This window comes from Burkholderia sp. PR2 (assembly GCF_052372875.1).
Classification (GTDB): domain Bacteria; phylum Pseudomonadota; class Gammaproteobacteria; order Burkholderiales; family Burkholderiaceae; genus Burkholderia; species Burkholderia diffusa.
The window spans coordinates 2,549,613-3,001,831 of sequence record NZ_JBQRWH010000004.1; the positions used below are offsets into that span (position 1 = coordinate 2,549,613).

A 452,219-nucleotide genomic window follows, 5' to 3' on the forward strand; every position below is an offset into this window, starting at 1 on the left:
GCGCACGCGGTGAAGATCTGCGACGACCGCGGAATCGACCTCGCCGACCTCTCGCTCGACGAAATGAAGCAGGAACTGCCGAACGTCGCGCACCTGATCGGCGACGACGTGTTCGGCTACCTGACGCTCGAAGGTTCGGTCGCGAGCCGCAACCATCCGGGCGGCACCGCGCCCGATCAAGTGCGTGCGGCGGTCAAGGCCGCTCGCGCCGCGCTCGACAAGTAAGCCTGCCGGCCCGGACGGGCGCCTTCGGCGTCCGTCTTTCACTCGGGCGGCCGTCGTGCCGCCCGACGCCCTTCCCGCTTCCCGGATACCGCCGATGACCTTCTCCGCCGCGCTCTTCGACATGGACGGCCTGCTCATCGATTCCGAGCGGACCATCATGAACACGTGGATCGACGTGTCGACCGCGCACGGCGTCGTGCTGACCGAGATCGACTACCTGCAGATCGTCGGCCGCTCGTTCGCCGAGGGCCAGGTCATTCTCGCGCGGCTGATCGGCGACACCGACACGTTCGACGCCGTGCGCACCCTCGTGCGCGAACGGCTCGCCGCGCCCGAACCTCATCCGAAATTTCCGCTGAAGTCCGGCGCACTGGCGCTGCTCGAGACGCTCGCGCAGGCCGGCATTCCGTGCGCGGTCGCATCGTCGTCCGCGCGCGACGTGATCCGTGCGCGGCTCGACGCGGTCGGCGTGCTGCCGTTCTTCCACGCGATCGCGGGCGGCGACGAAGTCGCGCGCGGCAAACCCGACCCGGCCGTGTACCGGCTCGCGGCCGAACGCCTCGGCGTGCCGGCGCACGCGTGCGTCGCGTTCGAGGACAGCGACTTCGGCGCGCAATCGGCCGCCGGCGCAGGCGCATCGGTCGTCACCGTGCCCGACCTGAAGGCACCGACGCCCGAGATCGTCGCGCTGAGCCTGCACGTGCTCGCGTCGCTCGACGATGCGGTCGCGTTCGTGCCGTCGTGGTTCGGCCGCCTGGACACGCAGCAGCCCGGGTAGGCGCCGCTCGCGGCACGCCATATGCAAACGGGCACCCTCGGGTGCCCGTTTTCCGTTGCCGCGCCGAATGACCGGCGTCGCGGCGATCGTCAGTTGTTGCCGGCCGTCTCCGACAGCCGCTTCATCGTCGCGATGCGCGCGCCGATCAGGTCGACGCGTCCGTCCTCGCCGACGAGCGGCGCCGTCGCATCGCTGAACGCGACCCACGCGCGCTGCGCGCGCACGAGTGTCGCGGCCGAATGCGCGGGCATCTTGCGACGCAGCTTCTGGTAATAGCGGTTCAAATCGAACAGCGCGTGCTCGCACGCGGCATCCTGCACACACGGCCGCACGCGGCTTATCGCCGAATCGCGCGGCGCGTTCGCCGGCTTGCCGCCGGCTGGCGCGGCTGTGCCCGGCGCCGTGCCCGCACCGCCCTGGGTGTCGCCTTGCGCACCGCTCGTGGCCGCCACCGGCACGGCGGCAGGCGGCAGCGCATAGCGGTCGGCCGCCGCGCGCAGCGCCAATGCGCGATCGCGCACGGGCTGCAACTGCATGTCGGCGCTCGACATCGCGTACGCGGTGCCGCGCGTCGTGTCGTACACGGCTTTCAGCAGATGAACTTCATCCTTGCGCCACGTGACCCAGCGGCGCTGGCTGTCCTGCCAGCCGCGCTTCACGTTGGCCGGCGCATTCTTCGACAGGCGCTGGTACGCGCCGTCCATCACCGCCTGCCACTGCTGCTGCGCTTCGCCCATACACTGGATCTGGCCGGCCGTCGACGACCGGTCGCGCCGCGCGAGACACTGCCGCATCGCGACGTCGATCGGATCGGCCGCCGCGACTTCCGCGTGTGCGACACCCACGCCCGCCAGCCCGGCCGCCCCTGCCGCCCAGACGACGAGCGCGGCCAACGCCGCACGCATCGTCCGGATTCGTCCCTGCGTCGCCATCAGTCGCGCACGCAATCGACGAAGTACTCGACGCGGCCGTTCACCTCTTCCGCGACGAGGCCGTGGATGTCGGTGTGGAAGCCCGGGAAGCGCTCGTTGAAGTCGCGCGCGAACCGCAGGTAGTTCACGATCGTCTTGTTGAAGCGCTCGCCCGGAATCAGCAACGGGATGCCCGGCGGGTACGGCGTGAGCAGGATGCTCGTCACGCGGCCTTCGAGCTCGTCGAGCGGCACGCGGTCGATCTTGCGGTGCGCGAGCTTCGCGAACGCGTCCGACGGCTTCATCGCCGGCTCCATGTCCGACAGGTACATTTCCGTCGTCAGGCGCGCGATGTCGTTCGCGCGGTACACGTCGTGGATCTGCGTGCACAGGTCGCGCAGGCCGACGCGCTCGTAGCGCGGATGCTGCGCGACGAATTCCGGCAGCACGCGCCACAGCGGCTGGTTGTTGTCGTAGTCGTCCTTGAACTGCTGCAGCTCGGTCACCATCGAGTTCCAGCGGCCCTTCGTGATGCCGATCGTGAACATGATGAAGAACGAGTACAGGCCGGTCTTCTCGACGATGATCCCGTGCTCGGCCAGATACTTCGTGACGATCGCGGCCGGAATGCCCGTTTCGCCGAACTCGCCGTCGACATCGAGCCCCGGCGTGATGATCGTCGCCTTGATCGGGTCGAGCATGTTGAAGCCTTCCGCCAGCGGGCCGAAGCCGTGCCAGTGGTCGTTCGGCTTCAGCATCCAGTCCTCGCGCGAGCCGATGCCTTCTGCCGACAGGTTGTCCGGCCCCCACACGCTGAAGAACCAGTCGTCGCCGTATTCGGCGTCGACCTTGCGCATCGCGCGGCGGAAGTCGATCGCCTCGGCGATCGATTCCTCGACGAGCGCGGTGCCGCCCGGCGGTTCCATCATCGCGGCCGCGACGTCGCACGACGCGATGATCGCGTACTGCGGGCTCGTCGACGTGTGCATCAGGTACGCCTCGTTGAAGCGGTGCTTGTCGAAGGTGCGGTTCTCCGAATCCTGCACGACGATCTGCGACGCCTGCGAGATGCCCGCGAGCAGCTTGTGCGTCGAGTGCGTCGCGAACACGAGCGCGCCCGTGCGCGGACGGCCGTCGCCGATCGCGTGCATGTCGCGGTAGAAGTCGTGGAACGTCGCGTGCGGCAGCCACGCTTCGTCGAAGTGCAGCGTGTCGAGCAGGTCGCCGAGCAGGTCCTTGATCATCTCGACGTTGTAGACGACGCCGTCGTACGTGCTCTGCGTGATCGTCAGGATCCGCGGCTTCATGTCCGGGTTCTCGCGCAGCGCCTCGCGCGCGAACGGGTTCGCCTCGATCTTCTTGCGGATGTTCTCCGGCTTGAATTCGTCGCGCGGGATCGGCCCGATGATGCCGAAGTGATTGCGCGTCGGCGTGAGGAACACCGGAATCGCGCCCGTCATCGTGATCGCGTGCAGGATCGACTTGTGGCAGTTGCGGTCGACCAGCACGATGTCGCCGGGCGCGACCGTCGCATGCCAGACGATCTTGTTCGACGTCGACGTGCCGTTGGTCACGAAGAACAGGTGGTCCGCGCTGAAGATGCGCGCCGCGTTGCGCTCGGACGCCGCGACCGGGCCCGTGTGATCGAGCAGCTGGCCGAGTTCGTCGACCGCGTTGCAGACGTCGGCGCGCAGCATGTTCTCGCCGAAGAACTGGTGGAACATCTGGCCGAGCGGGTTCTTCAGGAACGCGACGCCACCCGAGTGGCCCGGGCAGTGCCACGAGTACGAGCCTTCGTCCGCGTACTTCACCAGCTCCTTGAAGAACGGCGGCGCGAGCGAGTCGAGATAGACCTTCGCCTCGCGGATGATGTGGCGCGCGACGAACTCCGGCGTGTCCTCGAACATGTGGATGAAGCCGTGCAGTTCGCGCAGGATGTCGTTCGGCAAGTGGCGCGACGTGCGCGTTTCGCCGTACAGGAAGATCGGGATGTCCGCGTTGCGGCGGCGCACTTCGGTGACGAACGCGCGCAGCTCGATGATCGCGGTCGCGAGCTCGGGCAGCTCGCCGTCCGGGCCCGTTTCGCCGAGCATGAGTTCGTCGTCGTCGATCGACAGGATGAAGCACGACGCGCGGCTCGACTGCTGCGCGAACGACGTCAGATCGCCGTAGCTCGTGAGGCCGAGGACTTCGACGCCCTCCTTCTCGATCGCTTCGGCCAACGCCCGGATGCCGGAGCCCGAGATGTTCTCGGAGCGGAAATCTTCGTCGATGATGACGACGGGGAAACGAAACTTCATGGGCGATTCTCCAAAAAGAACGACCGCGGCGCGTCACGCGCAGCGGTCACCCGGAAACTGGTGAGACGTTATGCAACCAGATCAGGTTTTCGGCAGCGTGACACCGCGCTGACCCTGATACTTGCCGCCGCGATCGGCGTACGACACGTCGCACACTTCGTCGCTTTCGAAGAACAGCACCTGCGCGACACCTTCGTTCGCGTAGATCTTCGCGGGCAGCGGCGTGGTATTCGAGAATTCCAGCGTGACGTAGCCTTCCCACTCGGGTTCGAACGGCGTCACGTTGACGATGATCCCGCAGCGCGCGTACGTCGACTTGCCGAGGCAGACGGTGAGCACGGTGCGCGGGATGCGGAAATATTCGACGGTGCGGGCCAGCGCGAACGAGTTCGGCGGGATGATGCACACGTCGCCCTTGAAATCGACAAACGAACCCTCGTCGAAGTTCTTCGGATCGACGATCGTCGAATTGATGTTCGTGAAGATCTTGAATTCGTCCGCGCAGCGAATGTCGTAGCCGTAGCTCGACGTGCCGTAGCTGACGATCCTGCGACCGTCCTCGGACGCGCGAACCTGATCGGGCACGAACGGCTCGATCATCTTGTGTTCTTCGGCCATGCGCCGAATCCACTTGTCGGACTTGATGCTCATAACAGGGCGCCTGGAAACGCTGCGTGACAGTCGGTGAGGGCCGGACCCGCGAGGCCGCGGCCGGGAAAGGCGCACATTTTACGCGATCATCGGCCCGCGCATGCGGCGTGCGTCATCGGATCACGCCACACGCGAGCGCCGGCCCCGCGCCGTGCCGCGGAAACGCCGGGTCGCTCGGGTCGCGGTGCACCAGCGCCGCGCGATTCAGCGCGGAGCGCACACCGTCGAGGGCCAGATCGGGCGCGATGATGAAACCCGCCGCCACGCCGTTCGCATCCGCATGGATGTTGCCGAGATCGCCGGCGACCCGCGCGCCCGCGCGCAGCCGGTCGGCTGCCGGCGCGAACACCTGGCCGGCGCTCGAGCCGTCGCCCGCGTTGCAGTCGCCGCGCTCGTGCACCTGCAGCGCGTAATCGCTGTTCGGCGGCAGGCCGGCCAGGTTGTACGTGACCTGGACGCCGTCCGGGCGTTCGACGAACGTTACCGCACCGCGTGCCTGCGAGCCGACGGTCGGCTGCAGTTGCGCGTCGGCGCGCTTTTCGTGCGACGAGGAAAAAGAGGTACAGCCGGCCAGCAGGCCCAGCGCGGCGGCGGCCAGCAGCGCGCGCCGCGCGCGGCCGGCGTGCACGCCGTGATGTCGTTGGTTCATTCGATCCTCATGCCGGTTGGCGGCCGTTCGACACGGCGGCCATGCCGGGCGGGTAAAGGGACCCGGGAAAAGTCGCCATGATACCGCGCCTCGCGGCGCCGTAAACAGCGTGAGGCCCCGCCCCGCAAGGGTTTTACGTATTTTGAACAACGATCGACGGGAACTTCGACGTCATATCGCGCGCGCGCTCGGCGATCGCCAGCGCGACCCCGCGCGCGATATCGCGGTAGCGCCGCGCCAGCGCGCCGTCCGGTTCGGCCACGACCGTCGGCGTGCCGCTGTCGGCGCGCTCGCGGATCGCGATGTCGAGCGGCAGGCTGCCGAGCACGTTCACACCATAATCCCGGGCCATCCGCTCGGCACCGCCCGCGCCGAAGATGTGCTCTTCGTGGCCGCAGTTCGAGCAGACATGGATGCTCATGTTCTCGACGATACCGAGGATCGGAATCCCGACCTTCTCGAACATCTTCAGGCCCTTCTTCGCGTCGAGCAGCGCGATGTCCTGCGGCGTCGTCACGATCACGGCGCCCGTCACCGGCACGCGCTGCGCGAGCGTGAGCTGGATGTCGCCCGTGCCCGGCGGCATGTCGACGATCAGGTAGTCGAGCTCGCGCCAGTTGGTCTGCCGCAGCAGCTGCTCGAGCGCCGACGTCGCCATCGGGCCGCGCCACACCATCGGGTTGTCTTCCTCGATCAGGAAGCCGATCGAGTTGGCCTGCAGCCCATGGCCGACCAGCGGATTCATCGACTGGTTGTCCGGCGACTCGGGGCGCTGGCCGTGAATGCCGAGCATGGTCGGCAGCGACGGACCGTAGATGTCGGCGTCGAGAATGCCGACCGACGCGCCTTCCGCGGCGAGCGCGAGCGCGAGGTTCACGGCCGTCGTGCTCTTGCCGACGCCGCCCTTGCCCGATGCGACCGCGACGATATTCTTCACGTTCGGCAGCAGCTTCACGCCACGCTGCACCGTATGCGCGACGATCTCCTGCGACACGGCGACGCGCGCGTCGCGCACGCCCGGCACGGCCTTCAGCGCATCGGCAATGCGTGCGCGCACGTCGTCATGCTGGCTGCGCGCGGGATAGCCGAGCACCACGTCCACCGCCACGACGTCGCCGTCGATCGCGACGTTGCGCACGCCCTTGTTCGCCGCGTACGGACGGCCGGTATTGGGGTCGACGACAGCCGCCAGTGCGGCGTCGACTTGTGCCCGGTCAATGCTCATTGAAACTCCGTGAAAACGTTTTTCTCGCGCGCAAACGTCAAGAAATATCAAATAACGCTGCGAAAATCGGGAAAAGTGAAAGAATCTGTTGCACGCCATTGCGCGAAGGCGCGCGTCGGAGCAATCTTCGCGTGCGGCATGCTATAGGGCCAAATCGGCCACTAACCGCCTATATTGTAGAGGCTGATGCGTCGCCCTGTCCGGAACAGCCCCGCTGGCGAACAGGGCATGCGGCCGCCTCGGCGGCTACCGCGGCACGGGCCTGCCCTTCCTTTTTCGGGCGTCCGTGCAGGGAGCCGTAACTGTTGTTTGTCGTCGTTGTCGACTCGTTCAACCAAGAGAGGAATCCAAGATGAACATGAAAATCGCGACTCGCCTGTCCGTCTTCGCACTCGCCGGCGCGCTGCTGGCAGGCTGCGCCACGCAGCAAGGCAGCAATACGGCCGTCGGCACCGGCACGGGTGCGGCGCTGGGCGCGGGCATCGGCGCGCTGGCCGGTGGCGGCAAGGGCGCGGCGATCGGCGCGGGCGTCGGCGCACTGGTCGGCGGCGTGACGGGTTACAACTGGCAAGCGATCAAGAACAAGCTCGCGCCGTCGGCAGCCAAGACGGGCACGCAGGTGACCGAGCAGCCGGACGGCTCGCTGAAGCTGAACGTGCCGAGCTCGGTGACGTTCGCGACGAACCAGTACGCGATCACGCCGGCCTTCACGCCGCTGCTGAACGACCTGGCCACGACGCTGAACCAGAACCCGCAAGTGACGGCATCGATCGTCGGCTACACGGACAGCACGGGCTCGGCACAGCTGAACCAGACGCTGTCGCAGAACCGCGCACAGAGCGTCGTGAACGCACTGGTGCAGCGCGGCGTCGCCGGCGGCCGCCTGTCGGCACAAGGCATGGGCCCGTCGAACCCGATCGCGGACAACGCGACCGAAGCCGGCCGTGCGCAAAACCGCCGCGTCGAGATCTACCTGCGCGCAGCACAGCAGTAAGCATCGCCGCGAGAGGAGGAAACGGGGGCGCGCGCCCCCGCCGCTCAAGGCTTCCAGCGGGATCCGTAACGAATCGAAAAAAATTTCGAACTTCTGTCGCGGCCTGCGGTCTGTCTTTACGGTACGCGGCTGGCGCAGCCGGCGCGTCACCATTCTCCTCTTGTCGTTGTTGCTCCGGGGCCGAATCCGCCCCGGTTTTTTTTGCCCGGAATTCGTATGCTGCGCCGCAGCATTGCGCCACCGGGCAAGCCGCCACGGCGGCCCCGCCCCTTCCTGCGTCCGCGCCATGGCGCCCGCGCCGGCTGACCTGCCCGCGCCCCTGCTAGAATCGCAGTTTCCGTCGTTTCCGCCGTTCTTCTACAGACCCTATGTCCGCATCCGACCTCACTTCCGTGCAGGCTGCGGCGCCGCAAGGCAGCCGCCAGATCCTCGTTACGTCCGCACTGCCCTATGCCAATGGCCAGATCCACATCGGCCACCTGGTCGAGTACATCCAGACCGACATCTGGGTGCGGACGCTTCGAATGCACGGCCACGAGGTCTACTACATCGGCGCCGACGACACGCACGGCACGCCGGTCATGCTGCGCGCGGAGAAGGAAGGCCTGACGCCGAAGCAGTTGATCGACCGCGTGTGGACCGAGCACAAGCGCGATTTCGACAGCTTCGGCGTGTCGTTCGACAACTTCTACTCGACCGACTCGGACGAGAACCGCGTGCTGAGCGAGAAGATCTACCTCGCGCTGAAGGAAAACGACCTGATCGCCGAGCGCGAGATCGAGCAGGCGTACGACCCGGTCAAGGAAATGTTCCTGCCGGACCGCTTCATCAAGGGCGAATGCCCGAAGTGCCACGCGAAGGATCAGTACGGCGACAACTGCGAAGTGTGCGGTTCGACCTATCTGCCGACGGAACTGCTGAATCCGTATTCGGTCGTGTCCGGTGCGACGCCGGTGCGCAAGACGTCGACGCACTATTTCTTCCGCCTGTCCGACCCGCGCTGCGAGTCGTTCCTGCGCGAATGGGTCAGCGGCCTCGCTCAGCCTGAAGCCACCAACAAGATGCGCGAATGGCTCGGCGACGCCGGCGAAGCCCGCCTCGCCGACTGGGACATCTCGCGCGACGCGCCGTACTTCGGCTTCGAGATCCCTGGCGCACCCGGCAAGTACTTCTACGTGTGGCTGGACGCGCCGGTCGGTTATTACGCAAGCTTCAAGAACCTGTGCGACCGCAAGGGCATCGACTTCGACGCGTGGATCCGGTCGGGCTCGACCGCCGAGCAGTACCACTTCATCGGCAAGGACATCCTGTATTTCCACACGCTGTTCTGGCCGGCGATGCTCGAGTTCTCGGGCCATCGCACGCCGACCAACGTGTTCGCGCACGGCTTCCTGACGGTCGACGGCGCGAAGATGTCGAAGTCGCGCGGCACGTTCATCACCGCGCAGAGCTACATCGACACCGGCCTGAACCCGGAATGGCTGCGCTACTACTTCGCCGCGAAGCTGAACGCGACGATGGAAGACATCGACCTGAACCTCGACGATTTCCAGGCGCGCGTGAACAGCGATCTCGTCGGCAAGTACGTGAACATCGCGAGCCGCGCGGCCGGCTTCCTGCTCAAGCGCTTCGACGGCCGCGTGCAGGACAGCGCGATGAACCATCCGCTCGTCGCGAAGCTGCGCGATGCGATTCCCGCGATCGCCGCGCACTACGAAGCGCGCGAATACAGCCGCGCGCTGCGCCAGACGATGGAACTCGCTGACGAAGTGAACGCGTACGTCGACGGCGCGAAGCCGTGGGAACTCGCGAAGGATCCGGCCAACGCGGTCGCGCTGCACGAAACCTGCAGCGTGAGCCTCGAGGCATTCCGCCTGCTGTCGCTCGCGCTGAAGCCGGTGATGCCGCGCGTGGCCGAAGCCGTCGAGACCTTCTTCGGGATCGCGCCGCTCACGTGGGCCGACGCCGCGAAACCGCTGTCGTCCGCGCAGCCGATCAAGGCGTACCAGCACCTGATGACGCGCGTCGATCCGAAGCAGATCGACGCGCTGCTCGCCGCGAACCGCGATTCGCTGCAGGCCGAGGCCACCGGCGCCGCTGCCGCGAGCGCGGCCAACGCCGCGAAGGAAGGCAAGAACGCCAAGGCGAACGCGAAGGCCGCCGCCGCGAACGGTGCCGACGACGGTCCGATCTCGATCGACGATTTCGCGAAGGTCGACCTGCGCATTGCGAAGATCGTCGCGTGCCAGGCCGTTGAAGGCTCGGACAAGCTGCTGCAGCTCACGCTCGACATCGGCGAGGAAAAGACCCGCAACGTGTTCTCGGGCATCAAGTCCGCGTACCAGCCCGAGCAGCTCATCGGCAAGCTGACGGTGATGGTCGCGAACCTCGCGCCGCGCAAGATGAAGTTCGGGCTGTCAGAAGGGATGGTGCTCGCCGCGTCGGCCGCCGACGAGAAAGCCGAGCCGGGCCTCTACATCCTCGAGCCGCACAGCGGCGCGAAGCCCGGCATGCGCGTGAAGTAAGCAGCACGCGCCGCCAGTTGCGCACGAAAGCCCCGCACGATACGTGCGGGGCTTTTTTCATGCGCGACGACGGTGCGAGTCGCGACGACGATTCCGATGCGCGTCGAAGCGCGTGCCGTCACCGCCGGCTGAACCAGCGATCGAAGCGCCGCGTGTAGTTCAGGTCGACGCCCTGGAACGTGCCGCCGTATGCAGACACGGACCAGAAGCGCGTCAGGTTGATCGTCGCCTTGAACGCGTTGCTCGCCGACTGGAGGCCCTGCTCGAAGCCGAGCACGAAACGCTCGTTGATCGCCTTCGAGACCTGGATGACCTGCGGATCGGTCAGACCGACGTCGCTGCGGCCGATCGAGAATTCGTCGAGGCCGAAGGTCTGCGCGACGCGCTTGCCGGTCACGCTGCCGAGCAGCGCGAGCGCCGCCGTCATCGTGCCCTGCTGGCCGACGTTGTTGCCCTGGTCGGTGCCGTGCCCGAACAGCAGCCACGACAGCTTTTCGTTGTCGGTGACGTTGGGTTCCGACACCAGCTTGACCGTCAAAGCCTGGATCGTGCCGGTAACCTGCACCCCGGCCTCGACCTCCTGGTTGCGCCGCATGGCGAGGATGTTCACGCCCGGATTCGACACGGGGCCGTTGAACGTGAAGAAGCCGTTCTCGACCGCGAGCTTGCGGCCGAACGACGTATACGTCGACCCTTCGGTCACGCGCACGTTGCCGATCGCGCGCAGTGGCACGCCAGGCGCGCTCATCACGGTGATCGTGCCGCGCAGCCCGAGATCCGCGCCGTGTCCCTTGAAGCGGAAGTTGTTGCCGAGGCCGATGTCGATGTTCGCGCGCGGCGCGAGCGACGGCGCCGGCTTGTCCTCGACCTTCTGCGGCTTCGCGACCGCCGTGCCGGTCGGCGTCTCGCCGCGCACGGTCCCGTCCGGTCGCACCACGACGACATCGTCGGACAAGTGCGGCGCCGCGTCTTCCGGCAGGTCGAACAGCGCACGGTCGACGACGAACTTGCCGTCGATCGACAGCGCGCCGCGCGGCCCGTCGTTCGCGACGGTCGCTTTGCCCGACAGCGACAGCTTGCGGTCCGGCGCCGCGAACAGTTCGAGTTTGTCGGCGACGATGCTCGCGGTCAGGTCCGACGCCTCGCCGTCGAGACGCACACGGCCGATCGCGCGCAGCGTGCCGTCGCCGCCATGGAACTCGACCTGCTGGAATTCGACGAGGTTCTCCGCAAGCTTCACGCGCACGATGCCGTCCTTCAGCTGCACGCCCTGGTCGACGAGCGTCGCGGACAGATCGTCGCCCGTCAGCATGCCCGACACGTTCGGCTTCACCGGCGTGCCAGCGACCGTCAGCTTCAGCGCCGCGCGCCCGCCGAGCAGATAGCTCGGCCCGAACAGGTTGCCGGTCGCCTTCAGCGACGGGATGTCGGCGTCGATGCGGCCCGCCAGCGGGCCGTCGTCGACGACGCCGAACACGCCGTCGCGCAGCGCGAACGGCACGGTGACGTTCGCGTCGAGCGTGCCGACCCGGTTCGCCTTCGCCAGCGCCACCACGTTGAGCCGGTTGCCCGGCGCAAAGCTCGCGCGCGCCGACAGGTCGGTCAGCCCGAGCGACGCGATGCCGCGCCCGGTCTCGATCGTCACGTCGCCGCCGCGCCGCTTCACCTGCACGTAGCCCGTCGCGTTCGCGCCGAGCGAGAAATCCCAGTCGGCATCGAGCACGACGTCGGTGCGCAGCGGCGGCCGCTGGCCCGTCAGCTCCTGGCGAATCTCGAGGAAGCGCGCGACCGACGCGCCGCGCACGGTGCCTGCCGAGCGCACCTGGCCGTGATCGAACACGAACGACTTCAGGTCGATCGCGGCGCCTTCGAGCGTGAGTCGCGTCGCGCCGAGCGTCACGCGGCCGGCCCCGGCCGACACGGCGAGCGGCGAGAGCAGCGCCACTGCCGGCGTGCCGCGGTTTGCGAGGCGCGTGACGGTGCCGTCCCAGCGCATCCCGTCGCGATTCTCGACCACGCCGCCGTTCGCCGCGAACGTCAGGTCGATCACGCGGCCGCCGGCCGTCCCGATCGCCGACGCGTCGAGCGTATGCTTCGCGCGCGTGCCGTCGAGATTCGCGCGTAGCGATTTCAATTGCAGCGAGCCGAGCGCGATGTCGGTCGCGTCGGCCGTGAATACGAGCGCACCGTGCGCGCCGTCGCGGATGTCGGCGCGCCCCTGCGCGGCACCGATCCGGTTCGAACCGAGCACGACGTGCTGGGCCTTGTAGGTGGCCGTCACGTTCGGATGCGCGAAGCTGCCGGTCAGCTCGCCCTGCGCCTGCACGAGGCCCTGCACGCCGAAGCCGAGCCGGTCGAGCTCGGGCGCGTCGACGACGAAGCGCAGCCGGTCGCCCGGCGCGCCGAAACTGCCGCGCAGGTCGACGTGGTTGCCCGCGATCGTCAGGTTCGCGTTGCTCGGCAGGATCCGCGCGCCGACGAGCTGCACGACGCCGGCGCCGGTCAGCGGCACGCCGTCGTAGAGGCTGTCGCCGAGCTTGAAGGTCGCCTTCGTCGACACCTGCGGCTCGAACGCGCCGGAGGCCGTCAGCGTGCCCGATACGCGCGTCTCGCCGCGCCTGGCCGGCGCCTTCGCTACTGTCTTCGCCGTTCTGGCGGCCGGCTTGCCGCCGCCCGCGCCCGGCGCGCTCATCGCGGCGAGCAGCAGCGGATCGAATGCGGTCAGCGTCGCCTTCGCGTCGTAGCTCGAATGCGCGTCGTGACGGAACACACCGGTCAGGTCGATACGGCCCTTGCCCGCCGTCACGCGCGCATCGGTCAGCGCCGTCTGCTGCGACGTCAGCGCGACTTTCGCACGCGCGCCGAGCGCAAGCTTCGGATCGTTCAGGTTGAAGTCGACGGTCGTCACGTCGCCGGCGAGCGTCACGCCGAGCGGGCCGCCGAGGCGCATCGGCCGCAATTCGGCGACGAACGCATTGAGGTCGAGGTTCGCGACCTTCAGGTCGAAGCGGCCCTTGCCGCCCGTCAGCGTGCCGTTGCCGGTCACGCTGCCGTCGCGGATCAGTTTCAGCGCGAGGCCGTCGATCCGCTGCGCGTGCGCGTCGAGATTGACGGTCGCATGGGCGTCGACGACGGGCAGCAGGTGCTCGCCGAGCGTGCCGGGCTTCGCGTTGACGATCGACACCGGGCCGGTCACCGCGAAACCCTTCGCCGGTGCGGCGCCGGCCGGCGCGGTCACGGGCGCCAGCTCCGCGCGCACCGCGAGATCGGCGGCCGGCGCGCCCGGCGCGATCGCCTGCGGGTTCACGTGATCGAACGCGAGCGACGCACGCGTGAGCGGCACCGCGCCGAACGGCGCGGCCTCGACGTGCGCGCGCCCGTTCAGCTTCATCCCGCTCGCGGCGACGTCGGCGACGAGCGCTTCGAGCGAACCCGATACGTTCGCGCTCGCGTTGACCGGTTCGTTCGCGAGCTTGCCCACGTAGGTCGCGTTGCCCGTCAGCGCGAACGGCTTCACGCCGTCGAGCTTCGCGCGGGCGGTCAGCGCGCCGTACGGTGTGTCGACGCCGTCGAGCGCGAGTTCATGGTGACGGCCGTCGCTGCGACCGTTCAACGCGAGATGGTCGAGCTGGGTCGTCGACCCACCTTCGTGAATCGCCAGGTGATCGACGCGCAGGTCGTCGATCCGCAACTGCAGCGGCAGGCTCAGGTCCTGCGGCGTCGCGGCCGGCGTCGACGGACCCGGCGCGATCCGTACATCGATCGTGCCCGCGCGAAGGTAGTCAACGGACAACCGCCACGGCGCGCGGGTGAGCGCCCAGCGGCCGTCGAGCCGGTCGATCCGCACTTCGGTGCCGGCGCCGCCGGGGCTCGTCCACGCGAAGCCGCGCACGCGCACGCCGGTTGCGAGCGAACCGCCTTCGAGCGTGCCCGCCAGCCGGCCGCCCAGCACGCGCACGGCCGCCTGCCACGCGAGCCGCGTGCCGCGCTCGGTCGTCGCCGCGGCCAGCACGAGCCCGGCCGCCAGCACGACGAGCAGCACGACCGTCACGAGCGCCCACGCGGCGATCCGGCCCCAACCCACGCGGCGCGGCGGCGCGTCCGGCGCGCGCTCGGGCGAGTCCGGATCGTTGGGCGGCGGCGTGTCGTTCGGATCCTTCGTCATGCGGTTCGTCGTGGCTCGTGCAACAAGGTCAGAAAGCGATGCCGAGCGTCAGGTACGGGCGCACGCTGTGGTTGCGCAGTCCGTACGCGACGTCGACGTTGATCGGGCCGACCGGGCTGCGCCAGCGCGCGCCGATGCCGACGCCCGGGTAGAACACGCGCTCGCCCCACGCATCGGTCGCGGTGCCGATGTCGAAGAAGGTCGCGGCGCCCCAGTCGCGGTTGAACCAGTGCTGGTATTCGGCGGTGCCCGTCATCAGGTACTTGGTCGGCAGCACGGAGCCGTCGACGCTGTTGCCGATGCTCTGGTAGCCATAGCCGCGCACCGAATTCGAGCCGCCCGCGCGAAACAGCAGCGACGCCGGCACGCCGCTCGAGCTGCCGCTCGTGAACACGCCGCCGAGCTCCGCGCGGAACACGAACAGGTCGCGCTTGCCGATCGGCACGTACTGCTGGCCGCGCGCGTAACCGCGGATGAAGGTCTGATCGGTCAGCACGCCCTTGATCGCGAAGCCGGCCTCCGCGTGAATCAGGTTGCCCGAGCGCGGGAACAGCGGATCGTCGACGTTGCGGCGCGTCCATGCCCATTGCGGCACCAGCGCGCGGCTCGTGGTCGGGCCGGCGCCGTTCTGGTCGAGCCGGTCCTGGTAGAACATCAGCGAGTACGCGTAGTCGATGAACTGGCCGGTGCGTGTCCGCTGCACGCCGACCCGCGCGCTGTAGATGCGCGTGTCCGACACGTTGGTGTTCGTGTACGACGCGAGCACGCTGTTGGTCCATCCTTTCTGGCCTGGCGGCATCGACAGCTGGACCTGGCCGTACTGCTGGATCTGGTCGAGCCGGCCCGACACGGTGAGCGGCCAGGCGGCGCCGAATGTGTCGAGATACGTGTAGGAGCCCTGCACGTGCGGGCCCGTATCGGTCGCATAGCCGACGCCGCCGCGGATGTTGTTGTACGGAAACTCGCTGACCTTCACGTGCACGGGCGTGCGCTCGGGCTTCGCCGTATCGTCGCCGACGTCGATCGCGACGCTCGCGTAGTACGGCGTGTTCTGCAACTGCCGCTGCAGCTCGGTGATCCGCTGCACGTCGTAGATCTCGCCTTCCGACAGCGGATTGACGTTCGTGACGATCTTTTCCGGATAGCGGCGCACGCCGTCGACGTCGACCTTGCCGATCGTAAACGTCGGGCCGCTGTCGAACGTGACGGCCAGCGTCGCGCGCTGCGTGCGTGGATCGACGCGCGCCTCCGACGACGCGATCTTCGCGCCCAGGTAGCGGCGCGACTGCAACTGCCTGAGCGCCGCCCCCTTCGCGCCGTCCCAGTCGGACTGCGTGAACGGGTCGCCCGGCTTCAGCGAGAACGCGAAGCGGGTCGCGGCCTCCTGCTTCGGATCCTCGGTGCCGACCGGGCCCTTGAATGCCAGGTCGACCGTCGACACGACGGTCTGCGGCCCCGGATCGACGGCGACGCGCACGTCGCGCTTGCCGTCGCGCGTGCGCACGTCGGTGCGCACGACCGGCGAGAAATAGCCGGCCGTCGCGGTCAGGTCGCGCACCTGCTGCGGCGTGGCGGTCACGAGGAAGTCGAACTGGTCGTCGCTGATGTCGTCGCGCTTGGCGAAGCGCGCGATGTCGAGATGGGCCTCGAGGAGCTTGCGGATCGCGCGCGGCGCGTCGATGTCGACGTCGTACTTCGCGTAAGCCGGCAGCACCACGAACGCGGCGAGACAGCCCACGAGGGCTGCCCGGGCCGCCGCGCCGGCGCCGCGCCGCGCGCGACGACCGCGGTGAAGCGCCGCGCGCGGGCTCGCCTCATGCGCCGTATGTGCCTGCTGGTTCACCTGACCCGCCAAATATGACCTCGTCCTCGGTTGTCGTGATTGTGTGGAAAACCCCGTATTTGACCACAGGGCGACGGCTCTGCCCGCACGGGCACCGCTTTGACGCCAGGACGCAACGAAGCGCGCGCGGGCCCGGCCGGTCGGGCCGCGGGTGTCGGCCAGCGGATTCGACGCGCGATTGCCGCCGGCTGTTCCCCGCGATGCGGTAAAATCCCGCCATCGCGAACCCGGCGCGTCGTGCGCCGCCCGAAACGGAAAGCCAAGCCATGCCGTACCAGTCCGACGTCACGCAATTCCTGAACCAGCTCAAGCAACAGAAGCCGACGCTCGAAGAAGAGCAGCGCAAGGGCCGTTCGCTGTTGTGGGACAAGCAGCCGATCGACCTCGACGAGCGCGCCGAGCAGCAGGAATCGCGCGTGAAGCAAACGTCCTACGTCTACTACCAGAACTTCTGACGACGTGAGCGCCGCCGACGAGGCCAGCGCCGCCCGGCAGGACGACGCGATTGCCGCGCCCGCGGGCGCCGATTCGACGCCCGACACGGTTGACGGTGTCGCGGCGTTCGCACGTCTGTACGGCGAGCCGCTCTTCAAGCTGCCGCAGGATCTCTACATCCCGCCCGATGCGCTCGAGGTGTTCCTCGAGACGTTCGAAGGCCCGCTCGACCTGCTGCTGTACCTGATCCGCAAGCAGAACTTCAACGTGCTCGACATCCCGATGGCGCAGGTCACCGCGCAATATCTGGGCTACGTCGACCAGATCCGCACGTCGAACCTCGAGCTGGCGGCCGAATACCTGCTGATGGCCGCGATGCTGATCGAGATCAAGTCGCGAATGCTGCTGCCGGTCAAGAAGGCCGATACCGGCGAGGAAGCCGAGGATCCGCGCGCGGAACTCGTGCGCCGCCTGCTCGAATACGAGCAGATGAAGCTCGCCGCGCAACGCCTCGACCAGCTGCCGCAGCTCGGCCGCGACTTCCTGCGGGCCGAGGTCTACATCGAGCAGAGCATCACGCCGCGCTTTCCGGACGTCGATTCGGACGACCTGCGCGCCGCATGGGCCGACGTGCTCAAGCGCGCGAAGCTCGTCCAGCACCACAAGATCTCCCGCGAGGAGTTGTCGGTGCGCGAACACATGAGCCTGATCCTGCGCCGGCTGCAAAACGCACGCTTCATGGAGTTCGCCGACCTGTTCGACACGTCGCGCGGCGTGCCAGTCGTCGTCGTGAACTTCATCGCGATGCTCGAACTCGCGCGCGAATCGCTCGTCGAGATCACGCAGGCCGAACCGTTCGCGCCGATCTACGTGCGCCTCGCGTACCTGCCCGCGTAAGGCGCGCCGCTGCGCCCGCGCCACCCCGCACACCGAAATGCACCGCATCCTGCCGCCGGGCCCGCCGGCGCGGCTCGCTCGCGGTGCGCCCGATCAAAAAGTGAACGATCGTACTTTTTTCGATGCGCCCGGCGGCCAAATCCTCTACAATCCGCCGACGCCCGATGCGCCGCCCGCGCGCCGGCGTTCTCCGCTTCGACCCCGACGCCGCTGTTGCGGCGCCAACGCGCGCCTGCGCGAGGAACCCGCTACCCGATCATGAAAGTCATCAGCTCGATCCAGGAACTGCGCGACCAGTTGCGCGGACAGAACCGCACGGCGTTCGTGCCGACGATGGGCAACCTGCACGAAGGTCACCTGTCGCTGATGCGCCTCGCGCGCCAGCACGGCGACCCGGTCGTGGCGAGCATCTTCGTCAACCGGCTGCAGTTCGGCCCGAACGAGGATTTCGACAAATATCCGCGCACGCTCCAGGACGACATCGAGAAGCTGCAGAAGGAAAACGTCTACGTGCTGTTCGCGCCGACCGAGCGCGACATGTATCCGGAGCCGCAGGAGTACCGCGTGCTGCCGCCCGACGATCTCGGCGGGATTCTCGAGGGCGAGTTTCGCCCGGGCTTCTTCGCCGGCGTGTGCACGGTCGTCACGAAGCTGATGTCGTGCGTGCAGCCGCGCGTCGCCGTGTTCGGCAAGAAGGACTACCAGCAGCTGATGATCGTGCGCCGGATGTGCCAGCAGCTTGCGCTGCCGGTCGACATCGTCGCGGCCGAGACCGTGCGCGACGAGGACGGCCTCGCGCTGTCGTCGCGCAACCGCTACCTGACGACCGACGAGCGCAAGGAAGCGCCCGAACTCGCGAAGACGCTGCAGCGCGTGCGCGACAGCGTGCTCGGCGGCGAGCGCGACCTCGGCAGGCTCGAGCAGACCGCGCGCGCGCACCTGGCCGAGCGCGGCTGGGCGCCCGACTACATCTCGATCCGCCGCCGCGCGAACCTGATCGCGCCGAGCGCCGCCGAACTCGAAGCCGGCGAGCCGCTCGTCGTGCTCGCGGCCGCGAAACTCGGCGCGACGCGCCTGATCGACAACCTGGAAATCTGACGGGCCGCCCGCCCTCGCCTCTCACGCATCACGGAGATACCATGCAGCGCCATATGCTCAAATCGAAGATCCACCGCGCGGCCGTCACGCACTGCGAGCTGCATTACGAAGGCTCGTGCGCGATCGACGAAGACCTGCTCGAAGCGGCGGGCCTCATCGAAAATGAACGGATCGACATCTGGAACATCAACAACGGCGAGCGCTTCTCGACGTACGCGATCAAGGGCGAGCGCGGCAGCGGGATGATTTCGCTGAACGGCTCGGCCGCTCGCCGCGCGCAACTCGGCGACCTCGTGATCATCGCGGCGTTCGCGATGGTCGATGAAGCCGAGCTGCAAGCCGGCTGGAAGCCGAAGCTCGTGTTCATCGACGAAGGCAACAAGATCAAGGGCCACCGCGATCACGTGCCGACGCAGAACTGGACCTGATCCACGCCGCGGCCGGCGTGTCGCGACGCGCCGGATCGCTGCCGCGGCGCGCCCACGCGCCGTGACGGCCGGCGCCGCGCAGTCGCATATGCAGGAAGAGGAAGGGCCTGATCCGTCACGATGCCGGATCAGGCCCTTCTTCATTCACCCTGCCGCACCTGGCCTCGCGGGTATTCGGCCATCGGCGATCAAGACGCCTTGGCGACCTTCTCCGCTTTCGGCGCGCGACGCTCGGCCCATTCGACGATCGGCCGCCACTGTTCGAGATCCTTCTCGACGCGGCTTTTCGCGACGTCCCACAGCGTCAGGCCGTGCGCGGCGATCTGCACGTAGTTCTGCGTGTCGCGCACGTAGCCGAGCACCGGCAGCCCGAGCCCTTCGACGAAACGGTGCAATTGGTCGGACGAGCGCGTGCGCGCGTCGACCCGCATCCCGACGATCCCGACCTCGACGCTGCCCTTGCGCACGGCCTTTTCGCCGGCGAGGCGCTCCAGAAACTGCTGGGTCGCGAGAATATCGAACATCGACGGCTGCAACGGCACGATCACCTTGTCGGCGAGTTGCAGCGCGACGTTCAGCCGGTTGCCGTGCAGGCCGGCCGGCGTGTCGATCACCGCATATTCGAGGCCGCGCGGCGGCTTCGACGGCGCGTCCGGATCGAGACTCCACGCCTCGATCGCCGGCAGGCCGGCCGGCCGCAGGTCGAGCCACGCATGCGCGGACTGCTGCCGATCCAGATCGGCGAGCGCGACCCATGCGCCCTGCGCCGCGAAATAGCCGGCAAGATTGGTGGACAGCGTGCTTTTCCCCACGCCGCCCTTCGGATTTGCCACCACGATGACCGTCATGAATTCCCCCGAAAAAGCCGCGCGGCACCTGCCGCCTGGCAGGCGCCGCTCGATTGCGGATACAGGGAGCGATGATATCGGCAAACGGGGTGTCACCGGAACGGGTTGCGCCGATGCGCGCCCCCTTTCAAGCGGTTCGCGCCGCGGCACGCGGTGCGCCGAGCGCGAATGCGCCGCCGCCCAGCAGCGCCTGCACGGCCAGCGTGACGGCCCAGAACGCCGGATATTCCCAGCCGCCGTTCGGCGACGCGAAGCTCCAGCCGTTGGGCAGATGCGCGGACACCGCGCCGAGCATGAACGGCAGCAGCACCAGCGCGGCGATACGCACGCGGAAGCCCGCGAGCAGCGCAAGGCCGCCGGCCAGTTCGACGAACGTCGTCACATACGCGAGCCAGCCCGGCAGGCCGATCGACGCGAAGAACTGCGCGGTGCCGGGCAGCGTGAAGACGAACACCTTCTGCGCGACGTGCGCGAGGTACAGCACACCGAGTGCGACGCGCAGCAGCGTCGCGCCGAGATCGTTCAGGCGATGCGGGGTCATGGCGAATTCCTTCATGAGTGGATGAGAATGGATCGCACTCTATTCGAATCAATTCGGTCAATAAACACGCGATACGGCTTTAACTGATTCCCCGCAGGAACGAATTGCGGCGTAAAAAGGGGCATGACCGATCATGCCCCGCTGCCAGTATTGGCGACTAACGTCAGCCGCCGCTTTTGCCTTGCGCGGCGTCACCCGAACCGGCCGGGCCGCCGCCCGGCGCGTACGAGTCGCACGCATGCGCCACCGCCGACGCGCCCAGCAGCGCCGCGAGCAGCATGCCCAACCACCATCGAGCCTTCATCGTCGCGCTCCTTCGGCGGACCTCCGCCCATCTGAGTTGTACACGCTCCGCCGCAAAATGCCAGGCCAGGCACGCCCTGCGTCAGCGGAACTCCGCGTACAGCGCGCGCAGGTCGAGATGCTCGGCGAACGAATCGGCCAGCCGCTCCAGCGACGCCTCGCGCAGCGCCGGATAGTCGATGCGCTCCGCCCCGTCGAGCCCCGCCCACGCGAGGAGTGCCGCACACGCGTCGGGCGCGTCGAACAGCCCGTGCACGTAGGTCGCGAGGATCTGCCCGTCGGCCGACCGTGCGCCGTCCGTGCGCACGCCGCCCGGTGCGTCGCCCGCCGCCAGTTCCAGCGCGGGCGACGCGAGCGCGGGTCCGCGCGTGTCGCCCATATGGATCTCATAGCCGTGCACGGCGGCCGCACCGGGCAGCGCGAGATGCCCGGTCACGTTCTTCAGCGTCTTGTCCGGCTGCAGCGTCGTGTCGAAATCGAGCAGCCCGAGCCCCGGCATGTTGCCGGGCGCGCCTTCGAGGCCGAGCGGATCGTCCAGTGTGCGGCCGAGCATCTGCATGCCGCCGCAGATGCCGATCACCTTGCCGCCATAGCGCAGGTGCCGGCGGATCAGCGCGTCCCAGCCTGCGTCGCGCAACCACGTGAGATCGCGCTGCACGTTTTTCGAGCCGGGCAGGATCAGCAGGTCGGCATCGGGCACCGGGCCGCTCTTCCAGTACGTGAACTCGACCTGCGGATGCGCGCGCAGCGGATCGAAATCGGTATGGTTGCTGATCCGCGGCAGCGCGGGCACCACCACGCGCAGCACGCCGGCGTCGCCGCGCAAGGCGGCGGCGCTGCGCGCCTGCGATGGCAGCATGTCTTCCGCGTCGAGCATCAACCCGTGCAGGTACGGGAGCACGCCGAACACCGGCTTGCCCGTCTGCGCGCGCAGCCAGTCGAGGCCCGGTTCGAGCAGCTTGATGTCGCCGCGAAAGCGGTTGATCACGAAGCCGCGCACGCGCGCGCGCTCGCTGTCCGACAGGCACGCGAGCGTGCCGACCAGGTGCGCGAACACGCCGCCGCGGTCGATGTCGGCCACCAGCACGACCGGGCAGTCCACGCGTTCGGCGAAGCCCATGTTCGCGATATCGCCTTCGCGCAGGTTGATTTCGGCCGGGCTGCCCGCGCCTTCGACGAGCACCGTGTCGTAGCCGGCACGCAGCCGCGCGTACGACTCGAGCACCGCGTCGAACGCGACCGGCTTGTAGTCGTGGTACGCACGCGCATCGAGGTTCATGCGCGCCTTGCCGTGGATGATCACCTGCGCGCCGCGATCGCTCGTCGGCTTCAGCAGCACCGGGTTGAAATCGGTATGTGGCAAGACACCCGCGGCGAGCGCCTGCAACGCCTGCGCGCGGCCGATCTCGCCGCCATCGGCCGTCACCGCGCTGTTCAGCGCCATGTTCTGCGGCTTGAACGGCGCGACGCGCGCGCCCGCGCGACGCGCGAGGCGGCACAGGCCCGCGACGAGCGTGCTCTTGCCCGCGTCGGACGTCGTGCCCTGGATCATCAACGTGCCGCGCGGCTGCGGTTCGGGTGCGTTCATCGTATGCAAGGTCGTGGCGAAGCAAAGGCCGCATTATCGCCCGCGCCGCCACGCGTGCGCCGTTACAATCACGCGATGATTCCGCACGACCTCACCTTCGTCCTCGGCGGCGCGCGCTCGGGCAAGAGCGCGCACGCCGAGCGGCTCGCCGCCGACAGCGGCCGCCCCGTCACCTATATCGCGACCGCGGCCGCGACGGCCGCCGATGCCGAATTCGAACGGCGCATCGCGCATCACCGCGCACGCCGGCCGGCCGACTGGGGCTTCGCCGACGCGCCCGTCGACCTCGCCGGCACGCTCGCGCGGCTCGACGATCCGCGCGCGTGCCTGCTCGTCGACTGCCTGACGCTTTGGCTCACGAACCTGCTGTGCCCGCTCGACGGCGAACCGCTCGACGATGCGCAGTATGCGGCGCAGGTCGAGCGGCTCGAGCACGCGTTGTGCGGGGCGCGCGCGAAGGTGATTGTCGTCAGCAACGAAATCGGGCTCGGCGTCGTGCCGCTCGGGTCGGTCACGCGCCGCTACGTCGACGAACTCGGGCGCCTGAACCAGCGCATCGCCGCGCTCGCGACGCGCGTGACGCTGCTGGTCGCCGGGCTGCCGCTCGAACTCAAGGCCGGAGCGCCGTCATGCTGATGCTGTCGCTGCCGGTCGTCGCGATGCTCGCCGTCGCGGCCGCGATCGTCGATCGCATCGTCGGCGAACCGGCCGGCTGGCATCCGCTCGTCGCGTTCGGCCGGCTCGCCGCGCGTATCGAAGGCGCGCTGAACACGGGCCGGCGCGGCCGCATGGTCGGCGTCGCCGCATGGCTCGCGGCGGTGGTGCCGCCGGTGGCCGTCGCCGCGTGGCTCGCGGCCGTGCTGCCCTGGCCGCTCGCGGCCGCGCTGCACGTCGCGCTGCTGTGGTTCGCGCTCGGCGCGAAAAGTCTCGCCGACCATGTCGCTCCGATCGCCGCCGCGCTGCTGCGGCACGACCTCGACGCCGCGCGCGCGCTGACCGCACGCATCGTCTCGCGCGACACGAGCGAAGCCGACGAAGGCGCATTGTCGCGCGCGGCCGTCGAATCGGCGCTCGAGAACGGCAACGACGCGATCTTCGGCGCGCTCTTCTGGTTCGTCGTCGCGGGCGGCCCCGGCGCGCTGCTGTTCCGCCTCGCGAACACGCTCGACGCGATGTGGGGCTACCGCACACCGCGCTTCCTGACGTTCGGCTGGGCCGCCGCGCGCCTCGACGACGCGCTCAACTGGATTCCCGCGCGCCTCACTGCCGCGAGCTACGCGCTGCTCGGCGACACGGCCGCCGCGTGGCGCTGCTGGCGCACGCAGGCGCGCCACTGGGACAGCCCGAACGCAGGCCCCGTGATGGCTGCCGGCGCCGGCAGCCTGAACGTGCAGCTCGGCGGCCCGGCCGTCTATCATGGCGAAATCGAAGACCGTCCCGCGCTCGGCACCGGCGCGCCGGCGACGGCCGTGCACGTCGTCGCCGCGCTGTCGCTCGTCACGCGCACGCTCGCGCTGTGGCTCGCGCTGCTCGTCGCGAGCGGCGCACTCATTCTCGCTACCCATCATGTCTGACGCACGCATCCCGCACGGCGGCAACCTGCACGAAGCCGTGCGCCGCCACGGCATTCCGTACGACGCCTGGCTCGACCTGTCGACCGGCATCAATCCGGTCGGCTATCCGGTGCCGCCGGTCCCGGCCGACGCATGGCGCCGGCTGCCCGACGACGGCGATACGCTCGCCGCATGCGCGGCCGGCTATTACGGCGCACCCGATGCCGCGCACGTGCTGCCGGTCGCCGGCAGCCAGGCCGCGATCCGCGCGTTGCCCGCGCTGCTGCCCACTGGCGACGCCGGCGTCGCTGCGCTCGCGTACGGCGAATACGCACCTGCATTCGCGCGCCACGGCCATCGCGTCGTCCCGCTCGACATCGACGCGGACGTGCTGCCCGCAACGCTACGCCACGTCATCGTCGGGAATCCGAATAATCCGACCGCCGAATTCGTTCCGGCCGAGCGGTTGCTCGGCTGGCATGCTCAGCTGTCGGCACGCGGCGGCACGCTGATCGTCGACGAGGCATTCGCGGATACGGGCGCCACGCCATCGCTGGCGCAGTTCACCGATCGTCCGGGCCTCGTCGTGCTGCGCTCGGTCGGCAAGTTCTTCGGACTCGCCGGCATTCGAGCGGGCTTCGTGCTCGCCTGTCCCGAGCGGGTCGCCGCGCTGCACGACATGCTCGGCGCATGGACCGTGAGCGGCCCCGCGCGTCACGCGGTCGCCGCCGCCTTCGCCGATCGCGCATGGCAGGCCGCCGCGCGCGCGCGGCTCGCGGCCGACGGCCAGCGCCTCGCCGCGCTGCTGCGCACGCACGGCTTCGCGGTGCACGCGACGCCGCTGTTCAGCTGGACCGACGATCCGCGCGCCGCCGCGCTGCACGTGGCGCTCGCCGCACACGGGATCTGGACGCGGTACTTTGCACGACCGTCGAGCGTGCGCGTCGGCTTGCCGGGCAACGAAGCCGAATGGCGGCGCGTCGCCGACGCACTCTCGCAGTGCGTCCCGACGGTGTCACCGGCATCCGCATGAACGCCTGCCTGTTCCGCCGGTCGCCGGCCCTCGCGTCGCTGGTCGCGCTCGCGCACGCGCCCTTCGCTCACGCGGACGTGACGACCCGCGACGATGCCGGTAATACGGTCGCGCTGCCCGCGCCGGCGCAACGCGTGATCAGCCTCGCGCCGCATGCGACCGAGCTGGTCTACGCGGCCGGCGGCGGTGCGAAACTGGTCGGCACGGTCACGTACAGCGACTACCCGCCCGCCGCGCAGGCCGTGCCGCGCGTCGGCGACAACAAGGCGCTCGACCTCGAACGAATCGCCGCGCTGAAGCCGGACCTGATCGTCGTCTGGCGACACGGCAACGCCGAACGGCAAACCGACGCGCTGCGTGCACTCCACATTCCGCTGTTCTTCAGTGAACCGAAACATCTCGACGACGTCGCCACGTCGCTGCGCCGGCTCGGCACGCTGCTCGGCACGGAACCGGTCGCCGACGCAGCCGCGGCATCGTTCTCGCACGATATCGCCGCGCTGCGCGCGCGTTACGCGGCACGCCCGCCCGTCACGATGTTCTTCCAGGTTTGGGATCGCCCGTTGACGACGCTCAACGGCGCGCATCTGTTCAACGAAGTCATCACGCTGTGCGGTGGTCGCAACGTGTTCGCGGCGCTGAAGCCGCTCGCGCCGACCGTCACCGACGAGGCCGTGCTTGCGGCGAATCCGGAAGCGATCGTGACGACGAGTGCCGGCGCGACACGTTCGGACGCACCGCTGCCGAGCCTCGCGCGCTGGCGTGCGTGGCCTGCGCTGACGGCCGTGGCGCGCAACAACCTGTTCGCGATCGACGGCGATTTGCTGACCCGCCCGTCGCCGCGCATCGCGCAAGGCGCGGCCGCACTGTGCGAGGATCTCGACGCCGCACGGGCGCGGCGGCCGGCGCGCTGACTTCGGGCCTCAATGCCCTTGCGCGCGTCAGACGAGCAAGCGCTAGCCTATTCGTCCCAGTGGACGACTTCCCATGTGCGCGCAGCATCCTCCGTCCGCAACCAGACGACGCCGCCCGTCGGCACCGGTCGCGACAGCAGCGTATCGAGCGGCACGCGCAACGCATGCGACGCGAATGCGCGAATCACGCCTGCATGCGTGAGCGCCCATTGCGGCGCGTCGGTCCGCGCGACCGCGTCCGCGATCCGTGCGACGCGCGCGGCGAACCGTGCGACGCTTTCGCCGCCATGCGCGCACGCATGCATCAGGTCGGCCGCCCATGCATCGAGCGCCGCGCGGTCGATATCGTCCCAGCGCCGCAGCTCCCACGCGCCGAAGTCCATTTCCTGCCAGCCGGCATCGCGCCGCAGCGGCACGTCGAACGTCTGTGCGAGCCGCTCGGCGACCGACGTGCACCGTGTCAGCGGGCTCGTCCAGACCTGCTCGGGCAACGGCGCCCCGAGCGCCGCCAGACGCTCGCGCACGGCCCGCGCCCCCGCCTCGGCCGATGCGGCGAGCGGCACGTCGCTGCGTCCGTAGCAAACGCCCGGTTCGACATCGACGGCCGGATGGCGAATCAGTACGAGATCCATCCGAGCACCACGAGATAAATCGCCAGCTCGCTCAACTGCTGCGCGAAGCCGAGGCAGTCGCCCGTATAACCGCCGATCCGCTTCACGAAATAGCGGGCCGCCCATGCGCGCACGAGCACGAGCGAGACGAGAGCCGCGAGACCCGCGCGCCAGTCCGGCCAGAACAGCCACGGCAGCCCGAATGCGGCCGCGATCCAGGCCGCGCGCGCGCCCATGCGTTGCGCGACCGGTTTCGCCTTGCCTTCCGGCCGGACATAGTCGAGCGACATCAGCAGGCTCACGGCCCCCGCGCGGCTCGCCGCATGCGCGGCGATCATCGTCCACGCGGCGCGCAGCGGCGGCATGGCCGCGAGCGCCTGCCATTTCAGGCCGAGCGCGATCACGAGCGCGACCGCGCCGAACGTGCCGATGCGCGAATCGTGCATGATGCGCAGCACGTCGTCTCGCGCGTAGCCACCGCCGAACGCATCGCAGCTGTCGGCCAGGCCATCCTCGTGGAACGCGCCGGTCGCGAGCAGCGTCGCGGCCATCGACAGGCCGACCGCGATCGACGCGGGCAACACGCGCAGTGTTGCGAGATAAACGAGCGCGCCCCACGCGCCGACGCACGCGCCGACCAGCGGAAAGTAACGTGCGGCCTGATCGAGATCGCCGGCTGCGTAGCCGATCGCGCGCGGCACCGGCACGCGCGTGAAATAGCCGAGCGCGACGAAGAAATAGCGCAGTTCGGCGCGTACACCGCTCGCGCGCTCAGGCGTCACGATTGTCTACGCCCGCGGATTCGAAGCTCGCCATCTCGGTGAGGAACGCGACCGCCGCGCGCACCAGCGGCAGCGCGAGCGCGGCGCCCGTGCCTTCGCCGAGGCGCAGGTCGAGCGCGAGCAGCGGCTTCGCGCCGAAATGCTCGAGCATGCGCCGGTGCCCGGCCTCGTGCGACGCGTGCGAGAACACGCAGTAGTCGCGCACGCCGGGCGCGATGCGCTCGGCGACCAGCAGCGCGGCCGTCGCGATGAAGCCGTCGACGAGGATCGTCATCCGCTCGCTCGCGGCCGCGAGATACGCGCCCGTCATCATCGCGATCTCGAAACCGCCGAACGTCGCGAGCACATCGAGCGGCGCGATCGCATGCGAATGCCGGACGAGCGCGCGGCCGAGCACCGCACGCTTGTGCGCGAGCCCCTGGTCGTCGAGGCCCGTGCCGCGCCCGACGCACGCGTCGATCGGCACGTCGAGCAGACGGCTCATCAGGCATGCGGCCGACGACGTGTTCGCGATCCCCATTTCGCCGAAGCCGATCACGTTCGTGCCTAGCGAGGCGTGCAGGCGCACGCGCGCCGCGCCGGCGGCGAGCGCCGTCTTCGCTTCGTCGGGCGTCATCGCCGGTTCAACCGCGAAGTTGCGCGTGCCGCGCGCGACGGGCAGCGACACGAGCCGGTCGGACACCGGCAGCGGCGACGCGACGCCCGCATCGACGATCTCGAGCACGCTCTGCGCGACGCCCGAGAACGCATTGATCGCCGCGCCGCCGGCCAGGAAGTTCGCGACCATCTGCGCGGTGACCGCCTGCGGATACGGGCTCACGCCCTCGGCCGCGATCCCGTGGTCGCCGGCGAACACGATCGTCACCGGACGCTGTACATGCGGCTTCTCGGTGCACTGGATCAGGCCGATCTGCAGCGCGAGAGCCTCGAGCTGGCCGAGGCTGCCGGGCGGCTTGGTCTTGTGATCGATCACATGCTGCAGGCGCTTTCGCAGCGTGTCGTCGAGCGGCGCGATCGCGGGCGGGAAGTCGGTCGGATTCGTCATCGGAAGGTTGCCTTGTTGGCGCGGCCGGTGCCGCGCATCGAAAGAATGAAGTTCATCGTCGCTCGGGCCACGCAGGCAGCAGCGCGTCGCGGCCGTTCTCGCGGATCAGCACGAGCGGGTAGCCGAACGCGTCGCTCGCGCGCGCCGGCGTCAGGACATCGTGCACGGGGCCCGCCCACGCATGGCCGCGGCCGTCGAGCAACAGCGCGTGCGTCGCGAAACGCCGCGCGAGATTCAGGTCGTGGCATGAGAACAGTACCGTGCGCGGGCCCCCTTCGAGCCATGCGCTCAGCGCGGTCAGGCCGTCGATCTGGTGATGCAGGTCAAGATGGGCGAGCGGTTCGTCGAGCAGCATCAGCGGCGCGTCCTGGCACAGCGTCGCGGCCAGCGCGACGCGCTGCCGCTCGCCGCCCGACAGCGACAGCACGTCGCGCGACGCGAGTGCGGTCAGCCCGAACGTCGCGAGCGCGTCGCGCGCGGCCGCGCGGTCGCCGTCGCGCTCCCATCCCCAGCCGCCGAGATACGGGAAGCGGTTGAGCAGCACCGTGTCGAATACCGTCGCGCTGAACGCATCGTGCAATTGCTGCGGCATCAGTGCGCGGCGCCGTGCGAGCTGTTCGGGCGGCCATGCGGCGAGCGGCCGGCCGTCGATCTCGACGTGGCCGCCGGCCGGTCGCTGCAGGCCCGCGAGCGTCGCGAGCAGCGTCGTCTTGCCCGCGCCGTTCGGCCCCGCGACGCACCAGATCTCGCCGGAACGGAACGCCTGCGTGAAGCCGTCGAGCAGCGTCCGTTCGCCGGCCTTCAGCGTGAGATCGATCGCTGCGTAGGTCATGTCGCCGGCAGTGTGCGGTGCGGCGTGCGTCATCGCATCGGTCTCCTCAGCAACATCCACAGGAACACCGGCACGCCGATCAACGCGGTCATCACGCCGACCGGCAATTGCGCGGGTGCGATCGCCGTGCGCGCGAGCAGGTCGGCGGCCATCACGCCGCCGCCGCCCGCGAGCATCGCGGCGGGCAGCAGCATGCGCTGGTCGTTTCCGAATGCGAGCCGCAACGCATGCGGCACGACGAGGCCGACGAAGCCGATCGTGCCGGCCGTCGTCACCGCGGCCGCGGCGGCCAGCGACGCGACGAGGTAGATCCGCACGCGAACTCGCGCGACCGGCACACCGAGCGCGAGTGCGGTCGCGTCGCCGCGCAGCAGCACGTTGAGCTGCGGCGCGGCCGGCAGCGCGACGCATGCGGCCACCAGCAGCGCGCCCCATGCGAACCACGGCGCCGTCACGCCGTTCAGGTCGCCCGTCAGCCAGAAGATGATGCCGCGCAGCCGCGCATCGGGCGCGAGCGACAGCAGCAGCGTGACGAGCGCGCCCCACCCGGCCGCGATCACGACACCCGTGAGCAGCAGCCGCGGCGACGCATCGCGCGAGTCGCCGCGCCACAGCTCGCGGCGAGCAAGCCCGAGCACGAGCGCGACGGAAACGAGGGCGCCGGCGAACGCGGACGCATCGACGAGCCACCACGCGCCGCCCGCGATCATCGTGACGAGCGCGAAGCCGGCCGCGCCGCCGGACACGCCGAGCACATACGGCTCCGCGAGCGGATTGCGCAGCAGCACCTGCAGCAGCGCACCGGCCAGCGCAAGCAGCGCGCCGCACGCGAACCCCGCGAGCGCACGCGGCAGCCGGAGCGTGCGCACGATGTCGGCGAACAGTGCGTCGCCGCCGTGCGGCACGAGCGACGCGAGCGCCTGCCACGGTGACATCGGCACGCTGCCGATCGACAGCGATGCGACGAACAGCAACGCGACCACGGCCGCGAGCGCTAGCCAGATCGCGGCGGCACGCGCGGCGCTCATGCGCCGCACGGCATCGCGCACGACGCGCGATGCTTCCGCCGACCATCGTTGCCGGCCGGGCGCGGCACCAGCGTCGCGCTCCGGTGTGTTGCAGACTTACGCAAGCTCGTCATCCTCGTCGAACAGGTTGTTGATGCGTGCACGGACGAATAGCGACCCGGTGATGTCATCGCGCGCGCGGCTCGGATGCCATGCCCATGTACGGCAAAGCGAGTGACGTACGGCCGGCGGCGCACTAGCGCGCGCACGACGATCGGTACCCCGATTCCCGCGTTTGGCCGATCGCGTCCCGCAAGCGTTCGGCCGGCCGAACGTCGGTCGCACCGGCGTGACACGGCCACGATCCATCGAGCCGCACCTGCGTGCGGCCGACATTCTGCGCAATATAGTGGAAGCCGCCGCATCGGGTCGATCGGCGTCGCGATTGCGTCGTAGCCATCAGGCATGTTCGGCGCGGCGACCGCGACTTCCGGCGGCGACGGCGCGGCGGCGCGCGGCGCGACAGGTGCCGGCATCGCAACGGCCTGCGTCGTCGCCGATCCGGGCGAACCAGCCGCCGCCGCAGTGTGCGCGACGGCGAGATGCGGCGCGCCGCGGCGTGCGCCGGAGGCCGTGCGGACGATTGGGGTCAGCATCGAAGACAAGTCCCGTGAAGCACTGCGCGCCCCGCGTCCCCGCAGGCCGCGCGTCATGAAGCCGTACAGGCTCCCCGCCTCGGCCGGTATCCGGGCTGGCGGCGTACCGGCTCGCCTTCCCGCGCGTATCACGCGCAGTGGCCCGCGCCCGCGTGCGACCTGCACGCGAAACGCGCCCGAGCCGGCCTGCGTCGTCCGACGCGGCCGCTTACCGTTGCGGGGGCAGCGCAGGTTGGCGATCTCCATGCGGAGCACGCGCCCTGCTTCCCGTTTAACCGCGCGACACGCGCGCGAGCACCGAGGCGGCGCCAGTTTAGGAGCGGGTCGCGCAAGCGTCAAGAAAGCGGCCGGACGTATGCCGGAAGCACGCCGCGAACACGCCGGAGCCGCGTATTCGCGGCAAGAAGCCGGGGTGTTACGACTGGAAACGTTACAGATGTCGGAATGCGCGTTATTCCGCGCTAAAATGCTGGGTCTTTAGAGGACGCAGCAAATGCTCAACGAACTCGAAACCTTATCTCAAAATATTGGCCGTCTGATCTCGCTGAACAAGCGCTATCACGCGGAACGGCTCGCGCTCGAGGAGCAAGTCGCGCAAATGCGCGCGGAAGCGGACACGGTCCGCGCGGAACTCGCGCAACTGCGCGACGAACGCAATGCGCTCGCGGCCGAGCGCGACACGCTGTCGGCAAAGATCGACGACGCTCAGGTCAAACTGAACGCGATTCTCGAAAAGCTGCCGCGCACGAAGAACGCAGAGCAAGCCGACAACCAGCTCGACCTGCTCGATGCGCAGGCGCGCACGGATGGCGACGACGCGGCCAGCCACGGAGAACATGCATGAGCACCAAGCAGATCGAAGTCTCGATTCTCGGTCAGCCCTATCGGCTCGCCTGTTCGGCCGAGACCGAAGCGGCGTTGCTCGAGGCCGTCGCACGCGTCGACGCTGAAATGTCGAAGATCCGCGCGAACAGTTCGGTGCGCGGCACCGACCGTATCGCGGTGATGGCGGCACTGTCGCTCGCATCCGAATTGCTGCGACTGCAAACGAGCGTGCGTCACGGTGAAGCATTTCCGGCGGAAGAAATCCGTCGTACAATGCACCAGATGAACGAACAGCTCGGCGCGGTGCTCGCACAGCACGAGACGCAGTAACGTTTGATCGATGCGTCGATTCCCCTTGATCTCGGCGATCAACGGTGGTCAAATTGGCGCAACGAAACACAGTTCAGTCAGCTTCCCTGCCTGGTTCGCCAAGGTCATATATTCCTTGAACCAATGCCATGTGCACGGTTGCGGAAATTTGTAGCACGGGCGCGCGCGTCACTCTGTCTGATGTACCCGAAGTGCTGCTAACTGCGACCAATTCTGAACCCCAGGTTCAGGATGCCGGCCTAGCGGCCAAGGCGGGGGCCTATCCAACGGCATCGGGGATCCCCGATGCCGTTTCCTTTTGTAGCAGCCCTTTCTGCGTCGATTACGATCCATGCAATACTGGCTGATGAAGTCCGAACCGGACGAAGCAAGCATCGACGATCTCGCGCACGCACCGCAGCACTCGCTGCCATGGACCGGCGTGCGCAACTATCAGGCGCGCAATTTCATGCGCGACACGATGAAGATCGGCGACGGCGTGCTGTTCTATCACTCGAGCTGCCCTGAGCCGGGCATCGCGGGCCTCGCCGAAGTCTCGTCGACGCCCTACCCCGACCCCACCCAGTTCGATCCGAAAAGCCCGTATTACGATCCGAAGTCGACGCAGGAAGCACCGCGCTGGCTGCTCGTCGACGTGCGCTTCGTGAAGAAGTCGCCGCTCGTGCCGCTCGCCGCATTGCGCGAGCATGACGAACTCGCCGACATGCGCGTGCTCGCACGCGGCAATCGGCTGTCGATCACGCCCGTCACGCGCGCCGAGTGGCGCTTCATCACCGAAAGGCTGATGAAGTAGGCGCACGCAGTCGCGGCACGCGCAACAGACAAACAGCAAAGGTCAAATCCCGTCAAGACGCGCCGCCGCCACGGAACTCGCGACGCGTTCGTGCGGCCTAAGCAACCGCTGTCGCCTGATCGGGGCGACAGCCGTTTTTTCGTCGCGCGGTACGCCCGCGTCGCGCACGCGTGATCCGCATGCGCGCCCTCGCACAAGGAGTCCAACAATGACCAAGAAATCCGCACTCGCGCTGTCGCTCGCCCTCGCCGCCGCCGTGCCCGTCGCGCTGACGCTCGCGTCACCGGCCGCGCACGCGCAGACCGCGAACCCGCACTTTCCGGAACCGGCGGGCGTACTGTCGCTGTCGTCGCAGGCCAGCGCCGACGTGCCGCAGGACATCATCCACATCACGCTGTTCTACGAACAGCAGGCGAAGGACCCGGGCAGCCTGACGTCCGCGCTCAACCAGCGGGCCGACGCGGCGCTCGCGCAGGCGAAGGGCGTATCGGGCGTCACCGCGCACACCGGTGCGTTCTCCGTGTATCCGAGCACCGATCGCGACGGCAAGATCTCCGCATGGCGCGGCCGTACCGAAGTCGTGCTCGAATCGCGCGATTTCGCGGCGGCGTCCAAGCTCGCGGGCCAGCTGGCGAACCAGATGCAGGTCGCGAACGTCGAGTTCTCGCTGTCGCCCGAAGCACAGCGCACGGCCGAGCAGAAGCTCACGACCGAAGCGATCAAGTCGTTCCGCGCGCGCGCGGACGAAGCCGCGAAGGCGTTCGGCTACAACAGCTACTCGATCCGCGACGTGAACGTCGGCGGCAGCCGCAACGTGCAGCCGTACCCGCGCATGCTGGCGATGGCCGCGGCACCGACGGACAGCGCGAAGATGAGCGCGCCGATCTCGGTCGAAGGCGGCAAGGCGACCGTGTCGGTCACGGTCAATGGCTCGGTGCAGATGAAGTAACGCACGTCGCGCAACGCGCGGCAGATGCGAAAACGCCGGCCTTCGGGCCGGCGTTTTTCGTTCGAGAGTCTGCGATCGATGCGCACGCCGATCGTGCGCATCCGCATCGCATCACGCATCACGCCGCCACGCTCGCCGCGCGGCGACGGTATGCCCACACCAGCAGCGCGATGCCCGCGAGAATCATCGGCAGCGACAGCCACTGCCCCATCGACAGGCCGAGGGCAAGCAGGCCGAGGAAGTCGTCCGGTTCACGCGCGAATTCAACCGTGAAGCGCGCGAGCCCGTAGCCGATCAGGAACAGCGCGGATATCGCGCCCATCGGCCGCGGCTTGCGCGAGAAGAAGAAGAGCACGAAGAACAGCGCAATGCCTTCGAGTGCGATTTCGTAGAGCTGCGAAGGATGGCGCGGCAACATCTGGTACTGCATGAACACGTCGGCGAGATGCCACTTCTCGACGAGCGCCGGATGCCTCGGCAGCCACGCCGCGTCGTCACGCATCGCACCCGGGAACAGCATCGCCCACGGCGCGCTCGGATCGGTCACGCGGCCCCACAGCTCGCCGTTGATGAAGTTGCCGAGCCGCCCGGCCGCGAGCCCCGTCGGCACCATCGGCGCGACGAAATCGGTGACCTGCAGCCAGTGACGCTTGCGCTGCCACGCGAACAGGGCCATCGCGAGCGTCACGCCGAGGAAGCCGCCGTGGAAGGACATTCCGCCTTCCCACACCTTGAACACGTCGAGCGGATGCGAGAAGTAGAAGTCGGCCTTGTAGAACAGCACGTAGCCGAGCCGGCCACCGAGCACGGTGCCGAGCACACCGTAGAACATCATGTCGTCGATGTCCTTGGCGGTCCAGCCCTGCGCGGCGACGTACGGCAGCTTCAGGCGGATCCGGCCGACGACGATCGCCGCGATGAAGCCGACGAGATACATGAGGCCGTACCAGCGCACGGCCAGCGGCCCGAGATGGATCGCTACGGGGTCGAAATTCGGGTGAATGATCATGGGTTAGCGATGAAGTTTTCGAATGCGGTACGGCGCTCGCACAGGCGCCGCACCGCGCATTGGACGGCGCTGGCGCGCCATCGTTCGCATCATGCGGCAAGACCGTGCGCGCGCACGACGTCGATGAAGCCGGCGAGCACCGGGCTGACATCGCCCGTGCGCCACACGAGGCCAGTCTCGACGACCGGTGCGTCGCCGGCGAGCGGCCGATAGACCACGCCGGTGCGCCGCAGGTTACGCAACGACTGCGGCACCAGTGCGACGCCCATGCCGGCCGACACGAGGCTGACGATCGTCTGCATCTGGATTGCCTCCTGGCCGATGCGCGGGGTTTCCCCCGCCGCGCCGTAGCAGCCCGTAATGATGTCATAAAAGCCGGGCGCCAAACGACGCGGGAAGATGACGAGCGGCAGCGCGGACAGCTCGGCCAGATGCACGGGTTCGTCTTCGGGCACGCCGGGGGCCGCGGCCGCCGGCATCGCGACCACCAGCGGCTCGCGCACGACCGGCAGGTACGACAGCCCGGCCGCGTGGCGCGGCGGCACCGGCGGAATCACGAGCCCCGCGTCGATGCGGCCGGCGACGAGTTCGTCGATCTGCACGTCGCTCGTCGCTTCAGCGAGCTGCAGCCGCACGTGCGGATAGCGTGCGCCGAACGCGCGCAGCAGCGACGGCAGCAGCCCGTAATCGGCGGTCGACACGAACGCGAGCGACAGCGAACCGGCTTCGCCGCGCGCGAGACGCCGCGCGAGCGGCGGCAGCGCGTCAGCCGACGCGAGCAGCCGGCGGACGTCGGGCAGCAGCGCCGCGCCGACCGCCGTCAGCGCGACCGAGCGCTTGGTACGCGCGAACAGCGCGACGCCGAGCGCCTCCTCCAGCGCCCGGATCGCCTGCGACAGCGGCGGCTGCGTCATCGACAGGCGCTCGGCCGCGCGGCCGAAATGGCGCTCGTCGGCAACGGTCACGAAATAGCGCCACTGGCGCAGATCGGGCGTCGGGTCGGCCATGTCTCACTCATTCGCAAAACGACTTAATAATCGACAAATAATATATTGGACATTCCAAACCGGAAACTCCATTCTTGATTGATCCGAACCGGCGCGCCGTTCGCGGGAGTCGCCAATACAACGATGGAGTCCCCCATGCCGTACAACCGTCGCTCGAAGCACATCACGCAAGGCGTGGCCCGTTCGCCGAATCGCTCGATGTATTACGCCCTCGGCTACCAGAAGGACGATTTCGACAAGCCGATGATCGGCATCGCGAACGGCCACTCGACGATCACGCCGTGCAACTCGGGCCTGCAGCGGCTGTCGGACGCGGCCGTCGCGGCCGTGAAGGCGGCCGATGCGAACCCGCAGATCTTCGGCACGCCGACGATCTCGGACGGCATGTCGATGGGAACCGAGGGCATGAAGTATTCGCTCGTGTCGCGCGAAGTGATCGCCGACTGCATCGAGACCTGCGTGCAGGGCCAGTGGATGGACGGCGTGGTGGTGGTCGGCGGCTGCGACAAGAACATGCCGGGCGGGATGATCGCGCTCGCGCGCCTGAACGTGCCGGGCATCTACGTGTACGGCGGCACGATCCGGCCCGGCCACTGGAAGGGCCGCGACCTGACGATCGTGTCGTCGTTCGAGGCGGTCGGCGAGTTCACCGCGGGCCGGATGTCGCAGGAAGATTTCGAGGGTGTCGAGCAGAACGCGTGTCCGACGTCGGGGTCGTGTGGCGGGATGTACACCGCGAACACGATGAGTTCGTCGTTCGAGGCGCTCGGCATGTCGCTGATGTACTCGTCGACGATGGCGAACCCCGATCAGGAGAAGGTCGACTCGGCCGCCGAATCGGCACGCGTGCTGGTCGAGGCCGTGAAGCGCGACCTGAAGCCGCGCGACATCATCACGAAGGCGTCGATCGAGAACGCGGTGTCGCTGATCATGGCGACCGGCGGCTCGACCAACGCGGTGCTGCACTATCTGGCGATCGCGCACGCGGCCGAGATCGACTGGACGATCGACGACTTCGAGCGCATCCGCAAGCGCGTGCCGGTGATCTGCGACCTGAAGCCGTCGGGCCAGTACGTGGCGACCGACCTGCACCAGGCCGGCGGCATCCCGCAGGTGCTGCGGATCCTGCTCGATGCGGGGTTGCTGCACGGCGACTGCATGACGATCACCGGCCGCACGATCGCCGAGGAGCTGAAGGACGTGCCGGGCGTACCGCGCGCGGACCAGAAGGTGATCTTCCCGATCGACCGCGCGCTATACAAGGAAGGGCATCTCGCGATCCTGAAGGGCAACCTCGCGCAAGACGGTGCGGTCGCGAAGATCACCGGCCTGAAGAACCCGGTGATCACGGGCCCGGCGCGCGTGTTCGACGACGAGCAAAGCGCGATGGACGCGATCCTCGGCGACCGGATCCGCGCAGGCGACGTGCTGGTGCTGCGCTATCTCGGTCCACAGGGCGGCCCCGGCATGCCGGAAATGCTCGCGCCGACGTCGGCGATCATCGGCAAGGGGCTCGGCGAATCGGTCGGCTTCATCACCGACGGCCGCTTCTCGGGCGGCACCTGGGGGATGGTGGTCGGGCACGTCGCGCCCGAGGCCTTCGTCGGCGGCACGATCGCGCTCGTGCAGGAAGGCGACTCGATCACGATCGATGCGCACCGGCTCGTGCTGCAGCTGAACGTCGACGACGCCGAGCTCGCGCGCCGGCGCGCCGCGTGGAAGCAGCCGGCACCGCGCTACACGCGCGGCGTGCTCGCCAAGTACGCAGCCCTCGCCCGCCCGGCGAACAAGGGTGCCGTCACCGGTTGATGCGGCACGCAGGTCATGCGACCCCATTGCAGACGGCCGCCGGGGAAACGCGCAAAACGCGCATTCCCTTTGCTTTTATAATGCGCGGACCGTGAAGCCGGCCGTTCCCGCCGGCGGAGAACCGCATGAAACAGACGATATCGCGCGCGCTGCTCGTGGCGCTGCTGACCGGCGGCGCGGCGGCGGCACACGCCGACCAGGCCAGCGACGGACTCGTGCTCGCGCAGCGCAAGAACTGCATGGCCTGCCATGCGGTCGGCAAGCCGCTGATGGGCCCGTCGTTCCACGACATCGCCGGCAAGTACGCGGCACGTGCCGACGCCGTCGATTACCTCGCGCAATCAATCGTGAAGGGCAGCGTCGGGGTGTGGGGCGGCGTGCCGATGCCCGCCAATACGCAGCTGACGAGCGTCGAGGCGCACACGCTCGCGCAGTGGGTGCTATCGCTCCACTGAGTTGGATGACCGGGCGCGTGCACGCGCGCCGCGCCTGGCGCCCGGCACGATTCCATGCCTCTCGTTGCAACCGGATCGGCGATCGTCAGCAACGGCGATCGGAGCCGCGCCCGCGGCGCCAGCGCACGACACTCGCCGTGCGCTCAGCCTGAACGACCCGTCCGGCGGCGAGCGATCTCTTCGTCGACCGCGTCGCGAACCCATTCCATCACTTCGGTTTCGAGCGCCAGCGCCACTTCGCGCGTGATCTGGCCGACCAGCCAGGCCGTATGGTCGTGCAGCGCGTCGCGGCAGCGTGCCTCGATGGCCTCGCGCCCTTCCCCGGTCAGATAATTCGTCAGCCGATTGCGCAGACGCTCGGCGATATGTTGCGCGTCCTCCGGCGTCAGCGCGGCGGCCGCACGCGACTCCGGAAGCGCTGCGCGAGCAGGATGATCGGTGGCCAGCCCGTCGGCAGCCGGTGCGCCCGCGTGGGACGGTATCGCTTCACCGGGCTCGCGCGGCGTCGCGGCAACGCCGGCCTGCTGCCCCTCGTCAGCGGCCAGCGCGGAGCGCAACGGCGCCTGCGCCGCAGCCGATTCCTCGGCGACGACGTGTCCGGCGGCACCGGGTTGCGCCGGCGCATCGCTGTCGCCCGGCAGTTCGACGGTCGGGACGTCCGGCGTCGGCACCCGCTCGACCACCACGAATTCGGGGTCGGTTCCCGTGCGCTCCGGCGTGGCGGCATCGTCGCGCGGCGGCACATCGGTCGCGGACGAACGCGCCGGCACCGGCTTGCCCGGCACCAGCACGTCGGTCAGCGTCGGGATCGAAGAGGATTCGGCTTGTGTCACGGGGACGCTCCGTCGACGGTTTCGGCTAGCTGCCTTGCTTGTAGTTGTTCAGCGCGTATCCGCGATCACGGTAGAAGCGGTAGCGGTCGCGGCCCGCGGCCAGTTCGTCCGGCGCATTGCCGACCACCTCGAGCAGGCGTTCGAAGCGCGCGAACTGCGCGGGCACGGCCGCGCCGAGGTTCAGCAGCACGTGGTGATGCGGCGCCTGGTCGAGATCAGCGGTCAGCACGATCGGCGTGCCGGCCGCATGCGCGCTGTCGACGCCGCAGTGCGGAATGAAATCGAGCGGCGAGAACGTCCAGAGCTGCTCGTCGAGCGCGCGCAGGCGCGCGGGTTCCGCGAGCACGACGACCGGCTGCCCGGCCTGGTAGGCCTTGCGCAGCAGCCGGCACGCGTACGCGAGCGAATCGCCGACGTTCGAATGGAAATCGATTCGCGTCATTGCCCGCGCACCCGCATCGTCGTGAAACCTGCCATCACTGGCCGGCGCGGTCGATCAGGAACTGCGCGAGCAGCGGCACCGGACGGCCGGTCGCGCCCTTCGCCGCGCCGCCCTTCCACGCTGTGCCGGCGATGTCCAGGTGCGCCCAAGGATAGCTGTCGGTGAAGCGCGACAGGAAGCACGCCGCCGTCACGGCGCCGGCCGGACGCCCGCCGATGTTCGCGATGTCCGCGAAATTCGACTTCAGCTGATCCTGGTATTCGTCGTCGAGCGGCATGCGCCAAGCCGGATCGTTCGCTTCGCGCGAAGCGTCGAGCAGCTCGCCCGCGAGTGCATCGTCCTTCGAGAACAGGCCGCTGTTGTGCCCGCCGAGCGCGATCACGCAAGCGCCCGTCAGCGTCGCCACGTCGATCACCGCCGCGGGCTTGAAGCGTTCCGCATAAGTGAGCGCGTCGCACAGGATCAGGCGGCCCTCGGCGTCGGTGTTGAGCACCTCGATCGTCAGCCCCTTCATGCTGGTGACGATGTCGCCCGGCTTCGTCGCGTTGCCGCCCGGCATGTTCTCGCAGGTCGGCACGATCGCGACGACGTTGATCTTCAGGCCCATTTCGGCGACCGCACGCATCGTGCCGAGCACCGAGCCCGCGCCGCACATGTCGTACTTCATCTCGTCCATGCCCTCGCCCGGCTTCAGCGAGATGCCGCCCGTGTCGAACGTGATGCCCTTGCCGACCAGCACGACCGGCGCGGCCTTCGCGGCGGCGCCCTGGTAATGCAGCACGATGAACTGCGGCGGCTCGACCGACGCGCGCGCGACCGACAGGAACGAGCCCATCTTGAGCGCCTGGATCTGCTTCAGGCCGAGCACCTCGACCTTCAGACCCCAATCCTTCGCGATCTTCTTCGCGGTATTGCCGAGATAGGTCGGCGTGCACACGTTGCCGGGCAGGTTGCCGAGGTCACGCGTGAGGTCCATCCCGTTCGCCAGCGCGACGGCCTGCTTGGCCGCCAGCTTCGCGGCCTTTTCATCGGCCGGATTGACGCTGAACACGACGCGCTTGAGCGCATGCGACGCCGGTTCCGGCTTGCTCTTCATCTGCGTGAAGCGGTAGGTCTCGTTGCGCAGCGCGAGAATCGCCGCACGCACGCCCCAGTCGGAGCCGCGCTCGTCGACCGGCAGTTGCGCGAGCGTGAACGTGACCTGCACGACCTTGGTGGCCAGCAGCGCGCGCCATGCGGCCGTCGCAGCGTCGTTGTAGGCTTTCTGATTGAAAGCATCCTGCTTGCCGAGGCCGACGAGCAGCACGCGCGACGCACCGATGCCCGATACCTCGTGCAGGAACAGCGTCTTGCCGCGCTTGCCGTCCATGTCGCCGGCCTTCACCACGCGCGAGATCAGCCCCTTGGTGGCCGTGTCGATGTCGAGCGCCGCGCCCGAGAGAGTCTGCGCCTCGAAGATGCCGAGCACGATGCAGTCGGACTTCCCGGTCAGGAACCCCTTGGCCTCGCCTTTGCTCCAATCACAGCCTTTTATGCTAAAGTCCATCGCGCTTGTCCTCGGATAAAATCTGGGCTAAGGATGAAAGCCGCAATTATCCGCTATTTTTCCCGTGGCGGCGCGAGCGCTCCACCACGCGTGCGCAGCCTCCCGCCCTCTTCTCATCAAGAATGATCTTCGAACGCTCCCTCCAGCGCGAGCTTGCGTATACGGCTGGCGCCGTGTTCATGGTGCTGCTCACGATCATGCTCACGACGATGATGATCCGCATCGTCGGCTATGCCGCGTCCGGCGAAATCGATCCGCGCGACGTGCTCGTGCTGATCGGCCTGACCGTGATCGGCTATCTCGCCGTGATGCTCGTCGTCACGCTGTTCGTGTCGATCCTGTTCGTGCTGACCCGGTGGTACCGGGACTCCGAAATGGTCGTCTGGCTCGCGTCGGGCGTGAGCCTGACGCGCCTGATCAAGCCGATCGGCGTGTTCGCCACGCCGATCATCCTGCTGATCGCGTTCTTCGCGTTCGTCGGCTGGCCGTGGTCGAACCAGCAGAGCAAGATGATCAAGGCGCGCTTCCAGCAGCGCGACGAGATCTCGCTGCTCGCGCCGGGCCAGTTCCGCGAATCGGCGTCGAACCATCGCGTGTTCTTCATCGAGAAGATGTCGCCGGACCAGAGCAAGGTGCAGAACGTGTTCGTCACGTCGACCGAGAACGGCAAGGTCAACGTCGTGGTATCGCACACCGGCCACACGGAAACCAAGGACGGCGATCGCTTCGTCGTACTGGAGGACGGCCGCCGCTACGACGGCACGCCCGGCCAGCCGAACTTCAAGATCATGGAGTTCCAGCGCTACGGCGTGAAGATCACGAACACGCCGGTCACCAACGTACCGACCACCAACAGCACGCCGACGCCCGACCTGCTGCGCAACCCGACGCGCGACAACCTCGCGGAATTCGCGTGGCGCGCGGGGCTGCCGCTGATCGCGATCAACCTGATGGTGCTCGGCATTCCGCTGTCGTACCAGAACCCGCGCCGCAGCCGCACGATCAACCTCGTGATGGCCGTGCTGATCTACCTGACGTACTCGAACCTGCTGAACGTCGTGCAGTCGCAGATCGAGCAGGGCAAGATGTCGTTCGGCGTCGGCCTCGTCGGCCTGCACCTGGTCGTCGCGGCGATCGTCGCGTTCATCTTCTGGTTGCGCGTGCGCAATCGTCCGCTGTTTACACGCGCGCTGTTCGGCCGCTCGGGAGCATGATCGATGCGGCTCTATGAAAAATACTTCGCGCGGCAGATCTACGTCACGTTCGTCTTCATCCTGTTCGCGTTCTCGGGCCTGTTCTTCTTCTTCGACCTGATCAGCGAACTGAACTCGGTCGGGCACGGCAACTACAAGTTCGGCTACGCGGTGCTGCGCGTCGCGCTGCAGACCCCGTCGCGCTTCTACGAGATCATCCCGGTCGCCGCGCTGATCAGCGCGATCTACGTGTTCGCGCAAATGGCGGCGAACTCGGAATTCACGATCTTTCGCGTGTCGGGCCTCGCGACCAACCAGGCGCTGCGCTCGCTGCTGAAGATCGGCATTCCGCTCGTGATCATCACCTACCTGATCGGCGAATTCGTCGGCCCGTACGCCGACCAGCTGTCCGAACGCGTGCGGCTGCAGGCGCTCGGCGCGTCGGTGTCGTCGAACTTCCAGTCGGGCGTGTGGGTGAAGGACACGCTCGCGGCCCGCGAGAACGGCGAGCAGGTCACGCGCTTCGTCAACGTCGGCAGCCTGTCGCCCGATTCGACGATCAGCAACGTGCGCATCTACGAATTCGACTCGAAATTCCAGCTGCAGAACGTTCGCATCGCGCAGACCGGCCGCTACGAGCCGCCCGGCCACTGGCTGCTCAAGGGCGTGACGGAAACCGAACTGACGCCGATCAAGCCGATCAGCGGCGAACCGGCCGACGCGCTGAACCCCGTATACCGGTCGCAGCAGGTGATGCTGCCCGAATACCGGCTGCGCTCGGACCTGACGCCGCAGATCCTGTCGGTGCTGCTCGTGTCGCCGGAACGGATGTCGCTCATCAACCTGTTCCGCTACATCCAGCACTTGCGCGAAAACCAGCAGGACACGCAGCGCTACGACATCGCACTGTGGCGCAAGCTGCTCTACCCGTTCGCGGTGTTCGTGATGCTCGTGCTGTCGCTGCCGTTCGCGTACCTGCATACGCGTGCCGGCGTGGTCGGCGTGAAGGTGTTCGGCGGCATCATGCTCGGCATGAGCTTCCAGCTGCTCAACACGCTGTTCTCGCACATCGGCACGCTGAACACGTGGCCCGCGCCGCTGACCGCGGCGACACCGGGCCTCATCTATCTCGCGCTCGGCCTGTTCGCGCTCAAGTGGGTCGACCGGCACTGAGCGCCGTCACGACGGAGGCTTCGACATGAGTTCGCACGGTATCGTCCTGTTCGGCCACGGCGCACGCGATCCGCGCTGGGCCGAGCCGTTCGAGCGGCTCGCCGCACGGCTGCGCGCGGCCGGCTCCCCCGCCCCGCACGTGTCGCTCGCGTTTCTCGAGCTGATGACGCCGTCGCTCGATACGGCCGTTGCCGCGCAGGTCGCGGCCGGCTGCACGCGCATCACCGTGGTGCCCGTGTTCTTCGGCCAGGGCGGCCATGTGCGCCGCGACCTGCCGCAGCTCGTCGACGCGTGCCGTGCCGCGCATCCGGGCATCGAGATCCATTGCGCGACGGCCGTCGGGGAAGACGACGGCGTGCTCGATGCGATCGCACGCTACTGCATCGACCAGCTCGGCCGCGACGCATAAGCGAATCGTTGGCCCAAACAAAAAAGCGCTGGCCTCCGAAGCCAGCGCTTTTTTTTGCCTGCAAACCACGCGTTCGACTCAAGCGGCGTCCTGCAGCGCATCGCCCTCTTTCACGCGCCGCACGCGTTCGGCGAACGCATCGCCGATCATCAGCAGGCTCGGTTCCGCAGGGTCGAGCCACGCCTGCGCGTCGCCCGCCGCCATCTGCGCAAGCGTGAGCGTCAGCGTGCGCTCGCGCACGGTGCTGCAGGCCTCGACGATCGCCACCGGCGTCGCGGGCGCACGGCCCGCGTCGATCAGTTCGCGGGCGATGCCCGGCGCGCTGTCGCGGCCCATGTAGTAGACGATCGAATCGGCGCGCGCGGCCTCGCGAATCTCGTCGCTGCCCGGTGCGCGGCTGTGCGTCGCGAACGCGACGCTGCGCGACACGCCGCGCAACGTCAGCGAGCGCTTCAGCGTCGCCGCGCCGGCCAGCGCCGCGGTGATGCCCGGCACGACCTCGTAATCGATGCCGGCCGCCTCGAGCGCGCGCATTTCCTCTTCGGCGCGACCGAACAGCATCGGATCGCCGCCCTTCAGGCGGACGACGCACGCATGCTCGCGCGCCGCGTCGACGATCTGCTTGTTGATGAAGTGCTGCGCGGTCGAACGCTGCCCGCAGCGCTTGCCGACCGCGATTTTCCGCGCGTTCGGCGCATGGTCGAGCATCGCCGGCTCGACGAGCGCGTCGTGCAGCACGACGTCGGCTTGCTCGAGCAGCCGCGCGCCGCGCACCGTGATGAGGTCCGCAGCGCCCGGCCCTGCTCCGATCAGATACACCTTGCCCATGTTTGTCGCTTCGCTTGTCCTGCTCGTGGACGGCAACCGGCGCGCGCCGCCCGCACGGGCGGCGCTCAACGCCGGTTATGCCGAGAACGCCCGGATCATGCCGGCGGCGACCGTATGATGCGTCGCCTCGTCGATCAGCACGAACGCGCCCGTGCCCGGGTGCGCGTCGTACGTGTCGCAGACGATCGGCTTCTGCAGCGTCAGCGCCACGCGGCCGATGTCGTTCATCTTCAGTTCCTGGCGGTCGGTCGCGTGCGACAGCGTATGCACGTCGAGCACTTCCTTCACCGCGCCGATCTTCGCGAACACCGTGCTCGTGGTCTGCTTCAGCAGATACTTGCGGTGCGGCGACAGCGGCGTCTCGTCGAACCAGCACAGGTCCGCCTCGAGCTTCTTCGCCGGCGCGACCGTCTCGGCGGTCGTGACGAACATGTCGCCGCGCGACACGTCGACGTCCTGTTCAAGGCGAATCGTCACCGTCTGGCCCGCGAACGCGTGCGCAACCGACGCGGTGCCGCCCGGCACCGGCGCGACGATCTCGGCGATCGTCGCGGTGCGGTTCGACGGCAGCACGACGATTTCGTCGCCGACCTTCACCTCGCCCGACTCGATCCGGCCCATGTAGCCGCGGAAATCGTCGGCCGAGCTGCCGTCCTGGCGTGCGACCCACTGCACCGGGAAGCGCAGCGCGTCATGGGCCTGCGTCTCGACCGGCAGCGATTCGAGCACGTCGAGCAGCGGCTCGCCCGCATACCACGGCATGCGCTCGCTCGCGCCGACGATGTTGTCGCCCTTCAGCGCCGACACCGGCACGAAACGCACGTCTTTCAGGCCGAGCTGCTTCGCGAGCGCAACGTACGCATCGCGGATCTCGTTGAAGCGCGCTTCGCTGTAGTCGACGAGGTCCATCTTGTTGATCGCGACGATCACGTGCTGCAGCGCGAGCAGCTTCACGATCGCGCTGTGGCGCTTCGTTTGCGGCAGCAGTTCCGCAACGCCGTTCTCGACCGTCACGCGCGTCGCATCGACCAGGATGATCGCCGCATGCGCGGTCGATGCGCCCGTCACCATGTTGCGCGTGTACTGCTCGTGGCCCGGCGTGTCGGCGATGATGAACTTGCGCTTCGCGGTCGCGAAGTAGCGGTATGCGACGTCGATCGTGATGCCCTGCTCGCGCTCGGCTTCGAGCCCGTCCGTCAGCAGCGCGAGGTCGATCTCGTCACCGACCGTGCGCTTGTTCTTCGCGCGCGACAGCGCGGACAGCTGGTCGGACAGCACGGCCTTGCTGTCGTACAGCAGGCGGCCGATCAGCGTGCTCTTGCCGTCGTCGACGCTGCCCGCGGTGATGAAGCGCAACACGCCGAGGTCTTCGGTGTTCTCGATGATGCTCATGATGTGAATGTCCTCGTGTGCTTCAGAAATAACCTTGCTTCTTGCGCTGTTCCATCGCGGCTTCGGATGCCTGGTCGTCCATCCGGGTCGCGCCGCGTTCGGTGATCTCGGTCACCGCCGTCTCGGCGATGATCTTCTCGACGTCGTCCGCATCGCTCTCGACCGGGCACGTGCAGCTGATGTCGCCGACCGTGCGGAAGCGCACCTGCGCGAGTTCGCTCGTCTCGCCGTCACGCATCGGCGTGAGCGGCGTGACCGGCACGAGCAGACCGTTGCGGCGTACGATCTCGCGCTGGTGCGCGTAGTAGATCGACGGCAGTTCGAGGTTCTCGCGCGCGATGTACTGCCACACGTCGAGCTCGGTCCAGTTCGAGATCGGGAACACGCGCAGGTGCTCGCCCTTGTGCAGGCGTGCGTTGAACAGGCTCCACAGTTCCGGGCGCTGCGCCTTCGGATCCCACTGGCCGAATTCGTCGCGGAACGAGAAGATCCGCTCCTTCGCGCGCGCCTTCTCTTCGTCGCGGCGCGCACCGCCGATCAGCGCCGTGTAGCCGTGCTGTTCGATCGTCTCGAGCAGCGTGACGGCCTGCGCGGCGTTGCGCGAATCGGTTTCGCGGCGCAGCACGACCGTGCCGCGCCGGATCGAATCCTCGACGTGGCCGACCACCAGCTCGGCGCCCAGCTCTTGCGCACGGCGGTCGCGGAAGTCGATCACTTCCTCGTAGTTGTGGCCCGTGTCGATGTGCACGAGCGGGAACGGCAGCGTCGTCTTGCGGTTCGCGCCGAGGCCGAATGCCTTCAGCGCGAGGTGCAGCACGACGACCGAGTCCTTGCCGCCCGAGAACAACAGCGCCGGCTTGCTGCATTCGGCAACGAGTTCGCGCAGGATGTGGATCGACTCGGCTTCGAGCCAGTCGAGGTGGCCCATGCGGTCGTCGGCACCGGTGGGCGGGGCAAAGGCGGATTGCTCGAGCGTCGTGCTCATGATTTCAGTCCTTCTTTTCTGGGTTCGTGCCGCCCGCTGTCGCAGGCGGCGCAATATTCGGTTTCTTGTCGGCTTTCAGTGCGCGGCGCCGGCTTCGGCATTCGCGGGAATCGGCGTGATCGTGATGTGCAGCCCGCATTCCTTCGTGTCGCGCGACTCCCACCACCAGCGGCCCGCCCGGCTGTCCTCGCCGGGGCGGATCGCGCGCGTACACGGCTCGCAGCCGATGCTCGGGTAACCGCGCGCATGCAGCGGGTTGACCGGCACGTCGAACGCCTTCAGGTACGCCCATACGTCGGCTTCCGTCCAGTCAGCGAGCGGGTTGTACTTCGCGATCCCGCGCGCTTCGTCCTGCTCTTCCTCGTGCAGCTCGGCACGCGTGACCGACTGCTCGCGGCGCTGGCCCGTGACCCACGCGCCGACGTCGGCCAGCGCGCGGTTCAGCGGCTCGACCTTGCGGATGTGGCAGCACGACTTGCGCAGCTCGACGCTTTCGTAAAACGCGTTCAGGCCGTGCTCGGCGACGTACTGGTCGACCGCGTCCTGGCGCGGGTGAAACTGCTCGATCTCGTAGCCGTAGCGCTCGCGCACGCGGTCGATCATGCCCACGGTTTCCGCGTGCAGGCGGCCGGTGTTCAGCGAGAAGATGCCGATCGACACGCCCTTCGACAGGATCGCGTGCGTGAGCAGCATGTCTTCCGCGGCGAGGCTGCTCGCGAACTTCACCTTCTCGTGGCGCGCGCCGATCTGCGCAAGCAGTGCGTCGAGGCGCTCGACCTTCGCGGCGAGTTCCGGCGTCAGTGCGGTCGCGGTGCTCATGCGCTCACCTTGGCGTCGGCCGCGGCGTCGCGGCGGCGGAACAGCGGTGCCGGCTCGTCGAACGCGCCCTGGTAACGCTGCGTGAATTCGCCGAACGCGTTCAGCGCGTCGCGGATGTCCTTGTCGGCACGCACCGCGAATGCGTCGAAGCCGCAACGCGACATGTACAGCAACTGGTCACGCAGCACGTCGCCGATCGCGCGCAGCTCGCCGGTCCAGCCGTGGCGCTCGCGCAGCAGGCGCGCGATGCTGTAGCCGCGGCCGTCCGCGAAGCGCGGGAAATCGACGGCGATCAGCGAGATCGCACCGAAGTCGGCCACGAGATCGGCCGGCTCGCTGTCCGGCGCGAGCCACACGCCGAGTTCGTCCTTCGTCTTCGCGGCGACGAGCGCCGCGCGCTCGGCCTGCCACAGGGCGAACGGCACCAGCACCTTGCCGGCCGGCAACGCGTCGACCGCGGGCAGCGCACCGTCTTCCGCCGCGCGCACGACCTGCCATGCGTCGTCGATCACTGCGCGGTTCTTGATAATCGAAGCCATCTGCAAATTCCTTCTAGCCGGTTGGTTACGCGTTCACTGCCTGGCGCGCTGCATACACGCGCTCCTTGAACGGTGCGATGCCGATGCGGTCGTACGTGTCGATGAAGCGCTCGCCGTCGATGCGTGCCTCGACGAACGTGTCGATCAGCTTCGCGATCACGTCCGGCACTTCCTCCGCGGAGAACGACGGCCCGATCACGCGGCCGAGGCGCGCGCCGTTGCGGCCCGTGCCCTGCTCGCCGCCAAGCGACACCTGGTACCACTCGGCACCGTCCTTGTCGACGCCGAGGATGCCGATGTTGCCGACGTGGTGGTGACCGCACGAGTTCATGCAACCGGAAATGTTCAGCGACAGGTCGCCGAGGTCGTACACGTAGTCCAGATCGTCGAAACGTTGCTGGATCGCCAGCGCGATCGGGATCGACTTCGCGTTCGCGAGCGAGCAGAAATCGCCGCCCGGGCACGCGATGATGTCGGTCAGCAGGCCGACGTTCGGCGTCGCGAAACCGGCCGCCTTCGCCTTTTCCCACAGCGCGAACAGGTCGCGCTTCTTCACGTTGGCGAGGATCAGGTTCTGCTCGTGCGACACGCGCAGTTCGCCGAACGAGTACGCGTCGGCCCAGTCGGCCACCAGGTCCATCTGCGCGTCGGTCGCGTCGCCCGGGGCCACGCGGTGATCCTTCAGCGACAGCGTGACGGCGGCATAGCCCGGCACCTTGTGCGGCGCGACGTTGCGCTCGACCCAGCGCGCGAACGCCTTGTTCTCGAGCAGGTGCTGTTCGAACGACGCGTCGGTGTCGGCGAGCTTCTCGTAGACGGGAGGCTTGAAGTATTGCGACACGCGGTCGAGTTCGGCTTGCGTGAGCGTCGACGGGCCGTCCTTCAGGTGCTGCCACTCTTCCTCGACCTGCTGCGCGAACTTCGCGGGCGACAGCGCCTTCACGAGGATCTTGATACGCGCCTTGTACAGGTTGTCACGGCGACCGTAGCGGTTGTACACGCGCAGCACGGCTTCGCAGTAGGTCAGCAGGTGCTGCCACGGCAGGTCTTCCTTGATCACCGCGCCGACGATCGGCGTGCGGCCGAGACCGCCGCCCGCGAGGATGCTCGCGACCACTTCGCCCTGTGCGTTCTTCTTCAGGTACACGCCGAGGTCGTGGATCTGCACGGCCGCGCGATCGTCCTTCGAACCGGACACCGCGATCTTGAACTTGCGCGGCAGCCATGCGAATTCGGGATGGAACGTCGACCACTGGCGCAGGATTTCCGACCACGGACGCGGATCGATCTCCTCGTCCTGAGCGACGCCGGCGAACTGGTCGGCCGTGATGTTACGGATGCAGTTGCCCGACGTCTGGATCGCGTGCATCTGCACCGACGCGAGCTTCGCCAAGATCTCGGGCGTTTCCTCGAGCTGGACCCAGTTGAACTGGATGTTCGAGCGGGTCGAGAAGTGGCCGTAGCCGCGGTCGTGTTCGCGGGCGATGCGCGCCAGCATGCGGAGTTGCTCGCTGCGCAGGTTGCCGTACGGAATCGCGATGCGGTGCATGTACGCGTGGCGCTGCATGTACAGGCCGTTCTGCAGGCGCAGCGGACGGAACTCGTCTTCGCTCAACTCGCCCGACAGGCGGCGGCGCACCTGATCGCGGTACTGCGCGACTCGCTCGTCGACGATCGTCTGGTCGTACTGGTCGTACTGATACATTCGGGGACCCCAGGGTTTTCGTGGTGACTGCGCGACGTCCTAGCCACGTCGCGCCCGAATCTCCGTTCCGCCGTCACCGCCACCATCCGCTGCCGGGTGGATTGCTAATGACGAAAACAGATATCCATATTTGAAAAACTCCGGTGAATCGTAATAAACTCGCCTTATATTTCAAACGACTAAAAAATTCTGTTGATATGCGGAAGGGTTATAAATGAACCTGCACCAATTTCGCTTCGTGCGCGAGGCCGTCCGGCAGAATTTCAACCTCACCGAGGCCGCCAAGGCGCTCTACACGTCGCAACCAGGGGTATCGAAGGCGATCATCGAGCTCGAGGACGAGCTGGGCGTGGAGATCTTCACGCGACACGGCAAGCGCGTGCGCTCGCTGACCGAGCCGGGCAGGATCATCCTCGCGTCGGTCGAGCGGATTCTTCAGGAGGTTGAGAGCCTCAAAAGGGTCGGGAAGGATTATGCGGCGCAGGATCAGGGCAACCTGACCATCGCGGCGACCCATACGCAGGCCCGCTACTCGCTGCCCGCCGCGATCGCCGAATTCAAGAAGCGCTTCCCGAAGGTGCACCTGTCGATCCTGCAGGGCAGCCCGACGCAGGTGGCCGAGATGGTGATCCACGACCAGGCCGATCTCGCGATCGCGACCGAGGCGATCGCCGACTACAAGGAACTCGTGTCGCTGCCCTGCTTCCAGTGGCACCACGCGGCCGTCGTGCCCGCCGACCATCCGCTGCTGGAGCGCAAGCCGGTCACGCTGGACGATCTGGCGCAGTATCCGCTGATTACGTACGACGACGCGTTCGCGGGCCGCAAGAAGATCAATCACGCGTTCGCGCTGCGCGGGCTGTCGCCGGACATCGTGCTCGAGGCGATCGACGCCGACGTGATCAAGACCTACGTCGAACTCGGCCTCGGCGTCGGGATCATGGCCGACATCGCGTTCAATCCCGAGCGCGACCGCAACCTGCGGCTGATCCCGGTCGGCCACCTGTTCGGCAGCAACGTGACGCGCGTCGCGCTCAAGCAGGGCGCCTACCTGCGCAGCTATGTGTATACGCTCGTCGAGCTGCTGTCGCCGACGCTGAACCGCAAGCTGATCGAACAGGCGCTCAAGGGCGAATCCGAATCGTACGAACTCTGAGCGGCGTGTATAACCACGGGGGCGCATATCGCGCCCCTTTTTGCTGTCCGACGGAGAATCCCGCATGACGCTTCCCGCCCTGTTGCGCCGCGCCGCCGGCGCCGCCCTCGTGCTCGCCTGCGCGGCCGCGCATGCCGACCTGAAGGTCGGCGTCGACCTGTCGTCGACCGGCCCGGCCGCCGCGATCGGCATCACCAGCAAGAACGCGATCCTGATGTGGCCCAAGACGATCGCCGGGCAGCCGCTGCAGGTGACGGTGCTCGACGACGCGTCCGATCCGGGCGCCGCCGTGCGCAACATCCGCAAGCTGGTCGACGAGGATCAAGTCGACGTCGTGGTCGGGCCGAACATCACGCCGGCCGCGCTCGCGGCGCTCGACGCGGTGGCGGCCGCGCAGACGCCGATGATCACGCTGGTCGGCTCCGGCGCGATCGTCGAGCCGCAGGAAGGCGCGCGGACCTGGGCATTCAAGATGGCGCAGAGCGACAGCGCGATGGCGGACGTGATGACGCGCTACATGGCCAACCACGGCGTCAAGACGGTCGGCTTCATTGGCTTCGCGGACAGCTACGGCGACAGCTGGCTGAACGAATTCACACGCTTCGCCGAAGTCCGCAAGATCCGCGTGATCGCGACGGAGCGCTTCAACCGCACCGACGCAAGCGTCACCGGCCAGGCGCTGAAGCTGATCGCGGCGAAGCCGGACGCGATCCTGATCGCGGGCTCGGGCACGCCGGCCGTGCTGCCGCAGCGCACGCTGATCGAGCGCGGCTACAAGGGCGCGATCTACCAGACACACGGGATCGCGACGCCGGAATTCATCAAGCTCGGCGGCAAGGACGTCGACGGGACGCTGTTTCCGACCCAGCCGGTCGTCGTCGCGCGCACGCTGCCGGCAGACCATCCGGCCCGCAGGGCCGCGCTCGCGTTCGTCGATGCATATGAAGCGAAATACGGCGCCGGCACCGTCACGCAGTTCGCTGGCGACGCGGCGGGCGTGTACCCGCGCCTTGCCGACGCAGTCGGCCGCGCGCTCAAGGCCGCGCAGCCCGGCACGCCGGCCTTCCGCGCGGCGCTGCGGCGCGAGCTCGAACGCGCGCACGAGCTCGTCGTGCCGAACGGCGTCGTCAACACCAGCAACAAGGATCATGTGGGGCTCGACCAACGCGCGAGCGTGATGGGGATCGTGAAGCACGGCCAGTTCGTTTACCTGAGCCAGTAACACTGGCGGCCGCCGGAAAGCTTGCCCGGTGCCCCGTTTTCCGCCATAATTTGCGTTTCGCCGCGCACAATCGCATGCGCGGCCAGGATCAAAGCCCAGGTGGTGAAATTGGTAGACGCAGGGGACTCAAAATCCCCCGCCGCAAGGCGTGCCGGTTCGATTCCGGCCCTGGGCACCAGTATTTCGCAGCGTCCATGCGCTGCACCTGTCGAAACCCGCGCAAGCTCACCGCTTCGCGGGTTTTTTGTTTTTTCCCGCGCGTTTTCCCCGCGCGCATCGCACACTGCAACGCGCGCCCTCCCTCGGCAGTCCAAGTATCAGGACACGCAAGCACGGAGGCCCCCATGTCCACGCGCGTCCTCTTTTCGAGCCGGATTGCCCGAGGCATGCTCGTCGCGCTGCTGTCGATCATGCTGGGCGGATGCGACCTGCTCCGCCAGCCACCCGTGCCCGAATGGCCCGGGCCGCATGCGCCCTACCCGTTCCCGGACAACATTCCCCACCGCACCGAGTGACCGGCTCGACCGACCTCGCCCCCACGCACGCGCCGCGCGTTCAGCCCTGCTCGCAGAACCGCGGGATCGCGAACGCGCGTCGGCGCGAAGCCGCGCAGCGCGGGGCGAGCACGCGGTAGCCGCGCGCGGCCAGCGTTTCGCCACGGCTTCCCAGCCGACCGGGCTGAAGGCGCGCGCTGGCCGCAATACCGCAATACCTGTCGAATGCCGCCGTCGATCGCAGTCGGCGCGGGCGGGCGCGGCGCCCCTTTTCAGTCGCCGGTCGCGGTCGCGCCCTTGTCGTTCAACGCATCCGCCATCAACTCCGCGAACCATTCGATGAACGCGTTGAGCCGTCTCGACCGGTGCCGGCGATGCGGATAGACGGCCGACACGTCCATCGGCGCGGCCCGATGGCCGGGCATCACCTCGACCAATGCCCCGCTGTCGAGCAGATGCACGACGTCGAAGCGCGGAATCTGGATCAGCCCCATCCCGGCAATGCAGCTCGCGATATAGGTTTCGGCGTTGTTGACCGTCACGCGGCTCGGCAGCGCCAGGGTGTGGTGGCCGCCGTCCGCGCAGTATTCCCAGCGAAGCTCGCGGCCGTTCGTCGGTGACGCATAGCCGATTCCCCAGTGCCCGTGCGCGAGCGCATCGGGGTGCTCGGGCACGCCGCATTCTCGCAGGTAGTCGGGGCTCGCGCAGTTGATCAGCGCGAATTGCCCGAGCGGCCGCACGACGAGGCTGCTGTCCGCGAGCCGCCCGACCCGGATTGCGCAATCGACGCCCTCCTGCACGAGATCGATCGAGCGGTCCGTCGAGCCGAGCGACAGTTGCAGCTTCGGGTAGCGGCGAAACAGCGACGGCAGCGCGGGCGCGATCACGCGGCGCGCGATCCGGCTCGGCACATCGACGTTCAGCCGCCCGATCACGTCGCGATCGCGGCGCCGGAACAGCCGGTCGAGCTCGTCGGCTTCCGCGAGCAGGCGCCGGCCGCGCTCCAGCAGCAGCGCGCCGTCGGCCGTCAGCTGCACCTGCCGCGTCGTACGGTGCAACAAGCGCGTGCCGAGCGCGGCCTCGAGCTGCTGGACAGCGGCCGACACCGTCGCGCGCGGCACGTCGAGCGCATGCGCGGCCTTGATGAAGCTGCCCATCTCGGCAACCTGAAGGAAGATTCTGACCTGATCCAGCTTGTCCATCGGCGGGCGGAAAACGTGGGTTCGGACGACCGTCACCGGCAAGCGCCGCGCGTCGCGGCCGATCCCGGCGGCACAGAAAAAACGGGCGCGCGGCCTTGTGCCCACACGCCCGCCCATTGTCCATGCAAACGGTCCATTGCGGATCGCCGCGCGCACGCGACGACCGCCGGCACGGCCCGTTACTTGGTCGTATAGCCGCCGTTGATCAGGATCGTCTGGCCGGTGATCCACCAGCCGTCGGTCACGAGATGGCGGATGAACGGCACGACGTCCTCGATATCGGTGAGGCCCGTCTTGCTGAACGGCGACAGCGCAGCCGCCGTCTTGTGATACGCGACCGCGTCGGCGCCCTCGGCCGGGTAGAAGAACGGCGTGTCCATCGGGCCCGGCCCGACCGCCGTCACCGAGATGCCGCGCGCGCCGTATTCTTTCGACGCCGCGCGCGTGAAGTGCTCGACGGGCGCCTTCGATCCTTCGTAGGCCGCATAGAACGGCGTGAACGCGCCGAGCAGCGACGTCACGAGCGTGACGAGCTTGCCGTGATCCTCGAGGTGCCGCCCCGCTTCCTTGATGAAGAAGAATGCGGACTTGCTGTTTACCGCGAACATCTCGTCGTATTCGGCCTCGGAGATTTCGGTGATCGGCTTCTTCAACACCTTGCCGACGGTATTGATCGCGATGTCGATCTTGCCGAAGCGCTGCTTCGCGTCGCCGAACAGCTTCTCGACCGCGGCGGCCGTCGTCAGGTCGGCCTGGAACGTCGCAGCTTGCGCGCCAGCCGCGCGCACGGCGGCGGCCGTCTCTTCGGCCTGCGCCTGCGACGCCGCGCTGTTGTAGTGAATCGCCACCGCCTTCGCACCGTGGCCGGCCAGATCCCGGGCGATCAAGCCGCCGAGATTCTTGGCGCCACCGGCGATCAGGACGACCTTGTCTGCGAGCGTGTGAGTAGCCACGGTTAACTCCTTTTTGCGTTGAATGAAGCTAGGAGTGTAGGCACGCGCGACGCGCCGGTCAGCCGGGCATGGCTGGATGGATTATCCAGAGAAACGATCCAATCAGGCATCCGGAATGGTGGGCTGCCCCACCGACATGGGCGGCGAAGTTCGTGCCGACGCCGGCGCGCCGCTTGATAGAATGCGCGCGCTATGGATCTCGAAAGCATTCTCTACACGCAGGGCTTCGGCTCGCGCCGCCAGTGCCGCGGACTGATCGAAACGGGCCGCGTCACCGTCGCGGGCGCGAGCGCGACCGACCCCGACGCGTCGTTCGACACCGACGGCCTCGTGTTCACGGTCGACGACACCGCTTGGCCATTCCACGCCCGCGCGTATCTCGCGCTCAACAAGCCGGCCGGCTACGAGTGCTCGCGCGAGCCGCAACACCATGCGAGCGTGTTCAGCCTGCTGCCCGCACCGCTCGTCGCACGCGGCGTGCAGTGCGTCGGCCGCCTCGACCAGGACACGACAGGCCTGCTCCTGCTGTCCGACGACGGCCAGTTCGTGCACGCGTACACGTCGCCGAAGCGCAAGGTGCCGAAGACCTACGTCGCGACCGTGCGCCACCCGCTCGACGACGCCCAGCTGGACGCGCTGCGCGCCGGCGTGCAGCTCCACGGCGAGCCGAAGCCGATCGCGGCGGTCGCCGCCGACGCGCGCGACACGCACGCGCTCGCGCTGACCGTCCTCGAAGGCAAATATCATCAAGTGAAACGCATGGTCGCCGCGGCCAGCAATCGCGTCGAGGCGCTGCACCGCGAAAGCATCGGCGGCTTCACGCTGCCGGATGACCTGGCGCCCGGCGCATGGCGCTGGCTCGGGGAAGACGACCTTTCAGCACTGCGCCATTCCGTCAAAACCCTGTAAGGGAAAATCCGCACGACCGTTCGGTGTCCGGCCGCGTCGCGGCCGCACGATCCCCCGCTATACTGAAATCACAAGCTGTACGAGCAGCGATGCAGGGGAGACATCATGAACATCAACCATTCTTTCGAACTGTCGTACGTGACAATCGCGTTCGCGATCGTGGGTGCTATCGTGATCGGCGGGCTGCTGGCCACGATGCACATGAGGCACAAGTATCATCCGAACCTGATCGGCGCGCTGATCGGTGCGTTGCTGTGCTTCCTGCTGATCGAGGCGTTACCGGCGCTGACCTGACGCGCCGCGCGGCGCGACCGTTTGAAGGAATTCGTCTACGGTCGGATAGCGCAACGTCACGCACAATTCGGCCTTGAGCCGCGCATTGGACAGGCGCCGCGACTCGCGCATGAACGACAGGAGCGTCGGCTCGAGCCGATGCTCGGCGTCCGCGCGACTGATCCGCGGCGGCAGCGGCAGGCCGAACGCCTGCGCGACCCGGTCGAAATACTCTCCCATCCGCAGTTCGCTGTCGTCCGACGCGTGCACGGCGCGCGCCGGCTTGCCGCGCACGGCCACGCGCCGCAGGATCGCCGCGAGATCGTCCGCGTGGATATGGTTCGTGTAGACGTCGTCGGCCGCGTCGAGCGCCGGTGTGCCGCGCTCGAGCCGCGCGAGCGGCAGCCGGTTCGCCGCATAGATGCCGGGAATGCGCACGATGCGCGCGGACAGCACGCCGCGCACCGTCGCCGCCCGCAACTGACGCTCGGCCGACACGCGCCGGAACGCGCGCGGATTCGCGGGGCGCAGCGGCTGCGTTTCGTCGATTCGCGCCCCGCCGCAATCGCCGTATACGCCCGTCGTGCTGGCGTAGACGAGCGTCGGCGCGCGAAGGGCGTCGGGTACAATACGCGCTGCCCGCACCGGCACGCCGGCCTGTCGGGTCGCGGCATGCAGCGTGCGGAGCCGGCCGACCGACGACACCGGCGGTGCGGATGGCCGCCGTGCAGGCACGGACAATGCGGCGATCAGCGCGCGGGTGCGGCGATCGTCGCGGCCGTCGGATTGCGGCGGCGCGAGATGCAGGATCGTGCGGGCGAGCCCCGCGAGACGTCCGAGCGTCGCCCGGCGATCGAGGTCGCCGACGATCGGCGTCGCGCCTGCCGCGCGCAATTCGTCGCAGCGGCCCGGATGGCTCGTCAGCGCGACAATGCGCAGGTTGCGGCGCGCGGCGCGCCATTGCGCGACGCAGCGCAGGCCGACGTCGCCGCAGCCGACGATCAGTACGCGCGGCCGGCGCAGGATTCGAGTCGCGATCATGTTGGTTGCGAAATCAGTAGCCACCGTTGCGCGGCGCGCAACGGGTTTGCATTGTAGCTGCCGTGCCGACACGCACGGTCCCCACATTTTGTTCTATTTGGTTCTATGGCATTCAACGTTACTCTCAAGCAAAGCGGCCGGCAGTTCCAGGTCGAGTCGGACGAAACCGTGCTGGCGGCGGCGCTGCGCCAGAACGTCCATCTGCCGTACGGATGCAAGAACGGCGCGTGCGGCTCCTGCAAGGGCCAGATCGTGTCGGGCCAGATCGAACAGGGCCCGCACGCCGCGTCGGCACTGTCCAACGACGAACGCACGCGCGGCCTCGCGCTGCTCTGCTGTTCGAAGGCGCAATGCGACCTCGAGATCGACGTGCGCGAAATCGCCGGCGTCGACGGCGTGCAGGTGAAGAAGCTGCCGTGCCGGATCGCGGCGCTCGAGCGCCGCGCCGACGACGTGATGGTCGTGAAGCTGCAGTTGCCCGCCAACGAGCGCCTGCAATACCTCGCGGGCCAGTACGTCGAGTTCATCCTGAAGGACGGCTCGCGCCGCAGCTACTCGATGGCGAATGCGCCGCACGAGGAAGGCCCGATCGAGCTGCACATCCGCCACATGCCGGGCGGCAAGTTCACCGACCACGTGTTCGGCGCGATGAAGGAGCGCGACATCCTGCGCTTCGAAGGCCCGCTCGGCACGTTCTTCCTGCGCGAGGATTCCGACAAGCCGATCGTGCTGCTCGCGTCCGGCACCGGCTTCGCGCCGATCAAGGCGATCATCGAGCACGTCAGGCATTCGGGCATCACGCGCCCGATGACGCTCTATTGGGGCGCACGCCGCAAGAAGGACATCTACCTCGGCGAGCTCGCCGAGCAATGGGCGCGCGAGATCCCGAACTTCAAGTACGTGCCGGTGCTGTCCGAGCCGGACGACGCCGACCAGTGGACCGGCCGCACCGGCTTCGTCCACCGCGCAGTGATCGAGGACCTGCCCGATCTGTCGGGCCACCAGGTGTACGCATGCGGCGCGCCGGTGATGGTCGAATCCGCGCAGCGCGACTTCACCCAGCACCACGCGCTGCCGGCCGACGAGTTCTACGCGGACTCGTTCACGAGCGCCGCCGATCTCGCGCATCCGGTCTGAGCACCGGGCGCGCCCGCGTCCCCTCCTGCGCGCCGCCGTGACACATTCGTGGCATCGCGGCGGTTTACAGTGGGGCGCGGGATGCCTTATGCTTGCGCACATGAACCGCTTCCTGTCCGCTCTCCGACGTCGCCGCTCGCCGCTCCGCCCGGATGCCGCCGGCTCGTCACGGACTCGCGCGTAACCCTCCTCCGCTTCACCGGTTACGCACAAGCTGTTCGACCTACCAGCCACGGCCTCCCGTGGCTTTTTTATTGCCCGTTTCCCTTTCAACGTCCGCTGGAGTCTGCTGTCATGCCCCTGAACGATTACCCGATCGACTCGCTGATGTACATCACGAACCGCCCCGACATCGTGTTTACGCACGGCAAGGGTTCGTGGCTCTACGATCACACGGGCAAGCGCTATCTGGACTTCATTCAGGGCTGGGCCGTCAACAGCCTCGGCCACTGCAACGACGGCATCGTCGAAGCGCTGAAGACGCAGGCGGAAAAGCTGCTGAACCCGTCGCCCGCGTTCTACAACGAACCGATGGCGAAGCTCGCGGGGCTGCTGACGCAGCACAGCGTGTTCGACAAGGTGTTCTTCACGAACAGCGGCGCGGAAGCCAACGAAGGCGCGATCAAGCTCGCGCGCAAGTGGGGCCGCAAGTTCAAGAACGGCGCGTACGAGATCATCACGTTCGACCACAGCTTCCACGGCCGCACGCTCGCGACGATGTCGGCCAGCGGCAAGCCGGGCTGGGACACGATCTACGCACCGCAGGTGCCGGGATTCCCGAAGGCCGAGCTGAACGACATCAACTCGGTCGAGAAGCTGATCACCGACAAGACCGTCGCGGTGATGCTCGAGCCGATCCAGGGCGAAGGCGGCGTGATTCCGGCGACGCGTGAATTCATGCAGGCGCTGCGCGCGCTGACGAAGCAGCACGACCTGCTGCTGATCGTCGACGAAGTGCAGAGCGGCTGCGGCCGCGCGGGCACGCTGTTCGCGTACGAGCTGTCCGGCATCGAGCCGGACATCATGACGCTCGCGAAGGGCATCGGCGGCGGCGCACCGCTCGGCGCGCTGCTGTCGAAGGCCGACGTCGCGGTGTTCGAGGCCGGCGACCAGGGCGGCACCTACAACGGCAACCCGCTGATGACGGCGGTCGGCTATTCGGTGATCTCGCAGCTCGTCGCGCCCGGTTTCCTCGAAGGCGTGCGTGAGCGCAGCGAATACCTGAAGCGCAAGCTGCTCGAGCTGTCGGAGGAGCGCGGTTTCGAGGGCGAACGCGGCGAAGGCCTGCTGCGCGCGCTGCTGCTCGGCAAGGACATCGGCCCGCAGATCGTCGAGAAGGCGCGCGACATGCAGCCCGACGGCCTACTGCTGAACGCGGCGCGCCCGAACCTGCTGCGCTTCATGCCCGCGCTGAACGTCACGACCGAGGAAATCGACCAGATGATGGCGATGCTGCGGTCGATTCTCGACACGCTCTGAGGAGACCGCCGCGATGGATGCCGCCGCCGAGGCTGTTGCTATCCGCCCGTTCGAACGCGCCGACACCGATGCCGTGCTCGCGGTTTGGCGCGACGCGTTCCCGCACTACGACGAAGCCGGCGCGCCGCCGCACCGCGATCCGCTGCGATCGATCGAGCTGAAGCTCGCGACGCAGCCGGAACTGTTCTTCGTCGCGACCAGCGGCGCGCGGGTCGTCGGCACGCTGATGGCGGGTTTCGACGGTCATCGCGGCTGGCTTTACTCGTTCGGCGTGTCGAACGATGCTCGGCGACTCGGCATCGGCCGCGCGCTGATCGCGCATGCGGAACGCGCGCTCGCCGCGCGCGGCTGCCTCAAGATCAATCTGCAGGTGCTGCCTGGCAACGACGATGCGTGCCGCTTCTATGCGGCGCTCGGCTATCGCGTCGAGGAACGCATCTCGTTCGGCAAGACGCTGCCGGCCGCCTGACGCCGCCGGCAGCCCCCATCAGCGCGTGATCGGCCCCGCGTCCGGCAGCGGATTGCCGAGCGCGTCGGTCGGCACGGCCTGCTGCTCGAACGCCGCGAAATACGCGGCCCATTGCGTCTCGCTCACGCGCACGATCAGCGCGCCGTCCTGCCACACGTCGTTGTGATCGTTGTGGTCGTCGCCCGCGCGGTGCAGGTAGTTCGAGCCCGTCGAACCCTGGTTCATGTGCGTGTCGTGGATGCCGTTGCCTTCCGAATACGTGCGGCCGAACACGACGACGTCGAGCCCCTGCGACTGCGCGGCGTTGACGAGCCGCAGCAGAGACGGGATCGGCTCCGCGTTTTCGGTGCCGTCCATCACGGCGCTCGCGCGCCATGCCCCGGTCTCGTTCAGGATGTCGCTGCGCAGATAGTCGAGCGCCGGCAGCGCGGTTTGCCCGGTGAGATCGTTGTAGCCTTCGGCCGCGGCCGCGAGCGTCGCCGTGACCGGATGATGGAAATCGTAGACGAGCTTGTAGTTCAGCAGGTCGTCCGAGTCGTTGGTGCCGACGTTGATCGCGACGTCCCAGTCGCCGGTCGGCAATGCGAGCGTCAGGTGGATGTGATACTGGATCTCGCCGCCGTGCGGCGAGCCCTTCAGCCGCGCCACCGACGTCACCTTCGCCTTCACGAAACCGTAGTCCAGACTCATGCGTGCTCTCCGTGTCCCGATGGATCGACCATGCTACGCAGCCCGCGTGTCGGTTTGCGGACGGCCGGTTGCGGACGGCCTGCTGCCGAGTCGCGCACCGCATGGTCGGCGTCACCGCCGAATGAATGGAGTCGCCTGCGCACGCACAGTTCGTCGCCGGGCGCGCCGCACGAAAAAAAAGCTGTCACGGCATCCCGTGACAGCCTTTCGAAGCCCTTGTGCGGCGCGCCGGCATCCGCCGCCGCGCCGCACCGGGCCCGCTCATTCACCCAGATACGCGGCCCGCACCTTCGGATCGTCGAGCATCTGCTTCGCATCGCCTTCCATCGTGACCACACCCGAGTCCATCACATAACCGCGGTCGGCCGCCTGCAGCGCGAGGCGTGCGTTCTGCTCGACCAGCAGCACCGTGATGCCCTCCTTCGAGATCTCGCGAACCACTTCGAAGATCTTCTCGACCATGATCGGCGACAGCCCCATCGACGGCTCGTCGAGCAGCAGCAGCTTCGGCTTGCTCAGGATCGCGCGCGACATCGCCAGCATCTGCTGCTCGCCGCCCGACAGCGTGCCCGCGAGCTGCGTCGCACGCTCCTTGAGACGCGGGAAGAAGCCGAACATCCGGTCGACGTCCTTCTTGATCTGCTCCTTGTCGTTGCGCAGGTACGCGCCCATCTGCATGTTCTCGATGATCGACATCCGCGCGAAGATCCCGCGGCCTTCCGGCACCATCGCGAGCCCGCGTTTGAGCAGTTCGTGCGACGGCACGCCCTTGATCGACTTGCCGTCGTACTCGATGTCACCCGCCGAATACGGCTTGAGACCCGTGATCGCCTTCATCGTCGTGGTCTTGCCGGCACCGTTCGCGCCAATCAGCGTCACGAGTTCGCCCTGGCGGACTTCCATGTCAACGCCCTTGACGGCCTGGATGCCGCCGTAGTTGACCTGCAAGCCCTTGATTTTCAACATTGCCGCTGCCATCAGTGCACCCCTGCGCCGAGATATGCCTCAATCACCTTCGGATTCTTCTGCACGTCCTGCGGCAGACCCTCGGCGATCACCTTGCCGTAATCGAGCACCGTCATCCGGTTGCACAGCCCCATCACGAGCTTCACGTCGTGCTCGATCAGGAGAATCGTGCGGCCGTCCGAGCGGATCTTGTCGAGCAGGCGCGTGAGTTCGACCTTCTCGGTCGCGTTCATCCCGGCCGCCGGCTCGTCGAGCGCGAGCAGCTTCGGGTCGGTCGCCAGCGCGCGGGCGATTTCCAGCCGGCGCTGGTGGCCGTACGACAGGTTGCGCGACGTGTAGTCCGCGTACTGCAGCACGCCCACGTATTCGAGCAGCTCGATCGCGCGCTCCTTGATCTCACGCTCTTCCTGGCGTTCCGCCGGCGTCTGGAACACCGCGCCGAGCAGCCCGTGCTTGGTCCGCACGTGGCGGCCCACCATCACGTTCTCGAGCGCGGTCATCCCGCCGAACAGTCGAATGTTCTGGAACGTACGCGCGATGCCCGTCTTCGCGACCTGGTGCACCGCGGTCGGCTTGTATTCCGTGCCGTCGAGCTTGAACTCGCCGGAGTCCGGCGTGTAAAGGCCGGTGATCACGTTGAAGAACGTCGTCTTGCCGGCGCCGTTAGGGCCGATCAGGCCGTAGATCTCGCCTTCCTTGATCTCGAGGCCGACGTCGGACAGTGCCTGCAAGCCGCCGAAGCGCTTGTTCACGCCTTTGACGGACAGTCGGATTTGCTTGTCGCTCATGTGTGATATCCCCTTGTCCGTTGGTTAAGCGCGCACCGGCTTCTTGCTGTTGCGTTTCGCCAGTTTCGCGATCTTGTCCTCATGCTTCGGCGCCGGCCACAGGCCTTCCGAGCGGTACAGCATGATGATGACCATCGCGAGGCCGTACAGCGCCTGACGGATCACTTCGGTATCGACGATGTCGTGACCGAAGATCGCATGCTGCAGCGGGCTCATCGTCGAGCGCAGGAATTCCGGGAAGATCGCGAGGAGCACCGCGCCCAGGATCACGCCCGGGATGTGGCCCATGCCGCCGAGCACCACGCAGGCGAGCACGACGATCGATTCCCAGAACGTGAACGACTCGGGCGACACGAAGCCCTGGAACGCGCCGAACATCGAGCCCGACAGGCCGCCGAACGACGCGCCCATCGCGAACGCGAGCAGCTTCACGTTACGGGTGTTGATGCCCATCGCCTTCGCCGCGATTTCGTCCTCGCGGATCGCGGCCCAAGCGCGGCCGATACGCGAGTGCTGCAGGCGCGTACACACCCAGATCACCAGCAGCGAGCACAGCACGAACAGGTAGTAGTACATGTACACGGACGGCAGCTGGAAGCCGAACAGTGAGTGCGTCTGCGACAGGTTGAAGCCGCCGATGTGCACCGGATCGATGCCCGTGATCCCCTTCGGGCCGTTGGTGATGTTCACCGGACGGTCGAGGTTGTTCATGAAGATCCGGACGATTTCACCGAAGCCGAGCGTGACGATCGCCAGGTAGTCGCCGCGCAGGCGCAGCGTCGGCGCGCCGAGCAGGATCCCGAAGGTCGCCGCCAGCGCCATCGCGATCGGCACGATGATCAGGAACGGGATGTGCAGGCCGTTCGGCGCGAGCGCCGCGATCCACTCGAACTGCGAGGTCAGGTGCGGCGAGCTCAGCAGTGCCGCCGTATACGCGCCCACCGCGTAGAACGCGATGTAGCCGAGGTCGAGCAGGCCGGCGAAGCCGACCACCACGTTCAGCCCCAGCGCGAGCATCACGTACAGCATCGCGAAGTCGAGCACGCGGACCCAGTAATTGCCGCCTGCCGAGCCGATGATGATCGGCGCCGCGATCACGAAGGCCGCGGTCAGGATGCCGATGATGACGGTCTTGGCCGTGTTGCGTTCTTCGACGAGCGACGTCGAGGATTCGATCGGTTGAATGGATGTCATGTTGTTTGCTCCCCTTCCGTTACGCGCGGTCCGCGACACGTTCGCCCAGCAGGCCCGACGGACGGAACACCAGCACGATGATCAGCACGATGAATGCGAACACGTCCTGGTAGTTACTGCCGAATACGCCGCCCGTGAGGTCGCCGATGTAGCCCGCGCCGAGCTGCTCGATCAGGCCGAGCACCACGCCGCCGACCATCGCGCCGCCGAGGTTGCCGATCCCGCCGAGCACCGCCGCCGTGAACGCCTTCATGCCGGGGATGAAGCCCATGTAGAAGTGCACGTTGCCGTATTCGGACGCGATCATCACGCCGGCCAGCGCGGCGAGCGCGGAGCCGATCATGAACGTCGCCGAGATCACGAAGTTCGGGTTCACGCCCATCAGGCTCGCGGTGTTCGGGCTTTCGGCGATCGCACGCATCGCGCGGCCGAGCTTGGTCTTGTGCACGAGCAGCAGGAGACCTGCCATCACGATGAACGCCACCGCGATGATCACGATTTCAGTCACCGAGATCACGGCGCCGGGCGTCGTGTCGGTCGCCTTGATCACGTTGATCGGATCGGTCGGCAGCAATTGCGGGAACGGCAGCGGGTTGCGCGACCAGATGATCATCGCGGCCGTCTGCAGCAGGATCGACACGCCGATCGCGGTGATCAGCGGGGCGAGACGCGGCGCGCGGCGCAGCGGCCGGTACGCGACACGCTCGATCGTGTAGCCCACGCATGCGCAGACGACCGCGGCGATGCCAAGGCCGATCGTCAGCGTCGCGACGTTGCCGAGTCCAGGGAAGTGGTTCTGCAGCACGGTGATCGCCGACAGGGCGACCATCGCGCCGATCATCAGCACGTCGCCGTGCGCGAAGTTGATGATGCCGAGAATGCCGTACACCATCGTGTAGCCCAACGCGATGATGGCGTAGACACTGCCGAGCACCAGCCCGTTGAGGATCTGCTGGATGAAAATATCCATTTAAAGCTCCTTGGCCCATGCTGCCGGAGGACGTTGCGCCCCGCGGGTAAGCGAGGAATCGCGCCTTCTCGGCGACACTGCGGGTACTAGTCGATACCGGTAAGGGTGGATCGTCCCGGCGCGCGCCGCCCGGCCTGTACGGCCGGACCTGCCGCCGGAGCGGATACAGAACGGCACCGCACTGTTTCGGTGCCATCATGAGTCCCGTCGCTAAATCGTCACGACATCGAGGACGGTGTACTTGGCCTCCTTGAAGTCGTAAGGCACGTGCCGCAACGGCCGGTGTCCGGTTTCCCGAACGCCATGCCTTTTTCCGTCCGGGCCGGGACGAACCCTGCATCCGGACAGATCAGGTTGCGCGCCGCGTCGCCCGCGGGCTCGACCACCTTGGCGACGCACATGCCGTTGTCGCCAAGGGTTTGCGCTCCGATGCCGGACGCCGTCGCCTGCGCTGCAAGCGGGCCGTCCGCCGCCACCCCCGCGGCGCCCGAACCGGCATCGCGAAGGTGGCGCCCGACTCTCGTCAGGACTGCGTCGGAATCCGTGAAACGAAGCAGACCGCCCGCCGCGACGCGATGGGTCGCGGCGACACGCTGTTTCGTCGAATCGAAATGAAAGGGGGCCCGTGACATTTGCACGTCGCCTGCGTTGCCCCGAAACCCGGGCGTCCGTCGTTCGACGCGCCCTGCCGTTGCCGCATCGCGGTCCGCGGCTCGTTGTCGGACAATCTGCAGGCCCGTCGCCCGGTCGATGGCGGCGGCGCCGGCGCGTGCTGCCTGCCGTACCGAATGCATGCCGATCTTCGAGCCCTGCGCGTTGATTTCCTCGATCGCCAAACGTGCCCCGTAGTCCTTGTCACTGTCCGATTGCGCAATGCGGCACACCAACGGCACCGCACGACCGGTTCCGGCAGCGCGCACGTCGCTGGCTGCCAGTGCTGCGCGTGCCGCAGCGTCCCTGCTCGCCTCGTCGTCGCTCTTTTTGCTGCAGCCGGCAGTCATTGCAACCGGTGCGGCGACGGACATGGCGTAAGCCAACTTCACATGCATCGAGTAGGTCTCCCGCGCCTTGCCAAAACCCGATTTCAAAGCCATTCCGGCCTGAAAACGGGCGCATTGTAACTCCATTTATAGGACGCCAATAATCCTGATTCGATGGGGTTTTCCTGCATTGCAACCAATTTTGAGAGACGGTTCAGCGCGGCGATAGCAACCGGGTTGCACCATTGATGTGAATAATGGTTGCGATCTCGTTTTCGCAACGCAAAAAAAAAGCGCGCCAAACGGCGCGCTTCGGGGTATCGCGGGTGCGATGCGGCAATCAGGCGGCAGGCGGCAGGTTCAGCCCGCGCGGCAGCGGAAACGACACGTTTTCCTCGATGCCTTCGAGTGCGCGGACGTTGCGCACACCCAACTCGCGCAGCCGCGCGATCACGGCCTGGGCGAGCACTTCCGGCGCCGATGCCCCGGCCGTCACGCCGATGCGGCGCTTGCCGGCGACCCATGCCGGATCGATCTGGTCCGGTGCGTCGACCATGTACGCGGCCACGCCACGCTTCTCGGCCACTTCACGCAGCCGGCTCGAATTCGAGCTGTTCGGGCTGCCGACGACGATCACGACGTCGCACTGCGGCGCCATGAACTTCACCGCATCCTGGCGGTTCTGCGTCGCGTAGCAGATGTCCTGTTTCTTCGGTTCGCGAATCTTCGGATACTTCGCCTTCAGCGCGCCGATGATCTCGGCGGCGTCGTCGACGGACAGCGTCGTCTGCGTGACGAGTGCGATGCGCTCGGGATCGGCGAGCTCGAGCTTCTGCACGTCCTCGACGCTTTCGACGAGATGCATGCCGCGCTCGACCTGCCCCATCGTGCCCTCGACTTCCGGGTGGCCCTTGTGGCCGATCATCACGATGTCGACACCGTCCTGGCGCATCTTCGCCACTTCGACGTGCACCTTCGTGACGAGCGGGCACGTTGCGTCGTAAATGCGCAAACCGCGCACGTCCGCCTCGTCGCGCACGGCCTTCGACACGCCGTGCGCGCTGAAGATCACGGTGTTGCCGGCCGGCACTTCCTCGAGTTCCTCGACGAAGATCGCGCCTTTCTTCTTCAGATCCTCGACCACGTACTTGTTGTGGACGATCTCGTGACGGACGTAGATCGGCGCACCGTGCATCGCGATCGCGCGCTCGACGATCTCGATCGCACGATCGACGCCCGCGCAGAAGCCCCGCGGCTGGGCCAGCAGGATTTCGGCATCGGCGGCGACGGTCTGCCCGGACAGCGTATCGGTGGTGCTCATGATTACAGGATTCCGATGATTTTCACTTCGAACGTGAGCGCTTGGCCCGCGAGCGGATGATTGAAGTCGAACAGCGCCGAGGTTTCGCTGACTTCCTTCAGCACCCCTGCATAGCGGCCGCCGTCCGGCGCGTTGAACTCGATCAGGTCGCCCGGCGTGAAATCGTCGCCGACCATCCCGTTCTCGCGCAGCGTCGACAGCGTCACGCGCTGGAGCATGTCGGGATTGCGGGGACCGAACCCCTGCTCGGGCGTTAGCTGATAAGTCGAATGGTCGCCCACCCTGAGCCCGATCAGAATCTGTTCCAGCGAGGGCGCCAGTTGCCCCGCGCCGAGCAGCAGCGTGGCGGGCTTGTCGGAGAAGGTGTTGACGATGTCGGCGCCGTCGGCCAACGCAAGCCGGTAATGCAGCGTGACATGGGAACCGGGCTTCACTTCGGATAGGTCGATGATGCTCATGAATGACTCGTGTTCGTCGGCGCCCGAACTGGCCGAAAGGCCCGGCGCAAAGCCAATATTGTAAGTCACCTGAGCGCGCAAGGCTGAAAGTGCGACGACATCGCGCCCGCGCACGCCGCCAATGGAGTCTGGATCATGCCGTCACCCTGTCTCGCCGCCCCGGCGACCGAATGTCGCGACATCGCCGATGCGCCCGTCGCTCCGGCCCGCCGCATCGACGCAGCCACGCCGCCGCGCACGCGCCGCCCGCGAAACTGGAAACCCCATCTGCCGCGCGAGCGGTTGCTGGAACGCGGGCCGGCCGCGCTGACCGACGCGGAGCTGATCGCGCTGCTGCTCGGCACGGGCGGCGGCGGCCACGACGTGTTCGCCAGCGCCCGCGCGCTGCTCGCACGTTTCGGCGACTCGCTGCGCAACATGCTCGACGCGGAGCCCGGCGCGTTCGCCATGCACCCCGGCATCGGCCCCGCTCGCTCGGCGGTACTGATCGCGGTGACCGAGATCGTTCAGCGCGCGCTGGCCGAGAAAGCCCGCGAGCGGATGCAGATCGGCTCGCCAGGCGCGGTCGAGGACTATCTGCGGCTCAGGATCGGCACGCGTCCGCACGAAGTATTCATCACGCTGTACCTGGACGCCCGTCATGGCCTCATCGACGTTGAAGAGAGCGCACGCGGCTCGCTGACACGGATGGTCGTCTATCCGCGCGAGATCGTGCGGCGCGCGCTCATGCTGAATGCCGCCGCGCTGATCATCGCGCACAATCACCCGTCCGGCGCGGTGCAGCCCAGCGCGGAAGATCGTCGCCTGACGCGCATGCTGCACGAAGCGCTCACGCTCGTCGACGCGAAGCTGCTCGATCACGTCGTCGTCGGCACCGACGATACATTTTCGTTCGCACGCGCCGGTTGGCTGTAGACTGTGGCCCGGCGACCCGCCCCGGGGTCTCCGCAACGACGAAGCGAAATTGGGTTTGATTTTTCTGAACTTTTTCTGCTAGAATCGTCGTCTGTCTTTTTTCCAACCAGTTCTAGCCATCGAAGGGCCTTGTCTGTAAAGGCTTCGGCGTTCTGAGTGCAGCCATGGATCACGTGGCGGTACGATGGAACCTTCATCGGCGATCGAACCCCGAATTTAGCGTATTAGGAGTGCTCTCATGGCACGCGTATGCCAAGTAACTGGGAAAGCGCCGATGAGCGGCAACAACGTTTCCCACGCCAACAACAAGACGAAGCGCCGCTTCCTCCCGAACCTGCAAAACCGCCGGTTCTGGGTTGAGAGCGAAAACCGCTGGGTGCGCCTGCGCGTCTCGAACGCCGGCCTGCGCCTGATCGACAAGAACGGCATCGATTCCGTGCTCGCTGACCTGCGCGCACGCGGCGAAGCCTAAGCCCAAGGAGCACAATCATGGCAAAAGGCGCACGCGACAAGATCAAGCTGGAGTCGACCGCTGGTACGGGTCACTTCTACACGACCACGAAGAACAAGCGCAACATGCCGGAAAAGATGGCGATCAAGAAGTTCGATCCCGTCGTCCGCAAGCATGTGGAATACAAAGAAACCAAGATCAAGTAATCTCCGGTTTCTGCCAGCCTGACGGCGACCAAAAAGCCCCGCACATGCGGGGCTTTTTGTTTTGCGCGCACAGGTGGGGTTTTGCGCGCACGCGCGAGCCCGACGCGGTATGCTCTCCTCTTTCCCCGGCCACGGCCGACGGAACGCACAAGAGCTAAAGCGTAACGATGGAGATGCAGCATGAAATTCGACGTGGCGATCGTCGGCAGCGGCCTGGCAGGGCTGTCGGTCGCACTCAACCTGGCCAGCACGCGACGTGTCGCGCTGATCGCTAAACGTTCGATGATGGAGGGGGCAAGCGATCACGCGCAAGGCGGCATTGCGGCCGTCCTCGATTCGGCGGACAGCATCGAGAACCACGTCGACGACACGCTGGTCGCCGGCGGCGGGCTGTGCGACGAAGGCGCGACGCGCTACATCGTCGAGCACGGCCGCGAAGCGATCGAATGGCTGATTTCGCAGGGCGTGCCGTTCACGAAGGACGATGCGGCCGAACTCGGTTTCCATCTGACGCGCGAAGGCGGCCATAGTCACCGCCGAATCATCCACGCCGCCGACGCAACCGGCCATGCGGTGCTCGCGACGCTGTCCGACCGCGCGCGCCAGCATCCGAACATCACGTTCTTCGAAAACCACCATGCGATCGACCTGATCACGTCGGACCGGCTCGGACTGCCCGGCCGCCGCTGTCACGGGCTGTATGCGCTCGACGTCGACAACGATCGCACGATCACGATCGAGGCGCCGCACACGGTACTCGCGACCGGCGGCGCCGGCAAGGTCTACCTGTACACGACGAACCCCGACACCGCGACCGGCGACGGCATCGCGATGGCGTGGCGCGCGGGCTGCCGCGTGTCGAACATGGAATTCATCCAGTTCCACCCGACCTGCCTGTTCCATCCGTACGCGAAATCGTTCCTGATTTCGGAAGCCGTGCGCGGCGAAGGCGGCCTGCTGAAACTGCCGGATGGCACGCGCTTCATGCCCGCGCACGATCCGCGCGCGGAACTCGCGCCGCGCGACATCGTCGCGCGCGCGATCGACTTCGAGATCAAGAAGCGCGGGATCGACTGCGTGTATCTCGACATCAGCCATCAGCCGGAAGCATTCCTGCGCGAACACTTCCCGACGATCCACGCGCGCTGCCTCGAATTCGGCATCGACATCGCGAAGCAGCCGATTCCGGTCGTGCCGGCCGCGCACTACACGTGCGGCGGCGTCGTCACCGACCTCGCGGGACGCACCGATCTCGCGGGCCTGTATGCGGTCGGCGAGACGTCGTACACGGGGCTGCACGGCGCGAACCGGCTCGCGAGCAATTCGCTGCTCGAATGCCTCGTGATCGGCCGCGCGGCGGCCGAGGCGATCGAGGCCGCCGGTTTCGACGCCGAAACGCCGGGCACGCTGCCCGCATGGGACGAAAGCCGCGTGTCGGATGCGGACGAGGAAGTCGTCGTCGCGCACAACTGGGACGAACTGCGCCGGCTGATGTGGAACTACGTCGGCATCGTGCGCACAGACAAGCGTCTCGAGCGCGCGAAGCATCGTTTGTCGCTGCTGCGCGACGAGATCCACGAGTACTACGCAAACTTCCGCGTGACGCGCGACCTGCTCGAACTGCGCAATCTCGTCGACGTCGCGACACTGATCGTGAAGAGCGCGTACTCGCGCCGCGAAAGCCGCGGGCTGCACTACAGCCGCGACTGGCCGCACACGCTGCCGAAGGCGCTGCCGAGCGTGCTCACGCCCCGCTCGCGCCGCTGAGCGGCAGGCCCTTCCCGGCTTGAGGCCCACAAAAAAGCCGCTGGCGTTTGCGCGCCAGCGGCTTTTTTCGTCAGACGAACTATCGCGCGGTCAGTCGACGATCCGCATCGAATAGTCGGTCGCGCGCACGTCCTTCGTCAGCGCGCCGATCGAGATGCGGTCGACGCCCGTCTCCGCGAACGTGCGCACCGTATCGAAATTGACACCGCCCGACACTTCGAGCACGGCCTTGCCAGTCGCGACACGCACCGCTTCGCGCATCATGTCGAGCGTGAAGTTGTCGAGCAGCACCGATTGCGCGCCATGCGCGAGCGCCGTGTCGAGCTGCGCGAGCGTTTCGACCTCGACCTGCACCGGCACGCCTGAATCGAGGGCGAACGCCGCATCGAGCGCTTCGCCGACGCCGCCGGCTGCCGCAATGTGGTTTTCCTTGATCAGGATGCCGTCGTACAGCGCGAGACGCTGGTTCTCGCCGCCACCGACCCGCACCGCGTACTTCTGCGCGAGCCGCAGGCCCGGCAGCGTCTTGCGCGTATCGAGAATCTTCGCGCGCGTGCCTTCGACGCGATCGACGTAACGACGCGTTGCGGTCGCGACGCCCGACAGCAGTTGCAGGAAGTTCAGGCCGTTGCGCTCGGCCGTCAACAGCGCGCGCGCCGGTCCTTCGAGTTCGCAGACCGTCGAATCCGGCGTCATCCGGTCGCCTTCGCGATACCGCCACTGCACGACAATCGACGGATCGATGCGCGAGATGACGGCCTCGAACCACGGCACGCCGCACAACACCGCTTCCTCACGCACGATGATGCGCGCACGGCGCCGCTCCCCGGCCGGCACGAGCCGCCCGGTCTGGTCACCGGTGCCGACGTCTTCGGCGATCGCATCGGCCACGTTGCGTGCAATCGCTTCGTCGAATGCCGCGCCGTATTGTGCGCGCACGGCTTCGAACAGTGGAGAAACTGCGCCGATCATGCAGCCCCCACGTTCGCGAACAGTTGCTGATCGCGCTGCAGATCGCCGCTCGCCTGCACGCGCTTCTTGTGCGCCGCTGCGAAATCGAGCATCCGGTCGATCGGCAGACGCGCGCGCGCGCCGATCGCGGGATCGACGAAGATCTCGTTGTGACCGCGCTCGAGCACGTCGGCGAGGTTCGCGAGGCCGTTCATCGCCATCCACGGGCAATGGGCGCAGCTCTTGCAGGTCGCGCTGTTGCCGGCCGTCGGCGCGGCGATGAAGGTCTTGCCGGGCGCCGCGAGCTGCATCTTGTGCAGGATGCCGAGGTCGGTCGCGACGATGAAGTGCGTCGCGTCGAACTTCACGGCTGCGTCGATCAGTTGCGTCGTCGAGCCGACGACGTCCGCCTGCGCGACGACGTTTTCCGGCGACTCGGGATGCACGAGCACCTTCGCGTCCGGATACTCGGCGCGCAGCAGGTCGAGCTCGATGCCCTTGAATTCGTCGTGGACGAGGCACGAACCCTGCCACAACAGCATGTCCGCGCCGGTTTTCTTCTGGATGTAGCTGCCGAGGTGGCGATCGGGTGCCCAGATGATCTTCTCGCCCCGCGCGTGCAGGTCAGCGACGATCTCGAGGCCGATCGACGACGTGACCATCCAGTCGGCGCGCGCCTTCACGGCGGCGCTGGTGTTTGCGTAGACGACGACGGTGCGATCGGGATGCGCATCGCAGAACGCGGAGAATTCGTCGACCGGGCAACCGAGATCGAGCGAGCAGGTCGCGTCGAGATCGGGCATCAGTACGCGTTTCCCGGGGCTCAGGATCTTGGCGGTTTCGCCCATGAAGCGCACGCCTGCGACGACGAGCGTCTGTGCGTCGTGGTCGCGGCCGAAGCGTGCCATTTCAAGCGAATCGGCGACGCAGCCGCCGGTTTCGTCGGCCAGTTCCTGCAGCTCGGCGTCCACGTAGTAGTGAGCGACGAGCACGGCCTTTTCACGTGCGAGCAGCGCCTTGATGCGCGCCTTCAGGGCGGCGCGTTCTTCGGCCGACGGTGCATCGGGCACCTTGGCCCACGCTTGCCCGACGCCACAGACGGTTCCTGCCGAGACCGGCCGGTCGTACTCGACGGATTTGATCGTCGATTGCATCTCCATATCTCCTGTCGGCCCGAGTTAGTGCTTCAGCACTTACTCGGGTCCCATGCTTCGCGGTCGGCCCGAGTCAGTCCTTTAGCACTTACTCGGGCCCCATGCTTCGCGGTCGGCCCGAGTCAGCGCTTCAGCGCGCACTCCAGCCCCATCCGCTACGCTATCACCCGGAGCGCCACGTCGCCGCGCCCCAAGCCTCACACGAATTCCGGCGCTTCCGGTCGCCCTTCGAAAACCAGCCGCCCAAATGAAAAAACCCCGCCAACGCGGGGTTTGTGACGTCCTGAGATTCTAATCGATTTCGAATCAGGCGTAGCGACGCAGGCGCGTCGCGAATTCCTGCAGCGCCTTGATGCCGCTTTGTTCCGCGCGATGGCACCAATCCTGCAATTGCGCGAGCAGCTGTTCGCGCGAGGCGGTCGAACGATCCCAGATCGCGGCCAGATCCTGGCGCAGCTGGAAGTACGTATGCAGCTTCTGGCTGTTCGCGAAAATCTCCGGCAGCAGCTTCTTCTGCGGCTCGTCGAGGCCGTCGGCATCCTTGTGGAACCACTTGCGCGCGCCACGCATCAGCTGGTACTTCTCGCTCGAACCGAGTTCCTTCAGGTGCGCGAGCTCCTGGCGGTACGCACGCTTCACGGCCTTGCCGTAGCGCGCCATCACTTCGTAGCGGTTCGACAGCACGGCCTGCAGCGTTTCCTGGTCGAGCACCGTCTTCGGCTTGTTCAGACGCGGGGTCGGGGCGACCTTCTTCACCTTCGCGAGACCGAATGCCGACATGATGCGGATGTACATCCAGCCGATATCGAACTCGTACCACTTGTTCGACAGCTTCGCCGACGTCGCGAACGTGTGGTGGTTGTTGTGCAGTTCTTCGCCGCCGATCACGATGCCCCACGGGAACAGGTTCGTGCTCGCGTCGGCCGAGTTGAAGTTGCGGTAGCCCCAGAAGTGGCCGAACCCGTTCACGACACCCGCGGCCCAGAACGGAATCCAGACCATCTGCACGGCCCACACGGTCAGGCCGAGCACGCCGAACAGCGCGACGTCGATCACCATCATCAGGCTCACGCCAAGGATCGGGTACTTCGAGTACAGATTGCGCTCGATCCAGTCATTCGGCGTGCCGTGGCTGAACTTGCGCATCGTTTCTTCGTTCTTCGCTTCCGCGCGATACAGCTCGGCGCCTTCGAGGAACACCTTCCAGATGCCGCGCGTCTGCGGGCTGTGCGGATCTTCCTCGGTTTCGCATTTCGCGTGGTGCTTGCGATGGATCGCGGCCCACTGGCCCGTCAGCATGCCCGTCGTCATCCACAGCCAGACACGGAAGAAGTGGCTCGCGATCGGGTGCAGCTCCAGCGCGCGGTGCGCCTGGCAGCGGTGCAGGTAGACCGTCACGCCGATGATCGTGACGTGCGTGACGGCGAGCGCGAACAGCGCGACCTGCCACCACGAAAAGCGCAGGAGCCCGTGGGAAAGAAAATCGAGCAGGGAATTCAACAAGGCAGTTACCTGTGGTGAGAGCGACGCCGACGCAGGACGACGTCATAAAAATGAAAGCATACCGCGTGTAGACCGGAATTTTACTTCAACCGTTCCAAGTCTTTGTAAAAAATGAATATTTTCTTGTCTTGACGCAACGCGGACAGTCCATCGGCGGACCGGGAAAGCCCCGCGCTCCGGTTCTGACCGCCCGATTTGCCCGATTCGCGCCTAGGCCGCCGACGCCCGCCCGTCCCCCGCGCCGTTGACCGCCGCCGCGGACACACCCTCTGCCACCATGCCGGTCGCGGCAAACCCGTCGGGCAGGCCGACCACGCGCACTTCGCGCTGCGGGAACGGAATCGAGATTCCGTGCTCGCCGAAAAGCCGCCAGATGTTGCGGTTCACGGACGAACGCACGCCCGACGTGCCTTTCGCCGAATCCTCGATCCAGAAACCGAGCTCCAGATCGATCCCGTCCGCGCCGAAGCTGACCAGGTACGCGGTCGGCGCCGGCTCCGCGAGCACGCGCGGCACGCCGTTCGCGGCTTCCGCGAGCACCGAGAGCGCCTGCTCGACGTCGCTGGTATAGGCGACCTGCACGGCGACCTTCGCGTAGCCGCGCGTCAGGTACGACGACTGGTTCTGCACGACGTCGGTGATCAGTTTCTCGTTCGGGATCAGCGTCTCGTTGCCGTCGAGGCCGCGCACGACCGTATAACGCGTGCGAATCTGCGTGACGACGCCCTGCAGCCCGCCGACGCTGATCGCGTCGCCGAGCCGCAACGAGCGGTCGAGCAGGATGATGAAGCCCGACACGTAATTGCTGGCGATCTTCTGCAGCCCGAAGCCGAGGCCGACGCCCACCGCGCCGCCGAACACGCCGAGCACCGTCACGTCGATGCCGACGAGCGACAGCCCGATCAGGATCGCCGCGAACACGAGCAGCGCGCGGCCGACCCGTGACAGCACGACCTTCAGGTTCGCGTCGAGCGTGGAGGCGCGCGCGAGACGCTCCTCGAACACGGAGCCGAGCCACATCGCGACCATCAGCGTCACGCACACCCACAGCGCGCCGGATATCACCGACAGCAGCGTCAGGTGCGCATTCGCGACGCGGAACTGCACGCTGTCGAGCCACGCGATCACGTCGCGCTGGATCCCCAGCACCGTGAGCACCATCGCCGCCCACACGATCACCGACACGATCTTCTCGACGATCGACAGCCACGCATGCGTGTGGCCGTCACGGGCAAACACGCGCCGCGCGAAGAAGAACAGCACGTAGATCAACCCGATGCCGAACAGCGGCACGAGCGCGAGCGACAGCAGCGACGTCGACATGAACGGGTCGAACCCAAGCTGCGCGGCCAGCACGAACAGGCCGCCGAACAGCGGGAACAACGCGCGCTTCAGGCTCTGCGCACCGGCACCCGGCGTCCGGCCGGCCGCGCGCCGGCGCGCGTCGATGCGGCCGTGCACGAAGCGCGCGGCGACCCACGCGAAACACAGCGCGCCGACGAGGATCGCTGCCTGCCAGATCATCACGGGCTGGTTGAAGTCGCGGATCACCGACGCGAGCCGGTGCGACAGCAGGCGGTTCTGCATCATCCGTGGGTCCTGCCGTTACTGCGCGCGCCGTTCAAGGACCGCGGCGAAGAAGCCGTCGGTCGCATGGCGGTGCGGCCACAGCGACAGGTAGTCGCCGGTCTCGAGCGCGATGCGCTGGTCGGCCAGCACCTTCTGCGCGGGCACCAGCACGAAGTCCGGATGATCGGCCAGGAACTGCTCGACGATCGCTTCGTTCTCCGCGTCGAGCACGCTGCAGGTCGCATATACGAGCCGGCCGCCCTTCTTCACGAGACGCGCGGCGCTCGCTAGGATCGACGCCTGCTTCGGCGTGAGTTCCTCGATCGACGTGCGCGTCTGGCGCCACTTGAGGTCGGGGTTGCGGCGCAGCGTGCCGAGACCGCTGCACGGCGCGTCGACCAGCACGCGGTCGATCTTGCCGGCGAGCCGCTTGATTTTCGCGTCGTGCTCGCTGTCGATCAGCACCGGATTCACGTTCGACAGCCCGCTGCGCGCGAGGCGCGGCTTCAGCTTCGTGAGGCGCTTTTCCGACACGTCGAACGCATACAGGCGCCCGGTCGAGCGCATCATCGCGCCGAGCGCGAGCGTCTTGCCGCCGGCGCCCGCGCAGAAATCGACGACCATCTCGCCGCGTCGCGGCGCGACCAGCGAGCACAGCAGCTGGCTGCCCTCGTCCTGCACCTCGATCTGACCTTCCTCGAACAGCTTCAGGCGCGTGAGCGCCGGCTTGCCGACGACGCGCACGCCGTGCGGCGCAAACGGCGTCTCGCCCGCGTCGATGCCGTTCGCGCGCAGCGCGTCGATCACCTGATCGCGCGTCGCCTTCTGTGCGTTGGCGCGCAGGTCCAGCGGCGCCGGGTAGTTCAGCGCCGCGGCGAGCTGCGCGAGTTCCTCGGCATCGAAACGGGCCGACAGCGCCTGGTAGATCCAGTCCGGCAGGTTCGTGCGCACGCGCACCGGCAGGCTCGCCGGATCGATCTTCGACACGTGCTCGAGCCACGCGGCCTCGGTGTCGGACACGAACGGCTTCAGCGCATTGCGGCCGAGCGTCTGCATCAGGCCGAGCAGCGTCAGGCGCCGCGCGGGGCTGCCCGTGCCACTCTCGGCCAGGTGCGAAAACTCCATCTTCCGGCGCAGCACCGCGAACACCGCCTCGGCGATCACGCCGCGCTCGGCGTGGCCGAGCTTCGGGTGCGCGCGGAAGAACCGGCTCGTGGTCGCGTCGGCCGGGCCGGTGAACTTCAGCACCTCGGCCAGCAAGGTCTCGGTCTGGCCAATCAGGAATCCGTGCAGCTTCATACGCCCTCGCTCGTTTCGGTATGCGGTTGATCCGCGAAAATCCAGCGCGCCTCATCCGGCGGCACCACTGCCCGGCCGTTCTCGAGGCGCAGGCGCCCCTCGACGAACCAGCGCACGGCACGCGGATACAGCACGTGCTCGACCGTCAGCACGCGCTGCGCGAGCGCGGCCGCGTCGTCGCCCGCGCGCACGGGCACCGCGCCCTGCGCGACGATCGCGCCGCTGTCGAGCTCGGGAATCACGAAATGCACGCTCGCGCCATGCAGCGCGACGCCGGCATCCAGCGCCTGCTGGTGCGTGTGGATGCCCTTGAAGCTCGGCAGCAACGACGGATGGATGTTCAGCAGCCGGCCCTCATATCGTCTGACGAAATCAGGCGTGAGGATGCGCATGAAGCCGGCGAGCACGACGAGATCGGGCGCGAAACGGTCAATCTCGGCGGCGAGCGCCGCGTCAAAGCTGTCGCGGCCGTCGAACGAGCGATGGTCGACCACCGCGGTCGCCACCCCGTGCGACGCGGCAAAAGCCAGGCCGGCCGCGTCGGGCCGGTTGGCGATCACGGCAGCGACCTCGGCCGGCCAGCGTTCCTGCGCGCACGCGCGGACGATGGCCTCCATGTTGCTGCCGCGACCGGAAATCAGGATCACGAGTTTTTTCATCCGCGAATTTTACCATTCGCCCCCGCGTTTCCCCCCTTCTCGGCCGCCGGGCCGCCCGAACGTTTATAATCTTCTGCTTTGCGGCATCCCACCGCCCATTCCCCGACCGCTGCATCCGCTATCGTGAAAGTCTTCCGCGGCCTGCCCAACGCCGAGAGCCGTGCCCCGTGCGCGCTGACGATCGGCAACTTCGACGGTGTCCATCGCGGCCACCAGGCCCTGCTCGCGCGCGTGCGCGCGGCAGCGGACGCGCGCGGCCTGCCCGTGTGCGTGATGACGTTCGAGCCGCACCCGCGCGAATTCTTCAATCCGGCCGGCGCGCCGCCGCGCATCGCGATGCTGCGCGACAAGCTCGAGGCGCTGCGCGATCACGGTGTCGACCGCGTCGTCGTCGAGCACTTCAACCACACCTTCGCGAGCCAGTCGCCGCAGGCGTTCGTCGAACGCACGCTGGTGAACGGGCTGCACACGCGCTGGATGATGGTCGGCGACGATTTCTGCTACGGCGCGAAGCGCGCGGGCACCTTCGACACGCTGAAGGCGGCCGGCGAACAGTACGGCTTCGAGGTCGAGCAGATGGGCACGGTCGCCGGCAGCGACGGCACGCGCATCTCGAGCTCGGGCGTGCGCGCCGCGCTCGCCGCGGGCGATCTCGGCGCGGCTGCGCAGGCGCTGGGCCACGGCTATGCGATCAGCGGCCACGTCGCGCACGGGCTGAAGCTCGGCCGCGACCTCGGTTTCCCGACGCTGAACCTGCCGATCGCGCACAAGCGGCCGGCGCTCGCGGGCATCTTCGTCGTGCAGGTGCACGGCCTCGGCCCCGACCCGCTGCCGGGCGTCGCGAGCCTCGGGCTGCGCCCGACCGTCGACGATTCCGGCCGCGTGCTGCTCGAAGTCCACCTGCTCGACTGGCACGGCGACGCGTACGGCAAGCTGATCCGCGTTGAATTCCTGAAGAAGCTGCGTGACGAGGCGAAGTACGACGATCTCGAGGCGCTGTCGCGCGCGATCGCACTGGACGTCGCGAACGCGCGCGCGTACTTCATCGAGCGCGACCGTGCGCCGGGCAGCCGCGCGACCGGCTTCTCGACGTCGGCAACCGACCGAATTAGCTGATCCGGACGGCGGCGCCTGGCGCCGCACCCTCGCGCCGCCCACTCGCGCGCATCCCCGATTCACGACGCCCGAGCGTCCCCCGATTTAGATAGCGATCCCATCATGAGCAACAAGAAAGCCGATTCGAAACCGCAGGCCAAGTATCCGGTCAACCTGCTCGACACGCCGTTCCCGATGCGCGGCGACCTGCCCAAGCGCGAGCCGCAGTGGGTCAAGGAATGGGAAGAGCGCGGCATCTACGAGAAGATCCGCGCGGCCAGCCAGGGCCGGCCGAAGTTCATCCTGCACGACGGCCCCCCGTATGCGAACGGCGACATCCACCTCGGTCACGCGGTCAACAAGATCCTGAAGGACATCGTCGTCAAGTCGCGCAACATGGCCGGCTTCGACGCGCCGTACGTGCCGGGCTGGGATTGCCACGGGATGCCGATCGAGATCCAGATCGAAAAGCAGTTCGGCAAGTCGCTGCCGGCGGCCGAAGTGATGAGCAAGGCGCGCGCGTACGCGACCGAGCAGATCGAGAAGCAGAAGGTCGGCTTCAAGCGCCTCGGCGTGCTCGGCGACTGGGCGAATCCGTACAAGACGATGAACTTCGTCAACGAGGCGGAAGAGATCCGCGCGCTCGGCAAGATCATCGACAAGGGCTATGTGTATCGCGGGCTGAAGCCGGTGAACTGGTGCTTCGACTGCGGCTCGGCACTCGCCGAGGCGGAGGTCGAGTACAAGGACCGCACCGACCCGACGATCGACGTGATGTTCGCATTCGCGGAACCGGAAAAGACCGCGCAGGCGTTCGGCCTGCCGGCGCTGCCGCGCGCCGAGGGCGGCATCGTGATCTGGACCACCACGCCGTGGACGATCCCCGCCAACCAGGCGCTGAACCTCCATCCGGAAATCGTCTATGCGCTGGTCGACACCGAGCGCGGGCTGCTGATCATCGCGCAAGAACGCGTCGAAGCCTGCATGACCGAGTTCAAGCTGACCGGCCGCGTCGTCGCGACCACCCCCGGCGTGAAGCTCGCGAACCTGCGCTTCCACCACCCGCTCGCATCGGCCCACCCCGGCTACAAGCGCACCGCGCCCGTCTACCTCGGCGACTACGTGACGACCGACACGGGTACCGGCGTCGTGCACTCGTCGCCCGCGTACGGCATCGAGGACTTCCAGTCGTGCAAGGCGCACGGGATGACCGACTCGGACATCATCAACCCGGTGATGGGCGACGGCCGCTACATCGAATCGCTGCCGCTGTTCGGCGGCCTGTCGATCTGGGACGCGAACCCGAAGATCGTCGACGCACTGAACGCGGCCGGCTCGCTGCTGCGCAGCGAGAAGTACACGCACAGCTACATGCACTGCTGGCGCCACAAGACGCCGATCATCTACCGCGCGACGTCGCAGTGGTTCGCCGGCATGGACGTCACCCCGCGCGACGACGGCAAGACGCTGCGCGAAACCGCGCTCGAGGGCATCGAGGCGACCGCGTTCTACCCGTCGTGGGGCAAGCAGCGCCTGTTCAGCATGATCGCGAACCGTCCCGACTGGACACTGTCGCGCCAGCGCCAGTGGGGCGTGCCGATGGCGTTCTTCGTGCACAAGGAAACCGGCGAGCTGCACCCGCGCACGCTGGAGCTGCTCGAGGAAGTCGCGAAACGTGTCGAGCAGTCGGGCATCGAGGCGTGGCAGACGCTCGACCCGCGCGAGCTGATCGGCGACGACGCGAACCTGTACGAAAAGAACCGCGACACGCTCGACGTGTGGTTCGATTCGGGCACGACGCACTGGCACGTGCTGCGCGGCTCGCACAAGGATCAACTGCAGTTCCCGGCCGACCTGTACCTCGAAGGCTCCGACCAGCACCGCGGCTGGTTCCACTCGTCGCTGCTGACCGCGTCGATGATCGACGGCCGCGCGCCGTACAAGGGCCTGCTCACGCACGGCTTCACGGTCGACGGCGAAGGCCGCAAGATGAGCAAGTCGCTCGGCAACGGCATTGACCCGCATGAGGTCGCGAACCGTCTCGGCGCGGAAATCATCCGCCTGTGGATCGCGTCGACCGACTATTCGGGCGAGCTCGCGATCTCCGAGGAAATCCTGAAGCGCGTGACCGAAGGCTATCGCCGCATCCGCAACACGCTGCGCTTCCTGCTCGCGAACCTGTCGGACTTCGACTATGCGCAGCACGCGGTGCCGGTCGACGAATGGCTCGAGATCGACCGCTACGCGGTCGCGTTCTCCGCGCAACTGCAGACGGAACTGCTCGGCCACTACGAGAAGTACGAGTTCCACCCGGTCGTCGCGAAGCTGCAAACGTACTGCTCGGAAGACCTCGGCGGCTTCTACCTCGACGTGCTGAAGGACCGCCTGTACACGAGCGCGGCCGATTCGCGCGCACGCCGCTCCGCGCAGACCGCGCTGTACCACCTCACGCACGGCCTGCTGCGCGTGCTCGCGCCGTTCCTGTCGTTCACGGCGGAAGAAGCGTGGAAGGTGTTCCAGCCGGCCAGCGACACCGTATTCACGGAAACCTACTACGCGTATCCGGAAGTTGCCGGCTCGGCCGCGCTGATCGAGAAGTGGGCGCTGCTGCGCGACGTACGCGGCAACGTGACGAAGGCGCTCGAGGAGGCACGCACCGCGAACCGCATCGGTTCGTCGCTGCAGGCGGAAGTGGCCGTGCATGCGAGCGGCGCGCGCTACGACGCACTCGCGAGCCTCGGCGAAGACCTGAAGTTCGTGCTGATCACGTCGGCGGCAACGGTCGTGAAGGTCGACGACGAAGCGCAGGAAAGCGTCGACGTTGCGGCGTCGAAGTACCAGAAGTGCGAACGCTGCTGGCACTATCGCGAGGACGTCGGCGCGCACGCCGATCATCCGACGCTGTGCGGCCGCTGCTTCTCGAACCTGTTTGAAAACGGCGAAACCCGGAGCGCTGCTTGAATATGGCGAAGACTGTGTCGAAACCGGCCAGCGGCGCGCTCGCGCCCTGGCTCGGCATTTCGCTGATCGTGATCCTGTTCGATCAGCTGTCGAAGATCGCGATCCTGAAAACGTTCGTGTACGGCGCGCAGCATGCGCTGACGTCGTTCTTCAACCTCGTGCTGGTGTACAACCGCGGCGCCGCGTTCGGCTTCCTGTCGACCGCGAGCGGCTGGCAGCGCTGGGCGTTCACCGCGCTCGGCATCGGCGCCACGCTCGTGATCTGCTTCCTGCTGCGCCGTCACGGCCAGCAGCGGCTGTTCAGCCTGTCGCTCGCGCTGATCCTCGGGGGCGCGCTCGGCAACGTGATCGACCGGCTGATCTACGGCCACGTGATCGACTTTCTCGATTTCCACGTCGGCGCCTGGCACTTCCCGGCGTTCAACCTCGCCGATTCCGCGATCACGATCGGTGCGGTGCTGCTGATCTACGACGAACTGCGTCGCGTGCGCGGCTCGCGCTGAGCGCGCATACTCGGTGTCGACGGCCGGCTTCGCGCCGGCCGTTCCGTTTGACCCTTGGAGGCCTGAGTTGGCACACGCAGAACTCGCAGGAAAACACCTCGTTCTCGGCCTGACGGGCGGCATCGCCTGCTACAAGATCGCCGAACTCACCCGGCTGCTGACGAAGGCAGGCGCGACCGTGCAGGTCGCGATGACCGAAGCCGCGACGCAGTTCATCACGCCCGTCACGATGCAGGCGCTGTCCGGCCGGCCCGTCTACACGAGCCAGTGGGACGCACGCATCGACAACAACATGGCGCACATCGACCTGTCGCGCGAAGCCGACGCGATCGTGATCGCGCCCGCGTCGACGGATTTCCTCGCGAAGCTCGCGCACGGGTTCGCGGACGACCTGCTGTCGACGCTGTGCGTCGCGCGCGACTGCCCGCTGCTCGTCGTGCCCGCGATGAACCGCCAGATGTGGCAGAACCCGGCCACGCAGCGCAACGTCGCGCAGTTGCGCGCCGACGGCGTGTCGGTGCTCGGCCCCGATTCGGGCGCTCAGGCCTGCGGCGAAGTCGGCGACGGCCGCATGCTCGAACCCGAGGCGATTTACGAAGCGATCGTCGCGCACTTCGCGCCGAAGGTGCTCGCGCACCGGCGCGTGCTGATCACGGCCGGCCCGACGTTCGAGCCGCTCGATCCGGTGCGCGGCCTCACGAACCGCTCGAGCGGCAAGATGGGCTTCGCGCTCGCGCGCGCCGCGCAGCAGGCCGGCGCCGATGTGCATCTCGTCGCGGGGCCGGTCGCGCTCGACACGCCGTGGGGCGTGACCCGCCAGGACGTGCAGACGGCACAGCAGATGTACGACGCAGTGATGCAAGCGGTGTCCGACGCCGACATCTTCATCGCGGTGGCCGCAGTCGCCGACTGGCGCGTCGATCATCCGGCCGAGCACAAGATGAAGAAGACGGCCGACCGCAAGATGCCCGCGCTCGCGTTCGTCGAGAACCCGGACATCCTCGCGTCGGTCGCGGCGCTGCCCGATCCGCCGTATTGTGTCGGGTTCGCGGCCGAAAGCGGCGACCTCGACGTGCACGGCGACGAGAAGCGCAAGCGCAAGAACGTGCCGCTCCTGGTCGGCAATCTCGGCCCGCTGACGTTCGGCCGCGACGACAACGAAGTCGTGCTGTTCGAGGCGGCCGGCCTTACGCGCCTGCCGCGCGCACCGAAGGACGAACTCGCGCACGTGCTCGTCGCGGAAATCGCGAAGCGCCTGCCGGACAACCGCCTGATCTGATCACCCGCGCGGCGGCCCGCGCCGCCGCGCCCTTCCCGACCGATTCGACGACCGCATGAAACTCGATCTGAAGATTCTCGACGCGCGCATGCGCGATTACCTGCCCGCCTACGCCACCACCGGCAGCGCGGGCCTCGACCTGCGCGCGTGTCTCGACGCACCCGTCACGCTGCAGCCGGGCGAAACGACGCTCGTGCCGACCGGCCTCGCGATCCACATCGCGGATCCCGGCTACGCGGCGCTGATCCTGCCGCGCTCGGGCCTCGGCCACAAGCACGGTATCGTGCTCGGCAACCTTGTCGGCCTGATCGATTCCGACTACCAGGGCCAGTTGATGGTCTCGACGTGGAATCGCGGCCAGACCGAATTCGTGCTGAACCCGTTCGAGCGGCTCGCGCAGCTCGTGATCGTGCCGGTCGTGCAGGCGCAGTTCAACATCGTCGACGACTTCGCGCAAAGCGATCGCGGCGAAGGCGGCTTCGGCAGCACCGGCCGACACTGAACGACACCATGCAAAAAAGGGGCCTCGCGGCCCCTTTCCTTTTTCCGTTACCGCTCACCGATCGGCCGTCTGCGCGATCCGCGCGGGCACAAGCTCGCGTCGCCGCGCCTGCGCGATGCTTGCATAGATCACCATCGCGACGAGCACGCCGAGCAGCACCGCCGACGATCCGACCGTGCCGAGCGCGAGTCCGCCCTTGGCAACCGGTTTCGTCAACAAGTCGCCGACCGTCGCCCCAAACGGCCGCGTGAGCACGAATGCGGCCCAGAACAGCAGCACGCCTGAAATGCGCGTGAAATAGTGGGCCAGAACGATCAGCGTGAGCAGCCCGCCGATCAGCAGCGCGCCGCCGCCGAAGCCGAGGCCCGAACTGTCCGCGAGAAAATCGCCGAGCGCCGTGCCGAGCGTGTTCGAGAACAGGATCGCGATCCAGTACAGCAGTTCGACCTTGCGCGTGCGGATCAGATCGACCGACAGCGATTCGCCGCTCAGGCGCCACACCGCGAAGATTGCCAGCAGGATCGCGACTAGAATCGACGAGCCGGCCGCATAGCCGAGGCCGAGTGTCCGGTCCATGAAATCGGACATCGTCGTGCCGGCGGTGCTCGTCGCGACGATCACGGCCCAGTAGATCGCCGGGCGATACTGCGTCGTTCTGAGCTGTGCGCCCAGCGTCGCGAGAAAGAAACCGAACAGCAGGATCGAGCTCACCGCATAGCCGACGTTCAGCGTCATCGACAGCAAGTCGCCGCCGGTCTCGCCAAGCGTCGTCGCGCAGATCTTCATGATCCAGAACGCGAGCGTGATTTCAGGAAGTTTGTTCATTCGAACCCCTTTATGCAGGAAAGCGGCGAGCCGGCGCGTGCCGGCCCGCGTTGCAGACAGGATCGAATGCTAGTCTCCGCCGGCTTAACGAAACCTTAGCGAACGCGAAGAACGGTATGGCCGGCGAGCGCGGCCGTGGGCGGCCGCGCGGGCACCGTCAGCGTGCGTGTTCGTGCCGGTAGTGCAGCGCATACGCGAGCGTCAGCAGCACGACGAACACGACGCCGACCACCATCGTCATCCGGAATTCGCGCGTGAACGCGGTCGTCAGCAGGATCGCGCCGACGAGCCCGGCGCCGAGCAGGCTGCCGAACGGGTGCCCCCACATCCGGAACGGGAGCGTCGGGCCGCGATATTGCGCGCGAAAACGCAGGTGCGTGACGAAGATCATCAGCCACGTGAACAGCGCACCGAACATCGCGATCGCCATCATCACGGTAAACGCGGTATCCGGCGACAGCGCGACCAGCACGGCCGCGACCGCGACGCCGCTGGTCGAGATCCACAGCGCCGCACGCGGCACGCCGTTGTTGCCGAGCCGGCCGAACACGGCCGGCGCGAGCCGCGCGCGCGACAGGCTGAACATCATCCGCGTCGTCACGTAGAGCTGGCTGTTCATCGCCGACAGCGCGGCGATCAGCAGCACGAAGTTGATTACGCCGGCCGCATACGGCACGTGCGTTGCGGCCATCACCTTCACGAACGGGCTCTCGTCGGTGCCGGCCTGCGTCCACGGCACGATCGCGAGCATCAGCGCGAGCGTGAGCAGGTAGAACAGCACGAGGCGGAATACCGTCGAGCGGAACGCGCGCGTGACCGCGTGCTGCGGATCGCGCGCCTCGCCGGCCGCGATCGCGACCGCCTCGATGCTCATGTAGCTGAAGATCGCGACGATCACCGCGACCCAGGTGCCCCACGGCCCCTTCGGCATGAATCCGCCGTGCGCGGTGTAGTTCGCGAAGCCGATGCCCGATGCGGTCGGCGCCGACCACACGAAATAAGCGCCGAGCACGATGAACACGACGATCGCCGCGATCTTCAGCAACGAGAACGCATATTCGACCGAGCCGTACAGCGTGACGCTCGCGAGATTCACCGCGATCAGCAGCGCGGAGAAGCCGATCACCCAGTACCAGCCGGGCACGGCCGGGAACCAGTACTTCATGAAGACGGCGATCGCGCTGATTTCGGTGCCGATCGCGAACACGACCGCGAACCAGTACGCATAGCGCACGAGAAAGCCCGCGAGCGGGCCGACGTAGTGCTCGGCGTACGCGCCGAACGAGCCGGCCGTCGGATGCGCGACCGTCATTTCCGCGAGCGCGCCCATCAACAGCAGCGCGATCAGCGCGCCGATCGCGTACGAAACCAGCACGCTCGGGCCCGCGAGCCCGATCGCGAACCCGCTGCCGAGGAACAGCCCCGTGCCGATCGCGCCGCCGATCGCGATCATCGCCATCTGCCCCGACGTCAGCGCATGGCGCAACCCTTGTTCGCGCGCGACGATGTTGTCGAACGACCGTTGTTGTTGTGTCACCGCGTTACCACTCCCCTGCACCACCATCGCGCCACCGGCGCCAGATAAAACGAAACGGCGCGGAAAACTTCCCGCGCCGTTCGCATGAACAACGAATTATCGCTTACTCGACTTCGACCGTCTCTTCGTTCGGCTTGTGCGGCGGATTCGCCAGCTTGTCGAACGACAGCTGCACCTTGTCGTTTTCGTCGACGTCGACCGTCACGTGACCGCCATTGACGAGCTTGCCGAACAGCAGTTCATCGGCCAGCGCGCGACGGATCGTGTCCTGGATCAGCCGCTGCATCGGCCGCGCGCCCATCAGCGGGTCGAAGCCGTGCTTCGCGAGATGCTTGCGCAACGCGTCGGTGAAGAGCGCGTCGACCTTCTTCTCGTGCAGCTGCTCCTCGAGCTGGATCAGGAACTTGTCGACCACGCGCATGATGATTTCCTCATCGAGCGAGCGGAAGCTGATGATCGCATCCAGGCGGTTGCGGAACTCCGGCGTGAACAGGCGCTTGATGTCGGTCATCTCGTCGCCCGTTTCACGGCGCGTCGTGAAGCCGATCGTCGCCTTCTGCATCGACTCGGCGCCCGCGTTCGTCGTCATGATGATGATGACGTTGCGGAAATCCGCCTTGCGGCCGTTGTTGTCGGTCAGCGTGCCGTGGTCCATCACCTGCAGCAGCACGTTGAAGATGTCCGGATGCGCCTTCTCGATCTCGTCGAGCAGCAGCACGCAGTGCGGCTTCTTCGTGACGGCTTCGGTCAACAGGCCACCCTGGTCGAACCCGACGTAGCCCGGCGGCGCGCCGATCAGGCGGCTCACCGCGTGACGCTCCATGTATTCCGACATGTCGAAGCGGATCAGCTCGATGCCGAGCGTGAACGCAAGCTGGCGCGCCACTTCGGTCTTGCCGACGCCCGTCGGGCCGGAGAACAGGAACGCGCCGATCGGCTTGTCCATCTTGCCGAGACCGGCTCGCGCCATCTTGATCGACGCCGCGAGCGCGTCGATCGCCGGATCCTGGCCGAACACGACGCTCTTCAGGTCGCGATCGAGCGTCTGCAGCTTGCTGCGATCGTCCTGCGACACGCTCTGCGCCGGCACGCGCGCGATCTTCGAGATGATTTCCTCGATCTCGCTCTTGCCGATCGTCTTCTTCTGCTTCGACTTCGGCAGGATGCGCTGCGCGGCGCCCGCTTCGTCGATCACGTCGATCGCCTTGTCCGGCAGATGACGGTCGGTGATGAAGCGTGCCGACAGCTCGGCCGCGGCCGACAGGGCACCCGACGAATACTTGACGCCGTGATGCTCCTCGAACCGCGACTTCAGCCCGCGCAGGATCGCGACCGTCTGCTCGACGGTCGGCTCCGTCACGTCGACCTTCTGGAAGCGCCGCGACAGCGCCGCGTCCTTTTCGAAGATGCCGCGATATTCGGTGAACGTGGTCGCGCCGATGCACTTGAGCGTGCCCGACGACAGCGCCGGCTTCAGCAGGTTCGATGCGTCGAGCGTGCCGCCCGAAGCGGCGCCCGCGCCGATCAGCGTGTGAATTTCGTCGATGAACAGGATCGCGTGCGGCCGTTCCTTCAGCTCCTTCAGCACCGTCTTCAGACGCTGCTCGAAGTCGCCGCGATACTTGGTGCCCGCGAGCAGCGCGCCCATGTCGAGCGAATACACCTGCGCGTTCGCGAGGATGTCCGGCACTTCACCGCGCGTGATGCGATAGGCGAGCCCTTCGGCGATCGCGGTCTTGCCGACGCCGGCTTCGCCGACGAGCAGCGGATTGTTCTTGCGGCGACGGCACAGCACCTGCACGACGCGCTCGACCTCCGGCTCGCGGCCGATCAGCGGATCGATGCGGCCGTCCTTCGCCATCTGGTTCAGGTTCTGCGTGAACTGCGCGAGCGGGGTTTCCTTCTGCGCGTTCGCGTCTTCGCTTTCCGCGTTCGCGTCGGTCGACTTCGCGGCTTCGCCGCCGTTCGTCTTCGCGATGCCGTGCGAAATGAAGTTCACGACGTCCAGGCGCGTGACGCCCTGCTGCTGCAGGTAATAGACGGCGTGCGAGTCCTTCTCGCCGAAGATCGCGACCAGCACGTTCGCGCCGGTGACTTCCTTCTTGCCATTCGACGTCGACTGGACGTGCATGATCGCGCGCTGGATCACGCGCTGGAAACCGAGCGTCGGCTGGGTATCGACATCGTCGGTGCCCGGGACGGTAGGTGTGTTGTCGTGGATGAAATTGCGCAGGTTCTGACGCAAGTCCTCGATGTTGGCCGCACACGCGCGCAACACCTCGGCTGCCGTCGGATTATCCAGCAGGGCCAGCAACAGATGCTCGACCGTAATGAACTCATGGCGCGCCTGGCGTGCTTCCATGAACGCCATGTGCAGGCTGACTTCCAATTCCTGGGCAATCATGCTTCCTCCATCACGCACTGCAGCGGATGCCCGGCCTGCCGCGCATGGGTAACGACTTGCTCAACCTTGGTCGACGCGATGTCCCGCGTATAGACCCCACATACCCCTCGCCCTTCACGATGGACCTTCAGCATGATCTGCGTGGCCGTCTCGCGATCCTTCTTGAAATACTCCTGTACGACCATCACGACGAACTCCATCGGCGTGAAGTCGTCGTTCAGCAGCACCACCTTGTACATCGAAGGCGGCTTGAGCTTCTGCTGCTTGCGTTCCAGGACGGTGCTGTCCTGCTTGTCCGGGATAATCGCCATACACCCATTCTAAACAACTCGGACAGGCCCGCAATCCTGCCATTACCCGACCGACCGGCCGGCGCCCTCCCTGGTTCCCGACGACTCGCGATCGTCTTCGCACCATACGAAAGCCGGCTGCGGTGCCGGCTTTCACGCTTGGCGCGGAACACGAACCGTCAGGGGGAAACCGCACCGGACGTCGCATCCGCATCCAGTATCCCACAAGCCGGGACGACTCGATCGCGTGTCACTCGAGCCTGGTATATGAGCCGATTATGCGACTTTTCAAGTCCGCGCGCTCGGCGGCATGCTGCAAAGCAAAGCCGGAAAAACCCTGAAAATGGGTTCTTTACAACGGCCCTCTAACCGTCTAAAAATTCCGCTTGACACTCAAATAAAGAGCGCCAACAATCAAGCTGGCACTTTTTTCAACTCGTCGGTTGGCGAAATGAAAGAGGCCGAAGGTGAGCTTGTGAGGGGGGAACGGCTGTATTTTCCGGTCGTTTAGCTTTTCGAGCGTGCTCGTGGTAAGTAGCAGCGACTGTGTGACAGGGGAAGTAGGAAAATGGCAACTGGTATCGTTAAGTGGTTCAACGACGCGAAGGGCTTCGGTTTCATCACTCCCGACGAGGGCGGTGAAGATCTGTTTGCGCACTTCTCGGCCATCAACATGCAGGGCTTCAAGACCCTGAAGGAAGGCCAGAAGGTGAGCTTCGAGGTCGTTCAAGGGCCGAAGGGCAAGCAAGCGTCGAACATCCAGGCCGCGTAAAGGCACCGGATATCAGACGAAGAAACCCGGCATTGCGCCGGGTTTCTTTTTTTTCAGACCAGCCACGCGTTAATTCGATTGGCAGGCCTTTTCGTTCAATCCCGATAATTGAACATGCATTGTCCTGTTTCACGCGCAAATCGAATGCCGACATACGCGTGAAACATATTCAATACTCGTTACACGACCTTCAGCGTGCCCATCATGCCGAGATCCTCGTGTTCGAGAATATGGCAGTGAAACATGCGCTCGCCTGGCATGTCCTGCATGACGAGTATCGTCACGGTCTCGCCGCTGCGCACGTTCACGGTGTCGCGCCACGCGCGGAACGGTTCGCTCGTGCGCGTGCCGCCCGATGCGCGCTCGATCACCTGGAATTGCGTGCCGTGCAAGTGGAACGGGTGATCCATGTCGGTGGCGTTGCGAATTGCCCAGCGTTCGACGTCGCCTCGGCGGCTCGTCAGCGTCGCACGGTGCGGCGCGTAGGTCGCGCCGTTGATCGTGAAGCGCATCCCGGCCGGGCGACCATGCGCCGGGCTGCTCATCATCGCGTCCATGTCCATCTCTTCGCCGAACGCGACTTCCTTGTGCGCGACCGGTTCGCCGAGGGCGGGCACCGCGCGCAGCGTGGCCGGCAGCGCACGGGCGGCGGCCGGTGCGAACGCGACGTCGGCGAGCGGCAGCGCCGGATCGGGCGGCAGGCTGCCGCGGCCGCCGTCGTGCGACATCGCCATCTTGCGGCGGTCGTATTCGGCCGCCTGCAGCACCGCGCGTGACGCGCGATCGCCGGCGCGCACCAGCAGTTCCGCGCGCTCGCCCGGCGCGAGCAGCAGCGACGTCACGCGGCGCGGCGCATCGAACAACCCGCCGTCGGTGCCGACCTGCTCGAACGCGCGGCCGTCGTCGAACGCAATGCGCAGGTAGCGCGCGCTGCACGCGTTCCACACGCGCCAGCGCTCGTCGCCCGAGACGTCGATCCGCGGCCGGCGCGCACCGTTGACCAGCACGAACTGGCCTTCGCGGCCGTTCATCCAGTCCATCATGTCGTTCGGCGGGATCGTGCCGTCGCGCGCGAGTTTCAGGTCGGACACGAACAGGTTGCGCTCGGGCCAGCCGGCGAGCGGATCGTCGGCGGCACGCACGATGAACGGGCCGGCCAGCCCGCGGAACACCTGCTCGGCGGTCATCATGTGCGGATGCGGGTGATACCAGTATGTGCCGGCGCTCCCCTTCGGCAGCGTGAAGCGATACACGCGCGACGCGCCCGGCGCGACGGGATCGGACGGGTTGCCGTCCTGGTCGGGCGGCACCGGCAGGCCGTGCCAGTGGATCGTCGACGGCTGCGGCAGCTTGTTTACGAAGCGGATTTCGACCGTGTCGCCCTCGCGCACGTCGATCAGCGAGCCGACCACCGGCCCTTGCGTGCCCGCGCCGAACTGCCAGAACGTCGTCGGACGCGCACCGTGCAGCATCGGACGCGCGACCGGCTGGGCGACCAGCGTCGCGCGGAACGTGCCCGGCTCGCGGCTTTCGTTCGCAAGCGTGCGCAGCGACGCGAGCGGCGCGCCGGCCGGCAGCGCATCGGCCACCGCGAGCGCAGCCGGCGCCGGTTTCGCGTGTTGCGCGTGGTCTGCCATCCCTGACATGCCCGGCATGTCGTCCATCTGATCCGTGCCTGCCATGCCCGTATGACCGGCATGCTGCGCCCAGGCGGTGCGCGCAAACAGCGATGCCGCCGCGACGCCGATGGCGTGCGACAGGAAGGTTCTCCGTATCATCAATCGTTCCTCGTTATCCATGCCGCGTCGCGCCGCCGTCGCGACACTCGCACCGGCGGGCACGGAGAAGCGCTCGTGCGCGACGCGAATCCTGATGCCCGCGTCATCATAACCGCAGCCCCCGGCTGAGGCACGGCAGCAGCGGACGAGCGTCGATACGACTCAGGGCGGCCGGTCGGACGAACAGGCCGGCTTGCGATCATCGAGCGTTTTCGATCGTCGCCGGGTGCTGCGGCACCTCACCGCATTCATCGCAATTGGAGCCGACCGCCGGCCTTCGCCGATCGCTTTCGCCACGCCCGGTCGAGACAGTTCGCCCCTGCCGCTCATCCCGCGATCGGCATGCCGCGCGCCACCCACGCATGAACCCGCCAATTTTTCACGATCCGGAATAAGTCACTGCGTTATAAAAATTCGTGGTGCATGGCACAAATTCGCTGTTTCGCGATGCCGAAAAACGTTCCGCGATACAAAACGCGCGCAATAAGCCTCTGTTTTTACGAGAGATTTTTTGTTTCGAGAAAGCGCTCTACGCGCACCATCGGGCGCCGCCCCGGACGTAGACTTTGTTCCATGCACTGACGCTTCGCCACGACGGTCGATATGGACCCCGGCGCAAGCAGCCAGTCGGGCCACAGCCGGACGAGCCGGCGGGCGGCACAACAGAATCGCTTGTGATCAGAAAGGGAGAACGGAAATGAAGGGATTTCGCTTTGGTTCAGCGCTCGGGTCGTTCTATATCCTGCCGGGTAACGGCGGCTGGGAAGCGACGTTCGGCAACGCCCTGCTCGGCGCGTTCTCGTGCCCGGAAGTGGCGGCCGACCACATCTCCCGCGGCGACTGCGAGCAATTGTCCGAACTGGATACGGCCACGCTCGAAGTGCCGCACGAAATCGCGGAGTGGGAAATCGTTCACGTCTGAATGGCACGCCGGCAACGAAAAACGCCCCGGGTGACCGGGGCGTTTTCATGTTCGGCGGAACGGCGAGCCGCATCGGCCGCTGCCGCTGCCGTGGCGCGCGCGGGAGCGCGGCCTGCGTCAGGCGACTGCGTCGACGATGCCGTTCAGCGTTGCGCTCGGGCGCATCGCCCGGCTCGTCAGCTCGACGTTCGGACGGTAGTAGCCGCCGATCGCCTGCGCGGTGCCCTGCGCGGCCGACAGTTCTTCCAGGATGCGCGCTTCGCTGTCGGACAGCGACTTCGCGACGCCTTCGAACTGCGCCTTCAGCGCGGCATCCTCGGTCTGCTCGGCCAGCGCCTGCGCCCAGTAAAGGCACAGATAGAAGTGGCTGCCGCGATTGTCGAGGCCGCCGACCTTGCGCGCCGGCGATTTGTTCTCGTCCAGGAACTTGCCGGTCGCCTGGTCGAGCGTCTTCGCGAGCACGAGCGCCTTCGGGTTCTGGTACGCGTTGCCGAGGTGTTCGAGCGACGCGGCCAGCGCGAGGAATTCGCCGAGCGAATCCCAGCGCAGGAAGCCTTCCTCGACGAACTGCTGCACGTGCTTCGGTGCCGAGCCGCCCGCGCCCGTTTCGAACATCCCGCCGCCGGCCATCAGCGGCACGATGGACAGCATCTTCGCGCTGGTGCCGAGTTCCATGATCGGGAACAGGTCGGTCAGGTAGTCGCGCAGCACGTTGCCCGTGACCGAAATCGTGTCCTTGCCCGCGCGGATGCGCTCGAGCGAGAAACGCGTCGCGTCTTCCGGCGTCATGATGCGGATGTCGAGGCCGTTCGTGTCGTGATCCTTCAGGTAGCGTTCGACCTTCGCGATGATCTGCGCGTCGTGCGCACGTGCCGGATCGAGCCAGAACACGGCCGGCACGCCGGTCGCGCGGGCGCGGTTCACCGCGAGCTTGACCCAGTCCTGCACCGGAGCGTCCTTCGTCTGGCACATGCGCCAGATGTCGCCCGACTCGACCGCGTGCTCGAGCAGCACGTTGCCGGCTTCGTCCGTGACGCGCACGACGCCGTCGGCCGGAATCTGGAACGTCTTGTCATGCGAACCGTATTCCTCGGCCGCCTGCGCCATCAGGCCGACGTTCGGCACGCTGCCCATCGTGACCGGGTCGAATGCGCCGTGCTGCTTGCAGTCCTCGATCACGGCCTGATAGACACCCGCGTAGCAGCGGTCCGGAATCACGGCCTTCGCGTCGTACAGTTCGCCGTCCGGGCCCCACATGCAGCCCGACTCGCGGATCATCGCCGGCATCGATGCGTCGACGATCACGTCGCTCGGCACGTGCAGGTTCGTGATGCCCTTGTCCGAGTTGACCATCGCGAGGCGCGGACGCACTGCGTATTCGGCCTTGACGTCGGCTTCGATCGCTTCGCGCGTGTCGGCCGGCAGGTCCTTCAGGCGCGCGTACAGGTCGCCGATGCCGTTGTTCGGGTTGAAGCCGACCTGCGCCAGCACCTCCGCGTGCTTCGCGAGCACGTCGCGGTAGAACACCGACACGAAGTGACCGAACAGGACCGGGTCCGAGACCTTCATCATGGTCGCCTTCAGGTGCACCGAAAACAGCACGTCCTGCGCCTTCGCGTCGGCGATCTGCGCTTCGATGAAGCTGCGCAGCGCCTTGCGGCTCATCACCGATGCATCGATGACTTCACCGGCCTTCACGGCCGTCTTTTCCTTCAGCACCTTCTTCACGCCGTCGGCCGTCGTGAGTTCGATCTTCACGCTGCCGGCATCGGCGATCAGCGCCGACTTCTCGCTGCCGTAGAAGTCGCCTTCGCTCATGTGCGCGACGTGCGCCTTCGACGTGGCCTTCCATGCGCCCATCTTGTGCGGGTGCTTGCGTGCGTAGTTCTTGACCGACAGCGGCGCGCGACGGTCGGAGTTGCCTTCGCGCAGCACCGGGTTCACCGCGCTGCCCTTGATCTTGTCGTAGCGGGCCTTGACGGCCTTCTCTTCGTCGGTCGACGGCTCTTCCGGGTACGCCGGCAGCTTGTAGCCCTGCGCCTGCAGTTCGGCGATCGCGGCCTTGAGCTGCGGCACCGATGCGCTGATGTTCGGCAGCTTGATGATGTTCGCTTCCGGCTTCAGCGTGAGCTGGCCCAGTTCGGCCAGATCGTCGGAACCCTTCTGCTCCGGCGGCAGGACGTCGGCGAATGCCGCGATGATGCGGCCGGCGAGCGAGATGTCGCGCGTTTCGACGGCGACGCCCGACGAGCGCGTGAAGGCCTTGACGATCGGCAGCAGCGAATAGGTCGCGAGCGCCGGCGCTTCGTCGGTGAGGGTGTAGATGATCTTGGGCGAAGTGGACATGGTCGATGCGTTGCTACGTGAAAATTTGGGACTGAGGGGCGCCGACGGTAATCGGCGGGGAGCGACCGGGTCGATCGCGAAAGGGGCGTGCCGGCTAGCCGGGCGGTGGTGTTGCGAGGGCCGTCATGTTCTACCTTGCAGGGCATGCGGGCCGCATCGCGGCGCCGCGGCCCGCATGCCGGACCGCCCTGCCAACAAACCTGCCGTTCATGAAACGCCCCGGCGCCGGCAGTAGGCGCCGGGGCTGCCGGCTGTCCGCCGGCCTGCCCCGGAAGGGGACTTACATGTTCTCGATCAGCACTTCGCCGAAGCCCGAGCACGACACCTGCGTCGCGCCTTCCATCAGGCGCGCGAAGTCGTACGTGACGCGCTTCTGCAGGATCGACTTCTCCATCGCGGCGATGATCGTGTCGGCCGCTTCCGTCCAGCCGAGGTGGCGCAGCATCATTTCCGCCGACAGGATCTCGGAACCGGGGTTCACGTAATCCTTGCCCGCGTACTTCGGTGCCGTGCCGTGGGTCGCCTCGAACATCGCGACCGAATCAGACAGGTTCGCGCCCGGCGCGATCCCGATGCCGCCGACCTGAGCGGCCAGCGCGTCGGAGATGTAGTCGCCGTTCAGGTTCAACGTCGCGATCACGTCGTATTCGGCCGGACGCAGCAGGATCTGCTGCAGGAACGCGTCGGCGATCGAATCCTTGATGACGATCTCGTTGCCCGTCTTCGGGTTCTTCACGCGCATCCACGGGCCGCCGTCGATCAGCTCGCCGCCGAACTCCTTCTGCGCGAGCGCATAGCCGGCGTCACGGAACAAGCCTTCCGTGAACTTCATGATGTTGCCCTTGTGCACCAGCGTGACCGACTTGCGATCGTTGTCGATCGCGTACTGGATCGCCTTGCGCACGAGACGCTCGGTGCCTTCGGTCGACACGGGCTTGACGCCGATCCCCGAGGTTTCCGGGAAGCGGATCTTCTTCACGCCCATTTCTTCCTGCAGGAACTTGATGACCTTCTTCGCCTGCTCGGAGCCCGCGGCCCATTCGATGCCCGCGTAGATGTCTTCCGAGTTCTCGCGGAAGATCACCATGTCGATCTTTTGCGGCTCGCGCACCGGCGACGGCACGCCCTTGAAATACTGGACCGGGCGCAGGCACACGTAGAGGTCGAGCTCCTGGCGCAGCGCGACGTTCAGCGAACGGATGCCGCCGCCGACCGGGGTCGTCAGCGGCCCCTTGATCGACACCACGTATTCCTTCAGCACCTGCAGCGTTTCGTCCGGCAGCCACACGTCCGGACCGTACACCTTCGTCGCCTTCTCGCCCGCGAAGATCTCCATCCAGTGGATCTTGAGCTTGCCCTTGTAGGCATGCGCGACCGCCGCATCGACGACCTTGATCATCACCGGCGTGATATCGAAGCCCGTACCGTCGCCTTCGATATAGGGAATGATCGGCTGATCGGAAACATTGAGCGAGAAGTCCTTGTTGACGGTGATCTTGTCACCGCCCTCCGGAACCTTGATGTGCTGATACGGCATGATCGACTCCAGTGACGTGGCTGAGCAGGTGATGCTGGTCGAAACTGCGCGCGCGGCGAGGTGGCCCTGCCACCCTCGTGACGGCAACAGCGAGCGCTATTCTAGCGCCCCAACCGGGGCCGGCGGCACGAAGCGCGACGCTGCGTATCAAGTCTTCCCTTATGTCTTATATAAGACAGAGGACTTGCCGTTCCGTATTATGCATTAAGATTCCGCCATTTGCCATAGACCGCCCGTCCCGCTTCCGCCGCGGCACGCCGGGCGGACGCCCGCCATGACCCTGATCGCCCTCAACAAGCCGTTCGGCACGATTTGCCAGTTTTCCGCGCACGAGACGCGGCCGTCGCTCGGCGACTGGGTAAAAGCACCCGGCGTCTACCCGGCCGGCCGGCTCGACGCGGACAGCGAGGGCCTGCTGCTGCTCACCGACGACGGCGCGCTGCAGGCGCGCATCGCCGAACCACGCCACAAGCTCGTCAAGCGCTACTGGGCGCAGGTCGACGGTGCGCCGGGCCCGGCCGACCTGAAGGCGCTCGCGCGCGGCGTCGATCTCGGCGACTACGTGACGCGCCCGTGCCGCGCCGAATTCATCGAACCGCCGGACACGCTGTGGCCGCGCAATCCGCCGATCCGCTATCGCGCCGCGATCCCGACCACGTGGATCGAACTTGCGATCACCGAAGGCAAGAATCGGCAGGTGCGGCGGATGACTGCCGCTATCGGCTTCCCGACGTTGCGTCTCGTGCGCGTCGGCATCGGCGCGCTCGACATATTCGCGCTCGGCATTGCACCGGGCGAAACAATCGCGCTGCCACCGCGTGCCCCGTGGGACGGTTTCGCACGCGCCGAATGACACATTCCGGACGCGCGAATTTTTCGTCATCTTTTTCGTCAACCGCCTGCGAAGATCGCGCGTTAAACCACGCAGATGCCAACCTTAGCTATCCGGCATTGGCAGCCGAACCCGTGTTTGCGTCACGAAAGCGACGTTTTTATCGAATACGATTCGGCGCCCGCAGCGCAATGAGAAATTTCTCGAAGCGTCTGTCAACCGAAAGGTGGATGGCACCGTTAGACGACATGACTCCTATTGCCGGGTCATTTGGTTAATTAACTAAAGCTGAGGAACACAACATGAACAAACTGATCGCCGCTCTGGTCGCTGGCCTCTTCGCAACGGCAGCTTTCGCACAAGCTTCGGCTCCGGAAGCTGCTTCGGCTGCTGCTCCGGCAGCTGCTTCGGCACCGGCAAAGCACGCTGCCAAGAAGCACCACGCAAAGAAGAAGCACCACGCAGCTAAGAAGGCAGCTAGCGAAGCCGAAGCACCGGCAGCTGCTTCGAACTAAGTAAGCAAGCTGTAATAACGCAGTCAAGAACACGCAGTCTTGCCGTTCTTACGGCGTTGAAAGGCAGATCACCGCGAGGCGATCTGCCTTTTTCTTTTTTGTGCCCGCCGGCGCGCTTCGCGTACCATGCGGGTCTCGTTTTCCCGATAGGAGCCCTGCTGTGCGATTCTCCCTGCGCTCGTCGCTCGGCCGCCTTGCGCGCGCCGCCGTGTTTCCCGCCGCGCTCGCCGTCCTCGCGCTCGGCATGCAGACCGCCCACGCGCAGATGCCGCCCGGCGCCAAGCAGCCGAGCGAGTTCCCGCGCGCGAAGCTGCGCGCCGGCATGTACGTGATCGACGCGGCCGTCGCCGCGAACGACGCCGACCGCGAACAGGGGCTGATGTACCGGTCGCAGCTCGCACCGAACGAAGGCATGCTGTTCGTGTTCAACGAGAACGCCGTGCACTGCTTCTGGATGAAGAACACGCTGATCCCGCTGTCGATCGCGTTCATCCGCGCGGACGGCACGATCACCGACATCGACGAAATGAAGGCCGAGACGACCGACAACCACTGCCCGCGCAACAACGGCGTCTATGCGCTCGAAATGAGCAAGGGCTGGTTCGCGGCGAAGGGCATCAAGCCGGGCATGAAGCTCGAAGGCCTGCCCAAGGCCCAGTAACGGCCATTGCCGCGGCGCCGCCGCACGTCGACCGAAGCCGGCCGCCCATCACTCGTTGTTGGGCGCCGGTTTTTTTTCGCCGGCCGATGGCGACGCGCGCCTTGATTCGGCCAACGCTGCCCGCATCTGCAAAAGCCTCGGACAAGCGCTATGCTTTAAATCTCGCTTGTTTCAGCCCGGGCCGGTGCAGCCGGCCCCCTTACGATCCGAACCACCAGGAGGTTCACGTGCCCCGCAAAACCCCCATCGAGCGCTATCGCAATATCGGGATCAGCGCTCACATCGATGCCGGCAAGACCACGACGACCGAGCGCATCCTGTTTTACACCGGCGTGAGCCACAAGATCGGTGAAGTGCACGACGGCGCGGCCACGATGGACTGGATGGAGCAGGAGCAGGAACGCGGCATCACGATCACGTCGGCCGCGACCACGGCCTTCTGGAAGGGCATGGCCGGCAACTATCCTGAACACCGGATCAACATCATCGACACCCCCGGGCACGTCGACTTCACGATCGAGGTCGAGCGCTCGATGCGCGTGCTCGACGGTGCGTGCATGGTCTACGACTCGGTCGGCGGCGTGCAGCCGCAATCCGAAACCGTGTGGCGCCAGGCGAACAAGTACAAGGTGCCGCGCATCGCGTTCGTCAACAAGATGGACCGCGTCGGCGCGGACTTCTTCCGCGTGCAGCGCCAGATCGGCGAGCGCCTGAAGGGCGTCGCCGTGCCGATCCAGATTCCGATCGGCGCGGAAGATCATTTCCAGGGCGTCGTCGATCTCGTCAAGATGAAGGCGATCGTATGGGACGACGAAAGCCAGGGCGTGAAGTTCACGTACGAGGAGATCCCGGCGAATCTCGTCGAGCTTGCACACGAATGGCGCGAGAAGATGGTCGAAGCCGCCGCGGAAGCCAGCGAGGAACTGCTCGAGAAGTACCTGCACGACCATGAATCGCTGACCGAGGACGAGATCAAGGCCGCGCTGCGCCAGCGCACGATCGCGAACGAGATCGTGCCGATGCTGTGCGGCAGCGCGTTCAAGAACAAGGGCGTGCAGGCGATGCTCGACGCGGTGATCGACTACCTGCCGTCGCCGGTCGACGTGCCCGCGATCCTCGGTCACGACTTCCACGATCCCGAGAAGCCGGCGGAACGTCACCCGAGCGACGACGAGCCGTTCTCGTCGCTCGCGTTCAAGATCATGACCGACCCGTTCGTCGGCCAGTTGATCTTCTTCCGTGTGTATTCGGGCGTCGTCGAATCGGGCGACACGGTGCTGAACGCGACGAAGGACAAGAAGGAGCGGCTCGGCCGGATCCTGCAGATGCACGCGAACGAGCGCAAGGAAATCAAGGAAGTGCGCGCGGGCGACATCGCGGCGGCGGTCGGCCTGAAGGAAGCGACGACGGGCGACACGCTGTGCGATCCGGCCAAGCCGATCATCCTCGAGAAGATGGAATTCCCGGAGCCGGTGATCTCGCAGGCCGTCGAGCCGAAGACGAAGGCCGACCAGGAAAAGATGGGCCTCGCGCTGAACCGTCTCGCGCAGGAAGATCCGTCGTTCCGCGTGCAGACCGACGAGGAATCCGGCCAGACGATCATCTCGGGGATGGGCGAGCTGCACCTCGAAATCCTGGTCGACCGGATGAAGCGCGAGTTCGGCGTCGAGGCCACGGTCGGCAAGCCGCAGGTCGCGTATCGCGAAACGGTGCGCACGACGGCCTCCGATGTCGAAGGCAAGTTCGTCAAGCAGTCGGGCGGGCGCGGCCAGTACGGGCATGCGGTGATCACGCTGGAGCCGAACCCCGGCAAGGGCTACGAGTTCCTCGACGAGATCAAGGGCGGCGTGATTCCGCGCGAATTCATCCCGGCCGTCGACAAGGGCATCACCGAAACGCTCAAGAGCGGCGTGCTCGCGGGCTACCCGGTCGTCGACGTGAAGGTGCACCTGACGTTCGGCTCGTACCACGACGTCGACTCGAACGAAAACGCGTTCCGGATGGCCGGCTCGATGGCGTTCAAGGAAGCGATGCGTCGCGCGAAGCCGGTGCTGCTCGAGCCGATGATGGCGGTCGAGGTCGAGACGCCGGAGGATTTCATGGGCAACGTGATGGGCGACCTGTCGAGCCGGCGCGGCATCGTGCAGGGCATGGAGGACATCGCGGGCGGCGGCGGCAAGCTGGTGCGCGCCGAAGTGCCGCTCGCCGAGATGTTCGGCTATTCGACGTCGCTGCGCTCGGCGACGCAAGGTCGTGCGACGTACACGATGGAGTTCAAGCACTACGCGGAAACGCCGGCGAACGTGTCGGAAGGCGTGATCAACGCGAAAGTGAAGTAAGCGCGGGGCGCGCGCCCAGCTGCGCGCAGACCTCAGGCCCGTCCGGTTCCGGACGGGCTTTTTTTATCCGTCCAGCGCAGCACGGCGGATGGCCGACGCCCCGACGCCGTTTTTGATCGGCACGCCAGGCCATTTTTGCGCATGCCACAATACATCGCGATTCGTCCGATGGAACCACCCCGATGCCGCCCACCCCTGCCCTGCGCCGCCTGTTGATGCTGTATGCCGGCCTGATCGCCGCGAACGTCGCCGTCTGGCTGTGGGCGCTCGCGGTGCTGCACGACCGTCCGCTGCTGCTCGGCACCGCGGCGATCGCGTACGGGCTCGGGCTGCGTCATGCGGTCGACGCCGATCACATCGCCGCGATCGACGTCGCGACGCGCAAGCTGATGCAGGACGGCCAGCGTCCGGTGACGGTCGGCCTGTTCTTCTCGCTCGGCCACTCGACGATCGTGGTCGTCGCGACGCTCGGCATCGCGCTGAGCGCGTTCGCGCTGCGCGACCGCTTCGACGCATTCCGCGAAATCGGAGGCACGATCGGCACGGCGGTATCAGCAACCTTCCTGCTCGTGCTCGCGTGCATGAACCTCGTGATCCTGCGCCACGTGTGGCGGCGCTATCGCGGCGCGCCGGACGCGGCTCACGGTGCCGCGCACGCGCATCGCGCGGGCGGCCTCGTGTCGCGGCTGCTGCGCCCGCTGTTCCGGTTCGTGTCGAAAAGCTGGCACATGTATCCGGTCGGCGTGCTGTTCGGCCTGGGTTTCGATACTGCAACAGAAATCGCGTTGCTCGCGATCGCTGCCGCGCAGGCAAGCCACGCGCTACCGATCCATTCGGTCATGCTGTTTCCCGCGCTGTTCGCGGCCGGCATGACGCTGATCGACTCTACCGATAACGTGCTGATGATTCATGCGTACGGCTGGGCGATGGACGACCCGCGGCGCAAGCTGCTCTATAACGCGAGCATCACGCTGCTCTCCGCGGCCGTCGCACTGGCGGTCGGCGGGATCGAGGCCGCCGGCCTGCTCGCCGACAAGCTGTCGCTGACGGGCCCAGTACGCGAGGCGCTCGACGCACTTGGCGCGCGCTTCGGCGCGATCGGTTACGGCATCGTCGCGCTGTTTCTCGTCGCCTGGATCGCGTCGATCCTTTGCCATCGCTGGCCGCGTGCTGCCGGCCCGACGGCGCGATAGACGTAGTCAGACGTTTCATTTCGGAAACAAAACGCTCACGACGGCGTATCACACGCTGTCGCGCGATACGTGCGCGCCTTGCGCCACGGGCACGGCCGGTCGGTGGCACGAATCTCGCAGTTAGGGATTCGCACGGCGGGCCCGCGTGCCGATTCGTGTTCCCGGCTGGCTTCTGACGCCGGTCCGACACGCATCGGCCGCCGATACGACAATGCATCGTTGCTGGTCCCCTGCATCACACGTTGATGGTCGCGCGTGACGAGGCATCGCGCGCATCGGGGAGATCAATAATGAGCAGAACGAATCAACTGTCCCGTACGGCGGGATGGTGCTATCGCACGACCCTGCTGGCCGCGGCCGCGTTTGCATGCTGCTGTTCTTACGCGATTGCCCAGGATTCGATGCCCGGCGTCGCGTCCGACCCGACCGCCAGCGCAGACCCCGTCATGATGCTCGCCGACGACACGACGTCCTGTGCCGCCAGTCCGGCTGCTTGCGCGGTCCACATCTATGCCGGCCGAGGCGCTGTGGGCAGCGGCGCCGGAAGCACCTCTGGCAGTAGCAGCCCAGGCAGCAGCGGGAATGGTGGAAGCGGCACCGTCGGGCCTGCAGGCGTCGGTGGATCGACCGGGGCGACATCCGGTGGTACGAGCGGAACAGGTCGTAGCGGCGGTGCATCAGGCAACGAGGGTAAAGGTGGTGGTACTTCGGGTGGCGGCACCTCGGGTGGCGGTACCTCCGGTGGGGGTACCTCAGGAGGTGGCACCTCGGGTGGCGGCACCTCAGGAGGCGGTACCTCGGGTGGCGGCACCTCAGGTGGCGGTACCTCGGGTGGCGGTACCTCGGGTGGCGGCACCTCAGGTGGCGGTACCTCGGGTGGCGGTACCTCAGGTGGCGGTACCTCGGGTGGTCATGGTGGCCACGGCGGCGGTGGCAACGGCGGTGGCAATGGCGGCGGTAACGGCGGCGGCAACGGCGGCGGCAACGGCGGTGGCAATGGTGGCGGCAACGGCGGCGGCAACGGCGGCGGCAACGGCGGCGGCAACGGCGGCGGCAACGGCGGTCACGGTAACGGCGGCGGCAACGGCGGTCACGGTAACGGCGGCGGCAACGGCGGTCACGGTAATGGCGGTGGCAATGGCGGTGGCAATGGCGGCGGTAACGGCGGCGGCAACGGCGGCGGCAACGGCGGCGGCAACGGCGGCGGCAACGGCGGCGGCAACGGCGGCGGCAACGGCGGCGGCAACGGCGGCGGCAACGGCGGCGGCAACGGCGGCGGCAACGGCGGCGGCAACGGCGGCGGCAACGGCGGCGGCAACGGCGGTCACGGTAACGGCGGCGGCAATGGCGGCGGCAACGGCGGCGGCAACGGCGGCGGCAACGGCGGCGGCAACGGCGGCGGCAACGGCGGCGGCAACGGCGGTCACGGTAACGGCGGCGGCAATGGCGGCGGTAACGGCGGCGGCAACGGCGGCGGCAACGGCGGTCACGGTAACGGCGGTGGCAATGGCGGTGGCAATGGCGGCGGTAACGGCGGCGGCGGCAACGGCGGTGGCAGCGGCGGCAGCGGCGGCAGCGGCGGCAACGGCGGCAACGGTGGCCACGGCAATGGCGGCGGCAACGGCAATGGCAACGGGAGTGGTGGCGCCGGCAACGGCGGTGCCAACGGTGTCGGCAACGGAAACGGCAATGGCGGCAACGGTGGATCGGCCGGTGGCCATGGCCACTGACCGATGCATCGCCTGACCCGGCACGGTCAGAGCATTTCGAGCGCGCGCTTGCTGCGCGGCGGACGGAAGTAGCCGTCGAGTTGCGCGCGCTCGTCATCGCTCAACTCGAGATCGAGCGCCGCGCGATTGTCGCGGACGTGTTCGATCCGCGACGCCTTCGGGATCGCGAATACACCCGGCCGAGAGAGCACCCAGGCAAGCGCGACGCGCATCACCGATACACCGCGTTGCCGCGCGATCTCGTCGAGCGGCGAACGCTTCGGCAGCCGCCCGTGATCGACCGGGCTGTAGGCCATCGCCGGCATCCGGTGCTTGGCGAGCCATGGCAACAGGTCGAATTCCGGGCCGCGCCGCGCGATGTTGTAGAGGATCTGGTTGGTCGCGCACGCGCTGCCGCCCGCCTCGTCGACGAGTTCCGCCATGTCGGCCGTGTCGAAGTTGCTGACACCCCAATGGCGGATCTTGCCCGCGCGCCGCAGCGCCTCGAATCCCTCGACCGTCTCCTCGAGCGGCACCGAACCACGCCAGTGCAGCAGGTACAGGTCGAGACGGTCGGTACGCAAACGCTTGAGGCTCGCATCGCACGCGGCGACGACGCCACGCCTGCTCGCATGATGCGGATACACCTTGCTGACAAGGAACACGCCGTCGCGCAGTCCGGTCAGCGCCTCGCCGACGAGCGCCTCGGTCGCGCCGTCTCCGTACATCTCGGCGGTGTCGACCAGCGTCATCCCGAGCGCGATACCCTCACGCAATGCGGCGATCTCGTCCGCGCGACGCGCGGGCCGCTCGCCCATTTCCCAAGTGCCCAGGCCGAGCTTCGGAATCGTCTCGCCGTCCGGCAGGACGACCGTGGCGATCGTGTCTGTCATGCGCTCCTCGCTGCGGATTGGTGGCCGCGCACCCGCGGCCGTAGCATCGAATACGACGCATCAGTGTAGTCAATCGGCGCGGCGTCCACCTGCTGCACGGCAAAAACCGGATATAACGGCGCCGCATGATGACTTAGAATGGCCGGCAATCTGATCGATACCCATTCCATGAAGGCACCCACGGACGACCGCTGGCAGGACCTGCGCCCCGACCCCGAGAACGATACGCCGCTCTACCTGCAGCTCGCCCGCAAGCTCGGTGACGCGATCCACGACAATCGCTGGGCGGCCGGCGAGGCGCTGCCGTCCGAACGCGTGCTGTCCGAAGCGCTCGGCGTGTCGCGCATCACCGCGCGCAAGGCGATCGCGCTGCTCGTCGAGCAGGGCTTGATCCGCCGCACGCAAGGCGCCGGCAACTTCATCCAGCCGCGCTACGAGGATCCGCTGTCGCGGCTGTCGAGCTTCAGCGAGATGCTCGAGCGCCGTGGCTTCAAGCCGAGCTCGCAGTGGCTCGAACGTGAGATTCAGCCGGCGAACCGGGACGAAGTCATCCAGCTCGGCCTGTCGCCGGCCGCATCGGTTACACGGCTGAAACGCCTGCGCCTCGCCGACGGCATCGTGATGGCCGTCGAGAACTCGACGTTCCCCGCCACGCTGATTCCCGATCCGCAGGCGATCGGCGGTTCGCTGTACAGCTATCTCGAAGCACGCGGCACGCCCATCGTGCGCGCGCTGCAGCATTTCCGCGCGGTCAACGCGACCGACGAGATCGCGCAGCAGATGGGCATCGCGCCGCACGACGCGCTGCTGCTGATCACGCGAATCGGCTATACGGCCGACCAGCGCGCGATCGAGCTCACCGATACCTACTGCCGCAACGACTACTACGACTTCGTCGTCGAGCTGCGCAAGTAATGCGCACGGTGCCGCCGGCGCTCATTGCCAGCGCGCTTTGTCCGTGCCGAGCGGCACGGGCGGCCGCGTGAATCGCGGCGGGGTCGTCGACAGACGTTCGGCCGGACGCACGGCATCGATCATGCCGAACGGCGAAGCGGTCCGGTCGATCCGGTCGCGCACGTCGTCGAACGTGAAATCCGGCGCATGCAGGCCGTCCGGCACCGTGCCGAACGATTGCAGCCAGCGTCCCGTCTGCGCGAGCGACAGCCGCACGTGCCAGCTCCCCCCTTCCGTTGCACGGCGCGCAAGCGCGATCATCGCGCCGAACGCCGCGAGATAACCGGTCGCATGATCGAGCGCCTGGCACGGCAGATGGCGCGGGCCGTCCGCGTGCGCGGCATGCTGCTCGCACCAGGCGATACCGCTCGCCGACTGCACGAGGCTGTCAAAGCCGCGCCGCATCGACCACGGCCCCGCATGCCCGTATGCGGACACCGACACGCACACGATGCCGGGTCGCAATTCCGCCAGCGCCTGCGGCGAGAACCCGCGCGCCGCGAGCGCGCCGGGGCGATAGGCCTGCAGGAATACATCGGCGTCGCGTGCAAGCTCGCGCAGCGTGGCAACGCCGGCCGCCTCGCGCAGGTCGATCCACGTCGAGCGCTTGCCGCGCCCGTTGTCGATCACGAGCGATGCGATGTTCGGCAGGTGCGGACCGTTGACGAGCAGCGTCTGTGCACCGTGCGATGCCAGCGTGCGGCCCGCGACCGGCCCCGCGATGATGCGCGTGAGATCGAGCACGCGCACGCCCGCGAGCGGCTGGTCGGGCTCGCCGCGGCCGATCGCCTCGACGGGCGCGTCGCCGATCCGCTCGATCTCGAACAACGGCAGCGACGCGAGCGCGCGTGCCTGGTCGTGCGACGCCCATTCGTCAGGGGTTCTGATCAATGCCGCGCACAGGCCGGCCTCGGCCAGCGCGGTATCCAGCGCCGCGCCGTCCCACGTGCGGATCGCCGCCGCAACGTCGTCACGCTGCGGGCCGCAGCCGAGCACGTCGAGAATCCCGTGCAGGTGATGCGGAAAGTTCGCATGCAGCTGGATCCAGCGTCCGTCGCGCGTGTCGTAGAAACCCGTTACCGGATGGCGCGGCTCGGGCGGCAGGCCGTCGTCCACGCGCAGGTAGCGTTCGCTGCGAAATGCGACGAGCGCGTCGCGCATCGACACGTCGACGCGCTGCGCCACGCCCGTGCGCAGCCGGTGGCATTCCGCCGCCGCGAGCCCGGCTGCCGCGATCGTCGCCGCGGCGAGCGTGCCGACGTGGAACGTCGACGGCAGCGTGGGGTCCTGCCCCGTCACGGCCGCGCGGGCCAGCGCGCCGGGTTCGCCGCGTGCAAGTTGCCACAAGCGGGACAATGCGAGTTCGGGTGTCATGGTGAAAGCGAGCCGTTGAGGAGACGGATTCGAGTCTAGAATTCGCGACGGGCGCGATCAATGTTGATTGCGCGAATCAATACATAACGAATAGTTGTAGCCGGGCCGCGCTTCATGCGCCCCGACAGGAGCGATCGGCATGACGTCCCTCAGCGCGCCGGAAGCCGCCGGCATCCTTGGTGTCAGCGTGAGCACCCTTTACGCGTATGTGAGCCGCGGCCTGCTGCGCTCGCTGCCGGACGGCGCGAGCAAGCGCCGCCGCTACGACGCGGACGAGGTGCGCCTGCTCGCGCGCCGCCGCGCCGATGCAAAACGCGCGGGCGGCGTCGCCGAACGCTCGCTCGACTGGGGCGTGCCCGTGCTCGAATCACGGATCACGCAGATCGCCGGCGGCCGCCTGCACTATCGCGGCGCCGATGCGATCGCGCTCGCGAACGACGCGACACTCGAGGAAACGGCCGCACGACTGTGGGATTGTCCGCCCGCGCGGCTGGGCGCGGCATCGCTTGCGTCGACCGGTTTCGACGCCGCGCAGTGGGACGACTGGGCTCGCCGCTGGGCACATCTCGCGCCGCTCGAGCGCACGCTGGTGCTGCTCCCCGCCGCAGCCGCCTCGCTGCCGCGCCTGTGGGCGCAAGGGCGCGACGCGCAGCTCGACTCGGCCACGCTGCTGCTGCGCGTGACGACGGCCGCGCTGGCCGGCATCGCGCCGAGCGACGCGCCCGTGCATCGGCAGCTCGCCGCAGCATGGCGGCTCCGGCGACGCGACGAAGCCGACCTGCTGCGCCGCGCCCTCGTGCTGTGCGCCGATCATGAACTGAACCCGTCGACCTTTGCGGTGCGCTGCATCGCGTCGACCGGCACCCACCTGTTCGGTGCGATCGCGGGCGGGCTCGCAGCGCTGTCGGGCCCGCGCCACGGCGGCGAGACGTTCCGCGCGGGCGCGCTGCTCGACGAAGCGGCGCGTGCCGCCGACCTCGACCGCTACCTCGCGCTGCGCGTCGCGCACGACGAACGGGCAGACGGTGCGCGCACCGCGCTGTCCGGTTTCGCGCACCCGCTCTATCCCGACGGCGATCCGCGCGCCCGCGCGTTGCTCGACGCGCTGCACGCGATGCTGCCCGACCGGACGCCGCTACGCATGGCCCGTGGGCTCGCCGCGCGCGTCGAGGCGGCGACCGGCCTGCGACCGGCGATCGATTTCGCGCTCGCGGTGCTGGAACGCTCGCTTGCGCTACCCGAGGGCGCCGCGTTCACGCTGTTCGCGGCCGGCCGCACCGCGGGCTGGATCGCACACGCGCTCGAACAATATGCGGACGGCAAGCTGATCCGGCCCCGCGCGCGCTACGTCGGCAGCGACGCGGCTGCCTGACCACGGCCGCCGCGCCATGCGGCGAACCGTCGCCACGCGATCGGCGCGGCCTGCAGGTCCGGCGCCGCCTTCGGGCCGAACGCGAACACCGCACCGCCCGCCGCCGCGCTGATCCATACGCACATGCCGGGCAGCAGCGCCAGCGTCTCGCCGGCGCGCAGCCAGTGATCGTCGGGCCGGCCCTCGATCGTCACCCACAGGTCGCCGTCCGCGACCTGCAGCGCGGTGCGATCGACGATGCGCCACCGCCCGGCCGGCTCGTTGCCGTCCATCTCGTAGAGTCGCAGTTCTCGCATGGCCGCCTCCGGGTCGCGTGGGTTCGAGGACACCAGTATTTCGGACAGCGTCGCCCCCCGGACAGATACGCCCGCAGACACTTTCGGCTGAACTGTACCGGTCGGCTGACGGACGGGCGTCCGGCGCACCCGCGCCGATCCTGCGCGGCACGGCGGCTTTGCCTACAATGGCGGCTGTCCCGCGCCACTGGTCCGCCCCCATGTTCCAACGCCCGCCCGCCGCCGCTCCCGGCGAAAAGAACCTCACCGTGATGCTCTGGCTCGTTGCGACGGGCTTCTTCATGCAGACGCTCGATGCGACGATCGTCAACACGGCGCTGCCGTCGATGGCCGCGAGCCTCGGCGAATCGCCGTTGCGGATGCAGTCGGTCGTGATCGCATACTCGCTGACGATGGCGGTGATGATCCCCGTCTCGGGCTGGCTCGCCGACACGTTCGGCACGCGGCGCGTGTTCTTCAGCGCAATCCTGGTGTTCTCGCTCGGGTCGTTGCTGTGCGCGAACGCGCATACGCTGTCGCAGCTCGTCGTGTTCCGCGTCGTGCAGGGGGTGGGCGGCGCGATGCTGTTGCCGGTCGGGCGGCTCGCGGTGCTGCGCACGTTCCCGGCCGAGCGCTACCTGGCCGCGCTGTCGTTCGTCGCGGTCCCCGGGCTGATCGGTCCGCTGATCGGGCCGACGCTTGGCGGCTGGCTCGTGAAGATCGCGTCGTGGCACTGGATCTTCCTGATCAACGTGCCGGTCGGCATCGCCGGCTGCGTCGCGACCTTCTACTCGATGCCCGACTCGCGCAACCCGGCCGTCGGCCGCTTCGACCTGAAGGGCTATCTGCTGCTGACGATCGGGATGGTCGCGATCTCGCTGTCGCTCGACGGGCTCGCCGATCTCGGCATGCAGCACGCGGCCGTGCTCGTGCTGCTGATCCTGAGCCTTGCGTGCTTCGTCGCGTACGGGCTGTACGCGGTGCGCGCGCCGCAGCCGATCTTCTCGCTCGAACTGTTCAAGATCCACACGTTCAGCGTGGGCCTGCTCGGCAACCTGTTCGCGCGGATCGGCAGCGGCGCGATGCCGTACCTGATTCCGCTGCTGCTGCAGGTGAGTCTCGGTTATTCGGCATTCGAGGCCGGGCTGATGATGTTGCCGGTCGCGGCGGCCGGGATGTTCTCGAAGCGGATCATCACGCGTCTGATCACGCAGCACGGCTACCGCAAGGTACTGCTCGCGAACACGATCATGGTCGGCGTGATGATGGCGAGCTTCGCGCTGATGCGCGACTCGGTGCCCGTCTGGGTGAAGGTCATCCATCTCGCGCTGTTCGGCGGGTTCAACTCGATGCAGTTCACCGCGATGAACACGCTGACGCTGAAGGACCTCGGCACTGGCGGCGCGAGCAGCGGCAACAGCCTGTTCTCGCTCGTGCAGATGCTGTCGATGAGCCTCGGCGTCACGGTCGCGGGCGCGCTGCTGGCCACCTTCACCGGGATGCTGCGCACGGTGACGCCGAGCAACACACTGCCCGCGTTCCATGCGACCTTCGTCTGCGTCGGGATCATCACGGCCGCGTCCGCGTGGATCTTCGCGCAGCTCGCGCCCGAGATCCGCGGCCGCGCGCAGCACAAGACCGATCCGTCCGAGCGCGCGTGACGCACCGCGCGCGCCGTGCCGGGAAACCCCACGACGGCGCGCCGCGCACCATGTCGGTGCAACATGGCTGCGCCGCGCGGCACCCGGCGACCGCGACGGGGCGTGGCACGGGGCCCGATGCCGTGCATGCTTCTTGCTGGCCTATTCTCTAGGTAAACTGGCAGTCTTCCTTCGGCCGACATCATGAGCATGATCGACATCGATCCACCCGGCTTTCAGCCGCCCCGCCCCGTCGCCGGCGACGACGGGAAGCGGCGCACCGTGCTGTACGGTGCGTACACCGTGTTTAGCGTGTTCCAGCCCGTTTTCTCGGTGTCGCACCGCCGCGCGATCGGTTACCACGCGTCGCTGCGCGCGCACGACGAGGACAGCCGCCAGGTCGCGTCGCACGAGGTGTTCACGCAGGCGGCGCGGCGCGGCGACCTGCTCGAGCTCGGCCGGCTCGCCGAATCGCTGCATCTCGGCAACTTCCACGCGTTCGACAGTCACGACGAATGGCTCTTCCTGAGCCTGCATCCGGCCGCGCTGATGGACACCGTCTACGGCGACGCGCTGCTCGCGAACCTGAAGGCGCTCGGCCTGCCGCCGCATCGCGTGGTGCTCGAAGTGCCCGAGCAGGCCGGCGGCGAGACGCCGCGCTATGCGGCGATCGTCGACGGCCTGCGCAAGGCCGGCTTCCTGATCGCGCTCGGCGGCTTCGGTGCGAAACATTCGAACATCGACCGCGTGTGGCACCTGCATCCCGACATTGTCACGCTCGACCGCGGGATCCTCGCGCAGGCGAGCGAACACTCGCATCTCGAGCGCGTGCTGCCGGGGCTCGTGTCGCTGCTGCACGAATCCGGCCAGCTCGTGCTGATGGGCGGGCTCTCGACCGAGCGCGACGCGCTGATCGCGCTCGAATGCGATGTCGATTTCGTGCAAGGGCAATACTTCGCGGGGCCGAGCGTCGACCCCGTGCAACCGCAGGCCGCCGCGGGCTGCATGGATACGCTGTCGGCCGCGTTGCGGCTGCGCGTCGCGCAACGCGAGCGCACGCAGGCCGAACGCCTCGCGCCGTATGTCGCCGCGCTGGAGGAGGCGAGCCAGAAGCTCGTCGCGGGCGAACCGCTGATCGACGCCGCCGGCGCCGTGCTCGGGTTGCCGGAAACCGCGCGCTGCTTCCTGCTCGATGCATCGGGCCGCCAGATCGGCGACAACGTGCTCGCGCGCGGCAGCGTGTCGCAGCGGGCCAAACGCTTCCGGCCGCTGCTGCATTCGGAAGGCGCGAGCTGGGAACGTCGCCCCTACTTCATCCATGCGATGCGCGCGCCGGGCCGCGTGCATCTGACGCCGCCGTACCTGTCGATCAACGAAGCGCACCTGTGCGTGACCGCATCGATCGCCGCGCCGGCCGCGACCGGCATGCAGGTGCTGTGCGTCGACATCAACTGGGAAGCGGCGCTCAACCGCGACTGAGTTCGCGCGCCGCGCTCATGCGGCGCCATCGACGTCGTCGTCCCGGCGCGCGATCAGCCGATGCACGCGCTTGCCGGATGACGCGCTGACCACCTCGTGCTCGTCGATCACGTGCATGCCGGGGCCGAGCGCCGCGTGCATGCGCGCCGAATCGAGCGGTGTGTACAAGCGGCCGCGCTCGTCGCGCAACGCGCCGTTGCCGGCCACCCGCCAGCTCAGGTACAACGTGCCGCCGGGCATCAGCAGCGCAGCCAGCCGCGCGGCCGCCGCAGCGGCATCCGCCTGGTCGAGATGCATGACGACCGTCTCGCACAACACGTTTCGAAACGCGCCGGACGGCACGCCCGCGAGCGCCGGCAGCGCAGCCAGTTCGAACGTCAGGGACGGGTGACGCAAGCGAGCCTCGGCGAGCAGCGCCGCGCTCGCATCGTAGCCGCGCACGTCGAATCCTTGCGACGCGAGCCACGCAGTGTCGCGCCCCGCGCCGCAGCCGACGTCGGCGGTCGGCCCCGGCGAGAAATACTGCTCGAGCAGCGCATACATGTCGTCGGGGGCGGCCTGGTCGAGCCAGTCCTGCGCGTATTGCGCGGCATGGGCTTCGTAGGCATCGAGAGTCGGGCGATCCACCATGGCGATTGCTCCGCATACGCGTCCTGTCGTGCGACGCACCCCGCATCTTAGCCGTTGCGCATCGCGCGTGGTGTAGCGCGGGATTATGCCGCCCTCATGTCGCCCGCGCGATGCGCGTGCGCGGTCAACTCGGCTCACAACGCATCGCCGCGCCAGGCGGGCCGCGATGCCGCGGTTTCGGCGTCGTGAACGAGCGCGCACAGCTGCGCGTTGACCGGCGCCTGCGCACCGAAGCGCGCGGCCAGCCGGACGATCTCGCCGTTGATCCACTCGACTTCGGTCGCACGGCGCATGGCGAGATCGTCGGACATCGACGAACGCGCGAGCGGATCGATCGCAAGCATCCGGCCGCCCAGCGCGCGAAACACGGGATCGGGCGAGTCGAGCACGGCGGGAATCCAGGCAGCCGGCAACGGCGTGAGCCGCGCGGGCCGGATCGCGGCGCGCGCCAGCACGTGCAGTGCCTCGCGTTGCGCCAGCGCGACGCAGCGTCGATACGCGCGTTGCGAGAGTTCGTCGCGCAACGGCAGGTTCGCGAGCGCATTGACCGCGTTGTTCAGGTTCAGCAGCAGCTTCGCCCACTGCACGGCACGCATGTCGCGGTGCAGCGCGAGCGGTAGCCCGGCACGGGCGAACGCGCCGGCGAATGGCTGCAGCGCCGGTGACGCGTCGGCCGCGAGCACGCCGGCCGAGCCCTGGTGAAACGCGCCGGGCCCGCGTTCGATCACGTTGAACGGCACCATGCCGGCCAGCACGGTCGCTTGCGGCAGCGCATCGCGCAACACGTCGGCGTTGTAGAGACCGTTCTGGAAACTGACGACGATCGTGCCGGGCCGCAGCACGTCGGCCAGTTGCGCCGCGGTGTCCTGCGTCGCGGCCGACTTCACCGCGACAAGCACGAGCCGCGCGGCGGCCGCGGCGGCCGGATCGGTCGAGAATGCGACCTCGGACGGCGCGAGCGTCGCGCGATGGCCGCGCCGGTCTGTCAGGGTCAGCCCGTTTGCGCGAATCGCGTCGCCGATCCGTGCGCGGCCGACGAGCGTGACAGGCGTCCCCGCCGCCGCGAGCCGGCCGCCGAGATAGCAGCCGACCGCGCCCGCGCCGAACACGCAGACCGGCGCGGCCGACGTGTCAGACATGCGAGTGCACGCCGCCGTGGACCGGGCCCGCGCGCCGCTCGACTTCACGGCGCACGTCGCCGCGCAGGCCCACGAAGAACGCGACTTCGGCGACGACGAACAGCGGCCCAACCATCAGGCCGACCAGGTCGTCGACGAACGCGGGCTTGCGCCCTTCGAACCAGTGTCCGACGAACTGCACGATCCAGCCGACCACGAACGCGCCGACGCCGATCGCGAGCCATTGCGCGGTCGGCAGCAACGCGAGCGTCTGCGCAGCCCACACGCCGAGCGCAAACAGCGCGGTCATCGCCAACCCGAAGCGCAGGTCGAGACGCAGGTAGAACGCCGCGAACGCCACGGCGAGCAGCAGCGCCGGCGACAGCGCGACGCCCGCCAGCACGCCGATCGCCGGCCGTGACAGCAGCACCTCGACCGCGAACACGATCATCGGAATGCCGACCAGATGCGTCGCAATGTTGCGCACGTCGCGATGGTAGGCCGCATACTGGGAAAGGTGATCCTCGAGCGTCTTCATGGTGTCTCCTGAACGATCATCGAGCGCTATGATGCGCGTCACGCCCGACAACCTCTGTCAGCTACCCGACATCGCGTGCCCATGCCCTCGCCGCTCGCCCCGTACCTGCCGCAGATCGAAGCGCACCCGTGGTTCGCCGCGCTGCCGCCCGCGTTGCGCGAGACGCTGCTCGCCCGCGCCGCGTTGCGGCACCTGCCGGCCGGCCAGGCGCTGTTCCGCCGCGGCGACCCGCCGTGCGGGCTGTATGCGGTGCTGGCCGGTTCCCTCACCATAGGCGCGGTCGATCCGCAGGGCAAGGAAGCGCTGCTGACGGTCGCCGACCCCGTCACGTGGTTCGGCGAGATCGCGCTGTTCGACGGCCAACCGCGCACGCACGACGCGATCGCGCTCGACGACACGCTGCTGCTGCACGTCCCGCAGGCCGCGCTCGTGGCGATGCTCGACGCGACACCGCAATACTGGCGGCAGTTCGCGCTGTTGATGGCGCAAAAGCTCCGGCTGAGCTTCCTGACCGTCGAATCGATGAGCGTGATGCCGGCCGCGCAGCGGCTTGCCGCGCGACTGCTGATGATCGCCGACGGCTACGGCGGGATCAGCGCCGGCCGCACGCGCATCCGGATGTCGCAGGAAAAGCTCGCGGCAATGCTCTCGCTCACGCGGCAGACCACCAACCAGCTGCTGAAGGCGCTGCAGGCCGACGGCATCGTGCGGCTGCATGTCGGCGAAATCGAACTCGTCGACGTCGACGCGCTGCGCCGCGCGAGCGGCCTGCCCGGCGGTACGCCGTGACGGCGCCCTGACGCCGCCGTGAAATCGTCGCAACGCCGCATTCCCGCCGTCATGGCATTGCGCTATCGTGGCGGCTCGTTCGCCCTCCCCGCATCCGCTCTTGAACACGTCCACCGTCACTACTCCGTCCCGTCATGCGTGGCCCGTATTCGTCGCATTCCTGCGGCTCGGCCTCACATCGTTCGGCGGGCCCGTCGCGCATCTCGGCTACTTCCGTGACGCGTTCGTCACGCGACGCAGCTGGCTGACCGAGCGCGCCTATGCGGATCTCGTCGGCCTGTGCCAGTTCCTGCCGGGGCCGGCGAGCAGCCAGGTCGGGATGGCGATCGGTCTGTCGCGCGCAGGCTATGCGGGGATGTTCGCCGCATGGCTCGGCTTCACGCTGCCGTCCGCGCTGCTGATGATGCTGTTCGCGCTCGGCGTCCACGCGACGGGCATGCCGGTCGCGGCAGGCGCCCTGCACGGGTTGCGCATCGTGTCGGTCGCGGTGATCGCGCAGGCGGTGTGGGGCATGGCGCGCACGCTTTGCCCGGATGCGCGCCGCGTCACGCTGATGGCGATCGCGACCTGCATCGCGCTGCTCGTCCCGGCCGCGTGGCTGCAGGTGGTCGTGATCGTCGCGGCAGGCGCCGCCGGTCTCATGCTGCTGCCGCAGCCCGAGCGCGGCGCCCACGAGCCGTTGCCGCTGCACGTGTCACGCCGCGCGGGGCTGCTGTGGCTGCTACTGTTCGCCGCGCTGATCGTCGTGTTGCCGGTCGCGGCAAGCGCGCTCCACTCCAACACACTCGCCGTCGTCGATGCATTCTTCCGCACCGGCGCGCTGGTGTTCGGCGGCGGCCACGTGGTGCTGCCGCTGCTGCAAGCGGCCGTCGTCGCGCCGGGCTGGGTCGGCGACTCGGCATTCCTGGCCGGCTATGGCGTCGCGCAGGCCGTACCGGGGCCGCTCTTCACGTTCTCGGCCTTCCTCGGTGCGTTGCTGCGCGACGCGCCGAACGGCTGGCTCGGCGGGATGATCGCGCTGGTGTCGATCTTCGCGCCGTCGTTCCTGCTTGTCGCGGGCACTGCCCCGTTCTGGGAACGCCTGCGTCGCAGCACGCGTATGCAGGCCGCGCTCGCGGGCGTGAACGCGGCGGTCGTCGGGCTGCTGCTTGCCGCGCTCTATCATCCGGTGTGGAGCGACACGATCGTGTCGCCGCGCGACTTCGCTGCCGCGCTCGTCGCGTTCGTCGCGCTCGTGTTCTGGCGCGTGCCGCCGTGGGCTGTCGTGATCGCGAGCGCGGCGCTCGGCTGGTTGTCGGGGATGATCGTCTGATCGGGCGAATGCCGCGCGTCGATTCATGCCCGATCAAAACAAAAAAGCCCTCGTGACGAGGGCTTTTTTTGGGGGGATGCCGCGCGCCGCAGAGGCGCGGGATGCCCGGACTTACGCGAAGTTCTTCGCTGCGAAGTCCCAGTTCACGATGTTCCAGAACGCTTCAACGAACTTCGGACGTGCGTTGCGGTAGTCGATGTAGTACGCGTGCTCCCACACGTCGATCGTCAGCAGCGGCTTGTCGGCCGTCGTCAGCGGCGTGGCGGCGTTGCTCGTCGAGACGATGTCGAGCGAACCGTCGGCCTTCTTCACGAGCCATGCCCAGCCCGAACCGAACGTGCCGACCGCGGCCTTCGTGAACGCTTCCTTGAATGCGTCGTACGAACCCCACTTCGCATTGATCGCGTCGCCGAGCGCGCCCGACGGTGCGCCGCCGCCGTTCGGCGACAGGCTGTTCCAGAAGAACGTGTGGTTCCAGATTTGCGCGGCGTTGTTGAAGATGCCGCCCGACGACTTCTTCACGATCTCTTCCAGCGACAGGTTTTCGAATTCCGTGCCCGGGATCAGATTGTTCAGGTTCGTCACATATGCCTGGTGATGCTTGCCGTAGTGGTACTCGATCGTCTCTTTCGAGATGGTCGGCGCGAGTGCGTCTTCAGCGTACGGGAGCGGCGGGAGCGTATGAGCCATGGCGATTCCTTCGTTGAGTATGTAGGGAGGCTGTGTTGAATGCTGCCGAGCGTCCGATTGTAGGCGAGTCCGAATATCCCCGCAAACTCACGGGCATTTATCCGCGGTATGCAGAAAATCGCCGCTGGCGCTTCATCCGGCAGGACGAGACGGCGATGCGCAGCATCCGTTCCCGCGCCCGGCGTTCGATACGTCCGGACCGCCGGGCGCGCGACCTTCGTTTCGCTTACGCCGTCGTCGTCAGATCGTGTCGGTCAGCCGCGGCTGCACGTCGGCGAGCGACACGTCGGCCGAGCCTTCGGCGAGATGCACGGTGAGTCGGCGCTGCGGCTTCAGCGCGCTCGGCGCCCGCACCGCGCGGCCGGTCTGCGCGTCGATCAGCGCCGCATAGCCGCGCTCGAGCGTGCGCTGCGGGCTCAGCACCTCGAGCCGCGCCGCGCAGGCCGACACGCGCGCGGTATCGCGCTCGTGACGGCGCTGCATCGCCACCGCCAGACGTTGCGACAGTCCGGCGAGGGCCTGACGCGCCTGCGCCGGGTCGGGCCGCGCGCGCTGCCAGCGCAACTGCGCGAGCGCGAAACGCGCACGCGCGTCGCGCACCGGCCGCGACGCCGCCGATGCGAGCCGCACCGCCAGCTGTTCGACGTGGGTACGTTGCCGCTGCAGCCGTTCGGCCGGGCTGACGAGCCGGCGCGCGAGCCAGTCGAGCTGCTGCGCACGCTGCTCGAGCCCGCGCTCCAGGCTGCGCGCAAGCGCGCGCTGCCGGTCGGCGACCTCGCGCAACAGCAACGCGCGCTGCGGACTCGCGAGTTCGGCCGCGCCGGTCGGCGTCGGCGCGCGCAGGTCGGCCGCGAAGTCCGCGATCGTGAAATCGGTTTCGTGGCCGACGCCGCTGACGACCGGCAGTTCGCTCGCCGCGATCGCACGTGCGAGCGCTTCGTCGTTGAACGACCACAGATCCTCGATCGACCCGCCGCCGCGGCACACGAGCAGCACGTCGACCTCGCGCCGCGCGTTCGCGGTCTGCACGGCCGCGACGAGCTTTTCGGCGGAACCGGCCCCCTGCACGGGCGCCGGATAGACGATCACCGGAATGTGCGGCGCGCGGCGCGCGAGCGTGGTCAGCACGTCGCGCAGCGCGGCGGCCTGCAGCGACGTGACGATGCCGATCGCGCGCGGGTGCGCCGGCAGCGGCCGCTTGCGCTCGGCTGCGAACAGCCCTTCGGCCTCGAGCTGCGCCTTCAGCCGCAGGAATGCCTCGTAAAGACGCCCCTGGCCCGTGCGCCGCACGGCTTCGACGTTGAGCTGCACTTCGCCGCGCGGCTCGTACATCGTGACGACCGCGCGCACCTCGATCCGGTCGCCTTCGCGCGGCGTGAATTCCGCGTACTGCGCGCGACCGCGAAACATCACGCAGCGCATCTGCGCCTGCTGGTCCTTGATCGAGAAATACCAGTGGCCGCTGGCGGCGCGCGTGAAATTCGACACTTCGCCCGAGATCCACAGCAGCGGGAACGAGCGCTCGAGCATCGTCGAAATCGCGCGATTAAGCGCCGAAACGGGAATCACTTCGTCGCCGCCGCGAGTCGCGCCGGGAGCGGAAAAAGGAGAGTCGGAAAGCATGGGCGGTCGGATGAATGCTGGCGGCGACACGATAGTCCGACACGCGCGCGGCGTCCAGCACCGCCCGCCCGCACTGCAACACGCTGAAGGTGTCCACACTCTGGTAATCGTCCGCCAAAAACACTTGAAAACCTCGGAAAAAACCAGACAATTCCGTATAACGCATTGATTTTTATATATTTTTAAACCTTGCAGTTTGATTCGACGCCGATTCGATGTCCATCCGACGGGCGTTTGACGCGAACGGGCGGGGAGTTTTTCACAGAGTTATCCACAACCCGCTCCGATCCGCCCCCATCGGATGCGTCGCCCGGCCGCGCTTGCCGCGCCCGCGTGCGGCGCGCTAGAGTGCCGCCTTCCGAAGACCTTGCGGCATGCGCCGCCCAACGGAGAATCCGCATTGATGAATCCGTCCCACGCCGCGGCGCACGACGCGCCGCGTCCGGCCCGATGAGCGCGCCCGGCGGCCCGCTCGCGCGGCTCGAAGCACGCCTCACGCGCGAATGGCAGCGACGCGGCGCCCTCGCCTGGGCGCTCACGCCGTTCGCCTGCGTGTTCGGCCTGTGCGCGGCGCTGCGCCGCACGGCCTACGCGCAGGGCTGGAAGCAACCGGTCGACGTCGGTGTGCCCGTCGTCGTGGTCGGCAACGTGACCGTCGGCGGCACCGGCAAGACGCCGACCGTGATCGCGCTCGTCGACGCGCTGCGCGCGGCCGGGTTCACGCCGGGCGTCGTGTCGCGCGGCTACGGCGCGAACGTGAAGGCCCCCATCGCGGTCACGCCCGCATCGCGCGCGAGCGCGGCCGGCGACGAACCGCTCCTGATCGCGCGCCGCACCGGCGCGCCCGTGTGGGTATGCCCCGACCGCGTCGCGGCCGCGCAGGCGCTGCGCGCCGCGCACCCGAACGTCGACGTGATCGTCAGCGACGACGGCCTCCAGCACTACCGTCTCGCACGGACGGTCGAGCTCGTCGTGTTCGACCATCGCCTCGGCGGCAACGGCTTTCTGCTGCCGGCCGGGCCGCTGCGCGAGCCGCTGTCGCGCCACCGCGACGCGACGCTCGTCAACGATCCGTACAGCGGCGCGCTGCCGCCGTGGCCCGATACCTATGCGCTCGCGCTCACGCCGGGCGCCGCGTGGCACCTCGACCAGCCGGCGCTGCGCCGTCCGCTGTCGCAGTTCGCGAACGAGCGCGTGCTCGCCGCGGCCGGCATCGGCGCGCCGGAACGCTTCTTCGCGACGCTGCGCGCGGCCGGCCTCGCGCCGGCGACGCGCGCGCTGCCCGACCACTACGCGTTCCCCGACAATCCGTTCGTCGACGACGCGGTCGATGCGATCCTGATCACCGAGAAGGATGCAGTAAAATTGGGCGCTTCCTGGCGCGACGCTCGGCTGTGGGTCGTCCCCGTCGAAGCCGCGCTCGATCCTCGCCTCATTGCCCTCGTTGTGGAGAAACTCCGTGGACGCTCGCCTGCTTGAAATCCTTGTGTGCCCTATCTGCAAAGGCCCGCTCCACTATGACCGCGCCGCGCAGGAGCTGATCTGCAACGCGGACAAGCTCGCCTACCCGATCCGCGACGGCATCCCCGTGATGCTCGTCGACGAAGCACGCCAGACCGTCGAAGGCACGCCGGTCGACCCCGCCGGCCCGGCCGGCAGCTGACGCCTCAACGCTACGCCGGCGCCTGGCCGCGGTTCGCTGCGGCCGCGTGCCGGCCCCTGCCCCGGGCGGCCTGCCTTCGACGCGCCGCCCGCCCCGCCCTCCTCACCGCCCAGCCCCGATGACTCATCCGCAGCCCTTCATCGCCGTCATTCCTGCCCGGCTCGCGTCGACGCGCCTGCCGAACAAGCCGCTCGCCGATCTCGGCGGCAAGCCGATGGTCGTGCGCGTCGCCGAGCGCGCGCGCGAAGCGGGCGCGCAGCAGGTGCTCGTCGCGTCCGATGCACAGAGCGTGCTCGACGCGGCCCGCGAGCACGGTTTCGAAGCCGTGCTGACGCGCGCCGATCATCCGTCCGGCACCGACCGGCTCGCGGAAGTCGCCGCGACGTTCGGGTGGAGCGACGACACCGTCGTCGTCAACGTGCAAGGCGACGAACCGCTGATCGACCCGGCACTCGTGCGCGACGTAGCGTCGCACCTCGCCGCGCATCCGGACTGCGCGATCGCGACCGCGGCGCACCCGATCCACGCCGCCGCAGACGTGTTCAACCCGAACATCGTGAAAGTCGCGCTCGACGCGCGCAACGTCGCGATGTACTTCTCGCGCGCGCCGATTCCATGGAGCCGCGATGCGTACCAGCCGCACTGGCCCGACGTCGCGGCCATGCCGGCGCCGGCCTTTCCGGTCCATCGTCACATCGGCCTGTACGCGTATCGCGCGCGTTTTCTGCGCACCTATCCGTCGCTCGCGCAGGCGCCGATCGAGCAGGCCGAGCAGCTCGAACAGCTGCGCGCGATGTGGCACGGCGAGCGCATCGCAGTGCTGATCACCGAGCATGCACCCGAAGCCGGCATTGACACGCCGGCCGATCTCGCACGCGTGCAGGCCCTTTTTCGGCCGGGTTCAAAATAACCCGTGGCATAATCAGGTGATTGTGCGAGCCGTCCGCGACCCGCGCGTCCACGCTTGACCCCGCCACGGCCCGCCCCGGCAGTCGCGCGTCGCTTTTCGCCGACGCGCCGCATCAGACCGGTCCGCCGCGTGCAAGGCAAGCCCCGCGTACGTTGTCGCCGACGCTTTTGCGTCTCGCCACACGAATCTACATACTGGAGATATCACCATGCGTTTGATCCTGTTGGGCGCGCCCGGCGCGGGAAAGGGCACCCAGGCAAACTTCATCAAGGAAAAGTTCGGCATCCCGCAAATCTCGACGGGTGACATGCTGCGCGCGGCCGTCAAGGCCGGCACGCCGCTCGGCATCGAGGCGAAGCGCTTCATGGACGAAGGCAAGCTCGTGACGGACGACCTGATCATCGGTCTCGTGAAGGAGCGCCTGAAGGAAGCCGATTGCGCGAACGGCTATCTGTTCGATGGCTTCCCGCGCACGATCGCGCAGGCTGACGCAATGAAGGAAGCTGGTGTCGCGATCGATTACGTGCTCGAAATCGACGTCCCGTTCTCGGAGATCGTCGAGCGCATGAGCGGCCGCCGCACGCACCCGGCGTCGGGCCGCACGTACCACGTCAAGTTCAACCCGCCGAAGGTCGAGGGTGTGGACGACGTGACGGGCGAACCGCTGATCCAGCGCGACGACGACAAGGAAGAAACCGTCAAGAAGCGTCTCGAAGTGTACGAAGCGCAGACCAAGCCGCTCATCAAGTATTACGGCGACTGGGCGCAGCGCGGCGAGGAAAACGGCCTGAAAGCCCCGCAGTATCGCAAGATCTCGGGCCTCGGCAGCGTCGATGAAATCCGCGAGCGTGCGTTCGACGCACTGAAGTAAGCACCGCGTCGTGCACCGCAAGCCGCCCTTCCGGGCGGTTTTTTTTTCGTCTGCCGCGACCGTTTCGTCTGACCTGGATTCGCACGACCGTGCCGCACTGGCCGGCGTACGACGGCGCCCCGTACAATCGATCGAACGCGTGCGCCGCGTGGGCCGGCGCACCGCCTTTCCTCCGATCGACCGGCATCGGACCCAACCAAGGAGAAAGTGATGGAGATTCGCGGCAACGTCTTTCTGATCACGGGCGGCGCATCGGGCCTCGGCGCCGGGACGGCCCGCATGTTCGCGCGTGCCGGCGGCAAGGTCGTGCTCGCCGACCTGAACGAGGCGGCCGGCACGGCGCTCGCGAGCGAGCTGGGCGGCGTGTTCGTGCGCTGCGACGTGTCGAGCGAGGCCGATGCGCAGGCGGCCGTCGACGCCGCGACGCGCGCGGGCACGCTGCGCGGCCTCGTGAACTGCGCGGGCATCGCGCCCGCCGCGAAGACCGTCGGCAAGGACGGCGCGCATCCGCTCGACGTATTCGCGAAAACGATCAACGTGAACCTGGTCGGCACCTTCAACATGATCCGGCTCGCGGCCGCTGCGATGGCTGCGACCGCGCCGAACGACGGCGGCGAGCGCGGCGTGATCGTCAGCACCGCGTCGGTCGCCGCTTACGACGGCCAGATCGGCCAGGCCGCATACGCGGCGTCGAAGGCCGGCGTCGCAGGCATGACGCTGCCGATCGCACGCGATCTGTCGCGCCACGGCATCCGCGTGATGACGATCGCGCCCGGACTGTTCGAGACGCCGATGCTGCTCGGCATGCCGAAGGACGTGCAGGACGCGCTCGGCGCGATGGTGCCGTTCCCGCCGCGGCTCGGCAAACCGGACGAGTACGCGATGCTGGTGCGCCAGATCGTCGAGAATCCGATGCTCAACGGCGAAGTGATCCGCCTCGACGGCGCGATCCGGATGCAGCCGAAGTAAGGGCCACGCAATTGCAAATGAAAAACGCCCGCGATGCGGGCGTTTTTACGTTCGGGGCTCCGGGGAGACGTGACGGCTCAGTCCTCGCCGTCGCGCTGCATCCGCTGCCGCAACTCGGTCACCTGCGATTCGACGACGGTCGCGTCGTCCGCATCGGGCCGCTCGCCGAGATACTGCTCGAGATCCTCGAGCGCTGGGCGCAGATAGTCGAGCCGCGCATAGGCGAAGCCGCGGTCGCGCACCTCGTCGAGTTGTTCCGGCAGCAGGATCACGAGCCGCTGCTGCACGGCAAGCAGCCGCTGCCAGCGTTCCGTCTGCAGGTAGATCGTCTTGAGGTTGCGCAGCATCCGCGCGATGATCTCGCGGCTCGTGGCCGGCTGCAGCAGCGCGCGCAACGCGCTGTCGACCGCGCCCGCCGCACGCGCGACGTACGGCTCGAGCATCTCGACCATTTCAGCTTCGGACAGCGAATGGCCGTTGGTCGGATCGATGATCAGGTCGCCATCCGGCAGCGTCACGCGCAGCAGGAAGTGGCCGGGGAACGACACGCCGCGCGCCGGCACGCCGATCTGCTCGGCGAGTTCCAGGTAAAGCACCGACAGCGAGATCGGGATCCCGCGCCGCCGTTTGAGCACGGCGTTCAGGTGGCTGTTATCGGGGTCGTAGTAATCGTTGTGATTGCACGCGAAGCCGAGCTCGCGGAAGAAGAAGTCGTTCAGCGCGGCGACGCGGCCCTTCAGGTCCGCATCGTCGGCGAGCCGCCGGCGCAGCCGCGCCGCCAGCATGTCGAGTTCGGCCAGCGTGCCCTGCAGGTCGAGGTCGGGATACGCGTCCTGCGCCAGCGACAGCGCGGCTTCCGTGACGGGCAGACTGTCGTCGTCCGCCACGAGCGTGCTGAAGTAGTCGAGGACGCGGGTCATTGCGGTCATCACTTGGCGCGCCTTCTGAAGTAAGCGTATTTGAAGCCCATCACCCACAACATACCGAAATATAGTGCAGCGAACAGCACCAGGCACGCCGCCATCAGCGCGATGCGATCGAGCGGCTGCGCGCGCATGCCGGTCCAGTCGAAGCTGATCGCGCACCAGTGCATCAGGCCCGCGAGCACGAGCGCCGCGCCGAGCAGTTGCACGAAGAAGCGCAGCCAGCCCGGCGACGGCTGGTAGATGCCGCGCTTGCGCAGCCCGAGGAACAGCAGCAGCGAGTTCAGGCATGCGCCGACGCCGATGCTCAGCGTGAGGCCCGCAGCGCCGATCAGCGGCACGAACACGTAGTTCGAGATCTGCGTGACGATCAGCACGCCGATCGCGATCTTCACGGGCGTCTTGATGTCCTGCTTCGCGTAGAAGCCCGGCGCGAGGATCTTGATCAGGATGATGCCGACGAGGCCGATCCCGTAGGTCGCGAGCGCGCGTGCGACCATCGTGACCGTATGCGCGTCGAACTTGCCGTAGTTGAACAGCGTCGCGGTGAGCGGCGTCGCAAAGAAGAACAGCGCGAGCGCGCTCGGCGCCGCGAGCAGGAACGTGACGCGCAGCCCCCAGTCGAGCAGCGCCGAATATTCGGTCGAATCGGCGTCGACGTGCGCCTTCGACAGGCTCGGCAGCAGGATCGTGCCGAGCGCGACGCCGAGCAGCGCGGTCGGGAATTCCATCAGGCGGTCGGCGTAGTTGATCCACGACACGGCGCCCTGCCCGAGCCGCGACGCGATGTTGGTGTTGATGATCAGCGACAGTTGCGCGACCGACACCGCGAACGTCGCGGGCACCATCTTCGCGAGCACGCGCTTGACGCCGGGATGACGCAGCGCGCGCACCGGGTTGAGGCCGATCAGCGGCACCATGTCGATCTTCTTCAGCCCCGGCAGCTGCACGATGAACTGCAGCACGCCGCCCACGATGACGGCCCATGCGAGCGCATAGACCGGCACCTTCAGGTGCGGCGCGACGAACACGGCCGCGGCGATGAACGCGACGTTGAGCAGCACCGGCGCGAACGCCGGCAGCGAGAAGCTCTTGTAGGTATTCAGCACGCCGGACGCGAGCGTCGTCAGCGAGATGAACACGATGTACGGGAACATGATCCGCGTCATCGTGACCGCGAGCGGGAACGCCTGTCCGTCGGTATGCAGGCCGGACGCGACCGCGAACACGACCCACGACGCGCCGGCGATCCCGAGGACCGACAGCACGGCGAGCGCCCAGGCGAGCACGGTCGACATCGCGTCGACGAGCGCCTTGGTCGCATCGTGCCCCTGCTGGTTCTTGAATTCGGCCAGGATCGGCACGAACGCCTGCGAGAACGCGCCTTCGGCGGACAGGCGGCGCAGCAGGTTCGGGATGCGGAAAGCGACGTAGAACGCGTCGGTGTATTGACTGGCGCCGAACGCACGGGCGATCAGCGTCTCGCGGGCCAGTCCGGTCACGCGCGACAGCAGCGTGAAGCCGCTGACCGTCAGCAGGGCTCGGAATAGATTCATGGGGCGCTTATTATACGGACGTTGCGTGCCCCGGCACGGACGGATGCCGAAAAGGGCCCATGTCGCCGGCGCCCCCGTCCGTCCGACATCACGTTGACCTTGCCACGCGCTTGATTTTGTTGCTATAATCGCCGGTTTCTGAGCCTGTTACATGCACGGCGCCTGTCGTTTTCATGTCTCGGCCTCGGTTAAAATCACCGTTTTTTATGCGCCCCTGGGCAATCGCTCTCAGGGGACGGATCGAAAAGCAGCGCTTGGCCGTCAGGCTCCAAGCTCTGGAAACAGGACAGGATAAGGAACCGTCATGGCTAACTCCGCACAAGCACGCAAGCGCGCCCGCCAAGCCGCGAAGGCAAATTCGCACAACTCGGCGCTGCGCTCGAAATTCCGTACCGCGATCAAGTCGGTTCGCAAGGCTGTTGAAGCCGGCGACCAGGCAAAGGCTGCCGAGCTGTTCAAGGCTGCCGTGAAGACGATCGACACGATCGCCGACAAGAAGATCGTTCACAAGAACAAGGCCGCTCGCAGCAAGAGCCGCCTCGCCGCAGCCGTCAAGGGCCTGCAGGCAGCAGCGTAAATCCGGCGCGCCCGCTCTCGCGGGCGTTCCTGTTTCCTGCGATCACGAAAAAGCCCGCCTAGGCGGGCTTTTTTGTTGCGCGTCGCCTGCGCATCGCGCCGGGCGACCATCAGGCGCGGGCGCGGGATGCCCCCTCGCCCGCCGAATTCACTTCTTCTCGTTGTAGTCCGGTAACTCGCACGCCTCGGTGACGACGAGGTTGTTGTCCTTCGCGAAGTTCAGCACGAAATCGAACGCCATCGGCTCGATGTCGCGCAGCCGGGAATCGAGGATCACGCATTTCAGGTCGCCGAGCATCGTCGGGCGCACGTACAGCGAATATTTCAGGCGCGCGTTCGGCCCGCTCGCACCCGGCCCGAAACAGGCCATCACGCCGGCCAGACGCTCCGACCAGTCGCTCGGGCGAAACTTTTTCCCGTCTTTCGTGATGCCCTGGATGAAGAATTCGGTCGGAGGGGTTTCAGCCATGTGGTTACCCAAGTGACGGCCCGGCGATGTCCAGGCGACGGCGCCTGGATACGCGAACACAAAGCTGGAGTGGACGACGACAGACGCGCTCCGATATCCCGAAAACAGGCCGTCGCTGCGTGCCGCCGACGCGCCGCACCGGATTTGTGCAGCGCATGGCTTGTGTCCGGCAGAGCGCGAAGAGCCTTGCCTGCCGGGCTGGAGAAAACTTTTGAATTATACCGCAGCGCGACATCGCGCGTCGTCTCGCGCCCCCTCTTCCGGCATCCTCCAGTGTGCGCCACGATCGCGCCCCGGTTTTCGGCGCGGCTCGTCAAAGCACAGAAAATCCTTTATGCTGCTTTGAGTTATCCACACCCGACGGCGGCGCCGTCCGGCTCCGCTGCCGGTTCAGACCCGCCGTATTTCGTTTCATGACCGCCAAAACCATTCGTCACTACCTGCAGTTCAAGGATTTCTCGCTGGAAGACTACGAGTACGTGCTCGAACGCACGGGTATCCTGAAGCGCAAGTTCAAGAACTACGAGACCTATCACCCGCTGCACGACCGCACGCTCGCGATGATCTTCGAGAAGAGCTCGACGCGCACGCGCCTGTCGTTCGAAGCCGGCATCTTCCAGCTCGGCGGCCACGCGGTGTTCATGAGCACGCGCGACACGCAGCTCGGCCGCGGCGAGCCGGTCGAGGATTCCGCGCAGGTCATCTCGCGGATGGTCGACATCATCATGATCCGCACGTTCGAGCAAGAGGTCATCAAGCGCTTCGCGGAGAACTCCCGCGTGCCGGTGATCAACGGCCTGACCAACGAATACCACCCGTGCCAGGTGCTCGCCGACATCTTCACGTACTACGAGCACCGCGGCCCGATCGCCGGCAAGACGGTCGCGTGGGTCGGTGATGCGAACAACATGCTCTATACGTGGATCGAAGCCGCGCAGATCCTCGGCTTCAAGCTGCGCCTGTCGACGCCGCCGGGCTATGCGCTCGACATGAAGCTCGTGTCGCCGGACAGCGCGCCGTTCTACGAGGTGTTCGACGATCCGAACGAAGCGTGCAAGGGCGCCGATCTCGTGACGACCGACGTGTGGACGAGCATGGGCTTCGAAGCCGAGAACGAAGCGCGCAAGCAGGCATTTGCCGACTGGTGCGTCGACGAGGAAATGATGGGCCATGCGAACGCGGACGCGCTCTTCATGCACTGCCTGCCCGCGCACCGCGGCGAGGAAGTGACGGCCGGCGTGATCGACGGCCCGCAGAGCGTCGTGTGGGACGAGGCGGAAAACCGCCTGCACGTGCAGAAGGCGCTGATGGAGTTCCTGCTGCTCGGCCGGCTCAAGCACTGATCGCAGCACCCCGCAGCACCCGAGCACCGCCGGCATCCGGCGGCATGCAAAAAAGCGCCGATCGTCGATCGGCGCTTTTTGTTTGTACGCGGCGGAAGCGAATGAAATGCGCGGTACGAAAGACCGCGTTACAGGCACACCGGCTCGGGTTCGAGCTCGACACCGAACCGCTCGCGCACGTCGTCCTGGATCGCGCGCGCCAGCGCGAGGACCTCGACACCCGTCGCGCCGCCGTGATTCACCAGCACGAGCGCCTGCCGGTCGTGCACGGCCGCCGCCCCCAGCGCGCGCCCTTTCCAGCCGCAGCGGTCGATCAACCAGCCGGCCGCGAGCTTCACCTGCCCGTCCGGCTGCGGATACGACACCACGTCCGGCACGCGCGCGCGCAGCGCGTCGAACTGCGCGGCATCGATCACCGGATTCTTGAAGAAGCTGCCCGCGTTGCCGAGCACGAGCGGATCGGGCAGCTTCGCGCGGCGGATCGCGACGACTGCATCGAACACGTCGCGCGGCGTTGCCGCGTCCGGCGCGATGCCGCGCGCGTCGAGCTCGCGCGTGACGTCCGCGTAGCCGAGCCGCGGCGTCCAGCGCTTGGGCAGCCGGAACGTCACCGATACGATCGCGAACCGGCCGCGCCCTTCCCGCTTGAAGAAGCTGTCGCGATAGCCGAACGCGCAGCGCGCGGCGTCGAAGCGCTCGCTGCGCCCCGTCGCGAGCTCGACGGCGACCAGCGAGTCGAAACAGGTCTTCATCTCGAGGCCGTACGCGCCGATGTTCTGGATCGGCGCGGCGCCGACGGTGCCCGGAATCAACGCAAGGTTCTCCAGGCCCGGCATCCCGTGCTCGAGCGTCCACGCGACGAACGCGTGCCAGGTCTCGCCGCCGCCGGCCTCGACGTACCACGCGTCGTCGTCCTCGCGCACGACGCGGCGGCCGGCGATCTCGTCGAGCAGCACGACGCCGTCGAAATCGCGCGTGAACACGACGTTGCTGCCGCCGCCGAGCACGAGCTGCGGCAGCGACGCGACGCGCTGGTCGCGGTGCAGCGCCTCGAACTGCGCCGCCTGCGTGATGCGCGCGGCAAAGCGCGCCTTCGCGGCGATGCCGAACGTATTGTGCGCAGCAAGCGGATGGTCGGGGAGCAGCGACAGGGCGGAATCGTCAGGAGGCATCGGCATTCGCGGTCACGTCCGCCGGGCGGCCTTACGGCCGGCCTTGGGCAAACGGAGGGGCATCGGTAAAATGGCAAACAGTCCGCAATTATAGCGAGTGCCCGCGCGCGAGCCGGGCGCACGCATCTCAAGGGAGAATGCCATGCCATCGTTCGACGTCGTTTCCGAAGCGAACATGATCGAAGTGAAGAACGCCATCGAGCAGTCGAACAAGGAAATTTCGACGCGCTTCGACTTCAAGGGCTCCGACGCGCGCGTCGAACAGAAGGAGCGCGAGCTGACGCTGTTCGCCGACGACGATTTCAAGCTCGGCCAGGTCAAGGACGTGCTGATCAACAAGCTCGCGAAGCGCAACGTCGATGTGCGCTTCCTCGACTATGGCAAGGTCGAGAAGATCGGCGGCGACAAGGTCAAGCAGATCGTCACCGTGAAGAAGGGCGTGACGGGCGACCTCGCGAAGAAGATCGTCAGGCTCGTGAAAGACAGCAAGATCAAGGTGCAGGCGAGCATTCAGGGCGACGCGGTGCGCGTGGCCGGCACGAAGCGCGACGACCTGCAGAGCGTGATCGCGATGCTGCGCAAGGACGTGACCGACACCCCGCTCGACTTCAACAACTTCCGCGACTGATCGACGCCATCGACCGCAGCGTCGCCGCTCACGCCGCGCCGCCGGGCCCCGCATGCCGGGCGCCCCTGCGGGCGGCAGCAGTCATCCCCTTCCTCAGGCCTTCCCGCCGTCCTGCGCGCCGCCGTCGGACGCGGCCTTCTTCTTCTCGCCGATCCGGCTTTCCTGCCCCGCCAGCAGCTTCGAGATGTTGCCGCGGTGACGCCACACGAGCAGCACGCTCATCGCGAGCACGGCCCACGCGACCGGGTTGTGGCCGGTGCCGAACAGGAACACGTCGAACACCGGTGCGAACACGGCCGCCACCAGCGCCGCGAGCGACGAATAGCGGAAGAAGAATGCGACGATCAGCCAGGTCAGCGCAGTCGCCAGGCCGAGCACCGGATGCACGGCGAGCAGCACGCCGGCCGCGGTCGCCACGCCCTTGCCGCCCTGGAAGCGGAAGAACACCGGATACAGGTGGCCGAGGAACACGGCGATCGCGACCCACGCAACGGCGACGTCAGGCAACCCGAAATGCCGCGCGAGCCAGACGGCGAGCCAGCCCTTGAATGCGTCGCCGACGAGTGTCAGGATCGCGGCCTTCTTGTTGCCGCTGCGCAGCACGTTGGTCGCGCCGGGATTCTTCGACCCGTACGAACGGGGATCGGCCAGGCCCATCGCGGCGCTGACGACGACGGCGAACGACACCGAACCGATCAGGTAGGCAACAAGTGCGGCGAGCAGGATCTGCATGCGGAGAACTCTTCTTTCAACGTATCGGTGAATTGGCGGCCAGACGCGCGGCATGCCGGCCAGTTGCGGCGGACGCCGTCGCGGCGAACCGCCGGGAGGCCGTTTCGGCCGGTCGTGCGGTCCGACCGGCCGAAACGGCGCCCATTCTACCGAACGAGCACGGCCTGCCACGAAGGTGAAACCCTCAGTCGACGCTCGCGCACTCCACGGGCGTCGCGCCGAGCAGCGTCGTGAGCACCGCCGGCGCGAGGCTGACGAGATAGCCGCGGCGGCCGCCGTTCAGGTAGATCGTCGGCAATTCGAGGATGGTCGACTCGACGTACACGGGCATCGTCTTGCGCGTGCCGAACGGCGACGTGCCGCCGACCAGATAGCCGGAATGGCGGTTCGCGACGTCGGGCTTGCACGGCTCGACGCGTTTCGCGCCGATCTGCCGCGCGAGGTTCTTGGTCGACACCGTGCGGTCGCCGTGCATCAGCACGATCAGCGGCTTCGCGTGCTCGTCCTCCATCACCAGCGTCTTCACGACGCAGTGCTCGTCGACGCCGAGCTGGCGCGCCGACTCGCCGGTGCCACCATGCTCGACGTAATCGTACGGATGCTCGCCGAAGGCGACGCCGTGACGGCGCAGCAGTTGGGTCGCGGGTGTCTCGGACACGTGTCTGGATTTGCTCATGGCGGCATTTTAATGGCGAACGACCGGCTGGCGGGCGTCAACCCACGATCGCCCTGTCTCGTCTTCGCGGCGGCGTGCCGCGCACCGGCGGTATACTCGCGGCCCTTTTGCACCGGTATCCGGGGCGAGCACCCGTCACCGCGGCGCACCTGTCCGTCAGTCCGTCCGCCCGTCATCATTGCGGACATCGCGACGCGCTATTGCCCGATTGACCGATTGTGGCGCGCCCGCCGTCATGGCACGATCGTTCGCAAAACTGGCCGCGCCGCCGCCCGGCCCTTCTTCTGGAGACGCCATGTCCTCGCCTGTCCGCTCATCCGCGCCGCTCGACGTCCCGGCGTTGCTCGCCGCCTTGCCCGGCCGCATCGCCGACGTGCCCGCCCGCTGGGCCGCGCAAGCACCCGCGCATCCGGCGCTGATCGAGGACGCGCGCCGCCTGTCGTACGGCGAGCTGTCGCGAGCGGTCGATGCGGCCGCCGAGCGGCTCGCGCGCCTTGGCGTGCACGGCGGCGATCGCGTGATGATCGTCGCGGAAAACAGCGTCGCGCAGATCGTGCTGCTGTTCGCGGCCGCGCGCGTCGACGCATGGGCGCTCGTGTCGAATGCCCGGCTGTCGGCCGGCGAACTCGATGCGATCGCCGCGCATGCGCGGCCGAAGCTGATCGCATTCGCGACCGAGGCGTCGCCCGATGCGCGCGCACACGCGGCACGCCACGACGCGGCGCCGGCCGACACGCTGCCGGTCGACATCGGCGCGTGGTCGTACCGCGTCGACACGAGCGCGCCCGACGAACCGGTGGTGGCCGATGGCGCCGCGCAATGCGCGGCGCTGATCTACACGACCGGCACGACGGGTGCGCCGAAAGGCGTGATGCTGTCGCACCGCAACCTGCTGTTCATCGCGGCGACGTCGAGCGCGCTGCGCCGCGTGTCGCCGGACGACGTCGTCTATACGGTGCTGCCGGTGTCGCACGTGTACGGGCTCGCGTCTGTCTGCCTCGGCAGCCTGTACGCGGGGGCGACGCTGCGGCTTGCACCGCGCTTCTCGCCGGAGGCCGTGCGCATCGCGCTCGCCGACGAAGGCGTGACGATCTTCCAGGGTGTACCCGCGATGCACGCGAAGCTCCTCGAGCACCTGCACACGCACGCGCACGCGTGGCACGCGCCGCGGCTGCGTTTCGCGTATTCGGGCGGCTCGCCGCTCGACGCCAACCTGAAGGCGCGCGTCGAGCGCATGTACGGCGTGCCGCTGCACAACGGCTACGGAATGACCGAGAGCAGCCCGACGATCACGCAGACGCCGCTCGACGCGCCGCGTGCCGACTGCTCGGTCGGCGTGCCGATCCCGGGCGTCGAGATGCGGATCGTCGCGCCGGACGGCACGGACGTGCCGCAGGGTGAAGTGGGTGAAATCCGCGTGCGCGGGCCGAACGTGATGCTCGGCTACTACCGCAACGCGGAGGCCACGCGCGCGGCCGTGTCTCCGGACGGCTGGCTGAGCACCGGCGATCTCGCGCGCCAGGAAGCCGACGGCTCGGTGACGATCGCGGGCCGCAGCAAGGAGCTGATCATCCGCTCGGGCTTCAACGTCTATCCGGTCGAAGTCGAACAGGTGCTGAACGCGCACCCGGACGTCGTGCAGGCAGCCGTCGTCGGCCGCGCGGTCGAGGGCAACGAGGAAGTGCTCGCGTTCGTCGAGCTGGTGCCGGGCGCGACCGCGACCGAGGACGCGCTGCAGGCATGGTGCGCACAACGGCTCGCGCCTTACAAGCGGCCCGCGCGCATCCGCGTGCTCGATGCGCTGCCCGCCGCATCGACGGGCAAGGTGCTGAAGCACAAGCTGCGCGAACTCGCGTGACGCGCGGGTGCGGGCCGCATCCCGCATGTGGCCGACGCGCGCCGCGCTAGCCGCGCGGGTGGTGCTGCGCGTGCAGCGTCTTCAGCCGCTCGCGCGCGACGTGCGTGTAGATCTGCGTGGTCGAGATGTCGCTGTGGCCGAGCAGCAGCTGCACGACGCGCAGGTCGGCGCCGTGGTTCAGCAGATGCGTCGCGAACGCGTGCCGCAGCGTATGCGGCGACAGGTGCGCGCGCACGTCGGCCTGCTGCGCGTGGCGCTTGATGATGTTCCAGAACTGCTGGCGCGTCATCCCGTCGCCGCGTCCGGTCACGAACAGCGCGTCGGCCGCGCGCGCGCCGAGCAGCGCGGGCCGCGCGTCGCGCAGGTAACGCTCGATCCAGCCGTGCGCAACTTCGCCGAACGGCACGAGCCGTTCCTTCGAGCCCTTGCCCATCACGCGCACGACACCCTCGTTGAGCCCGACCTCGACGGTCTTGAGCATGACGAGTTCGCTCACGCGCAGGCCGCTCGCGTACATCAGCTCCAGCATCGTGCGATCGCGCAGGCCGAGCGGCGTGCCGATGTCGGGCGCGCCGAGCAGCGCTTCGACCTGCGCCTCGGACAGCGTCGACGGAAACCGTGCGGCCTGTTTCGCCGACGTGATGCGCAGCGTCGGGTCCGCGCTCGCGCGATGCTCGCGCACGGCCCAGCCGTAATAGCGACGGAACACCGACAACCGCCGGTTCGACGATGTCGCCTTGCCGTCGCTGCGCGCGGCGATGTAGCCGGTCACCATCGCTTCGTCGACCGAGTCGAGCGACGCGTCGTGGGTCACGGCCAGCCATTGCGAAAACAGCATCAGATCGCGCCGGTACGCATCGAGCGTGTTGCGCGCGAGCCCGTGCTCTAGCCACAGCGCGTCGCAGAACACGTCGATCGACGCGCGGCTCGCGAGCAGCGCGGGCGATGCCGCGGCCTCGTCGCTGTCAGCGCCGGGCGCGGAGTCGGGGGAAAGCAAGGGTTCACTCATCAGTACGGCACGCCTTCGTGCGCCAGCAGCCAGCGCTTCACTTTCTGGTAATAGCCATTGTCGTCGTGGTTCGCGAAGCCGCCGAGGCCGCCTGCCGCCACGACGCGATGACACGGAATCACGAGCGGGAAATAGTTCGCGCCGCACGCCTGGCCGACCGCGCGTGGCGCGCTGCCGATCCGCTTCGCGACCTGCCCGTAGGTCAGCACCGCGCCCGGCGGAATGTCGCTGATCACGTTCCACACGCGATGCTGGAAGGCACTGCCGACGTCGGCGAGCGGCAGGTCGAAACGCGCCGACGCGCGCTCGAAATAACGTTCGATCTGCTCGACCGCGCGCTTCGCGAGTGGCGAGTCCGGATCGACCGATCTGACCGACTCGGGCAGATAGACGATCTCGCGCACCACCGCGGCATCGGTGCGAATGCCGACCTTGCCGAACGGTGCGTCGATGACTGCGTTGAACATGAGCTTCTCCTCACCGGTGAAACGCGCGGCGCCGCGCGCCGCCGACACTTTACGCCGCCTTCATGCGGCACGCAGCGCCCATTCGACATGCTCGCGCACGACCGGCGACGGATCGTCGGCCCGTGCACGCAACGCGGCGACGATCGCGTCGCGCGCATCGGGCGTGAGCCGGTCGGCCGGCGCGCGCAGCGCATTGCCGAGCCCGACCGCGAGATTGCGCAGCCAGCTTTCGTAACCGATGCGCCGGATCGCGCTCCCCTGCATCCGCGTGTCGAACGATTCGGCATCCCAGCCGAACAGCTCGACGAGCGTCGCGCGGTCGAGACCGTGCCGCACGTCGAAATCGGCGACGGGTGCGGCCTGCGCGAACTTGTTCCACGGGCACACGAGCTGGCAGTCGTCGCAGCCGTATACGCGGTTGCCGATCATCGGCCTCAGCGGCTCCGGAATGCTGCCTTTCAGTTCGATCGTCAGGTAAGAAATGCAACGGCGCGCGTCGACGCGATACGGTTCCACGATCGCGCCGGTCGGGCACGCGCCGATGCAGCGCGTGCAACTGCCGCAGTGCGCGCCGGGCGTCTCGGGCGCGACGTCGGGCGCGGTTTGCGCGTCGGTCGGCAGCGGAACGTCGACATAGATCTCGCCGAGGAAGAACAGTGAACCCGCGTCGCGCTGCAGCAGCAGCGTGTGCTTGCCGCGCCAGCCGACGCCGGCCTTCTGCGCGAGCTCGACCTCGAGTACCGGCGCCGAATCGGTGAACACGCGGTAGCCGAACGCGCCGATCTCCTGCTCGATGCGCTCCGCGAGCGTCTGCAGCCGGTTGCGCAGCACCTTGTGATAGTCGCGGCCGCGTGCATAGATGGACACGACGGCCGCCTGCGGATCGTCGAGACGCGCACGCTCGCGAGCGCGCCAGTCGTGCGGCACGAGCGCGCCAGATGACGCATCGGGCGCGTCGGCGGCAAGCGTTTCGGCCGGCAGATAGGCGAGCCGCGCGGAGATCACGCGTCGCGTACCGGCCACAAGTTCGGCCGGCCGCGCGCGTTTCATCCCGTGTTTCGCCATATAATCCATTTCGCCGTGGCACCCGGCTTCCAGCCAGGCGGCGAGGCCTGCTTCGGCATCCGAGAGATCGGTATCGCTGATGCCGATCGCCCCGAAACCCAATTCGCGCCCCCACGCCCTGATGCGAGCGGCGAGCGCTGTCAACGTCGCATCATCGAGCGCGCACGGTGCCGCGCCTTCGGCATGTGTCGAAGGCCTGTCGGATGCGGCGAGTTCCGGTAATCGGTTCATCGCACTATTTTACGAGAATGCCAGCCACGTCCCATACGCCTCATGCCGACACGCTGCCCGCCCCGCTCGCGGAGCGCGTGATCGCACTCGCCGACGAAGCGGCGACCGAGGCCTTCGGCACCCGCTTCGCGCACGCGCTCGACGCGGCACGCAGCGAACTTGCCCATGCACACGCGTTCGACGGGCTGCAAATCCAGCTGATCGGCGACCTCGGCGCGGGCAAAACGACCCTCGTGCGCGCGATCCTGCGCGGCCTCGGCCACCCGGGGCGCGTGCGCAGCCCGACCTACACGCTCGTCGAACCTTACGCATTCGCACGCGACGATGGGGAACTTGAGGTCTATCACTTCGATCTGTATCGATTCAACGATCCGGCCGAATGGTCCGACGCCGGCTTTCGCGAGTATTTCAATTCCAGCGCGATTTGCCTCGTCGAATGGCCGCAACAGGCGGGCACCCTGCTCGGCGTGCCCGATCTGGTTTTCTCGCTCGACGTGGATGGCGACGGCCGCGCCCTCACCGTCCGGGCGTTCAGCGCTTCAGGAAAGGCATGTCTCGAAAGATGTTGATCAAACCGTTCCGCTCGATCGAATCGGCGGCCACCGCGACGCACAACTGGCGGCGCCGCCAGATCCTGCGCGCGGGTGCGTCGACGCTCGTGCTCGGTCTCGTCGCGCCGCGGCTCGCGCACGCATCGTCGGTGCTCGGCGTGCGCGTGTGGCCCGCGCGCGATTACACGCGCGTCACGATCGAATCCGACCAGCCGCTGCAGAATAGCCAACAACTGCTGCAGGGTCCCGACCGGCTGGTCGTCGACCTGAACGGGCTCGATCTCGACCAGGCGCTGCGCGACCTCGTGTCGAAGATCGCGCCGAACGATCCGCAGATCCAGTCGGTGCGCGTCGGCCAGTATCAGCCGCACGTCGTGCGGATGGTGTTCGACCTGAAAGGTTCGGTGAAGCCGCAGGTGTTCACGCTGCCGCCGGTCGGCACCTACAAGTACCGGCTCGTGTTCGACCTGTATCCGGCCGTCGCGCCCGATCCGCTGACCGACCTGATCGCGCAGACGGAGCGCAAGGAGCAGGCGCTCAACGACACGGCGCGCGCGCAGCAGATGCAGCCGCCAAGCGCGCTGAACGGGCCGGCGACGCCGCCCGTCGCGGGCAACGACAACAGCGACGCGTTCTTCCAGCGCTTCGCGCAGAACACGCCGGCCACGCCGCGCACGCCGCCGGCCGCCGCGACGCCTTCCACGCCCGCGAAGCCGGCCACCAAGCCGCCGCCCGTCATCGCACGCCGCGACGACAGCGAAGACGACGGCGACACCTACAAGTTCACCGCGCCGAAATCGGGCAAGGGCGGCACCGTGCGCCTGCTGACGGTCGCGATCGATCCGGGCCACGGCGGCGAGGATCCGGGCGCGATCGGCGGCGGTGGCACGTACGAGAAACACATCGCGCTCGACATCGCGAAGAAGCTGCGCGCGAAGATCGACGGCGCGCCGAACATGCGCGCGATGATGACGCGCGACGCCGACTTCTTCGTGCCGCTGAACGTGCGCGTGCAGAAGGCGCGCCGCGTCGGCGCCGACCTGTTCGTGTCGATCCACGCGGATGCGTTCACGACGCCGTCCGCGCGCGGCTCGTCGGTGTTCGCGCTGTCCGACCACGGCGCGTCGAGCGCCGCGGCACGCTGGCTCGCGAACAAGGAGAACTCGTCCGACCTGATCGGCGGCATCAACATCAAGACACAGGACGCGGCCGTCAGCCGCGCGCTGTTCGACATGTCGACGACCGCGCAGATCCGCGATTCGCTGCGCTACGGCAATTACGTGCTGAAGGAAGTCGGCGGCATCAACAAGCTGCACAAGGGCTCGGTCGAGCAGGCCGGGTTCGCGGTGCTGAAGGCGCCCGACATTCCGTCGATCCTTGTCGAGACCGCGTTCATCAGCAACCCTGACGAAGAACGCAGGCTCAACGACGACAGCTATCGCGACGAGATGGCCGACGCGATCTTCCGCGGCATCAAACGCTACTTCGCCGCGAATCCGCCGCTCGCGAAGAACCGGATGGCCTGACCCGGCTGCCTTCCCGCCGCCGGCACGCGCTGCGTGCCGGCGCGTCACGACGCCGCGAAGCGGCGCACCAGCTTTGCCCCGAACACGTTCACCGCGAGCCCGCCCATCACGAGCGCGGCGCCGATCAGTTGCGCGTGCGTCAGATGCTCGTCGAGCAGCAGCGCCGACGACGCCAGCCCGACGATCGGCACCAGCAGCGAGAACTGCGCGACCTGCGCGGCCGGATAGCGCGACATCAGGCGGCTCCACAAGCCGTAGCCGACGAGCGTCGCGACGAACGCGAGATAGACGACCGCGAAGATCGACGCGCCGTCGAGCCCGGCCAGCGCGGCCCCGATCCGCTGCGGCCCCTCGAACCAGAGCGACAGCAGGAAGAACGGCACGGGCGGCACGAGGCTCGCCCACACGACGAGCGACACCAGATTGGCCTTGCCGACTTTCTTCGTGACGATATTGCCGAACGCCCACATCGCGGCCGAGCAGATGGTCAGCAGGAAGCCCGCGAGCGTCATCGCGCGGCCGCCCTGCGCCGCGATCACGACGAGCCCGCCCGCGGCGATCGCGAGCCCGATCAGGTTCTGCACACGCAGCCGCTCGCCGAGGAACAGCATCGCGAACACGAGCGTGAAGAACGCCTGCGACTGCAGCACGAGCGACGCGAGGCCGGCCGGCATACCGACGTACATGCCGGTAAACAGGAACACGAACTGGCCGAGCTGGATCGTCGCGCCATACAGGATCAGCATCCGCCACGGAATCTGCGGCCGGCGCACGAAGAACACCGCGGGCACCGCCGCGAGCGTGAAGCGCAGCGCGCCGAGCAGCATCGGCGGCATGCCGTGCAGGCCGACCTTGATCACGACGAAGTTCACGCCCCATGCCACGATCACGACCAGCGCGAGCAGCAAGTCCTTCGTGGCCATCATCGGCGTCTCCTCAATTGTCGGATGGTTTCCTGAAGCCGATCAGTCTACCGAATTTCGCCGTGCGGCCCGATACCCGCGCGGCGCGCATGGAATCGGCGACGGGCACAACGACATGGCGCTCGCACGACTCGCGCCCGCACGTCCGCAACACCCGGGAATCAGTTTGCACGCGCCCCCGACACGCGCGTCGCCACCGCGCCGCCAGTACAATGACCGGCATTCCAGCCGTTGCCCACGAGGCCGCCATGACCGATTCGATCAAAGCCCTGCTCAAGCCGCACATCCGCGACATCGGCAACCTGCAGGTGCGCCGCACGCTGCCCGCGCTCGCCGCACGCCTCGTCGGTCCGTTCATCTTCTTCGATCACATGGGGCCCGCGACGCTGCCGGCCGGCACCGGGCTCGACGTGCGCCCGCACCCGCACATCGGGCTCGCCACCGTCACCTACCTGTTCGACGGCGCGATCCTGCACCGCGACAGCCTCGGCTCGCTGCAGGAAATCGTGCCGGGCGACGTGAACTGGATGACGGCCGGTCGCGGCATCGTCCATTCGGAGCGCACGCCCGACGCTCAGCGTGCGAGCGGCCACACGGTACACGGGATCCAGACCTGGGTCGCGCTGCCCGTCGCCCACGAGACCACCGAGCCGTCGTTCGAGCACCATGCGGCCGACACGCTGCCCAAGCGCGACGAGAACGGCGTGTCGCTGACGGTGATCGCCGGCGACGCGTTCGGCCTGCGCTCGCCCGTCAAGACGTTCTCGCGCACGCTGTACGTGGCCGCCGAATTCGCGGCCGGCGGCCGCCTCGAACTCGACGCGTCGCACGAGGAGCGCGCGGTCTACGTGGTCGACGGCGACCTCTCGATCGACGGCACGCCGGTGCCGGCCGAACAGATGGCCGTGCTCGCGCCCGGCGCCACCGTTACGCTCGCGAGCGGCAGCGGCGCGCGCGCGATGCTGCTGGGCGGCGAGAAGATCGACGGCGAGCGCTTCATCGAATGGAACTTCGTCGCCAGCAGCCGCGACGCGATCGAGCGCGCGAAACGGGCGTGGACGAACCAGGAAATGGGCAAGGTGCCCGGCGAAACCGAGTGGATTCCGCTGCCCGAATCGAAGCCGCGTTGAAAAAGGGGCACGCTGCCCCCATCCTGACGACATTCGAACGGAAGAGAACGACATGGACACCACGCTTGCCACTTTCGAGAAAGACGTCATCGAGGCGTCGCTGGACACGCCCGTGCTGGTCGACTTCTGGGCGCCGTGGTGCGGCCCCTGCAAGACGCTCGGTCCGTTGCTCGAAAAGCTCGAAGCCGACTATGAAGGCCGCTGGAAGCTCGTGAAGGTAAACGTCGACGAAAACCAGGAACTCGCCGCGCACTTCCAGACGCGCAGCATCCCGCACGTGATCGCGTTCGCCGACGGGCGTCCCGTCGACCAGTTCATCGGCGTGCTGCCGGAAGGCCAGTTGCGCGCGTTCCTCGACCGGCTGCTGCCGGCGCCCGACGAAGCCGAACGCCGCGCCGCGCAATATGCAATCGCCGAATCGCGCTACGACGATGCGCTCACCCACCTCGAAGCGGCGCTCGCGCTGAACCCCGGCTTCGACGACGCACGGCTCGACCTGATCGAACTGCTCCTCGCGAACAACCAGGTGGACACCGCGCGCGCCGAGGCCGAGCGCCTGTCGCCGCAGACGGTACAAAGCGCCGATCCGCGCTATCAGGCGATCAAGACCCGTTTCGATGCGCTTGACGCGACGGCCGACCTGCCGCCGACCGACGCGCTCGAAGCGCGCATCGCGGCGGCCCCCGCCGATCTCGAGGCACGCTTCGACCTCGCGCAGAGCCTGATCGCGCGACGCGCATACGAAGGTGCGCTCGAGCAGTTGCTGGAAATCGTGTTGCGCGACCGCGCGTATGGCGACGACCTCGGCCGCCGCACGATGATCTCGGTGTTCGAGCTGGCGGGCGATCGCCCCGAACTCGTCGCCGCATGGCGGCGGAAGCTGAGCATGGCGCTCAACTGACGAACGACCGGCCGGGCCGCGATGGCCTGGCCGAATCGCGTTGCCGCGCGCGGCAGGTCTGCCGCGCCGCGACATTGCCTTGCGCGTCGACCGGTTCCCCGATCAGCCCGCGGCCCGCGCCGCGATCGCGCGCAGCGCATGCGCGGCGGCCGCGAAGCCGAAGCTCGCGGTCACGCATACGCTCGAACCGAACCCCGCGCAGTTGAGCCCCGCGACATGCGCGGCGGCGGACGGCTCCGCGCCGTCCTCGATGTCGCACGCGGCCGCTTCCGGATAGATCAGCGGCTCGTCCGAATACACGGCGCTGACCTTGAAGCGCGCCTTCGGCCCGCGCGGAAAGCCGTGCTGCTTGCGCAGCTGCGCGCGCACCTTCGACAACAGCGGATCCTGGATCGTCAGCGCGAGATCGTCGATGCGGATGCGTGTCGGGTCGAGCTGCCCGCCCGCGCCGCCGACCGTGACGAGCGGCTGCCCTTTTGCGATGCACCACGCGATCAGCGCGACCTTCGTGCGTACGCTGTCGATCGCGTCGACCACGTAGTCGAAGCCGCCGCCGAGCAGTGCGTCGAAGTTGTCGGGTTCCGCGAAATCCTCGATCCGGTTCACACGGCAAGCAGGATCGATCAGCGCGATCCGCTCGGCCATCGCGTCGACCTTCGGCTTGCCGTAATTGCCGTCGAGCGCGTGGATCTGCCTGTTCGTATTGCTTTCCGCGACGTTGTCGAGATCGATCAGCGTCAGCGTGCCGATCGCGCTGCGTGCGAGCGCCTCGGCCGTCCACGACCCGACGCCGCCGATGCCGATCACGGCGACGTGCGCGCGTTCGAACGCCGCGAGCGCGGGGGCGCCGTACAGGCGCGCGATGCCGCCGAAGCGGCGCTCGCGATCCACGTCAAGCTGGATTGTCGGGCTCGGGGTAAGATCAGAAGAACTGTGCGGGGCAGTGTCGGCAGCGGGCATGGCAGCAAGGAAAACGTAAGTCGTGCAGCCCTCTATTTTGCCTGAACTCCCCGCCGGCACGCGCCCCTGTGCACGCACGATTCTCGCGCGTTCGCTATACTGGCCCCAGATTGAAGCGTTTGCATAACATGACGACTCTCGCCGATCTCCGCATCAATTACTCGCGTGCTTCGCTCGACGAAGCCGACGCCGCCCCGAACCCCTTCGCCCAGTTCGATCGCTGGTTCAAGGAGGCGCTCGCCGCCAAGCTCCCCGAGCCCAACACGATGACGCTCGCCACCGTCGGCGACGACGGCCGGCCGTCGGCCCGCATCGTGCTCATCAAGGGTGTCGACGAACGCGGGTTCGTCTTCTTTACCAATTACGAAAGCCGCAAGGGCCGCGATCTCGCCGCCAATCCGCACGCGGCGCTGCTGTTCTACTGGATCGAGCTGGAGCGCCAGGTGCGCATCGAAGGCCGGATCGAGAAAACCAGCGCCGACGAAAGCGACCGCTATTTCGCGTCGCGCCCGCTCGGCTCGCGCATCGGCGCGTGGGCGTCCGATCAGAGCGCCGTGATCGACAGCCGCGCGACGCTCGAAGCGCGTGAAAAGGCCGTGACCGAACGCTACGGCGAGAACCCGCCGCGCCCGCCGCACTGGGGCGGTTACCGCGTCGTGCCCGACGCGATCGAGTTCTGGCAGGGCCGCCCGTCGCGGCTGCACGACCGCCTGCTCTATACGCGCGACGACGTGGCAGGGTCGGGCTGGACGATCTCGCGCCTGTCGCCGTAAGCGCGTCTGCCGTGGTGCCGGCGCGCGCCGGCCGTGTCTCGTGTTGCATCCGGGCGCCCGCCTCGCAAGGGGCGTGCGCCGGTCAAGATACTTGGCTGTATTCGATTCAACGAACAAACGGAGAATCCAAATGTTCTGGGAAAAGAAGCTGGCACAGTGGGCGGACGAAGTACGGGCGAAAGCGAACATACCGGCGCGACTCGTGCTGTGGAACGGCGATCAACTCGATTTCGGCACCTTCAGCGCGCCGCAGGTCACGCTCAAGGTCAACAGCGCGTCGGCATTGCCGCTCCTGCTCGAACCGAGCCTCGACAATCTCGGCGAGGCGTACGTGAAGGGCAAGATCGACATCGAGGGCAGGCTGTCGGACATCATCAACATCAGCTACTCGCTCGCGCGCAGCACGGTCACCAGTGCGAGCAAGCTCGCGCGCGTGAAGCGCTACTTCAATCACACGAAAAACACCGACAAGAAGGCGATCCAGTATCACTACGACGTTTCGAACGCCTTCTACCGGCTGTGGCTGGACGAAAACATGGTGTATTCGTGCGCGTACTTCGAGAACGGCGACGAGGATCTCGCGACCGCACAGATCAAGAAGATCGACCATATCCTGACCAAGATCCGGCTCGAGCCCGGCCAGCGCCTGCTCGACATCGGTTGCGGCTGGGGCGCGCTCGTGCTGCGTGCCGCGCAGAAGTTCGGCGCGACGTGCCTGGGCGTGACGCTGTCACAGAACCAGTTCGATCTCGCGACCGCGCGCGTGAAAGCCGCCGGGCTCGAGGACAAGATCGAGATCCGCCTGCAGGACTACCGCGAGATCGAGGGACAGTTCGACCGAATCACGAGCGTCGGGATGTTCGAGCACGTCGGCCGCAAGAACCTGCCCCTCTATTTCTCGCGCGTGCGCGACCTGCTGACCGACGACGGCATCGCGATGAACCACGGGATCACGTCGACCGACGCGGAAAGCGGCGAAACGGCGCTCGGCGGCGGCGAATTCATCGACCGCTATGTGTTCCCGGACGGCGAGCTGCCGCACATCAGCCTCGCGCTCGAAGCGGCGCAGCGCGGCGGGCTCGAGGCGATTGACGTCGAAAGCCTGCGGCGGCACTATGCGCGCACGCTCGAAATCTGGACCGAGAACTTCGAGGCGAAGGCGGAAGAGGCGCGCACGCTCGTCGACGACGAAAAATTCCGCATCTGGCGCGTGTATCTCGCCGGTTGCGCGTATGCGTTCGAGCACGACGACGTGTCGATCTTTCAGATCGTGTGCCGCAAGGCCGGACGCAGCGCGAAAACGCTGCCGTGGTCGAGGCGCTACATGTACGAACACACGCTGCCGCGCTAGGCGGCACTTCACGCTGGGCATGCATGGGTGACGGCAGGACGCGGCGCAGCACGACGCCGCAACGACAGCAGCGCGACGAAGCGGACGGGTCGCACGCCGAGGGGCAGTTCGACCTGTTCGGCGCGTCGCCCGACGACGCGCGCACGGCCGCGCCTGCAAACGACGACAACCCTGCAGGCGCCGGCGAACGCGCGACGCCGGACGAACACGACGCTGCGCGACCGGCAAAGTCGCCCGCGCGCACCGGCCGCGCATCGCCCGGCGCGTGCGCCGACCAGGAACCGGAACCGTCCCCTGCTTCCGGCCTGCTGTGGGACGAACCGTCGCCGCCGACCGCGCCGCCGAAGAAGGTCCGGCGTCGGCGCGGCGTGCCGCCAGCACCGGTTTCCGCGGAAGTCGCCGACGCGGCGGCCGCGCTGCCGCCGAACGTGCGCCTCGGCACATCGTCGTGGTATTTCCCCGGCTGGGACGGCATCGTCTACGACGGCGATTTCGCGCAGACGAAGCTGTCTCGCGAGGGGCTCGAGGCGTACGGCGCGCATCCGCTGCTGAAGAGCGTGAGCCTCGACCGGTCGTTCTACGGGCCGCTGTCGGTGGCCGACTACCTGCGCTACGCGCAACAGGTGCCGGACGATTTCCGCTTCGTCGTGAAGGCGCCGGCGTCCGTCACCGATGCGGTCGTGCGCGGCCGGCGCGGCGAGCCGTCGGGCCCGAACCCGACCTTTCTCGACGCGCAGCTCGCCACTCGCGAATTCGTGCAACCGTGCCTCGAAGGGCTCGGCAGGAAGGCCGGCGTGCTGGTGTTCCAGTTTTCTCCGATGCCCGATCATCTGCTCGCCGAACCGGCCGCGCTGATCGACCGACTGTCGGCATTCTTCGCGGCGCTGCCGACGCTGCCGCCGGACGCCGACGGCACGCGCTACGCGATCGAGATCCGCGACGCGAGCCTGCTCACGCCGCGCTTCATCCGCGCGCTCGCGACGCTCGGCGTGCGCTACTGCGTCGGCCTGCATGCGCGGATGCCCGACCCGCTGCGCCAGGCAGCCGCGCTCGCGCTGCTCGACGGCGATGCGCCGGGCCCGCTGATCGTGCGCTGGAGCCTGCATGGCGGCTTCAAGTACGAACAGGCAAAAGCGAAATACGAGCCGTTCGACAAGCTCGTCGACGAAGATCCGGCCACACGCTCGGCGCTCGCCGAACTGGCCGCGCGCTACGCGCTGGCCGGACAGCCCGTGATCATCACGATCAACAACAAGGCGGAAGGCTCCGCGCCGCTGTCGTGCCTCGCGCTCGCGCGCGAGATCGCCGCAGCTTGCGCGCAGTGGCGCAGCGAGGCGGCGTAAGCATCGCTGCGCGGGCGCCGCTTGCGCGTCGGCGAACCGGTTACGCGCCGCGCAGCGACTTCAGCCGGTGCGAGAACTTCTGGCGGAATTTCGCGAGCTTCGGCCCGATCACGACCGAGCAATAGCCCTGCCCCGGATTGCGCGCGTAATAGTTCTGGTGATAATCCTCGGCCGGCCAGTAGTTGCCGTCGAGCGGCACGACCTGCGTGACGATCGGCTGCCCGAACACCTGCTCGCGCTCCAGTTCGCGGATCACGTCGAGCGCGACGTCGCGCTGCGCGTCCGAATGTGTGAACACGACCGAACGGTATTGCGTGCCGACGTCGTTGCCCTGCCGGTTCAGCTGGGTCGGATCGTGCGTCGCGAAGAAGATCTCGAGGATATCGCGATATCCGATGCGCGCCGGATCGAACGTCACGTTCACGACCTCCGCGTGACCGGTATCGCCGTCGCATACGTCGCGATAGCCGGGATTGCGCGTATGGCCGCCTGCATAGCCCGACTGGACGGCCGTCACGCCGTCGACGTCGAGAAACACGGCCTCCGTGCACCAGAAGCACCCGCCGCCTACAGTCGCGGTTTCAAGCATCTCGTTCACCATGAAATCATTACCTCGTTGATGACAACGGCCGGCACGCGGGCGCGCGCCGGGGTCGCCGGTCCGTATCGCCGCGGCCCGGTTGCCCGGTGCGCAGCGGCAGCGTTCAAGTATCTCACTCGTGCGCGAATCCGGCAGAACGGCATGCGCGCCGCGCACCACCGGCCGCGCGTTTCTCGTCTACACTTAGGCACGCCTCGCCGCAACGGCACACCGTCCGGCTGCGCGCAGCGTCCGATGCATGCCCGTCCTGATGCCAACATCATCCGCCGGAACATCGATATGCACGCCTCAGCAGACAGCGCCCGCATCGCGGGCCCGACCGCCGTCGCTTTCACCGCACCCTCGCGCCGCCGTGCGCCCGTTGCGCCGCATGCGCGGCGATCCGGCGCACCGCGTTTCCCTGCTTTCCCGACCTGATGCACCGCACCGCGCGTCCTCGATCGCGCGGCCGCCGGGGCATTCCCGTCACGCAACCTGTTCGACCCGCACGTTCGCAGCGAACGTCCGTGCACCCGTGATCCGATACGACCGAGAGAGGCACCACGATGAGCATGCGGCCTGACCCGACATTTCACGCTTCGCCGGAACTTGCGATGCAGGCGCCGGCGGAGGAATTTGCCTATACGTTGTTGCTGAGCCCCGATTTTTCCAGACCCGACGCGCTCGCCGTGATCGACGTGAAACCCGGCTCGGCGACCTACGGCAAGATCGTGCACACGGTGACGATGCCGAACACCGGAGACGAATTCCACCACTTCGGCTGGAATGCGTGTTCGTCGTCGCTGTCGCCGCTGACCGGCCACGCATTCCTCGAACGCCGCTTCCTGATCATCCCGGGCCTGCGTTCGTCGCGGATCTACGTGATCGACACGAAGCCGCACCCGGCTCAGGCGCGCATCCACAAGATCATCGAGCCCGACGAGGTGTTCGCCAAGACCGGCTATTCGCGGCCGCATACGGTTCATTGCGGCCCCGAAGGCATCTACGTAAGCACGCTCGGCGGCGCGGGCAAGGACGGCACCGACGGCGCGCCCGGCATCTTCATCATGGACTGCGAGACCTTCGACGTGCTCGGCCGCTGGGAGATCGACCGCGGCTCGCAGGACAAGCATTACGACTTCTGGTGGAACCTGCCGCGCGACTACATGGTGTCGAGCGAATGGGCGCTGCCGCCGCAATTCGAGAAGGGCATCGTCCCGGAGGACTTGCTCGCGAACAAGTACGGGCACCGGCTGCATTTCTGGGACCTGCGCGCGCGGCGCAACGTGCAGACGATCGATCTCGGCGCGCAGCACCAGATGGCGCTCGAGGTGCGGCCCGCGCACGATCCGGTGCGCGAATACGGGTTCGTCGGCGTCGTGGTCGACACGACCAATCTCGAAGGCTCGATCTGGACCTGGTGGCGCGAAGGCGGCCAGTTTCATGTGAAGAAGACCGCGACAATTCCGCCCGAGCCGGCCGCGGCCGACGAACTGCCGCCGCTGCTCCAGGGTTTCGGCGCGGTGCCGCCGCTCGTGACCGACATCGACCTGTCGCTCGACGACCGCTTTCTGTACGTGTCGTGCTGGGGCACCGGCGAGATGCGCCAGTACGACGTGTCGGATCCGCATCATCCGGTGCTCGCGGCGTCGGTGCGTATCGGCGGGATCGTGCGCCGCGCGCCGCACACGAACGGCCGCGCGTTCGCCGGCGGCCCGCAGATGGTGGAAATCAGCCGCGACGGCCGGCGCGTGTACTGGACCAACTCGCTTTACTCGACGTGGGACGACCAGTTCTATCCGGACGGCGTGCCGGCCGCGCAGGTGCTCGCGCATGCGGGGCCGGACGGCGGGCTGACGCTCGCCGACGACTACTGGGTCGACTTCCCCGACGGCTATCGCGCACACCAGATCCGGCTCGAAGGCGGCGACTGCTCGACCGACTCGTTCTGCTATCCGTCGGTCAAGCGTTGAGCGCCGGCCTCTCCGCGCCGCTCGCGCTGTGGGCGGCCGTGCTCGCGAGCGGCGCCTATCACGGGCTCAATCCGGCGATGGGCTGGCCGCTCGCGGTGTCGAACGCGCTGATGACGCGCCGCGGCGGCGCGCTCGTTGCGGCGCTCGGCTATCTCGCGCTCGGCCATGCGCTCGCGGTATTCATGGTGATGCTGCCGTTCGGGCTGCTTGCCGCGCTGCTTGCGTGGCAGTCGGCGATCCGGATCGGCGCGAGCGTGCTCGTGATCGGCTTCGGCGTGGTGCTGCTGATCCGGCGGCGGCATCCGCGTGCGCTCGCGCGGATACCGCCCGCGCGGCTCGGGCTATGGTCGTTCGCGGTTGCGCTCGCGCACGGCGCGGGGCTGATGCTGGTGCCGATCTACCTCGGGCTCTGCGGGTTCGACCGGGACGCCGGCCATCGCGCGGCGACCACGCTCGTCGATGCGCATCTCGGGATGGCACTCGTCGTCGCGGCCGCGCACGCAGCCGCGATGTTCGGCGCGGGCGGCGTGCTCGCGTGGCTCGTGTACCGCTATCTCGGGCTGAAGTTCGTCGCGCGGAGCTGGTTCAATCTCGATGCGGTGTGGGCGTCCAGCCTGATCCTGACGGGCGCGCTGTCGCTCAGGCTGGCGGCGGCGCGATAGCGCCCGGCTCGCGGAGCGGCCTCGGACGGCGCGCAACGAAAGGCGCGAGAACGACCGTTCCAGCACCACGCCGGCGCCGCGCGACAGTGTTCGCTACCTCACGCTAGCCCCGCGATGCGCCGTCCGCACGGGTCCGGCGGTCGCGATTCCGCTAAAATCGGGCCATGCGCACCACTTCCCAATCGACCGCCCTGGCCTTGTCGCCTTTCGTCCGCCGCGCCCGTTGCAGCCGCCGCGCGCCGCGCCCGTCCGTTTCGTTCCGGATGGCCGCCCGATGAACCACGCCACCCCGCCGGATTTCGACTCGGCCGCCTTTCGCCAGGCGCTCGGGCAGTTCGCGACCGGCGTCACGGTCATCACGACGCGTGCGCCGTCCGGGCAGCTGATCGGCATCACCGCGAGCTCGTTCAACTCGGTGTCGCTCGACCCGCCGCTCGTGCTGTGGAGCCTCGCGCACAAATCGGCGTCGACCCCGGTGTTCCGCAACAACAGCCATTACGTGGTGAACGTGCTCGCGGCGTCGCAGCTCGACCTGTGCAAGCGCTTCTCGACCTACAAGGGCGACCGCTTCGAAGGGATCGCGCACGCGGCCGGCAACTCGGGCATGCCGGTGCTCGACGGCGCGCTCGCGTGGTTCGAATGCCACAACCGCAGCCGCTACGACGAAGGCGACCATGTGATCTTCGTCGGCGAAGTGGAACGCTGCGGCGTGCGTGCCGCGTCGGATGCCGCAGCGCCGCTCGTGTTCCACGGCGGCGGCTTCCACGGCCTCACACCGCTTTGATCGACCCCATGCGCGCCAGCCCGACCGGCGCGCCCGCTTCGTCCTTCAGCGTCTGCAGCACGATGTTCGAACGGATGTCCATCACGCCCGGCGCCTTGTAGAGCCGGTTCAGCACGAAATCCGAATAGTGCTTGAGGTTGTGCGCGAGCACCCGGAGCAGATAGTGGCTCTCGCCCGTCACGACGAACGCGCCGACCACCTCCGGCCATTCGCGCAGCGCTTCCGCGAAGCGCTCGTGCCATTGATTCTCTTCGTTGCGCATCGACACCTGCACGAACGCCTCGAGCTCGAAGCCGAGCTTCTCGCGACTCAGGCACGCGCGATAGTGCTCGATCACGCCCTGCTCCTCGAGCAGGCGCATCCGGCGCAGACAGGCGGACGGCGAAAGCGAGATCCGTTCCGCCAGGTCGAGATTGCTGATTCTGCCCTCCTCCTGCAGTACCGCCAGAATCCGGCAGTCGGTGGCATCAAGCGTGATCGCGTGCATTTTTGGTCCCCGTTTTCCCTCTGATTCGAATTATCTGCCAATCCAGCGGATTGTCCATGTTTATTTCGCAAGCACTTTCTGCGAGCGTCCGCCTATCATTCGAAGCATCGATTCACCGATTCGTCATGCCATGGACACACTCTGGGACATCTCGCCGCCCGTCAGCCCCTCCACCCCCGTATGGCCGGGCGACACGGCGGTTTCCGTCGAACGCGTCTGGCGGATGGAGGCCGGCTCGCCGGTCAACGTAGCGCGCCTGACGCTGTCGCCGCACACGGGCGCGCACTGCGACGCACCGCTCCACTATGACGCCGACGGCGCGCCGATCGGCGCGGTGCCGCTCGACACCTATCTCGGCCCGTGCCGCGTGATCCACTGCATCGGCGCCTCGCCGGTCGTGCGCCCGGCCGACATCGAGGCCGCGCTGGACGGCGTGCCACCGCGCGTGCTGCTGCGCACCTATGCGCGTGCCAGCGTCGAGCAATGGGATAGCGGCTTCTGCGCGGTCGCGCCCGAAACCGTCGACCTGCTCGCCGCGCGCGGCGTGAAGCTGATCGGCATCGACACGCCGTCGCTCGACCCGCAGGAATCGAAGACCATGGATGCGCATCACCGCGTGCGCGCGCACCGGATGGCGATCCTCGAAGGGATCGTGCTCGACGACGTGCCGCCCGGCGACTACGAACTGATCGCGCTGCCGCTGAAGTTCGCGACGCTCGACGCGAGCCCCGTGCGTGCGGTGCTGCGTGCGCTGCCCGGCCGATCCTCCTGATTCACCGAACCACTGACCCGAGAACCACTGACCCGACATCATGATCAAGACCCGTGAAGACGCGCTCGCCCTCGACCGCGACGACCCGCTCGCCCTGCTGCGCGACCAGTTCGCGCTGCCCGACGGCGTGATCTATCTCGACGGCAACTCGCTCGGCGCGCAGCCGCGTGCGTCGGCCGCCCGCGCGCAACAGGTGATCGGCGCCGAATGGGGCGAAGGTCTGATCCGCAGCTGGAACACCGCCGGCTGGTTCGCGCTGCCGCGCCGCCTCGGCGACAAGCTCGCGACGCTGATCGGCGGCGCCCCCGGCGAGACCGTCGTGACCGACACCATCTCGATCAATCTGTTCAAGCTGCTGTCGGCGATGCTGCGCCATCAGGCCGAGCGCGCGCCGGAACGCCGCGTGATCGTGTCGGAGCGCTCGAACTTCCCGACCGACCTGTACATCGCGCAAGGGCTGATCGAACAGCTCGGCGGCGGCTATGAGCTGCGCCTGATCGACGATCCGGCGGACTTGCCCGGCGCGCTCGGCGCGGACACGGCCGTCGCGATGATCACGCACGTGAACTACCGCACCGGCTACATGCACGACATGCCGGCCGTCACGCAGCTCGCGCACGACGCGGGCGCGCTGATGCTGTGGGATCTCGCGCATTCGGCCGGCGCGGTGCCGGTCGACCTGAACGGCGCGCATGCGGACGGCGCGGTCGGCTGCACGTACAAGTACCTGAACGGCGGCCCCGGTTCGCCGGCGTTCGTGTGGGTGCCACACCGTCATCACGCGCACTTCTCGCAGCCGCTGTCGGGCTGGTGGGGCCACCGCGCGCCGTTCGCGATGCAGCCGGGCTTCGCGCCCGATCCGGGCATCGCGCGCTTCCTCTGCGGCACGCAGCCGATCGTGTCGATGTCGATGGTCGAATGCGGGCTCGACGTGTTCCTGCAGACCGACATGCACGCGATCCGCCGCAAGTCGCTCGCGCTGACCGATGCGTTCATCGCACTCGTCGAGGCACGCTGCGCGGGCCTGTCGCTGAAGCTCGTCACGCCGCGCGCGCATCACCAGCGCGGCTCGCAGGCGAGCTTCGAGCATCCGCACGGCTACGAGGTGATGCAGGCGCTGATCGCGCGCGGCGTGATCGGCGACTACCGCGAGCCGTACGTGCTGCGCTTCGGCTTCACGCCGCTCTATACGCGCTTCGTCGACGTGTGGGATGCCGTCGAGACGCTGCGCGACATCCTGGCCACCGATGCGTGGAAGGCACCCGAGTTCGCCGAGCGCGGCGCGGTGACCTGATCGGCTTTTTGCCCGGCGCGCACCGCGGTTCCATGCGGATTGCGCGCCGCGCCCCCGTCATTCAATTCTGGAGAGAGTCGTGAATTCTGGTCATATGCAGCCACCCGGCGACGATGCGCCGGCGGGCTGCCCGTTCTCGGGCGCCCGCACGGCCCAACCGGCACACGAAGCACCGCACGTGCCGGGCGATGCCTCGGGCGATGCCGGCTGGCACAACGCGCAGCTCGATTTCTCGAAGTCGATGAGCTACGGCGACTACCTGTCGCTGAATTCGATCCTCGACGCGCAGCATCCGCTGTCGCCCGATCACAACGAGATGCTGTTCATCATCCAGCATCAGACGAGCGAGCTGTGGATGAAGCTCGCGCTGTTCGAATTGCGCGGCGCGCTCGACGCGGTGCGTGGCGACGCGCTGCCGCCCGCATTCAAGATGCTCGCGCGCGTGTCGCGCATTCTCGAGCAACTCGTGCAGGCGTGGAACGTGCTGTCGACGATGACGCCGTCCGAGTATTCGGCGATGCGGCCGTACCTCGGCCAGTCGTCGGGCTTCCAGTCGTATCAGTACCGGCAGCTCGAATTCCTGCTCGGCAACAAGAACGTGCAGATGCTGCAGCCGCATGCGCACCGGCCCGACATCCTCGAACAGGTGCGCGCGACGCTTGAGGCGCCGTCGTTCTATGACGAGGTCGTGCGCCTGCTCGCGCGGCGCGGTTTCCCGATCGCACCCGAGCGGCTCGAGCGCGACTGGACGCAGCCGATGCGGCACGACGAGACCGTCGAGGCTGCGTGGCTCGAAGTCTACCGTCACCCGCAGCAGCACTGGGAGCTCTACGAGATGGCCGAGGAACTCGTCGATCTCGAGGACGCGTTCCGCCAGTGGCGCTTCCGTCACGTGACGACCGTCGAGCGCATCATCGGCTTCAAGCAGGGCACCGGCGGCACGAGCGGCGCGCCGTACCTGCGCAAGATGCTCGACGTCGTGCTGTTCCCCGAGCTCTGGCACGTACGCACCACGCTGTAACGTACGCGTGCGTCATGCGCCCGCGCGTCACGACGACGTGCGGGCCAGTTCCTCCCCTTCGCGCGGCAACGCGCGTTCGCGCGTGAGCCGCGGAATGTGCCGCCGCATCGCGAGCAGCGCGACGCACACCACACTCATCGCGGCGGCCAGCATCGTCAGGTACGCCGTCGCACCGCCCGCGGTGATGACTATCGCGCCCGCGAACGCGCTGAGGATCGCGCCAAGCCGGCCGAATGCGAGCGCGCTCGCGGTGCCGGTCGCGCGAACCGCCGTCGGGTAGATGTACGCGCACAGCGCATACATCGTCGACTGCACCGCGTTGACGAACAGCCCGTGCAGACCGAGCCCGACGATCAGCCAGCCCGTGTGGCGCCCCGCATCGACCCCCATCAGCCACACCGCGCTCGCCGCGCCGCCGATGCTGCAGAGCGCGAGCGGCCAGCGCGAACCCGCATGCGTGATCGCCCATGCGCACAGCAGCGCGCCGATCACGCCGCCAAGGTTGTACGCGGTGAGCCCGGAGCCCGCGACCGACACGCTCAGTCCGCTCGCGGCCAGCATCGTCGGCAGCCAGCTGAACGCCGCATACACGGCGAGCAGGCACATGAAGAACGCGCACCACAGCGCGATCGTGTCGCGCGCCTGGCCGGTGGCGAACAGCGCGCCGAACCCGCCTCGTGCGCCGGGCGCGCGTGCATCGCGCAGATCGGTGAACGTGGCGTCGGGCGCGACCGGCCGCTGCATGCGCGCGAGCAGCGCGCCGAGTTCCGGCCAGCGCGCGGGGCGGCGTGCCAGGAAGCGCGGCGATTCGGGCAACGCACGCACGAGCACGAAGCCAAGCACGAGCGGCAGCGCGCCGCCGGCGAAGAACAGCCCGCGCCAGCCATAGCGCGGCAGCACCTCGTGCGCGAACAGCCCGGCCAGCATGCCGCCGAGCGGCACGCAGACGATCGTCGCCGTCACCATCATCGTGCGGCGCCGCGCAGGCGTGTATTCGGCCGTCATCGTCGTGGCCGTCGGCAGCGCGCCGCCGATCCCGAGCCCCGCGCAGAAGCGCAACATCGCGATCGTCGCGACATCCGGCGCGAAGCCGATCGCGCAGGTCGCGATGCCGAACAGGAACACGCTGCCGATCACGGCCTGGCGGCGCCCGAAACGGTCCGCGACGAAGCCCGCACACGCGCTGCCGATGCCCATCCCGATCAGCCCGGCGGCCACCGCCGGCGCGAACGCGCCGCGCGTGATCCCCCATTCGCGGATCAGTACCGGAATCGCGAAACCGATCAACTGCCCGTCGAAGCCGTCGAGCACGATCGCAAGCGCGGCGAGCAGCACCACGCAACGCTGCATCGTCGTGAACGGTCCGTCGTCAAGCGTCGCGCCGATGTCGACCGGGGGCGGTTCCAATCCGTCGCGCATGCTCATGCGACCTCCCGTGCGCCACGCGTCGGCGGCAAGGTGCGCGCACGGCGCGCGGCAAGGCAACGGCATTCGATGACTTTCATGGCGTCTCCAGTTGCCCGGGCTGGCGCTTGCGCGTGCCCGGATCTCGTGCTGCAGGGTCAGTCGGCGTCCGTGCATCGGCGCCGCCCCCGCGTCTTGTCCAATCCAACCCGATCCGGCGACATCGGCTGCATGCGGCGCGGCCGTATCGTCGTGCGGCGCAAGCCCGCCGCCGGCGTGATGCTCAGTCGCGCCGCGCGTCGATCAGCCTGACGAGTGCGAGCAGCGTATCGGTATGCGGCACCGCGATACCCGTCTCGCGCGCGGCCGCGACGATCTTGCCGCTGATCGCGTCGATCTCGGTGCGGCGGCCCGCGAGCACGTCCTGCAGCATCGACGGTCGATGGCCGCGATGCGCGTGGATCGCATGCTCGACGTTGCGCGCGATGCGTTCGCCGTCCACCGCGATGCCTTTCGCGCGCGCGACGGCGGCCGTCTCCGCCGCGATCGCGAGCGCGAGCCGTGGGCCGTCAGGTTCACGGCCGAGCTGGTCGACCGTGCAGCCCGTCGCCGCACACAGCGTGTTGAGCGCCGCGTTGAACGCGACCTTCTCCCAGATCGCGGCCCACACGTCGGCGTCGAGCGAACACGCGAGCCCGGCACGCGACAGCGCGTCGGCCACAGCCGCCGCGAACGGGCGCGCCGCACCGTCGGCCGTCATCATGCGGATCGCGCCGGCACCGTGCGAGCGGACGTGTCCGGCGCCGGCGAAGTCGGCCGGCCACGTCGTGACGCCGACCAGAATCCGTTCGAGCGGCACGAACGCGTTCAGCGTCTCGACATTGCCGAGGCCGTTCTGCAGCGTCAGCACGTACGTACGTGAGGTCAGCAATGCGCGCACGCCTTCGAGCGCCGCACGCGTGTGCAGCGATTTCGTGAAAACGATCAGCAGATCGAACGGTATGTCGGGCGATGCACTTGCCTGCGCATTCGCCGTTTCTGGCCGGACGGCCTGCAGCGCGCGGATGTGGCGTTCGCCGCGATCGTCGTCGATGCGCAGCCCGTCGCGACGGATCGCATCGAGATGCGCATCGTTCACGTCGATCAGCGTGACGGCCTCGCCGTGCTCCGCCAGCAGCGCCCCGAACAGCGAGCCCATCGCACCGGCACCGAGAATCGCAATCTTCATCGTCTGCGGCCTCTCAGAATGGATACTGGCGCGGCGCGGTCTGCACGGTCATCCAGCGCAGGTCCGTGAACGCGGCGATGCCGGCCTTGCCGCCGAAGTGGCCGAAGCCGCTGTCCTTCACGCCGCCGAACGGCATTTGCGCCTCGTCGTGCACGGTCGGGCCGTTCACGTGGCAGATGCCCGATTCGATGCGCGCCGCGACCCGCATCGCGCGGGCGACGTCGCGGCTGAACACGGCCGAAGCCAGCCCGAACGCGTTGTCGTTCGCGCAGCGGACCGCGGCCGCCTCGCCGTCGACCCGGACGATGCCCTTCACCGGCCCGAACGACTCCTCCGCGTAGATCCGCATCGCGGGCGTCACGTGATCGAGCAGCGTCGCCGGGAACAGCGTGCTGTCCGACTTGCCGCCGCACAGCAGCGTCGCGCCGTGCGCGAGCGCATCGTCGATCAGCGCGTTGCAGCGCTCGACGGCCTTCATGTCGATCAGCGAACCGAGCACGACCGGCCCTTGGCGCGGATCGCCGAGCGGCAGCGAAGCGGCCTTGGCGGCGAGCTTCGCGACGAATGCGTCGGCGATCGACGCATCGACGACAATCCGCTCGGTCGACATGCAGATCTGTCCGGAATTCGCGAATGCGCCGAATGCGGCCGCCGCGACCGCCGCATCGAGATCCGCATCGTCGAGCACGACGAACGGCGCCTTGCCGCCGAGTTCGAGCACCGACGGTTTCAGATGACGCGCGCACGCTTCGGCGACGATTCGCCCGACGCGCGTCGAGCCGGTGAAATTCACGCGGCGCACGGCCGGATGTGCGATCAGCGCATCGACGACGGCACCCGCGTCGTCGGGCGCGTTCGTCACGAAGTTGACGACGCCCGGCGGCAGCCCGGCCTCCTGCAGCGCCTCGACGATCAGCCCGTGCGTGACGGGGCACAGCTCGGAGCCCTTCAGCACGACCGTGTTGCCGCAAGCGAGCGGTAGCGCGAGCGCACGCGCCGCGAGGATCACCGGCGCGTTCCACGGTGCGATGCCGAGCACCACGCCGGCCGGCTGCCGCACGCCCATCGCCAGCGAGCCGGGCACGTCGGACGGGATCAGCTCGCCGCCGGTCTGCGTGGTCAGCGACGCGGCCTCGACGAGCCCGCTCGCGGCAAGGTGCACGTTGAAGCCTGCCCACAGCGCCGACGCGCCGGTTTCGGCCGCCATCGCGGCGACGAACTGCTCGTGCTTCGCCTCGAGCGCGGCGGCAGCCTTCAGCAGCAGCGCGCGGCGCGCGCCGGGGCCGACCGCGGCCCATTCAGGAAACGCGCGAGCGGCCGCGTCGGCCGCCGCGCGGGCATCGTCGACCGTGCCCGCGGGCGCGACCGACGCGACTTCGCCGTCGAGCGGGTTACGGCGCACGAAGGTCGCGCCGCTGGACGACTGGCGGCGTTCGCCGCCGATCAGCATCGATACGGTTTGCATGGATTCTCCGGAAGGACGCGCAACGCGCGTCAGGCAACTTCGACGTCGACGACGACCGGCGTATCGGCCCGCAGCGCGTCGGTCAGCGTTTCGTGCAGGCGAGCGGCATCGGCGACGCGGATGCCGCGGCACCCCATCCCTTGCGCGAGCGCGACGAAATCCAGGTCGGGCAGATCGGTACCCTGCACCGGATCGTCAGGACCGAAGCCGAACACCGGCGCGAAATCCTGCAGCGCAGCATAGCGCCGATTATTCAGGATCACGAACGTGATCGGCAGCTTCAGCTGCGCGGCGCTCCACAATGCCTGGATCGAATAGAGGCTCGACCCGTCGCCGATCAGCCCGATCACGCGCCGCCCCGGCCGCGCGAGCGCGACGCCAACCGCGGCCGGCATCCCGTAACCGAGCCCGCCGCTATCCATCGTGTAGAACGTGCCGCTGCGCGTGAACGGCAGGTGCGCCTGCATCACCGGCCGCGCGCTCGGCGCTTCCTCGACGACGATGTCGTGCGCGTCGCGCACGTCGTCGAGCGTCTGCAGCGCGAATGCCACCGACATCCGTTCGCCGGCGGCCGGCGCTTCGGCGCGCGGGCGCATCGGCCGCGGCGCGGGCATCGGCCGCTCGCGCGGCGCCGGCCGGGCCAGCAGATCGCGTGCCGCGAGCCGCAGGTTGCCGACGACCGCGTCGCCCGACGGCGTCCATGCGGCGATGCCGGGATCGTCGACGAGCTGCACGAGCTTGGCGCCCGGCGGCACGTGCGGGCCGCAGCCCTCGATGTGATAGGTGAACGCGGGCGCGCCGAACGCGAACACGAGGTCGTGCCCGTCGAGCCGCGCGACGATCTTCTCGCGGATCGCGGGCAGGAAGCCGGCGAACAGCGGATGATCCTCGGGAAAGCTGCAGCGCCCCGACATCGGCGCGACGTACACGCTGACCCGGTGCCGCTCGGCGAGCCGCACGACGTCGTCCCACGCACCGGCCCGATCGACGGCCGCGCCGACCACCAGCGCGGGACGCCGCGCGGCATCGAGCGCGTCGCCGAGCCGCGCGAGCGCATCGGGATCGGGCCGCACGACGCTGCTCACGTCACGGCGCGGCAGCAGCTCGGCCGGTTGGTCCCAGTCGTCGACCGGGATCGACACGAACACCGGCCCGCGCGGCTCCTGCATCGCGATCCGGTACGCCCGCGCGATCGCGGCCGGCACGTCCTGCGCACGCGCGGGCTCGATGCTCCATTTCACGTACGGCTTCGGCAGCTCGGCGGCCTGCGTCGCGCCGAGAAACGGATCGAACGGCAGGATCGCGCGTGCCTGCTGGCCTGCCGTGACGATCAGCGGCGTGCGGTTCCTGAACGCGGTGAACAGGTTGCCCATCGCGTTGCCGACGCCGGCCGCCGAATGCAGGTTGACGACCGCCGCGTTGCCGGTGGCCTGCGCATGACCGTCCGCCATTCCGACCACGACGGCCTCCTGCAGGCCGAGCACGTAGCGGAAATCGGCGGGGAAATCGCGGAACATCGGCAGCTCGGTCGAGCCAGGATTGCCGAACACGCAATCGATGCCGAACTGGCGAAACAGGTCGATGACGGCATCGCGGACGGTGATCGGGGCGGACGGTGTGGCGGAATGGGACGGGGTGCCGGACATGCTCGGGCGTCTCCTCGGTGGCTTGGCGGTTTCCACAGTATCGAAGCGCGAGCCATTCACGGATACTGTATTTTTTGCGAAAAGCCATTACGGTTCGGCATGACTTTCGATCTCCGGCAATTGCGGGCATTCACGACCATCGTCGCGTGCGGCAGCCTCGGCCGCGCAGCCGACGCGCTGCACGTGACCCAGCCGGCGCTGAGCCGGATCCTGAAGCGGCTCGAGGACCAGGTCGGCGCGCCCCTGTTCGAGCGCCATTCGAAAGGCGTGCAGCTGACGGCGTTCGGCGAGGCGCTGCTGCCGCACGCGACGCTGCTGCAGCACGAGGCCGAGCATGCGCGCGAGGAGCTCGACGCGATGCGCGGCTTCGCGAAGGGCACGATCAAGGTCGGCGCGGTGGGCAGCATCGCGAGCCTCGTGCTGCCGGTCGCGGTCGGCCGCGTGCTCGACCGCTGGCCGAACCTGCGTGTCGAGATTCTCGAAGGCGTGTGGGATCGGCTCGCGGAAGGGCTGAACAAGCATGAGATCGATCTCGCGCTGTCCGCGCACGGGCCCGACACCGACGAGATCGTCGCGATTCCGGAGTGCCGCTGGGAAGATCGCAGCCATATCGTTGCGGCGCCGCACCATCCGCTGCGCGCGCTCGGTCGCGCGCCGACGCTCGCCGACACGCTGCACGCGCGCTGGGCGATTCCGCCGCGCGGCACCGCGCCGTTCGACCACATGCGCGCAACCTTCGACGCGCACGGGCTTGCCCTGCCCGACATCGCGGTCGAGACACGCTCGGTCACGACGCTGAAGAGCCTCGTCGCGCATGCGGGCTTCCTGAGCTGGATGGCCGAACCGATGTACGGCGCCGAACAGCGCGCCGGCACAATCGACACGCTGCCGGTGCGCGAGGTCGTCGCGGTGCGCACGCTCACCGCGTTCCGGCGCCGCCACGGGATCCTGCCGGGGCCGGCCGGCAAGCTGCTCGACGAACTCGTCGCGCTCACACGCGAAGGGCGCTGATCCCGCTCCCCCTTTCGCGCCGCGCGCGCCGCCGCAGCGCACCATCGAAATGCCGTGTCTCGCCTTGACTTTCGTTCGCCCGAATACGATCATTCGCTCACACAAAGAGCAAATGATCGTATTCAACAGGAAAGACTGGCACGAACAGGAGACACCGGATGAGCGAATCGTCCTCCGCCCGCGCGCCCGTGCTGCTGCACATCGGCGCGGGCTCTTTCCACCGCGCGCACCAGGCGTGGTATCTGCATCGCGTGAACGCGGCCGTGCCGGCCGACGAACGCTGGTCGCTGACCGTCGGCAACATCCGCGACGACATGCGCGCGACGATGGACGCGCTCGCCGCGCAGCACGGCGCGTACACGCTCGAAACCGTCACGCCGCAGGGCGAGCGCGCATACGAGACGGTCCGCGCGATCTCGCGCGTGCTGCCGTGGTCGATCGACCTCGCCGCGCTGATCGACGCCGGCGCGGACCCGGCATGCCGGATCGTGTCGTTCACCGTGACCGAAGGCGGCTACTACCTCGACGAACACAACCGGCTCGACCTCGCGAACGCCGATCTCGCGGCCGACCTGCAGGGCGCGCGCACGACGCTGTACGGCGCGCTCGCGGCGCTGCTTGCCGAGCGCGTGAAGCGCGGCGCGGGCCCGCTCACGCTGCAGAGCTGCGACAACCTGCGCAACAACGGCGCGCGCTTTCGCGCGGGCATGCGCGAATTCCTCGAACGGCGCGGCGAGGACGGCCTGCTCGCGTGGTTCGATGCGCACGTCGCGACGCCGAGCGCGATGGTCGACCGCATCACGCCGCGCCCGACCGCCGACGTGCGCGAGCGCGTACGCGCGGCCACCGGCGTCGACGACGCATGCCCGGTGATGGGCGAATCGTTCATCCAGTGGGTGATCGAGGACCGCTTCGCGGCCGGCCGGCCGCGCTGGGAGCTGGCCGGCGCGGAGCTGGTGGACGACGTGCACCCGTACGAGGAAGCGAAGATCCGCATCCTCAACGCGACGCACAGTTGCATCGCGTGGGCCGGCACGCTCGCGGGCTACACATACATCCACGAGGGCACGCACGACGCGGCGATCCGCCGGTTCGCGCACGACTACGTGACGCAGGACGTGATCCCGTGTCTCAGCCCGAGCCCGCTCGATCTCGAACGCTACCGCGACGTCGTGCTCGAACGCTTCGGCAACCCGTACGTGCTCGACACGAACCAGCGCGTCGCGGCCGACGGCTTCTCGAAGATTCCCGGCTTCATCGCGCCGACGTTCGTCGAATCGCTCGCACGCGGCGCGGCGCCGGTCGCCACCGCCGTGTTGCCGGCGCTGTTCCTGCGCTTTCTCGAACGCTGGGCGCGAGGCTTGCTGCCGTATGCGTACCAGGACGGCGTGATGGACGACGGCGCCGCGCGCGCGATCGTCGAAGCCGACGACCCGGTCGTCTCGCTGTGCGCAAGCCGCGCGCTGTGGGGCTCGCTCGCCGGCAACGCGGCGCTGTTCGAAGCGCTGCGCGCCGGGCTCGCCCGCGTCGACGCATGGCTCGCGCAGCGCTGAAGCGCGACGGCCCGCGGCCGCGCATCCGGGCGAACCTGCGTTGGCATGTACGCATGCGTGCGGCTAAAGTAGCGGCTCCCCACTGACGGAACGGATCGCTCATGTATCTCGGCATCGACCTCGGCACCTCGGAAGTGAAGGTGCTGCTGCTTGCCCCGGACGGTACGGTGGTCGGCACCGCGGGCACGCCGTTCAGCGTGTCGCGGCCGCACCCGCGCTGGGCGGAACAGCATCCGGAGGACTGGTGGCGAGGCACGCTCGCCGCGCTCGCGGCGCTGCGCGAACGGCATCCGCAGGCATTCGCGCAGGTGCGCGGGATCGGCCTGTCGGGCCAGATGCACGGCGCGGTGCTGCTCGGCCGCGACGACCGCGTGCTGCGCCCCGCGATTCTGTGGAACGACATGCGCAGCGCCGACGAATGCGCGCTGCTCACCGAACGCGCCCCCGATCTGCATGCACTGGCCGGCAACCTGGCGATGCCCGGCTTCACCGCGCCGAAACTGCTGTGGGTCGCGAAGCACGAGCCCGACGTGTTCGCGGCGACCGCGTGCGTGCTGATGCCGAAGGACTACCTGCGTTTCCGTCTGACCGGCGCGAAGGTGTCCGACCCGTCCGACGCGGCCGGCACGCTGTGGCTCGACGTCGCGCGCCGCGACTGGTCCGACGCGCTGCTCGCCGCGTGCGACATGACGCGCGGGCAGATGCCGCGCATCGTGGAAGGCAACGCGCCGTCCGGCACGCTGCGCGCGGATCTCGCGCGCGAGCTTGGGCTGTCGGAGGCCGTCGTGGTGGCAGGCGGCGGCGGCGACAACGCGACCAGCGCGCTCGGCATCGGCGCGATCCACGCGGGCGACGGCTTCGTGTCGCTCGGCACGTCGGGCGTGCTGAGCGTGGTCGGCGACCGCTTCATGCCGAACTCCGCATCGGCCGTGCATGCGTTCTGCCACGCGATTCCCGATCGCTGGCAGCTGATGAGCGTCGTGCTGTCGGCCGCGAGCTGCCTGCGCTGGGTCTGCAAGCTGACGGGCACGGACGAGCCGGCGCTGCTCGCCGAAATCGAGGCGCTCGACGCGGGCGCGCTCGCGACGGCGCCGCTGTTCCTGCCCTACCTCTCCGGCGAACGCACGCCGCACAACGATCCTTATGCGCAGGGCGTGTTCTTCGGGATGACGCATGCAACCGAACGCGCGCACCTCGGCTACGCGGTGCTCGAAGGCGTGACGCTCGGCCTCGCGGACGGCCTCGACGCGCTGCATGCGGCCGGCGTCGAAACCGACCGTCTGTCGCTGATCGGCGGCGGCGCGCGCAGCGCGTTCTGGGCGCAGCTGATCGCCGACGCACTGAACGTACGGACGTGCCAGCACGGTGGCGGTGAAACCGGTGCGGCGCTCGGCGCCGCACGCCTGGGCTGGCTCGCCGTCGGCGGCGATCCGCATGCCGTGCTGACCAAGCCGCCGGTGCGCGCCGAATACGCGCCCGATGCCGGCCGTCATACGCTGCTGCGCGAGCGCCTCGACGCGTTCCGCGCGCTGTATCGCCACGTGCGCCCGCTTTACGAACCGTCGCGCGCGCGGCTCGCGTAAGCGGCGACGCGCAGCGGCCGTCGGCCGCGCACCCGGCATGCGTTACAGTGGATGCCCGTTGCGCCGCCCGACGGCCGGCCCAGATCCGAACCGAACCGCTATCGTGTCCAAGTCCTCAGAAAAACTCGATCTCGCCACGCGTGCCGCGTGGCTCTACTACGTCGCGGGCGACACGCAGAACGAAATCGCCGAGAAGCTGCAGGTGTCGCGCCCGGTCGCGCAGCGCCTCGTCGCGTTCGCGGTCGAGAAGAATCTGATCCGCGTGCGCGTCGATCATCAGCTCGCCGACTGTCTCGACCTCGGCGCGCAGCTGTCGAAGCGCTACGGGCTCGCGATGTGCGAAGTCGTGCCCGTCGATGCCGACGCGCCGGAAGCGATCGACCGCAAGCTCGCGGTCGCCGGCGCGCAGGTGATGGAGCGCTACCTGAACGAGACGCGACCGATGGTGATCGCCGTCAGCAGCGGCCGGACGCTGAAGGCCGTGGTCGCGCAGATCGCGCAGATCGAGCGGCCGCAGCACCGGCTCGTGTCGATGGTCGGCGCGATCGCGGCCGACGGCTCGTCGAACCGCTACGACGTCGCGCAGTACATTTCCGAAAAAACCGGCGGCAAGCACTTCCTGCTGCCCGCGCCGCTGTTCGCCGACAGCGACGCCGAGCGCGCGCAATGGTGCAATCACCGGCTGTACCGGATCGTCGACGCGCTGTCGGCGCAGGCCGACGTCGCGTTCGTCGGGATCGGCAACATCGGCCCGCACTGCCCGCTCTACGAGGACGGCTTCATCACCGAACAGGAACGCGACGAGATGACCGCGCGCGGCGCGGTGGCCGAACTGCTCGGCGTGCCGATCGATGCGCAGGGCAAGCTGGTCGACGTGTCGACCAGCGCGCGCGTCACGAGCGTCGCGCTCGACACGCCGCCGAAGCGCCCGACGATCGCGTTCGCCGGCGGCCCGAAGAAGCGCGACGCCGTGATCGCCGCGTTGCGCGGCGGCTGGCTGTCGGGGCTCGTCACCGACGAGACCTGCGCGCGCGCCGCGCTCGACGCGAAGGCGGACTGACGCCGCGGTCGAACATTCAGGCCGCGCGCGGCGCCGGAAACGCGTGCCTGCCCGAATTCTTCGTGCGCGGTTTGACGACAGCGCGCTGCGCGCGGTGCTCGACGAACACGTCGCGAGCCGCACGCCGTTCTACGCGCTGTGGCCGTCAGGCCGCCATCCGACGCCGAAGCTGCGCGCATTCGTCGATTACATGGCCGCGCACCTGCACCTCTGACCGAAGTCGACCGTCACGCCGCCTTCGCGTGCGGGCTCAGCCGGCGCAACGCCTGCCCGTGCTCGTCGAACAGATGGCAGTGCTCGGCCTGCGCGTGCACGTGCAGCGCCTCGCCGTTGCGATACGTGTCGAGCGGTGGAATCCGCGCGATCAGGCCGTCGGGCGCGACCGCCGACTCCGCATACAGATACGCGGCATCGCCGAGCGACTCGACGGCCATCGTCCGCGCGGCAACGCCCGCGGCCGCCGTGCCCACCAGAAGGTGCTCGGGCCGCACGCCGACCGTCACTGCCGCACCGCGCTGCAACCCGGCCGCATCAACCGCGACGCGCTGCGTCTCGCCGCTGTCGAAACGCACGAGCACGCCAGTCGCATCGACCGACTCGACGGTGCCCTTCAGGAAGTTCATCTTCGGCGAGCCGATGAAGCCTGCGACGAACAGGTTCGCCGGCGCGTGATACAGCGCGTTCGGCGTGCCGACCTGCTGCACCGCGCCGCCCGACAGCACGACGATCTTGTCGGCGAGCGTCATCGCCTCGACCTGGTCGTGCGTCACGTAGATCATCGTCGTCTTCAGCTCGTCGTGCAGCCGCGCGAATTCCAGCCGCATCTTCACGCGCAGCGCGGCGTCGAGGTTCGACAGCGGCTCGTCGAACAGGAACACCTTCGGCTTGCGCGTGATCGCGCGGCCGATCGCGACGCGCTGTCGCTGGCCGCCCGACAGCTGCTTCGGCTTGCGGTCGAGCAGGTGATCGATGTGCAGGATCTTCGCGGCCTGCTTCACCGCCTGGTCGATCTCGGGCTTCTTCGCGCCGGCGAGCTTCAGGCCGAACGCCATGTTGTCGTACAGCGTCATGTGCGGGTACAGCGCATACGACTGGAACACCATCGCGATGCCGCGCTTCGCGCTCGGCACGTCGTTGACCTTCGCGCCGTCGATCAGCAGATCGCCGCTCGAGATGTCCTCGAGGCCGGCGATCATCCGCATCAGCGTGGATTTGCCGCAGCCGCTCGGCCCGACGAACACGACGAATTCGCCGTCGGCGATGTCGAGGTTCACGTTGCGCAGCACTTCGGTGTCGTCGTAGCGCTTCGCGATGTTGCGCAGGAGCACGCTTGCCATGATCTGTCTCCGTTCGTTCGTGATGCGCCGCGTTCGACGCGGCGCGCAATCTTGCCAGGTTAGTTCGGCAGCACGGCACCCGTCGCCTGCCAGCGCGCGACGTAGCCGGGCAGCTCGTGCATGTCGTCGAATACGTGACGCGCGCCGATCCCGCGCAGCGCGTCGATCTGCGCGGCCGACGCATGCCCGCCGCCGATGAAGCCGAGCACGGTCATGCCGGCCGCGGCGGCCGCGGTGATGCCGGTCACGCTGTCCTCGACGACGAGGCATTGCGCGGGCACCGCGCCGAGCGCGTGTGCGGCCGCGAGATACACGTCGGGCGCGGGCTTCGGCCTGGCGACGGCGTCCGCGCAGAACAGCCGGTCGCCGAAGAAGCGCGCGAGGCCGGTGCGGGTGAGCGCCGCCTCGACGTATGCGCGGTAGCTGTTGCTCGCGCATGCCGTCGTCAGACCGATCGCGGCGAGTGCCGCATCGATGCCGTCGACCATCGGCGCGTTGACGGCCGCCGCCTCGACCGCGCGGCGGATCGCGTCGACGTCGCCCGCCGTCAGCGTGCGGCCGACCGCCTCGCTCGCGCCGGCCAGCACGCACTCGATGCGCAGCCCGAGCAGCGGCATCACCGCCGGCCGCGCGTCGACGCCCGGCCAGCGCGCGTCCAGCTCGCGCACGATCACGTCGGCGGCGACGGCCTCGCTGTCGATCAGCACGCCGTCGCAATCGCAGATCAGCACGTTCATCCCGTGGCCGACCGCGCCTTTTCCGCCCATGCCTTCGCCGGCCGCGCTCATTTGACCGCCCCGAACGTGAGCCCGCGCACGAGCTGCTTCTGCGACAGCCAGCCGACGATCAGGATCGGCGCGACGGCCAGCAACGAAGCTGCGGACAGCTTCGCCCAGAACAGCCCCTCCGGACTCGAATACGACGCGATGAACACGGTCAGCGGCGCGGCGTTCGAGCTCGACAGGTTGATGCTCCAGAACGCCTCGTTCCACGACAGGATCACGAGCAGGAGCGCGGTGGACGCGAGACCCGGCAGCGCCATCGGCATCAGCAGGTAGACGATCTCCTGCCACGTCGACGCGCCGTCGATGCGCCCCGCTTCGAGGATGTCCTTGGGGATCTCGTTGAAGTACGTGAAGGTCATCCAGACCGCGATCGGCAGGTTGATCAGCGTGTAGACGATCACCAGGCCCGACACGGTATCGAGCAGCCCCGCGTTCTTCCACAGCAGGTAGATCGGCACGAGCACGCCGACCGACGGCATCATCTTCGTCGACAGCATCCACAGCAGCACCTTCTGCGTGCGGTGGTTCGGGAAGAACGCCATCGCGTAGGCCGCCGGCACCGCGAACAGCAGCGAGATCACCGTGACGCCAGCCGAAATCAGCACCGAATTCCACGCGAACGCGAAGTAGTTGCTGCGCGCGAACACCTCGCGGAAGCTGTCGAGCGTCGGCATGAAGAACAGCGTCGACGCATACGCCTGCTGCTCGGTCTTGAATGCGGTGATCGCCATCCAGAAGATCGGGAAGAACAGCAGCAGCGCGAGCAGCCATGCGAGCGTGCCGGGCAGCGCGCGCCGCACGCGGTCGAACGGGGCCGGCGCGCGCCGGCCTTCGAAGGTCAGGTCGCTCATTTCTCGTACTCTCCCTTCAGGTTGCGCGCGAGCATCCGCACCAGGAAGAACGACACGACGTTCGCAACCACGACGGCGATGATCCCGCCCGCGGATGCGAGGCCGACGTCGAACTGCTGCAGGCCAAGCGCATAGATCAGGTACGACAGGTTGGTCGTCGCGTTGCCGGGGCCGCCGCCCGTCGTCGTGTAGATCTCGGCGAAGATCGACAGCAGGAAGATCGTCTCCATCATCACGACCACGGCGATCGCGCGCTTCAGGTGCGGCAGCGTGATGTAGAAGAACATCGCGATCGGGCCCGCGCCGTCGATGCGCGCGGCTTCCTTCTGCTCCTGGTCGAGCGACTGGATCGCGGTGAACAGGATCAGGAACGCGAACGGCAGCCACTGCCAGGCGACGATGATGATCACGGCGGTGAGCGGGTAGTCGGCGAACCAGTCGATCGGCGTCATCCCGAACGCACGCATCGCGTTCGCGACGAGCCCGTACACCGGATGAAGAATCATGTTCTTCCAGATCAACGCGGCGACCGTTGGCATCACGAAGAACGGCGCGATCACGAGCAGGCGCGCCACGCCCTGCCCGTAGAACTTGCGGTCGAACAGCACGGCCATCAGCACGCCGCCGACCACGGTGATCGCGAGCACCGCGCCGATCAGCACGAGCGTGTGCCAGATCGCGGGCAGGAACGACGGATCGGTCGCGAGGAAGCGGTAGTTGTCGAACCCGGCGAAGCCCTTCACGTCCGGGTTCAGCAGGTTGTAGCGCGAGAACGAATACCAGATCGTCATCGCGAGCGGGATCGACATCCACAGCAGCAGCACCGCGACGGACGGTGACACCAGCCAGCTGGCGCCGCCGCGCGCGCGGCGCGGCGCGCCCGGCGGCGACGACGCATCGCCGACCGACGGCGCGTGGCTCAGGGGAAGACGCAAATGACGCATGATCGGAGTCCCTCCGGTTGAGGCGCGGGCGCGAATGGCCGCCCGCCCTGTCTGCTTCGGCGACGTGCACCGTGCGCGGCGGCGCGCACGGCGGGGGCCGCGTTACTTCTTGTAGCCGGCCTGGCGCACCGCGCGATCGGCGGCGGCCTGCCCGGCGGCGAGCGCCTGGTCGACCGTCATCTGGCCGGCCACCGCACCCGCGATCGCCTGCCCGACCACCGTGCCGAACGACTGGAATTCAGGAATCCCGACGTACTGCACGCCCGTGTACGGCACCTTCTTCAGCGACGGATCGTTCGGGTCGGCCGTCTCGATCGCCTTCAGCACGAAGTCCGAGAACGGCGCGGCGGCCTTGTACTCGGGGCGCTGGTAGGTCGACGCGCGCGTACCCGGCGGCACCGACGCCCAGCCTTCGTCCTTGCCGACCATCTCGATGTACTGCTTCGACGTCGCCCATGCGATGAACTTGCGCGCGGCATCTTGCTGCTTCGACGTCTTCGGCACGGCCAGCGCCCACGCCCACAGCCAGTGCGAGCCCTTCGGCGTGGCGGCGACCGGCGCGGCCGCGAAGCCGACCTTGTCGGCGACCTGAGACTGCTGTTTGTTATAGAGCATCCCGGCCGCGACCGTCGCGTCGATCCACATCGCGCACTTGCCCGATGCGGTCAGGGTCAGGTTCTCGTTGAAGCCGTTCGAGCTCGCTCCCGGCGGGCCGTCCTTCTTCAGCAGGTTCACGTAGAAATTGATCGCCTTCTTCCATTCCGGCGACGTCAGCTGCGCGTTCCAGTTCTCGTCGAACCAGCGCCCGCCGAACGTGTTCACGACCGTCGACACGTACGCCATGTTCTCGCCCCACCCGGCCTTGCCGCGCAGGCAGATGCCGTAGGTGCCCTTCGACTTGTCGGTGAGCTTGTCCGCGAATTCGGCGATCTGGTCGTAGGTCGGCTGGTCGGGCATCTTCAGCCCCTTCGCCGCGAACAAGTCCTTGCGGTAGAACGTCATCGAGCTTTCGACGTAGAACGGCAGCGCATACAGCTGGCCGTTGTACGACAGGCTGTCGCGCGCGGTCTTCACGATGTCGTTCAGGTCGTAGTCGGCGGGCAGTCCGGTCATCGGCGCGAGCCAGCCGCGCTTGCCCCACTGCGGCGTTTCATACGTGCCGATCGCCATCACGTCGAACTGGCCGCTGCCGGTCGTGATGTCGGTGGTCGCGCGCTGGCGCAGCACGTTTTCCTCGAGGATCACCCAGTTCAGCTTGATGTCCGGGTTCGCCTTCTCGAACGCCGGCGACAGCTTCTTCAACTCGATCATGTCCGGGTTGTTCAGCGTCGCGATCGTCAGCGTGCCGGCCGACGCCGCGCACGCAGCCGTCGCGAGCGCGGCTCCGGCGAAGCAGCGTGCGGCGGCATCGAGCATCTTTCGTTGCATGGCATGTCTCCTGTGATTGTTCGAACTGTCGTCGGTGTTGCGTATTGCGTGTTGCTTGTTTCGTGTTGCCGTGTTTCCTTCGCGACCCGTCACGACGGCCGCTGCATCCCGCACGCGCGCGCATAGTGCGCGATCACGTCGCGTATCCGGTGGCGCACCCATGCGCGCGGCTCTCTCGCGAGGCCGCCCGCGCGGCAAGCCGCGTACACGTCCGGCAGCCACTGCGCGACGAGCGTCTCGGGCACGGGCTGCCGCGCAAGGTTGTCGAACAACTGCTCGACCGCCGCCGCGACGGCCGGCTGCAGCCAGTAGTAGCGGATCCGGTCGCTGTAGCTGAACTGGCGCGCGAGCCGCTGCTCGGTTTCGTCGCCGCGGTAATACGGCGCCCAGTGCTCGGGTTGCGCGCGCATCGCGGCGTCGACCACGTCGCGCAACCGCGAGCGCTGCGCGACGTCGACGATCAGCGCGTCCTCGATGAAGGTGAGCGCGAACAGCGCCTCGCGCAACGCGAAGGTCAGCGCGGGCCCAACCTTCAGCACCGCGAAGTGGTCGCGCACGAGCGCGGCGAGTGCGCCTTCGGTCTGGTAGTCGGTCGAATGCGCTTCGAACACGAGGCGCGGCGTGCGCAGGATGCTCGCACCAAGCGACGCGGCCTTCGCGCTGTCGTAGTCGAGCACGTGGCGATCGTCGAAATCGACGCCCGGCTGCGCGACAATCGCGACCACGCGCGTCCATGCGTCGTCGAGCCCCGCCGCCGCGAATGCGGCGCGATGCGCGTCCAGCGTCGCGGCGATGCTGTCGCTGCGCGTGACCGCGATCCGCGCGATCCCATCGCCGCCCGTGTCGCCGGCCACTTCGCCGCCCGGCGTCGGCACCTCGGTGCCGATCACGTAGACGGGCGCAAGGCCGGCGCGCGCCGCCGCGTCTTCGGCCGCGCGGCACAGCTCGGCCGCGCGGGCGGCAATCGTCCGGTCGTCGAGCCGCTCCGGATCGTCCGCGCACGCCATGCTCGCGTCCAGGTGGATCTTCTCGAACCCGGCTTCGACATACGCGGCGACCATCGCGGCCGCTTCGCGCATCGCATCGGCCGCGCGACGGTGCCGCCACGGGTTCGGGCCCAGATGGTCGCCGCCGAGCACGAGCGCCGACGGCGCGAGCCCGCAGCGCTGCGCGATCGCATCGACGTCGCGCCGGAAATCGGCGGGCGTCATGCCCGTGTAGCCGCCGAGATGGTTCACCTGGTTGCAGGTCGCCTCGATCAGAAGCGGCGAGCCGTCCGCGCGCGCGGCCTCGCACGCGGCCTCCAGCACGAGCCGGTGCGCGCTGCAGATCGAATAGATGCCGCGCTGCGCATCCGCGCGGTTCGCATCGAAGATCATCCGCAGCACGGCGTCGGCGTGCGCGTTGCGCGGGCGTTCGGCGACGGGGGTCAGGCCGGACATGCGATACCTCGTTCGGTCAGGAAGCGGTCGATTTCAGTCGCGCTGCTGTTGCCCTCCATCGGGCCGCGCCGCGTGACCGCGATCGCGCCGGCCGCGTTCGCGCGGCGCAGCGCGACGTCGATCGGCAGGCCGGCGACGAGGCTCGCGACCAACGTGCCGCCGAAGCAGTCGCCGGCACCGGTCGGATCGAGTTCGTCGACCGGCCAGGCCGGCACGTCCACACGGCTCGCACGGTCGAACGCGGCGCTGCCGGCCGCGCCACGCTTGAGCACGACGCGCTCGAGCAGCGGATGCGTCGCGAGCAGCCCGGCGATCGCGCGCTCGGCTGGCTGCGGCCCGCAGAAGAACGGCAGGTCGGCCTCGCTCGGCAGAAACAGATGGCAAGCGGCGAGCATCGTGTCGAGCGCCGCGCGCATCGGACGGAAGCTCAGTATCTCGGGCCGCACGTTCGGGTCGAACGACACCTTCGCGCCGACGCGCGCCGCTTCGATCACGCCGCGCTGGACGGCCGCGATCGCCGATTCGCTCGTCAGCGACGAGCCCATCACATGGAAGTAGCGGCAACCGTCGAACATCGCGGTGTCGACGTCGGATGCGTCGACGCACGCGGCCGCGCTGGTCGACAGGCTGAACACGAAGCTGCGCGAACCGTCGTCGCGATACGCGACGAACGCGGTGCCGGTCGGACGCGCGACACGACGGATGCGCGCGACGTCGACGCCGTCGCGCTCGAGCCGCGCGACGATCGCGTCGCCGAACGCATCGCGGCCGACGCAGCCCGCATACGCGACGCGCGCGCCGAGCCGCGCGGCCTGGTCGGCGAAGATCGCCGGCGCACCGCTCGGAAACGGGCCCGCGAACAGGCCCGGCGTGTCGAAACCCTGGCCACGCTCGGCGGCGACGAATTCGGCCAGCAGTTCGCCGGCCACGACGATTTCGGCCATCATGCGTGCCCTCGTGCGGCGGCGGCCGCACGCGGCGCGGACGCCCGGGTTGCGCGTGCGAGCGGCGTCATGTCAGCTCATCCAGTTGCCGCCGTCGACGTTCAGCGTCTGGGCGGTGATGTAGTCGGCGTCGGCCGACGCGAGGAACAGCGCGGCGCCCGTCAGGTCGCCCGGCACGCCCATCCGGCCGAGCGGCACGGCTTCGCCAACGAGCCGCTTCTTCTCGCCGAGCGGCCGGTTCTCGTAGCGCGCGAACAGCGCATCGACCTGCTCCCACATCGGTGTGTCGACCACGCCCGGCGCGATGCCGTTCACGTTGATCCGGTGCGGCGCGAGCGCGAGCGCGGCCGACTGCGTGTAGCTGATCACCGCGGCCTTGGTCGCGCAGTAGTGCGAAACGAGCGCCTCGCCGCGACGCCCGGCCTGCGACGACATGTTGACGATCTTGCCGCCGCGCCCCTGTTCGACCATCCGCTGCGCGACGGCCTGCATCAGGAAGAACAGCCCTTTCACGTTGACCGCGAACAGCCGGTCGAACACGTCCCAGGATTCGTCGAGGATCGGGCGCATGTCGAACAGCGCCGCGTTGTTGAACAGGATGTCGACGCCGCCGAACCGCTCGACGGCGGTGGCGACGATCCGCGCGATATCGTCGCGTCGCGTGACGTCCGCGGTGACGGCCACCGCGCGGCCGGGGTTCGCCTCGATCAGCCGTGCGAGCGAACCGCCCGCGGGCTTCACGTCGACCAGCACGCAGCGCGCGCCCTCGTCCAGATAGCGTTGCGCGACCGCTTCGCCGATGCCGCTGGCCGCACCCGTCAGGATCGCGACCTTGTCTTCCAGTCTCACTGGTTGTCTCCGGTTCGTTCTGCTGTACGAAGGCCGCGAGGTGAGCGAACGCTCGCCGACCGATCAATTGCTCTCTTGTTGGTCGAATGATCGGATACGCGATTCACGCTGTCAAGGCGACACGGCGGCTTTCGATGATGCGCTGCGGCACGACTGCGCCTTGCCGGGCGCGGAGAACCGCGCCCGGCAAGGCGCGGCGCGCTGGGTGCGGCGCGGCTGAAACGGCGATGAAGGGGACACAGCCGGTGCGCGGGGCAGAATTCGGGCTGCACGATGAGAAGATACGTTATATCATCGCGATACTTCGTCTCATTGCCAGCTCCACGCCATGGCCACCTCATCGCACATCGACGCCCGGCTGTCCCGGGCCGACGCATTCGCCGCCGAGCACGGGCTCGCGTGGACGCCGCTGCGCCGCCAGGTCTACGAACGCGTGCTGGCCGCGCAGCGCCCGATCGGCGCGTACGACCTGCTCGCCGAGCTCGAGCCGCAGCGCGGCCGCGTGCCGCCGACGACCGTCTATCGCGCGCTGGATTTCCTCGTCGAGCACGGCTTCATCCACCGGATCGAATCGAAGAACGCGTTCTTCGCGTGCTGCGAGATCGGCGTGCCGCACGAAGGGCAGTTCCTGATCTGCGACTCGTGCGGCGAGACCGTCGAGATTCCGGGCAGCGACCTCGCGAAACAGCTGTCAGCGAGCGCGCCCGCGCACGGGTTCGAAGTCCACCACCAGGTCGTCGAGCTGAACGGCCTGTGCGGGCACTGCAAGGGCAAGCCCGCGCAACGCTGACACCGCATACGCGCGGCGCACGCGCCGCCCCTTCCAACGAGGAGTTTCATGTCCATTGCCCTGAAGCGCGCGCCGCGGCGTGCCCTGCCGCTTGCTCGTCTGTTCGCCGCCGCGGCCGCCGCGCTGTCGATCGCCTCACCCGCCTTCGCGCAGGCCGCGACCGTCAATGTGGTCGCCGCCGAGAATTTCTATGGCGACGTCGCATCGCAGATCGGCGGCCGCCATGTCGCGGTGACCAGCATCCTCAGCAATCCCGACCAGGATCCGCACCTGTTCGAAGCGAGCCCGAAGACCGCGCGCGCGCTGCAGCACGCGCAGGTCGTGATCTACAACGGCGCGGACTACGATCCGTGGATGGGCAAACTGCTCGGCGCATCGAAGCAGGCGAAGCGCGCGACGATCGTCGTGGCGGATCTCGTCGGCAAGAAGGCCGGCGACAACCCGCACCTGTGGTACGACCCGGCGACCATGCCGGCCGCCGCGCGCGCGATCGCGGCCGAGCTCGGCCGTGCCGATCCGGCGAACAAGGCCGACTACGACGCGAACCTGCAGAAGTTCGTCGCGTCGCTGAAGCCCGTCGACGACAAGGTCGCCGCGCTGCGCGCGCAATACAAGGGCGTGCCGGTGACGGCCACCGAGCCGGTGTTCGGCTACATGTCCGACGCGATCGGCCTCGACATGCGCAACCAGCGCTTCCAGCTTGCGACGATGAACGACACCGAAGCCAGCGCGCAGGACGTCGCCGCGTTCGAGAACGACCTGCGCAAGAAACAGGTGCGCGTGCTGATCTACAACAGCCAGGCCGAAGCGCCGATGACCAAGCGCCTGCTGAAGATCGCGCGCGACAGCGGTGTGCCGGGCGTGAGCGTCACCGAGACGCAGCCGGCCGGCAAGACCTTCCAGCAATGGATGGCCGGCCAGCTCGACGCGCTCGCGGCCGCGCTTTCCGCCAGCAAGAAGTGACCCAGTCAACACCATGACCGACACTCCCCACGCACTCGCACTCGATCGCGTCACGCTCGAACTGGGCGGACGCACGATCCTTCGCGACGTGAGTTTCTCGATCGAGCCCGGCGAATTCGTCGGCGTGCTCGGGCCGAACGGCGCGGGCAAGACGACGCTGATGCGCGCGGTGCTCGGTCTCGTGCCCGTCACGGGCGGCACGCTGTCGGTCGGCGGCGTGCCGGTCGCGCGCGGCAACGCGTCGATCGGCTACATGCCGCAGATCAGAAGCGGCCTCGCGAATCGCCGGATGCGCGGCTACGACTTCGTCGCGATGGCCGCCGACGGCCACCGCTGGGGGCTGCCGCACGCGAACGCCGCGACGCGGCGCGACGTCGACCGCGTGCTCGACCTCGTCGGCGGCCAGACGCTCGCGCGCCGGCCGCTGTCGGAGCTGTCGGGCGGCGAGCGGCAGCGCCTGCTGCTCGCGCAATGCCTGCTCGGCAATCCGCAGCTGCTGCTGCTCGACGAACCGCTGATCAGCCTCGACCCGAACCACCAGCGCGGCGTCGTCGAACTCGTGCGCAACGTGCAGCGCGAGCTCGGCATCACCGTGCTGTTCTCCGCGCACGAACTGAATCCGCTGCTGAACGCGCTCGACCGCGTGCTGTATCTCGGCAACGGCGTCGCGGCGCTCGGCACCGTCGACGAGGTCATCACCAGGCCGGTGCTGTCGCGGCTCTACGGCTCGCCGATCGACGTGATGCGCGTGAACGGCAAGATCTTCGTGATGTCGGGCGACGTCGAGATCGAGAAGCACGACCACGAACACGAGGACGACGACGGCCACTCGCACGGCGGTGGCGGCGGACACGGCCATCACCACCACGGACATGCTCATCCCGGGCATTCGCACGATGTTTGAATACGACTTCATGATCAACGCGTTCGCCGCGTCGGGAATCGTCGCGGTGCTCGCGGGCATCGTCGGCTACTTCCTGGTGCTGCGCGGACAAACCTTCGCCGGCCATGCGCTGTCGCACGTCGGCTTTACCGGCGCGACGGGCGCGGTGCTGCTCGGCATCTCGCCGATCTGGGGGATGGTCGGCTTCACGCTCGCGGCCGGGATCGGCATGGGCGCGCTCGGCGAAAAACTCGCGGGCCGCGACGTCGCGATCGGCGTGATCCTGTCCGGCGCGCTCGGCTTCGGCCTGTTGTTCCTGCACTTCTATACGTCGTTCGCGACGCAGGTCACCGCATTGCTGTTCGGCAACGTGCTCGCGGTCAGCCGCGACACGCTCGCGGTGCTGGCCGGCATCGGCGCGGTGAGCCTCGTCGCGCTCGCGCTGATCGCGCGGCCGCTGCTGTTCGCGTCGCTGCAGCCTGAGCTGGCCGAAGCCAAGGGCGTGTCGCTGCGCACGGTGTCGGTGCTGTTCCTCGCGGTGTGCGCGCTCGCGGTGGCGGCGGCAACGCAGATCGTCGGCGTGCTGCTCGTGTTCACGCTGCTGGTCGGGCCGGCCGCGGCCGCGCAAAACGTGTCGACGCGGCTGTCGACCGGTGTGCTGCTCGCCGCGCTGTTCGCGCTGTTCGAGGCGTGGGCCGGGATCGCTCTCGCGTATCACACCGACTGGCCGACGAGCTTCTGGATCACCGCGCTGTCCGCGCTCGTATATGGCGCGAGCCTGTTGCGGCGCCACTGATCGTCGAGCGGCGAAAACCAAAACGCCGGCGTAGCCGAAAGGCCGCCGGCGTTTTTGCATGCGCGCGCGACGTGCGGCGCGCACCGCGGGTCACGCGTGCCGCACCCCGCTCACAGTGCGAGCACGCGTGCGTGATGCGCGATGTGAGCGGCGATGAACGTCGAGATGAAGTAGTAACCGTGGTCGTAGCCCGCATGGCGGCGCAGCGTCAGCGGCTGGCCGGCCTTCGCGCACGCGGCTTCGAATACGTCCGGATTCAGTTGGTTCGCGAGGAATTGATCGGCGAGGCCCTGGTCGACGAGGATGCCGTCCGCGAACTTCGGCGCATCCGCGCGCATGACGAGTTCGCTCGCGTCGTGCTGCTTCCACGCGTCGCGATCGTCGCCGAGGTAGCCCGAGAACGCCTTCTCGCCCCACGGGCAACGCGTCGGCGCGGCAATCGGCGCGAACGCCGACACCGATCGGTACAGGTCGGGATGACGCAGCGCGAGCGTCAGCGCGCCGTGCCCACCCATCGAGTGGCCGAAGATCCCGAGCCGCGTGCCGTCGATCGGCAACTCGGCCGCGACAAGCTCGCGCAACTCGCCCGTCACGTACGATTCCATCCGGTAATGCGTCGACCACGGAGCTTGCGTCGCGTCGACATAGAAACCCGCGCCGACGCCGAAATCCCATGTATCGGTCTCGCCCGGCACGCCCGCGCCGCGCGGGCTCGTATCGGGCATCACGAGCGCGAGGCCGTGCTGCGCCGCGTACTGCTGCGCGCCGCCCTTGATCGCGAACGTCTCCTCGGTGCACGTAAGCCCCGCGAGATAGAACAGCGCCGGCACGCGCCCGTGCGCGGCCTGCGGCGGCAGGTACACCGAGAACTTCATCGGCAGGCCGATCGCCTTCGAATCGTGGCGATAGAAGCGTTGCTCGCCACCGTGGCAAGCATGCGAAGTAACGAGTTCGAGCATGGAGTTCCCTTCCGTTCAATACAGCACGATCGGGCGAATCGATTCGCCCGTCTTCATCGGGTCGGCGCCGCCGGGGAGCGTCTCGAGCGGCAGCGCGTGCGTGATCAGGTCGGGCCGTGCCGCGCGACACGGCGATACCGGAGCGTGCCCGTCATGATCCCCGATCCCGCCGCCCGTCGCGTGCGGGAAACAGCCGCCGGCTTGCCGCGACGCGTCACCGCTGGCGCGACAGGACAAGTGCCCGAGTTTAAACGCCGGTCGTGAACCACGCATCCGTTCGCGCATACAGATCGACGAAACGCGCATGGCGTGCGGCCAGCGCGCGATCGTCGTGCGGTGCGGCGACCGGCGACGCGGTCGGCGCCAGCGTGCGCAGCGCGTCTTCGCGCCAGTGTCCGATCGCGACGCCCGCGAGCAGCGCGGCGCCGCGCGTCGCGGCGTTCGGGCAATCGACCGCGTCGAGCGACGCGCCGAGCGCATCCGCGAGCAACTGACGCCAGCGCGGATCGACCGAGCCACCACCGGCGAGGCGCAGCGTCGTCACCGGATCGACCCGGTTCGCATCGCGAATCGCATCGAGCCCCGCGCGCAACGCGAATGCGACGCCCTCGAACGCGGCGCGCATCATCGCGCCGCGCGTGTCGCCGAGCCCGAGACCGAGCCAGCCGCCGCGCGCGTCGGGATTCATCCACGGCGAACGCTCGCCCGTCAGGTACGGCAGGAAGCAGAGCCGCTCCGACGCCGGCCCGGCGAACGCGTCGTCGTACGCATCCGGCCAGCCCGGATAGCCGAGCCAGCCGCGCACGGCTTCGAGCGCGAGCCCGACGTTCTGCATCGCGGCCATCGTGTAATAGCCGCCGCCCGCCGCCGTGCGATAACGATGCAGCCCGCGCCGTGCGGGCGGCAACCTGTCCGCGAGGACGACGATCTGGCCACCGCTGCCGGTGGTCAGCAGCGCGTCGCCGGCCGCGACGAGTCCGCTGCCGAGCGCCGCGCACGCCGTATCGGCCGCCCCCGTCGCGAGCGGCACGCCGGCCGGCAGCCCGAGTGCCGCCGCCGCCGTCGCATCGAGCACACCGCAGCGCGCACCCGACGCCCGCTCAGGTGCGAACCGGTCGACGGGCAAGCCCAGCGCGTCGATCAGCGCCGAATCCCACGCGCCGTCCGGCGTCGCGAGCGCCGTCGCGCATGCATCGCTCGGATCGGCCGCGATCTCGCCGCCCAGCGCGACGCGCAGCCAGTCCTTCGGCTGCACGGCCCAGCGTGCGTCCCGCAACGCGTGCGGTTCGTGTGCGGCCAGCCAGCGCAACAGGGGGCCCGCCATGCCGGGCGCGACGGGATTCGGCGCGTCCGGCCAGTCGGCCGCGTCCGCTTCGCGCACCGCGCGCGTATCGGGCCACAACAGCGCGGGCCGCACCGGCTGCCCGGCCGCGTCGATCAGCACGACGCCATGCATCTGGCCGGAGAAGCCGATCGCCGCGACCTGCGCGCGCTCACCGGCCGGCAGCCGCGCAGCGGCGCGCACGAGCGCCTGCCACCACACGTCGGGGGCAATTTCCGCCCAGCCCGGCTGCGGCGACGACAACGCATAGGGTTGGCTCGCAACCGCGCGCTCGACGCCATCGGCATCGAGCGTGACGAGTTTGACGGAGCCGGTACCGAGGTCGATTCCGAGCAGGCGCATGACGGGTTGGCGTATTCGAGTGAACGGATATCGATGATAGCGGGATCGCGACATGCGGCCCGACTTGCTCGGCGTTTTTGACACCCTGGCGACGTGAAAAACGCAGCCGCGCACCATCGGTTTCACCCGGCCACGCGTTACGCGCCAGAACGGCCGCCAGCGGGTTAACCCGGCGCGATTTTCCACCGGTCGTTTTTTCCACTATGCCACGATCGCGATACACACCATAAAGCCGCCGATATTTGACATGGCGGCATGCACTATTTTGAAGGGCTATAAAACCGGGGAACCTCACTCCAGCGGCAGTTTCCCGATGATCGACACCCTGTTTCATGCCGAAATGGCATATCGAACCAGCAAAGAACGGAATAGAACCCAGTGCTCTTGTTGCGATGTTCCATTCCGCATAACTTCGTATCACCCCGAAAACAAGATCATGGAGTGAGACAGATGCAATCGAACACGGTCCATCCGTGCGATGAGGTGCTGCCGACCGGCAAGCTTGTAACGCTTGGTCTGCAGCACGTCCTCGTCATGTACGCCGGCGCCGTAGCCGTGCCGCTTATCGTCGGCGGCGCGCTGAAGCTGCCGAAAGACCAGATCGCGTTCCTGATCAGCGCCGATCTGTTTTCGTGCGGTATCGCCACGCTGATCCAGACGCTCGGCCTGTGGATCTTCGGGATCCGCCTGCCCGTCATCATGGGCTGCACGTTCGCGGCCGTCGGCCCGATGATCGCGATCGGCACCAACCCCGGCCTCGGCATTCTCGACGTCTTCGGCTCGACCATCGCGGCCGGCATCATCGGCATCGTGCTCGCGCCGATGATCGGCAAGCTGTTGCGGTTCTTTCCGCCGGTCGTCGTCGGCACCGTGATCGCGGTGATCGGGCTGTCGCTGATGGAAGTCGGGATCAACTGGGCAGCGGGCGGCGTCGGCAACCCCGAATACGGCAGCCCCGTCTACCTCGGCCTGTCGCTGCTCGTGCTCACGCTGATCCTGCTGATCAACAAGTTCGGCCGCGGCTTCATCGCGAACATCTCGGTGCTGCTCGGCATCGTCGCCGGCTTCGTGATCGCATTCGCGATCGGTCGCGTGAATACCGACGGCGTCGCGCACGCACCGTGGGTCGGTTTCGTGATGCCGTTCCACTTCGGCCTGCCGCATTTCGACCCGCTGTCGATCGCGACGATGGTCACGGTGATGTTCGTCACGTTCATCGAATCGACCGGCATGTTCCTCGCGGTCGGCGACATGGTCGATCGCCCGGTCAACCAGGAGCGCCTCGTGCGCGGCCTGCGCGTCGACGGCCTCGGCACGCTGATCGGCGGCATCTTCAACTCGTTTCCGCATACGTCGTTCTCGCAGAACGTCGGCCTGATCGGCGTGACGGGCGTGAAGAGCCGGTTCGTCTGCGCGACGGGCGGCGTGATCCTGGTGCTGCTCGGCCTGTTCCCGAAGATGGCGCAGGTCGTCGCATCGGTGCCGCCGTTCGTGCTCGGCGGCGCGGGTATCGTGATGTTCGGGATGGTGGCCGCGAACGGCATCAAGGTGCTGTCGAAGGTCGACTTCGTAGACAACTCGCACAACCTGTTCATCGTCGCCGTCAGCGTCGGGATGGGCCTCGTGCCGGTCGTGTCACCGCACTTCTTTTCGAAGCTGCCGCCCGCGCTCGCACCGATCCTGCACAGCGGCATCCTGCTCGCGTCCGCCACCGCCGTGATCCTGAACATCGTGTTCAACGGCGTGAAGGCCGAGAAGGACGCACGTTGCGAGATCCGTCGCGCAGGGCACGACTTCGACGGACGCCCGGCCGACGTGCATCACTGATCGATCCGCCCCGGATGCGCCGGCGCATGGCGCGATACGGTAGAGGAAAAACGCCACGGCTTGCCGTGGCGTTTTGCTTTGTGGCGAGTGGTTGGGCGGCGATAGCGGTGGTGCCGGCGGTGCCGGTGATGACGATCCGCGGTCGCCGCAAACCAAACTGGCCGCAAAAAAACGCCACGGACTTTCGTCCGTGGCGTTGTCGTATCCCGGGAACCGCGACCTCGGCGAACCGGAGCGGTCGCCCGCCCCTGCCCGCCTTCGTGCTTACCCGTTCGTCGCCGCTGCCGACGCAGGCGCCGGTGCGGCCGCCTTGTCGTAGTCGACCGTTTCGTCCGGTGCGCGCGGCGTCTCGCCGGCGCGCTGGATCCAGCCGCCGCCCAATGCGCGGTAAAGCGTGACCAGGTTCGTCCAGCGTGCCAGACGCGCGCTGATCAGCGACTGCTGCGCCGAGTACAGGTCGGTCTGCGCAGTCAGCACCGACAGGTAGCTGTCGACACCATTCTTGTAGCGCAGGTCCGACAGGTCGAAGCGACGCTGCTGCGCGTGCTCGTTTCGCTCGAGCGCGGCGATCTGCTGATCGTACGTGCCGCGTGCAGCCAGCCCGTCCGACACTTCGCGGAACGCCGACTGGATCGCCTTCTCGTAGTTGGCGATCTCGATACGCTTCTGCACGTTCGCGAGGTTCAGGTTCGCGATGTTCTGCCCGCCTTCGAAGATCGGCATCGTGATCTGCGGCGCGAACGACCACGCCGCCGTGCCGGCCTTGAACAGGCCGCCGAGCGTCGGGCTGCCGGTGCCGAACGCGCCCGTCAGCGAGATACGCGGGAAGAACGCCGCGCGTGCCGCGCCGATGTTCGCGTTCGCGGCCAGGAGCGTCTGCTCGGCCTGCATCACGTCAGGACGACGCGTCAGCAGGTCGGACGGCAGACCGGCCGGCACGTCCGTCAGCAGGTTCTGCGCATCGAGTGGCATGCCCGCCGGCAGATCGTCCGGCAGCGGCTCGCCGATCAGCAGCACCAGCGCGTTCAGCGCCTGCGCACGCGCACGCGCCTGCGCCTGCTGGTTCGCGAGCGCCGTCTCGACGACCGTCTGCGCCTGACGCAGCTCGAGCTCGGAGCCCGTGCCGTTGTCGAACTGCAGCTTCGTCAGGTCGTACGACGCCTGTGCCGTCTTCAGCGTGTTCTCCGTGACCTGCAGCAGGTCATCGGTGGACAGCAGCGTCAGGTACTGGTCCGCGACCTGCGACACGAGCGAGATCTCGGCAGCCTGCCGCGCATACGACGTCGACAGGTACTGCGCGAGCGCCTGGTCCTTCAGGCTCTGCACGCGGCCGAACAGGTCGAGTTCCCACGACGCCGAAACGCCGACGTTGTAGGCGCGCGAGATATACGGCGCACCCGTCTGCGACAGGCCCTGCGGCACGCGCTGGATGCTGCCCGTGCCGGTGCCGTCGAGCGTCGGGAACAGGCCCGCGCGCGTGATCTGGTACTGCGCGCGCGCCGCCTCGATGTTCAGCACCGACACGCGCAGGTCGCGGTTGTTCTTCAGCGCGATCTCGATCAGCCGCTGCAGGCGCGGATCGACGAAGAATTCGCGCCAGCCGATGGCGGTCGCCGCCTGGCCGTTCGCGCTGCGCGCGCCGGCAGCGCCCGGCTGCGTCGCATAGACGCCGCCGGCCGGGTACGCCTGTGCGACGGGCGCGTCGGGCCGCTTGTAATGCGGCGCCATCGTGCAGCCCGTGGCAAAGAGCGCGACCGCGATTGCAGTCAAAGCGTGTTTTTGCATCATCACTGTCCCTTGTTGCCTTCGTCGCCGTTGCCCGGCTTCTCTTCGTGGTGCGAGTGCTCCTGAGCGAGGCGCAGCGCCTGATCGACGTCTTCCTTCTCGCCGCTGAAGATCGCGCGGATCTTCACGAAGAACATCGGGATCATGAAGATCGCGAGGAACGTCGCCGTGATCATCCCGCCGATCACGCCCGTGCCGATCGCGTGCTGGCTCGCCGAACCCGCGCCGTTGCTGATCGCGAGCGGCATCACGCCGAGAATGAACGCGAGCGACGTCATCAGGATCGGACGCAGCCGCAGGCGCGCTGCTTCCAGCGCGGCCTCGATCGGCCCCATCTTCTCCGTCATCTGCAGTTCGCGCGCGAATTCCACGATCAGGATCGCGTTCTTCGCGGACAAGCCCACGGTGGTCAGCAGGCCGACCTGGAAGAACACGTCGTTCTCGAGGCCGCGCATCGTCGCCGCGAGCAGTGCACCGATCACGCCGAGCGGCACCACCATGATCACCGAGAACGGGATCGACCAGCTTTCATACAGCGCCGCGAGACACAGGAACACGACGAGGATCGAGATTGCATACAGGATCGGCGCCTGCGAACCCGACTGGATTTCCTGGAACGACAGGCCGGTCCACGAATAGCCGATACCGACCGGCAGCTTCTTCGCGAGCCCTTCCATCGCGGTCATCGCCTGGCCGGTCGACTTGCCCGGCGCGGCCTGACCCTGGATTTCCATCGCCGACACGCCGTTGTAGCGCTCGAGCTTCGGCGAACCGTACGTCCAGTGACCGGTCGCGAACGCGCTGAACGGCACCATCCCGCCCGACCCGTTGCGCACGTACCAGATGTTCATGTCCTCCGGCGTCATCCGGAACGGCGCGTCGGCCTGCACGTACACCTTCTTGATCCGGCCGTCGGTGTCGAGGAAGTTGTTCACGTACTTCGACGCCCACGCGATCGAGAACGTCTGGTCGATCGCATCCGCCGTCACGCCGAGCGCATTCGCCTTCTCGCGGTCGATGTCGACCTTGTACTGCGGCGTGTCGTTCAGACCGTTCGGGCGCACGCCCTGCAGCGTCGGATCCTTCGAGGCCATCCCGAGCAGCTGGTTACGCGCGGCCATCAGCGCGTCGTGGCCAAGACCGGCGTTGTCCGTCAGCTCGAAGTCGAAGCCCGCGGCCGTGCCGAGTTCGGGAATCGACGGCGGGTTGAACGGGATCACGATCGCGTCCTTGTAGCCCGCGTAGCGCCCGAACATCCGGCCGATCAGCGCCTGCACCTTCTGGTTCGCATGCTGACGCTGCGAGTAGTCCTTCAGTCGCACGAACACGAGACCCGAGTTCTGGCCGCGACCCGCGAAGCTGAAGCCGTTGACCGTGAACGCCGATTCGACGATTTCCTTCTCGTCCTTCAGCAGGTAGTCGGAAATATTCGCGAGCGTCTTCGCGGTCGTTTCCTGCGTCGAGCCCGACGGCGTCTGCACGATCACGAACATCAGGCCCTGGTCTTCATCCGGCAGGAACGACTTCGGCAGGCGCACGAACAGCAGGCCAACCGCGACGATCACGACCAGGTAGATGATGAGCCAGCGGCCCGAACGCTTGATCACGTGGTGCACGCCGACGTGGTACTTGTCGCGGCTGTTGTTGAACGTGCGGTTGAACCAGCCGAAGAAGCCCTTCTTCTCTTCGTGATGCCCTTGCGGGATCGGCTTCAGGATCGTCGCGCACAGTGCGGGCGTCAGAATCAACGCGACCAGCACCGACAGCACCATCGCCGACACGATCGTCAGCGAGAACTGACGATAGATCGCGCCGACCGAACCGCCGGAGAACGCGACCGGCACGAACACCGCCGACAGCACCAGCGCCACGCCGACGAGTGCGCCGGTGATCTGGCCCATCGCCTTGCGGGTCGCCTCCTTCGGTGACAGGCCCTCTTCCGCCATCACGCGCTCGACGTTCTCGACCACCACGATCGCATCGTCCACCAGCAGGCCGATCGCGAGCACGAGGCCGAACATCGACAGCGTGTTGATCGAGAAGCCCACGAGCGACATGATCGCGAACGTGCCGAGCAGCACCACCGGCACCGCAATCGTCGGGATGATCGTCGCCCGCAGGTTCTGCAGGAACAGATACATCACGAGGAACACGAGCACGATACCTTCGAGCAGCGTCTTGACCACTTCCTCGATCGACAGCTTCACGAACGGCGTCGTGTCGTACGGATACTTCACGACGAGGCCGTGCGGGAAGAACGGTGCGAGCTCGTCGATCTTCGCGCGCACGGCCTTCGCGGTCGCGAGCGCGTTCGCGTTGGTCGCGAGCTGGATACCGAGTGCCGCGGTCGGCTGACCGTTGTACTTCGTGTCGAAGTTGTAGTTTTCGCCGCCGAGCTCGATCTTCGAGACGTCCTTCAGGCGAACCTGCGAGCCGTCCTGGTTGACCTTCAGCAGGATGTTGCCGAACTGCTCGGGCGTCTGCAGCAGCGTCGATTCGGTGATCGTCGCCTGCAGCATGGTGCCCGGCTTGGCCGGCGTGCCGCCGATCTGACCGCCCGCGATCTGCACGTTCTGCGCGGTGATCGCCGAGCTCACGTCGACCGGCGTGAGGCCGTAGTTCGTCAGGCGGGTCGGGTCGAGCCAGATCCGCATCGCGTACTGCGAGCCGAACAGCGTGACGGTGCCGACGCCGTTCAGCCGGCTGATCGGATCCTTCACGTGCGACGCCACGAAGTTCGCGAGGTCGTACTTGTTCATGCTGCCGTCTTCGGAGTTGAAGGCGAGCACCAGCAGGAAGCTGCTGCTCGACTTCGTCACCGACAGGCCGAGCTGCTGCACGACCTGGGGCAGAACCGGCGTCGCGAGCGACAGCTTGTTCTGCACCTGGACCTGCGCGATGTCGGCGTTGGTGCCCGGCGCGAACGTCAGCGTGATCGTCGCGTTGCCCGAGTCGTCACTGGTCGACGACATGTACAGGAAGTTGTCGAGACCGCTCATCTGCTGCTCGATCACCTGCGTCACCGTGTCTTCCACCGTCTTCGCGGAAGCGCCCGGGTAGTTCGCGGTGATCTGGATCGATGGCGGCGCGATCGTCGGATACTGCGAGATCGGCAGCGTGAAGATCGCCGCGACCCCGGCCAGCATCAGGATGATGGCGATCACCCACGCGAAGATCGGGCGATCGATAAAAAACTTTGCCATGAAACAGGCTCCCTGTTATTGCGCGCTCGAAGCAGCGGCGGCACTCGCCGGCGCGGCGCCCGATGCGGCGGCACCGGACGCGGCGGCGGCGCCGGAACCGGCGGCAGCCGGCGCGGCGGTGGCAGCGGCGACACCCGATGCGGCACCGGCCGCCGGGGCGAGTTGTGCCGCCACCGACTTCACGGTCGCGCCCGGACGCACCTTCTCGCCGCCCTGCACGATCACGTGGTCGCCCGCCTGCAGACCGCCTTCGACGATCCAGTCCTGGCCGCGCATGCCCGACGTCTTCAGCGTACGCGGCTCGACCTTGTTGCTCGCGTTCACCACCATCGCGATCGCCTGGCCCTTCTGGTCATGCGTGACGCCGATCTGCGGCACCAGGAACGCATTCTCGTTCACGCCTTCCTCGATACGCGCACGCACGAACATCCCCGGCAGCAGCACGCGGCCCGGGTTCGGGAAGACCGCGCGGATCGTCACCGAGCCGGTTGCCTGGTCGACCGTCACGTCGGAAAACTGCAGCTTGCCGACTTCCGAATACGTCTTGCCGTCCTCGAGGATCAGCGACACCTTCGCCGCGCCCGGGCCGCTCGTCTTCAGGCGGCCGCTCTGCACGTCCTGGCGCAGCTTCAGGCCCTCGAGGCTCGATTGCGTGAGGTCCACGTACACGGGGTCGAGCTGCTGCACCGTCGACATCAGCGTCGCCTGGCTCGCCTGCACGTAGGCGCCCGGCGTCACTTGCGAAATGCCGACGCGGCCCGTGATCGGCGAGACCACGTCCGTGTAGCCGAGGTTGATCTGTGCGGTATCGACCGCCGCCTTGCCGGCCGCGACGTCCGCCGCGGCCTGCCCCTGGGTGGCCACCGCGTTGTCGTAGTCCTGCTTGCTGACCGCGTTCGCGGCCACGAGCACCTTGTAGCGCGCGACCAGCGCGTTCTGCGTGACGAGGTTCGCCTGCGCCTTCGCGAGCGTCGCCTTCGCGCTGTTCAATGCCGCGATGTACGGCGCCGGATCGATCTTGTACAGACGCTGGCCAGCCTTGACGTCGGTGCCTTCGGTGAACTCACGACGCAGCACGATGCCGTCGACCCGCGCGCGGACCTGCGCGACGAGGAATGCGCTGGTGCGGCCCGGCAGTTCGCTGAAGACCGGCACGGCTTGCGGCTGGACGGTGACGACGCCGACTTCCGGCGTTTGCGGCGGCGGTGCCGATTCTTTTTTTCCGCATGCAGCCAGAAAAACCGCGGCTGCCGCGACAGTGATCAAGCGGTATGGAACCCGTTCGACGCGCATGGAGCGACCTCTGTGTATAACCAATGGAATAAGTGCAGCACCCGACGGGAGCGCAACACGGATGCGCCTCGCGGCGCAGATCGAACACCTGAATTACTGGACTACTGGATACAGCAAGTCGGCACGAGACCTCCATGCCGACGAGATGCCGCGAACTGCGGACTGGTACTTTGGCGGGAATCAGCAGAGTGGGATATTAACTGATTGCCACTTTGGTCATTCGATCGTAGGGTGGTATTGTATATACATTCACGAATGTATGTAAAAAGCCCGCTCGCCCGTCGCCAACCGCTAGGTCTCACGAATTATTACCAGTCGCAAGCATAGCCCGTCCGCACAGCGACGACGAGGGTTGCCGACCCTATATTCACCTACGATCGATCCATTCAGGCCTGCACATGGTCAGACGCACCAAGGAGGAGGCGCTCGAGACGCGCAACCGCATTCTCGACGCCGCCGAACACGTGTTCTTCGAGAAGGGCGTGTCGCACACGTCGCTCGCCGACATCGCCCAGCACGCCGGCGTGACGCGCGGCGCGATCTACTGGCATTTCGCGAACAAGAGTGAGCTGTTCGACGCGATGTTCGACCGCGTGTTCCTGCCGATCGACGAGCTCAAGCGGATGCCGCTCGACGCACCCGGCGGCAATCCGCTGGAGAAAATCCGCAAGATCCTGATCTGGTGCCTGCTCGGTGTACAGCGCGACTCGCAGTTGCGGCGCGTGTTCAGCATCCTGTTCATGAAGTGCGAGTACGTCGCGGACATGGAGCCGCTGCTGCAGCGCAACCGTGCGGGGATGAGCGAGGCGCTGCACGCGATCGATGCCGATCTCGCGGGCGCCGTGCGGCTCAAGCTGCTGCCCGAGCGGCTCGACACATGGCGCGCGACGCTGATGCTGCACACGCTCGTCAGCGGTTTCGTGCGTGACATGCTGATGCTGCCCGACGAGATCGATGCCGAGCAGCATGCGGAACAGCTCGTCGACGGCTGCTTCGACATGATGCGTTACAGCCCGGCGATGCTGAAGACGAGCGACTGACCGACGGCCCCTCCGCCGGCGCGCCGCAGGCCGTGTCATCGCGACCGGCCGGTCGAACCGGCCACGCGCAGACGGCGGCACCGCTCCGCCCGGTCGCCCCTGCCCTCCCCGATTCGCTCAGGCGGCCTTCGCGCGTTGCGCGCGGGCCCGCCGGTTCGACGCGGCCACCGAATCGCGCGCCGGCATCGCCGCGCCGCCGAGCCCCGCGATCCATTCATCGGTCGACATCACGGCCGCGAAATTAGACTGAAACACGACCGTGTACGCGCGGTGAATCTCTTCAGCACTCGCCGCACCCGCGCCATTCACGTACGGCAACGCGCCGGTCGCGTCCGCCAGATACTCGACGGCGAGCCCCGCGTGCGCCGCGTGATAGACCGTCGATGCATTGCAGTTGTGCGTCATGTAGCCGGCGACCGCGAGCGTGTCGATGCCGTGCGCGTCGAGCCATGCGGCAAGATCGGTGCCGGCGAACGAACTGGCCTGCGCCTTCACGATCAGGTGCGCATACGGCCGGTCGGCGACGACCGGATGCAGCGCGACGCCGTCCGTCCCCGGCGCGAAGATCGGCGCACCCGCCGGCGCGACGTGCTGGACGACGATCACGGGCACGCCCGCCGCGTGCGCGGCGTCGATCGCACGGCCGATGTTCGCCAGCGATGCGTCGACGGGCGGATACTCTATCGGCAGGTTGCCCGTTACGTATTCGTTCTGGACATCGATCACGATCAGCGCGCGGCGGGAAGCGGAAGGCAATATGGCATTCGACATGGCAGGCTCCGGTTTCGGCAGCGCCGCCCCGCTCCGGAACGGGGCGGCCAGCAGCGCGATGCGATGCATTGTCGGATCGCATCGCGCAGACGGACAGTGGCCCGATAGCCATTCTTCGATAGAATCGGGCCATCGCCATTCCGGAGCCCGTCATGCGCGCCGCCGCGTCGTCCGTTGCCCCTGCCCCGACCGTCGTCGCCGTGATCGCGTACGACGGCATCAGCCCGTTCCACCTGTCGGTGCCATCCGTCGTGTTCGGCAAGGAACGCGATGCGGCCGCGATGCCCACGTTCGAGTTTCGCGTGTGCTCGGCCGAGCGCGGCCCGCTGTCGACGACGGGCGGCTTCACGATCACCGCGCCGTACGGGCTCGATGCGCTCGACGACGCGGACATCGTCATCGTGCCGGCATGGCGCGATCCCGACGAAGCGCCGCCTGACGTGCTGGTCGATGCAGTGCGCGCGGCCGCCGCGCGCGGCGCGCAGGTCGTCGGCCTGTGCCTCGGCGCGTACGTGCTCGCCGCGGCCGGGCTGCTCGACGGACGCCCGGCCACGACGCACTGGGCATGGGCCGACGACTTCGCCCAGCGCTTTCCGCGCGTGAAGCTCGACCCCGATGTGCTGTACGTCGACGACGGCAACCTGATGACGTCGGCCGGCACGGCCGCGGGGCTCGACTGCTGCCTGCACGTCGTGCGGCGGCGCTTCGGCTCGGACGCCGCGAACCGGATCGCGCGCCGCCTCGTGATCCCGCCGCACCGCCAGGGCGGGCAGGCGCAATACGTGCCGCAGCCGGTTGCCGCGCACCCGCGCGATGCGCGGCTCGCGGGCCTGCTCGACTGGGTGCGCGCGCATCTGGACATCGCGCACAGTGTGGATTCGCTCGCCGAACGCGTGCTGATGAGCCGGCGCACGTTCACGCGCCACTTCCGCCAGGCGACGGGCACGACCGTCACCGCGTGGCTGCAGGCCGAGCGGCTCACGCGCGCGCAGCATCTACTGGAAACTACGGGACAATCGATCGACGCGATCGCGCAGGCGGCCGGCTACGGCTCGAGCGTATCGCTGCGCCAGCATTTCGCGGGCTCGCTCGGCACGTCGCCATCGGCCTATCGGAGGGAATTTCGCGGCGCCGGGCCCGATGCGCGGCGCTAATGGCCGCCGCGCCGCCGGCGTCCGGCCGGGTAACGCGGTGGCACGCCGGCCGCTCAGACGCCGTTGATCCAGCGCGCCGCATACAGCAGCAGCGCGACGAACACGACGATCGCCGCCCACGCCCAGACGGGCAGCGGGCCGGATTCGCGATGATGCACGGCGCTCGCGACGCGGCCGCTCAGCGCGCCGCCAAGGTGCGGCGGCAGCGGACGCTTCGCCGCGGCCATCAGCGACGCGGGCCGCAGGAACACATGCTGGCGACGTTGCGGGCGCGAACGCGCGCGGTTCGGCACGAGACCGTGCTTCGCCTGCACGACCGCGCAGAATTCGCGGAAGAAATCGTCGGTCCACGCGAACAGCGCATTCTCGATCTGCCGCGCCGGCAGTTCGGCAAGCGGGCCGCTCGCCGTCGCCCACACCACGTATTCGATACGTGTCGCGGCCGCGTCGTCATCGTCCGGCCGCAGCACCAGCTCGACCTGCCCGCGCACCGCGCCGAGGCCGTCGGCCCGCGCCTTGAAGTTGAGCACGCGGCGCGGCTGGCCTTCCGCGTCGCCCTGCTCGCTCGCCAGATGCGCACGCACGTCGTAGCGGGCACGCAGCGGGCCGAGCGGCACCGTGATGGTCAGCGCGAACTCGCCGTGCGCGTGCTTCACGAACGATTCGCAATGGTCGAAGCTCGCCCGCAGCAACGCGAGATCCTCGAGTGCCTCCCGCACGACGGCCGGCGCGAGCGGTACGCGTAACGTGTCGTTCAGTTCCATGATGCCTCCCCGATGAACACGCGCCGCATCAGGACGTCTCGATGAGACTGTCGACCCGCGCGACATCGAAGGCGACGTAGTGCGCAAGCGCGGACGCGGTCTCCCCCGGTTCCTCGTAACTCCATGCGGCGTTCTCGATCACGCCGTCTTCCGTCTGCAGGTTGAAATACACGGCACGGCCCCTCAGCGGACAATCCGTCGTGACGCTCGACATCACGAGCCTGTGCATGTTGACGTCGCCGCGCGGCAGGTAATGGATGTCCGGCAGGCCCGTTTCGCGCACGGTCAGCGCGCCGTGTGAATCGGCATACGTGATGCCGCGATGGATCACGCGCACGCGATGGCGGTTCGGTACGATTTCCAGGCGAGGGTCGGCAGCATCGGACATCGTTTCTCCTCCGGACGGCGGCCCCGGCGGGCAAGCCGGGCGCAGGAAACGAAAAAGCCACGGCACAGGTGCCGTGGCTCTCATTATGGGCGAAACCGCCTCCGATTGCGCGGCCTGACCGCGCCCGCGCGCGATGCGCTACTGCGCACTCCACTGGAACGCGGCCTTCGCCCCGCCCTTCGCACCGACCGTGACCGCGCGCGATTCGTCGCTGCCCTGGTACGCCGCATGCACCGTGTAGCGCCCAGGCGGCAGCTTGACGAGCATGTACGGCCCGCGCGCGTCCGTCGTCAGCAGCTCGGTGCCCTTGCTGTCGACGATCCGCACATGGACGTCGGCCAGGTATTCGCCGCCCTTGCCGGTGAAGCGCAGTGCGAGCGGCCACGCCGCCTCGTTCTGCTCGAATGCCGTCGATTGATCCTTGCCGATGCCGCCTGACACGTAGCTGACATCGCCCTGCTGGCTCGCCGCGGGCAAGCCGTCCGATTGTGCGTACGCGCCCGACGCGGCGACGGCGCAGCCGGCAGCCAGCGCCGCGGCGGCGGCAAATCGGGACACGTTGCGTAGATATTGCATGGCTCCCTCCTTTCGGGTCGGAACACGGCACCACGGGTCGAACGCCGGCGGCGCCCGCCAAGGCCGGCGAGGCCGGCCCGCAGCGGCCGCCGGTCAGCTCAGGTCGACCGGCACGAAGATCTGTGCATTATCGCGCTGGATCAGGAGAGCAAGACTGTTGCCCGCTCCCTTGACCGCGTCGCGCAACTGCTCGGGGCTCGTGACCGGGCGGCCGTTCACCGCGAGGATCACGTCGCCGGGCTGGATGCCCGCGCTGGCTGCCGGGCCGCCGGCCTGCTGCACGATCAGCCCGTGCGACAAGTTGGTTGCGCTGCGCTCCTGCGGCGTGAGCGGACGCACCGCGACGCCGAGGCGCCCCTGCTCGACGGGGCCGCCGTCGTTCGAGGCCAGCTTCGCGTCGGTCATCGCGCCGAGCGTCACGCTGATCGACTTCCTCGACTTGTCGCGCCACACCTGCAGATCGGCCTTCGAGCCCGGCTTCAGGTTCGCGATCTGCGCGGGCAGCGACGTGGAGTCGGCGACCGGCGAGCCGTTGACCGCGAGGATCACGTCGCCCGGCTGCAAGCCCGCCTTCGCGGCCGGGCCGTTCGGGTCGACCGAACTGACGAGCGCGCCGTCCGGCTTCTGCAATCCGAACGAGCTCGCGAGCGTCTGGTTCAGCCCCTGCACGGCGACCCCGAGGCGGCCGCGGCTCACGCGCCCCGTCTTCACGAGCTCGTCCTTGACCTTGATCGCCTCGTTGATCGGAATCGCGAACGACAGGCCCTGGAAGCCGCCCGTCTGCGAGTAGATCATCGAGTTGATGCCGATCACCTCGCCCTGCAGGTTGAACAGCGGGCCGCCCGAGTTGCCGGGGTTCACCGGCACGTCGGTCTGGATGAACGGCGTGTAGTTCTCGTCGGGCAGCGAGCGCGATTTCGCGCTGATGATGCCGGACGTGACCGTGTTGTCGAAGCCGTACGGCGAACCGATCGCGACGACCCACTGGCCGACCTTGCTCTGCGCCGGGTCGCCGATCTTCACGGTCGGCAGGCCGCTCGCGTCGATCTTCAGCACCGCGACGTCGGATTGCTTGTCGGCGCCGACGACCTTCGCCTTGTACTCGCGCTTGTCGGTCAGCTTGACCGTGACGACGTTCGCGCCGTCGATCACGTGCGCGTTGGTGAGGATGTACCCGTCCGCGCTGACGATGAATCCCGAACCGAGGCTCGCGCTCGGCTGGTCGTCCGGCTGCGTGTCGCCGCCCATGCCCGGCACCTGGCCGTAGAAGTGCTTGAAGAACTGGTAGAACGGATCGCTCGGATCGATCGGCAGCTGCGGCTGTGGCACACGCCGCGACACCTGCTTCACGACGTGCTTCGCGCTGATGTTCACGACGGCCGGGCCGTAAGTTTCGACCAGCCCGGAGAAATCGGGAATGCCGGTCTTCGCCGCGGCCTCGGCCGGCATGAGCGCGGCGGCCTGCGCGGGCGTGATGATCTGCGGATCGGCGCGGCGGGTGCCTGCGACATAGCCGGCAGACAGGGCAGTCGCCACGGCGACCGCGACGGCGCCGCGCGCAAGGAATCGGGTGTTCATCGTAGGACCTCCTCGTTGTTAGGACGCAGCGTAACGACCCTGACTTAAAGGAGGCTTAATCGACCTTAAACGGGGCTTAGGCCGCCACCCGCGCGGTTCGTCATACGGATTCGGACGCCTGCGGCGCCTGCGCCGGCATCTCGGCGTCTCGGAACACGACGCTCACGAGCAGGCCGCCCGCGGCCGCGTCGCCGAGCGTCACCGTCGCGCCCTGCTGCGCCGCGACGCGCTTGACGATCGCCAGCCCGAGCCCGCTGCCCGACACGTCGGCGCGCGCCCGCGCGGAGCTGTCCCGGTAGAAGCGGTCGAACACGCGCTCGCGCTCGTCCGCCGGGATGCCGGGGCCGCTGTCGCCGATCTGCACGCATACGCGGCCGGCCGCGTCGCGGGTCAGCGACACGTCGATGCGGCCGCCGTCCGGCGTGTACTTCACCGCGTTGTCGAGCAGGTTGCCGAACATCACGCGCAGCGCGCCGACATCCGCGACGACGGTCGCCGCGCAGCTCTCCTCGAAGCCGAGATCGATGCTGTGCCGTTGCGCGAGCGGTGCATGCGCGGCCACGCATTCGACGAGCAGCGCCTGCAGGTCGACCGGCTCGCGCATCGTGGCGCCGTCCGGTTCGGCACGTGCCAGCGCGAGCAACTGCTCGGCGAGGCGCGTCGCGCGCGTGACGCCGTCCTGCAGATCGGCGACCGCCTCGCGGCGCGACGTATCGTCCTTCGCGCGCGCGACGAGCTGCGCCTGGATCTGCACGGCCGCGAGTGGCGTGCGCAGTTCGTGCGCGGCATCGGCGACGAAGGCCTTCTGCGTATCGAGCGCCGCCGACAGCCGCGCAAGCAGCCCGTTCAGCGCACGCACGAGCGGCTGCACCTCGAGCGGCAGGCGCGCATCGGGTAGCGGATCGAGCGCTTCGGGCCGGCGCGTCTCGACCGCGCGCGTCACGCGGCCGAGCGGCGCGAGCCCGCGCCCGACGATCACCCAGACCGCCGCGCCGAGGAACGGCAGCAGCACGATCAGCGGCCACAGCGTGCGCAGCGCCACGTTCGCCGCGAGCCGGTTGCGCACCGACAGCGGCTGCGCGAGCTGCACGACGTTGTCGCCGACGATCGCGCCGTACACGCGCCATTCGCCGCGATCGGTGCGCTCGGTCGAGAAGCCGAGCTCCGCGCGCGGCGCGATCGGCGCACGTGGATGCGAGAAGTACATCAGCACGCCGTTGCGGTTCCAGATCTGGATCACGATGCCTTCGTCGCCGTTGGTGCGCGAACCGAACACCTGCGAGAACGGCTCGGACGGCAGCGCCGCGGCGATTTCCTGCAGCTGGTAGTCGAACAATTCGTTCGCCTCGGCGAGCGCCTGCCGGTAGATGAGCCAGCCCGCGGCGCCCACACCCGCGACGACGATCGCGAGCAGCCAGATCAGCAATTGATGACGAATCGACCTCACGCGTCAGCTTTCCTTGACGACCATGTAGCCGAGCCCGCGCACGTTGCGGATCAGGTCCGAGCCGAGCTTCTTGCGCAGCGCGTGGATGTAGACCTCGACCGTGTTGCTGCCGATCTCCTCGCCCCAGCCGTACATCTTTTCCTCGAGCTGACTCTTCGACAGCACCGCACCGGGCCGCGCGAGCAGCGCCTCGAGCAGCGCGAACTCGCGCGCGGACAGCGCGACGGGCGCGCCGTCGAGCGTCACCTGGTGCGCCGCGGGATCGAGCGTCAGCGCGCCGTGACGGATCAGCGACTCGCTGCGCCCTGCCTGGCGGCGGATCAGCGCGCGCATCCGCGCGCCCAGTTCGTCGAGGTCGAACGGCTTGACGAGGTAGTCGTCGGCGCCCGCGTCGAGCCCCTTCACGCGATCGGCCACCGCATCGCGCGCGGTGACGATCAGCACCGGCAGCGACAGCCCGCGCGCGCGCAGCGTGCGCAGCACGTCGATGCCGTCGCGCTTCGGCAGGCCGAGGTCGAGCAGCAGCAGGTCGTACGTCTCGCCGCCGAGCGCCGTGAGCGCGGCGTCGCCGTCCTGCACCCAGTCGACTGCGAAGCCGTCGGCGCGCAACGCCTTGCGTACGCCCTCGGCAATCATTCGATCGTCTTCAACAAGCAGAATCCGCATCGGAGCTGGAACCCATCGGGCGAGTGAAACATGGCGACCATTGTAGCGCCGCGAATCGCGTGCGCCCCGTGCAATGCAACAGAAAGGCGGATCGCCGGGAGCGTGTCCGCACTTGTCTCTACAATGTGCGCTCCAGCGCCGCGCGCGCTCTGCCCGAATCCCGTGCTTTTCCCGTATTCGCCCATGCCGATTTCCGAACTTTCCGCCCGGTTCGCCCCCCGCGCCCGCCCCTTCCTGCGCGCGGCCGCCGTCGTCGCCACCTGCACGGCCCTTGCGTTCGCACCGCCCGCGCAGGCCCGCAAGAAGTCCCACAAGGAGGCGCGCAAGACCGCCGTCGTGTCGCCCGCCGCGCGGGCGGCCGGCCTGCCGGCGTCCGTGCTCGTCGCGCTGCAGCGCGCGAAGGTGCCGGCCTCGGCGATGAGCGTTGTGGTCGAGCGCGTCGGCGATCCCGAGCCGCTGATCGCATGGAATGCGAACCGGCCGATGATGCCGGCGTCGACTATGAAGCTCGTCACGACCTTCTCGGGCCTGTCGATCCTCGGCCCCGACTACCGCTGGCGCACCACCGCGTACGCGGACGGCCCGGTCGATCCGGACGGTACGCTGCAGGGCAACCTGTACATCAAGGGCACCGGCGATCCGAAGCTCGTACCGGAGGAACTGATCGACCTCGTCGACAAGATCCGCAAGGCCGGCATCAAGCGCGTGGCCGGCGGCCTCGTGCTCGACAAGAGCTATTTCGCCGCGTCGACGCGCGACCTGCCGTCGTTCGACGACGACGCCAGCGCACCGTACAACGTCGGCCCCGATCCGCTGCTGTACGCGTTCAAGGCCGTGTCGTTCACGGTCACGCCGGGCGACGACGGCAAGGTCGCCGTCGACGTGCTGCCACCGCTCGCGAACCTGTCGATCGACAACCAGCTGGTCGAAGGCAACGGGTCGTGCGGTGCGGCGGCGGCCGCCGCGCGTCCGACGCTGTCGGCAGGCGGCGGGATCATGACCGCGTCGTTCGCCGGCGACTATCCGCTGCGCTGCGGCGCGCACACGACCAACCTCGCGATCCTCGATCACACGACGTTCTTCGCGCGCGGCTTCCTCGCGCTGTGGCAGCAGGACGGCGGCACGATCGCGGGCCCCGTCAGCGAAGGCAAGGTGCCGACCACCGCGCGCCCGCTCGCCGTCCATCACAGCCCCGTGCTCGGCAGCATCGTCTACGACATCAACAAGTTCAGCAACAACGTGATGGCGCGCAACCTGTTCCTGACGATCGGCGCGGTCGCCGGCAAGCCGCCCGCGAGCCCCGAGCAGTCAAGCCACGCGATTCACGCGTTCCTGCAGAAGAGCGGAATCGCGATGCCCGACCTCGAGCTCGAGAACGGCTCGGGCCTCTCGCGCGAGGAGCACGTCAGCGCGCAGTCGCTCGCTGCGCTGCTGCAGGCCGCGAACGCGAGCCCCGTCGCACAGGCGTTCATCGATTCGCTGCCGATCGCCGGCATCGACGGCACGATGAAGAACCGCCTGACCAACGCCGGCGTGCTCGGCAACGCGCACATCAAGACCGGCACGCTGCGCGACGTGCGCGCGATCGCGGGCTACGTCGCGGGCGCCGACGGCCAGAGCTACATCGTCGTCAGTTTCATCAACGACGATCACGCGGAAGCCGCGCGCGCCGCGCACGACACGCTGCTCGAATGGATCTACGCAGGCGCGCACTGACGACGCACTCGCCGCGGCGCGGCGCACGCAGGCCCCGCTGTCGGCTTGCGTAGATCGCGGGGAGACACCGTGCATCGGGCGCCCCGTCCTCGGGGATTTCGCCCTGTGCAGTTTGAAACGCCCTCGGCCGCCGGCGCGCCGCGCACGGCCCGCCAGATGTGCCCGCAAAACGGGGCGGCACCGCGAGGCCCCGTTCCGCATGACTTCCGTAGAAACCCTGTCCTCAGAGGGAACCCTCTACGCTGCCCCCTCGCCTAGCGCGTGGCGATTGCGTAGGCTGTTGGCCTGACCGATATCTACAACGGGCCGTACGCCCGGCCTCACGGCTTGCAGGGGAAAGGAGGAGACACGTCCATGCGATTCGACGTCGAATTGCTTCTGCTCGCGCTGGCGCCCGTCTTCCTGCTCTGCATCGCGTGGGAAGCCTGGCACCTCGCCCGCACGCGTGCGCAGGACCATGTCTATGCGTGGCGCGACACGCTGTGCAACGCGGCGCTCGCACTGATGCACCAGGGCGCCGACAAGCTCGCGTGGCTGTTCGTGATCCCCGTTTATGCGTACTGCTACGCACATTTCCGGCTGTTCACGTGGCACGACGGCTGGCTGTCGTTTGCCGTGCTGTTCGTCGGCCAGGACTTCCTCTACTACGTGTTCCATCGCGCGAGCCATCGCGTACGCTGGCTGTGGGCCGCGCACGTCGTGCATCACTCGTCCGAGCGGATGAATTTCTCGACCGCGTTCCGGCAGAGCCTGATGTATCCCGTCGCAGGCATGTGGGCGTTCTGGCTGCCGCTCGCGTTCGTCGGCTTTCCGCCGCAGCAGATCGTCGGCATCGTGCTGATCAACCTCGCGTTCCAGTTCTTCGTGCACACGCAGGCGATCGGCAAGCTCGGCTGGCTCGAATACGTGCTCAACACGCCGTCGATCCATCGCGCGCACCATGCGCGCAACCCCCGCTACATCGACCGCAATTACGCAGGTGTGCTCGTGATCTGGGACCGCCTGTTCGGCAGCTACGTCGAGGAGTCGTCCGACGATCCGCCGCAATACGGGATCGTCGAGCCGCTCGGCTCGAACAACCCGCTCGTCGCGACGTTTCACGAGTGGGTGTCGATGGCGGCCGACGCGTTGCGCATCCACGGATGGCGCAACAAGCTGCGCGCGATTTTCGGCCCGCCCGAATGGGCGAGCGCTTATCATGCGCAGATTGCCGAGGCCGCAAACCACGATCCGCGCACCGTGCCGCTTGCGGCCGTGCGCGACCAATAACCGTTTCAGCCAACGGCCGCCGCGCAGCCCTGATCCGAGCAGGCGCGCGGCAGATGAGAAACACATCGGGCCATATCTACGAGGAGATCGAACGATGCAGTCACAACAACAATTCCCGTCGCGCAACCGTCAACGCCTGCTGCGCACCGTGCAGGTCGCGATCGCGGGCGCCGCGCTCGCCCTGCTCGCCGCGTGCGGCGGCGGTGACAACAACAACAGCAGCGCGTCGAACACGCCGCCGTCCGGCGTGAAGATGCAGGTCGTGTCGTTCGGCGACAGCCTGTCGGACGCCGGCACCTACTCGCAGATCAAGCTTGGCTTCGGCGGCGGCCGCTTCACGACCAACCCCGGCCAGGTGTGGACGCAGGACGTCGCGCAGTATTACGGCGACACGCTGCAGCCCGCGAACCAGGGCGGCTTCGGCATTCCGCTGCAGGCCACGGGCGGCCTCGGCTACGCACAGGGCGGCTCGCGCGTGACGCTGCAACCGGGTCTCGGCCACGCGGACTCGAGCGTGCCGAACGCCGACTACGCACAGGCCACGACGACGCCGATCGCCGACCAGGTCAAGCAGTACCTGACGCAGCGCGGCAGCTTCAACGCGGGCCAGATCGTGCTGGTCAACGGCGGCGCCAACGACATCTTCTATCAGGCACAGGTCGCGCAGGCGCAGGGCAACACGCCGGCCGCGCAGCTCGCGGCCGCGCAGGCGATCGGCCTCGCCGCGCAGCAGCTCGGTGGCATCGTCCAGCAGATCGTCGCGGCGGGCGCATCGCACGTGTTCGTCGCGACGGTGCCGGACATCGGCGGCACGCCGCTCGCGCTGCAGGGCGGCGCGCAGACGCAGGCCGCATTCACGCAACTGTCGGGGCTGTTCAACCAGACGCTGGTCGGCACGCTCGCCGCGCTGAAGGTCGACACGACGAAGTACGCCGTGGTCGACGCGTTCAAGTGGCAGGACGGCATCGCGGCCAACTACCAGGCGAACGGCTTCAGCGTGTCGAACACCGACACCGCATGCAACCTGAAGGCGATGGTCGCGGCGGCGACCCAGTACGGCGTCGCGGATGCAACCGCCTTCGGCTCGTCGCTGTTCTGCTCGCCGCAGACCTACACGACCGCCAACGCGGACCAGACCTACATGTTCGCCGACTTGGTCCACCCGACGACGCGCTTGCACGCGCTGTTCGCGCAGTACGTCGAGCAGCAGATCGCGGCCTCGGGCGTCGGCAAGTAAGCCGAGCGCCACGCGCACAAACGAGAACGCCCGACCGGTTCGCCGGTCGGGCGTTTTTCATTTCACGAGCGGATACGAACGGCTGCGTCAGTCGCGCGCTTCGAACGCGGCGGCCGCACGACCGAGGCGATCGTTGACCGCGATCCATTCGACCGTCTCGGGCAGTTTCTCGACGAGGATACGTGCGACCTGCGCGCGGTCGAGCGCGCGCAGCATGCCGTACAGGTCGCGCGCATACGCCTGCGGATCTTCCGGCGCCGCGACGAAATGCACGCCGCCGGCGTGCGCCCAGCGTCCCGCGCGCGACGCGCGTGCGACGAGCGCGACACGTTCACCGTCGGTCTGCGCGGCCGCGAGCAGCGGCTCGAGTGCATCGAACGGCAGCAGCGCGAGCGGCGTGCGCGGCGCGTAATGGGCCTTCAGCGTGCCCGACGCGCGCGGCGCGGTCGCGTCGCTGCCGTCGGGCAGGCGCGGCGCGCGGCCGAGCACGTCGGCAATCTGCTGCGGCGTCACGTGGCCCGGGCGCAGCAGCGCCGGGAAGCCGCGCGACAGGTCGAGGATCGTCGATTCGATGCCGACTTCCGACGGGCCGCCATCGAGCACGTGCACGGTGTCGCCGAATTCGTCGCGCACGTGTTGAGCGGTGGTCGGGCTCACGTGGCCGAAGCGGTTCGCGGACGGTGCGGCGACGCCGCCGTGGCCGCCGCGCCGCGCGCTGAACGCGGCCAGCAGCGCCTGCGCGACCGGATGCGACGGACAGCGCAGGCCGACCGAATCCTGGCCGCCGCTCACGGCGTCTGGAATGCGCGCATGGCGCTTCAGGATCAGCGTCAGCGGGCCCGGCCAGAATGCATCGATCAGCGCCTGCGCATCGGCCGGCAGGTCTTCGGCCCAGTAACCGGGATCGCCGCCGGGCGGCAGGTGCACGATCACCGGATGGTTCGCCGGGCGCCCCTTCGCCGCGTAGATGCGCGCGACGGCCTCGGGATTCGCCGCGTCGCCGCCGAGCCCGTACACGGTTTCGGTCGGGAATGCGACGAGTTGCCCCGCGTCGAGCAGCGCGGCAGCCGCGTCGATCTGCGCGGGCGTCACGGAGGTCGGGAGATCGATGGACATCGGCTGGCGCCTCAGTCGAGCGGCACGCGCAGCAGCTGCGCGCACGCGGTGGCGGCAGCGACGGCATCGTCGCGCGTCTCGGCCGTGAAGTTCACGTGGCCCATCTTGCGCCCGACGCGCGCTTCTTCCTTGCCGTACAGGTGCAGGTGCGCGGCCGGCATGGCGGCGACCGTGTCCCACGGCGGCGTGACGGCCTCGGCTGCGGCACCGTTCGGGAACCACACGTCGCCGAGGATGTTCAGCATCGCGGCCGGCGAATGCTGGCGCGGGTTGCCGAGCGGCATGCGCGTCATCGCGCGCACCTGCTGCTCGAACTGGCTCGTTGCGCACGCATCGACCGTGTAGTGGCCGGAGTTGTGCGGGCGTGGCGCCATTTCGTTCGCGACGAACGAGCCGTCTTCCAGCACGAAGAATTCGACGCAGAGCACGCCGACGTAGCCGAGCGTATCGGCGATCCGGACGGCTGCCTGCTGCGCCTCCTCGACGCGTGCGGCATCGGCGGCCGGGGCCGGCACGACGGTCAGCGCGAGGATGCCGTTGTAATGCACGTTCTGCGCGAGCGGGAATGCGGCCGAGCGGCCGTCCGCGCCGCGCGCGATCAGCGCGGACACTTCGTATTTCAGCGGCAGGCGCTTTTCGAGCACGCACGGCACGCCGCCGAGCGACGCATGCGCGTCGCGCGCTTCCCGCGCGGTGCTCACGCGCACCTGGCCCTTGCCGTCGTATCCGAGACGCGCCGTCTTCAGGATGCCCGGCAGCACCGCGTCGAGCGCGGCGTCGTCGAGCGCGGCGAGCGCCGCCGCCGATTCGATCACGACGTGCGGTGCGACCGGCACGCCCGACGCCTCGATGAAACGCTTCTCCGCGATCCGGTCCTGCGCGACCGCGACGCAGCGGCCGGCCGGCGCAACGAACGTCGTGCGCGCGAGGAAATCGAGGCTCGCGGCCGGCACGTTCTCGAATTCCGTCGACACGGCCGCGCACAGCGCGGCCAGTTCGGCGAGCGCCGCTTCGTCGTCGTAGGCCGCGCGCAGGTGACGGTCGGCGACCGCGCCGGCGGGGCTCGTCGGATCGGGATCGAGCACGGCGACGCGATAGCCCATCGACTGGGCGGCAAAGCAGAACATGCGGCCGAGCTGGCCACCGCCGACCATGCCCAGCCACGCGCCGGGCAGGATCGGGGAAACGGAATCAGGAGTTGCGTTCATGTCAGTGTTCGGTCGCGGCGGGCGCCGCCCGCCGCAGTGATGAGGATCAGGCGGCCGCTGGAACGGCAGTGCGGCCGCCGGCGCGCCGTCATGCGAGCGGCGGCAGCACCATCGCGTGCGCGGCTTCGTTCTGTCGCACGCGGAACGCGGCGAGCCGGTTCGCGTAGTCGACCGACGTGCCGGACAGGATCGACACCGCGAACAGAGCGGCATTCGCAGCGCCGGCCTCGCCGATCGCGAACGTCGCGACCGGCACGCCCTTCGGCATCTGCACGATCGAGTGCAGCGAATCGACGCCCTTCAGGTACTTGCTCGCGACCGGTACGCCGAGCACCGGCACCGTGGTTTTCGCGGCCAGCATGCCGGGCAGGTGCGCGGCACCGCCGGCGCCCGCGATGATCGCGCGCAGTCCGCGCTCGCGCGCCTTCTCCGCATAGTCGAACATCTCGTCGGGCATCCGGTGCGCGGACACGACCTTCGCTTCGTACGGTACGCCGAATTCCTGCAGGATCGCGACCGCGTTCTTCATCACGTCCCAGTCGGAACTCGAACCCATCAGCACGCCGACGAGCGGCGCGCTGTGCGTGTGGGCAGTCTGGACTTCACTCATTTCGTGCGTTCCTTCCTTCAGGCGAGCGGCTGGCCGGTGATGCGCTCGAGCGCTTCCTGGTACTTCGCGGCCGTCTTCTCGACGACGTCGGCCGGCAGTGCCGGTGCCGGCGCGGTCTTGCCCCACGGCTGCGCCTCGAGCCAGTCGCGCACGAACTGCTTGTCGAACGACGGCGGGTTGGTGCCGACCTGGTACTGGTCGGCCGGCCAGAAGCGCGACGAATCGGCCGTCAGCACCTCGTCCATCAGGTACAGCTTGCCGTGATTGTCGAGGCCGAATTCGAACTTCGTGTCGGCGATGATGATGCCGCGCGTCGCCGCGTAATCGGCCGCTTCCTTGTACAGGCGGATCGAGATGTCGCGGATCGTCGCGGCCAGCTCGGTGCCGATGCGGCGCTCGGTTTCCTCGAACGTGATGTTCTCGTCGTGCTCGCCCATCTCGGCCTTCGCGGCCGGCGTGAAGATCGGCTCGGGCAGCTTCTGCGCGTTCTGCAGGCCTTCCGGCAGCTTCACGCCGCACACGGCGCCCGACGCCTGGTATTCCTTCCAGCCGCTGCCCGCCAGGTAGCCGCGCACGACCGCCTCGATCATGATCGGCTCGAGACGCTTGACGACCACGCCGCGCCCCTTGACCTGCTCGACCTCGTCCGCCGAGACGACCGCTTCCGGCGCGTCACCCGTCAGGTGGTTCGGCACGATGTGCGCGAGCTTGTCGAACCAGAAGTTCGCCATCTGGTTCAACACGCGACCCTTGTTCGGAATCGGCTCCCCCATGATCACGTCGAATGCCGACAGGCGATCCGTCGTGACGATCAGGAGCTTGTCGTTGCCGACCGCGTAGTTGTCGCGGACCTTGCCGCGACCGAGGAGCGGCAGCGAGCGGAGCGTGGATTCGTAAAGGGTAGACATCGTCTTTTCGCAGATAAGGAGCCAAACAAAAAGGGAAACGCCGTTCCCCGCGGCAGGCGGGAACGGCGGTCTTGCAATGCGTCGGCGAACCGGCGGGCGACAGCGCCCGGGCGGTTGCCGGCCGGCCCTCGTTCGGCCGGACGGAGCGGCTGCGGGGCCGGATCAAATCCGGCCGGACAGCCTTGCCTCAGCCTTTCGGCGCGGCAATCGTACTACATCTCAGCGCACGACCTGCGCGAGCGCGCCGGACTTGTACTGCTCGGCGATCTTGTCGAGCGACACCGGCTTGATCTTCGCGGCCTGGCCTTCGCAGCCGAACGCGAGGTAGCGGTCGACACACACCTGCTTCGCCGCTTCACGCGCGGGCTTCAGGTAGTCGCGCGGATCGAACTTGCCCGGGTTCTCGAACAGGTAGCGGCGGATCGCGCCGGTGATCGCGAGACGCAGGTCGGTGTCGATGTTGATCTTGCGCACGCCGTGCTTGATGCCTTCCTGGATTTCCTCGACCGGCACGCCGTAGGTTTCCTTCATGTCGCCGCCGAATTCGCGAATCTCGGCCAGCAGTTCCTGCGGCACCGACGACGAACCGTGCATCACCAGGTGCGTGTTCGGGATGCGTGCGTGAATTTCCTTGATGCGCTGGATCGACAGGATGTCGCCCGTCGGCTTCTTCGAGAACTTGTACGCGCCGTGCGACGTGCCGATCGCAATCGCGAGCGCGTCGCACTGCGTGAGCTTCACGAAGTCGGCGGCCTGCTCCGGATCGGTCAGCAGTTGCTCGCGGGTCATCGTGCCTTCCGCGCCATGGCCGTCTTCCTTGTCGCCCTTCATCGTCTCGAGCGAGCCGAGCACGCCGAGTTCGGCTTCGACCGTCACGCCGATCGAGTGCGCCATCTCGACGACCTTGCGCGACACGTCGACGTTGTATTCGTACGAGGCGACCGTCTTGCCGTCGGCTTCGAGCGAACCGTCCATCATCACGCTGGTGAAGCCGCTGCGGATCGCGCCCATGCACACGGCCGGCGACTGGCCGTGGTCCTGGTGCATCACGACCGGGATGTGCGGGTACGACTCGACCGCCGCTTCGATCAGGTGGCGCAGGAACGGCTCGCCAGCGTACTTACGCGCGCCGGCCGATGCCTGCATGATCACGGGCGCGCCGACCTGATCCGCCGCCGCCATGATCGCCTGGACCTGCTCCAGGTTGTTCACGTTGAAGGCCGGCAGGCCGTAACCGTGCTCTGCCGCGTGGTCCAGCAATTGACGCATTGATACGAGAGGCATTGTGGAACTCCTTGGAATGAAAACCGGTGCGCCCTGACGCCGGCGCGGCGCTCGCTCCCCGTCGAAACCGGGGCGGCACGGCGCGGCTGAGCGTCGAATAGCCGCATTTTATCGCGAAGCGCCTCCGATTCCGACCGGCCGGTGGCGCGTACTCGCAATTTGTTACCTTCGCACGGCACAATCCGGGCAAAAAACAGAAAAAAAGCCGCGCGGGGCATCGGACCCCGCGCGGCTTTCGTCAAAAAAATGGTGCCCGATCGGCTCGGGCGGCCGGTGAACCGGCCAACGGACCGAACCGACCGGCCCGATGCATGCCGGCGCTCAATAATGCTCGCCGACCCGCACGATCTTCAGCGTGTTGGTGCCGCCCGCCTGCCCCATCGGCTCGCCGACGGTCAGCACGACCATGTCGCCGTGCTGCACGTAGCCCTGCTTGACGACGAGCTCCAGCGCCGCCTGCAGCGCCGAATCGCGATCGCTGTTGAAGTCGACGTGCAGCGGCGTCACGTTGCGGTACAGCGCCATCGTGCGCTCGCTGCCGACGCGCGGCGTCAGCGCGAAGATCGGCACGTGCGTGTAGTGGCGCGACATCCACAGCGCGGTCGCGCCCGATTCGGTCAGCGCGATGATCGCCTTCGCGCCCAGGTGATATGCGGTGAACAGCGCGCCCATCGCGATCGACTGGTCGATCCGCGTGAACGTGCGGTCGAGGAAATCCTTGTCCAGCTCGACGTGTTCCGACTTTTCCGCCTCGACACACACGGCAGCCATCGTCTCGATCGTGACGACCGGGTACTTGCCGGCGGCCGTCTCGGCCGACAGCATCACCGCGTCGGTGCCGTCGAGCACCGCGTTCGCGACGTCCGACACTTCCGCGCGGGTCGGCACCGGCGCGTGGATCATCGACTCCATCATTTGCGTCGCGGTGATCACGAGCTTGTTCGACTCGCGCGCCATCCGGATCATCCGCTTCTGCAGCGCCGGCACGGCCGCGTTGCCGACTTCCACCGCGAGGTCGCCGCGCGCGACCATGATGCCGTCGGACGCGTCGAGAATGCTCTGCAGCGCCGGAATCGCCTCGGCGCGCTCGATCTTAGCGATCATCTTCGGCTTGATGCCGTACGGCGCGCCCGCGATGTTCGCGAGCTGGCGCGCCATTTCCATGTCGGTGGCGTTCTTCGGGAACGACACCGCGACCAGATCCGCGCCGAGCGACATCGCCGTGCGGATGTCCTCCATGTCCTTCGCGGTCAGCGCGGGCGCCGACAGGCCGCCGCCCTGGCGGTTGATCCCCTTGTTGTTCGACAGCTCGCCGCCCACCTTGACGATCGTGTGGATCTCTTCGCCGAGCACGCGCTCGACGGTCAGCACGATCAGGCCGTCGTTCAGCAGCAGCAGGTCGCCCGGCTTCAGGTCGCGCGGCAGTTCCTTGTAGTCGAGGCCGACGCGCTCGTCGTTGCCGAGTTCACAGCCCGCGTCGAGGATGAAGGCCTGGCCCGGCACGAGGGTCGTCTTGCCGTTCTCGAACTTGCCGACGCGGATCTTCGGGCCCTGGAGGTCGGCCATGATCGCGATCTCGCGGCCGACCTTGCGGGCGGCCTCGCGCACCATCTCGGCGCGCTGGCGGTGATCGTCGGCCGTGCCGTGCGAAAAGTTGAGCCGCACGACGTCGAGGCCCGCCTGCATCATCTGCAGCAGAATCTCCGGCGAACTGGAAGCCGGGCCGATCGTGGCGACTATCTTGGTGGCGCGCTGCATGAAACTCCTCATCTGGATCAAGGTGGATGCACTGGGTGAAACGCTGCGAGAGCCGGAATCGGCGGGCCCAGCGGCGGCCGTTCCGGGGGGCGTGCCGGTGCTTGCGCCCGGCATCGCTTTGTTCTGAATTTCGTGGTGCTGCACGACCGCGTCGCCGGCGGCCGCCGGTGCGCGCGGGGTCGAGTTCGCCCGCGCGGGCGCGCGTTTGCGCTTGCCCGCGCCGGCCGGCTGCTCCGCTTTCGCGGAGCGCGCGGCCCTCGTCACCCCTGCGCGCGCCGCCACGCTCAGGCCGCCCGCGTTTCCAGCACTTCCACCGCCGGCAGCTTCTTCCCCTCGAGGAACTCGAGGAAGGCACCGCCGCCCGTCGAGATGTAGCTGACCTGGTCATGGATGCCGTACTTCGCGATGGCCGCGAGCGTGTCGCCGCCGCCCGCGATCGAGAACGCGGACGATTTCGCGATCGCTTCCGCGAGCGTCTTGGTGCCGTTGCCGAACTGGTCGAACTCGAACACGCCGACCGGGCCGTTCCACACGATCGTGCCGGCCTTCTCGAGCTGGCTCGCGAGCGCCTTGGCCGTATCCGGGCCGATGTCGAGGATCATGTCGTCCGCCTCGATGTCGGCGACCTGCTTCACCGTGGCCGCGGCCGTCGGCGAGAATTCCTTGGCCGTCACGACGTCGGTCGGGATCGGCACCGACGCGCCGCGCTCGCGCGCTTCGTCGATGATCGCCTTCGCCTCGGCGACGAGATCGGCTTCCGCGAGCGACTTGCCGATCGACAGGCCGGCCGCGAGCATGAACGTGTTCGCGATGCCGCCACCGACGATCAGCTGGTCGACCTTGCCGGCCAGCGACTTGAGAATCGTCAGCTTGGTCGACACCTTCGAACCGGCGACGATCGCCACCAGCGGGCGAGCCGGGTTGCCGAGCGCCTTGCCCAGTGCGTCGAGTTCGGCGGCCAGCAGCGGGCCCGCGCACGCGACCGGCGCGTACTTCGCAATCCCGTGGGTGGTCGCTTCCGCGCGGTGCGCGGTGCCGAACGCGTCGTTCACGTAGACGTCGCAGAGCTTCGCCATCTTTTGCGCGAGCTCGTCCGAATTCTTCTTCTCGCCCTTGTTCACGCGGCAGTTCTCGAGCAGCACGACCTGGCCCGGCGCGACGTTCACGCCGTTCTCGACCCAGTTCGAGACGAGCGGCACGTCGCGGCCGAGCAACTCGGCGAGGCGCTTCGCGACCGGCGCGAGCGAATCTTCCGGCTTGAATTCGCCTTCGGTCGGACGACCGAGGTGCGACGTGACCATCACGGCCGCGCCGGCGTCGAGCGCGGCCTGGATGGCCGGCACGGATGCGCGCACGCGCGTGTCTTCGGTGATGTTGCCGTGATCGTCCTGCGGGACGTTCAGGTCGGCGCGGATGAACACCCGCTTGCCGGCGAGCTGGCCGGCGGCGATCAGGTCGGTAAGACGCTTGACTTGGCTCATGTTGAACAGATTGAAGTAGTGGATGGGGAAAGGGGGTTCACGCTGGACGTGCGCGGGCTGCCGCGAAAGGGCGCCGGATGCGGCCGTGGCTGGCGGTTCGCATGACGCGCACGGGTAAAAAATCTCGAACGGGCATTCTAGCCGATCCACCCGGCAGACTGACCCGTGCGGCGGCGAATTCCGCCTATTTGGGATCGCGCACGGCCGCCAACACGTTTCCGCAACGCAACAATAGGTGCTCGCCAGCGGCCAGCACCCGGTGGGCGGGCACGGCGATTCGTCAGAAGATCAGCCGCAGCACGGTGAAAACGAGCATCCCGACGATGATCGTGCCGAGCATGCTGCGCCGCCACAAAAACCAGCCGAGACCCGCGAGCGCGGCGTAGAACGGATGGTTGGACAGCGCGAACGAAAGCCCGGCGGGCGTTTCGAGCACGTCGGGCAGCACGACCGCGACGAGCGCGGCGGCCGGCGCGTAGCGCAGCGCGCGCTGCGCGCGCTCGGGCAGCACGGTGCGTTCGCCGCCGATCAGGAACAGCGCGCGCGTGACGGCCGTGACGATCGTCATCCCGACGATCACGATCCAGATTTCCGTCGCGCTCATTCGATTTCCTTTTCGTGCACGGTTTCGGTGCGGATGCGGCGCCAGTCGGCGCGTTCGACGAAGAAATCGGCCGTGCACCCGGCCGCGAGCGCGGCCAGCACCGCGATCGGCAGCGCGAGCCGGTACGGCAGGTCGAACGCGATCAACGACACGATGCCCGCCACCGCGACGGCCGCGAGCGTCGAGCGGTTCGCGACCGCCGACACCATGATCGGGAGCAGCGCGAGCGTGCCGGCCAGCTCCAGCCCCCAGCTCGCGGGAAAGAAGCTCGCGAGCAGGATGCCGGCGAGCGACGACACCTGCCACGACGCCCAGCTGGCGAGCGCCATCCCCCAGAAATAGGCCTCCTTGCCCGGCACGTGGCCGTATGCGAAGCCCTGTTTCTGGAACAGCAGGTAGATCACGTCGCCGTTGAAATAGCCGATCGCGAGGCGCCGCCACAGCGGCAGGTAGGAAAAATGGGGCGCAAGCCCGGCGCTGAAGATCACGAAGCGCATGTTGACCATCGTGGCCGTGAGCAGGATCGTCCAGATCGGCAGCTTCGCGACGAGAAGCGGCAGCACCGCGAGCTGCGACGAGCCCGCATAGACGAAGATCGACATCGCGCTCGCCTGCCCGAGCGTCATCACCGACTTGCTCATCGCGACCCCGGTGACGAGCCCCCAGGACAGGATCGCCATCAGTGTCGGGGAATAGTCGCGCGCGCCCTGGATCAGCGCGAAGCGGTCGGTGGCGGAGAATCGAGCGAGCATGGGAAACGGGCCGCGGCGGGCGGTTCGTCGGGCCGCCGGCGCCTCCTGCCGGTACGACCCGTCGTTATTGGAATCGGTACCGGGCGATTATAGCGCCGGCCCTGTGCCGACCGACCGGATCGCCTTCAAATGACGCTAAAATAAGCGTCTTTCCGGCTCAATGCTGCACACAACCCGCTGTACAACCGCTTCCCAGGAGAATCCTATGTCAATGGCCGACCGCGACGGCAAGATCTGGATGGACGGCAAGCTGATCGACTGGCGCGATGCCAAGATCCACGTCCTGACCCATACGCTGCACTACGGCATGGGCGTCTTCGAGGGCGTGCGTGCGTACAAGACGGCCGACGGCAGCACCGCGATCTTCCGTCTGCGCGAGCACACCAAACGTCTGCTGAATTCGGCGAAGATCTTCCAGATGGACGTGCCGTTCGACCGCGAAACGCTCGAAGCCGCGCAGCTCGAAGTCGTGCGCGAGAACAAGCTCGAGTCGTGCTACCTGCGCCCGATCATCTGGGTCGGCTCGGAAAAACTTGGCGTGTCGGCGAAGGGCAACACGATCCACGTCGCGATCGCCGCATGGCCGTGGGGCGCATATCTCGGCGAGGACGGCCTCGCGAAGGGTATCCGCGTGAAGACGTCGTCGTTCACGCGCCACCACGTGAACGTGTCCATGGTGCGCGCGAAGGCGTCGGGCTGGTACGTGAACTCGATCCTCGCGAACCAGGAAGCGACCGCCGACGGCTACGACGAAGCGCTGCTGCTCGACGTCGACGGCTACGTGTCGGAAGGCTCCGGCGAGAATTTCTTCCTGGTGAACAACGGCAAGCTGTACACGCCCGACCTGTCGTCGTGCCTCGACGGCATCACGCGCGACACGATCATCACGCTCGCGAAGGACGCCGGCATCGAGGTGATCGAGAAGCGCATCACGCGCGACGAGGTCTACACGGCCGACGAAGCGTTCTTCACGGGCACGGCCGCCGAAGTCACGCCGATCCGCGAGCTCGACAACCGCACGATCGGCAGCGGCGCCCGCGGCCCGGTCACGGAAAAGCTCCAGTCGGCATTTTTCGATATCGTGTCGGGCAAGAACGCGAAGTACGCGCACTGGCTGACGAAAGTCTGAGCGCGCCGCGCCACCGACCGCCCCACAAAAGAGTGATAAGAGAAAGTCTCATGAGTGAAATCAAGGAAATGCCGCTGGTCGAGCTGACGGCCAAGGATCTCCCCGCCTACTGCCCGAACCCGGCCATGGCGCGCTGGAGTGCGCACCCGCGCGTCTTCATCGACGTGTCGCACGGCGAGGCACGCTGCCCGTACTGCGGCACGCGCTACAAGCTGCGCGACGGCGAGGTGGTCAAGGGCCACTGAGCCCCGGCCGGCCGGGCCCGCGGGCCCGCCGCACGCGAGGCGGCGCAGCCGGAACCCGGCGCGCCGCCCTTTTGCTGTTCTGACAACCCGAACGCGGCGCATGCGCGCCGTGCTTCATTACGACATCGGAAGTCGACCTGATGCGTCGAGCGCTGGTTATCGCACCGAATTGGATCGGTGACGCATTGATGGCGCAGCCGCTTTTTGCGCTGCTGAAAAAGCTCCATCCCCGCATCGCGATCGATGCCGTCGCGCCCACCTGGGTCGCGCCCGTGCTCGAGCGGATGCCCGAGATCCACGATGTCTACGCGACCGACCTCGCGCACGGCAAGCTGCAGCTGCTGCGCCGCTGGCAGCTCGCGACCGACCTGCGTGACGTCGGCTACGACGCGGCGTACGTGCTGCCGAATTCGCTGAAGTCCGCGGTGATCCCGTGGCTCGCGAACATCCCGCTGCGGATCGGCTACACGGGCGAGCATCGCTACGGCCTGCTGAACGTGCGGCACGGGAACCCCGACAAGTCGGCCGAGCGTCCGCCGATGACGACCCACTACGCGGCGCTCGCATATGCGCCGGGCGCGAAGCTGCCCGAGTCGATGAAGACGCTGCCCGCCCCGCGCCTCGACGCCGACCTGAACGAGACGGCGCGCGTGTCCGCACGTTTCAATCTCGATACACGCAAGCCGCTCGTCGTGTTCTGCCCCGGCGCGGAATACGGCCCGGCCAAGCGCTGGCCGCCCGAGCACTTCGCGACGCTCGCGACGATCGTCCACCAGTCGTTCCCGTACACGCAGATCGTCGCGCTCGGCTCGCAGAAGGACGCCGCCGCCGCGCAGGCGATCGCCGACCATGCGCCGAACGTGCGTAACCTGTGCGGGCAGACGTCGCTGTCCGAGGCGTGCGCGCTGATCGCGCGCGCGAACGCGGTCGTGACCAACGATTCGGGGCTGATGCACGTCGCGGCCGCCTTGCGCCGGCCGCTCGTCGCGCTGTACGGCTCGACGGATCCGCGCCACACCCCTCCGCTGTCGGAGCTGGCGAAGGTACAATGGTTGCATCTCGAATGCAGTCCCTGCTTCGAACGCGAGTGCCCGCTCGGCCATCTGAACTGCCTGCGCGAACTCGGTCCCGAACAGGTATTCGGCGATTTGCGCGGCATGCTCGTCGGGCAGCGCTGACCCTGACCGGCAGCGTCGCACGACGCGCCGGGCAATCCGATTCACCGGTGTACGGCGGCTCCATCCGGGCCGCCGTGCTGAATACGGCGCGCGACGCGCGCGAGAGATAACCCCGATGCCACGTTTTGCCCGCCTTTTCGAAGCCGCTGCCGATACGCTGAACGCTTACTACCAGGCCGTCGCCGATGCCAATCTCGACGCGCTGCTGGGGTTGTGGATCGACGAGGACTTCGCCAGCTGCGTCTGGGCCGACGGTGAGCATCTGCACGGCCTCGACCAGATCCGCAGCGGGCTGGCGAACCGCCTCGCGACGCGTCCCGTGACGATCGAACCGCTCGACATTCGCGTATACGACAGTCTCGGCACCGTCGTCTACACGATCGCCGAAGCGCATCAGCAGGCCGACCTGACGGCCGAACCGGACATGGTTTTCGCCACGTACGTGATGATTCACGAACGCGGCGAGTGGCGCATCGCGCATATTCACGCGAGCCCGATTCCCGAACAAGCGGCCGGACAATTCGCCGCGAAGATCCGTCACGGGCAGGGTCCGCTGCACTGACGAAGAACGAAGCAACGCATTAGCGGGGCGATCATGAGTACGGCTTCTCCGCCCACCTCGCCGCTGACCGGGGCCCCGGCCCCCGACGACGATTCATTGCGCTATCGCGCACCGCGCTGGCTGCCGAACAGCCATGCCCAAACCATCGTGCCCGCGCTGTTCGCACGGCGTCCGGCGGTCGCGTACCGACGAGAGCGATGGGAAACCCCCGACCACGACTTCATCGATCTCGACTGGGTCGCGCATCTCGACAGTGCCGCACCGCCGCCCGACGCACCGCTTTTCGTGCTGTTCCACGGCCTCGAAGGCAGTTCCGGCTCGCATTACGCGCTGGCGATGATGGCCGCCGCGCGCGCGAAGGGCTGGCACGCGGTCGTCCCGCACTTTCGCAGTTGCAGCGGCGAGCTCAACCGGCAGCCGCGCTTCTACCATCTCGCCGACAGCGCCGAGGTCGACTGGATCCTGCGCCGGCTCGCCGCGCAGCATCGCGGGCCGGTCGTCGCGGCCGGCGTGTCGCTCGGCGGCAACGTGCTGCTGCGCTGGCTCGGCGAGCACCGCAGCGACACGTCGATCGTGCACGCGGCCGCCGCGATCTCGACGCCGATCGACGTGCATGCGGGCGGCCGCGCGCTGTCGCAGGGCTTCGCGATGGTCTACACGCGCAGCTTCCTGAAGACGCTGAAGCGCAAGGCGCTCGCGAAGCTCGACCAATATCCGGGGCTGTTCGACCGCGACGCAATGCTCCGTGCCGTGACGATGCGCGACTTCGACGAAGTCGTGACCGCGCCGCTGCACGGCTTCGCCGACGCCGACGACTACTGGACCCAGGCCACGACGCGCCCGCTGCTGCCCGCGATCGACGTGCCGACGCTGATCCTCAACGCCCGCAACGATCCGTTCCTGCCCGAATCCGCGCTGCCCAGCGCCGCCGACGTGTCGCCGGCCGTCGAGCTCGACCAGCCCGCGGACGGCGGCCACGCGGGATTCATGACCGGGCCGTTCCCCGGCCGCCTCGACTGGCTGTCGGCGCGGGTGTTCGGCTATTGCTCGAAATTCGTCGACCATGGATGACATCGTCAGGCAGGCCCTCGCCAAATGGCCGAACGTGCCGCACTGCACCGGCTGGCTGCTGCTCGACCGGCGCGGCGAGTGGCGGCTGCGCGACGAGGCCGCGCAGGCCGCGGGCGAACTCGGCTCGCCGGTCCGGCATGCGGCACTGAACGCGTTCATCGGGCGCAACTACGACTGCGACCCGCACGGCCAGTGGTTCTTCCAGAACGGGCCGCAGCGCGTGTACGTCGAGCTCGCATACACGCCGTGGGTCGTGCGCCTGGCCGAACGCGACGGGCAACTCGCGCTGGCCGACCAGACCGGCGCGCCGTTCGAGCCCGACGCCGCATGGCTCGACGATGCGGGCGGCGTGCTGTTCCGCTCGGCGGGCACGCCGCCGCGCATCGCGGCGCTGCACGACCACGACCTCGGCCTGTTCGCCGATCATGCGGACTTCGACGCGACGCCGCCCGTGCTGCGCTGGCGTGACGGGCGCACGCTGGCGCTCGGCAACCTGGCGTGTGCCGATGTGCCGGCAACGTTCGGCTTCGTCGCGAGTCCCGCGCAGCGTGCGCGGCACGACACGTCGGATGGTGGCAACGGCAACGGCAACGGCAACGACAGCGCCGCAAGCTGAAGCGCCGCCGCCCTGCCCGCCTCGCGGCCGTTATCCGCGGCCGTTCTTCTCGTCCTCGCGCTCTTCCTTGTAGCGCGCCTCGAATTCCAGCAGCCGCGCGCCGATGATCGACTGGTCGTAGAACGACACGTCCTTCGCGTCGCGCGCCTCCTTCAGCTGGCGAATCGCAGACGGCCACGCGCCGTCGAGCGCCAGCTTCTCCGCGAGCGCACGGCGCCGCGCGAGCACGTCGCCCTTGCCGTCGCTCGCCTTCGCGAGGTAGTCCCACCAGTCCGGCTGCTCCGGGTCCGCTTTCGCCTGCGTGCGTGCGAGCGTCTGCGCTTCGTCGAAGCGGCGCGCGGCGATCAGCGCCTGCAGGTGCGCGACGATCGCCGCGTGCGACGCCGGCCAGCGCCGCTGCGCGAGCGCCGCGAGCCGCACCGCGTCGTCGGTCCGGCCCGCGCGGCGGGCGAGGTCGGCGGCGAGCACGTCGAGGCTCGGCGAACTCGTCTGCGGATCGTCCGCGCGCCGCTCGCGCGCGTCGAAGGCGGCGCGGGCCGACGCGAGCGCCTTGTCGGCCGCGTCGTACTGGCCGAGCAGCGTGTTCGCGAGCGCGATCCCGTACTCGTTCGCCGCGACGTTCGGCGCCGTGCGATCGTCGATCTCGAGCTGCATCCGGCGCGCCTCGGCCGCGATGTCGTTCGGCGCACGGTTCTGCAGAATGCGCAGCCGCGCGCGCACGAAGCCGTATTCGGCCGACTGGCGCGGCTGCCGGTACGGCGCGCGGCGCGCGCGATCCTCCATGTCGGCGATCCGTTCACCCGTCAGCGGGTGCGTGCGCGCATAGGCCGGCACGCCCGCGTCGCCCATCGACGCGCGCTCGAGCCGCTCGAAGAAGCCCGGCATCCCGTACGGATCGTAGCCGGCGCCCGCGAGCAGCTGGAAACCGACGCGATCGGCCTCGCGCTCGGCCGAGCGCGAGAAGCGCAGCTGGTTGTCGACCGCAAACGCCTGCCCGCCCATCGCGATCGCGCTGCCGAGATCGCCGCTGCGCGCGAGCACGCCCGCCAGCACCCCGAGCAGCATCGTCGCGAGCGCGGTGTAGCCCGTCTTCTCGTTCGCGCCGATCATCCGCGCGATGTGCCGCTGCAGCACGTGGCCCATCTCGTGGCCGACCACCGAGGCGAGTTCGGATTCCGTTTGCGTCGTGACGACCAGGCCGCTGTTGATCCCGATGAAACCGCCCGGCATCGAGAATGCGTTGATCTGCGGATCGCGCACGGGGAACAACTCGAAGTCCGGCGTGTAGCCGCCGATGTAGCGCGCCGCGGCCGCGGCCGCGAGCCGCTTCGCGATCGCGTTCAGGTAGTCGCGCGCGAGCCAGTCGTCGAGGTAGTCCGGGTCGCGCCGCACCTCGCGCATCACGCGCTCGCCGAGACGGCGCTCGGCCTGCGGCGTAAGCGAACCGCCGGAGCCGTCGCCGAGGTCGGGCAGTTCCAGCGCGCGCAGGGGTGCACGCAGGCTCGCGACCGGCGCGGACGCGCCGTCGCCGCCGGAGAACCGGCTTTCCGCGCCGCCGTAGGTGCCGAATACGCCGGTCGCGATGCCGGAAGGCACCGTGGAAATCGACGGCGAAGCGCCGGCCGCCGGCTCGAGCGGCAGCGCGGACAGGCGCTGTGCATGGCCGCTCGGCGGCAGCACGAGCGCCGTCGACAGCAACACGGCAAGCAACTGTTTGACACGCATGGCAGGATGAAGACGACGCGTCCCGCGCGCCGGGCGCGCATCGCGGCGTTTGGTCTGAAGATCCTGGTCATTGTACCGGCGGGATCGCGACTGTTCGCTGCGGCGGATGCGCCGTCTGCACGCCCGGCGTCGTGCAGGCCGCTGCTATGATAGGCGCCCGTTGAAACGTTGCAGATGGTTGCGGCACGGTGCCCGACGCGGTGGATCGACCGGCCGCGACACAAGAGATCGGAGCAGGACATGTCAGGACTTACCCATTTCGACGCCGCCGGCCACGCGCACATGGTCGACGTCGGCGGCAAGCAGGAAACGCAACGTATCGCGATCGCGCGCGGCACGATCCGGATGCTGCCGGCGACGTTCGCGCTGATCCGCGACGGCAAGGCGAAGAAAGGCGACGTGCTCGGCGTCGCGCGCATCGCCGCGATCCAGGGTGCCAAGCGCACCGCCGACCTCATTCCGCTGTGTCATCCGCTCGCGCTGACGCGCGTGGCCGTCGACTTCGAACTCGACGACGCGCTGCCGGGCGTGCACTGCGTCGCGCAGGTCGAGACGTTCGGGCGCACCGGTGTCGAGATGGAAGCGCTGACCGCCGTGCAGGTCGGGCTGCTGACCGTGTACGACATGTGCAAGGCGGTCGACCGGGGGATGGTGATCACCGAGGTGAGCGTGAGAGAAAAGCGTGGCGGGAAGTCGGGGGACTGGAAGGCCGAGGACACCGCCGGCTGACCGGTCGGCACCCTGTCGGCCGGTAAATTCGGGATACCGCCCGTTTATCTCATACAATTACCGGATTCCGCACGGGAGAGCGTGCGACCCAGCACAAAAAAAGCGAGCACGGGTGATGAAATCGCAAGCGTTAAGAAGCGCATTGCTGGCCGGACCGGTTCAGCACGAGCGCCTTGTCAAACTGGATACGCCGGTGGGCCCCGACGTGCTGCTGCCGCATCGCGTCATCGGCCGATCGCGGCTCGGGCGTCACTTCGAGTTCACGGTCGATACCGTGTCGGTGTCCGATAACCTCGAGCTCAAGAAGCTGATCGCGCAGCCGGTGACGCTGTGGATCCTGCAGGCCGACCAGTCTTATGCGCCTCACCACGGCTACGTGCATTGCGCCCGCCGGCTCGGCTCGGACAGCGGCGTCACGCACTACCAGATCGTCTTCGCTTCGTTCCTGCACTTCCTGAAGTTCCGCCGCGACCAGCGAATCTGGCAGGACCAGTCCGCGGACGACATCATTGCCGACGTGCTGAACCAGCATCCGCAGGCCAAGGGTCGCTTCACCTTCAAGCTCCACCAGCCGCTGCCGCTCCGCTCGTTCTGCATGCAGTACGAGGATGACTGGAATTTCGTGCATCGCCTGATGGAATCGGAAGGCCTGTATGGCTTCTGGGAACAGGACCAGGACGGCAAGTCGCACCGGCTTGTCGTCGTCGACCGCGTCGACGCGTTGCCCGCGCTGTCGCCGCGAACGGTGCGCTTTCATCATGCGGGCACGGGTGACGAGGCCGACACGTTCGTCCAGTTCTCCGGCACGCGCACGCTGCGAAGTGTCGCCCGCGCCACACGCACGTTCGACTACAAGCAGCCGCCGAGCGCGGCGAATCCGAAGGCGACCCATACGCCGACGATCGCCAATCAGGGTGACCTGCCGCCGCAGCTCGAGGTCTACGAATACACCGGTGCGTACACGTACCTCGAACAGTCCCGCGGTGACCATCTGTCGAAGATATGGATGGAGGAACAGGAGTCGCGCGCGAAACGCTTTCATGGCGTCGGCGGCGTGCGGCGCATGGATGCCGGGCGGACCTTCGAGCTGGCGGATCACCCCGAACACGACAAGGACGATGCCGGGCAGCGCGAATTCGCCGTGATCGAGACGGCGTGGGTCATCGTCAACAATCTGCCCGTTGCCGACGAACAGGCGGTTTTCCCGCACAGCCTGCGCGCCGAGGTCGGCAGCATCGTGCAGGCAACCGATACGGCCCAGTCGCGCGTGCGTCATCCCGACGGCAGCGAAGGCTTCTTTCAGATCCGCGTCGAAGCCCAGCGCACGACCGTACCGTTCCGCAGCCCGTTCGAACACGCGAAGCCGCCGATGCACCTGCAATCGGCGATCGTCGTCGCACCGAAAGGCGAGGAAATCCACACCGACGCGCTCAACCGGGTCAAGGTTCGCTTCCATTGGGACCGCCTGAACGACGGCGACGAAAAGGCGTCGTGCTGGCTGCGTGCCACCGCGTCGGATTCGGGCAAGGGTTATGGGGCCGTTCACCCGCACCGCAGCGGCGAGGAGGTGCTGGTCGATTTCCTCGGCGGCGACTGCGATCGCCCGATCATCGTCGGCAAGCTGTACAACGGCGCGACGAGCCCGCAGTGGCACAGCAACGGGATCCTGTCCGGATACCGGTCCAAGGAATATGCGGGCGCCGGCTACAACCAGCTCGTGCTCGACGACGCGACCTCGCAGAACCGCGTGCACCTCTACAGCAGCGAGACCAACGCGCACTTGCATCTCGGTTACCTGATCGACCATGCGGGCAACAACCGCGGCAGCTATCTCGGCAGCGGCTTCGACCTGCGCTCGGACGCGTACGGCGCCGTACGCGCGAGCCGCGGGCTGTACGTCACGACGCACCCGAAGCAGCCGGCGAGCCAGCCGCTCGACGTTCAGGAAACGCAACAGCAGCTCGTCCGTGCAGAAGGCCTGATGGAGGCCATGTCGGAGGTCGGCGCGCAGCATCAGGCCGAACCGCTCGACCACGGCCACTCGGCGCTGAAGCAGTTCACCGACGCGACGCAGAACAGCGTGAGCGGCGGCACGTCGGGCGGCAGGACCGCGGGCGGCGGAACCGGCACGGCCAACGCGTTCAAGGAGCCGGTGATGCTGTTCGGCAGCCCGGCCGGTATCGGGATGTCCACGCAACAGTCCGTGCAGCTTGCCGCGGACCAGCACGTCAACCTCGTCAGCGGGCAAAGCACGCACGTGGCCGCCGGAAAGTCGCTGATCGCGAGCGTCCTCGACCGGATCAGCCTGTTCGCGCAGAACTCCGGGATCAAGCTATTCGCCGGCAAGGGCAAGGTCGAAGTGCAGGCGCACGCGGACAACATCGAGCTGACGGCCCAGAAGGCGCTGAAGCTGATGGCGGTAACCGAGTCGATCGAAGGCGCCGCGGCGAAGGAAATCCTGCTGACCTCCGGCGGCGCGTACATCCGCATCGCGAACGGCAACATCGAAGTGCACGCACCCGGCAAGATCGACATCAAGGGGGCGCAGCACGCGTTCAGCGGCCCCACGCACCTGTCGCAGACGATGCCGACCCTGCCGAACTCGACCGGCAACTACGATCAGGCGTTCATCGCGCACTGGGCCGGCACCGACATTCCGGTAGCGAACACGCGATACCAGATGTTCTCGAACGGCAAGCTGCTCTCGGAAGGCGTCACCAATGCGGCAGGTGAGACGGGGCTCACGCAGAGCCACGTGCCGCACGACGTCGTCGTCAAGTTTCTAGGGAAATCGAATGGCTGACGGACAACAGGACAACAACGTACTGGGCAGCGGCTCGGGGATGCTGACGCCGACGGGGTACAAGGATCGGCCGAAGGTGGCGATCAATATCTGCGACAAGCATGTGACGCCGGCACCGAAATGGATCGTCGGCACCTGTCCGTTCTACTATCGGCCGCTTCACGGGGCGTATATGGAGACGGTCGAGAAGGTCAGCATGTCGAGCATCTGGTCGACCATCAAGGGTTTCGCCCTATCGTGGGATCCGTGGACCGACTCGGACGTCGCGCACCGACTCCTGCACCGCCGTGAAGAATTGATCAAGATAGACAGCACGAATTCCGACTGGTCTCGTCATGGCAACTTCATGATGCGTCACATCGGGTGCGGACATAAGCCGCCCGATTACTACATCAGCTACGGCTACTACTACTGCTCCGACTATGGAGCGAATCTCTATCCGAGCCTCAGCCCCCAAGGGAAAGCGTGGCTGAACAAAGCGCGCAAGCTGCTCCAGGTCAACATGGAAGACGGGTTGAATCAGAACATGATGGGCAACACGATCCAGATGGCCAGCCCGACGCCGGGAAACGGTAGCGTCGATATGACGTGGCCACAGTTCGAGCTGGAAATAAACACCGAAAAGTTCAAGGAATTTGCATTCAAGACACACCCGATGGCCTACCTCGACGGAGGATTGGCCGACCTGCCGATCATGGATCTCGTCAGGATCGGGATGCGGCCGAACATTCAGGAATGGGGCGACGGAAGAACGTGGGGGCAGGCTTTCGATTCCGCCATCCCTGTTCTCCGGAAAAAAGCCGAGGAATCGGACGCCGACGATCCGGTCGGCAAGGCGCTCGGAAGGCTGCTGGCGAAGTGACATGCGAAAAGGCAAACGATGGCTTTGGGTCGCGGGATGCGTGCTTGTTCTCCCGATCGCTATTTACGGATATACGGAAATGACATCAGGGTGGGACACGGTATCGACCGAATTCATGCGCAACGACAAGCCGTACGGTGCGGGCGCATTTCGCGTGCAACGCAACGATTTCATGTCACTGAAGGTTGCGCGACCGGAACTCAAGTTCAAGCCGGAGAGCGAGCAGAAGAACCCTGACCTCGCGGAATTCACCGAACCTTGGATGGACGATTCGAACCAGCGGCTGAACCGGTCGACCGTCAGTTTCCTGCGCGGCACGCTGGACGGGAGCGCCGTGCGCCACTTCCAGCAACCGGGCCAGACCGCGTCATGGTGGTACTCGCCTGACTGGCAGATCCTGTACGTCAGTACGGGCTGGATGGATTACGCGGCGCCGCGCACCGTCGACGGTGCGTCCCCTCAGACAACCCGACTCTGGAAGTCGAGCGACGGTGGCCAGCACTGGGCCCAGCTCGAATGGCCGACGGAGCGCAACATCAACCGCTTGCTGTTCATTGATGCGCAACGGGGCTACGCCATCGGATGGGGACCCCGCGTGTGGCGAACGGCGGACGGCGGGCAATCGTGGCAGGAAATCAAGGAACCGCCGGGTGCCGCCCTTCAGGACAAGCCACGCCGGACTTTCGACGGGACCAACCTCGGTCCCGACGGTGTATTGCGCATTGCCTATCAGGTTGAAGACGCCGAGCATCCGCAACCGGCAACGGTGGTCTGGCGGCTCGATTGGAATCAGCAGGATTTCATCCGGGAAGCGGTGCTCCCCGGACAAGTCATCGTCAGCCTCGAATCGTCGCCGGCCCCCGTCCGGAATTACGCACTGTATGCGTTGTCGCGTACAAGCGGCGAATCCGGCAGCGGTCATGGTGCGGGCGTCATTTCGACCTGGACTAGCGAGCACCCCGAACACATCCAGGAACTGCATGCGTTTGACAGCCCGCTGACGCTCAACGGACTGAGCGCGGGTCGCAACGGCGTCCTGCTGGTCCACGCGACCGACCCGAACACCGCAAACGGCGGCGGCGCACCGATCGACCTGACGATCAGCAGCACCGACGGTGGAAAGACATGGCAGCAGACCGCCGACAAGGCTTCACAGGGCGGCTACTTCGATCCACAAACGAACACGCTCTATTCGGTGTTCGCCTATACGCTGCGGAAACGGCAATTCTGATCGGCGCCCGATGCGTTTGTCGCAGGCCGTGTCCGCGGAAACGAACGACGTCCGCGGCACGGCCAGCCACGAGATTCCTCTATCGACTTCAGCCAATCCCATGCGCCATCGATCTCGACTGAAGGGGCTGGCCGTCATCGCGATCGGCGGCATCGTATTGAATCTGTTTTACGAGAGCACCGGTCCTCACTGGAAGACCGTTTCGTCGCAGATCACATGGTCCGACCCGCCAGCAGGTGTGGGTGATTTCTACATCGCCGGCAACGAAATCATGTCGCTCACGTTTGCCGATCCTGTCGTGACGCTGAAGCCGGCCGGCGAGTGGAAGGTTCCGACGGTCGCCGAACCCACCGAAGCATGGATGAACAGTGCGGGAGAAACCCTCAATCGACGAACCGTGAATTTCTTCCGCGGCACGCTCGATCACGGACTGCAGCGCTTCTTGCAAGCGCCCGGCCAACACACCGCGTGGTGGCATTCGCGAGACGGTCAGGTCCACTTGATCAGCATCGGCTGGCTGGACTATACGTCGCAGCATTCCGCGGACGACCTCGTCTCGCGGCAAACCCGTGTCTGGAAATCGCTCGACGGCGGCCGCCACTGGTCGCAGATGGCATGGCCGGAGCACGAAGATATCGACGACCTGCTCTTCATCGACGCGCAGCACGGCTATGCGATTGGCCGCGGCCCCACCGTCCGGCGAACATCCGACGGCGGCGAGTCCTGGCAACTGATCGCACTACCGCCGGATGCAGTCGTCCCCAGTGGCCGTCGGCGCAACCTCAGAGCGGTGAATCTTGGTCCCGACGGCACCCTGCGAGTGGCTTACCATGTCGATCCGTCGGCAACGGGGCCCGCTCGCAGCGTCGTATACGGGCTTCCGCCAAATCAGCAGACGTTCGTTCCCGATATCGTTCTGCCGAACCAGACCGTCATCCGACTCGCTTCGACGCCGGCCACGACCAGCGGTTACGCGCTTTACGCACTGTCTCTCCTCGACGACGAGGGCGGCAAAGATACGGCACCGGATCGCGCACGCCGGGCCGGCGTGCTTTCGACGTGGACGGACACGCAACCCGCGCGCGTCCGGCAAGTGATGACGTTTGACATGAAGCTCATCGTGAACGGCCTCGACGTGGGCCGCGACGGCCTGTTACTCGTATATGCCACCGATCCCGGGCAAGCAATCGACGATCCACCAATCCCCCTGATGATCAGCAGCACTGACGCAGGCAGGACCTGGAAACAGAATGCCGACGGGATCGTCTATCACAACCGGTACTTCGACCAGGATACGAACACGCTCTACTCGCTGCTCGATGAAAGACTGAAGAAGCTGTCATTCCCCATCCGACATTCCCCCGCCTCACAAGACTGAATCCCCTCGCTACATCCGGAGACCCTATTCGATGAAAAAAGCGCTGCATCGCGCCGCATTCGTACTGTGCGCTGCCGCGGCGGCCACCGCCTCCGCCGCCAGCCCCTGCCCCGCCGCCGACACCGCCGCACGCGCGGCGCTCGACGCGCAGCACCGCGTACAGCAAGTCCGGAATCCGCAAGGCGACGGCGGCGGCACGGTCGACGTCTCGCCGCCTTTGCGCGACGCGCTTCGCGCGTACAAGCAGGCGCTCGTCGGCGCGATCGACGCGCGGCTTGCGTGCAGCGACGAACACGTCGAGCCGGCTGCGCTGAAACGCACGCTTGCGGCCGCACTCGGCGTACCCGCCCAATCCACCCAATCCGCCCAGCCGAAAAACGCCGAATCGGCATTCGGTCGCAACCCGGACGTCGACGTCCAACGCGACGGCACGTCCCGCCCGCTCCTCTTCGTGCGCGCCGGCTTCGACATCCCATGCGGCGACGACAACCTGCTCACTGCCTACGCATGGGAAAACGGCGGCTGGCGGCGGGTGCTGCGCTGGCAGGCCGACGACTACAAGGACATCGGCGGCGCCTACGGCGGCGGCTTCTGGTTCGGCGCATTGCCCGGCGGCCAGGTGGCGGTCGTCCACGGCACGCCGTGGTGCTCGTCGCGCTGGAGCCGGTTCGGCGCGGACGTGGTCGCGCCGGCAAGCGGCGCGGCCGCGCAACACACGCTGTTCCATACGGCTCACGGCTACGTGCTCGACGACGACGCGATCCGCTTCAAGGTGCGCCCCGACGGCTTCGAACTGCGCATGACGGTCGGCTCGCGCGACAGCGACGTGATGACACGGCCGGGCATCTTCCGCTATCGCGTCGACGGCGACACCGTGCAACGCGTGCAGCCGGTCGCGGTCAACGGTCGCGATTTCGTCGATGAATGGCTGGGCGTGGACGATACGCTCGCGCGCGCCTGGAGCGAACCCGCGGCCGCTGCGGCGGCGCTGCAAGCGCGACAGGCGTTCATTGCGGAAAGCAAGGCGCCCGATACCGGGTTCGCCTACGGACCGGTACGCGGCTGCGCGGACAGCAAGGATCTCTTCCAGGTCGAACTGGATCTGACGGGCAAGGACGGAAACACGGTTGCGCGACGCTACGCGCTGATCCGCCAGGAGCGCAACGGGTTCACGATGCTCGGGCTACGCAAGGCGGCCGAGCCGGCATGCCACGGCGCGAACCTGATGCCGCGGCACTGAACGTCGGCGGCACGGCGACGCCTCACAGGAATCGACGGCAAGCGGCACGCGCGCCTCGGCGTGCCCGGCCGCCCATCATTGGGCGCGTCGCGGCTCGAACACGAACGGTTGCGTGAGCAGGAACGGATTCGCGGTGGCGCCGGTCTGCGCGCAGGTCGCGTGCGTCATTGCGTCGACGGCCGCGCGGTCTGCCGCCGCATTGCGGCTGCTCGTCGTCACGGTGACGTTCTGCGCTTCGCCCGACGTCGTCATCAGCGCGCGCACGAGCACGGTGACGGGACGCGTGAGCGGCTTCGCGCTATCCGGATAGACGGCGCGCGGAATGTGGCAGGTCAGCTTGCTTTCCTGCGACGACGACAGCATCGCGCAGCCGGAAACCAGCACGGCGACGGCAGGCAGGATCAGGAGGGGCGAGCGAAGGGCCATGGTCGAATATCGTTCTTCAGTACTGTTGCGGACGAACGCCGCGCCGGCGGACATCGCCCCGCGCCGCGGCCATCGGACCGGCGCGCCGTTACGGCCGCACGACCGGCGGCTGCCCGGTCGCGATCCTGCTTGTCGGGTTCCCGGAGATCCGGGGCGGCGTTCGCGGTAGCGGCCCGCAGCGGGCGGCCGCGCACGCGAACGCTTTGCCGCATTGTGCACGCGCCGCCTTGCGCGTGGCCGCGATTTGACAATGGTTGACGCGAATCACACCGGATTCGGCAGGCATCCATTCCGCGGGGGAAGCAATCGCCGCCCCCTTCGCCCCGCCATCGCCCACCCGCCTCACCGCAATGCGGCCGGCGCCGGGATTCCCCGCCCGGCGCCGCGCGGTGTCGGCACGGTGTTCAGCGTGGCGTCACTCGGAATCGTCGTCGGAGTCGTCCTCGTCCGCATCGGCCGGCACTTCCCCGTACTTCGCGACGACGGCCGCCTTGAACGCCTTCAGTGCCGGTTGCTGGTCGCACAGCTTGTACAGCAACGCCAACTGCTGCGGCCAGTCCTTCAACTCCTTCGCAAACACATGCAGGCGCGCGACTGTATCCAGGGCGTCGGCTTCGCGACCGGCCAGCGCCTGCAGCACCGCATAGCGGCGCAGCACCGTCTCGCCGGGCAGCAGCGCGATCGCGCGCTCATGCGCGACGAGCTTGAGCGGCAGGTTGTCCGGCGAAATTGCCAGCAGCGTGGCCGCCCCGTAATCGCCCCACGCGCCGAACAACAGCGACGGCGCATCGCGGTACTGTGCCGCCGGATCGCTGCCGTAATACAGCACTTCCGCGCGCTGGTAGTCGCGCAGCACGGGCACCGCCGCCAGCACGCCGCCGAACGACAGCACCGCGAACAGCCCGAACGCCGCGCGCCCCGGCAGGATGCGCAACGGCTTCACCTCGAGCAGGCCGATCACGAACATCGCCGGCAGCAGGAAGAACATGTACTGCTGCGGATATTCGACGAGCGCATGCATCAACAGGATGCCGATCAGCGCGAGGCCGAACACGCGCGAGCTCGACTGCGGCGCGCGCACCGCGCGCACGAACCACGTCACGAGCGCGACGACGAGCACGCCGAGGCCGACGAGGCCGGACTTCGCGAGCAGGTCGATGAAGATGTCGTGCGAGTTGTTCGCGATCTCGACACCGCCGAGCGTGCGCACGAGCGCGAACTGGTGCGACGGAAACTCGCCCCAGCCGACGCCGAGCACCGGATGCTCGCGGAACATCGCGAGCCCGTACTTCCACAACGCGAGGCGCGGCGCGATCTGCCCCGCGTCGCGCATGCGGTCGGCCGCCGACTCGGCGAGCCCCAGATGGAAATGCACGTTGGCCCAGCGCACCGCAACGTTCACCGCGACGAAGGCCACCGCGAGCGCGACCGGCATCACCCATGCGCGGCGGTTGCCCGGCGCGCGGCGCGATTCGAGCCACGCCATCCAGAAGCCCGCGACGACCAGCACCGCAACCTGCAGCCACGGGCCGCGCGACACCGTCAGCGCGAGACCGCCCGACAGCACGATCGACAGCGCGAGCCAGGCCCATACCGCGAGCCGGCGCGTCTGCACCAGATACAGCGCGCCCGCGAGCGCAAACGCGATGTAGGTCGCGAGGTGGTTGGCCTGCGCCATGTTGCCGTACGGACGGCGATCGACCGCGATGTTGTAGACCACGACGAACGGCGACACCGCGGTTTCGAGATGGAACAACTGCACGACCTGGCTCGCGACCGCGAGCATCCCGCCGAGCAGCAGCGCGCCGGACATCATTTGCGCGGCGGCTTCGGCGAGCCCCTCGCGCGCCAGCGTGTAGCCGGCCTGCATCGCGACCAACGCGGCGGCCAGGTAGCCGACCGCCAGCCAGTTCATCGACGGCACCTTGAGCGGCATGAGCGCGACCTGCGCGATCAGCACTGCCGCGAACCCGAGCGGCGCGACGAACGCGGCCGGCGCGGCGAACGGCTCGGCCGGGCGGCCCGTGCGTGCGAGCAGCACGACGGAGAGCCCCACCAGCAGATACAGCACCAGCGCGGCAAACTCGGAATAGAAGGTCGGGATCGGATACGTGTGATTCGTGATCGAATACGGCACGATCAGGGCGACAGCCAGCGCAACGAGCGGCAACGAACGGGAAAAAGTAGAAGGCATGAGCGAACCGGATGTCAGCAACCGGCGCACTATACAAAACTTTCCCCCCTGTGCGGGCCCGTCGTGCCATCCCCCACACGCCGGGGCGGGCGCAGCCGGCCGGCGGGCGCCGCGCCGCGCACGCGGCCACGGACTTGCCGGCATGCCCCCGACACTACGCGCGGCACTCCGCGGGCGCATATTGCGCGGGCAAAGTCGCGGCCTCCGCCGGCAACGGGCCCGCGCCCGGCGCCGGAAGCGACGACGCAGACTTGCCGGCGGCAAAGCACTCCCACGCGATCGCACCCGCCTGCATCGCGCCCTTTTTCAGCGGCACGCGCGCGGTTGGCGTGTCGGCCTTGTCCGGGGCGGACGGCACCAGGACGAGCGTATTCGCGCCGGCCGCGGCGACTCGGGCGGTGAACGCCACCGTGATCTGGCCGGTGTCGCCGTCGATGGCGACGGATTCGACGTTGCGGGTAGCGGCCGGCGGGCTGTAGCCGCCGTCGAGGCCCGCGCCGCTCGCGGCGTTGTCGGCAACTGCGAGCCGTGCGGACGAAGCAAGCGCGAGCCCCTCGCCGACACGCGACCGCGCGAGGTAATCCTGGTACGCGGGAATCGCATAGGCCGCGATCACGCCGACGATCGCGAGCACGATCATCAGCTCGATCAGCGTGAAGCCGGCCGGCCGGCAGCGCGGCAACGGCCGGCTCGCGCGCCGCAGATCGGCGGCGATGCGACGGAACATGGAAACGGAAAAGGCTTCGAACATGACTGGCTCCGGAAACGAAAAACGCCTGCCGAATCAGGCAGGCGTTTCGATCGTAGCCAGCGGGCCGCGGCCCCGGCAGTCGGCCGGACGGCCAATGTCACGCGTGCGTGGCGCTGCGGCGTCGCCGGAGCGCGTAACCGGTGGCGACGACGAACAGCGCGCCGGCGATGCTCGCGCCGTAGATCGCCGCCGGCGTATCGAGCACCGGCCAGCGGTCGCCGACCGGGTCGTGCACCATCAGCCCGCCGGCGATCCAGCCCAGCAGCCCGGCGCCGAGCGCCACGACGATCGGGAACCGATCGAGCAGCTTGAGCACCAGCGTGCTGCCCCACACGATGATCGGCACGCTGACGACGAGCCCGAAGATCACCAGCGCCAGCCGGTGCGACGGATCGGCCTGCTCGGCCGCGCCGGCGATCGCGATCACGTTGTCGAGGCTCATCACGGCGTCGGCGATCACGATCGTCTTCACCGCGTCCCACAGCCTGTCGGCCGGCTTCACGTTGTCGTGCGCGTCGGCGTCGGGCGCCATCAGCTTGACGCCGATCCACAACAGCAGCAGGCCGCCGCCGAACTTCAGGAACGGCACGTCGAGCAGCACGACCGCGAACGCGATCAGTGCGACCCGCAGCAGGATCGCGCCGGCCGTGCCCCACACGACGCCGCGCAGCCGCTGGTTGGCCGGCAGGTTGCGGCACGCGAGCGCGATCACGACCGCGTTGTCGCCGCCGAGGAGGATGTCGATGATGACGATCTGAAACACCGCGCCCCAGTGGAGCGAGGTCAGGAATTCAAGCATGAGCGGTATCGGGTGCGGGGTAACGGCTGTCGGACAGACGTGCCGGGTGAACGCCGGGACATGCATCGCGCATGCCGGGGGCTTACAAATTCATTGCGAGAGCATAACAAAAAACGCCGGCAAGGCCGGCGTTTTTTGCAGGACGAACCACGCGGAAATTACAGCGCCTTCTTCAGCAGGCGACCCATTTCCGACGGGTTGCGCGTGACGGTGATGCCGCACGCTTCCATGATTTCCAGCTTCGCTTCGGCCGTATCCGCACCGCCCGAGATCAGCGCGCCGGCGTGGCCCATGCGCTTGCCCGGAGGCGCCGTGACGCCAGCGATGAAGCCGACGACCGGCTTCTTCATGTTGTCCTTGATCCACTGAGCGGCGTTGGCTTCGTCCGGACCGCCGATCTCGCCGATCATCACGACCGCGTCCGTATCCGGATCGTCGTTGAACATCTTCATCACGTCGATGTGCTTCAGACCGTTGATCGGGTCGCCGCCGATGCCGACTGCCGACGACTGGCCGAGGCCCAGCGCCGTCAGCTGTGCAACGGCTTCATACGTCAGCGTGCCCGAACGCGACACGACGCCGATGCGGCCCTTGCGGTGGATGTGACCCGGCATGATGCCGATCTTCAGCTCGTCCGGCGTGATCGTGCCCGGGCAGTTCGGCCCGAGCAGCAGCGTCTTGCGGCCTTCACGACGCATGCGGTCCTTCACTTCGATCATGTCACGGACGGGAATGCCTTCCGTGATGCAGATCGCGAGATCGAGGTCGGCTTCGACCGCTTCCCAGATCGCAGCGGCTGCGCCTGCCGGCGGAACGTAGATGACCGAAACGGTCGCGCCGGTTTCTGCCTTCGCTTCCTTGACGCTCGCGTAGATCGGAATGCCTTCGAAGTCTTCGCCGGCCTTCTTCGGGTTCACGCCCGCGACGAATGCTTCGCGGCCGTTTGCATATTCACGGCAGGCGCGCGTATGGAACTGACCGGTTTTGCCGGTAATGCCCTGCGTGATGACCTTCGTGTCCTTGTTGATCAGAATCGACATGTATTTTGACCTCTGTTCGATTGGCGTCGCGTATCTGCCGCGCCGCCATGCGTATTCGATAGCGTTACTTGCCTTCGGCAGCCGCGACGACCTTCTGTGCAGCCTCTTCCATGCTGTCCGCCGAGATGATCGGCAGGCCCGAATCGGCCAGCATCTTCTTGCCGAGGTCCTCGTTCGTGCCCTTCATGCGCACGACGAGCGGCACGTTCAGGTTCACGGCCTTCGAACCGGCGATCACGCCTTCCGCGATCACGTCGCAGCGCATGATGCCGCCGAAGATGTTCACGAGGATCGCCTTCAGGTCCGGGTTCTTCAGCATCAGTTTGAACGCTTCGGTAACCTTCTCGGTCGTCGCGCCACCGCCGACGTCCAGGAAGTTCGCCGGCTCGCCGCCGAACAGCTTGATCGTGTCCATCGTCGCCATCGCGAGGCCTGCGCCGTTCACGAGACAGCCGATGTTGCCGTCGAGCGAGATGTATGCGAGGTCGAACTTCGACGCTTCGATTTCAGCCGGGTCTTCTTCGTCCAGGTCGCGGTACGCGACGATTTCCGGGTGGCGGAACAGCGCGTTCGAGTCGAAGTTGAACTTCGCGTCGAGTGCGATGACCTTGCCGTCGCCGGAGACGTTCAGCGGGTTGATTTCAGCCAGCGACGCGTCGGTTTCCCAGAATGCCTTGTACAGGCCTTGCAGGATGGCGCGCGCTTGCGGAATCGAAGCAGCCGGCACGCCGATCTTCGCGGCGAGGTCGTCGGCCTGCGCGTCGAGCAGGCCCGTCGACGGCTCGACGATGACCTTGTGGATCAGTTCCGGGTGCTTTTCGGCAACTTCTTCGATGTCCATGCCGCCTTCGCTCGAACCCATCAGAACGATCTTTTGCGACACGCGATCAACGACGAGGCTGACGTACAGTTCCTGCTTGATGTCGGCGCCTTCTTCGATCATCAGACGGTTGACCTTCTGGCCTTCCGGACCGGTCTGGTGCGTGACGAGCTGCATGCCGAGGATCTGATTCGCGTATTCGCGAACCTGCTCGATCGACTTCGCCACCTTCACGCCGCCGCCCTTGCCACGGCCACCCGCGTGAATCTGAGCCTTCACGACCCACACCGGGCCGCCCAGCTCTTCTGCCACCTTGACGGCCTCTTCAACCGAGAACGCCGGCTTGCCGCGCGGTACCGCGACTCCGAATTTCCGCAGGATTTCCTTACCCTGGTACTCGTGAATCTTCATGCGTGATTCCCTTCAGTCTGAGAGTTGGATGAAATGTCGCTTAAGACGCTTCTTCGAATGATTTCCGTTCATTCCTTCGTGCTGCCCTCACCGGGCAAGTCCGGCCGGTTCGTGCCATACCAGCGCGGGTAGTACTGCCGCACGACCTCGCCGTCGAACCGCAACGCCCGGCAGCGACCGAGCTGGAAAGGCGGTTCGGCGTGCTCGCCGTCATGGTCCGGCCCTTCGCCTCCCTCCTCGCGCACGTTCCACACGTCACCGGCGAACGCCTGGATCGCTGCCGTCGGCAGCACGGCACACAGTTCGGTGAGATGGGAACAGCCAGCGACGCCGGCGAGCAGCCGGTTCGCGTTGCGGCGGAAATTGCGGAAGAGATTGAGCCCGATGAGGGCCCGATAGGCGGGAGGGGCGGATTGACAGTGACCGGGATAGGGAACCCACTCCGAAGACGCTTCGGCGTCGACGACGTTGAGGTCACGATCGATAGTCACGCGCAGCCAGAGTTCGTGGATCGGCAGGCCTTGGGGCCGGATGCCCGACGCAAGCGCGACATCGCGCGGCTTGTGGTCGGTCAGGCAGGCTTCGATGTCCCACAAGCCGTCGCCGCGCTCGTAGGCTTCCGCTCGGATTGCGCGTCGATGTCGCAACTGACGGGGCACGGGCTCGGATAGCGGCATGCTGGAGGTTGAGGCCGAAGAGGAAAACCCGTGGATTTTAGCATATTGGGTATTTGAGGCATCCGGCCGCGACGGCGGGTATTCCCGCCTGTCCGGAAACGGTTGCATTGCAGCAAAATCGCGCGCAGCGCGCGCGACCGGACCGGTCAGTCGTCGATCGAGAAATCGTCGCCGACCTTCAGCAACTTCACGATGGTCGAGCTCGAGAAGCCGCGCGCGGCAAGGAAGCGCGCCTGCTTCGCGCGCTCGGCGGGCGTTTGCGGCAGTGCACCGAATTTCTTGCGCCAGACGGCCTGCGCGCGTGCCCACTCGGTCTCGCGCAATTGCGCATTCACTTCCTCGACGAGACTGTCGCCAACCGCATGACGCTTCAGTTCGCTGACGATGCGCGCGACGCCGACGCGCGATGCGCGGCGATGCACGAGGCTCTCGGCAAAGCGTGCGTCGGACAGCCAGCCTTCCTTTTCCAGTGCATCGAGCACCGGCTCGACGGATTCGTCCTCACCGACGTACGGCGCGAGCTTGCGCGCGAGTTCGGCCCGGCTGTACTCGCGCCGGGACAAATAGCCGAGCGCGCGGCCCTTCAGCGAACGCGGCGGTTTCGACGACTTGCGCTCGGTGGCACCGGATTCGTCGCCGGAAGCAGCGTCGGCTGAACCGCTGGACGCACGGCGCGTGCGACGCGGATGCTGGCTGCTGCGCGTATACACATCTTCCTTGACCGACGCAGACACATCAGCCGCGCGCTCGCCCGGAAAGTTGACACCGGACACGCGACGGCGCGACCGGTCGTGCGCGTCGAACGATTCGTCGTCGTCGAATGGATCGACCGGTACGGTCATCTCAAACGAAACGAGGGCATCCTCGGATGCCCTCGTCGCGGTACGGCTCGCGGCATGACTGCCCGCTCTCCGCCGGTTGGCCCCCGAGGATTCGGCTTGCCGGCCGGAGCGACCCGCCGTGTCGGACGCGTCGCTCGGTTCCGGTTCGCCAGCCTGACCTCGGCGCCCGACCATCACTCTTCTTCGTCCATCGCCTCGGCTTCGTCGACCCTTGCACCATCGGGCATGGCGGCAACGCCGAGCGATTCGCGAATGCGGTTTTCGATCTCGCGCGCGATTTCCGGATTCTCGCGCAGGAATTCACGCGCGTTGTCCTTGCCCTGGCCGATCTTCTCGCCGTTGTAGCTGTACCAGGCACCCGCCTTGTCGACGATCTTCGCCTGCACGCCGAGATCGATGATCTCGCCCTGACGCGAAATGCCTTCGCCGTACAGGATGTCGAAGATCGCTTCGCGGAACGGCGGCGACACCTTGTTCTTGACGACCTTCACGCGGGTTTCGTTGCCGATCACCTCGTCGTTCTTCTTGATCGAACCGATGCGGCGGATATCCAGACGCACCGACGAATAGAACTTGAGCGCATTGCCGCCCGTCGTGGTTTCCGGGTTGCCGAACATCACGCCGATCTTCATCCGGATCTGGTTGATGAAGATCACGAGGCAGTTCGTGCGCTTGATCGTGCCCGTCAGCTTGCGCAGTGCCTGCGACATCAGGCGAGCCTGCAGGCCCGGCAGCGAATCGCCCATCTCGCCTTCGATTTCGGCCTTCGGCACGAGCGCCGCGACCGAGTCGATGACGATCATGTCGATCGAGCCCGAGCGTACCAGCGCGTCGGTGATTTCAAGCGCCTGCTCGCCGGTGTCCGGCTGCGAGATCAGCAGCTCCGGCACGTTCACGCCGAGCTTCGCTGCATATTGAACGTCGAGCGCGTGCTCGGCGTCGATGAAGGCTGCCGTGCCGCCCAGCTTCTGCAGTTCGGCGATGACCTGCAGCGTGAGCGTGGTCTTACCGGACGATTCCGGACCGTAGATCTCGACCACCCGGCCGCGCGGCAGACCGCCGACGCCGAGCGCGATATCGAGACCCAGCGAGCCCGTGGAGACGACCTGGATGTCTTCGGCCGCTTCGCCGTCGCCCATCCGCATGATCGACCCCTTGCCGAACTGCTTCTCGATCTGCGCGAGCGCGGCCGCCAGCGCCTTGCTCTTCTCGGCGGTCATCCCGGAGCCCTTCTTGCTATCTTCCATGAATCGTCCTTTGCTATGATGAGCAGCGTCTGTCAGAGGCGCGCCCGCTTTCAAGCGCTGCCCACGAATGCAGACACTGTATAAAAAAACAGTGTTTTATGCAAGCCCGCAATGCAGGCTGCGTTGTACACGGATAACTTCGGAGACAGCCGCGCCGGCGCGAACGCCCCGCCGGCCATCGGTCAGCAACATGCGAATTCTCATCGCCGAAGACGACAGCATACTCGCGGACGGCCTCACCCGGTCACTCCGCCAATCGGGCTATGCCGTCGACCACGTGAAGAGCGGCGTCGAGGCCGATACCGCGCTGTCGATGCAGTCCTTCGACCTGCTGATCCTCGATCTCGGGCTGCCCAAGATGTCCGGGCTCGACGTGCTCAAGCGCCTGCGCGCGCGCAATTCCAATCTCCCCGTGCTGATCCTGACCGCCGCCGACAGCGTCGACGAGCGCGTGAAGGGGCTCGACCTCGGCGCGGACGACTACATGGCCAAGCCGTTCGCGCTCAACGAGCTCGAGGCGCGCGTGCGCGCGCTAACCCGGCGCGGCGCGGGCGGCGGCCCGACCGTCGTGCGCCACGGCTCGCTCGCGTTCGACCAGGTCGGCCGCATCGCCTATGCGAACGATCGCGTGCTCGATCTGTCCGCGCGCGAGCTCGGGCTGCTCGAAGTGCTGCTGCAGCGCATCGGCCGGCTCGTGTCGAAGGAGCAGCTCGTCGACCATCTGTGCGAATGGGGCGAGGAAGTCAGCAACAACGCGATCGAAGTGTACGTGCACCGGCTGCGCAAGAAGATCGAGCCGAGCGGTGTGCGGATTTCCACCGTGCGCGGCCTCGGCTACTGCCTCGAGAAAGTCGCGCCCGCGGCGCCGGCCGACTCGGCCGCGCCCCAGTCCGCGGCGGCCGGCACGCCGCTGCGCTGACCCCGGCCGTCGCCGCGATGGCCACGCCGGCCCATTCCCGCCATCCGACCGGCGATCAACCGTCCGCCGCCGACGTCGCGCGCGACGCGCGCTACGAGAACCCGTTCGCGCCGCCCGACGAAACCGACACGTCCGAGGCCGCGCGTCCGCGCTCGCTGTTCGGCGAAATCCTCGACTGGATGCTCGCGCCGCTCCTGCTGCTGTGGCCGATGAGCATCGCCGTCACCTATCTCGTCGCGAAGACGATCGCGAACGGCCCGTTCGACCGCGCGCTCGAGACCAACGCGTACGTGCTCGCGCGGCAGATCCATCCGGTCAACGGCGTCGCCGAGCTGACGCTGCCGCAGCAGACGCGCGACTTCCTGCGCGCGGACAACGTCGACAGCGTTTACTTCCAGGTGCTGGGCACGCGCGGCGAGCTGGTCGCGGGCGAGGCCGACATGCCGCTGCCGCGCGACGAGGACCGTCCGCCGCCGGGCGTCGTCGTATTTCGCGACGACCTGCTGCGCGGCAACGACGTGCGCGTCGCGTATACGACCGTCGCGCTGCCCGAGTCGAACAGCGCGCAGCCCGTGCTCGTGCAGGTCGGCGAGACGCTCGACAAGCGCAACGCGCTCGCGAACGACATCATCAAGGGCGTGATCCTGCCGCAGTTCGTGATCCTGCCGCTCGCGATCCTGCTCGTCTGGTTCGGGCTGTCGCGAGGGCTCGCGCCGCTCAACGCGCTGCAGGCGCAGATCCGTGCACGGCGGCCCGACGACCTGTCGCCCGTCGAGGCGCAGCGCGCGCCGCCCGAGATCGAGCCGCTCGTCACGTCGTTCAACGACCTGCTCGCGCGTCTCGAACAGAGCATGGCGCTGCAGAAGCGCTTCATCGCCGACGCCGCGCACCAGATGAAGACGCCGCTCGCGGGGCTGCGCACCCAAGCCGAGTTCGCGTTGCGCCACCCCGTGCCGCCCGACGTGCAGCGTTCGCTCGAACAGATCGCGACGAGCTCCGAGCAGGCCGGGCGACTCGTCACGCAACTGCTCGCGCTCGCGCGCGCCGAGAACCGCGCGAGCGGGCTGACGTTCGAGCCGGTCGAGATCGCCGCGCTGGCACGCCGCACGGTGCGCGACTGGGTGCAGGCCGCGCTCGCGAAGCGTATGGACCTCGGCTACGAAGGTCCGGAGGACGACGCGCCGCTCGAGGTCGACGGCAATCCCGTGATGCTGCGCGAGATGCTCGGCAACCTGGTCGACAACGCGATCCGCTACACGCCCGAAGGCGGCCGCATCACCGTGCGCGTGCGGGCCGAGCGTGCGACGCGACGCGTGCATCTCGAAGTCGAGGACACCGGGCCCGGCATCCCGGCCACGGAACGCGACCGCGTGGTCGAACGCTTCTACCGGATCCTCGGCCGCGAAGGCGACGGCAGCGGGCTCGGACTTGCGATCGTGCGCGAGATCGCCGCCCAGCACGGCGGCACGCTGACGCTCGACGATCACGTCTACCAAAGCGCACCTCGCCTCGCGGGCACGCTCGTGCGCATCAGCCTGCCGCTGTCGGACACCGCGCCGGACCAATCCTGATACGCGCGAGTCCGTACCGCGCCGCGATCGCGTCGAAACCCGAGCTTTACCACCCGATTGCGACACGATCGGAACGCGAAACGACCGATTCGGCGCGGGTTAACGCGCAGTCGATTTGTGCCCGCGAGTCAGTGCGCCGTAAGTTTCCGTGCCAATAATCGTCGACAGGCCCGCCCACCCAAGGCGGCCGCATATCTATATCAAGGGACTTGGAGACGATTCATGGCAACGTTAGGCGAGCAAATTTCGCACTCGCCGATGACGGGCGAAGAGAAGAAGGTGATCTTCGCGTCGTCGCTCGGCACCGTGTTCGAGTGGTACGACTTTTACCTGGCCGGATCACTCGCGGCCTACATCAGCAAGAGCTTCTTCTCCGGGGTCAATCCGACCGCCGCATTCATCTTCACGCTGCTCGGCTTCGCGGCGGGCTTCGCCGTGCGTCCGTTCGGCGCGATCGTGTTCGGCCGGCTCGGCGACCTCGTCGGCCGCAAGCACACGTTCCTCGTGACGATCGTGATCATGGGTATCTCGACCTTCGTGGTCGGCTTCCTGCCCGGCTACACATCGATCGGCATCGCGGCGCCCGTGATCTTCATCGCGATGCGGCTGCTGCAGGGCCTCGCGCTCGGCGGCGAGTACGGCGGCGCGGCGACCTACGTCGCCGAGCATGCGCCGGCGAACCGTCGCGGCTTCTATACCGCGTGGATCCAGACGACCGCGACCCTCGGCCTGTTCCTGTCGCTGCTCGTGATCCTCGGCGTGCGCACGTTCATCGGCGAGGAAGCGTTCGGCAGCTGGGGCTGGCGCGTGCCGTTCGTCGCGTCGATCCTGCTGCTCGCGGTGTCGGTGTGGATCCGGATGCAGCTGAACGAATCGCCGGTGTTCCTGCGCATCAAGGCGGAAGGCAAGACGTCGAAGGCGCCGCTGACCGAAGCGTTCGGCCAGTGGAAGAACCTGAAGATCGTGATCCTCGCGCTCATCGGCCTGACGGCCGGCCAGGCCGTCGTGTGGTACACCGGCCAGTTCTACGCACTGTTCTTCCTCACGCAGACGCTGAAGGTCGACGGTGCCAGCGCGAACATCCTGATCGCGATCGCACTCCTGATCGGCACACCGTTCTTCCTGTTCTTCGGTTCGCTGTCGGACAAGATCGGCCGCAAGCCGATCATCCTCGCGGGCTGCCTGATCGCGGCGCTCACCTACTTCCCGCTGTTCAAGGCGCTCACGCACTACGCGAACCCGCAGCTCGAACTCGCGACGCAGAAGGCGCCGATCACGGTCGTCGCCGATCCGGCCACCTGCTCGTTCCAGTTCAACCCGGTGGGCACGTCGAAGTTCACGAGCTCGTGCGACATCGCGAAGAGCGCGCTCGCCAAGGCCGGCCTGAACTACGAGAACGTCGCGGCTCCGGCCGGTACGCTGGCCGAAATCAAGGTCGGCGATACGGTGATCCAGACCTACGACGGCAAGGCGGCCGACGCGAAGGCGCAGGGCGCGGCGTTCGACAAGACGCTCGCGTCGACACTGAAGGGGGCCGGCTACCCGGCGAAGGCCGACCCGGCGCAGCTCAACTGGCCGATGACGATCGTGATCCTGACGATCCTCGTGATCTACGTGACGATGGTCTACGGCCCGATCGCCGCGATGCTGGTCGAGATGTTCCCGACGCGCATCCGCTACACGTCGATGTCGCTGCCCTATCACATTGGCAACGGCTGGTTCGGCGGCTTCCTGCCGGCGACCGCGTTCGCGATCGTCGCGGCGAAGGGCGACATCTACTCGGGGCTCTGGTATCCGATCGTGATCGCGCTGGCCACGTTCGTGATCGGCCTGCTGTTCGTCAAGGAGACGAAGGACTCGAATATCTACGCGCAGGATTGAGGTAGGTCGGTTGCGGGCGGCATCCCCGCCCGCAATCGGTGCCGGCGCCGGCACCGGCACTTTTTTTCAGGAAAGTGAAAAAAGGTGTTGACAGCCCGGCGGCACATCTGCATAATTCAATTCTTCGGCGAATTAGCTCAGTCGGTTAGAGCGACGGAATCATAATCCGCAGGTCCGGGGTTCGAGTCCCTGATTCGCCACCAAATGCAAGAAGCCGCTGTTCCGCAAGGACAGCGGCTTTTCGCTTTTCCGAGAGCCTTGATTTATAAGGCTTTCAGGGCTGCTGGCCTAAAGATTTTCGCTTGCCGACCGTAACACTGGACCGTAGCAATTTCCGTACGGCTCCGTTCGTTAAGGTCAACCTGTGAGCGATAAATTGCAGCAATACATGTACAAGCGGCCGGACAGCGAGCGGTGGCAATTCCGACGCCCCGTTCCCAAACACCTGCAGGCCTCCATTGGCAAACCCACCATCACGGCGTCCCTGCGCACAGCCAACCACAAGGAAGCCGCCAAACTGGCGCGCGCGCTAGCCGCCGAGACCGATACACTCTTCGCAGAGCACGAAGCTAGACTGAGCGCCATGGAGGACAGGCTTGGCGCGAACACCCCCGAAGCGCGCATCCAAGCCACGGCTTCCGGCCGACCGACACGCCTTGAGCGCTGGATGGTGCCTCAGCTTCTTGAGCGCTACAAGGCGGCCATGCTCGCGCTGCCCGAAACCGACCGCCCGAAAACGGTCGCCGCCCTTCGGGCCGAGCGCGTCGAAATCGAGGGAGAGCGCCAGGAACTCGAAGACGCGTGCGCGCTGCAGGACATCGCGTATGCAGAAGATAACGTCAGGAACGTTCTCACTACAGAGGGCTTCGACCTAGAGCAGGTCACCCCGGAACTGCGGCACTACTTCACGCTGCAACTGATGCAGACCGACCTCGCGGTTATCAAAGACCAGCTCGCACGACTGAATGGCATCGCGGTGCTGGAGCCCGAGATGCCGGCCGCCCCAGGCGAAAATGACAGCTGGAGCCACTACCTAGATTATTGGGTGGCAGAACGCACTCCCGAGGCGAAGTCCGCTGACGAGACGCGGTCGCAGGTCAAGCGGCTGCGCGAGTTTTCCGGCGACAAAGCCCCCGTTGAGCTGACCGCCACAGACCTGCGTGACTTTGCCATTTACCTCGAGAAAGACGAGGGTCTCTCGAAAAGCCGCGTCAAGACGATTTTCGCGCTGTTGCGCACGGTTCTCCAGACGAACCTGGAAAGTGGCCTGACGGCTTTGCGGTCCAATCCCTTCAGGGAAGTCAAAATCACTGTCCCATCGAAGCAAAGGGAGGAGCGTCAGCCATTTGAACTGCGGCACCTCCGCCTCCTATTCGAGACCGAAGTGTTTACGTCTGGCAAGCGACCGGCCAAAGGCGGTCGCGATGCCGCGTTCTGGCTGCCGCTGCTCGCGGCCTTTGGTGGCGAACGCGAGGAAGAGCTCGGCCAGTTGATGGTCTGTGACGTGGAAACGTGGAACGAACGCATGTTTTTGCGCATCACCGACCTAGACGACGCACAGGGCATCAAGAATTCGGTCTCGAAGCGGCACGTTCCCGTCCACGGCGAACTGCTGAAAATCGGCTTTGGCCGCTACGTCGACGCTGTCCGTTCGTCTGGCAAGGACCGGCTCTTTCCAGACCTCAAGCCCAACAAATACGGCGTGTTCACGGCGCAGTTCTCGACCTGGTTCAACGAGTACCTCGATGCACAAGTCGTCGACGATGTCCGTTACAACTTCCACTCGTTCCGCCACACGTTTGAAGAATACGGCGGTCGGTGCGGGCTATCGGAATATCAAATCAACGGCATCCTGGGTCACCAACCCGAAGGCATGTCGGGCCGGTATGGGCAGACGCGTGGCGGCCGTCGCGTGTATGACCGTATGGAGCTGGCGACGGGGATGGACCGCTTCAAGCTGGAAGGTGTTGATTTGTCGCATTTGTACGGTACGTACTGAGGCGGACTCTGCGACGACATGCTTGGGGGCGAGGTAACGTAAATCACCGGCATGGCGCCGTTGAGCCAAGTACCTCGCGCCTCAGTCCCGCCCTACGAGATAACGCTCGCATCTGCGCAGTCACATTCCCATCCCGGACGCGCGCGACCGCGACCCGTTACGGCGGGATTACCGATGTGACGTTGGCCCAATGCCCTCCTCCCTCAAATTGAGGTTGGGTGGGAGGGTTGCCGTGAGGGACGGTCCAGCTTGTCAAATCAAGCCTCAGTCGGATTCATCGAAACGGGGCCACTTCCGTGCCACCACCGACTGGCAATCTGACCGTGAGGATGAGGACCAAATGGAAAACACGAAGAACTCGACCAGCGAGCACCGAACGAAGCAGACTGTACGGACGCTGTACACCTACAAGCTGTTCCGAGTCAAAAACCAAGACGGCAAGAGCACAACGGTTTCTGTCGACCCCGCTCTGGTAACCGCCGCTATCAAAGCATTGGGCGACGCCGCGAGAGTCGGTCAGGTCGTTCGCGATGCCAGTCGCAAGTACGACACCGCAAACGCGGGTTGCAGCCGTTCCCGCTTCGTGCAGCGGGAGTTATTGGCCGCGCATACGCGAGCACTGACAAGCAACCAAGCGATTTCTGCCGCCGTGCTAGCGGCCTAGCAACGTGGGCAATCGCCCAACACACCGGACCTCTCGGCCGCAGTCCGGCCAAGCCATCTGCTTTGCAGCCGGGACGGTCCATTCACTTTCTGGGAGGCTCGGCGCCTCAATTGGCCGCGTAAAACCAAAAATCGAAAACGACGCGGCCAATGAATCAGTCCCCACTTGGGTTGCGGGAATCCCTCACGTCAGCACGACTGATATTGACGCCGGCTGGGCACTATCGTTTGATAGCGCGCGAGCCAAGCGTCACTTTGTCTCAACTGGTCCCTATATCGCGACGCATTACACATTGCTACGCTTATTGCTGCCGATTCCCAAATTCAAACGTGTTGCCGTCATAGGAAAGCTCGGCGGCGGGCATGAGGAGCGCCTCGGGAACATTGATAGACATCAACATGTAGAGCCGGCCCGTCGGACTCCGCACGACGCCGAACTCATGTAATTGTTCGGCTTCTTGATTGAAGCGCGGGTCTTCTGCACTGACTTCCTCGTCGTCGTGCAAACCAACGACCTTTGCATCAGCGACCAACGTCCATGAGACATCTTTCACGAAGTTTGGTGGCGACGTCAGTTCGGACACAGCGAACCCGGCGTCGTCATAGTCAGTCACGCCTCCTAACCCGTCGACGATAAACCATCCCTTCTGTCCGGCCTCTCGGAGCGGAGCAACCGCCGTCTTGTACAACAACATCGTCATGAGATTTTCCTGTTGGTACTAGGGCACTGCATAACGGCAGAGTACGGCAAAAACTTTAGACATCCCGTCATCGCTAGTCATCACGGAGCGTGGATGCAGTGTCCGTATGCAGTCTGCAATCTACCGCACGCGCACCCCGCGAAGGTATGATGCTGGCCGTCGATGACGCAAGGCTATGGGGCACTTTCGTGTGCGTCGCAGGGGCATCCTCGGATTCGCCGCAAGTTTCCGCGCGGAAACTTCACGTGCAGGCCCCGCGCCGTGTCCTCTCATCGACAAGCCGAGTATTTGACGCCGCGCCAGGAAGCGGAGCGCTGATTGAAATTGATGCCCGCGCGTGACTGAAAGAACGAGTGCCAGGCTTCCATGGCAGCGCGAACAATGGCTGTTTAGGAACTTGCGCGAGACAAGGATGCCGATGAAGTCCGCTGAAAAGTACACAAACCGATACAGGGCCGTCGCAGCACGTGCACGCGGCGCTGTTCTGAAACTGTCCGCACTTGATGCATGGACGCGTCAGAACGACTGGCCGGTCAATATCGCTCAACTTTTCCGATACGACGGAGAGGGCGAGAGCCCACCAGAACACCGTCACTTCGTTGATTTCATAGTCGTCGGGATGAAGGTCGCCGACGCATTCGTCGAGGCAGCCGACGACCATGCCATCGCGGAGTACGCCCAGAGGCTGGGCGTGGATGAGGTTGACCGCCAGACGGCTCGAACGGTCATGATGGCAGATGTGGACTATCGCATCCTTTGCGCGGTGTATGACGGCGAGCTCATGTTCTACGACCAGGCCGGGCTTCCACTTGACGTCACCGCTGAGCGACTCGAATACGGTGCCTCGCCTGAGGCATACATGCCACCCGATTTCCCTCCCTCGGAGACACCGGAAAAGCGACTCGGTCAGCAGCGCAGTCAGGAAGAGGCGATATTGAGGCACCTGAGTCAGCATGGCTGGACTGCGCGTGCTCTCCCGCGCGCGGAGGCGGGAAAGCGCGGTGTCAAAGCAGCTGTGCGGTCAGCTTTGTCGCTCGACAGGCGACTGTTTCGGTCAGCAAAGACTTTCGACATGGCCTGGGAGCGACTTCGGAAGTCTGGTGAAATTGCTGACCAAACGGAATCAGCGACTCTCCTCCCTCGACTTGAGGATTAGCGGGAGGGTTGCGCGGGAGCAGGGTCCGGCGATTCCAATAGGCAAGGTCATTCAAAGTTCCGCAGCGAGGGAATCCCTCCCGAGTCGGAGCCAATTGACACGTCTATTATCGAAGGGAGAACCGAATGTCAAGTGGTCCAATCTCGCAACGCAGACCCGGCGTAGCTAAGAAGATTTCCAGCTCAGAGCTCACCAGATATCGACTGCGCATGGAATGCACTGGCGACGGGGAGTTGATTGCTTGGGCACTGCGCGGTATCGCATTTGAGATTACTGAGGAGGACGCCTTTCTTCCACAGTCGGATGGCTTCCATTTCAAACCAACCTGGGATGTGGGAATGTCGTTCTGGACGCAACGACATATTACGGCGGCGATGCTACGCTGGCTCCTCAATGAATTTATCGACTGCCACATTGCCGTCGAGTCGCTTGCCCTGTACAGCGAATACACGGCCGACCGCATCGAGCTTGAGCCGAATCAGCACTGCTTTCCGCCTCCGGCCCTGACTGTCGCCAAGGTGCGCGGGAACCTCCTCGCCTATGCGGAATATCTAAACTCGCAGCAGTCGCGTGCATTAGACGGCGCACTTCGGATGGAGGAGAAGCGTGGCGAGCAGATGCGGCCCTCCTGCTAGTTGCGCCTAGGACGCGGCGCGTATCAAATTGCGCCCGTCGGGCTCTGGACGCCAACACAAGTCCACCATCTGCGCGTGCTGCCGAGGCAACCTGGCGCCAGGAGTCCTTGTGGGGAAGCTCCCAAGGGGCACTGCTGGGGACGCTCCGACACCTGCATCCCACCCCGGCCATGCCGGGATTATTTTTTCTGTGCCGCCTGAATCTCAGCGGTAGACTGAGCAGGGATGGCGACAACAGCATCGCAGGTGTCGCACACAGCTACAAGGATGTTCCGCACCACGCCTTTCCCATCGCTGAATGGAACATCGCGACGCAGAAATGTTGTCGTGACAATCCTCTCGCAGTAAGGGCAGATGGCACTGCCCGCGTGTCCCTCGCTATACATCAATCCCGGCGGTTCCTGGTCTTCTGCCTGGGCGTCAAAGAATGCCCGCGCCTCACGCTGCTTCTTCGCCTTGTACGCGAGTACATCCGCCTTTCTCAGGAACCGGTGTTCGCCAGTGATGTGATGAAGTGGGAGCGTCCCGGACTCGACCAGCTTCACCACGTGCTGGTGAGATACAAACAGAAGCTGCGCAGCTTCGAACGTCGAGATGAATTCGCCAGCCTTTGCGGTCGTCATTGCTCGTGAACGGTCCTGTTCAGGCCACACGTCGAGCGTTAAGAAGCGGCAGCTGGAGAAGGAACCTCAGCCAAACCAATGCAGCGCTATCGAAACTCATTGCGCCTCCTCGAGACTTTCGGTGATTACCTCCGCCATTGGTATGCGTCAAAGCATCGCAGCCGCCCCGCTCGTAAGCTCGTCATCGCCGCCACCATCTGACGGTAGAATCTTGCGGATTACCGCCACGATATCGGCCTTCTTCCCAACCTTGACCGGGCGCAAGTCATAGCTAGGATAGTCGTCTATCGTGACCCTGCAATGCGCGACGCCATTCGTGATATCCACGTCGAGCCTTGCCTCCGGCACCTCGTGCGACTCACCCATCATGTGCCTTGAAACAACCACCGTCACTGCCCGCGCCTGTGGGTACGGGCCCTCTAGCCGGATATTCGCGTCGTCTTGTACGGCACACGCGGTGCGCTCAAGCCATCTCACCCGGGGGTCAATGTTGGCAACCGCAGTACATACCAGCAGAAGCGCCTCATCTTTGCCACGGAATGCGCCGACGTAAATTCTGACTATTGTTCGGGAAAACTCCTCCGCCCACCCTAGCGCGAACTCCCGCAACAGCCGGCGACCTTCTCTCGTGCGCAGCGCTTCCAACGGCGTGCTATCCCCGAGCGGAGCCCAGCGTGACATCAGAAAATTCAGACGGGAAAGAGGCGGCGCCGGATACAGGACGCGACACAACTTTGCGAGGCGCCGACGGTCATGCGCAGGGTCAACTAATAACGCGGGATAGTAGCCTGTTCCGTCGATTTCGATTGAAAACACGCTACCGCTTGCTGTCAGCCGAGCCAGTTGCTTCAAGCTCACGCCCCGTCGTAGGCAAAACTCCTCCGCATTGAGAGCCTCGCCGTTTCGAATCATTTGGCGGCGCGCCCGAAGCGCATCGCGCCGCGTTTTCTCTATCCATTCTGGCATAACCGTAAATGTCCTAGACAGGCACCGTCACACCGCCACTCACCCTTACACTTGGGACTTTATGGCCTTACCGCGACCAGTATGAGTATGGTGTGGCGTCCAATGCCTCCTGTTCTGCTCGAAGCCGCTCGCCGACCTAATTTTCAATATATCCAGGTCATGTGATATGAACGCTCCTGCGGCATCAGCAGTGGCTGATGGACTCCAGATTAGTAGCGATTCCACGAGTCGGGCGTCACTTTCGACTCCTAGAGTTATTGAACGTTCTTAGCCGAGACGTTCATAATTATATTCAGCCACAGTACACTTCGTTTTACTAACATTCAAGGGTATAAATAGCGTAGCAACTGTAGATGGCGACTCCGCCCCCTCTCGAATCTAGATTTTGTCGCCGGCGAATGACTCCGGTCGACATGTGCTGATGTGAGAGCCAAGGGGAGCACTTTGCGACGTCACCAGCGTCTCTCGACGTAGCGTCGCATCAGTTTCCGCGCGGAAACCGTGTGACGCCTACAATCGCCTCACAACTTTGTTACCACGGGATGGGTAGGTTATATGCCCTTCCGACGGTGACTCGCCTACGTTTGCGAGACACCATAGGCCGCCACTGGCGTCGAGGAAATCAGCTTGGGGTAGCTAGCCTAGATGCGCGGCCGACGTGGCGCTCAGTGCCATCGAGCATGATAAGGGTAACACGTGACCACCTCGCCGCGCGACGTCTGCGCTGGGCCTCGCGCAACCGCACAAGGCGCTGCCTTCGTTGTTTTCGGTTCATAGAGGTCTCGATGTCCATGCCCCTAGTTTACTGTGCCCTAGGCCTTCGCGGCCACAACAATGGGACGCGCCGGCACAAAGAGGTTTATCTCATCCAACGGGCCGTCGCCGGCCTGCGACGACGGGAGGCCTTTGGTATAAATAGATTTGCACGAATCAGCCGTTTTCATGCAATTCTATTTTTAAGATGGCGTCCTCCAGTCGGCTCGCACAGGACCGCGAGCGCTGTGGCCGTCGGTGCGTGGCCGACAGGCCGTCAGTGCCTTACAATTGACGGAAAGGTAAGGAGGAAGCCACGGCCGAATCAACAGTGACATCCAAAGAACGGACCACTGTTCCTGTAGAAGTGAGAGCAGCACTTCACGCTGAACCGGGCACCCGCCTCGAGTGGTGTGACGCCGGACGGCGACGTCAACGTGCGTGCGAAAACTCTGTCGATTCTTAACCTGGCAGGGTCAGTGAAGACTGACAAGCACGTGGACATCGAGGACATGAATCCCTGGAGTAGCTGATGGCCTCCCTGGATACGAATGTGCTCGCTCGCTATCTCGTTCGTGATGACGAAAGTCAGTTTGAACAGGCGCGCCAGTTAGCCCAACAACAGGTTCACGGGCGGCAGCCGCTGCACATACCGACAACCTGCGAGTCCCCGACCGCGCTCTTATGCGAAACTGCCACCAAACGATTATGCTGCCCCCGATGCCGCGAGATGCCACCGTTTTGGGCGTAGGCACGTGATTTCCCTAAACAACGTTTGGCGTAGGGGAAAAGGCGCGTCCCTCACCGACTTCATCAACGAGAGCTAGACGCAGACGCGGAATGGCGGCACTTTGGCATAAGGTTTGGGTTTTACGCGTCTCCGGTGGATTCCAGGCAACAATGGACTACATCTGTATGCGGGTTGCCAGAGTTACCCCCTGCCGGGCAGTTATGTGGTTCGTGGACGCCAGCACCGGACGCGACTTAGCGGGCCGATTTCGGCCATATTCGGGAGAAGGTAGGCAGCGGCTCACCAATGGGCAGGGCCGGATTCGCATATGGATGTAGTCCATGGCGGCGGCTCACCAACGGCCGGACCGGACGCGCATATGGATGTAGTCCATGGTAGCGGCTCACCAACTGCCGTGGACCGGACGCGCATATGGATGTAGTCCATGGTAGCGGCTCACCAACTGCCGTGGACCGGACGCGCATATGGATGTAGTCCATGGTAGGGCCAGTCACCGTGTGCAGCGACCAGTTCGCAGCTTACATAGTTTCCGCGCGGAAACCACGTTCGCACAAACCAAGCAAATTCCATCGCAGGAACGTGCTCTGAAATCGCTACCGCAAGCCAAACCCTTGAGCAAGAAGCAACAGCAAAATCAAGAGCCAGTTCTTCTCATGGGATTAGCCCGCCTTCATCTTCCATTTCCAAATAATACTGTTTCCATTCAATAGTTTTACTAACTTTAGTATTGCATAAACACAATATCTGACTTACTTTACTGACCAATACTTCCCCGCCCCCGGTCTCGAGCTATCCTTATGGATGGTAGTGGTCGCCGTATTTAGGGCACTGAAGAAGCGTATATGTCGCTGACATCTCGAAGGCGCCGAAAGACGAGTCCGTGGTGAGCGCTCGAACAATGGTCTCAGTAGCCTGGCAAGTTTCCGCGCGGAAACCACATGATGGACCACAACCGTAACACCACTTGCCGAGCCACATCGAATGCTGCCCTCACTACGCCGTGCCTCCGAGGTAGAGGGAGTATCGAAGGGAAGAGGCCGCATCTCGGGGCACCCCACCACTGCTCCGACCCACACGAAGTTTCCGCGCGGAAATTTTTTGTAGCTGCATAACTCAGCCGCATGGAAGCTACCATGAAGGAGTCGAGGAATTGAACTCGGGTGAGCAACGAAAGCCGGTCATCTTTACGAATATCGACGGTGTTTTGCATCCGCATGGCGCAGTAATTATGCGAGACGGCACAGTTCGCATGCGCGATGACCGCTATGTGCTGTTTGAATGGTCGGAGCCCCTGATAGAAATCGTCCGCGAATTCAATGCGGACATAGTGCTAAGAAGCAGCTGGACCTCTCGCCTTCCTCTTTACCAGGTTCTCTCATTGATGCCCCCACAATTAGCGAGTGCCGTCGCTGGCGTGACACAGCCTATAGCGACAAGCCGCTGGGACAGGACGCAGTGCCGCAGCCGCTACGAAGTTGTCCGTGAATACGTTGCGTGGCACGGATTCGTAAACTGGGTCGCACTTGACGATGTTCTCGATGGCTGGCCGGATGCCGAGCGTGAACGACTGGTCTTATGCGACGAGTCAGGTCTGAGCAGGCTTCTTACGGAACTTGAGCTCCGGGAGCGATTGCTCCGGTGGAGAACAGACGGCTCAACGAATGCAATGAACTGAACGGTCGAGACAACGTACTCGCCATTCAAGTTGATGGAAGCCGGTGGCGCGTGGTCATAAGCGAAGATTGTGACCGAATTTTCTCGTTTGACATGGAGACAGGCGTGTTACGAATTACGATAGAGCTGTGGCCTGGCGGCAGGGAAACCGGCAAACGCGTGATTGCCAGTGGTGACATCGGCAGGATTCGCGCTGGCGAGTTGGCAGACTACGAGGTGGACCTGCGTGAGGACTTGCTTGGTGACGTTGGCGACACAGCACAGGTGCGTAACTATCCGAGACGGTCATCATCGGTGTGGGATTTAGTGGCACGCTGTATTTCAGCTGCGTTAAATGACGGTAGAGAGGAACTACCACCGCGCCCGACGCTCCCGGATGTGCCCGTGCATGTGCGCGACGATGGCGTGCGCTACGTGCGGCTCGATGAAATTCCGGAGCCAGCAAGAAGTCTTTTCAGGCATAACCTGGCTGGGTCCGGGATTCCCAGTCATGGCTGCGCCTATGCGCATGATTGGACAGATTTTTTATTCGGCGGCCGCTAACTCACGGATTTTGATAGATATCGCGGCAACTGATATAAGCTGTCGAACTCGTTTACCGCTCCCGAAAGGAGAACTATGCAAAGTTTCCGCGCGGAAACTTTGCGTCCAGACAGATGAGTTAGATAGCCTGGGCCGCCATACCCCCTGTGGAAACCCACCCTAGAACGCGTCGCAAACTGTCGTTACGCGGCATCTTCCCAGTATGCGTGCAAGAAACGCTGCACCTCGCCATGCGTTACCGGATGCTGCCCCAACAGGGTCTCGATGTCTTTCTGGTTCAGCAAGGCAACGTTGTTCTTGCGGGCGCTGTCCACGGCCGTTTCGTTGAAGTATTGGTTGGTCGCCGCCCACTTGGAGAAGTTGACACCCGGGTGCCGCAACCGGTATTCGGCCTCTCCCCACATGACGTCCTTGACGCCCTGTGAATCGAGCGCGGCATCCTCCGTCGCCGAACTCTTGCACTGAATGAGGTCCCCTGTGTTGCCCGTGAACGCGACCACATCGACGCCCTCGTCCTGACGCGGCGTGCGATACACCGTGCGAAAGCCCTTCTTCTGCCAGATAGCGGCCACCAGGGCCTCGAAGTAGTCCCACTCCATGCGCAGCACATCGTCGAGCGTCAGGGCACGACCGAACACAGGGTCATTGGCACCCCCAGGAATGATGTCCTGAAGATTCCAGTCGCTCGGCAGAACCGTTCCTGTACCGTTAAGCATGTCGCTCGCGAGTTTGCGCTTGGCTTCGAGCAGCTCGTTAAGCCGCACTTCGAACGTGGTGAAGTCGGACGCACTCAGAATCGGGAGATAGACCCACACTTCCCGCTTCTGCCCGATACGGTAAGCCCGGTCGGTCGCCTGGTCTTCCTTCGCAGGGTTCCAGTTGCGTGTGTAGTGGATAACGTGGTTGGCTTCCTGAACGTTCACGCCAAAACCCACTGCGACAGGCGAAAGAATGATGACCCCAAATCCGGGCCTGGCCTGGAACGCCTTGATGCGTTTCTGGCGACTCGCGACGTGCTTTGCCGATGCCGTCACATCGCCGTTGATGATGTCCGGGGAGAATCCGAACACCTCGTTGATGTAATGCGCCAGCATCTGCTGGGTTTCGCGGAACTCCGCGAACACAATGGCCTTCTCGCCCTTCGCTCGAATCTGCTCGAGCGTGTCGATGAGCCACGAGAGCTTGGGCGCGTCATTACGCGCCTGTTCAAGCGCCTGCGGCTTGAATCGCCCCATACCAGGCGCGTGAGGTGTCGTACAGATAGAGCGCAGGTACTGAAGCAGTCCGAGATGGTTCTTGAAGGGCGAGACTATCGTTTCCTTGCTGTCCGGGTCCTTGCTTGCCCTGAATGCGTTGACTGCGCTGGTGTAGTAGGTTCGTTGAAGATTCGATATCGGCACAAGCGCTGGAACCACATGTTTGGGCGGGAGCGTCGCAACCTGGGTCTTCATTCGGCGCAGAATCTGCGGTTCAATAAGACGACGCAACTCGTCCACGCGTGCGTTTTCCTCTTCTGTCTCAGCCTCAATCGGTTTGCGATAACGCTTACCGAATTCGTTGAGCGCACCGAGGTAACCCGCCTGTACCAGGTCAAAGAGGCACCACAGGTCGACCAGCGTGTTTTCTACCGGGGTTCCCGTACACGCAATCTTGAACATCACGTTCTGCTTCTTTGCCGCACGCGTGACCATTGCGTTCGGGTTCTTGATTTTCTGCGCTTCGTCGCAGGCCATGATGGACCATTTCTGTGCGGCGAACGAAAACTCTAGGTCCCGCAGAGTCTCGTAGGTCGTCAGCACGACATTGGCGTCGCCGACCCAGTCTGGGCGAAGGAACCGGACAAGGTTCTCACTACGCAGTTCTTCGTCGATGGCGGCACGAGGCACTCGCAGCGAAGCCAGATTGTCGCCATATGCGATGAGCGGCCGGAAGGTGCCCGGCTTGAAGAACTTGCCGATTTCTTCCGCCCAGTTCTCCAGAAGCGACACGGGCGCCACGATGAGCGCAGGCGGCAGCGTCGGGTCGTCCTCGAACGCGCGCGCCATGAAGGTGAGCAGCTGCAGGGTCTTGCCGAGACCCATGTCGTCAGCCACCACGGCTCCACGGCAATGGTTGGGCGCGTGGCGAAAGAGGTGCTGCAACCAGGCCACCCCTTCCTCCTGGTGCGTCAGGAGTTGGGTCGTAGCCAGGAAACCGGCCGGCAGCGCGGGCGTGGGAGAAAACGTCGTCAGGATGTCGTGACGGATTTCCTCGTAGTCAACGGCATTGACGTTGGGCTTGATGAGAAGCTGCTTGGCCTTGGGTCGTTTATCGTGGCCTCCCTCATCATCACGCGACTTGGGAGGCTTGTCATGCCCGTCGCGAACGCTCTTGCCGAACTGGTCAAACGCGTCGAGGATGTCCCGCGCTTCGGTCACCGGCAGCGGCTTGGGAAAGCCCGGCAGTTCGACGGACGATTGCCCCGATGCCTGAGCCTGTTCGACTTTTGCCTGCAATTCGTCCCGCACCACATCAGTAACCGGCACGGCAACCGGTTCGGTGCTGCCTTCGGGCGTGTAGACGATGACATTGACCAGGTTCTCCGGCCACCATTCTTCGCCCTTCTTGGCAATGTATGGCGAGTAGTAAGGCTGCTCGATGCCGATATCATTAACGCGCGAGGTGTACGCGCTCAGGTCGTAGACGTCTTCATAGCGCACCAGAATGCGGGGCTGCTGCCGTTCCGCGAGCGCCAGCTTGAGCAGCTCGACCTGCGCAGCGCTGTCGCCCAACAGCTCGAAATCGTACCCCTGCCATCCGTACAGCTGCTTGTCGGTTGCCAGCGCCCGCTCCGCACCCCGGATGAAGTCTTCCAGCTCGGTGTCATCTGCAAAGAACCGTTCCTCCGCAGCGACCTGGGTTGGCCCCGGCGTCTCGATGGCGAGCGCCACCTTCTCGGGGAATCCGAGGGCGTCCCGCTGGATGAGTGCCGTGAAGTGGTCAAAGAAGATGTCGGCTTCGATGCGTGCACGCTCGAACTGCTCTTCATCGATGACCGCACTGGCATCCTCGCCCAGCGTCGCAAACGGATTCAGAAGGAAAGCCTCGGCCCGGGAGCCCGCAACCAGGCGTCCAGGCAGGCGACGGATGTTATCGAGAACCGTGCGGACCTCGGGCGTGATGAGCACTTGGACAATGCCTTTGTCCGTGTTGACGTCGTACCGTTGAGGCACGCTGTTCCGGTACGAATCGAAGACTTCCAGCCAGTTTTCAGGCGCCCCTTCGAATCCGGGCATGATTTCAACGACTTTCGTGCCGCCGACGTCCGTCTTGCGCAGGTGGATATCGATGGTGTCGGGCGTCAGAACGATGCTTTGGTAGAGAAACTCGTCCATGCGCGCCTTGGCGGCCATGGCGGTGCGGCGAATTTGCCCCCAGCGCAGCCGCTGCGAAGCTTCGTCACGCTCGGATTCCGGTCGATTGTGGAACCGGGCGACCTGCTCAGCCGTATCCCATACCCGGCGCGAGAGCAGTTGGGAGTGGCCTGCGACCTGGATAAGCGCTCCAGTTCGCGTCGCGCCGTCCAGGACACGTCCGGCTTCGTCACGCCAGCGGGTCACGCCAATGGCGAAGTTCGGTTCCGACAGGCTGCTATGGCTCTTGAGTTCCGGGACGTAGTCGCAGGCAGGGGGAAGCTCGAGCAGCTCGAGACTGTTGGCATAGGCCCGGTCTTCCATCAGGCTGTACAGCGACTCCCACGACAGACGCGCGCTTTGTTCTTCGGCGACCGCATAGCCTTCGTCGTGCAGCTGCGTAATCATCGCAGGCATCATGGGCGATGTCAGGGGTGTTGCTCCGGGGATAGCACCGACCGATTCGAAGGTGCCAAGCAGGAGACCCTGGCTATCCAGGTGGCGCCACACCTCGGCGGACTTCTCTTCATTGCGGGAGGCGCCTGTGCGTTTGAGCCACTTCAGCATGGTCCAATTCCTTTTTTGTTATTCCGGGTCCTTGTACCACCAGCCTTTGCCGGCCCGGTAGTTAAAGCCCCATTCGTTCAGTTGAGGCGTAATGCGGGAATCGCGCGGCCAGTCGTGAAATACCCACAGGTTGCCGTTTTTGTCACGAAGGTCCTCGCACTTGATGCCGAGCCTTCCGCAGAGCGCCTTGACACCCGCTTCCTGCTGGGATGTCAGCCGGTGCGCCCGCGTCCGCGATACAGGGGCCGCGCTGTCCGCCTCACCATTCGCGGCCTGCTGGGGTTCCGTGGCTCTTGTTGCCACCTGTTGCATGCGAGACCCGTCATGCGGGGTGCTGTCCGGACGTGTCTCGACCTGCCTCACGGTGCCGGGAGCTGAACTTCGCCCAGCCGATTGAAGCGCCACGGTCGGCTTGCCTGGGAAAATGTCGCGCGCGCTCAGAACCCGCGCGAAGGTGGTTTCCCAATCTGCCCTGTTGCGGTCCCGGTGCTCGCGTCGGACGGCATCCCTTGGGCGGTCCGAATCGCCCTGGATGTGATTCTTGACGGCCGGCACAGCGACGTCGCGGTTCAGTTCGAATGGAAGGTCGGATTCCCGGAAGAAGAAGCAGGCGTTACCCTTCTGGCCGAACTCAACAACCACCCACTCCCCGAACTGCATGATGAACGCGTTGTTGTTCGAGGAGCCGCTGCCCACGAGGTCGACAATCAGGCCGTCCATGAGCTTGCGCGCATGAACCATGTCCGGGTCGGTACTCCAGCGGGTTTGCGGGCCCAGGGCGAACGTTACGGTACCGACTGCCTCATAGTACTTTTCCCAGAACTTCAGACGTCGAGGGTCGCTCTTGCCCTCCTGTGCGAGGACGCTGAAGAAGTGCTGGATGTAATGGAGCTTCAGCCACGACGACACCATGGTGCGGACGGGCTCGGGCACGAGTACCCAGCCACTGTTGTTTCGCTTGAGCCACGGATTGCCCCAGTGCAGCACCGTGAAGTCCTGCAAGGCCTTGTGCGCCGCAAGCGGGGGCTTTGCGTGGTAATACGCCAGAATCTGCGCGAGCGCCTTGTTAAAGAGCGTTTTGTTGTCGGCGCTGACCGTCCCCAGCAAGCGGATAAGCCCAGGCAGGTAGTGCCTGAATTCGGGACCGCTGAAGCGTCCTGCCGCATGCACCTGCTCAAGGACGAGTTGGTCGATAATCCACGACGAGTCCTTGATACCCAGCGCCTTCCGGAAAAGCAGAAAGGATTCCTGATGGCCACGAAGAGCTTCCTCCCCAAACCGTGCAACGGGTGATTCGGAGAAGACATCCGGATGCCCCGCCACCTCAGTCACCCAGTCTTCGTCGACACCGTTGCGCTCGCGGATATCCGAAATGTTGCCTTCGAGCCAGCGGCGCAGTGCCTCCCAGTTTGGGCGCCCTTCCGGCAGACTCCCCTTGTTATCGGGATGGTAGTCAAGGTACGCGTCCAGGAGCCCCTGGTAGCAGTTTCGAAACGTCTGGCGATGGCTGCGGAAGTTCTCAACGCCCTTGAGCACGTATCCGAAGCATTCCGTGTCCTCAATCAGGCGGTAGCGCATCTTGCCGACCGGTTCGATACAGCCGAGCGCAACAAGCCGGGCCTGCCGGGAATTGGCCAGCCGTCGCGTTTCGCGGAAAAGCTCGATGGCTTCGATGACCAGGTCTATCGGAGGCGGCACCGAGCGCTTTTCCCGTATCTGCTTTCCAAGCTCTCGTTCCTGGCGGTCAAGCTCAGTGAGTGGATATTCCCCGACGATGGGCTTGGGACCGAGCGCAAGCTTGCGGCGCATCTTCTCGAGGACATCGTCCATCACGAAGCTCCCAGTGCGCAGGTCCCGAAATTGCCCCGTGGAGCACTAGACACGGACGGACGCTGCTCGCCGATGCCGAGAAACTCGAGCCTCAACTCAACGCGCCGGCTGTCCTCGTACGACGCCTTGGCCGCATTGAAGGAGTATCCGCCAACCAGGAACAGGTCCCGAACCTGCTCCAGTTCGTCGCCGCTCATCGCGTGCTCGTCCGGATAGGGTTTGGTGAGCAGGACACAGAGTACACGCTGGCTGCGCTCAAGACTCAGGTTGAGGTTGTAGAGGTAATCGCCCTCAGGACTGGAGAACCCCTCCACCACAATCTGCTTGAGCCACTTCTTGCCGAGCGGGTTGCGCGCGATGGTCAGCACTTCAGGTACGAACGCGCGAAGCAGCCGCTGTTGGTCTGCCTTGAGGTCGTAACTGTTCTTGTCGAAGTGGGCCTTGTCGCCGAAGTCGATGACGTTGCGCGAACGGTCGACCTTGACACCGGGATATTTGCTCGCGGCCACCTCAACCCGATGCAGGAGTTCACTGATGTCCCGGTCGCGTTGCGCCTTGAGGCGCTCGGCCTCACTGACCTGCTTGGTCACGGCAAGCAGCGCGACCGACACGGTCACCAGGAAGAGCACCATGAGGGCGGTCATAAGGTCCGCGTAGCTAATCCAGAAAGGCTTTTCGGCCTCCGACCGGGCGCCACGCTTGATGACAATGCGTGTGCCTAGCACTTAAGCCTCCGGATTCGGTACGACCAGCTCGATAGCCTGGGCGAGGTTTGCAATCGTCTGCTTGAGGAGGCTCGTGACCGCCCCCGTCTTGTTCACAAGCTCCTTGTTGACCTCCGTCATCGAGTCCGCCAGCCGTTGCTGGAAGGACGTCAGCGATTCGGTCATGACGTCACCCACGCCCTCGAGGAACTCCTCCGCGCTGCGCTGCGCCACATTCAACGCTTGGGTGGAGGCCTCAATCCGGCTCAACACGTCGCTCGTGAGGGATGCGTTGGTCCGCGCGTCATCCACGACCCGGGTCAGTTCCGTGAGCATCTGCGCCAGCTGGTCACGCGTTGCCCGATAGTCGGTGACGACGCCCTGCATGGTCTGAGCGGCCGTGCTGACCGAGGCTGCGGCGGCAGCCAGCTTGTCGGTGGTGCCCGTTGCCTGCTGGAGCACGCCGGTCACCGCTGCGCCTGCCTTGCCGAATTCGCTGGAAGCCACATAGAGGGTCTCCGCGCCCGAATTCATCCGGGTCACTGCGTCGGTCGTGACGGTACGCATGGAGTCGACGCTAGCACGCATGGTATCGACCGCGCTCCGGGTGCCAGCCACGAGCGTACGCATTTCGGCAGTCAGCGCCTCCACGGCGCTCTTCACCCCCGCCGTAGCGGCTTCTGCCTGCGCAACCAGCTGTGCCTGCCGCTCCCGGTGCTCGGTATCCGCCGAAGCGGCCTGCTGGGTCAGGTCGGAGACGAGCGTATTGACGGTCTGACCTACGCTCGACACGGTTTGCTGCAAGCGGTCGTTGCTTTGCGCCTGGGAGGCTGCCACCGACTGCGACAGGTTTGTTACCAGGTTCTCGACCGCATTGCTGACGTTAGCCAACGTGTCCTGAAGCTTCGTGCTGACTTCGGACTGGGAGCTCGCTACTTGCTGCGACAGGGAGCTGATGAGCGACTCAACCGATTGCGTCACCCCATTCAGTGCGCCCTGAAGCTTTTCGTTGGTCGCGTCCTGGGAGGTAGCCACGGACTGCGAGAGCGACGAAATGAGGGATTCGATGGTGGCGCTCACCCCTGCCAGCGTTTCCTGCAACCGGTTGTTGGTCTCCGTCTGCGAACTGGCAACGGTCGCCTTCATGTCCTCGACAATCTGCGCCATCTGTCGGGCCATCATTTCCTGGCGCGCCTCCATGCCGGTGATGGCTTCGCCCAGTTTCGCGGCCATGGTGTCCGTTGCGCGCGTGCCGGCGGTTTCCAGGGATGAGGACATCTGTTCCATGCGGGCCACAGCAGTTTGCAAAGCTGTAATGGTCTGCTGCTGCATCGTATTGATGCCGGCAATCTGGTCACCAAACAGGTCCTTCAGGCTCTGGTTCAACCCCTGCACTACTTCCGTGAGCAGCGTATGGACGGCGCCTGTACGGTCACCCGTTGCACTCTGGACGGCTTGCTGCACTGCCTTCATCGGTTCTTCGAGTGCCTCCTTCAGCCCTTCGGTGATGTGCTGCCCAATCTGGCGGCCGAGTTCTTCGCTCGTCTGGTTATGCGCCCTGATTTGCTCGTCGATAATTTTCTGCTGCGCCTGAATCTGGCTCTCCGTCAGCGACGTGAGGATGCCCTTCAGGTCCTGGACAAGGGCGTCCTTCAGCGTCTTGCTGTTGGAAACATATTCTTTTGAGGAGTGAAGCAGCTCTTCGAGCATCTCTTCGCCCGCGCCCGCCTTGTAAAGGCTGTCGAGCAGACACGCCACCTCTTCGGTTTTCTGGTAAAGCCGGGAGATGAAGAACTTCTCGATGACCGTGATGACCATCGCGCAGAAAATCGCGGTAGCCGAAACGAGAAAGGCTTCAGCCACGCTATGCAGCAGCGCGCTCAGGCTGGCACGAACCACCTGGGTGTTATCCGAAATGATGAAGCCATACAGGCCGTGCAACAGCCCTGCAAACGTGCCGATAATCCCGATACCCGTCAGGATGCCTGGCAGGTGCCGGAAGAACTCCGCACCGACGCGGCTGTCGACGACGACCTGTGCGTTGAAAATCTGCTCGGCCGGCACCGTCCGGCGAGAGGTTTCCGGGACGTATTCGCCGGTTACCGAATCAAACGATTTCGGGTCGAAGAGGCTCTTGCGGAACTCACTCCACAGGTGCGCCAGGTCCTGCTTTCGGGCAAAGAGCGACGTTGGGTCGCCGCCGGACCCCTTGAGACGGGTAAGCCCCGCAATGATGCTGTTCAGGTCACGCCAGCGTCCCGTGGCACGCGGGACAAACCGGACAAAAAACCAGCCGACAAAGAGAAGGATGAAGAGCGCACACACCTTTGCCACAAGGGGCGCTTCAAGGATGGTCTCAATCATTGAAGTATCTGCTTAGTCTTGTTGATTGGCCGGCGTGTCCGGCACCTCGATACCTTTCAGGCGGCAAAACTCGTAGACGAGCGTCTCGAGCAGGTTGGCCTGACTCCGGTTTTCGTGCTGGGCCGCGCGCGCCAGCGCCGTCTTGAAGCGCGCGGACGCACGAAAGCTCATTGGCGTGTCTTTTCGTTCTTTCATCAGAGGTATCCCCGTTACCTGCCATGTATGGTAGGTGTATAGCGATACACAATGCAATCGGCACACTCACGCTCACGCCGCGAACTGCAGCTGACACCCGGTCACCGGTATAGCCGTCCGTCTAAATCCGTTGCGCCGCGTTCCAAGGAGCGGTGCCGGACCCGTTGTGGAATCGCCCTACAGGCGTGGTTTCCGCGCGGAAACCAAACCAGCCCAGCCCAGCCAATAACGTCTCACGTAGCTCCGCACTGGCTTCACTGTAAAGCCGCCCTCCCAATCCAATGCTGCCGACGTCAAGCGCCGGCTTCAGAGCCAAATAACGACTTGAGCTGCTTTGTGGCGTGGCACGAGCCCCATCCCGCGTACAGAGCGCGGTTCACCAATAAGTCCTGTTCGTACCTTTTTCACCTCATCGTGCCTGCGCATTGATGGCCCGTATCCACGGCTTCGAGAGCCATGCCTGTCCGTGCAGACCCACTGGCAAGCAGCAATTCCGCGCTCCTCGCGACGCGGCTGACCTGCCAGTACGACGCGTTCGTCTACACACAATTCTCGTTGGCTTCCGCCTACTGGGCACTCGGTTGTTTAAAAAGGTTTTGCTAGACGGCGTTTAAAACCTCCCGGTTGATGACGCAAGCAGACCATAACGAATGCACGAATACTTCCTTGGTAAAGCAGTGTTCGGAGGCCATGTGAATAATCTCTATGTTTTCAACAACCTACAAAATCTTCGTTACAGCGTAACGTACACCCATAACGTAACCGTTACGAGCTGGCGTCAGGACCGGGCAACAAACGACGCTGATATGAACCTAACCTATAAAGAACTGATTCAGCACCACAAATCGCGACTCTCTGACGACACACCGGCCGCCGCCGGAACGTCGCAGACCTTCAAAAACCAACTGTCGACATTGCACTCCTACCTATCGTTCAGCGGAAAAACCGTCGACGCCTGGGTCGGACTGGAACTGCTCGGGGAATACGAGACGCGAGTCAAGGATTACCTCGCGAGTATCGATGTAGCTTCCAGAACGAAATCCGACCGCCGGAGCCACCTCAAAGCCTGGCGGCGAACAGCAGAGATTGTCGTCGCCACGAAGCAGCAGAAAATACGCGGCCAAGCCGCCCGCGCCCCGGGCGACACCGAATTCCATCGGGTGTTGCGCGGGGCTTTCGCCGCACGCACTGAAAGTTCGATGAGCATCGCCCGCAAGGCTGGGGCCGACGAACAGGCGGTGAAACGGTGGCTCAAGGGTGGAATACCAAACCAGCGTGCGTATCCATCGCTGCGACGCCTCGAAAGGGAGCTTGGCCTTCAGGCTGATGCCCTCCGGCAGCTTGTGCCGAAACAGCGGCAAGCCAAGGTTTCGGCGCCACCCCAAGCTACTCCACCCGAAATACCTTACCGAACGCGCCTTAGAGGCAACATCCGGGATGAATACCGCCTGAAGCACGAGCAGTTCGGTCCGGCTTTCGCAGACCAATGGCAGGCGTTTTTTGACTACAAAACCTCTCGACTCCCCAAGCTGGCTCGGGCAGACAAGGGAGTCTGGCGTCTGCTTCCCCGGAGCAAGGGCGCCAACGCCCTGTCAAAATGGGCAATCAAGGGGGAGTCTGGCTGCGAAACGGCGCAGGCCTGTTTCGAACAGGTCCGGTCCTACTTCGGCTTCCTCGTGCGGCCCCAGGCGACCGGCGGCCTCGGCTTGCCCGTTGACCAGGTACAGACGCTGGGGTGGCTCGCTGTGCCGGATGCCGTAAACGCCTTCCTCGAATTCCTCACTGACAGGTCCGGGGGAACAGTGCACGGTGGTCATCAAAAGTTCTGCGCCCTGGTTTGCAGCCTGACCCGTGCCGACACCGGCTTCCTCGCCCAACAGCCACACATGGCAAGTGGACTTCCAACCTGCTACGCCATTCGAGAATGGCGCGAGTCCTGCCGGGATGTCTACAAGCTTTGTCGTGAATGGAAACGGCAAGCCACGGAAAAATCGCGTGACCCACTTGACCCAATTCGACCACTGCTTGACCTGGCGGAACCGTTCGGCCCCGTGCTACGCGCCGTGGCGGACCTCGACGCCGCCGCTGCCGCTGCACCGGCCGGTAGCCTCGAGGAGGCGTTACACAAACGCGACGCCCTCCTTTTGTCGATGTTGATGGCGAACCCTCTCAGACGACGCAACTACATTCAGATGACCTGGAACGACGTCAATACCGGTAACCTCTATCGGCGACAGGACGGCCAGTGGCGTCTACGCTTTTCTGCCGGCGACTTCAAGAATGAAAAGCGTTCCCAAAAGTCGCCATATGACGCGCCGCTGCCGAAGGCGCTAGCAGAGCGAATCGACGCGTACATCGCTGAATACCGCCCTCGACTGGTGCGACATTCGCCGGATTCGCAGCGAGTATTCCCGAACCGAACTGGCGATGACTGGAAGGCACTCGGCAGACAGGTCGAGGAACTCACGCGACGCTTGATTCCCGAGACGCTCGGCTTCGGCCCGCACGGATTTCGCCATCTCGTCGCGACCGACTACCTTCGAAAAAATCCTAACGACTACCCGACGGTAGCATTGCTCTTACACGACAAACTGGAGACTGTTCTAGCCGAGTACGCACATTTGCGCCAGGACGACTCATTCGGAAGATATGAGCAACACCTGCTCCAAATAGATGGCGCGCTTTCAAGCAAATAAATAATTATGACCCGCGTTGACAATGACGCGGGCTTCTAAACTAGGAGCGTACCCATCAGGTAAACTTTAAACTGCAGCTTTGGTGGGGTAGAGTGCTTGAAGGGCAAAGCACCCCCAACCCACTGGACATGGTAAGCGTGCAGCCCTTGCGCGATGCAGCTTCGGAGCCGGCGTCGGCCGTCAGGGCGCGCGAGTCGCGATGATGCGCTGGCGCTAGTCGAACTTTAACGTGAATTCATCTCACGCCAGCCGCCCTTCGACTCAGCACCGGGCCACGTCCCTGGCTTCCCGCTTGGACGTATCAAACGGTCGCGGTGGTCTACCCCCCTCCTCCGTAGGGAATCGCTAGGATTCGAAGGAGTATTTGCACGGCGTTTTAGCCAAAACCACATGTTTAGAATGGGTATAACGCATGTGTGGTAAAGACCTTGCCGACACCCTCCAACGCTCCCTCTAGCCTGGCCGCTGATAAATCGAGAAACGGGAGAAAGAACGGTGCTAAAAGTCGTGGTCGAGTTGTGGCCTGGTGGAAACGAGGCGGGACGGCGCGTCATTGCCACGGCCGAAATAGCACGTGTGCGAAACGGTGCACTTGCAGACTATGAAGTTGACCTTGAAGAAAGAGCCCTTGGCACTGTGGGCGACACCGCTTATGTGCGCGGTTACGCGCGATGGTCAGCGACCGTGTGGGACCTCGTTGCGCGCTGCATTGTCATGGCGCTACATGGCAAAGAACAGTTGCCCCCAATGCCTGTGCTCCCGGACGTCCCCATACACACTAGCGCAGACGGCCGGCATTATGTACGCCTGCGAGAAATACAGGAACCCACACGCAGCTTCTTTCGCCAGAATCTGGCTAACAGCGCCCGGCCGTTGGTCGAAGACGACCCGCAACCATTCGACTGCGCCCATGCTGATGACTGGAAGAACTTTCTTGAGGGGCAACGCTAGTCAGGCTGAGCTAGCCGAAAGTGTCGCCCTCTTACGAATCAACGCCAGAAGCACAGATTCGGGTAACTCGATGACAATCTTTCATTGGTATGCAGCACTAGTGCGAGACATCGGCGAGTCGGTGATGTTCGTCCAACAGGAAAGAAGCGGTTCCCTTGGGATGTTGAAGAGCACTGACGGCACATCGCTTAGACTGCTCGACCCTGTCCAGACTGGCGGCTTGCTCGATGACTTTTTCGTCAGTCTGCAGTAGCGCATTCAATAGTGGCTTGGCGAGGTCGTCCGAACAGTTGCTCAGTTGAACTGCCTGCCGCGTTTCCCGCCATACCAATCCGATTGCGCTCGTCGGCAGCCCAATGAGGAGCCCCATCACCGCTGCAGACAGCTTAATCCTAGCTTGCGTCGATAGCCCATCCCACAAATCATGCAACGCGTTTAGCACCCTCATTGGCTACCTCCTCGGTTGTAAGCATCAAGCCGTTCTACGGCAAGCGTCACCATTTCTTTATCCATGAACGCACAACGAGCCGCTCTGCCGAAGTGGGCACGCTCCTGTTGTCACTCACGCGCTACGCTTACGAGCGCGCCCAGCCAAGCTCCCGCAATACGAGACTCATCGATGCGAGCGCCGCTTCTGCGTCGGCCTCCGTCAGCCGGCGGGCTCCACGGGAAAACTCCTCATTGGGCTTTAGCCGAGCATGAAGCCGGGCAATAACCTTCGCCGCATTTATGAGCAGGGCCATCGGCGAAGGATTTCGCTCAAGGTGCTTGATGTGCTCATTCAAATCCACGGCCCTGAACCGTTCATCACTCTCCCGGCCAGACAACCACAACCCAATCGCTGCCGGCGCGGCGTATCGACACGCATCGATGATGGCCTCGGGACCCTGCCGATGTTCGGCATCGCTGACGCGGTCAATCTGACGTCGGATTCCATTCGTACTCTTCACTGTTCACGGTGAGAGGTCCGATGCCGCCCGGGAACGCCGCCGAAATGGCCATCGCCCTGGCGAGGCCAAAGTCCTCGACGCCCGCATATCCGAGCTCGTAGTCCCCCATCGTCACCCCCTTGAACCGGAAGCGACGCCCCGTTTCTCCCATAGTGCAGTTGATGGACCAAACTGGCGAAGTTCCAATAGCGCTGAGCGGCTTTCTTACATCCCACAGGGCCTCAATAGCCTGGGCCACCACGTTCGCTCGCGATAGCAAGAAGCGCCAGTTGAGGGGGTTAAGCAGGAGCCTCGCTGCGGCGGACCACTGCAGCGATTGCTTCGTCAGCGTTTGGCGAAAACGAGGAAACACATCGCTCTGATAGGCCTGCGAACTCGGCCAACGGTAATCTGCAAGGCGAAACACCATGCCGACAAAAAGACTGCCGCCCGACACCGACGAAACGTGTGCGACGTCCGCCAGAAGCTGTTGCTCTGCTAAGTAGCGCAGGACTCCAGCGTGAAAAGCGGCAGCACGCACGCCCCCACCAGAGAGAGCTAGCCCAATCGCATTTTTTGATTCCGAACAAATGTCGTTCATGCGTCGGCTCCTTCCCCAAGTGAAATCGAAATATCGGTTTCGCCGACGATGACCATCAGCGCAGGCACATCGTCCATTGCCAAGGTCTCCGCGAGGTAAGCCAGCAATGCGGCATCCGCAACACTAGGCGCAGCCGAGGAGTGTCTCGGATGCGAGTGCCATTCCCCGAGATAACCCACAATGTTCGCGGTCAGCACCGAAGAGCATTCAATCGCCTCTTTCACGCCGTTATCGAACCGAGCAATCAACGGCAAAGGCGCGGCTCCTCGAGCCGCGCAGGCCTAATGGGAAAACCGCTCTGGGCGGCAGGACAATTACTCAATTACTTGAGCAACTTGAACTTGCGTTTAACCTCCTCCATAGACTCGTTGTCAATGTAGTACGCAACCGCCGCCATTCCGATTGCTTTCGTGGTCGCACCAGCGACAGCAGCCGACACACCTTCGCCAAATATCGGAATCACAATCTTTACAAGTTGCCGCGCCGAAGTTGCTGCGGCCAGAAGCAAACCCAGCGCTGCAATGAATTCCTTTACATCCACATCATTTAGCCTCTTTCCGCCAAGGTATCCGATTGCGGTAATCATCAATACTTGCAAGGCTGTTAATGGGATGATGTCTGACATTGGAATCGGGAGAAGGGCCACGCATGAACATGCTACGCAAAATATGTTGATGATTTTGTCGGCGACAGCTTTCTGCAATTTCCTGTACTTGAAGCTGGCTACAGAATCGAGCAGCGCCTCGGAGGGCACAATACCCGCGATTTCCATAGCAACAACATCGATTTGGAAACGCAAGTCGCAATCATCATCGAAATAAGACGCGGCCGGAATCACTTTCTTGAACTCAATCTGTGCGTTCCGAAGAAGCTCTTCCATGCGTGCAGCCAAGGTATCAATCTTGTCTCGCTTTGCCGGCTTATAGGGCGGGATAACATCAGCCGGGGACGGCAGACCGTCGACTTGATTGAGCACAACAAGCATTTCGCAGGGCCGCCCTTCGTCGACCGTGCATTCCACTATCTGACGAAGGTCATCGAGGGTGGCATCCACTTCAGAATCGACTTCCGATGCCTTATGGATAAACACAATGACGTCAGGCCTCTTCGTCTTGAACTCATCCCGAAGCATCCCGATGCGGTCAGCCTTCAAGTTCCCTGCACCAAGTCCGGGCGTGTCGAGCCAATCAACCGTCCCACCGTCGGACAACGTGTACTGTTCCCACGCAAAGTCCTTAGTTGTATCAACTGACCCCTCCGGTAGGACTTTCGCGCCGACTAAGGCATTGAATAGCGCACTTTTACCCGCACCGCGCCGGCCAACGACGGCCACGCGAGGAGCCCGCTTATCCAGGAGTATTCGCTTGAGCTCGGCCAGCCTGTCAGCCAAATCCTTAAAAGCATCAGTCGACTTGACGCGGTCGGGTAGGATGTCGAGCATTTTTAAAAGCTCCTCAAGCGTCTCTTTCTTATCCATTTAGCAACCCCGAGTAAAAACTCAATTGATAAATTATCAAAACCGATAACAACATCGCCAGCAAATTGAACGGACAACCATTGTTTCCATGGCATCTTTCACTGCAATTCTCAAACTTGAATGCAGCAGTTCCACGCGGGCACACCGGCGCTCCGGTTAAACGGCGGCTTCCGCGCCGGTCGTGGGCGGCTCCGAACTTTCACAAACATCAAGGCCCGGCTCAGCTTGAGGCGCGACGATAGGCCAGCGTTCGGCAACTAATGCGGCCAGCGCTTTGGAACGTACATCAATACTCTGAGCATTAAACCCCTGCCCTATGCCCGCATGGTGGGCAGACAGGGCGCGCACCGCCTTGAGTTTTGAAGAGCGGTACAAGTCCGGGTCGGACATTTTGTCTTCGACACTACGGTTGTTGCACGCGCTGTTCAACGGTTTTTCCAGCAGCACGAGATTGCCAATGCGGTGGTTTTGCTGCTCGTACGCCTCTCCATCGCCAAACCCGTACGCCTTCACATCGAATTCGGGCTTCTGCGGCAAGATGTGCTCGATGGTTAGATTGATGCGATTGAACTCAGCGAGTTGAGCAATGTCGAGTGCCGGCAGGCTCAGGGCCGCGCGGGCGAGCGTTTCCTCCTCGAGCAACATCCGCGTCAAGCCGAGGTTGCGGTACATGTCTTCTTCGACCAAGCGCAATTGCAGCGAGGCGTCGGACATGAAGCGCTGGCAGAACTGCTGCAGCCCAGTTACGACGTCATCCACCTTGAGCTTCGGCAGCTCCCGCGTAAGCCAGAAGATGTCAGCCTGAGGGTTGGTGCCCTTGAGCTTAAAAACTCGCAAGTCCGCCAACGCGAGCATCTCTAGCAGGCAACGCGAGTCACTGGTCAAACCCGTCTCCGACAGCCACCCCTTCAAATGCAGCCGAATTGCTAACGGATATAGCGTCGCAGCAAGGTCCTGCACCACGAAGAGCAGATACGTATCACGATGATTGCGCGTTTCGCTGACCAACTCTTCCAGACCAGCGAAGAATGCGGCCAAATCCGCCACATACGCAGCGATGAATTCTCGAAGTCGAGCAGGCTCGCTGCGAAGGACCTGTAGCGTCGGCTTAAGAAAAACCTCGAGCACTGTCTCTGACGTAGCGTTGTAATCCGCGCCTGCTTTCGCCGTGCCAAAGGTCACGCCGTCGAAGGCAAAGTAGTGATAGCGTAATACATCGTCCTCGGTGAACGTCTCGCGGTCAATCAAGCGAATCTGATAGCCCGGCTCCCGGGCCAGTCTCTTGATGCGGCTAAAGCTCTTGAATGCACAACCGAACCGTTCGGATATGGTGTCATCCAATTCGGCATCGAGGTAGCGGTTGGAGTAATAGACCAGGAGACTCTTGACGATGTCCATCTTGGCGAGCGGCACCCCCCGGTCGTTCACCGACTGGAACATGCGGATGGCCTTGCCTTCGTTGGGCTCAATGAACTCGAGCACCTCCATCTCGGTGATGCAGAGCAACCACCTTTTCAGAAGCTCTTGCCCGCCTTGCACCCGCAAACCCTTAACGCGGAAACAGATGCGTTGATAGGCCTCGAGCAGGCGACACTGCCCGTCGGAGGCCGGTTCAGGGTTCAGCTTGCCCATCAAGCCTCGGAAGAAGACGTCGTTGTCCCCCAATACTCGAAACTTTGAGCCTTTTGCTGGATGTTCGATGAACGTACTGTAATAGTACTGCTTGAGGTTGACGTCCTCGAGTTCGTCAATCAGAGCATGCAGCAGCATGGTAAGCGTCGTCAACCGTTGCTGACCGTCGACAACTTGCGCGGGTGCGCTTCGGTCCGACTGGGAGAGAATGAAGGTGCCAAGGTAGTGTCCGCTCCCATCCTCGAGAGCTTCCGCGACGTCTTCAAAAAGGTCATCGACGTTGCGCTCTTTCCAGGCGTAATCGCGCTGATACTTGGGGACGACGAAAGTCTTACCGGTAAAAAATGTCTCAATAGTTGATTTGCTCACGATTTTTCCTCGACATGCTCACGACTTTTTCGCCGGTATTGAGCCACGGCATCGTAGTTGGAGCTCTTGCAATAAAAGACGCCTTGCGGTAATTCGATTACACGAACAATGCTTGTGGTCAGCTCTGCGACACGAATCCCGCTCGTGTCCCCAGACGGCAGGAATATCTGACTAGTCTGGGGACACGAAGTCATGCCGGAAATCCGTGACGCTCTCGATGAGCTTTGAGATACGGCGCGTGTCGGTCCGTCACAAACATTAATTTTGAGTCCTTTCTCAGACCCAAGTGTCCGAGCTCTTCCACGTCCAAACGGTTATTTACGAGGAGCTTTCCCTCGTCGCAAAACGAAATGAGCCCAGAGTCGAACAATCGGTCCACCGAGGCGCAAAGCAACAAGCCGTTGTGCTCATCGAGCCGCTCTTCGTTAGATGACTCCGCCCAGGGCTTCGCGTGAGAGGCAACTAGGACCTCCTCGATTGCGCATCGGGTCACCGCGCACTTCCCGCCCCACAATCGAAGCATGCGCTTGCGGTAGCCGCCCTGTCCGATACGGGCATTGATGAGGGCTTGCCTTGTAGTCTCCGAGAGCCCGCAAGCTTTAGGGTCACAGTCAATTTCTCTTGTCGCATCAGCGAGCCCAAAGCTCTCGACTGTACCTTCGACCATACCGAGCTGCACCAAAGCCTCATGCAAAGTTGGCCGCAGGACCCACAGCCAATGACCTTCATCGTCGCGACCACCTTGGATGGCCAGAGCTTGCGTCTGGTTTTCGAGTCCTTCTATCCCGAATTGTGATGAGAATAGGCGTCCGAGCTTGCCGTACTGAACGTTCGCCGTGGAATAATCGTCGTAACCGCCAAGTCGGGCGATAGACATCATGGACAGGCTACGTCCCGGCGCCGATGCATGACCCCGTAGCATCTCTAGCTGGTTTGCCGTCATGTTCGATGCAACTGCATCCCAGGCGGCAACGTAGTCACTGGCCGTTAGGCGGTCGACTCTCACTTGCGGGTCGTTGACGGCGTGCGCTATCGGGATTCCTATATCGATTCCATCGTCGACCGGTCGGAATTCCGCACCGTCGACAAGAGGCAGAAGCTCCGGCGAAATCCAGTAGCCGACGATTTCATCCCGCGCGTGCAGTGACAGCGTGTTGCCACGCTTCCCAGGGTTATCGTCGTCTGTCTTGACACGTACGCCACTTCCCTCGAAAACGACGGCTTGTATCACTCGCTCAAGGTTGTCTGCGTATTCGCCTTGGCCATGGCGGTCTCGACCAAGGACGAAGCCGTGCCGACCGGTCGCCCGCTGCGTCTTCTTGTAAGGATAGCGGTAATCACCGTCTCTATCGATAAGCGAAAACCGTTTATCGATTGTCATGCCACCTCCAGCTCAGCAATTTTTCTCATACGAAGTCATGTCTAATTTTGATGTACTTTTGTCGTTCCACGGCTCACATCTCGCGAGAATGAATCCGAGTAGTCCTTGACCCAGCACAAAGCATTTACCAGCGCCATCTCCTCTGGTTTTGTGCAACGAATCGCCATCAGCGCTGGATTCGCGACAAAGAGCGCCAAGCACTTGGCTCGTGAAATCGCGACATTGAGCCGGTTCTTGCTATACAGGAATTCGATATTGCGGGGCAGGTAATCGCCGCTCGAGGTCGCCATCGAAACGATAACCACCTCTGCTTCCTGCCCCTGGAACTTGTCGACGGTGCCCACCCGCGCGCCTTCCGGCAGCACCTGCTTAAGCAGATTGACCTGCATGTTATAGGGGGCGACGACCAGAATGTCTTGCAGCGCAATCGGCTGCTCCCGCCCTTGCTTGTCCCGGTAGCGCTGAGCTAACAGACTCTCGACCAGTTCACGAACAACCGAAGCCTCCGCCTCGCTGCGTTGCGAACAGGAGTCGTGTCCAACCGGGACGTACCGGAGGCCCGAGGGCAACAGAGCCGGATGCGCGCCCTCAGAAAGGAGCAGGCGCTGCACGGAGTTACTCGGCTCGGGCCTAAGACGACCGTCGTAGACAACTTCTGAGATGAACCGGCACAGGTCCGGATTCATTCGCCAAGTGGTACCGAGGAAAATACCTCTTTCCGGCGGGATGGTCGCCATACCGTTCAGCAAGTATTCGAGCGACGATTCGCCAGAGCGTCCCGGATGGATACCCTGAACCGGCTGCCCCAGCTGCATCTGGTCCCCGAGCAATACAATGTTCTTTGCACTGGTTCCCATCGCAACAAGGTTGCCCAAAGCCACTTGACCTGCTTCATCAACAAAGAGATAGTCCAGGGTCTGGTCAAGTCTGGCGTCAGCGAAGAGCCATGCGGTGCCGGCGATTAATTCCGCGCCTCCGTCCAACGCGGCGACAACATCATCATTGTCGAACACGTCGTCAACGAACGTTCCCGCAAACATTGAATCCGAACTGCCTTTGGTCGACTTCTTGACGCCACGAAAATCGAGTCCAATCTTGCTGGCGACCTTCTCGACGGCCGTCAGCAAGTTGTTGATGGCCTTATGGCTGTTGGACGACACGCCGACCCGATAGCCTCGCTTCACCAGCGCCGCAATGATGCGCGAGCCCGTGTATGTCTTTCCGGCGCCCGGCGGCCCCTGGATGAAAAGGTAGCTGCCATCAAGGTTGGCGACGGCTTCGACAGTGTGTGGTTGCGCATCGGGAACGTCGGGAATGATTGGGGCCCCTGCGTGCAAATTGCGGATTCTGGGCACCGCCTGGGTGAGCACGGCCTCGATGGCCGAATAGCAGTCCCCTCCTTGCGCAACGCTGTGGGCAAAGCGGAAAACAGCCTCCCTAAGACTTTTTGTGGAAACGGGCGCTCCCGGCCCGAGGCAGACTTCCGCAGGTAGCGGTTCACGGTCGGCACCGCGCTTAAAGCTGACTCTACGATTGTCCTCATCAACTTTAAGCTCTCTTACAGACTCACCAGTCTGCGCGATGGTCGCGGTGTCGCCCGTCTTCAGCTTGGTTTCCTGCTCCGCGAAACGATAGGTAAATACGATGGAACGCTTTTCGGCGCGCGGCGGGTTCTGCTGGTCCGGTGTGAGTCCAGCCAGACATTCTCCATCCTCGAGCAGTTCGTCGACCGTCATGTCCATCCGGGAGAACATGCTCCACCACTCCGGTTTCGCCGCGCGACGGTGGAAGTCGAGAAGCTGGTACGTCAGCTCCCGCAGGTGCTCCTGCTTGCCCCAGCTCGACCGGTCCTCCGGCAACACGTCTATCAATCGCTGACGGTATGCGACGAGGCGTTTCTCGTCGTCTGTCATTTCACCCACTTCCGGGGAATCCCTATCGACGCCCGCATTGGCCTGTCCGGCCCAGGGGATGTCATTCGGGCGCAACGTGAGCAACCATTGCCGCAGTTCATAAGTCGACCGTACGTCATCGAAGTTGTAGTCTTCGATTTCCTTTAGGAGCTGGGCATCTCCTGATTCCTTCCAGCGCTCGTAGTACACGATGCTGGCACCGGCGTTCTTGACATCGCCAGTCCGCTGTTCGAGATAGAAATGCTCGATGTTCTTGATTGAGTAACGTGGCTCCGAAACGCGGATGCCCTCGCGCACCACCTTGTAGAGGTCCACCAGCTTCCTCGCCCGCAGCAGGTTATCGACCTCAGCCTCACAGGTGCCATGCAACGACATCAGCTTCTTGAGCGCCGTCTCCTCATAGGAGGCGTAGTGGTAAATGTGAGCCGCCGGATGCTGCTGCAGCCAGACGCTCACAAAGTCCATGAACTGCTCGAAGGCCACCTTCTCCTCGGCGCGGCTGTGGGCCCAGAACGCCTTGAATTCGCCCTCGCCGTTCCAGACATAATAGAGCCCGAAGAGGTATTCCAAGCCGCCCTCTTCGAGCGGGTCGCCCTCCATATCAAAGAAGAGGTCCCCCCCATCCGGTCGCGGCAGTCGTGCAAATCCACGAGCACCTGCTTCATCGCGTGGCAGCAGCTCAAGGTGGTTCTTGCCGGTTTCTCTAGCCCGCAACTGGAGCGCGGCCTGATGATGAAGCTTGTCGAGCATCTCGGCGGCCAGCTTCGGAACCGTTGTCCCTGCAGGGAGGGTAGCCAACGCCGCCAGCGTCGGGACGCCGGCGCCCTGCAGCTTCTTTGTTTGAATTTTCGTGATATTGGCAACCTGGCACAGGTGGTCGTCCTCGATGCGACGCTTCTCGCAGAGCTCGCTCCACTTGCACATGCCGCATTTCTCACAGGGCTCAGGGTACGTTTCAACGATGGTGCCATTTACCCTTCCCAAGAAACGCTCGATGAGCATGTCGAGATATTTGGCGTAGTCGGCACAGCGATAGGAGTCTTGTGTCCGGTCGCCCAGTATGACGTGCATCATCAGCGGTTCGATTCCCTGAGCCTTCGCCAGCAAGGCGGAATAGAACCCGAGCTGGATGATGAACTTCGCCTTGGTCGACCTGGCGAGCTTCGTGTCAAGGACTTCGTAGCTGTGGTTGCCCAGCGCTGAGGGACGGTCGACCTTCCTCAGGAAATCCGCATGCCCGATGAGGCAGCCGTCACGCAGGCTTGCCTGGTAGATGACTTCCACACCATTGCGCATGGCATTGAGCGTGGCACCGACCTTCTGCTCCAGCGTCCCGCCAGACCGGGCGATATCGACGAAGGAGCAGTGCTGCGCCTTGAGCGCTTCGAGGAAGCGCGCCTCGTGCTCGTGGCCCTTATCCTGAATCAGTTTGGCCTCGTCGCTGTCTTCGGTGCGCGGCAACGGCGTGTCGAGGTCGATGAGGTCGAGCGACGTTAGATGCTCACATTCCAGAAAATTGACCAAGTCCGACGCAGAGTACGCGATGCCTCCATTCACCTTCTGCATGTTGCCCCCGTGGTTGCCCTGTTTGTGCCATTTTGCTGAAGGCCTGGCTCATAGCATGAGCCACCTCATAGATTTCTTAGTGCGGCATGCAACTTTTCGACGACCATCTCCTGCAGCGACGCCGGCGAGACGACGCGGACCTCGGGCAAGTGCCGCAGGATGTCCATGATGAGCTCGGTCGGTGCGCTATAGGGTACGCGCAGGTGGTATGCCCCGTCGTCTGTGAACCAGCTTTGCTGTTCTTCGTGCCATTTCTCTTGAGCGACCCAGCGGGCGCGCGCGGGCGAGAACATCAGTTCCGCCCATTCGACGGCCTTCCCGGCGAAAATCCCGTATCCGCCATCCAGCGCGACACGGATTTCATCGTCTGGAACGTCTTTGGCGGCTTCCTCCTTCAATTCAACGCCACGGACGGCGTCAAGCCCGAAACTCCGCAGGTCTTCGCGCAGATGACAGTAGCCGTCTAGATACCAGTTCTCTCGGTAGTAGGTCAGACGCTGCGGCGACACCTCGCGGCGCACGGTCTCATTGCGGACCTTGTTGTAGTGGTCGATAACAACGCGTCGCCTTTGCAGGACAGCCGTTGCCAGCGGACTAAAATATTTGGGTTCGTAGGTGCGCGCACTCACCCGCAGCAGGCGAATGCGCTTCTCCACTGATTCAATTGGAATTCCGTCCTGCTCGAGCAATATCCGCAGTCGGGACAGCAACGGTGCGATGTGGGGAGTCAGCAGGCCGGGCTCGAGATTCTTGAGCAGTTCCTGCATCATGAGCAACGCATGAATCTCGGACGCATTGAACCAAAGCCCCGGCAGTTCGTACCGGTCGCCCGTCTCCTGCCTGTCAAACCGATAGCCCCCAAGGTCACGGTCCCACACGATGGGCGCATTCAGCCGGTCGCGGAGGTACTCGAGGTCGCGCTTGAACGTAGCCGGTGACACCTCGAGTTCGCCAAGAAACACATCCACTGGGACGACCTGCCGCTCCTGCAGCAGATGGTCAATGCGATAGAGCCGCTCCGTGCGATTCATGTGTGCACCGAGTGGCCAATGGCAGCGAATGCGGTCGGCTCCGTGCCGATTGGGACCGCATCCTTCACTCCGCCGCCGCAACGCAGGTGGACGGTCCGCATTCCTTGAAAAGCACTATTCGCTGGCTCACAGCAGATTCGCTTTCGATTCCCTTTCCCCGTGTGAATCATCGCCGCCTCTTTGTGGCCTTATCAATTGTTCTGGGGTCGACGGACCGTCACCAATGCGGCAGCCCGGCACTCTGCAGAATCCGAACGCCAGCTCGTAACGTAAGCTTCCCGGCTATGTTATCGGCAATCTGAAGAGATGGGTGAGTATCGCCAGAGTCCGAACTTTCCTGGGCCATCTCAACTAGCTCACACCATGAGCCACGCTGACCGAATAATTGCCTCATCGACGCGAAAAGGGGAAAGTCGTGAAATTCAACCGTAGGTGGATTTCAACGTTGCTGCAAGCTACCGGAATGTGGTCCACCAGCACCACCGCACCAACGCTATGACAGGGAGCTGCATCGAAGGCTTATTCGGACGTTCCAGCATACATCCGGCGCGGCGCACATATCCCCGACCTTGAGCGTTTCCTCCACGCATAACCTTCCAATTGGTGCAAGAGACACCAAGTGCACCGACGCACTTCGGCGATGAGGCATCTCCAGCCTGCGGAATTCATGCATTCGCTGGGCGGACGGGGTCCGCGCTCGGCCCAAGCTGGCCTGTCGCTACTTGCAAAACGCAAGCTTTCATTTCCACACTTCGTGAAGTCACTCCCTGGGGCGAGCCTCGTATGCCGTGTCGAAGATAGCCTCTGGCACTGGATGAATGCCACGGAGCCCGTAGACCTCAGTCTTGGCCGAATCGCTGTCCCCACTTCCCAATTCAGAATTGCCCTGTCCTGCCGTTGGCCAATTAGAAGCACCTGTCACCAAAGAATGGGACACAAGGTGGAATGGAATTTGCCCATAGTCGTGCAACAGCGGTGGCTAGCCGCCCTGCTACTGCGCGGCTACGTGTTATCCACCGCTGACCCGTATGAAAAAGTGCACTAGATTAGTTTTGTGCCACAATGACGCCCGACTTGGGTACACAAGACTTAGACTGACTCTATCATCACGATGATGCGATAGCCCAGACAAATCACCGTCCACCGAGCGAACCCAGGAGAGCCAGATGAAGCTGCACGACATTCAATCAGACCGCCTCCCAGAGATAGACGATTCCGTGAAGGAATGTGTCAATCTGGGAGAATGGCTCCTGTTCAAATCGGAAGCTTCCGCCGGTCATCGAGCAGTTGCTTTTTACTTAAAGACCGCTACGAGCGTCTTTGAACTGAGCGACAGTGGAAAGGTGCTGCACGAGGTTGAAGACGGTGCAGACAAGCTCGAGATTGACGAGCTCTTCTATTTTTCGGACATTCGCAAGCCAACCTCTTTAAGCAATATGCGCTTCTAAGTTCATGAGGGCGGGCGCGCTTCGAAACACCAAAAAATAATGAGTCTAATTGGCGGCAACACTAGGTGGGTGCTGTTTCTGTCGGCGCGTGCAGATGCCGAACCGCGTCACGTTATGGACCTTGCGTTCGGCGTTATGTCTTTGGAACGCGCCGGTGTCAGCATCGCGAACATCGCCATATACGTTGACGGGACAGACAGAGTCTCTATCGAGAACTTCATAAAGAGTGGGACGACGTCCACTTTCGTAGTAAAGCAGTCCAAGGACTTCTTTACGGACCAAGCAAGCAACGCACACGAAAATTTGGTCATGTTTGTGACCGGACACGGAGGTCCCGATGGACTTGACGCTGCGCCGCCGATAACGCCACATGGGCTGTTGAATAGTATCAAGTCGTCGCCCAATTTGAAGCGAGCGGTCGTGTATCTTGGGCAGTGCTACGCCGGCATTTTCAACTACATCGGAGCGGGGAGCAAGCCAAGTCAGAACGGCGCGAGCGACCCGGAAGTTGTATTTATCGGCGCAACCAATCTCCACGAGAGCCTTAGCTCCTACACCTCCGAGTCTCTTGTAACGGGGCCGCAGAATTGGCCGGCAAACCTCTTCTTGTTGCTCGCGTTCAAGTGGTTTTCCAATCCGGTTGACGTCGATGGTGACGGCAAGTTCACAATCATAGACTCTTTTAAATTCGCCGGCGTGTACTCGAACGCAGCGAACAAGCAAATAAAGGCACAAACCTTTCCGCAGACCCTCGAGCTACAGAAGAAATGGTCGGACGCGAAGGAGATAGACGATAAGAACTCGACACCGACGACCAAGGCAAACCTAGACGCCGCGCATACTCTTTACAAAAAGCACTTAGAGTTGCTCTATGTCCATCAAGAGTGTTGGATTCTCAACGCTATCCCGTCGCAACGAATCGAGGTCAAATGATTGACAGGGTCGGTCGGCAGCAGAGCTCCGAGACACCTTTAACCACCGCGAACATCTCTTTCGGTTCGAAATTCTTGAACCGCGACCAGCGCAGGTCTTCATAGCTGCGGCCCTTTTCGTCATTCCCCTCAGGGAAGATGCGTCGGACCATGGGCTTCTTGAGCCGCAGCGCCTTGTTCTCTTCGAGCGTATGGATATCGTCCAGTCGGCGCAGGAACAGCAGGTAGGTGATTTGCTCCATCACCTCCATCGGGTTCGAGATGCCGCCAGACCAGAAGGCATTCCAGATGCTGTCGATTTGACTGCGAAGTTCACCTGTGAGCATGTTGCGGGTATTTCTCCAATCAGTTTTGCCTGGGGCGGGCCAACGACCGGCCGTGCCGGATACCGCTTGCCAAGGCTCACAAACCGTGCATTTTACTGTTTGCCGAAAGAAAGGGGACCAGCGCCCGTGCCCAGCCGGAAGATGATGGCCGCAAGCCCGGCGCAATGCGCATGGCACATTGGCTGCGCAATGGCACCGCCGAGATTGTGGACGCCGAGCCCCGGCACGCAGGCGGTGGTGAGCGGCCCAAATGGCAAGAAGGTCTACATTGCCACGTCCGAGAACGGATTCGACGCCATCGACACCTAGGACCTTGCGGAACCCGGCGAACGCAACGCCTCGCGGGGCCGCCTCCCTACGAGGAGCGCCGGTGGTTGCGCCGCCGCCAGTAGCTGCTGGACAGGTGCCTCGCCAGCTCAGTGGTTCCGGGACGCTGCCTAGGACCGTAACAATCGCGGTGCTTGAAACCGTACGAATTCATCCGTATAGTTACTTATACGCGGTCGACTTGCGACAAACAAGCCAATCAAATCAAGGGGTTGGGAAGTTCCGGAAGCAGAAAATATCCGGCCCTTTTTCGAGTCCCTGATTCGCCACCAAATGCGAAAAGCCGCTGTTCCGAAAGGATCAGCGGCTTTTTTCATTGCATCGTCCGGGCGTGCGCGGATTCACGCGTCGCCTGTCCGTCAGGTGCGCGCGCGTTCCACTCGTTACGCCACCACCGGCCCGCGCTCCTCCATCACCTCCGCCCGCACCTTCCCTCGCCAGTTCTCCCCGCCCTCCAGCGCCGGCGTCGACTCGAACAGCTCCGCGATCCAGTCCGCGAACACGCGCACCTTCTGCGACAGATGCCGGTTGTGCGGATACACGATCGAGATCGGCTTGGGCTTCGGATTGCAGTCGGGCAGCACCTCGACCAGCGAGCCGTCGCGCAGGTGCGGCAGCACCATGAACAGCGTCGGCTGGATCATCCCGAACCCTTCGAGCCCGCACGTCACGTACGCATCCGAATCGTTGACGGTGACGCTGCCGTTCATCCGCACCTCAACCGGCTTGCCCTCGATCATGAACACCCACGGAATCGCCCGTGCACCGTGGCTCGCGCGGAAATTCACCGCATGATGGTCGGCCAGGTCGGCGATCTCCTGAGGCTCGCCGCGACGCGCCAGATAGTCGGGCGACGCGCAGGTCACGCGCTTGAGCATCCCGATCCGCCGCGCGACCATCGACGAATCCTCGAGCGGCCCGACCCGGATCATGCAGTCGATGCCCTCCTCGACCGGATCCACGTAGCGGTCCGACAAGCCGAGGTCGAGCGTGATGTCCGGATAACGCTGCCGGAAGACCGACAGCGCCGGCAACACGACGCGCCGCCCGAGCGAACTCGGCATGTGGACGCGCAGCACGCCGCTCGGCTTGCGGTTGCCGGTCTGGAAACTCGCGTCGGCTTCCGCGATCTCCGAGATGATCTTCATGCAATGCTCGTAATACGCGGCGCCCTCCGGCGTCAGCGACAGCCGGCGCGTCGTCCGGTGCATCAGACGCACTCCGAGCAGCGCCTCGAGATTCTGGATGATGGTCGTCACCGACGCGCGCGGCATCGCGAGCGTGTCGGCCGCGCGCGTGAAGCTGTTCGCGTCGACCACGCGAGTGAAAACTTCCATTGCCTGAATGCGGTCCATGCTGCGCCCCCTTCGAATCGCCAACGGAACAGAATAGAGCGCGCAACCCAAGCGGCACAAGCCCCCGTCTATTGTTTGCCTTGTCTGAATAGTTTCAGCGATTCGGACTGGAAAGTGATACGGATTCGTGCAGTTCCAGACGTTGCGGCTCCGTCCCCGGTCGCCATGCGCGGCGCGTTCGCCGTTCGCCGTTCGCCGTTCGCCGTTCGCCGTTCGCCGTTCGCCGGCACGTTACCGCACGAACCGCTCGCGATAGCCCTGCGGCGACACGCCGAGCACGCGCACGAAACTGCGCCGCAGCGTCTCTTCCGAGCCGAATCCGCACCGAGTGGCGATCCGCTTGACGGGCCACGCGGTTTCGCCGAGCAGACGCTGCGCGGCCTCGACGCGAATCTGCTCGACCGCGCGCGCGGGCGTGCGGCCGGTTTCCGCACGATAGTGACGCACGAAGCTGCGCTCGCTCATGCTGACGCGCTCGGCGAGCGCCGGCACCGACAGGTCGGCCGTCAAGTGCTCGGCGATCCATGCATGGAGTTCACCGAAGCGGTCGTCGGTACGCTGCATCGATAACATCGTGCTGAACTGCGCCTGCCCGCCCGGCCGCTTCAGGAACACGACGAGCTCGCGCGCGGCGTCGAGCGCGACCGCCCGCCCGAGATCCTCCTCGACCAGCGCGAGCGCGAGATCGATGCCGGCCGTCACGCCGGCCGACGTCCACAGCGCGCCTTCGCGGATGAAGATCGGATCGGGCTCGACGCGCACGTTCGGATAGCGCGCCGAGAATTCGTCGCAGCGCGCCCAGTGCGTGACCGCGCGCCGCCCGTCGAGCAGGCCGGCCTCGGCGAGCAGGAACGCGCCGGTGCAGACCGATGCCACACGGCGCGCGCGCTGCGCCTGCTGCCGGACCCACCGCACCATCCGCGCATCCTGCGAAGCGGCGTGCACGCCCTTGCCGCCGGCCACGATCAGCGTATCGGGCCGCCCGGCCGAGCGCAGCGAGTCGGCCATCACCACGAGGCCGGAGGACGTCTCGACCGGCCCCGCCTCCGCGGCGACGACACGTGGCGCGTACGGTGCGGGCCGCCCGCGCTCCTGCGCGAGATCGTTGACGGATGCGAACACCTGCAGCGGCCCGGACACGTCGAGCAACTGCGCACGGGGAAACGCGAGGACGAGGATCGAGCGCGGAGCGGCAGGCATGGCGATTGGCTGAAAACGTGGGCGATATGGCAATTTCGCCAAACACTACGCGCCTAGAATCGATCTGTCCATCGTGCGCCGACCGTGGCGCATCCCCTTCCCTTCGGAGCGTTCGCATGACCCTGCATATCGGCCTTCTCGTGTTTCCGGGCGTCCAGCAACTCGATCTCACCGGCCCGCACGACGTGTTCGCGTCGTTGCCCGACGTGACCGTCCATCTGGTCTGGAAATCGCGCGGCACCGTCGCGTCGAGCAGCGGCCTCGCGCTCGCGCCAACCTGCACGTTCGACGATTGCCCGCCGCTCGACGTGATCTGCGTGCCCGGCGGGATCGGCATCAACGACCTGCTGCTCGATGCCGAAACGATCGCGTTCGTGCAGCAGCGCGCAGCCGCCGCGCGCTACGTGACGTCGGTCTGCACGGGTGCGCTGCTGCTCGGCGTGGCCGGCCTGCTGCGCGGCCGCCGCGCGACGACGCACTGGGCATTTCATTCGCTGCTCGCGCCGCTCGGGGCGGTGCCCGTGCGCGAGCGCGTGGTACGCGACGGCAACCTGATCACCGGCGGCGGCGTGACGGCCGGCATCGACTTCGCGTTGACGATCGCCGCCGAACTCGTCGGCGACGAAGAGGCGCAGTCGATCCAGCTGGCGCTCGAATACGCGCCCGCGCCGCCGTTCGATGCGGGCTCGCCGGATACCGCGCCGGCGTCGGTGCTGAAGCGCGTGACCGAGCGCTCGGCGGCAGGGCTGGAGAAGCGCAGGCAGACGATCGACGCGGCGTTGCGCGCGATGTCGCGCTGAAAACGGGCACACGAAAACCGAAGGGTGGGCGAGCCGCACGGCCACGCAGCCTGCCCGACCTCCGTAGCGCATTGACGGACCGGACCTACCGATGAACATCATCCGCAGCACCGCATTCACCGCGCAATGCCCGTGGGGCGCGCTGGACATCGCGAACCTGAACGGCATCACGGTCCGCCTGCACTGGACCGATCGGCCATACCATTGGCATGTGAACGACGGCGAGGAAGTTTTCGCGGTGCTCGACGGCCGCGTCGAGATGCGTTACCGCGCAGCAGGCATCGAGCACGCGACGGTGCTCGAAACGGGAGACGTATTTCACGCGACGATCGGCACCGAACACGTCGCACACCCGCTCGGCGAAGCGCGCATCCTCGTGATCGAGACCGAGGGCAGCGACTGACGACGGGCCTCAGCCCGAGATGGTGCCCGTCCCCTGCGACGGGATCAGCTTCGGCTGCGGCGTGCACAGGCACTGGCACAGGTCGTGTTCGAGCGCGACGACCTTGCCCATCACGGTCATCGTCCGCTCACCGCCGTCGGACACGATCACACCCTGGGTCTTGCACGCGGCGCAGAACACCGGCGCGCCGAGATAGGCGAGTTCGCGGCCGTCGAACGACGAATTGGCGATTCCGTCGAGCACGACACCGCCATGGTCGGTCGTGTCGCCCTTCAGGATGAATTTGCGGCTCATGCTTCGGCTCTCCCTCGGAAACGCCGCGCAGCGTGGCGTCGGGCCGCGCGCGGGCAGTCGGTATCCGCCCGTCGGTCGCGGGCGTTTCGCGAGGATATCACCGCGCAGTCGATCGTCGAATGCACGTCGTTCAGCGCGGCGTTCGCACTGTCGCTATGCACCGACACCGTGTCGTGCGCGTCGAAGCACTTCATGGAAATCGACTGGATGCGCGAGCGGATGGTCACGATCGACGTGAAGGAGTCGATCCCGGCCTTGTCGGCCGGCGTGCGCACGCGGCGCAATGCGCTGAACACGATCGCGTGCGACTACCGGATTCACTGCTTCGTCGAAGCCGTGCGCCGGCACGATCGCACGACGCGGCCAGGGCGATAGCGACGCGCTCAAACGAACAACGCGACGCAAAGCGCGGCGCCGCACAGATACGTGCCGAGCGCGCCGATGAAACGCAGGGGGTTCGGCTTGCCCATCGTCGGCCACGCAAGCAGTCCGATCACGAGCAGACAGCGGCACGCGGTTGCCGCGACGATCAACGAGACGATCGCGCGCGACGGGTCGTGTGCGCCGAAATAGAGAAACAGCACCGCGAGAAACGGCGCGTATTCGGCCGTGTTGCCGTGCGCGCGCACGATCTTGTGCAACCCGTCGGTCGGATCGGACGCACACCCGGAACCGGTGGTGTGCCGGAAGCGCGTAACGGACACGGTCAGGCCGAGCCCGAACAGCAGCAATCCCAAGATCGTCGTGCAAACGAGCGCGACGGGATGGATCGACATGGCACCCCCGGTGAGAGCGGTCACGCGCCGCACATCCGCCGATCGTACCTGCAGCCGGTGCACCCGGCTATCGCGGAAACCCGTACCGTCCTCACGCACCGGCCACGGAGAGGATCGGACCCGAATTGCGATCGATACGGCGGCAATGCACAAACCCGGTGCGTGAACGGCCGGCGCGGCCTGCCGCCGTCGCTCGTGGCGTGCCAGCGGTGCGCGCAAACGTTACTCCACGGCGACACATGCCACCGCAACGCAACGCCGATGCCGCATGTCACGGGCATGTGCGTTGCGTCGACGCATCTCGGTATTGAACCGCCCTTGGCAGCCCGCTGCGGAGGACTACACTAATCCTTAATGAGGTGCGGCCGGAGCCTGCGCCTTCAGGGAGACGCCGCCATGAATCGGCCGCTGAATCGCATCCTGCCGCGTGTGACCGGGAGTGCCTCGGTCTGGACGTGGATCAAGTGGTCCTTGCTGGCCGCGCTGGTGATCGCGATCGCGATCATCGCGCGACTCGTGATGACCGAGATCGAGACGTCGCGCCTGCAGGCGCACTATCTGTCCGAGCTCACCCGAGACGTCGGCTACACCGTCGAGGCCGGCGCAAGCGACCACATCCGCTTCCCCGCCAACGGGCCGTACGACCAGCGCCTCGGCTACTCGATGATTCCCGCGTTCCAGCAGCATCTGCTCGCGCGCGGCTTCGTCGTCGGCAAGCAGGCGCGCGATTCGCAACGCATGCTGTCGCTCGCCGATCACGGCCTGTTCCTGCCTTACGAAGAGAAAGACCAGGCCGGGCTGACGCTGTTCGATTCGACCGGCGCGCCGCTGTTCGCGACCGTGTTCCCGCAGCGCGTCTATACCGACTTCGACACGGTGCCGCGCGTGATCGCGGATTCGCTGCTGTTCATCGAGGATCGCTACCTGCTCGACGCGAACCAGCCGAACCGCAACCCGGCGATCGACTGGGGACGCTTCAGCCGCGCGCTCGCCGACCAGGCGATGCACGTCGTCAACCATCACCAGGCGCGTCCGGGCGGCAGCACGCTCGCGACGCAGATCGAGAAGTTCCGCCATTCGCCCGACGGCCGCACCGCGACGCCGCCGGAGAAGCTGCGACAGATCGCGTCCGCGTCGGTCCTCGCGTACCTGAACGGTCCGCAGACGATGCTCGCGCGGCGCGCGATCCTGGTGCGCTACCTGAACTCGGTGCCGCTCGCCGCGCGGCCGCACGTGGGCGAAATCACCGGCATCGGCGACGGTCTCGCCGCGTGGTACGGCCGCGACTTCAACGACGTGAACCGGATTCTGTCCGCGCCGACGAGCGGCGACAACGTCGACGAACAGGGCAAGACGTTCCGCGAGGTGCTGTCGCTGATCATCGCGCAGCGCGCGCCATCGTACTTCCTGAATCGCGGCTATCCGGCGCTGCAGAAGCTGACCGACAGCTATCTGCGGCTCCTGTCGAACGGCGGCGTGATCTCGCCCGCGCTGCGCGATGCGGCGCTCGCCGCGCAGATCGAGCGCAGCGCGCCGCCGGCCGCCGCGCACGTGCAGTCGTTCGTGTCGCGCAAGGCCATATCGTCCGCGCGCGCGTCGCTGCTGTCGGCACTGGGGATCAGCGACCTGTACCAGCTCGACCAGCTCGACCTCGAAGCAACCAGCACGCTCGACAACGGCGTGCAGCAGGCGGTCGCCGAACGGCTCGCGCAGGCGTCGACCCGCGACGGCGCGCAGGCCGCCGGCCTGTACGGCTTCGAGATGCTCGCCCCGAAGGACGACCCGTCGCACCTCACGTACAGCTTCACGCTGTACGAGCACCGCAACGGCGCGAACATGCTGCGCGTGCAGACCGATAGCGTGAACCAGCCGTTCGACGTGAACCGCGGCGGCCGCATCAACCTCGGCTCGACCGCGAAGCTGCGCACGCTGATCACCTACCTGCAGATCGTCTCCGACCTGCATGCGCGCTACGGCGACCTGTCGAACGCGCAACTCGCGAAGGTGAAGCCCGACCCGATCGACGGGCTGTCGCGCTGGGCGCTCGATTACCTGTCGCATACGCGCGATCGCTCGCTGCAGGCGATGCTCGACGCGGCGGTCGAGCGCAAGTACTCGGCGAGCCCCGACGTGTTCTACACGGGAGGCGGCGCGCAGGTGTTCTCGAACTTCGAGAAGTCGGACAACGGCCGCATCCTGACGCTGCATGCTGCGTTCGAACACTCGGTCAACCTCGTGTTCGTGCGGCTGATGCGCGACATCGTCCATTACGAGATGCTGCAGGCAGCCGGCCCGTCGTCGTCGTGGCTCGGCGATCCGGAGCAGCGCAAGCATTACCTCGAGCAGTTCGTCGACGCCGAAAGCAAGGTCTACGTGAAGCGCTACTACACGCGCTATGCGGGCAAGGCGCCCGACGACGCGCTCGCGCTGATGCTGCAGGACGTGCGCAAGTCGCCGCCGAAGTTCGCGACGGTGCTGCGCAGCGTCGCGCCGAACGAATCGCTCGCGTGGTTCAGCGCGCAGATGCGCGCGCATCTGAAGGGCACGCCGGCCGCGACGCTTTCGGACGACGATCTCGCCGCGCTCTACGCGAAGTATGCGATCGAGCGGTTCAACCTCAACGATCGCGGCTATATCGCGAGCGTCCACCCGCTCGCGCTGTGGACGCTCAACTATCTGCGCGCGCACCCGAACGCGCCGCTCGGCGAAGTTCAGCGCGAAAGCCGCGATGCGCGCTTCTACACGTACTCGTGGCTGTACAAGACGCGCTACCACGCGACCCAGGACCGGCGCATTCGCCACATGGTCGAGCTGCGCGCGTACGGGGAGATCACGAAAGCGTGGCGTGCGCTCGGCTACCCGTTCGCGGAAGTCACGCCGTCATACGCGGCCGCGATCGGGGCATCGGGCGACCAGCCCGACGCGCTCGCGAAACTGATCGGCCTGATCGCGAACGGCGGCCAGAAAGCGCCGACCGAGACGATCACGCGCCTCGACTTCGCGAAGGGCACGCCGTACGAAACGCGCTTCGTGCGCGCGGCCGCGCAGCCGCAGCCGATGCTGTCACCGGAGATCGTCAACGTGGCGCGCACGCTGCTGCGCGACGTCGTGCTCAACGGCACCGCGCGGCGTCTGGCGGGCGGCTTCACGCTGCCCGACGGCAAGACGCTCCAGGTGTACGGCAAGACCGGGACGGGCGATCAGCGCTTCAACGTCTACGCGCGCGGCGCGCGGCTGATCGAGTCGCGCAAGGTCAATCGCAGCGGCACGTTCGTGTTCATGCTCGGCGACCGCTTCTTCGGTGTGCTGACGGCGACCGCGCACGAGCCGTACGCTGCACGCTACGACTTCACGAGCGCAATGGCCGTGCAGTTGCTGAAGTCGATGGCGCCGGCGCTCGCGCCGCTGATCGAGCGTCCTGTCACGGCCGGCACGCGCACGACGGGCCCGGCGCCGCAGGCCGCGCCGGTCGAGCCGTCCTGACGGCGGCGCGCGCGTCGGCAACGTCCTGACCGGAGACCATTGGCGGGGCCGATTCAAGCGCGTACAGTAGCGCGCACCGCGTCGCGCGCATTGTGCGACAGCGCCCGCCCCACCCACGCCGACCACGAGGAAAACCGCCATGCTCGAACTGCGCCCCGGCTGCGAATGCTGCGACAAGGACCTGCCGCCCGATTCGCCGGACGCACGCATTTGTACCTTCGAATGCACGTTCTGCGCGACCTGCGCGGACGACGTGCTGAAGGGCCGCTGCCCGAACTGCGGCGGCGATCTGGTGGTGCGGCCGCGCCGCCCGGCGAGCCTGCTCGCGAAATATCCGGCGTCGACGCAACGCGTGCTGAAACCGGGCGGCTGCGCGAACCACTGAAGGCCCGCACCGCCCTCCCCGTCAAGACATCTCGATCCGCGCGCGCGTCACCGCGAGCAGCGACGCCATCGCGCGGCGCGCGCCGTCCTCGTCGCGCACGCGAATCGCGTCGCTGACGGCCACGTGCTCCGCGAGCGACGCGTTGAACACATGCGCCCGGCGCGCGTTCAGATGCAGCTGTGCCTCGAGCGTCCGATCGATCAGTGCGCCGAGCGGCACCAGCAGCTCGTTGCCGCCGGCCTCCAGCACGCTCAGGTGAAAGCGCAGGTCCGCGCGCACCCATTCGTCTATGTTGCGGGCGGCGGCCATCGCGCGCACCGCGTCCTCGATCGCGTCAAAGGCGCCCGGCCCGTGTGCACGCGCGGCCAGCGCGGCCGCATGCGGCTCGATCATCTCGCGCATCTCCTGCAGCTTCAGCGCGAACGCGAGCGGCGGCGCGACGCGCGCGTACCAGTCGAGCAGGTCGGCGTCGAGCAGGTTCCATGCGCGGCGCGGCCGCACGCGCGTGCCGACCTTCGGCCGCGATTCGACCAGCCCCTTCGACGTCAGCGTGCGCAGCGCCTCGCGCATCACCGTGCGGCTCACACCGAACATCTCCATCAGGTCCGGCTCCCGCGGCAGCAGCGACTCGGGCGGATAGTCGCCGCGCAGGATCGCCGTCGCCAGCCGGAAGGCCGTCTGTCCATGCAGGTCGCGTTGAATGATCGTTCTCCGGTGGCCAAGTGCGCGGGCGGCTGCCCACTATCTGCACAATAGTGCTATTAATACTATTTTTTATCGGGCTACGCTAGGATAACCGTCACGCATTCGACCGGCGCCGCATCTGCATGTCCGCGCCGGTCAACCCTGGAGACTCGCGACATGAAAATCACCCGCCTCGAAACCTTCGTCGTCCCGCCGCGCTGGCTGTTCCTCAAGATCGAAACCGACGAAGGGATTGTCGGCTGGGGCGAACCGGTCGTCGAGGGCCGCGCGCACACGGTCGAAGCCGCCGTGCACGAACTCGCCGACTATCTGGTCGGCAAGGATCCGCTGCTGATCGAGGATCACTGGCAGGTGATGTACCGCGCCGGCTTCTACCGCGGCGGCCCGATCACGATGAGCGCGATCGCGGGTGTCGACCAGGCGTTGTGGGACATCAAGGGCAAGCATCACGGCGTGCCCGTGCACGCGCTGCTCGGCGGCCAGGTGCGCGACCGCATCAAGGTGTATTCGTGGATTGGCGGCGACCGACCGAGCGACGTCGCGAACAACGCGCGCGCGGTGGTCGAGCGCGGCTTCAAGGCCGTGAAGATGAACGGCTCCGAGGAGTTGCAGATTGTCGACACGTACGACAAGGTCGAGCAGGTGATCGCGAACGTCGCGGCGGTGCGCGACGCGGTCGGCCCGCACGTCGGGATCGGCGTCGACTTCCACGGCCGCGTGCACAAGCCGATGGCGAAGGTGCTCGCGAAGGAGCTCGATCCGTACAAGCTGATGTTCATCGAGGAGCCGGTGCTGTCGGAAAACGCCGAGGCGCTGCGCGACATCGTCAACCAGACCAACACGCCGATCGCGCTCGGCGAGCGGCTCTACTCGCGCTGGGATTTCAAGCACATCCTCGCGGGCGGCTACGTCGACATCATCCAGCCCGATGCGTCGCACGCGGGAGGCATCACCGAGTGCCGCAAGATCGCGACGCTCGCGGAAAGCTATGACGTCGCGCTCGCGCTGCACTGCCCGCTCGGCCCGATCGCGCTGGCCGCGTGCCTGCAGCTCGATGCAGTCAGCTACAACGCGTTCATCCAGGAACAGAGCCTCGGCATCCACTACAACCAGGGCAACGACCTGCTCGACTACCTGCGCAACCCCGAGGTATTCCGCTACGAAGACGGCTTCGTCGCGATCCCGCAGGGCCCGGGGCTCGGCATCGACGTCAATGAGGAGAAAGTGCGCGAGATGGCGAAGACGGGACATCGCTGGCGCAACCCGGTGTGGCGTCACGCGGACGGCAGCGTCGCCGAGTGGTGATGAGGGCGTGAGATGAGGTGCGTTGCGCGGCGCGCATGCCGCGCACGGCTTCGAGACGGCCGCCCGACAGGCGGCCGTTTGTGCATCTAAAGCACGGCGACGCGCGGGCATCCGGCCCGGCACCGCGCCGCCCCGGCCGTCAGCCGAGCGCCGCGAACCCGGGCACGCTGAACGACAGCACGGCGGCCGCGACGAATACGCCGATCATCGTCAGCGCCTCGAGATGCAGGATGTTGCGGAACGTGTGCGCGTCTTCGGTCGACGCGGTACGGCGCAGGCGCGGCAGCGCGGAGAAGCGGTTCAACCCGCCGAGCACGAGCGCGAGCGCGACGAGCAGCAGCTTGAGCAACAGCACGCGCCCCCACGTGCTGCCGTCGAGCGGCGCAAGCGAGCCGCCGAGCCCGCGCAGCGCGTTGAGCACGCCCGTGCCGAGCACGAACACGACCGCGATCGCCGACGTGCGCGACAGTTGCTGGCCGATCCGGATCAGCGCGCCGCGCGCGACCGACGAGCCGAGCACCGGCAGCACCGCGAGCCCACCCGCGAGCACGAGGCCGCCCCACACCGCGGTGGCGAGCAGGTGCAGCGTCTGCACGCCGACCGCCGCGGACAGCGGGCCGGTATCGGCCGCATGGCCGAGCGACGCCTTGCCTGCCGCGACCACGATCACCGCGAACCACAGCACCGCGTGCGCGACCGGGCCCTCCGGCTTCGCCAGCGCGACGATCGCGAGCACGACGGCGCCGGCGAACGCGACGCTCCATGCGAAGCCCGTGTGCGTCTGCGCGAGCATGACGGGAATCGCGGCGAACGCGCCGCCGAGCCCCGCGCCGCTCATCGACGCGGCTTCGTACACCAGCCAGCCGAGATCGGCGAGCACGAGCGCCAGCGCCGCCGCGACCAGCGAATGTTGCGCGCGCAGCCACGCGGGATGCGACGGCGCGACGACCGGACGTGCGCCGTCCTTGCCGAGCCACGCCTTGAGCAGCGCCGAGCCGACGGCCATCGCGAACGTCGCGTCCATCAATGCCGCCAACGCGACCTGCCCGATCCACAAGCTGTCGATCCTCATCGCGCGCGCCCTCCCGGGAACGGCCGGCCTGCGGTGCGGCGGCAAATGGAATGACAGCGGGAAGACGGCAACGGCATGGTAGGGAACGTCATCGATGAATCCGGAAACGGGAGAAATGACTGGGTCTGCGGCGAAGGCGGCGCCGCGCGACCCGCGAGTGTAGGTCTTCGATGGTCAAAGCGCACGCCGGTTCACACAACCCGCGCACAAAGCGCGTCAAATTGTCGCAAGTCGCAATCAGGCAGGAACCGATGTCCTTTTGCCAAATAGCCGTCATTACCCATCGATGATAGAATGCCGCGTCGCAGCAGCCCGGCTGTCCTGCCGTCCATGCGCCGAGCCGATCGTAGCCCGGACAGGTCCCCGACGAATAAACATGGAGTCTCGTGTGTCTTCAAGACGCCTCTTCCGTCCGTTGCTTGCCGTTCTCCTGATCGGTGGCGCGGGCCTTACGAGCGCTGCCCAAGCGCAGACCAAGCCCACGGAGCAAGCGCACGCCCAGCAGGCGCCGCTCAAGGCACCCGATACCATGGCCGAGCGTGTGCGCGGCTGTACCGCATGCCATGGCGTTCACGGCCAGGGTACGGACAACGACTATTTCCCGCGGCTTGCCGGCAAGCCGGCGGAGTACCTGTACAACCAGCTCGTCAACTTCCGTGATGGCCGGCGCAAGTACCCGCCGATGAACTATCTGCTGACGTACCTGAACGACGATTACCTGAAAGAGATCGCCGAGCACTTCTCGGCCGAGCGCCCGCCGTACCCGACGCCGGCCAAGCCGACGCTGCCGGCTGCCACGCTCGCGCGCGGCAAACAGCTCGTCACGCAAGGCGATCCGTCGCGCAAGCTGCCGGCCTGCGTGGCCTGCCACGGCGCGGGCCTGACCGGCATGCAGCCGGCGATCCCGGGCCTCGTCGGCCTGCACGCCGATTACCTGAGCGCACAGCTCGGCGCATGGCGCTCGGGCAACCGCCACGCGAAGGCACCGGATTGCATGCACGAAATCGCGTCGAAGCTGTCGGACGAAGACGTGACGGCCGTGACCGCATGGCTCGCCGCGCAACCGGCGCCCGCCAACCCCGTGCCGGCCCCGGCGCGTTCGATGAAGACTCCGCTCGCCTGCGGCAGCGAACCGCAATAAGGCAAGGGAGACAGACACAATGAAACGCAAGTCCCTGTTTGCACTCTCGGCCGTCGCGATCGTCGCGGCTGCCGCCCTCGTGCCGGTCCTGTGGCCGGGCAACGACACGCTGCACGGCAACGCTGCCGTCGCGGCCACGCCGGCCGACCAGGCCGCGCTGATCAAGAAGGGCGAATACCTCGCGCGCGTCGGCGACTGTATCGCGTGCCACACCGTGCGCGGCGGCAAGTCGTTCGCGGGCGGCCTGCCGATGGCGACGCCGTTCGGCACGATGTACACGCCGAACATCACGCCGGACGACAAGGACGGTATCGGCAAGTGGACGTCGGACGACTTCTACCGCGCGATGCACACCGGCCGTTCGAAGGACGGCAGCCTGCTCTACCCGGGCTTCCCGTTCGCGAGCTACACGAAGGTCACGCGCGCCGACTCGGACGCGATCTACGCGTACCTGCGCTCGGTCCCGCCGGTCTCGGTGCCGAGCCGTCCGCATGAACTGAAGTTCCCGTTCAACAACCGCAACCTGCTGATCGGCTGGCGCACGCTGTTCTTCAAGGAAGGCGAATACAAGCCGGATCCGACCAAGTCGGTCGAATGGAACCGCGGCGCGTACCTCGTCGAAGGCCTCGGCCACTGCTCGATGTGCCACACGTCGATCAACATGATGGGCGGCCCGGTGAGCTCGGCGGCCTTCGCGGGCGGCCTGATCCCGCTGCAGAACTGGTATGCGCCCTCGCTGACGAACGACAAGGAACTCGGCCTCGGCGACTGGCACGTGCAGGAGCTGTCGGACCTGCTGCAGGCCGGCGTGTCGAACAAGGGTGCGGTGTTCGGCCCGATGGCCGACGTCGTTCACAACAGCCTGCAGTACATGAGCGACGAAGATACGCGCGCGATGTCGACGTACCTGAAGTCGATCCCGCAGAAGGCTGAAGCGCCGAAGAACATGCAGTACGAGCCGTCGAAGCAATTCGGCAACGCGCTGTTCGACCAGGGCAAGAAGATCTACGCGGACAACTGCGCGACCTGCCACGCCGAAACCGGCGCGGGCAAGCCGCCGGCGTATCCGCCGCTCGCGGGCAACCATTCGATCGTGATGGAATCGGCAGTCAACCCGATCCGCATGGTGCTGAATGGCGGCTATCCGCCGAGCACGTTCAAGAATCCGCGCCCCTACGGCATGCCGCCGTTCGCGCAGTCGCTGTCGAACCAGGAAGTCGCAGCCGTTGTAACGTATATCCGGATGTCCTGGGGCAACAACGGTACGCCGATCTCGCCGCAACAGGTGAGTGACCTGCGTTCCGCGCCGCTTGACTAAATAACGCGTGACGCAAACGGGGCGCGGCTGCGGGAAATCGCAGCCGCGCCCCTTTGCTTTTTGCGACGCCAGTCCCCGCGCGGGCCGCGCGAGGCGTCGCCGATCATAAAACTCAAGAGTGGTATCTATGTCTTTCGAATCTCTCGGCCTGGCCGAACCGCTCGTCAGGGCAGTCAACGAGCTCGGCTACACGTCGCCGACTCCCATCCAGCAGCAGGCGATCCCGGCCGTCCTCGGCGGCGGCGACCTGCTCGCCGGCGCACAGACCGGCACAGGCAAGACCGCCGGTTTCACGCTGCCGATCCTGCAGCGCCTGCACACCTTCTACGCCGAGCATCGCGGCGCGAAGCGCGCGGTGCGTGCGCTGATCCTCACGCCGACGCGCGAACTCGCCGCCCAGGTCGAGGAAAGCGTGCGCGCGTACAGCAAGTACCTGAAGCTGCGCTCGACCGTGATGTTCGGCGGCGTCAGCATCAATCCTCAGATCGATGCGCTCAAGCGCGGCGTCGACATCGTCGTCGCGACGCCGGGCCGTCTGCTCGACCACATGCAGCAGAAGACGATCGACCTGTCGGATCTCGACATCCTCGTGCTCGACGAAGCCGACCGGATGCTCGACATGGGCTTCATCCACGACATCAAGCGCGTGCTCGCGAAGCTGCCGCCGCAACGCCAGAACCTGCTGTTCTCGGCCACCTTCTCCGACGAGATCAAGTCGCTCGCCGACAGCCTGCTCGATTCGCCGGCACTGATCGAGGTCGCGCGCCGCAATACCACCGCCGAAAGCATCGCGCAGAAGATCCACCCGGTCGACCGCGATCGCAAGCGCGAGTTGCTCACGCACCTGATCCGCGAACACAACTGGTTCCAGGTGCTCGTGTTCACGCGCACCAAGCATGGTGCGAACCGGCTCGCGGAACAGCTGACGAAGGACGGCATCAGCGCGATGGCGATCCACGGCAACAAGAGCCAGTCGGCCCGCACGCGCGCGCTTGCGGAATTCAAGAACAGCACGCTGCAGGTGCTGGTCGCGACCGACATCGCCGCACGCGGGATCGACATCGACCAGCTGCCGCACGTCGTCAACTTCGACCTGCCGAACGTGCCGGAAGATTACGTGCACCGGATCGGCCGCACGGGCCGCGCGGGCGCGACGGGCGAAGCCGTGTCGCTCGTATGCGTCGACGAGAAGCAGCTGCTGCGCGACATCGAGCGGCTGATCAAGCGCGAGATTCCGCAGGAGGTGATCGCGGGCTTCGAACCCGATCCGAACGTGAAGCCGGAGCCGATCCAGCAACGCCGCGGACAGCAGCAGCCGCGCGGCGGTGGTGGTGGCGGCAATCGCCAGCCGCGTGCAGGCGGCTCCGGCCAGCCGGCCGCGAAGCGCGAAGGCAATGCGCAGCCGAAGGCTGCGAAGGCGGCCAAGCCGCGCACGGCCGGCAGCGCGAGCGGCAACGCCGGCGCCGGCGGTCGCCCGTCAGGCGGCAACGGCGCGCGTCCGGCGACCGGCAATGCCGCGCACGCGAACCGCAACCGTTCGTCGCGCAGCGGCCAGCGCGGTCACTGAAGCCGCGCGGCCGCGCGCCGCAGGTGCTCGACCTGGCGCTGCCAGCGCGCGAACACCTCGGCGCGCGCCTCCCCTTCCAGCGCGAACGTGATACCCGTCGCGAGACGGGCATAGCCAACCCGCTGCGCATCGCCATGCGCGATCGTCGCGGCGAACCCGGCCAGTCCGCCGAAGTCTCCTTCGAGCGGCTCGATCCTCAGTTGTGCCTGAAAGAATGCGCCGTCCGCGACGAGCGTCAACGCGGCCGCGCGCCGTTGCGCCAGCGCGCGCGCCGCGCGCGATTGCGGCCATAGCGCAAGCAGCAGCGTGCGTGCGTCGCGTGCATGAATCTCGCCGACGCTGAGCAGCGTCGTGCGCAACTGGCCATCGTCGGTCGCGACGATCAGCGATGCGGCGAAGTCGGCATGGCGTTCGAGCGCGGTGCCGTCGAACAGCGCAACGACGGCCGGCGGCCACGCGTCGAACGTCCATTGTTCGAGCGCGTGGCGATGGGTATCGGTCATGATGGCGGCCCCGGTGAGAAGCAGACGATGATGCCGAAGCATACGCGCGCCGCCGGACCGCGCGGCGACATTCAGCGCATGAACACGTGCCGCGTGATCTTCGTCAGCGGATAGTGGACACTCGGCTGGATCTTCGCGGGCAGGTCGAGCGGCTTGAGCAGCATCTTCACGCACATGTCGGCCGACAGGTTGCGACGCACGAGCGAGCTGATGCGCGCAGCGCGCTCGCGGTTGTATTGATTGTCGCCGACACGATCCGGGTAGCGGATCGCGAATACGTGGCGCAGCGCGATCTCGGAATCCTCGTTCTTGATTTCCATCACACGGCGCATCAGTGCGCCGAGCACCGCGAGCCGACCGTTGCCTTCGAGCTTGTTGTACTTCTTGAAGAACTTGAAGAAGTGCTTGTAGTGACGCACTTCGTCCGTGCGGATGTTGTCGGTGATTTCCTTCAGCACCGGCTCGTCCGAGCATTCGTTGATCGCGCGATAGAGCGTGGCCGTGCCCGTCTCGACAACGCAGCGCGCGACCATCTCGAGCGCACGGGTCTTCTCGAACGCGTCGACCGAGCAGGTCTTCGAATACTCGGCGAAGAAATTCGCGAAAGCGGTATCCCAGTCGAACTCGGGCCACACGTGCGCAATGTACGCCTTCAGCGCGCGCCCGTGCTGCAGTTCCTCGTGCTCCCACGCATTGTTGAGCCACGCGGACACTTCCGGATCGTCGTTGAAGAACTCGTTCAGGTTGCTCGTGTAGAGATCCGAGCCGCTTTCGATGAACGACGACGCGCACAGCAACAGCAGCAGATCCTCATTCGCGGCGGCGCGCTGACGATCGATCCGGTTCAGGTCGATGTCCTCGATACGCCACGGCATGACATGCGTCGTTTCAGTAGGCATGGTGGTGCGCTCCCAGTCGTCGCGCGGCCGGCCGGCCCGATCTTCGGCACAGGCCCGGCGCGCCCGCAGGCGACGTTTTGCTTGCATTTTTAGTGAGTTGGTCCGGCCGAACCATCCTGGCATCTTAGCCGGACTTTTATGTTCGTGCTTCAAAGCACTGACCATAGCCGACGGGCGCAGTTCCGCCGCGCATGCTGCGGTTCGTTAGATGAGTTGTTCGAACCGGGTGCGCGCGTTCGATGAGATGCGCTGCGTCAAGCAAAACGGGCGGCCATCCGGCCGCCCGTCGAGCGCAAGACCGGAAGCGTTCCGTCAGAAACCGGCCGCGAGACCGTCGCGGCGGCTGTCGCTCGCGGCCACGTAGCCGCGCTCGGGATCGTCGCGATCGAGCCGCCACACGAACTGCCCCGAGCCGAAATCCATGTAAGGATCGTCGATCGATTTGATTGTATGACCGCGCGCGGCGAGCGCATCGACCGTCTCACGATTCATCGTCGACTCGACGTCGAGCGTGAAGTCGCGATTGACCTTCCAGCGCGGCGCGTCGCAGGCGGCCTGCGGCTGCTGCCCGTAGCCGAGCATCCGCACGACGGTCTGCAGGTGGCCCTGCGGCTGCATGTCGCCGCCCATTACGCCGAAACTCATCGCCGCCTCGGTGCGGCCATCGACTTCCTCGGTGACGAACGCCGGGATGATCGTATGAAACGGCCGCTTGCCGCCCGCGACCACGTTCGGCGACGCCGGGTCCATCGAGAAGCCGTGCCCGCGGTTCTGCAACGCAATGCCGGTACCCGGCACGACGAGCCCCGAACCGAAACCCATGTAGTTCGACTGAATGAAGCTCACCATCATCCCGCGCTCGTCCGCCGCGGACAGATAGATCGTGCCGCCCGAATGCGGCCGGCCGGCAGCGAAGTGCGTCGCGCGCGCGATCGATCAGCTTCGCGCGTTCCGCGAGATAGGCGTCGTCGAGCATCTGCGCGGGCGTCACGTCCATCGCGCGCGGATCGGCGACGTAACGATAGACGTCCGCGAACGCGAGCTTCATCGCCTCGATCTGCAGGTGCTGCGAGTCGGCCGAATCGACCGGCCATTCGGCCACGCCCGCGTGTTCGGCGATCCCGAGCGCGATCAGCGCCGCGATGCCCTGCCCGTTCGGCGGAATCTCGTGAATCGTGTGGCGGCCGAAGCGCTTGCCGATCGGTTCGACCCATTCCGGCCGGTACGCACGCAGGTCGGCTTCGGTCAGCGCGCCGCCGCCTTCGCGCGCGAATGCCGCGATCTGCCCGGCGAGCGCGCCCTCGTAGAACGCGCGCGGACCGTCCTTCGCGAGGGTGCGCAGCGTCCGCGCGTGGCCCGGCAGGCACATGCGCTCGCCGACGAGCGGCGCGCGCCCACGCGGCATGAACGTATCGGCGAAGCCCGGCAGCGCGTGCAGCTCGGGCACCGCGGCCGCCCACTTGTGCGCGACGATCGGCGACACCGAATAGCCGCGCTCGGCGATCTCGATCGCCGGCTCGAGCAGGTCCGCGAACGGCAGCGAACCGAACTTCGCGTGCAGCGCTTCCCAGCCCGCGATCACGCCCGGCACGGTGACGGTGTCCCAGCCGCGCGTCGGCTTGTTCGCGATGCCGCGTGCGTCCTCGCCGTGGCGCTGGCGGAAGTATTCGGGGTTCCACGCGGCCGGCGCGACGCCCGACGCATTCAACCCCGACAGCCGCGCGCCGTCCCACACGAGCGCGAACGCATCGCCTCCGAGCCCGCACGACACGGGCTCGACCACCGTGATCGCGGCCGCCGCGGCCAGCGCCGCATCCACGGCATTGCCGCCCTTCCACAGCATCCGCAGACCGGCCTGCGCCGCGAGCGGGTGCGACGTCGACACGACGTTGCGCGCGAACACCGGAATGCGGGTCGTCGGATACGGGTTGTGCCAGTTGAAGCCAGTCATCGGTTGCACCTCGTCGAAAGCTGAATGAACGCGCCGGACGCACGACCGGTGCGCGCGGACAGTCCGCCATTGCAGCGCGATCCGCGCGATCGCACAAATTCATTTGTCACATGAATACATGTGCTTTACGCATGAATTCCGCACAGTGATATGCCGGAGGCCGGTCGAACGCGCTTCCCGCCCTTACAATACCCGCTCCGCCTCACGATGACCGCCGAGCCATGACCCGAGATCCCCGCCTCACCCTCAACGCGCGCCAGCAGGAACTGCTCGAATGGGTGCAGCGTGACGGCTTCGTGACCGTCGACGATCTCGCCGCGCACTTCGCGGTCACGCCGCAGACGATCCGCCGCGACGTGAACTGGCTCGCCGACCTGAACCTGCTGCGCCGCTACCACGGCGGCGCGAGCCTGCCGACCAGCTCGGAGAACGTGTCGTACACCGCGCGCCAGCGGATGTTCCACGACGAGAAGCGGCGCATCGCGGCGCTCGCCGCGTCGCACATACCCGACCAGGCATCGCTGTTCATCAACCTCGGCACCACGACCGAGGAAGTTGCGCGCGCGCTGAACCGCCACCATGGGCTGCACGTGATCACGAACAACCTGAACGTTGCGTCGATGATGAGCGGCTACCCCGACTGCGAGGTGCTGATCACGGGCGGCATCGTGCGGCCGTGGGACAAGGGGATCGTCGGCGAACTCGCGATCGACTTCATCCGCCAGTTCAAGGTCGACTACGCGATCATCGGCACGTCGGCGATCGAGGCCGACGGCACGCTGCGCGACTTCGACACGCGCGAGGTGCGCGTGGCCGAGGCGATCATGCAGCATGCGCGCACGGTCTACCTCGTGGCCGACCATTCGAAGGTCGGCCGGCCCGCGCTGGTGCGCCAGGGCCATCTGAGCCAGGTGCACGCGCTCTTCACCGACAAGCCGCTGCCCCCCGAGATGGCCGATACGGTGGCGGCCGCCGGCACCCAGGTCTACGTCGCGGAATGACCGCACCGATGCTGCACCGCACCCGAAACTTCAAGTGAAATCAAGAAGTTGGCGTCGCAAGCAAACCGCTTGCGCGCGGCCCGGCTGTCAAAGGGAAAATTAACGGGGCACGATTTGTCGTTGCCCGCGCGCTCGACTAGACTCCAGTTCCCCGGCCCGTTCGACCGTTCCGCCTGTGCCAGGGCGCGGACGAATGGCATGGCCGGCGAATACAGCTTTCCCCCCAAGCCATATCCCGATGGGTATCGCGCGTCGGTTTTTACGCCGGCCGCGCGGGCTGACTGGTCGCCATGGAGAGAACGATGCTGAGTCCGCATGAATTCGCCACGCTATTGCTTGTGAAAGACGCCCCCGATCAAACCAACATGGATCGGGACGAGATCGACGCACTGCTCGAACAGCAGCTCGTTCGCCTGGAAGCACTCGGATCGGGGCGCAAATACTGCGTGACCGAAACCGGCGACGCCGCGCTGCGATCCATCAAATACCGATATTCGTAAAACCACACCGTTCCTGACCTGACCGCGCGGCCCGGATTCCGGGCCGCGCGGCCGTTCCCGCACCCGCCGCCAGCCCGCCGCGGCCTGCTTCAGCCGCCGCGCAACGTCGGATCGACCGCCGCCCGCCAGCTGATGGCCTGCGCACGCGCGCCGTTGAAATACGCGATCCAGCCGGCACGCGCCGCCGCATCAGGCGCCGCATAGCGCGTCGAAAGTTCGTTTACGAACGCACAATAGTTCGCTTCGGTCAGCCCGCGATACCGTTTCGCCACATACGCGTCGTACAGCGTCGCGTAGACCGGCTGCGCGTCCGCGCCCCAGTCGCGCGCCGTGCCGCCGCACGACGTCTGCAGGTCGACGAACGACGGCGTGCGCCAGTTGCCGACGAGCGGCGGCATGCCGGCACCGCACCCCGCCAGAAGGACGGCGCACACGCCGGCCCACATCCCAATACGCATGATTCACCTCGCGAAACGGTCGATTCCGCCAGTATCGTCCGGGATCGTGTCGCGCGCTACTGGCCCCGCTTTTTCGAACTTTACTTTTTCGATTTCGTTCGTTAAATTTCGAATTCGAACATTTTCTGTTCATCCATTTCCCTCAGACGATAAGGACAGCAGGTGACCCAACCGAATCGCTACGATCTGCTCGTCGTCGGCGGCGGCATCAACGGCGCTGGCATCGCGCGCGATGCGGCCGGCCGCGGCCTGTCGGTCATGCTCTGCGAGCAGGACGATCTCGCGTCGCACACGTCGTCGTCCAGCACGAAGCTGATTCACGGCGGCCTGCGCTACCTCGAATACAACGAGTTCGGGCTCGTGCGCAAGGCGCTGCAGGAGCGCGAGACGCTGCTGCGCGCGGCGCCGCACATCATGTGGCCGCTGCGCTTCGTGATGCCGCACATGCCGAACCTGCGTCCGGCCTGGCTGATCCGCATCGGCCTGTTCCTTTACGATCACCTCGCGAAACGCGAACTGCTGCCCGGCTCGCGCGGCATCGACATGCGCCGCCATGCGGCCGGCGCACCGCTGATCGATTCGATCAAGCGCGGCTTCGTCTATTCGGACGGCTGGGTCGACGACGCGCGCCTCGTCGTGCTGAACGCGATGGATGCGAAGGAGCGCGGCGCCGAGATCCTGACGCGCACGAAGCTGGTGTCCGCCGAACGCCGCGGCGACGAATGGGAAGCGCGGCTGCAGCACGCCGACGGGTCGATCCGCGTCGTGCATGCGCGCGCGATCGCGAACGCGGCCGGCCCGTGGGTCGGCGAAGTGCTGCACGGCGCGCTCGGCCGCGGCGCGCAGCACAGCGTGCGGCTTGTGAAGGGCAGCCACATCATCACGCGCCGCCTGTTCGATCACGACCACGCGTACATCTTCCAGAACCCGGACAAGCGGATCATCTTCGCGATTCCGTACGAACACGATTTCACGCTGATCGGCACGACCGACGTCGAATACACGAACGATCCCGCGAAGGTCGCGATCGATCGCGACGAAACGCAGTACCTGTGCGATTCGATCAACCGCTACTTCAAGCGCAAGATCTCGCCGGCGGACGTGCACTGGACCTACTCGGGCGTGCGCCCGCTGCTGGAAGACGAGAACGCCGCGAACGCATCGGCCGTCACGCGCGACTACCGTCTCGAGCTGGACGACGGCGCGGGCGCCCCGCTGCTGTCCGTGTTCGGCGGCAAGATCACGACGTTCCGCAAGCTCGCGGAAGAAGCCGGCGACATGCTGTGCCGCGCGCTCGGCCGCGACGCGAAGACCTGGACGGCCGGCGTCGCGCTGCCGGGCGGCGACATCGCCGATGCGAAGTTCGACGCGTTCGCCGCGCAGTTCGCGAAGCGCCATCCGTGGCTGCCCGCCGCACTCGCACGCCGCTACGCGCGCGCGTACGGCACGCGCGCGGAACGCGTGGTCGACGGCGCGACGTCGCTCGCCGACCTCGGCGCCGAGATCGCGCCGGGCATCCACGATGCCGAACTGCGCTACCTGCGCGACGCCGAATGGGCGACCTGCGCGCAGGACGTGCTGTGGCGCCGCTCCAAGCTCGGCCTGCACGTCGCGCCGGGCACGCTCGACGCAGTGACGGCCGCGGTCGACGCGTGGTTCGCCGCCGTACATGCGCCGCACGCATGATTCGTTTGCAGTTGCATTTGCCTGACCGATGTTGATTCACCGACGCGCCGCGTAACATGCGGCGCGCATCACAACTACGCCAATCCACGGATGGAGATGAGAGACATGCAGGATCAGTACATCCTCGCGCTTGACCAGGGCACGACGAGCTCCCGCGCGATGCTGTTCGATCGCCAGGGCAACATCGTATCGATCGCCCAGAAGGAATTCGAACAGATCTACCCGCAACCCGGCTGGGTCGAGCACGACCCGCAGGAAATCTGGTCGACGCAAGCGGGCGTCGCCGCCGAAGCGGTCACGCGCACGGGCCTGAACGGCACGTCGATCGCCGCGATCGGGATCACCAACCAGCGCGAGACGACGATCGTCTGGGATCGCGAGACGGGCCAGCCCGTCTACAACGCGATCGTGTGGCAGGACCGCCGCACCGCCGACTTCTGCGATTCGCTGAAGAAGCAGGGCCTCGAAGCCAAGGTACGCGCGAAGACCGGCCTGCCCATCGACTCGTACTTCTCCGCGACCAAGATCCGCTGGATCCTCGACAACGTGCCGGGTGCGCGCGACAAGGCGCGCCAGGGCAAGCTCGCGTTCGGCACCGTCGACAGCTGGCTCGTGTGGAACTTCACGAAGCACGAACTGCACGTGACCGACGTGACCAACGCATCGCGCACGATGCTGTTCAACATCCACACGCGCGAGTGGGACAGCGAGCTGCTGGAACTGCTCGACATCCCGCGCAGCATGCTGCCGGAAGTGAAGGCGTCGTCGGAAATCTACGGCCATACGAAAACCACGGTGTTCGCGTCTAAGATCCCGCTCGCGGGCATCGCCGGCGACCAGCACGCGGCGCTGTTCGGCCAGATGTGCACGACGTCGGGCATGGTGAAGAACACCTACGGCACCGGCTGCTTCCTGATGATGAACACCGGCGACAAGCCGATCGAGTCGAAGAACAACCTCGTCACGACGATCGCCTGGCAGATCGGCGACGACGTGCAGTACGCGCTCGAAGGCAGCATCTTCATCGCGGGCGCGGTCGTGCAGTGGCTGCGCGACGGCGTCGGCATCATCAAGTCGGCCGCCGAGATCGAAGCGCTCGCCGCGAGCGTGCCGCATACCGACGGCGTCTATCTCGTGCCGGCGTTCGCGGGCCTCGGCGCGCCGCACTGGAACGCACGGGCACGCGGTTCGGTATTCGGCGTCACGCGCGGCACGACGTCCGCGCACCTCGCGCGCGCGGCGCTCGACGCGATCGCTTACCAGTCGCTCGACGTGCTGGCCGCGATGGAAGCCGACTCCGGCATCAGCATCGGCGAGCTGCGCGTCGACGGCGGCGCGAGCGCGAACAATCTGCTGATGCAGTTCCAGGCCGACCTGCTCGGCGTCGACGCGGTGCGACCGCAGATCACCGAGACGACCGCGCTCGGCGCGGCCTATCTCGCGGGCCTCGCGATCGGCTACTGGAAGAACCTCGACGAAGTGCGCAGCCAGTGGCAGCTCGATCGCCGCTTCTCCCCGTCGATGCCGAAGGATCAGGTCGAGCGCTGCATGGCCGGCTGGCAACGCGCGGTGCGCGCCGCCAAGGCGTGGGCCGACGACACGCAGTAACCCGCGGCAACCAGAAGCAATCCGAACGAATTAAAACAACACCGGCGGACCGTGCCACGCGCGAGTCCGCCGTCATCTACGAGAGACAACATGTCACCTTATATTGCGGAATTCATCGGCACGGCGATCCTCGTGCTGCTCGGCAACGGCGCGGTCGCAAACGTGCTGCTTGCGAAGACCAAGGGCAAAGGCGCGGACCTCATCGTGATCGTCATGGGCTGGGCGATGGCGGTGTTCGTCGCCGTCTACGTGACCGCGTCATTCAGCGGCGCGCACCTGAACCCGATCGTCACGATCAGCCTCGCGCTCGCGGGCAAGTTCGCATGGTCGAAGGTCGGCGGCTACATCCTCGCGCAGATGCTCGGCGGGATGGCCGGCGCGCTGCTCGTGTGGCTCGCGTATCGCCAGCACTTCGCGAAGGAGGTCGATGCGGACCTGAAGCTCGCGGTGTTCTGCACGGCGCCCGCCATCCGCAGCACCACGCACAACGTGCTGACCGAAGCCATCTGCACGTTCGTGCTGATCCTCGGCGTGCTGTACCTCGCGTCGCCGCAGATCGGTCTCGGCGCGCTCGACGCACTGCCCGTCGGCCTGCTCGTGCTTGGCATCGGCATCTCGCTCGGCGGCCCGACCGGCTATGCGATGAGCCCGGCGCGCGACCTGTCGCCGCGCATCATGCACGCGCTGCTGCCGATTCCCGGCAAGCGCGACAGCGACTGGCGCTATGCGTGGGTGCCGGTGATCGGCCCGCTGCTCGGCGGCGCCGCGGCGGCCGGCCTGTATCTGCACCTGCACGCGATGGCCTGATCGCGGGTTCGATCGAGCTCGATCCCGAGCACGCGGCAGCAACTGCCGCGTGCTTCCGCCTCCCCCTTCCGCCCTGCTTTCGTCACACGATCGACGACGCGCCCGCCTCGCTCTCGCCGGGCAACGCCGCGGTGACGCCTCGGCCTGACGGAGTGCATAGTCGGGACGGGACGCAGGCGCCGAACGGCTCGCGGTGCAACTTCGAAAGCACGTATCATGGCGGGATGCTCGGCGTCGCCGACACCCCGCTTCTTCACCATCATGCTCGATCACCTTATCTGCGACTGCGACGGCGTCCTCGTCGACAGCGAAGTCATCGCCGACCGCGTGCTGTTCGAAACGCTGTCCGCCACCTTCCCTCACCTCGATTTCGAAGACGCCGCGAAGTCCGCCTTCGGCCAGCAGACATCGCGCTTTCTCGCCGGGCTCGAAGCGCGTTTCGGCATCCGGATGCCCGACGACTTCATCGAGACCGTCGAGCGCAACATCGAGACCGGTCTCGCACAATCGCTCGCGCCGATCAGCGGCGTGCGCGACGCGCTGCTGAAGGTCAGCCTGCCGGCCGCGGTGGTATCGAACAGCCGGCTCGTGCGCGTGCGCAGTTCGCTGAAGCGCGCATCGCTCACCGAAATCTTCGGCGATCGCGTGTTCAGCTCCGAGCAGGTCGCACGGCCGAAACCCTATCCCGACGTCTACCTGCACGCGGCGCAGACGCTCGGCGTCGCGCCGACGCGCTGCATCGTCGTGGAGGACAGCGTGTCGGGCCTGAACGCCGCGCGTGCGGCGGGGATGAAGACGATCGCGTTCGTCGGCGCGAGCCACATCCCGGACAACTACGCGGACGCGCTGCGCGCGATGGGCATCACGCGGATCATGCGCAGGATGAATGAACTGCCGGCGCTCGTCGAAGCCGGCCTGCGCGGCGAATTCGGCGACGTGCAGTCCTGACGGACGGTCGCGCCGGAGCCACATGACCGGCGTGCGGCTCGATGCGCACGCCGTCCCGCGGGCGCATCGGCGCGCCCGCTACACCGATCGTCAGGCCGGCTCGCAGCAGCGCTCGCGCGCGGCCGCCAGCGCCTCGCGGAATTCGACGAGTTCCGCGATCGTCAGCATCGGCAACCCGTGCTGCTGCGCGAAACGCTCGACGTCGTCGCCGCGCGTCATCGTGCCGTCCGGATTCATCAGCTCGCACAGCACGCCCGCCGGCTTCAGGCCAGCGAGGATCGACAGGTCGACCGTTCCTTCGGTGTGACCGCGGCGCGCAAGCACGCCGCCCGGTTGCGCACGCAGCGGAAACACGTGGCCGGGGCGCACGATGTCGTACGGCTTCGCATCGTCGGCGATCGCCGCGCGGATCGTCGTCACGCGATCGGCCGCGGACACGCCGGTATGCACGCCTTCGCGCGCCTCGATCGACACGGTGAACGCGGTGCCGTTGCGGCTCTCGTTGGTCTGCACCATCGGCGGCAGCTCGAGCGCGCGGACCTTGTCGTCGGTCAGGCACAGGCACACGATGCCGCTGCACTCGCGGATCAGGAGCGCCATCGTCTCGGGCGTGATGCGCTCGGCGGCGACGATCAGGTCGGCCTCGTTTTCACGGTCGTGATCGTCCTGCAACACGACCGCGCGGCCCGCGCGCAACGCGTCGAGCGCGGCGGCGATGCGCGGCGGCACCGGTTCGGAATCGAGCAACGGGAGATCGGCAAAGGCGTCGGCGGGTGCCGACGAAACGGACATGAAGGACATGTGAAACGCTCCTCGCAATTACGATTTGGGCGAAAAACGTTTCAGGGCATTGCAAACAGACAGAACGACAACCCGCTTCGCACGCATGGCAAAGCGGCCCTGACGGACATGACTATCTGCACATCTTCTCTCATCCGGACTGTGACCGTCGGCTCTGGTATTCGACCAGATCTGCTGACCCCGCGCGGATGCGCGAGCGCTCGCGGGCTCGCCGGCTAACGCCAGCCTACCGCCGGTGGGGAATTTCGCCCCGCCCTGAAGACGCACTGATTACCGGCCGGGGTCTACCCCGGAACCGGCGGGCCAAGCATACATCAGCTGCGCACGCGGCGCAGCGAACCACACTTAAAACCTTACTGACGACTCCGTCTAACGGCATCGTCCGAACGGCCGACACCGGGCCTGCACGCCGTCCTGAACGGAACCGGCGCCGGCCCTGCGAGCCGCGCGTTCAGCCGGCCGCGTGCGCGGCGTCGGGCACGAGCCAGCGCGGCGGCACCTCGGGGCTCACCGTCACGCGGAACGCTCGCGCCTCGCTATCGCCCGGATTGCGCAGGCTGTACGGCTGGTCGGCGTCGAACACGATCGCGTCGCCGGTCGCGAGCAGCTGGCGCCGATCGTGCACGCCGACTTCGAGCGTGCCTTCGCTGACGACCAGGTTGACCGTCGTGCCGGGCGCGCGGCGCGTGCCGGGTTCCGTGTGCAGCGGCGCGATCCGCAGCTCGTGGAATTCGGCCGCGGCAGGCTCGCCTTCCGGATACAGCGCGCGCGCCGAGAAGCGGCCGTTCGAGCTGACGACGCGCGCCGCGCGCTCGGCCGCCAGATGCTCGAAGCCGTTCACGGCATGACGGCGCAGGAACGCGGCGACCGATACCTTCAGCGCCGCGGCGATCTTGCAGAGCACCTTGATCGACGGCACGCTGCGCGCGGATTCGATCTGCGCGAGCATCGCGCGCGACACGCCGGACAGCCGCGCGAGCGCATCGAGCGACAGCTGCCGCTCGGCGCGCAAGCGCGCGAGATTCACGCCGACGACCTGCTCGAGGACGTCGAGCGACGCGGACGTCCGCGCGTCGGCGGCATTGCCGGACTCGAAGGAAGACACGTCGCGCACCAGCGCCAGGGGTGAAGACATAACATGGCCTCCGGGCCGCCGCGCGGCCCTGCGAATGGGGTTAGCCGGAATCGGGTTGCGCCACGAACGGCGCGTATCGAGACGCTATCACCCGGTCCCGACCCGGCAAACGAAGTTATCTTCACACCGTTATCAGCATCGCGGAGGAAAGCGTTTCTCGCGAACCTTTTCCTGTCGCCATAGCGCCGGCACACCGCCGCCCGGTGCACCGCTCAATGCGCGGCCGGTGCCGCGCAGCGCGCCGGTGCGCGGGCATCGAGCCGCATCGCGAGCCACGTGACGACGAGCGCCGCGAACGTCACCGCGACGGCGACCCACGGCAACGCATCGAGCGCAAAGCCGTGCCCCAGCGCGAGACCGCCGAGCCACGCGCCGCCCGCGTTGCCGACGTTGAACGCGCCGATGTTCAGTGTCGACGCGAGATGCGGCGCGCTCGCGGCCTTTTCGACTACGCGGGCCTGCAGCGGCGGCACCGTCGCGAACGCGGCGATCCCCCAGACGAATACGGTCACCGCGGCCGCGACTGGCAGGTGGCTCGTCTTCGCGAATACGGCCATCACGGCCATCAGCGCGACCAGGATCGCGATCAGCGACGGCATCAGCGCGCGGTCGGCGAGCCTGCCGCCGAGCATGTTGCCGACCGTCAGCCCCGCGCCGAACAGCACGAGGATCAACGCGACCGCACGCGGCGAATAACCGGTGACGGTTTCGAGGATCGGCGCGATGTACGTGAACACGACGAACACGCCGCCGAAACCGAGCACGGTCATCAGGAGCGCGAGCCAGACCTGCGGCTCCTTCAGCACCCGCACTTCGTGGCCGAGGCCGACGGGCCCGCTGTCGTGGCGGTTCGGCACCAGCAGGGCGACGCCGCCGAGCGACAGCACGCCGAGCGCGGCGACGATCCAGAACGATGCGCGCCAGCCGAGCAGCTGGCCGACGAACGTGCCGAACGGCACGCCGAGCACGTTCGACAGCGTGAGGCCCGTGAACATCAGCGCGATCGCGCTCGCGCGCTTGTCGGCCGGCACGAGCGACGCGGCCACCACCGCGCCGATCCCGAAGAACGAGCCGTGCGCGAACGACGTGACGACGCGCGCGACCATCAGCATCGCGTAGCCGGACGCGGTCGCGCACAACACGTTGCCGACGATGAAGATCGCCATCAGCAGCTGCAGCGCGGCCTTGCGCGGCATGCGGCTCGTCAGCACCGCGAGCAGCGGCGCGCCGACCGCGACGCCGAGCGCGTAGCCCGTGACCAGCAGGCCGGCCGACGGCAGCGACACGGCGAGGTCGTGCGCGACTTCGGGCAGGAGTCCCATGATGATGAATTCGGTGGTGCCGATGGCGAAGGCGCTGATCGCGAGCGCCAGTAACGGTATGGGCATGACGTTCTCCGAAAAGGCGGCGGACGCGGCAGCCGGTCCGTACCGCACCGCACAAAAAGCGGGATGTGCGCGCATTGTCCCGAATACGCCTATCTTTGATAATTGGCGCGGCATTTGAACCATTTTCAAAAGATTGTGGAAAATCCGATGGATCGACTGGGCGACATCCGGCTGTTTGTCGAGGCGGCGGAACTGGGCAGCCTGTCCGCGGCAGGGCGCAAGCTGAACCTCACGCCGGCCGCCGCGAGCGCGCGCCTCGCGAAGCTCGAGGCGAAAGTCGCGACGCGGCTGTTCGAGCGCTCGACGCGGCAGCTGCGCCTCACCGACGAAGGCCGGCTCTACCTGAACTGCTGCCGGCAGGCGCTGCAGGCGCTCGACGACGCACACGCGCTACTGCAGGAAGGCCGCAACGTGGTGGCCGGCAAGGTGCGGCTGTCGTCGACGTCCGATTTCGGCCGCAATCAGCTGCTCGACTGGCTCGACGAATTCACCACGCTGCATCCGGGCGTCACGTTCTCGCTGACGGCGTCCGATTCGTCGTCGAACCTGTGGCAGGACGAGATCGACCTCGCGATCCGCTTCGCCGCCCCGCCCGACGGCGCGCTGATCGCACGCCGGCTCGCCGCGAACCGGCGCGTGCTGTGCGCGGCGCCGTCGTTCGTCGAGCGCCACGGCGTGCCGGCCGATCCGCACGATCTGGCCCGCTTTCCGTGCAACGTGATCACGATCGCGTCGGGCCCGATGAACACGTGGCGCTTCACGCGCGGCGACGAGGTACAGACCCACACGGTGCCGGTGTCGACGGCTTTCGAGACCAACGACGGCGGCCTCACCCGCGAATGGACGCTGCGCGGCCACGGCATCGCGCTGAAGTCGCTCTGGGACATCGCCGACGACGTGCGCGCCGGCCGGCTGCGCGTGCTACTGCCCGACTGGCGACACCAGGACGCGCCGCTGCACGCGCTCTATCACGGCAAGCGCTACATGGCGCCGCGCGTGCGCGTGCTGCTCGACTTCCTCGCCGAACGCTTCGCGCGCGAGGAAGCGGCGCTCGACGACCTGCTGAACGCGTGCCGCTGAAGGTTGCCGCGCCGCCATATCGGGGTCGGAGTTCAATGAAAGGCGTCGCGCGGCAGCAACCTGCCGCCCGCCCGGAGCAGCGCGTAAAGCTATAATGGAAAGCTTTCCCGACGGCTTTTCATGCATGCGCGAGTATTCGCGACATGTTCGCTCGACGCGCACCGCGCGCCCCAGTCCGCCACGCTGCACCGGCAGCAGCCGTCCCGATTCACCCTTGACGACGCCCCCAGGTCAACCACTGCGAACGGCGAATCCCCATGACCAAGAAAGTTTACGTAAAGACCTTCGGCTGCCAGATGAACGAGTACGACTCGGACAAGATGGTGGACGTGCTCAATGCCGCCGAAGGCCTCGAAAAGACCGATACCCCGGAAGACGCGGACATCATCCTGTTCAACACGTGCTCGGTGCGCGAGAAGGCGCAGGAAAAGGTGTTCTCCGACCTCGGCCGCGTGCGCGAGCTGAAGGAAGCGAAGCCGGGCCTGCTGATCGGCGTCGGCGGCTGCGTCGCCAGCCAGGAAGGCGCGTCGATCGTGTCGCGCGCGCCGTACGTCGACCTCGTGTTCGGCCCGCAGACGTTGCACCGCCTGCCGCAGATGATCGATGCGCGCCGCGAAAGCGGCCGCGCGCAGGTCGACATCACGTTCCCCGAGATCGAGAAGTTCGACCACCTGCCGCCCGCGCGCGTCGAGGGGCCGAGCGCGTTCGTGTCGATCATGGAAGGCTGCTCGAAGTACTGCAGCTACTGCGTCGTGCCGTACACGCGCGGCGACGAAGTGTCGCGTCCGCTCGACGACGTGCTGACCGAAGTGGCCGGCCTCGCCGATCAGGGCGTGCGCGAAGTCACGCTGCTCGGCCAGAACGTGAACGCGTATCGCGGCGCGCTGACGGCCGGTTCGACCGAGATCGCCGATTTCGCGACGCTGATCGAATACGTCGCCGACATCCCCGGCATCGAGCGAATCCGCTACACGACGTCGCATCCGAAGGAATTCACGCAGCGCCTGATCGACACCTATGCGAAGGTGCCGAAGCTCGTGAGCCACCTGCACCTGCCGGTCCAGCACGGCTCCGACCGCATCCTGATGGCGATGAAGCGCGGCTACACCGTGCTCGAATACAAGTCGGTGATCCGCAAGCTGCGCGCGATCCGCCCGGACCTGTCGCTGTCGACCGACATGATCGTCGGCTTCCCCGGCGAGACCGAGGAAGATTTCGACAAGATGATGGCGCTCGTGCACGAGATGAGCTACGACACCAGCTTCTCGTTCATCTACAGCCCGCGCCCCGGCACGCCGGCCGCGAACCTGCACGACGACACGCCGCGCGAGGTCAAGCTCAAACGCCTGCAACATCTGCAGGCGACCATCGAGGAAAACGTCGCGCGCATCAGCCAGTCGATGGTCGGGAAGGTCGAGCGGATCCTCGTCGAGGGCCCGTCGCGCAAGGACCCGAACGAACTGTCGGGCCGCACCGAGAACAACCGGGTCGTGAACTTCCCGGCGCCGCTCGCGTCGCACCCGCGCCTGATCGGCCAGATGATCGACGTGAAGATCAACCATGCGTACCCGCACTCGCTGCGCGGCGAGCTCCTGCTCGTCAGCGACGACGCGAGCGCGGCCACCCACTGACCTGACCGACTGACGTTCAACAGGAGCCCGACGCTACTTTGAAGACCGTCCAAGCACTGGAATTCACCGCGCCGCGCGACGACAACGCGCGCCTCGCCAACCTCTGCGGCCCGCTCGACGAGAACCTGCGGCAGATCGAACAGGCGCTCGACGTCACGCTCGCGCGGCGCGGCCACCGGATCACGATCCGCGGGCGCGGCGCGAAGCTCGCGCTCGCGGCGCTCGAGAACTTCTACAACCGCGCGCGCGATCCGCTGTCGGTCGACGATATCCAGCTCGCGCTGGTCGAAGTGCGCCACACGTCCGGCAACGGCCGCCAGGACACGATCGACGTGCGCTTTCGCGGCGACCCCGACCATCCGTTCGACGAGCCCGTCGTGCAGCTCGACGCGGACACGCCGGACGAAGAGCCCGCGCCGAAGCTCTATACGCGGCGCGCCGACCTGCGCGGTCGCACGCCCGCGCAGCGCGAATACCTGAAGCAGATCCTGTCGCACGACGTGACGTTCGGCATCGGGCCGGCCGGCACCGGCAAGACCTACCTCGCGGTCGCATGCGCGGTCGACGCACTGGAGCGCGACCAGGTCAAGCGGATCGTGCTGACGCGCCCGGCCGTCGAGGCCGGCGAGCGGCTTGGCTTCCTGCCGGGCGATCTCGCGCAGAAGGTCGACCCGTACCTGCGGCCGCTGTACGACGCGCTGTACGACCTGCTCGGCTTCGACAAGACCGCGAAGATGTTCGAGCGCCAGATGATCGAGATCGCGCCGCTCGCCTATATGCGCGGCCGCACGCTGAACCACGCGTTCATCATCCTCGACGAGGCGCAGAACACGACGCCCGAGCAGATGAAGATGTTCCTCACGCGGATCGGCTTCGGCTCGAAGGCCGTCGTCACCGGCGACACGAGCCAGGTCGACCTGCCGCGCGGGCACAAGAGCGGCCTCGTCGAGGCGCAGCAGGTGCTCGGCGGCGTGCGCGGCATCGCGCTCACGCGCTTCACGAGCGCGGACGTCGTGCGCCATCCGCTCGTCGCGCGCATCGTCGAGGCGTACGACGAGTTCCACGCGCAGCATCAGGACGGCTGACCGGCGGCGCCCGCGCGCTGCCCCGGCCTGCCGGCCCGGCCCGCCCGACGGCGCGCCGGGCTTTTTTTCACCCGCGCGCGGCCGTTTCGAATTCGGGAGCGATCGGCCGTTTGGTGTATCCTCAACGCGTTCCAATCGCCGCACCCGTCATGAAATCTTCCCGTTCCCGCAAGTCCGGGCGCGACCAGTCCGCCGCGCCCGATTTCCCCCGTCTCTCGCTGTTCGATGCGAAGGGCAAGGCCCGGACCGTCAGCGCGCAAGGGCTTCGAATCGACTTCCCCGACGGCCGCAGCCTGATGTTCGACCTGTCGGGCAGTTCGGGCGAGGCGGCCGTTGCGATCGTTGCGCAGCACCACGATCCGGCGATGCGCGCGAAGCTCGCGCTGCAGCCCGAGCACTACGACAGCGTCACGCTGCACGTGGGTGCCGAACCCGCGCCGCGCGACGAGGAAATCGCGGAAATGGCGAACGAGGTGCGCGAGCTGGAGCTCGACCTGTCCGTGCAGTACGGTGACGAAATCACCGGCGACATCCGCAAGACGCTTCCCAAGCGCAAGCTGATCGCCGAATGGATCGAGCCGGCGCTGTTCGCGAGCGCGCAGCTCACCGTGCGCTTCGTCGGCGAGGAAGAGGGCCGCACGCTGAACGCCGGCTACCGCCACAAGGACTACCCGACCAACGTGCTGACCTTCGCGTACGATCCGGCGCCAGACGGCACCGTGATCGGCGACCTCGTGCTGTGCTGCCCGGTCGTCGAGAAGGAAGCGCACGACCAGGGCAAGCCGCTCGCCGCCCACTACGCGCACCTGCTGGTGCACGGCGCGCTGCACGCGCAGGGCTACGATCACGAGACGAGCGACGAGGACGCCGCCGAAATGGAAGCGCTCGAAGTCGACATCCTCGCGAAACTGGGCTTTCCGAACCCGTACCAGTAAAGCCGTCCGCACCATGCACCACGCCGCGCTGCTGCCGCCCGCCTACCCACCGTCGATCGGCGAGGGACGGCTGCTGACGGACGATGAGCTCGCCGCGTCGCTCGCGCACACGATGCGCGACTGGGATGGCCGGCAGGATCTCTGGCTGTTCGGCTATGGCTCGCTGATCTGGAACCCCGGGCTGCCGACCGTCTCCGCCGTGCGCGGCAAGGTGCATGGCTATCATCGCGGGCTCTACCTGTGGTCGCGCGTGAACCGCGGCACGCCCGAACGTCCGGGCCTCGTGCTCGCGCTCGATCGCGGCGGCTCCTGCTCGGGCATCGCATTCCGGCTCGCGGGCCCGACGGCGCAGCCGCATCTCGAGACGTTGTGGAAACGCGAAATGCCGATGGGGTCGTACCGGCCCGCGTGGCTGCCGTGCTCGCTCGAAACCGGCGAACGCGTGCGCGCACTCGCGTTCGTGATGCGCCGCGACGTGCCCACTTACACCGGCAAGCTTACCGACCCCGTCGTCAAGGAAGTGTTCAGCTGCGCGGCCGGCCGCTACGGCACGACGCTCGACTACGTGAGCCGCACCGTGGACGCGCTGCGTGCGAGCGGCATCCCCGATCGCGCGCTGGAAGGGCTGCTCGCGCGATGCCGGTAACGCTCGACAGGGCCGGCCGCACCGCCCGTGCACGCGAAGGCGGCACGACGCCCATGAAACCGGCACGCAAATCGCGCATGACGCTGGCCGCGCTGCTTGTCGCCGCGAGCGTCGCGCTGTCCGGCTGCGGCATCCTCGGCTGCGGCGGCGCCGCGACCAACGGCGCGGCTGCCGGCGGCTGCTCTGCCGGCATGCGCTTCTGAGGGCCAGAACGTCGGCTCGGCTTGTCGCGCTCGCGACGAAATGCCGCTGACACCGACTGACCGGCCGGTCGCCCCCGCTTTTTTGCCGCCGCTGCCCCGCCGCCCCTTTCTGAGATAGGATGGAGACGAAGGACTGCGCCGCGCCCGATGCGGCTGTTCCCGAGCGGGGCTCGCGCGCGCCGCATGCCCCTGGCCGGACGGCCGGGGCGACACGGCCGCGCCATGTCCTTGGTGTATCCTTGCCTACTCCGTGACCGCGCGCTCCGGCATGACCCGGGCGCACCACCATGAACGATTCGTATCCCAGTCGTAAGCTCACCGACAAACCGCAAGAAAAGCGCTCGCTGCTCGAGCGCCTGACCGACTTCATCTCGCCCGAGCCGGAATCCCGGACCGAGTTGCTGGAAATTCTCCAGGACGCCCACGAACGCAACCTGATCGACGCCGATTCGCTGTCGATGATCGAAGGCGTGTTCCAGGTGTCCGACCTGTGCGCCCGCGACATCATGGTGCCGCGCGCGCAGATGGACGCGATCAACATCGCCGACAAGCCCGAAGACTTCATCCCGTTCGTCCTCGAGAAGGCGCACTCGCGCTACCCCGTGTTCGAGGAGAACCGCGACAACGTGATCGGCGTGCTGCTCGCGAAGGACCTGCTGCGCTTCTATGCCGAAGATGAATTCGACGTGCGCGGGATGCTGCGCCCCGCCGTGTTCATTCCCGAATCGAAGCGCCTGAACGTGCTGCTGCACGACTTCCGCGTGAACCGCAACCACCTCGCGATCGTCGTCGACGAATACGGCGGCGTCGCTGGCCTCATCACGATCGAGGACGTGCTCGAACAGATCGTCGGCGACATCGAGGACGAATACGACTTCGACGAGGAAGCCGGCAACATCATCTCTGGGCCGGACGGCCGCTACCGCGTGCGCGCGCTCACCGAGATCCAGCAGTTCAACGAGACGTTCGGCACCGACTTCCCCGACGACGAGGTCGACACGATCGGCGGGCTGATCACCCATCACTTCGGCCGCGTGCCGCACCGCGGCGAGAAGCTGCAACTCGGCAACCTCGTGTTCGAGATCCAGCGCGGCGATGCGCGCCAGGTCCACGTGCTGCTGGTGCGCCGCAACCCGCTCGCGAGCCGCCGCGCCGAAACCTCGCACGAGGACTGACCGTCTCGCGCCGGCCGCGTCTCCTTCAACCGCTCGCCCTCTTTCGCTTCACATGGACGATCCGATCCCGTCTCGCCCGGCTGGCGGCCTTTTCGCGCCGGCCCCCGGCCGCACGCTGCCGCGCTGGCACTATCCGGCCGCACTGCTCGCCGGTGCGGCCAATACGCTCAGCTTCGCACCGACCCCGCACGGCGGCTGGCTGCAGCTCGCCGTATTCGTCTGGTTTTTCGCGCAGCTGACGCGCACGTCGAGCTGGCGCGGCGCCGCGCTCACCGGCGGCGCGTTCGGCTTCGGCAACTTCATCAGCGGCATCTGGTGGCTGTACATCAGCATGCACGTGTACGGCGAGATGGCCGCGCCGCTCGCGGGCGGCGCGCTGGTGCTGTTCTCGCTCTACCTGTCGCTGTACCCGGCGTTCTCGGCGGGGCTCTGGTCGTTCTGCGCGGGCCATGCGTGGCATCGCCGCGCACCCGATCCGCGGCCGTTCTCGCCGAGCTGGCACGGCGCGTTCGCCTTCGCGAGCGCATGGGCGCTCGGCGAATGGCTGCGCGGCACCGTGTTCACCGGCTTTCCGTGGCTCGCGAGCGGCTATCCGCAGGTCGACGGCCCGTTCGCGGGCTTCGCGCCGGTCGTCGGTGTGTACGGGGTCGCCTGGGTGCTCGCGCTGTTCGCCGCGCTGGTCGTGCAGGCGCTCGTCGCCGGCCGCCGGTCGTCCGAATTTGAATCGGAATCCGGCGGTGCCGGCAACGCGCGCGTGCGCGTCGTCGCGCCGGCCGGCATCGCCGTCGCGCTCGTCGCGGCCGGCCTCGGGCTGTCGCAGGCCACGTGGACCGTGCCCGCGAACGCGCCGCTCACGGTGCGGCTGCTGCAGGGCAACGTGAAGCAGGACATCAAGTTCGAGCAGGAAGGCATCGACGCGGCGATCAAGATGTACACGCAGATGATCGTCGAGAAGCCCGCCGACCTGATCGTCACGCCGGAGACCGCGATCGCGGTGATGATCCAGGAGCTGCCCGAACCGTTCGCCGTCGCGATCCGCAAGTTCAGCGACACGACGGGCTCGGCCGTGCTGTTCGGCGCGGTCGGCGCGTCGGTGACGCCGGACGGTCATTACGTCGATTACACGAACAGCCTGTACGGCGTGACGCCGCATTCGCGCGACATCTATCACTACGACAAGCACCATCTCGTGCCCTTCGGCGAATTCATCCCGTGGGGCTTCCGGTGGTTCGTCGACCTGATGAAGATGCCGCTCGGCGACTTCGCGCGCGGCGCGCCGGTGCAGAAGCCGTTCCTCGTGCACAACCAGCCGGTGATGGCCGACATCTGCTACGAGGACTTGTTCGGCGAGGAAATCGCCGCGACGATCCGCGACAACCCGCAGCCGCCCGGTGTGCTCGTCAACGTGACGAACCTCGCGTGGTTCGGCGACACGATCGCGCTCGACCAGCATCTGCAGATCGCGCGGATGCGCGCGCTCGAAACGGGCCGGCCGATGCTGCGCTCGACCAACACGGGGATGACGGCCGCGATCGACGCGCACGGCCGCGTGCTCGGCCAGCTCAAGCCGTTCACGATCGGCTCGCTCGACGTGCGCATCGAAGGCACGAGCGGCTTCACGCCTTACGTGACGAGCGGCAACAACATCGTGCTCGCTGTGTCGCTGGTACTGCTCGCGTTCGGCTTCACGTTCGGGCCGGGCCTGCGCCGCCGCAACGGCGCGAAGGCCGGCGACGACCGGAACGCCTGACGCATCGAGCGGCCGTCGCACGCGGTGCGGCGGCCGCTCAGCCCCTGCGCCTCACGTCCGCAGCCAGGCCGCGGAGATCCCGCCCGAGTGTCTCCATCACCGGCGCCCATGCGCCGAACGTCGGCTGCCGGTACAGCGTCGCGGTCGGATACCACGGGCTGTCGGTGCGCTCGAGCAGCCACGGCCAGTGCGGATTCACGTCGAGCAACACCCAGGTGCGCGCGCCGAGCGCGCCCGACAGGTGCGCGACCGACGTGCACACCGTGATCACCAGATCCAGCGCGCCGATGAAGGCGGCCGTATCATCGAAACTCTTCAGTTCGGCGGTAAAGTCCTCGATCGCGAAACCGGCTGCGCGCGCCGCGGCGACATCCGCTTCCGCACCCGGCTGCAGCGAGTGGAACGCGACGCCGTCGATGCCGCGAAACGCATCGGCATAGCGCTCGAGCCCGACGCGCCGGAACGGATTACGCTGGTGCCCCGCGCTGCCCGTCCACACGAGCCCGACCTTCAGCCGGCCGTCGCCCGCGAGCCGCGCCCGCCAGGCGTCGCGCGCGTGCGGATCGGCATGCAGGTACGGCACCGACGCGCCGAGCGTCGACGTCTCCATCCCGAGCATCAGCGGCAGGCCGATGAGCGGCACTTCATAGTCGAAGGCAGGCAGCGCGTCGACGCCGCCGCCCACGCTGAACGCGTCCGCATGTGCGCCGAGACTGCGCCGCATCAGCGTGCCCACCTGCGGAAACGTGTTCCACGCGAGACGGCCGCCCTCGCGGTGCACGCGCTCGGCGAGCGGCGCGACGAAGCGCGCGAACTGCAGCACGTCGCCGAGCCCCTGCTCGCCCCAGACGAGCAGCGTCTTGCCCGCGAGCGGCTCGCCCTGCCAGCGCGGGCCGGGCAGCACCGGCCGCTGGCCGCGCAGCTCGCCAGCGCCGTCCCAGCGTGCTTCGTGGCCGCGCCAGCCCGCCGCGTAATTGCCGCGCACGAGCTGGATGATCGCGAGGTTGAAACGGAACGACGCGTCGTCGGGCGCCAGCTCGCACGCGCGCGCCGCGTAGCGCTCGGCGTCGTCCCAGCGCTGCGCCTCCTTCATCGCCATCGCGATGTTGTTCGACGCGAGCGCATTGTCCGGCGCGATCTCTGCAAGCCGTGCCGCACAGGCGAGCGCGCCGTCGAGGTCGAGCGTCGCGAGCCGCGCGACGATCAGGTTGATCCACGCCTGCACGTCGTGCGGGTCGGCTTCCACGGCCGCGTCGAGCAGCGCGATTTCCTCGCGGCGGTCGCCGCCCGACAGCCGCAGCGCGATCGCCAGGTTGTTGCGCAGCGACGGCCAGCGTGGATCGAGCGCATAGGCGGCGCGGTACGGCGCGACGGCATCCGCGTGACGACCGAGCATCTGCAGGGCGTAGCCATGATTGAAATGGCCACCGGCGTCCGGATGAATGCGCGCCGCGCACTCGGCCAGCGCGAGCGCGTCGGCCGTGCGCTGCCGCGCCACGAGCGTCACGGTGAGCTGCGAGAGCGCTGCCATGTCGACTGCGTGCAGATGGCCGGCGGCGGCGAGCCAGCGTGCGTATGCGTCGTGCTCGCCGCGCGCTTGCGCGTCGGCGGCCTGCCCGAGCAGCGCGAGCAGCGGCGGCATCAGTGGAATGAGGAGATCGTTCGAATCGTCCATGCGGTCCGGAGTGGAAAATCGGTCGCGCGGCAGGCGTCGCGCGCACCGCGATACGCGCATCTTAACGCCCTCGCAAAGCGGCGCGGCAGGCAGTGCAACAAGCGCATCGCGACGCCGCACGCGCGCACACACCGCGCATACGGGCGAGCCGCGCACAGGCTGCGCACGGCTCGCCGGAACGCCGCCGGCGGCACCTTCGTCCGCGTTCCAGCCGCATCCGCCCGCCGATCCGGTAAAATTGCACGTTTCAGCACACTAACAAGCCGCGCCGCCGCGCGAGCCGACCCTCCGGGCCCCGCCCGGAGCGCCGCCCGCAACGGAGCGCCAGCGCCACGAAGGCTCTTCATGCTTACGTTTCAGCAAATCATCCTGACGCTGCAGTCCTACTGGGACAAGCAGGGTTGCGCCCTGCTCCAGCCCATCGACATGGAAGTCGGCGCGGGCACGTCGCACGTTCACACGTTCCTGCGCGCGGTCGGCCCCGAGCCGTGGCGCGCCGCTTACGTGCAGCCGTCGCGCCGCCCGAAGGACGGCCGCTATGGCGAGAACCCGAACCGCCTGCAGCATTACTACCAGTACCAGGTCGTGCTCAAGCCGGCGCCGGAAAACATCCTCGACCTGTACCTCGGCTCGCTGGAAGCGCTCGGCTTCGACCTGCAGCAGAACGACGTGCGCTTCGTCGAGGACGACTGGGAGAACCCGACGCTCGGCGCGTGGGGCCTCGGCTGGGAAGTGTGGCTGAACGGGATGGAAGTCACGCAGTTCACGTATTTCCAGCAGGTCGGCGGCCTCGACTGCAAGCCGGTGCTCGGCGAGATCACCTACGGCCTCGAGCGCCTCGCGATGTACCTGCAGAAGGTCGAGAACGTGTACGACCTCGTGTGGACCGAGTGGGAAGAGCACGGCCCGAACGGCCCCGAGCTGCGCCGCCTGTCGTACGGCGACGTCTACCACCAGAACGAGGTCGAGCAGTCGACCTACAACTTCGAGCACGCGAACGTCGACCTGCTGTTCACGTTCTTCAACAGCTACGAAGCGGAAGCGAAGAAGATGATCGACGCGCAGCTCGCGCTGCCCGCGTACGAACTCGTGCTGAAGGCCGGCCACACGTTCAACCTGCTCGATGCGCGCGGCGCGATCTCGGTCACCGAGCGCGCGGCGTACATCGGCCGCATCCGCGCGCTGTCGCGTCTCGTCGCGCAGGCTTACTACGACTCGCGCGAGAAGCTCGGCTTCCCGATGCTCGGCAACCCGCCGGGCGTGCCGGGCCTCACCACCGACGCCCAGGACGCCGCCCAGCCGGCATGGGCGCCGCCGCTCAAGGTCGAACGCAAGATCGATCAGGACTGACGAGACGAGATTTATTCCAGACATGACGCACAATCATCCCGCCCCCCTGCTCGTCGAACTGCTGACCGAAGAGCTGCCGCCGAAGGCCCTCGCGCGCCTCGGCGACGCATTCGCCGAAGGTCTTGCGCAACGCCTCGCGGCGCGCGACCTCATCGAAGGCGAACTCGTATTCGAACGCTACGCCACACCGCGCCGCCTCGCGGTCGTCGTGCAGAACGTGCGCGCCGTCGCGCCTGAAAAGCAGGTCCGCGAAAAGGTCCTGCCCGTGTCGGTCGCGCTCGACGCCGAAGGAAAGCCGACCGCCCCGCTCGCGAAGAAGCTCGCGGCGCTCGGCCATCCGAACCTGTCGATCGCCGATCTCGAGCGCGCGCAGGACGGCAAGGCCGAAGCATTCTTCGTCAACTACTCGGCCGCCGGCGCGACGCTCGCCGACGGGCTGCAGGCCGCGCTCGACGAAACGCTCGAGAAGCTGCCGATCCCGAAGGTCATGACCTATCAGCGTCCGGACGGCTCCGACGTGAAGTTCGTGCGCCCGGTGCACCGCCTGACCGTCCTGCACGACGATCGGATCGTGCCCGTTACCGCGTTCGGCGTCGACGCCGGCGACACCACGCTCGGCCACCGCTTCCTGTCCGACGGCCTCGTCGCGATCCAGCATGCGCGCGCCTACGCCGACACGCTGCGCGACAAGGGCCGCGTGATCGCGCACTTCGCCGATCGCCGCGAAACGATCCGCACGCAGCTGAACGAGCACGCGAACGGCGACACCGTCGTGATGCCCGAATCGCTGCTCGACGAAGTGACGTCGCTGGTCGAATGGCCGGTCGTGTACCCGTGCCGCTTCGAGGACGAATTCCTGCAGGTTCCGCAGGAATGCCTGATCCTCACGATGCAGACGAACCAGAAGTATTTCGCGCTGACCGACATCGCCGGCAAGCTGCGCTCGCGCTTCCTGATCGTGTCGAACATCGAGACGACCACGCCGGGCGAGATCGTCGAAGGCAACGAGCGCGTCGTGCGCCCGCGCCTCGCCGACGCGAAATTCTTCTTCGAGCAGGACAAGAAGAAGCCGCTCGCCGAGCGCGTGCCGCTGCTCGCGAACGTCGTCTATCACAACAAGCTCGGTTCGGCGCTCGCGCGCGTCGAGCGCCTCGAAGTGCTGGCCGGCGAGATCGCGCCCGCGATCGGTGCCGACGCCACGCACGCGAAGCGCGCCGCGCGCCTCGCGAAGGCCGACCTGCTGACCGACATGGTCGGCGAGTTCCCGGAACTGCAGGGCACGATGGGCACGTACTACGCGCGCCACGACGGCGAAGCCGACGACGTCGCGCTCGCCTGCGCCGAGCACTACCAGCCGCGCTTCTCCGGCGACGCGCTGCCGACCACGCCGGTGTCCACCGCCGTCGCGCTGGCCGACAAGCTCGAGACGATCGTCGGCATCTGGGGCATCGGCCTCGCGCCGACCGGCGAGAAGGATCCGTTCGCGCTGCGCCGTCACGCGCTCGGCGTGCTGCGCCTGCTGGTCGAGAAGCAACTGCCGCTCGATCTCGTCTCGCTGCTGCGCACGGCGCACGCACGCTTCGAAGGCGTGCCGGGCGTCGCCGAATCGACCGATGCGATCTTCGCGTTCTTCATGGACCGGCTGCGCGGCCTGCTGCGCGAACGCGGCTACTCGGCAGGCGAAGTCGACGCGGTGCTGAGCCTGAACCCGACGCGCGTCGACGATCTCGTCGCACGCCTCGACGCGGTGCGCGAATTCACGCGCCTCGCGGAAGCCGAAGCGCTCGCGGCCGCGAACAAGCGGATCTCGAACATCCTGAAGAAGTCGGAAGGCGGCGCGAACGGTGCGGTGCAGCCGACGCTGCTCGTCGAGGCCGCCGAAAAGGCGCTGCACGAACAGCTCGCGGCCGTGACGCCGCGCGTGCAGTCGCAGCTCGAGGCGCGTGAGTACACGGGCGCGCTGTCGGCGCTCGCGGCGCTGCGCGCGCCGGTCGACACGTTCTTCAACGACGTGATGGTCAACGCCGAGGATCCCGCGCTGCGCGCGAACCGTCTCGCGCTGCTGTCCGCGCTGCATCAGCAGATGAACTGCGTCGCCGACATCTCGAAGCTCGCCGCATAAGGGCCGAACGATGCCGACCAGCCCCAACCGCAAGCTCGTCGTCCTCGACCGGGACGGCGTGATCAACGTCGATTCGGACGCGTTCATCAAGACGCCCGACGAGTGGATCGCGCTGCCCGGCAGCCTCGAGGCGATCGCACGACTCAACCACGCAGGCTATCGCGTGGTCGTCGCGACCAACCAGTCCGGCATCGGCCGCGGGCTGTTCGACATGGCCGCGCTCAACGCGATGCACCTGAAGATGCATCGCGCGGCGGCCGCCGTCGGCGCGCGCATCGACGCGGTGTTCTTCTGCCCGCACGTGTCGGAAGACCACTGCGACTGCCGCAAGCCAAAGCCCGGCATGATGCAGATGATCGCGGAGCGCTTCGAGGTCGACCCCGGTCACACGCCGGCCGTCGGCGATTCCCTGCGCGACCTGCAGGCCGGCGTCGCGGTCGGCTTCAAGCCGCACCTCGTGCTGACCGGCAAGGGCAAGAAGACGCTCGCCGCGGGGAATCTGCCGGACGGCACGAAGGTCCACGACGACCTGCGCGCATTCGCGCTCGACTTCCTTTCACACGAACACGAGTGATGCGGCTGCCGCGCGCATCCTCCCTACTGTCAAACCCACGCCGATGCGCTTCGTCCGCTCCCTGCTGCTGCTGATCTACTTCATCGTATACACGGTGCCTTACGCCACCGCGTGCTTCATCGCGTTCCCGTTCATGCGTCCCGACGCGCGCTACTGGATGGCGGCCGGCTGGTGCAAATCGACGCTGTGGGTCGTGCGCTGGCTGAACGGCATCCGCTACCGGATCGAAGGGATGGAAAACCTGCCCGACGGCCCGGCCGTGCTGCTGTCGAAGCACCAGTCCGCGTGGGAGACGCTCGCGTTTCCGGCGCTGATGCCGAAGCCGCTCTGCTATGTGTTCAAGCGCGAACTGCTGTACGTGCCGTTCTTCGGCTGGGCGCTCGGGCTGCTGCATATGGTCAACATCAACCGCAAGGAAGGCAAGAACGCGTTCACGTCGGTGATCCGCCAGGGCAAGAAGCGCCTGTCGGAAGGCGCCTGGATGATCATGTTCCCGGAAGGCACGCGCACGCCGGTCGGCAAGCAGGGCAAGTACAAGACGGGCGGCGCGCGCTTCGCGATCGAAACCGGCACGCCGGTCGTGCCGATCGCGCACAATGCAGGTCGCGTGTGGCCGCGCAATTCGTTCACGAAATTCCCGGGCGTCGTCACCGTGTCGATCGGCAAGCCGATTCCCGTCGACGGCAAGACGCCCGACGTATTGAACTCGCAGGTCGAAGCATGGATCGAAGCGGAAATGCGCCGCATCGATCCCGAAGCCTATCGCCAGTCGGGCAGTGCCGGCGCGCGCGATGCCGCGCGCGTCTGAATCACCCGGATTGCAGCCGTTGCGAACGACGAAACGAAGCGAACTGATGAAAAAGCGTCCGCGGCCACGGCCTGCCGTCGTGGCCCTCGATCATCGCCAGATGGACCTGCCGCTCTTCGACGGGCCGGCGGCCTCGCCGGCACCGTCGGCGCCCGCCGCACCACCCTCGTCGCCTGAAGCGGCTGCGGCTCCCGCGGTGCCCACGGCGCCGCTCGATCCGGGCCCCGCGCCCGATCGCTCCCGCGTCCGCACGTTCGCACTCGACAGCCGTGTGCTCGAATATCGGCTGAAACGCTCCGCGCGCCGCACGATCGGCTTCACGATCGACGGCAGCGGGCTGTCGATCACCGCGCCGCGCTGGGTCACGCTCGCCGACATCGAAGCCGCCATCGCCGAGAAGCAGCGCTGGATCTTCGCGAAGCTCGCGGAGTGGAAAACCCGCACCGAGCAGCGCGCGCTGCCGCAGATCGACTGGCGCGACGGCGCGCAACTCCCGTATCTCGGCAAGACGATCACGATCGCGCTCGGCGCCGGTGCGGCCGCATTCGATGCCGATGCGCAGCGGCTGTCGCTGCCGCTGCCCGCACAAGCCGACATGCAGCAGATCAAGGATCGCGTGCAGGGCTGGCTGCAGGGCGAAGCGAAGCGAATCTTCGGCGAGCGCCTCGTCGTCTATGCGGAAAAGCTCGGCGTCACGTATTCGATGTACGCGCTGTCGTCGGCCGCGACGCGCTGGGGCAGTTGCTCGAGCGACGGCAAGATCCGGCTGAACTGGCGGCTGATCCACTTCCCGATGTCGATCATCGACTACGTCGTCGCGCACGAGCTGTCGCACCTGCGCGAAATGAACCACAGCCCGGCCTTCTGGCACACCGTCGAATCGATCTTCCCGGAATTCCGCGAAGCGCGGCACACGCTCAAGCATCACCCGCCCGAGCTGCTGCCGTCGCTGTAACGCGATCGGCCGCACCGAAAATACGAACGGGCGATGCGGATCCCTCCGCATCGCCCGTTTTCCTTGCCCGCCACGCCCATCGTGCGTCGCGCGCCGCTCATCCCGCGCTCAGTGCGCCTTCTTCTGGATGAACTCGATCTTGTAGCCGTCCGGATCCTCGACGAATGCGATCACGGTCGTGCCGTGCTTCATCGGGCCCGCTTCGCGAGTCACCTTGCCGCCTTGCGCCTTGATCTTGTCGCAGGCCGCGTACGCGTCGTCGACTTCCACCGCCAGGTGGCCGAAGCCGTTGCCGAGATCGTAGGACGGCGTATCCCAGTTATGGGTCAGCTCGATCACGGTGCCCGTGCTTTCGGCCTCATAGCCGACGAACGCGAGCGTGAACTTGCCTTCCGGATAATCCTCGCGACGCAGCAGCTTCATGCCGAGCAATTCGGTGTAGAACTTGATCGAGCGGTCGAGATCGCCGACTCGCAGCATCGTATGCAGCAAACGCATGTGTTGTACTCCTGTGGGGACTTTCCAGAAGCGGAAATTCTACCGGAGTCGGGTGAATCCCGCCGCCGGCGGCCCCGTCCGCCCTCGGCCGATACCGGGCTTCCGGACGGCGAGCCCGATGCCGTGCGGCGGCAGTGATCACCGGATCCGACGGCCCCCGGCAAGTCCACCGATCGGGTAACATCCTCTCACCTCGCACCAAAAGCGGGCATGCCGTCCGCCGCTTGAACGCGACCACCCCCTCATTCAGCCACACAGCCTGCCGTGCGAAATCGCCGAATCGAGCGCGCCGGACGCGACATCCGTCCGCCGCTGCCCATGCCCGTGCCCCCTTCCCGCCGCATCGGCGAGGTCCGCCGATGACCGCGCTCGCCGGCACACACGCGCGCCGCGCGCTCGACACGCGCGCCATCGGTGTGATGCTGCTGCTGTGCGCGATCTGGGGCTTCCAGCAGGTCGCGATCAAGAGCACGAACGCTGCGATCCCGCCGATGTTCCAGGCCGGGCTGCGCTCGGTGATCGCCGCGCTCCTGCTGTGGGGCTGGGCCCGCTCGCGCGGCACGCCGCTGTTCCGCGCGGACGGCACACTCGGCGCGGGCATCGCGGCCGGTGCGCTGTTCGCCGGCGAGTTCGTCTGCGTTTTCCTGGGGCTGACGCTGACGAGCGCGTCGCACATGGCGATCTTCCTTTACACGGCACCGTGCTTCACGGCGCTCGGCCTGCACCTGTTCGCGCCGGGCGAGCGGCTGCAGCGCGTCCAGTGGGCCGGTGTCGGCCTCGCGTTCGCCGGCATCGCGCTCGCGTTCGCGGACGGCTTCCTCAAGCCGCGCGCGCCCGGCGCATCGGTGCTGGCAGGGCTGGCCGGTGACGCGCTCGGCATCCTCGGCGGCGCGATGTGGGCTGCCACGACGGTCGTCGTGCGCTCGACGTCGCTCGCGCGGACCAGCGCGAGCAAGACGCTGTTCTACCAGCTCACAGTGTCGGCCGTCGTGCTGATCGCGCTCGCCGCGCTGCTCGGCCAGACGTCGTTCGCTCAGGTCACGCCGATCGCGCTCGCAAGCCTCGCGTATCAGTCGGTGATCGTCGCGTTCGTCAGCTATCTGTCGTGGTTCTGGCTGCTGACGCGCTACAGCGCGTCGCGGCTGTCGGTGTTCACGTTCCTGTCGCCATTGTTCGGCGTCGCGTTCGGCGTGCTGCTGCTCGGCGAGTCGGTCGGCTGGCGCTTCATGTCCGCGGCCGCGCTGGTGCTGACCGGGATCGCGCTCGTCAACGCGCCGCCGCGCGGGCGCGCGTAACGCCGCCCGGCCGCGGTCCGGCCTCGACGCGAGCGGCACGGAAAAACAAAAAGGCTGCCCGTCAGGGCAGCCTCATGAATCTCGAGCCGGCGGGCACCACGCGCGTTGCCCGCATGATCCTGCTACTCCGCGGCCTTGCGCACCTTCGCAAGCGCCTGCGCGACGCCGACATATTCGGCCACGCTCACATCCTCCGCGCGTCGCGCGAGGTCGAAGCCGAGCCCGTCGAAATCGATCGTCTCGCGGTAGTCGCCGAGCGTGTTGCGCAGCATCTTCCGACGCTGCGAGAACGCAGCCGTGACCACTTCGCCGAGCAGCACGGGATCGACGTCCGGCAGTTCGTGCGGCTCGTACGGAATCATCCGGACGATCGCCGAATCGACCTTCGGCGGCGGCTGGAACGACTCCGGCGGCACGTCGAGCATCTTCTCCATCACGTAGCGGTACTGCAGCATCACCGACAGCCGCGAGAACGCCTTCGTGCCCGGCTCCGCGACCATCCGTTCGACGACCTCGTTCTGCAGCATGAAATGCTGGTCGATGACCACACCGGCAAACGTCATCAGGTGAAACAGCAGCGGGCTGGAAATGTTGTACGGCAGGTTGCCGACGATCCGCAGCGACGGCTTGTCACCGGGTGCCGCGAGCGAGCCGAAGTCGAACGCGAGCGCATCGCCCGCGTGCAGCTCCAGCAGCGCACCGAAGCGCTGCTGCAGACGACCGATCAGGTCGCGGTCGAGCTCGACCGCATGCAGCGGCGACTCGGGCGTCGCGAGACGCGCGATCAGGGGCTCGGTCAGCGCACCGAGGCCGGGGCCGATCTCGACCATTCGCTGGCCGCGCGCGGGACCGATCGTCGCGACGATCGAGTCGATCACGCCGTGATCGACGAGGAAGTTCTGCCCGAAGCGCTTGCGCGCGAAGTGGCCTTGGTGCTGTCTGCTGTTCGACATCGACTGAGAAAAACGAAAAATACGACGAATGAAGTGAGGCCTGGGGCCGTGCGCGTCAGGCCGCGCGGCGATGGCGCGCCATCGTGACGGCCGTGTCGAGCGCGGCGACCATGCTGCCCGGATCCGCGCGGCCCGTGCCGGCCAGATCCAGCGCGGTGCCGTGATCGACCGACGTGCGGATGATCGGCAGCCCGAGCGTGACGTTGATGCCCTCGCCGAAGGTCGCATACTTCAGCACGGGCAAGCCCTGATCGTGGAACATCGCGAGCACGCAATCGGCATCCTCGAGATGGCGCGGCTGGAACAGCGTGTCGGCCGGATACGGGCCGCGCGCGTCGATGCCCCGCGCTTGCGCGCGCGCGAGCGCCGGCGAGATCACGTCGATCTCCTCGCGCCCGAGATAGCCGTTCTCGCCCGCGTGCGGGTTCAGCCCCGTCACAAGGATGCGCGGCGCCGCGAGGCCGAAGTCGCGCCGCAGGTCGCGATCGACGATCGCCAGCGTCTCGACGAGCCCGTCGATCGTCAGCGCGGCCGACACGTCCTTCAGCGGCAGGTGCGTGGTCGCGAGCGCGACGCGCAGCGGCCGCTCGCCCGTGCCCGCCAGCATCATCACGACGCGTGGCGTGTGCGTGCGTTCCGCAAGGTATTCGGTATGGCCGGTAAACGGCACGCCGGCATCGTTGATCGTGCTCTTCTGCAGCGGCGCGGTGACGATCGCGTCGAACCGGCCCGCCATCGCGCCGTCGATCGCGGCATCGAGCAGCGCGAGCACGTAGCGGCCGTTGGCCGCATCGAGCTTGCCGGCCTGCGCGGGCACGGCGAGCGGATGATGCTCGACCGACACCGGACCGCCGCCGGCGAGCAGCGCACGGTCGGCATTGACCGCCGCCGCGCGCGCGTCGAGCAGCGCGGCATCGCCGAGCACGGTGAAATGCGCGCCCGGCCAGCGCCGCGCGGCATCCTGCAACGCCTGCACGGTCAGCTCCGGGCCGACACCCGCGGGTTCGCCGGTCGTGATCGCGATCTGCAGCGCGGATGCCGTCATGTGAAGCTCGCTCAGTTCGCCGGTCCGACGCCGCCGATCTTATACTGCACGTACGACGAATCGCGCAATTCGCGCAGCCAGTCGGCGTACGCCTGCTCGGCCTTGCGCTGGCCGATCGCCTGGCGCGCGATATCCATCTGCTGCTGCACCGAGCCTTCCGCCTCGCGGCGCCCGATCACCTGGATCAGGTGGTAGCCGTATTCGGTACGAATCGGCTGGCTGATCTGGCCGTCCTGCAGATTGTTCATCGCGCGCTCGAATTCCGGCACGGTCTCGCCCGGGCTGATCCAGCCGAGATCGCCGCCTTGCGACGCCGAACCGTCCTGCGAGTAAGTGCGTGCGAACTTCGCGAAATCGCCGCCCGCCTCGACCTGGCGGCGGATGTCCTGCAGCTGCTGGCGCGCCTGGCCTTCCGACTTGCCTTCGCCGACGCGCAACAGGATGTGGCGCACGTGCGTCTGGACGATCTTCGGTGCCGCGGCGGTCGCGCCCTGGCTCTGGCGGCGGTCGACGAGGCGCACGATCTCGAAGCCGTCCGGCACGCGGATCAGCGTCGGGTTGACCTGGCCCGGGCGCAGCTTCGATGCGGCTTCGACGACGTCGGCCGGCAGCGCGCCCGGCGCCTTGAAGCCGAGATCGCCGCCCTTCTTCGCGTCATTCGCTTCCGAATTGTTCTTCGCGAGCTTCTCGAAATCGGCGCCCGACGTGGCCTGCTGCAGCAGCGCCTCAGCCTTCTTCTGTGCGACTTCGATGTCGGCCTGCGGCGCGTTGGTCGGTGCCTTGATGAAGATGTGCTGGAAGCGCAGGTCCTGCTGCTGCGATGCGTTCGGCCCGCGCTGGCTCGCGATGTAGTTCGCGACCTCGGCGTCCGACACGGTGATCTTGCCGTCGACCTCGCGCTCGCGCAGCTTCGACAGCATCAGCTCGGTGCGGGCGTCGCTCGTGAACACGCTCCAGGGCACGCCTTGCGCCACGATCCGCGCGCGGTACTGCTCGAGCGTCATCCCGTTCGCCTGCGCAAGGCGCTGCAACGTGGACTGCACGGTCGCGTCGTCGATGCGGATCCCGTCGTCCTTGGCCTTCTGCACCTGGATGCGTTCGAGCACCATCTGGTTCAGCACCTGCGCGCGCAGCTGGTCGGCCGGCGGCACGGGCGCGTTCTGCTGCTGCAGCCGGCGCGAGATCAGGCCGACGCGCTGGTCGAGTTCGCGGCCCGTGATCACGTCGTTGTTGACGACCGCGACGACTTCGTCGGCGAGCTGCGCACCTTGCGAACCGAGCGCCTGCGCCGCGGCCGGCGCGGCGGCGAGCAGCGCGGCGGACGCGGCGAGGCTGGACACGACTGCCGCGAAACGAAGGGTTTTCTTCATTGCCACTGATACTCCATTGAAATCGTGCTGACCGGTGCAGACAAGCCGGCGTTACTCGTAGTTGCTGAAGCGGGACATCGGCGGCGGCGTGGACGGCAGCGGCGTGTAGCCCGGCACCCCGGCGCGGAATGCGGCCACGAGACCATTGTCGACGCTCGAGAGCCCCTTCAACGTCAGTTGCATCATGACTCGCGTCGACGAATTCTGCTGCCCCGATGTGTTCACGCCGTTTGCGTACCGCTGGACACCGACCCCGAGCGCCCAGCAATCCGCGTCGTATTGTAAGCCGAGCAGACCGTCGACGATCCGGTCGGCGGCCAGGTCGTAGTTGAAGCGGCCGATCGCATACAGACGTCGCGTGAGCGGCCATTGCGCGGACACCAGGAACTGGTTGATCGGCTGGTTGTCGAGCGTCGTGTTCGCGCGCGTATAGCGGTAGCCGACGTTGATCACGCGGCGCTCGCCCGGGCTGAAACCGAAACCGACGCTCGACTTCACGAGCTGGTTGTTGTTCTGGTTGTACTGGAACGCCGTCTCCGACATGAAGCCGGAGCCGAGTTTCAGCGCGGCGCCGACGATCAAGTCCGAGTGGCGCGCCAGCACGGCGCTCTGGCCGGAGTTCAGCGTGACGCGCTGGTCGGCGAAATAGTACTGCTGCGCGACCACGAAGCGCGCGCGTTCGTCACCGGTGCGCGGATCGATGAAGCGCGACGTCAGGCCGGCCGTGATCCGGTTCGCGTCCGCGATCCGGTCGTTGCCGACGAACGTGTTCGGCTGGTAGATCTCCGCGAGGCCGAAGTCCGATTCCGCCGTGTCGAACAGCGGCGCGTTCGACTGGTCGCGATACGGCGTGTACACGTAGTACAGGCGCGGCTCGAGGGTCTGGATGAAGTCCTGGCCGAACAGGCGCACCGAGCGGTCGAAGATCAGGCCCGTGTCGAAGCTCACGGTCGGGATCGACTCGGTGAAGCGCTTCGGGTTGTTCGGCGTGCTCGACGACAGGTAGTTCAGGTCGTACGACGCGAAGTGATATTGGACCTTCGGCACGACGAAGTAGCCGGGGCCGTACACGCCGTACGCGATGTACGGGTTGAAGACGATCCGGTCGCCTTCGGTCGCATCGGCGGTCGTGATGCGGAACCGCGAATAGTCGGCTTCCGCGCCGAAGTCGAAGCCGCCGACGTTGTACTTCGTGTACTTCACGTTCAACTGCGGTTCGCGGCTGTACGGCGCGATCGACGGCGGCAGCGTCTGCCAGTGCTGGTAGCGCGCGAGCACCGACCACGGGCCGTTGTTGTACGTGAGCCCGGCTTCCTGCTGGTACAGCGTCTGCGTCCCGTTGATGAACTGGTTCATCGACCCAAGGTCTTCGGGATACGTGTTGTCCGAGACCTTGTTGAAGTAGACGTAGCCGCCGAAACCGCCGCCGAAGTTCTGCTGGTGCTGCCAGTAGATCGCGTAGCGGTCGCGGTGAGCGAGCCGGTCATCCGGCAGGTAATTGGCCGTAAACGTGCCCGAATACGTCGGCGACAGATAGCGGAACGTCGCTTCGGTCTGCACGCCGCGCCGCGAAATGATGCGCGGCGTGAGCGTCAGGTCGCGGTTCGGCGCGATGTTGAAGTAGTACGGCAGCGTCAGCTCGAACCCGTTGTTCGAGTTCATCGAGAACGTCGGCGGCAAGAGGCCGCTGCGCCGCTCGCCCGACAGCGGGAACGTCATCCACGGGCTCGCGAAGATCGGCACGCCCTGGAAGAACAGCACGCCGTTGCGCGCGGTGCCTTCGTCGGCACCCGTGTCGAAGTCGAAACGGCTGCCCTTGATGTACCACGCAGGGTTCGTCGAGCACTGGCACGCGGTGTAGGTGCCGTTGACGAACACCGAGCGCTCGCTGTCGAGCAGGTCGACGCGCTCCGCGCTGCCGGACCCACCCGTCACGTTGAAGTGGTACTTCGGCGCCGTCATGAAGCCCTGGTTCGCCTCGACCTTCAGATGCGCCTCGGGGCCCGCGAACGACGTGCCGCCGTTGATCACCTTGACCTGGCCGTACGCATCGGCCATGTCGGTATCCTGATCGTAGTGGATCGCGTCGGCCTTCACGACCGCGTCGCCGCGGCGCAGCTCGGCCGAACCCTTCGCGGCGAGGTCCTGATCGGCCGTGCCGCTCGTATGGTCGGCAATCACGAAGGTGGCCGGCTTCGCGCCGTCCTTCAGCGGATGATCCTCGAGCTGCGGGGCGAGACGCAGGTCCCACGGCGAGTCGAGCGGCTGCGGCTGCGCGGCCGCACCCGACAGCTGCGCGTACGACACGGCCGGCACGAGGCCGGGCACGGCCAGGAGCGCGAGCGCGAGCCGCCTTTTGCGCGGCGCCCCGTCACCGGGGAAGACATTCGGGAATAGCGGTTTGGGCGGCATCTATCGTTTGGCGAATCGCCCCTTGTCAACCGCACCTGCACGGCACATTCGCGCACGGCGGGCCGCGCCGTCGCACCGCGACTGCGGCTGAGCGCAAACCGGGGAGGCGATCGGGCGGACGGCGCGACAGGCGGCGGGCCTGCACGGCGGAAGCTGACGCGGGGCGCGTCAAAAAAGTCGTGGGGTATTATATGGCAAGACGTTCCCCCCTCCGCCGAGTTTCATGACACCCCCATCCGCCGCATCCCAGCCCGACGCCCGTCTCGACGCCCTGACCGCGTGGCTGCGCCCGCTCGCCGAGCGCTTCGCCCTCGACCTGTCGACCCTCGCACCCGCGTCGTCGGACGCCAGTTTCCGCCGCTATTTCCGGCTCGCATCGGCCACGAGCCCCGGCGGCTCGCTGGTCGCGGTCGACGCGCCGCCGCCCGAGAAGTGTCGCGAATTCGTTCAGGTCGCGCAGTTGCTCGCCGCGGCCGGCGACCACGTGCCGGACGTGCTGGCCCACGATTTCGACGCGGGCTTCATGCTCGTGACCGACCTCGGCCGCACGGCGTACATCTCGGTGCTCGATCCGGCCGACCCGGTCGCGGCGCGCCCGCTGATGCGCGACGCGCTCGACGCACTGATCCGCTTCCAGCTGAGCTCGAAGCCCGACGTGCTGCCGCCGTTCGACGAGGCATTCCTGCGCCGCGAGATGGAGCTGCTGCCCGAATGGTTCGTCGGCCGGCACCTCGGCAAGCCCGTCACCGACGCGATGCGCGGCACGCTCGACCGCACCTTCGCGCTGCTGGTCGCGAGCGCCCATGCGCAGCCGCAGGGCTTCATGCTGCGCGATTTCATGCCGCGCAACCTGATGGTCTGCGAGCCGAACCCCGGCGTGCTCGACTTCCAGGACGCCGTGTACGGGCCGCTGACGTACGACGTCGTGTCGCTGCTGCGCGACGCGTTCATCAGCTGGGACGAGGAGTTCGAGCTCGACTGCTTCGCGTATTACTGGGAAAAGGCGAAGAAGGCCGGCCTGCCGGTCGATCCGGACTTCGGCGAGTTCTACCGCCAGCTCGAGTGGATGGGGCTGCAGCGCCACATCAAGATCCTCGGCCTGTTCGCACGGATCAACTACCGCGACGGCAAACCGCATTACCTGAACGACCTGCCGCGCTTCCTCGCGTATGCGCGCAAGGTCGCGCTGCGCTACCGCCCGCTCGTGCCGTTCGCGAAGCTGCTCGACGAGCTCGAGGGCAAGGGCGCGGCCGACGTCGGCTATACGTTCTGACCGCCCTCACATTCAGCCGAACATGAGCACTACCCTGACCACGGCGATGATCTTCGCCGCCGGACGCGGCGAACGGATGCGCCCGCTGACCGACACCCGCCCGAAGCCGCTGCTCGAAGTCGGCGGCAAGCCGCTGATCGTCTGGCAGATCGAGGCGCTCGCGCGCGCGGGCATCGAGACGATCGTGATCAACCACGCGTGGCTCGGCGAACAGCTTGAGGCAACGCTCGGCGACGGCTCGCGCTGGGGCGTGCGGCTCGCGTATTCGGCCGAAGGCGACGCGCTGGAAACCGCCGGCGGCATCGCGCAGGCGCTGCCGCTGCTCGAGCGCGACGGTCGGCCGACGGTGTTCGCGGCGGTCGCGGGCGACGTGTACTGCGCATTCGACTACCGGACGCTCGCCGCCCGCGCCGCGCGGATGGCCGCGCTCGACGCGCCCGCGATGCATCTCGTGATGGTGCCGAACCCGCCGTTCCATCCGGACGGCGATTTCGTGCTCCGCGACGACGGCCGGCTGGCACTCGCCGGCGCGCCGCGTGTCACGTTCGGCAGCATCGGCGTGTACGACACGCGGATGTTCCGCGACATCGTGCCCGGCACGCACCGGCCGCTGACGCCGTACTTCAAGGCGACCATCGAGGCCGGCCGCGCGAGCGGCGAATTGTATGAAGGTATCTGGGAGAACGTCGGCACGCCCGCGCAGCTCGGCGAACTGGATGCGCGGCTGCGTGCCGCCGCGGGCTGAGCTGATTCGCGGCTGACCGTCGGGCCACCCGGCGCGGCGGCCAAGGGCCCGAAAGGCCGATGACGGCCGGGTCGATCGCCGGCAGGCCGCGCCTGGATCAAACGCCGCGAACGCTGCGCCGCAGCGCCGGGCCGTGACGGCGCAACGCCGCCCGATGCCGAACGGCCGGCGAACCCACCGTTCCCGCGCCGCCCGGCGCAGCATCCACGCTCACGCGGCCTCGGCCGCTTCCCCGCCCGCCGCCGCGCGCTGCTGCTGCAGCGCCCACATCTGCGCATACAGCCCGTCCGCGCGCACGAGTTCGTCGTGCGTGCCGCGCTCGACGATCCGCCCGTGGTCCATCACGAGAATCTGCTGCGCATGCACGACCGTCGACAGCCGGTGCGCGATCACGAGCGTCGTGCGGTGCCGCGCGATCTGGTCGAGTTCGTGCTGGATCGCACGCTCCGAGCGCGAATCGAGCGCCGACGTCGCCTCGTCGAACAGCAGCACCGGCGGATTCTTCAGCAGCGTGCGCGCGATCGCGACGCGCTGCTTCTCGCCGCCCGACAGCTTGAGCCCGCGCTCGCCGACCGGCGTGTCATAGCCCTTCGGCAAGCTCTCGATGAAGTCGTGGATGTGCGCGGCGCGCGCGGCCGCGATCACTTCGTCGCGGGTCGCGGTCGGCCGGCCATAGGCGATGTTGTAGTAGATCGAGTCGTTGAACAGCACGGTGTCCTGCGGCACGATCCCGATCGATGCACGCAGCGAGTCCTGCGTGACGTCGCGAATGTCCTGGCCGTCGATCCGGATCGCACCGCCCGCCTGCCGGTCGAGATCGTAGAAGCGGAACAAGAGGCGCGACAGCGTCGACTTCCCGGAGCCGCTGTGGCCGACCACCGCGGTCGTCGTGCCCGCGTCGATCGTAAACGTCACGTCGTGCAGGATCTGCCGCGCCGGCTCGTATGCGAAGTTCACGTGCTCGAAACGCACCTGCGCGCCGGCCACCGCGAGCGGCCGCGCATCGGGCAGGTCGGCCACTTCCTTCGCGGCCGACAGCAGCCCGAACATGCGGTCCATGTCGGTGAGGCTCTGCTTCAGTTCGCGATAGACGACGCCGAGAAAGTTCAGCGGAATGTACAGCTGCAGCATGAACGTGTTGATCAGCACCAGATCGCCGAGCGTCAGCTTGCCCGCGAGCACGCCCTGCGTCGCGCGCCACAGGATGAACACGAGCCCCGTGCCGATGATCGCCTGCTGGCCGAAGTTCAGCACCGACAGCGAATTCTGCGAACGAATCGCGGCCTTGCGGTAGCGCTTCAGGTTCTCGTCGTAGCGCTGCGCTTCCCACTCCTCGTTGCCGAAATACTTCACCGTCTCGTAGTTGATCAGCGAATCGATCGCCCGCGAGTTGGCGCGCGAATCGAGTTCGTTCATCGTGCGGCGGAAATGCGTGCGCCAGTTGGTGACTTTCACCGTGAACACGATGTAGGTGACCAGCGCCGCGAACGTCACGTAGGCGTAATAGGCCTCGTACTTGACCACGAAGAAGCCGAGCACGAGCCCGACCTCGACGAGCGTCGGCAGGATGCTGTACAGCGAATACGAAATCAGCTGCTGGATGCCGCGCGTGCCGCGCTCGATGTCGCGCGACATGCCGCCCGTCTGGCGCTCGAGATGGAAGCGCAGCGACAGCCCGTGCAGATGCCGGAACACCTGCAGCGCGAGCTGGCGCACCGCGCTCTCGGTGACCTTCGAGAACAGGATCTCACGCAGCTCGGTGAACAGCGACGTCGACAGCCGCACGAGCGCATACGCGACGACCAGCAGCCCCACGCCGCCCGCGAGCACGATGCCGGCCGACTGTTCGGCGCGGCCGAGTGCGGTGATCTGCTGGACGTAGGACAGGTGGTCGACGATGCGCTTCATCACGACCGGCACGCCGAGGTTGGCGACCTTCGCACCGATCAGGCAGCCGAGCGCGAGCGCGACGCGCCATTTGTAGGTGGTCAGGTACGGCAGCAACGACCGGATGGTCTGCCAGTCGTTGCGGGGCCCGGTCGAAGCCGGCGCGGGCTCGCCGGAAGCAGGAAATCGGCGCATGGGGGGGAAGGATCGGCGGCGGCGCCAGGCGCGTGCATCGGCGGCCGGCTTGGTCACTTTCTCGTACAATTTGCGAACGTTGTATTGTCGCAGAAGCCGCTTCGCGCCGCTGCCGGCGCCCTCGCCGGCCGGCCTGCGCGCGGCGGCATGTTTATTACAGGATGAAAGCCCCCGCCATGACCGATTCGACCCTCGAACTCCCGCAAAAGCAACCCGCGCTGCGCGTCGTCCCGCAACCGCACGACGCGAACGTCCACGGCGACGTGTTCGGCGGCTGGATCATGTCGCAGGTCGACATCGCCGGCTCGATCCCCGCGAGCCAGCGCGCGAACGGTCGCGTCGCGACGGTCGCGGTCAACTCGTTCGTGTTCAAGCAGCCGGTGTTCGTCGGCGATCTGCTGAGCTTCTACGCGACCATCATGCGCACCGGCAACACGTCGATCACGGTCGACGTCGAGGTGTACGCGCAGCGCATGCGCCTGATGGGTGAAATCGTGAAGGTCACCGAAGCAACCCTCACCTACGTCGCGACCGGCACTGACCGCAAGCCGCGCCAACTGCCGCCGCTCTGACGGGCGAGTGCCGCGCGACGGCGCCCTCCACCGGCCCGCGGCCGCCTCAGTGCGTGGCCGTCAGCCCGAACTCCCGCATCGCGGGCAGGAAATCGTGGTTCAGCTTCGGCTTGCGCGACAGCTTCATCAGCACGTACCGCTGGAACGGCGCGAGCCGCTGCCACTGCGCGAGCGCGGGCGCCGGCAGCCCGGCCAGCGCGCTCTGCTGCACAAGCGCGTCCGGCACCGAATCGGTCGCGCGCCAGCTCGGCTGCTCGTCCGGCTGGAACCACGACGGTTCGAGGTCGGCGTGCGTGCGCAGCATTTCGAACAGCGCGTGATCGAAATTGGGCTCGATCGCGGTGTCGTCGTCGGCCGGAAAGCGCGCGAGCAGCTTGCGGTCCTCGAGCGGCAGCAGTTGCCACTGCTCCAGCGAAATCCGCAGACCGAAACGGTCGAGATTGAAACGCACGATCATCGGGATGTACGTCAGGTTTTCCGACGAATCGTGTTCGAAATTGAATAGCAGCGGAGCGTCGCTGAGTCCCATGGTCGTTACCTGAGTGGCGGATGCCGGCGCGGCCGGCCTGCCTGAGGTATTTTAGAACCTCTGCGCGCGACCGGCGGACACGATCGTCGCCGCCCTGCCTCGAATCAACGGGAGTGCTCGTGAATCCGACTGAAACAGAAGAACCTCGCGGCGCAATCGAGCTGTCCGTGCGCCGCACGCGCGGCGGCGCCGTCGAAACCGCGCACGACTACGTCGGCCAGGAATGGCCGGTCGCGCTGGTCTTCAACGGCATCTCGCACGCGGTGATGATGTGCACGCCGCGCGACCTCGAGGCGTTCGCGGTCGGCTTCGCGATCTCGGAAGGGATCGTCGAACGCGGCAGCGACATCAAGGACATCGAGGTGATCCTCCACGCCGACGCGTCGCTGCCGCACGCGGAGGTGCATCTGGAGGTCGTCCAGCAGGCGTTCGCCGCGCTGAAGGACCGCCGCCGCGCACTCGCGGGGCGCACCGGCTGCGGCGTGTGCGGGATCGAGAGCATCGACCTGCTCGATCTCGCGCCCGAACGGGTGCCCGATACCGGCTTTCTCGCGCGCCTCGCGCCCGACGCGCTCGCGCGCGCGGCCCACGCGCTGCCGGCGCACCAGGCGCTCACGAGACTCACCGGTGGCCTGCATGCGGCCGCGTGGTGCGACGCAACAGGCGCGATCCGGATGGCGTTCGAGGATGTCGGACGCCACAACGCGCTCGACAAGCTGATCGGCTCGCTCGTGCTGTCGCGCGCCGACGCGACCGACGGCTTCGTGTTCCTGTCGAGCCGCGCGAGCTACGAACTCGTGCGCAAGTCGGCGCGGGTCGGAATCCCGTTGGTCGCGACGATCTCCGCGCCGTCGTCGCTCGCGATCGAGATCGCGAAGGCGGCCGGCCTCCGGCTGCTCTGCTTCTGCCGTGAAACCGGCCACGTCGATTACGGCACGGCCTGATGCCGTCAGGCCGCGCCGTCAGTCGAACTGACGGAAATCCGGCTTGCGCTTCTCGAAGAACGCCGTCATCGCCTCGCGTGCCTCCGGCGCGCGCAGCATCGCGGAGAAATGGCCGGCCTCCTCGCTCATCCGCGCGGCAACGGCCACGCCTCCCGTCTCCTTCAACAGCGCCTTCGTCACGCGCAGCGACGACGCCGGCAGCGCCGCGAGTTTCGCGGCCTGCTTCGCCGCGAATGCGTCGAGCTCCGCGGCCGGCAGCACGCGATTGACGATGCCGATGCGGTGCGCTTCCAGCGCGTCGAAGGCTTCGCCGAGCAGCAGCTTTTCAGCGGCGACCTGATGGCCGGCCAGGCGCGGCAGCAGCACGCTCGACGCGGCTTCCGGGCACAGCCCGAGCTGCGCGAATGGCAGCGAGAACGCCGCGGTGTCGGCCGCGTAGACGAGATCGCAGTGCAGCAGCATCGTCACGCCGACGCCAACGGCGATGCCCGGCACCGCCGCGACGATCGGCTTGGTCGCGCTGCTGATCCGCGCGAGAAACTGGAATACCGACGCGTTTTCGTCCTTCGGCGGCGCCTTCAGGAAATCCTCGAGATCGTTCCCCGAGCTGAAGTTGCCATCGCTGCCGCGCAGCAGGATCACGCGGACCGCCTTGTCTTCCTGCGCGTCGGCGAGCGCATCGGCCATCGTCTGGTACATCGCCGCCGTCAGCGCGTTCTTCTTCGCCGGGCGCGCGATCGTGATCGTCATCACGCCGTCGGCGCGTTCCACTTGAATTTCGGCCACAACCGTCTCCTTTGACTTTCCTCTATCGGAATGAAAAAACGGTGCGCGAGCTCGTGGCCCGCGCACCGTCGTCGCTCTTGTCCCGCCCCGCTTACAGGCGTTCGATGATGCCCGCGGCGCCCATGCCGGTGCCGACGCACATCGTGACCATCCCGTACTTCAGGTTACGGCGACGCAGGCCGTGCACGACGGTCGCCGCGCGGATCGCGCCGGTCGCGCCGAGCGGGTGGCCGAGTGCGATCGCACCGCCCATCGGGTTGACCTTCGACGGGTCGAGGCCGAGATCGCGCATCACCGCCAGCGATTGCGCGGCGAACGCTTCATTCAGCTCGATCCAGTCGAGATCGTCCTGCTTCAGGCCGGCAGCCTTCAGCGCGGCCGGAATCGCTTCCTTCGGGCCGATGCCCATGATTTCCGGCGGCACGCCACGCACCGCGAAGCTCACGAAGCGCGCGAGCGGCGTCAGGTTGAATTCCTTGAGCACCTTCTCCGACACGACGAGCAGCGCACCCGCGCCATCCGACGTCTGCGAGCTGTTGCCGGCCGTGACCGAGCCCTTGTTCGCGAACACCGTGCGCAGCTTCGCGAGGCCTTCGATCGACGTATCCGCACGCGGACCTTCGTCGAGCTTGATCTCGCGCGTCTTCACGTCGACTTCGCCCGTCGCCAGGTTCGGGAAACGCTCGGTGATCGTGTACGCGGCGATTTCGTCGCCGAACTCGCCGGCCTGCTGGGCGGCGAGCGCCTTGCGGTGCGATTCGACCGAGAACGCGTCCTGGTCTTCGCGGCTCACCTTCCACTGCTCGGCGACGCGCTCGGCGGTCAGGCCCATCCCGTATGCAATGCCGAAATCCTCGCTGCGATCGAAGATGTGCGGCGACATCGACGGCTTGTTGCCCATCATCGGCACCATGCTCATCGATTCGCAGCCGCCCGCGAGCAGCGCGTCCGATTCGCCGACGCGGATGCGGTCCGCCGCCATCGCCAGCGCCGTGATGCCCGACGCGCAAAAGCGGTTGACCGTCACGCCGCCGACCGTCTGCGGCAGCCCCGCGAGCAGCGCGCCCATGCGGGCCACGTTCAGGCCCTGCTCGGCTTCCGGAATCGCGCAGCCGATGATCGCGTCCTCGATCACCTTCGTGTCGAGGCCGGGCACCTGCGCGACCGCCGACTTGATCGCGTGAACCAGCAGCTCGTCGGGGCGCGTGTTCTTGAAGACACCGCGCGGAGCCTTGCCGATCGGGGTGCGGCTTGCGGCGACGATGTATGCGTCTTGCAGTTGTTTGCTCATTTCAGACTCCTTGCCTTGTCGCTCGCTCAGTTACGCACCGGCTTGCCGGTCTGCAACATGCCCATGATCCGTTCCTGCGTCTTCTGCGTGCCGAGCAGCTCGACGAACGCGCGGCGCTCGAGTGCGAGCAGCCACTGCTCGTCGACGAGGCTGCCTGCTTCGACGTCCCCGCCACACACGGCTTCGGCGATACGGCTCGCGATCAGGTAGTCGTGGTCGCTGATGAAGCGGCCGTCACGCATGTTGACGAGCGATGCCTTGATCGTCGCGATCGCCGAGCGGCCTGCGACCGGCACGTCCTTCGCGCGCAGCGGCGCACGGTAGCCGACGGCTGCCAGCGCGCGTGCTTCCTTCTTCGCTGTGTCGAGCAGCTCGAACACGTTGAAGATGATCGTGTCGGACGGCTTCAGGTAGCCCATCGCGCGTGCATCGTGCGCCGACGACGAAACCTTGGCCATCGCCGCGTTCTCGAACGACTTCGTGACGAACTTCAGGATGTCGGTGGTCGCGTTCGCGGCCGTTGCCGCATCCGCCGCGCGCAGCGCCGCTTCCTTCAGGCCGCCGCCCGCCGGCACGAGGCCGACGCCCACTTCGACGAGACCGATGTAGCTCTCGACGTGCACGACGCGCTTCGCGCTGTGCAGCATCAGTTCGCACCCGCCGCCGAGCGCGATGCCCGACACGGCCGCAACGACCGGCACGTTCGCGTACTTCACGCGCAGCATGCCTTCCTGGAACTTCTTCACGAACGGCTCGATGCCCTTCGCGCCGCCCATCATGAACGCGGGCATCGCCTCCTCGAGGTTCGCACCGGCCGAGAACGGGCCACCCGGCGTGCCGAGCTTCAGCGACGTCGGCTGCCAGATCACCACGCCCTTGTAGTCCTTCTCCGCGAGCTCGATCGCCTGCACGAGGCCGTCGATCACGCTCGGCCCGATCGTGTTCATCTTCGACTTGAACGACACGATCACGACGTCGTCCTCGCCCGCACGGTCGTCGACCCATGCACGCACCGCGTCGGTTTCGAACAGCGTCTTGCCGTACGTCTTCGGATCGGCGCCGGCTTCGCCGACGAGCGGCGCGCGGAACACCTGCTTGCCGTAGACGGCGAGGTCGGAACGCGGCACGAAGCGCTTCGAAGCAGGCGCCCACGAGCCTTCGGCCGTGTGCACGCCGCCCTTCTCGGCAACCGCGCCTTCGAGCACCCACGACGGCAGCGGCACGTTCGCGAGTGCCTTGCCGGCCGCGATGTCTTCCTGCACCCACTCGGCAACCTGCTTCCAGCCGGCAGCCTGCCAGCCTTCGAACGGGCCTTCGTTCCAGCCGAAGCCCCAGCGGATCGCGAGGTCGACGTCACGCGCATTGTCGGCGATCGACTCCAGATGCACGCCGATGTAGTGGAACACGTCGCGGAAGATCGACCACAGGAACTGCGCGTGCGGATGGTCCGTCTCGCGCAGCAGCTTCAGGCGTTCCGCCGGCGGGCGCTTCAGGATGCGGCCGACGGTTTCGTCCGCCTTCGCACCCGAATCGACGTAAGTGCCCGTCTTCGCGTCGAGCACCTTGATCGCCTTGCCTTCCTTCTTGTAGAAGCCGCCGCCCGTCTTCTGGCCGAGCGCGCCCTGCTTCACCAGTTCGGCGAGCACGGCAGGCGTCTGGTAGACCGGGAAGAACGGATCGTCGGCGAGGTTGTCCTGCATCGTCTTGATCACGTGCGCCATCGTGTCGAGGCCGACCACGTCCGCCGTGCGGAACGTCGCCGACTTCGCGCGGCCGAGGCGGCTGCCCGTCAGGTCGTCGACTTCATCGAAGCGCAGGCCGAACTTCGCAGCCTCGGTGATCACCGCGAGGATCGAGAAGATGCCGACGCGGTTCGCGATGAAGTTCGGCGTGTCCTTCGCGCGCACGACGCCCTTGCCGACGATGCTCGTCAGGAAGGTTTCGAGCTGGTCGAGGATCTCCGGGCGCGTATGCGCGGTCGGGATCAGCTCGACGAGGTGCATGTAGCGCGGCGGGTTGAAGAAGTGCACGCCGCAAAAGCGCGATTTGAGCTCGTCCGAGAAACCTTCGGACAGCTTCGTGATCGACAGGCCCGACGTGTTGGTCGCGAAAATCGCATTCGGTGCGATGTGCGGCGCGACCTTCTTGTACAGGTCGTGCTTCCAGTCCATCCGCTCGGCGATCGCCTCGATCACGACGTCGCATTCGGCGAGCTTCGCGATGTCGTCTTCATAGTTCGCGGCTTCGAGATATTTCGCATCGTCCTTCACGCCGAACGGCGCGGGCGACAGCTTCTTCAGGTTCTCGATCGCCTTCAGCGCGATCGCGTTTTTCGGGCCTTCCTTGGCCGGCAGGTCGAACAGCAGCACCGGCACGCGCGCGTTGACGAGATGCGCGGCGATCTGCGCGCCCATCACGCCGGCGCCCAGCACGGCGACCTTGCGAATCAGGAAATTGCTCACGGGATGTCTCCGGATAGTGTCGTGCAGCGCGGGTTGTGAGGGCTGCACGGCGAATTGAGTACCAGGAACCGTTGCGTTCGGGCGGCGCTCGGCGCGCACCGCCCGGACTCGCGTCAGAACAGCGATTCGTCGACTTCCATCAGCGTCTTCGAACCGGCGCGCGCGGCGCGGATCGTCGCCGCCGTTTCGGGCAGCAGGCGCGCGAAGTAGAAGCGTGCGGTCGCGAGCTTCGACTTGTAGAACGGGTCGCCCGACGCTTCCTTGTCGAGGGCGAGGCGCGCCATGCGCGCCCAGAAGTACGAGAACACCAGGTGGCCCACGGTGCGCAGGTACGGCACGGCGGCAGCGCCGACTTCGTCCGGGTTCTGCATCGCCTTCATGCCGATTTCCATCGTCAGCTTCTGCACCTTGTCGCCGATGTCGGCGAGCGGGTTGATGAACTCGGCCATTTCCGGCTTCACGCCTTCGGCTTCCGCGAATTCCGTGACGAGCTTGCCGAATTTCTTCAGCTTCGCGCCCATGTCGCCGAGTACCTTGCGACCCAGCAGGTCGAGCGACTGGATCGAGTTCGTGCCTTCGTAGATCATGTTGATCCGCGCGTCGCGCACGTACTGCTCCATGCCCCACTCGGAGATGAAGCCGTGGCCGCCGTAGATCTGCATCGCGTGGTTGGTCGACTCGAACGCGTTGTCGGTCAGGAACGCCTTGATGATCGGCGTGAGCAGCGCGACGAGATCGGCCGCTTCCTTGCGCACCGCTTCGTCAGCGTGCGACAGTTCCTTGTCGATCTGCAGCGCGGACCAGTACGTGAACGCGCGCGCGCCTTCGGCGTAGGCCTTCTGCGTGAGCAGCATGCGGCGCACGTCCGGGTGCACGATGATCGGGTCGGCCGGCTTGTCCGGTGCCTTCGGGCCCGTCAGCGAGCGCATCTGCAGGCGCTCCTTCGCGTACGTCAGCGAGTTCTGGTATGCGACTTCCGTGAGACCCAGACCCTGCATGCCGACGCCCAGACGCGCGGCGTTCATCATCACGAACATCGCGTTGAGGCCCTTGTTCGGCTCGCCGACCATCCAGCCCTTCGCGTTGTCGAGGTTCATCACGCACGTCGAGTTGCCGTGGATGCCCATCTTGTGTTCGATCGAGCCACACTTGATGCCGTTGCGCTCGCCCGGCTCGCCCGCGGCGTCCGGAATGAACTTCGGCACGATGAACAGCGAGATCCCCTTGGTACCCTGCGGTGCGTCCGGCAGGCGTGCGAGCACGAGGTGGACGATGTTCTTCGACATGTCGTGCTCGCCGCTCGAGATGAAGATCTTCGTGCCGCTGATCGAGTACGAGCCGTCGCCGTTCGGTTCGGCCTTGGTGCGCAGGATGCCGAGGTCGGTGCCGCAGTGCGGCTCGGTCAGGCACATCGTGCCCGTCCATTCGCCCGACACGAGCTTCGGCAGATACTGCTTCTGGAGTTCCGGCGCGCCGTGCGCATGCAGGCATTCGTAGGCGCCGTGCGACAGGCCCGGATACATCGTCCACGCCTGGTTCGCCGAGTTCAGCATTTCGTAGAGCGCGTTGTTCACGAACGCGGGCAGGCCCTGGCCGCCGTAGTCCGGATCGCAGCCGAGCGCCGGCCAGCCGGCCTCGACGTACTGCTGGTACGCTTCCTTGAAGCCGGTCGGGGTCTTCACGACGCCGTCGCCTTCATACGTGCAGCCTTCACGGTCGCCGACCTGGTTCAGCGGGAACAGTACCTCGGAGCAGAACTTGCCCGCCTCCTCGAGGACCTGGTTGATCGTGTCGGCGTCGAGGTCCGCATGCCGCGGCATTTGCTTGACCTCGGCTTCGACGTTCAGAAGCTCGTGCAACACGAATTGCATGTCGCGCAGCGGCGCGGCGTACTGTCCCATGACTCTCTCCAAAGGTGGGCAAAACGGCTCGAGCTCCTGGCGGGCGGATCACGCGCCGCTAACGGCTCTCGCTCTGATACGAAACGATCGTCTTTTCCAGCGCGGCCCACGTGAGGCGCACGGCATCCGGCGAATGCAGGAATCGTGCGTCGTGATGCAGGCCGAGCGTGAAGCTGTACAACTCGAAGAGCATCAGGTCCGGATCCGTATCCGCACGCAGATGGCCTTCTTCCTTCGCCTGCGAAATGGCACGCAGCATCGCGGCACGCCAGGCCGTCACGCTCGCGATCAACTGCTCGCGCACGGGGCTGTCGGGCCGGTCGTCGTACTCGACGGCGCCGCTGATGTAGATGCATCCGGTCGTCACTTCCTGGATGCGCTTCTCCGTCCAGCGGGCCAGCATCGCCCGGAGGCGCGGCAAGCCTCGCGGCTCACGCAGGCTCGGAAAGAACACCTCGTTTTCGAAACGATGGTGATACTCGCGGACGACCTCGACCTGCAGGTCCTCGCGCGATCCGAAGTGCGCGAACACACCACTCTTGCTCATCTGCATGCGCTCGGCCAGCAGGCCGATCGTCAGCCCCTCCAGCCCGTCACGGCTGGCGAGGTCCAAAGCAGCTTCGAGTATCGCGGCACGCGTCTGTTCGCCTTTTCGCATAGCTATTTCTGTAACCGTTCGGGGGTTCGAATAAAATCGAACGGCCGTACTATTATTGAGTGCGGCCGCTCGCGAAACAAGGAAATTATTAGAAACCGGTGTCTAACCGAGCCGCTATTTTGCGCGATTCCGGCGGGACCGGAGCGGCTTTTCCGCACGAACGTGCGGACAGATTTTTGAAGCGAACGCTTAGTCTTCGTCAGTCGTAACCACCGACCGTCAGCGCCTTCATCACGATGCGGTACGTGTTGTATGCGAGCCAGTTCAGCATACGCTCGATGCGCGGCCGTGCGGCGTACCGGGCCGCATCAATTTCACGGCCTTCGGTGAAGGCGGCCGCGATTGCGTCGCGCAGTTCGTTGGTGATCTCATCGTAGCGCACCAGCACGACGTTCGCCTCATTGTTCAGCATCAGGCTCAGCGCGTCGAGGTTCGACGAGCCGACGGTCGCCCAGTTGTCGTCGATCACCGCCACTTTGCCGTGCAGGATCGTCTTGTCGTATTCCGCCACGCGCACGCCCGCGCGCAGCAGCGCGTGATACAGGAACGGCACGGCCGTATCGAGCGCCGTGAACTCGTTACGGCCGATCAGGATCCGCACGTCGACGCCGCGGCGTGCGGCGCCCGTCAGCGCGCGGCGCAGCTTGCGGCCCGGCATGAAATACGGATTCGCGAGCAGGATCCGCTGGCGCGCCTGGCCGATTGCGGCGAGATACGCCTTCTCGATCGCGCGGCGGTTCACGACATTGTCGCGCGCGACGAACGCGACGCTCGGCTCCGTCACGACCCGCAGCGCACCGGCCTTGATCCATCGGTGGCTGCGCATCCAGCGCCGGAACATGTCCGGGAACGCCTCGCCGCCGTGCAGCCCCGCCGCGTACTGCGCATAAGGCTTGTGGCCGAACTGGATGCGGTGCCACTGCAGCTCGAACGCGGCGCGCACGTCCGACACCGCCGGCCCGGCCATCTCGACCGCGAAATCCCAGCGCGGGAACGGTAGCGTCGCGCTGCCCTGCGTGTAGTCGTCGACGATGTTGATGCCGCCGCAGAACGCGACCGCATGATCGATCACCGCGAGCTTGCGGTGCGTGCGCGAGAAGCCGAAGCGGCCGAACAGGAAGCGGTTGTAGATGCAGTGCTCGACACCGGCCTCGGCCCACGTATCGAACAGCGGCAGGCGCGCGGTGCCGACGCCGTCGGTGATCACGCGCACGCGCACGCCGCGCTGCGCCGCGCGAATCAGCGCATCCGACACCGGGCGGCCGGCCGCGTCGTCGCAGAAGATGTAGGTTTCGAGCATCACCTGCTCGCGCGCCGCATCGATCCGTTCGATCAGCGCGTGGAAGAATTCGTTGCCGGTCTCGCAAAGGCGCACCGTGTTGCCGGCCGTGAACGCGAGCCGCGACGCGGAGCCGCGCTCCTGCAGGAACATCTGCCGCAATTGCGCGAAGCGCTTGCGGGTTTCCGCATTCATGCGGAAGAGCCGTGCGGCGATTGCGCGAGCGACACGCGCACGGGCAGTTGCAGGATCGCTTCGGCATTCGATGGCGAAAAGCAGCGCGCGGCCGCTTCGCGGAACGGCAGCCATGCGTAGTCGACATGCTCGCGCGGCGACAGCGTCACGTCGACGCGGCGCGGCACGCACAGGCCGAACCAGTGCTCGATATTGCGCGTGACGCCCGGCGCATAGCGATGCAGGTATTGCGGATAGATGCTGTATTCGATCCGGTGGTGCCAGTCGATCAGCGCGGTGGCCGGCACGTCGGGCGACCCGACCGAGATGCCGGTTTCCTCGGCGACTTCGCGCGCGGCCGTGAGCGCGAGCGGCTCGTCGAGCGCGTCCTTCGATCCGGTCACCGATTGCCAGAAATCGGGCTGGTCGGCACGCTTGATCACCAGTACGTCGAGTTCGGGTGTGTAGATCACGACGAGAACGGATTCGGGGATTTTCGGCGGCTTCGTCATCTTTGTTTCATGCGGCACAGGGCCGTGCGCCGGGCCTGGGCCCGAACGTGCGGCAAGTGCTGCGACTGTACCGCAAAAAGCGAAAAAGGCGCACAACGGCGCCTTTTTCGTTGGGCGTCGTGCGCGCGTCGCCGCGCACACGACCTGTGACAAGCGTTACGCCTTCGGCTGTTCCGGCTGACGCAGACGGATGTGCAGCTCGCGCAGCTGACGCTCGTCGACCGGGCTCGGCGCCTGCGTGAGCAGATCCTGCGCACGCTGCGTCTTCGGGAACGCGATCACGTCGCGGATCGAGTCGGCGCCGGCCATCATCGTGACGATGCGGTCGAGACCGAACGCGATACCGCCGTGCGGCGGCGCGCCGTACTGCAGCGCGTCCAGCAGGAAGCCGAACTTCGCCTGCGCTTCTTCCGCACCGATCTTCAGCGCGCGGAACACCTTGCTCTGCACTTCCTCGCGGTGGATACGCACCGAGCCGCCGCCGATTTCCCAGCCGTTCAGCACCATGTCGTACGCCTTCGCGAGGCAACGGCCCGGATCCGTCTCGAGGTACTCGAGGTGCTCGTCCTTCGGGCTGGTGAACGGGTGGTGCGCGGCGACGTAGCGCGCGTCTTCGTCGTCGTATTCGAACATCGGGAAGTCGACGACCCACAGCGGCTTCCAGCCGGCCTGGACGAGGCCGTTCGCCTTGCCGAATTCCGAATGGCCGATCTTCAGGCGCAGTGCGCCGAGGCTGTCGTTGACGACCTTCGCGCGGTCGGCCGCGAAGAAGATGATGTCGCCGTCTTCAGCGCCGGTGCGCTCGAGGATCGCCGCGATCGATGCGTCGTGCAGGTTCTTGACGATCGGGCTTTGCAGGCCGTCGCGGCCCTTCGCCTTCTCGTTGACCTTGATCCAGGCGAGGCCCTTCGCGCCGTAGATGCGCACGAATTCCGTGTAACCGTCGATGTCGCCGCGCGACAGCTCGCCGCCCTTCGGCACGCGCAGCGCCGCGACACGGCCGTCCTTCGCGTTGGCCGGCGTGCTGAACACCTTGAAGTCGACGTCCTTCATCGCGTCGGTCAGCTCGGTGAATTCGAGTTGCACACGCAGGTCCGGCTTGTCCGAACCGAAACGCGCCATCGCTTCCGAGTACGGCATCACCGGGAATTTCGCGTCGAGTTCGACGTCGATCGTCGTCTTGAAGATGTGACGGATCATGTCTTCGAACAGGTCGCGGATTTCCTGCTCGCCGAGGAACGACGTCTCGCAGTCGATCTGCGTGAATTCCGGCTGACGGTCGGCACGGAGGTCCTCGTCGCGGAAGCACTTGGTGATCTGGTAGTAACGGTCGAAGTTCGCGACCATCAGCAGCTGCTTGAACAGCTGCGGCGACTGCGGCAGCGCGAAGAACTGCCCCGCGTTCACGCGCGACGGCACGAGGTAGTCGCGCGCGCCTTCCGGCGTGCTCTTCGTCAGCATCGGCGTTTCGATGTCGATGAAGCCCTGCTCGTCGAGGTACTTGCGCGCTTCGATCGCGACGCGGTAGCGCAGGCGCAGGTTGTGCTGCATCTGCGGACGGCGCAGGTCGAGCACGCGGTGCGTGAGACGCGTCGTTTCCGACAGGTTGTCGTCGTCGAGCTGGAACGGCGGCGTGACCGACGCGTTCAGCACGATCAGCTCGTGGCACAGCACTTCGATCTTGCCGCTCTTCAGGCCGGCGTTGACCGTGCCTTCCGGACGGTTGCGCACGAGACCCTTGATCTGCACGCAGAACTCGTTGCGCACGCCTTCGGCGGTCGCGAACATCTCCGCGCGATCCGGATCGCACACCACCTGCACGAGGCCTTCACGATCGCGCAGGTCGATGAAGATCACACCGCCGTGATCGCGGCGGCGCTGCACCCAGCCGCACAGCGACACGGTTTGGCCCAGCAGGTGTTCGGTCACGAGACCGCAGTATTCAGTACGCATCGACATGATGTTTGCTTTCGTTCGGTTTGATCAACGGGTGCCGCAACGCGCGGCCCGGGCGATGATTCTTTACTTACAGCGGCGGCTCGACGGGACGACGGGCGGGCGCCGGAGCGGGCGCCGAAGGCGCCACGACGCCCATCGAGACGATGTACTTGAGCGCGGCATCGACCGACATGTCGAGTTCGATGACTTCGCTCTTCGGCAGCATCAGGAAGAAGCCCGACGTCGGGTTCGGCGTCGTGGGCACGTACACGCTCACGTACTCTTCCGTCAGATGGTTGACCACGTCGCCGCCGGGCGTGCCGGTCAGAAACGCAATCGTATACGAGCCGCGACGCGGGTATTCGATCAGCAGCGCCTTGCGGAACGCGTTGCCGCTGCTCGACAGCAGCGTGTCCGACACCTGCTTGACGCTCGTGTAGATCGGCCCGACGACCGGGATGTGACGCACGACCGCGTTCCACCACGTGACGAGCTTCTGGCCGATGAAGTTCTGCGTGGCCAGCCCGACGACGAAGATGAACGCGAGCGTCAGCACCGCGCCGATCCCCGGCAGGTGGAAGCCGAGCATCCGCTCCGGCTGCCACGATTCGGGCAACAGCAGCAGCGTCTGGTCCATCGTGCCGATGATGAGGCCGAGCACCCACAGCGTGATCGCGAGCGGGACGAGAACCAGCAGGCCGGTCAGGAACACCGTTTTCAGGGTCGTCTTTTTCATCATCTGCCGTCAATGAACCGCGCCGGAAGCGCGGGTTGGTCGCGGCCCGGCCGGGCCGCGACAGTCAACTGCTGGCGGCGGGCGCTGCAGCCGGGGCGGGCGCGGCGCTCGTCGTCGTACTTTCGGAGCTCGCGGCAGCGGGCGCGGCTGCCGCAGGCGCCGCGGCGGCCGGTGTTGCCGCCGTGTCGCCGGACGCCGTCGCCGGCGCGCTGGTGCCGCTCGAGCCACCGCGGAAATCGGTGACATACCAGCCGGAGCCCTTCAGCTGGAAGCCGGCGGCGGTGACCTGCTTGCGAAAAGCATCCTTCCCGCATTCGGGGCATTGCGACAGCGGCGCGTCGCTCATCTTCTGGAGCACGTCCTTCGCGAAACCGCACGCTTCGCATCGATAGGCGTAGATCGGCATGATATTTTTCCCGCAGAAACTGGAAACGGCTTGCAAAACCTTGAATTATAGCTGAAACCCCGGCGCGCTCCGGCAACGGCCGCGACGCCCGAGCTTCAGCGACGGCGCCACGTGAGCCAGCGCTCGTGCCCTTCGAACACGGCCAGCGAATCGGTCACCGGCAGATCCTCGATCAGTTCGAAGTGCGGCGCGAGCAGCGCATCGAGTTCCGCGCGCTCGATGCCGAACGGCGGCCCCTTTGGTTTCGCCGTCACGAAGAAATAACCGGCCAGCAGCGCACCGGCGGGCAGCAGTTCGGCCATCCGCGCCGCATAGCCGGCGCGCAGGCTCGGCGGCAACGCGCACAGGAACGCGCGCTCGTACACCCACTGCACATCGAACGGCGGTCGGTACGCGAAGAAATCGGCCTGCTCCACGACGTCCGCATGCGCGCCGAGCTGCGCCTTCGCCGCCGCCACCGCCTGCGCCGAGAAATCGATCGCGCGCACGGGCCAGCCGGCCTGCGCGAGCCAGCCGGCCTCCTGCGCACTGCCGCAGCCCGGAATCAGCACCGCACAAGGCTCGAGGCGCTGGGCAAACGCGCGAAACCCGTTCGGCACGCCGCCGAACTCCCACGGCGTCACGCCGCGCGCGAAACGCTCGTCCCAGAACGCGGCGTTGCCGGGGTCGCGCGTCTCGAAATCGGCGGTGCTCGATGCGGGCGGTCGTTTCGGTTCGGACATCGCGCGGCTCCCTTCGGTCATGCGCCGTATGCGAGCGCGAGCAGCACGCGCGCGACGAGCGCCCCGACGCCGACGGCAAGGCCGAAGATCAGCAATGCCTGAAGCAGCCGGTTGGTACGTTTCTGCTCGACGAGGATCTGACGCATCAGGTCCTCGCTCGCCGCGCGCGGTGCGTCGTGGTGCGCCGCCATCGCGTGGTGGATCAGGCGCGGCAGTTGCGGCAGCGTCTTGCTCCACTGCGGCGCTTCGACCTTGAAGCGCTCGTACCAGCCGCGCAGGCCGATCTGCTCGGTCATCCAGCGCTCGAGATACGGCTTCGCCGTCTTCCACAGGTCGAGTTCAGGATCGAGGGAACGGCCGAGCCCCTCGACGTTCAGCATCGTCTTCTGCAGCAGCACGAGCTGCGGCTGGATCTCGACGTTGAAGCGGCGCGACGTCGAGAACAGACGCATCAGCACCTGACCGAGCGAGATGTCCTTCAGTGCGCGGTCGAAATATGGCTCGCACACCGCGCGGATCGCGCTTTCGAGCTCCTCGACGCGTGTCTCGGGCGGCACCCAGCCCGATTCGAGGTGCAGCGTCGCGACGCGGTGGTAGTCGCGCTTGAAGAAGGCGAGGAAGTTCTGCGCGAGGTAGTTCTTGTCGAAATCCGACAACGCGCCGACGATCCCGAAATCGAGCGCGATATAGCGGCCGAACGTGTTCGGATCGAGGCTCACCTGGATGTTGCCCGGGTGCATGTCCGCATGAAAGAAACCGTCGCGGAACACCTGCGTGAAGAAGATCTCGACGCCTTCGCGCGCGAGCTTCTTGATGTCGACGCCGGCCGAGCGCAGCGTCTCGACCTGGCTGATCGGCACGCCGGTCATGCGCTCCATCACGAGCACCTGCGACGTCGAGAAATCCCAGAACATCTCGGGCACGAGCAGCAGGTCGAGGCCCGCGAAGTTGCGGCGCAGCTGGCTGCCGTTCGCGGCCTCGCGCATCAGGTCCAGTTCGTCGTGCAGATACTTGTCGAATTCGGCGACGACTTCGCGCGGCTTCAGGCGCCGGCCGTCTGCCCACATGCGCTCCGTCCACGTCGCGATGTCGCGCATCAGCGCGAGGTCCGAATCGATCACCGGCAGCATGTTCGGGCGCAGCACCTTGACCGCGACGGCCTTGCCCGCGTGCACGCCCTGCTTGAGCTTCGCGAAGTGCACCTGCGCGATCGACGCGCTCGCGACCGGCTCGCGCTCGAATTCGTCGAACAGCTCGTCGACCGGCGCGCCGAGCGACTTCTCGATGATCGCGATCGCGACCGCCGAATCGAACGGCGGCACCTGGTCCTGCAGCTTCGCGAGTTCGTTCGCGAAATCGACCGACAGCAGGTCGCGGCGTGTCGACAGCACCTGGCCGAACTTCACGAAGATCGGGCCGAGGCTTTCGAGCGCGTGACGCAGCCGCACGGCGGGCGGATCGGAATAGCGGCGGCCGATCGTCGTGATCCGCAACAGCAGCTTCACGCGCCGGTCGTCGATCCGGGACAGCATCACTTCGTCGAGGCCAAAGCGGATGACGGTGTAGACAATCTTGATGAAACGGAAAATGCGCATGCCCTGCGGCCCTCAGTGCGCGCCGCGCGGGCCGGAGCCCGTGCGCGCGCCGATTTTTTGTTCGAGTCGCTCGACCCGCTTTTCGACCCGCGCGAGCGCATCGCGCGCACGCGCCAGTTCGGCGTCGAAACCGCCGAGCACCGTGCGCCGGACGACTTGCGGGTTTTCGTCGAGCCAGTATTCGGCGACGGAATCGAGCACGTTGCGGCCGGTGCGGCGCGCGCGCGCGCCGGCGTCGCGCACGACCGTCGCGATCCGGTGCGCCGCCGCGTCGCCAACCAGCTTCGCGAGATCTTCCTCAGGTTCCCAGCGCAGGTGCTCGGCCAGCTTCGCGATCTGCGTCGCGAACTCCGCGTCCCCCTCGATCTTCACGTGCTTCATCACGGCCGCCTGGCCGCCCTGCAGGAATGCGGCGACGGTGTCGCCCGCGAGTGCGATCGACACGTCGACGTGTTTCGCATCGTGCGCTTCCACAGCGGACAGATAGCCGTCGGGCTGCACGAGCAGCGTCAGCGTGACGGGCGGCACGTCGAGCCGGGCGGTCTTGCCCGCGTAGGGGATCAGGCGGTCGCGCGCCCACGATTCGCGCGCGAGCAGGTGATTGACAGCAGCAGCAAAAGGCTTGGCGGCAAAGGTCATCGGGCTGGGAAAGAAAAAACCCGCGCGGGCCGGGCGCCCACGCGGGTTTCTATTGTAACGTCGGATCGTCGGTAGACCGCGGCCAACCGCACACCCAGGCGGCAAGCGGTCGCAGTGCGGCAGCCGTCGACCAGGCATCCGGCGGCGCGGGCCGCCGGTCACGCTCAATGCGTGTTGAGTTGCTGGATGCCCGCGAGCAGCCAGCCCTGACTGCCCGACTTCGACAGGTTCCACACCTCGTCGAACGGTGCGGCCGACGCATTCGCCGATTCGCGGATCAGCCCGTGGAAGCGCACGCTCGCCGACTGCTCGATGCCGCGATCCTCGATCGCGACCAGCTCCGCGTCGAGCTGCACGACGTCGGTCTGGTTCGACTCGTTGCCGCGCGAATCGAGGTCGATCTTGATCTCGGCGAACATTTCGGGCGTCGTGAACTCGCGGATGTCGGCCAGGTTGCCCTGGTCCCACGCGGCCTGCAGGCGCACGAAATAGACCTTCGCGCTGCGCAGGAACGCTTCGGTGTCGAAGCCCGCCGGCACCTGCAGCGGCGCGGCCGCCATCGCGCCCGCCGCGCCGGCGGCGGCTGCGCCGCCGCCGAACACGCCTTGCGCTTCGTTCGCATAGCTGCTGCCGCTGCCGGCATAGTTGTTACCGGTGCTGCCCTGCTGGAACGACGGGCTCTGCGAGTAGCCGCCCGACGACGATGCCGAACCGCCCACCGAGTACGCCGGTTCGTGCGGGCGGCGACGGTTCATGAACTTGCGGATCAGCCAGATGCCGACCATCGCGAGCAATGCGATCACGATGACGTTCGCCATCATGCTCGCGAACGCGCCGCCCAGGCCGAAGTGCGACAGCAGCGCCGCGATGCCGAGGCCGGCCGCGAGACCGGCGATCGGCCCGAGCCAGCGCGAGCGGTTCGGCTGCGCGGCCGGAGCCGGTGCGGCCGGGTTCGCGCGCTGCGCCTGCGTCGGCGCGGCCTGCTGCATCGGCTGCTGCGCGGGCGGCGTGGCCTGGCGCTGCGTGACGGTGGAGTTTTGACGGCCGATGCTGCGCCCGCCGCCCATGCGCTTGGCTTCGGCATCGAGCGATGCGAACGTGCCGGCCGTGAGCAGGCCGACCATCAGCAGCGTGCCGACCCGTCGAGCCCACGGCTTCGACGGCTTGCTACGGTTGAACAACGAACGCGATTCGGACATCACTTTCTCCAGATGTAAGGCGAATGTATGGAAAGAACCCCTTAGTACTTGGTTCCCATGTGTAAAGCTACCACGCCACCTGACAAATTGTAATATTTGACGGCGTCGAGGCCCGCTTGTTCCATCATCGTCTTCAGCGTGTCCTGATCGGGGTGCATCCGGATAGATTCAGCAAGATACCTGTAACTTTCGGCATCTTTCGCGAACTTGTCGCCAAGCCACGGTAATACTTTGAAAGAATACAAATCGTACGCTTTTTTCAGCGGATCCCAGACTTTCGAGAATTCCAGCACCATCACGCGGCCGCCGGGCTTCGTCACGCGGCGCATCTCGGCGAGCGCGGCGTCCTTGTGCGTCATGTTGCGCAGCCCGAACGCGACCGTGACCACATCGAAGTAGTTGTCCGGAAAGGGGGTTTTCTCGGCGTCGCACAGCAGCGACGGCGTCACGATGCCCTTGTCGAGCAGCCGGTCGCGGCCGACGCGCAGCATCGATTCGTTGATGTCGGTGTGCCAGACCTCGCCCGTCGGGCCCGCCGCCTTCGCGAACGCCTTGGTCAGGTCGCCCGTGCCAGCCGCGATGTCGAGCACCTTGAAGCCGGGGCGCACGTTCGCCTGCGCGATCGTGAACGCCTTCCACGCGCGGTGCATGCCCGCCGACATCAGGTCGTTCATCAGATCGTAGTTGCTCGCGACCGAATGGAACACACCCGCCACTTTCTTCGCTTTTTCGGTTTCCTCGACGCTTTCGAAGCCGAAGTGGGTTTTGCTCATCGCGTTGATCCTCAGTTAATGGCAAGACGGCGCCGATCGGGCGCCGTCGATTTCAGTGGCAGTGGCCGTGCGGCGCGGGGGCCGCCTGCATCGGCGCGTCGCGCTCGACGCCCGCCGCCTTCAGTTTGTCGAAATAGTCGCGCCACAGCGCGTCCTGCTGCGTCGCCAGTTCGTACAGCAGATCCCACGAGTAGATGCCGGTCGAATGGCCGTCCGAGAACGTCGGCTGCAGCGCGTAGTTGCCCACACCCTCGAGCGCGGTGATCGTCACTTCGCGCTTGCCCGTCTGCAGCGTCTCCTGGCCTGGCCCGTGGCCGCGCACCTCGGCCGACGGCGAATAAACGCGCATCAGCTCGAACGGAATCCGGTAGCTCTCGCCGTTCGGGTACTGCAATTCAAGCACGCGCGACACCGCGTGCACGACGACGCCGGACGGAATCGGCGTCGTGGAAGTCAAACCGCTCATGGCTGCCTCGAATCTGTCATGCGTTGAATTTCCTCGCGCACCGCATTGTGCAGCAGCGAGGCCTGCGCCGCGCGCGCGCGCAGCAGCGCCTCTGACACGCTGCGCTGGCGCGGCGCCCAGACGGGCTGCGGGAAATGGGCGTCGTTGGAGAAGCGCGGGATCACGTGCCAGTGCACGTGCGGCACCATGTTGCCGAGGCTCGCGAGATTCACCTTGTTCGGCTGCATCACGCGGCGCACTGCCCGTTCGACCGCGTAGACCACGCGCATCAGGTGTGCCCGCTCGGGTTCGCCGAGATCGGAGAACTCGGCCACGTGCGCGCCCCAGATCACCCGGCAGAAACCCGGGTAGTCGTGCTCGCCCGTCGCCAGCACGACGCGCAGCGCATCGTCCTGCCAGAGCACCTCGCCGCCGTCTTCACGGCAAAACACGCATTCCATCGTCGCTCCCATGTGGACGGGCGCCGGCGCTTCAGCGCAGGCGCCCGCTCTCATCCTTGGCCCGGCCGGGCGGTCGTCATGCCCGCATTAGACCAGCACGCGCTCGATCCCGCCATTGTTCGCGTGTGCGACATAGTCGGCCATCCAGTTCTCGCCGAGCACCTGGCGCGCGATCTCGACCACGATGTAGTCGGCCTCGATGTTCGCATCCTCGTTGTAGCGCGACAGGCCCTGCAGGCACGACGGGCAGCTCGTCAGGATCTTCACGTCCGGGCCGCCGTTCGCGGCCGGCGCCGGTGCGCTCGCGCCGTCGGCGACGACCGGGATGCTGCGCAGCTTCGCGGCACCCTTGCGGATCTCTTCTTCCTTGCGGAAGCGGACCTGCGTCGACACGTCCGGGCGCGTGACCGCGAGCGTGCCCGATTCGCCGCAGCAACGGTCGTTCTTCTCGATCTTGTAGCCGTCCTTCTCCGTGCCCATCAGCTCGTTGACGAGCTTGACCGGGTCCATCGTCTTGATCGGCGTGTGGCACGGGTCGTGATACATGTAGCGCGTGCCCGTCACGCCGTCGAGCTTCATCCCCTTCTCGAGCAGGAACTCGTGGATGTCGATGATCCGGCAGCCCGGGAAGATCTTGTCGAATTCGTAGCCCGCGAGCTGGTCGTAGCAGGTGCCGCACGACACGACCACCGTCTTGATGTCGAGGTAGTTCAGCGTGTTCGCGACCCGGTGGAACAGCACGCGGTTGTCGGTGACGATCTTCTCGGCCTTGTCGTACTGGCCCGAGCCGCGCTGCGGATAGCCGCAGCACAGGTAGCCCGGCGGCAGCACGGTCTGCACGCCCGCCTCCCACAGCATCGCCTGCGTAGCCAGCCCGACCTGCGAGAACAGGCGCTCGGAGCCGCAGCCCGGGAAGTAGAACACCGCTTCCGAATCGACGGTCGTCGACTTCGGGTTGCGGATGATCGGCACGATCTTGTTGTCCTCGATGTCGAGCAGCGCGCGCGCCGTCTTCTTCGGCAGGTTGCCCGGCATCTTCTTGTTGACGAAGTGGATCACCTGCTCGACCACGGGCGGCTTGCCGACCGTCGCCGGCGGGTGCTGCGTCTGCTTCGTCACGACCTTCTTCAGCATGTCGTTCGCGAAGCGCTGCACCTTGTAGCCGACGCCCATCATCACGCTGCGCGCGGCGTTGATCGTCTGCGGATTGGTCGCGTTCAGGAAGAACATGCCCGCCGCATTGCCGGCGTTGAATTTCTTCTTGCCCATCTTGCGCAACAGGTTGCGCATGTTCATCGTGACGTCGCCGAAGTCGATCTTCACCGGGCACGGCGTCGCGCACTTGTGGCACACCGTGCAGTGGTCGGCCACGTCGTTGAACTCGTCCCAGTGCTTGATCGACACGCCGCGGCGCGTCTGTTCTTCATACAGGAACGCCTCGACCAGCAGCGAGGTCGCGAGAATCTTGTTGCGCGGGCTGTACAGCAGGTTCGCGCGCGGCACGTGCGTCGCGCACACCGGCTTGCACTTGCCGCAGCGCAGGCAGTCCTTCACCGAATCGGCGATCGCGCCGATGTCGGACTGCTGCATGATCAGCGACTCGTAGCCCATCAGCCCGAAGCTCGGCGTATAAGCGTTGCGCAGGTCGGCGCCTTCGAGCAGCTTGCCCTTGTTGAAGCGGCCGTTCGGGTCGACGCGCTGCTTGTACGCGCGGAATTCGGCGATCTCGTCGTCGGTCAGGAACTCGAGCTTCGTGATGCCGATGCCGTGTTCGCCGGAGATCACGCCGTCAAGCGAACGCGCGAGCGTCATGATGCGCGCGACCGCCGCGTGGGCGTCCTGCAGCATCTCGTAGTTGTCGGAGTTGACCGGCAGGTTCGTGTGAACGTTGCCGTCGCCTGCGTGCATGTGCAGCGCGACGAACACGCGCCCGCGCAGCACCTGCTTGTGGATCGCCTGCGCCTCGTCGAGGATCTGCTTGAACGCGCCGCCGTTGAAGATCGCGCGCAGCTCCGCGCGGATCTCCTGCTTCCACGAGATGCGCACCGTGCGGTCCTGCGTGACGTGGAACACGGTCGCGCCCGGCTGATCGTCCGCCCGATCGGCGAACTTCTCGGCGAGCGCCTCGTAGCCGAGCTGCACGAGATAGTGCTGCGCCTCGCGCAGCGGCTGGTCGAGCCGGTCGCGCACGAATTCCCAGCGCGCACGCACGCGCTTGAGCAGCTCCAGCGCCTGTTGCACGCGATCCTCGAGCAGTTCGGCGCTCGGGATTTCATTCGCGTCGTCGGTCTTGCCGAGCGGCAGGTTGCCGGCGCGGAAGAACGCTTCGAGCGCGTCGACCAGCTGCAGCTTGTTCTTCAGCGACAGCTCGATGTTGATCCGCTCGATGCCGTCGGTGTACTCGCCCATCCGGTTCAGCGGGATGACGACGTCCTCGTTGATCTTGAACGCGTTCGTGTGCTTCGCGATCGCGGCCGTGCGGCTGCGGTCGAGCCAGAAGCGCTTGCGCGCCTCCGCGCTGATCGCGACGAAGCCTTCGCCGCTCTTGCCGTTCGCCATCCGGATCACTTCGGACGTCGCGTGCGCGACCGCATCGGCGTCATCGCCGACAATGTCGCCGATCAGCACCATCTTGGGGAATGCGTTGCGCTTGCTCTTGGTCGCGTAGCCGACCGCGCGCAGATAGCGCTCGTCGAGGTGCTCGAGGCCCGCGAGAATCGCGCCGCCCTGCTTCGACGTCTCGAACAGGTAATCCTTGATCTCGACGATGCTCGGGATCGCCTCGCGCGCCTGGCCGAAGAATTCGAGACAGACGGTGCGCGTGTGCGCGGGCATCTTGTGCAGCACCCAGCGCGCGGACGTGATCAGCCCGTCGCAGCCTTCCTTCTGCACGCCCGGCAGGCCGGCCAGGAACTTGTCGGTGACGTCCTTGCCGAGGCCTTCCTTGCGGAACCGGCGGCCTTCGATCTCGAGCATCTCGCTCTTCAGCAGCTTCTCGCCCGGCGCGTACGCGCCGTCGAACCACTTCAGCTCGAAACGCGCGACCGCGATGTCGTGGATCTTGCCCTGGTTGTGCTCGTGGCGCGTGACTTCGAGCCAGTTGCCGTCCGGGTCGACCATCCGCCACCAGGCCAGGTTGTCGAGCGCGGTGCCCCACAGCACGGCCTTCTTGCCGCCGGCGTTCATCGCGACGTTGCCGCCGATGCACGATGCGTCCAGCGAGGTCGGATCGACCGCGAACACGTAGCCGGCCGCCTCGGCCGCCTCGGTCACGCGGCGCGTGACGACGCCCGCGCCGGAGAAGATCGTCGGCACCTTGTGCGCGACGCCCGGCAGCTCGGTCAGCTCGACCGCGCCGAGCTGTTCGAGCTTCTCGGTATTGATCACCGCGGAGAACGGCGTGAGCGGCACCGCGCCGCCCGTGTAGCCGGTGCCGCCGCCGCGCGGGATCACGGTGAGGCCGAGCTCGAAGCAGGCCTTGATGAGGCCGGCGATCTCGGCTTCGGTATCGGGGGTCAGCACGACGAACGGGTATTCGACGCGCCAGTCGGTCGCGTCGGTGACGTGCGACACGCGCGACAGCCCGTCGAAGCGGATGTTGTCCTTCTGCGTGCAGCGGCCGAGCGCCTTGGTCGCGCGGCGGCGCAGGTCGGCCATTTTCTCGAATTCGTCGGCGAACTCGTTGACCGCGCGCTGCGCGGCGGCTTCGAGCATCTCGACGCGTCCCGCACGTTCGCGGCCCGCGTCGTCGCGGTGCTCGGTCAGGTCGGCGCGACGGCGCTTGCCGATCTCGGTCAGGCGGTGATTCAGCGCCTCGATCAGCAGCGCGCGGCGCTTCGGGTTGTCGAGCAGGTCATCCTGCAGGTACGGGTTGCGGCGCACGACCCAGATATCGCCGAGCACTTCATACAGCATCCGTGCCGAGCGGCCCGTGCGGCGTTCGGCACGCAGCTCGTCGAGCACCGACCACGCTTCCTCGCCGAGCAGACGGATCACGATCTCGCGGTCGGAGAAGGACGTGTAGTTGTAGGGAATCTCGCGCAGACGGGGCGCGGGGTCGGCGGCGACGGCGGCGGCCGCGCCATTCGGATCGAAAACTTGTGGTGCGTTCATGTTCGGACGACTCGGAGGGCCGATACCCCGTGCACGGGCGTCGGCAAGCGCGTGGGCGCAATCTTGGGGAAATCTGTTCTGGTGCCAGGCGCGCGACTATCTCGCATGGGGCCGGAGCGGGTCTGAACTCACCGTTCCGGGCCGGCGGGGCCTGGCGGCACTCGGAGCCATCAGCACGATCGCGCGCGGCGCGCATGCCGCTCCGCCGCGGGGCTGGCTGCGCGCGGCGTCGGCTTCAACGGGGCGATCCGAGGGTGCCTCTGCATCTTCCGATCCTTGATTCAAAACGGAATTCTAACCCATGATCGGCCCGCCCGTGAGACGCCGGACAGCGCGTGGGGCTTTCGCCGCAACCCGCGCCGGGCCTGCTTCGGCGCGATTTCGCGCTCGCATTCGCCGTCCGTCCGGTCGGTAACCATGCGGTTAAACCGGTAAAAAAGAACATTCCGAGCGGCAAACATGCCCGCCGGCGCGGTTCCGCGACCGTACGCCCGGCATGCCGCTTGCGTGCGGACGGACCCTTGGCGCTATCATTGATCCTTTACCGTCTGCTTCCGCACTGCACGCGAGCGCCCATGGCATCCCACGATTACCTGAAGAAAATCCTTACCGCGCGCGTCTACGACGTCGCGCTCGAGACGGAACTCGAATCCGCCCGCAACCTGTCGGCCCGACTGCGCAACCCCGTCTACCTGAAGCGCGAGGACAACCAGCCGGTGTTCTCGTTCAAGCTGCGCGGCGCGTACAACAAGATGGCGCACATTCCGGCCGACGCGCTCGCGCGCGGCGTGATTACCGCGTCGGCCGGCAACCACGCACAGGGCGTCGCGTTCTCGGCGGCACGGATGGGCGTCAAGGCGGTGATCGTCGTGCCCATCACGACACCGCAGGTGAAAGTGGATGCGGTGCGCGCACACGGCGGCCCGAGCGTCGAGGTGATCCAGGCGGGCGAGTCGTACAGCGATGCTTACGCGCACGCGGTCAAGGTGCAGGCGGAGCGCGACCTCACGTTCGTCCACCCGTTCGACGATCCGTACGTGATCGCCGGCCAGGGCACGATCGCGATGGAAATCCTGCGTCAGCACCAGGGGCCGATTCACGCGATCTTCGTGCCGATCGGCGGCGGCGGGCTCGCGGCCGGCGTGGCGGCCTACGTCAAGGCGGTGCGGCCGGAAATCAAGGTGTTCGGCGTGCAGGCCGAGGATTCGTGCGCAATGGCGCAGTCGCTGCAGAAGGGCGAGCGCGTCGAGCTGAGCGAGGTCGGCCTGTTCGCGGACGGCACCGCGGTGAAGCTCGTCGGCGAGGAAACCTTCCGGCTCTGCCGCGAATTCCTCGACGGCGTGCTGACGGTCGACACCGACGCGCTGTGCGCGGCGATCAAGGACGTGTTCCAGGATACGCGCAGCGTGCTCGAACCGTCCGGCGCGCTCGCGGTCGCGGGCGCGAAACGCTACGCGGAGCGCGAAGGCATCGAGAACCAGACGCTCGTCGCGGTCACGTCCGGCGCGAACATGAACTTCGACCGGATGCGCTTCGTTGCCGAACGCGCGGAAGTCGGCGAGGCGCGCGAAGCCGTGTTCGCGGTCACGATCCCCGAGGAGCGCGGCAGCTTCAAGCGCTTCTGCTCGCTCGTGGGCGACCGCAACGTGACCGAGTTCAACTACCGGATCGCCGATGCGCAATCCGCGCACATCTTCGTCGGCGTGCAGATCAAGCGGCGTGACGAATCGGCCGAGATCGCCGCGAACTTCGAGTCGCACGGCTTCAAGACCGTCGACCTGACGCACGACGAGTTGTCGAAGGAACACATCCGCTACATGGTGGGCGGCCGCTCGCCGCTTGCGCTTGACGAACGCCTGTTCCGCTTCGAATTCCCGGAGCGGCCGGGCGCGCTGATGAAGTTCCTGTCGTCGATGGCGCCGGACTGGAACATCAGCCTGTTCCACTACCGCAACCAGGGCGCGGACTACAGCTCGATCCTCGTCGGGCTGCAGGTGCCGCAGGCCGATCGCGCCGAATTCGAACGCTTCCTCGCGGCGCTCGGCTATCCGTATGTCGAAGAGAGCGCCAATCCGGCTTACCGCCTCTTCCTGTCGTAAAGGCTTCGCGCAATGAATCCCGAACACTCCCCGCTCGGCAAGGCCACCGTCTACGCAGCCCAGTACGACGCGTCGCTGCTGTTCCCGATCCCGCGCGCGGGCGCGCGCGAGCAGCTCGGCATCACGGCCGCGCTGCCGTTCTTCGGCACCGACATCTGGAACGCCTACGAGCTGTCGTGGCTCAATGCGCGCGGCAAGCCGCAGGTCGCGGTCGCGACCTTCTACGTGCCGGCCGAATCGCCGAACATCGTCGAATCGAAGTCGTTCAAGCTGTATCTCGGCTCGTTCGCGCAGTCGAAGTTCGACTCGATCGACGCGGTGCGCGACACGCTCAAGCGCGACGTCTCGGCCGCATGCGGCGCGAGCGTCTCGGTGCAGCTCGTGTCGGCGCACGATTTCGGCAAGCTCGAGATGGAAGAGCTCGACGGACTGTCGCTCGACCGGCTCGACCTCGACACCGACGTGTACGAACCCGATCCGTCGCTGCTGTCGGCGGCCGAGGACGAAGCGCCGGTCGAGGAAACGCTCGTGTCCGATCTGCTGCGCTCGAACTGCCCGGTCACCGGCCAGCCCGACTGGGGCAGCGTGCAAATTCACTACGTCGGGCCGCAGATCGATCACGCGGGGCTGCTGCGCTACATCATCTCGTTCCGCAACCACACGGGCTTTCACGAGCAGTGCGTCGAGCGGATCTTCCTCGACATCCTGCATGCGTGCAAACCGGTGAAGCTCGCCGTCTATGCGCGCTATACGCGCCGCGGCGGGCTCGACATCAATCCGTTCCGCACCAACTACAACCAGCCGATGCCGGACAACGCGCGGACCGCGCGGCAGTAACACCGGCCCGCCCGAAACGAAACAGCCCCGCCGGCTCGCGTCGACGGGGCTGTTTCACTGTGCGCCGGGGATTGCGCGGGTGCGTTACTTCGCCGGCGCCTTGTAAGCGATGCAGTCGACTTCGACCTTGCAGTCGATGACCATGCTCGACTGCACGCATGCGCGTGCCGGCGGATGCTCGCCGAAGTACGACACGAACACCTTGTTGAACGATGCGAAATCGCGCGCGTCGTCGAGCCACACGCCGCAGCGCACGACGTGCTCGAGGCCGTAGCCGGCTTCCTTCAGGATCGCGATCACGTTCTCGATCGTCTGCTTCGACTGCGTGACGATGCCGCCTTCGACGACCTCGCCGTTCACCATCGGCGTCTGGCCCGACACGTACAGCCAGCCATCGGCCTCGACCGCACGTGCAAACGGCATCACCTGGCCGCCCGTTCCCTTCGCTTCGCCCACGCCATATCGCTTCATCGTTTCACTCCTTGTATGTCGACCGCAGCCCGCGCGTCAGCGCTGGCTCCGGCCCATGCAACGCACGGTTGCGGATGCGCGCACCGACGACGGCACGCGCGGCAGATCGGAACGACGACCGCGCTCAGAACGCGGCGTCGGCACTCGCCGGCACGCGCTCGCCGCGCGCGACGAAGCCGCCGGCGCGCTCGCCGGTCGGATGGCCGTTTTCATACGTGAGCACGCCGTTCACCCACACCGCGTCGATCCCGTGCGCGGGCTGCTGCGGCTTCTCGAACGTCGCGGCATCGATCACACGCGCCGGATCGAACAGCACGAGATCCGCGTGGTAGCCGACATGCACTTCGCCGCGCCGCGCGATCCCGTAGCGGCGCGCGGACAGCGACGTCATCTTGCGGATCGCCTCCTCGAGCGGCAGCAGGTTCGTGTCGCGCACGTAGTGGCCGAGCACGCGCGGGAATGCGCCCCACAGCCGCGGATGCGGCAGCGGATCGTTCGGCAGGCCGTCGGAGCCGACCATCGTCGCCGGATGCGACAGAATCCGCCGCACGTCGTCCTCGGACATGTTGTGGTACACGGCGCCCGCCGGGCGGATGCGTTGCGCGGCTTCCTGCTCGGTCACGCCCCAGTCGGCAGCGATCGCCTTCAGCAGCTTGCCCGCCACCTCCGGGTGCGGCTCCGACCACGTGATCGTGATGTCGATGTCGCCCGTCACCTGCTTCAGGTCGAGCGTCGACGAACTGCGGCTGTACGGATAGCAGTCGCAGCCGACCGGCTGGTAGCGGCGCGCGCCTTCGAGCGACGCGAGCACTTCCGTGCTGCGCCCCCAGTTCGACGGGCCCGCGCACTTCAGGTGCGAGATCACGACCGGCACGCGCGCATGGCGGCCAACCTGGTACGCCTCTTCCATCGCGTCGAGGATCGCGTCGAACTCGGTGCGCATGTGCGTCGTGTACAGCGCGCCCGCGTTCGCGAGCGGCTCGGCGAGCGCCATCACCTCTTCGGTCGGCGCCGCGAACGCGGAGCCGTACGCGAGGCCCGACGACAACCCCAGCGCGCCGTTCGCGAGCGCCTCCTCGAGCTGCGCGCGCATGCCGGCGATTTCGCCGTCGGTCGCCGCGCGATCGAGGCGGTCCATCTGGTTGTTGCGCAGCGCGGTGTGCCCGACGAGCGCCGCGACGTTCACGGCCGGACGCGCGTCGCTCACGGCCGCGACATAGGCGGCGAAGGTCGGGTACTGGAACGCGCCACGCTCGCCGAGCAGGTTCATCGGATCGGGCGGATCGCCCGCGAGCGTCACCGGCGACGCGCTGATCCCGCAGTTGCCGACGATCACCGTCGTCACACCCTGCGAGATCTTCGGCAGCATCTCCGGCGCGCGGATCACGTGCGTGTCGTCGTGCGTGTGCACGTCGACGAAGCCCGGCGCGAGCGCGCGGCCGTTCGCATCGACGACGGTCTCGGCAAGCCAGTTCGACAGATTGCCGATCGCCGCGATCACACCGCTGCGGATCGCGACGTCGCGCGTGACGGGCGGCGCGCCGGTGCCGTCGTACAGCTGCGCGCCGACGATCAGCGTATCGGCGGCTTCGGGATGCGAATGCATGGTCAGTCTCCTACCGGTTGACGGTCTCCGCCGCCGCGGTGCGCATCGAGCGCATGCTTGATGCGGCGCAGCGATTCTCGGCCCGCATCGCCGAGCCGCAATGCGACGCCGGTGACGAGCACGTCGATCGCCATCATCATCGCGTAGCGCGATGTCGAAGGCTTGTAAATGAAATCGGTTTCGAACGCGACGACCGGGATCAGGTGGTCGGCGAGCTTCGCGAGCGGCGAAGCCGGCGCGGTGATCGCGATCAGCTTCGCGCCGTAGCGCTTCGCGAGACGGCAGCTCTCGAGCAGTTCGGGCACGCGCCCGCTCACCGACAGCGCGACGACCACGGCGTCGCGCGACAGCGTCGCCGACACCATCCGCTGCAGCAGGCTGTCCTGGTAGGTCGCGACCGGCCGGCCGAAGCGCACGAGCCGGAAGCGCAATTCGTCGGCGAGCGCGGTCGAGCCGCCGCCCTGCCCGTACACGTAGATCATCTTCGCGCCGGCGAGCAGGTCGGCCGCCGCGTCGAACGACGTGTTGCGCAGCAACTGGTGGTTGTGCGCGAGTGCCACGCGGATTTCGTCGTAGACGACCGATGCGGGGCTCGCGTCTTCTTCCGGATGCTCATCGGCCGGCACGAGAAAGCGCTGGCCGACGGCCGCCGCCTGCGCAACGAGCACCTTCAGTTCGCGCACGTCGCGGCAGCCCACCGCCTTCGCGAAACGCGTGACCGTCGCGACACTGACCTCCGCGTCGCGCGCGAGCGCGCCGATGCTCGCATGCGCGGCGCGCGCGAGATCGGCGAGGATGAATGCGGCGACCTTGCGTTCGGCCTCGCGCAACTCGGGCGCACATTCGGCAATCCGCGCGACGATGTCGAGGACCGGCTGGGCGACCGAAGCCGGTTGCCCGGCTGCGAACGGAGCGGACGGGGTAGCGTGCGAATTCATCTGCTGAAAAGTGTGTGGCGCCTCATGTTACTAAATAACATCACCGCGCCGATGCTACTTTCTGTACCATCTGCGTGTCAACTTCAGTGCAATGCATAGTGATGATGGAGCGGGATGACATGAAAGTTACAAACTATCAGGAACCGACAATCAATCCGTTGGGCAAGGGCCTCGGCAACCTGCCGAGCGCGAGCGTGCCGCTCGACGACGCGGGCCGCCTCGAGTGGAACCTGCTTGCGGAAGACGTCAGCCTGCCGGCCGCCGTGCTGTACGCGGATCGCATCGAACACAATCTGAACTGGATGCAGGCGTTCGTCCAGCAGTACGGCGTGAAGTTCGCGCCACACGGCAAGACGACGATGGCGCCGCAACTGTTCCGCCGCCAGCTCGACGCCGGCGCATGGGGCATCACGCTCGCGACCGCGCACCAGACGCAGGCCGCGTATCACGGCGGCGTACGGCGCGTGCTGCTCGCGAACCAGCTGGTCGGCCGCCAGAACATGACGATCATCGCTCAGCTGCTGTCCGATCCCGAGTTCGAATTCTTCTGCCTCGTCGATTCGGCCGACGGCGTCGACCAGCTCGGCCGTTTCTTCGGCGACGCGAAGAAGACGCTGAACGTCCTGCTCGAGCTCGGCGTGCCAGGCGGCCGCGCGGGTGTGCGCGACGCCGCCCAACGCCAGGCCGTGCTCGACGCAATCGCGCGCTATCCGGACACGCTGAAGCTGGCCGGCATCGAACTCTACGAAGGCGTGCTGAAGGAGGAAGGCGAGATCCGCACGTTCCTGCAGGACGCGGTCGCGCTCACGCGAGAGCTGGCCGAAGCCGGCCGCTTCGCGCGCACGCCGGCGATCCTGTCGGGCGCCGGGTCGGCGTGGTACGACGTGGTCGCGGAGGAATTCGCGAAGGCATCCGACGCCGGTTTTGCGGAAGTCGTGCTGCGTCCGGGCTGCTATCTGACGCACGACGTCGGCATCTACAAGAAGGCGCAGACCGACGTGTTCGCGCGCAACCCGATCGCCCGCAGGATGGGCGAAGGGCTGCTGCCGGCGCTGCAGCTGTGGGCATACGTGCAGTCGGTGCCCGAGCAGGATCGCGCGATCATCGCGCTCGGCAAGCGCGACGCAGCGTTCGACGCGGGCCTGCCCGAGCCGGCGCGCCACTTCCGCCCGGGCCGCGACAGCGCGCCGCGCGATGTCGCCGCGAGCGAAGGCTGGGCCGTCACCGGGATGATGGACCAGCACGCGTACCTGCAGATCCCGCCGGGCGCGGACGTGAAGGTCGGCGACATGGTCGCGTTCGACATCTCGCACCCGTGCCTGACGTTCGACAAGTGGCGCCAGCTGCTCGTCCTCGATCCGCAGTTCCGCGTGACGGAAGTCGTCGAAACCTTCTTCTGAAGCTCCGCGCACACCGCCCTGCCGCCGCGCGGGGCGGCCGTCACGCGCGCTTCAAGCGGCCGGAGTACACTGCGCTTTCGTCCTCGGGGCCGCTTCGCCGCCGCAGCGCCGTCTGCCGTACGCGGCGCGAACGGGCCCTCAACGCTGTTGAATGGAGAAAGCCATGGCCGCGAAGAAGATCCTGTTCCTGACCGGCGATTTCGCCGAAGACTACGAAACGATGGTGCCGTTCCAGGCGCTGCAGGCCGTCGGTCATCACGTCGATGCGGTCTGCCCGGGCAAGCGCGCGGGCGACAAGGTCAAGACCGCGATCCACGATTTCGAGGGCGACCAGACCTACACCGAAAAGCCCGGCCACAACTTCACGCTGAACGCGACGTTCGACGATGTCGATGCGTCGGCCTACGACGCGCTCGCGATCGCGGGCGGCCGCGCGCCCGAGTACCTGCGTCTCGATGCGAAGGTGATCGCGCTGGTGCGCGCGTTCGCCGAAGCCGGCAAGCCGATCGCCGCGATCTGCCATGCGGCGCAGCTGCTCGCGGCCGCCGACGTGATCCGCGGCAAGCGCATCTCGGCCTACCCGGCCTGCGCGCCGGAAGTGAAGCTCGCGGGCGGCGAGTACGCGGACATCCCGGTCGATGCGGCCGTGACCGACGCGCCGTTCGTCACCGCACCCGCGTGGCCCGCGCATCCGGCATGGCTCGCGCAGTTCCTCACGTTGCTGGGCACGCGCATCGAGCTGTAGACGAAGCTGAATGAAATGAAGTGAAACGCCGGCTAGCGGCCGGTTCGCGCGACCCGCATGCCGTGCCGATCCGGATCGGTCGACGGGGCGCGCCCCGTCGTGCCGCTTCCGCCCGGCCCTTCAGTGCTGCGCCGGCGTCGAGCCGACTTCCGCAATCCGCGACTCCAGCATCGCCAGCGCACCCGACAGCGCGGTCAGCACGTCGTCCGGCAGTTGCGCCATCGTCTGGTCGAGAAACGCCTTGCGGCGCGGCAGGCACGCGTCGAACGCGGCGCGGCCGTCTTCGGTCAGCGTGACGTTGGTCACGCGGTTGTCGCGGGCGTCGGACGCGCGCTCGATCCAGCCGAGCGCGTCGAGCGATTTCAGCTGGCGCGTGAGCGCGCCCGGATCGATGCGCAACACCTCGACGAGCTTCTTCTGCGACGAATGCCCGCCCATCGTGTGCAGCGCGACCATGATGCGCCAGCGCGGCATCGGCTGCCCGACGTGCGTTTCGAACGCGCTCATGAATGCGCGATACGTGCGTCCGAATTGCTGCAAGATCGCGACGCGGTCCTGTTCTTCCATGCGCTGATGTCTACTCGTTCAATCGGTGAATCGTTCAATCGGCCGCGACATGCGGTTCGATCTTGCGCCGCAGCGCGATCGGCGGCACGCGGCGACACTGCCACACCGACACCACGGCGACGACGGCCGCCATCGCGACCCCCAGGTGAATCGCGCCGACCAGCGATTCGCGGGCCGCTTCCAGCAGCAGCGCGCCATTATGCCCGGCGCGGGTCAGTTCCGCGACGAGACCACCCTGCGCGGCGCGGTCGATCAGGATCTGCGGATCGGCGAGTTGCGCGTGCCACTGCAGCGCGTGGTCGCCCGACAACGCATCGCGCACGCCGCTCGAATACATCTGGTTGACCAGCGTGCCCGTCAGCGCGGTGCCGATCATCCCGCCGACCATCCGCAGCGACTGCAGCAGCGCCGTCGCGATGCCGAGGTGCTCGCGGCCGGCCGTCTGCTGCGCGAACACGGTGAGGTTCGGCAGCACGAAGCCGAGGCCGATGCCGCCGGCGACCATCAGCGCCATCAGCACCCAGGTCGGCGTCGTGTGCGTCGACACGACGATGCCCGCGCACGCGATCGCGAACAGCACGAAACCGACGTGCAGCATCGTATTCGGATTGCGGATGCGTGTGACGACGCGGCCGTTCATGATGCTGCCGATCGTGATGAACACGACGAGCGGCGTGATCACGAGCCCCGCCTCCTTCGGCGACATCCCGAAGCCGCCCTGGAACAGCAGCGGAGCGTAGAACAGCAGCGAGAACATCGAGAAGCCGGCAAGGATCGCGAGCACGAACAGCGCCGACAGCGCGCGGTTGCCGAACATGTCGAACGGCAGAATCGGCTGCGTGCAGCGCTTTTCCCAATGCCACAGGCCGACGCCGGCGCCGACCGCGACGACCAGCAGCAGCGACGCCCAGCTCATGACGCCATACTTCGGCAGCCATTCGACGAACAGCTGGAGCGCGCCGAGCGACAGCGCGATCAGCAGCGCGCCGGGCCAGTCGAGCTGCATCTTGCGGTCGTGCTCGACATGGCGCAGATGCGGCAGGTAGCGCCACACGAAGAACAGCGACAGCAAGCCGACCGGCAGGTTGACGTAGAACACCGAACGCCAGCCGAACGACTGGGTCAGAATCCCGCCGAGCGACGGCCCGACCGCGTTCGCAATGCCGAACGCAGAGCTCATCAATACCTGCCAGCGCAGCCGCACGACGGAATCGGGAAACAGGTCCGGAATGCACGCGAACGCGGTGCCGACCAGCATCCCGCCGCCGATCCCCTGCAGGCCGCGCGCCAGCACCAGGAACAGCATGTCGTTGGCCATCCCGCATAGCACCGACGCGCCGGTGAACACGACGATCGACACGATCACGAACGGCTTGCGGCCGTAATAGTCGCCGAGCCGGCCGAAGATCGGCACGGTGATCACGGAACTGAGCAGATACGAGGTCGCAACCCACGCATACAGGTCGAACCCCTTGAGCTCGGCGACGATGGTCGGCAACGCGGTGCCGACGACCGTCTGGTCGAGCGCGACGAGCATGGTGACGAACGAAATCCCGATCATCGCCAGCAGCGATTCACGGAACGGCAGGACTTGCCCGCTCGAATGGTGGGCGGCAGTATGGACGGCCATTTTTTGTTGATGCAACTTTTGACGAGTCAAACAATCTCAAAATTCTAGCACGCCGGAGTAATCTAGGCTGGCGACGGATTTGGGGCCTATGGCCGCCAGGGAGAAAGATGGAACCGATTTCAATCACGCCTGCCGCGACGCTGTCGCCGGACGACCAGGACGCCTTGCGGCGCGCGAAACAGGTGCTGGAAAGCCCGTCGCTGACGATGAAGCTGACGGGCGTGCTGGGCGCGCCAGTCGAGAAGATGATCGCACGGCTGCCCGACTTCGCGACCGGCAAGATCAACGACGCGACGCAGCTTGCGCTGCGCAAGTGCCTGAACATCGCGCTGCGCACGCTCGGCAAGCCGCAGACGCCCGATGCCGAGCCGGACAAGCCGAGCAACCTGCTGCACAAGCTCGCGGTCGCGACGACCGGCGCGGCGGGCGGCGCGTTCGGTTTCCTCGCGCTGCCGGTCGAGCTACCGGTGACGACCACGCTGATCTTCCGCTCGGTGTGCGACATCGCGCGCAGCGAGGGCGAGGACCTGGGCTCGGTGGATACGCAGTTGCAGTGCCTGGCCGTGCTCGGCATGGGCGGCAACGCGGACAAGCGGGAAGAGGACGCCGATCTCGGCTATTTCGTGCTGCGCGGCGCGCTCGCGCAGGCGATTTCGAAGGCGTCGTCCGACATCACGACGAAAGGGGTCGCCGCGCACAGCTCGGCGGCGGTGTTCAAGCTCGTGCAGACTGTGGCATCACGCTTTTCGGTACAGGTCACCGAGCAGATGGCCGCGAAGTCGATCCCGGCGATCGGCGCGGTGCTCGGCGCGACCGTCAACACGCTGTTCATCGACCACTTCCAGCAGATGGCGCACGGCCACTTCACCGTGCGCCGGCTCGAGCGCAAGTACGGCCCGGTCGCCGTGCAGGCCGCGTATCAGGCGATCGACGGCTCGCCCACGCGCTGAACCGCCCGCTCGACCGCGACGCGGCGCAGGAACGCGGCCGCACGGTCGAGCGCGTCGCGCGACTCCGGCACCATCGGCGTGTACAGCTGCCACACGTGCGGCATGTCGGGCCACACCTCGATCTCCACCGGCACGCCGGCCGCCTTCGCGTTGTCGGCGACACGGCGTGAATCGTCGAGAAGCACCTCGGTGCTGCCGGCCTGGATGAAGAGCGGCGGCAGCCCCGTGAAGTCCGCATAGAGCGGCGACGCGTACGGATGCGTCGCCGATTCGTCTCCCAGATACAGCTTCGCTGCCTTCGGCAGCGCCGCGGCCGCGAACATCGGGTCGAGGCCGTCGTTGCTGCGCATCGTGTCGCCGGTGCCGGCCAGGTCGGTCCACGGCGAGAACAGGATCGCGCCTGCCGGCAACGGCTCGCCGCGATCGCGCAGCGCGACGAGCGTCGCGAGCGCGAGGCCCCCGCCCGCCGAATCGCCGCCGAACACGATTGACTCGGGCGGCGTGCCAAGCGCGAGCAATTGCCGGTACGCGGCCAGCGCGTCGTCGAGCGCGGCCGGGAAGCGGTTCTCGGGCGCGAGCCGGTAGTCGAGCGAGAACGAGCGCACGCCCGCGCGCTTCGTGAGGCCGAACACGAGCGGCCGATGGGTCTTCGTCGAACAGAAGTAGTAGCCGCCGCCGTGGAAGTACAGCAGCGTGCGGCCGGGCCCGCGAGCGGCGACCGCATCGGTGCGTTCGAGCCATTCGCCGCGCAGCGGCGCGTCGCCGGGACCGTAGCATTCGCGCAGCCGGTAGCCCGACGGCGCGCGACGCGGCACGATCATTCTCAGGTCGGTAAAGCGCCGCGCGCGGGCAGGATCGAGCACCGGGCGCGTGGTCTCGGGACGAAACTGCCAGCGCAGCAGCCAGCACGCGAACTTGCTTTGCCAACTCATCGAACACCCACTCCGTCGTCGCAGTGTGACGATGGTACGTGCGATCGTCGCCGCGCTGCTCGACGGGAGCCTCTATATCAAACGCCGGCCTCAGTTCGCCGGCATCATCTGGCCGCGGATCTCGCCGGACGGATGCTCCTTCGTGTGCACGTTGAAGTACCACTTGCCGCCCATCAGGTCGGTCACTTGCGAGTCGGTGAGCTCCTTCGAACCCTTGATCGGGCTCGCGAGCGCGTCCTTCGGGATCGGTACCTGCACGCCGGCGTTCTGGCCGACCGGCGCGGGCCCGTGGAAATGCGCGGCGGTAGCCGGCCCCGTGAGGTGTTCGTAAGTCACCGTCCACTGCAGCATGTGGGTGGCCGTGTCGTAGGTCGCATCGACGGCGCCGGCGCCCTTGGTCGCGGTGGGCGGCACTTCGCTCGACGGCTGCAGGCTGGCGGACAGGCGCACCGTTTCGGCGGCGGCACTGCCGGCGGCCAGGACGCCCGCGAGCAACGCCACCTGGAGCAAACGCAGCTTCGGCATGAATCCTCCTTGTACGACGGGGTACGCCGCCCGGACGGCGACGTTCCATGATGGTAGTCGATCGCCGCCGATCCGGCACCGCTGCGTCGCTCGCCAGCCTGACGGAACCTGGAAGAGACCTTTGCAGCGGGAGCCCTGAATCCGCGCGCGGCCTTTCGCTACACTTCGTCTCACAGTTGCTTGTTTCCTTCGTCCGAAGGAGTCTGCGAGTATTCACGCGGCCATCCGGCCGCGTTTTTTTTGCCCGTGCCCGGGTGGCGTGCACGCATCGTCGGGCACGTTCCGCTTCGCGGGCCGTCAAGCATCACGAATCAATTGTCGCCGCGGCGATCGAGTCCGACGTCGCAGACACCGCGCCCTCACGCGCGATAGCCCGGATCGATCCGATCGACGATGCGCTGCAACGCGTCGAATGCGTCCTGCCCCGCGCCGTGCTTCGGATCGAAGTTAAGCGAATCGCGCACGCAGCCCTCGAGCACCGGCGGCGCGATCGGCAGTGCGTCGCCGATCGCGTGGGTCGCGACCTGCACCTCGCACGCGCGATTGAGCAGCCACATCAACGAGAAGGTCTGCGCGAGCGTCGCGCCGATCGTCACGGGCCCATGGTTGCGCAGCAGCAGCACGGGCCGCCCGCCGGCGCTCTCGACGATGCGCCGCCCCTCCTCCAGATGCACGGTGATGCCCTCGAAGTCGTGATACGCGATCTTCCCGTACAACTGCGCCGAATAGAAGTTCGAGAACGACAGCCCGTCGCGCGAGCAGCACACGGCCATCGTCGGCGTCGTGTGCACGTGCATCACGCAGTGCGCGTCGGGCAGCGCCGCATGGATCGCGCTGTGGAACGTGAAGCCGGCCGGATTGATCGGCCAGTCGGAATGGCTGGTCACGTTGCCGTCGATGTCGATCTTCACGAGGTTCGACGCGCATACCTCGCGGTAATGGAGCCCGAACGGATTGATCAGGAAATGGCCGTCCTCACCCGGCACGCGCAGCGAGATATGGTTGTAGATCAGCTCGGTCCAGCCGAGATGGTCGAAGATCCGGTAGGCGGCCGCGAGCTGCACGCGCGCCTGCCATTCGGCTTCGGAAAAGCGGGCGGGACGCGTGAACGGCTGGTTCGGTACACGTTGCATGGGGCACTCCGGTTGCGGGCGCGGCGGCCGCGCGGGCGGCTCGCGCAACGTCCCTCGTCTCCTGGCGGCGCACGCGGCGCGCCGGTGCGTCAAGCGCGCGCGTGCTGTGCGTCGTTCGGCACCGCCGCGGCCCGCATTGCACGAGCCGTCCGGCGGCACCCGTCACGATACGCATATGGTTGCGCGCACAACCATATCACCTTTCCTCGCGCACCGGTATCGCGGGTTTGGCCCGAGCCGTTCCGGCCCTTACAACTGGTCGCCGAACGGCAGCAGCATGAAGAGGCCGGTCATCAGGTTGCGCATCAGCCCGGCATGCGGATCGACGTGATAGGTGGCCGGCTCGTCGTTGTCGGTGCCGGTCCACACGAGTTCGGGCGTGCCTCCGCCCGCCGGCGTCGCGAGGCTCACGCGGTAGCTTTCGTCGGGCTGCGTCACGCGCGCGAAGATCGTCGCGGCCTGCTGCGCGATCGTCGGGCTGTGGATCACGAGCGCGAGTTCCGTATTCAGGTGCGCGGAACGCGGATCGAGGTTCAACGAGCCGATCACGAGGATCTTGCGGTCGATCACATACGCTTTCGCATGCAGGCTCGCGCGCGAGCGTGAGCCGAACAGGCCCGCACGCGGCGCGTTCGGCCGCGCCTTGAATTCGTACAGTTCGACACCGTGAAGCAGCAGCGGCACGCGGTACGGCGCGTAGCCGGCCTGTACGGCGACCGCGTCGGTCGCGGCGAGCGAATTGGTCAGGATTGCGACGCGCACGCCGCGCGCGGTCGTGTCGCCGAGGATCTTCACGCCCGCGTCGTGCGGCACGAAATACGGCGAAAACGCGAGAAATTCCTGCTGCGCGCCGCGCGTCAGTTCGACGAGGCGCTGCATCGGCGGGCTCACGTACGCGTCGGTCGGCCGCATGACCTTGTCCGGTGCGTCGACCTTGAATTCGGCGGGCGCCCACACGAGCTCGAGCTCGTCGCGCGCGATCTGCTGCGCGAGCGGCGTCGCGTTCAGCGGCTTCGCGTTGTACGGATCTGCGTTCTTGCGCCAGTGGTCGCGCAGCTCGTCGCGCATCGCGTCGAGATCCTTCGGATCGAACGTCTGATGATTCAGCACCCGCAGCGGATAGCTGCTCGCGCTTGCCCAGTAGTCGTCGAAGCTCGTCGAGATGTCGTTCGTCACGGGGCCGGCCGCGAGCACGTCGAGATCGCGGAACTGCAGCGTCGGGCTCGCGCTGAAGTATTCGTCGCCGAGATTGCGGCCGCCGACGATCGCGATCTGGTTGTCCGCGATCATCGCCTTGTTGTGCATCCGCCGCGTAAACCTGTCGATTCGCGTCAGGGAGTTGGCCGTGCGCTCGATCACTCCGTACCGCGACGCGCCGAACGGGTTGAACACGCGAATCTCGATCTTCGGGTGCGTATTCAGCGCGGCCATGACGCGGTCGATGTCGCGGAAATTCAGGTCGTCGACCAGCATGCGCACACGCACGCCGCGATCGGCCGCATAAAGCGCCGCGCCGAGCAGCAGTTTGCCGGTCGTGTCCTCGGTCGCGATGTAGTACTGCATGTCGAGCGTCTTCGTCGCCGCGCGCGCGAGCGCGATGCGCATCTGCAGCGCGGTCGCGCCGTCGGGCAACAGCCGGAAGCCCGATTGCCCCGGATGCGCCGCTTCCGGCGCGGCCAGCGCGTTGCGCAGCGGCGTCGCGGTATCGGTCGGCAACGCGTGCGAGACGGGGCGATCGAGCGTGGTGGCGGGCGGATGCGTCGCGCAGGCGGCGACCAGCGACAGCAGCGCGCAGACGGCGAGCGCACGGGCCGGGCGGCAGGCGGCGCGCCACGACAGCGCGGCCGGCGCGCGCCGGATCAAAGACGTAAGCACGGAAACTTCCTCGACAGGCGGATCAACGGGTCCGAAAACGCCGCAGCGTGCGGCTGACGGGTGGCTCCGGTCGATTCTAGTGGGCGCCCGATGAACCGGTCAATCGCGCGGCTCGCGCATGCGGCGCCGTGCAACCGCTACGCGCGCCGCCGGCGAGGGCATCCAGGAACGGCAGCCCGCGGCTCGGCCGCCGGACAGGCCTGCGGCACCCATGGTCCAACCAATCTCAAGGTGTGTCGCCGCTTCGCTCGAAGTGGCTGCGCACGTAGTCGATATGGGTCTGCATCGCGGTGCGCGCCTCCTCGGGCCGGTGCGCGCAGATCGCCTCGCACACTACCCGGTGCTGCAGCAACAGCAGCTCGGACGCCTGCTCGTCGTGCGTCGTCATCCCCGCGACGTTGATCGAAATGTGCTCGCGCAGCATCCCGATCACGCTCGTGTGCAGGTGCAGGAACATCGTGTTGTGCGACGCCAGCGCGATCGCCTCGTGCAGCTTCGCGTCGGTCGATGCCTCGACGGCCGCGTCGTCGTTCGCGTGCGCGGTCTCGAGCTCGCGCAGCAGCGTACGGATCCGGCGCCGGTCGTTCGCATCCGCGCGCAGCGCGGCGAAATACGCGGTCGCGCCTTCGAGCACGCGACGGAATTCGAGTATGTCGTCGCGCAGCGCCGGGTGGTCGGCGACCAGCTGGCCCCACGGCGATGCAATGCCCGAGCGCAACTGGTCCGTCACGTACACGCCCGCGCCACGCCGGCTCTGCAGCAGCCCGCGCGCGACGAGCCGCTGGGTCGCCTCGCGCACCGTATTGCGCGCCACGCCGTACTGTTGCGCGAGCACGCGCTCGGCCGGCAGCCGCGCGCCGGCCGGCCAGGTGCCGTCGAGCAGCGCCGTCTCGATCTTGCGCATCACCACTTCGGTCCGGCCCCGTGCCGTCATCGCCGCCATCGCCGTCTCTCCATCGGAATACCCGCCGTGCCGATTGGCCCAACCAATTTGAGCTACGGCGCCGTCGCGGGAATTATGCAGCGAAATCGTCGTCCCGCATTCACCTGCCGGGCCGGCCCCCTGGAGCGAGACATGAACGAAAGGCACTACCCCGCCGCCGCCCCCGCGCACGTCTATCTGTTCGCGACCTGCCTGGTCGACCTGTTCGTCCCCGAAGCCGGGCTCGACGCGGTCCGCCTGCTGGAACGCGAAGGCCTGACCGTCCACTATCCGCGCGGCCAGAGCTGCTGCGGGCAGCCGGCCTATAGCAGCGGCAATCCCGACGAGGCGCACGGCGTCGCGGCCGCGCAGCTCGATCTGTTCGCCGAGCCGTGGCCCGTGATCGTGCCGTCCGGCTCGTGCGCGGGCATGATCCGGCACCATTGGCCGGCCCTGTTCGCCGACGACCCCGTGCACGGCCCCAAGGCGCGCGCGATCGCGGAGCGCACCTACGAACTCGCCGAATTCCTCGTCCACGTGCTCGACGTGCGGCTCGACCGCATCGACACGAACGCCGGCCCGGACGAGCGCGTGGTGCTGCATACGTCGTGCGCGGCCCGCCGTGAAATGGGCACGCGCGTGCACGGCGTCGCGCTCGTCGACGCGCTGCCGGGCGTCACGCGCATCGAACACGAACGCGAATCGGAATGCTGCGGCTTTGGCGGCACGTTCTCATTGAAGCACCCCGACATCTCCGGCGCGATGGTGCACGACAAGGTCGCATCGGCCTGCGCGACGGGCTGCGACCGACTCGTGTCGGCGGACTGCGGCTGCCTGCTGAACATCGGCCACGCAGCGGCCAAGGCCGGCGCGACGCTGCCCGTCGAGCATCTCGCGAGCTTCCTGTGGCGCCGCACGGCAGGCGCCGGCTCGCTGCGCGGAGACGCGCAATGAGCGCGCGCGACGCCATCCTCGCACGCCTGCGCGCCGCCGCGCCCGGCGTCGCAGCGAACGCCGCCCCCGCCCTCGATGCGCGCATCGACACGCATTACGCGGCGCGCCGCGCACCGGTCGCCCCCGATTCCCATGCGCTCGCGCAGACGATGCAGGCCGCACTCGCCGCGTCGCACGCCGACGTCTGGTGCGCCACCGCCGATGCGTGGCCCGCGCAGCTTGCCGCGCGGCTCGCCGACGCCGGCGTGCGTCGCCTGCTGCTCGACCCGGCCCGGGCCGAATCCGCTGCCCTCGCGCGCGTGCTGCCCGACGCGGTCGCGCCGGTGCCGTTCGACCGGCCGATCGACGTGTGGAAAGCCGAACTGTTCGACACGATCGACGCCGGCTTCACCGTCGCGCGCTCGGGCATCGCGGCAACCGGCACCATCGTGCTCGCGCCCGATGCCGCCACGCCGCGCACGGTGTCGCTGGTGCCGCCGCTGCACGTCGCGCTCGTCCATGCGAACACGCTGCACGCGGACCTCCACGCGGCCGTGCAGGCGGAGCGCTGGCACGCCGGCATGCCGACCAACGTCGTGCTGGTGTCGGGCCCGTCGAAGACCTCCGACATCCAGCAGACCCTCGCGTATGGCGCACACGGGCCGCGCAACCTCTGGGTCGTGATCGTCACCGAACCGACCGCAACCGCCTGCCAGGACCTGCCGCGATGAGCGACCAACCGCTGCAATTCGTCGCCCCCGGCGACTTCAAGGCCCGCGCGCGCGCCGCGCTCGACGATCCCGCACTGCGCCGCAGCTTTCGCGGCGCGATGGACTTCCTGCAGGGCAAGCGCGCGACCCAGTTCCCCGACGACACCGAGCTGCAGCAGCTGCGCGATCTCGGCGAAGCCGTGCGGCAGCACGCGCTCGCGCAACTGCCCGCGCTGCTCGAGCGGCTGGAGGCGAAGCTCACGGCAGCCGGCGTGCACGTGCACTGGGCCGAGACGGCCGCCGACGCGAACGCGATCGTGCTCGGCATCGCGCAGGCGAAGAAGGCGCGCCGCGTGATCAAGGGCAAGTCGATGGCGAGCGAGGAAATCGAGCTGAACCATTACCTCGCGGATCACGGCGTCGACTGCATCGAGTCCGACATGGGCGAGTTCATCGTGCAACTCGCGGGCGAGAAGCCGTCGCATATCGTGATGCCGGCGATCCACAAGACGCGCGGCGACATCGCCGGATTGTTCGAGAAACACATCCCCGGCACGCGCTACACCGAGGACGTCGACGAGCTGATCCAGACCGGCCGGCGCGCGCTGCGCCGCGCATTCGCGGAAGCCGACATCGGCCTGTCGGGCGTGAACTTCGCGGCGGCCGACACGGGCACGCTGTGGCTCGTCGAGAACGAAGGCAACGGCCGCCTGTCGACGACGGTGCCCGACACGCACGTCGCGATCATGGGCATCGAGAAGGTCGTCGAGAAACTCGAGCACATCGTGCCGCTGTCGAGCCTGCTCACGCGCTCGGCCACCGGCCAGGCGATCACGACCTACTTCAACCTGATCTCGGGCCCGCGCCGCGACGGCGAACGCGACGGCCCGCGCGAACTGCATCTCGTGCTGCTCGACAACGGGCGCACGCAGGCCTACGCGGACGAACAACTGCGCGCGACGCTGCAGTGCATCCGCTGCGGCGCGTGCATGAACCACTGCCCGGTCTACACGCGCATCGGCGGCCACGCGTACGGGACGACCTACCCGGGGCCGATCGGCAAGATCATCTCGCCGCACCTGCTCGGCCTCGACGCGACGGCCGACCTGCCGACCGCGTCGACGCTGTGCGGCGCATGCGGCGAGGTGTGCCCGGTCCGGATCCCGATCCCGCAACTGCTCGTGCGGCTGCGCACCGAGGCGAACCGCAAGCCCGACGAACCCGTCGCGCATCCGCTGCGCGGCCAGGGCGCGAACTACAACCGCGCGGAATACCTCGTGTGGCGCTTCTGGTCCGGCGCATTCGCGCATCCGCGCGCGTACCGCGCGTTCCGCTGGACGGCGACACGCCTGCGCGCGCTGACGCCCGCGAAACAGATGGGCTGGACGCAGCACCGCACGCCGCTCGAACCGGCGCCGCGCAGCCTGTCCGACCTGCTGCGCGCACGCGGCCAGCCCGAATAGACCACCTCGCTTTCAAACCCGTACCGATAGAAATCCATGGAGGAGACAACCATGCAGGTTTGGCATCAGATCTACACCCCGCTCGGCAGCCTCGGGCTGTCGGCGTTCGTCGCCGCGATCCCGATCATCTTCTTTTTCGTCGCGCTCGCCGCGTTGCGGATGAAGGGCCACGTCGCGGCCGCGATCACGCTGCTGCTGGCGCTCGGCGTCGCGATCCTCGCTTACGGCATGCCCGTGCCGCAGGCACTCGCGGCCGCCGGCTTCGGCTTCGCGTACGGCCTGTGGCCGATCGCGTGGATCATCGTCGCGGCCGTGTTCCTGTACAAGATCGTCGTGAAGACCGGCCAGTTCGACATCATCCGCGCGTCCGTGCTGTCGATCACCGACGACCAGCGCCTGCAGATGCTGCTGATCGGCTTCTCGTTCGGCGCGTTCCTCGAAGGCGCGGCAGGCTTCGGCGCGCCCGTCGCGATCACGGCCGCGCTGCTCGTCGGCCTCGGCTTCAAGCCGCTGCATGCGGCCGGACTGTGTCTGATTGCAAACACCGCGCCGGTCGCGTTCGGCGCGATGGGCATCCCGATCATCGTCGCCGGGCAGGTGACGGGCATCGACCCATTCCACATCGGCGCGATGGCCGGCCGCCAGCTGCCGCTGCTGTCGCTCGCGGTGCCGTTCTGGCTCGTGTTCATGATGGACGGGCTGCGCGGCGTGCGGCAGACCTGGCCGGCCGCGCTCGTCGCGGGCGGCAGCTTCGCGCTCACGCAGTACTTCACGTCGAACCACATCGGGCCCGAGCTGCCGGACATCACGTCGTCGCTCGTCAGCCTCGTCGCGCTCGCGACGTTCCTGAAGGTGTGGCAGCCGCGCACCGCGCAGCAGCCGGCCGGCGGCGTCGTCGCGTCCGGCGGCGGCGCGGCGCTGGCCGGGTTCGGCGCGGGCAGGTTCGGCGCTAGCGGCACCGGCACGAGCAGGCAGGCGTCGCCGTACACGCTCGCACAGACCGTGCGCGCGTGGTCGCCGTTCCTGATCCTGACGGCCGTCGTCACGGTGTGGAGCATCGCGCCGTTCAAGGCGCTGTTCGCCGCGCACGGCGCGCTCGCGTCGACCGTGCTGAAGTTCCATGTGGCAGGGCTCGACCAGCTCGTCGTGAAGACCGCGCCGATCGCCGCGACGCCGAAGGCGCTCGACGCCGTGCTGAAGATCGATCTGGTGTCGGCGGTGGGCAGCGCGATCCTCGTGACCGCGCTGATCTCGATGGCGCTGTTGCGGATGAAGCCGCGCGACGCGCTCGTCACGTTCGGCGAGACGCTGAAGGAACTCACGCGCCCGATCCTGTCGATCGGCCTCGTGCTCGCGTTCGCATTCGTCGCGAATTACTCGGGGATGTCGTCGACGCTCGCGCTGATGCTGGCCGCGACCGGCGCCGCGTTCCCGTTCTTCTCGCCGTTCCTCGGCTGGCTCGGCGTGTTCCTGACCGGCTCGGACACGTCGTCGAACGCCCTCTTCTGCTCGCTGCAGCAGGCCACAGCCCATCAGCTCGGCGTGCCCGAGACGCTCGCGGTCGCCGCGAACACCACGGGCGGCGTGACCGCGAAGATGATCTCGCCGCAGTCGATCGCGGTGGCATGCGCAGCGACCGGCCTCGTCGGCAAGGAATCGGAGCTGTTCCGCTTCACGGTGCGCCACAGCCTGTTGTTCGCGGTGATCGTGGGCCTGATCACGCTCGTGCAGGCCTACGTGCTGCCGGGGATGGTGCCGTAAGCAAGAGGCACGGCCCTTTTCCGGTTCCCCGAAAAACAAAAACCCCACGCCCGCAAGAGCGTGGGGTTTCGTTCATCCCGGGCGCCGAACGCGGCCGGCGCCCCCGGCGGCGATCAGCTGCCCTTCGCGATGCGATCCTGGATGTGCTGCGCACGGCTAGCCGACGACGGGTGCGAGCTCATCATCGAGCTCTTGCCGCCATCGAGCTGTGCAAGCTTCTGGAACGCGGTGACGAGGCCCTTCTGGTTCATGTTCTTCTGCTTCATCAGGTCGAACGAGTAGTCGTCGGCCGCGCTTTCCTGCGTTTGCGAGAATTGCGCGTTGATGAACTTCTCGGTGATGTCGCCGAGCTGCGAGCTCGTCAGGGCCGCGACGCCCGGTGATGCCGCACCGGCCGCGGTGCGTGCCGCGCTGACCGCGTAGGCGGTCTGCATCGCCTTCTTCGAGTGACCCAGCGCGACGTGGCCCATTTCATGACCGATCACACCGCGCAGTTCGTCGTCGTTCATCATGTCCATCAGGCCGCTGTACACGCGCACGCAGCCGTTGCCCATCGCCCACGCGTTGACGTCCTTGGTCACGTAGACCTTGTAGTTGATTTTCTGGCCGTTCAGCGTCATGTCGCCGAAGCCCTTCATCACCTTCGTCAGGCGCTTCGAGTACGCGCTGTTCGGCGCGGCGATCTTCGATTCGGCGTCGCTCGCCTTGCACGAGTCGTTCGACAGCGCCGCGATGTCGGTGTCGGACAGCGTCGCCGCCTTGAACAGGCTGGTCCCCGCCGACGTCAGGCTGTTCGCGTCGAGATTCTGCACGCCGCCGCATGCGCTCAACAGGAACGCCATGCCACACGCTGCCGCCGCTTTCTTGATATGCATCCCGGATCCCTCGGTAGTTGTATTTGGAAGCGGGGATTTTGCATAATCCGGCAGAAAATTACCAGACGTTTACATCAAATGACAGCTTGATTACTCACCGATTCGAAACGAACGGCGCGATTACTCAGTCATTTGATAGCAATCACGTCATCAATCGCCGTGACCGGATGACCGGCTGAACGTCGAACGCGACCGGCGCGTGAGCCGCCGCGCAACCAGCATCGGCAGCCGCACCACAAAACCGGCGAAGAGCCGCAGGTGCATCCACGCGAGCAGCGCGTTGTCGCGGCCATAGTGGAAATGCGACACGCCGCCCTCGTGCGCGCCGAAGTAGCGCACCGGCGCTTCGATGCGGATCGGTCGAACCCCGGCCCAGCACAGCCGCACGGCGGCTTCCGGATCGAAGTCGAAACCGCGCATCCACGGCTGGCGATGCATGATCGCGGCGAGCGGAGCGACCGGGTACACGCGGAAGCCGTACAGCGAATCGCCGATCCCGGCCCATAGCGTCTCGAGGTCGGCCCATCCGTTCGACAGCCGCCGGCCCTGCACGCGCAGCTGCGGCGCGCTCGCGTCGAACTTCGGCAGGCCCAGCACCATCGCATCCGGCGCCGCCTGCGACGCGGCCATGAATTCGGGAATCAGGTCGGCCGGATGCTGGCCGTCGGAGTCCATCGTCAGCACGTGCGTGAAGCCGCTTGCGGCCGCCGCGTCGAGCCCGGCCAGCACCGCGGCGCCCTTGCCGCGGTTCTCCGGCAGCACGATCACTCGCAGCCCGGGGTCGCGCTCGGCCATCGCCTGCAGTCGCTCGGCGCTGCCGTCGGTGCTGCCGTCGACGACGACCCACACCGGGTTCCACTGCGCGCGGGCGTTGCGCACGGTCGTGTCGACCTTGACGCCCGGGTTGTAGCTCGGAATCAGTACGAGATGGGTGGACGAGGCGTGCAGCTTGAACATGGGAACGGCCGATTGCGAAGACGAGGATCCTGACAAAAGTTTATGACCTGCAGGCGACTGCCGACAGGCTTCGTCGACGCCGCCTTCGCGCAGCGACAGGCCCGCGCGCTTCACGACAGGTGCTCCAGCGGATGGCCGGCGCTCGCTTCGATCTCGACCAGCAGATCGTCGCGGCACACGTCCGCGTGGACGAACAACGGCCGCACGCCGGAGCCCGCCGCATCGCGCAGCGCGCGTTCGATCGCGGCGAGCGCCACGGCATCGCCGGCGTCGCGCACGTAGACGCGGTAGTTCAGGTCGGCGAGCGCGAACGGGCCGTGCCCCTGTCGCGCGGCCTGCTCGAGCACGGCGGCCAGGTTCGCGATCGTCTCGCGTGTTTGCGCGACGACGTCGCCACGATGCACGGTGCGATGCCCGACGATGCTGGCGGTGCCCGACACGAACAGCAGCGGCGCGGCATCGTCGTCCGGCCACGCGGCCGCGCGCGCGAACGTCGGCGCACGTGGGCCGTACTCCGCCGGGTAGTGATACGCGCTGACCTGGCGCGGGTTCTCGACCGGATCGGCCGGCGTGCGGGTCGCGATGAAATGGATCGCGAGCGGCGCGGCCGGCGGCGTGTCGCCCGTGACGGGCAAGACCGAGCCAAGCGCGCAGGCCGCCGGCACGCTGCCCGTCAGCGCGCGACGGCACGCGTCGAACGCACGCTGCCTGCCGATATTGAACTGACGATAGCGCTCGATCCCGAACTGCAGCGCGTTGATCGCGGGCACGGTATTCCAGATTCGCAGCGGATGCGCAATGCCGAGCGCATCGAGCACGTCGAACAGCGCGCGGTATGCATCGTATGTCGCGCGCTCGAGCGGCGTGCCGCCGTCGCGATCCGCATCGGCCGCTTCCTGCTCTTCCTGCACGACGATGCTGCCGAACACGAGCCCCGCCGTTTCGCTGTAGCGATACTGCAGTGCGCCGCGTCGCTCGCTGCGCAGATCGGGCGCGTCGCACTGCCAGATTTCGCAGACCGCACCGGCGCGTGCGTGGCCGCCGGCGTCGAGCAGCGCCATCTGCACCGGTGCGCGCGGCAGGTCGGGCACGGCGGCGGCAAGCATGCTGGCCATCGCGTCGGTCGGCGCTCCGGCCGCACCGATGCAGACCGCACCGAGCGCACCGGGGAACACGTGGTCGAATGCGTCGCCCCGCTGCCGCGCAGCGTGCAGCAGCGCAGCCAGCCGCGCATGATCGATCTGGACGAGTCGCAGCGCACGGTTGCCGCCGTTCGCGGCGGGCGAGATGCCAGCCCGCGATGCGACGGCTCCGCCTGTCATGTGTTCGCGCGCGACCGCGGTCGTGGCGGACGACGGGGAACACGCTCGCCGTTCGGCGTCGACTGGATACACTGACACTTCGATTTCCTCACTATGCGGTGCGGGCTCGCGGCGTCGTGGCCACGCGCCGCGTTGCGCGCCGTTGCTTCGCGTCAGGCCGACACCGCGCGCGTCGTCATGCGAGCCCGCCGTTGACGGACAACACTTGTCCCGTCACATAAGCGGCCGCATCGGATACCAGAAACGCGACCATCGCCGCGACTTCGTCGGGCCGGCCCGCGCGTTGCACCGGCACGAGCTGCTTGATCCGTTCGGCGGGAAATGCATGGTCGGCCATCGGCGATTCGATAATGCCGGGCGCGACCGCATTCACCGTGATGCCGCGCGAGGCGAGCTCCAGCGACAGCGACTTCGTCGCGCCGATCAGCCCCGCCTTCGCGGCCGCGTAGTTGACCTGCCCGCGGTTGCCGGTCACGCCGGCGACCGACGCGATGTTGACGATCCTGCCGCGCCGCGTGCGGATCATCGGCAGCAGCAACGGCTGCGTCACGTTGAAAAAACCGTTGAGCGTCACGTCGATCACGCTATGCCACTGCCGGCGCGACATGCCGGCCATCGGGGCGTCGTCGTGAATGCCCGCGTTGTTGACGAGGATCTGCACCGGTGCGTCGTCGATGAACGGCGCGAGCGCGGCGAGCGTCGCATCGGCGTCGGTCACGTCGAATGCAATCGCATGCGCGGTGCCGCCGGCCGCGACGATCTGCTGCGCGACCGCCTCCGCCTGCGCGAGATTCCGGTTCGCGTGCACCCAGACTTCGTGGCCGGCCTGCGCGAGCGCCGCGCAGATCGCCTGCCCGAGTGCGCCGCTGCCACCCGTTACGAGCGCCCGCATCGCATTGCTCCGTTCATGGCGTTTCCTCTCGATCGACGCGGCCGTGGTTCGTCCAGCGACCGCCGCCGCGTGCCGTCATCGTCTGCGTGCCGCGTCGCGTTCGCGCGCGCCGCCGTCACTTGGTGCGATGCGCGGCGACGTACTCGGCAAGCGCGCCGAGCGTCGCGAAGATCTTCTGGTTGTCCGGATTGTCCGAGCGCAGCTCGAAGCCGTATTTCTTCGAGATCAGCAGCGCGATTTCCAGGATGTCGATGGAGTCGAGCCCGAAGCCCTCGCCATACAGCGGGGTCCCGGCCGTCACCGTTTCGAGCGGGACGTCTTCGAGATTCAGTTCGCCGATGATCAGCGTGGCGAGCTCTTGTTCCAGTGCGTTCATCATGCTTGCGGGCAGGCGGCCCATGGCAGCGGGAGGCACCCGGAAACGGCAATCGTCGTGCACGCCCGGCGCGTGCGAAGCGCGCGCGAATCTCCGTCCCTCCGGCGTCTGCCGGCTTCCCCGCCTGCGTTATTGGGGGTCGTTTGTAAAAGTTACGCGGATTCTAGACGATGGGTATCGGCACGTATACGGGGATTGGTTACAGACTGAAGGCCCCCGCCGCGGCCGGTTTCGGGCCCCGATCGCAGCAGACGCTTGAGCCGCTTCGGGCGGAAATGAATCGCCGCCGCGAAAGGTTCAGTGCGCTGCCATACATTCGGTTACAAAACCCGGCTGCGTCGACCTCGAACCGCCGCGCCGCGGCCCTAAAATGTGCATGCACGACAGCCGGCCCGGACACGCGTCCCGGCCGCCATTCATATGATGTTTGACGGCCCGACGAATGCGTCCGGCCGCGATCCGTCCGATGTTTCCAGCAGCCATGCCGCGCCCGTCCATTCGTCTCGCCCCGGTTTGCCCGCCCGTCCGCCGCCGCGCCGCGACGGACGACAGCAATGCGCGCACGCGCCGCGCGCCCGGAGCGCCGCGATGACCTCGCCGCTCGGCATCGCACGCGGCGTCGGCGCGGTCGCCGCGGTGGCGGCGTACCAGATCGGCGCGCACTACGCGGCCACGACTCCCGGCGCGCACGGCTTCGGCCTCGCGATGGCGCTCGTGCCGCCGCTGCTGCTCGCGCTCGGCGCGGCATTGCGCTCGCCGAGGCGTGGATGGCTGGTGCCCGCATGGCTGCTCGCCGCGGCCGCGCTGTGGGCCGCGCGCATTCCGCTCGCGCGCCATTTCGAATGGGGCCTGTATCTGGAGCACGCGAGCTTCAACCTCGCGCTGGCGCTGCTGTTCGGCCGCACGCTCGCGGCCGGCCAGGTGCCGCTGTGCACGCGCTTCGCGACCATGATCCACGGCACGATCACGCCGGCCGTCGCGATCTACACGCGGCGCATCACGTTCGCATGGACGCTGTTCTTCGTCGCGATCGCCGCCGTGTCGACGCTGCTGTTCGCGACCGCGCCGATCGTCGCATGGTCGACGTTCGCGAACTACCTGTCGCTGCCGCTCGTCGCGGTGATGTTCGCCGCCGAGCATGCGTGCCGGCGCTTCGCACTGCCGCACGACGCACGGCCGAGGATGATCGACGCGGTGCGCGCGTACCGCGCGTCGACGCAGCCGTCACGATGAATTCATGACCGGCGCGGCGCCGCATCGCGGCCGCGCCGGTGACCGTCTCCCGCTTTCGCCGATTTATGCCGACTTACCCGCTGGTGTTCCATTCCTCGCCGGACCAGGTGATTGCCTGGCGCGACGGCACGCCCGTCAGCGTGCGCGCGTTCGTCGCCGACGTCGCGCGCGTGGCCGCCGCGCTGCCCGCCGGCGGCCACGTGTTCAACGTGTGCCGCGATCGCTACCGCTTCGCCGTCAGCCTGTGCGCGGCGCTCGTCACCGGCAGGATCAGCCTGCTGCCGTCGACACACACGCCGGAGATGGTGCGCCAGCTCGCGTCGTTCGCACCGGACGCGTTCTGCCTGCACGACGCGCCGGACTGCACGATCGACCTGCCGCGCTTCGCCTATCCGGACGCCGCACCCGTCGACCTCCCCGACGACGCGCCGTGCGTGGTGCCGCAGATCGACGCGTCGCGAATCATGGCGTACGTGTTCACGTCGGGCTCGACCGGCGCGCCGGTACCGCATCGCAAGACCTGGGGCTTCCTGGTCGGCTGCGTGCGCGCGGCGGCCGACCGCCTCGGCCTGCTCGACGGCCGCGCGGCCACGCTGATCGGCACCGTGCCCGCGCAACACATGTACGGCTTCGAGTCGACGGTGCTGCTCGCACTGATCGGCGGCCTCGCGTTCAGCAACCGCCAGCCGTTCTACCCCGTCGACATTCGCGACGAACTCGCCGCGATCCCGCAGCCGCGCGTGCTCGTCACGTCGCCGATTCACCTGCGCGCGCTGCTGTCGGCCGGCCATGCGCTGCCGCCGGCCGCGCTCGTGCTGTCCGCCACCGCGCCGCTGTCGGAAAAGCTCGCGTGCGAAGCCGAGGCCGCGCTCGATGCGCCGCTCGTCGAGATCTACGGCAGCACCGAGACCGGCCAGATCGCGACGCGCCGCACGTCGCAAGGCGCGACGTGGCAGCTGTTCCCGGGCATCCGCCTCGACGCACGCCCGGCACATGACGCGCCGGGCCGCGACACCGCAGGCGACGACAGCGGTCCGACCGTGTGGGCGTCGGGCGGACACGTCGAAACCCCCGTACCGATGGGCGATGCGCTCGAACTGCTCGGCGACGGCCGCTTCCTGCTGCACGGCCGCAAGGCAGACCTCGTCAACATCGCAGGCAAGCGCACGTCGCTCGCCTATCTGAATCACCAATTGAACGCGATCGCCGACGTCGTCGACGGCGTGTTCTTCATGCCGGACGACGCCACGCCGGCCGATGCCGATGCGACCCGCGAACCGGTCACGCGGCTCGTCGCGCTCGTGGTCGCGCCGACACTCGCCGCGGCCGACCTGCAGCGCGCGCTGCGCGAACGGATCGATCCCGCGTTCATGCCGCGTCCGCTCGTGTTCGTCGACGCTTTGCCGCGCAACGAAACGGGCAAGCTGCCGCGCGACGTGCTCGCCGCGCTCGTCGCACGGCACACGCGGGCCGCAGCGGCCGAAGCGGACGAGCGCGCCGTGACGGCTGCGCCGCTCGCGTTCACGATTCCCGCCGATCACCCGGCGCTGCCCGGTCATTTCCCCGGTCATCCGATCGTGCCGGGCGTCGTGCTGCTCGATCACGCGATCGCCGCGCTCGGTGCGTCGCTGAACCGCCCGCTGCACACGTGGCGGTTGGCTTCCGCGAAATTCCTGAGCCCGGTCGCGCCCGGCGAGCCGCTCGATCTCGCGTTCGATGCAGCGGCCGGCGGCGCGATCCGCTTCACGCTGCGCGCCGGCGCACGCGACGTCGCCACCGGCGTGCTGTCCGCACCGGCCGCCGCGCAGGAGGGTGCACGGCCATGAAGCGCACCGCATGGGCCGAGCGCCAGGAACGCAGCAACGCGGCGTTGCTGCGCGCGATGACCTGGATCTCGCTGCGGTTCGGCCGGCGGCCGTCGCGTGTCGTGCTGCATGCCATCGCGACCTATTTCGTGCTGTTCTCGCCGGTCGCCTGCTCGGCGTCACGCGACTATCTGCGCCGCGTGCTCGGCCGTCCAGTGCGCTGGCGCGACGTGTACCGGCACGTGTTCACGTTCGCGGCGACGATCCACGACCGCATCTACCTGATGAACGGCCGCTTCGACCTGTTCGACATCCGGCTGCATGGCGAAACGCGGGTCGACGATGCGCTCGCCGGCGGGCGCGGCGCATTCCTGATGGGCGCGCACCTCGGCAGCTTCGAAGTCGTGCGCGCGATCGGCCGCACGCGTCCGGACCTGCGCGTCGTCGTCACGATGTTCGAAGAGAACGCGCGCAAGATCAACGCGACGCTCGCCGCCGTGAACCCGGCCGCGAAACCGGACGTGATTCCGCTCGGGCAAGTCGACTCGATGCTGAAGGTGCGCGAGCGTCTCGACGCGAACTGCATGGTCGGCATGCTCGCCGACCGCACGCTGCTCGACGATGCAGCAACCTCGATGCGGCGGCTGCCGCTGCTCGGCGCACCGGCCGCGTTCCCGCTCGGGCCGCTGTACATGGCCGCGATGCTGCGGCGCCCGGTGCTGTTCATGACGGGCCTCTATCGCGACGGCAACCGCTATGACGTGCACTTCGAGACGCTCGCCGATTTCTCCGACGTGCGCCGCGACGCGCGCGCGGCGGCCGTCGACGCGGCGCTCGCGCGCTACGTCGCGCTGCTCGACAGGTATTGCCGCACGGCCCCGTACAACTGGTTCAACTATTTCGATTTCTGGCAGACCGGCACGGCCGCCGCGCGCCGCGACGATGCGCGCGCGTGCGCCAACCTGTCCGCCACGAGGGATTCCGACGCATGACCGCCGTTCTCCGCTTCCTGTCGCTGTTCCCGCTACCGTCCGCGCCCGCGCTGCGCCGCTCGGCGCGCACGTTCGCCATCACGGCCGCCGTCGCGCTCGCGCTGCCCGCGCACGCGGCCGACACCGGTGCGGCGTGGACCCTCGACCGGCTGATGTCGACGCTCGCGCAGCACAAGTCCGGACGCGCGACGTTCATCGAGACGAAGACGCTATCGATCGCCGCGCAACCGCTCGAATCGTCGGGCGAACTCGTGTTCGTCGCGCCCGATCACCTCGAGAAGCACACGCTGAGCCCGAAGCCAGAACATCTCGTCGTCGACGGCGACATGCTCACCGTCGAGCGCAACAACCGCAAGTACACGCTCGCGCTCGCGCGCTATCCGGAACTCGGCGCGTTCATCGACAGCATCCGCGCGACGCTCGCCGGCAATCGTTACGCGCTCGAGCAGGTCTACAAGGTCGCACTCGCCGGTCGCGGCGACGACTGGACGCTGATGCTCACGCCGCTCGATTCGCGGATGCTGAAGGTCGTCAGCACGATCACGCTCGAGGGCTCGCGCGACGAGTTGCGCAGCGTCGCGATCCGGCAGGCCGACGGCGACCATTCGACGATGCGCCTGCAACCCGTCCCGGCGAAGTGATGGACGAGCGCACCCGGCCGACCGCCCCCGTCGCGCATCGCCCGTCCGCGTGGCGGCAGCGCGCCGTGCTCGTGTGGCTGGTTGCGCTCGTCGCATGCGGGATCGCGATCGCCCGTGCGAATTTCACGGCTGACCTGTCCGCATTCCTGCCGAGCGCGCCGAGCGCCGGGCAGCGCGTGCTCGTCGATCAACTGCGTGACGGCATCGTGTCGCGGCTGATCCTCGTCGCGATCGACGGCGGCGATGCGGCCACGCGCGCCGCGCTGTCGCGGCGCGTCGCCGGCACGCTGCGCGCCGACCGGCAATTCTCGGCGATCAACAACGGCGAAGCGGTCAACGACGTGCAAGACCGGCAGTTCGTGTTCGACCATCGTTATCTGCTGAGCCCGGCCGTCTCGCCGCAACGCTTCAGCGCGGGCGGCCTGCACCAGGCGCTCGGCGACAGCCTCGACCTGCTGAGCTCGACGGCGGGCCTCGTCGCGAAGGCGATGTTGCCGCGCGACCCGACCGGCGAAGTGACCGCACTCGTCGACCAGCTCGACAGCGGCGCGCAGCCCGCGATGCGCGATGGCGTGTGGACGTCGCGCGACGGCACGCGCGCGGTGCTGGTCGTGCAGACGGCCGCCGCCGGCTCCGACACCGACGCGCAGGCGCGCGCGATCGACGCGGTGCGCCACGCGTTCTCCGCCGCGACGCAGACGCTGTCGAACCGCGCCGCGTACACGCTCGCGATGACCGGCCCCGGCGTGTTCTCGGTCGACACGCGCGACACGATCCGGCACGACGTCGAGCGGCTGTCGACGGCGAGCGTCGTGCTGATCGTCGCGCTGCTGATGACGCTGTACCGCTCGCCGCGCACGCTCGCGCTGGGGCTGCTGCCGGTGCTGACAGGCATCGCGGCCGGCATCGCGGCGGTCAGCATCGTGTTCGGCACGGTCCACGGGCTGACGCTCGGCTTCGGCACGACGCTGATCGGCGAAGCCGTCGACTATTCGATCTACCTGTTCGTGCAATCGGCGCAGGTCGGCGCGCGCGGCACCGCGCGGCCTGCCGACGCGACGCGCGCATGGGTCGCCGCGTACTGGCCGACGATCAGGCTCGGCGTGCTGACGTCCGTGTGCGGCTTTGCGTCGATGCTGTTCTCCGGTTTTCCGGGCCTCGTGCAGCTCGGGCTGTACTCGATCGCCGGGTTGATGGCCGCCGCGCTCGTCACGCGCTTCGTGCTGCCTCACCTGCGCGGCGAGCACGTCGCGATTCGCGACGTGTCGCGCGTCGGCGCGGTGCTCGCGCGTGCGGCCGCCGCGGCGCCGCGGCTGCGCTGGCCGCTCGCCGCGCTCGTGCTCGCCGCGTGCGCGACGCTCGTGTTGCATCGCGACGGCCTGTGGAGCCGCGAGCTTGCAGCGCTGAGCCCCGTTCCCGCCCGCGCGCAGGCACTCGACGCACGCCTGCGCGCCGATGTCGGCGCGCCGGACGTGCGCTACCTCGTCATGATTTCCGCGCCGACCGAACAGGCCGCGCTCGAACGCGCGGAACAGGTCGCCGCGCAATTGCAGCCGCTCGTCGATCGCGGCACGCTCGCGGGCTTCGAAAGTCCCGCGCGCTATCTGCCGAGCGAAGCCGCGCAGCGCGCGCGCCAGGCGAGCCTGCCGGACGCGGACGTGCTTGCCACGCGCATGCGGGCGGCCGTCGCGAACCAGCCGATCTCGGTCCGGCCCGAGCTGTTCGCACCGTTCATCGCCGATGTCGAGACCGCACGCCGCGCGCCGCCGATCACGCGCGCGGACCTGCGCGGCACGTCGATGGCGCTCGCCGTCGACGCGCTGCTGACCGAGCGCGCGGGCCGCTGGAGCGCGATGTTGCCGCTGCGCGCGCCTGATACCGCACGTACCGCGTCGGCGGCCACGCCGGCGCTCGATGCCGCGCCGATCCGCGCGGCGGTCGCGCGCGCCGGCGTGCCGGATGCGCTGTTCGTCGACATGAAGGCCGAGGCCGACCGCCTGTACGTGAACTACGTGCACGAGGACATCCGGCTGTCGCTCGCGGGTTTCGCGGCGATCGCCGTGCTGCTGCTGATCGCGCTGCGCTCGCCGCGTCGCGTCGTGCGCGCGCTCGCGCCGCTGGTCGCGGCCGTGCTGGTGGTGACGGCCGGCTTCGCGCTCGCCGGCGTGCCGCTGACCATCCTGCATCTCGTCGGGATGCTGCTGATCGTCGCGGTCGGCTCGAACTATGCGCTGTTCTTCAACAAGCGCGACGACGCACAACCGGTCACGCCGCACACGCTCGTGTCGCTGCTGATCGCGAACCTCGCGACGGTGGCCGGCTTCGGCCTGCTCGCGCTGTCGCGCGTGCCGCTGCTCGAAACCTTCGGGCTGACCGTCGGCCCTGGCGCGATGCTCGCGCTCGCGTTCGCCGCGATTCTCGCGCCACGCGCCGCAGCGACGAGCAGCGCTCGTCCCCACCTGACAGGAGCCCGCGCATGAACGCGCCGTCGTCCGTTCCACCGCGGCAGCCCGGCGATGCGCGCCGCTGGAAACCGACGCCGCTGATCGCGGGTACTGCCGCGCTGCACGCGGGCGCGCTCGCGGCCGTCGTCGCGCAACCGGCTGCATGGCCGTGGGCAGCCGGCGGCGTGGTCGCGTCGCATCTCGCGCTGACTGCCGCCGGCCTGTGGCCGCGCAGCGCGCTGCTCGGACCGAACTGGACGCGCCTGCCGGACGGCGCCGGCCGTCGGATCGCGTTGACGATCGACGACGGCCCGGACCCCGACGTCACGCCGCGTGTGCTCGACCTGCTCGATCGTCACGATGCGCGCGCGACGTTCTTCTGCATCGGCGATCTCGCGCGCCGCCATCCGCGGTGGATAGAAGCGATCGTCGCGCGCGGCCATGCGGTCGAGAACCACAGCCAGCGGCACCGGCATACGTTCTCGCTGTCGGGGCCCGCCGCGCTGCGGCGCGAGATCGCGGCCGCGCAGCAGACGCTGACCGAGATCGCCGGCACGCGCCCGCGCTTCTTCCGCGCGCCGGCCGGCCTGCGCAATCCATTTCTCGAGCCGGTGCTGTGCGAGCTCGGCCTGCGGCTCGCCAGCTGGACGCGCCGCGGCTTCGACACGCGCGCGAGCGACGCGGACATCGTCACGCGCCGCCTGCTCGACGGTCTGGCGCCGCGCGACATCCTGCTCGTGCACGACGGCCACGCGGCACGCGACGCGCGCGGCGAACCGGTCGTGCTCGACGTGCTGCCGGCGCTGCTGCGCGCGGCCGCCGATGCGCAGTTGCACTGGACCACGCTGCGCGCCGCGCTCGCGCCCGAATCGCCCGCCCAGCCCGGCACGCCGGCCCCCCCGTTTGATAAAATCTGACCCTGCCCGGCGCGCCCGCCAGCCCTGCTGCGGCGCCCGTTCCGGCCACCGGATACGACCCTCGTGAAACCTCTCCTGCTCTCGCACTTCACCGCCACCAGTTGCATCGGCAGCGGCCTCGATGCGACCCTCGACGCGCTGCGCAACGCACGCGGCGGGCTCACGCCGTGCGACTTCGAACGCGCCGATCTCGACACCTGGATCGGCGCGGTGGACGGCGTCGATGCGCATCCCGTGCGCACGGATCTCGCCGACTTCGACTGCCGCAACAACCGCCTCGCACAACTCGGCCTCGTCCAGGACGGCTTCGACGCGCGCGTCGCGGCGGCCGTATCGCGCCATGGCGCCGCGCGCGTCGGCGTGTTCATCGGCACGAGCACGTCCGGCATCCTCGAGACCGAACGCGCGTACGCGCAACGCGATCCGGCGAGCGGCGCGCTGCCCGCAGGGTTCCGCTATGCGCACACGCACAACCCGTATTCGCCGGCCGCGTTCGTGCGCGCGTATTTCGCGCTGCGCGGGCCGGCGATGGCGATCTCGTCAGCGTGTTCGTCCGGCGCGAAGGTATTCGGCTCCGCGCGCCGGATGATCGAAGCGGGGCTGATCGATGCGGCCGTCGTCGGCGGCGTCGATTCGCTGTGCCTGACGACGCTGTACGGCTTCAATTCGCTCGAACTGCTGTCGCGCAGGCCGTGCCGGCCGTTCGACGTCGCGCGCGACGGCATCTCGATCGGCGAAGCGGCTGCGTTCGCGCTGCTCGAACGCGTGCCGGATACACGCGCCGCGCTCGACGACGACGCGATCCTGCTGCTCGGCATCGGCGAATCGAGCGATGCGCATCACATGTCGTCGCCGCATCCGGAAGGGCTCGGCGCGCGCATCGCGATCGAACAGGCACTCGCGTCGGCCGGCCTCGCGGCAGGGGACATCGACTACGTGAACCTGCACGGCACCGCGACGCCCAGCAACGATGCCGCCGAAAGCCGCGCCGTCGGCGCGCTGCTCGCGCGCACGCCGTGCAGCTCGACGAAGGGGGCGACCGGGCACACGCTCGGTGCGGCCGGCGCGCTCGAAGCGGTCGTCGCCGCGATCGCGCTCCGCGAGCAGTTCGTGCCGGCCGGCGTCAACACGACGCAGCCCGACCCGGCGCTGGCCGCCGACTACGTGCTCGCGAGCCGCGCGGCGCGCGTGCGTGCGGTCCTGTCGAATTCGTTCGGATTCGGCGGCACGAACTGCAGCCTGATCCTCGGCCGCGCCGAGCATGCCCGCCGCCGGGAGCCGACATGACCCTCACCGCCTTCATCGAAAGTGTCGGCCTCGTCGGGCCGGGATTGAACGACTGGCCGCACGCGGCCGACGTGCTCGCGGGCCGCGCGGCCTATGCGAGCGCGCGCACCGTGCTGCCGCCGCCCGCCAGCCTGCCGCCGGCGGAACGCCGCCGCACCGGCCCCGTCGTGCGCGTCGCGCTTGCGGTCGGCCTCGAGGCGGCAGCCGCGAGCGGGCGCGATGCCGCCACGCTCGCGACCGTGTTCAGCGCGTCCGGCGGCGACGGCCAGAACTGCCATGCGATCTGCGAGACCCTCGCCGGCGACGATCGCCACCTGTCGCCCACCCGCTTTCACAACTCCGTGCACAACGCGCCGGCCGGCTACTGGAGCATCGCGACCCGCGCGATGGCGACGTCGAACGTGCTGTGCGCTCACGACGGCAGCTTTGCCGCGGGCTTGCTGGAGAGCCTGTGCCAGGTCGCGGTCGATCATGTGCCGAGCCTGCTGATCGCCTACGACACCGACTATCCGGAGCCGCTGCGTGCGGTGCGACCGATCGTCGACGCATTCGGCGTCGCGCTCGTGCTCGTGCCCGACGCGAGCGAACGCACGCTCGCGCGCATCGACGTGCAGCTCACCGACGCGCCGGCGACGACGCTCGCGAACCCCGAACTCGACGCGCTGCGCACCGGCAATCCGGCCGCGCGCGCACTGCCGCTGCTCGACGCGCTCGCGGCTCGGCACACGGCGAGCGTCGTGCTCGACTATCTGGACGATACGCGCGTGCAGGTCGATATCGCGCTGGCGAATCCCGCGGCGGAGCACGCGCAATGACGACGACGCCTGCGCTGACGACGGCAACGCTCGATCGCGCATGGATCGCCGCGCACATTCCGCACGAAGGCGCGATGTGCTTGCTCGATCGCGTCGATGCATGGGATGCCGTGCGGATCCGCTGCAGCGCGACGAGCCATCGCGATCCGCACAACCCGCTTCGCTCGCACGGCCGGCTCGCATCGGTCTGCGGAATCGAATACGCGGCACAGGCGATGGCCGTGCACGGCGCGCTGGTCGGTACGCAACACGCGCAAACGGAACCTGCGCGGCCGCGCGCCGGCTATCTGGCGAGCGTGCGCAACGTCGACGCGTTCGTCGATCGGCTCGACACGTTCGAGTTGCCGCTGATCGTCGACGCCGAGCGCATCGGCGGCGACGACCGCTCCGTGCTGTACGGCTTTACGCTGCGCTGCGGCGAGCGCGTGCTGCTCGGCGGCCGCGCCGCGGTGATGCTCGATGCATCGGCGGCCGGCGTATTCGTTCCGCCGCCTGCCGGCCGCGCGGACCCTCGATGACTAGCCCCAAGGAAACCAGGTCGTGAAAGCACGTCAGTTCATTTGCACCGCGTTCGTTCTCGCGCTGATCAGCCCGATCGCGCACGCGGACATGTCGGAAGTGAAGCAGGACATCAAGCGCGATTCGAAAGAAGCTGCGCACAAGACCGGCGAGGCCGCGCGAAGCTTCGGCCACGCAACCGCGAGCGCCGCGAAGACGGTCGGCCACGGCATCGCGCACGCGTCGCGCGAGGGCTGGGATGCCACCAAGCGCACGACGAAGCGGATCTTCCACAAGAACGATTCGGGCGAAGGTTCGGCGAAAAGCAGCGATTGACCGCGGGCGTTCCGCGTACCGCACACGAACGCGCGCGATGCGGCACGACGCGTGAACGCGCCGTTGCCGCACCGCCGCCGTCAGCGCGCGCCGCTACGCGTGCGACGCGCCGGCCCGCGCGCGAGGCGCTTGCCATACGCGACGAGCCAGCAATCGAGAGGATCGAAGTTGCGCAGCCGCCGCGCACGGCGCCGCTCGAGCCAGTGAAGCGCGATCGCCATCGTCAGCGCGACGGCCAGTGCCGAGCCGCCGATCGCGAGTCCCATCCAGGTGTCACCCATGCCTCCTCCGGAATGCGAGGCCGGGGCGGCGCGCGTGCCGCGCCATCCCGGCGCTGGATACAGCGGAAGCACGGCCCGGGCGCGCGCGAACGCCGCCCGGGCCGCCGCGCGTCAGTGCATGTGCTGGCCGCCGTTGATCGCGATGTTGGAGCCCGTCACGAAGCCGGCCTCCTCCGAGCACAGATACGCGATCAGCGCCGCGACTTCCTCGGGTTGACCGAGCCGTCCCGCCGGAATCTGCGGAAGGATCTTCGTATCGAGGATGTCCTGCGGGATCGCCGTCACCATCTTCGTCGCGAGATAGCCCGGCGATACCGTATTCACCGTCACGCCCTTGCGCGCGATCTCGAGCGCGAGCGATTTCGTGAAGCCGTGCATGCCGGCCTTCGCGGCCGCGTAGTTGGTCTGGCCGACCGAGCCCTTCGAGCCGTTGACCGACGAGATGTTGACGATGCGTCCCCAGCCGCGCTCGACCATGCCGTCGCAGACCGGCTTCGTCATGTTGAACACGGAATCGAGGTTGGTGCGGATCACCGCATCCCAGTTGACCTTGTCGAGCTTGCGCAGCGTCATGTCGCGCGTGATGCCCGCGTTGTTCACCAGGATGTCGACCGGGCCGACGTCCCGCACGATCGTGTCGATGCACTGCTGGCACGAATCGTGGTCGGCCACGTCCACCGGATACGCATGGAATTCGCGGCCGGCCGCATGCATTTCCGTCAGCCAGCGATCGGCGCCCGCGTTGTTCGGCGAATACGTGACGACGACCCGGTGGCCCGCATCGTTCAACCGGATGCTGATCGCTTCGCCGAGGCCGCCCATTCCACCAGTCACAACTGCAATTCGCTTAGTCATCCTATAAGTTACCGACAAAAAGGTAGTCAATGATGCGGAGCGACGGCATGGCACATGCTGCCGCCCCACCGCTGCGATGCGCTGGCACCCGCAAGGCGGGCACGGCGCACCGGTACATCACGCTTGTTGTTGGTTGCTTGTTCCGCGCGAAGGTTGCTGCGCACGCGGGCGGCACCGGCCGGCGCCACCCGCGTGCAATATCGTCAGACCCTGCTCAACCGCGTTCGACCGCGAGCGCGACGCCCATCCCGCCGCCGATGCACAGCGACGCCAGCCCGCGCTTCGCATCGCGCTTGACCATCTCGTGCAGCAGCGTCACCAGGATCCGGCAGCCCGACGCGCCGATCGGGTGACCGATCGCGATCGCCCCGCCGTTCACGTTCACCTTCGACGTGTCCCAGCCCATCTGCTTGTGCACCGCCAGCGCCTGCGCCGCGAATGCCTCGTTGATTTCCATCAGGTCCAGGTCGCCCGGCGTCCAGCCCGCACGCTCCAGGCAGCGGCGCGAGGCCGGCACCGGACCCATGCCCATCACGCTCGGATCCACGCCCGCGTTCGCGTATGCCTTGATCCGCGCAAGCGGCGTCAGGCCCAGCGCTGCCGCCTTCTGCGCCGACATCACCAGCACCGCCGCCGCGCCATCATTCAGCCCCGACGCGTTCGCCGCCGTCACCGAGCCGTCCTTCGAGAACGCCGGCTTCAGCCCCGCCAGCGATTCCGCCGTCACGCCGTGACGCACGAACTCGTCGGTCGCGAACTGCAGCGGCTCGCCCTTGCGCTGCGGAATCGACACCGGCACGATCTCCGCATCGAAGCGCCCGGCCTTCTGCGCGGCTTCCGCCTTGTTCTGCGACAGCGCCGCGAACGCGTCCTGCTCCTCGCGCGTGATCCCGTATTCCTTCGCGACGTTCTCCGCCGTGATGCCCATGTGGTACTGGTTGTACACGTCCCACAGGCCGTCCACGATCATCGTGTCGACCAGCTTCGCGTCGCCCATCCGGAACCCGTCGCGCGAGCCCGGCAGCACGTGCGGCGCCGCGCTCATGTTTTCCTGGCCGCCCGCGATCACGATGTCCGCGTCGCCCGCCACGATCGCGTTCGCCGCCAGCATCACGGCCTTCAGGCCCGAGCCGCACACCTTGTTGATCGTCATGCCCGGCACCGCGGTCGGCAGGCCGGCCTTGATCAGCGATTGGCGCGCCGGGTTCTGCCCCGAACCCGCCGCCAGCACCTGGCCCATGATCACTTCGCTCACCTGCTCGGGCTTCACGCCCGAACGCTCCAGCACCGCGCGAATCACCGTCGCCCCCAGCTCCGGTGCCGCGATCTTCGCGAGCGAACCGCCGAATTTGCCGACCGCGGTCCGCGCGGCCGATACGATCACTACGTCCGTCATGTTCTCTTCCTGCATTGAAATCAGTGGGTCGATCCGTGTTGCGTGCCGGTACCGCGCGGCGGCGGCGCGTGAGCGCCGTGCGGCCGGCGATGCGGCTGCACGTTCGCACGCTCACGCGTGCCGCGCATGCGCCCGCCCCGACCGTGTCCGGGCACGCTGCGGCGGCCGGACATACGCCGAACGCCACGCGGCACACGCGGCGGCCGGCGCCCGCCGGCGCCGCTCAATCAGCGTCGCGCCTGCGCGCGACATGCGCTCATGCAGCCGATTCGCGCGAAGCGGTTTCCTTGCGAGCAGCGGCGGCGGTCTGCTTGGCACCGCGGGCCGTCGTTTCGCTGACTGCGTCGAAACCGCTTTGCGCGGCTTCGATCGCCTGCCCCGTCGCAGCACGCACGGAGTCGGCCGCGGCCGTCGCCGCGGACAGCGCCGAATTCAGCGCGGCGACCACGGCGCCCGAACCCGCCGGCGCATGCTTCGTCAACTCGCCGACCACTTCCTTCACGCGCTGGTCGTTCTGTTCGTACTGAGCCTGGGCAACCTTCGCCCACTCGGCCTGCGTCGACACGGCAATATCGAACAGATGGCGACCGTATGCGACGGCCTTGCCGGCGGCTTCCTGCGGTGCGGCGACTTGCTGCGCGAAGCCTGCAGCCGGGTTGCTCGCGTTGAACGCGTTCTTCAGCTTGTCCTCGTATTCCTGGAGCGCCGTCTTGGCCGCTTGCAGGTTGAGTTCGACGACTGCCTCGAAACCATTGATTGCCGGACGGGCAATCGCGAACCAGGCGGCGATTCCGGACTGATAATCGGCGGCGAATTTTTCGGGGGCAAATACGGACATCGGGCACGCTCCTGTTGGCAATGCGAGAGACGACGTAAAGAAAATGGAAGTCAGATCGAGGGCCTGCTTCCTTATTCACAACCCTCAGGCACGATTGATTGTGAAGAGTTGAGGATGGCCATTTTAGATGGATTAATTGTCAATTAAGTGGCATTAATACTAGGTGAAAACCCTTAAATGTCGAAGTGACCGCTTCACAACGGTGCTTGTTCATAATGGGGTCGCCTCGCAACGCCTTGCCCAACAATGACCTTTACCTTTTTACAGCATAACCCGCGGTAGCCGGCCGCAACATTTACCCCGTCATTATTCCCGTTATTAGAAAAAGGGCGCGCATTGAAAACGGGACAGATGATTATGTAATCGTTTTTCCAGATTTATTTTGAAATCGTTTCCGGGATTATTAATGGCGAATTCAATGATCGTATATGAATTGCCGGGAGGGAGCTGCGGCGCCCCCCCTCACCCGACCAGTTCGCGATGCAGCGCCCGAAACTCCTGCGCGAGCTTGTGCGCCGGCTCGAGATGGATCACCGGCGTCGACTGCTGATGCGACTCGCGGATCTTCACCGACGCCGACAGCCGCGACGCCAGCACCGGCAGGCCTTCCTCGACGAGTTCGTCGACCAGCCGCTGCGGCAGGCTCGCGCGCGGCTGGAACTGGTTGATGACGATCCCTTCGACCTCGAGCGCCGCGTTGTGGTCCTGCTGGATTTCCTTCACGTTCTCGAGCAGCGTGTACAGGGCCCGACGCGAGAAGTCGTCGCAGTCGAACGGAATCAGGCAACGCTCGACCGCGATCAGCGCCGAGCGCGTGTAGAAATTCAGCGCGGGCGGCGTGTCGATGTAGACGGCATCGTAGGTGTCGAGCTCGTTGAGCGCATCGCGCAGCTTGTAAATCTTGTAGCGCGATTCGAGCTTGCCGTGCAGCGCGTCGAGGTCCGGATGCGCGGGCATCACGTCGAGCCCGTCGAACGGCGTCGGATGGATGAACGAGGCGACGTCGACCGGCCGGAAGTTGAACGTCAGCGCGGTCTCGAAGAAGTCGGCGACGCCGGGATGCGCGTCGGCCGCGCGGTCGCCGAGCAGGTAGCGCGTGGAATTCGCCTGCGCGTCGAGGTCGATGACGAGCGTGCGCAGCCCTTCGCTCGCGCTGATCGCCGCCAGGTTGCAGACGATCGTCGACTTGCCCACACCGCCCTTCTGGTTGAATACGACCCGCCGCATGGTGTCTCCTTCGATCGAAACGTCGAAAGAACGAGCTTAGCCGGTCATTCGTGGCGACCGCGTGACATACGTCAGATGCGCGGCAGCGGTCCCGACACATGACGGTTGCCGGGCACGCTCCATCGCCAGGGCAGCTCCTGGCCGACGCGAATGCCGACGCGCGGCCCGCCCGCCAGGTTCGCGGGCGGCGCCATGCCGTCATCCACGAGCGCGAAACCTTCAAGCGCGGCGACCAGATCGACCCCGTCCTGCGCGCCGGCGATGCCGAGTGCCTGAGTCAGCCGCGCGGGCCCCCGGCACAGATCGCGATCGCGCGTCAGCGGCGGCCGGACCGCACGCATCCGTTCGAGCCCGTGCAGCGGCTCCAGCGCACGGATCAGCACGCCCGTCCCGGCGCCTTGCGGACCGCACACGCAGTTGCAGCACCAGTGCATGCCATAGGTGAAATAGACGTACATATGCCCGGGCGGCCCGAACATCGTCGCATTGCGCGGCGTTTTGCCGCGGTAGGTGTGCGCGGCCGGGTCGATCGCACCCGCATAGGCCTCCACTTCGACGATCCGGCCCGCACGGCCGTCCGCTGCCGCCAGGATCTTGTTCAGCAGTTGCGGTGCGACTTCGGTGGCCGCGCGATCGAAGAACGCGCGCGGCAACAGCGCGCCCGGCCAGCACGACGCGGGCTTATTGCGCGGCATCCGACGTCCCCTGCTGCCGGCGGCCCGAAACGGCGTGCGCCGCTTCTCGTAGCTCGCGATACGCGTCGACCAGGTCGTCGATGCCGAATGCGCGGTTCCTGCCGCTCGGATTCGGCAGGATCCAGACGGTCGCGCGCTGCAAGTGCTCGGCTTGCCGGCCCCACGTGATCTCGCGTCGTCCGGAGAGCGCGGCGTACGCGGCCTTGCCCAGGAACGCGACGAAGCGCGGCGCGTAATGCACGATCTTCTGCTCGAGGACGGCCGCCTCGGCGACGAATTCCGCGTGCGTCAGCTGATCGGCGCTCGCGGTCGGTCGCGGTATGACCGCGGTCAGCCCGCATCCGTACGCGAGGATCGTCCGGTCGTCCCTCGGCGCGATTTCGTCCGGCGTGAAGCCCGCGAGATGCAGCACGCGCCAGAAGCGGTTGTTCCTGCCCGCGAAATGATGCCCTGTCGCGGCGGCGGTCATGCCGGGGTTGATCCCGCAGAACAGCACATCGAGCCGCGGGGAGATGAGGTCGGGGAGCGCGTCAGCCACTGGCGGTCTCCGGGGCGCGGGGCGTAAACGGAAAAAGACCCGAAGGTCCGTGCCAAGCGATTGGCTTGACTCGGACATTCGGGCCCATTCCGGTGCGGGATGCCGACGTTCCGTCAGAACGGAATATCGTCGTCCATCTCGTCGAAACCGCCGCCTGCCGGCGCGCTCGGACGGCTCTGACCGCCGCCTGCACCGCCGCGCGGCGCACCGCCGGCACGGCCGCCGCCACCGCCGCGTTCCATCTGTTCGCCGCCGCGACCGCCGCCACCACCACCACCGTAGCCGCCGCCGTAACCGCCTTCGTCACCGCCGCCACCGCCGCCGCCCGAACCGCCGCGGCCGCCGAGCATTTGCATCTGGTCGGCGACGATTTCGGTCGAATAGCGATCCTGGCCGTCCTGGCCCTGCCACTTGCGCGTGCGGATACGGCCTTCGATATAGACCGACGAACCCTTCTTCAGGTATTCGCTGACGATTTCAGCGAGACGGCCGAAAAACGCGACGCGGTGCCACTCGGTCATTTCCTTGAAATCGCCGCTTGCCTTGTCCTTGTAGCGATCGGTCGTCGCGAGACGGATGTTCGCAACCGCGTCGCCGCTCGGCAGGTAACGGACTTCAGGATCGGCGCCGAGATTGCCGACGAGGATGACCTTGTTGACGGATGCCATGTGTTTCTCCAGTAAATTCGATGCCGGGCCGCCCGCGAATATCGTCGGAGCGGCCCGCCGGGCAAGCCGGCGAGCGCCGCCGGTGCCTGCCCGAAAAGAGGGTTCAGGCCTTGCGCGGCGGCGCTTTCATGCTGGCCGCGATTATAAGCCACGCCGCCACGAGCCCCGAGCAGGCATAGAAGACGGTGTTCGCGCCGCCGTGCTTCAGCAGCCAGCCGCCCACGATGCCGCCGAGCGCGAGCCCGATCGATTGCGTGGTGTTGTAGACGCCCGTGGCCGCGCCCTTGCGCGAACCGGGCGCGAGCTTCGACACGAGCGACGGCTGCGACGCTTCCAGGATGTTGAAGCCCAGGAAGTACACGAACAGGATCGCCGCCACAATCAGGATGGTATGCGGTGCGCTGCCGAGCAACAATTGGCCGATGAGGATAGCCAGAATGCCGCCGAGCAGCACCGGTTTCATCTTGCCCCGTTTTTCCGCGACGATGATCGCCGGGACCATCATCACGAACGCGAGCCCCATCACCGGCAGGTAGACCTTCCAGTGCGCGGCGACCGGCAGCCCGCCGTCGACCAGCAGGCGCGGCACGACGAGGAACAGCGCCGTCTGCGTCGCGTGCAGCACCAGCACGCCGAAGTTCAGGCGCAGCAGCTCGACGTTGTGCAGCACCTCGCCGAACGGCGCCGGCACGTGCACGGGCCTCGCCGCGTCGGGCACGATCCACACCACGACGCCGATCGCGAGGATCGACAGCACGCCGACGATCGCGAACAGCCCGCTCATCCCGACCCAGTGAAACACGATCGGCGCGCCGACGATCGCGACCGCGAATGACACGCCGATCGAGCCGCCGACCATCGCCATCGCCTTCGTGCGGTTCTGCTCGGAGGTCAGGTCGGCGATGAACGCGAGCACCGCGGACGACACGGCACCCATGCCCTGGATCACACGGCCGACGATGATCCACGTGATGTCGTGCGCGAACGCGGCGACGAAGCTGCCGAGCGCGAAGATCAGCAGGCCGGTGGCGATCACGGGCTTGCGGCCGAACTTGTCTGACGCCCACCCGTAGAAGATGTACAGCAGCGACTGCGTGACGCCGTAGGCCCCGAGCGCGATGCCGACGAGCAGCACGTTGTCGCCGCCCGGGATGGTTTTCGCGTAGACCGAGAACACCGGCATGATCATGAACAGGCCGAGCATGCGCAGCGCGAAGATCGCCGCGAGCGACGTGGTCGCGCGCAGTTCGGGCGCACTCATGCGGGAAGACGTGGCGGACGGATTGGACATCGGGAATGAATTTCGAATGATCGGAATGTCCGCCCGGCGGCGGGCGGCGGAAGATCAGGGCCACCGGCCCGGCAGGCGCTTTCCGGGACCGCTTTCCGGGAGGTCACGCAGGCTGCCTGCGGGCCGCCTCGAGCCGTGCGGCGCGGCCGCTTCCCCGGCGTGGACACCGCCTTGCTGCCAGCTGCTGCAAAGGCTGGGGACCCCCAACGACGGCCTCGAAAAGCCGTTATAGTAGCAGGTTTGGTTCCCTCCATTTTCGCCAGGTTCATGGAACAGATCCGTATCCGTGGGGCACGCACCCACAACCTGAAAAACGTCAATCTCGACCTGCCGCGCCACAAGCTGGTCGTGATTACCGGGTTGTCCGGGTCGGGCAAGTCGTCGCTCGCGTTCGACACCCTTTATGCCGAGGGCCAGCGCCGCTACGTCGAGAGCCTGTCCGCGTACGCCCGCCAGTTCCTGCAACTGATGGAGAAACCCGACGTCGACCTGATCGAGGGCCTGTCGCCCGCGATCTCGATCGAGCAGAAGGCGACGTCCCACAACCCGCGTTCGACCGTCGGCACGGTCACCGAGATCCACGACTACCTGCGACTTTTGTTCGCACGTGTCGGCACGCCGTATTGCCCCGACCACGACATCCCGCTCGAGGCGCAGAGCGTGTCGCAGATGGTCGACGCGGCGCTCGCGCTGCCCGAGGAAACCAAGCTGATGATCCTCGCGCCCGTGGTCGCGAACCGCAAGGGCGAGCACGTCGAGCTGTTCGAGGAGATGCAGGCGCAGGGCTTCGTGCGCTTTCGCGTGCGCTCGGGCGGCGGCACCGCGAACGAGGGCGTCGCGAAGATCTACGAGGTCGAGTCGCTGCCGAAGCTCAAGAAGAACGACAAGCACACGATCGACGTCGTCGTCGACCGCCTGAAGGTGCGCCCGGACATGAAGCAGCGCCTCGCGGAATCGTTCGAGACCGCGCTGCGCCTCGCCGACGGCCGCGCGATCGCGCTGGAAATGGACACCGACCGCGAACACCTGTTCAGCTCGAAGTTCGCCTGCCCGATCTGCTCGTACTCGCTGCAGGAGCTCGAGCCGCGCCTGTTCTCGTTCAACAACCCGATGGGCGCGTGCCCGGAATGCGACGGCCTCGGCCAGATCACGTTCTTCGATCCGAAGCGGGTCGTCGCGCACCCGTCGCTGTCGCTCGCCGCGGGCGCCGTGAAGGGCTGGGACCGCCGCAACCAGTTCTACTTCCAGATGCTGCAGAGCCTGGCGGCATTCTACGAATTCGACATCGACGCCGCGTTCGAGGACCTGCCGGAGAAGATCCGCAAGGTGCTGCTGTTCGGCTCGGGCAAGCAGACGATCCCGTTCTCGTACATCAATGAACGCGGCCGCACGACGATCCGCGAGCACGTGTTCGAAGGGATCATCCCGAACCTCGAGCGCCGCTACCGCGAAACCGATTCGGTCGCGGTGCGCGAAGAACTCGCGAAATACCAGAACAACCAGCCATGCCCGTCGTGCGACGGCACGCGGCTGCGCCGCGAGGCGCGCCACGTGCGGGTCGGCACCGGCGACTACGCGCGCGGCATCTATGAAATCAGCGGCTGGCCGCTGCGCGACGCGCTCGGCTATTTCGACGGCCTGTCGCTCGACGGCGCGAAGCGCGAGATCGCCGACAAGGTGATCAAGGAAATCGTCGCGCGCCTGACCTTCCTGAACAACGTCGGCCTCGACTACCTGTCGCTCGAGCGCAGCGCCGAGACGCTGTCCGGCGGCGAGGCGCAGCGCATCCGCCTCGCGTCGCAGATCGGCTCGGGCCTGACGGGCGTGATGTACGTGCTCGACGAGCCGTCGATCGGCCTGCACCAGCGCGACAACGACCGCCTGATCTCGACGCTCAAGCACCTGCGCGACCTCGGCAACTCGGTGATCGTCGTCGAGCACGACGAGGACATGATCCGCACGGCCGACTACGTCGTCGACATGGGCCCCGGCGCGGGCGAGCACGGCGGCGTGGTGGTCGCCGAAGGCACGCCGAAGCAGGTGCAGTCGAACCCGCAGTCGCTGACGGGCCAGTATCTCGTCGGCAACCGCACGATCGAGTATCCGGACGAGCGGATCGCGCCCGATCCGGAGCGGATGCTGCGCATCGTCGACGCGCACGGCAACAACCTGAAGCACGTCGATCTCGAGCTGCCGGTCGGCCTGTTGACCTGCATCACCGGCGTGTCGGGTTCCGGCAAGTCGACGCTGATCAACGACACGCTGTACCACGCGGTCGCGCGCCACCTGTACGGCTCGTCGGCCGAGCCGGCGCCGCACGAGGCGATCGAAGGCCTCGAGCACTTCGACAAGGTGATCAACGTCGACCAGTCGCCGATCGGCCGCACGCCGCGTTCGAACCCGGCCACCTACACGGGCCTGTTCACGCCGATCCGCGAGCTGTTCTCGGGCGTGCCGACCGCGAAGGAGCGCGGCTACGATCCGGGCCGATTCTCGTTCAACGTGAAGGGTGGCCGCTGCGAGTCGTGCCAGGGCGACGGCGTGCTGAAGGTCGAGATGCACTTCCTGCCGGACGTCTACGTGCCGTGCGACGTGTGCCACGGCAAGCGCTACAACCGCGAAACGCTCGAAGTGCAGTACAAGGGCAAGAACATCAGCGAAGTACTCGACATGACGGTCGAGCACGCGTACGAATTCTTCAGCGCGGTGCCGGTCATCGCCCGCAAGCTGAAGACGCTGCTCGACGTCGGCCTGGGCTACATCCGCCTCGGCCAGTCGGCCACGACGCTGTCGGGCGGCGAGGCGCAGCGCGTGAAGCTGTCGCTGGAGCTGTCGAAGCGCGACACGGGCCGCACGCTGTACATCCTCGACGAGCCGACCACCGGCCTGCATTTCCACGACATCGCGCTGCTGCTCGAGGTGATCCACCGGCTGCGCGACCAGGGCAACACGGTCGTGATCATCGAGCACAACCTCGACGTGATCAAGACGGCCGACTGGGTGATCGACCTCGGCCCCGAAGGCGGCGCCGGCGGCGGCCAGATCATCGCGCAGGGCACGCCCGAGCAGGTCGCGAAGACGAAGGCGAGCTTCACCGGCAAGTACCTCGCGCCGCTGCTCAAGCGTCCGACCCGCAAGGCGGCGGCCGGCTGACAATTGCCGTTCCCGCGCGCGGCTGCCGGCCGCGCGCGCCCGGCGCCCGCGGCGGCGCCGGCGTCATCGTTTCCCCTTCCGCGGTTTTCCCCTCTGCGTTTACACCACGAGCCAAACAGCCCCGTGGCGGACCATAATGGCAGCTATACTTTACGGTCGTAAGGTTCGCCATCCGCACCAATCCGGTGCGGCGCCGGGCGACCGCCGTCCTGCCGCCCACCGCGCGGCATGACACACGAACGACAGGAATCCACGATGGAGAAGCAACAAGAGTCGCGCGACGCCCAGAGCCGCGAGCCGCACCTGCGCAGCGTGCGGCTGACGAGCGACTTCAGCCTGCCGAAGCTGTCTGCGATCGAGATCGGCAGCTATCTGTTCGCCCTCGTCGCGATGGTGCTCGTCATCGAGCTCAAGCTGCTGGGCGGGCTGCTGGCCGGCCTGCTGGTCTATCAGCTGATCCACACGATCGCGCCGGTCATCGAACGCCACACCACAAGCATGCGCGCCCGCTGGGTCGCCGTCGTGCTGCTGTCGATCGCGATCGTCGGCGGGCTCACCGGCCTGACGATCGGCATCATCGAGCACTTCGAGCACACGGTGCCGAACCTGCAGAGCCTGCTCGACCAGCTGATGCAGATCGTCGAGCAGACCCGCGCCCGCACGCCAGCCTGGATCGCGAACCTGCTGCCCGTCGACGTCGAACAGATGAAGACCAAGGCGGCGCTGCTGATGCACTCGCACATGGATCAGCTCCAGCAAGGCGGCAAGAGCGTCGCGCGCGGCTTCGGCCACGTGCTGTTCGGGATGATCATCGGCGCGATGATCGCGATCGGCGTCGAGCACGGCAAGGTGCGCCGGCCGCTGTCGACCGCGCTCGTCACGCGCGTGTCGCGCTTCGCCGAGTCGTTCCGCCGGATCGTGTTCGCGCAGATCAAGATCTCGGCGATCAACGCGGCATTCACGGCGGTCTACCTGCTCGTCGCGCTGCCGATCTTCCACCAGCAGCTGCCGCTGTCGAAGACGCTCGTGCTCGTCACGTTCATCGTCGGGCTGCTGCCGGTGATCGGCAACCTGATCTCCAACACGCTGATCGTCGCGGTGTCGCTGTCGGTCAGCATGGGCACCGCGATCGCGTCGCTCGCGTTCCTCGTCGTGATCCACAAGTTTGAATACTTCCTGAACGCGAAGATCATCGGCGGCCAGATCGAGTCGCGCGCGTGGGAACTGCTGCTCGCGATGCTGATCATGGAAGCCGCGTTCGGGCTGCCGGGCGTGATCGCCGCACCGATCTTCTATGCATACCTGAAGCGCGAGCTGTACATGCTGCGGCTGATCTGACGCAACGCTGCCCGGCGCGTCACGCGCGTCACGCGATAAAAAAACGCCGCGCCCCATCAAGGGCGCGGCGTTTTTGCATCCGGGCCAGCGGCCGGCCAATGGCCGCCCCGCACCGCCGATCAGCGGAACACGACCGTCTTCGTGCCGTTCAGCACGACCCGGTGCTCGACGTGCCACTTCACGGCGCGCGCGAGCGTCACGCACTCGACGTCGCGGCCGATCGCGGTGAGCTGGTCGGGCGTCATGCTGTGGTCGACGCGCTCGACTTCCTGCTCGATGATCGGGCCTTCGTCGAGATCGGTCGTCACGTAGTGCGCGGTCGCGCCGATCAGCTTCACGCCGCGGTCGAACGCCTGGTAGTACGGTTTCGCACCCTTGAAGCTCGGCAGGAACGAATGGTGGATGTTGATCGCCCGGCCGGCGAGCTGCTGGCACATATTCGGCGACAGGATCTGCATGTAGCGCGCGAGCACGACGAGATCGGCCTGGTGTTCGTCGATCACTTCGAGCACACGCGCTTCCTGCGCGGCTTTCGCCGCATCGGACGAACCGCCGACGAGCGGGAAGTGATGGAACGGAATGTTGTAGCTCGCGGCGAGCTGGTAGAACTCCTTGTGGTTCGACACGATCGCCGGGATCTCGATCGGCAGCTGGCCGGTGCGGTAGCGGAACAGCAGGTCGTTCAGGCAGTGGCCGATCTTCGACACCATGATCACGACGCGCGGTTTCACGGCCGCGTCGTGCATCTCCCAGCGCATCGCGAACTGCTCGGCGAGCGGCGCGAATTCGTTGCGAAGCGTGTCGAGCGCCGACGCGGCATCCGCGCCCCCGCCGTCCTGCACGAAGTGCACGCGCATGAAGAACTCGCCGGTGCGGCTGTCGCCGAACTGCGCCGAATCGAGGATGTTGTTGGCGCGTTCGAACAGGAAGCCCGAGACTGCGTGGACGATGCCGTGCCGGTCGGGGCACGACAGTTTCAAGATAAAGCTGTGATCGGTCGACATGACCGCTACTCCCTTCGTTTCGGTGTTCGTCAAATAGGCCATTCGTTCGGCCGCGCCCGGGCCGGCGTGCTGCGCATTACGCGGCCGGCGCGAACAGCGCGTCGATGCCCGCTGCGTCGGCCGCCGCGAGCCAGCGATGGCGCAGCAGCGTGTCGAGCATCGCGAGGCTCGCATCCATCGTCGCGCGGCCTTCGCGCAGCCAGCCGACCACTTCGGATACACCGGCCAGCAGGTGCTCGGCCACTTCGCCATCCTGGTTGTGCGGCGCGAAGTCGCGCGGCAGCGGCAGGTCGTACACGAAGATCAGTTCGGACTGCGTGCCTTCCGGCAGCGAGCACAGCACCTGCACCGCCCGGCCCGCGATCGCGCGCGCCGCCAGTTCGGCCGGCATGCCGGCCTCTTCCCAGCATTCCTTCGTGAGCGTCTCGTGAACGCCCAGGCCCCAGCCGATGCCGCCCGCGACGACGTTGTCGAGCATGCCGGGATCGGTTGCCTTGGTCGCGCTGCGGCGGCCGAGCCACATCCGCGGCACGGCCGGCTCACCCGGCGCAACCGCATATTCTACGATGCCGTTCAGGTGCACTGCATACGTCTGCGTGCCGAAGAAGCGCGACGCGGCGCGTTCGATATACGCGAGCGGTGGATCGTCGAAGCGGTTGCGGATCGCGTAGATCTCGTCGCGCCAGCCCGGAATCGCGCCCTCGGCCGCCAGCGCACCGATCGCGCTCGCGAGCGCCATGCTGCGCGCGTCGACCGTGTCATAACGCGCCGACAGCACGACGCGCATGTCGGTCAGCTCGAACACGTCGGGCCAGCGGGCGAGCTTGACGACGTCCTGGCGACGCACCCAGCCGACCTGCTCGCCGGCGATCTCGAAACGCAGGTGCGCGGCCGGATCGAAGCGGCGCGCGGCCGCGATGCAAGGAAACGTCATCGGGCTCAGTCCTTCAGCGCGACGCGAATGCCGATCGCGATGAACGTCGCGCCGGCGATCCGGTCGAGCCATACGCCGGCCTTCGGGCGGCGCTTCAGCCATGTGCCGATCGCGCCCGCGCCGACGCCGAACAGCGAGAACACCACGGCCGTCTGCAGCATGAACAGCGCCCCGAGCTCGAACATCTGCAGCGTCACGCCCTGCACGCCATGCGGATCGACGAACTGCGGCAGGAACACGACGAAGAACAGCGTGACCTTCGGGTTCATCAGGTTACCGATCACGCTCTGCCGGAAGATCGCGCCAAGCGGCTGCGGCGGACGCGCGTGCGCGTTCGCGAGCCCCTGGCTGCGCAACGCCTTGATGCCGATCCACACGAGGTACGCGGCGCCCGCGAGCTTCAGTGTCTGGAACGCGACCGGCGACGAGCGCAGCACGGCCGCGACGCCGAGCGCCGCGAGCGTCGTATGGAACAGGATCCCGGCCGTGAAGCCGAGCGCGGCGACGAAGCCGGCCGCTCGGCCCTGCGAGATGCCGCGCGCGAGCACCTGCAGGTTGTCGGGACCCGGCGCGAACGTGATCGCGATCGACGTGGCGAGAAACAGCATGAAGTTGGGCATCGTGACCTCGCGGCGTGGGCCGGCGTCCAGTGGTTCAGTGGCCGGCGAATTCGGTGACGGTATAGACGGGCAGCCCCGCGTTGCGCAGCAGCGTCGAGCCGCCAAGATCGGGCAAATCGATGATCGCCGCACCTTCGACGACGACCGCGCCGAGCCGCTGCAGCAGGTTGCGCCCCGCCATCATCGTGCCGCCGGTCGCGATCAGGTCATCCATGATGATCACGCGGTCGCCGGCGCGGCACGCGTCTTCGTGGATCTCGACGGTCGCGCTGCCGTATTCGAGGTCATACGACTCCGAGCACGTCTTGTACGGCAGCTTGCCGACCTTGCGGATCGGCACGAAGCCGACGCTCAACTCGTACGCGACGATCGGCGCGATGATGAAGCCGCGCGCGTCGAGGCCCGCGACATAGTCGAGCTTCGCATCGACATAGCGTTCGACGAACAGGTCGACGAGGATGCGCAGCGCCTTCGGGCTCTGCAGCAGCGTCGTGATGTCGCGGAACATCACGCCCGGTTGCGGCCAGTCGGGCACGGTGCGGATCTGGCTGTGGATGAAGGCGACCGGATCGAGCGGTGCGCCCGACGACGAATGCGGCATGAAATTCTCCGAAAAAAACGGTGCGCGAAGATCGGGCACCGTTTCGAGTAAATACGGGTCAGGTTATCGAATCGCGACTCACGCGACTGCGGCCGGCGGTTCGCGCCGATGCCGCGACAGCCGCTCCTCGGCAAGCGCGAGCGCCTCGGGCAGCCCGCGCAGCACGACGATGTCGCTCGCGCGCAGCTTGGTCTGCGGATCGGGTTCGACGCCGCGGATGCCGTGCCGGCGGATCGCCGTGACTTCCAGCCCGAGCGCATACAGCCCGAGTTCCTCCAGCGAGCGTCCGACCGCATCCGCGCGCGCGTCGACCGGCACCGATTGTAGCCGCACCTGCTCGTGATCGTCGTCGTCCGCATCGTCCGCGCCGCGGAAATAGCCGCGCAGCAGGCTGTAGCGCTCGTCGCGCATCTCCTCGACGCGCCGCACGACCTTGCGCATCGGCACGCCGACCAGCACCAGCGTGTGCGACGCAAGCATCAGGCTGCCCTCGACGATCTCCGGAATCACCTCGGTCGCGCCGGCCGCGAGCAGCTTCTCGAGATCGGCGTCGTCGACCGTGCGCACGATCGCCGGCAGCGTCGGCTCGAGTTCGTGCACGTGATGCAGCACGCGCAGCGCGGACGGCGTGTTCGCATACGTGATCGCGACGGCCGCCGCGCGATGGATACCGGCCGCGAGCAGCGACTCGCGACGCGCCGCGTCGCCGAACACGACCGATTCGCCGGCCGTCGCAGCCGCGCTCACGCGATCGGGGTCGAGGTCGAGCGCGACGTATGGAATGCCTTCCTGCTCGAGCATGCGCGCCAGGTTCTGCCCCGCGCGGCCGTAGCCGCAGATGATCACGTGGCCGCGCTGCTTGAGGCTTTGCGTCGCGATCCGCGTCATCTGCAGCGACTGCTGCATCCATTCCGTCGACGACAGCCGCATCACGATCCGATCGGCGTTCTGGATCAGGAACGGCGCGGCGAGCATCGACAGCAGCATCGACGCGAGGATCGCCTGCAGCAGCGTCGAATCGACGAGATGGCGGTCGAGGATCAGGTTCAGCAGCACGAAGCCGAATTCGCCGGCCTGCGCCAGGCCGATGCCGGTGCGCATCGCGACGCCCGGCGTCGCGCCGAACAACCGCGCAAGTCCGGCGATCGTCGTCGCCTTGAACAGGATCTGCCCGACGAAGAAGCCGAACACGAGCACCGGATGCTCCCAGATCACGCGCGGATCGAGCAGCATCCCCGTCGTCACGAAGAACAGGCCGAGCAGCACGTCGCGGAACGGCTTGATGTCCTCCTCCACCTGATGGCGGAACGGGGTCTCGGAGATCAGCATCCCCGCGATGAACGCGCCGAGCGCGAGCGACAGGCCAAAGCGGTCGGTGATGAACGCGGCGCCGAGCGTGACGAGCAGCAGGTTCAGCACGAACAGCTCCTGCGAGCGGCGCCGAGCGACGACGTTCAGCCAGCGCGTCATGAAACGCTGCCCGATGACCAGCAGCAGCGTCAGCGCGATCACGATCTTGACCGCCGCGAAGCCGAGCGTGAGCGCGAGATCCTTCGACGACTCGGCGCCGAACGCGGCGATCACGATCAGCAGCGGCACCACGGCCAGATCCTGGAACAGCAGCACGCCGAAGATGTTGCGGCCGTGCGCGGTCTCGATCTCGAGCCGCTCGGCGAGCATCTTCGACACGATCGCCGTCGACGACATCGCGAGCGCGCCGCCGAGCGCGATGCAGCCCTGCCACGTGATGTGCACCCAGCGCTCGAACAGCAGGCCGAGCGCCAGCGCGAGCACGAGCGTCGCGACCACCTGCAGGAGGCCCAGCCCGAACACGAGCCGCTGCATCGCCCGCAGCTTCGCGAGCGAGAATTCGAGGCCGATCGAGAACATCAGGAACACCACGCCGAATTCCGCGAGATGCTCGGCCCGCTCCAGATCCGCGGCGACGCCGAACGCGTGCGGCCCGACCAGGATGCCGACGGTCAGGTAGCCGAGCATCGGCGGCAGGTTCAGCGAGCGAAATACGACGACGCCCACCACCGAGGCCAGCAGCAGCAGCAGGGTCATTTCGAGCGGGGAAATCACGGGCGAAGCGTCCTCGTTCGTCGGGGCCACGGCAATGCGGGCGCGGGTGGTGGCGGTGGGCAAGCGGCATCGGACGAGTCCGAAGGCGCGGCGCGGCGAACAAACGCCTTTGCTATACTCCGCGCATGATAGCGAAAATCAATGATGATCGGGCGCTCGCGCTCGCCCGCGACGTGCTCGACATCGAGGCGGACGCCGTGCGCGCGCTGCGCGACCAGCTCGACGGCGACTTCGTCCAGGCCGTCGCGCTGCTGCTCGGCTGCCGCGGCCGCGTCGTCGTATCCGGCATCGGCAAATCCGGGCATATCGCCCGCAAGATCGCGGCCACGCTGGCGAGCACCGGCACGCCGGCCTTCTTCGTCCACCCGGCCGAGGCCAGCCACGGCGACCTCGGCATGGTCACGTCGGACGACGTCTTCATCGGCATCTCCTATTCCGGCGAGTCGGAAGAACTCGTCGCGATCCTGCCGCTCGTGAAGCGGATCGGTGCGAAGCTGATCGCGATCACGGGCCGTGCGGAATCGAGCCTCGGCACGCTCGCCGACGTGAACCTGAACGCCGCGGTCTCGAAGGAAGCCTGCCCGCTGAACCTCGCCCCCACCGCGAGCACGACCGCCGCGCTCGCGCTCGGCGACGCGCTCGCCGTCGCGGTGCTCGACGCGCGCGGCTTCGGCTCCGAGGATTTCGCGCGCTCGCATCCGGGTGGCGCGCTCGGCCGGCGCCTGCTCACCCACGTGCGCGACGTAATGCGCTCGGGCGACGACATTCCGCGCGTCGGGCTCGACGCGACGCTGTCGGACGCACTGTTCCAGATCACCGCGAAGCGCCTGGGCATGACCGCCGTGGTCGACACCGACGGCCGCGTGGCCGGCATCTTCACCGACGGCGACCTGCGCCGCGTGCTGGCGCGCGACGGTGATTTCCGCACGCTGCCGATCGTCGACGTGATGACGCGCGAACCGCGCACGATCGGCCCCGACAATCTCGCGGTCGAGGCCGTGGAACTGATGGAGCGCCACCGGATCAACCAGATGCTGGTGGTCGATGCCGACGGTGCGCTGATCGGCGCGCTGAACATGCACGACCTGTTTTCGAAGAAGGTGATCTGATGAGTGCAGCGCTGACTGCGGCCGAACGCGCGAGCCGCGTGAAGCTGATGGTTTTCGACGTCGACGGCGTGCTGACCGACGGCGGCCTGTTGTTTACCGCGGCAGGCGACGCGATGAAGTCGTTCAATTCGCTCGACGGCCACGGCGTGAAGCTGCTCGGCGAGGCCGGCATCGCAACCGCGATCATCACCGGGCGCCGCTCGGACATCGTCGCGGCCCGCGCGAAGGAAATGAAGATCGCGCATCTGTTCCAGGGCGTCGAGAACAAGCTCGCCGTGTTCGGCGACCTGATCGCATCGCTCGGCATCACCGCCGACGCTTGCGGCTATATGGGCGACGACTGGCCCGACCTGCCGGTGATGCTGCGCTGCGGCTTCGCGACGGCACCGGCCAACGCGCACCCCGAGGTGATCGCCCGCGCGCACTGGGTGGCCGAGGCCCGTGGCGGCCACGGCGCGGTGCGCGAAGTCTGCGACGCGATCCTGCGCGCGCAGCGCCGCTACGACGCGCTGCTCGCCGCTGCCTGCGGAGCCTGACGGATGAACACGCATTTCCGCTGGACCCAGCTGCTGCCGCTCGTCGCGGTCGCCGCGCTCGCGGGCATCACGTGGTGGCTGCTGCAGGCGACGCTGCCGCCGCCCGGCGAAGGCACCGTGCAGCCGAAGCGCCACACGCCCGACTATTTCGCGGACAACTTCTCGGTCACCGAGCTCGACCAGACGGGCACAACGCAGTACCGTCTGACGGCCGCGAAGCTGATTCATTACGAAGACACCGAAAACAGCGACCTGACCGATCCGGCCATGCGCGCATTCCAGCCCGGCAAGCCGGTCGTGACGACCACCGCGAAGCGCGGCACCGTCAACGGCGACGTGTCGATCGTCGACTTGTACGACGACGCGCGCATCCTGCGCGTGGCCGGCGGCGGCGACCCGCAGATGCAGGCCGATTCGCAGCATTTCCGGATCTTCGTCAATGACGATGTGATCCAGACCGAAAAGCCGGTTAAACTTCAGCGCGGCCTGTCGCTCGTCAACGCGACCGACGGCATGAAGTACAACAACGTCACCCGGGTCATCGAGCTTTACGGCAACGTGCGCGGCACGATCGCCGCGGCGGACACGTCCGGCGGCTCGAAAGGTCAATCCAGGTGACGCATCCCTCACGTGACTGCATGAACGAACCGTTCCCTCGACAGAATTCCGGCGGCGCTGCGCGCGCCGTCCGCGCCGCGCTCGCCGCGACGCTCGTGGCGCTCCCGCTCGTCGGGCTGGCGCCGCTCGCCCATGCCGAGAAGGCCGACCAGAACAAGCCGATCAACGTCGAGGCGGACAACCTGACCTATGACGACCTGAAGCAGGTGACGGTCGCGACCGGCAACGTCGTGATCACGAAAGGCACGATCATCATCAAGGGCGACCGCGTCGAAGTGCGCCAGGATCCCGAAGGCTATCAGTACGCGACATCGTTCGGCAGCGGCAAGAAGCACGCGACGTTCCGTCAGAAACGCGAAGGTCTCGACGAATACATCGACGGCGACGCCGAGCGCATCGACTACGACGGCAAGCAGGACCTGACGACGCTGACCACCGCCGCGACCGTGCGCCGCCTGCAGGGCACGTCGACGATCGCCGACACCGTGCACGGCAGCGTGATCACGTACGACGGCCAGCGCGACTTCTACACCGCGAAGGGCGGCAAGGACGTGGCGGCACCGGGCAACCCGAACGGCCGCGTGCGCGCGATGCTGTCGCCGAAGAACGGTGGCCCCGGGCAGCTGAACGGCGCGCCGGCGAAGCTGTCGCCGTCGACCACGATCCAGGGAGCGCCGGGCCAATGAACGCGCTTTCGAACCGCCAGCCAGCCGGCACGACGAGCTCGCTCGTCGTCCGCAACCTGAAGAAACGCTACGGCTCGCGCACGGTCGTCAAGGACGTGTCGCTCGACGTGAAGAGCGGCGAAGTCGTCGGCCTGCTCGGCCCGAACGGCGCCGGCAAGACGACGTCGTTCTACATGATCGTCGGCCTCGTGCCGCTCGACGCGGGCGAGATTTCGCTGAACGGCAGCTCGATCAGCCTGCTGCCGATCCACAAGCGTGCGTCGCTCGGCCTGTCGTACCTGCCGCAGGAAGCGTCGGTGTTCCGCAAGCTGACCGTCGAGGAAAACATCCGCGCGGTGCTCGAACTGCAGCACGGCGACGACGGCAAGCGGCTATCGAAGGACGCGATCGCGGCGCGCACCGAGGCGCTGCTCGACGAGCTGCAGATCGGCCACCTGCGCGAGAACCCGGCGCTGTCGCTGTCGGGCGGCGAACGCCGTCGCGTCGAAATCGCGCGCGCGCTGGCGACCAACCCGAACTTCATCCTGCTCGACGAACCGTTCGCCGGCGTCGACCCGATCGCAGTGCTCGAGATCCAGAAGATCGTCAAGTTCCTGAAACAGCGTAACATCGGCGTGTTGATTACCGATCACAACGTCCGCGAAACGCTCGGCATCTGCGACCACGCATACATCATCAGCGACGGTTCGGTGCTCGCCGCCGGCGCGCCGAGCGAAATCATCGAAAACGAAAGCGTGCGCCGCGTGTACCTCGGCGAACACTTCCGCATGTAACCTTCCCCGCGGCTGGCCGCCCCTCCGGCGTCCGGCGGCTCCCGCCTGCGGCCGTGCGCCGCGCCGCGCGTAATCGCGGATGGCTCAAGGCACCTGGGTCGTGGCAAACTGCCGGTATGACTCCCTCTCTGCCATGAAAGCCAGCCTTCAACTCCGCCTGTCGCAACACCTGGCACTGACACCGCAACTGCAGCAGTCGATCCGGCTGCTGCAGTTGTCGACGCTCGAACTGCAGCAGGAAGTCGCGATGGCCGTCGCGCAGAATCCGCTGCTCGAGAACGATGACGAATGGATCGCGAGCCCGCTGCGCGTCGCGGCGGACGGATCGCTGATCGCGCAGACGCCGCCCAGCCAGAATACCGAGTCGGGCGCCGCGAACGGCAGCAGCCAGTCGAGCGATCGCGCCGAGCGCGACGAACCGGCCGCCGCCGACGAATACGACAGCTACGCGTCGGGCGACGCGGGCGACGGCCCGCAGTGGAATCTCGACGAGTTCGGCCGTTCGAGCGGCGCATCGGACGACGACGACCTCCCGCCGCTGCAGGTGCAGGAAGCCGCGACGTCGTTGCGCGACCACCTGTCCGCGCAATTGCGCGTCACGCAGGCCAGCCCGCGCGATCGCGCGCTCGTGATGTTCCTGATCGAATCGCTCGACGACGACGGTTACCTGACCGCCTCCCTCGACGAAGTGCTCGCCGACCTGCCGCCGGAACTGGAAATCGACTGCGACGAACTGAATGCGGCGCTCGCGCTGCTGCACAGTTTCGACCCGGCCGGGGTCGGGGCCCGCTCGGCGTCCGAATGCCTGAAGCTGCAGTTGCTGCGCCTCGATCCGTCCCCGACACGCACGCTCGCGCTCGAGATCGTGTCGCAGCATCTCGAACTGCTCGCCGCGCGCGACTTCACGCGGCTGCGCAAGCACCTGAAGGCGAGCGACGACGCGCTGCGCGACGCGCACGCGCTGATCCGTTCGCTGGAGCCGTTCCCCGGCGCCGCGTACGGCAAGGCCGAGGCCGACTACGTCGTGCCCGACATCATCGTGAAGAAGGCCGGCCAGGGCTGGCTCGCGGAACTCAATCCGGAAGTGATGCCGCGCCTGCGAATCAACAACCTGTACGCGAACATCCTGCGCAACAGCCGTGGCGACCCGTCGGCCGGATCGTTGAAACAGCAGCTCCAGGAAGCACGCTGGCTGATCAAGAACATCCAGCAGCGATTCGACACGATCCTGCGTGTCGCGCAGGCTATTGTCGAACGTCAGAAGAATTTCTTTGCGCACGGTGAAATTGCCATGCGCCCCTTGGTTTTGCGGGAAATAGCTGATACGCTGGGCCTACACGAGTCGACTGTCAGCCGTGTGACAACTGGCAAGTACATGCTGACCCCGTTCGGGACGCTTGAATTTAAGTACTTCTTCGGATCACACGTTTCGACCGACACCGGAGGCGCCGCATCGTCGACCGCCATCCGAGCCCTGATCAAGCAACTGATAGGAGCTGAAGACCCAAAATCGCCACTTTCGGACAGCCGCATTGCCGAGCTGCTGGCAGAACAGGGATTCGTGGTCGCGCGCCGCACGGTTGCCAAGTATCGCGAAGCCCTCAAAATCCCGGCAGTGAATCTGCGCAAGTCTCTTTAAGCCTGCTGCCTGCCCGGCGGCAGGCGTGTTCCGGCCACCGCGCACACGGGGAACAGGCCGGGCGACTTGTCCGCGAATGTGCCGCTACCTGCGGCAGGGGCAAGTCGACCGGAGCGCCGCCTCGATGCGGCCGGGTGGTCACTCGCTTGGAGAAGCACTATGAACCTGAAGATCAGTGGACATCATCTCGAAGTCACGCCTGCAATTCGCGAATACGTGATCACCAAGCTGGACCGGGTGCTACGGCATAGCGATCAGGTAATCGATGGCACTGTGATCCTCTCGGTCGACAATCACAAGGAAAAGGACAAGCAGCAGCGCGCGGAAATCAATCTGCATCTGAAGGGCAAGGACATCTTCGTCGAAAGCGCGAACGGCAACCTGTACGCTGCGATCGATCTGCTGATCGACAAGCTGGATCGCCAGGTCGTCAAGCACATGGAGCGTCTGCAGACCCATGCGCACGACCCGATCAAGCTGCAGCCGTCGATCGACCAGATCGAACTGCCGCCGCAATAACGTTCACCGCAATACACATGCCGCCCGGTTCGCCGGGCGTTTTTTTTGTGTCCGAGCGGCAGTGGTGCGACCGGTCCGTCCATGCCGCGCCACGCACGCGGCTGTGCTCTATAATGTTCCGGTTATCGCCGGGGGGCGTTGGGTGCGGTAGCTGCCTTGCAGGTTTCCGATGCCGAACGCCTTGATATCGCCGAACATGGAAAATCAGTCTGCCGCCGCAAGGAGACCCCAGGCCGCCCAATCGCCTGCCAACATGAATCGCCTAGCCAAAATCCTGCCCATAGAGAACGTCGTCATCGACCTCTCCGTCACCAGCAAGAAACGCGTCTTCGAACAAGCCGGGTTGATCTTCGAGAATCAGAATGGCATCGCCCGCAGCACCGTCACGGATAACCTGTTCGCGCGCGAGCGCCTCGGTTCGACCGGGCTCGGCGAAGGCGTCGCGATTCCGCACGGGCGCATCAAGGGGCTCAAGCACCCGCTCGCCGCGTTCGTGCGGCTGGCCGACGCGATCCCGTTCGAAGCGCCCGACGGCCAGCCCGTCGGTCTCCTGATTTTCCTGCTCGTCCCCGAGCAAGCCACCCAGCAGCACCTCGAGATCCTGTCGGAAATCGCGCAACTGCTGTCCGATCGCGACGCGCGCGAGCGTCTGCACAACGAAACGGATATCGCCGAGTTGCATCGCCTGCTCACTCAGTGGCAACCTTGAGTTGATCCGGGCGGAATTTTTCCGGTACGCGGCGGCACACGCCGTCGTCCAGGGCCGCCCGGCATGGCGACGTCCGTCGCCGCGCGCCTGCACACCGGCCCATTGGAGTGACGAGAGTCATGGATACGTCCAGCATCAACGCCCAGAGCATCTTCGACGACAACGCGGCCACGCTGAAGCTGAGCTGGCTGACGGGGCATGAAGGCTGGGAGCGCGGTTTTTCGGCCGACACCGTCGCCAACGCAACGTCGAGCGCCGACCTCGTCGGCCACCTGAACCTGATCCACCCGAACCGGATCCAGGTGCTCGGCGAAGCCGAAATCGACTACTACCAGCGGCAGACCGACGAAGACCGTTCGCGCCACATGGCCGAGCTGATCGCCCTCGAGCCACCGTTCCTCGTCGTCGCCGGCGGCGCCGCGGCGCCGCCCGAACTCGTGCTGCGCTGCACGCGCTCGTCCACGCCGCTGTTCACGACGCCGATGTCGGCCGCCGCGGTGATCGACAGCCTGCGGCTCTACATGTCGCGCATCCTCGCGCCGCGCGCGACGCTGCACGGCGTGTTCCTCGACATCCTCGGGATGGGCGTGCTGCTCACCGGCGACTCCGGGCTCGGCAAGAGCGAACTGGGCCTCGAACTCATCAGTCGCGGCCACGGCCTCGTCGCGGACGATGCCGTCGATTTCGTCCGACTTGGCCCCGATTTCGTCGAAGGCCGCTGCCCGCCGCTGCTGCAGAACCTGCTCGAAGTGCGCGGTCTCGGCCTGCTCGACATCAAGACGATCTTCGGTGAAACGGCGGTCCGCCGGAAAATGAAGCTGAAGCTGATCGTCCAGCTCGTGCGCCGCCCGGACGGCGAATTCCAGCGGCTGCCGCTGGAAAGCCAGACGGTCGACGTGCTTGGCCTGCCGATCAGCAAGGTCACGATCCAGGTTGCGGCCGGCCGCAACCTCGCGGTGCTCGTCGAGGCGGCCGTGCGGAATACGATCCTGCAGTTGCGCGGAATCGACACGTTGCGCGATTTCATGGATCGGCAACGACTCGCAATGCAAGATCCCGACAGTCAGTTCCCCGGCAAGCTCGTGTAACGCTCCCCGCGCCGGCCTCGCAGCGCCGACGCGTCGAGCCGGTGCTATGATGAAACGTCAGGATTCTCTGCTTCCCATGCGCATCGTCCTTATCACCGGCATCTCCGGCTCAGGCAAGTCCGTCGCGCTGAACGCGCTCGAAGACGCAGGCTACTACTGCGTCGACAACCTGCCGCCGCACGTGCTTCCCGAACTCGCCCGCTACCTGGCCGACGGCGGCCAGCACCGGCTCGCAGTCGCGATCGACGCGCGTTCGAGCGCGTCGCTGGACGAAATGCCCGGTCTGATCCGCGCGCTGTCGCTCGAGCACGATGTCCGCGTGCTGTTCCTCAACGCGAGCACGCAGGCGCTGATCCAGCGCTTCTCCGAAACGCGCCGGCGCCACCCGCTGTCCGGCTCGCCGTCGCACGACGCGAACGTCGGGCTGCTGTCGTCGCTCGAGGAAGCGATCGAGCGCGAACGCGAGCTGGTCGCACCGCTCGCCGAATTCGGCCACCAGATCGATACCAGCACGCTGCGCGCGAACGTGCTGCGCACGTGGGTCAAGCGCTTCATCGAGCAGAAGAACAACGACCTGATGGTGATGTTCGAGTCGTTCGGCTTCAAGCGCGGCGTGCCGCTCGATGCCGACCTGATGTTCGACGTGCGCGCGCTGCCGAACCCGTACTACGACCATGAGCTGCGCCCGCTCACCGGGCTGGACCAGCCGGTCATCGCCTTTCTCGACGCACTGCCGATCGTCCACCAGATGATCGACGACATCCATGCGTTCCTGACGAAATGGCTCCCGCACTTTCGCGAAGACAACCGCAGCTACCTGACCGTCGCCATCGGCTGCACGGGCGGTCAGCATCGCTCGGTGTTCATCGCGGAAACGCTCGCCGCGCGCCTCGCGCACGATGCGAACGTGATCGTGCGGCATCGTGACGCGCCCGTGGATGTCGACGCGTCGTCGCGGCTCGTCGCCGAGGTCGAACGACCTTAGCGACACCGCCCTCTTGCCGGTGCGCCATGTCCACGCTATCGACCACCCTGATCGACCTGCCGCTGTTTCCGCTGCACACGGTGCTGTTCCCCGGTGGCTGGCTGCCGCTCAAGGTGTTCGAGGCGCGCTATCTCGACATGTCCCGCGCATGCCTGCGCGACGACGCGCCGTTCGGCGTGTGCCTGCTGAAGAGCGGGCCAGAAGTCGCGCAGGACGGCGCCGTGTCGGTGCCCGAGACGATCGGCTGCATGGCGCGCATCACCGAGTGCGATACCGGCGAATTCGGGATGCTGTACCTGCAGGCGATCGGCACGCAGCGATTCGAGCTGCTGTCGTATCGCGTCGAAGGCAACGGGCTGCTGGTCGGGATCGCGGAGCCGCTGCCCGACGACATCCCGCTCGAAGGTGAACAGGCGCTCGCGCAATTCGGCTCGTGTGCCGAGGTGCTGGAGCGCATCATCGAAGCGCTGAAGAAATCCGAACCGGACAAGATGCCGTTCGCCGAACCGTTTCGTCTCGACGACCCGAGCTGGGTATCGAACCGCCTCGCTGAACTGCTGCCGCTCGACCTGCGTGCGCGGCAGAAATTGATGGAATTTCCGGACGTCGGCGCGCGGATCGATGCCGTGCACCACGTGCTCGATCGGCACGGTTGGCTGTAAGCCTCGGCTGACCAAGCGCGTCGCAGCGGCGTCGCCGAGCGAATCATCCTGGCGGGCAAAACACCCGCGGCGGCCCGGCGCTTCCGTGAGCGCGCCGCGCCCTTCCCTTTTCTTTACAGCAGCGACCCGCTCAACGCATCGAGTAGCTTGCGCACGGGCGCCGGCACGCCGTACGCATCGAGCCCCGCCAACGGCACCCACGCCGTCTCGGCATCCTGCACGTGCGTGAGCGGCCGCCCGCCGTTCGCCACATCGCTCAGCCGCGGCTCGATCTCGAGCCGGAAATGCGTGAACGTGTGCGTGAACGGCGCGAGCGGCACCGGGCCGCCACCGCCGAAGCCGCGTGCGAGTTCCGCGAGTGCCACATCGCCGTCTGCCTGCGGCAGGCACCACAGGCCGCCCCAGATGCCGGCCGGCGGACGCCGCTCGAGCAGCACGGCGTCGCCGTCGCGCAACACGAGCATCCAGGTCTTGCGCGTCGGCACCGCCTTCTTCGGCCGCGCGGCCGGAAGTTCGCGCTGCCGGCCCGTCGATTGCGCGACACAGTCGCCCGCGAACGGGCAGCGCGCGCAATCCGGCTTGCCGCGCACGCACAGCGTCGCGCCGAGATCCATCAGCCCCTGCGTATAGGCACTCACGTCGGCCGCGTTCGCGGCATCCGGCAGCAGCGATTCCGCAAGCGCCCACATGTCGTTCTCGACGCGCTTCTCGCCCGGAAAGCCTTCGACGCCGAACACCCGCGCCAGCACGCGCTTCACGTTGCCGTCGAGGATCGTCGCGCGCGCACCGTACGCGAACGACGCAATCGCCGCGGCCGTCGAACGGCCGATGCCCGGCAGTTCGGCGAGCGCTTCCGGCGTCGACGGGAATACGCCGCCATGCTCGGCGACGACGACCTGCGCGCAGCGATGCAGGTTGCGTGCGCGCGAGTAGTAGCCGAGCCCGGCCCACAGCGCCATCACGTCGTCGGACGGCGCGGCCGCGAGCGCGGCGACGTCGGGAAAGCGCTCGAGAAAGCGCGTGTAATACGGGACGACGGTCGAGACCTGCGTCTGCTGCAGCATGATTTCCGACAGCCAGATCCAGTAGGGATCACGGGTGTTCTGCCACGGCAGGTCGTGGCGACCGTGCACGCGCTGCCAGGCGATCAGGCGCGTGGCGAACGTGCGATGCAGCGGTGTGACGGGGAACGGAGCGGGAGCAATGCGGGGCGGCTTCAAGTGTTCGAATCTTTGGAAAGAGGTTGCAACGCGCGACTCAACGCTGGCAGGTCGGGCAGAAATAGGTCGAGCGCTGCCCCTGCACGATCTGGCGGATCGGCGTGCCGCATGTGCGGCAAGGTAGCCCCGCCCGGTCGTAGACGAAGCAGTCGAGCTGGAAATAGCCGCTTTCGCCGTTGCTGCCGACGAAATCGCGCAGCGTGCTGCCGCCGCGCTCGATCGCGTCGGCGAGGGTCGCGCGCACCGCGTCGGCCAGCCGCTCGTAGCGCGGCAGCGACACCTTGCCGGCGGCGGTCGTCGGCCGGATGCCCGCGCGAAACAGGCTCTCCGACGCATAGATGTTGCCGACGCCGACGACCATGTTGCCCGCGAGCAGCGCCTGCTTGACCGACACCGTGCGGCCGCGCGTGCGCGCGTGCAGCAGCGCGCCGGTGAACGCCGGCGAGAACGGCTCGACGCCGAGGCTGGCGAGCAGCGGATGCGCATGCACGTCGCCCGCTTCGCGCGGGTGCCACAGCACCGCGCCGAAACGGCGCGGATCGCGGAACCGGAGCACGAATTCGTCGAAGATCCAGTCGATGTGGTCGTGTTTCGCGGCGACCGGCACGCCGGCCGCGGGCAGCACGCGCAGCGTGCCCGTCATCCCGAGATGAACGATGAACCAGCCCGCGTCGACCTCGAACAGCAGATACTTGCCGCGACGCTCGACGGCGAGCACCTCGCGCGCGCGCAATTGCTCGGAGAGCTCCGCCGGCACGGGCCAGCGCAGCATCGCGGTACGGACGTCGACACGCTCGACGCGGCGGCCCGCGACAAAGGGCTCGATGCCCCGGCGCGTGACTTCGACTTCTGGCAACTCTGGCATGTTTTGCGGGTCTGAGACTGGATTCACGATCGTGCGTGTATTGTAGCGAGCGCGTTACAATCGGTTGAAACATCGAACGGATTTCCATGACCTTGCCCTCGAAGCTGCTTCTGAAGCGCCCCGCCGCCGTGCGCGGCGCGCGCGCCTTCCCGGTCCGCCGTGCGCTCGGCGCCGCGCTGTTCGCCGCGTGGACCCTCACCGCCTTCCCGGCTCACGCGCAGAATCCGGCATCGGACGACGCGGAGCCGCAGGGCGCGTTCGAGCACGTAATGCCGGACGAGAAAAAGGATCTCCCGGGCGTCCCGCTGACGAGCCAGATCGTCTATCAGGTGCTGGCCGCCGAGGTCGCGCTCCAGCGCAACCAGCCCGCGCCGGCCTACCAGACCTACCTCGCGCTCGCCCGCGACACGCGCGACCCCCGCATGGCGCAGCGTGCGACCGAGATCGCGCTCGGCGCGCAAAGCCCGGCCGACGCGCTGTCCGCAGCCAATCTGTGGCGCCAGTACGCACCCGATTCGAACCGCGCATCGCAAGTCGACGCCGCGCTGCTCGTGCTCGCCGGCAAGCCGGCCGACGCGCAGCCGATGCTCGCGCGCGAACTGGCCCGCGCGACCGGTGAAACGCGCGGCCCCGCGATCCTCGCGCTGCAGGCACTGCTGGTGCGCGGCGCCGACCGCGTCGGCGGCCTCGCGGTGCTGAAGGACATGCTGAAGAACGACATGAACCGCCCCGAGGCGCAGCTCGCGATCGCGCGGCAGCAAATCGCGGTCGACGACAAGGAAGGCGCGGCGCAGTCGCTGAAGCAGGCGCTGCAGATCCGCCCCGACTATCTGCCGGCGGCGCTGATGCTGTCGCAGATGGGGCCCGCCGAGCGCGCGGCCGGCATCGCGTCGTTCGAGAAATATGTTCAGCAGAATCCGAAGTCGCGCGATGCGCGCCTCGCTCTGTCGCAGCTCTATCTCTCCGACGACCGCCTCGACGACGCGCAGAAGCAGTTCGAGACGATGCGCGAGCTCGACTCGAAGGACCCGACGCCGCTGATGGCGCTCGCGCTGATCAAGATCCAGCAGAAGAAGCTCGACGACGCGAGCGCGTACCTGAAACAGTACGTGCAGCTCGGCGACAAGCAGCCGAACCTCGACGTCGGCCAGGGCTACATCTACCTCGCGCAGATTTCGATCGAACAGGGCAACGATGCGCAGGCGTCGCAATGGCTCGACAAGGTCGACCAGACGAGCCAGCACTACCTGCCCGCGCAGATCACGCGCGCGCAGCTGCTGCAGAAACAGGGCAAGACCGACGAGGCACGCAAGGTGCTCGACGACCTGCCGATCAGCGATCCGCGCGATGCGGCCGTGGTCGCACGCACCGATGCGTCGATCCTGTTCACCGCGAAGCGCTATCCGGAAGCCGAGGCGCGACTCGCGCAGGCAGTCCAGGATTTCCCGGACGATCCCGACCTGCGCTACGACTACGCGATGGCGGCCGAGAAGACCGGCCACTACGCGGCGATGGAAAAGCAGCTGCGCGAGCTGATCCGCACGCAGCCCGACAACCCGCAGGCGTACAACGCGCTCGGCTATTCGCTGGCCGATCGCAACCAGCGCCTGCCCGAGGCCAGCAAGCTGATCGACAAGGCACTGTCGCTCGCGCCGAACGACGCGTACATCATGGACAGCCTCGGCTGGGTGAAGTACCGGATGGGCGACACGGCGGGCGCGACGAAGGTGCTGCGGCGCGCGTACGAGCTGCAGCCGAACGCCGAGATCGGCGCGCACCTCGGCGAAGTGCTGTGGAAGAGCGGCGCGCAGGACGACGCGCGCGTCGCGTGGCGTGCCGCGCAGAAGCTCGAACCCGACAACGACACGCTCGTGCAGACGCTCAAGCGCCTGCAGGTCAACGGCCTGTGATGCGGATGTTCCCGATGCTTTCCCCGTCTTCCCGCGCGCTGCGCGCGCTTGCCGCGGCTGGCGCCGCGCTCGCGCTCGTCGGCTGCGCGAGCACGCCGCCGTCGGCAAATGCGCCGTCGGGCGCCGTGCTGCAGACGGCCGCGACACACGCGTACCACGGCCGCTTCGCGGTGCAGTACAGTGACCGCCTCGGCCGACCACAGAACGTGTACGGCAACTTCGACTGGCAGGAGCACGGCGACGACGTGTCGCTCGAACTGCGCAGCCCGCTCGGCCAGACGCTCGCGGTCGTGAAATCGACGCCGCAGGCCGCATCGCTCGAACTGCCGAACCGCCAGCCGCAATACGCGACGGACGTCGGCGAACTGATGCAGAACGCGCTCGGCTTCTCGCTGCCGCTGGCCGGTCTGCGCTATTGGCTGCTGCCGACGCCCGCGCCCGCGACGCCCGCGCAGACGGTGCGCGACCCGGCGGACACGACGCACGTCAAGCAGATCCGCCAGGACGGCTGGACGATCGACTATCTCGCCTACGCGGACGCACCGGCGACGGGCGTCAAACGCGTCAACCTCGTGCGCGCGACGCCGCCGCTCGACATCAAGCTCGTGCTCGACCAGTAAGCACGTGAACCTAGCCCCGACATACGCATGACCGATTCGACCCGCTCGCTGCGCAACTGCCTTGCGCCCGCGAAACTCAACCTGTTCCTGCACATCACCGGCCGTCGACCGAACGGCTATCACGATCTGCAGAGCGTGTTCCAGCTGCTGAACTGGGGCGATACGCTGCACTTCACACTGCGCGACGACGGTCGCGTCGCACGCGTCACCGACGTGCCGGGCGTGCCCGAGGAAAGCGATCTCGTCGTGCGCGCGGCTAACCTGCTGAAAACGCACACGGGCACCACGGCCGGCGTCGACATCGAGATCGACAAGCGCCTGCCGATGGGCGCGGGCCTCGGCGGCGGCAGCTCGGACGCGGCGACGACGCTGCTCGCGCTGAACCGCCTGTGGCAACTCGATCTGCCGCGCACGGAACTGCAGTCGCTCGCGGTGAAACTCGGCGCGGACGTCCCGTTTTTTGTTTTTGGAAAAAATGCGTTCGCAGAGGGTATCGGAGAAGAATTAGCTGAGGTAGAATTGCCGACTCGCTGGTTCTTGGTTGTGACGCCACGAGTTCATGTCCCCACCGCTGAAATTTTTTCAGATGAGTTGTTGACAAGAGATACGAAGCGCGTCACAATTACGGACTTTCTTGCACAGCAAAGCCGCGATGCGGGATGGCCAGACAGCTTCGGCCGGAACGACATGCAGCAAGTTGTGACAAGTAAATACGCGGAAGTTGCGCAGGTGGTCAAATGGTTGTATGATGTGACCCCCGCGAGGATGACCGGCTCCGGAGCAAGCGTGTTTGCAGCGTTTCATAGCAGGCACGAGGCAGAAGCGGCGAAAGCCAAGCTGCCCACCAGTTGGAACGGTGCAGTTGCCGAGAGTCTGAACGAGCATCCGCTCTTCGCTTTCGCGTCATGAAGTTTTGCTTTATCGGATAGCCTACAAGTCCGGTGAAGTTATCAGTTGAGTGTAGGGGAGTCGCCAAGTTGGTCAAGGCACCGGATTTTGATTCCGGCATGCGAGGGTTCGAGTCCTTCCTCCCCTGCCAAAAATTTTCCCGCATTTCCCGCCTAAGCCTGAAGCAGGTGCACGATGAGCAGCCACAGCCATGATGGCTTGATGGTCTTTACTGGCAACGCGAATCCCGCGCTCGCCCAGGAAGTCGTCAATATCCTTGGAATCCCCCTCGGCAAAGCAATGGTCAGCCGTTTCTCCGACGGCGAGATCCAGGTCGAGATCCAGGAAAACGTGCGCGGCAAGGACGTCTTCGTCCTGCAATCCACGTGCGCGCCCACGAACGACAACCTGATGGAACTGATGATCATGGTCGACGCGCTCAAGCGTGCGTCCGCCGGCCGGATCACTGCCGCCATCCCCTACTTCGGCTATGCCCGCCAGGACCGTCGCCCGCGCTCGGCGCGCGTCGCGATCTCGGCGAAGGTCATCGCGAACATGCTGGAAATCGCCGGTGTCGAGCGGATCATCACGATGGATCTGCACGCCGATCAGATTCAAGGCTTCTTCGACATCCCGGTCGACAACATCTACGCAACGCCGATCCTGCTGGGCGACCTGCGCAAGCAGAACTACTCGGATCTGCTCGTCGTGTCGCCGGACGTCGGCGGCGTGGTCCGTGCCCGGGCACTCGCGAAGCAGCTCAACTGCGATCTCGCGATCATCGACAAGCGTCGTCCGAAGGCGAACGTCGCCGAAGTGATGAACATCATCGGTGAAGTCGAAGGCCGCACCTGCGTGATCATGGACGACATGGTCGATACGGCAGGCACGCTCTGCAAGGCAGCGCAAGTGCTGAAGGATCGCGGTGCGAAGCAGGTGTTCGCGTACGCGACGCACCCGGTTCTGTCGGGCGGCGCCGCCGACCGCATCGCCGCATCGGCACTCGACGAGCTGGTCGTCACCGATACGATCCCGCTGTCGGCCGAATCGCTGGCGTGCTCGAAGATCCGCTCACTGACGAGCGCGAGCCTGCTGGCCGAAACGTTCTCGCGGATTCGCCGCGGCGACTCGGTGATGTCGCTGTTCGCGGAATCCTGATCGCGGAACGACACGACATAGCATGCGCGGAAAGCGAAGCGGCAACGCTTCGCTTTTTGCACAATCGGACGGGATAGACGAAGCCCCGTCCGTTTCATCGGGGGCCGCCATTTCGCCGGCCCCGTTTTACTGCCTGGTCGCGGGCAGCTAATGGAGAATCACATGAAAGTCGTCGCTTTCGAGCGCCAACAGCAAGGTACGGGTGCGAGCCGCCGCCTGCGCAACGCCGGTAAGACCACGGGTATCGTCTACGGTGGCGAAGCAGCCCCGCAAAAGATCGAACTCGATCACAACGCGCTGTGGCACGCACTGAAGAAGGAAGCCTTCCACTCGTCGATCCTCGACCTCGAAGTGGCTGGCCAGTCGCAACAGGTTCTGCTGCGCGACGTGCAATACCACCCGTTCAAGCAACTCGTGCTGCACGTGGACTTCCAGCGCGTCGACGCGAAGAAGAAGCTGCACACGAAGGTGCCGCTGCACTTCCTGAACGCTGAAGTCAGCCCGGCAGTGAAGCTGTCGAGCGCAATCGTCTCGCACGTCACGACGGAAATCGAAGTCGAGTGCCTGCCGTCGGCTCTGCCGGAATTCCTGGAAGTCGATCTGTCGAAGATCGAAGCAGGTCAGTCGCTGCACGCGAAGGACATCGCACTGCCGAAGGGCGTGACGCTGGTCGCGCACGTCGACGCGGAAAACCCGGTTGTCGCATCGGCGACGGTCCCGGCTGGTGCCGTGTCGGACGCAGCAGGCGAAGGCGAAACGCCGGCTGCCTAAACGGCCGCCTACGCGCCCGTTCGATCCGTTTCAAGAAACGGTCGACACAACCCGCCGCGGCTTGCCCGGCGGGTTTTTCTTTTTCTGCGCCCAGGCGGGCGCTGCCGCCTACGAAACGTCATGATCAAACTGATCGTCGGCCTCGGCAATCCCGGGGCAGAATATACTGCGACGCGCCACAACGCCGGCTTCTGGCTGATCGACCAGCTCGCCCGCGAAGCAGGCGCGACGCTGCGCGACGAGCGCCGCTTCCATGGCTTCTATGCGAAGGCGCGCCTGCACGGCGAGGAAGTCCACCTGCTCGAGCCGCAAACCTACATGAACCGCTCCGGCCAGTCGGTCGTCGCGCTCGCGAGCTTCTTCAAGATCCTGCCCGACCAGATCCTCGTCGCACACGACGAACTCGATCTGCCGCCCGGCACGGTGAAGCTGAAGCTCGGCGGCGGCAGCGGCGGTCACAACGGCCTGAAGGACATCACCGCGCATCTGTCGTCGCAGCAGTACTGGCGCCTGCGCATCGGCATCGGCCATCCGCGCGACCTGATCCCGGAAGGCGCGCGCGCCGGCGCGAAGCCCGACGTCGCGAACTTCGTGCTGAAGCCGCCGCGCCGCGAAGAGCAGGACGTGATCGACGCATCGATCGAGCGTGCGCTCGCCGTCATGCCGATGGTCGTCAAGGGCGAACTCGACCGCGCGACGATGCAGTTGCATCGCAACTGACTGCGCACCGCACCGGCATGGTGCACGTGCCGTCCGGCGCCGCCGGGCGGCGTCTCGGTCGTGCGCAATCGCGCACCGCCGCATCCACATGCGGTAATCTGGTTGTTTTTGCCCGTCAGGAGCCAAGCGGTGAGCCGTTACTGGAGCGACATCGTTCAGCAACTCGTGCCTTACGTGCCGGGCGAACAGCCCGCGCTCGCACACCCCGTCAAGCTGAACACCAACGAGAATCCCTATCCGCCTTCGCCGCGCGTCGTCGCGGCGATCGCACGCGAACTCGGCGACACCGGCGACACGCTGCGCCGCTATCCCGACCCGCTCGCGCGCGCACTGCGCGAGACGGTCGCGGCCCATCATCGCATCAAGCCCGAGCAGGTCTTCGTCGGCAACGGCTCCGACGAGGTGCTCGCGCACGCGTTCCAGGCACTGCTCAAGCATGACCGGCCGCTGCGCTTTCCCGATATTTCGTACAGCTTCTACCCGACCTACGCGCGCCTGTACGGTGTCGAGACCGCAATCGTGCCGCTCGCGGACGACTTCTCGATCCGTGTCGAAGACTATCTCGACGATGTGGGCGGCGTGCTGTTTCCGAACCCGAACGCGCCGACCGGGCGCGCGCTGCCGCTCGCGGACATTGAGCGGATTGCGGCCGCGAACCCGTCGTCGGTCGTGTTGATCGACGAGGCGTACGTCGATTTCGGCGCGCAATCCGCGATCACGCTGATCGACCGCCATCCGAACCTGCTCGTCGTGCACACGACGTCGAAGGCGCGCTCGCTCGCGGGCATGCGCGTCGGCTTCGCGTTCGGCGATGCGGCGTTGATCGACGCACTGAATCGTGTGAAGGACAGCTTCAATTCCTATCCGCTCGACCGGCTCGCGCAGGTCGCCGCGCAGGCGGCATACGAGGACACCGACTACTTCGGTGCGACCTGCCGACGCGTGATCGACAGCCGCGCGCGGCTCACGCACGCGCTGGAGGCACTCGGTTTCGACGTCGTGCCGTCGAGCGCGAATTTCGTGTTCGCGCGCCATCCCGCGCACGATGCGGGCACGATCGCGGCAAAGCTGAAGGATCGGGAAATTTTCGTACGGCACTTCCGGGCGCCACGCATCGACCAGCATTTGCGCATCACCGTCGGCACCGACGCCGAATGCGACGCGCTCGTCGCGGCATTGCGCGACCTGATCGGCTGAAGCGAAGGGAGAAGTGGAACCGGCGCCGAACGGCGCCGGTCAGGGAATTCATGCCGTTGCGACGCGCGCGTCACCACACGGTCACTGCGCGTCGTCGCCCTTCGCGGCGATCAACGCGTGATACTTCGCCATCAACTGCGCGTGCGATTCCTCATGCTGCGGATCGCGCGGAATGCATTCGACCGGACACACCTGCTGGCACTGCGGTTCGTCGAAATGGCCGACGCACTCGGTGCACTTGTTGGGGTCGATCACGTAGATATCCGGGCCCATCGAAATCGCGCCGTTCGGGCACTCTGGCTCGCACACGTCGCAATTGATGCACTCGTCGGTAATCATCAAAGACATACTGATCTCACTTCTTCAGGCCGGCGGCCGGCTTCGCAGCGAAACCGGCCGGCGCCGCGTCACGCGGCCGGGCCTCCCATCGCGGCGACTTTCTCGGTCAGCCACTTCTCGACGGACGGGAACACGAACTTGCTGACATCGCCGCCCAACTGCGCGATTTCGCGCACGATCGTCCCCGAGATGAACTGATACTGATCGGATGGCGTCATGAACATCGTCTCGACGTCAGGCAACAGATAGCGGTTCATCCCCGCCATCTGGAACTCATATTCGAAATCGGACACGGCACGCAGGCCGCGCACGATCACGCGCGCGTTGTTGGTGCGGACAAAGTCCTTCAACAGGCCCTTGAAACCCATCACCTTCACGTTCGGATAATGGCCGAGCACCTCGTTCGCAATCTTCAGACGTTCTTCCAGCGAGAAAAACGGCTTCTTTGCGCGGCTGTCGGCAACACCGACCACCAGCGTATCAAAAATGCTCGACGCACGCCGCACGAGGTCTTCGTGCCCGCGTGTCAGCGGATCGAACGTACCGGGATACACGGCGACTACCATGTCGCTCCTCCTGTCATCACGCAAACGGGGTGGCAGCCGTGCGACGCGCACGCCGCTGCCGAGATGGGCATGCGTCGCCTTTGCGGCGCGCCGCCTCGTATGGAACGCGCATTATTCATCATTTTCGCGCCGCAGCAAATGAAAGTGAACCGCACCCGCCTTGCCGTGCTTCACCACCTGCCAACCGGCCAGCGCTTCGTGGGCGGCCGGGTCGAGCTCCGCGCCCGTCTCGACGTACAGGGCGCCCTCCGGCGCGACGAGCGGCGCCGCCAGCGCGATCGCGCGATCGAGTACGGCCGGCTCACCGAACGGCGGATCGAGGAACACGACGTCGAACGCACCCGGGGTCAGCCCGGCCGCGAGCCGCAGCGCGTCGGCTTCCGCGACCTCGACCGAGCGTGCGCCGAGCTTGTCCTTGATCGCGCGCAGTTGCTGCGCCGCGCGCGGGTGGCGCTCGACCATCACGACGCTCGTCGCGCCGCGCGACGCGGCCTCGAACCCGAGCGCACCGGTGCCCGCGAACAGGTCGAGGCAGCGCCGGCCTTCGAGATCCTGGCCGAGCCAGTTGAACAGCGTCTCGCGCACGCGATCGGGCGTCGGCCGCAGGCCGTCGAGATCGAGCACGGCGAGCGGCGTGCGTTTCCAGTCACCGCCGATGATGCGGATCGTGTGCGGCTTGCCACGGCCAGGGGGGGCCGTCGGGCGGCCGGAAGAGGAACGGGACATACGGAATATCGACAACGGGGGAACCGGGTGCGCAGGAGGGCGCACCGCCAAACAGGCGCACGTTACCACAGCGGCGGCACCGGCTGACGCGAGTGCGCCGCCGCACTGATAAAATGCACGGTTTAGGCCGCCATGCGCACGCACGACGGCCCGTCCGGCGCTGCGCCCTAGCGGCGCCCCGCCCTCTTCCCGACGTCAGACCATGTTCAGCTTCTTCAAACGATTCAAGAAAACGCAGGAGCCCGACTCCGCGGAATCGCAATCGATCGATGCGCCGCAACCGGACGAACCGTCCGACACGCGCCAGGCGATCGAGGCGCCGCAAGCACCCGCGCAACCGCAGCAGGCCGCGCCTGCCGTCGTGATGACGGTCACGCCGACCAACGACGGCAGCGACGAAGTCGTCGAAGCGGTCGAGATCGTGCCGCCGCCGACGCAGGACGCCTCCGCAAAGAAATCGTGGCTCGCGCGCCTGAAGTCGGGCCTCGCAAAGACGGGCTCGAGCATCACCGGCGTATTCGTCAATACGAAGATCGACGAGGACCTGTACGAAGAGCTCGAGGCCGCACTGCTGATGTCCGACGCCGGCGTCGATGCGACCGAGTACCTGCTCGGCGCGCTGCGCGAGAAGGTGCGCGCTGGCCGGCTGACCGATCCGCAGCAGGTGAAGGGCGCGCTGCACGACCTGCTCGTCGAACTGCTGAAGCCGCTCGAGAAATCGCTGATGCTCGGCCGCGCGCAGCCGCTCGTGATGATGATCACGGGCGTGAACGGCGCAGGCAAGACCACCAGCATCGGCAAGCTCGCGAAGCACCTGCAGAGCTTCGACCAGTCGGTGCTGCTGGCTGCGGGCGACACGTTCCGCGCGGCCGCGCGCGAACAACTGGCGGTCTGGGGCGAGCGCAACAACGTGACGGTCGTCCAGCAGGAAAGCGGCGACCCGGCCGCCGTGATCTTCGACGCGGTCAGCGCGGCGCGCGCGCGCAGGATCGACGTGATGATGGCCGACACGGCCGGCCGCCTGCCGACGCAACTGCACCTGATGGAAGAGCTGAAGAAGGTGAAGCGCGTGATCTCGAAGGCGCACGATGGCGCGCCGCACGAGGTGCTGCTCGTGATCGACGCGAACACGGGCCAGAACGCGCTCACGCAGGTGAAGGCATTCGACGATGCACTCGGCCTCACGGGCCTGATCGTCACGAAGCTCGACGGCACCGCGAAGGGCGGCATTCTCGCCGCGATCGCGCGGCAGCGCCCGGTGCCCGTCTACTTCATCGGCGTCGGCGAGAAAGTCGAGGACCTGCAGCCGTTCAGCGCAGTCGAATTCGCGGACGCGCTGCTCGACTGAACGCCGCCGGCCCGCACCGCACAGGGCGCCTTCGGGCGCCCTTTTTTCATGCACGTCCGGAAGCCGTCAGCCGGCGGCTGGCTGACCCACGGCGTCATTCGGCGTCGGGCTGCACGCCGGGCTCGGCGGCCTTGAACGCGTCGAGCGTCGACGCATGATCGGCGATCCGCTGGATCGTCGGAAAGCGCGTCGTGTCGATCGAGAAACGGTTCGCGTTGAACACCTGCGGCACGATGCAGATATCGGCGAGCGTCGGCGTGTCACCGAAGCACAGCTTGCCGGTGCGCGGATCGTTCGCGAGGCGCGTCTCGAGCGATGCGAAACCCGCCTCGATCCAGTGCCGGTACCAGTCGTTCTTCGCTTCCTCGGACACCTTCAGCGAGTGCTTCAGGTACTTGAGCACGCGCAGGTTGTTCAGCGGATGGATCTCGCACGCGACCTGCAGCGCAATCGCCCGCACATATGCGCGGTCGACCGGCTGCTTTGGCAACAGCGCCGGTTCGGGATGCGTTTCCTCGAGATATTCGATGATCGCGAGCGATTGCTGCAGCGTGGCATTGCCGTCGATCAGCGTCGGCACGACCGCATCCGGATTCACCGCGCGGTAGGCGTCCTTCAATTGCTCACCGCCGTCGCGCAGCATGTGCACGGGAACCGTGTCGTACGGCAGCTGCTTCAGGTTCAGGGCGATCCGCACGCGGTACGACGCGGAACTGCGGAAATAGCTGTAGAGCTTCATGGGATGTCTCTCTGGTTCGTATTCGGCCGGCGACTGCGTCCGCGGCGCACGCGGCACCGCCGGGAACCCGAGTTTAGCGCGCCGCGCCGCATCGGCGCGCGCGGCCGTGCCCGTGCGATACTCGGGGCATTCCTCACCGCTCACCGCGCGGCCCGATGCCGGCCGCCCGCCCCACGCCCCGATGACCGCTCCCCTCGACCCAGCAGCCTCGCCGTTTCCTTGCGCCCGCTTCATCAAGGAAATCGGCCGCGGCCCGCACGGCGCACGCGCACTGACCGCCGAAGACACGTTCGAGCTCTATCGCGCGATGCTCGATGCGCGCGTGTCGGACGTCGAACTCGGCGCGATCCTGATCGCCTATCGCCTGAAGGGCGAAAGCGCCGACGAACTGGCCGCGATGCTCGCCGCCGCGCAGGCGTCGTTCGAACCCGTGCACGTGCAGGACGCCGCGTTCCGCCCGGTGTCGATCCCGAGCTACAACGGCGCGCGCAAGCAGCCGAACCTGGTGCCGCTGCTCGCGCTGCTGCTCGCGCGCGAAGGCGTACCGGTGCTCGTACACGGTGTCGAGCGCGATCCGGGCCGCGTGACGAGCGCGGAGATCTTCTCTGCGCTGTCGATCCCGCCGTCGACATCGCACGACGCGATCGAGGACACGCTCGCGGAGCGCCGCGTCGCGTTCGCGCCCATTGACGCGCTGGCGCCGCGCATCGCGCGTCTGCTGTCGCTGCGCGGCGTGCTCGGCGTGCGCAACTCGACGCACACGCTCGTGAAGATCCTGCAGCCGTTCGCGCCGGCCGGGCTGCGGCTCGTCAACTACACGCATCCGCCGTACCGCGACAGCCTCGCGCAACTGTTCCGCGATCATCCGGACGCCGCACTGGGCGGCGCGCTGCTCGCGCGCGGCACCGAAGGCGAAGCGGTGGCCGACACGCGGCGCCAGGTGCAGGTCGACTGGCTGCACGACGGCGTGTGCGACACGCTGATCGAGCCAGAGCGCTCGTCGAGCGACGCGCCGCCTGTGGCGCTGCCCGAATCGCGCGACGCGGCCACCACGGCCGCGTGGACGGACGCCGTGCTGCGCGGCGAAATTCCGGTACCCGACACGCTTGCGCGGCAGGTCGAGACGATCGTGCGGATCGTACGAATCGAGCGGACAGCCCGGCTCGCACCGTGACCGGCGTCCCGGGCCGGCACGCCGTCGCGCCGGCCTTTCAACCGACCATTTGACACGCGCATGCATCCTGACATAGAGTTGTCGCCATGCGTTCCTTTCCGAACACCCTCCGAATTACCTCCGGCCGCCTAGCGCGGTCGCTATCGCTACGACTAGCCTAAGGCTGTCGTAGCGCCGTGTGCTGTCCGCACGGTCCCTCCCTGCAGTTCCTCGCAGCACCCTTCTCGCAGTTTTTACAACCCGAAGTCGTCAGCATTCGTCCGTCTATCCGTCGGCCGATTCGCGAAGATCATCCGCATCCGCAGCGCGTTTCCGGCGCCACGGTGCGAGGCAGCGCCACCCGTCGCCCATGCCGCCCGTCTTCGCTCGCGACTTGAGACCCGAGGTCCAGAAGATGAAGCGCAACCCGCAAGACAAGTACCGTCCGTTCGAACCCGTCCGCATCAATGGCCGCCGCTGGCCGACCCGCACCATCGAGCGTGCGCCGGTCTGGATGAGCACCGACCTGCGCGACGGCAACCAGTCGCTGATCGAGCCGATGAGCATCGAACAGAAGCTGGAATTCTTCGACATGCTGGTCGCGATCGGTTTCAAGGAGATCGAAGTCGGTTTTCCGTCGGCGTCGCAAACCGATTTCGATTTCGTCCGCAAGCTGATCGACGACAAGCGCATTCCCGACGACGTGACGATCGAAGTGCTCGTGCAGTCGCGTGAAGACCTGATCGCTCGCACCTTCGACGCGCTCGAAGGCGTGCCGCGCGCGATCGTGCACCTGTACAACGCGATCTGCCCGTCGTTCCGGCGCATCGTGTTCGGGATGTCGAAGGACGACGTGAAGGCGCTCGCGGTCGAGGGCACGCGACTCATCAAGGAACACGCGGCGGCCCGCCCGGACACGCACTGGACCTACCAGTACTCACCGGAAACCTTCAGCATGACCGAGCTGACGTTCGCGCGCGAGGTGTGCGACGCGGTCGCGCAGGCGTGGCGGCCGACCCGCGATCACAAGATGATCGTCAACCTGCCGGCGACCGTCGAAGCCGCGAGCCCGAACGTGTTCGCCGACCAGATCGAGTGGATGGACCGCAACCTCGCGTATCGCGACAGCATCGTGCTGTCCGTGCATCCGCACAACGATCGCGGCACCGCGGTCGCGGCCGCGGAACTCGCGCTGCTCGCGGGCGCCGACCGCATCGAGGGCTGCCTGTTCGGCAATGGGGAGCGCACCGGCAACGTCGATCTCGTCACGCTCGCGCTGAACCTCTATACGCAGGGCATCGATCCGGGCCTCGATTTCTCCGACATCGACGCGGTGCGCCGCGTGGTCGAGCGCTGCAACCAGATTCCGGTGCATCCGCGCCATCCGTACGCAGGCGACCTCGTATTCACCGCGTTCTCGGGCTCGCACCAGGACGCGATCCGCAAGGGCTTCGCGCAGCAGCGCCCCGACGCGGTGTGGGAGGTGCCTTACCTGCCGATCGACCCGGCCGATCTGGGCCGCAGCTATGACGCGGTCATTCGCGTGAACAGCCAGTCCGGCAAGGGCGGCGCGACGTTCCTGCTCGAACGCGGGATGGGCTTCACGCCGACGCGGCGCGTGCAGATCGAATTCAGCCACGCGGTGCAGACACTCGCCGATGTCTCCGGCGAGGAAGTGACCGGCGACGCGATCTGCGCGCTGTTCGCCCGCGAATTCTTCGAGACCGACGGCCCGGCCGCGCGCCACGGCGACGCCGCACGCTGGCAGAACCGCGACATCGCGGGCGCACCGCCGGCCGACGCGGCACCGGAAGAGGTCGTGCAACGAATGGCCGCGGCCTTCTCGACGGCGGCCGGCGCGACGGTCGACGTCGCCTCGTGCGAACACGCGCGCACGACGGACGGACGAATCGCGGTATCGGTCGGCTGCCGGGTCGGCGATGCGCCGCTGCGGCACGGCGTCGGAGTGCATGCCGAAGCGACGAGCGCCGCGCTCGATGCGGTCGTCAGCGCGATCAACCGCTCGGCCTGGCAGTGCGCCGACCGCCGTGCGGCGGCCTGACCGGCGGGTTTTCGCTTCAGGGTTCAAACGTCAAGCGAGCGGTGCGTGACCGCCCGCGCTGCGCGCAATCCGCGCCGCACGGGCAATAAAAAGCGGCCCAGAAGGCCGCTTCGGTCGGGACACGAAAAAGGAGCGCCACGCGCGCTCATGTCTCGGTCGCGCACCGCGTCGCCTGCCACGCCAGCAGACGCCACTGCCCCTGCTCATGGGTATGGACGGCGGTATAGGCGATCGGAAACACCAGCCCGCCGTTGTTCGTTTCCATCTCGATCAGAGCGCGCCCGGTGACGACGCAGGTTGCGTCACCGACGGGAAGCAGATCCTGCGACTGGATTTCGATCTGGCGATAGCGGCGGCGGCCGGCGACGATGGCGTCGATGAACTGCTGCTTGGTTTCGCGTTTGCCGTTGGTGTGCACGAAGAACACCTTGTCCGACAATTGCGCATCGAGCGCCTCGCCGTCCCCGTCGACCATCGCCCGGAACCGATCGCGCTCGAGCGCGCGAATCGCATCGACCACCTTCGCCATCGCCTGACTCCTCGGCAACGCGCCCGCCGTGCGCGGGCGTGCGGATCAGAAGTTGTACTGCACGTAGAACTGGTGGAAATTTATACCAGGATTCGGCTCTTTGATACCCGCGTTAGACACATGTTGAAAACGGTAGCCGAGCTGATACTGTTGCCGTTCTCCGAACTGCGCGCCGACACCGGCGACGTCCACGAACTGGAACGACGTCGCCAGCGACAGTTTGTTGGAGATCGTCGGGGAAGTCAGGAAGCGGATGCCGGCGCCGGCCTCGATGAACGGGCGCACCTGGCCCGCGCTCTTGATGAAGCGGAACATCGGCGTCGCGCCGAATTCACCGATGCTGCCATGAACATTGCCGCCCGTGTGCCAGTAGCCGGCGTGGCCTTCCATCACGAACGCGAAGTGCCAGCCGCCGATTTCCCACCAGTTCCAGCCCGGATCCCACACGACGCTGAGATCGGCCTTGTCGATCCCGTGGCGATCGGAAAACCCGCCGCCCGCCTGGATTCCCCATCGATCCGCGAACGCCGCACCCGATCCGCCCAGCAGCGACGCCGCCAGCAGCGCATGCAGCGCAAGCCGGCTACGGGGCCGGCAATTCTTCTTATTGTTCATCAGACACTCCAACTTTGTGGATTGAATGGAGCCTTGCCGCAGCGGCCGGGCCCGAGCGAACTGAATGGTATGGTAAAGGACTTTTCGGATCGGCATCACGAAGCGAAATTGTTTGCTTCCAAAACTACAAAAATCGAAACCGTCTACTGATTACTATCAGAAACAACAACTTACGGAACTTCCTCCGGTCAGCCTTGTCGCAAATTAGACTATCGATTCGACAAGTTCGATAGAGAATCGGGAACTTGCATGCCCCCGCCCCCTCTAAGGAATTAGCACTCAGATTACGGGAGTGCTAAGATGAGCCTCGGAATCTCATCCGAGACCAGGGGTTTGTCCCTGATTCCAAAGGAGTTTTTTAGTGAGCTACGCCCTGACCCTTCCGAACACCCTGAGCCCGACGCCGGCCAAGGCCGAATCGGCAGGCTCGCTGGCGCTCGCAACTCAATCGATGTTGCCGGGCCAGCTTGGCAACATCGACGCGTACATCCAGGCCGTCAACCGGATCCCGCTCCTGACCGCCGAAGAGGAACGCCAGTACGCGACCGAATTCCGCGAAGACAACAACCTCGACTCGGCACGCCGCCTCGTGCTGTCGCACCTGCGGCTTGTCGTGTCGATCGCGCGCAACTACCTCGGCTACGGCCTGCCGCACGGCGACCTGATCCAGGAAGGCAATATCGGCCTGATGAAGGCTGTGAAACGTTTCGACCCGGCGCAAAACGTGCGCCTGGTGTCGTATGCGATCCACTGGATCAAGGCCGAGATCCACGAGTACATCCTGCGCAACTGGCGGATGGTGAAGGTCGCGACGACGAAGGCGCAGCGCAAGCTGTTCTTCAACCTGCGCAGCCACAAGAAGAGCATGCAGGCGATGACGCCCGAGGAAATCGACGGCCTCGCGCAAGAGCTCAACGTCAAGCGCGAAGACGTGACCGAGATGGAAACCCGTCTGTCGGGCGGCGACATCGCGCTCGAGGGCCAAGTGGAAGATGGCGAGGAGTCGTACGCACCGATCGCCTACCTGGCCGATTCGCACAACGAGCCGACCGCCGTGCTCGCCGCGCGTCAGCGCGACATGCTGCAGACGGACGGCATCGCGCAGGCGCTCGAGGCGCTCGACGCGCGCAGCCGCCGGATCATCGAGGCGCGCTGGCTGAACGTCGACGACGACGGCTCGGGCGGCTCGACACTGCACGATCTCGCGGCCGAGTTCGGTGTGTCGGCGGAACGCATCCGCCAGATCGAAGCGAGCGCCATGAAAAAGATGCGCACGGCACTCGCCGAATACGCCTGACTCCCGATTTAGAGCGCTTCACCCAAAACCGCTGCCCGCCCGGCAGCGGTTTTTTTTCGTCTGTTATTTCGCCTCGATCGCGCCGCGTTAATCGACCGTATTGATCGGGTATCGGGCAAATTCCGGCCCCTTCCGCATAACCTTGATCTACCTCAAGTTTTGACATGCGCTTCGCGACGGTCTGCCGCAGCGCAGCACTCGGCTTCGGAAAGCCGGCATTTTAAAATTGGCATGTCGGCTTAAAAGGATTAAAACAGCTTAACCGCCGTCATAAATCCGACGTAGAGTCGCCCCAAAACCCACGTAAATCGATTCAGGATAATCACCTTGATCTCGATCAATAAAGAGCCTGCGCCGCCTCCCCCGCAGGCCACCGGCACGCTCGGCTGGCGCGCGCGCATCGCCGCGTGGGCTCGCGGGCCAACCCTCGCCCGCGACATCACCCTGGTGTTGATCGTCAAGCTGATCCTTTTGATGTCGCTCAAATACGCATTCTTCAATCATCCGCAGGCTGAGCACATGTCGCTTCCGCCTGCCGCCGTCGCCGAGAAGTTGCTCTCGGTACCGGCGCCCGCACCTACCGAGGGAGACCACCATGATAAGCAGTGAAGTCGTCGATCTGTCACGTCTGCAGTTCGGCATCACGGCGCTCTACCACTTCCTGTTCGTGCCGCTGACGCTCGGCCTGTCCTGGCTGCTCGTCATCATGGAAGCCGTCTACGTGATGACCGGCAAACAGGTCTACAAGGACATGACCCAGTTCTGGGGCAAGTTGTTCGGGATCAACTTCGCGATGGGCGTGACGACCGGCATCACGCTCGAATTCCAGTTCGGCACGAACTGGTCGTACTACTCGCACTACGTCGGCGACATCTTCGGCGTGCCGCTCGCGGTCGAAGGGCTGATGGCGTTCTTCCTCGAATCGACGTTCGTCGGCCTGTTCTTCTTCGGCTGGAACCGCCTGTCGAAGGTCAAGCACCTGATGGTCACGTTCCTCGTCGCGCTGGGCTCGAACCTGTCCGCGCTGTGGATCCTCGTCGCGAACGGCTGGATGAACAACCCGGTCGGCGCCGAGTTCAACTATCAGACGATGCGCATGGAGCTGACGAACCTGTTCGACGTGCTGTTCAACCCGGTCGCGCAGGTGAAATTCGTGCACACGGTGTCGGCCGGCTACGTGACGGCTGCGATGTTCGTGCTCGGCATCTCGTCGTGGTATCTGCTGAAAAAGCGCGACACCGATTTCGCGCTGCGCTCGTTCGCGGTCGCGGCCGGCTTCGGCCTCGCGTCGACGCTTTGCGTGATCGTGCTCGGCGACGAGTCGGGCTACACGACCGGCGAAGTGCAGAAGATGAAGCTCGCCGCGATCGAGTCCGAATGGGAAACGCAGCCGGCACCCGCATCGTTCACGCTGATCGGCCTTCCGAACCAGGAAGAACAGCGTACCGACTATGCAATCAAGATTCCGTACGCGCTCGGCCTGATCGCGACGCGCTCGGTCGATGAACCCGTGGTCGGCCTGCGCGAACTCGCGAAGCACAGCGAGGAGCACATCCAGAGCGGGATGGTCGCGTACGGCGCGCTGCAGAAGATGAAGGAAGGCGACACGAGCGCGGCCACGCGCGAACTGTTCGACCAGCACAAGCAGTATCTCGGCTACGGGCTGATGCTCAAGCAGTTCACGCCGAACGTGGTCGATGCGACGCCCGAGCAGATCAAAGCCGCCGCGAAGAAGACGATCCCGCCGGTCGCGCCCGTGTTCTTCTCGTTCCGGATCATGGTGTTCCTCGGTTTCCTGTTCCTCGCGACCTTCGTCGCCGCGTTCTGGTTCTGCGCGCGCCGCCAGTTGCTGCAGGACAACCGCCGCTGGTTCCTGCGCTATGCGGTGTGGGCGATCCCGCTGCCGTGGCTCGCCGCGGAATTCGGCTGGGTCGTCGCCGAGCTCGGCCGCCAGCCCTGGACGATCGCGGGCATCCTGCCGACGCATCTGTCCGCGTCGAGCCTCACGCCCTCGGACCTGTACCTGAGCCTCGCCGGTTTCATCGCGTTCTACACGGCGCTGTTCATCATCGAGATCAAACTGATGTTCAAGTACGCACGCCTCGGCCCGTCGTCGCTGCATACCGGCCGCTATCACCACGAACTCGCCGCGGCCAGCGAGCGCGCTCCGGCCTGAGCACGCACCTGAAACGGAACAAGGAATCGCTATGGACTATGCAACTCTCAAGCTGATCTGGTGGCTGCTCGTCGGCGTGCTGCTGATCGGCTTCGCCGTCACCGACGGCTTCGACATGGGCGCGACCGCGTTGCTGCCGTTCCTCGGCAAGACCGACGAGGAGCGCCGCATCATCGTCAACACGGTCGGCGCGACGTGGGAAGGCAACCAGGTGTGGCTGATCACGGCCGGCGGCGCGATGTTCGCCGCCTGGCCGCTCGTCTATGCCGCGTCGTTCTCCGGCTTCTACTTCGCAATGCTGCTCGTGCTGTTCGCGCTGTTCTTCCGGCCGGTCGGCTTCGACTATCGCAGCAAGCGGCCCGACCCGCGCTGGCGCGCGGGCTGGGACTGGGGCCTGTTCGTCGGCGGCTTCGTGCCGGCGCTGGTGTTCGGCGTCGCGTTCGGCAACCTCCTGCAGGGCGTGCCGTTCAAGTTCGACAGCGACCTGCGCGTAACCTACTACGGCGGCTTCTGGGCGTTGCTGAACCCGTTCGCGCTGCTCTGCGGGCTCGTCAGCCTCACGATGCTGGTCGCGCACGGCGCCGCGTTCATCAAGATGAAGACCGACGGCGTGATCGCACGCCGCGCGTCGGTCGCGCTGCGCGTGTCGGCGCTCCTCGCGGTCGTGCTGTTCGTGCTGGCCGGCGTGCTGATCGCGTCGACCATCGGCGGCTTCCACATCACGCACGCCGCGCCGACCGACACGGTCGCGAACCCGCTGCTCAAGGACGTCGCCGCCGGCTCGGGCCTGTGGCTCGCGAATTACGGCGAGTATCCGTGGATGATCGCGGCACCCGTGGTCGGGATCGCGGGCGGCCTGCTCGCGCTGCTGCTCGCCGGCTCGAAGCAGGAAAAGACGGCGTTCTTCTGCACCGGCCTGATGATCGCCGGCGTGATCCTGACCGCAGGCTTCTCGATGTTCCCGTTCATCATGCCGTCGTCGCTCGACCCGCGCAGCAGCCTGACCGTGTGGGATTCGACGTCGAGCCACAAGACGCTGCAGGTGATGCTGTTCGCGGTGATCGTGTTCCTGCCGATCATCCTGCTTTACACGAGCTGGGTGTACCGCGTGATGCGCGGCAAGGTCACGCATCAGTCGCTCGAAGAGAACAAGCACTCGATGTATTGAACCCGGCCGGGGCGCCTGCGCGCCCTCGCCCACCGTTTCGCAAGGAGTCGGATCATGTGGTATTTCAGCTGGATTCTCGGTATCGGCGTCGCGCTGTCGTTCGGCATCGTCAACGCGATGTGGCTCGAAGTGCGGCAGAAGCCGCAGGAAGCGCCGGTGCGCGCACGTCGCGATTGATCGCGCGCGGGAGGCGCACCGCCCCTCCCGTCCGGAACGAACCTCGCGTCACGCGAGGTTTTTTTTCGTCCGTACCATCGGCGCACCCGCGATTCCTCGATGCCAATTTAGCGCCAGATTGATACCACTTGAATACCAATCAAAGGTTTCATAAGATCTTTGAACACGGCCGCCGACAGGCCGAATCCATCGGGTGGGGGAGACATGCGAATCCCGTGTCTGGCGCGCGCCTGCGCGCCGAGTTGCCATGCGTATGCGGCAGCATCCGCCGTTGCGATCATGCGCGGCCGGTCGAACGCGGCCTGCTGCGGCCGCATCGTTGCCGCGGCGTTTACCGTGCGCCGCCGATGAGCACCCATATGCCGCCCCGCCGATCCGATCGGCACGCGTGCCCGCCTCCCGTTCCGTAACGCACGCCCCTGCGTGCCGAATGCGCGCGGTGCAGCCGCATCGCCCCGTGCGCGGGTATCTCCCGCAGCTCCATTGAAAGACCCCGATCGCAGCGACGTCGCCCCACGACGCCGCTACGCCCACCTTTTTCTCAGGAGTTCGAATGAAGCACACCTTGCCATCCTTCGTTGCCGGCCTGTTGATCGCAGCGCTGCCGCCTGTCGCGATCGGCGCGCAGCCGACCGCCGCCGTCGCGACTGCCGGCATCGCACATCCAGCCGCGCAAGCGGCCAGTCTCGCGACGCTTCTGTCGAACGACCTCGCGCTGCGCGTCGCCGTCGACAACAACCACGCGGCCGCGGCCGGCGTGCCGTGCGCCGATCTCGGCGCCGACGGCGCGGCCTGCGCGACCGGCCGCCTGATCCTGCAGAACCGCGGCCACCAGACGATCGCCGACGGCGGCTGGAAGCTGTACCTGCACAGCATCCGACGCCTGCTGCGAATCGATCGTCCGGGCTTCGCGCTGCGGCGGCTCACCGGCGACCTGTACGAGCTGACGCCGCAGCCGGGCTCGGTGCGGCTTGCGCCCGGCGAACGCATCGAACTGCCGTTCGTCGCCGAATACTGGCTGCTGCGCTACAGCGACGTGATTCCGCGCCCGTACGTCGTCGTCGACGGCGCATCGCCCGCCGTGCTCCGCTACAACGACACCGACGACGAGCTCCGCTATGTCGAATCGCTGCCGGCCGACGCGCAAAACAATTCGACCGGCAACGCGCCGCCCGTGGCGGCACGCCCCGACGCGAGCCGCGCGCTGCCGAGCGTGAAGCGCGAACAGCGGCTGCCCGGCACGCTCGACCTGCGCGGCATCGAGCTCGCGCTGCCGGAGCTGCCGGACGTGCAGATCGCGGCGCTGCGCGAACGTGCGACGACACTCGGGCTCGACGGCGCGCGCGTGCCGGTCCGCGGTGCCGTCGCACCGCGCCGGCTGCCGGCCGACATTGCGGTGCCGGGCGGGTACCGGCTCGCGATCGGGCCGCGCGGCGTGCTGATCGAAGGCTACGATCGCGCGGGCCTCTACTACGGCGTGCAGACGCTCTACTCGCTCGCGCCCGCCGGCGGCGGCCCGATCCCGGCAATGCTCGTCGAGGATGCGCCGCGCTTCACGCATCGCGGGATGCACGTCGACCTCGCGCGCAACTTCAAGCACCCGGCGACGCTGCGCCGCCTGATCGACCAGATGAGCGCGTACAAGCTCAACCGCCTGCACCTGCATCTGTCCGACGACGAGGGCTGGCGTATCGAGATTCCCGGCCTGCCGGAGCTGACCGAAATCGGCTCACGCCGCTGTCACGACCCGAGCGAGACACGCTGCCTGCTGCCGCAACTCGGCTCGGGCCCCGACAACCGCTCGGGCGGCGGCTACCTGACGCGCGACGATTACGTGGCGCTCGTGCGCTACGCAGCTGCCCGCTTCGTCACGATCATCCCCGAGATCGACATGCCCGCGCATGCGCGTGCGGCCGTCGTGACGATGGAGGCGCGCTACCGCCGGCTGCATGCGGCCGGCCGCGAGCAGGAAGCGAATGCGTACCGGCTGCTCGATCCGCAGGACACGACGAACCTGACGACGGTGCAGTTCTACGACCGGCGCAGCGACCTGAACCCGTGCGTGCCGGGCGCGCTCAATTTCGCATCGAAGGTGATCCGCGAGATCGCGGCGATGCATGCGGACGCGCAGGCGCCGCTGCACACCTGGCACTACGGCGGCGACGAGGCGAAGAACATTTTCCTCGGCGCGGGCTTCCAGCCCGTGAACGGCACCGACCCGAACAAGGGGCGCATCGATGTCGCCGCACAGGACAAACCGTGGGCGCGTTCGCCCGCGTGCACGGCGCTGCTCCAGCGCGGCGAGATCAAGTCGATCGACGAGTTGCCGACGCGTTTCGCGAAACAGGTGAGCGCGGCGGTCGACGCGAACGGAATCGACACGATGGCCGCGTGGCAAGACGGCATCAAGCATGCGAACGGGCCGCAGGACTTCAGCACGCGACACGTGATGGTGTCGCTGTGGGACACGATCTTCTGGGGCGCATCGGACAGCGCGCGCGATCTGAGCGGCAAGGGCTACCTGACGGTGCTCGCGCTGCCCGACTACCTGTACTTCGACTTCCCGTACACGCTCAACCCGCGCGAGCGCGGCTACTACTGGGGCTCGCACGCGACGGACGAGTACAAGGTGTTCTCGTTCGCGCCCGAGAACCTGCCGCAGAACGCCGAAGTGATGGGCGATCGTGACGGCAACGCGTTCGAGGTGACGGGCTCGGGCCCCGCGCCGCGCATCGAAGGCATGCAGGGGCAGGCGTGGGGCGAGGTGATGCGCAACGACACCTTCCTCGAATACATGGCCTATCCGCGGCTGCTCGCGCTCGCCGAGCGCGCGTGGCACCGGGCCGACTGGGAGCTGCCGTATGCGGCCGGCGAGCGCTTCAAGCGCGGCGACACGCATCACGTCGACCTGGCCGCGCTGCAGCGCGACTGGGCCGGCTTCGCGACGCTGCTCACGCAGCGCGAATTGCCGAAGCTCGACCGGGCCGGCATCGGCTACCGGAAGCCGACCTTCACGCTGACGAATCCGTGAACGGTGAAGCAGTTGAGCAACTGAGCGGTTGCTGATCCACGCAAACGGTGCGCGGTGCGGACGAATGCATCGCGCACACGCCCCGCCAAGAAAAAACGGCTTGCGACGCATCGCAAGCCGTTCTCGTTTTACCGACCGGCGGCCCGAACCCGCCACGCGGACCGGGCCTGCCTCATCGCATCATGCCGGATCAGGCCGGTTGCGGGGCCGCCCCGCCGCCCGTCGACGTCAGGCGCGCGCCGAGCTGTTCCGCGTAGCGTGCCGCCGCGTTGCCGCAGACGATGTGGAACGTGTCCGGCGACACCCATGCGACATCGAGCGCGCCGAGTCGATCGCGATCGACCGCCGATGCGTCACGCACGACGACGCGCAGGCGCGTGGTCGCGATCGCGTCGAGCGAAGCGACGTTGGTCGCACCACCGAACACCGCGAGCCAGCGCAGCGGATCGGGATCGAGCGGACCGGCCGCCGCACCCGTGACCGGCTGAGCTGCAGGGGCCGTCGCCGTCGCCGCCGCGATGGTCGCGCCGCTGCCGATCGCCGAGCGCATCTCGTCGGCAATGATGTCGGCCTCGGGCCCGATGATCACCTGCACGCTGTTGCCGCCGCGCTTGAGCACGCCGCGCGCGCCGATCGACTTCAGTTCCGGCTCCGACACCTTCTCCGGATCGACGACGGTCAGGCGCAGGCGCGTCGTGCATGCGTCGACGACCGTCAGGTTGCCGGCGCCGCCGAGCGCGGCGATGTAGCGCTGCGCACGCGGTGCCGCCGCCGCGCCAGCTGCCGGCGCGACGAAGCCGCCCGATGCGTACGACTCGGCCGCAGCGTCGGTCGAGGCCGGCTCGCGGCCCGGCGTCGCCATGTTGAACTTGCGGATGAAGAAGCGGAACAGTCCGTAATACGCGACGCCGTATGCGATACCGAGCGGCACCGCGATCCAGCCCTTCGTCGACAGCCCATAGTTCAGCACGTAGTCGATCGCGCCGGCCGAGAACGTGAAGCCGAGCTTCACGCCGAGGATCTGGCAGATCGCGAGCGACAGCCCCGTGAGCACCGCGTGGATCACGTACAGCACCGGCGCGAGGAACATGAAGCTGAATTCGATCGGCTCGGTCACACCGGTCAGGAACGACGTGAGCGCCATCGAGAACAGCAGGCCGCCGACCATCGCGCGGCGCTCCTTCGGTGCTTCGTGCAGCATCGCGAGACACGCGGCCGGCAGGCCGAACATCATGATCGGGAAGAAGCCGGCCATGAAGGTGCCCGCGGTCGGATCGCCCGCGAAGAAGCGGTGCAGGTCGCCGTGCACGAGCTCGCCGCCGGCCGGCGGCGTGAAGTTGCCGAACACGAACCAAGCGAGCGAATTGATGATGTGGTGCAGGCCCGTGACGAGCAGCAGGCGGTTCAGGAAGCCGAACACGAATGCACCGATCGCGCCCGCCGTCGTCAGCCACTGGCCGGCCGCGTCGATCGCATGCTGGACCGGCTGCCACACATACCCGAACACGATGCCGAGTACCACGCAGACCAGCCCCGTGATGATCGGCACGAACCGTTTCCCGCCGAAGAACGCGAGGTAGTCGGGCAGCTTGATGTCCTTGTAGCGGTTGTACAGCAAGCCCGCGACCACGCCCGCGATGATCCCGGACAGCACGCCCATGTTCAGCTTGGGATCGATATCCTTCATGATCGCGGTTTCGATCAGGTAACCGATCGCACCCGCGAGTGCCGCCACGCCGTTGTTGTCCTTCGCGAAACCGACCGCCACGCCGATTGCGAACAGCAGCGGCAGGTTGTCGAAGATCGCGCCGCCGGCGTCGGCGATCATCTTGATGTTGAACACGTCCGGCTGTCCGAGCCGCAGCAGGATGCCGGCGACCGGCAACACCGCGATCGGCAGCATCAGCGCCCGGCCCAGGCCCTGTATCTTCAGAAACGGATTCCCGTCCATTCAGTCCTCCAATCCATGTCTCGTCATTAATCGTCGTTGACCTAATTGCTTGCGTCGTGAAACGCTCGCGCGCCCGCCGTCGACGTTCAGTCGAGCGGCCAGACCTCGCGGCTTGCTGCCCTTACCGCCTGTGCCGAGTCGAGTGCGAGCAGATCCTGCGCACGCTGGCGACACAACTGGTAATCGAGACGGCGCACGCGCGCCTTGATGCCCGGCACCGACACCGGGTCGACCGACAGTTCGGTCACGCCGAGGCCGACGAGGATCGGTACCGCGAGCGGATCGCCGCCGAGCGCGCCGCACACGCCGACCCACTTGCCGTGCTTCGCCGCGCCGCGCACCGCGATGTCGATCAGGCGCAGCACGGCCGGATGCAGGCCGTCGGACTGCGCGGCCAGATCGGCCTGGCAGCGGTCCATCGCGAGCGTGTACTGCGTCAGGTCGTTGGTGCCGATCGACAGGAAATCCGCATGCTGCGCGAGCTGGTCGGCGAGCAGCGCCGCCGACGGCACCTCGATCATCACGCCGACTTCGATCGGCTCGGTACGGCCCTGCGCACGCGCGAATTCGTCGATACGCTTGCGCAGCCGCACGAGCTCGCCCGCATCCGTCACCATCGGCAGCAGGATGCGCACCGCGCCGAACGGCTTCACCGCGAGCAGGCCCTGCAGCTGATCGTCGAGCAGATCGGGGCGCACCTGCGCGAGGCGAATGCCGCGCAGGCCGAGCGCCGGGTTCGGTTCGGGCGGCAGCGTCAGGTAGTCGACTTCCTTGTCGGCGCCGACGTCGAGCGTGCGGATGATCGCGGTGCGGCCCTGCAGCGCGTCGACAATCGACTGGTAGCTCTGCTGGTGCTCGACGACGCTCGGTGCGGCCTGGCGATGGATGAACATCAGTTCGGTGCGCAACAGGCCGACCGCGTCCGCGCCGTTGTCCACCGCGGTGTTCGCGTCGTCGAGCGTCGCGATGTTCGCGGCGATCTCGATGGCGCGGCCGTCGACGGTCGCGGCGGCGGCGCCGGCCAGTTGCCGGTTCGCTTCGCGCACGCCGTCCAGGCGCTGGCGTTCGTGGCGCGCGCGTTCGACGTCGAGCGCGGTCGGCGCGTGTTCGAGACGGCCCGCGCTCGCATCGACGACGACCTGCGTGCCGTCCGGAATCGCGTACAGCGCGTCGCCGACCGCGACGAGCGCCGGAATGCCGAGCTGGCGCGCGATGATCGCCGCATGCGACGTCGCGCCGCCGCGTGCCATCACGAGCGCGGTCACGCGCTGGCGATCGAGCGACGACAGGTCCGACGGCGTGAATTCCTCGGCCGCGAGCACGGCCTCGTCGGGCAGCGTGCGCGTCGCGCCGCTCGTGTGGCCGAGCGCGCGCAGCACGCGCTTCTCGATATCGCGCAGGTCCGCCGCACGCTCGGCGAGCAGTGCGTCGTCGAGCTTCGACAGCGTGTCGATCTGCGTGCGGATCGTCGCGCGCCATGCGAAGCCCGCGCTCTTGCCGAGGCTGATCAGGTCGCGTGCTGCGTCGATCAGCGTCGGATCCTCGAGCAGCACGCGATGCACTGCGAAGATGCCCGCTTCGCCAACCGCGCCGCGCGCCGATGCGCTGCGCACCGTTTCGTCGAGTTCGGCGTCGACCGCCATCAGCGCCTGGTCGAGCCGGCGGCTTTCCGACGCGGGCGTGCCGGTCGCCTGCTCGGGCGGCACGATATCCGCATCGTCGAGACGCACCAGCGTGCCGACCGCAATGCCGGGCGCCGCGCACACGCCCGCGAGCGTGTTCGGATCGAGTGTTGCGCCGGTGTTGCGCACGATCGGCTGCGGTGCGGGCGACTTGAGCCGCGCCGGCGTTTCCTCGACCTCGCCGTGCGCTTCGCGCAGCAACTCGTGCTCGACCGCTTCGACGGCTTGCTGCGCGTGCGCACCGCGGCCGACCAGCTCGATCGTCGCGCCCTCGCCGGCGCCGAGGCCGAGCAGGCCGACCACGCTTGCGATCGGCGCCTTGCGACCGTCGAAATGCACTTCGACATGTGCGTCGAGCCCGCGCGCGGCTTCGCGCGCCCGCGCGGCCGGACGCGCATGCAGGCCACCGGGCTGCGTCAGCACGACCTTGCGGCGCACTTCGTTCATCGCCGCCGCGCCGGCCTGCGCCGCCTGCGCGGCGGCCTCGCCCTTGCCGCGCAGCGTCAGCAGCGGCGTCTCGCCGGCCGTCGCGATACCGCTCGCGCGCTCGACGACGTCGAACGCGTCGGAGTTCGCGATGGCGATCACGGAGACCAGCGAATGCGCGCTGCGTGCAACCGCGTCCTGGTCGAACTCGATCAGCAGGTCGCCCGCCGCGACACGCGCGCCGGCTTCGACGCGCGCGGTGAAGCCCTGTCCGTTCAGCTCGACGGTGTCGATGCCGATGTGCAGCAGCACTTCCGCGCCTTGCGGCGTCGTGATCGTCACCGCATGGCCGGTGCGCGCGAGATGCGACACGATGCCGGCGCACGGCGCGACGAGCCGGCCCGCGAGCGGATCGATGCCGATGCCGTCGCCGAACATCCCGCCGGAGAACACCGGATCGGGCACATCGGCCAGCGCGACGATCGGCCCGGTCAGCGGGGCAAGCAGGACGATCTGATCATGGGTGGAACTCTTCAACTGGGACTCCTCGGCGCGTCTCATCGGCTGTCTCGGCTATCAGTGCGTTTCGGTGACTTTGTTCAGGTGGCGCGGCGTGTCGGGATTGCGGCCGCGCGCGACGGCGAGATCCGCCGCCATCACGTAGAACGAAAGAATGGCGGCGATCGGGTCGAGCGCCGAATGGGCGGACTGCGCGAGCGGCAAGGTCGCGCCGGGCGTGCCGGCGGGCGCCGCGAGCAGCACGGCCGCGCCACGTGCGCGCATGTCCTGCGCGAGCTGCAGCAGCCCGGCCTGCTCCGGGCCCGGCGGCGCGAACACGAGCAGCGGATAGTCGCGATCGATCAGCTCCATCGGGCCGTGACGGACTTCGGCACTCGAGAATGCCTCGGCCTGGATGCCGGAGGTTTCCTTCAGTTTCAGCGCGGCTTCCTGAGCGATCGCAAGACCGAGGCCGCGGCCGATCACGATCATCCGCTCGATGCCCGCGAGCGCGGCAACGGCCGGCGACCAGTCGAGCCGGCCGGCCTGCGCGAGCACGTCGGGCAGGCCGCGCAATGCCGTCATCAGCGCGGCGTCGCGCTGCCAGTACGCGACGATCTGCGCGGACAGCGACAGCATCGCGATGTAACTCTTGGTCGCGGCGACCGACAGTTCGGGGCCGGCAAGCAGCGGCAACTGGTGCTCGCACGCATCGGCGAGCGGCGACGGCAGGACGTTGACGGCGGCGACGGTACGCGCGCCGGCTTCGCGCAGCGCGGCCATCGTGTTGACGAGGTCGGGGCTCTTGCCCGACTGGGAAAATGCGATCGCGAGCTGATCCTGCACCTTCAGCGGCGCCTGCTGCAGCGTCGCGACCGACATCGGCAGCGACGCGACGGGCACGCCGAGGCGGCTCATCGTCAGGCTCGCGAAATAGCTGGCGGCGTGATCCGAGCTGCCGCGCGCGACCGTCAGCGCGACGGCCGGCGGGTGATCGAGGAGTTGGCCCGCGAGCGCTTCGACGCGCGTGGTGTCGGCGAGTTGCGCGGCGACGACCTGGGCGGACTCGCGCGCTTCCTTAAGCATATTCGACAATCGATTCTCCTTCGACGTAGGTCGCGGTGAGGTTCAGGTCGCGATCGAACACGGCGAGGTCGGCCCATGCGCCTCGCTCGAGGCGGCCGCGATCGGTGACGCCGAGGTAGTCGGCCGCATAGCGCGACATCCGGTTCGACACGTCGGCGATCGGCAGGCCGAGCGACACGAGGTTGCGCAGCGCCTGGTCCATCGTCAGCGTGCTGCCGGCGAGCGTGCCGTCGGCCAGCCGCACGCCGCCGAGGCACTTGGTCACGTGCTGGCTGCCGAGCCGGTATTCGCCGTCGGGCATGCCGGTGGCGGACGTGCTGTCGGTCACGACGTACAGGCGCGGGATCGCGCGCAGCGCCGCACGAATCGCGCCCGGGTGCACGTGCAACAGATCGGGGATGATTTCCGCGTATTCGGCATGCGCGAGTGCGGCGCCGACGAGGCCCGGGTTGCGGTGATGCAGCGGCGACATCGCGTTGAACAGGTGCGTGAAGCCGCATGCGCCGTGCTTGAGCGCGGCGACGGCGTCGTCGTAGGTCGCGAGCGAGTGGCCGAGCTGCACGCGCACGCCGCGCGCGGCCATCTCGCCGATGATCTCGATGTGACCGGCGATTTCCGGCGCGAGCGTGACGACCCGGATCGGCGCGATCGACAGATACTTCAGCACTTCGTCGAGCACGGCCGACACGGCCGCGTCCGGCTGCGCGCCGAGCTTGCCGGGGTTGATGTACGGCCCTTCGAGATGCACGCCGAGCACGCGCGCGCCGCCCGGCGTGCGGGTGCGCGCGACGGTGCCGAGATTCGCGACGACCTGCATCAGTTCGTCGCGCGGCGCGGTCATCGTCGTCGCGAGCAGGCTCGTCGTGCCGAACTGCGCGTGTGTGCGTGCGATCGTCTCGATCGCGTCGCCGCCTTCCATCACGTCGGCGCCGCCGCCGCCGTGCACGTGCAGGTCGATGAAGCCGGGCAGGATGTACGGCGCATCGTTCTTCGCGGGATCGGCGGGCGTGCCGTCGAGCGTGGTGATGCGGCCGTTCTCGCTGTCGAGCGAGCCGAGAATCCAGCCGTCGGGGGTAAGGATGTTGCCAGTCAGCATGACGTTTCTCTTGATGATCTGGTGACGCGGACATCCGCGTCGCGATTTGCAAATCCGTTGTGCTTCGTTGCGCTGCGCCGCGCGTGGCGCGCGGGCAGTCTCGCGCGTCAGCGTTTCAGTTCGGCGACGAAGTCGTAATAGTCGTCGCGGCAATACGTTTCGGACACTTCGATCGCGCGCTGGTCGGCACCGTAGCCGATGCGCGTGATCACGAGCAGGGCCGAGCCCGGCTTCACTGACATCCACTTCGCGATCTCGTGCGTCGCGTTCGCCGCGCGAAAGTGCTGCAGCGCGCGCACGACGGTCATCCCGCGCGCGTCGAGGTATTCGTACAGCGACGCGCCAAGCGCCTGAGGATCCGGCACCACCGCGGCCGGCAGCGTCGAATGCTCGACGGCCATCACGATGCCGTCCGCGCGGCGCAGCCGCTCGAGCCGCGCGACCGTCGCGCCCGGCGCGAGGCCGAGACGCGTGATCTCGTCGCGGCTCGCGGTGCGCAGCGTTCGCGACAGCCACACCGAATCGGGCACGAAACCGCGCTGCCGCATCTTCGCGGTGAAGCCGACGAGACGCGACAGCGGATCGGCAACGCGCGGCGTGATGAAGCTGCCCGCCCCGCGCGCCCGCTTGATCAGCCCCTGCTCGACCAGCAGCGCGAGCGCACGGCGGGCCGTGATCCGCGACACGCCGACCGTTCCCGACAGCAGCCGCTCCGACGGCAGCGCCTCGCCGGCCCGCCACGCGCCGGCGTGAATCGCGCTCGCCAGGTTGCGGGCGAGCTGCAGATAGAGCGGCGTGTCGTCGAGGGGATC

General features: G+C 66.9%; 410 protein-coding genes, 3 tRNA genes, 1 other RNA gene, 4 pseudogenes and 2 riboswitches (2 of these 420 cut by a window edge). Of the genes and pseudogenes, 200 read left to right on the top strand and 218 right to left on the bottom strand.

What is annotated here, in order from left to right:
• Together argH and ACT2FV_RS28990 are read left to right on the top strand one after the other, a co-directional pair.
• A protein-coding gene (argH, locus tag ACT2FV_RS28985; protein ID WP_124621635.1) for an argininosuccinate lyase crosses the window boundary here: on the top strand, nucleotides 1-225 show its final stretch. The gene continues 1,185 nt to the left of window position 1, outside the view; the window shows 225 of its 1,410 coding nt (coding positions 1,186-1,410); its start codon lies off the left edge, out of view; its stop codon occupies nucleotides 223-225.
• A gap of 94 nt (nucleotides 226-319) precedes the next feature.
• Nucleotides 320-1,003, top strand: coding sequence for an HAD family hydrolase (locus tag ACT2FV_RS28990; RefSeq protein ID WP_444505245.1), 684 nt, complete (start codon nucleotides 320-322; stop codon nucleotides 1,001-1,003).
• 89 nt (nucleotides 1,004-1,092) lie between these two features.
• On the opposite strand, the gene ACT2FV_RS28995 is transcribed toward ACT2FV_RS28990, so the two are convergent.
• The 5 genes from ACT2FV_RS28995 to apbC all read right to left on the bottom strand — a co-directional run bounded on the left by ACT2FV_RS28995 (nucleotide 1,093) and on the right by apbC (nucleotide 6,739).
• A complete protein-coding gene (locus ACT2FV_RS28995; protein WP_059603749.1) occupies nucleotides 1,093-1,935 on the bottom strand; it encodes a lysozyme inhibitor LprI family protein in 843 nt (280 codons plus the stop codon).
• Nucleotides 1,935-4,214, bottom strand: coding sequence for an arginine/lysine/ornithine decarboxylase (locus ACT2FV_RS29000; RefSeq protein ID WP_059603751.1), 2,280 nt, complete (start codon nucleotides 4,212-4,214; stop codon nucleotides 1,935-1,937). Before ACT2FV_RS29000 ends, ACT2FV_RS28995 begins: the two co-directional genes overlap by 1 nt.
• Nucleotides 4,215-4,295: 81 nt before the next feature.
• A complete protein-coding gene (gene dcd, locus ACT2FV_RS29005; RefSeq protein WP_006398615.1) occupies nucleotides 4,296-4,865 on the bottom strand; it encodes a dCTP deaminase in 570 nt (189 codons plus the stop codon).
• Nucleotides 4,866-4,977: 112 nt separating this feature from the next.
• Nucleotides 4,978-5,514 carry a superoxide dismutase [Cu-Zn] gene (gene sodC / locus ACT2FV_RS29010; protein WP_444505246.1) on the bottom strand — a complete coding sequence of 179 codons (537 nt, stop codon included), beginning with the start codon at nucleotides 5,512-5,514 and terminating at the stop codon, nucleotides 4,978-4,980.
• 133 nt (nucleotides 5,515-5,647) lie between these two features.
• Nucleotides 5,648-6,739 (bottom strand): iron-sulfur cluster carrier protein ApbC, encoded by a 1,092-nt coding sequence (gene apbC, locus ACT2FV_RS29015; RefSeq protein ID WP_151050147.1) that lies wholly within the window; start codon nucleotides 6,737-6,739, stop codon nucleotides 5,648-5,650.
• Nucleotides 6,740-7,091: 352 nt separating this feature from the next.
• On the opposite strand from apbC, the gene ACT2FV_RS29020 reads away from it, so the two are divergent.
• Together ACT2FV_RS29020 and metG are read left to right on the top strand one after the other, a co-directional pair.
• Nucleotides 7,092-7,733, top strand: coding sequence for an OmpA family protein (locus tag ACT2FV_RS29020; RefSeq protein ID WP_059603759.1), 642 nt, complete (start codon nucleotides 7,092-7,094; stop codon nucleotides 7,731-7,733).
• 368 nt (nucleotides 7,734-8,101) lie between these two features.
• Nucleotides 8,102-10,258 (top strand): methionine--tRNA ligase, encoded by a 2,157-nt coding sequence (metG, locus tag ACT2FV_RS29025; protein WP_226116378.1) that lies wholly within the window; start codon nucleotides 8,102-8,104, stop codon nucleotides 10,256-10,258.
• 118 nt (nucleotides 10,259-10,376) lie between these two features.
• On the opposite strand, the gene ACT2FV_RS29030 is transcribed toward metG, so the two are convergent.
• Nucleotides 10,377-14,423: a translocation/assembly module TamB domain-containing protein gene (locus ACT2FV_RS29030; protein ID WP_444505247.1), complete on the bottom strand. Its 4,047-nt coding sequence runs from the start codon at nucleotides 14,421-14,423 to the stop codon at nucleotides 10,377-10,379.
• Nucleotides 14,424-14,451: 28 nt separating this feature from the next.
• Nucleotides 14,452-16,278, bottom strand: coding sequence for an autotransporter assembly complex protein TamA (locus ACT2FV_RS29035; RefSeq protein WP_174920129.1), 1,827 nt, complete (start codon nucleotides 16,276-16,278; stop codon nucleotides 14,452-14,454).
• Between the two features lie 254 nt (nucleotides 16,279-16,532).
• Here ACT2FV_RS29035 and ACT2FV_RS29040 point away from each other — a divergent pair, with 254 nt between their 5' ends.
• From ACT2FV_RS29040 to panD, 4 genes are all read left to right on the top strand, one after another.
• Nucleotides 16,533-16,721 (top strand): DUF3460 family protein, encoded by a 189-nt coding sequence (locus ACT2FV_RS29040; protein ID WP_044849219.1) that lies wholly within the window; start codon nucleotides 16,533-16,535, stop codon nucleotides 16,719-16,721.
• A gap of 4 nt (nucleotides 16,722-16,725) precedes the next feature.
• Nucleotides 16,726-17,598, top strand: coding sequence for a segregation and condensation protein A (locus ACT2FV_RS29045; RefSeq protein WP_059527573.1), 873 nt, complete (start codon nucleotides 16,726-16,728; stop codon nucleotides 17,596-17,598).
• A gap of 258 nt (nucleotides 17,599-17,856) precedes the next feature.
• On the top strand, nucleotides 17,857-18,696 hold the full coding sequence (gene panC / locus ACT2FV_RS29050; protein WP_124901047.1) for a pantoate--beta-alanine ligase: 840 nt from the start codon (nucleotides 17,857-17,859) through the stop codon (nucleotides 18,694-18,696).
• Between the two features lie 41 nt (nucleotides 18,697-18,737).
• Nucleotides 18,738-19,124: an aspartate 1-decarboxylase gene (gene panD / locus ACT2FV_RS29055; protein ID WP_006484038.1), complete on the top strand. Its 387-nt coding sequence runs from the start codon at nucleotides 18,738-18,740 to the stop codon at nucleotides 19,122-19,124.
• 188 nt (nucleotides 19,125-19,312) lie between these two features.
• On the opposite strand, the gene ACT2FV_RS29060 is transcribed toward panD, so the two are convergent.
• From ACT2FV_RS29060 to ACT2FV_RS29075, 4 genes are all read right to left on the bottom strand, one after another.
• A complete protein-coding gene (locus tag ACT2FV_RS29060; RefSeq protein ID WP_059603772.1) occupies nucleotides 19,313-19,972 on the bottom strand; it encodes a ParA family protein in 660 nt (219 codons plus the stop codon).
• A 127-nt stretch (nucleotides 19,973-20,099) separates the two neighbouring features.
• Entirely contained in the window at nucleotides 20,100-20,513 is a 414-nt protein-coding gene (locus tag ACT2FV_RS29065; RefSeq protein ID WP_059604000.1) for a DoxX family protein, read from the bottom strand.
• Nucleotides 20,514-20,676: 163 nt separating this feature from the next.
• Nucleotides 20,677-20,817, bottom strand: coding sequence for a hypothetical protein (locus tag ACT2FV_RS29070; RefSeq protein ID WP_170296487.1), 141 nt, complete (start codon nucleotides 20,815-20,817; stop codon nucleotides 20,677-20,679).
• Nucleotides 20,818-20,898: 81 nt separating this feature from the next.
• Nucleotides 20,899-22,404: a cobyric acid synthase gene (locus ACT2FV_RS29075; protein ID WP_444505248.1), complete on the bottom strand. Its 1,506-nt coding sequence runs from the start codon at nucleotides 22,402-22,404 to the stop codon at nucleotides 20,899-20,901.
• A 75-nt stretch (nucleotides 22,405-22,479) separates the two neighbouring features.
• Between ACT2FV_RS29075 and cobU the strand changes: the two genes are divergently transcribed.
• Genes cobU through ACT2FV_RS29095 form a run of 4 tightly spaced genes read left to right on the top strand, consistent with a single transcriptional unit; the run spans nucleotide 22,480 to nucleotide 25,904 of the window.
• A complete protein-coding gene (gene cobU, locus ACT2FV_RS29080) occupies nucleotides 22,480-23,040 on the top strand; it encodes a bifunctional adenosylcobinamide kinase/adenosylcobinamide-phosphate guanylyltransferase (RefSeq protein ID WP_059604003.1) in 561 nt (186 codons plus the stop codon).
• A complete protein-coding gene (gene cbiB, locus ACT2FV_RS29085) occupies nucleotides 23,034-23,978 on the top strand; it encodes an adenosylcobinamide-phosphate synthase CbiB (RefSeq protein ID WP_124621612.1) in 945 nt (314 codons plus the stop codon). Before cobU ends, cbiB begins: the two co-directional genes overlap by 7 nt.
• Complete coding sequence (gene cobD, locus ACT2FV_RS29090) at nucleotides 23,971-24,990, top strand: threonine-phosphate decarboxylase CobD (protein ID WP_174920127.1); 1,020 nt, start codon at nucleotides 23,971-23,973, stop codon at nucleotides 24,988-24,990. The genes cbiB and cobD overlap by 8 nt, the downstream gene beginning before the upstream one ends.
• Nucleotides 24,987-25,904, top strand: coding sequence for a cobalamin-binding protein (locus ACT2FV_RS29095; protein ID WP_151052466.1), 918 nt, complete (start codon nucleotides 24,987-24,989; stop codon nucleotides 25,902-25,904). Before cobD ends, ACT2FV_RS29095 begins: the two co-directional genes overlap by 4 nt.
• Nucleotides 25,905-25,951: 47 nt before the next feature.
• On the opposite strand, the gene cobC is transcribed toward ACT2FV_RS29095, so the two are convergent.
• The 5 genes from cobC to ACT2FV_RS29120 are packed head-to-tail and all read right to left on the bottom strand — an operon-like array spanning nucleotide 25,952 to nucleotide 30,202.
• Nucleotides 25,952-26,536, bottom strand: a complete 585-nt coding sequence (cobC, locus tag ACT2FV_RS29100; RefSeq protein WP_059603785.1) for an alpha-ribazole phosphatase — start codon at nucleotides 26,534-26,536, stop codon at nucleotides 25,952-25,954.
• Nucleotides 26,521-27,297 carry an adenosylcobinamide-GDP ribazoletransferase gene (locus ACT2FV_RS29105; RefSeq protein WP_059603788.1) on the bottom strand — a complete coding sequence of 259 codons (777 nt, stop codon included), beginning with the start codon at nucleotides 27,295-27,297 and terminating at the stop codon, nucleotides 26,521-26,523. Before ACT2FV_RS29105 ends, cobC begins: the two co-directional genes overlap by 16 nt.
• The gene (gene cobT / locus ACT2FV_RS29110; protein WP_124621605.1) at nucleotides 27,287-28,342 is read right to left on the bottom strand and encodes a nicotinate-nucleotide--dimethylbenzimidazole phosphoribosyltransferase; all 1,056 of its coding nucleotides are present in this window, start codon (nucleotides 28,340-28,342) and stop codon (nucleotides 27,287-27,289) included. Before cobT ends, ACT2FV_RS29105 begins: the two co-directional genes overlap by 11 nt.
• A gap of 52 nt (nucleotides 28,343-28,394) precedes the next feature.
• On the bottom strand, nucleotides 28,395-29,207 hold the full coding sequence (locus tag ACT2FV_RS29115; RefSeq protein ID WP_174920125.1) for an ABC transporter ATP-binding protein: 813 nt from the start codon (nucleotides 29,205-29,207) through the stop codon (nucleotides 28,395-28,397).
• Nucleotides 29,204-30,202 carry a FecCD family ABC transporter permease gene (locus ACT2FV_RS29120; RefSeq protein ID WP_124621602.1) on the bottom strand — a complete coding sequence of 333 codons (999 nt, stop codon included), beginning with the start codon at nucleotides 30,200-30,202 and terminating at the stop codon, nucleotides 29,204-29,206. The genes ACT2FV_RS29115 and ACT2FV_RS29120 overlap by 4 nt, the downstream gene beginning before the upstream one ends.
• 699 nt (nucleotides 30,203-30,901) lie before the next feature.
• Nucleotides 30,902-31,154: riboswitch (cobalamin riboswitch) on the bottom strand.
• A 176-nt stretch (nucleotides 31,155-31,330) separates the two neighbouring features.
• Between ACT2FV_RS29120 and ACT2FV_RS29125 the strand changes: the two genes are divergently transcribed.
• The 5 genes from ACT2FV_RS29125 to ACT2FV_RS29145 all read left to right on the top strand — a co-directional run bounded on the left by ACT2FV_RS29125 (nucleotide 31,331) and on the right by ACT2FV_RS29145 (nucleotide 33,734).
• On the top strand, nucleotides 31,331-31,681 hold the full coding sequence (locus ACT2FV_RS29125; RefSeq protein ID WP_059603797.1) for a hypothetical protein: 351 nt from the start codon (nucleotides 31,331-31,333) through the stop codon (nucleotides 31,679-31,681).
• A complete protein-coding gene (locus ACT2FV_RS29130) occupies nucleotides 31,678-31,992 on the top strand; it encodes a cell division protein ZapA (protein WP_011885730.1) in 315 nt (104 codons plus the stop codon). The genes ACT2FV_RS29125 and ACT2FV_RS29130 overlap by 4 nt, the downstream gene beginning before the upstream one ends.
• Before the next feature lie 80 nt (nucleotides 31,993-32,072).
• Nucleotides 32,073-32,254, top strand: a non-coding RNA gene (gene ssrS, locus ACT2FV_RS29135) — 6S RNA.
• Nucleotides 32,255-32,323: 69 nt separating this feature from the next.
• The gene (locus ACT2FV_RS29140; RefSeq protein WP_059603800.1) at nucleotides 32,324-32,785 is read left to right on the top strand and encodes an EVE domain-containing protein; all 462 of its coding nucleotides are present in this window, start codon (nucleotides 32,324-32,326) and stop codon (nucleotides 32,783-32,785) included.
• 208 nt (nucleotides 32,786-32,993) lie between these two features.
• Nucleotides 32,994-33,734 carry an SIMPL domain-containing protein gene (locus tag ACT2FV_RS29145; RefSeq protein WP_444505249.1) on the top strand — a complete coding sequence of 247 codons (741 nt, stop codon included), beginning with the start codon at nucleotides 32,994-32,996 and terminating at the stop codon, nucleotides 33,732-33,734.
• A 118-nt stretch (nucleotides 33,735-33,852) separates the two neighbouring features.
• On the opposite strand, the gene lgt is transcribed toward ACT2FV_RS29145, so the two are convergent.
• Both lgt and ACT2FV_RS29155 read right to left on the bottom strand, forming a co-directional pair.
• The gene (gene lgt, locus ACT2FV_RS29150) at nucleotides 33,853-34,743 is read right to left on the bottom strand and encodes a prolipoprotein diacylglyceryl transferase (protein WP_059603806.1); all 891 of its coding nucleotides are present in this window, start codon (nucleotides 34,741-34,743) and stop codon (nucleotides 33,853-33,855) included.
• Between the two features lie 89 nt (nucleotides 34,744-34,832).
• Entirely contained in the window at nucleotides 34,833-35,750 is a 918-nt protein-coding gene (locus ACT2FV_RS29155) for a LysR family transcriptional regulator (protein ID WP_124901037.1), read from the bottom strand.
• 135 nt (nucleotides 35,751-35,885) lie between these two features.
• On the opposite strand from ACT2FV_RS29155, the gene ilvD reads away from it, so the two are divergent.
• Both ilvD and ACT2FV_RS29165 read left to right on the top strand, forming a co-directional pair.
• Entirely contained in the window at nucleotides 35,886-37,559 is a 1,674-nt protein-coding gene (gene ilvD, locus ACT2FV_RS29160; protein WP_059603812.1) for a dihydroxy-acid dehydratase, read from the top strand.
• A gap of 125 nt (nucleotides 37,560-37,684) precedes the next feature.
• Nucleotides 37,685-38,014, top strand: coding sequence for a c-type cytochrome (locus ACT2FV_RS29165; protein ID WP_059603815.1), 330 nt, complete (start codon nucleotides 37,685-37,687; stop codon nucleotides 38,012-38,014).
• A gap of 143 nt (nucleotides 38,015-38,157) precedes the next feature.
• Here ACT2FV_RS29165 and ACT2FV_RS29170 read toward each other — a convergent pair whose 3' ends face one another.
• From ACT2FV_RS29170 to ACT2FV_RS29180, 3 genes are read right to left on the bottom strand one after another with little or no spacing between them, the layout of a single operon-like run.
• Nucleotides 38,158-38,847: a DUF2486 family protein gene (locus ACT2FV_RS29170; protein WP_444505250.1), complete on the bottom strand. Its 690-nt coding sequence runs from the start codon at nucleotides 38,845-38,847 to the stop codon at nucleotides 38,158-38,160.
• A 25-nt stretch (nucleotides 38,848-38,872) separates the two neighbouring features.
• Nucleotides 38,873-39,289 (bottom strand): DNA polymerase III subunit chi, encoded by a 417-nt coding sequence (locus tag ACT2FV_RS29175; RefSeq protein WP_059603821.1) that lies wholly within the window; start codon nucleotides 39,287-39,289, stop codon nucleotides 38,873-38,875.
• A 34-nt stretch (nucleotides 39,290-39,323) separates the two neighbouring features.
• Nucleotides 39,324-40,835, bottom strand: coding sequence for a leucyl aminopeptidase (locus tag ACT2FV_RS29180; RefSeq protein ID WP_151048971.1), 1,512 nt, complete (start codon nucleotides 40,833-40,835; stop codon nucleotides 39,324-39,326).
• A gap of 122 nt (nucleotides 40,836-40,957) precedes the next feature.
• On the opposite strand from ACT2FV_RS29180, the gene lptF reads away from it, so the two are divergent.
• From lptF to ACT2FV_RS29195, 3 genes are read left to right on the top strand one after another with little or no spacing between them, the layout of a single operon-like run.
• Nucleotides 40,958-42,049, top strand: a complete 1,092-nt coding sequence (lptF, locus tag ACT2FV_RS29185; RefSeq protein WP_151048972.1) for an LPS export ABC transporter permease LptF — start codon at nucleotides 40,958-40,960, stop codon at nucleotides 42,047-42,049.
• A 3-nt stretch (nucleotides 42,050-42,052) separates the two neighbouring features.
• Entirely contained in the window at nucleotides 42,053-43,201 is a 1,149-nt protein-coding gene (gene lptG / locus ACT2FV_RS29190; protein WP_059603833.1) for an LPS export ABC transporter permease LptG, read from the top strand.
• Between the two features lie 25 nt (nucleotides 43,202-43,226).
• On the top strand, nucleotides 43,227-43,610 hold the full coding sequence (locus ACT2FV_RS29195; protein ID WP_059603835.1) for a sirohydrochlorin chelatase: 384 nt from the start codon (nucleotides 43,227-43,229) through the stop codon (nucleotides 43,608-43,610).
• A gap of 78 nt (nucleotides 43,611-43,688) precedes the next feature.
• Here ACT2FV_RS29195 and cobA read toward each other — a convergent pair whose 3' ends face one another.
• The 6 genes from cobA to ACT2FV_RS29225 form a co-directional block, all read right to left on the bottom strand.
• The gene (cobA, locus tag ACT2FV_RS29200; RefSeq protein WP_059603840.1) at nucleotides 43,689-44,438 is read right to left on the bottom strand and encodes a uroporphyrinogen-III C-methyltransferase; all 750 of its coding nucleotides are present in this window, start codon (nucleotides 44,436-44,438) and stop codon (nucleotides 43,689-43,691) included.
• 75 nt (nucleotides 44,439-44,513) lie between these two features.
• A complete protein-coding gene (locus ACT2FV_RS29205; RefSeq protein ID WP_059603843.1) occupies nucleotides 44,514-45,830 on the bottom strand; it encodes a sulfate adenylyltransferase subunit 1 in 1,317 nt (438 codons plus the stop codon).
• Between the two features lie 22 nt (nucleotides 45,831-45,852).
• Entirely contained in the window at nucleotides 45,853-46,815 is a 963-nt protein-coding gene (cysD, locus tag ACT2FV_RS29210; RefSeq protein ID WP_059603846.1) for a sulfate adenylyltransferase subunit CysD, read from the bottom strand.
• A gap of 75 nt (nucleotides 46,816-46,890) precedes the next feature.
• Nucleotides 46,891-47,634, bottom strand: coding sequence for a phosphoadenylyl-sulfate reductase (locus tag ACT2FV_RS29215; protein WP_151048974.1), 744 nt, complete (start codon nucleotides 47,632-47,634; stop codon nucleotides 46,891-46,893).
• On the bottom strand, nucleotides 47,631-48,173 hold the full coding sequence (locus ACT2FV_RS29220) for a DUF934 domain-containing protein (RefSeq protein ID WP_059527659.1): 543 nt from the start codon (nucleotides 48,171-48,173) through the stop codon (nucleotides 47,631-47,633). Before ACT2FV_RS29220 ends, ACT2FV_RS29215 begins: the two co-directional genes overlap by 4 nt.
• A gap of 25 nt (nucleotides 48,174-48,198) precedes the next feature.
• Complete coding sequence (locus ACT2FV_RS29225) at nucleotides 48,199-49,878, bottom strand: nitrite/sulfite reductase (RefSeq protein ID WP_124901030.1); 1,680 nt, start codon at nucleotides 49,876-49,878, stop codon at nucleotides 48,199-48,201.
• A 214-nt stretch (nucleotides 49,879-50,092) separates the two neighbouring features.
• Between ACT2FV_RS29225 and ACT2FV_RS29230 the strand changes: the two genes are divergently transcribed.
• The 4 genes from ACT2FV_RS29230 (at nucleotide 50,093) to ACT2FV_RS29245 (ending at nucleotide 52,771) form a co-directional block, all read left to right on the top strand.
• On the top strand, nucleotides 50,093-51,034 hold the full coding sequence (locus tag ACT2FV_RS29230) for a CysB family HTH-type transcriptional regulator (RefSeq protein WP_009689198.1): 942 nt from the start codon (nucleotides 50,093-50,095) through the stop codon (nucleotides 51,032-51,034).
• A gap of 64 nt (nucleotides 51,035-51,098) precedes the next feature.
• Nucleotides 51,099-52,256 carry an ABC transporter substrate-binding protein gene (locus ACT2FV_RS29235; RefSeq protein WP_301847933.1) on the top strand — a complete coding sequence of 386 codons (1,158 nt, stop codon included), beginning with the start codon at nucleotides 51,099-51,101 and terminating at the stop codon, nucleotides 52,254-52,256.
• Nucleotides 52,257-52,349: 93 nt separating this feature from the next.
• Nucleotides 52,350-52,434, top strand: a tRNA-Leu gene (locus ACT2FV_RS29240).
• Nucleotides 52,435-52,600: 166 nt separating this feature from the next.
• Nucleotides 52,601-52,771 (top strand): hypothetical protein, encoded by a 171-nt coding sequence (locus ACT2FV_RS29245; protein WP_179955272.1) that lies wholly within the window; start codon nucleotides 52,601-52,603, stop codon nucleotides 52,769-52,771.
• A gap of 251 nt (nucleotides 52,772-53,022) precedes the next feature.
• Here ACT2FV_RS29245 and ACT2FV_RS29250 read toward each other — a convergent pair whose 3' ends face one another.
• Nucleotides 53,023-53,952 carry a LysR family transcriptional regulator gene (locus tag ACT2FV_RS29250; protein ID WP_444505251.1) on the bottom strand — a complete coding sequence of 310 codons (930 nt, stop codon included), beginning with the start codon at nucleotides 53,950-53,952 and terminating at the stop codon, nucleotides 53,023-53,025.
• 179 nt (nucleotides 53,953-54,131) lie between these two features.
• Complete coding sequence (locus ACT2FV_RS29255; RefSeq protein ID WP_059603913.1) at nucleotides 54,132-54,905, bottom strand: SDR family oxidoreductase; 774 nt, start codon at nucleotides 54,903-54,905, stop codon at nucleotides 54,132-54,134.
• 192 nt (nucleotides 54,906-55,097) lie between these two features.
• Between ACT2FV_RS29255 and ACT2FV_RS29260 the strand changes: the two genes are divergently transcribed.
• Both ACT2FV_RS29260 and ACT2FV_RS29265 read left to right on the top strand, forming a co-directional pair.
• Nucleotides 55,098-55,814: a pseudouridine synthase gene (locus ACT2FV_RS29260; protein WP_059682068.1), complete on the top strand. Its 717-nt coding sequence runs from the start codon at nucleotides 55,098-55,100 to the stop codon at nucleotides 55,812-55,814.
• A 105-nt stretch (nucleotides 55,815-55,919) separates the two neighbouring features.
• On the top strand, nucleotides 55,920-56,108 hold the full coding sequence (locus ACT2FV_RS29265; protein WP_059603919.1) for a hypothetical protein: 189 nt from the start codon (nucleotides 55,920-55,922) through the stop codon (nucleotides 56,106-56,108).
• On the opposite strand, the gene ACT2FV_RS29270 is transcribed toward ACT2FV_RS29265, so the two are convergent.
• A complete protein-coding gene (locus tag ACT2FV_RS29270; RefSeq protein ID WP_444505252.1) occupies nucleotides 56,091-57,128 on the bottom strand; it encodes an NAD-dependent epimerase/dehydratase family protein in 1,038 nt (345 codons plus the stop codon). The genes ACT2FV_RS29265 and ACT2FV_RS29270 overlap by 18 nt on opposite strands.
• Nucleotides 57,129-57,233: 105 nt before the next feature.
• Here ACT2FV_RS29270 and ACT2FV_RS29275 point away from each other — a divergent pair, with 105 nt between their 5' ends.
• From ACT2FV_RS29275 to ACT2FV_RS29285, 3 genes are all read left to right on the top strand, one after another.
• Nucleotides 57,234-58,265, top strand: coding sequence for a CDP-6-deoxy-delta-3,4-glucoseen reductase (locus tag ACT2FV_RS29275; protein WP_059527685.1), 1,032 nt, complete (start codon nucleotides 57,234-57,236; stop codon nucleotides 58,263-58,265).
• Between the two features lie 294 nt (nucleotides 58,266-58,559).
• Complete coding sequence (locus tag ACT2FV_RS29280) at nucleotides 58,560-59,744, top strand: acetylornithine transaminase (protein WP_124621558.1); 1,185 nt, start codon at nucleotides 58,560-58,562, stop codon at nucleotides 59,742-59,744.
• A 13-nt stretch (nucleotides 59,745-59,757) separates the two neighbouring features.
• Nucleotides 59,758-60,213, top strand: a complete 456-nt coding sequence (locus tag ACT2FV_RS29285) for a GNAT family acetyltransferase (RefSeq protein WP_151048319.1) — start codon at nucleotides 59,758-59,760, stop codon at nucleotides 60,211-60,213.
• A gap of 18 nt (nucleotides 60,214-60,231) precedes the next feature.
• On the opposite strand, the gene ACT2FV_RS29290 is transcribed toward ACT2FV_RS29285, so the two are convergent.
• From ACT2FV_RS29290 to ACT2FV_RS29325, 8 genes and pseudogenes are all read right to left on the bottom strand, one after another.
• On the bottom strand, nucleotides 60,232-60,903 hold the full coding sequence (locus tag ACT2FV_RS29290) for a DUF2278 family protein (protein WP_151048320.1): 672 nt from the start codon (nucleotides 60,901-60,903) through the stop codon (nucleotides 60,232-60,234).
• A 261-nt stretch (nucleotides 60,904-61,164) separates the two neighbouring features.
• The gene (locus ACT2FV_RS29295; RefSeq protein ID WP_059603937.1) at nucleotides 61,165-61,881 is read right to left on the bottom strand and encodes an ABC transporter ATP-binding protein; all 717 of its coding nucleotides are present in this window, start codon (nucleotides 61,879-61,881) and stop codon (nucleotides 61,165-61,167) included.
• Complete coding sequence (locus ACT2FV_RS29300) at nucleotides 61,881-62,657, bottom strand: ABC transporter ATP-binding protein (RefSeq protein ID WP_011352945.1); 777 nt, start codon at nucleotides 62,655-62,657, stop codon at nucleotides 61,881-61,883. Before ACT2FV_RS29300 ends, ACT2FV_RS29295 begins: the two co-directional genes overlap by 1 nt.
• Nucleotides 62,658-62,681: 24 nt before the next feature.
• Nucleotides 62,682-63,851, bottom strand: coding sequence for an ABC transporter permease subunit (locus tag ACT2FV_RS29305; protein ID WP_151048321.1), 1,170 nt, complete (start codon nucleotides 63,849-63,851; stop codon nucleotides 62,682-62,684).
• Nucleotides 63,852-63,870: 19 nt separating this feature from the next.
• Nucleotides 63,871-64,821 carry a branched-chain amino acid ABC transporter permease gene (locus ACT2FV_RS29310; protein ID WP_151048322.1) on the bottom strand — a complete coding sequence of 317 codons (951 nt, stop codon included), beginning with the start codon at nucleotides 64,819-64,821 and terminating at the stop codon, nucleotides 63,871-63,873.
• Between the two features lie 210 nt (nucleotides 64,822-65,031).
• Nucleotides 65,032-65,870, bottom strand: a pseudogene (locus ACT2FV_RS29315) (branched-chain amino acid ABC transporter).
• Between the two features lie 271 nt (nucleotides 65,871-66,141).
• A complete protein-coding gene (gene ispH / locus ACT2FV_RS29320) occupies nucleotides 66,142-67,122 on the bottom strand; it encodes a 4-hydroxy-3-methylbut-2-enyl diphosphate reductase (RefSeq protein ID WP_059603948.1) in 981 nt (326 codons plus the stop codon).
• Between the two features lie 2 nt (nucleotides 67,123-67,124).
• Complete coding sequence (locus ACT2FV_RS29325) at nucleotides 67,125-67,580, bottom strand: FKBP-type peptidyl-prolyl cis-trans isomerase (protein ID WP_059468284.1); 456 nt, start codon at nucleotides 67,578-67,580, stop codon at nucleotides 67,125-67,127.
• A gap of 135 nt (nucleotides 67,581-67,715) precedes the next feature.
• Between ACT2FV_RS29325 and radC the strand changes: the two genes are divergently transcribed.
• The 4 genes from radC (at nucleotide 67,716) to nadB (ending at nucleotide 70,919) form a co-directional block, all read left to right on the top strand.
• Nucleotides 67,716-68,495 carry a RadC family protein gene (gene radC / locus ACT2FV_RS29330; protein ID WP_059603951.1) on the top strand — a complete coding sequence of 260 codons (780 nt, stop codon included), beginning with the start codon at nucleotides 67,716-67,718 and terminating at the stop codon, nucleotides 68,493-68,495.
• Nucleotides 68,496-68,733: 238 nt separating this feature from the next.
• Complete coding sequence (gene rpmB, locus ACT2FV_RS29335; protein ID WP_004186391.1) at nucleotides 68,734-68,967, top strand: 50S ribosomal protein L28; 234 nt, start codon at nucleotides 68,734-68,736, stop codon at nucleotides 68,965-68,967.
• 17 nt (nucleotides 68,968-68,984) lie between these two features.
• Nucleotides 68,985-69,152 (top strand): 50S ribosomal protein L33, encoded by a 168-nt coding sequence (gene rpmG, locus ACT2FV_RS29340; protein WP_006478046.1) that lies wholly within the window; start codon nucleotides 68,985-68,987, stop codon nucleotides 69,150-69,152.
• A gap of 180 nt (nucleotides 69,153-69,332) precedes the next feature.
• Nucleotides 69,333-70,919: an L-aspartate oxidase gene (gene nadB, locus ACT2FV_RS29345; RefSeq protein ID WP_059603954.1), complete on the top strand. Its 1,587-nt coding sequence runs from the start codon at nucleotides 69,333-69,335 to the stop codon at nucleotides 70,917-70,919.
• Nucleotides 70,920-71,009: 90 nt separating this feature from the next.
• On the opposite strand, the gene nadC is transcribed toward nadB, so the two are convergent.
• The 6 genes from nadC to purN form a co-directional block, all read right to left on the bottom strand.
• Nucleotides 71,010-71,891 (bottom strand): carboxylating nicotinate-nucleotide diphosphorylase, encoded by an 882-nt coding sequence (gene nadC / locus ACT2FV_RS29350; protein WP_059603955.1) that lies wholly within the window; start codon nucleotides 71,889-71,891, stop codon nucleotides 71,010-71,012.
• Nucleotides 71,888-73,024 carry a quinolinate synthase NadA gene (nadA, locus tag ACT2FV_RS29355; RefSeq protein WP_059511738.1) on the bottom strand — a complete coding sequence of 379 codons (1,137 nt, stop codon included), beginning with the start codon at nucleotides 73,022-73,024 and terminating at the stop codon, nucleotides 71,888-71,890. Before nadA ends, nadC begins: the two co-directional genes overlap by 4 nt.
• A 306-nt stretch (nucleotides 73,025-73,330) precedes the next feature.
• On the bottom strand, nucleotides 73,331-74,527 hold the full coding sequence (locus ACT2FV_RS29360; protein WP_059468287.1) for a DesA family fatty acid desaturase: 1,197 nt from the start codon (nucleotides 74,525-74,527) through the stop codon (nucleotides 73,331-73,333).
• 210 nt (nucleotides 74,528-74,737) lie between these two features.
• Entirely contained in the window at nucleotides 74,738-76,117 is a 1,380-nt protein-coding gene (locus ACT2FV_RS29365; RefSeq protein ID WP_444505253.1) for a mechanosensitive ion channel family protein, read from the bottom strand.
• A gap of 15 nt (nucleotides 76,118-76,132) precedes the next feature.
• The gene (locus ACT2FV_RS29370) at nucleotides 76,133-77,395 is read right to left on the bottom strand and encodes an RsmB/NOP family class I SAM-dependent RNA methyltransferase (protein ID WP_124621548.1); all 1,263 of its coding nucleotides are present in this window, start codon (nucleotides 77,393-77,395) and stop codon (nucleotides 76,133-76,135) included.
• A complete protein-coding gene (gene purN, locus ACT2FV_RS29375; RefSeq protein ID WP_059603964.1) occupies nucleotides 77,392-78,054 on the bottom strand; it encodes a phosphoribosylglycinamide formyltransferase in 663 nt (220 codons plus the stop codon). Before purN ends, ACT2FV_RS29370 begins: the two co-directional genes overlap by 4 nt.
• A gap of 123 nt (nucleotides 78,055-78,177) precedes the next feature.
• Between purN and ACT2FV_RS29380 the strand changes: the two genes are divergently transcribed.
• The 5 genes from ACT2FV_RS29380 to dut all read left to right on the top strand — a co-directional run bounded on the left by ACT2FV_RS29380 (nucleotide 78,178) and on the right by dut (nucleotide 84,394).
• Nucleotides 78,178-79,170, top strand: a complete 993-nt coding sequence (locus ACT2FV_RS29380; RefSeq protein WP_059603965.1) for a bifunctional riboflavin kinase/FAD synthetase — start codon at nucleotides 78,178-78,180, stop codon at nucleotides 79,168-79,170.
• 102 nt (nucleotides 79,171-79,272) lie between these two features.
• Nucleotides 79,273-82,110, top strand: a complete 2,838-nt coding sequence (gene ileS, locus ACT2FV_RS29385) for an isoleucine--tRNA ligase (protein ID WP_444505254.1) — start codon at nucleotides 79,273-79,275, stop codon at nucleotides 82,108-82,110.
• A 2-nt stretch (nucleotides 82,111-82,112) separates the two neighbouring features.
• Nucleotides 82,113-82,613: a signal peptidase II gene (gene lspA / locus ACT2FV_RS29390; RefSeq protein WP_124901017.1), complete on the top strand. Its 501-nt coding sequence runs from the start codon at nucleotides 82,113-82,115 to the stop codon at nucleotides 82,611-82,613.
• 67 nt (nucleotides 82,614-82,680) lie between these two features.
• Entirely contained in the window at nucleotides 82,681-83,892 is a 1,212-nt protein-coding gene (gene coaBC, locus ACT2FV_RS29395; protein ID WP_151048328.1) for a bifunctional phosphopantothenoylcysteine decarboxylase/phosphopantothenate--cysteine ligase CoaBC, read from the top strand.
• Nucleotides 83,893-83,947: 55 nt separating this feature from the next.
• Nucleotides 83,948-84,394, top strand: coding sequence for a dUTP diphosphatase (gene dut / locus ACT2FV_RS29400; protein ID WP_444505255.1), 447 nt, complete (start codon nucleotides 83,948-83,950; stop codon nucleotides 84,392-84,394).
• A 54-nt stretch (nucleotides 84,395-84,448) separates the two neighbouring features.
• On the opposite strand, the gene ACT2FV_RS29405 is transcribed toward dut, so the two are convergent.
• The 4 genes from ACT2FV_RS29405 to clpS form a co-directional block, all read right to left on the bottom strand.
• A complete protein-coding gene (locus tag ACT2FV_RS29405) occupies nucleotides 84,449-85,219 on the bottom strand; it encodes a COG4705 family protein (protein ID WP_174906252.1) in 771 nt (256 codons plus the stop codon).
• A gap of 157 nt (nucleotides 85,220-85,376) precedes the next feature.
• Nucleotides 85,377-86,756, bottom strand: a complete 1,380-nt coding sequence (locus ACT2FV_RS29410; RefSeq protein WP_226116308.1) for an amino acid permease — start codon at nucleotides 86,754-86,756, stop codon at nucleotides 85,377-85,379.
• 103 nt (nucleotides 86,757-86,859) lie between these two features.
• A complete protein-coding gene (gene clpA, locus ACT2FV_RS29415) occupies nucleotides 86,860-89,160 on the bottom strand; it encodes an ATP-dependent Clp protease ATP-binding subunit ClpA (protein ID WP_124621538.1) in 2,301 nt (766 codons plus the stop codon).
• Nucleotides 89,157-89,471 (bottom strand): ATP-dependent Clp protease adapter ClpS, encoded by a 315-nt coding sequence (clpS, locus tag ACT2FV_RS29420; protein WP_006398529.1) that lies wholly within the window; start codon nucleotides 89,469-89,471, stop codon nucleotides 89,157-89,159. The genes clpA and clpS overlap by 4 nt, the downstream gene beginning before the upstream one ends.
• A 547-nt stretch (nucleotides 89,472-90,018) precedes the next feature.
• Here clpS and ACT2FV_RS29425 point away from each other — a divergent pair.
• Nucleotides 90,019-90,222 (top strand): cold-shock protein, encoded by a 204-nt coding sequence (locus tag ACT2FV_RS29425; protein ID WP_004196460.1) that lies wholly within the window; start codon nucleotides 90,019-90,021, stop codon nucleotides 90,220-90,222.
• Nucleotides 90,223-90,401: 179 nt separating this feature from the next.
• Here the strand turns inward: ACT2FV_RS29425 and ACT2FV_RS29430 are convergent, their stop codons facing one another.
• Nucleotides 90,402-92,000: a multicopper oxidase family protein gene (locus tag ACT2FV_RS29430; RefSeq protein ID WP_444505256.1), complete on the bottom strand. Its 1,599-nt coding sequence runs from the start codon at nucleotides 91,998-92,000 to the stop codon at nucleotides 90,402-90,404.
• Nucleotides 92,001-92,697: 697 nt separating this feature from the next.
• On the opposite strand from ACT2FV_RS29430, the gene ACT2FV_RS29435 reads away from it, so the two are divergent.
• The gene (locus ACT2FV_RS29435; protein ID WP_006490888.1) at nucleotides 92,698-92,922 is read left to right on the top strand and encodes a hypothetical protein; all 225 of its coding nucleotides are present in this window, start codon (nucleotides 92,698-92,700) and stop codon (nucleotides 92,920-92,922) included.
• A gap of 117 nt (nucleotides 92,923-93,039) precedes the next feature.
• On the opposite strand, the gene ACT2FV_RS29440 is transcribed toward ACT2FV_RS29435, so the two are convergent.
• A complete protein-coding gene (locus tag ACT2FV_RS29440) occupies nucleotides 93,040-95,268 on the bottom strand; it encodes an NADP-dependent isocitrate dehydrogenase (protein ID WP_124621534.1) in 2,229 nt (742 codons plus the stop codon).
• Nucleotides 95,269-95,548: 280 nt separating this feature from the next.
• Nucleotides 95,549-96,805 carry an NADP-dependent isocitrate dehydrogenase gene (icd, locus tag ACT2FV_RS29445; RefSeq protein WP_444505257.1) on the bottom strand — a complete coding sequence of 419 codons (1,257 nt, stop codon included), beginning with the start codon at nucleotides 96,803-96,805 and terminating at the stop codon, nucleotides 95,549-95,551.
• 274 nt (nucleotides 96,806-97,079) lie between these two features.
• On the opposite strand from icd, the gene ACT2FV_RS29450 reads away from it, so the two are divergent.
• The 5 genes from ACT2FV_RS29450 to ACT2FV_RS29470 all read left to right on the top strand — a co-directional run bounded on the left by ACT2FV_RS29450 (nucleotide 97,080) and on the right by ACT2FV_RS29470 (nucleotide 102,345).
• The gene (locus ACT2FV_RS29450) at nucleotides 97,080-97,658 is read left to right on the top strand and encodes a pseudouridine synthase (protein ID WP_059527744.1); all 579 of its coding nucleotides are present in this window, start codon (nucleotides 97,080-97,082) and stop codon (nucleotides 97,656-97,658) included.
• A gap of 281 nt (nucleotides 97,659-97,939) precedes the next feature.
• Complete coding sequence (locus ACT2FV_RS29455; protein WP_072465376.1) at nucleotides 97,940-98,152, top strand: hypothetical protein; 213 nt, start codon at nucleotides 97,940-97,942, stop codon at nucleotides 98,150-98,152.
• 160 nt (nucleotides 98,153-98,312) lie between these two features.
• On the top strand, nucleotides 98,313-98,813 hold the full coding sequence (locus ACT2FV_RS29460; RefSeq protein WP_059465624.1) for a DUF192 domain-containing protein: 501 nt from the start codon (nucleotides 98,313-98,315) through the stop codon (nucleotides 98,811-98,813).
• Between the two features lie 227 nt (nucleotides 98,814-99,040).
• Complete coding sequence (gene fusA / locus ACT2FV_RS29465) at nucleotides 99,041-101,152, top strand: elongation factor G (RefSeq protein WP_124621530.1); 2,112 nt, start codon at nucleotides 99,041-99,043, stop codon at nucleotides 101,150-101,152.
• Nucleotides 101,153-101,334: 182 nt separating this feature from the next.
• Nucleotides 101,335-102,345 carry a HoxN/HupN/NixA family nickel/cobalt transporter gene (locus ACT2FV_RS29470; protein WP_444505258.1) on the top strand — a complete coding sequence of 337 codons (1,011 nt, stop codon included), beginning with the start codon at nucleotides 101,335-101,337 and terminating at the stop codon, nucleotides 102,343-102,345.
• Nucleotides 102,346-102,724: 379 nt separating this feature from the next.
• Here ACT2FV_RS29470 and ACT2FV_RS29475 read toward each other — a convergent pair whose 3' ends face one another.
• The 3 genes from ACT2FV_RS29475 to ACT2FV_RS29485 form a co-directional block, all read right to left on the bottom strand.
• Entirely contained in the window at nucleotides 102,725-102,853 is a 129-nt protein-coding gene (locus tag ACT2FV_RS29475) for a hypothetical protein (RefSeq protein WP_444505259.1), read from the bottom strand.
• A 379-nt stretch (nucleotides 102,854-103,232) separates the two neighbouring features.
• Nucleotides 103,233-104,066 carry a hypothetical protein gene (locus tag ACT2FV_RS29480; RefSeq protein WP_444505260.1) on the bottom strand — a complete coding sequence of 278 codons (834 nt, stop codon included), beginning with the start codon at nucleotides 104,064-104,066 and terminating at the stop codon, nucleotides 103,233-103,235.
• Nucleotides 104,067-104,101: 35 nt separating this feature from the next.
• Nucleotides 104,102-104,947, bottom strand: a complete 846-nt coding sequence (locus tag ACT2FV_RS29485; RefSeq protein ID WP_059608012.1) for an aldo/keto reductase — start codon at nucleotides 104,945-104,947, stop codon at nucleotides 104,102-104,104.
• 168 nt (nucleotides 104,948-105,115) lie between these two features.
• On the opposite strand from ACT2FV_RS29485, the gene ACT2FV_RS29490 reads away from it, so the two are divergent.
• The gene (locus ACT2FV_RS29490) at nucleotides 105,116-105,862 is read left to right on the top strand and encodes a GntR family transcriptional regulator (protein ID WP_059528318.1); all 747 of its coding nucleotides are present in this window, start codon (nucleotides 105,116-105,118) and stop codon (nucleotides 105,860-105,862) included.
• A gap of 21 nt (nucleotides 105,863-105,883) precedes the next feature.
• On the opposite strand, the gene ACT2FV_RS29495 is transcribed toward ACT2FV_RS29490, so the two are convergent.
• Nucleotides 105,884-107,275 carry a CoA transferase gene (locus tag ACT2FV_RS29495; protein ID WP_444505261.1) on the bottom strand — a complete coding sequence of 464 codons (1,392 nt, stop codon included), beginning with the start codon at nucleotides 107,273-107,275 and terminating at the stop codon, nucleotides 105,884-105,886.
• A 139-nt stretch (nucleotides 107,276-107,414) separates the two neighbouring features.
• On the opposite strand from ACT2FV_RS29495, the gene ACT2FV_RS29500 reads away from it, so the two are divergent.
• Nucleotides 107,415-108,647 (top strand): citrate/2-methylcitrate synthase, encoded by a 1,233-nt coding sequence (locus tag ACT2FV_RS29500; protein ID WP_174920213.1) that lies wholly within the window; start codon nucleotides 107,415-107,417, stop codon nucleotides 108,645-108,647.
• Here ACT2FV_RS29500 and ACT2FV_RS29505 read toward each other — a convergent pair.
• Nucleotides 108,620-108,943, bottom strand: coding sequence for a DUF2917 domain-containing protein (locus ACT2FV_RS29505; protein ID WP_444505262.1), 324 nt, complete (start codon nucleotides 108,941-108,943; stop codon nucleotides 108,620-108,622). The genes ACT2FV_RS29500 and ACT2FV_RS29505 overlap by 28 nt on opposite strands.
• Nucleotides 108,944-109,143: 200 nt before the next feature.
• Between ACT2FV_RS29505 and mdtD the strand changes: the two genes are divergently transcribed.
• Nucleotides 109,144-110,583, top strand: coding sequence for a multidrug transporter subunit MdtD (mdtD, locus tag ACT2FV_RS29510; protein ID WP_059608008.1), 1,440 nt, complete (start codon nucleotides 109,144-109,146; stop codon nucleotides 110,581-110,583).
• 183 nt (nucleotides 110,584-110,766) lie between these two features.
• Nucleotides 110,767-112,041, top strand: coding sequence for an EAL domain-containing protein (locus ACT2FV_RS29515; RefSeq protein ID WP_059608007.1), 1,275 nt, complete (start codon nucleotides 110,767-110,769; stop codon nucleotides 112,039-112,041).
• A 15-nt stretch (nucleotides 112,042-112,056) separates the two neighbouring features.
• Here the strand turns inward: ACT2FV_RS29515 and ACT2FV_RS29520 are convergent, their stop codons facing one another.
• From ACT2FV_RS29520 to ACT2FV_RS29530, 3 genes are all read right to left on the bottom strand, one after another.
• Nucleotides 112,057-112,671, bottom strand: a complete 615-nt coding sequence (locus ACT2FV_RS29520; RefSeq protein WP_124621518.1) for a methyltransferase domain-containing protein — start codon at nucleotides 112,669-112,671, stop codon at nucleotides 112,057-112,059.
• Nucleotides 112,672-112,805: 134 nt separating this feature from the next.
• Nucleotides 112,806-113,810 carry a 2-dehydropantoate 2-reductase gene (locus ACT2FV_RS29525; protein WP_444505263.1) on the bottom strand — a complete coding sequence of 335 codons (1,005 nt, stop codon included), beginning with the start codon at nucleotides 113,808-113,810 and terminating at the stop codon, nucleotides 112,806-112,808.
• Complete coding sequence (locus tag ACT2FV_RS29530) at nucleotides 113,803-114,327, bottom strand: Mpo1 family 2-hydroxy fatty acid dioxygenase (RefSeq protein ID WP_151051855.1); 525 nt, start codon at nucleotides 114,325-114,327, stop codon at nucleotides 113,803-113,805. The genes ACT2FV_RS29525 and ACT2FV_RS29530 overlap by 8 nt, the downstream gene beginning before the upstream one ends.
• Before the next feature lie 81 nt (nucleotides 114,328-114,408).
• Between ACT2FV_RS29530 and ACT2FV_RS29535 the strand changes: the two genes are divergently transcribed.
• Together ACT2FV_RS29535 and chrA are read left to right on the top strand one after the other, a co-directional pair.
• Nucleotides 114,409-115,116 (top strand): Crp/Fnr family transcriptional regulator, encoded by a 708-nt coding sequence (locus tag ACT2FV_RS29535; RefSeq protein ID WP_226116292.1) that lies wholly within the window; start codon nucleotides 114,409-114,411, stop codon nucleotides 115,114-115,116.
• Between the two features lie 100 nt (nucleotides 115,117-115,216).
• On the top strand, nucleotides 115,217-116,428 hold the full coding sequence (chrA, locus tag ACT2FV_RS29540) for a chromate efflux transporter (protein WP_444505264.1): 1,212 nt from the start codon (nucleotides 115,217-115,219) through the stop codon (nucleotides 116,426-116,428).
• A gap of 111 nt (nucleotides 116,429-116,539) precedes the next feature.
• Here chrA and sodB read toward each other — a convergent pair whose 3' ends face one another.
• From sodB to ACT2FV_RS29555, 3 genes are all read right to left on the bottom strand, one after another.
• Complete coding sequence (gene sodB / locus ACT2FV_RS29545) at nucleotides 116,540-117,118, bottom strand: superoxide dismutase [Fe] (protein ID WP_044848579.1); 579 nt, start codon at nucleotides 117,116-117,118, stop codon at nucleotides 116,540-116,542.
• Nucleotides 117,119-117,358: 240 nt separating this feature from the next.
• Entirely contained in the window at nucleotides 117,359-118,741 is a 1,383-nt protein-coding gene (gene xseA / locus ACT2FV_RS29550) for an exodeoxyribonuclease VII large subunit (RefSeq protein ID WP_059608001.1), read from the bottom strand.
• Nucleotides 118,665-118,907 (bottom strand): hypothetical protein, encoded by a 243-nt coding sequence (locus ACT2FV_RS29555; protein WP_170296496.1) that lies wholly within the window; start codon nucleotides 118,905-118,907, stop codon nucleotides 118,665-118,667. Before ACT2FV_RS29555 ends, xseA begins: the two co-directional genes overlap by 77 nt.
• Before the next feature lie 284 nt (nucleotides 118,908-119,191).
• Between ACT2FV_RS29555 and lpxK the strand changes: the two genes are divergently transcribed.
• The 5 genes from lpxK (at nucleotide 119,192) to ACT2FV_RS29580 (ending at nucleotide 123,154) form a co-directional block, all read left to right on the top strand.
• Nucleotides 119,192-120,220: a tetraacyldisaccharide 4'-kinase gene (gene lpxK / locus ACT2FV_RS29560; protein ID WP_059608000.1), complete on the top strand. Its 1,029-nt coding sequence runs from the start codon at nucleotides 119,192-119,194 to the stop codon at nucleotides 120,218-120,220.
• Nucleotides 120,201-120,404 (top strand): Trm112 family protein, encoded by a 204-nt coding sequence (locus ACT2FV_RS29565; RefSeq protein ID WP_006750935.1) that lies wholly within the window; start codon nucleotides 120,201-120,203, stop codon nucleotides 120,402-120,404. The genes lpxK and ACT2FV_RS29565 overlap by 20 nt, the downstream gene beginning before the upstream one ends.
• Nucleotides 120,405-120,522: 118 nt before the next feature.
• Nucleotides 120,523-121,314, top strand: coding sequence for a 3-deoxy-manno-octulosonate cytidylyltransferase (gene kdsB / locus ACT2FV_RS29570; RefSeq protein WP_059527793.1), 792 nt, complete (start codon nucleotides 120,523-120,525; stop codon nucleotides 121,312-121,314).
• Nucleotides 121,315-121,522: 208 nt separating this feature from the next.
• Complete coding sequence (gene adk / locus ACT2FV_RS29575; RefSeq protein ID WP_059607999.1) at nucleotides 121,523-122,185, top strand: adenylate kinase; 663 nt, start codon at nucleotides 121,523-121,525, stop codon at nucleotides 122,183-122,185.
• 210 nt (nucleotides 122,186-122,395) lie between these two features.
• Nucleotides 122,396-123,154 (top strand): SDR family NAD(P)-dependent oxidoreductase, encoded by a 759-nt coding sequence (locus ACT2FV_RS29580; protein WP_151051427.1) that lies wholly within the window; start codon nucleotides 122,396-122,398, stop codon nucleotides 123,152-123,154.
• 77 nt (nucleotides 123,155-123,231) lie between these two features.
• On the opposite strand, the gene ACT2FV_RS29585 is transcribed toward ACT2FV_RS29580, so the two are convergent.
• Nucleotides 123,232-124,074: a SirB1 family protein gene (locus tag ACT2FV_RS29585; protein WP_059608018.1), complete on the bottom strand. Its 843-nt coding sequence runs from the start codon at nucleotides 124,072-124,074 to the stop codon at nucleotides 123,232-123,234.
• Between the two features lie 8 nt (nucleotides 124,075-124,082).
• On the bottom strand, nucleotides 124,083-125,678 hold the full coding sequence (murJ, locus tag ACT2FV_RS29590) for a murein biosynthesis integral membrane protein MurJ (RefSeq protein ID WP_420868025.1): 1,596 nt from the start codon (nucleotides 125,676-125,678) through the stop codon (nucleotides 124,083-124,085).
• A 259-nt stretch (nucleotides 125,679-125,937) separates the two neighbouring features.
• On the opposite strand from murJ, the gene rpsT reads away from it, so the two are divergent.
• Nucleotides 125,938-126,210, top strand: a complete 273-nt coding sequence (rpsT, locus tag ACT2FV_RS29595; protein ID WP_006482211.1) for a 30S ribosomal protein S20 — start codon at nucleotides 125,938-125,940, stop codon at nucleotides 126,208-126,210.
• Between the two features lie 147 nt (nucleotides 126,211-126,357).
• On the opposite strand, the gene ACT2FV_RS29600 is transcribed toward rpsT, so the two are convergent.
• Nucleotides 126,358-126,678: a DUF3579 domain-containing protein gene (locus ACT2FV_RS29600; protein ID WP_006762342.1), complete on the bottom strand. Its 321-nt coding sequence runs from the start codon at nucleotides 126,676-126,678 to the stop codon at nucleotides 126,358-126,360.
• Between the two features lie 413 nt (nucleotides 126,679-127,091).
• On the opposite strand from ACT2FV_RS29600, the gene argF reads away from it, so the two are divergent.
• A complete protein-coding gene (gene argF / locus ACT2FV_RS29605; protein ID WP_059607996.1) occupies nucleotides 127,092-128,021 on the top strand; it encodes an ornithine carbamoyltransferase in 930 nt (309 codons plus the stop codon).
• A 128-nt stretch (nucleotides 128,022-128,149) separates the two neighbouring features.
• Here the strand turns inward: argF and murB are convergent, their stop codons facing one another.
• A complete protein-coding gene (murB, locus tag ACT2FV_RS29610; protein ID WP_124621488.1) occupies nucleotides 128,150-129,199 on the bottom strand; it encodes a UDP-N-acetylmuramate dehydrogenase in 1,050 nt (349 codons plus the stop codon).
• Between the two features lie 136 nt (nucleotides 129,200-129,335).
• On the opposite strand from murB, the gene ACT2FV_RS29615 reads away from it, so the two are divergent.
• Complete coding sequence (locus ACT2FV_RS29615; RefSeq protein WP_006762345.1) at nucleotides 129,336-129,821, top strand: YajQ family cyclic di-GMP-binding protein; 486 nt, start codon at nucleotides 129,336-129,338, stop codon at nucleotides 129,819-129,821.
• 93 nt (nucleotides 129,822-129,914) lie between these two features.
• Here the strand turns inward: ACT2FV_RS29615 and plsY are convergent, their stop codons facing one another.
• The gene (gene plsY / locus ACT2FV_RS29620) at nucleotides 129,915-130,553 is read right to left on the bottom strand and encodes a glycerol-3-phosphate 1-O-acyltransferase PlsY (RefSeq protein WP_124901002.1); all 639 of its coding nucleotides are present in this window, start codon (nucleotides 130,551-130,553) and stop codon (nucleotides 129,915-129,917) included.
• 184 nt (nucleotides 130,554-130,737) lie between these two features.
• On the bottom strand, nucleotides 130,738-131,229 hold the full coding sequence (gene ybaK / locus ACT2FV_RS29625) for a Cys-tRNA(Pro) deacylase (RefSeq protein WP_151051431.1): 492 nt from the start codon (nucleotides 131,227-131,229) through the stop codon (nucleotides 130,738-130,740).
• Nucleotides 131,230-131,524: 295 nt separating this feature from the next.
• On the opposite strand from ybaK, the gene ACT2FV_RS29630 reads away from it, so the two are divergent.
• Complete coding sequence (locus ACT2FV_RS29630; protein ID WP_444505265.1) at nucleotides 131,525-133,087, top strand: class I adenylate-forming enzyme family protein; 1,563 nt, start codon at nucleotides 131,525-131,527, stop codon at nucleotides 133,085-133,087.
• A 46-nt stretch (nucleotides 133,088-133,133) separates the two neighbouring features.
• On the opposite strand, the gene xerD is transcribed toward ACT2FV_RS29630, so the two are convergent.
• The 3 genes from xerD to queG are packed head-to-tail and all read right to left on the bottom strand — an operon-like array spanning nucleotide 133,134 to nucleotide 135,859.
• The gene (xerD, locus tag ACT2FV_RS29635) at nucleotides 133,134-134,096 is read right to left on the bottom strand and encodes a site-specific tyrosine recombinase XerD (protein ID WP_444505266.1); all 963 of its coding nucleotides are present in this window, start codon (nucleotides 134,094-134,096) and stop codon (nucleotides 133,134-133,136) included.
• Nucleotides 134,096-134,563, bottom strand: a complete 468-nt coding sequence (locus ACT2FV_RS29640) for a methylated-DNA--[protein]-cysteine S-methyltransferase (RefSeq protein ID WP_059608017.1) — start codon at nucleotides 134,561-134,563, stop codon at nucleotides 134,096-134,098. Before ACT2FV_RS29640 ends, xerD begins: the two co-directional genes overlap by 1 nt.
• A gap of 60 nt (nucleotides 134,564-134,623) precedes the next feature.
• Nucleotides 134,624-135,859 carry a tRNA epoxyqueuosine(34) reductase QueG gene (gene queG / locus ACT2FV_RS29645; protein ID WP_174906229.1) on the bottom strand — a complete coding sequence of 412 codons (1,236 nt, stop codon included), beginning with the start codon at nucleotides 135,857-135,859 and terminating at the stop codon, nucleotides 134,624-134,626.
• Nucleotides 135,860-135,876: 17 nt separating this feature from the next.
• Between queG and tsaE the strand changes: the two genes are divergently transcribed.
• Together tsaE and ACT2FV_RS29655 are read left to right on the top strand one after the other, a co-directional pair.
• A complete protein-coding gene (gene tsaE, locus ACT2FV_RS29650) occupies nucleotides 135,877-136,428 on the top strand; it encodes a tRNA (adenosine(37)-N6)-threonylcarbamoyltransferase complex ATPase subunit type 1 TsaE (protein ID WP_151050079.1) in 552 nt (183 codons plus the stop codon).
• Complete coding sequence (locus tag ACT2FV_RS29655) at nucleotides 136,410-137,936, top strand: N-acetylmuramoyl-L-alanine amidase (protein WP_124621478.1); 1,527 nt, start codon at nucleotides 136,410-136,412, stop codon at nucleotides 137,934-137,936. The genes tsaE and ACT2FV_RS29655 overlap by 19 nt, the downstream gene beginning before the upstream one ends.
• 44 nt (nucleotides 137,937-137,980) lie before the next feature.
• Here ACT2FV_RS29655 and ACT2FV_RS29660 read toward each other — a convergent pair whose 3' ends face one another.
• Nucleotides 137,981-138,859, bottom strand: a complete 879-nt coding sequence (locus ACT2FV_RS29660) for an EamA family transporter (RefSeq protein WP_174906360.1) — start codon at nucleotides 138,857-138,859, stop codon at nucleotides 137,981-137,983.
• A gap of 248 nt (nucleotides 138,860-139,107) precedes the next feature.
• On the opposite strand from ACT2FV_RS29660, the gene ACT2FV_RS29665 reads away from it, so the two are divergent.
• Both ACT2FV_RS29665 and trxA read left to right on the top strand, forming a co-directional pair.
• Nucleotides 139,108-139,989, top strand: a complete 882-nt coding sequence (locus tag ACT2FV_RS29665; RefSeq protein ID WP_151050081.1) for a pirin family protein — start codon at nucleotides 139,108-139,110, stop codon at nucleotides 139,987-139,989.
• Between the two features lie 52 nt (nucleotides 139,990-140,041).
• Nucleotides 140,042-140,890, top strand: coding sequence for a thioredoxin (gene trxA / locus ACT2FV_RS29670; RefSeq protein ID WP_444505267.1), 849 nt, complete (start codon nucleotides 140,042-140,044; stop codon nucleotides 140,888-140,890).
• 102 nt (nucleotides 140,891-140,992) lie between these two features.
• Here the strand turns inward: trxA and tcdA are convergent, their stop codons facing one another.
• Entirely contained in the window at nucleotides 140,993-141,850 is an 858-nt protein-coding gene (tcdA, locus tag ACT2FV_RS29675; RefSeq protein WP_124900993.1) for a tRNA cyclic N6-threonylcarbamoyladenosine(37) synthase TcdA, read from the bottom strand.
• 128 nt (nucleotides 141,851-141,978) lie between these two features.
• Here tcdA and pdxH point away from each other — a divergent pair, with 128 nt between their 5' ends.
• The 3 genes from pdxH to ACT2FV_RS29690 all read left to right on the top strand — a co-directional run bounded on the left by pdxH (nucleotide 141,979) and on the right by ACT2FV_RS29690 (nucleotide 145,317).
• The gene (gene pdxH / locus ACT2FV_RS29680; protein ID WP_444505268.1) at nucleotides 141,979-142,623 is read left to right on the top strand and encodes a pyridoxamine 5'-phosphate oxidase; all 645 of its coding nucleotides are present in this window, start codon (nucleotides 141,979-141,981) and stop codon (nucleotides 142,621-142,623) included.
• Nucleotides 142,624-142,753: 130 nt separating this feature from the next.
• Nucleotides 142,754-143,974 carry an SAM-dependent methyltransferase gene (locus ACT2FV_RS29685; protein WP_059607982.1) on the top strand — a complete coding sequence of 407 codons (1,221 nt, stop codon included), beginning with the start codon at nucleotides 142,754-142,756 and terminating at the stop codon, nucleotides 143,972-143,974.
• Nucleotides 143,975-143,997: 23 nt separating this feature from the next.
• Nucleotides 143,998-145,317: a DUF72 domain-containing protein gene (locus tag ACT2FV_RS29690; RefSeq protein ID WP_444505269.1), complete on the top strand. Its 1,320-nt coding sequence runs from the start codon at nucleotides 143,998-144,000 to the stop codon at nucleotides 145,315-145,317.
• A gap of 40 nt (nucleotides 145,318-145,357) precedes the next feature.
• Here the strand turns inward: ACT2FV_RS29690 and msrA are convergent, their stop codons facing one another.
• Nucleotides 145,358-145,918, bottom strand: coding sequence for a peptide-methionine (S)-S-oxide reductase MsrA (gene msrA, locus ACT2FV_RS29695; RefSeq protein ID WP_444505270.1), 561 nt, complete (start codon nucleotides 145,916-145,918; stop codon nucleotides 145,358-145,360).
• Nucleotides 145,919-146,463: 545 nt separating this feature from the next.
• Here msrA and ACT2FV_RS29700 point away from each other — a divergent pair.
• The 3 genes from ACT2FV_RS29700 (at nucleotide 146,464) to ACT2FV_RS29710 (ending at nucleotide 149,316) form a co-directional block, all read left to right on the top strand.
• On the top strand, nucleotides 146,464-147,870 hold the full coding sequence (locus ACT2FV_RS29700; RefSeq protein WP_444505271.1) for a selenium-binding protein SBP56-related protein: 1,407 nt from the start codon (nucleotides 146,464-146,466) through the stop codon (nucleotides 147,868-147,870).
• Entirely contained in the window at nucleotides 147,867-148,532 is a 666-nt protein-coding gene (locus ACT2FV_RS29705) for a hypothetical protein (protein ID WP_444505272.1), read from the top strand. The genes ACT2FV_RS29700 and ACT2FV_RS29705 overlap by 4 nt, the downstream gene beginning before the upstream one ends.
• A 274-nt stretch (nucleotides 148,533-148,806) precedes the next feature.
• Complete coding sequence (locus ACT2FV_RS29710; RefSeq protein ID WP_059465659.1) at nucleotides 148,807-149,316, top strand: flavin reductase family protein; 510 nt, start codon at nucleotides 148,807-148,809, stop codon at nucleotides 149,314-149,316.
• Here ACT2FV_RS29710 and ACT2FV_RS29715 read toward each other — a convergent pair.
• On the bottom strand, nucleotides 149,303-149,803 hold the full coding sequence (locus tag ACT2FV_RS29715; protein ID WP_059607977.1) for an Lrp/AsnC family transcriptional regulator: 501 nt from the start codon (nucleotides 149,801-149,803) through the stop codon (nucleotides 149,303-149,305). The two genes, ACT2FV_RS29710 and ACT2FV_RS29715, sit on opposite strands and share 14 nt — an antisense overlap.
• A gap of 130 nt (nucleotides 149,804-149,933) precedes the next feature.
• On the opposite strand from ACT2FV_RS29715, the gene kynB reads away from it, so the two are divergent.
• The 3 genes from kynB to kynA all read left to right on the top strand — a co-directional run bounded on the left by kynB (nucleotide 149,934) and on the right by kynA (nucleotide 152,890).
• On the top strand, nucleotides 149,934-150,575 hold the full coding sequence (kynB, locus tag ACT2FV_RS29720) for an arylformamidase (protein ID WP_124621458.1): 642 nt from the start codon (nucleotides 149,934-149,936) through the stop codon (nucleotides 150,573-150,575).
• A gap of 40 nt (nucleotides 150,576-150,615) precedes the next feature.
• Nucleotides 150,616-151,869: a kynureninase gene (gene kynU, locus ACT2FV_RS29725; protein ID WP_264160568.1), complete on the top strand. Its 1,254-nt coding sequence runs from the start codon at nucleotides 150,616-150,618 to the stop codon at nucleotides 151,867-151,869.
• Nucleotides 151,870-151,963: 94 nt separating this feature from the next.
• Nucleotides 151,964-152,890: a tryptophan 2,3-dioxygenase gene (gene kynA, locus ACT2FV_RS29730; RefSeq protein ID WP_059607974.1), complete on the top strand. Its 927-nt coding sequence runs from the start codon at nucleotides 151,964-151,966 to the stop codon at nucleotides 152,888-152,890.
• A 27-nt stretch (nucleotides 152,891-152,917) separates the two neighbouring features.
• Here kynA and ACT2FV_RS29735 read toward each other — a convergent pair whose 3' ends face one another.
• From ACT2FV_RS29735 to mdlC, 4 genes are all read right to left on the bottom strand, one after another.
• A complete protein-coding gene (locus ACT2FV_RS29735; RefSeq protein WP_059608015.1) occupies nucleotides 152,918-154,315 on the bottom strand; it encodes an MFS transporter in 1,398 nt (465 codons plus the stop codon).
• Between the two features lie 262 nt (nucleotides 154,316-154,577).
• Entirely contained in the window at nucleotides 154,578-155,522 is a 945-nt protein-coding gene (locus ACT2FV_RS29740) for a ketopantoate reductase family protein (RefSeq protein WP_059607973.1), read from the bottom strand.
• Nucleotides 155,523-155,535: 13 nt separating this feature from the next.
• Nucleotides 155,536-156,987 carry an aldehyde dehydrogenase family protein gene (locus ACT2FV_RS29745; RefSeq protein WP_444505273.1) on the bottom strand — a complete coding sequence of 484 codons (1,452 nt, stop codon included), beginning with the start codon at nucleotides 156,985-156,987 and terminating at the stop codon, nucleotides 155,536-155,538.
• Nucleotides 156,988-157,016: 29 nt separating this feature from the next.
• Nucleotides 157,017-158,633, bottom strand: coding sequence for a benzoylformate decarboxylase (mdlC, locus tag ACT2FV_RS29750; protein WP_059607971.1), 1,617 nt, complete (start codon nucleotides 158,631-158,633; stop codon nucleotides 157,017-157,019).
• A 99-nt stretch (nucleotides 158,634-158,732) separates the two neighbouring features.
• Between mdlC and ACT2FV_RS29755 the strand changes: the two genes are divergently transcribed.
• From ACT2FV_RS29755 to ACT2FV_RS29775, 5 genes and pseudogenes are all read left to right on the top strand, one after another.
• Complete coding sequence (locus ACT2FV_RS29755) at nucleotides 158,733-159,644, top strand: LysR family transcriptional regulator (RefSeq protein ID WP_059607970.1); 912 nt, start codon at nucleotides 158,733-158,735, stop codon at nucleotides 159,642-159,644.
• A 158-nt stretch (nucleotides 159,645-159,802) separates the two neighbouring features.
• Nucleotides 159,803-161,197 (top strand): D-arabinitol 4-dehydrogenase, encoded by a 1,395-nt coding sequence (gene dalD, locus ACT2FV_RS29760; RefSeq protein WP_444505274.1) that lies wholly within the window; start codon nucleotides 159,803-159,805, stop codon nucleotides 161,195-161,197.
• A gap of 101 nt (nucleotides 161,198-161,298) precedes the next feature.
• Nucleotides 161,299-162,780, top strand: coding sequence for a xylulokinase (xylB, locus tag ACT2FV_RS29765; RefSeq protein WP_444505275.1), 1,482 nt, complete (start codon nucleotides 161,299-161,301; stop codon nucleotides 162,778-162,780).
• Nucleotides 162,781-162,883: 103 nt separating this feature from the next.
• On the top strand, nucleotides 162,884-163,840 hold the full coding sequence (locus tag ACT2FV_RS29770) for a sugar-binding transcriptional regulator (RefSeq protein WP_059607967.1): 957 nt from the start codon (nucleotides 162,884-162,886) through the stop codon (nucleotides 163,838-163,840).
• A gap of 20 nt (nucleotides 163,841-163,860) precedes the next feature.
• Nucleotides 163,861-164,054: pseudogene (locus tag ACT2FV_RS29775) on the top strand (LysR substrate-binding domain-containing protein); the annotation flags it as partial.
• A gap of 13 nt (nucleotides 164,055-164,067) precedes the next feature.
• Here the strand turns inward: ACT2FV_RS29775 and ACT2FV_RS29780 are convergent.
• From ACT2FV_RS29780 to ACT2FV_RS29815, 8 genes are all read right to left on the bottom strand, one after another.
• Entirely contained in the window at nucleotides 164,068-165,177 is a 1,110-nt protein-coding gene (locus tag ACT2FV_RS29780; RefSeq protein ID WP_444505276.1) for an ABC transporter ATP-binding protein, read from the bottom strand.
• A gap of 59 nt (nucleotides 165,178-165,236) precedes the next feature.
• A complete protein-coding gene (locus tag ACT2FV_RS29785; RefSeq protein ID WP_444505277.1) occupies nucleotides 165,237-165,965 on the bottom strand; it encodes an HAD family hydrolase in 729 nt (242 codons plus the stop codon).
• Nucleotides 165,962-166,813 (bottom strand): carbohydrate ABC transporter permease, encoded by an 852-nt coding sequence (locus tag ACT2FV_RS29790; RefSeq protein ID WP_444505278.1) that lies wholly within the window; start codon nucleotides 166,811-166,813, stop codon nucleotides 165,962-165,964. The genes ACT2FV_RS29785 and ACT2FV_RS29790 overlap by 4 nt, the downstream gene beginning before the upstream one ends.
• Nucleotides 166,810-167,757, bottom strand: coding sequence for a carbohydrate ABC transporter permease (locus ACT2FV_RS29795; protein WP_059607960.1), 948 nt, complete (start codon nucleotides 167,755-167,757; stop codon nucleotides 166,810-166,812). The genes ACT2FV_RS29790 and ACT2FV_RS29795 overlap by 4 nt, the downstream gene beginning before the upstream one ends.
• A gap of 102 nt (nucleotides 167,758-167,859) precedes the next feature.
• Entirely contained in the window at nucleotides 167,860-169,185 is a 1,326-nt protein-coding gene (locus ACT2FV_RS29800) for an ABC transporter substrate-binding protein (protein WP_124621435.1), read from the bottom strand.
• Nucleotides 169,186-169,274: 89 nt separating this feature from the next.
• The gene (locus tag ACT2FV_RS29805; protein WP_059607958.1) at nucleotides 169,275-170,627 is read right to left on the bottom strand and encodes a D-tagatose-bisphosphate aldolase, class II, non-catalytic subunit; all 1,353 of its coding nucleotides are present in this window, start codon (nucleotides 170,625-170,627) and stop codon (nucleotides 169,275-169,277) included.
• Nucleotides 170,615-171,571 carry a sugar kinase gene (locus ACT2FV_RS29810; RefSeq protein WP_444505458.1) on the bottom strand — a complete coding sequence of 319 codons (957 nt, stop codon included), beginning with the start codon at nucleotides 171,569-171,571 and terminating at the stop codon, nucleotides 170,615-170,617. The genes ACT2FV_RS29805 and ACT2FV_RS29810 overlap by 13 nt, the downstream gene beginning before the upstream one ends.
• A 72-nt stretch (nucleotides 171,572-171,643) precedes the next feature.
• Nucleotides 171,644-172,420, bottom strand: a complete 777-nt coding sequence (locus ACT2FV_RS29815; protein WP_059607957.1) for an L-iditol 2-dehydrogenase — start codon at nucleotides 172,418-172,420, stop codon at nucleotides 171,644-171,646.
• Between ACT2FV_RS29815 and ACT2FV_RS29820 the strand changes: the two genes are divergently transcribed.
• The 5 genes and pseudogenes from ACT2FV_RS29820 (at nucleotide 172,404) to ACT2FV_RS29840 (ending at nucleotide 175,852) form a co-directional block, all read left to right on the top strand.
• On the top strand, nucleotides 172,404-172,640 hold the full coding sequence (locus tag ACT2FV_RS29820; protein WP_151051484.1) for a hypothetical protein: 237 nt from the start codon (nucleotides 172,404-172,406) through the stop codon (nucleotides 172,638-172,640). The genes ACT2FV_RS29815 and ACT2FV_RS29820 overlap by 17 nt on opposite strands.
• 108 nt (nucleotides 172,641-172,748) lie before the next feature.
• Nucleotides 172,749-173,210, top strand: coding sequence for a Fur family transcriptional regulator (locus ACT2FV_RS29825; RefSeq protein WP_059607956.1), 462 nt, complete (start codon nucleotides 172,749-172,751; stop codon nucleotides 173,208-173,210).
• 48 nt (nucleotides 173,211-173,258) lie between these two features.
• Nucleotides 173,259-174,173: a metal ABC transporter solute-binding protein, Zn/Mn family gene (locus ACT2FV_RS29830; RefSeq protein WP_175817672.1), complete on the top strand. Its 915-nt coding sequence runs from the start codon at nucleotides 173,259-173,261 to the stop codon at nucleotides 174,171-174,173.
• Between the two features lie 13 nt (nucleotides 174,174-174,186).
• Nucleotides 174,187-174,702, top strand: a pseudogene (locus tag ACT2FV_RS29835) (ATP-binding cassette domain-containing protein); the annotation flags it as partial.
• A 367-nt stretch (nucleotides 174,703-175,069) separates the two neighbouring features.
• A complete protein-coding gene (locus ACT2FV_RS29840) occupies nucleotides 175,070-175,852 on the top strand; it encodes a metal ABC transporter permease (protein WP_059607953.1) in 783 nt (260 codons plus the stop codon).
• 110 nt (nucleotides 175,853-175,962) lie between these two features.
• Here ACT2FV_RS29840 and fghA read toward each other — a convergent pair whose 3' ends face one another.
• From fghA to ACT2FV_RS29855, 3 genes are read right to left on the bottom strand one after another with little or no spacing between them, the layout of a single operon-like run.
• On the bottom strand, nucleotides 175,963-176,811 hold the full coding sequence (gene fghA, locus ACT2FV_RS29845; protein ID WP_444505279.1) for an S-formylglutathione hydrolase: 849 nt from the start codon (nucleotides 176,809-176,811) through the stop codon (nucleotides 175,963-175,965).
• Between the two features lie 15 nt (nucleotides 176,812-176,826).
• Nucleotides 176,827-177,048: a hypothetical protein gene (locus tag ACT2FV_RS29850; RefSeq protein ID WP_444505280.1), complete on the bottom strand. Its 222-nt coding sequence runs from the start codon at nucleotides 177,046-177,048 to the stop codon at nucleotides 176,827-176,829.
• 10 nt (nucleotides 177,049-177,058) lie between these two features.
• Nucleotides 177,059-178,495 (bottom strand): xylulokinase, encoded by a 1,437-nt coding sequence (locus ACT2FV_RS29855; RefSeq protein WP_124621428.1) that lies wholly within the window; start codon nucleotides 178,493-178,495, stop codon nucleotides 177,059-177,061.
• 450 nt (nucleotides 178,496-178,945) lie between these two features.
• On the opposite strand from ACT2FV_RS29855, the gene ACT2FV_RS29860 reads away from it, so the two are divergent.
• Nucleotides 178,946-180,322 carry a nucleobase:cation symporter-2 family protein gene (locus tag ACT2FV_RS29860; RefSeq protein ID WP_185633702.1) on the top strand — a complete coding sequence of 459 codons (1,377 nt, stop codon included), beginning with the start codon at nucleotides 178,946-178,948 and terminating at the stop codon, nucleotides 180,320-180,322.
• Nucleotides 180,323-180,586: 264 nt separating this feature from the next.
• On the opposite strand, the gene ACT2FV_RS29865 is transcribed toward ACT2FV_RS29860, so the two are convergent.
• Genes ACT2FV_RS29865 through ACT2FV_RS29875 form a run of 3 tightly spaced genes read right to left on the bottom strand, consistent with a single transcriptional unit; the run spans nucleotide 180,587 to nucleotide 186,603 of the window.
• On the bottom strand, nucleotides 180,587-182,110 hold the full coding sequence (locus ACT2FV_RS29865; RefSeq protein WP_059607948.1) for an efflux transporter outer membrane subunit: 1,524 nt from the start codon (nucleotides 182,108-182,110) through the stop codon (nucleotides 180,587-180,589).
• The gene (gene bpeB, locus ACT2FV_RS29870; protein WP_444505281.1) at nucleotides 182,110-185,310 is read right to left on the bottom strand and encodes an efflux RND transporter permease BpeB; all 3,201 of its coding nucleotides are present in this window, start codon (nucleotides 185,308-185,310) and stop codon (nucleotides 182,110-182,112) included. Before bpeB ends, ACT2FV_RS29865 begins: the two co-directional genes overlap by 1 nt.
• Nucleotides 185,311-185,325: 15 nt before the next feature.
• Complete coding sequence (locus ACT2FV_RS29875; protein ID WP_124621422.1) at nucleotides 185,326-186,603, bottom strand: efflux RND transporter periplasmic adaptor subunit; 1,278 nt, start codon at nucleotides 186,601-186,603, stop codon at nucleotides 185,326-185,328.
• 398 nt (nucleotides 186,604-187,001) lie between these two features.
• Between ACT2FV_RS29875 and ACT2FV_RS29880 the strand changes: the two genes are divergently transcribed.
• Nucleotides 187,002-187,643, top strand: coding sequence for a TetR family transcriptional regulator (locus tag ACT2FV_RS29880; protein WP_059607945.1), 642 nt, complete (start codon nucleotides 187,002-187,004; stop codon nucleotides 187,641-187,643).
• A gap of 117 nt (nucleotides 187,644-187,760) precedes the next feature.
• Here the strand turns inward: ACT2FV_RS29880 and ACT2FV_RS29885 are convergent, their stop codons facing one another.
• Nucleotides 187,761-188,414: a cysteine hydrolase family protein gene (locus ACT2FV_RS29885; protein WP_174906204.1), complete on the bottom strand. Its 654-nt coding sequence runs from the start codon at nucleotides 188,412-188,414 to the stop codon at nucleotides 187,761-187,763.
• 152 nt (nucleotides 188,415-188,566) lie between these two features.
• Here ACT2FV_RS29885 and ACT2FV_RS29890 point away from each other — a divergent pair, with 152 nt between their 5' ends.
• Entirely contained in the window at nucleotides 188,567-189,568 is a 1,002-nt protein-coding gene (locus tag ACT2FV_RS29890; protein WP_444505282.1) for a helix-turn-helix domain-containing protein, read from the top strand.
• A gap of 53 nt (nucleotides 189,569-189,621) precedes the next feature.
• Here ACT2FV_RS29890 and ACT2FV_RS29895 read toward each other — a convergent pair whose 3' ends face one another.
• The 6 genes from ACT2FV_RS29895 to ACT2FV_RS29920 form a co-directional block, all read right to left on the bottom strand.
• The gene (locus ACT2FV_RS29895; protein ID WP_151051265.1) at nucleotides 189,622-190,332 is read right to left on the bottom strand and encodes a CoxG family protein; all 711 of its coding nucleotides are present in this window, start codon (nucleotides 190,330-190,332) and stop codon (nucleotides 189,622-189,624) included.
• 28 nt (nucleotides 190,333-190,360) lie between these two features.
• Nucleotides 190,361-190,720 carry a DUF427 domain-containing protein gene (locus ACT2FV_RS29900; RefSeq protein WP_124900972.1) on the bottom strand — a complete coding sequence of 120 codons (360 nt, stop codon included), beginning with the start codon at nucleotides 190,718-190,720 and terminating at the stop codon, nucleotides 190,361-190,363.
• A 138-nt stretch (nucleotides 190,721-190,858) separates the two neighbouring features.
• A complete protein-coding gene (locus ACT2FV_RS29905; protein ID WP_124900971.1) occupies nucleotides 190,859-191,296 on the bottom strand; it encodes a carboxypeptidase-like regulatory domain-containing protein in 438 nt (145 codons plus the stop codon).
• A 93-nt stretch (nucleotides 191,297-191,389) separates the two neighbouring features.
• Entirely contained in the window at nucleotides 191,390-192,874 is a 1,485-nt protein-coding gene (locus tag ACT2FV_RS29910; protein ID WP_059607940.1) for a DegQ family serine endoprotease, read from the bottom strand.
• Between the two features lie 100 nt (nucleotides 192,875-192,974).
• Entirely contained in the window at nucleotides 192,975-194,321 is a 1,347-nt protein-coding gene (locus tag ACT2FV_RS29915) for an ATP-binding protein (protein WP_059607939.1), read from the bottom strand.
• 3 nt (nucleotides 194,322-194,324) lie between these two features.
• The gene (locus ACT2FV_RS29920) at nucleotides 194,325-194,987 is read right to left on the bottom strand and encodes a response regulator (protein WP_059506787.1); all 663 of its coding nucleotides are present in this window, start codon (nucleotides 194,985-194,987) and stop codon (nucleotides 194,325-194,327) included.
• Between the two features lie 183 nt (nucleotides 194,988-195,170).
• Here ACT2FV_RS29920 and dacB point away from each other — a divergent pair, with 183 nt between their 5' ends.
• The 3 genes from dacB (at nucleotide 195,171) to ACT2FV_RS29935 (ending at nucleotide 199,209) form a co-directional block, all read left to right on the top strand.
• Nucleotides 195,171-196,703, top strand: a complete 1,533-nt coding sequence (gene dacB, locus ACT2FV_RS29925) for a D-alanyl-D-alanine carboxypeptidase/D-alanyl-D-alanine endopeptidase (protein WP_444505283.1) — start codon at nucleotides 195,171-195,173, stop codon at nucleotides 196,701-196,703.
• 354 nt (nucleotides 196,704-197,057) lie between these two features.
• Nucleotides 197,058-197,972 carry a sterol desaturase family protein gene (locus tag ACT2FV_RS29930; RefSeq protein WP_444505284.1) on the top strand — a complete coding sequence of 305 codons (915 nt, stop codon included), beginning with the start codon at nucleotides 197,058-197,060 and terminating at the stop codon, nucleotides 197,970-197,972.
• Between the two features lie 94 nt (nucleotides 197,973-198,066).
• Nucleotides 198,067-199,209: an SGNH/GDSL hydrolase family protein gene (locus ACT2FV_RS29935; RefSeq protein ID WP_151051245.1), complete on the top strand. Its 1,143-nt coding sequence runs from the start codon at nucleotides 198,067-198,069 to the stop codon at nucleotides 199,207-199,209.
• Nucleotides 199,210-199,296: 87 nt separating this feature from the next.
• Here the strand turns inward: ACT2FV_RS29935 and ACT2FV_RS29940 are convergent, their stop codons facing one another.
• The 6 genes from ACT2FV_RS29940 to pyk all read right to left on the bottom strand — a co-directional run bounded on the left by ACT2FV_RS29940 (nucleotide 199,297) and on the right by pyk (nucleotide 206,093).
• Nucleotides 199,297-200,325, bottom strand: a complete 1,029-nt coding sequence (locus ACT2FV_RS29940; RefSeq protein WP_444505285.1) for an L-threonylcarbamoyladenylate synthase — start codon at nucleotides 200,323-200,325, stop codon at nucleotides 199,297-199,299.
• 11 nt (nucleotides 200,326-200,336) lie between these two features.
• On the bottom strand, nucleotides 200,337-201,533 hold the full coding sequence (locus tag ACT2FV_RS29945) for a 5-(carboxyamino)imidazole ribonucleotide synthase (protein ID WP_444505286.1): 1,197 nt from the start codon (nucleotides 201,531-201,533) through the stop codon (nucleotides 200,337-200,339).
• Nucleotides 201,534-201,621: 88 nt separating this feature from the next.
• On the bottom strand, nucleotides 201,622-202,143 hold the full coding sequence (gene purE / locus ACT2FV_RS29950) for a 5-(carboxyamino)imidazole ribonucleotide mutase (protein ID WP_012364611.1): 522 nt from the start codon (nucleotides 202,141-202,143) through the stop codon (nucleotides 201,622-201,624).
• 17 nt (nucleotides 202,144-202,160) lie between these two features.
• Complete coding sequence (locus ACT2FV_RS29955) at nucleotides 202,161-203,051, bottom strand: phosphoribosylaminoimidazolesuccinocarboxamide synthase (RefSeq protein ID WP_059607933.1); 891 nt, start codon at nucleotides 203,049-203,051, stop codon at nucleotides 202,161-202,163.
• A 219-nt stretch (nucleotides 203,052-203,270) separates the two neighbouring features.
• On the bottom strand, nucleotides 203,271-204,335 hold the full coding sequence (gene fba, locus ACT2FV_RS29960; protein WP_014896168.1) for a class II fructose-bisphosphate aldolase: 1,065 nt from the start codon (nucleotides 204,333-204,335) through the stop codon (nucleotides 203,271-203,273).
• A gap of 321 nt (nucleotides 204,336-204,656) precedes the next feature.
• Nucleotides 204,657-206,093, bottom strand: a complete 1,437-nt coding sequence (gene pyk / locus ACT2FV_RS29965; protein ID WP_059607932.1) for a pyruvate kinase — start codon at nucleotides 206,091-206,093, stop codon at nucleotides 204,657-204,659.
• Here pyk and ACT2FV_RS29970 point away from each other — a divergent pair.
• Entirely contained in the window at nucleotides 206,092-206,220 is a 129-nt protein-coding gene (locus tag ACT2FV_RS29970) for a hypothetical protein (protein WP_256097633.1), read from the top strand. The genes pyk and ACT2FV_RS29970 overlap by 2 nt on opposite strands.
• 157 nt (nucleotides 206,221-206,377) lie before the next feature.
• Here the strand turns inward: ACT2FV_RS29970 and ACT2FV_RS29975 are convergent, their stop codons facing one another.
• The 3 genes from ACT2FV_RS29975 to ACT2FV_RS29985 all read right to left on the bottom strand — a co-directional run bounded on the left by ACT2FV_RS29975 (nucleotide 206,378) and on the right by ACT2FV_RS29985 (nucleotide 208,930).
• The gene (locus ACT2FV_RS29975; protein ID WP_006481732.1) at nucleotides 206,378-207,574 is read right to left on the bottom strand and encodes a phosphoglycerate kinase; all 1,197 of its coding nucleotides are present in this window, start codon (nucleotides 207,572-207,574) and stop codon (nucleotides 206,378-206,380) included.
• A 280-nt stretch (nucleotides 207,575-207,854) separates the two neighbouring features.
• Nucleotides 207,855-208,178, bottom strand: a complete 324-nt coding sequence (locus ACT2FV_RS29980; protein WP_014896165.1) for an AzlD domain-containing protein — start codon at nucleotides 208,176-208,178, stop codon at nucleotides 207,855-207,857.
• Complete coding sequence (locus ACT2FV_RS29985) at nucleotides 208,175-208,930, bottom strand: AzlC family ABC transporter permease (RefSeq protein ID WP_059690615.1); 756 nt, start codon at nucleotides 208,928-208,930, stop codon at nucleotides 208,175-208,177. The genes ACT2FV_RS29980 and ACT2FV_RS29985 overlap by 4 nt, the downstream gene beginning before the upstream one ends.
• A 205-nt stretch (nucleotides 208,931-209,135) precedes the next feature.
• Between ACT2FV_RS29985 and ACT2FV_RS29990 the strand changes: the two genes are divergently transcribed.
• From ACT2FV_RS29990 to ACT2FV_RS30015, 6 genes are all read left to right on the top strand, one after another.
• Nucleotides 209,136-210,059 (top strand): branched-chain amino acid transaminase, encoded by a 924-nt coding sequence (locus tag ACT2FV_RS29990; protein WP_059447778.1) that lies wholly within the window; start codon nucleotides 209,136-209,138, stop codon nucleotides 210,057-210,059.
• 50 nt (nucleotides 210,060-210,109) lie between these two features.
• Nucleotides 210,110-210,304: a zinc-finger domain-containing protein gene (locus ACT2FV_RS29995; RefSeq protein ID WP_006749970.1), complete on the top strand. Its 195-nt coding sequence runs from the start codon at nucleotides 210,110-210,112 to the stop codon at nucleotides 210,302-210,304.
• A gap of 140 nt (nucleotides 210,305-210,444) precedes the next feature.
• Nucleotides 210,445-211,482, top strand: a complete 1,038-nt coding sequence (gene waaF, locus ACT2FV_RS30000) for a lipopolysaccharide heptosyltransferase II (RefSeq protein ID WP_151052092.1) — start codon at nucleotides 210,445-210,447, stop codon at nucleotides 211,480-211,482.
• 115 nt (nucleotides 211,483-211,597) lie between these two features.
• Nucleotides 211,598-212,044, top strand: coding sequence for a nuclear transport factor 2 family protein (locus ACT2FV_RS30005; protein ID WP_006749968.1), 447 nt, complete (start codon nucleotides 211,598-211,600; stop codon nucleotides 212,042-212,044).
• Between the two features lie 33 nt (nucleotides 212,045-212,077).
• The gene (locus tag ACT2FV_RS30010) at nucleotides 212,078-213,115 is read left to right on the top strand and encodes a hydrolase (protein ID WP_059607929.1); all 1,038 of its coding nucleotides are present in this window, start codon (nucleotides 212,078-212,080) and stop codon (nucleotides 213,113-213,115) included.
• Nucleotides 213,108-213,731 (top strand): DUF2946 family protein, encoded by a 624-nt coding sequence (locus ACT2FV_RS30015; RefSeq protein WP_151052095.1) that lies wholly within the window; start codon nucleotides 213,108-213,110, stop codon nucleotides 213,729-213,731. The genes ACT2FV_RS30010 and ACT2FV_RS30015 overlap by 8 nt, the downstream gene beginning before the upstream one ends.
• 30 nt (nucleotides 213,732-213,761) lie before the next feature.
• On the opposite strand, the gene ACT2FV_RS30020 is transcribed toward ACT2FV_RS30015, so the two are convergent.
• Nucleotides 213,762-215,456 carry a M48 family metalloprotease gene (locus ACT2FV_RS30020; protein ID WP_138847217.1) on the bottom strand — a complete coding sequence of 565 codons (1,695 nt, stop codon included), beginning with the start codon at nucleotides 215,454-215,456 and terminating at the stop codon, nucleotides 213,762-213,764.
• Between the two features lie 240 nt (nucleotides 215,457-215,696).
• Between ACT2FV_RS30020 and moaC the strand changes: the two genes are divergently transcribed.
• The 6 genes from moaC to ACT2FV_RS30050 all read left to right on the top strand — a co-directional run bounded on the left by moaC (nucleotide 215,697) and on the right by ACT2FV_RS30050 (nucleotide 223,699).
• Nucleotides 215,697-216,185, top strand: coding sequence for a cyclic pyranopterin monophosphate synthase MoaC (gene moaC, locus ACT2FV_RS30025; RefSeq protein ID WP_011657821.1), 489 nt, complete (start codon nucleotides 215,697-215,699; stop codon nucleotides 216,183-216,185).
• A 115-nt stretch (nucleotides 216,186-216,300) separates the two neighbouring features.
• Nucleotides 216,301-218,988 carry a type VI secretion system Vgr family protein gene (locus ACT2FV_RS30030; RefSeq protein WP_444505287.1) on the top strand — a complete coding sequence of 896 codons (2,688 nt, stop codon included), beginning with the start codon at nucleotides 216,301-216,303 and terminating at the stop codon, nucleotides 218,986-218,988.
• Nucleotides 218,981-219,850 carry a hypothetical protein gene (locus tag ACT2FV_RS30035; RefSeq protein ID WP_012364620.1) on the top strand — a complete coding sequence of 290 codons (870 nt, stop codon included), beginning with the start codon at nucleotides 218,981-218,983 and terminating at the stop codon, nucleotides 219,848-219,850. The genes ACT2FV_RS30030 and ACT2FV_RS30035 overlap by 8 nt, the downstream gene beginning before the upstream one ends.
• A 79-nt stretch (nucleotides 219,851-219,929) precedes the next feature.
• Complete coding sequence (locus ACT2FV_RS30040) at nucleotides 219,930-221,081, top strand: hypothetical protein (RefSeq protein ID WP_059607925.1); 1,152 nt, start codon at nucleotides 219,930-219,932, stop codon at nucleotides 221,079-221,081.
• A gap of 100 nt (nucleotides 221,082-221,181) precedes the next feature.
• A complete protein-coding gene (locus tag ACT2FV_RS30045; RefSeq protein WP_059607924.1) occupies nucleotides 221,182-222,459 on the top strand; it encodes a WD40/YVTN/BNR-like repeat-containing protein in 1,278 nt (425 codons plus the stop codon).
• Nucleotides 222,460-222,490: 31 nt separating this feature from the next.
• A complete protein-coding gene (locus tag ACT2FV_RS30050; RefSeq protein ID WP_059607923.1) occupies nucleotides 222,491-223,699 on the top strand; it encodes a hypothetical protein in 1,209 nt (402 codons plus the stop codon).
• A gap of 75 nt (nucleotides 223,700-223,774) precedes the next feature.
• On the opposite strand, the gene ACT2FV_RS30055 is transcribed toward ACT2FV_RS30050, so the two are convergent.
• From ACT2FV_RS30055 to recA, 9 genes are all read right to left on the bottom strand, one after another.
• On the bottom strand, nucleotides 223,775-224,125 hold the full coding sequence (locus tag ACT2FV_RS30055; RefSeq protein ID WP_444505288.1) for a TonB family protein: 351 nt from the start codon (nucleotides 224,123-224,125) through the stop codon (nucleotides 223,775-223,777).
• Between the two features lie 415 nt (nucleotides 224,126-224,540).
• Nucleotides 224,541-226,319 carry a PglL family O-oligosaccharyltransferase gene (locus tag ACT2FV_RS30060; protein WP_444505289.1) on the bottom strand — a complete coding sequence of 593 codons (1,779 nt, stop codon included), beginning with the start codon at nucleotides 226,317-226,319 and terminating at the stop codon, nucleotides 224,541-224,543.
• A gap of 154 nt (nucleotides 226,320-226,473) precedes the next feature.
• Entirely contained in the window at nucleotides 226,474-227,070 is a 597-nt protein-coding gene (locus ACT2FV_RS30065; RefSeq protein WP_444505290.1) for a pilin, read from the bottom strand.
• 97 nt (nucleotides 227,071-227,167) lie between these two features.
• Nucleotides 227,168-227,869 carry a TerC family protein gene (locus ACT2FV_RS30070; RefSeq protein WP_124621384.1) on the bottom strand — a complete coding sequence of 234 codons (702 nt, stop codon included), beginning with the start codon at nucleotides 227,867-227,869 and terminating at the stop codon, nucleotides 227,168-227,170.
• A gap of 158 nt (nucleotides 227,870-228,027) precedes the next feature.
• A complete protein-coding gene (gene sucD, locus ACT2FV_RS30075) occupies nucleotides 228,028-228,909 on the bottom strand; it encodes a succinate--CoA ligase subunit alpha (protein WP_010090788.1) in 882 nt (293 codons plus the stop codon).
• 64 nt (nucleotides 228,910-228,973) lie between these two features.
• Entirely contained in the window at nucleotides 228,974-230,140 is a 1,167-nt protein-coding gene (gene sucC, locus ACT2FV_RS30080) for an ADP-forming succinate--CoA ligase subunit beta (RefSeq protein WP_059528034.1), read from the bottom strand.
• Nucleotides 230,141-230,208: 68 nt separating this feature from the next.
• Nucleotides 230,209-230,817: a DUF2889 domain-containing protein gene (locus ACT2FV_RS30085; RefSeq protein WP_059528036.1), complete on the bottom strand. Its 609-nt coding sequence runs from the start codon at nucleotides 230,815-230,817 to the stop codon at nucleotides 230,209-230,211.
• 146 nt (nucleotides 230,818-230,963) lie between these two features.
• Nucleotides 230,964-231,833: a recombination regulator RecX gene (gene recX / locus ACT2FV_RS30090; RefSeq protein ID WP_444505291.1), complete on the bottom strand. Its 870-nt coding sequence runs from the start codon at nucleotides 231,831-231,833 to the stop codon at nucleotides 230,964-230,966.
• Nucleotides 231,833-232,906 (bottom strand): recombinase RecA, encoded by a 1,074-nt coding sequence (gene recA, locus ACT2FV_RS30095; RefSeq protein WP_059607555.1) that lies wholly within the window; start codon nucleotides 232,904-232,906, stop codon nucleotides 231,833-231,835. Before recA ends, recX begins: the two co-directional genes overlap by 1 nt.
• 190 nt (nucleotides 232,907-233,096) lie before the next feature.
• Here recA and ACT2FV_RS30100 point away from each other — a divergent pair, with 190 nt between their 5' ends.
• From ACT2FV_RS30100 to ACT2FV_RS30125, 6 genes are all read left to right on the top strand, one after another.
• On the top strand, nucleotides 233,097-233,825 hold the full coding sequence (locus tag ACT2FV_RS30100; protein WP_059607556.1) for a response regulator transcription factor: 729 nt from the start codon (nucleotides 233,097-233,099) through the stop codon (nucleotides 233,823-233,825).
• A gap of 17 nt (nucleotides 233,826-233,842) precedes the next feature.
• Entirely contained in the window at nucleotides 233,843-235,396 is a 1,554-nt protein-coding gene (locus ACT2FV_RS30105; protein WP_444505292.1) for a sensor histidine kinase N-terminal domain-containing protein, read from the top strand.
• Between the two features lie 222 nt (nucleotides 235,397-235,618).
• Nucleotides 235,619-237,277, top strand: coding sequence for an MFS transporter (locus ACT2FV_RS30110; protein ID WP_444505293.1), 1,659 nt, complete (start codon nucleotides 235,619-235,621; stop codon nucleotides 237,275-237,277).
• 126 nt (nucleotides 237,278-237,403) lie between these two features.
• Nucleotides 237,404-237,480, top strand: a tRNA-Met gene (locus ACT2FV_RS30115).
• A gap of 185 nt (nucleotides 237,481-237,665) precedes the next feature.
• On the top strand, nucleotides 237,666-239,276 hold the full coding sequence (locus ACT2FV_RS30120; RefSeq protein ID WP_444505294.1) for a DUF6538 domain-containing protein: 1,611 nt from the start codon (nucleotides 237,666-237,668) through the stop codon (nucleotides 239,274-239,276).
• Nucleotides 239,277-239,616: 340 nt separating this feature from the next.
• A complete protein-coding gene (locus ACT2FV_RS30125) occupies nucleotides 239,617-239,940 on the top strand; it encodes a hypothetical protein (RefSeq protein WP_444505295.1) in 324 nt (107 codons plus the stop codon).
• A 301-nt stretch (nucleotides 239,941-240,241) separates the two neighbouring features.
• Here ACT2FV_RS30125 and ACT2FV_RS30130 read toward each other — a convergent pair whose 3' ends face one another.
• Entirely contained in the window at nucleotides 240,242-240,640 is a 399-nt protein-coding gene (locus ACT2FV_RS30130; protein ID WP_444505296.1) for a hypothetical protein, read from the bottom strand.
• A 412-nt stretch (nucleotides 240,641-241,052) separates the two neighbouring features.
• Here ACT2FV_RS30130 and ACT2FV_RS30135 point away from each other — a divergent pair, with 412 nt between their 5' ends.
• Nucleotides 241,053-241,796 (top strand): hypothetical protein, encoded by a 744-nt coding sequence (locus ACT2FV_RS30135; protein ID WP_444505297.1) that lies wholly within the window; start codon nucleotides 241,053-241,055, stop codon nucleotides 241,794-241,796.
• Between the two features lie 209 nt (nucleotides 241,797-242,005).
• Nucleotides 242,006-242,431: a hypothetical protein gene (locus ACT2FV_RS30140; RefSeq protein ID WP_444505298.1), complete on the top strand. Its 426-nt coding sequence runs from the start codon at nucleotides 242,006-242,008 to the stop codon at nucleotides 242,429-242,431.
• A 179-nt stretch (nucleotides 242,432-242,610) separates the two neighbouring features.
• Here the strand turns inward: ACT2FV_RS30140 and ACT2FV_RS30145 are convergent, their stop codons facing one another.
• Together ACT2FV_RS30145 and ACT2FV_RS30150 are read right to left on the bottom strand one after the other, a co-directional pair.
• Entirely contained in the window at nucleotides 242,611-243,054 is a 444-nt protein-coding gene (locus tag ACT2FV_RS30145) for an excisionase family DNA-binding protein (protein WP_444505299.1), read from the bottom strand.
• 147 nt (nucleotides 243,055-243,201) lie between these two features.
• Complete coding sequence (locus ACT2FV_RS30150) at nucleotides 243,202-244,020, bottom strand: hypothetical protein (RefSeq protein ID WP_444505300.1); 819 nt, start codon at nucleotides 244,018-244,020, stop codon at nucleotides 243,202-243,204.
• Between the two features lie 2,654 nt (nucleotides 244,021-246,674).
• Between ACT2FV_RS30150 and ACT2FV_RS30155 the strand changes: the two genes are divergently transcribed.
• On the top strand, nucleotides 246,675-247,199 hold the full coding sequence (locus ACT2FV_RS30155; protein WP_444505301.1) for an HAD domain-containing protein: 525 nt from the start codon (nucleotides 246,675-246,677) through the stop codon (nucleotides 247,197-247,199).
• Nucleotides 247,163-247,741 (top strand): hypothetical protein, encoded by a 579-nt coding sequence (locus ACT2FV_RS30160; protein ID WP_444505302.1) that lies wholly within the window; start codon nucleotides 247,163-247,165, stop codon nucleotides 247,739-247,741. The genes ACT2FV_RS30155 and ACT2FV_RS30160 overlap by 37 nt, the downstream gene beginning before the upstream one ends.
• Nucleotides 247,742-247,923: 182 nt before the next feature.
• Here ACT2FV_RS30160 and ACT2FV_RS30165 read toward each other — a convergent pair whose 3' ends face one another.
• The 5 genes from ACT2FV_RS30165 to ACT2FV_RS30185 are packed head-to-tail and all read right to left on the bottom strand — an operon-like array spanning nucleotide 247,924 to nucleotide 256,793.
• On the bottom strand, nucleotides 247,924-251,700 hold the full coding sequence (locus ACT2FV_RS30165) for an SNF2-related protein (protein ID WP_444505303.1): 3,777 nt from the start codon (nucleotides 251,698-251,700) through the stop codon (nucleotides 247,924-247,926).
• Between the two features lie 18 nt (nucleotides 251,701-251,718).
• Complete coding sequence (locus tag ACT2FV_RS30170; RefSeq protein WP_444505304.1) at nucleotides 251,719-253,530, bottom strand: EH signature domain-containing protein; 1,812 nt, start codon at nucleotides 253,528-253,530, stop codon at nucleotides 251,719-251,721.
• The gene (locus ACT2FV_RS30175) at nucleotides 253,530-254,255 is read right to left on the bottom strand and encodes a flagellar motor protein MotB (RefSeq protein WP_444505305.1); all 726 of its coding nucleotides are present in this window, start codon (nucleotides 254,253-254,255) and stop codon (nucleotides 253,530-253,532) included. Before ACT2FV_RS30175 ends, ACT2FV_RS30170 begins: the two co-directional genes overlap by 1 nt.
• Nucleotides 254,256-256,598 carry an anti-phage ZorAB system protein ZorA gene (gene zorA, locus ACT2FV_RS30180; protein ID WP_444505306.1) on the bottom strand — a complete coding sequence of 781 codons (2,343 nt, stop codon included), beginning with the start codon at nucleotides 256,596-256,598 and terminating at the stop codon, nucleotides 254,256-254,258. It abuts the gene before it with no gap.
• Nucleotides 256,599-256,610: 12 nt separating this feature from the next.
• A complete protein-coding gene (locus ACT2FV_RS30185) occupies nucleotides 256,611-256,793 on the bottom strand; it encodes a hypothetical protein (protein ID WP_444505307.1) in 183 nt (60 codons plus the stop codon).
• Between the two features lie 650 nt (nucleotides 256,794-257,443).
• Here ACT2FV_RS30185 and ACT2FV_RS30190 point away from each other — a divergent pair.
• Nucleotides 257,444-259,489, top strand: coding sequence for a tyrosine-type recombinase/integrase (locus ACT2FV_RS30190; RefSeq protein ID WP_444505308.1), 2,046 nt, complete (start codon nucleotides 257,444-257,446; stop codon nucleotides 259,487-259,489).
• 1,526 nt (nucleotides 259,490-261,015) lie between these two features.
• Here ACT2FV_RS30190 and ACT2FV_RS30195 read toward each other — a convergent pair.
• The 8 genes from ACT2FV_RS30195 to ACT2FV_RS30230 all read right to left on the bottom strand — a co-directional run bounded on the left by ACT2FV_RS30195 (nucleotide 261,016) and on the right by ACT2FV_RS30230 (nucleotide 271,339).
• Nucleotides 261,016-261,390 carry a hypothetical protein gene (locus tag ACT2FV_RS30195; RefSeq protein ID WP_444505461.1) on the bottom strand — a complete coding sequence of 125 codons (375 nt, stop codon included), beginning with the start codon at nucleotides 261,388-261,390 and terminating at the stop codon, nucleotides 261,016-261,018.
• A complete protein-coding gene (locus tag ACT2FV_RS30200) occupies nucleotides 261,356-261,970 on the bottom strand; it encodes a patatin-like phospholipase family protein (RefSeq protein WP_444505309.1) in 615 nt (204 codons plus the stop codon). The genes ACT2FV_RS30195 and ACT2FV_RS30200 overlap by 35 nt, the downstream gene beginning before the upstream one ends.
• Nucleotides 261,967-262,224 (bottom strand): Mov34/MPN/PAD-1 family protein, encoded by a 258-nt coding sequence (locus tag ACT2FV_RS30205; protein ID WP_444505310.1) that lies wholly within the window; start codon nucleotides 262,222-262,224, stop codon nucleotides 261,967-261,969. Before ACT2FV_RS30205 ends, ACT2FV_RS30200 begins: the two co-directional genes overlap by 4 nt.
• A 68-nt stretch (nucleotides 262,225-262,292) precedes the next feature.
• Entirely contained in the window at nucleotides 262,293-263,447 is a 1,155-nt protein-coding gene (locus ACT2FV_RS30210) for a GTPase family protein (protein WP_444505311.1), read from the bottom strand.
• Nucleotides 263,448-263,603: 156 nt separating this feature from the next.
• A complete protein-coding gene (locus ACT2FV_RS30215) occupies nucleotides 263,604-265,448 on the bottom strand; it encodes a DUF262 domain-containing protein (RefSeq protein ID WP_444505312.1) in 1,845 nt (614 codons plus the stop codon).
• A gap of 190 nt (nucleotides 265,449-265,638) precedes the next feature.
• Nucleotides 265,639-266,829, bottom strand: a complete 1,191-nt coding sequence (locus ACT2FV_RS30220; RefSeq protein WP_444505313.1) for an HNH endonuclease — start codon at nucleotides 266,827-266,829, stop codon at nucleotides 265,639-265,641.
• A 41-nt stretch (nucleotides 266,830-266,870) separates the two neighbouring features.
• A complete protein-coding gene (locus tag ACT2FV_RS30225) occupies nucleotides 266,871-270,308 on the bottom strand; it encodes a TM0106 family RecB-like putative nuclease (protein ID WP_444505314.1) in 3,438 nt (1,145 codons plus the stop codon).
• Between the two features lie 65 nt (nucleotides 270,309-270,373).
• Nucleotides 270,374-271,339: a helix-turn-helix transcriptional regulator gene (locus ACT2FV_RS30230; protein ID WP_444505315.1), complete on the bottom strand. Its 966-nt coding sequence runs from the start codon at nucleotides 271,337-271,339 to the stop codon at nucleotides 270,374-270,376.
• A 1,166-nt stretch (nucleotides 271,340-272,505) separates the two neighbouring features.
• On the opposite strand from ACT2FV_RS30230, the gene ACT2FV_RS30235 reads away from it, so the two are divergent.
• Complete coding sequence (locus ACT2FV_RS30235) at nucleotides 272,506-272,787, top strand: hypothetical protein (RefSeq protein WP_444505316.1); 282 nt, start codon at nucleotides 272,506-272,508, stop codon at nucleotides 272,785-272,787.
• A 114-nt stretch (nucleotides 272,788-272,901) separates the two neighbouring features.
• Nucleotides 272,902-273,720 (top strand): hypothetical protein, encoded by an 819-nt coding sequence (locus ACT2FV_RS30240; protein ID WP_444505317.1) that lies wholly within the window; start codon nucleotides 272,902-272,904, stop codon nucleotides 273,718-273,720.
• Here ACT2FV_RS30240 and ACT2FV_RS30245 read toward each other — a convergent pair.
• The 3 genes from ACT2FV_RS30245 to ACT2FV_RS30255 form a co-directional block, all read right to left on the bottom strand.
• Nucleotides 273,713-274,045, bottom strand: coding sequence for a type I restriction-modification system subunit M N-terminal domain-containing protein (locus ACT2FV_RS30245; RefSeq protein ID WP_444505318.1), 333 nt, complete (start codon nucleotides 274,043-274,045; stop codon nucleotides 273,713-273,715). The genes ACT2FV_RS30240 and ACT2FV_RS30245 overlap by 8 nt on opposite strands.
• A 710-nt stretch (nucleotides 274,046-274,755) precedes the next feature.
• Entirely contained in the window at nucleotides 274,756-275,727 is a 972-nt protein-coding gene (locus ACT2FV_RS30250; protein ID WP_444505319.1) for a LysR family transcriptional regulator, read from the bottom strand.
• Nucleotides 275,728-275,958: 231 nt separating this feature from the next.
• Nucleotides 275,959-276,927, bottom strand: coding sequence for a GlxA family transcriptional regulator (locus ACT2FV_RS30255; RefSeq protein WP_151049595.1), 969 nt, complete (start codon nucleotides 276,925-276,927; stop codon nucleotides 275,959-275,961).
• Between the two features lie 116 nt (nucleotides 276,928-277,043).
• On the opposite strand from ACT2FV_RS30255, the gene ACT2FV_RS30260 reads away from it, so the two are divergent.
• Nucleotides 277,044-277,727 (top strand): DJ-1/PfpI family protein, encoded by a 684-nt coding sequence (locus ACT2FV_RS30260; RefSeq protein ID WP_124900952.1) that lies wholly within the window; start codon nucleotides 277,044-277,046, stop codon nucleotides 277,725-277,727.
• Between the two features lie 91 nt (nucleotides 277,728-277,818).
• The gene (locus tag ACT2FV_RS30265) at nucleotides 277,819-278,130 is read left to right on the top strand and encodes a cupin (RefSeq protein WP_124900951.1); all 312 of its coding nucleotides are present in this window, start codon (nucleotides 277,819-277,821) and stop codon (nucleotides 278,128-278,130) included.
• Between the two features lie 9 nt (nucleotides 278,131-278,139).
• Here ACT2FV_RS30265 and ACT2FV_RS30270 read toward each other — a convergent pair whose 3' ends face one another.
• The gene (locus ACT2FV_RS30270) at nucleotides 278,140-278,424 is read right to left on the bottom strand and encodes a PAAR domain-containing protein (RefSeq protein ID WP_011657840.1); all 285 of its coding nucleotides are present in this window, start codon (nucleotides 278,422-278,424) and stop codon (nucleotides 278,140-278,142) included.
• A 192-nt stretch (nucleotides 278,425-278,616) separates the two neighbouring features.
• On the opposite strand from ACT2FV_RS30270, the gene ACT2FV_RS30275 reads away from it, so the two are divergent.
• Entirely contained in the window at nucleotides 278,617-278,799 is a 183-nt protein-coding gene (locus ACT2FV_RS30275; protein ID WP_260437063.1) for a hypothetical protein, read from the top strand.
• A gap of 8 nt (nucleotides 278,800-278,807) precedes the next feature.
• Here ACT2FV_RS30275 and ACT2FV_RS30280 read toward each other — a convergent pair whose 3' ends face one another.
• On the bottom strand, nucleotides 278,808-279,200 hold the full coding sequence (locus ACT2FV_RS30280) for an MAPEG family protein (RefSeq protein ID WP_059607575.1): 393 nt from the start codon (nucleotides 279,198-279,200) through the stop codon (nucleotides 278,808-278,810).
• A gap of 396 nt (nucleotides 279,201-279,596) precedes the next feature.
• Between ACT2FV_RS30280 and ACT2FV_RS30285 the strand changes: the two genes are divergently transcribed.
• Nucleotides 279,597-282,683: a transglycosylase domain-containing protein gene (locus ACT2FV_RS30285; RefSeq protein ID WP_444505320.1), complete on the top strand. Its 3,087-nt coding sequence runs from the start codon at nucleotides 279,597-279,599 to the stop codon at nucleotides 282,681-282,683.
• Between the two features lie 139 nt (nucleotides 282,684-282,822).
• Nucleotides 282,823-283,068 carry a DUF1272 domain-containing protein gene (locus tag ACT2FV_RS30290; protein ID WP_059528077.1) on the top strand — a complete coding sequence of 82 codons (246 nt, stop codon included), beginning with the start codon at nucleotides 282,823-282,825 and terminating at the stop codon, nucleotides 283,066-283,068.
• A gap of 21 nt (nucleotides 283,069-283,089) precedes the next feature.
• Here the strand turns inward: ACT2FV_RS30290 and ACT2FV_RS30295 are convergent, their stop codons facing one another.
• A complete protein-coding gene (locus ACT2FV_RS30295) occupies nucleotides 283,090-283,773 on the bottom strand; it encodes a FadR/GntR family transcriptional regulator (RefSeq protein WP_059607581.1) in 684 nt (227 codons plus the stop codon).
• Between the two features lie 156 nt (nucleotides 283,774-283,929).
• Here ACT2FV_RS30295 and dgoD point away from each other — a divergent pair, with 156 nt between their 5' ends.
• Nucleotides 283,930-285,078 carry a galactonate dehydratase gene (gene dgoD, locus ACT2FV_RS30300; protein WP_040144789.1) on the top strand — a complete coding sequence of 383 codons (1,149 nt, stop codon included), beginning with the start codon at nucleotides 283,930-283,932 and terminating at the stop codon, nucleotides 285,076-285,078.
• 139 nt (nucleotides 285,079-285,217) lie between these two features.
• Here the strand turns inward: dgoD and ACT2FV_RS30305 are convergent, their stop codons facing one another.
• Entirely contained in the window at nucleotides 285,218-286,150 is a 933-nt protein-coding gene (locus tag ACT2FV_RS30305; RefSeq protein ID WP_444505321.1) for a CopD family protein, read from the bottom strand.
• A gap of 376 nt (nucleotides 286,151-286,526) precedes the next feature.
• Here ACT2FV_RS30305 and ACT2FV_RS30310 point away from each other — a divergent pair, with 376 nt between their 5' ends.
• The 3 genes from ACT2FV_RS30310 to ACT2FV_RS30320 all read left to right on the top strand — a co-directional run bounded on the left by ACT2FV_RS30310 (nucleotide 286,527) and on the right by ACT2FV_RS30320 (nucleotide 290,176).
• Entirely contained in the window at nucleotides 286,527-287,291 is a 765-nt protein-coding gene (locus ACT2FV_RS30310; RefSeq protein ID WP_059528087.1) for a c-type cytochrome, read from the top strand.
• A 19-nt stretch (nucleotides 287,292-287,310) separates the two neighbouring features.
• Nucleotides 287,311-288,609 carry a c-type cytochrome gene (locus ACT2FV_RS30315; protein ID WP_059528091.1) on the top strand — a complete coding sequence of 433 codons (1,299 nt, stop codon included), beginning with the start codon at nucleotides 287,311-287,313 and terminating at the stop codon, nucleotides 288,607-288,609.
• A gap of 127 nt (nucleotides 288,610-288,736) precedes the next feature.
• Complete coding sequence (locus ACT2FV_RS30320; protein ID WP_124621363.1) at nucleotides 288,737-290,176, top strand: DEAD/DEAH box helicase; 1,440 nt, start codon at nucleotides 288,737-288,739, stop codon at nucleotides 290,174-290,176.
• Here ACT2FV_RS30320 and ACT2FV_RS30325 read toward each other — a convergent pair.
• From ACT2FV_RS30325 to ACT2FV_RS30335, 3 genes and pseudogenes are all read right to left on the bottom strand, one after another.
• On the bottom strand, nucleotides 290,170-290,679 hold the full coding sequence (locus tag ACT2FV_RS30325) for a hypothetical protein (protein WP_151048835.1): 510 nt from the start codon (nucleotides 290,677-290,679) through the stop codon (nucleotides 290,170-290,172). The two genes, ACT2FV_RS30320 and ACT2FV_RS30325, sit on opposite strands and share 7 nt — an antisense overlap.
• A 71-nt stretch (nucleotides 290,680-290,750) precedes the next feature.
• Complete coding sequence (locus tag ACT2FV_RS30330) at nucleotides 290,751-291,578, bottom strand: ferritin-like domain-containing protein (RefSeq protein WP_444505322.1); 828 nt, start codon at nucleotides 291,576-291,578, stop codon at nucleotides 290,751-290,753.
• Between the two features lie 312 nt (nucleotides 291,579-291,890).
• A pseudogene (locus tag ACT2FV_RS30335) lies at nucleotides 291,891-293,529 on the bottom strand (gamma-glutamyltransferase family protein).
• Between the two features lie 221 nt (nucleotides 293,530-293,750).
• Here ACT2FV_RS30335 and ACT2FV_RS30340 point away from each other — a divergent pair.
• Nucleotides 293,751-294,530, top strand: a complete 780-nt coding sequence (locus ACT2FV_RS30340) for a DeoR/GlpR family DNA-binding transcription regulator (RefSeq protein ID WP_040141834.1) — start codon at nucleotides 293,751-293,753, stop codon at nucleotides 294,528-294,530.
• A gap of 302 nt (nucleotides 294,531-294,832) precedes the next feature.
• On the top strand, nucleotides 294,833-295,030 hold the full coding sequence (locus tag ACT2FV_RS30345; protein WP_059607743.1) for a hypothetical protein: 198 nt from the start codon (nucleotides 294,833-294,835) through the stop codon (nucleotides 295,028-295,030).
• 89 nt (nucleotides 295,031-295,119) lie between these two features.
• On the opposite strand, the gene ACT2FV_RS30350 is transcribed toward ACT2FV_RS30345, so the two are convergent.
• The gene (locus tag ACT2FV_RS30350) at nucleotides 295,120-295,488 is read right to left on the bottom strand and encodes a hypothetical protein (protein ID WP_151048837.1); all 369 of its coding nucleotides are present in this window, start codon (nucleotides 295,486-295,488) and stop codon (nucleotides 295,120-295,122) included.
• A gap of 162 nt (nucleotides 295,489-295,650) precedes the next feature.
• On the opposite strand from ACT2FV_RS30350, the gene glpD reads away from it, so the two are divergent.
• The 4 genes from glpD (at nucleotide 295,651) to ACT2FV_RS30370 (ending at nucleotide 300,537) form a co-directional block, all read left to right on the top strand.
• On the top strand, nucleotides 295,651-297,174 hold the full coding sequence (glpD, locus tag ACT2FV_RS30355; RefSeq protein ID WP_151048838.1) for a glycerol-3-phosphate dehydrogenase: 1,524 nt from the start codon (nucleotides 295,651-295,653) through the stop codon (nucleotides 297,172-297,174).
• Nucleotides 297,175-297,279: 105 nt separating this feature from the next.
• On the top strand, nucleotides 297,280-298,782 hold the full coding sequence (glpK, locus tag ACT2FV_RS30360) for a glycerol kinase GlpK (protein WP_151048839.1): 1,503 nt from the start codon (nucleotides 297,280-297,282) through the stop codon (nucleotides 298,780-298,782).
• Between the two features lie 90 nt (nucleotides 298,783-298,872).
• A complete protein-coding gene (locus tag ACT2FV_RS30365; protein ID WP_151048840.1) occupies nucleotides 298,873-299,589 on the top strand; it encodes an MIP/aquaporin family protein in 717 nt (238 codons plus the stop codon).
• Between the two features lie 261 nt (nucleotides 299,590-299,850).
• The gene (locus tag ACT2FV_RS30370; protein ID WP_059607745.1) at nucleotides 299,851-300,537 is read left to right on the top strand and encodes an HAD family hydrolase; all 687 of its coding nucleotides are present in this window, start codon (nucleotides 299,851-299,853) and stop codon (nucleotides 300,535-300,537) included.
• Nucleotides 300,538-300,627: 90 nt separating this feature from the next.
• On the opposite strand, the gene ribB is transcribed toward ACT2FV_RS30370, so the two are convergent.
• The 3 genes from ribB to ACT2FV_RS30385 form a co-directional block, all read right to left on the bottom strand.
• Nucleotides 300,628-301,338 (bottom strand): 3,4-dihydroxy-2-butanone-4-phosphate synthase, encoded by a 711-nt coding sequence (gene ribB, locus ACT2FV_RS30375; RefSeq protein ID WP_124621335.1) that lies wholly within the window; start codon nucleotides 301,336-301,338, stop codon nucleotides 300,628-300,630.
• Nucleotides 301,339-301,456: 118 nt separating this feature from the next.
• Nucleotides 301,457-301,605, bottom strand: a riboswitch (FMN riboswitch).
• A gap of 184 nt (nucleotides 301,606-301,789) precedes the next feature.
• Nucleotides 301,790-302,473: a helix-turn-helix domain-containing protein gene (locus tag ACT2FV_RS30380; RefSeq protein ID WP_151048841.1), complete on the bottom strand. Its 684-nt coding sequence runs from the start codon at nucleotides 302,471-302,473 to the stop codon at nucleotides 301,790-301,792.
• 212 nt (nucleotides 302,474-302,685) lie between these two features.
• The gene (locus ACT2FV_RS30385) at nucleotides 302,686-303,861 is read right to left on the bottom strand and encodes an MFS transporter (RefSeq protein WP_124621331.1); all 1,176 of its coding nucleotides are present in this window, start codon (nucleotides 303,859-303,861) and stop codon (nucleotides 302,686-302,688) included.
• Between ACT2FV_RS30385 and ACT2FV_RS30390 the strand changes: the two genes are divergently transcribed.
• The 9 genes from ACT2FV_RS30390 (at nucleotide 303,794) to lnt (ending at nucleotide 312,366) form a co-directional block, all read left to right on the top strand.
• On the top strand, nucleotides 303,794-303,979 hold the full coding sequence (locus ACT2FV_RS30390) for a hypothetical protein (protein WP_170296421.1): 186 nt from the start codon (nucleotides 303,794-303,796) through the stop codon (nucleotides 303,977-303,979). The two genes, ACT2FV_RS30385 and ACT2FV_RS30390, sit on opposite strands and share 68 nt — an antisense overlap.
• Nucleotides 303,980-304,008: 29 nt before the next feature.
• Nucleotides 304,009-304,941 (top strand): LysR family transcriptional regulator, encoded by a 933-nt coding sequence (locus ACT2FV_RS30395; protein WP_059607610.1) that lies wholly within the window; start codon nucleotides 304,009-304,011, stop codon nucleotides 304,939-304,941.
• Nucleotides 304,942-305,198: 257 nt separating this feature from the next.
• Nucleotides 305,199-306,572, top strand: a complete 1,374-nt coding sequence (gene miaB / locus ACT2FV_RS30400; RefSeq protein ID WP_059528119.1) for a tRNA (N6-isopentenyl adenosine(37)-C2)-methylthiotransferase MiaB — start codon at nucleotides 305,199-305,201, stop codon at nucleotides 306,570-306,572.
• A gap of 38 nt (nucleotides 306,573-306,610) precedes the next feature.
• Nucleotides 306,611-307,657 carry a PhoH family protein gene (locus ACT2FV_RS30405; RefSeq protein ID WP_059607614.1) on the top strand — a complete coding sequence of 349 codons (1,047 nt, stop codon included), beginning with the start codon at nucleotides 306,611-306,613 and terminating at the stop codon, nucleotides 307,655-307,657.
• Between the two features lie 149 nt (nucleotides 307,658-307,806).
• Entirely contained in the window at nucleotides 307,807-308,592 is a 786-nt protein-coding gene (gene ybeY / locus ACT2FV_RS30410; protein WP_059607616.1) for an rRNA maturation RNase YbeY, read from the top strand.
• A 13-nt stretch (nucleotides 308,593-308,605) separates the two neighbouring features.
• Nucleotides 308,606-309,238: a gamma-glutamylcyclotransferase gene (locus tag ACT2FV_RS30415; protein ID WP_059607618.1), complete on the top strand. Its 633-nt coding sequence runs from the start codon at nucleotides 308,606-308,608 to the stop codon at nucleotides 309,236-309,238.
• Between the two features lie 53 nt (nucleotides 309,239-309,291).
• Entirely contained in the window at nucleotides 309,292-309,441 is a 150-nt protein-coding gene (locus ACT2FV_RS30420; protein WP_170296422.1) for a hypothetical protein, read from the top strand.
• Between the two features lie 287 nt (nucleotides 309,442-309,728).
• The gene (locus tag ACT2FV_RS30425; RefSeq protein WP_059607622.1) at nucleotides 309,729-310,616 is read left to right on the top strand and encodes an HlyC/CorC family transporter; all 888 of its coding nucleotides are present in this window, start codon (nucleotides 309,729-309,731) and stop codon (nucleotides 310,614-310,616) included.
• A gap of 52 nt (nucleotides 310,617-310,668) precedes the next feature.
• Nucleotides 310,669-312,366 (top strand): apolipoprotein N-acyltransferase, encoded by a 1,698-nt coding sequence (gene lnt / locus ACT2FV_RS30430; RefSeq protein WP_444505323.1) that lies wholly within the window; start codon nucleotides 310,669-310,671, stop codon nucleotides 312,364-312,366.
• Nucleotides 312,367-312,403: 37 nt separating this feature from the next.
• On the opposite strand, the gene ACT2FV_RS30435 is transcribed toward lnt, so the two are convergent.
• The gene (locus ACT2FV_RS30435) at nucleotides 312,404-314,041 is read right to left on the bottom strand and encodes a hypothetical protein (RefSeq protein WP_444505324.1); all 1,638 of its coding nucleotides are present in this window, start codon (nucleotides 314,039-314,041) and stop codon (nucleotides 312,404-312,406) included.
• 345 nt (nucleotides 314,042-314,386) lie between these two features.
• Here ACT2FV_RS30435 and glyQ point away from each other — a divergent pair, with 345 nt between their 5' ends.
• The 5 genes from glyQ to ACT2FV_RS30460 are packed head-to-tail and all read left to right on the top strand — an operon-like array spanning nucleotide 314,387 to nucleotide 319,850.
• A complete protein-coding gene (glyQ, locus tag ACT2FV_RS30440; protein ID WP_082729061.1) occupies nucleotides 314,387-315,391 on the top strand; it encodes a glycine--tRNA ligase subunit alpha in 1,005 nt (334 codons plus the stop codon).
• 22 nt (nucleotides 315,392-315,413) lie between these two features.
• Nucleotides 315,414-317,513, top strand: a complete 2,100-nt coding sequence (gene glyS, locus ACT2FV_RS30445) for a glycine--tRNA ligase subunit beta (RefSeq protein ID WP_444505325.1) — start codon at nucleotides 315,414-315,416, stop codon at nucleotides 317,511-317,513.
• 10 nt (nucleotides 317,514-317,523) lie between these two features.
• On the top strand, nucleotides 317,524-318,087 hold the full coding sequence (gmhB, locus tag ACT2FV_RS30450) for a D-glycero-beta-D-manno-heptose 1,7-bisphosphate 7-phosphatase (RefSeq protein WP_059528142.1): 564 nt from the start codon (nucleotides 317,524-317,526) through the stop codon (nucleotides 318,085-318,087).
• Between the two features lie 43 nt (nucleotides 318,088-318,130).
• Nucleotides 318,131-318,895 (top strand): lysophospholipid acyltransferase family protein, encoded by a 765-nt coding sequence (locus tag ACT2FV_RS30455; protein ID WP_124621319.1) that lies wholly within the window; start codon nucleotides 318,131-318,133, stop codon nucleotides 318,893-318,895.
• A 46-nt stretch (nucleotides 318,896-318,941) separates the two neighbouring features.
• Nucleotides 318,942-319,850 carry a M48 family metallopeptidase gene (locus tag ACT2FV_RS30460; RefSeq protein ID WP_059607747.1) on the top strand — a complete coding sequence of 303 codons (909 nt, stop codon included), beginning with the start codon at nucleotides 318,942-318,944 and terminating at the stop codon, nucleotides 319,848-319,850.
• A 108-nt stretch (nucleotides 319,851-319,958) separates the two neighbouring features.
• Here ACT2FV_RS30460 and gloA read toward each other — a convergent pair whose 3' ends face one another.
• Nucleotides 319,959-320,348: a lactoylglutathione lyase gene (gene gloA, locus ACT2FV_RS30465; protein WP_011657880.1), complete on the bottom strand. Its 390-nt coding sequence runs from the start codon at nucleotides 320,346-320,348 to the stop codon at nucleotides 319,959-319,961.
• Nucleotides 320,349-320,707: 359 nt separating this feature from the next.
• Here gloA and ACT2FV_RS30470 point away from each other — a divergent pair, with 359 nt between their 5' ends.
• Entirely contained in the window at nucleotides 320,708-321,643 is a 936-nt protein-coding gene (locus ACT2FV_RS30470; protein WP_124900929.1) for a DMT family transporter, read from the top strand.
• Nucleotides 321,644-321,765: 122 nt separating this feature from the next.
• On the opposite strand, the gene rsmA is transcribed toward ACT2FV_RS30470, so the two are convergent.
• The 4 genes from rsmA to ACT2FV_RS30490 are packed head-to-tail and all read right to left on the bottom strand — an operon-like array spanning nucleotide 321,766 to nucleotide 327,423.
• The gene (gene rsmA / locus ACT2FV_RS30475; protein ID WP_059607632.1) at nucleotides 321,766-322,596 is read right to left on the bottom strand and encodes a 16S rRNA (adenine(1518)-N(6)/adenine(1519)-N(6))-dimethyltransferase RsmA; all 831 of its coding nucleotides are present in this window, start codon (nucleotides 322,594-322,596) and stop codon (nucleotides 321,766-321,768) included.
• A 55-nt stretch (nucleotides 322,597-322,651) separates the two neighbouring features.
• Nucleotides 322,652-323,641, bottom strand: a complete 990-nt coding sequence (gene pdxA, locus ACT2FV_RS30480; protein ID WP_059607634.1) for a 4-hydroxythreonine-4-phosphate dehydrogenase PdxA — start codon at nucleotides 323,639-323,641, stop codon at nucleotides 322,652-322,654.
• Nucleotides 323,642-323,652: 11 nt separating this feature from the next.
• Nucleotides 323,653-325,011 carry a peptidylprolyl isomerase gene (locus ACT2FV_RS30485; RefSeq protein ID WP_444505326.1) on the bottom strand — a complete coding sequence of 453 codons (1,359 nt, stop codon included), beginning with the start codon at nucleotides 325,009-325,011 and terminating at the stop codon, nucleotides 323,653-323,655.
• 51 nt (nucleotides 325,012-325,062) lie between these two features.
• Complete coding sequence (locus tag ACT2FV_RS30490) at nucleotides 325,063-327,423, bottom strand: LPS-assembly protein LptD (RefSeq protein ID WP_151048848.1); 2,361 nt, start codon at nucleotides 327,421-327,423, stop codon at nucleotides 325,063-325,065.
• Nucleotides 327,424-327,646: 223 nt separating this feature from the next.
• Here ACT2FV_RS30490 and ACT2FV_RS30495 point away from each other — a divergent pair, with 223 nt between their 5' ends.
• Both ACT2FV_RS30495 and murU read left to right on the top strand, forming a co-directional pair.
• The gene (locus ACT2FV_RS30495; protein WP_151048849.1) at nucleotides 327,647-328,696 is read left to right on the top strand and encodes an aminoglycoside phosphotransferase family protein; all 1,050 of its coding nucleotides are present in this window, start codon (nucleotides 327,647-327,649) and stop codon (nucleotides 328,694-328,696) included.
• 22 nt (nucleotides 328,697-328,718) lie between these two features.
• Complete coding sequence (gene murU, locus ACT2FV_RS30500) at nucleotides 328,719-329,441, top strand: N-acetylmuramate alpha-1-phosphate uridylyltransferase MurU (protein ID WP_059701714.1); 723 nt, start codon at nucleotides 328,719-328,721, stop codon at nucleotides 329,439-329,441.
• Between the two features lie 210 nt (nucleotides 329,442-329,651).
• On the opposite strand, the gene ACT2FV_RS30505 is transcribed toward murU, so the two are convergent.
• On the bottom strand, nucleotides 329,652-331,523 hold the full coding sequence (locus ACT2FV_RS30505) for an ABCB family ABC transporter ATP-binding protein/permease (protein ID WP_444505327.1): 1,872 nt from the start codon (nucleotides 331,521-331,523) through the stop codon (nucleotides 329,652-329,654).
• 176 nt (nucleotides 331,524-331,699) lie between these two features.
• Here ACT2FV_RS30505 and ACT2FV_RS30510 point away from each other — a divergent pair, with 176 nt between their 5' ends.
• Nucleotides 331,700-332,095, top strand: coding sequence for an acyl-CoA thioesterase (locus tag ACT2FV_RS30510; protein ID WP_059607646.1), 396 nt, complete (start codon nucleotides 331,700-331,702; stop codon nucleotides 332,093-332,095).
• 46 nt (nucleotides 332,096-332,141) lie between these two features.
• Here ACT2FV_RS30510 and ACT2FV_RS30515 read toward each other — a convergent pair whose 3' ends face one another.
• Complete coding sequence (locus ACT2FV_RS30515; protein WP_059528173.1) at nucleotides 332,142-332,624, bottom strand: nitrate reductase associated protein; 483 nt, start codon at nucleotides 332,622-332,624, stop codon at nucleotides 332,142-332,144.
• A gap of 113 nt (nucleotides 332,625-332,737) precedes the next feature.
• Here ACT2FV_RS30515 and fdhD point away from each other — a divergent pair, with 113 nt between their 5' ends.
• Entirely contained in the window at nucleotides 332,738-333,568 is an 831-nt protein-coding gene (gene fdhD / locus ACT2FV_RS30520) for a formate dehydrogenase accessory sulfurtransferase FdhD (protein WP_444505328.1), read from the top strand.
• Nucleotides 333,569-333,586: 18 nt separating this feature from the next.
• On the opposite strand, the gene ACT2FV_RS30525 is transcribed toward fdhD, so the two are convergent.
• The 18 genes from ACT2FV_RS30525 to ACT2FV_RS30610 form a co-directional block, all read right to left on the bottom strand.
• Nucleotides 333,587-334,354, bottom strand: coding sequence for an enoyl-CoA hydratase (locus ACT2FV_RS30525; RefSeq protein WP_059684354.1), 768 nt, complete (start codon nucleotides 334,352-334,354; stop codon nucleotides 333,587-333,589).
• 91 nt (nucleotides 334,355-334,445) lie between these two features.
• A complete protein-coding gene (locus ACT2FV_RS30530) occupies nucleotides 334,446-335,645 on the bottom strand; it encodes an acetyl-CoA C-acyltransferase (protein WP_059607650.1) in 1,200 nt (399 codons plus the stop codon).
• A gap of 26 nt (nucleotides 335,646-335,671) precedes the next feature.
• A complete protein-coding gene (locus ACT2FV_RS30535; RefSeq protein ID WP_124900921.1) occupies nucleotides 335,672-338,107 on the bottom strand; it encodes a 3-hydroxyacyl-CoA dehydrogenase/enoyl-CoA hydratase family protein in 2,436 nt (811 codons plus the stop codon).
• A 113-nt stretch (nucleotides 338,108-338,220) separates the two neighbouring features.
• A complete protein-coding gene (locus ACT2FV_RS30540; protein WP_059607654.1) occupies nucleotides 338,221-340,008 on the bottom strand; it encodes an acyl-CoA dehydrogenase C-terminal domain-containing protein in 1,788 nt (595 codons plus the stop codon).
• A gap of 58 nt (nucleotides 340,009-340,066) precedes the next feature.
• Nucleotides 340,067-340,666: a TetR/AcrR family transcriptional regulator gene (locus ACT2FV_RS30545; RefSeq protein ID WP_006751498.1), complete on the bottom strand. Its 600-nt coding sequence runs from the start codon at nucleotides 340,664-340,666 to the stop codon at nucleotides 340,067-340,069.
• Nucleotides 340,667-340,865: 199 nt separating this feature from the next.
• Complete coding sequence (gene clsB / locus ACT2FV_RS30550; protein ID WP_059607656.1) at nucleotides 340,866-342,140, bottom strand: cardiolipin synthase ClsB; 1,275 nt, start codon at nucleotides 342,138-342,140, stop codon at nucleotides 340,866-340,868.
• Nucleotides 342,137-342,631, bottom strand: coding sequence for a dihydroneopterin triphosphate diphosphatase (gene nudB, locus ACT2FV_RS30555; protein ID WP_124900920.1), 495 nt, complete (start codon nucleotides 342,629-342,631; stop codon nucleotides 342,137-342,139). The genes clsB and nudB overlap by 4 nt, the downstream gene beginning before the upstream one ends.
• A 156-nt stretch (nucleotides 342,632-342,787) precedes the next feature.
• On the bottom strand, nucleotides 342,788-344,590 hold the full coding sequence (aspS, locus tag ACT2FV_RS30560; protein WP_059607657.1) for an aspartate--tRNA ligase: 1,803 nt from the start codon (nucleotides 344,588-344,590) through the stop codon (nucleotides 342,788-342,790).
• Between the two features lie 67 nt (nucleotides 344,591-344,657).
• On the bottom strand, nucleotides 344,658-345,308 hold the full coding sequence (locus ACT2FV_RS30565; protein WP_006477842.1) for a DUF502 domain-containing protein: 651 nt from the start codon (nucleotides 345,306-345,308) through the stop codon (nucleotides 344,658-344,660).
• A gap of 61 nt (nucleotides 345,309-345,369) precedes the next feature.
• Nucleotides 345,370-345,711 (bottom strand): FmdB family zinc ribbon protein, encoded by a 342-nt coding sequence (locus ACT2FV_RS30570; RefSeq protein ID WP_059607660.1) that lies wholly within the window; start codon nucleotides 345,709-345,711, stop codon nucleotides 345,370-345,372.
• Nucleotides 345,712-345,806: 95 nt separating this feature from the next.
• The gene (locus ACT2FV_RS30575) at nucleotides 345,807-346,433 is read right to left on the bottom strand and encodes a TPMT family class I SAM-dependent methyltransferase (protein ID WP_226116174.1); all 627 of its coding nucleotides are present in this window, start codon (nucleotides 346,431-346,433) and stop codon (nucleotides 345,807-345,809) included.
• 17 nt (nucleotides 346,434-346,450) lie between these two features.
• Entirely contained in the window at nucleotides 346,451-348,028 is a 1,578-nt protein-coding gene (ubiB, locus tag ACT2FV_RS30580; protein ID WP_124621295.1) for a ubiquinone biosynthesis regulatory protein kinase UbiB, read from the bottom strand.
• Between the two features lie 12 nt (nucleotides 348,029-348,040).
• Nucleotides 348,041-348,667: a ubiquinone biosynthesis accessory factor UbiJ gene (locus tag ACT2FV_RS30585; RefSeq protein WP_059607665.1), complete on the bottom strand. Its 627-nt coding sequence runs from the start codon at nucleotides 348,665-348,667 to the stop codon at nucleotides 348,041-348,043.
• Nucleotides 348,668-348,831: 164 nt separating this feature from the next.
• Complete coding sequence (locus ACT2FV_RS30590) at nucleotides 348,832-349,866, bottom strand: Tim44 domain-containing protein (RefSeq protein WP_444505329.1); 1,035 nt, start codon at nucleotides 349,864-349,866, stop codon at nucleotides 348,832-348,834.
• A 41-nt stretch (nucleotides 349,867-349,907) separates the two neighbouring features.
• Nucleotides 349,908-350,639, bottom strand: a complete 732-nt coding sequence (gene ubiE, locus ACT2FV_RS30595) for a bifunctional demethylmenaquinone methyltransferase/2-methoxy-6-polyprenyl-1,4-benzoquinol methylase UbiE (protein WP_059607669.1) — start codon at nucleotides 350,637-350,639, stop codon at nucleotides 349,908-349,910.
• Between the two features lie 52 nt (nucleotides 350,640-350,691).
• Nucleotides 350,692-351,105 (bottom strand): gamma-butyrobetaine hydroxylase-like domain-containing protein, encoded by a 414-nt coding sequence (locus tag ACT2FV_RS30600; protein ID WP_011886002.1) that lies wholly within the window; start codon nucleotides 351,103-351,105, stop codon nucleotides 350,692-350,694.
• Nucleotides 351,102-351,545, bottom strand: coding sequence for an HIT family protein (locus ACT2FV_RS30605; protein ID WP_059607671.1), 444 nt, complete (start codon nucleotides 351,543-351,545; stop codon nucleotides 351,102-351,104). Before ACT2FV_RS30605 ends, ACT2FV_RS30600 begins: the two co-directional genes overlap by 4 nt.
• Nucleotides 351,546-351,632: 87 nt before the next feature.
• The gene (locus ACT2FV_RS30610; protein WP_059607673.1) at nucleotides 351,633-355,658 is read right to left on the bottom strand and encodes a DUF3683 domain-containing protein; all 4,026 of its coding nucleotides are present in this window, start codon (nucleotides 355,656-355,658) and stop codon (nucleotides 351,633-351,635) included.
• 575 nt (nucleotides 355,659-356,233) lie between these two features.
• Here ACT2FV_RS30610 and ilvA point away from each other — a divergent pair.
• Together ilvA and queF are read left to right on the top strand one after the other, a co-directional pair.
• Nucleotides 356,234-357,757: a threonine ammonia-lyase, biosynthetic gene (gene ilvA, locus ACT2FV_RS30615; RefSeq protein ID WP_059607674.1), complete on the top strand. Its 1,524-nt coding sequence runs from the start codon at nucleotides 356,234-356,236 to the stop codon at nucleotides 357,755-357,757.
• 12 nt (nucleotides 357,758-357,769) lie between these two features.
• On the top strand, nucleotides 357,770-358,594 hold the full coding sequence (gene queF / locus ACT2FV_RS30620) for an NADPH-dependent 7-cyano-7-deazaguanine reductase QueF (protein WP_059607677.1): 825 nt from the start codon (nucleotides 357,770-357,772) through the stop codon (nucleotides 358,592-358,594).
• 84 nt (nucleotides 358,595-358,678) lie between these two features.
• On the opposite strand, the gene ACT2FV_RS30625 is transcribed toward queF, so the two are convergent.
• The 3 genes from ACT2FV_RS30625 to ACT2FV_RS30635 form a co-directional block, all read right to left on the bottom strand.
• A complete protein-coding gene (locus ACT2FV_RS30625) occupies nucleotides 358,679-359,065 on the bottom strand; it encodes a RidA family protein (protein ID WP_006751946.1) in 387 nt (128 codons plus the stop codon).
• Between the two features lie 124 nt (nucleotides 359,066-359,189).
• On the bottom strand, nucleotides 359,190-360,671 hold the full coding sequence (locus tag ACT2FV_RS30630) for an N-acyl-D-amino-acid deacylase family protein (protein ID WP_444505330.1): 1,482 nt from the start codon (nucleotides 360,669-360,671) through the stop codon (nucleotides 359,190-359,192).
• A gap of 2 nt (nucleotides 360,672-360,673) precedes the next feature.
• A complete protein-coding gene (locus tag ACT2FV_RS30635; RefSeq protein ID WP_444505331.1) occupies nucleotides 360,674-361,609 on the bottom strand; it encodes a MurR/RpiR family transcriptional regulator in 936 nt (311 codons plus the stop codon).
• A gap of 119 nt (nucleotides 361,610-361,728) precedes the next feature.
• Here ACT2FV_RS30635 and ACT2FV_RS30640 point away from each other — a divergent pair, with 119 nt between their 5' ends.
• Both ACT2FV_RS30640 and ACT2FV_RS30645 read left to right on the top strand, forming a co-directional pair.
• Nucleotides 361,729-363,009: an amino acid deaminase gene (locus ACT2FV_RS30640; RefSeq protein ID WP_059607683.1), complete on the top strand. Its 1,281-nt coding sequence runs from the start codon at nucleotides 361,729-361,731 to the stop codon at nucleotides 363,007-363,009.
• A gap of 163 nt (nucleotides 363,010-363,172) precedes the next feature.
• Nucleotides 363,173-363,754, top strand: a complete 582-nt coding sequence (locus tag ACT2FV_RS30645) for a DJ-1/PfpI family protein (RefSeq protein WP_059607685.1) — start codon at nucleotides 363,173-363,175, stop codon at nucleotides 363,752-363,754.
• Between the two features lie 120 nt (nucleotides 363,755-363,874).
• On the opposite strand, the gene ACT2FV_RS30650 is transcribed toward ACT2FV_RS30645, so the two are convergent.
• Nucleotides 363,875-364,321, bottom strand: coding sequence for a MarR family winged helix-turn-helix transcriptional regulator (locus tag ACT2FV_RS30650; protein WP_059607688.1), 447 nt, complete (start codon nucleotides 364,319-364,321; stop codon nucleotides 363,875-363,877).
• Nucleotides 364,322-364,355: 34 nt separating this feature from the next.
• Nucleotides 364,356-365,951 carry an MDR family MFS transporter gene (locus ACT2FV_RS30655; protein ID WP_059607690.1) on the bottom strand — a complete coding sequence of 532 codons (1,596 nt, stop codon included), beginning with the start codon at nucleotides 365,949-365,951 and terminating at the stop codon, nucleotides 364,356-364,358.
• A gap of 107 nt (nucleotides 365,952-366,058) precedes the next feature.
• Between ACT2FV_RS30655 and ACT2FV_RS30660 the strand changes: the two genes are divergently transcribed.
• The gene (locus ACT2FV_RS30660; protein WP_444505332.1) at nucleotides 366,059-366,901 is read left to right on the top strand and encodes an EcsC family protein; all 843 of its coding nucleotides are present in this window, start codon (nucleotides 366,059-366,061) and stop codon (nucleotides 366,899-366,901) included.
• On the opposite strand, the gene ACT2FV_RS30665 is transcribed toward ACT2FV_RS30660, so the two are convergent.
• From ACT2FV_RS30665 to ACT2FV_RS30685, 5 genes are all read right to left on the bottom strand, one after another.
• Nucleotides 366,871-367,833 carry an alpha/beta hydrolase gene (locus ACT2FV_RS30665; RefSeq protein ID WP_124621283.1) on the bottom strand — a complete coding sequence of 321 codons (963 nt, stop codon included), beginning with the start codon at nucleotides 367,831-367,833 and terminating at the stop codon, nucleotides 366,871-366,873. The two genes, ACT2FV_RS30660 and ACT2FV_RS30665, sit on opposite strands and share 31 nt — an antisense overlap.
• Nucleotides 367,834-367,923: 90 nt before the next feature.
• The gene (locus ACT2FV_RS30670; RefSeq protein ID WP_059607696.1) at nucleotides 367,924-368,358 is read right to left on the bottom strand and encodes a CHRD domain-containing protein; all 435 of its coding nucleotides are present in this window, start codon (nucleotides 368,356-368,358) and stop codon (nucleotides 367,924-367,926) included.
• Nucleotides 368,359-368,717: 359 nt separating this feature from the next.
• Nucleotides 368,718-369,491, bottom strand: a complete 774-nt coding sequence (locus ACT2FV_RS30675) for a class II aldolase/adducin family protein (protein WP_444505333.1) — start codon at nucleotides 369,489-369,491, stop codon at nucleotides 368,718-368,720.
• 249 nt (nucleotides 369,492-369,740) lie between these two features.
• Nucleotides 369,741-371,366, bottom strand: a complete 1,626-nt coding sequence (locus ACT2FV_RS30680) for a phospholipase D family protein (RefSeq protein WP_444505334.1) — start codon at nucleotides 371,364-371,366, stop codon at nucleotides 369,741-369,743.
• Nucleotides 371,367-371,592: 226 nt separating this feature from the next.
• On the bottom strand, nucleotides 371,593-372,309 hold the full coding sequence (locus tag ACT2FV_RS30685; protein WP_444505335.1) for a FadR/GntR family transcriptional regulator: 717 nt from the start codon (nucleotides 372,307-372,309) through the stop codon (nucleotides 371,593-371,595).
• Nucleotides 372,310-372,441: 132 nt separating this feature from the next.
• Here ACT2FV_RS30685 and ACT2FV_RS30690 point away from each other — a divergent pair, with 132 nt between their 5' ends.
• Genes ACT2FV_RS30690 through ACT2FV_RS30705 form a run of 4 tightly spaced genes read left to right on the top strand, consistent with a single transcriptional unit; the run spans nucleotide 372,442 to nucleotide 377,155 of the window.
• The gene (locus tag ACT2FV_RS30690; protein ID WP_175817069.1) at nucleotides 372,442-373,242 is read left to right on the top strand and encodes a (Fe-S)-binding protein; all 801 of its coding nucleotides are present in this window, start codon (nucleotides 372,442-372,444) and stop codon (nucleotides 373,240-373,242) included.
• Nucleotides 373,239-373,952, top strand: a complete 714-nt coding sequence (locus ACT2FV_RS30695) for a LutC/YkgG family protein (RefSeq protein ID WP_444505336.1) — start codon at nucleotides 373,239-373,241, stop codon at nucleotides 373,950-373,952. Before ACT2FV_RS30690 ends, ACT2FV_RS30695 begins: the two co-directional genes overlap by 4 nt.
• Nucleotides 373,949-375,394, top strand: a complete 1,446-nt coding sequence (locus ACT2FV_RS30700; RefSeq protein ID WP_444505337.1) for a LutB/LldF family L-lactate oxidation iron-sulfur protein — start codon at nucleotides 373,949-373,951, stop codon at nucleotides 375,392-375,394. The genes ACT2FV_RS30695 and ACT2FV_RS30700 overlap by 4 nt, the downstream gene beginning before the upstream one ends.
• Before the next feature lie 51 nt (nucleotides 375,395-375,445).
• The gene (locus ACT2FV_RS30705; RefSeq protein WP_444505338.1) at nucleotides 375,446-377,155 is read left to right on the top strand and encodes a lactate permease LctP family transporter; all 1,710 of its coding nucleotides are present in this window, start codon (nucleotides 375,446-375,448) and stop codon (nucleotides 377,153-377,155) included.
• Between the two features lie 113 nt (nucleotides 377,156-377,268).
• Here the strand turns inward: ACT2FV_RS30705 and ACT2FV_RS30710 are convergent, their stop codons facing one another.
• The 5 genes from ACT2FV_RS30710 to ACT2FV_RS30730 all read right to left on the bottom strand — a co-directional run bounded on the left by ACT2FV_RS30710 (nucleotide 377,269) and on the right by ACT2FV_RS30730 (nucleotide 381,601).
• Complete coding sequence (locus ACT2FV_RS30710; protein ID WP_059607712.1) at nucleotides 377,269-378,030, bottom strand: M48 family metalloprotease; 762 nt, start codon at nucleotides 378,028-378,030, stop codon at nucleotides 377,269-377,271.
• A 150-nt stretch (nucleotides 378,031-378,180) separates the two neighbouring features.
• A complete protein-coding gene (locus ACT2FV_RS30715; RefSeq protein ID WP_059607714.1) occupies nucleotides 378,181-378,987 on the bottom strand; it encodes a glycosyltransferase family 2 protein in 807 nt (268 codons plus the stop codon).
• 110 nt (nucleotides 378,988-379,097) lie between these two features.
• Nucleotides 379,098-380,309 (bottom strand): chorismate transformation enzyme, FkbO/Hyg5 family, encoded by a 1,212-nt coding sequence (locus ACT2FV_RS30720; RefSeq protein ID WP_444505339.1) that lies wholly within the window; start codon nucleotides 380,307-380,309, stop codon nucleotides 379,098-379,100.
• Nucleotides 380,310-380,484: 175 nt separating this feature from the next.
• The gene (gene fabG, locus ACT2FV_RS30725) at nucleotides 380,485-381,201 is read right to left on the bottom strand and encodes a 3-oxoacyl-ACP reductase FabG (protein ID WP_444505340.1); all 717 of its coding nucleotides are present in this window, start codon (nucleotides 381,199-381,201) and stop codon (nucleotides 380,485-380,487) included.
• A 115-nt stretch (nucleotides 381,202-381,316) separates the two neighbouring features.
• Nucleotides 381,317-381,601, bottom strand: coding sequence for a phosphopantetheine-binding protein (locus ACT2FV_RS30730; RefSeq protein ID WP_082722004.1), 285 nt, complete (start codon nucleotides 381,599-381,601; stop codon nucleotides 381,317-381,319).
• A 564-nt stretch (nucleotides 381,602-382,165) separates the two neighbouring features.
• On the opposite strand from ACT2FV_RS30730, the gene ACT2FV_RS30735 reads away from it, so the two are divergent.
• From ACT2FV_RS30735 to ACT2FV_RS30780, 10 genes are all read left to right on the top strand, one after another.
• Complete coding sequence (locus tag ACT2FV_RS30735) at nucleotides 382,166-382,810, top strand: hypothetical protein (protein WP_174919616.1); 645 nt, start codon at nucleotides 382,166-382,168, stop codon at nucleotides 382,808-382,810.
• 65 nt (nucleotides 382,811-382,875) lie between these two features.
• Entirely contained in the window at nucleotides 382,876-384,636 is a 1,761-nt protein-coding gene (locus tag ACT2FV_RS30740) for an AMP-binding protein (protein WP_444505341.1), read from the top strand.
• On the top strand, nucleotides 384,633-385,607 hold the full coding sequence (locus ACT2FV_RS30745) for an LpxL/LpxP family acyltransferase (protein ID WP_444505342.1): 975 nt from the start codon (nucleotides 384,633-384,635) through the stop codon (nucleotides 385,605-385,607). Before ACT2FV_RS30740 ends, ACT2FV_RS30745 begins: the two co-directional genes overlap by 4 nt.
• Entirely contained in the window at nucleotides 385,604-386,248 is a 645-nt protein-coding gene (locus tag ACT2FV_RS30750) for a LolA-related protein (RefSeq protein WP_059607724.1), read from the top strand. Before ACT2FV_RS30745 ends, ACT2FV_RS30750 begins: the two co-directional genes overlap by 4 nt.
• A complete protein-coding gene (locus tag ACT2FV_RS30755) occupies nucleotides 386,248-388,728 on the top strand; it encodes an MMPL family transporter (RefSeq protein ID WP_444505343.1) in 2,481 nt (826 codons plus the stop codon). The genes ACT2FV_RS30750 and ACT2FV_RS30755 overlap by 1 nt, the downstream gene beginning before the upstream one ends.
• Complete coding sequence (locus ACT2FV_RS30760; protein WP_444505344.1) at nucleotides 388,725-389,609, top strand: polysaccharide deacetylase family protein; 885 nt, start codon at nucleotides 388,725-388,727, stop codon at nucleotides 389,607-389,609. The genes ACT2FV_RS30755 and ACT2FV_RS30760 overlap by 4 nt, the downstream gene beginning before the upstream one ends.
• Nucleotides 389,610-389,672: 63 nt before the next feature.
• A complete protein-coding gene (locus ACT2FV_RS30765; RefSeq protein WP_444505345.1) occupies nucleotides 389,673-390,896 on the top strand; it encodes a beta-ketoacyl-[acyl-carrier-protein] synthase family protein in 1,224 nt (407 codons plus the stop codon).
• Entirely contained in the window at nucleotides 390,893-391,711 is an 819-nt protein-coding gene (locus tag ACT2FV_RS30770; RefSeq protein WP_174906133.1) for a beta-ketoacyl synthase chain length factor, read from the top strand. Before ACT2FV_RS30765 ends, ACT2FV_RS30770 begins: the two co-directional genes overlap by 4 nt.
• Nucleotides 391,708-392,229, top strand: a complete 522-nt coding sequence (locus ACT2FV_RS30775) for a hotdog family protein (RefSeq protein ID WP_444505346.1) — start codon at nucleotides 391,708-391,710, stop codon at nucleotides 392,227-392,229. The genes ACT2FV_RS30770 and ACT2FV_RS30775 overlap by 4 nt, the downstream gene beginning before the upstream one ends.
• 22 nt (nucleotides 392,230-392,251) lie before the next feature.
• Nucleotides 392,252-392,545 carry a hypothetical protein gene (locus ACT2FV_RS30780; protein WP_059447900.1) on the top strand — a complete coding sequence of 98 codons (294 nt, stop codon included), beginning with the start codon at nucleotides 392,252-392,254 and terminating at the stop codon, nucleotides 392,543-392,545.
• Between the two features lie 80 nt (nucleotides 392,546-392,625).
• On the opposite strand, the gene ACT2FV_RS30785 is transcribed toward ACT2FV_RS30780, so the two are convergent.
• The 9 genes from ACT2FV_RS30785 to ACT2FV_RS30825 all read right to left on the bottom strand — a co-directional run bounded on the left by ACT2FV_RS30785 (nucleotide 392,626) and on the right by ACT2FV_RS30825 (nucleotide 400,334).
• Nucleotides 392,626-392,826, bottom strand: a complete 201-nt coding sequence (locus ACT2FV_RS30785) for a hypothetical protein (RefSeq protein WP_151052546.1) — start codon at nucleotides 392,824-392,826, stop codon at nucleotides 392,626-392,628.
• A gap of 111 nt (nucleotides 392,827-392,937) precedes the next feature.
• Nucleotides 392,938-393,681: an acetoacetyl-CoA reductase gene (gene phbB, locus ACT2FV_RS30790; protein WP_124900901.1), complete on the bottom strand. Its 744-nt coding sequence runs from the start codon at nucleotides 393,679-393,681 to the stop codon at nucleotides 392,938-392,940.
• A gap of 214 nt (nucleotides 393,682-393,895) precedes the next feature.
• Nucleotides 393,896-395,077 carry an acetyl-CoA C-acetyltransferase gene (locus ACT2FV_RS30795; RefSeq protein WP_108064745.1) on the bottom strand — a complete coding sequence of 394 codons (1,182 nt, stop codon included), beginning with the start codon at nucleotides 395,075-395,077 and terminating at the stop codon, nucleotides 393,896-393,898.
• A gap of 256 nt (nucleotides 395,078-395,333) precedes the next feature.
• Nucleotides 395,334-395,915 (bottom strand): TIGR01841 family phasin, encoded by a 582-nt coding sequence (gene phaP / locus ACT2FV_RS30800; protein WP_059603023.1) that lies wholly within the window; start codon nucleotides 395,913-395,915, stop codon nucleotides 395,334-395,336.
• A gap of 462 nt (nucleotides 395,916-396,377) precedes the next feature.
• Complete coding sequence (locus tag ACT2FV_RS30805; RefSeq protein WP_444505347.1) at nucleotides 396,378-397,142, bottom strand: ParA family protein; 765 nt, start codon at nucleotides 397,140-397,142, stop codon at nucleotides 396,378-396,380.
• Nucleotides 397,143-397,213: 71 nt separating this feature from the next.
• A complete protein-coding gene (locus ACT2FV_RS30810) occupies nucleotides 397,214-397,837 on the bottom strand; it encodes a DNA-3-methyladenine glycosylase (RefSeq protein WP_444505348.1) in 624 nt (207 codons plus the stop codon).
• Nucleotides 397,824-398,375, bottom strand: a complete 552-nt coding sequence (gene mug, locus ACT2FV_RS30815; RefSeq protein ID WP_444505349.1) for a G/U mismatch-specific DNA glycosylase — start codon at nucleotides 398,373-398,375, stop codon at nucleotides 397,824-397,826. Before mug ends, ACT2FV_RS30810 begins: the two co-directional genes overlap by 14 nt.
• Before the next feature lie 113 nt (nucleotides 398,376-398,488).
• Nucleotides 398,489-399,043, bottom strand: a complete 555-nt coding sequence (locus ACT2FV_RS30820; protein WP_044847450.1) for a single-stranded DNA-binding protein — start codon at nucleotides 399,041-399,043, stop codon at nucleotides 398,489-398,491.
• Nucleotides 399,044-399,146: 103 nt separating this feature from the next.
• Nucleotides 399,147-400,334, bottom strand: a complete 1,188-nt coding sequence (locus ACT2FV_RS30825) for an MFS transporter (protein WP_174909361.1) — start codon at nucleotides 400,332-400,334, stop codon at nucleotides 399,147-399,149.
• A 267-nt stretch (nucleotides 400,335-400,601) separates the two neighbouring features.
• Here ACT2FV_RS30825 and uvrA point away from each other — a divergent pair, with 267 nt between their 5' ends.
• Complete coding sequence (gene uvrA / locus ACT2FV_RS30830; protein WP_444505350.1) at nucleotides 400,602-403,487, top strand: excinuclease ABC subunit UvrA; 2,886 nt, start codon at nucleotides 400,602-400,604, stop codon at nucleotides 403,485-403,487.
• A 255-nt stretch (nucleotides 403,488-403,742) separates the two neighbouring features.
• Nucleotides 403,743-404,825 (top strand): AI-2E family transporter, encoded by a 1,083-nt coding sequence (locus ACT2FV_RS30835; RefSeq protein ID WP_059598826.1) that lies wholly within the window; start codon nucleotides 403,743-403,745, stop codon nucleotides 404,823-404,825.
• A gap of 119 nt (nucleotides 404,826-404,944) precedes the next feature.
• Here ACT2FV_RS30835 and purU read toward each other — a convergent pair whose 3' ends face one another.
• From purU to ACT2FV_RS30860, 5 genes are all read right to left on the bottom strand, one after another.
• Complete coding sequence (gene purU / locus ACT2FV_RS30840) at nucleotides 404,945-405,829, bottom strand: formyltetrahydrofolate deformylase (protein ID WP_124626287.1); 885 nt, start codon at nucleotides 405,827-405,829, stop codon at nucleotides 404,945-404,947.
• A gap of 76 nt (nucleotides 405,830-405,905) precedes the next feature.
• Nucleotides 405,906-406,763, bottom strand: coding sequence for a DUF4743 domain-containing protein (locus tag ACT2FV_RS30845; protein ID WP_444505351.1), 858 nt, complete (start codon nucleotides 406,761-406,763; stop codon nucleotides 405,906-405,908).
• Nucleotides 406,764-406,768: 5 nt separating this feature from the next.
• On the bottom strand, nucleotides 406,769-407,383 hold the full coding sequence (locus ACT2FV_RS30850; protein WP_059598829.1) for a LysE family translocator: 615 nt from the start codon (nucleotides 407,381-407,383) through the stop codon (nucleotides 406,769-406,771).
• A gap of 34 nt (nucleotides 407,384-407,417) precedes the next feature.
• Nucleotides 407,418-407,984: an adenine phosphoribosyltransferase gene (locus ACT2FV_RS30855; RefSeq protein ID WP_059526281.1), complete on the bottom strand. Its 567-nt coding sequence runs from the start codon at nucleotides 407,982-407,984 to the stop codon at nucleotides 407,418-407,420.
• 78 nt (nucleotides 407,985-408,062) lie between these two features.
• Nucleotides 408,063-410,069, bottom strand: a complete 2,007-nt coding sequence (locus ACT2FV_RS30860; RefSeq protein ID WP_124626291.1) for a monovalent cation:proton antiporter family protein — start codon at nucleotides 410,067-410,069, stop codon at nucleotides 408,063-408,065.
• A 125-nt stretch (nucleotides 410,070-410,194) separates the two neighbouring features.
• On the opposite strand from ACT2FV_RS30860, the gene kdsD reads away from it, so the two are divergent.
• From kdsD to ACT2FV_RS30915, 11 genes are all read left to right on the top strand, one after another.
• Entirely contained in the window at nucleotides 410,195-411,178 is a 984-nt protein-coding gene (kdsD, locus tag ACT2FV_RS30865) for an arabinose 5-phosphate isomerase KdsD (protein WP_059598830.1), read from the top strand.
• On the top strand, nucleotides 411,178-411,714 hold the full coding sequence (locus tag ACT2FV_RS30870) for a KdsC family phosphatase (protein WP_059598831.1): 537 nt from the start codon (nucleotides 411,178-411,180) through the stop codon (nucleotides 411,712-411,714). Before kdsD ends, ACT2FV_RS30870 begins: the two co-directional genes overlap by 1 nt.
• A 3-nt stretch (nucleotides 411,715-411,717) precedes the next feature.
• Nucleotides 411,718-412,332, top strand: coding sequence for an LPS export ABC transporter periplasmic protein LptC (lptC, locus tag ACT2FV_RS30875; RefSeq protein ID WP_059451451.1), 615 nt, complete (start codon nucleotides 411,718-411,720; stop codon nucleotides 412,330-412,332).
• A 20-nt stretch (nucleotides 412,333-412,352) separates the two neighbouring features.
• On the top strand, nucleotides 412,353-413,018 hold the full coding sequence (gene lptA, locus ACT2FV_RS30880; protein ID WP_059464489.1) for a lipopolysaccharide transport periplasmic protein LptA: 666 nt from the start codon (nucleotides 412,353-412,355) through the stop codon (nucleotides 413,016-413,018).
• Nucleotides 413,015-413,791 (top strand): LPS export ABC transporter ATP-binding protein, encoded by a 777-nt coding sequence (gene lptB / locus ACT2FV_RS30885; RefSeq protein WP_059598832.1) that lies wholly within the window; start codon nucleotides 413,015-413,017, stop codon nucleotides 413,789-413,791. The genes lptA and lptB overlap by 4 nt, the downstream gene beginning before the upstream one ends.
• A 133-nt stretch (nucleotides 413,792-413,924) precedes the next feature.
• Nucleotides 413,925-415,430 (top strand): RNA polymerase factor sigma-54, encoded by a 1,506-nt coding sequence (locus ACT2FV_RS30890; RefSeq protein WP_059598833.1) that lies wholly within the window; start codon nucleotides 413,925-413,927, stop codon nucleotides 415,428-415,430.
• Nucleotides 415,431-415,589: 159 nt separating this feature from the next.
• A complete protein-coding gene (gene hpf / locus ACT2FV_RS30895) occupies nucleotides 415,590-415,949 on the top strand; it encodes a ribosome hibernation-promoting factor, HPF/YfiA family (RefSeq protein ID WP_006477786.1) in 360 nt (119 codons plus the stop codon).
• A 169-nt stretch (nucleotides 415,950-416,118) separates the two neighbouring features.
• A complete protein-coding gene (locus ACT2FV_RS30900) occupies nucleotides 416,119-416,658 on the top strand; it encodes a PTS sugar transporter subunit IIA (protein ID WP_059598834.1) in 540 nt (179 codons plus the stop codon).
• A 119-nt stretch (nucleotides 416,659-416,777) separates the two neighbouring features.
• A complete protein-coding gene (gene hprK, locus ACT2FV_RS30905) occupies nucleotides 416,778-417,746 on the top strand; it encodes an HPr(Ser) kinase/phosphatase (RefSeq protein WP_010090664.1) in 969 nt (322 codons plus the stop codon).
• Between the two features lie 76 nt (nucleotides 417,747-417,822).
• Nucleotides 417,823-418,731, top strand: a complete 909-nt coding sequence (gene rapZ, locus ACT2FV_RS30910; RefSeq protein WP_059526093.1) for an RNase adapter RapZ — start codon at nucleotides 417,823-417,825, stop codon at nucleotides 418,729-418,731.
• A 26-nt stretch (nucleotides 418,732-418,757) separates the two neighbouring features.
• Nucleotides 418,758-419,393, top strand: a complete 636-nt coding sequence (locus ACT2FV_RS30915; RefSeq protein WP_059598835.1) for an LON peptidase substrate-binding domain-containing protein — start codon at nucleotides 418,758-418,760, stop codon at nucleotides 419,391-419,393.
• Nucleotides 419,394-419,506: 113 nt separating this feature from the next.
• Here the strand turns inward: ACT2FV_RS30915 and mutY are convergent, their stop codons facing one another.
• Both mutY and mutM read right to left on the bottom strand, forming a co-directional pair.
• A complete protein-coding gene (gene mutY / locus ACT2FV_RS30920; RefSeq protein ID WP_151048296.1) occupies nucleotides 419,507-420,613 on the bottom strand; it encodes an A/G-specific adenine glycosylase in 1,107 nt (368 codons plus the stop codon).
• A gap of 37 nt (nucleotides 420,614-420,650) precedes the next feature.
• Nucleotides 420,651-421,478, bottom strand: coding sequence for a bifunctional DNA-formamidopyrimidine glycosylase/DNA-(apurinic or apyrimidinic site) lyase (gene mutM, locus ACT2FV_RS30925; protein ID WP_444505352.1), 828 nt, complete (start codon nucleotides 421,476-421,478; stop codon nucleotides 420,651-420,653).
• An 86-nt stretch (nucleotides 421,479-421,564) separates the two neighbouring features.
• Between mutM and ACT2FV_RS30930 the strand changes: the two genes are divergently transcribed.
• The 8 genes from ACT2FV_RS30930 (at nucleotide 421,565) to hisC (ending at nucleotide 428,742) form a co-directional block, all read left to right on the top strand.
• Nucleotides 421,565-423,388: a tetratricopeptide repeat protein gene (locus ACT2FV_RS30930; RefSeq protein ID WP_444505353.1), complete on the top strand. Its 1,824-nt coding sequence runs from the start codon at nucleotides 421,565-421,567 to the stop codon at nucleotides 423,386-423,388.
• Nucleotides 423,388-424,008 (top strand): lipoprotein insertase outer membrane protein LolB, encoded by a 621-nt coding sequence (lolB, locus tag ACT2FV_RS30935; protein WP_124626472.1) that lies wholly within the window; start codon nucleotides 423,388-423,390, stop codon nucleotides 424,006-424,008. Before ACT2FV_RS30930 ends, lolB begins: the two co-directional genes overlap by 1 nt.
• Before the next feature lie 27 nt (nucleotides 424,009-424,035).
• A complete protein-coding gene (gene ispE / locus ACT2FV_RS30940; RefSeq protein WP_151048299.1) occupies nucleotides 424,036-424,917 on the top strand; it encodes a 4-(cytidine 5'-diphospho)-2-C-methyl-D-erythritol kinase in 882 nt (293 codons plus the stop codon).
• A gap of 53 nt (nucleotides 424,918-424,970) precedes the next feature.
• A tRNA-Gln gene (locus tag ACT2FV_RS30945) sits at nucleotides 424,971-425,047 on the top strand.
• Between the two features lie 44 nt (nucleotides 425,048-425,091).
• Nucleotides 425,092-426,054: a ribose-phosphate pyrophosphokinase gene (locus ACT2FV_RS30950; RefSeq protein WP_006483739.1), complete on the top strand. Its 963-nt coding sequence runs from the start codon at nucleotides 425,092-425,094 to the stop codon at nucleotides 426,052-426,054.
• A gap of 162 nt (nucleotides 426,055-426,216) precedes the next feature.
• Nucleotides 426,217-426,825, top strand: a complete 609-nt coding sequence (locus tag ACT2FV_RS30955) for a 50S ribosomal protein L25/general stress protein Ctc (RefSeq protein ID WP_059598854.1) — start codon at nucleotides 426,217-426,219, stop codon at nucleotides 426,823-426,825.
• 120 nt (nucleotides 426,826-426,945) lie between these two features.
• Complete coding sequence (gene pth / locus ACT2FV_RS30960; RefSeq protein WP_059451462.1) at nucleotides 426,946-427,545, top strand: aminoacyl-tRNA hydrolase; 600 nt, start codon at nucleotides 426,946-426,948, stop codon at nucleotides 427,543-427,545.
• Between the two features lie 129 nt (nucleotides 427,546-427,674).
• Nucleotides 427,675-428,742, top strand: a complete 1,068-nt coding sequence (hisC, locus tag ACT2FV_RS30965) for a histidinol-phosphate transaminase (protein ID WP_124626301.1) — start codon at nucleotides 427,675-427,677, stop codon at nucleotides 428,740-428,742.
• Between the two features lie 81 nt (nucleotides 428,743-428,823).
• Here hisC and ACT2FV_RS30970 read toward each other — a convergent pair whose 3' ends face one another.
• The 3 genes from ACT2FV_RS30970 to rsmD all read right to left on the bottom strand — a co-directional run bounded on the left by ACT2FV_RS30970 (nucleotide 428,824) and on the right by rsmD (nucleotide 430,373).
• Complete coding sequence (locus ACT2FV_RS30970) at nucleotides 428,824-429,090, bottom strand: YfhL family 4Fe-4S dicluster ferredoxin (protein WP_059507779.1); 267 nt, start codon at nucleotides 429,088-429,090, stop codon at nucleotides 428,824-428,826.
• A gap of 59 nt (nucleotides 429,091-429,149) precedes the next feature.
• Nucleotides 429,150-429,647 (bottom strand): pantetheine-phosphate adenylyltransferase, encoded by a 498-nt coding sequence (coaD, locus tag ACT2FV_RS30975; protein ID WP_006398238.1) that lies wholly within the window; start codon nucleotides 429,645-429,647, stop codon nucleotides 429,150-429,152.
• A gap of 111 nt (nucleotides 429,648-429,758) precedes the next feature.
• On the bottom strand, nucleotides 429,759-430,373 hold the full coding sequence (rsmD, locus tag ACT2FV_RS30980; protein WP_124902034.1) for a 16S rRNA (guanine(966)-N(2))-methyltransferase RsmD: 615 nt from the start codon (nucleotides 430,371-430,373) through the stop codon (nucleotides 429,759-429,761).
• 202 nt (nucleotides 430,374-430,575) lie between these two features.
• Between rsmD and ftsY the strand changes: the two genes are divergently transcribed.
• Nucleotides 430,576-431,721 carry a signal recognition particle-docking protein FtsY gene (gene ftsY, locus ACT2FV_RS30985; RefSeq protein ID WP_059598844.1) on the top strand — a complete coding sequence of 382 codons (1,146 nt, stop codon included), beginning with the start codon at nucleotides 430,576-430,578 and terminating at the stop codon, nucleotides 431,719-431,721.
• A gap of 94 nt (nucleotides 431,722-431,815) precedes the next feature.
• Here the strand turns inward: ftsY and maiA are convergent, their stop codons facing one another.
• A complete protein-coding gene (gene maiA / locus ACT2FV_RS30990; RefSeq protein WP_059598845.1) occupies nucleotides 431,816-432,460 on the bottom strand; it encodes a maleylacetoacetate isomerase in 645 nt (214 codons plus the stop codon).
• A 181-nt stretch (nucleotides 432,461-432,641) separates the two neighbouring features.
• Here maiA and ybiB point away from each other — a divergent pair, with 181 nt between their 5' ends.
• On the top strand, nucleotides 432,642-433,634 hold the full coding sequence (ybiB, locus tag ACT2FV_RS30995; protein ID WP_444505354.1) for a DNA-binding protein YbiB: 993 nt from the start codon (nucleotides 432,642-432,644) through the stop codon (nucleotides 433,632-433,634).
• 394 nt (nucleotides 433,635-434,028) lie between these two features.
• Nucleotides 434,029-435,675 carry a 2-isopropylmalate synthase gene (gene leuA, locus ACT2FV_RS31000; RefSeq protein WP_444505355.1) on the top strand — a complete coding sequence of 549 codons (1,647 nt, stop codon included), beginning with the start codon at nucleotides 434,029-434,031 and terminating at the stop codon, nucleotides 435,673-435,675.
• A gap of 145 nt (nucleotides 435,676-435,820) precedes the next feature.
• On the opposite strand, the gene ACT2FV_RS31005 is transcribed toward leuA, so the two are convergent.
• Both ACT2FV_RS31005 and ACT2FV_RS31010 read right to left on the bottom strand, forming a co-directional pair.
• Nucleotides 435,821-436,204: a nuclear transport factor 2 family protein gene (locus tag ACT2FV_RS31005; protein ID WP_059464474.1), complete on the bottom strand. Its 384-nt coding sequence runs from the start codon at nucleotides 436,202-436,204 to the stop codon at nucleotides 435,821-435,823.
• A 45-nt stretch (nucleotides 436,205-436,249) separates the two neighbouring features.
• A complete protein-coding gene (locus tag ACT2FV_RS31010) occupies nucleotides 436,250-436,819 on the bottom strand; it encodes an acyloxyacyl hydrolase (protein WP_444505356.1) in 570 nt (189 codons plus the stop codon).
• Nucleotides 436,820-437,180: 361 nt separating this feature from the next.
• Here ACT2FV_RS31010 and rpoH point away from each other — a divergent pair, with 361 nt between their 5' ends.
• From rpoH to cydX, 5 genes are all read left to right on the top strand, one after another.
• Nucleotides 437,181-438,116 carry an RNA polymerase sigma factor RpoH gene (gene rpoH / locus ACT2FV_RS31015; protein WP_059541288.1) on the top strand — a complete coding sequence of 312 codons (936 nt, stop codon included), beginning with the start codon at nucleotides 437,181-437,183 and terminating at the stop codon, nucleotides 438,114-438,116.
• 327 nt (nucleotides 438,117-438,443) lie between these two features.
• Nucleotides 438,444-438,725, top strand: coding sequence for a cytochrome oxidase putative small subunit CydP (cydP, locus tag ACT2FV_RS31020; protein ID WP_059598849.1), 282 nt, complete (start codon nucleotides 438,444-438,446; stop codon nucleotides 438,723-438,725).
• Nucleotides 438,712-440,292 carry a cytochrome ubiquinol oxidase subunit I gene (locus tag ACT2FV_RS31025; protein ID WP_124626318.1) on the top strand — a complete coding sequence of 527 codons (1,581 nt, stop codon included), beginning with the start codon at nucleotides 438,712-438,714 and terminating at the stop codon, nucleotides 440,290-440,292. Before cydP ends, ACT2FV_RS31025 begins: the two co-directional genes overlap by 14 nt.
• A 31-nt stretch (nucleotides 440,293-440,323) precedes the next feature.
• Nucleotides 440,324-441,460 (top strand): cytochrome d ubiquinol oxidase subunit II, encoded by a 1,137-nt coding sequence (gene cydB, locus ACT2FV_RS31030; protein WP_151048313.1) that lies wholly within the window; start codon nucleotides 440,324-440,326, stop codon nucleotides 441,458-441,460.
• 54 nt (nucleotides 441,461-441,514) lie between these two features.
• Nucleotides 441,515-441,637 carry a cytochrome bd-I oxidase subunit CydX gene (gene cydX, locus ACT2FV_RS31035; protein ID WP_059598852.1) on the top strand — a complete coding sequence of 41 codons (123 nt, stop codon included), beginning with the start codon at nucleotides 441,515-441,517 and terminating at the stop codon, nucleotides 441,635-441,637.
• A 107-nt stretch (nucleotides 441,638-441,744) separates the two neighbouring features.
• Here the strand turns inward: cydX and ACT2FV_RS31040 are convergent, their stop codons facing one another.
• Nucleotides 441,745-442,023, bottom strand: a complete 279-nt coding sequence (locus tag ACT2FV_RS31040) for a hypothetical protein (protein ID WP_185633786.1) — start codon at nucleotides 442,021-442,023, stop codon at nucleotides 441,745-441,747.
• Nucleotides 442,024-442,190: 167 nt separating this feature from the next.
• On the opposite strand from ACT2FV_RS31040, the gene ACT2FV_RS31045 reads away from it, so the two are divergent.
• Nucleotides 442,191-444,668, top strand: a complete 2,478-nt coding sequence (locus tag ACT2FV_RS31045; RefSeq protein ID WP_444505357.1) for a family 20 glycosylhydrolase — start codon at nucleotides 442,191-442,193, stop codon at nucleotides 444,666-444,668.
• A 190-nt stretch (nucleotides 444,669-444,858) separates the two neighbouring features.
• Here ACT2FV_RS31045 and nagE read toward each other — a convergent pair whose 3' ends face one another.
• From nagE to ACT2FV_RS31070, 5 genes are all read right to left on the bottom strand, one after another.
• Nucleotides 444,859-446,619: an N-acetylglucosamine-specific PTS transporter subunit IIBC gene (gene nagE, locus ACT2FV_RS31050; protein WP_444505358.1), complete on the bottom strand. Its 1,761-nt coding sequence runs from the start codon at nucleotides 446,617-446,619 to the stop codon at nucleotides 444,859-444,861.
• An 86-nt stretch (nucleotides 446,620-446,705) separates the two neighbouring features.
• Nucleotides 446,706-449,288 (bottom strand): phosphoenolpyruvate--protein phosphotransferase, encoded by a 2,583-nt coding sequence (ptsP, locus tag ACT2FV_RS31055; RefSeq protein WP_444505359.1) that lies wholly within the window; start codon nucleotides 449,286-449,288, stop codon nucleotides 446,706-446,708.
• 15 nt (nucleotides 449,289-449,303) lie between these two features.
• Nucleotides 449,304-450,311, bottom strand: coding sequence for an SIS domain-containing protein (locus ACT2FV_RS31060; protein ID WP_059599886.1), 1,008 nt, complete (start codon nucleotides 450,309-450,311; stop codon nucleotides 449,304-449,306).
• Nucleotides 450,304-451,407, bottom strand: coding sequence for an N-acetylglucosamine-6-phosphate deacetylase (gene nagA, locus ACT2FV_RS31065; RefSeq protein WP_059691447.1), 1,104 nt, complete (start codon nucleotides 451,405-451,407; stop codon nucleotides 450,304-450,306). The genes ACT2FV_RS31060 and nagA overlap by 8 nt, the downstream gene beginning before the upstream one ends.
• A gap of 107 nt (nucleotides 451,408-451,514) precedes the next feature.
• Nucleotides 451,515-452,219, bottom strand: the 3' portion of a protein-coding gene (locus ACT2FV_RS31070; protein WP_059599884.1) for a GntR family transcriptional regulator. It continues 30 nt past the right edge of the window; only the last 705 of its 735 coding nucleotides appear in the window; its start codon lies off the right edge, out of view; its stop codon occupies nucleotides 451,515-451,517.

Bases quoted from the DNA above. Each gene is read 5' to 3' on its own strand.
- ACT2FV_RS28990 (WP_444505245.1), top strand. From the start codon at position 320: ATGACCTTCTCCGCCGCGCTCTTCGACATGGACGGCCTGCTCATCGAT.
- ACT2FV_RS28995 (WP_059603749.1), bottom strand. From the start codon at position 1,935: ATGGCGACGCAGGGACGAATCCGGACGATGCGTGCGGCGTTGGCCGCG.
- ACT2FV_RS29000 (WP_059603751.1), bottom strand. From the start codon at position 4,214: ATGAAGTTTCGTTTCCCCGTCGTCATCATCGACGAAGATTTCCGCTCC.
- dcd (WP_006398615.1), bottom strand. From the start codon at position 4,865: ATGAGCATCAAGTCCGACAAGTGGATTCGGCGCATGGCCGAAGAACAC.
- sodC (WP_444505246.1), bottom strand. From the start codon at position 5,514: ATGAACCAACGACATCACGGCGTGCACGCCGGCCGCGCGCGGCGCGCG.
- apbC (WP_151050147.1), bottom strand. From the start codon at position 6,739: ATGAGCATTGACCGGGCACAAGTCGACGCCGCACTGGCGGCTGTCGTC.
- ACT2FV_RS29020 (WP_059603759.1), top strand. From the start codon at position 7,092: ATGAACATGAAAATCGCGACTCGCCTGTCCGTCTTCGCACTCGCCGGC.
- metG (WP_226116378.1), top strand. From the start codon at position 8,102: ATGTCCGCATCCGACCTCACTTCCGTGCAGGCTGCGGCGCCGCAAGGC.
- ACT2FV_RS29030 (WP_444505247.1), bottom strand. From the start codon at position 14,423: ATGACGAAGGATCCGAACGACACGCCGCCGCCCAACGATCCGGACTCG.
- ACT2FV_RS29040 (WP_044849219.1), top strand. From the start codon at position 16,533: ATGCCGTACCAGTCCGACGTCACGCAATTCCTGAACCAGCTCAAGCAA.
- panC (WP_124901047.1), top strand. From the start codon at position 17,857: ATGAAAGTCATCAGCTCGATCCAGGAACTGCGCGACCAGTTGCGCGGA.
- panD (WP_006484038.1), top strand. From the start codon at position 18,738: ATGCAGCGCCATATGCTCAAATCGAAGATCCACCGCGCGGCCGTCACG.
- ACT2FV_RS29060 (WP_059603772.1), bottom strand. From the start codon at position 19,972: ATGACGGTCATCGTGGTGGCAAATCCGAAGGGCGGCGTGGGGAAAAGC.
- ACT2FV_RS29065 (WP_059604000.1), bottom strand. From the start codon at position 20,513: ATGACCCCGCATCGCCTGAACGATCTCGGCGCGACGCTGCTGCGCGTC.
- ACT2FV_RS29070 (WP_170296487.1), bottom strand. From the start codon at position 20,817: ATGAAGGCTCGATGGTGGTTGGGCATGCTGCTCGCGGCGCTGCTGGGC.
- ACT2FV_RS29075 (WP_444505248.1), bottom strand. From the start codon at position 22,404: ATGAACGCACCCGAACCGCAGCCGCGCGGCACGTTGATGATCCAGGGC.
- cobU (WP_059604003.1), top strand. From the start codon at position 22,480: ATGATTCCGCACGACCTCACCTTCGTCCTCGGCGGCGCGCGCTCGGGC.
- cbiB (WP_124621612.1), top strand. From the start codon at position 23,034: ATGCTGATGCTGTCGCTGCCGGTCGTCGCGATGCTCGCCGTCGCGGCC.
- cobD (WP_174920127.1), top strand. From the start codon at position 23,971: ATGTCTGACGCACGCATCCCGCACGGCGGCAACCTGCACGAAGCCGTG.
- ACT2FV_RS29095 (WP_151052466.1), top strand. From the start codon at position 24,987: ATGAACGCCTGCCTGTTCCGCCGGTCGCCGGCCCTCGCGTCGCTGGTC.
- cobC (WP_059603785.1), bottom strand. From the start codon at position 26,536: ATGGATCTCGTACTGATTCGCCATCCGGCCGTCGATGTCGAACCGGGC.
- cobT (WP_124621605.1), bottom strand. From the start codon at position 28,342: ATGACGAATCCGACCGACTTCCCGCCCGCGATCGCGCCGCTCGACGAC.
- ACT2FV_RS29115 (WP_174920125.1), bottom strand. From the start codon at position 29,207: ATGACGCACGCCGCACCGCACACTGCCGGCGACATGACCTACGCAGCG.
- ACT2FV_RS29120 (WP_124621602.1), bottom strand. From the start codon at position 30,202: ATGAGCGCCGCGCGTGCCGCCGCGATCTGGCTAGCGCTCGCGGCCGTG.
- ACT2FV_RS29125 (WP_059603797.1), top strand. From the start codon at position 31,331: ATGCTCAACGAACTCGAAACCTTATCTCAAAATATTGGCCGTCTGATC.
- ACT2FV_RS29130 (WP_011885730.1), top strand. From the start codon at position 31,678: ATGAGCACCAAGCAGATCGAAGTCTCGATTCTCGGTCAGCCCTATCGG.
- ACT2FV_RS29140 (WP_059603800.1), top strand. From the start codon at position 32,324: ATGCAATACTGGCTGATGAAGTCCGAACCGGACGAAGCAAGCATCGAC.
- ACT2FV_RS29145 (WP_444505249.1), top strand. From the start codon at position 32,994: ATGACCAAGAAATCCGCACTCGCGCTGTCGCTCGCCCTCGCCGCCGCC.
- lgt (WP_059603806.1), bottom strand. From the start codon at position 34,743: ATGATCATTCACCCGAATTTCGACCCCGTAGCGATCCATCTCGGGCCG.
- ACT2FV_RS29155 (WP_124901037.1), bottom strand. From the start codon at position 35,750: ATGGCCGACCCGACGCCCGATCTGCGCCAGTGGCGCTATTTCGTGACC.
- ilvD (WP_059603812.1), top strand. From the start codon at position 35,886: ATGCCGTACAACCGTCGCTCGAAGCACATCACGCAAGGCGTGGCCCGT.
- ACT2FV_RS29165 (WP_059603815.1), top strand. From the start codon at position 37,685: ATGAAACAGACGATATCGCGCGCGCTGCTCGTGGCGCTGCTGACCGGC.
- ACT2FV_RS29175 (WP_059603821.1), bottom strand. From the start codon at position 39,289: ATGACGCGAATCGATTTCCATTCGAACGTCGGCGATTCGCTCGCGTAC.
- ACT2FV_RS29180 (WP_151048971.1), bottom strand. From the start codon at position 40,835: ATGGACTTTAGCATAAAAGGCTGTGATTGGAGCAAAGGCGAGGCCAAG.
- lptF (WP_151048972.1), top strand. From the start codon at position 40,958: ATGATCTTCGAACGCTCCCTCCAGCGCGAGCTTGCGTATACGGCTGGC.
- lptG (WP_059603833.1), top strand. From the start codon at position 42,053: ATGCGGCTCTATGAAAAATACTTCGCGCGGCAGATCTACGTCACGTTC.
- ACT2FV_RS29195 (WP_059603835.1), top strand. From the start codon at position 43,227: ATGAGTTCGCACGGTATCGTCCTGTTCGGCCACGGCGCACGCGATCCG.
- cobA (WP_059603840.1), bottom strand. From the start codon at position 44,438: ATGGGCAAGGTGTATCTGATCGGAGCAGGGCCGGGCGCTGCGGACCTC.
- ACT2FV_RS29205 (WP_059603843.1), bottom strand. From the start codon at position 45,830: ATGAGCATCATCGAGAACACCGAAGACCTCGGCGTGTTGCGCTTCATC.
- cysD (WP_059603846.1), bottom strand. From the start codon at position 46,815: ATGAGCACGACGCTCGAGCAATCCGCCTTTGCCCCGCCCACCGGTGCC.
- ACT2FV_RS29215 (WP_151048974.1), bottom strand. From the start codon at position 47,634: ATGAGCACCGCGACCGCACTGACGCCGGAACTCGCCGCGAAGGTCGAG.
- ACT2FV_RS29220 (WP_059527659.1), bottom strand. From the start codon at position 48,173: ATGGCTTCGATTATCAAGAACCGCGCAGTGATCGACGACGCATGGCAG.
- ACT2FV_RS29225 (WP_124901030.1), bottom strand. From the start codon at position 49,878: ATGTATCAGTACGACCAGTACGACCAGACGATCGTCGACGAGCGAGTC.
- ACT2FV_RS29230 (WP_009689198.1), top strand. From the start codon at position 50,093: ATGAACCTGCACCAATTTCGCTTCGTGCGCGAGGCCGTCCGGCAGAAT.
- ACT2FV_RS29235 (WP_301847933.1), top strand. From the start codon at position 51,099: ATGACGCTTCCCGCCCTGTTGCGCCGCGCCGCCGGCGCCGCCCTCGTG.
- ACT2FV_RS29245 (WP_179955272.1), top strand. From the start codon at position 52,601: ATGTCCACGCGCGTCCTCTTTTCGAGCCGGATTGCCCGAGGCATGCTC.
- ACT2FV_RS29250 (WP_444505251.1), bottom strand. From the start codon at position 53,952: ATGGACAAGCTGGATCAGGTCAGAATCTTCCTTCAGGTTGCCGAGATG.
- ACT2FV_RS29260 (WP_059682068.1), top strand. From the start codon at position 55,098: ATGGATCTCGAAAGCATTCTCTACACGCAGGGCTTCGGCTCGCGCCGC.
- ACT2FV_RS29265 (WP_059603919.1), top strand. From the start codon at position 55,920: ATGAACATCAACCATTCTTTCGAACTGTCGTACGTGACAATCGCGTTC.
- ACT2FV_RS29270 (WP_444505252.1), bottom strand. From the start codon at position 57,128: ATGATCGCGACTCGAATCCTGCGCCGGCCGCGCGTACTGATCGTCGGC.
- ACT2FV_RS29275 (WP_059527685.1), top strand. From the start codon at position 57,234: ATGGCATTCAACGTTACTCTCAAGCAAAGCGGCCGGCAGTTCCAGGTC.
- ACT2FV_RS29280 (WP_124621558.1), top strand. From the start codon at position 58,560: ATGCCCCTGAACGATTACCCGATCGACTCGCTGATGTACATCACGAAC.
- ACT2FV_RS29285 (WP_151048319.1), top strand. From the start codon at position 59,758: ATGGATGCCGCCGCCGAGGCTGTTGCTATCCGCCCGTTCGAACGCGCC.
- ACT2FV_RS29290 (WP_151048320.1), bottom strand. From the start codon at position 60,903: ATGAGTCTGGACTACGGTTTCGTGAAGGCGAAGGTGACGTCGGTGGCG.
- ACT2FV_RS29295 (WP_059603937.1), bottom strand. From the start codon at position 61,881: ATGGCAGCGGCAATGTTGAAAATCAAGGGCTTGCAGGTCAACTACGGC.
- ACT2FV_RS29300 (WP_011352945.1), bottom strand. From the start codon at position 62,657: ATGAGCGACAAGCAAATCCGACTGTCCGTCAAAGGCGTGAACAAGCGC.
- ACT2FV_RS29305 (WP_151048321.1), bottom strand. From the start codon at position 63,851: ATGACATCCATTCAACCGATCGAATCCTCGACGTCGCTCGTCGAAGAA.
- ACT2FV_RS29310 (WP_151048322.1), bottom strand. From the start codon at position 64,821: ATGGATATTTTCATCCAGCAGATCCTCAACGGGCTGGTGCTCGGCAGT.
- ispH (WP_059603948.1), bottom strand. From the start codon at position 67,122: ATGAGCACCACCGATACGCTGTCCGGGCAGACCGTCGCCGCCGATGCC.
- ACT2FV_RS29325 (WP_059468284.1), bottom strand. From the start codon at position 67,580: ATGAGCATCATCGACCTATCCGAAGTGAAGCCCGGTTCCCATGTCACG.
- radC (WP_059603951.1), top strand. From the start codon at position 67,716: ATGCCGTCACCCTGTCTCGCCGCCCCGGCGACCGAATGTCGCGACATC.
- rpmB (WP_004186391.1), top strand. From the start codon at position 68,734: ATGGCACGCGTATGCCAAGTAACTGGGAAAGCGCCGATGAGCGGCAAC.
- rpmG (WP_006478046.1), top strand. From the start codon at position 68,985: ATGGCAAAAGGCGCACGCGACAAGATCAAGCTGGAGTCGACCGCTGGT.
- nadB (WP_059603954.1), top strand. From the start codon at position 69,333: ATGAAATTCGACGTGGCGATCGTCGGCAGCGGCCTGGCAGGGCTGTCG.
- nadC (WP_059603955.1), bottom strand. From the start codon at position 71,891: ATGATCGGCGCAGTTTCTCCACTGTTCGAAGCCGTGCGCGCACAATAC.
- nadA (WP_059511738.1), bottom strand. From the start codon at position 73,024: ATGCAATCGACGATCAAATCCGTCGAGTACGACCGGCCGGTCTCGGCA.
- ACT2FV_RS29365 (WP_444505253.1), bottom strand. From the start codon at position 76,117: ATGATGCAGAACCGCCTGCTGTCGCACCGGCTCGCGTCGGTGATCCGC.
- ACT2FV_RS29370 (WP_124621548.1), bottom strand. From the start codon at position 77,395: ATGAAGCTGCACGGATTCCTGATTGGCCAGACCGAGACCTTGCTGGCC.
- purN (WP_059603964.1), bottom strand. From the start codon at position 78,054: ATGAAAAAACTCGTGATCCTGATTTCCGGTCGCGGCAGCAACATGGAG.
- ileS (WP_444505254.1), top strand. From the start codon at position 79,273: ATGAGCAACAAGAAAGCCGATTCGAAACCGCAGGCCAAGTATCCGGTC.
- lspA (WP_124901017.1), top strand. From the start codon at position 82,113: ATGGCGAAGACTGTGTCGAAACCGGCCAGCGGCGCGCTCGCGCCCTGG.
- dut (WP_444505255.1), top strand. From the start codon at position 83,948: ATGAAACTCGATCTGAAGATTCTCGACGCGCGCATGCGCGATTACCTG.
- ACT2FV_RS29405 (WP_174906252.1), bottom strand. From the start codon at position 85,219: ATGAACAAACTTCCTGAAATCACGCTCGCGTTCTGGATCATGAAGATC.
- clpA (WP_124621538.1), bottom strand. From the start codon at position 89,160: ATGATTGCCCAGGAATTGGAAGTCAGCCTGCACATGGCGTTCATGGAA.
- clpS (WP_006398529.1), bottom strand. From the start codon at position 89,471: ATGGCGATTATCCCGGACAAGCAGGACAGCACCGTCCTGGAACGCAAG.
- ACT2FV_RS29425 (WP_004196460.1), top strand. From the start codon at position 90,019: ATGGCAACTGGTATCGTTAAGTGGTTCAACGACGCGAAGGGCTTCGGT.
- ACT2FV_RS29430 (WP_444505256.1), bottom strand. From the start codon at position 92,000: ATGATACGGAGAACCTTCCTGTCGCACGCCATCGGCGTCGCGGCGGCA.
- ACT2FV_RS29435 (WP_006490888.1), top strand. From the start codon at position 92,698: ATGAAGGGATTTCGCTTTGGTTCAGCGCTCGGGTCGTTCTATATCCTG.
- ACT2FV_RS29440 (WP_124621534.1), bottom strand. From the start codon at position 95,268: ATGTCCACTTCGCCCAAGATCATCTACACCCTCACCGACGAAGCGCCG.
- icd (WP_444505257.1), bottom strand. From the start codon at position 96,805: ATGCCGTATCAGCACATCAAGGTTCCGGAGGGCGGTGACAAGATCACC.
- ACT2FV_RS29450 (WP_059527744.1), top strand. From the start codon at position 97,080: ATGACCCTGATCGCCCTCAACAAGCCGTTCGGCACGATTTGCCAGTTT.
- ACT2FV_RS29455 (WP_072465376.1), top strand. From the start codon at position 97,940: ATGAACAAACTGATCGCCGCTCTGGTCGCTGGCCTCTTCGCAACGGCA.
- ACT2FV_RS29470 (WP_444505258.1), top strand. From the start codon at position 101,335: ATGCCGCCCACCCCTGCCCTGCGCCGCCTGTTGATGCTGTATGCCGGC.
- ACT2FV_RS29475 (WP_444505259.1), bottom strand. From the start codon at position 102,853: ATGTGGACCGCGCAAGCAGCCGGACTGGCGGCACAGGACGTCGTGTCG.
- ACT2FV_RS29480 (WP_444505260.1), bottom strand. From the start codon at position 104,066: ATGGCCACCGGCCGATCCACCGTTGCCGCCATTGCCGTTTCCGTTGCC.
- ACT2FV_RS29485 (WP_059608012.1), bottom strand. From the start codon at position 104,947: ATGACAGACACGATCGCCACGGTCGTCCTGCCGGACGGCGAGACGATT.
- ACT2FV_RS29490 (WP_059528318.1), top strand. From the start codon at position 105,116: ATGAAGGCACCCACGGACGACCGCTGGCAGGACCTGCGCCCCGACCCC.
- ACT2FV_RS29495 (WP_444505261.1), bottom strand. From the start codon at position 107,275: ATGACACCCGAACTCGCATTGTCCCGCTTGTGGCAACTTGCACGCGGC.
- ACT2FV_RS29500 (WP_174920213.1), top strand. From the start codon at position 107,415: ATGACGTCCCTCAGCGCGCCGGAAGCCGCCGGCATCCTTGGTGTCAGC.
- ACT2FV_RS29505 (WP_444505262.1), bottom strand. From the start codon at position 108,943: ATGCGAGAACTGCGACTCTACGAGATGGACGGCAACGAGCCGGCCGGG.
- mdtD (WP_059608008.1), top strand. From the start codon at position 109,144: ATGTTCCAACGCCCGCCCGCCGCCGCTCCCGGCGAAAAGAACCTCACC.
- ACT2FV_RS29515 (WP_059608007.1), top strand. From the start codon at position 110,767: ATGAGCATGATCGACATCGATCCACCCGGCTTTCAGCCGCCCCGCCCC.
- ACT2FV_RS29520 (WP_124621518.1), bottom strand. From the start codon at position 112,671: ATGGTGGATCGCCCGACTCTCGATGCCTACGAAGCCCATGCCGCGCAA.
- ACT2FV_RS29525 (WP_444505263.1), bottom strand. From the start codon at position 113,810: ATGTCTGACACGTCGGCCGCGCCGGTCTGCGTGTTCGGCGCGGGCGCG.
- ACT2FV_RS29530 (WP_151051855.1), bottom strand. From the start codon at position 114,327: ATGAAGACGCTCGAGGATCACCTTTCCCAGTATGCGGCCTACCATCGC.
- ACT2FV_RS29535 (WP_226116292.1), top strand. From the start codon at position 114,409: ATGCCCTCGCCGCTCGCCCCGTACCTGCCGCAGATCGAAGCGCACCCG.
- sodB (WP_044848579.1), bottom strand. From the start codon at position 117,118: ATGGCTCATACGCTCCCGCCGCTCCCGTACGCTGAAGACGCACTCGCG.
- xseA (WP_059608001.1), bottom strand. From the start codon at position 118,741: ATGCTTTCCGACTCTCCTTTTTCCGCTCCCGGCGCGACTCGCGGCGGC.
- ACT2FV_RS29555 (WP_170296496.1), bottom strand. From the start codon at position 118,907: ATGCGTTATACGGAATTGTCTGGTTTTTTCCGAGGTTTTCAAGTGTTT.
- lpxK (WP_059608000.1), top strand. From the start codon at position 119,192: ATGAGCGCGCCCGGCGGCCCGCTCGCGCGGCTCGAAGCACGCCTCACG.
- kdsB (WP_059527793.1), top strand. From the start codon at position 120,523: ATGACTCATCCGCAGCCCTTCATCGCCGTCATTCCTGCCCGGCTCGCG.
- adk (WP_059607999.1), top strand. From the start codon at position 121,523: ATGCGTTTGATCCTGTTGGGCGCGCCCGGCGCGGGAAAGGGCACCCAG.
- ACT2FV_RS29580 (WP_151051427.1), top strand. From the start codon at position 122,396: ATGGAGATTCGCGGCAACGTCTTTCTGATCACGGGCGGCGCATCGGGC.
- ACT2FV_RS29585 (WP_059608018.1), bottom strand. From the start codon at position 124,074: ATGACCCGCGTCCTCGACTACTTCAGCACGCTCGTGGCGGACGACGAC.
- rpsT (WP_006482211.1), top strand. From the start codon at position 125,938: ATGGCTAACTCCGCACAAGCACGCAAGCGCGCCCGCCAAGCCGCGAAG.
- ACT2FV_RS29600 (WP_006762342.1), bottom strand. From the start codon at position 126,678: ATGGCTGAAACCCCTCCGACCGAATTCTTCATCCAGGGCATCACGAAA.
- argF (WP_059607996.1), top strand. From the start codon at position 127,092: ATGACCGCCAAAACCATTCGTCACTACCTGCAGTTCAAGGATTTCTCG.
- murB (WP_124621488.1), bottom strand. From the start codon at position 129,199: ATGCCGATGCCTCCTGACGATTCCGCCCTGTCGCTGCTCCCCGACCAT.
- ACT2FV_RS29615 (WP_006762345.1), top strand. From the start codon at position 129,336: ATGCCATCGTTCGACGTCGTTTCCGAAGCGAACATGATCGAAGTGAAG.
- plsY (WP_124901002.1), bottom strand. From the start codon at position 130,553: ATGCAGATCCTGCTCGCCGCACTTGTTGCCTACCTGATCGGTTCGGTG.
- ybaK (WP_151051431.1), bottom strand. From the start codon at position 131,229: ATGAGCAAATCCAGACACGTGTCCGAGACACCCGCGACCCAACTGCTG.
- ACT2FV_RS29630 (WP_444505265.1), top strand. From the start codon at position 131,525: ATGTCCTCGCCTGTCCGCTCATCCGCGCCGCTCGACGTCCCGGCGTTG.
- xerD (WP_444505266.1), bottom strand. From the start codon at position 134,096: ATGAGTGAACCCTTGCTTTCCCCCGACTCCGCGCCCGGCGCTGACAGC.
- ACT2FV_RS29640 (WP_059608017.1), bottom strand. From the start codon at position 134,563: ATGTTCAACGCAGTCATCGACGCACCGTTCGGCAAGGTCGGCATTCGC.
- queG (WP_174906229.1), bottom strand. From the start codon at position 135,859: ATGAACCGATTACCGGAACTCGCCGCATCCGACAGGCCTTCGACACAT.
- tsaE (WP_151050079.1), top strand. From the start codon at position 135,877: ATGCCAGCCACGTCCCATACGCCTCATGCCGACACGCTGCCCGCCCCG.
- ACT2FV_RS29655 (WP_124621478.1), top strand. From the start codon at position 136,410: ATGTCTCGAAAGATGTTGATCAAACCGTTCCGCTCGATCGAATCGGCG.
- ACT2FV_RS29660 (WP_174906360.1), bottom strand. From the start codon at position 138,859: ATGGCCACGAAGGACTTGCTGCTCGCGCTGGTCGTGATCGTGGCATGG.
- ACT2FV_RS29665 (WP_151050081.1), top strand. From the start codon at position 139,108: ATGACCGATTCGATCAAAGCCCTGCTCAAGCCGCACATCCGCGACATC.
- trxA (WP_444505267.1), top strand. From the start codon at position 140,042: ATGGACACCACGCTTGCCACTTTCGAGAAAGACGTCATCGAGGCGTCG.
- tcdA (WP_124900993.1), bottom strand. From the start codon at position 141,850: ATGCCCGCTGCCGACACTGCCCCGCACAGTTCTTCTGATCTTACCCCG.
- pdxH (WP_444505268.1), top strand. From the start codon at position 141,979: ATGACGACTCTCGCCGATCTCCGCATCAATTACTCGCGTGCTTCGCTC.
- ACT2FV_RS29685 (WP_059607982.1), top strand. From the start codon at position 142,754: ATGTTCTGGGAAAAGAAGCTGGCACAGTGGGCGGACGAAGTACGGGCG.
- ACT2FV_RS29690 (WP_444505269.1), top strand. From the start codon at position 143,998: ATGGGTGACGGCAGGACGCGGCGCAGCACGACGCCGCAACGACAGCAG.
- msrA (WP_444505270.1), bottom strand. From the start codon at position 145,918: ATGGTGAACGAGATGCTTGAAACCGCGACTGTAGGCGGCGGGTGCTTC.
- ACT2FV_RS29700 (WP_444505271.1), top strand. From the start codon at position 146,464: ATGAGCATGCGGCCTGACCCGACATTTCACGCTTCGCCGGAACTTGCG.
- ACT2FV_RS29710 (WP_059465659.1), top strand. From the start codon at position 148,807: ATGAACCACGCCACCCCGCCGGATTTCGACTCGGCCGCCTTTCGCCAG.
- ACT2FV_RS29715 (WP_059607977.1), bottom strand. From the start codon at position 149,803: ATGCACGCGATCACGCTTGATGCCACCGACTGCCGGATTCTGGCGGTA.
- kynB (WP_124621458.1), top strand. From the start codon at position 149,934: ATGGACACACTCTGGGACATCTCGCCGCCCGTCAGCCCCTCCACCCCC.
- kynU (WP_264160568.1), top strand. From the start codon at position 150,616: ATGATCAAGACCCGTGAAGACGCGCTCGCCCTCGACCGCGACGACCCG.
- kynA (WP_059607974.1), top strand. From the start codon at position 151,964: ATGCAGCCACCCGGCGACGATGCGCCGGCGGGCTGCCCGTTCTCGGGC.
- ACT2FV_RS29735 (WP_059608015.1), bottom strand. From the start codon at position 154,315: ATGAGCATGCGCGACGGATTGGAACCGCCCCCGGTCGACATCGGCGCG.
- ACT2FV_RS29740 (WP_059607973.1), bottom strand. From the start codon at position 155,522: ATGAAGATTGCGATTCTCGGTGCCGGTGCGATGGGCTCGCTGTTCGGG.
- ACT2FV_RS29745 (WP_444505273.1), bottom strand. From the start codon at position 156,987: ATGCAAACCGTATCGATGCTGATCGGCGGCGAACGCCGCCAGTCGTCC.
- mdlC (WP_059607971.1), bottom strand. From the start codon at position 158,633: ATGTCCGGCACCCCGTCCCATTCCGCCACACCGTCCGCCCCGATCACC.
- ACT2FV_RS29755 (WP_059607970.1), top strand. From the start codon at position 158,733: ATGACTTTCGATCTCCGGCAATTGCGGGCATTCACGACCATCGTCGCG.
- dalD (WP_444505274.1), top strand. From the start codon at position 159,803: ATGAGCGAATCGTCCTCCGCCCGCGCGCCCGTGCTGCTGCACATCGGC.
- xylB (WP_444505275.1), top strand. From the start codon at position 161,299: ATGTATCTCGGCATCGACCTCGGCACCTCGGAAGTGAAGGTGCTGCTG.
- ACT2FV_RS29780 (WP_444505276.1), bottom strand. From the start codon at position 165,177: ATGGCAAGCGTGCTCCTGCGCAACATCGCGAAGCGCTACGACGACACC.
- ACT2FV_RS29785 (WP_444505277.1), bottom strand. From the start codon at position 165,965: ATGAGCGCGGCCGGCGAAGGCATGGGCGGAAAAGGCGCGGTCGGCCAC.
- ACT2FV_RS29790 (WP_444505278.1), bottom strand. From the start codon at position 166,813: ATGAGCGACCTGACCTTCGAAGGCCGGCGCGCGCCGGCCCCGTTCGAC.
- ACT2FV_RS29795 (WP_059607960.1), bottom strand. From the start codon at position 167,757: ATGCGTCATTTGCGTCTTCCCCTGAGCCACGCGCCGTCGGTCGGCGAT.
- ACT2FV_RS29800 (WP_124621435.1), bottom strand. From the start codon at position 169,185: ATGCAACGAAAGATGCTCGATGCCGCCGCACGCTGCTTCGCCGGAGCC.
- ACT2FV_RS29805 (WP_059607958.1), bottom strand. From the start codon at position 170,627: ATGTCCGGCCTGACCCCCGTCGCCGAACGCCCGCGCAACGCGCACGCC.
- ACT2FV_RS29810 (WP_444505458.1), bottom strand. From the start codon at position 171,571: ATGGCCGAAATCGTCGTGGCCGGCGAACTGCTGGCCGAATTCGTCGCC.
- ACT2FV_RS29825 (WP_059607956.1), top strand. From the start codon at position 172,749: ATGGCCACCTCATCGCACATCGACGCCCGGCTGTCCCGGGCCGACGCA.
- ACT2FV_RS29830 (WP_175817672.1), top strand. From the start codon at position 173,259: ATGTCCATTGCCCTGAAGCGCGCGCCGCGGCGTGCCCTGCCGCTTGCT.
- ACT2FV_RS29840 (WP_059607953.1), top strand. From the start codon at position 175,070: ATGTTTGAATACGACTTCATGATCAACGCGTTCGCCGCGTCGGGAATC.
- fghA (WP_444505279.1), bottom strand. From the start codon at position 176,811: ATGCTCGAACTCGTTACTTCGCATGCTTGCCACGGTGGCGAGCAACGC.
- ACT2FV_RS29855 (WP_124621428.1), bottom strand. From the start codon at position 178,495: ATGCGCCTGCTCGGAATCGACCTCGGTACCGGCTCCGTCAAACTCGTC.
- ACT2FV_RS29860 (WP_185633702.1), top strand. From the start codon at position 178,946: ATGCAATCGAACACGGTCCATCCGTGCGATGAGGTGCTGCCGACCGGC.
- ACT2FV_RS29865 (WP_059607948.1), bottom strand. From the start codon at position 182,110: ATGATGCAAAAACACGCTTTGACTGCAATCGCGGTCGCGCTCTTTGCC.
- bpeB (WP_444505281.1), bottom strand. From the start codon at position 185,310: ATGGCAAAGTTTTTTATCGATCGCCCGATCTTCGCGTGGGTGATCGCC.
- ACT2FV_RS29875 (WP_124621422.1), bottom strand. From the start codon at position 186,603: ATGCGCGTCGAACGGGTTCCATACCGCTTGATCACTGTCGCGGCAGCC.
- ACT2FV_RS29880 (WP_059607945.1), top strand. From the start codon at position 187,002: ATGGTCAGACGCACCAAGGAGGAGGCGCTCGAGACGCGCAACCGCATT.
- ACT2FV_RS29885 (WP_174906204.1), bottom strand. From the start codon at position 188,414: ATGTCGAATGCCATATTGCCTTCCGCTTCCCGCCGCGCGCTGATCGTG.
- ACT2FV_RS29890 (WP_444505282.1), top strand. From the start codon at position 188,567: ATGCGCGCCGCCGCGTCGTCCGTTGCCCCTGCCCCGACCGTCGTCGCC.
- ACT2FV_RS29895 (WP_151051265.1), bottom strand. From the start codon at position 190,332: ATGGAACTGAACGACACGTTACGCGTACCGCTCGCGCCGGCCGTCGTG.
- ACT2FV_RS29900 (WP_124900972.1), bottom strand. From the start codon at position 190,720: ATGTCCGATGCTGCCGACCCTCGCCTGGAAATCGTACCGAACCGCCAT.
- ACT2FV_RS29905 (WP_124900971.1), bottom strand. From the start codon at position 191,296: ATGCAATATCTACGCAACGTGTCCCGATTTGCCGCCGCCGCGGCGCTG.
- ACT2FV_RS29910 (WP_059607940.1), bottom strand. From the start codon at position 192,874: ATGAACACCCGATTCCTTGCGCGCGGCGCCGTCGCGGTCGCCGTGGCG.
- ACT2FV_RS29920 (WP_059506787.1), bottom strand. From the start codon at position 194,987: ATGCGGATTCTGCTTGTTGAAGACGATCGAATGATTGCCGAGGGCGTA.
- dacB (WP_444505283.1), top strand. From the start codon at position 195,171: ATGCCGATTTCCGAACTTTCCGCCCGGTTCGCCCCCCGCGCCCGCCCC.
- ACT2FV_RS29930 (WP_444505284.1), top strand. From the start codon at position 197,058: ATGCGATTCGACGTCGAATTGCTTCTGCTCGCGCTGGCGCCCGTCTTC.
- ACT2FV_RS29935 (WP_151051245.1), top strand. From the start codon at position 198,067: ATGCAGTCACAACAACAATTCCCGTCGCGCAACCGTCAACGCCTGCTG.
- ACT2FV_RS29940 (WP_444505285.1), bottom strand. From the start codon at position 200,325: ATGTCCATCGATCTCCCGACCTCCGTGACGCCCGCGCAGATCGACGCG.
- ACT2FV_RS29945 (WP_444505286.1), bottom strand. From the start codon at position 201,533: ATGAACGCAACTCCTGATTCCGTTTCCCCGATCCTGCCCGGCGCGTGG.
- purE (WP_012364611.1), bottom strand. From the start codon at position 202,143: ATGAGTGAAGTCCAGACTGCCCACACGCACAGCGCGCCGCTCGTCGGC.
- ACT2FV_RS29955 (WP_059607933.1), bottom strand. From the start codon at position 203,051: ATGTCTACCCTTTACGAATCCACGCTCCGCTCGCTGCCGCTCCTCGGT.
- fba (WP_014896168.1), bottom strand. From the start codon at position 204,335: ATGCCTCTCGTATCAATGCGTCAATTGCTGGACCACGCGGCAGAGCAC.
- ACT2FV_RS29970 (WP_256097633.1), top strand. From the start codon at position 206,092: ATGAAACTCCTCATCTGGATCAAGGTGGATGCACTGGGTGAAACGCTG.
- pyk (WP_059607932.1), bottom strand. From the start codon at position 206,093: ATGCAGCGCGCCACCAAGATAGTCGCCACGATCGGCCCGGCTTCCAGT.
- ACT2FV_RS29975 (WP_006481732.1), bottom strand. From the start codon at position 207,574: ATGAGCCAAGTCAAGCGTCTTACCGACCTGATCGCCGCCGGCCAGCTC.
- ACT2FV_RS29980 (WP_014896165.1), bottom strand. From the start codon at position 208,178: ATGAGCGCGACGGAAATCTGGATCGTGATCGTCGGGATGACGATCGTC.
- ACT2FV_RS29985 (WP_059690615.1), bottom strand. From the start codon at position 208,930: ATGCTCGCTCGATTCTCCGCCACCGACCGCTTCGCGCTGATCCAGGGC.
- ACT2FV_RS29990 (WP_059447778.1), top strand. From the start codon at position 209,136: ATGTCAATGGCCGACCGCGACGGCAAGATCTGGATGGACGGCAAGCTG.
- ACT2FV_RS29995 (WP_006749970.1), top strand. From the start codon at position 210,110: ATGAGTGAAATCAAGGAAATGCCGCTGGTCGAGCTGACGGCCAAGGAT.
- waaF (WP_151052092.1), top strand. From the start codon at position 210,445: ATGCGTCGAGCGCTGGTTATCGCACCGAATTGGATCGGTGACGCATTG.
- ACT2FV_RS30005 (WP_006749968.1), top strand. From the start codon at position 211,598: ATGCCACGTTTTGCCCGCCTTTTCGAAGCCGCTGCCGATACGCTGAAC.
- ACT2FV_RS30010 (WP_059607929.1), top strand. From the start codon at position 212,078: ATGAGTACGGCTTCTCCGCCCACCTCGCCGCTGACCGGGGCCCCGGCC.
- ACT2FV_RS30015 (WP_151052095.1), top strand. From the start codon at position 213,108: ATGGATGACATCGTCAGGCAGGCCCTCGCCAAATGGCCGAACGTGCCG.
- ACT2FV_RS30020 (WP_138847217.1), bottom strand. From the start codon at position 215,456: ATGCGTGTCAAACAGTTGCTTGCCGTGTTGCTGTCGACGGCGCTCGTG.
- moaC (WP_011657821.1), top strand. From the start codon at position 215,697: ATGTCAGGACTTACCCATTTCGACGCCGCCGGCCACGCGCACATGGTC.
- ACT2FV_RS30030 (WP_444505287.1), top strand. From the start codon at position 216,301: ATGAAATCGCAAGCGTTAAGAAGCGCATTGCTGGCCGGACCGGTTCAG.
- ACT2FV_RS30035 (WP_012364620.1), top strand. From the start codon at position 218,981: ATGGCTGACGGACAACAGGACAACAACGTACTGGGCAGCGGCTCGGGG.
- ACT2FV_RS30040 (WP_059607925.1), top strand. From the start codon at position 219,930: ATGACATCAGGGTGGGACACGGTATCGACCGAATTCATGCGCAACGAC.
- ACT2FV_RS30045 (WP_059607924.1), top strand. From the start codon at position 221,182: ATGCGCCATCGATCTCGACTGAAGGGGCTGGCCGTCATCGCGATCGGC.
- ACT2FV_RS30050 (WP_059607923.1), top strand. From the start codon at position 222,491: ATGAAAAAAGCGCTGCATCGCGCCGCATTCGTACTGTGCGCTGCCGCG.
- ACT2FV_RS30055 (WP_444505288.1), bottom strand. From the start codon at position 224,125: ATGGCCCTTCGCTCGCCCCTCCTGATCCTGCCTGCCGTCGCCGTGCTG.
- ACT2FV_RS30060 (WP_444505289.1), bottom strand. From the start codon at position 226,319: ATGCCTTCTACTTTTTCCCGTTCGTTGCCGCTCGTTGCGCTGGCTGTC.
- ACT2FV_RS30065 (WP_444505290.1), bottom strand. From the start codon at position 227,070: ATGTTCGAAGCCTTTTCCGTTTCCATGTTCCGTCGCATCGCCGCCGAT.
- ACT2FV_RS30070 (WP_124621384.1), bottom strand. From the start codon at position 227,869: ATGCTTGAATTCCTGACCTCGCTCCACTGGGGCGCGGTGTTTCAGATC.
- sucD (WP_010090788.1), bottom strand. From the start codon at position 228,909: ATGTCGATTCTGATCAACAAGGACACGAAGGTCATCACGCAGGGCATT.
- sucC (WP_059528034.1), bottom strand. From the start codon at position 230,140: ATGAAGATTCACGAGTACCAGGGTAAGGAAATCCTGCGGAAATTCGGA.
- ACT2FV_RS30085 (WP_059528036.1), bottom strand. From the start codon at position 230,817: ATGCCGCTATCCGAGCCCGTGCCCCGTCAGTTGCGACATCGACGCGCA.
- recX (WP_444505291.1), bottom strand. From the start codon at position 231,833: ATGGTCGGGCGCCGAGGTCAGGCTGGCGAACCGGAACCGAGCGACGCG.
- recA (WP_059607555.1), bottom strand. From the start codon at position 232,906: ATGGAAGATAGCAAGAAGGGCTCCGGGATGACCGCCGAGAAGAGCAAG.
- ACT2FV_RS30100 (WP_059607556.1), top strand. From the start codon at position 233,097: ATGCGAATTCTCATCGCCGAAGACGACAGCATACTCGCGGACGGCCTC.
- ACT2FV_RS30105 (WP_444505292.1), top strand. From the start codon at position 233,843: ATGGCCACGCCGGCCCATTCCCGCCATCCGACCGGCGATCAACCGTCC.
- ACT2FV_RS30110 (WP_444505293.1), top strand. From the start codon at position 235,619: ATGGCAACGTTAGGCGAGCAAATTTCGCACTCGCCGATGACGGGCGAA.
- ACT2FV_RS30120 (WP_444505294.1), top strand. From the start codon at position 237,666: ATGTACAAGCGGCCGGACAGCGAGCGGTGGCAATTCCGACGCCCCGTT.
- ACT2FV_RS30125 (WP_444505295.1), top strand. From the start codon at position 239,617: ATGGAAAACACGAAGAACTCGACCAGCGAGCACCGAACGAAGCAGACT.
- ACT2FV_RS30130 (WP_444505296.1), bottom strand. From the start codon at position 240,640: ATGACGATGTTGTTGTACAAGACGGCGGTTGCTCCGCTCCGAGAGGCC.
- ACT2FV_RS30135 (WP_444505297.1), top strand. From the start codon at position 241,053: ATGCCGATGAAGTCCGCTGAAAAGTACACAAACCGATACAGGGCCGTC.
- ACT2FV_RS30140 (WP_444505298.1), top strand. From the start codon at position 242,006: ATGGAATGCACTGGCGACGGGGAGTTGATTGCTTGGGCACTGCGCGGT.
- ACT2FV_RS30145 (WP_444505299.1), bottom strand. From the start codon at position 243,054: ATGACGACCGCAAAGGCTGGCGAATTCATCTCGACGTTCGAAGCTGCG.
- ACT2FV_RS30150 (WP_444505300.1), bottom strand. From the start codon at position 244,020: ATGCCAGAATGGATAGAGAAAACGCGGCGCGATGCGCTTCGGGCGCGC.
- ACT2FV_RS30165 (WP_444505303.1), bottom strand. From the start codon at position 251,700: ATGCTGAAGTGGCTCAAACGCACAGGCGCCTCCCGCAATGAAGAGAAG.
- ACT2FV_RS30170 (WP_444505304.1), bottom strand. From the start codon at position 253,530: ATGGACGATGTCCTCGAGAAGATGCGCCGCAAGCTTGCGCTCGGTCCC.
- zorA (WP_444505306.1), bottom strand. From the start codon at position 256,598: ATGATTGAGACCATCCTTGAAGCGCCCCTTGTGGCAAAGGTGTGTGCG.
- ACT2FV_RS30185 (WP_444505307.1), bottom strand. From the start codon at position 256,793: ATGAAAGAACGAAAAGACACGCCAATGAGCTTTCGTGCGTCCGCGCGC.
- ACT2FV_RS30190 (WP_444505308.1), top strand. From the start codon at position 257,444: ATGCACGAATACTTCCTTGGTAAAGCAGTGTTCGGAGGCCATGTGAAT.
- ACT2FV_RS30200 (WP_444505309.1), bottom strand. From the start codon at position 261,970: ATGAACGACATTTGTTCGGAATCAAAAAATGCGATTGGGCTAGCTCTC.
- ACT2FV_RS30210 (WP_444505311.1), bottom strand. From the start codon at position 263,447: ATGGATAAGAAAGAGACGCTTGAGGAGCTTTTAAAAATGCTCGACATC.
- ACT2FV_RS30220 (WP_444505313.1), bottom strand. From the start codon at position 266,829: ATGACAATCGATAAACGGTTTTCGCTTATCGATAGAGACGGTGATTAC.
- ACT2FV_RS30225 (WP_444505314.1), bottom strand. From the start codon at position 270,308: ATGCAGAAGGTGAATGGAGGCATCGCGTACTCTGCGTCGGACTTGGTC.
- ACT2FV_RS30230 (WP_444505315.1), bottom strand. From the start codon at position 271,339: ATGAATCGCACGGAGCGGCTCTATCGCATTGACCATCTGCTGCAGGAG.
- ACT2FV_RS30235 (WP_444505316.1), top strand. From the start codon at position 272,506: ATGAAGCTGCACGACATTCAATCAGACCGCCTCCCAGAGATAGACGAT.
- ACT2FV_RS30240 (WP_444505317.1), top strand. From the start codon at position 272,902: ATGGACCTTGCGTTCGGCGTTATGTCTTTGGAACGCGCCGGTGTCAGC.
- ACT2FV_RS30245 (WP_444505318.1), bottom strand. From the start codon at position 274,045: ATGCTCACAGGTGAACTTCGCAGTCAAATCGACAGCATCTGGAATGCC.
- ACT2FV_RS30250 (WP_444505319.1), bottom strand. From the start codon at position 275,727: ATGGACCGCATTCAGGCAATGGAAGTTTTCACTCGCGTGGTCGACGCG.
- ACT2FV_RS30255 (WP_151049595.1), bottom strand. From the start codon at position 276,927: ATGCCTGCCGCTCCGCGCTCGATCCTCGTCCTCGCGTTTCCCCGTGCG.
- ACT2FV_RS30260 (WP_124900952.1), top strand. From the start codon at position 277,044: ATGACCCTGCATATCGGCCTTCTCGTGTTTCCGGGCGTCCAGCAACTC.
- ACT2FV_RS30265 (WP_124900951.1), top strand. From the start codon at position 277,819: ATGAACATCATCCGCAGCACCGCATTCACCGCGCAATGCCCGTGGGGC.
- ACT2FV_RS30270 (WP_011657840.1), bottom strand. From the start codon at position 278,424: ATGAGCCGCAAATTCATCCTGAAGGGCGACACGACCGACCATGGCGGT.
- ACT2FV_RS30275 (WP_260437063.1), top strand. From the start codon at position 278,617: ATGGAAATCGACTGGATGCGCGAGCGGATGGTCACGATCGACGTGAAG.
- ACT2FV_RS30280 (WP_059607575.1), bottom strand. From the start codon at position 279,200: ATGTCGATCCATCCCGTCGCGCTCGTTTGCACGACGATCTTGGGATTG.
- ACT2FV_RS30285 (WP_444505320.1), top strand. From the start codon at position 279,597: ATGAATCGGCCGCTGAATCGCATCCTGCCGCGTGTGACCGGGAGTGCC.
- ACT2FV_RS30290 (WP_059528077.1), top strand. From the start codon at position 282,823: ATGCTCGAACTGCGCCCCGGCTGCGAATGCTGCGACAAGGACCTGCCG.
- dgoD (WP_040144789.1), top strand. From the start codon at position 283,930: ATGAAAATCACCCGCCTCGAAACCTTCGTCGTCCCGCCGCGCTGGCTG.
- ACT2FV_RS30305 (WP_444505321.1), bottom strand. From the start codon at position 286,150: ATGAGGATCGACAGCTTGTGGATCGGGCAGGTCGCGTTGGCGGCATTG.
- ACT2FV_RS30310 (WP_059528087.1), top strand. From the start codon at position 286,527: ATGGAGTCTCGTGTGTCTTCAAGACGCCTCTTCCGTCCGTTGCTTGCC.
- ACT2FV_RS30315 (WP_059528091.1), top strand. From the start codon at position 287,311: ATGAAACGCAAGTCCCTGTTTGCACTCTCGGCCGTCGCGATCGTCGCG.
- ACT2FV_RS30320 (WP_124621363.1), top strand. From the start codon at position 288,737: ATGTCTTTCGAATCTCTCGGCCTGGCCGAACCGCTCGTCAGGGCAGTC.
- ACT2FV_RS30325 (WP_151048835.1), bottom strand. From the start codon at position 290,679: ATGACCGATACCCATCGCCACGCGCTCGAACAATGGACGTTCGACGCG.
- ACT2FV_RS30330 (WP_444505322.1), bottom strand. From the start codon at position 291,578: ATGCCTACTGAAACGACGCATGTCATGCCGTGGCGTATCGAGGACATC.
- ACT2FV_RS30340 (WP_040141834.1), top strand. From the start codon at position 293,751: ATGACCCGAGATCCCCGCCTCACCCTCAACGCGCGCCAGCAGGAACTG.
- ACT2FV_RS30345 (WP_059607743.1), top strand. From the start codon at position 294,833: ATGCTGAGTCCGCATGAATTCGCCACGCTATTGCTTGTGAAAGACGCC.
- ACT2FV_RS30350 (WP_151048837.1), bottom strand. From the start codon at position 295,488: ATGCGTATTGGGATGTGGGCCGGCGTGTGCGCCGTCCTTCTGGCGGGG.
- glpK (WP_151048839.1), top strand. From the start codon at position 297,280: ATGCAGGATCAGTACATCCTCGCGCTTGACCAGGGCACGACGAGCTCC.
- ACT2FV_RS30365 (WP_151048840.1), top strand. From the start codon at position 298,873: ATGTCACCTTATATTGCGGAATTCATCGGCACGGCGATCCTCGTGCTG.
- ACT2FV_RS30370 (WP_059607745.1), top strand. From the start codon at position 299,851: ATGCTCGATCACCTTATCTGCGACTGCGACGGCGTCCTCGTCGACAGC.
- ribB (WP_124621335.1), bottom strand. From the start codon at position 301,338: ATGTCCTTCATGTCCGTTTCGTCGGCACCCGCCGACGCCTTTGCCGAT.
- ACT2FV_RS30380 (WP_151048841.1), bottom strand. From the start codon at position 302,473: ATGTCTTCACCCCTGGCGCTGGTGCGCGACGTGTCTTCCTTCGAGTCC.
- ACT2FV_RS30390 (WP_170296421.1), top strand. From the start codon at position 303,794: ATGATGATGAATTCGGTGGTGCCGATGGCGAAGGCGCTGATCGCGAGC.
- ACT2FV_RS30385 (WP_124621331.1), bottom strand. From the start codon at position 303,861: ATGCCCATACCGTTACTGGCGCTCGCGATCAGCGCCTTCGCCATCGGC.
- ACT2FV_RS30395 (WP_059607610.1), top strand. From the start codon at position 304,009: ATGGATCGACTGGGCGACATCCGGCTGTTTGTCGAGGCGGCGGAACTG.
- miaB (WP_059528119.1), top strand. From the start codon at position 305,199: ATGACCAAGAAAGTTTACGTAAAGACCTTCGGCTGCCAGATGAACGAG.
- ybeY (WP_059607616.1), top strand. From the start codon at position 307,807: ATGAAATCTTCCCGTTCCCGCAAGTCCGGGCGCGACCAGTCCGCCGCG.
- ACT2FV_RS30415 (WP_059607618.1), top strand. From the start codon at position 308,606: ATGCACCACGCCGCGCTGCTGCCGCCCGCCTACCCACCGTCGATCGGC.
- ACT2FV_RS30420 (WP_170296422.1), top strand. From the start codon at position 309,292: ATGAAACCGGCACGCAAATCGCGCATGACGCTGGCCGCGCTGCTTGTC.
- ACT2FV_RS30425 (WP_059607622.1), top strand. From the start codon at position 309,729: ATGAACGATTCGTATCCCAGTCGTAAGCTCACCGACAAACCGCAAGAA.
- lnt (WP_444505323.1), top strand. From the start codon at position 310,669: ATGGACGATCCGATCCCGTCTCGCCCGGCTGGCGGCCTTTTCGCGCCG.
- ACT2FV_RS30435 (WP_444505324.1), bottom strand. From the start codon at position 314,041: ATGGACGATTCGAACGATCTCCTCATTCCACTGATGCCGCCGCTGCTC.
- glyQ (WP_082729061.1), top strand. From the start codon at position 314,387: ATGCTTACGTTTCAGCAAATCATCCTGACGCTGCAGTCCTACTGGGAC.
- glyS (WP_444505325.1), top strand. From the start codon at position 315,414: ATGACGCACAATCATCCCGCCCCCCTGCTCGTCGAACTGCTGACCGAA.
- gmhB (WP_059528142.1), top strand. From the start codon at position 317,524: ATGCCGACCAGCCCCAACCGCAAGCTCGTCGTCCTCGACCGGGACGGC.
- ACT2FV_RS30455 (WP_124621319.1), top strand. From the start codon at position 318,131: ATGCGCTTCGTCCGCTCCCTGCTGCTGCTGATCTACTTCATCGTATAC.
- ACT2FV_RS30460 (WP_059607747.1), top strand. From the start codon at position 318,942: ATGAAAAAGCGTCCGCGGCCACGGCCTGCCGTCGTGGCCCTCGATCAT.
- gloA (WP_011657880.1), bottom strand. From the start codon at position 320,348: ATGCGTTTGCTGCATACGATGCTGCGAGTCGGCGATCTCGACCGCTCG.
- ACT2FV_RS30470 (WP_124900929.1), top strand. From the start codon at position 320,708: ATGACCGCGCTCGCCGGCACACACGCGCGCCGCGCGCTCGACACGCGC.
- rsmA (WP_059607632.1), bottom strand. From the start codon at position 322,596: ATGTCGAACAGCAGACAGCACCAAGGCCACTTCGCGCGCAAGCGCTTC.
- pdxA (WP_059607634.1), bottom strand. From the start codon at position 323,641: ATGACGGCATCCGCGCTGCAGATCGCGATCACGACCGGCGAACCCGCG.
- ACT2FV_RS30485 (WP_444505326.1), bottom strand. From the start codon at position 325,011: ATGAAGAAAACCCTTCGTTTCGCGGCAGTCGTGTCCAGCCTCGCCGCG.
- ACT2FV_RS30490 (WP_151048848.1), bottom strand. From the start codon at position 327,423: ATGCCGCCCAAACCGCTATTCCCGAATGTCTTCCCCGGTGACGGGGCG.
- ACT2FV_RS30495 (WP_151048849.1), top strand. From the start codon at position 327,647: ATGACACCCCCATCCGCCGCATCCCAGCCCGACGCCCGTCTCGACGCC.
- murU (WP_059701714.1), top strand. From the start codon at position 328,719: ATGAGCACTACCCTGACCACGGCGATGATCTTCGCCGCCGGACGCGGC.
- ACT2FV_RS30505 (WP_444505327.1), bottom strand. From the start codon at position 331,523: ATGCGCCGATTTCCTGCTTCCGGCGAGCCCGCGCCGGCTTCGACCGGG.
- ACT2FV_RS30510 (WP_059607646.1), top strand. From the start codon at position 331,700: ATGACCGATTCGACCCTCGAACTCCCGCAAAAGCAACCCGCGCTGCGC.
- ACT2FV_RS30515 (WP_059528173.1), bottom strand. From the start codon at position 332,624: ATGGGACTCAGCGACGCTCCGCTGCTATTCAATTTCGAACACGATTCG.
- ACT2FV_RS30530 (WP_059607650.1), bottom strand. From the start codon at position 335,645: ATGAGCAAACAACTGCAAGACGCATACATCGTCGCCGCAAGCCGCACC.
- ACT2FV_RS30540 (WP_059607654.1), bottom strand. From the start codon at position 340,008: ATGGGACAGTACGCCGCGCCGCTGCGCGACATGCAATTCGTGTTGCAC.
- ACT2FV_RS30545 (WP_006751498.1), bottom strand. From the start codon at position 340,666: ATGCGAAAAGGCGAACAGACGCGTGCCGCGATACTCGAAGCTGCTTTG.
- clsB (WP_059607656.1), bottom strand. From the start codon at position 342,140: ATGAATGCGGAAACCCGCAAGCGCTTCGCGCAATTGCGGCAGATGTTC.
- nudB (WP_124900920.1), bottom strand. From the start codon at position 342,631: ATGACGAAGCCGCCGAAAATCCCCGAATCCGTTCTCGTCGTGATCTAC.
- aspS (WP_059607657.1), bottom strand. From the start codon at position 344,590: ATGTCGATGCGTACTGAATACTGCGGTCTCGTGACCGAACACCTGCTG.
- ACT2FV_RS30565 (WP_006477842.1), bottom strand. From the start codon at position 345,308: ATGATGAAAAAGACGACCCTGAAAACGGTGTTCCTGACCGGCCTGCTG.
- ACT2FV_RS30570 (WP_059607660.1), bottom strand. From the start codon at position 345,711: ATGCCGATCTACGCCTATCGATGCGAAGCGTGCGGTTTCGCGAAGGAC.
- ACT2FV_RS30575 (WP_226116174.1), bottom strand. From the start codon at position 346,433: ATGTCCGAACCGAAACGACCGCCCGCATCGAGCACCGCCGATTTCGAG.
- ubiB (WP_124621295.1), bottom strand. From the start codon at position 348,028: ATGCGCATTTTCCGTTTCATCAAGATTGTCTACACCGTCATCCGCTTT.
- ACT2FV_RS30585 (WP_059607665.1), bottom strand. From the start codon at position 348,667: ATGACCTTTGCCGCCAAGCCTTTTGCTGCTGCTGTCAATCACCTGCTC.
- ACT2FV_RS30590 (WP_444505329.1), bottom strand. From the start codon at position 349,866: ATGTCCGAATCGCGTTCGTTGTTCAACCGTAGCAAGCCGTCGAAGCCG.
- ubiE (WP_059607669.1), bottom strand. From the start codon at position 350,639: ATGAGCAAAACCCACTTCGGCTTCGAAAGCGTCGAGGAAACCGAAAAA.
- ACT2FV_RS30600 (WP_011886002.1), bottom strand. From the start codon at position 351,105: ATGAGCGGTTTGACTTCCACGACGCCGATTCCGTCCGGCGTCGTCGTG.
- ACT2FV_RS30605 (WP_059607671.1), bottom strand. From the start codon at position 351,545: ATGGAATGCGTGTTTTGCCGTGAAGACGGCGGCGAGGTGCTCTGGCAG.
- ACT2FV_RS30610 (WP_059607673.1), bottom strand. From the start codon at position 355,658: ATGAACGCACCACAAGTTTTCGATCCGAATGGCGCGGCCGCCGCCGTC.
- ilvA (WP_059607674.1), top strand. From the start codon at position 356,234: ATGGCATCCCACGATTACCTGAAGAAAATCCTTACCGCGCGCGTCTAC.
- queF (WP_059607677.1), top strand. From the start codon at position 357,770: ATGAATCCCGAACACTCCCCGCTCGGCAAGGCCACCGTCTACGCAGCC.
- ACT2FV_RS30625 (WP_006751946.1), bottom strand. From the start codon at position 359,065: ATGAAGCGATATGGCGTGGGCGAAGCGAAGGGAACGGGCGGCCAGGTG.
- ACT2FV_RS30630 (WP_444505330.1), bottom strand. From the start codon at position 360,671: ATGCATTCGCATCCCGAAGCCGCCGATACGCTGATCGTCGGCGCGCAG.
- ACT2FV_RS30635 (WP_444505331.1), bottom strand. From the start codon at position 361,609: ATGAATTCGCACGCTACCCCGTCCGCTCCGTTCGCAGCCGGGCAACCG.
- ACT2FV_RS30640 (WP_059607683.1), top strand. From the start codon at position 361,729: ATGAAAGTTACAAACTATCAGGAACCGACAATCAATCCGTTGGGCAAG.
- ACT2FV_RS30645 (WP_059607685.1), top strand. From the start codon at position 363,173: ATGGCCGCGAAGAAGATCCTGTTCCTGACCGGCGATTTCGCCGAAGAC.
- ACT2FV_RS30650 (WP_059607688.1), bottom strand. From the start codon at position 364,321: ATGGAAGAACAGGACCGCGTCGCGATCTTGCAGCAATTCGGACGCACG.
- ACT2FV_RS30655 (WP_059607690.1), bottom strand. From the start codon at position 365,951: ATGGCCGTCCATACTGCCGCCCACCATTCGAGCGGGCAAGTCCTGCCG.
- ACT2FV_RS30660 (WP_444505332.1), top strand. From the start codon at position 366,059: ATGGAACCGATTTCAATCACGCCTGCCGCGACGCTGTCGCCGGACGAC.
- ACT2FV_RS30665 (WP_124621283.1), bottom strand. From the start codon at position 367,833: ATGAGTTGGCAAAGCAAGTTCGCGTGCTGGCTGCTGCGCTGGCAGTTT.
- ACT2FV_RS30670 (WP_059607696.1), bottom strand. From the start codon at position 368,358: ATGCCGAAGCTGCGTTTGCTCCAGGTGGCGTTGCTCGCGGGCGTCCTG.
- ACT2FV_RS30675 (WP_444505333.1), bottom strand. From the start codon at position 369,491: ATGCAACGTGTACCGAACCAGCCGTTCACGCGTCCCGCCCGCTTTTCC.
- ACT2FV_RS30685 (WP_444505335.1), bottom strand. From the start codon at position 372,309: ATGGCGGCGATGACGGCACGGGGCCGGACCGAAGTGGTGATGCGCAAG.
- ACT2FV_RS30690 (WP_175817069.1), top strand. From the start codon at position 372,442: ATGAACGAAAGGCACTACCCCGCCGCCGCCCCCGCGCACGTCTATCTG.
- ACT2FV_RS30695 (WP_444505336.1), top strand. From the start codon at position 373,239: ATGAGCGCGCGCGACGCCATCCTCGCACGCCTGCGCGCCGCCGCGCCC.
- ACT2FV_RS30700 (WP_444505337.1), top strand. From the start codon at position 373,949: ATGAGCGACCAACCGCTGCAATTCGTCGCCCCCGGCGACTTCAAGGCC.
- ACT2FV_RS30705 (WP_444505338.1), top strand. From the start codon at position 375,446: ATGCAGGTTTGGCATCAGATCTACACCCCGCTCGGCAGCCTCGGGCTG.
- ACT2FV_RS30710 (WP_059607712.1), bottom strand. From the start codon at position 378,030: ATGCATATCAAGAAAGCGGCGGCAGCGTGTGGCATGGCGTTCCTGTTG.
- ACT2FV_RS30715 (WP_059607714.1), bottom strand. From the start codon at position 378,987: ATGTTCAAGCTGCACGCCTCGTCCACCCATCTCGTACTGATTCCGAGC.
- ACT2FV_RS30720 (WP_444505339.1), bottom strand. From the start codon at position 380,309: ATGACAGGCGGAGCCGTCGCATCGCGGGCTGGCATCTCGCCCGCCGCG.
- fabG (WP_444505340.1), bottom strand. From the start codon at position 381,201: ATGCGGGCGCTCGTAACGGGTGGCAGCGGCGCACTCGGGCAGGCGATC.
- ACT2FV_RS30730 (WP_082722004.1), bottom strand. From the start codon at position 381,601: ATGGGCCGCCTGCCCGCAAGCATGATGAACGCACTGGAACAAGAGCTC.
- ACT2FV_RS30735 (WP_174919616.1), top strand. From the start codon at position 382,166: ATGACCTCGCCGCTCGGCATCGCACGCGGCGTCGGCGCGGTCGCCGCG.
- ACT2FV_RS30740 (WP_444505341.1), top strand. From the start codon at position 382,876: ATGCCGACTTACCCGCTGGTGTTCCATTCCTCGCCGGACCAGGTGATT.
- ACT2FV_RS30745 (WP_444505342.1), top strand. From the start codon at position 384,633: ATGAAGCGCACCGCATGGGCCGAGCGCCAGGAACGCAGCAACGCGGCG.
- ACT2FV_RS30750 (WP_059607724.1), top strand. From the start codon at position 385,604: ATGACCGCCGTTCTCCGCTTCCTGTCGCTGTTCCCGCTACCGTCCGCG.
- ACT2FV_RS30755 (WP_444505343.1), top strand. From the start codon at position 386,248: ATGGACGAGCGCACCCGGCCGACCGCCCCCGTCGCGCATCGCCCGTCC.
- ACT2FV_RS30760 (WP_444505344.1), top strand. From the start codon at position 388,725: ATGAACGCGCCGTCGTCCGTTCCACCGCGGCAGCCCGGCGATGCGCGC.
- ACT2FV_RS30770 (WP_174906133.1), top strand. From the start codon at position 390,893: ATGACCCTCACCGCCTTCATCGAAAGTGTCGGCCTCGTCGGGCCGGGA.
- ACT2FV_RS30775 (WP_444505346.1), top strand. From the start codon at position 391,708: ATGACGACGACGCCTGCGCTGACGACGGCAACGCTCGATCGCGCATGG.
- ACT2FV_RS30785 (WP_151052546.1), bottom strand. From the start codon at position 392,826: ATGGGTGACACCTGGATGGGACTCGCGATCGGCGGCTCGGCACTGGCC.
- phbB (WP_124900901.1), bottom strand. From the start codon at position 393,681: ATGACTAAGCGAATTGCAGTTGTGACTGGTGGAATGGGCGGCCTCGGC.
- ACT2FV_RS30795 (WP_108064745.1), bottom strand. From the start codon at position 395,077: ATGACGGACGTAGTGATCGTATCGGCCGCGCGGACCGCGGTCGGCAAA.
- phaP (WP_059603023.1), bottom strand. From the start codon at position 395,915: ATGTCCGTATTTGCCCCCGAAAAATTCGCCGCCGATTATCAGTCCGGA.
- ACT2FV_RS30805 (WP_444505347.1), bottom strand. From the start codon at position 397,142: ATGCGGCGGGTCGTATTCAACCAGAAGGGCGGTGTGGGCAAGTCGACG.
- ACT2FV_RS30810 (WP_444505348.1), bottom strand. From the start codon at position 397,837: ATGCCGCGCAATAAGCCCGCGTCGTGCTGGCCGGGCGCGCTGTTGCCG.
- ACT2FV_RS30820 (WP_044847450.1), bottom strand. From the start codon at position 399,043: ATGGCATCCGTCAACAAGGTCATCCTCGTCGGCAATCTCGGCGCCGAT.
- ACT2FV_RS30825 (WP_174909361.1), bottom strand. From the start codon at position 400,334: ATGTCCAATCCGTCCGCCACGTCTTCCCGCATGAGTGCGCCCGAACTG.
- uvrA (WP_444505350.1), top strand. From the start codon at position 400,602: ATGGAACAGATCCGTATCCGTGGGGCACGCACCCACAACCTGAAAAAC.
- ACT2FV_RS30835 (WP_059598826.1), top strand. From the start codon at position 403,743: ATGGAGAAGCAACAAGAGTCGCGCGACGCCCAGAGCCGCGAGCCGCAC.
- purU (WP_124626287.1), bottom strand. From the start codon at position 405,829: ATGTCGACCGATCACAGCTTTATCTTGAAACTGTCGTGCCCCGACCGG.
- ACT2FV_RS30845 (WP_444505351.1), bottom strand. From the start codon at position 406,763: ATGACGTTTCCTTGCATCGCGGCCGCGCGCCGCTTCGATCCGGCCGCG.
- ACT2FV_RS30850 (WP_059598829.1), bottom strand. From the start codon at position 407,383: ATGCCCAACTTCATGCTGTTTCTCGCCACGTCGATCGCGATCACGTTC.
- ACT2FV_RS30855 (WP_059526281.1), bottom strand. From the start codon at position 407,984: ATGCCGCATTCGTCGTCGGGCGCACCGCTCGATCCGGTCGCCTTCATC.
- kdsD (WP_059598830.1), top strand. From the start codon at position 410,195: ATGATAGCGAAAATCAATGATGATCGGGCGCTCGCGCTCGCCCGCGAC.
- ACT2FV_RS30870 (WP_059598831.1), top strand. From the start codon at position 411,178: ATGAGTGCAGCGCTGACTGCGGCCGAACGCGCGAGCCGCGTGAAGCTG.
- lptC (WP_059451451.1), top strand. From the start codon at position 411,718: ATGAACACGCATTTCCGCTGGACCCAGCTGCTGCCGCTCGTCGCGGTC.
- lptA (WP_059464489.1), top strand. From the start codon at position 412,353: ATGAACGAACCGTTCCCTCGACAGAATTCCGGCGGCGCTGCGCGCGCC.
- lptB (WP_059598832.1), top strand. From the start codon at position 413,015: ATGAACGCGCTTTCGAACCGCCAGCCAGCCGGCACGACGAGCTCGCTC.
- ACT2FV_RS30890 (WP_059598833.1), top strand. From the start codon at position 413,925: ATGAAAGCCAGCCTTCAACTCCGCCTGTCGCAACACCTGGCACTGACA.
- hpf (WP_006477786.1), top strand. From the start codon at position 415,590: ATGAACCTGAAGATCAGTGGACATCATCTCGAAGTCACGCCTGCAATT.
- ACT2FV_RS30900 (WP_059598834.1), top strand. From the start codon at position 416,119: ATGCCGAACGCCTTGATATCGCCGAACATGGAAAATCAGTCTGCCGCC.
- hprK (WP_010090664.1), top strand. From the start codon at position 416,778: ATGGATACGTCCAGCATCAACGCCCAGAGCATCTTCGACGACAACGCG.
- rapZ (WP_059526093.1), top strand. From the start codon at position 417,823: ATGCGCATCGTCCTTATCACCGGCATCTCCGGCTCAGGCAAGTCCGTC.
- ACT2FV_RS30915 (WP_059598835.1), top strand. From the start codon at position 418,758: ATGTCCACGCTATCGACCACCCTGATCGACCTGCCGCTGTTTCCGCTG.
- mutM (WP_444505352.1), bottom strand. From the start codon at position 421,478: ATGCCAGAGTTGCCAGAAGTCGAAGTCACGCGCCGGGGCATCGAGCCC.
- ACT2FV_RS30930 (WP_444505353.1), top strand. From the start codon at position 421,565: ATGACCTTGCCCTCGAAGCTGCTTCTGAAGCGCCCCGCCGCCGTGCGC.
- lolB (WP_124626472.1), top strand. From the start codon at position 423,388: ATGCGGATGTTCCCGATGCTTTCCCCGTCTTCCCGCGCGCTGCGCGCG.
- ispE (WP_151048299.1), top strand. From the start codon at position 424,036: ATGACCGATTCGACCCGCTCGCTGCGCAACTGCCTTGCGCCCGCGAAA.
- ACT2FV_RS30950 (WP_006483739.1), top strand. From the start codon at position 425,092: ATGAGCAGCCACAGCCATGATGGCTTGATGGTCTTTACTGGCAACGCG.
- ACT2FV_RS30955 (WP_059598854.1), top strand. From the start codon at position 426,217: ATGAAAGTCGTCGCTTTCGAGCGCCAACAGCAAGGTACGGGTGCGAGC.
- pth (WP_059451462.1), top strand. From the start codon at position 426,946: ATGATCAAACTGATCGTCGGCCTCGGCAATCCCGGGGCAGAATATACT.
- ACT2FV_RS30970 (WP_059507779.1), bottom strand. From the start codon at position 429,090: ATGTCTTTGATGATTACCGACGAGTGCATCAATTGCGACGTGTGCGAG.
- coaD (WP_006398238.1), bottom strand. From the start codon at position 429,647: ATGGTAGTCGCCGTGTATCCCGGTACGTTCGATCCGCTGACACGCGGG.
- rsmD (WP_124902034.1), bottom strand. From the start codon at position 430,373: ATGTCCCGTTCCTCTTCCGGCCGCCCGACGGCCCCCCCTGGCCGTGGC.
- ftsY (WP_059598844.1), top strand. From the start codon at position 430,576: ATGTTCAGCTTCTTCAAACGATTCAAGAAAACGCAGGAGCCCGACTCC.
- maiA (WP_059598845.1), bottom strand. From the start codon at position 432,460: ATGAAGCTCTACAGCTATTTCCGCAGTTCCGCGTCGTACCGCGTGCGG.
- ybiB (WP_444505354.1), top strand. From the start codon at position 432,642: ATGACCGCTCCCCTCGACCCAGCAGCCTCGCCGTTTCCTTGCGCCCGC.
- leuA (WP_444505355.1), top strand. From the start codon at position 434,029: ATGAAGCGCAACCCGCAAGACAAGTACCGTCCGTTCGAACCCGTCCGC.
- ACT2FV_RS31005 (WP_059464474.1), bottom strand. From the start codon at position 436,204: ATGGCGAAGGTGGTCGATGCGATTCGCGCGCTCGAGCGCGATCGGTTC.
- ACT2FV_RS31010 (WP_444505356.1), bottom strand. From the start codon at position 436,819: ATGAACAATAAGAAGAATTGCCGGCCCCGTAGCCGGCTTGCGCTGCAT.
- ACT2FV_RS31025 (WP_124626318.1), top strand. From the start codon at position 438,712: ATGATAAGCAGTGAAGTCGTCGATCTGTCACGTCTGCAGTTCGGCATC.
- cydB (WP_151048313.1), top strand. From the start codon at position 440,324: ATGGACTATGCAACTCTCAAGCTGATCTGGTGGCTGCTCGTCGGCGTG.
- cydX (WP_059598852.1), top strand. From the start codon at position 441,515: ATGTGGTATTTCAGCTGGATTCTCGGTATCGGCGTCGCGCTGTCGTTC.
- ACT2FV_RS31045 (WP_444505357.1), top strand. From the start codon at position 442,191: ATGAAGCACACCTTGCCATCCTTCGTTGCCGGCCTGTTGATCGCAGCG.
- nagE (WP_444505358.1), bottom strand. From the start codon at position 446,619: ATGGACGGGAATCCGTTTCTGAAGATACAGGGCCTGGGCCGGGCGCTG.
- ptsP (WP_444505359.1), bottom strand. From the start codon at position 449,288: ATGAGACGCGCCGAGGAGTCCCAGTTGAAGAGTTCCACCCATGATCAG.
- ACT2FV_RS31060 (WP_059599886.1), bottom strand. From the start codon at position 450,311: ATGCTTAAGGAAGCGCGCGAGTCCGCCCAGGTCGTCGCCGCGCAACTC.
- nagA (WP_059691447.1), bottom strand. From the start codon at position 451,407: ATGCTGACTGGCAACATCCTTACCCCCGACGGCTGGATTCTCGGCTCG.